Genomic DNA, 461373 nt, shown 5'->3' with positions numbered 1-461373 from the left:
CCCTGTAGCCAAATTGTAGCCAAGACGGATATTTTTGAGAGTCCGTACAGAGTACACTTACTTTGTGTTATCCGAGTTCAAAAGTACCATTTTTCTGAACAATCACCAAATTCTTGGTTTCATCACCCTTCGGAGAGTAGTATGGCTACACTGCAAGTGCACGGTGCAAGTCCCCTATATATAGAGGGATCTTGCACCGTGCACTTGCAGTCCCTTACCTCCTCTCACGAACAGATGCCTATAATGGTAATACTTTACCCAACAATAGTAATATGATATTCGTCTAAACGTCTAAACATTGGGAACTTTGCAGCGCAGCAAGTTGCTGTGGTAAACCATAAAAAGTAGCCTAATGAAAGAAACAGCTAAGCTATACATAGTCAATCCGTCTCTTGAGGATATCATTCGTAGTTCGAATAACCTCAAGTCTCAAGCTTTCATAGCTGAGATGGATGTCTCCAACTTTAGAAAATCAATGACTCTTAGTGGCGGTCAGCAATTAAGGACCTTCCTCAAAATCGCTCAAGCAGCTAAGAAAGATGTCATTTTTCTGATGATTGATGCAGATGTTGTAGAGCCCATAACAGGACCTTTGAGCTTGCAAAACAATGTACACTATACGCTGACTCAAGAACAGTTCTTCAAAGTGTTGGACAGCATCTATGGACGCGAAAGACAATCCATTCTTAATGCTCTAGTGAGAGAAGTCGTGAACTACATGATGGGACCCAACCTTGATCTCTCCAAGTTTATCTCTCAAGTTGAAGACTACCTTAAGTGTCTTAAAGCAGGATTACAAGACGAATCATATGGATTACAATCAGACGCAATTGGAAATACTTCAAGAGATTCAGTCTCTTAGATCTGCAATAGATAAGGTGTCGGGCTTTATTGCGGAACTCAAAAGTGACTATGAAGTCCTTGAAGAGAAAATAGAGCTTAACTCTTCTGATGTAATGAGAATCCTTGGTGTTTCAAGAGCTTCATTAGCTCGCTGGCGAGAGGCGAATGCAGTTCCTTTTCGTTACGTATCAGCTAATCATGTGGTCTATCCTTTCAAAGGCCTTTACATCGCAGTGAAGACTGGTCGAGCAACATTCAAAGGCTTCAGAAGGATTGAGGCAATACAAAGACTAAATGCGTACAAAGATGGCATCATAAAGGGGTATCTAGGTGAAAATAAGCCTGAGATGTTGTTTGAGGAGCTATGAATATCAAAGAAGAAATACTTGGTCGCACGAATAGAGGCTTGGATGTATTCACCTACTATATGCCTATGGACTTTGTGCCTAAGCGGAATTTTCGCAATCCTTTTTATGAGGATAAAAGAGCTTCGTGTAACATTTACTTTGATAGCAAGAATGACTGTTACCGTATGAAGGACTTTGGGAACGAGCTTTATTCTGGAGACTGCTTTTGGTTTGTAGCAATGGTTGCTGGGCTTGATGCCAAGCGAGATTTTCGCAATATCCTACAGATGATAAATAGAGACTTGGGGCTAAACCTTAGAGTTGGTCAAGATTCTTCGATATCAAATATGCCCTCCAAAAGCTACAACGACAAAACGATGTCTAAAGCCACGGTTGCACCTCCTAAACGATTTGAGTTCACACCAAAAACTTTCGGACAACGAGAACTCCTCTTTTGGTTCCGTTATGGGATTACAGAAGAGGTGCTTCATCGTTTTCATGTGAAAGCATTGACTTGCTTTAAGTCAATCAATCGTGAGGGGAAACCCTACTCAATATATTCTAATGATGAGGAACCAATGTTTGGCTATGTAATGCAAGGCTTCATCAAGGTTTATCGGCCTCACAGTAGTATCCGCTTTCTCTATGGTGGGGAGAAAGTCGAAGATTACGTTTTTGGATTGGAACAACTATCTAGTAAAGGTGATGTAGTCTATATAACAGGTGGTGAAAAGGATGTGATGAGTCTTTCTGCTCATGGCTTCAATGCTATTTGCTTGAATAGTGAAACAGCCGATATTCCAAAGTCTCTGATGGAACTCTTGAGTCGACGATTTAGGCATATCGTCATCCTTTATGATGTAGATGAAACGGGTATTCGGGCTTCATTTAAGGTGTTACAAACCTTTTCAGAACTGCCTATCCTTAGGCTAGAACTTCCACTAGACGGAGGAAAAGCGCAGAAAGATATATCAGACTTTTTCTCAATGGGGCGAATAGCAAAAGATCTCAAGGAGCTATTAGCCAAGGAACTGAACAAACTATATGCAAACACGCTAATGATGATGAAATCCTGTGAGATTGATTATGATAACCCACCTGAAGCTTCCCACCCCATTGTGTCCGTTAACGGTGTTCCATTAGGAACTCAAGATAACCTTTTCTGTATTACTGGCGGTGAGGGCACAGGAAAGAGCAATTACATCTCTGCTATTCTTTCTGGAGTTATAAACGAAGAAGCATTAGACCCAGAGACAACCTTAGGGCTACGGATTGCAGCCAATCCTAGGCAGTTAGCTGTTCTACACTATGACACGGAGCAATCTGAGGCTCAATTGCATAAGAATCTAGGTAGGACGCTCAAACGTGCAGGGTTAAATCGAGTTCCTTTATTCTTTCACTCATTTTACTTGGCTTCTCTTTCTCGCCAAGAACGCCTAAAGCTTATTCGGGATAGTATGGATATGCTTTATCACAAATACGGAGGTATTCAACTTGTAGTTATAGATGGGATTGCAGATTTAATCCGCTCTGCCAATGATGAGAGTGAGAGTATAGCTGTAGTAGACGAATTGTATCGTCTCGCGGGTATTTATAATACTTGTATCATCTGCGTGCTTCACTTCGTGCCAAACGGAGTGAAGCTACGTGGACACATTGGCTCTGAACTTCAACGAAAAGCAGCTGGTATCCTTTCGATTGAGAATGATGACAATCCTGAGCTTTCTGTGGTTAAAGCTCTCAAGGTGAGAGACGGAAGTCCTCTAGATGTGCCAATCATGCTCTTTGGGTGGGATAAAAAGCTTGATATGTTTACTTATAGAGGTGAAAAGTCCAAAGCAGAAAAAGAAAAGCGAAAGACAGTGGACTTGATTTCAGTGGCTAAAGAAATCTTGAAAGAGCAAAAACCGATAGCTTATAGTGACTTGGTGGTCTCAGTAATGGAGGAGATGGATGTCAAGGATAGGACGGCAAAAAAATATATTGCCTATATGAGAGAACAAAATATCTTATCTCAAGATAGTATGGGTAACTATGTAAAAGGCAAACTATGTCATACTTAGACTATCTTACAGAAGATCCTTGGCAAAAGCGTCTGTTCGATAAGCTAGCGAGCGTGGAAGAAAAACTAGACCACTTGTTGGTATTACGAGAGCAAGCCGTAGAAGCTGTTGTTAAGCCACCTCTCAAGCCTGAGTATCTTGACATCATCGATGTGTCTAGATTGCTAAAGGTTGAGCAAAAGACCATCTACAATTGGGTATGGGCGGGTAAGATCCCCTACCTTAAAGCTAATGGTCGCCTACTGTTCCTTCGTGAGGAAATCGATGAGATGCTACAAAAACGAGATGACTGGTAATCTTTTTTCTTTCAATCGGACTATTTTGTTGTGTAAGTACTTGCACTTACACAACAAAATGACTACCTTTGCGAAAAGGACAAGTAGCATGACAAGCAAGAGTATTAAAAAAAAGATTTTGGACTTTGAGATGGGGAAAGTTTTCCGACTGGAAGACTTAGAGCTTTCTCGTTCGGAGTACGATGCAGCTGTGGTAGCTTTAGGACGATTGGCTCAGGAGGGAGAGATCGAACGACTTAGCCCAGGAGTTTATTATAAGCCCAAGCAAACACGATTTGGGGTTGTCGGACCATCGATGGAAGAAAGATTCCGAGACTTACTCTATGACGGGAACACTCCTATTGGCTATTTGACAGGTCTCTATGCTTTCAACCTATTTGGACTAACGACCCAACACTCATCCATTCTTGAAATAGGAACTAATTTCCCGAAACGAAATACAAAGCGGGGGATTTATGCCATCCGTTTTGTATTACAGAAGAACCAGATCTGTCAAGACAACATTGATATGCTACGTCTTTTGGACTGTTTGAAATGGATCAAGAAAATTCCAGATACTACTGTTGACAAGTCGTATACTCTCCTAAAGAAGAAAGTCAGTGAATATGAAAAGGAAGATCATAAGCAACTAGTGGGACTTTCCCTAAATTACACTCCACTCACAAGAGCTTTGTTGGGTTCTATGCTAACAGATGAATCACTTGTGGCGACTTTACATCAGACATTAAACCCTCTTACACGATTTAGAATCGGACTTTCCTCCACTTTAGTGTCAAGCCAATGGAACATACAATAAGAGAGCCTTTACATTTAGACAGCGAGTCATTCAGAGACTTGCTACAAGCGTCTTCTGAGGATTTGAAAATTCCAGTCCAGTTGATCGAGAAAGATTATTATATCTCAGCAATACTCCGATCCTTATCTAAAAGCACCTACAGTCGGCAGATTGTATTTAAGGGAGGGACTTCATTGTCCAAAGCTTATCAATTGATTGACCGGTTTTCTGAAGATGTGGACTTTGCCGTCATCAGCGGTGATATGAGTGGTAATCAAGTCAAGATGCTATTATCTAAGCTGATGAAAGAGGTTACGGTGGATTTTACAGAAGATAAATCCTTTGCAGATATATCCAAAGGGTCAAAGTATAGGAAGCAAGCATTCTCCTATGATGCTCTAGTGGGGTTGGATGTTTCAGTCAATCCTATTCCTTCGAGAATTATCGTAGAGATTAGTGCGTTTGCCAATCCTTTTCCTTATGAAAAAAGGACGATAGAACCATTTGTGACTACTTATCTGAAGAAGCAACACTTGGAGGATGTCGCATCTCAATATCACCTTGAACCTTTTGAGTTGAATGTGTTGTCGCTGAAGCAAACCTTATGCGAGAAAACCGTTTCTCTCATTCGCTTCTCTATGAGCCAGGATCCATTGGCATCTCTTTCGTCTAAAATCCGCCATTTCTATGATTTGAATGCTCTTATGACTATCAAGGATTTGGAGGAGTATGTTTGTGGTGTAGAGTTTGTGCGTGATGTAGAAACTTTGGTCAAGCATGACCAAGCAGCATTTGACGAGCCTTTTGGATGGAAAGGTCTAAAAGACCTAACCCAATCGCCATTGGTATTGGATTTTGAAAAGTTATGGGAAGCTCTAACTCCTAGGTACGAAGAGAATTTATCTGCAATAGCTTATAGGGAAATTCCATCTTCAGAAAGGGTGAAGGTATCATTCTTGAAAATCTTAGACTCACTGAGAACGATTAACCTCACAAAAAGTAGCGGGTAAGGTTATCTATTACCGAAAATCATCTAAACTGATTCTATCGCAATTTCGGCTTGGATATAACCACTCGGCTCATTACTTCTCAATTGTCTTGATGAGTTTGAGTGAGAGGTTCTAATGGAAGCCTTTTAGATGTTGGCATAAAGGTCAAAATAGTTGGTGAAATACCCCTAAGTTCATTTAGCCCATTAATACGTGAAGTATGAAACTATTGTTTTTCGTCCTGCTCTAAACTATCCAGCTGGATTAGAACTTTATGAATCTGGGTATATGAATGGTAGTCCTCTGGGGTCTTTTGTGCGATTTCGTATAGCTGATCCGCATATTGAATGGCTTTTTGAAGATTGCCATTGGAAGTAAGGTACTGATACAGATTCGTTTTCTTGAAATACGCTTTACTCTTCTCGTATCCAGGCAAATACTTTCGCAGATCCTTCACCACTTCGTCACAGTTCCTATAGTTCTTAGTAGATAATGTCGGAAGAAAATGTATGAGGAACCAAAATTCGGTACAAGGGTTGGTCTCAAGGACAATGGCTCCTTCTTTTAGAAGCTTCTCTTTTTCTGCTTTATATGAAACCATCTCGTTGGGTTTAGTGTACATCACATCCATATCGATCAGACAAAAAACCTTGTCATACCCTTCTTTAATACATTGTCTTGCTTGCTTGAATATGTACCTCCAATCTGAGTGTTTGGGAAATGTGGGTTTTAGTTGGTACGAATATCGTTTGAGTATGCGCATTGATTCAAAATAGAACCACTCAGTTTCGCCTTCACCTATAATCGCAACACTTTTCTTTGTCATAACTCAATCTTCATTTATGTCTAGATATTGAGATCCCAAGAATGGCAACGGAGCCAATTTGTTCTGCTTGTAGGCATTGTAGGGAGAAATATTCTTGTGCAATCCGTAATCAGAGAGACGAGTAAGCTTTGTTGCAGCGTTCTCATCTTTTTGAGTGAACCACACTGTATCTCTGCGCACAAAATCCTCATTTAGAAGATTTAAGTCATGTGTTGTAAGTAACATTTGGGATGCGACTTCACTGCTGGCCAAAAAAGCTCGAAGGAAATAAGATAAGAGCTCATAGTGCAGGCTAGATTCAATCTCATCTATGACAATGATACTTTCCTGATGTAACACTTTGTATAGTAAGACAGACAATGCAAGCATTTGAAGCGTACCCGCAGACTCCAACTGTTCTGGGAGCTTATAAGCTCCCTTCGGGGTCGTATGGCTGAACACAAATTGTTCTTTCCGAATCACACCATCCTTGAGCCATTCCATTTTTACATTCTCAGAAATCGGAAGAGCCGTAATGAAGGAACTAAGAGTTTCATCCAAATGTATCTCTTCGTCTTCTATCTCTATGTCCGAAATGTTGAAATCAGAAGCTTTCAAAAATTTTCGGACAAATGTGGTAATTGCTCCTCCATTATCGTTGCTCAAGACATCTTTTGTATAGGATGCCACTGAAGAGGCTCCAGACAAAGGAGGGAAAAATTGCTCAGAAAAATATTGATAAACAGCATCCAATCGAGAGGGTTCTACATTACTTTTGCTCCATGCTGCCAAGACGGACATATTTCCAATTGTATTGCCTTCTATTGCTTGGCAACTCTTTTTACCCAAACCTAAGTAGCTTCCCCAATTAATGGTTTCAATATCAAGTTGCTCGTTGTGTCTGCGTTCATAGAGTAGAGCTGCCTTGCTTGATGGATAGTATTGTAGTTTTTCCCAATATATCCTCTTGCTGTCTGCCTCTAGTTGCAACAAGTATTTCTCAGCTTTGATATAGAACGATAACTCAAAGCGAGTTGGCCGTGTACGCGATTCTTCGTCCAATAAAAAAGGAATGATATCCAATGTTCGTGTCTTATCCTCCGTTGGCAAGCACAATATATTGCGTAAGGTATTTAATGCCTGCAACAAGTTTGTTTTGCCAGAAGCGTTTGCGCCATAGATAATTCCAACCTTCAGCAAACTCACTCCTTCCTTTACCTTATGAGTATACTCGTCTATAAAAGACTTGTCTCCAGTCGGTTCAAAACTGAAGGTAACAGGAGTAAGTATCGAGAGATAATTTTCAACTGTAAACGATGCGATCATAACTTCATTCTCTTTTTTATCTGGTGCAAAGTTACCTTTTTATTTCCACAAACAGATGCTCAAGTCAGAGAAAACGAATTATTTCTACGATTTCACGACTTTCAAGCACCATAAAAGCACATTAAAGTGCTGAGAATTGGATTGAGACTTCTATTTAGATAAACAGCTGAAGTCTTTCATTAGACCTAGAAATGTTTCATTGATTTGGGGGAATTACTCCGTGAGGGCTTCAAATTATCAAGAGAGTCTTTTGTGCTTTGGATAGCCTCTTGGTGGTCTCTGCTTTCTTCTACCTCTTTTTCAAGATTCTCGTTTTCTTCCTCTGGAGGAGAAAGCGTAAGGGCAATCTTTCTGTCCAGCTCGGCTGCCTCCCCTTTGAGCGCACGTAGTTCTTCCTCCTTCTTCCACGAGCTATTGGCAATGGCGGTGTAGACCTCCTTATTTGCTGAAACCTTTGCTATCTCCTTCTCGTGAGATTCGATCACCTTGGGAATGCGCTCTAAAGCATTGAAGAAGTTCAGACAAGCCAGCTTAGGATCATTTGCTAGCTTGCCGTTATTGTAGGTGTAGTAAATACTACCCTCGCCCTTTACGAAGAAGCGGTTTACCGATAGGTCAAATAAGTTCTGCGAGGAACTTTCCGTCTTGACCATAACAGAGAAGCCATAAAGCTCTCCAATCTTGTTGTACTCACCATTGGTACGAGCCTTTTCCTCTATCTCTTGAAGACGATGAGCAATCACTTTGATGTCAGAACAACCCTCTACGCCTTTAATTGAAAGTCGATTGACTGGGTTGCCTTCCGCATCTCGTTCCACTCGTTGCTCAAAGCAAGCGAGGTCTTTCTTCGCCTCTTGTATCTTTCCCGTGTGGTAAGAAAGTGAATGGTCAATCTCAGCCAACTTACCTACAGCCCCATTTCGCTCACGTAGGAAGTTCTTGCGTTCTGACTCTAATGCGGTAATCTTCTTATCTAGCTTTGCCTTTTCCAAAAGGTCTGTATTGCCCGATAGCACAGCTACATACTCAGAGAAGTTCATACCACTATCCTCGTCCATTGAGCCTTCATCGATGGTACGCATACCGAGCTGATTGCTCTTCAATTGATTGATGAAAAGCTGCTTGTTGTGTAGTAGGTTGAACTTATAGCTGTCCAATGAACGCTCCACTGCATATATAATCACATCGACCTTGTTGTCGGCAAACTCTTTGGCAACCAAATTGCCCTTTCGGATAGCTCGTCCGTTGCGCTGCTCCAAGTCTGACGGTCTCCACGGAGTATCAAGATGATGTATAGCCACAGCTCGTTGCTGGGCATTGACACCTGTGCCCAACATAGATGTAGAGCCGAAGATGATACGTATATCGCCCCTATTCATCGCTTCTACCATCGCTTTCTTCGCTTTCTCATTCTTGCACTCCTGGATGAACCGTATCTCGTGAGATGGGATGTGATACTCCTCTACCAACTTACGCTTAATCTCCGAGTAAACGTTCCACTCGCCTGACTTGTAAGTACCTAAGTCGCTGAAGACAAACTGTGTTCCCTTCTGCTCGTTATACTTCTGATAGTAGTTGTTGAGGAGCTTGGCACAGTGGCTGGCTTTGTTGTCTATATGGTCCGAATACTTTTCTAGATCTATCATTCTCATATCCAAGCTCATCTTGCGGGCATAGTCCGTTGCGATTAGCATCTTGGCTTTCTCCTCCTTTTCCGATAGCTCCTCTCGTCCTAAAAGGGTTGCATCCCCTGTCTTGGCAAACTCCATCAACTTGCCGATAAACTCTTCCTGCTCGGGTGTGGGCGGTATGTTATGCAATATCTCGTTCTTCTCCGGGCGGTCGATGCCGATATCCTTAGCGGTACGATAGTCACAAATCTCCGCATAGAACGCTGCCAGCTCTGGCACTTTGATAAAGGTCCTGAAGCGTTCCTTCTGTATGATGTCATTGGTGATGGAGAACTCGTAGTCGGTAGACTTCTTCGCAAAGACCGCAGCCCAAGCATCAAAGCTATTGATGCCTTGCTTTTCGAGTGCTTGAGGACGTAGGTACTTGAAGAGCAGATAGAGCTCTGTGAGTGAGTTGCTGATGGTTGTGCCACTGAGAAAAGTAGCTCCTAAGTCTTTACCCGACCGCTCCTGAATGGTACGTATGGCAAAGAGCATATTGAGTGCACGTTGTGACCCTTCTGGATTACCTAAGCCAGAGACTCGGTCGTGACGAGTGTTGAACATCAAGTTCTTAAACTGATGACTCTCGTCCACAAAGAGGTGATCGATGCCCATCATTTTGAAGTCCACAGCATCATCCTTACGCTCAGCAATACTATCTTGAATGCCTTGTAGTTTGGCTTCGAGGGTCTGCTTTCGCTTCTCCAAGCCCTTGAGCATCGCTCGGGAAATGTCCGCACCTTGCTGACGAAGGACTTCTAGGTTTTCCTCTATAGAGTCTTTCTCCTTTTGCAAGATTGCCTCCTGTATCTCTAGAGCTTGAGGTATCATTCCAAACTGCTCATGGGTCAATATGATGCAATCCCAATCGTTGTTCTTGATGTCGTTAAAGATGCGTTGGCGGTTTTGCTTATTGAAATCGTTCTTACCAGGATAAAGCACTCTAGCATTGGGATAAGCCTTTCTAAAAGTGTCGGCAATGTCGAAAACATTTGCTTTTAGTCCGATAATCATCGGCTTGTTTGCTAAGCCCAAGCGCTTCATCTCATAGGCTGCTGCACACATGATGAGGGTCTTACCAGCCCCTACTTCATGGTCACAAATCCCCCCGCCATTGGTTTTGAGCATCCATACGGCATCCTTCTGACTCTTATAGAGGTCAGAGATACCTAGTCCTTTCAGATTTAGGTCGGGAAAGGATTGATGCGCACCGTCAAAGTTGGGGCGCACGAAGCAGTTAAATAGCTTATTATATCTGTCGGATAGTTGTTGCTTAAAGCTCTCTGGCGTTCTGCCTAGCCAATCTACAAAGCCCTGACGTATCTCCTCTATCTTAGCATTAGCCATCTGTATCGCATGTCCATCACGTACTTTGATCGTTTTCGTCTCGCCTGTCTCTAGATCTCGTACCTCTTTATTCTTATTGATATCGGGGATGGTATTGTGTAGCGCATGCTTTAAGAGATTAAGTCCATCATAGCGTCTGAACTCTCCCTGCACAGCATACTTATGCCAAATGTTCCCATTGCGTCTATCACATTGCAAAACATATTCATCCATCGTACTCTGATAGGTGACGGTGATCTCTGTCTCAAAGAACTCTGAGGCAAAGGCGCTATAGACTTTAGCCGGTATCCACCGCTCCCCAAGGTTGAAGTCAAGCTCAGCAAAGGGTATCGCAGTAGGTGTGGCAGCCCGTAGGGCAGCTAAGCTTTGCTGTGCTTCTTCATGATCGGGATGCTCTAGTAGCCACGACTCAATCTGCTCGCTCTTCTCTATCACATTGCCTGAGATAAACTTGTCTGCCACCTCGTAACCATCTACTTCTGGATTGTAGTAGATACGCCCCTCTAAAGCTGAGACGATGTCACTCTCCTCCATCTCTGAGAGGAGCGAACTCATATAGTCTAGCTCCACAGAGCCATACTTATTCAGAGAAGAGACGAGAGCTTCCGTGGGGTCGGCAGCTACTGTCACCTCTGTAGTGGCAAAGGCGGTAGGATGGTCAAAGATGTCTGCCTTGATGTATTTCCCCTGATCGGATCGCTCTAAGAAGAGTATTTCGACCCCAGTTGCGTCCATCTTGATGAGGTCTGTATTGCTCTTCTGATTGAGATACCCCCAGCGACTGACGAAGTCGTCATAGAGCCGATTGAGCTTTATACGCTCCTCGCTATCCTCACATCTATTGTTCGCTTCGTAGTCGTATAGCCGATGATAATTCTCGCGTATCTCGATGTACGCTTTGAGCTTGGTCAGGCGCTCATAGGGTAAGTCCATCGGATGAAAGGTGGGCTGTCGCTTCAGATTGGAGAGATACCCCACTTGTCCATTTTGCAACACAATCGACCCATCTCGTAGATGCGAGTCAGGCAAAGAGAGGAATGGACGAGGTGAAGCATCAAATGACTTCTTAACCTCTGTAACTGGCTGTACTTCTCTCTCCCCTTCTGCAAAGTCAAATAGAGATGGCTGCTCGATTGAGGAGAGCTTGGTACTTCTTCTTGCTCTTGGACGCTTTACTGAGCTTTGCTTGGGTTTAGAAACTGTCTGTTGCTTATTGACCTCTTTGATCTCCTTGTTAACACGAGCTACCTCCTGCGTCCAGAGTTCGTACTCTTCGGGAGCAAACAAATAGCCCTCCTGTTCCAGCCCGACATCAGTTATATCCATCACGGGATGATGGTCGTCATCAAAGTAGACCATCTGTCCGCCCATCTCTCGTGGGGCTTCTAGGTCCGTACGTATATCCGCTTCATACTGATGCTGTAGCGTTAGAGCTGGCACACCTTCGGGTGCTGGTTCTAACATTGAAGAGGCTTGATCCTGCTGGATGGGTTCTACCACTTCATTCTTTTCAATGGAGTTGATGGAAGTTCCCTCTGAAAAGGACTCCTCAACGACCTCTTCCGCTTGGGTTTCTGTTTGTACCACCTCGTTAACTACAACAGTGGGAGCTTCTGCAACCACCTCTTTGCTATACCGTCCTTGGACAAGCTCTTCCAGCTCGGCTATCTCATGCAGTGCAGTAGGAGAAAAGTGAAGGTCACGCTCAATCCCCAAGCCATGTATCTTGACCTCTTTCATTTCGTCCAAGGAGATGTAGCCGAGCTCCCAACCGTAACCCATTGTAACTGCTCCAAACCCAAGACGTTCCTCTGGGTTGTACTCTAAGAGGTAGGCTGTATAGGCTCCCAGCGGGAAGAAGTATCGTACATAAGCTGTGCGGTCACCAATGAGTTGCTTCTCGGAGTCATATAGCTTGGGTAGTTGACTCTTGATGCTATCAGGCATTAGATCATAAGCGTTGTCTGTTTCTTGCTCCTCGTCTACTTTAGGCTCCACCCCAGGCAATCCGACCGTTACGCCCAGTTTACGCAATTGCTTCTCGGCTTCATTCTGTCGCTCTTCTTCGCTCATCGCTATTCTCGTCTCATAGAGCTTGCGGTCAAAACGTGCTCTCACATCTTGCGTGAGCTGTATTCGGAGGCTTTCAGCCATATCCTCTGTAGTTCCCTCAAAGCGATACTTCCAAGTTGGCTTGCCGTAAGGGTCTCTACCCAGCTCACGACTGGTGGCTATGGTGCGAGGTGCCACATCATCCCACGAGCCCTCGAAAAGTGAGTTGTGGTTGAATGCCATAGTAAAACCATCCCCCTTGGGTACGGCGACTGTCTGAACAAACTGCTTCTCCAGCTCCTCGCCAATCTCCTTGCCCGACTGCTTCTGCAGGACAATCAAGTCGCTTCCTACTTCAGTTCCTGCTTGCTCGCTAAACATACCTGATGGCAGACGGATAGCAGAGATGAGTCGGCTGTTTTGCATCAGATAGCGTCTGATTGGCTCATGTAGTGCAGCATCGAGTACGCCTTGTGAAGTGATAAATGCAATGAGACCACCCTCTCTAGTGCAGTCCAAGCCCTTTACGAAGAAGTAATTATGAATGGCTCGTGTTGACTCCTTTTTGAAGAGATCATTCCCCCTACTATACTCACGGTCATAGACCATAAAGTCTCCAAAGGGGATGTTGCTGGTTACGAGGTCATACTTCTCCGCCTCTTCTAGGGGTGCTATCGCTTCAAAGGGTTCATTTCGCACGAAGATGTTGCCCTCGCCATAAGGGTGCAGCGCTTGACTGATGCGAGCCGTGAGCAGATCTTTCTCCAAGGCATCAACAATGCCCACCTGCTTGGCAAATGTTTCGGCAAAAGCACCCATCCCCGAGGAGGGGTCGAGGCACCGTTTGAGCGTCACACCACTTGTTGCTAGAGCATCTGAAATAGCAGAGACGATACGTCTATCTGTATAGAATGAGGTGAGGACACTCGCCTTGATGCTCTCCCAGTACCGCTTGGCGGTGTGAGCATCGACCGCTTCCCGATAGATCATCTGCTTGAGTTGTTGTGTCGGAGCGAAGAGTTCTTGCTCCGATTTGCTCCAATAGCGGATGTCCGCTGGTGTGTCTGTGCGGTTCAATACGCACTTCAGACCTCCGAAGCCTTGGTAGCCACGCAAGATGCGTTTCTCTGCTTCGGTAGCTGGACGATGCTCTTTTTCTAATCGTAGCACCACGCGGATTGCTTCTGCATTTGCCGCCAAAACTGCTTTCTTGTTGTATGCCATAGAGGTACTCTGTTTGTTGATGATAGTTGTTAGCCATGGAGGGAGGAAGTCAATCCCACGAAATGGATTGAGTATACCTTCCACAAGAATGGAAATACGATTACTTGATGTCTTTGCTCTTCACGTGAATTGGTGGAGTCTCGTCTGAGTGGAAATGTTGTCCCCCCCTGTCACTCCACAGTTTCATCCGTATGGGAAAAGTTTCCCATAGGCTTGGCACTGGAGTTTCTTCCCTATGAAACTGTAGTTTCTCCTAGATGAAACTAGAGTTTCCTCCGTATGAAACTGTAGTGCCACCCCTTATTGGCACTCGAGTTTCTCCCCTATGGAACTACAGTGCCAAAGCGTATTGGCACTGCATCTCCCCGCTAAGAAACCACAAAGGCTCCCCAATCGGCTTCCTATTAACTACGATAAACAAGTAAGGAGTGTCGTGAGAGATAGTTGTGTCACTGAGCTAAGTCGCTTGTGCGGGCTATTACTTCTTTCTCTTTTGCTCGAATTCAAATTTGGTAGAACTATCCTCTTGTAGGACCAATCGGGCATTGAACTTCTTACCAGCCTTGCTCGTCAAACCTTTCAAGATAGGGGTACGTCCCTTGATTAGGAGGTCTCGGATATTCTCTTCGGAGAGATACGTACCGCATACTTCACGGAATATGTGGAAATCACAATCATCATTCTTGCATCTCGCCACCTTGGCATAGATCCCCACACTCTCACGACCACACTTAGGGCAGTGATATGTAAGGTACCTTTGCTGTCCAGGTGCAGGTGCGAGTGAGAGCAACTCCTCGCATATGGTGGAGACGTAGGAGTTGATGCCTTGTGCAAACTTACCAGCATCCATACTTCCTGCCTCGATTGCTGCTAGCGCCACCTCCCATGCTCCGGTCATCTCCGCATTGGCAATGCGTTTGTCCTTAACGATTTCATAGACGGCTAACCCTTTCTCCGTTGGAACTATGCTCTTCTTCTCCCTACGGATATAGTCACGTAGGATGAGTGTCTCAATGATGTTGGCTCGTGTGGCAGGTGTGCCTATGCCACACTCTGCCAAAGCCTTTTTACTTGCAACATCCTCTACCTCCTTGCCAGCATGCTCCATAGCAGAGAGCAGAGTCGCTTCTGTATAGAGTGGCTTAGGCTTGCTCTTTTGCTCGATTATGTCTGCTTGTTGCAGGGCTAGCGTTTGCCCCTCAGTCAAGTTGGGCAATGAGGACAAAATCGGCTCGTCCTCCTCGCTCTCTTTATGCTCTTGAGGAGTGGCACTCTGCACAGACTTCCAACCCAAAGAGACTTGACGGCACGCTTTCCAGACATAGCTGTTGGTCTCGTCCTTGAGTACTACCTGAATACGCTCCTCTTCTGAGTTTGCCGAGAAGGCTTCTGCGAAGCGGGTAACAATCATTTGATAGAGCGTGGTTTCATCTACTGACAATACCGATGCGGTTTCTCCTGTGGGGATAATGGCATGGTGGTCGGTAACTTTGCTGTCATCTACGGAGTGGCGATTCAGCTCTTGGGGTAATGGTGTGCCAATCTTGCGAAGGAGGTCGGGAACTTCCTCAAAAACATCTTCACTGATATATCGGCTACCCGTACGGGGATAGGTGGTGAACTTCTTCTCATAAAGCGACTGTGCGAGGGTGAGGGTCTTATCCGCAGAAAAGCCGTGACGTACATTAGCCTCCTTTTGCAGAGCGGTCAGGTCATACAAGAGGGGTGGAGCTGTATGCGTCACCTTTCTTGTGACCTCTGTGACCGTAAGCGAGCCGATACTGCGCAACGAAGTGAGCGCAGTCTGGGCAGTAGCTTCATTATCAAAGTTCTGTAGGCTCACGGCTTTGATGGATAAGTCCTCGTCCTCTATCAACGCAATGAGCTTCCAATAAGGGACAGAGGTAAAGTCTCTATGCTCCATATAGCGATGACACACCATGGCCAAAGTCGGGGTCTGCACTCGTCCTAGAGAGTAGCCTCCACGGTAAGCAATGGAGAGAGCTCGGCTGGCATTGATTCCCATCAACCAGTCAGCTTCTGCTCGTGCTTGAGCTGCGTAATAGAGATGGTCATAATGACTCCCTGGCTTGATATTCGCTAGTCCCTCTCGGATAGCTTTGTCAGTAAGAGAGGAGATCCATAGGCGATCAAATGGCTTGTGACTATTTAAGTGTCGGTAAATCCAGCGAAAGATGAGTTCGCCCTCTCTTCCAGCATCTGTTGCCACAATAATACGATCTGCCTGATTAAAGCAGGAGCTTATTGCCTTGAGTTGCTTGAGTGCTGCAGGGTCTTCGTGGTACTCTTTGTCCTTACGAACTTGTCGGACAATGAGCTGGAAGGGATTGGGGCAAATGGGCAACTCTTCTGCTTTGTAGTTAGAATAGCCGTAGGCTTCGGGCATGGCAAGTGTAATGAGGTGTCCCATAGCCCACGTGACGAGGTAACCGTTTCCCGCTAAATAACCATCTTGCTTTGTTGTTGCTCCAACGATTCGGGCTATATCTCGTGCTACCGAGGGTTTCTCAGCAATAATACATGTTGTCATAGTCTTTGAAAGGATTATGGGTTACATCTTACGTCCTCGAGACTTCTTCTGCTTGTTCTCGTCCTGCTTCTGCTTTTGTTCAGCAGTGGGTGCTGTTTGCCCCTTTTTCAGAGGCTCTTTCACCTGCTTTGTAGCTTCGTTGGTTTTGCCGTGATTATTCACGGCTACCTGCGTCTTGTGTTCTTCCGCTACGGCTTCGACCTTTTCCGTTCCTTGCTTCTTGTCAGGGTTCCACTTGTAGAAGCGTGGGCGGTTTTGCTCTTTGTCCATACGGACATAGGCATTGAAGGGTTGCCCCTCTTTATCGATCATGTTTTTGAGATAAAGTGTGCGACCGTTGTCTAAGGCTTCTCGTTGCTTCTCTGACAGCTCTAGACCACAAAGCTTGCGAGGTGCCTTGCCTTGTTGACGATCTTGTCGCTGTTCCTGACGCTCTTTGAGACTCTTGTTCTCTCCGAAGATGAACTCAATGCCTTTCTTCTCTGCATTGACCTGAAGTGTAGCATCGAAGGACTTGCCACTCTTAGCGGTCATACCTTCTACTTTCACCGCTTTGCCCTCCACTAGATCTTTGTATTGCTGATCAGAGAGCGTGACGCCTTTGATCTCTTGAGGAATGCTTACACGGTCGGCACGCAAGGCGATAATCTCATTGGTCTGTGGGTCGATGGAGACATAGGCTGCAAAAGGCTCTCCGCTCTTGGGTGTTACCTCGATGGTTTTGCCGAGATTGCCGGTTGCGAGTAGTTGCTCCTTCTCTTCGGGGGAAAACTTGTAGCCCATATAGGGATAGTCGAGCTGTGGCTCTTTGCGCATAGCGTGGATGGCCAACCCGATATTGCCCTCATTATCTGTGCGGAAGGCAAGGCGAGCCTCTGTGTAGATAGTTGTATCTCCTATGGGGATGGCTATGGTCACGAGGTTGCTCTTCTGCCAATTGAGCATCTTCTCTAGCTCACCACTCTGCTCTAACCGCTCACGGGAGAGTCCGAGACTGTCGAGCATCTTCCAGTCTACCTTTTCTGCATCAATGGCTGTGCTCTTTTTCTGCTGTGGCAGATAGTCTTCAAAGGGTACACCAACCTCTGCCAACTGCTGTCTGCTTTCAGGAGTCTCTCGGTTTTGGAGTAGAGTACGTAGGTTATCTACGCCTTGCTCCACATTGTTTGCCAACACTTTGTATAGCCCGAAATGGGAGGGGTTATTGAACTGCTTGAGAAAGTTGGTCATAAAGTTCTTCAGTAGTCCATCCTTGCTGTTGAACTTCAGAAATGCCGCTTGGTTGGCTTCAAGTGGCTCAGTTGTTTTGAGCTTGCCCTTATCATCGATCCCCGAAACCACGGAGAGCTTCCCCGCTTCTTGCGGGCTCTTTACCTCGGTGCGATCCTCTAAGACCAGCACGTAGTTGTCATTGCTATTTGCTTCCATAAATCACTCTGTTTGATTTGAATAATACCTTTCAGACAGCAAATATATAAGCTAAAATGACCTCTCCTAAGTCTCAGGGAATTATAAGGAAAGGTGGTGATGAAAAAGAAAATTCGCCCAAGATTTGGTAGTTTGATTTTTTATGTCAAACTTGGCACTCAGAAGGAACATTATTACAGTAGTACTAAGCGATGATAAGGGCAAGCTCGAAAAGACAAAGAGTCAAAGGAGCTAGTAACCAGCTAAATAGAACTTATTTCAGCCAAGAGAGAAGAGACTGGATTTTTCATTTTCAATCGGAACACAAAGAGCGGCAATACCCCTGACACACCAAACGCCCTCCGCTCCGCTACAGGCGTTTGGCTTAGTCTGTTACATTGCCGACGGGGAGTTTATCCGATTTGAAAAAGAAAAAAACAAGCCCGGGGTATACCACGACAAACTACCTCAAACTACCAGAGTCAACTAAAATCAGTATCTTTGAAAAGTCAAGACAACTCATTCTAGTATGACGACGAAAGCGATGTCAACCGAAATCAGTTTCAGCAAAAAAAAATAAGTCAACCATTTCCAGGGAACGACAATGTACCAGCAACAAATGAAAACCCCTCCACAAATCCCGTCAGATTATGGAACAATTGAATGATTTTTTCGGCAAGTTGTTTGCCTACCTCCGGGAACATCCGCAATACGGGCTTCTCGTGGCAATCCTCCTTGTAATCCTGTATCTCATAGGGTTGATTTTTGACTGGAAATGGACGCTGCTGCCGAGCGGGAACAGCGACTTTACTCAAATGTGGATTGACCTGTTTGGCAGGAATGCCATCCGGTTCGTGAAGGGTGTCCTCGCCGTCCTCCTGCTTCTTACCTTAGTTTACCTGTACTACCATTATAAATAATCCGCCTATGTCTTCGCCTTCCACCTCCCACGGTTACTTTGAAAGCGTCAGCACCCAGTTGTCCCTGAGTGTGGGCTCCTCGTTTGAGGGTGTTGCCGGCAATTCCTCCGCCAACGCCTCACAGGGCATCTCTGCGGGCGTGAGCGCCGTGGATATGGGCATGAAGGCGGGCATGGCACTGGCGGAAGCCAGGAATGAACACGCTATTGTCAGTTTCCGCTACGACAACATGGGGTTGCCCGTGGAGGAGCGGAGTAATGAACACGTTATCAAACGTACCTATGACAAGTCTGGACAGGAGTACCGTCTTTCGGACAAGGCGGGCAACCTCTTTGACGACCCTGACAGAAAGCTGCGCAAGTACCTCCGAGGAGGAAAGCTGGAGCAGTCGGGGGTATACATGATAGTGATCCTAAAGTTTCAAAAAAAACAAAGAAATGGCTGAAGAAGTACGGATGGAATTTATAACATTAAAAGTATACAAAAAAATCCTTACACCTGAGTTGTTTAGGGAAATAGAACGTGTAAATATCAAAGATGGAGTATTTGAGGAAATTCCATTGTTTTCACGATATAAGGATATCGATTTCTTAAAAAAATATATACCACCCGAGAAAGTGCTTGAATATTTACTTCACGTATCCTTATTCTTGCTTTATGATGTTAGTTTATATTTTGAGTATATAGCCAAAGTCAGTTCTAGTATATTCATTGGTATTACATTAGTCAATCCAGAAGAGGAAATGGATGATGTTGGTTTTTGTATCCCTAACATTCTAATTAGTACAAAAAAAACTTATAAGTTTTTGCAACATGGCACGCGGTTTAATGTGGATAAAAATGATGTTCTGAATAAACAATGGGGTATGGTAGGTATGAGCAATATGTATAAATTCTATAAAACCACTACTATTACTGGTGGAGAAAAAATAGAAAGAATATATATAATACCCCGCAAAAGGCTACATAAACGATAAAATAACTGAAATGTCTGTAAAGGGGCGAGGAAGTATGGTACCGCAGGCTTGACACGAACGGGAAGGTCATCGAGGAGCGGTCCATGCTCTATACTTCCTACAAGGATTACATCAAGATACCGTTCCTTTTCCAAGGACAGTACTATGACGGGGAAGTCAAACTGGCGTACAACAGGTTCAGATACTATGACCCTGAACTTGGAAGGTATATCTCGGAAGATCCTATACGCTTCGCCAGCGGAGCAACGGCTCTACATAGCTATGTTGAGGATTCTAATACTTGGACTGATACATTTGGCTTACGAGCTGGAAATACTTCTTTCTTACCGTCGGAACTTCATCCAGGAACAATCTCTGCAAAAAATCCAGGAGGAATATATAGAATTCCTGCAAGTGGAAATTATCATGATGATAAAGTTGCGTTGTACGCAAAAGCAGGGTTATCAGAACCTTTTAGTCCAGATTACATTGCACATCATATTAGTTACGATCCTGACACAAATTCAATGGAAATGCAACTTGTTCGAAGCGAAAGCCATCAGAAATTATCACATAGAGGAGGTGTTAAAGATCATGAAGAGTAAACTGAAAAAAATACAAACGAAATAGTTATGCTAAATAATTCATTTATAGATAAAATTGCAAATAAGAAGGTAATCGGGAGAAAAATGTCGTATGAGAACATTGTTCTGTTTTTTTGCAAATGGGAATTCCCGGGAAAAGATGAATACATGGAGTTTTTATTACAATTTAATGGATTATTTTTCCCAGATGGGTTAATCCTTAAAAGTGATTTAGATGTCGAGTTGGAAGTTGAAACCTTATACGACGTCAATGGTAGGCTTGAACGTTATTGGGATATTGCAAAGAAAAATCCTGAGCTACCAGATGACTTTACAACAAGACATATACCGATAGGAAATGATGCAGCAGGAAATCAATATTGGGTTGATTTATTTTCGGGCAAAATTTTATTCTTTGAAACAGAGTATGATTTCTCAGAAGGTTTACATGTTGTCTCTGACTGCTTTTGCACATTTTACTCGAATTTACGCCCTATGTAATGAAGGTTGTGTTTTTGGGGGAATCGTTTTGATCAAAGAGGCCGTTGATTCCTACTATGTAAGGATGGTACTGACCTACGAAGGCATCGACAATCTCCTCACCTACAAGAACGACCATCAGGAGGTGAAATACGGCTATGAGGGGATGTGGAAGCTCACACGCCGGAAGGATACCCGTGGCGTCATCTGTTTCCTGCATGACCGTGAGGAGAGGCTACTCGAAATTATCAACGAGAAGGGCGAGCACTATGCCTTTGCCATGGACGCCGCGGGAAACGTGCTGCAGGAGGAGGGGTTCGACGGTGGCGTGAGGAAATATGTCCGTGATCGTGCGGGTCGTGTCATCAAGGAAACGCTTCCCAGCGGCAAGTTCAAGGAGTACGAGTACGACAAGTGCGGACGGGTTACGCGCGTTACCCACGATTACAACAAGGCGGAAGAGCAGACTTACGACTACTATGCCTCCGGACGGCTGGCGGAAGCCAGGAATGAACACGCTATAGTCAGTTTCCGCTACGACAACATGGGGTTGCCCGTGGAGGAGCGGAGCAATGAACACGTTATCAAACGTACCTATGACAAGTCTGGACAGATAGCCACGCTTACGAGCTCCCTTGGCGCCGACCTTACCTACGAGCGCAATGAGTTCGGGGAACTGACCTGCTTCTCGGTAGGACTGGCGGAAGCCCCGGGTCGCTTTGAGAGCAGGCACGAGTATGACAGCCTTGGCTTTGAGCTGGAGCGCATGCTCCCCGGTGGCGTAACGCAGAGCTTTGCCTATGACGACATCGGCAGGCTCATCGACAGCAAGACCCGCCAGTCATCCAAGGTGCGAAGAGAACGCAAATACCATTGGGGTAAAGCCGATCGACTACTCAAGACGGAGGACAACCGCTTTGGCACCACCACCTATGAGTACAGCCTCACCGGGCATCTGCAAAAGGCGGTCTATGCCGATGGCAGGGAGGAGTACCGTCTTTCGGACAAGGCAGGCAACCTCTTTGACGACCCTGACAGAAAGCTGCGCAAGTACCTCCGAGGAGGAAAGCTGGAGCAGTCGGGGGAATGGCGCTTTGTCTATGACAGGGACGGACAGCTCGTAGAGAAATACAAGGGTTCCGGCAAATGGTGGGACAGCAAGTCCGAACGCTGGCGGTATATCTGGAATCAGAACGGAACGCTGAAGGAGGTCAGACCTCCCGGAGGGGGAGATTTTGCCTTTGATGCCCTGTTCACCTATGATGCCCTCGGAAGGCGCCTGAGCAAGGATGCCATTGGCATCACCTGCTGGCTGTGGAACGGCAACGTGCCCCTGCACGAGTGGACATCAAGTCAGAGTCGCAATGAGAATGGGGAGATAGAAGTGATGAAATTCTTAAAGGCAGGAAAGTTAGTGAGTTGCCGACTTTAGATGAGCTAAAATTTAAGAACAGTCGTATATGATGGAAGATTTAAAAACAAAAAGGTATTTAACGCATGATGAACTTATCGAGCGAATATTTCTTGAATATAAAAAGAGTGACAAAAAGAAATATACTTCATTATTTTTGTCCAGCTTAAGTAGCAATTCGCTAAGCAATAGAAGTGGCTTAGCTGTATTTGCTATAATGCAAAACTTTCCTAAGCACGCATTTACTGTAAATGAAGATACTTTACCTGATAAATTGTTGTTTAGCAAAATGGACAAAAAAGACAAGCAATTTGTAATAAGTCAGGTACCTTGTAAATACTGTTCATCGCTACTTAATATTAAAGTAGAAACAGAATTAATTGAAGAATGTTTCTCAGAAGTAGGAGGTTTAATAGGTTATGATTTATTGACCTATTATTACTATCTATTACAGACCAATAAAATGGATTTTGTTAAACCGAAAGATTCAGACTTTAGAGTTTTTTCAGAGATGCTGAATATTCTTATGGAAGCAGGTGAAACCGATTCTGTTAAAGGAATAGTCCAGTCTAAAATTGGCTGGATTAGAGGATTTAAGTCCAACAAAGAACAAAGACAAGCATTATTAGAGACTCTAGGATATTGTGGCATTCTAGAAACTAATGAGTGCAAAGGGTTATTGAATAAATATACAAACCTTGCGATAGCACCTAAAAAAAATCATAATTCAGATTGGAATTACCCTGTAGATTTCTGGTTGGGTAAGGACGGAGTTAATCATGAAGCCCTAAAATTTTGGTTTGGTGATTATCCTGAACTACGGGGATTTATTAGGCTGTAAATAAGACTGTCCTCTCCTGAAATAGTACACAGTTGGGAAGCCAATCCCAACAACTATGAAAGAAGAAAAAAGTAACCGAGGACGAAAGGGATATCCCCTAGATTTCAAGTGGAGAGTCATTGATGACCCTCCTAACCACTGGCGAGAGCATCGCCACGACCAGCCAGCGCTACGGCATTACCACACGCACCATTCGAAATTGGTTGCGTACCTTTGGAGTAGAGTTACCCAACCAAAGCAGCAGTAGCACTATGAGCAAAACTAACAAATGAGTACACTCACAGGACTAACAAAAATGTACTATTTCAGGAGAGGACACTTTTTAATTACATTCATTTTTTTGCTTTTTGGATGTACAAGAAATAATATGCCGTCAGATCATCAAATGTTAGAGCATTTCAATCTCTACGAGTCTGAATTTGAGAGATTGAGAAAAATTTCTGTTAAGTACGATGGATTTCATTATCCCCCTTATGACGAAACAGATAGTACAGCCTATGTTATTTCATCTAAAGATAAAAAGGAATTGGACTCTTTAATCAAGAGACTGGATATTATTAGTATACAGTATGATGGGATATCAGAAGTATGCTTACTCTTTCATACATGGGGTATTTCTATCAGCGGAGGGTACAAGGAGTATGTCTATACTCCAAATCTTGAGGATAATATAAAGAACTATGATAAAGAGGTTGCCTTAGATCCCAGCACTGAAATGTATATCGTAGAAAGAATTACGGAAGAAGATTTGGATCAAGTTGCTCAAAGATATTCTGCAAATATAGAGTTATATCGTCCTATAAAAAATGGTTGGTATATACATCTCAGTCGAGAGAATTGATTCTTGAGATGTATGCTATTCTTTTATGAGGTAACGTAAAGATGGATTTGTTTTGATGCGCTCTATTTCTAATTCTATCAATGACATAACCTCCCGTTTTACGCGCTTGTAGTTGGCTTCGATAGTCTCTTTGAGACTATCGGAGCCATCTTTATTTTTGAAGTCCACTATCATAGGTATAGGCTGGTATGTTTTCATTTCAGCGGAAATTTTGGTAGAGTCCACGACTATCTCCGCATGAAAAATCTTCTGGTCGATGCGTTCATCGAAGTTATCGGACACTGCTCCTACAAACATTCCTTGCGTGAGGTTTGAAATTTTACTTGCAGGAATCAAGCTATCCATCTGCGTAGATATAGATGTGGACTTGTCATTACGGTTGATGGTCATTGACTGCCGTTGCTGAAGCACTTTGCCAAAACGCTCGGAAAGCGTCTTAGCTGTTTCTCCTACAACTTGCCCGCTAAAAACATTCCCCACGGTGTTCTGTATCACTTTACTCTCCTTATCCCCATAGTCTCGGGTCAGCTGCGAGAAGTCCTGAAAGCCTAGACACACAGCAACCTTGTTGCTTCGGGCAGTGGCTATGAGGTTATCCAAGCCACGGAAATAGATAGTTGGCAACTCGTCGATTATCACAGACGATTTGAGCTGCTTCTTCTTATTGATAAGCTTCACAATGCGGCTATTGTAGAGTCCAAGCGCAGCCGAATAGATATTCTGTCGATCGGGGTTGTTCCCTACCACAAGCACTTTCGGCTCATTAGGATTGTTAATGTCTAGAGAGAAGTCATCGCCCGTCATCACCCAATACAATGCTGGTGAAATCATACGTGATAGCGGTATCTTGGCACTGGCAATCTGTCCCTGCAACTGATCCTGTGCTCCTCCCTCCCAAGCGTCCATAAAGGGAGAAAGATAGTTGGCAAGTTCATCGTAGGAAGTGAGTATCGGAAATATCTGTGCATAAGGACGATTAAGGAACTCTATGGCGTGTGGGAAGGTACAATACTTACCGTCCTCATAGATTTTGAGAAACCAGATAATTGCAGCCAGCAAGATAATCGGAGACTCCACGAAGAAATCACCTTGCTTCTGAATCCACGAGCGGTTGAGATTAAGCATAATTGTATGTGCCGATTCGTACGCATCGGAGATGTCGGTCATAAAAGCAGGGTTAATCGGATTGCAACGATGACTCTTACGTGGGTCATCAAAGTTAATCACATAGAATTGGGGCTTCACCTCATAAGCATCAAGGTGATTTCGTAAGTGATTGTAAGCAATCTCCGATAGGTCGGGGAACTTGTAGTCGTAGATGTACATCGCAAAGCCTTTCTCTATCTGTTGTTTGATGTAGTTGTTTACGATAGCATACGACTTTCCCGAACCCGGCGTACCGAGTACCATTGAGGCACGAAATGGATTGACCACGTTAATCCAACCCTTGTTCCATTTCTTTTTGTAGTAAAAGCGTGTCGGCAGATTGACCGAGTACTCGTTCTCCATCAGTCTCGTCTCCTGCATGAAGCTCTCATTCTCCGTATTGAACACATCGTCCATCAGGTTGTTTTTGAGCAGTCGGCTCATCCATACGCCAGCCATCAGCAGGCAGATATACCCCACAGAGACTGTGAAGATGTAGAGCGAAGCTGCACCAACGACTCCAATCGGAAGTGCCAGCAGCCACCAATCGAGGAAGAAAAGTACAAACCCAATGGCTAAAACAGTCCAAATCTTAGCCCAAGTAATCTTCTCTTCCTTTACACCACGAGTCCCTAAGCAAGAAAGAGCAAGGAACAGCACACAAAAGAGCTTCGTCCAAAGGATCGAAGAGAAGAGCCCTGCTGTTCGTTGAAAGTTCATCAGAATCTTATCTAGTACCGAGAGCGTCAATCCCCAGGTGTGGAATGCTTCATAGCAAAACCAGTAGCAGTTGATGAGCAGGAACAGTACAGAGATCCCTCTCATAAAGTCCATAATCTTGCCCAATGCTCTCAAATCATCTTCTTGTGCCATAATTATCTGTTGTTTAATCGTTGTCTAATCACTATTTCGTCAAAATCAAATGCGTAGGCTTCGCTGCTTTCCCTTTTCACCGAACTGTATCTTCATAGAGAAAACAGTAGATACTTACGTGACCATTTTCTATTTTCCACGGAGGGGCGATCTATTTCCTCGGAAGTTTCATTCCATTCTTCCGAAGTTTGATTTCATTCTTCCGAACTATTACTCTGTCCTTCCGTGGAGATTTCTTCTTTTCTCCGTCTCTATTTCCGATTTTCTCCGTGAAGAGTGCGATGCCGTCTTATTTATCATACCCTGCCTTGACTTACCTCTTCCTTCGTCTGAGATGAACCTTGCTCTGCCTGCGAAGTTTCCGTTGCCAAGCCGCCTCTTTCCAATCATCATTGCTACTACCGAGTGGAAGGTCACCGACAATATCATCTACCAGCTCATCGACAAGGTTGTCTCCATCGTCCGCATCTGACTGTAACGGTTGAATAGTTGGGACTTCTTCTTTCAATTGAGAGGAAGAAATGCCATACAATGTTTCATCCATAAATGGATTGTAGGTCGGATTGGAGAGGTAGGTATTAAATGTATTGGCCGAGTACCCCTTGCCTAGTCGGGAGCCATTGAGTGCAATGCCATTCGCATCGTCTATGAACGTAATACCATAGATACGCCCGCTCTCATTCTTTCGGATAACCGTTCGCAAACCTTGCTCCTCCAATCGATGTCGCAGTGCTTCCTCCGTCTGGGGAGAAGTACGCATTACTTGTAAGACTTTCTCCCTTATGGCTGGTATCAGTGGCTTGATAGCTTGCTTGGATTGTTGCATCCTATTCTGCACGGCTGTATAGCCCACACCACGACCGATCTCCGAGGCATGGATGGGTGTACTTACCTTGTCGCCCTTATCATCAGTCGGTACATAGACCAGTCCATCGTACTTCTTCCCTCGAAACTCTGTTTTGACTTCTTCAACGGCAAGATTGTAGTGGGAAAGAATGGCATTGAGTTCTCCCAGCGAACAGAAGCGGTAATGCTTCAGAATAGAACGAGCTATAGATGCTACCTGCTCTTTGATATTTCCTTTTGCCATATCCACCTTTGAGAGCTCTTGTAGTGATTTATCTGTAATCTCTGTGCTGGGAATTAGATGGTACTTCTTCTCCAGCGCATCCGTAATTTTCTTGCTTCGTCTGCCTTCAAACTTGTCATTGATCTTTCGACCATCACCATCTACCCTTAGCGATACGATGTGTATATGCTCACGGGCGATATCATTGTGCTTGAACACAATGTAGGGTTGCTTGCCATAGCCCAGAGCCTCCATATACTCCTTAGCTATCTGCGAAAGCGTTTCATCGGACAGCTTCTCGTCTGGATGGGGATTGAGCGAGCAATGGAAGACCGTTTTCTTTGTTCTACACTTTTCAGGTATCAATGCCTGCATATCTGCAAGTACCTCCGACATCGTATATTCGCCCGCTCTGTTTTGGTACAAGCCATGTGCCAGTAGGAGTGTCGCTTCCTTCTTATTCACCTTCTTGAAGTTGTAGCCGAGTGCACCTCCGAGGTTCTCCGTTGCTGAAATCTTGGCAATCATTGCTTGCGATAATCAATGGTCAGAGAGATAGCCTGCTCCTGCAAAGCAATGATCTGAGCTGATAGTTGCTCCAGCTTCTCAAGCAGTATCTGAGCTGTCTTCACGCTATGATAACTGTTGATGGCTCGTACAGCTTGGTTATACAGCACACCTATCTTATGTATCTGGGCAGTCAATTCGGAGAGCTTACGATAGTACTCCACGGCAGACTTATCCACCGTTATCACCTTGAAATGCTCTCCCAATATCCTTGCCCGCACGAAGTCAGACTTCGTTTCCGCCCCTGATTTATGGAACAAGTCAATCGCCCGTTGCTGGTCTTTCGGGTCAGGAAGACGGGTATCCCATCTGTCCCATCGTTCTATCTTTCCATTCATTGTTTTTATCCTTATCTAATTACGACTTTGGAGTAATTCTCTCCCCTTCGGGGCAAGGGTCTTTGTCGGCAGAAACGGAGTTTGTCGGACAAAGACACACCTTGCCAATATCAAGAAGTGATACGATGAAGTATCCACCCCACGGGGGGGTCTACTTCGGGGAAAAAAGCTCCACGATTTCTATCTGCCTGCAAAGTTACAGCGACCTTGTAACTAATTCACTATAAACGACATTCCTATGATTTCACTCCTTTTCCTCATTCTTCACTAGAGGTTGAGACTTAGGTTAAGAGCTAGTTATTTTGCAACCAAACTCAGTCTTGAGTTGAGTCAAAACCTAACTCTTGAGCTGAGTCAATTTTGAGTTGAGTTAAAACCTAACTCTTGAGCTAAGTCAATTTTGAGTTAAGTCAAAACCTAACTCTTGAGCTAAGTCAATTTTGAGCTGAGTCAAGACCTAACTCTTGAGTTGAGTCAATTTTGAGCTAAGTCAAAACCTAACTCTTGAACTAAGTCAATTTAGAGTTGAGTCAAAACCGAGCTCTTGAGTTAAGTCAAAAGTAAAGTTGAGACCTAACTCTTGAGTCAGATTTAGAGAGAAATAATCGCCCCATAGGCTTATAACACAAGTAGTAACCAAAGAACGATATGGACAGATCAAACAGCCGCCCGCTTTACTTAGGCTTCGCTTCACAAAAGGGAGGAGTCGGTAAGAGTACGCTAGCCGAAGTGCTAGCATCTATTTTATACTACGAGAAGGATATCCCTCTTGTCGTAGTGGATTGCGATGGTACGCAGGAGTCATTTTTCAAGCTCAGAGAGCGTGACAGAGATCTTATTGGGACCTCTCCAGATATAGGCAAGGCACTCCACGAGCGACTTGCCCAATATGGGAAGAAGTCTTACCAGATTATCCGAAGCAATCTAGAGCAGGCGATAAGCAATACAGAGCAATACTTGAGTAAAGCACCGACAGCTCCCCAGCTCGTCATATTCGACTTTCCAGGTCATGTAGCTACCAGTGCTATGATGGAACTATCCATTATGATGGACTATATCATCTCCCCCATAGAGGCTGACCCGCAATCGCTGGCATCAAGCTTTGCTTATGCCAAGACAATCCAAGAGCTAGGTGTAGGCTTTGCAGAGTCTCAAATCCAAGATCTCTTTTTGCTTTGGAACAAAGTAAATCGCAGTGCCAGCACTATGGTGATCGACCTGTTCAGTCAGCATGCTCAAGAGCAGGGCTTGAAGATACTAGACGCTCGTATCTACCATTCTGTTCGCTTCAGTCGTGAGCTAGCTCAAGGGGGTGTCAAGGGAGTCTTTCGTTGCTCTTACCTACCTCCAGCTACCACGCTACGCCCTCAAACAGGTGTGGATGAATGGGTGGAAGAGGTGATGCAGAAGCTAGGACTACAAAAAGGTAGAAGCGTATGAGCTCACTTAAAGAACAGCGAGAGCGACTGCTCCAAGCGAAGATGAGAGAGATGGCAAATATAGGGGTCACCAAGCGTACCGCAGAGAATATCCCAGACTTTGATGAGCCGATAGATTTGGATGAAGAACCAACGCTTGAAGAAGAGTGTAATGCCGTCTCAGAAACTGAGGAGACAACAGTCTCTATTCCGACCTCCTCTCCTCAAGCATCCCAGCGTCACAGCTCCAAAAAGAAGTCTACTCCAAGGAGTTGCTCATCGACACTAGAGTTTGCAGCGTACGAAGAGCGTTTCCTGACATCTGTACGAGACGGACGCAACAAGTCTGGCTTCAGCATTCATACCGAAGTGCTACAGTTACTTCGGAATGTGGTGAGTGATCTCCGTGTAGAGACCTCCATCACAAGCTATATTGAGAACATCATACTGGATCACTTGAAAACGCACCAGGAGCTATTGAACCAAATCGCCTCTCAGCGGAGACGAGATAAGACTATTGACCTATGATTGAAGAGACATTGAGATGCTTACTGCTCTTATTAGGGATTGTGTGGGTGATCTTTGGCATCACCTATTGGCGGAGACTCTTGAACAGCTCCAAGCAAGACCCTACAAGAAAGGCTAGAGCCAAGAAAGAGATGACGGAAAAAGCAGACTCCAATCAAGAGTGTAAGGAGCTTGTGAGAGACGAACTAGTCGGCAAGAGTAAGCCTTTTGTTTCCTCATCTTTCCCTACGGTTCCTAAGAGTTCCTCGTCTGAAAAAGCGGATGATAATCCCGCTACATTTGCAGAGTTAGATAGTGATAAGTCAACTCCAAGAGATGACGCTACAGATCCTTTAGAAGCGGAAAGCGAAACTATCCCTGAAGCAGAAAACGAGATACAAGTTGCCTACACGATGGAGGATCTAGATGAGGAGAGCATCCTGCGGGAGGAGTTACAGATTGCCAGCGAGGCACTGCCCGAACTCTCCCCGACCGCCATCCTAGCAAGAGATTTATCTCGGATTAGCCAATGGAGTAAGCAAGAGGATTCACTGACTAATGAAAATGAAGAGAAGGTGTGCCAGACGCTCCGCACCTTGCGAGGGACGGAGCTTATGGATCGGCTCAAAGAGTACACGCTAGAAGTGGAGGAAGCTCACCGCAATCTCTTTGCAGCCCTGCGGAAAGCTGAAGAGCTAGAAGAGGAGCCCGCACCTTCCCAAGTAGAGGCAGAAGCGGGTGAAGAAGAGAAACCGCTCTCTTACTACTTGTAACCCAACAATAGAACAGCAAGATTATTCTTTAACAACTTGATATAACGACAGACAATGAACAGACGAATGATTAGCAAGGAACGCCTAGCGATGCTTGCCCTGACTTTGATGATGACAGGTGCGACAGCCTTTGCCCAAGGCAATGGTATGGCGGGCATCAACGAAGCGACCAAGATGGTCACTTCCTATTTTGACCCAGCCACCAAGCTCATCTATGCCATTGGGGCAGTGGTGGGCTTGATAGGCGGTGTCAAGGTGTACAATAAGTTTAGCTCAGGAGACCCCGATACGAGCAAGACAGCTGCAAGCTGGTTCGGAGCTTGTATCTTCCTCATCGTAGCTGCTACCATCCTGCGTAGCTTCTTCCTCTAATGGCTAGTTGGGAAGTAAATAAAGGAGTCGGTCGGACGGTGGAGTTCAAGGGATTGAAGGCTCACTACCTCTTCTTATTTGCAGGAGGGTTACTGGGCATCTTCATCCTTGTAGTGGTTCTCTATCTCTGTGGCATCAGTCAGATTATCTGCTTGGGCATAGGCGTAGTGGGTGCCACCGTTGTGGTGTGGCAAACGTTCGCCATGAATCGCAAGTATGGTCAATATGGATTGATGAAGCGAGGAGCTATAAGAAGACACCCGAGGTATCTCTTGAACCGCCGTTCGGTCTATCAGCTTTTTCACCAACTCAATAGCTCTAGATGATGAGAAACAGAAGTAAGATAACCACCTTAGAGTCAAAGTTTCCCTTGCTGAGTGTAGAGCATGGGTGCATTGTCAGTAAGGATGCTGATGTGACGGTTGCTTTTCGAGTGGAGCTACCCGAGCTTTTTACAGTCACATCCGCAGAGTATGAGACGATGCACTCTACTTGGCATAAAGCCATCAAGGTACTACCCAACTTCACGATCGTTCACAAGCAAGATTGGTTCATCAAGGAGTGCTACCATACGACTTGCAAGTGTGGTCAAGAAAAGCCTTTGAGCTTTCTCGCTCGTGCCTCTGAGAGACACTTCAATGAGCGACCCTATCTAAACCATACCGTCTACCTCTTTATCACGAAAAGCAATCGACAGCGTATGGCACAGCAGAGTAGCTTCTCAACGCTTTGTAGAGGTCATCTACTCCCTAAAGAGATTACCAACGAAGAGGAGATGGTGAAGTTTATGGAGTCGGTGGATCAGTTCGAACGCATTATCAATGACTCCGAATTGATAAAGCTGGCTCGAATGAGCGAGGCTGAGCTGGTCGGCTCTAGGGAGCAAGCTGCTCTATTAGATCGCTACTTCTCTCTATCAGATAGCAGACACGGCACATTGGAGGATATACGTCTAGGGGCAGACCTCGTACGTGTGGGAGACAATATGCTTTGCCTGCATACGCTCTCTGATACGGATGATCTACCCGCTACTGTCAGTACCGATGGTCGCTATGAGCGATTATCAACAGACCGCTCGGACTGCCGCCTCTCCTTTGCCTCTCCAGTGGGGCTGATGCTCCCCTGCAACCATATCTACAATCAATACCTCTTCATAGAAGATAGCGAGGCTAACTTGCAGCGTTTTGAGAAGCAGGCTAGGAATATGCACTCTCTAGCGCGCTACAGCCGTAGTAATCAAATCAACGAAGAGTGGATACAGGAGTATCTCAACACAGCACACTCTCAGGGACTCACCTCCATCAGAGCTCACTTTAATGTTTTGGCATGGAGTGACGACGAAGAGGAACTTCGACAAGTCAAGAATGATGTGGGCTCTGCCCTTGCCTTGATGGAGTGCCGTCCTAGACATAACACCATCGATACAGCGACCCTCTATTGGGCGGCTATCCCGGGTAATGCAGGTGACTTTCCCGCAGAAGAGTCTTTCTACACCTTCATTGAGCCAGCTCTCTGTTTCTTCACGGCAGAGACCAACTACAAGGACTCACTCTCACCCTTTGGGATTAAGATGGCAGACAGATTATCAGGTAAGCCGATACATCTCGACATATCTGATCTGCCGATGAAGCAAGGAATCATTACCAACCGCAACAAGTTTATCTTGGGACCTTCCGGCAGTGGTAAGAGTTTCTTTACGAACCATATGGTACGACAATATTACGAGCAGGGGGCGCATGTCCTCTTGGTCGATACGGGTAACTCGTATCAAGGGTTGTGCGAACTAATCCATCGTAAGACAAAGGGGGAGGATGGAGTCTACTTCACCTACACCCATGACCATCCTATCTCCTTCAACCCTTTTTATACGGATGACAAGTTCTTTGATGTTGAGAAGCGAGAGAGTATCTGCACCCTACTGATGACGCTTTGGAAGAGTGCCGATGAGCGGGTCACCAAGACTGAGGCTGGAGAGCTGGGCTCTGCTGTCAATACCTATATCGAACTCATCTGCTCAGATGCTAGTATTGTCCCGAACTTCAATAGCTTCTACGAATACCTTAGAGATGTCTATCGTAAGGATATGGAGCAGCGAGATATCAAGGTGACGCTCTCAGACTTCAATATCAATAACCTTCTGACTACGCTCAAGCAGTACTACAAAGGTGGGCGTTACGACTTCCTACTGAACTCGGATAAGAACATAGACCTGCTCTCAAAGCGGTTTATCGTCTTCGAGATTGACCAAGTGAAGGACAATAAAGACCTCTTCCCCGTGGTGACCATTATCATCATGGAAGCCTTTATCAATAAGATGCGCCGACTGAAGGGTATCCGCAAGATGATCCTCATCGAGGAGGCCTGGAAGGCGATTGCTTCGGAGAATATGGCGGACTACATTAAGTATCTCTACAAGACGGTCAGAAAGTATTTCGGAGAGGCTATTGTGGTGACGCAGGAGGTAGACGATATCATCTCTTCACCCGTAGTGAAGGAGAGTATCATCAACAACTCTGACTGCAAGATCCTACTAGACCAGCGTAAGTACATGACCAAGTTTGATGGCATCCAGTCGATGCTGGGTCTCTCCGAAAAGGAGAAAAGCCAAATCCTCTCGATCAATCAGAACAACGATCCTCACCGACTCTACAAAGAGGTGTGGGTCGGGCTGGGAGGTATGCAGAGTGCCGTCTATGCTACAGAGGTGAGTATGGAGGAGTATCTCACCTATACGACAGAGGAGCGAGAGAAGCTGGAGGTGATGCAGCGTGCGGAGCAGCTGGGAGGTGACATTGAGTCAGCCATCCGACAACTCGCCATAGAGAAAAGAGATAAGCAATAATAGTAACAATCAAATACCTAGTGACAATGAAAAAGTATCTGCTGATGGCTCTCTTTGCAATGAGCCTATTTATCCCTCAAGCCCACGCTCAGTGGGTGGTTACCGACCCTGGGAACTTTGCTGGCAACATAGCCAACTCCATTAAGGAGATTGCCACCGCCTCAAAGACGGTCAAAAACACGCTAAGTGGGTTTAAGGAGGTGGAGAAACTGTACAACGACACCAAGAAGTACTACGATGCACTCAAGCAGGTGAACAACCTTATAGGCGATGCCTACAAGGTGAAGGAGTGCATCCTAATGGTGGGAGACATATCAGAGATCTATGTAACCTCCTACAAGAAGATGCTAGCGGACCCAAACTTCCGCCCCACAGAGCTAGCTGCTATGGCTGCTGGCTATGCCAAGCTCTTGGAACTGAGTGGCGAGAGTCTTAAGGAGCTGAAGTCTGTAGCTAAGAGCAAGGTGTTCTCGATGAATGATAGCGAGCGTATGCAGATGATAGACCGCATCTATACGACACTACGTGAGTATCGATCGATTGTTTCTTACTACACCCGAAAGAATATCTCCGTGAGTTATGTACGTGCTCACGAGAAGAATGACCTGGCATCGGTCAAAGCGCTTTATGGAAATCCAGAGAGCCGATATTGGTAAGACTGACTACGTAAAGATAGCCGTTAGGATCTATGGACTTTGCATCACTACATGAATTACTCCGCTCCACCTATCAGGAGATGATGCCTCTCTGTGGAGAGATGACGGGCATTGCCAAGGGGATTGCGGGTTTAGGAGCTCTCTTCTATGTAGCCGTAAGGGTGTGGTCTTCGTTGTCTCGTGCCGAGCCTATTGACCTTTTCCCCTTACTGCGACCTTTTGTGCTGGGCTTCTGTATTATGTTCTTCCCAACGATTGTACTGGGTACGATGAATACGATTCTCTCTCCTGTGGTACAAGGTACAGAGCGAATGGTCAATAAGCAGACGGTACAACTAGACAAGTTGGTTGCTAAACGAGACAAACTACAAGAGGCTGCCTATCTTCGTAACCCCGAGACGGCTTACTTGGTTTCCAATGAAGCTTTTGACCAAAAGATAGAGGAGATGGGGATCATCGGCCCGAGCGATGCGGTGACCATCGCTGGGATGTATGCCGAGCGTGCTGCTTACAAAACAAAGCAGTGGCTTATGAAGCAACTCCATGACCTCATAGAGTTGCTATACCATGCAGCTGCTCTGATTATTGATACGCTCCGTACCTTCTTTCTTATCGTGTTGAGCATACTGGGACCAATCGTCTTTGGTATTGCGGTTTGGAATGGCTTGTCGGGGTCGCTTACGGCTTGGTTCTCCCGCTACATATCGGTCTATCTGTGGCTACCCGTGAGCTCTGTCCTCTCGGCTCTCCTCACAAAGATACAGGTGTTGATGGTGCAGAAGGATATTGCAGCATTGAGTGACCCCAACTATCTGCCTGATTCGGGTAGCTGGTACTACATTGTCTTCTTCTTGATCGGTATCGTGGGGTACTTCTGTGTTCCTACGGTAGCGGGCTGGATTATAGAGGCTGGTGGTGGTATCGGGGCATACGGACGCAATGTCAATCAGACGGCGCAACGAGGTGCTCAGGGTGCCTATACGGGAGGTAAGGCGGTAGCTGGTGCCATTGGATCTATAGCTGGCAACGTCGGCGGACGTATCAAAGGGGCACTTATCAAGGGCAAATAGCGCCCCTTCAGCCGAAGGGTGGCTATGCCATGCTTGATGAGGATGCGATGACCACGTGACGGTCGTATGACGGTCAGGTGGGTAGGATTAGCTCCTCCTATGTGGGTTAATGTGGCAGCAGGGGAGGTAATCGTAGTGCCTGCCGTGTGGCACTACAGTTTCCTACCCATGGCACTAGAATTTCCTGCCCATGAAACTAGAGTTTCTTACCTATGAAACTACAGTTTCTTCCGTATGAAACTGCAGTGCCAAGTGGGGTTGGCACTAGAGTTTTACCCGTATGGCACTACAGTGCCAATGAGCATTGGCACTAGACTACCCCTCAGAAGTTTTTAGATATAAGACAATTAGAATAATGGAATATGGAATTCAAATCACTCACAAACATAGAGACCTCTTTCAAGCAGATTAGGCTCTACGCCATCATCTTTGCGATAGTCTGTATAGCGGTCAGTAGCTATGCGGTCTACGCTTCGTACAGCTTTGCTAAGAAGCAGCGTGAGAAGGTGTACGTACTAGATCAAGGGAAGTCTCTGATGCTGGCTCTGAGCCAAGACGCTTCGATGAACCGTCCGGTGGAGGCTCGAGAGCATGTAAGACGCTTTCACGAGCTTTTCTTCACGATTGCGCCCGACAAGGATGCTATCGAGAAGAATATGGAGCGTGCTTTCCAACTGTGCGACAAGTCCGCCTTTAACTACTACAAGGACCTAGCGGAGAAGGGGTACTACAATCGAGCTATCTCGGGCAATGTCAACCAACGTATAGAGATTGACTCCATACGGTGTGACTTTGACTCATACCCCTATGAAGTAACCACCTTCGCTCGGCAGTTTATTATCCGACAGAGCAATGTCACGGAGCGGAGCTTGGTGACTAGTTGCTCGCTGCAAAACTCGGTTCGCTCGGACAACAATCCGCAAGGGTTTCTGATGGAGCACTTCCTCGTACGAGAGAATCGTGACATCCAAACTTACAAGCGATAAGTCTATGAAGCGAAGAAGTAGACCTACCCTCAGAAGAAGCTATTTAAGAGGGCAGGTACGGCTAAGAGAGCGATGCAATATGCTAACGAACAGACAGCGACAGATTATTGTCTACGGACTGAGTTTCGTCTACCTAGTCTGCTCAATCTGGATGGTGGCACAGTTCTTCCTCCCGCACCGTGAGGAGATGCCACCTATCCCTATGGGAGAGCTGGTGGACAGCCCGATACAGAGGGATACAACCTACATCAAGAGAATGGAACATTTAGTGATTAGTAACTATGGAGCATAAACAGAAAGAACAATTGAAGAAGGTGTTAGTCTTCGCAGGGCTAGGGATTATCTTTGCCCTTGCTATGTGGTTTATATTTGCACCCGCCACAAAGGAACAACCGGACGCTGGTGAGGGGTTGAATGACAACATACCACAAGCTACGACCGAAAAGCTAACGGAGAATAAACTCAAAGCCTATGAACTAGTTGACCATACCACTCAAGAGGAGCAAGCTCGTGAGGAGGTGGGGAGACTGGCGGAGTACTTTCAGCAGGAGGGAACCTCGTCTGAGAGTGACCCGCAGGAGGCGGTCGTTGGCGATAAGATTGAGTCTTCGATGCAACGCTACGAGGAGAACAACCGTCTGCTAGCGGACTTCTACGGCTCTGACCCTTATGAGGAGGAGCGAGAAGCTATGCAACAGGAGATTGATGACCTCAGACGTGAACTGCACGAGCTTAGCCAACAAGACGATGATGAGGAAGCTAAGCAACTAGCTCTTATGGAGAAGAGCTACCAAATGGCGGCTAAGTACTTGCCCGCAGCTGGTGCCTCTCCTGCCCATGGTGCTATGCCTATGGGAGAGCAGTCTCAGATGGTATCTCCGCCTAGCGATGGAGCTACCAAGGACGAGGCTCCCATGGAGATAATAGCTGACCACAAGCCGTTGGTCTCAGCACTGGACCAGCCAATGAGTGACAAGAAGTTTATGGAGATGTACGGAGCCAAGGAGCGGAACATGAGCTTTCATTCGCTCTCTAATAGCTCCGCACTCTCTGGCGAGCGCAATACCCTTTGCGTAGTGGTGGACAAAACAACGACCCTCAAAGAGGGCGACTACGTTGCTCTTCGTCTGCTGGAGACGGCTCGCGTGCAGCAAACTTCAATCCCGAAGCATAGTATCTTGATGGCACAAGCTAAGATAGATGGCAACCGAATGCAACTACTGATTAAGAGCATAGAGGTCAATGGTCGCATTCTGCCGGTCAAACTATCTGCCTATGATACAGACGGACAGATGGGAGTCTATATTCCTGGCTCTGAAGAGGTGTCGGCGCTCAAGGAGATGGGGGCAAATGTCGGGGGATCGATGGGAACCTCTTTCACCTTTTCCTCATCGGCTAAAGACCAAATCATCTCCGAGGTGACTAGAGGGGTGATGCAGGGAGCTGGACAACTACTACAGAAGAAGCTCCGCACGATTAAGGTGACGCTCAAAGGGGGATATAGACTATTCCTTGTACAGACGAAGTAATCTTTTAGAACTCTAACAATAACAACTGATATACTTATGAAGAAATGGATTTTATCGATCGTAGTTTGTGCTACGATAACGCTCCCCGCTATGGCACAACAAGTAGAGGGAAACAACCAACTACTGAGTAGCGGAGACCTTTACCAAGGGATGAGCCGATCGATACCGAATGGACGGATCGTATTGCCCTACGGGCTGGAGGTTACGTTTGAAAAGACGGTGCATCTCATCTTTCCTGCAGCTATACGCTATGTAGACCTCGGGTCGCAAAACATTATTGCTGGGAAAGCTGACGATGCGGAGAATGTGCTGCGTGTAAAGGCTGCCGTCCGAGAGTTTGAGACTGAGACCAATATGAGTGTCATCTGTGAGGATGGCTCATTCTACGCATACAGTGCGCCCATAATAGGGGCTTGATAATTATCACTTTGGCAAGTGATTAGGTTAGTATTCCAATTTATAAACCTATCCCATACCGACTTATCCGAATGGGAAACCAAACGGGGAGTGAAGCATGTCGGTAACGCGATAAGTCAGTTAATTGCTAAACTGCGACTGAATTGCTATGGGAAAAGACAGACACAAGGATGAAGCCTGATTGGTTGAACAATAGTCCTATGACTAATGTAGAGGTGGCAACGGAAAGCAGTTACATACGTTGCCTCGCAGTACCCACGCTTATTGAATGGAGTGATGGGCAAGGAATTTACTGCGACATATCCGTCAGAGAACGGAAAAGGATGTACGTTGCATCCGACAGTCGGTCAAGCCAAGTTATCAAGGCCACTAAATGGGGATTGCCTACACGGAGATGCCGAAAGGCTATGAGCATAGGCTCTGAAAACTCCGCATGGCAACGGAGTTCCCGTAGTAGTCTGAGCGTGGGAAAGCCACGTACATGGCAAAGGGGAACAGCTCGGTAATTTTAATATTGTCAAACGATAACGTGTGAGACGTATGAGAAATCCAGAGACCATATTAAACAGTTTATCTGCACATAGCAAAGATGTGCATTACAAGTACGAAAGGTTGTACCGCATCCTATTCAATGAACAGATGTTTTATGTAGCCTACCAGCGCATTTATGCGAAACCGGGCAACATGACACCTGGTTCAGACGGCAAAACCATTGACGGAATGAGTGTTGATAGAATAGGACATCTGATAGCTGCGCTAAAGGATGAAAGTTACATGCCAACGCCTGCCCGAAGAGTCTATATACCTAAAAAGAATGGGAAGAAAAGACCATTGGGCATCCCATCAATTGAAGACAAGATGGTGCAAGAGGTCGTTAGACTTATTCTTGAAGCTGTCTATGAGGGGCATTTTGAGAACACCTCGCATGGATTCAGACCAAGAAGAAGCTGTCATACGGCTTTGCGTTCCATCCAAACTCTTTTCACTGGTGCGAATTGGTTTATCGAAGGTGACATCAAAGGATTCTTCGACAATATTGACCACCATATCCTGATTGAAACTCTTCGTGAGCGCATATCAGATGAAAGATTTCTTCGACTGATATGGAAATTCCTAAAGGCAGGCTATATCGAAGATTTTACATTTCACAAGACGTATTCGGGAACTCCTCAAGGAGGGATAATAAGTCCTATCTTGGCTAATATATACCTTGATAAGTTCGACAAATACATGCGTGAATATGCGGAATCTTTTGACAAGGGTAAGAAAAGGCGGGAAAACCCACTCCACGCAAGTTATAGTCGAAAGGCTGTAAGATTACGCAAGGCTATCCGAAACGCCACTGATGAAGACACGAAACGTGAATTGCTGACACAACTGAAAGAGATGGAAGCAAAGACACGGAGAGTGCCGGCATCTATGGCAATGGATAGTAACTACAAGAGACTTAAATATATCAGATATGCCGATGACTTTCTAATCGGTGTAATTGGTAGTAAAGCAGATTGCGCAAGAATGAAAGAGGACTTTACAAACTTCATGAGAGACAAGCTAAAACTTGAATTATCCGAAGAAAAGACCTTAATCACTAATGCACAGGATTCTGCAAAGTTTCTTGGGTATGAAATCTCTATCAGAAAATCCGAGGCCATGAAGCGAAATAAGCTGGGATGGTTGAAGAGACCGTTCAGCGGACGCATAATGCTGACTCTGCCTATTGCCACAGTCCAAAAGAAATTATTGGAACTGAAAGCAATGGAACTTAGGGTAATCAATGGAAAGGAAATTTGGTATGCCATGCCACGCAATTACCTGACCAAAGAAGACCCTGCCACAATCTGCGCACGCTATACAACTGAAATCAGAGGTTTGTACCAATATTATAGGATTGCGGACAACATCTCTTATGCAGGAAGTAAATTCGGTTACATAATGCGATATAGTTTCTGCAAAACTTTGGCAAAGAAACTAAATTCATCAACTGCCAAGGTTATACGAAAGTACAGAAGAGACCATGACTTGGCGATACCCTATCAAGCAAAGAAAGGAGAAACCAAGTTCCGAATATTCTATAATGATGGCTTTGCGAGGCAAGAGCCGGACAAAGACGCAACCTGCGATAATCTACCTAACACATTTGTACTTCCTTTCCCTACTCTTGCGGAGAGACTTATGGAGCGCAAATGTGAATTGTGTGGAGCAACTAATGTCAAGACCATAATGTATCAAGTCCGTAAGCTCAGAGGTATAAATACCGATACTGAATGGCACCGACTGATGATTAAGAAGTGGCGTAAGACATTGGCTGTATGCAAACATTGTAATGCAAAAATTCATGCCCATGACAAATAAACTGATATTACCAGTGGAGAGCCGTATGCAGGGAGACTTGCACGTACGGTTCGGGGGCAGGCCATGGGAAACCTACCACCGAAAGGTGGCAAGGCGCCCATTGCCGAGCCTACATGTGAAGTATGCGGATGAACCAGAGAAGCTCAGCATAGAGATGAAGGACTTTCTATCTCCTACGGAGGGAAGACTGCCGAGCAATCGTGCGGACATATACTTCAAAGAGCTGGGAAGTGAATCGCCCATATTGGTTAAGCTGATTATGAAGAGCATCTACCAAAATGATAAGCGAACCATCAAGCATGTTGGGGCAAAGCAATTCGGGATGCGCTTCTTACTTCGTGGATTATATGCCCACAATGGGTTGCTTTACTTCCACGTCCGTATGGATAATGAGTCTAATATGCCGTATGCGGTGGACTTCATCACGTTCAAGGTGGTGGACAAGAAGGTGGCAAAGCATACAGCTATACAAGAGCGAATACTACAACCACTACGTGCCTTTCATCAAGTGATGTGGATTGGGGCGGGACGCTCTGAGAGAATAGTCTTTGCTTTGGAGCAGTTCACACTATCGGAGGATAAGCAGCTGGAAGTGACCCTCTACGAGCGAAATGGTAGTCGCACGCTCACTTTCTATGTGGAGCCTGAAGACCTTTTGCTCACTAAGAAGATTGATAACCTTAAACTGAAGTGGTGATGAAGAGATGGTTATCTATGATGGTGTGCGTGATGGTGGCTATGGTTGCTGTTACACCATCGTACGCACAGCGACTAATCCCTAGGCAAAATAGCGTTGAGCTGGTCGGCTCTATGCCGATTATCAAGGGGGAGAGACTATTCGCAAAGGAGAGCTTTGGGGTAGGTCTTGCATTCGCACACTACTTCAAGCGGGCAAACTACGCTTTTCTCTTGGCGGAATATGAGCAGCAAGGGTTGACTTATCGCTCTTACAATGTTCCACTGCGTGATGTGCTACTGCATTTCGGCTATATGCACCCGATACTCTCGGATCGGGGGAAGAATGTCTTTGGCTACCTGGGGCTATCCGCTCTCTGCGGTTATGAAGAGCTGAACGAGGATAAGAAGTTGCTGCCCGATGGGGCTACACTTCTCGACCGCTCACGCTTCGTCTATGGCGGTTCCTTGCATACCTCGGTGGAACTATTCCTTACGGACAATATCCTCTTCGTCCTCAAAGCTCAAGGGCGACTGCTCTTCGGCTCTGACATGCATCGTTTTCGTCCTGCTATCTCAGCAGGACTCAAGTTCAATATCTAACTACCAACAACAATGAAAAAGTTCCTAGTGAATACGATATGGGCTGTGGGAGGGATTGCCCTCGTCCTCTTTTGTCTATCTGCTTGTACTCGTGAGCTGGATGTGCAGCAGGCTTACGACTTCTCGCTTGAAGTGATGCCAGTGCAGACCTCCATAGCTAAGGGGGAAACGGCTGAAATACGCTGTAGCCTCAAAAGAAGTGGTCGCTTTGCCAATACGCAATACACGATCCGTTACTTCCAGCCGGATGGCAAGGGCTGCTTGAAGATGGATGATGGCACTGTATTCAAACCGAATGATCGCTACCCGCTCACGAGAGATGCCTTCCGGCTCTATTACACTTCACGCTCTACTGACCGCCAAACGATTGATATCTACGTGGAGGACAACTTCGGACAAGTCCAGCAACGGACTTTCAACTTCAACAATGAGCGGGAAGATGACATTGATAAGCCGGGATCTTCTCGCCCTTAAGAACGGAATAAATTCGAACGATAAATTCTTTCATTTTACTTTGTGTATTCTGCCTGTTCTGTCAGCCGACCCTTGCTCAGCGCAGGGTGCGGTTGGCAGACTTGCCACCTTTTGAGCGTACGGTAGTTGTTGTGAAATACTTTGAGGGCATGCACGGCTGGCAGAATTATCCGTATGTTGGATATGGGCATCAGCTGCAACGGGGCGGGGAGAGCATTTTACGGCAGATATGACAGAACGACAGGCGGACTCCCTGCTCCGTACCGACCTTTGGAAATGCTTTGAACACTTCAAGGGATTTGGCAAGGATGCGCTGCTGCTGACCTTGCTTGCCTACAATGTGGGTGTGGGGCGATTGCTTGCCGTTTTATTCGCCTTTTCCGCTATAAATGAGTAACTTTGCAGAGTTATATAATAACAATTCTATGAATTGTGAGGAAACCCACAAAAATGGTTTCGTGAGATAATAAATCATTTCATATGGAAAAGAATTGGGAGAGGAACTTATCCGTATATATCAACAGAACAATTAGTCCTGACGGTAGAGATACTTTTGAGTCCACACAAGCATTGAGCGAACGGATGTTTGAATTTGCGAGTGTCAAGAATGGAGATAAAGTGTTGGATTTGGGGTGTGGTTGGGGAAAATCCCTGGATCTGTTCGTTCCTCATTTTCTATCCGCTCTCGGAATAGATACGAGCCAAGAGAATATTGCACAGGCAAAGGATGCTTATAAACGCTATGATAATGTTTCGTTTCAGTGTGGTAGCATTCAAAATTTAGAACTGTCGGCAGAAAGTGTGGATTTAATCATTTCCTCGCTTGTTCTGCATCAAGTGGAATGGAATGAGCAGGAAAGACTGTTTGAAGCTGTGAAGCAGGTGCTGAAAACAGATGGCGAAATGATAATGGCAGATGAAATCATCTTGTTCAATCCAGACGCATCTCCCGAAAAGTTTAATGAAGTCTATCGCTATCTGTTGGAACATACTACCCCGAAAGAAGTGTATGAAAATCATATCAAACCATATCTGCAAGAGGGACATATCTATACTTGGCAGGACATGAAAGAGAACACTCCTCCCGAATATTGGTTCCACTCTATCGAAGATTTGAAAACGACATTGCAGAAAGTTTGTTTGAAACTTGTGGAGGTTCAAGAAATAACCCCGTTTTTCGGTCTGCTCAAAATCAAATATCAATAATATCAAAAGAATGAAACCGAGGAAGATATACGCCTGTTGGATTTATGTAAGTGATTTGCAAAAGTCAAAGCAATTTTATAAGGACATGGGCTTTGAGGTTAAACTAACAGATGGAGATTGGATAGAGTTTGATTTAGGTGAAACTTCATTCGCCATTCTTCAAAGACCAGCACATAAAGGTGATGTGATTGCCAGCAAAACAAGGATTATGTTTGAAACCGACAACATAGAACTTGTATATGAGGAATTGAAGAACAAAGGAGTAAAGACGATTGGAGAAATAAGAACAGAATCCTACGGAAAGTTGCTGACTTTTGAAGACCCTGACGGACACTGGCTGGAATTTTACCAAAGACTTCCTTTTAGTGATTAAAAGGAATATGAGTATTTGGTAATGGCTTTTTGTTACTTTTGAGCCGTCTCAACTCACTGTCAAAAGTAACGAGGTGCTTTTTATCGGGGTTTCTTTGCTCCTTTTTTTTTCTGCCCAGAGCTCACGAAAGAAAGGAGCAGTCGGCAAATCTGCCAGCTGCATTACTCTATCTGTTTGTCTTGAGCGGTTATCCGTCCCGTCCTTACTAACTCCTCTTTGTTGTCAGATAGGGTTATTGCGTTGATAACCCTAATGAGAATATGCGGTATCTCATCTGCCAAGTTGTAGATAATATTTTCAATCTCAGTTTTCATATTTCTAATAATTTAATGGTTCATACTTTATGCTGTCGCTTTCATTCTTCGACTTATAAGACCTCGATTGGCATTCACAAGGTTTACTATCTGCTCGTGATATTCCGTATTCTTGTTGCATTTTCCACGACTTTGCACCACTTCCAAAGTTCGTAATGATACTTCAATAGTCTCTATTCGCTTGCCTTCAATGGTAGCCGATAGGATAAGCGAGTCTTCTTTGAGATAGTACTCGTTAGAGAATACGCAATGGTGCATTGATACACCTTCTTCCAAATGTTCCTGCACGCTCTCCAATACGTGGACTTGGATTGTGCCGTCCGTGAAATGGATACCGAAAAACTTGGATTTAAGTTCTTTGAAACGCTTTTCATCTTCCATTGCCTTTTCCCGTTTTCGCTCCATCGCCTCCCGCTCACGCTGTCTGCGCAGCTCCGCTTCTCGTTTGTTATGCTCTCCTCTGAGGTCGGAGGGGCAGATGTATTTCGGATTGTGGATGTCCTTACCCAATCGTTTGAGCATATCTACATAGTCACACCATAAGGCAATGTCGCTTATTATGTAGTGGTGACGAAGTGTCAGCTTGTATGAGTTCCAATAGTTGTCAAGTCCTTTGCCCCTTGATAGGAGGTGTCTTAAATCCTTGTGTCGTCCTGCTTTCATCATTGTTTCTGCACGACTATCAGTAAGTAGAGCTGGGATGAGTTGAGTAGGTGCTATGCCGTGAAACTCTCCGTTGAAGCCATTCCTATAAAGCGTATTCGTAACCTTTAGCTGCGGATATATCTGCGAATAGGCTACATATCGGTAAGCTTCGCTATCGTTACGGATAGCCATCGGAGAGTAAAAAGAGAAGCTATCAATGTAATGTCCAAAAGTCCGCTGTATGGCTACTAGTGCTTGTCTCCCTGCATCGTTCCACCAATAATGCCCAATCTCAATGACCGAGGTATTTGCTCTGCAACCTATCTCCATACCTACAACAAGGAGAAACATTCGCAACACTTGATACTCGCCACAAGTGGTTAGTAGCGTGAAGTACTGCTTCTGTTGTAGCTTCCGCATTCTTGTTGTCTTGACTTGCAGCCTTGCCCTACATTGAGGGCAAGTGCAAGTATCTATAGGCTGCTCTAAAGTCCAACTATGACCACAATCCATACAAGTCGTACGACCTTTAGGTAAGCGGAAGGCAAAGTGGTCTATGCACTCACGGAATGCCCATTGACGCTGTGCTTTTGTTATTGGGCATAGTCTCGTACTCAGTGCCATTACGGCTTTCTCAAACTTGTTTCTAGGTTTCATAGGGCAAGGGTGTCAAATAGTGTGGGTTGGGTTTGTGTAGAAGATGTTGTCTCGGTTCTTTCAGTTCTCTTGGGTCTCTCATTTCGCTTCTGCAATTTGACAAGTTCCTCTTGTTGGTATTGCTTGATAGCTTCCTGCCGTGCTTGCTTTTTCTCTTCTTCGGAGAGCTCTACAACGTGATTGACCACAACATTGCAACCAGATACTTTGTCCACCTCTATATCATCTTCATCATAGTAGTGAACTGCCATTGAGTATATCTCCTCATCAGCAAAGCCATTACAACCACTTCTTTGCACCTCACCCAAGATGTAGAGAATGCACTCCTCTATGTTCTTATGGGGCTTCTGTAGATTGGGTGCAAACAAAGGGTCTGTCATCGCACGTCCATTAAGGTATTCGGCTATCGTTCGGGTAAATTGTTCTGTTCCTTTCATTGTCTTATCGGTATTAGTGCTGTTACTGCTTGGGTATCTCTACGATTTGGTTGATAGGTCCACAGAGGTAGTTGCGTAGGCTGGTGCGGTCGGGAGCATAATACTCTGTCCACTGTCCATATTGATTGACGAGGTACTTCTTCAATACATCGATGAAGTCAAATCGCCATCCTTGTAGCGGTACGGCAGAGCGGAAGTAGGTATTGTTATTCACCGCTTCACAGAGCCAATCCTTATCCTCACGGCTCATTCGCTCGCCACGATTAAGCTTTGCTCTCAAGAGATATACAGAGCTGTCACAAAGGCTTTCCAATGGGGGTACGTCCCAATGGACGAACTTGGTAGCCAACGCCTGCTCACTTTGTTCAAACTCAGAACTTATGCGGTAATGAGAGGAGGAGCTATATCCTTTTTCTTTCATTGATGATGTCATGTTTACTTTCTGCTTATTCATAAGAGACCTTTTTTTTATGCGTTCAAAGATCGGAGTATGCTGATTCCTTTTTTCAAGCAAAAACAAGGTAGCGGGGCGAGACTTACACAAGGTTTTGGCGGAAAATACTACCCGAAGCAAACAGCATAGGTGTGGAGATTTTCCAGACAAACCGAATGGCCTGACCTTGGGAAAGTCTTTAAGCCCCGTACTACCTTTGCGATGAAAAAGAATCAGCGCCCGATTTGACCCCTGCATAACTGGGGAGCTATGACTGAAAAGCAGAAGTGCAATGCCTAAACACAAGAAGCAAAAAGGGTGACCAGCCTCGCAAGAGAGCCAGTCACCCAAAGAGTTGTTTCTCAGAAGTGATAGAGGTGCTATGTCATAGCACGCAAAGCAGTATTACGGCTAGTACAACAATCCAAAAGAGGTAGCGTAGAAGCGTAAATGTGATTTGCAGAACGGTACGAACGATGAATCGTAGTACCACAAAACCAATCAGTATCAATAGAGCTGTTACGACCTGTGCTGTGACTAACTTAGAGAGTAAGTACACTCCACCCAATAGGATACCCATAAGTAAGGTAAGTCGGATGATGCGAGACCATTTGATACCGTTGCTCGAAGTTGTTTTGGACGCAACTTGTAAAGGTTCCTCTTTATTCGCAGAAACACTTGCCCGTATGAAGGCTGGACTGTGCAGGTCTTTGTTCATGACAGATCTATTCATATTCGGAGTCTTTTAGAGTTTTCAAGAGCAGAGCCAAGAGACTATGCGACATAAAGACAAGAGATAGAATATACTCTTGACGTATGGAGCAGAGAGACTATCTTGGCTCTTGAAGCTCAAAAGGCTCGCGAGATAGGGATAATCTACATTGTCTACTCTAATGCACTCACATCGCCTACCGTGGGAAGTTGATTAGCTTCGATAAGAAGTACAACTGTTCCTGTCAATTCTGTGTAGAGCGTATCATACTCAGGTGTTGCAACAAATTCATCCGTAAGGTGATACTTGTCAAATAGGTTTTGTATCGCCTTGTTCCCGAGAAGTATCTGAGAGAGTCGTTCGGGGAGTGGGGAGGGGAGTTCTTTTTCAAACTCATTCTCCAAGACGGACACAAGCGTGTCGTATTTGGAGAAATGCAGGTCACGATATAGCACTTCACTTGCCATACTCTCTGCTTCGGGATATGAGAATCCTTCTTCCACAGCATCACAGTAGGTAGTAAGAGCTTCATCAGCTCGTGCCTTGATAAAGGAGTTGTCTTCCACCTTTTCAGGGAAATGCTCACTAAGGTAGCTCTCCAGCTTTAAGCGGAAGTAGGATAGTTCTTTCTTATTCGTTGTATTCATCTTCTTATTTGGTTTTAATGGTTGCACTTATTGGCAGCTATTCTCCCCGATACCCATAGCCGTATTGAACTTGCCTAGCTTGTCAGCAAACTGCTCCATGTCATGTTCAATCTTCTTATTAGTGATACGGGCATAGATTTGCGTTGTTCGGATATTGGTATGCCCTAGCATTTTAGAGACACTCTCCATAGGAACACCCTTACTGAGACAGAGAGTAGCAAAGGTATGTCGAGCTAAGTGAAAGGTCAAATTCTTCTTGATACCAGAAATATCAGCAATCTCCTTCAAATACGAATTCATCTTCTGATTGCTAAGGATAGGGAAGAGCATGTCCTCTCTTGCTGTTTGTCCCTCATATTTGGCAATGATACTTTTGGGAACTTCCAATAACAAGACATTTGACTCCACTTTCGTTTTCTGCCTTCGTGTCATAATCCACTCCTTACCGTCTAAGGTGACGATGTGCTCAGGCTTGAGGTTGGCAACATCAATATAGGCAAGTCCAGTGAAGCAAGAAAACACAAATATATCTCTCACCAATTCCAAGCGTGGTATATCACTTAAGTCTTTAGTCGCTATATCCATCACCTCTTCCTCCGAAAGGAATCCTCTATCTACTGGAGTAGAGGTAAATTGGTGGTTCCTGAATGGATCATGATTGATTACACCAATGCTCTTGCCAAATAGGACTATTGTTTTCAGTGTCTTGAGTGTCTTATTAGCAGTATTCTGCTTTTGCTTTCCTGCTGTCCTAAGATAAAGTTCAAAATCGTGGATGACAAGGACAGTCAATTCAGCGATTTTGAGGTCTGACCTTCTATACTTGGTTTTTAGAAAGGCTTGAAAGTGCTTGCGACAGACTTCATACTTTTGAAGAGTCGCAGGAGTTTTAGTGTAGCCCACCTGCTGACGTACATCATTATTGTACTTTTCAAAGAGAGTCATAAAGGTCTCAACGTCCTCTTTCTTACCGAGATACTCCGACTTGATTCTCTCTAACGAAAGTTCGTCAGAGAACTCTAAGCGTCTAAAGATATTCAGTAGACCATTCTGGATGTTGTCTAGCTGTAGATTGGTGCTAAGAGCTTCTGTGCTTCGCCCTTTCAGGCGTTCTTTCTCCTTATCCCACAACTTTGCATTAACGGAGATGCCAGTAGAGCCAATGGATAAACGCTCACTATTGAGGTAAATCCTAGCCATAACAGAGGTGTTACCCTCTTTGTTTACGTAGTTGCTTCTGAGGTAAAAAGCAGTTCTGAAAATTGTCTTCATACATTTTGTTGTTTAAGGTAGCTAGGCTAGAAGAAAATTGTAGCCAAAAACCATTCTTGCAGTCCAAATTGTAGCCAGACTCAAATGGATATTTTTGACAACTACTTCCTCTGTAGCCACGCTACAAAGTTCTACATAATATTCTGAACAACAGCAAAATGCGAGTACTCTATACGTACTCTGTAAGTACTCTTGGCTACAATTTTCATATTGCTCGTTTTTCTGTAGCCAGATTGTAGCCCAAATAGAGTATTTTGGGAGTTTCGACCGTCTCTGGAGGTGCTCTGAGGGAGGGCTTAGCACCAAAAGAAAAGTGTCTTAACTCGCTGAGAATTAAGACACTTACTGTTTTGTTGTACTGGTTGGCTAGTCTCTGCCAGAGTACTTAAAGCGGAAGCGGGGGCTCCAAAACCTTGAAAATCGCAGAATATCACGCAATATCAATTCGCTGTATTTCAGCAGAATATAAAATCGCTACTTAAACAGAATATCATACGACCTCTTTCCATATGTCGAAAATTGGGTGTAAATTTGGGTGTAGATTTAATCCGCGTATGAACTATGAATATTAAGAGGAACATTATTTTCGCACTGGAGAGACGCAAGAAAGATGGAGTACTCATTACAGAGAATGTGCCCATCAGAATGCGTGTGATTTATAACAGTAAGCGCATTGAGATTGCGACTGGATACCGAATTGATGCTTCAAAGTGGGATAGTGATCTTCAGCAGGTGAAAAGAGGATGCACCAATAAGCTCAAGCAATCAGCTACTGAGATCAATGCAGACCTGCAGAGATATGGATCTGAAATGCAGAAGATATTCAAGGAGTTTGAAATTAAGGAGCTAATTCCAACCCCTGAACAAATCAAAGATATATTCAATTCAAGGTTGAGAAATGAAGAGCAACCTGAGGGAATATGCTTTATGCAGGCATTTGATGAGTTTGTCAGTGAAAGAGGTGTACAAAATAGCTGGACGCACTCTACCTATGAGAAGTTTGCAGCTGTGAAGAACCATCTTCTAGAGTTTAATCCCTCTGTATCCTTTGAGCTATTTGACGAAGTCGGGTTGAATAAGTACGTCCTTTTTCTTCGAGATAAGAGAAAGATGAGGAATAGCACTATAGAGAATCAACTTTCATTCCTCAAGTGGTTTTTAAGATGGAGTTTTGGCAAAGGCTATACGACTCTTACTGCTTATGAAACATTTAAGCCAAAACTAAAAAGCACCCAGAAGAAAGTAATCTTCCTCACATGGGATGAACTGACACGTCTAAGGGAGTGTGAGATACCTGAAAGCAAACAGTACTTAGAGCGAGTACGAGATGTTTTCCTTTTTTGTTGCTTTACAGGTCTCCGCTATTCTGATGTTTTTAATCTCAGAAGGAGCGACATCAAAGAGGATCATATTGAGATTACTACAGTCAAAACAGCTGATAGCCTAATCATAGAACTGAACAAACACAGCAGATCAATTCTTGAAAAGTATGAGAATGTGGTTTTTGAGAAAGACAAGGCTTTACCAGTAATCAGCAATCAACGAATGAATGATTACTTGAAAGAGCTGGCGGAACTGGCAGGGATTGATGAACCAATAAGAGAAACCTACTATATAGGCAACAAAAGAATTGATGAAGTGACTCCAAAGTATGCACTACTGAGTACTCATGCAGGAAGGCGAACTTTCATTTGTAATGCACTCTCTTTGGGAATACCCGCTAATGTAGTAATGAAGTGGACTGGTCATAGCGACTATAAAGCGATGAAACCATACATCGATATTGCTGATGATATAAAGGCTAACGCAATGAATAAGTTCGATCAGTTATAACAGAACTTGAAATTTCAAGCAGACTTGAAACTATGATATCCACAGCAAAAATTTCAACTGTGCTTGAAAATCCCTATATTTGCAGAGAAATTTCAAATACACCTGATAATGCTCACGCCAATAAGGAAATACAACTTTTGGGATGAGAACCCTATAGACTTAGGGTATCCACGCACATTCTACACAGATAAGATAGGGCAATACATTGACAACAAACTGATCAAAGTATTGGTAGGTCAGAGACGTGCTGGAAAGAGCTACATCCTAAGGCAAATAGCCTCACAGCTAATTGCCAACGGCACTTGTCCCAATAACATTCTTTACATCAACAAGGAATACCTGGAGTTTTCAGACATTCTTGACTATCAAGACCTCGAGAACCTATTTCAGCAATACAAGAAAGACCTCAACCCGCAAGGGAAAGTATTCCTTTTCATCGATGAGATACAGGGCATTGAAGAGTGGGAACGATTTGTCAACTCACACTCCCAAGACTTTGCTGAGCCTTGTGAGATATTTATCAGTGGCTCCAACTCTAGTCTGCTATCTGGTGAACTTGCAACGCTACTATCGGGAAGATATGTAGCGTTTGAAATACTCCCCTTTAGTTTTTCAGAGTTCTGTGGTATCACTCAGAAAGAGCCTAATAGAGAGAGTTATATAGACTTCCTTCAAACTGGAGCCCTACCAGAGCTTTTCAACCTCCCCAATGATGAGATGAAGCAAAACTACGTCTCTTCAATCAAGGACACTGTTATGCTTCGTGACATTGTCGCTAGGTATAAAGTAAAGGATGTGAAGCTCCTAGATGATCTCTTTGTGTATCTAGTCAATAACGCCTCCAACATTATCTCCATCGCCAACATCGTCAACTTCTTTAAGTCTCGAAATAGGAAAACCAACTACGAGACGCTCTCCAACTATATCTCCCATCTCGAGAGTACTTTCCTCGTGCATAAGGTAGAGAGATATAATATCAAGGGCAAGGAGACAATTTCGGCTAATAACAAGTACTATCTGAATGATTTGTGCTACCACAATTACCTCTATTCTGGATTTGGCTATGGAATGGGGTACTTATTGGAGAATGCTGTCTATTTAAGCCTTAGACGGACTGGATATCAAATCTATGTAGGCACGAATAAAGAGGCTGAGGTAGACTTTGTCGCTATCAAAGGTAGCAAGAGGTTATATTTCCAAGTCACGCTACAACTAACGGAGCAAGAGACAATAGAGCGAGAGTACCGCTCTCTTTTGTCGATAGAAGATAACTTCAAGAAGTATGTGGTCAGTTTGGATGACTTCAAGCTTCCGACAAATGAAGGTATTGACCATATTTCGGCATGGGAACTTGACACTATTCTGTAACGCATAAAGCCCAACCTAATTACTGCCCCTTGTTCAAATCGACAAGGGGCTTTTTTTGTATTCAAGTTCCGCTTCCAAACGCTCAAATTATTGAGGAAATCTTCTCTCCTTACCCCCTTAAACTTCTCGACACTTCCCGATATATCCCTGACCCTTTAAACTCTCAATATAGTATCATAGATTTGCACTGCAGACTGCAAAAGATCAATGCTTTACATGGCCAGTGAAGCACAATGTTTAACAAGCTTATCTGAGAGTTTATGACAGATGAAAATAAGCCACTATGGCAAATGACGAGTGGCGAATTTATGGAGTTCCTCAAAGAGGGACTTAATCGAACTGTGGCAACTGAACTAGTTTCTCCTTTAGCTAATACCCACAAGAAATATGTCTATGGTATTGCAGGTATAGCAAAGCTATTTGGGTGCAGTATTCCAACAGCCAATCGTATCAAGAAAAGCGGGAAAATTGACCAAGCCATTACACAAATTGGTCGAAAGATTATCGTGGATGCTGAGCTAGCATTGGAGCTGGCAGGCAAGAAAACCGGAGGAAGGAGATGAGTATGATTCCACAGAGCCAAAATGTAGACTATGACTCCCTTTGGAAGAAGTCTTTAGTCCGTGTAACGGATGAGTTCTCTTTACCACCCGTTATCCTCCAAGTGGATGATGCCATCATTGGCACATTGGGAAACTTTAGTGCCTCGACAGGCAAAGCCAAGGCAAAGAAGACCTTTAATGTTTCTGCCATCGTTGCAGCCGCACTTATCAACGGACAGGTATTAGAGTATAGAGCATCTCTTCCTTCAGAAAAAAGAAAAATCCTCTACTTCGATACTGAGCAGAGTCCATTTCACTGCAAACTGGTATTACAGCGAATACTGAAGTTAGCTGGACTACCACTTAACCAACAACCTGAGAATCTCATCTTCAGTCACCTTAGAGAAATATCTGACCCTGCAATCCGATGCGAGGTGATTCGAAAGGCGATCTATGAGATTGAAGGGGTGGGACTTGTCGTTATTGATGGAATTAGAGACTTGATACTCGACATCAACAATCCTACTCAATCTACGATTCTTATCGGTAACCTTATGCAGTGGACTAGTGAGCGAGGCATCCATATCCAGACTGTGCTTCATCTAAATAAAGGTGATGACAATAGTAGAGGTCATATTGGGACTGAACTCAACAATAAGGCAGAAACTGTCCTTCAAGTAACCAAAGATCCGACAGACCCCGATAGATCCATCGTATCACCCACATTTATCCGCTCAAAGCCTTTCGAGAATTTTGCTTTTCGTATCACTGATGAGCCAGACCATATCAATGTCCCCGAGTTGGATACAAACTTTCAAGATGAAGCGATTACTTCAAAAACGGCCTTCGACTATACAGAGCTTACAGAGGATCAACACCGACAAGCTTTAGAAGTGGTTTTCTCTGAAAGTGAAGGGGGGTTAGGTTATGGTGAGCTAGTGGATGCCTTACGAAAAGGATACGCTGAGATTGTCGGTACTACATATGGTATAGGGAAAACAAAAAAGCTACTCACTTTCCTGAAGAATAAGAGAATGATCACACTCAAGAATAAGAAGTACTCGTATGAGCCTAATTTCTACTATTGATTATCGGTTCAGTCCGATATGGGCATATAAGGTTTTGACCCATACCATACCAATTGTAAATCAGTTCGGTTCGGTATCAGGATATATATTCCTGTACCATACCGAACTGAATAGAGACTTCCATTGCTAACGAAAAGAAAAAGAGATCAGAAGATGAATGCAAAACAAGCAAAGCTAATTCCGCTACAGGATTACCTATTCACGCTCGGCATAAAGCCTGTCAAAGTACTAAACAATAGTCTTTGGTACTACTCTCCTTTGCGGTCAGAGAGTACGCCCTCATTCAAAGTCAATACAAGCATCAACTGCTGGCACGACTTTGGAAGTGGGGAAAGAGGGAATATTATTGATTTGGCAATGAAAATCAATCATATTGTGACTGTTTCTGAGGCACTCATTGCCATAGAACAAGCATGCCCTCTCCACAATAGCAACTCTTTTTCTTTTCGTCAGCAAACACCCTATCATAAAGGGCTATCAGACATTAGAGTTCAAGAGCTACAGCACCCAGCGTTAATTCAGTTGTTGAAAAACAGACGAATTTCTTTTCTCATCGCTCAGCTGTACTGCAAGGAGGTTCATTATAGAGTAAATGGTAAGAACTATTTCTCTATTGGCTTTCCGAATAATGCTGGTGGATATGAAACCCTTAACTCATTCTTCAAAGGTTGTATTCCACCAAAGGAGATTTCTCTATTTGACAATGACACCAAGTCAATCCATCTCTTTGAAGGGTTTATGGATTACCTAAGTTTATTGACGATGAATCCCAAAGAGCAAGAGAGTTCAGCTTTAATCCTTAACTCTGTTAGCAACCTCGAGAAAGCAATTCCTCTCCTTGCTAAGTACGAGAAGATAAACTCCTTTCTCGATAACGATACTGCGGGAAAGGATGCCCGAAATAGACTCTTGAGATTGAATCTCCCTGTCGAAAACATCTCAGAAAGGTTTTCGGACTTTAAGGATCTGAATGACTTTCTATGTCAAAAGCGAATTCCTAAAGAGATAAGTATGAAGTCTAAGCGAAAGATAAAACTCAGGTGATCTTTCGTCACGTGATCGTTAATCACTCTTCACGTGATCTATTTTGCTTCGTCACTTGAAAAGCCTCAGTACAATTACGGTTCTTCCAAAAGCAATCAAGCAGAGATTGGCAGAGCCATATCTATCATACAGATTTTTCAGAGAAGCAAGTTTGTGTTTTGGGGTACCCAAAACCTACTTTTCACCCCACCAAAGGGAGGCGAAAAATCATCCCGATGGTCTTATTATTGACAGAATATTTATGGACGATAATACAACGAACAAGGGCGGTCGCCCTAAGAAAAAGTTATCGGAAAAGCGAAGCTATTCCGTATTGCTCAAACTAAATACCAAGGAGTATTTCACCCTTAAGAGCAAGGCGAACGAGGCAGGCTTAAATAAGAGTGAGTATCTACGCACACTTATTTATGAGAGCCAAGTGAAGGCTCGCATTACCCCTGAACAGATGAATGAGATTCGTCAGCTCTCAGGTATTGCGAATAACATCAATCAGATTGCTCGTCGCCTTAATACCTATGGCATTTCTGCAGCCCCAACAGAGCTTAAGCTACTAAGGATATACGTGGACAAACATCTCAAGGATCTGAAGTTATGATTGCAAAGATCATCAAAGGGACATCATTCTCTGGAGTGATTACCTACATGCTGGGTAAGCGTGAAGGGATGGCTCGTATTCTTGATGGTGAAGGTGTAAGAGTTGATGCTACATCAAATGAGATTGCTGTAGACTTCAACCTGCAAGCCTCTATGCGACCCAATATCAAGAAGCCAGTCTGTCACACCATCCTCAGTTTTTCTTCCGAAGACAGTGAGCGACTGGATGACGATAAGATGGTTGATATTGCACGGGAATACCTGAGGCAGATGGGTTACTCAGATACTCAGTTCCTAATTGTTAAACACATGGACAGGGAGCATCCGCATCTCCACATCTGCATCAATCGGGTAGACAATTACGGCAATACCATCTCGGATAGTAATGAGAAGTTTCGCTCCACCAAGATATGCAGAGAGCTTACAGACAAGTATCATCTGAAGCTCGGAGAAGGCAAGACGGAAGTTAAAAGAAATAGACTGCGTGGCAATGACAAAGTTCGCTACACCATCTACGATGCTATTACAGAGGTATTGCCCAAGTGCAAGAATTGGGAACAGCTTGTTTCTGCTTTGCAAAAGCAGAGTATTGACGTGCAGTTCAAGACCAAGGGCAAAACAGATATCATTGAGGGCGTAGTCTTTAGCATGGATGGAGTTAGCTTCAGTGGCTCACACATTGACCGCTCTTGTAGCTACTCAAAGTTATCTATACTCCTCCAGCAGAATGCAAAGGTTCTCAGTTCTCAAAAAGCACCAGAGATTTCCGAACAAAGAGAGTCTGTGAGTTCATCTGAAAACTTCATTGAAGAACTCTTTGACAGCAATGTCCCAGCAGTTGACGTTGCTGAACTCGTATTCCAACGTAAACTAAGAAATCAAGCTAAAAAGAAACTAAAACGCAGAAGATTATGAACGAACAAATGAATATTCTCCTTGAAGTACTAGAGGAGATCAAGCAACAGAACAGAGAGCTCAAAGCAAGTATCACCAACCTTGTATCTCAACCTAACCCCGCAACCAATTCCTCAGAAGATGACGCTATTTCTCTTATGGATGTAGCACGCCTTATTGGGCAAAAGATTGAGACAGATGGCAAATTCAAGAGTGAACTGACAGATGTCGCTATCGTCCTAGGCAAACGAATCCGAGAAATCAAAGATAGCATAGCAAAGAACCAAGAGCGACAAGCTAAAAGCATAGCCTCTCTCTCCGAGAAAATTCAAGAGACACAATCTCCTCCAGAGGTCAAGAATTACTACCTCTTTGATGTCAAACGTTGGATAGAGTGGCTCATCTGGGGAATATCTATCGTACTCATCGCCTGCACTATCGGTTGGGCGGTCTATCTTCACAGTGTCAATCAAGCCCTCGAAAGCTACGCCCTACGATATCGCATCCTACGTATGGAGCATTCAGTCAGCACCCCCGCCTTCGCCCAACTCGATAGCATCTTTGAAACTCACCGCTCTAACGAAGCCATTGCCACTCTAGAACAACGTGTCATTAACGACGAAAAAGCAGTTCAGCGACAGGCAGAACTCGCCATCCAGCAGCAACGACTTACGGAGGAGCAAACCTCACTCTCCCATCAACTTCAGCACTAATCCTTCCTCTTGAAAAAATCGAGTAGGTTGGGAAACGAAAGTTTTCTGACCTACTTTCGTTTTCTTCCCCCTCACACCACCGTACGTGCCGTTAGGCATACGGCGGTTTAATTCGTTTTCAAAGAGTGTCTAATCATGTTCGATTAGTTTCATCTTCCGTCTTTCTTAATTTCCGCTTCCGATGCTCGCGTGCTTAGCTCTATGTGGTCGATCGCATTGACGTTTTGACCATTGCCACTCGTCAGCAAAAACATCGGAACATACATTCTTGATTGACATTACGAATTATTCGGTCCTTCGCCTTGTTCTGCGCGAGAACGGCTACTTCGACCTCTGCTGACTCCTCAACATTCGTTGTTACTATCCTTGAGGACTGCCGAGGTCTCACGGGATAAACCATACATCTTTCATCGTTTACCTGCCTAATTTACGCATCAAGGTTACGGTTGCCTTTTGGATCTTCACTGCCTCGTGCCAGCTTGTCCGCTTGATGCGCCTTGGTATTAGGTTTCTGTTCGTCAGTCCACGAATTCGCTATTGCTTCTTCTCTCCCAAGGGTCACCCCTTGAAACTTGCAAGTCGCTATGGGGTTCGTTGGCAACTACGCCCCGCGTGGACTTTCACCACAGGTGTATGACATACCCGTCATACAAAGAATTCATCGCCTTGCAACAGCTGGAGGTAAGCTTAATAGTTAATTTAAAAAGACAAGTAAGGTGTCATATTATTTTTACGCATTCACGACAAAACGCATCTTCGTTGATTAATAATTGAAGAACCCGTTTGAAATTGTTCATCTCATTGTCCTCTGCTAATCGCTGTTGATTAGTTTTCCCAATATGCCCTACTTTAAAATACATATCGATAGCTTTGTCGATACCACTAAGTATTGTTGGCATATCATAGATTTCTAACGTATTGTTAGTATTATCCTTTGCCTCAAAATGTATCGGATAATTCCGATGACCTGTTGTAATTTCAGTTTCATGAAGTCCCTGCTTTTTATAGAATAGTGTTGCACTTTTCTTTATATCAGTATCAAGAGTTTCTGGTACTTTGATATAAAGGATGCATTTTTCGTAGCTCTTACCTTCTAACTCTATGGAAGGGATACTATTCATAATCCATTCTGCTGCTAGCTTAACAAATCCCTCAAAATAGGAGATTGCAACTACTGTCGAAGGCAGAAGTCCAAGATGCCCTAAATGCAGATTCTCATCAATTTGTTTCTTCAGCTTTTCTAATCCGATTTCCAAGGAGTCTGTTGCTTCTTTCTCTCCAGACTTATTTTCTTCAACTTTGTAGCGTGTTTGTGTTATACCCAACATATCTGTTGGAATCTTAACTGTGTTTTCAGCAATAACAAAAGCTCGATCTAATCCCACTCTTCCAAGGAAAAGACCATATTCAAAAAGAATATTGTCTCGTGGAGTTTCAAAATTTTCATTTCGCACAAAAGCCTCGTCATCTGCAGAGAAAACCATAAAGCCAAAATCAAACAAGCTCGCAGATTTGACAAGAGTTTCTAGAAAGGATTCATTGTTTTTGAATACATCATCCGTCCAAAGAAAACACTCATAATCTGGTGAAAAATACCTCTTAATTCGCTCAGCAATTTTAAGCCCCTCGCTAGAGGAACCAATAAAAATTCTTGGTTTCATACTCTCTCCAAATCAGTTTTAATTTTGTACACCTCATTCTCTAGCATCTTTAATGCTTTTACTTTTTCAGGCTTTCCTTGGAAAATATATTCATCCCCGACAACAGATTTGAGCTGTCCTTCCTGTTGGTCGCACCATAAATGAAACATCGCAGACCACAAAACATGAACCAAACCTTTATAATCGAGATGGACATAGTCATGTACTGGAATTGAATAGCATATTGCGTTGATATCGAAACTAGTCAAAGGGATGTTGAGATTAGAGTCAGTTCGAACATTCTTTAGAAAACGGATCATCCTTTTCAATCTCCCCTGAGTTTCCGCACTTCTTGCATTAATCCTAGAGATACTCATAAATGGATAATCTGGACCTTCCGAATATCCTTTATCTTTGTTGTATATATTGATTCCTAGTCCTTCTTTAGGCATTCCTTGCAAAACATAGCTGAAGGATTGAAACCAAGTGGCTGTTACGATATCTACATCACGATGCAGATTCTTATTTCTTATTTTTACAGCTTTAGCATGTGATATATCACACTCATCATAGGTTTGTCTCATTATCCTTTCAATATCCGCTCTAAGATTGGTCAAATCCATTGCCCGATTGCCTTGATATAAAGAAAAGGAACGGTCGTAATTTTTCAGCCTGGAAAGTTCCTGAAAAGAATATAAATATTGTCTCTGTAATTCTTCTCGAACTCTATAAATCTCAGTTTCATAAAACTTTTCACAGAGCACTAAAAGGTCTATATCACTAGCCCCCTTGATATGCGTATCAGTCATAACAGACCCCTGATACTTAAATGAAACGTCGGTTAGTTCATTACTTAGATGAAGTTTAGCATTCTCTCCTGCTTGTTTTGTTTTTCTGGTGTACTCTTCATCTACCGCACACATCGCTTTTTTTACATATTGAACAACCTCCCCGTCTGTAAAGGTTAAACCACTATTGCTATAGTGCCTGTTCTCAACGAGTTGTAATCCTTCTGGATTATATCTATGAGAAAGAGATGAAAGTTTACTTCTATAATCCATAATAAATGTATCCAGTGTTTTTTATTGAGTCCTACCATATTGAAAGCGGGCATTTACTCCCTTGCATAGGTTTTGAAGTGCTCCACCTGCTCCATCACTTGGTCAAAGACTTCTTGATTATACTGAGGCGGATAGCCTGCTCCTCGAAGGCAGAAGTATATCTTCTGATTGAGATCAGCACGTATTTTTTGATTGTTGAGCCAGTCAGTGAACGATGACTGTACATCGATTAGCTCCTTAATCTTCTTAGCCAGTGCCTTGCACTTATCGTTGATGATGAGTGAGCCTACACGCTTGTCCTCGCCATATACGAAGTTATACTTATCTCTGAGGTATATCAAGATGTCGTAGAAAGCTTTCTCCTCAAAAGTCAAGCCCAGTCCTCTGAAGCTCTCCTTATCCTCACCCAACTGATGGAGCAACTCCATCGCCTGCCTCGTGGCTTCATCTATGATGGCAGAGACAGCTTCGCTCTGAGTAGCAGACGCCTCTTCCGCAGCGAGAGCCTCCTTTCGCTCGTGATAAGCTTCTAGCGTCTTACGAAGCAGATCTTCATACTTCTCAGCTGCTACCTTATTGCTGTTTTTGTATTCTCGGATGGTCTTGCGCAGCATCTTGACCAAGAGCTCGAGCCTTGTAGCCGGGAGCTTAATATTCTTGAGTTGCTCGGTAAACTCTGGACTGAATATTTGCTCCTCGACATCGGTATCTAAGATACTGACCACGGAGTTACAGCGCAGAGCCTCCTGCACCATACGTTCGACCGCTCTATTCATACTCTCCACGTCGTGCTTCTCGCCTGAAGTCTTACGCACATACGAAGCTACGGCCATATAGCACTGCGAGAGGGAGAGCTCATCGTGCGAGAGTTCGCCAGAGGGCTGGCACACATCGTAAGCCGCTCTCAGTCGCTTCACATGAGCTAAGAAGAAGGTCTTGGCTCCCACCTTTTTAGGGGCACCCTTACCATTCTCTATATTCAGTGTCTCACTCATCGTGAGGATGTACTCAGCTGCTTGAGAGAGGCACTCCAAGCGCGCTAAGGGCGTTGCCCCTTTGTCGGTAAAGGGCGAAAGGTCAAAGCCTGAGAATAGCTGCTTGATAATCTCTAGTTCAATGCGCAGAGCCTCGTGGGCTTGAGCCACATCATCCTCGCTGGGACCGAAATCATCACCTTCGAAAGAACGCATCGCCTCCATCATGTTTTTGTGAATGCCGATGTAGTCAATCACATAACCAAAGTCCTTGCCAGGGTAGTTGCGATTGACACGGCTGATGGTCTGTATCAAGGAGTGCTTTTGCAGAGGCTTGTCGTTGTAGAGATAGGTCAGACAAGGTACATCAAAGCCCGTAATCCACATATCTACCACGATAACGATGCGGAAGTTGCTCTCGGGCATTTTGAAGGCATCGTCCATCGCTTTGATACGCTTCTTGTCGCCTAAGTAGTGATACATATCTGCCGCATCATTGCTACCACGTGTTGCCACCATAGCTATGGTCGGCATAGGGGTGAGTTTCTGTAGATCCTCTTGGGGCAGGTGACTATCATCGGGCGACTTCCGCTCTATGAACCAATCTGGGCGGAGCTTTTTGAACTTCTGTAATAGTCTATAAGCGATCTCTCGTTTACTACAGACGATCATAGCCTTCTGCACCACATCGATGCGGTTGTCACAAGCCTGCGTGTAGTGCTCAATGATATCGGTTGCCAAGCGTTCCAGTCGGTCGTCGTCGCCAAGTATTACTTCCATCGCACTCATAGCCTTCTTGCTCTGAGCGACATCTTCCTCTGTCGCACCATCTTCGGCACACTGCTGATAGTAAGCATCTATCTCCCTGACCTTCTCTGCCTCCAGTGTTACTTTGGCAATACGTGGTATATACTTGATGTCTCGGGTGATGCCGTCTGCCACAGCCTGCTGCATCGTGTAGCTATCCACGATCTGTCCGAAAACTTGGATCGTATCATCAATAGGCGTACCCGTAAAGCCCACAAAGGTAGCGTTGGGAAAGGCGATACGTAGCAGCTCGGCATAAGGCTTGGTGACAAATGCACCTAGTCTATCTTTGTCTTTGTCTTTGACCTTGAGTTGTGTGTTGAGGCGCACTTGTGTACGATGGGCTTCGTCCGAAAAGCAAACGATGTTGCGTCGCTCGTTGAGTAATCCCGTCTCCTCACAAAACTTCTGAACAGTACAGATAAAAAAGCCTCCTGTCTCACGCAGGCTCATCTCCTCTTTGAGATCGGATCGGTTCTTTATTACCTCGGCTGCTCCGAGTGACAAAAACTCTTTAGAGCGCAGGAAGAGCTTGCCCGCTTGTGTCTGAAGGTCGTCACGATCCACAATCATAACGATGGTGGGCGAACCCAACTCGGGACAGCGTAGTGCGAGCTGCCGAGCGAGAAACATCATCGTATAGGTCTTGCCACAGCCTGTAGCTCCGAAGTAAGTTCCCCCGCGAGGATCCCTCTCAGCGTAAGCCTTGAGAACGTGGTCTCGTAGCTGTCTCGTAGCAAAGAACTGCGGATAGCGACACACGACCTCCTCCACCTTGTCGCTCTTGACATCGGGGAAGTAAATATAGTCTCGTAATATCTCCAGGAAGCGCACCGGCTCATACACACCGCACACGATGGTGCGTACTTGATCTATTCCGCTCTGGGCTGAGGGCTCTTCGTTGCGCACTTTCTTCCAAGCATAGTAATGCTCATAGGGCGTGTAGGTAGTGCCAAGTTTGGTGTTGTTTCGTGTGGCATCACTGATACAGGAGAGTGGGCAATACCTCAGGAGATGGGGGATGTCCCGCATATAGCGTGTATGTATTTGCTCGTAGGCACTAGCTATGGAGGCTGTGGCATCGGTGGGGTTCTTCAGCTCGAAGATACAGAGCGGTATGCCGTTGACAAAGAGCAGCACATCGAGGATGCGGATGTCTCCCCCCTGCCCATAGCCTACCTCAAACTGGTTGACTGCACGGAAGTGGTTACGCTCCACCTCTTCGAAGTCTATGTAAGAAATGTCAAAAGCCACGCCATCACGCTGTCTTGTATAGCGGTAGCCGTCTACAAGGAGGTGATAGGTAGCGCGAAGTCGGTCAAAGTGAGTCTGCCCACCCGTGTGGCGCAGGTGGTCGATGATATTCGTCACATCGTCGGACTCTAACTCGGGGTGCTGGCTCTGGAGGAAACTGGACAAGTCCGCCGTCAGGAGGAGCTCTTGATTGTGGCGATGTAGCTCACCCCCATACGTGTAGTCCCATCCCACCTCTTGCAGGAGAGCGATGAGAGCCGCTTCGTAGTCGCTTTCGTAGAACTTCATAGTCGTCAATCTTTATCTTTTGGGGGCATACGCTTCGTGTGAGTTTGTCAGGCATTTATGGCATACTGTACCAAGGCGGGGCAAAGCGTTGTGAGTCTTTCGCGCGCCTCTCGGGCAATGCTCTTCGCCTCCTCAATACAATGGTAGAGGTTCACAATAGACTGCTGTACCTCAAGTGGAGGCAAGGGTATTTGTACACGGCACAGCTCCTCCCAGCTAAATGTTTCTCTGGCACTGCCCCAAGAATTGAAACGTGCGTAGCGGTCAAAGTCACCTCGACTAAGTAACATATAGAGGTATTCAGGGAGCAGTTCGCCTATACATTTGAATACTTCGTATGAAGATGAAACTAGATAGGTTTGCTCACTGCTATTGATGGCAAGAGAGATTTTACCTCCATTGCGAGATGTCACTGAAACATAGCAAAACGTTGTTGGTTTCACAAGCTTGTACGGAGTAAGTGCAACCCCTTCCATATTCGCTTTCGTGTCAATGAATACTTTGTCTATGCTGATGCCCATTACGTCCTCTACAGAGTATTTTCCCTCTGTGTTGCGCTCATCCACCTCCTCGATATAGTCGCCGAGGGGGACAGAGGGGTATTGGCGTTTGCAGTCAACGATAAACGCCTGACAAGCCTCGGTCAGTGGAGCAATCAAAGCTTCGTTGTCTTCGGCTAAACGCTTCAAGCCCTCGTAAGTAGCCACCAACTCCCGCTGCACCTCCATACTCGGCAGAGGAATGCGAATGTCAGACATCTCAAAGAAATTAAACTCAGGTCTTTGACTGCCAAAGTTTAAGAATGTAATTTGACGAAAGAACTCATCGCGCCGAAAATAGAGATAAAGGAACTCTGGAATAATACATTGCCGACCTCGTTCATTGAGCCTAAAGACTACATATAGATGAGATACGATACAAAGCCCCTCTTGACGATATGCAATAGAGCCGATGTTCAAACGAGATGGGTTGTAGACAAAATCTCCATTCAAGACAATCTTATATGGTTTAAGGTTGATGTCTATCGTATTCGCTTTGGAAGAGCTAAATGTCCCATCGCTATTTACGCCTTGAATAAGGTCTACTCCGTATGTCAAATCCTTGTTATTTGCCATACTTCGCTCGATATAGTCTCCGAGGCGTACCCACTTCGTTTTATTTGCAGTCATAGCCGAGCTGTTGGAGTGCTTTGCGTAGGTTTTTGTCGTTTTGCTCTTGGCGTTGGAGCAGTGTCCCCACGCTCTGTGCCGTTTGGCTCAGCACTTGTTGGTAATCGATGTGGCTATCACGGTCTACAAACTCAATGTAGCGACTGGGAACGAGTGTAAAGTCATTGGCTCGTAGCTCGTCTATACCTACTGAGCGATAGAGTTCGGGCTCGGCATAGGTTGCGCCGTCTGTACCCTCCGCTTGCCAGCCGTGATAGATGGCTACGGCTCGCTGGACTTGCTCCTCGGTAAATATCACTTTCTTCTTCTGCTCCCCCTTGACACTGTTTCCCGTCCAGCTACGCAAATCCATAAACAGTACTTCGCCCTGTCTCGAGCGAAGCTGGCGGTCGTGCCAGCGTCCGCCACGCTTGTTTTGGTTGAGTATCCACATCGTGACGGATATATCTGTCGTATAGAAGAGTTCGCGCGGGAGTACGACGATGGCTTCGACTTTGTCCGCCTCGATGAGCTTCTGACGAATGCTTGCTGCATCGCCATCGCCGAGAGCTCCATTTGCCAAGAGGAAACCCGCTACACCACGCTCAGGACGCAGCTTCGAGAGCATGTGGAGTATCCAAGCATAGTTGGCATTGCCCTCGGGTGGCAAGCCATAGTCTGCCCAGCGGGCATCATGGCTGAGGGAGACGTCGTACCACTTCTTGAGATTGAAGGGTGGGTTGGCCATGATGTAGTCAAAGGTCAAGCCTCGGTGCATATCATTCGTAAAGGTGGAGGCATTGCGCTCACCGAGGTGGTGCGAGATACCACGCATAGCAAGATTCATTTTCGCCAAGCGATAAGTGGCGGGGTCAGACTCCTGCCCATAGACATTGACCTGCATGATGTCACCTTGCTTCGCCTCAACATACTTGGCGCACTGCACAAACATACCGCCCGAGCCACAACAAGGGTCGTAGAGTGTACCATCGAACGGCTCGACAAAGGCGGCAATCAGCTCCACAATATCGTGGGGCGTATAGAACTCGCCCTCCTCCTTGGTGGCATTGATGGCAAAGCTCTTGAGAAAGTACTCATACACCCGTCCGATGAGGTCTCGCTCAGTGCCAAAGGTCTTGTGCGAGATCTTGTGTACTTCGTCCATTACCTTTTTGATGACATTCGCCTCTAGATTGATACTCGTGAAGAGTCCCTGACGCACACACCCCTTGAAGGTCTCGCCACTATTTTCTAGCGCATTCAGAGCGTCGTCGAGGGAGGCGTTGAGCCTTGTCGGGGGGAGGAGTATGAGCTCTCCCCAGCGCGCCGCTGCTGGCACGAAGGCGATACCGCTATACATGCCTGGTTGGTCGAGGAAGTTTTTTATCTCCTCCTCGTCTGTCATGCCATTATCGAGACACTGCTGGCGTAGTCTCTGCTGCTCGTCCTCAAACTTCTCTCCAATAAAGCGGAGGAAGACGAGCGTCAGGAGCAAGTCTCGCTTATCGTTGAGAGAAGCATTACTGCGGAGATAATCTCGGCAGTTAAAGAGGATGGCTTCGAGGCTGGGTGCACTCGCCTCTGCGGTTTTCATTTTCTTCGCCATACGATACTTCAATGGTGTCTATATCTTTTGTAGCTACAAACTTACTGAAATTCTCAGATTCCGCCAATCTAGCTTAATCCAAATAGTAGATGGTACATTCCACCCGCTAGATAGACTCTAGATAGACATTGAAAAGCATAAAACCATCGAAGTTGCTGAGTCAAATATTCCAACCAGTAATTTTTGGGTGCGAAAAAGGGTGTAAACCACGTAACACGTTGATTTACACCCTTTACTGCGGAAGCGGGGGGATTCGAACCCCCGGTACGGTTACCCGTACGACAGTTTAGCAAACTGTTGGTTTCAGCCACTCACCCACACTTCCTTGAAAGCTGAAAAACCCTTGAGATTGTTTGTGGCAAACTCATTGGTGAGGACAAAGGTACAAAAAGAATTTGTTTGGCAAGCTATTCGCCCAATCCTCTTTCGTGCTAATCGGCAAAAACAGTACTCTAAACGCCTCAAATCGCAAAAGCGTGCTCTGCGTGCTGCGATTGAGTGCACTCTTTGCTCTTCGGTAGCAAAGCCTTTTTTACGATCCTGTTTTGAGAAGAGCCACACCCTTTAGCTGCCCTATGTGCTGCCGGACTCTAAACTAAAGGAACATGAGGGGAGTGTATCGCTCTATCCGCTCCTTTAAATCTGTGCTGCGCAACTACAGCGTCATGCTGAAGCCAATGCTGAGGAGCTGATTAATTTGCAATCGACTGCGCATTTCTTCTGTGCGGGGTGCTGCATCGTCATAACGAAGCTGCACATTTATACGCGCCGAAAAGAAGCGGGAAAAGGCATAGTTGAGACCATTCTCCCATTCCGTCTCCACTCGGTGATAGCTGGTATTATAGTACAAGTAGCTTCTCCACGATAGTTGACTGGTCACATCAAATATCATCTCTGCCTTAAGCATAGAACCGAAAGCACTGTAGGTGCGCTTGCCCTCCTTAAATCCATGCCGCTGCATGTCTATATCTGTACGCATACTCCAGCGGAAGTCATAAGCCAAGGGGGCTACATTGACATTAAGCCGCAAGCGGCGTCCGTAGTGATTCTGGAAGGACTTGTCCAACGTGTATTTCATACCTAATCCGACATTGACAATAATCGGAGAGAAGAGGTCAGACAGACGGGCCGTTTTATTCTCTTCCCGCATGGTAAACAGCTGCGTGCGCGCTTCCACGTCTAATGTATAGAAGAGATTTTCCACTGCTCTTACCCCGAAGTTACTGCGCAATTTGAGCAAATCCTCGGCCACGCGGAAGCGACTTACCGTATCGGCGGCACTGGTGAACACGCTCAGCCGCCAATCCAGCTCATTAAGCCACGAGATACGCTCCTTGTTATAATCCATCCGGAACAGCTGTTTGTTGTACAAATTGAGTGCGCTATTGCCCCCTTTATGCCAGTTTGGCGACACATAGTTCTCGGAAAACTGCACAATGCTCTCCCATCCGGGCTTCCAATAGCGTCGCTCCAAGCTGACCCCCATAGGGGGCGTGGGTATAGCCCCGTTCTCTATGGTAGAGGCTACTTTGAGTGAAGGATCCTCTGCCGATACAGTTTCCATCACAAAGCGTGAAGCGGCTAAATCGGCAGCCGAAGCAACCAAGAGGGAGGGGTTGCGAAGTTGGAAGCGCTCCATATTTAAGCGGTCTATTTCTGCTCCCTTCTTGAATTCCTCCACCGCTGTAATGCGGTAAGAAGTATCTTTTTGGGACGAACTGAGGGAGGGCCACTTAGCGCTTTCCACTTCAAGGTAATGCGACTTAGGGGGAATAGAGGTATTCACCAAAGGCATTTGAAGCCAAAGTGGCAAAGGAGAGCGATAATATGGGGAGGGGAGAACTATTATATGCTCATCGCGCAGCACTGCTAAGCGAGGATTCTCCTCCAAAGGGGATAACGACTGATTATTTTGCGCTTGAACAAGCGATGTGGCGCCATGGCATAGCAGCGCACCTAGCACCAGAGAAAATATAGTACCTATTCGTGTCATTTGTGTCTTCTACTACGTGAGTCCCTTACCTATTGCCTTGTCTGCCGTATTCCCCTCGGCTACACGTAAATATGCTTCGAAATCTCTTTGCCTTAAGGTATACCGGAAATATACTTAGGGGACGCTTAATTTATTTCAAGAGCTTTCCCTTTCAAGGGGCTCAACTTTCGCATTATTCTACTATTCAACTACAAAGATAGTGTATTCGGAAGGCATAAAAGCAGCTAATGCACCAAACGCGGTACAAATAAGCGTATAAATAAAATAAGCAGGGATAAAAACTCTGAATGGTGCCCAGAACCGGAATCGAACCGGTACGGGTTTTACCCCATTGGTGTTTGAGACCAACGCGTCTACCTATTCCGCCATCTGGGCATACAAAGGCACCTTTTTCACTCACCTTGGATACCTTCTCGGTAGATATGCTTAACCATCCACCGAGGTAGAAAAAAACGCCTTATCGCCAGGCAACAAGACGCTTTGTAACCAAGAGAGCGGAAGACGGGATTCGAACCCGCGACCCCGACCTTGGCAAGGTCGTGCTCTACCAACTGAGCTACTTCCGCATTTGGGCCGTCTTTTTTGAACGGTGATGCAAAGGTACTACTTTATTTGAAAAAAACAACAATTTCTAAGAAACAAAGTTGCTTATCGGCTCGCTTCTTTTTGTTTGTCCAACAAAATAGTTGCTCCGGGGAGTCCTTGCCGACAGTAGGCAGCCAGTGCTTCATCCGTAATTTCTGCAGGCAGATAGTGGCGATTACATTGAGCGATAAAAATAAATGGCTCAGCGTCCAAAATATGCTTTAGCAAGTAGGATGGTGTCGGGTCTTCGGAGAGAGCAGCATACTGCTCGTAGGTAATATCGAGGAACGCACTTTGCTGCGTTATCCCTCGTCTATCCCACAAGAACCCGTTTCCCAAATCAATAGGTTTAGCAAAGTGTGGGGCAGTGCCCAGATCAAAGCGCGATGGATAGGAGACGATCTCAGTTTTGTCATTAGAGAGTGTGACCGGTACATACTGCGAATAATCTGCACGAGTCCGATACACTACTATAGGTGCCACCATTTGCTGAGGCGAAAGGCCAATGGGTTGTTTCATGGGTTCATCGTTTGGCGTTGTTATATCTATAGGCATCCCACAGATTAATTTCTTTTTCGATCCGCAGCCGGCGCAAAGTACTAGCACTGAGGCGGTAAATAGGGAGATAACTAAGAAATGTTTCATTTGTTCTTATCGGAATAATTATCGTTGTCGACTGTTTTTACCTATAAAATAGCACATAAAGATTAGATTCAGTACCAGTAGTCCCGAGATCATCAGGTAGTACTTCCTCATCTCAATGGGCACGAAAAAGAGTCCTACAATAAGTGCCACAATAACTGCAGCAGCGAAGATCAGCATGATCTTCATTATCTTATTTGATTTTTTGCTTCTTTGCATACTTCTATAAGGCCTTACACACAAAGGTACTATTTCTTCTCTTTACCTTTCAAAGCAAAGCCCATAACTTGTCAAAAAGAGGCACCAAAAGCGCAGTAACCGCCCCCATTAACCCAATTGCCATACCGCTTATTGCTCCTTCCACAGTACCCATTTGGATGGCCGTCACAGTGCCCATGCCATGCGAAGAGGTGCCTAAGGCGAGCCCCTTAGCTATTCGGCTCTCTATCTTGAGCACCCTGAAAACGGTAGGCGCCATCATACTCCCCACCACTCCGGCAATAATGACTACCACGGCAGTAAGTGACGGGATACCGCCCGACTGCTCACTTAGTGCCATGGCGATAGGAGTTGTTACTGACTTAGGCTGCATCGTAACGGCTAATTGGAGATCGCCTCCCATTAGGAAGATAATGCCGGCTGCAGAGGCTATACCCACGGCACTACCCACCACGGTAGATGCAAGAATAGAAAAAATACGATTTTTGATATAGTGCACCTCTTCGTGCAGCATATAGCCCAAAGCCACTACCGAGGGGCCTAGCATGAAGTCAATCATCTTAGTACTCTCTCGGTAGAGGGTGTAATCCGTGCCGCTCAGCTCTACTATGGCAATAAGCACCACCAGCGTTATGATGAGCGGATTCAGCAGGGTGAGGCGCGTGCGGTTATAAAGCCACTGCGCCAAAAAGTAAACCCCTAAGGTGAGAGGTAAAGAGAAAATTGGATTTCCTAAGAGCTCTTGCATCATCGCTTACCGTTACTTACTCTGCTTGCGCCTAAGCCTTTTTTCAGCCGTTTCTTGCAATAGTGCCACAACGGCCATAACGAGCAGCGAAGAGACTACCATCGATACAATGATCGGCAACCAATGCTTCTGTAGTAGCGCCTTTTGAGTGATCAGTCCTACCCCTGCCGGAATGAAAAAAATCCCCATATTACGCGTAAGCAGCTTGGACGCATCCTTTACATGTGCCGACTTAACCGCATGCACCTGCAAGGCGATAAAAAGCAAAAACATACCCAACACACTCCCGGGTATAAAGTGCCCGATCGCTGCGGAGAGCAGTTCGCCCAATGCATAAAATAGCAGTATGACAAAGAATTGACCTATTCCACTCACAACGCTTGTATTCGTTAGCTAATGAATATCCTTTTCTGCCGCTTCCTTAAGAAGAGCTTCAGCCGCTTCGAGACGACTAAAAAACTCCTCCCCAAAGGCTCTAATCAAAGGCTCTTTAAGTGCTCTATACACAGGGATTCCCTTGCTCCGCCCCAAGCGTACAGCAGGACGACAAATATCCCACTCATCGTAATTGAGTGCAATAGCATGCGGATAGCGATGGATGCGAATAGGGTAGAGGTGGCAACTGATGGGCTTGGGAAAGTCTATCTCTCCGGCTCTGTATTTCTTCTCAAACGAGCACAGGCAGGCTCCCTCTTCGGTAAAAGTAGCAAATACGCATTGCCTACCCCCTACTAAAGCGGTCACACGCTCCCCACTGATATCCGTATAGGCAATGCCTTCACGACGTATTACAGCCCTTGCCTCTTTATTGAGCAAAGGCTTAACGGCAGGGAGTAATCGCCACATGGTTTTCTCCTCTTCGGCTGTAATAGGCGCACCGCTCTCGCCTTCTATGCAGCAAGCACCACGGCAAACTGCATAGTCGCATAAGAAGTGCTCTTGGAATAGCTCCCGGCTTACTATATAGTCGTCTATCAGTATCACCTCGCTGAGTATAGAAAGTCCCAATAGAGTATCACACTCCTTGGGACTATTCTACTTACTTTATGCCTTAATCGAAGCCTTTTATTTAAGCGGCTTGATGTGATGCAAATTAACCGGCTTAATCATATTCTCCGGACTAAGAATTTGATCGAGGTCTTCCTTGCTGAGAATGCCATTCTCAAGCACCAAGTCATACACCCCGCGACCGGTTTCCATAGCCTGCTTAGCGATCTTGGTTGAATTCTTGTACCCAATGATCGGATTAAGAGCCGTTACGATACCTACGCTATCATGGATATAGCTCTTGCAACGCTCTTCATTGGCTTTAATTCCTTCGATACAGCGTGTGCGGAAGGTATTCATTCCATTGATGAGCAGCTCGATACTCTCGAAGCAGCATTGAGCCATCACCGGCTCCATAGCATTAAGCTCCATTTGCGCTGCATCACCGGCTAAGGTAACCGTTAGGTCATTACCCATCACTTTGTAGCATACCTGGCTCATTACTTCGGGGATCACGGGATTCACCTTACCCGGCATAATAGAGCTACCCGGCTGCATAGCAGGGATGAATATTTCCGATAGGCCACAGCGTGGACCGGAAGAGAGCAAACGTATATCGTTGGCAATCTTATTCAACTTCACGGCCAAACGTCTCAAAGCCGATGAGTAGCCGATCATTACGGAAGTATCGCTTGTGGCACCCACTAAATCCTTAGTCAGCACTACATCCCAACGTGTGATCTCGGCAATAGCCTTTACGCAGGCCTCTGCATAGCCCGGTTCACTACAGATACCGGTACCTACCGCCGTAGCACCCATGTTGATCGTAAGGAACTGCTTAGCGGCATGCTCCAAATTATCTATCTCATCCTCCAGTATAGAGGCGAAGCCGCCAAAGGTTTGTCCCAAGCTCATAGGCACAGCATCTTGCAGCTGTGTACGTCCCATCTTCAGTACGTGGTTGAACTCCTTTTCCTTGGCGCGAAGTGCACTGATTAGCTCTTTCAGAGGCTTTAGGATAGTTAAGTGCATCCAGTACAGCCCCAAATGAATAGCAGTCGGATAGGCATCATTAGTCGACTGACTACAATTTACATGATCATTGGGTGACAGATACTTATACTCACCGGCTTCATGACCCATCAGCTGAAGTGCTCTGTTGCAGATCACCTCGTTGGCATTCATGTTAGTGGTAGTACCGGCCCCTCCCTGTATCATATCTATGGGGAACTGGTCGTAATGCTTTCCACCAATGATCTCTTTACAAGCGGTTACAATAGCTTCATATTGCTCCTTAGTAAGCAATCCTTCACCGAAGTTGGCAATGGCTGCTCCCCACTTTGTATAGGCTAACCCCTGTATGAAAGCCGGGTATTCGGACAGATGAAACTTGCTTATCGGGAAATTCTCTATTCCGCGAAGGGTTTGTACTCCGTAGAGCTTGTCACACGGTATCTCGCGCTCTCCTATCAGGTCGGCTTCAATACGGCATTTTTTATTGGTATTCATGTATGCTTATAGTATGATATTATGTTTGTTATTGTCTCAGGTTCACATTGTCAAAGTGTGCATTCCTTTACCACACAGCACAGGCTCAACTTGGCGACGCATCGTCCTGTCAAGCATGTTCGGCAAAGATACGCTTAAAATTCCAAATAGGCACCTTGTAAGGTGCTTTGTATTAGGAGTTAAATGGGGTGTCCTTGCCCTGCTTCTCGGCAACTATTTTTTCGGCCATACATGCCTAATTGTGCATAATTTGCTCCTTCTCATGCTCTGTTAGGTACATAGCCCCCTTGTAAAGGCACTAAACGGGTCAAAAAAAGATACGGATCTTTCCATAGAAAGATTCTGATATTTCATTTGAAAGATACTGATGTTTTGAACGAAAGGTACAGATCTTTTTTTCGTTCAGGATAATCCTTTTTCAAGGGTCTTAATAGCAACGGACACGGAAACCCGGCGAGGGGATCCGTGTCCGTAAAGATTGTGTGTAGCGTGGTTGATTTTACGCTACACAAACGGCACCATTTCGCTTAAGGCACCATGATAATGCGGCTCGTTGCTGCATCGGTGTAGAGCAGATAGGAGCCTTGTGGCAGTGCAACTTCGGTAGTATCCTCTCGTTGTACGGAGGGGATAGATACTATTAGCGTCCCTTCCAAGCTGTATAGGGCGATAGAAGTGGCACCGGTTACCGATAGCTTGCCGGGAGCGGTCGCAATGGAGAGCGTAGCTTCGCTTGAGATTCTTTCGCTATCCGTTGAATTGATTAGTTTGAAGTTACTCCACGGCTGCGTCTTCGCATAGAGCTTAACGACAGCATCCGGCACTCGCAATACGGCGTGAGCATAGGTTTTTGCTTCAAATGGTGCATTGCTGCAGGTAGGCGGTGTGGTAGCATGGCAAATCACAGAGTCTAATGCAAGACAGCCCTTGAATGCTTCGTCACCGATCCATTTCGTTTTGGCAGGAATAACGATTCTTTTAAGTCCGGCGCAGTCGCTGAAAGCTCTATTCCCTATGGCACTTACCGCCTCAGGCAATACGAAGTCAGTCATTGCCTCACATCCGGAGAAGGCTAAGTTGCCAATCTCTTTAACGGAAGCAGGAAGGGTTAGGTTAGGAAGCTTGCTACACTTGCGGAAAACAGCTTCCCCTATCATTTCGATGGAGGGCGGCAGTACCACCTCTTTCAGTGCTTTACATCCGTTGAAGGTCCACGTGCCTAAGTCTTTAACCTTATCGCCAAAGGTTACACGCTCCAAGCCGGTACATTGAGCAAATGCATACATATCCAAGTCGGTTACACTATTGGGGATAGTGATCTCTTTGATTGCAGGGCACTCTGAGTAAGCTTTATAGGCGATAAACTCCAGGTTCTCAGGCAGGACTACATCGGTTAGGACTGCACAGGTGAAAAACGCCCATTTACCTATTCGCTTGAGCGACGCCGGTAGCGTGATCCTCTCTAATGCATTGCACTTATAGAAGGCAAACTGACCGATCTCTTCCAAGGTATTGGAAAGGGTTACTTGAGCGAGATGAGCACATTCACTGAAAGCTTCTGCCTCGATAGAGTGCACCGTATTGGGTATTACGATAGAGGTAATCTCCTTTTTCTCAAAGGCTTTATTTCCGATGGTGGTAAGGGCCGCAAAAGCAGGATCGGCCGTCAGGTCAATCTCTTTCTCATCCCCCAGCCATTTTATCAAGATGGTTTTATCGTCCGATAGGGTGTAGCTACTCTCCGGATAGTGAATAGATACGTCGGCTTCAATCTTTAGGAATGCGGACCAGGGAGCCGTTTTCTTGTAAGTTTCTACAGCCTCTTCGGGTACGTATAGTGTGGCGGTAGTGTATATATTGTCGTCCACCATATCTTTGGTAGTAGTAGGTGGTACATTGCCCTTCACTGTGATCTTTTCGAGGGGCGTTTTGGCAAAGGCATGATCGCCTATTTTGTTCAAAGCAGCCGGCAGCTCAATTGTCGTAAGGCTTGTGCACTGCGAGAAGGTCCACGGACTTATAGTCGTGAATGTTTCGGGCAGATTTACTTTTTTCAGTGCGGAGCATTCGGCAAAAGCGGATGGCTCAATTTGAGTTAATGATTCGGGTATCGTAATGGCTTCTAATGCGCGACACCGACTAAAGGCAAAGTCTGCAATAGTAGTTACTCCATTGGGTAGAGCAATCTCTTTTAGTCCTTCACACTCAAAAAAGGCTTTTGTGCCGATTTTCTTCAAGCCACTTGGAAGAATCACCTCTTTCAGTGCTTTGCTATGTGCAAATAGGCATTTTGATAGCTCGGTTAATGAGCTGGGTAGGGAGATCTTTGTTAAGGCAGCACAGCCCGAGAAAGCCCATTCGCCTATTTGAGATACTCCGTTGGGCATCTTGATATCAGTCAGTGCCAAGCAGTTTACAAAGGCTTGTCGCTCAATAGTTGTGACGCCATTAGGGAGTGTAACAGAAACCAAAGTCTCTAATTCATAGAAAGCACTCTCTCCAATAGTGGTTACATAGGCAAAGGCAGGATCTGTGGACATATTGATATCGCTCTCCTCTCCCAACCAGCGTATGAGTGTCTTCTTGTCTTCTGAGAGTCGGTAGCTACTGGTCGGGTAAGGTGCTTGTATGCCTTGAATACTCTTGAAGTTGCTCCACTGTGCTGTGGTTCGGTAGCTCTCAAGTGCCGGAGCAGGTACCAAAAGGATACAGTTGTCATAAGTCTCTTGTGAGCAAATAGCTTGATGAGCTGTGGGAGGTGTGACTGCATAGCAGATGAGTGTGCTTAATTGATCACATTTGACAAAAGCATTCTGATCGATATAGGTCACAGAGCCGGGGAGAGTGAGTACCTTGAGACTCTTGCAAGAAGCCAAGGCATGGCTTCCTATTACGGTGAGTCTGCTTGAGAAGCTGATAGTAGCTAATGAAGTACACTCTTCGAAAGTAAATGCAGGCAGTGAACTAATGCTCTCAGGAAGTGCTATGCTCGGCAGTGCAGCACAGCGGCGGAAGACAGATGTACCCAACTGAGTAAGACTAGTGGGAAGCTGTACAAGTGCGAGGCTTGCACAGCCTTCAAAGGCACTTATTTCAATCTTCTTGACCCCCTCGGGGATGATGATGGAGGTAAGGGTGGTTAGCTCTTTAAAGGCCTCATTTCCTATCGTTTTGAGAGCGCTAAAGGCTTTGTCTTGCGAGAGGTCTATTTCTGTCTCAGGACCTGTCCAGCGTATTAGCGTTTCTTTGTCATCAGAAAGTTCGTAGCTGCTAGTGGGATAGCCGGCTCCTTGTAGTGCCTCAATATGTACAAAGCTGCTCCACGGAGCTTGCTGCTTATACAGAGCGAGGGATGCCTCCGGCACAAAGAGCGTGCTTGTCGCACAGCAGTTACTATCGAAGGTATTGTCCTTTGCTGAGGGAGGAGTCTGTGCCAAGCAAGTGATAGATTGTAGCGCAGTACAATTGTAAAAAGTTTGTGTGCCAATCGTTGTCAGAGAGGCGGGTAAGGAGATTTTCGTTAATCCACTGCACTGGCCGAAGGCTAGCTCGTCTATGGAGGTAACTCCCATAGGAATGGTTAGCTCAGTCAGTTTGGCACAGCGGAAGAAAGCTTTGTAGTTAATTGTTTTGAGCGAAGCATTGAATCCGATCTCAGAGAGCGAAGCGCAATCGGAGAAAGCCGCCTTGTCCAGTATCTCGAGCTTATTGGGCAGCGTAACGCGTTCAAGGCTCTTTTTGTATGAAAAGGCCCATCCTGCGATCTTTGTTACCTTGTCAAAGGCCGGATCTGCGGATAGGTCAACCTCTTTCTCGGACCCATTCCAACGCGTTAGTGTAGTGCCATCGTCCGATAGCGTGTAGCTACTCGTCGGATAGGGTGCTTGGGCAGAAAGGGAAAGGGGAATAATGAGTAAAAAAATACTCGCCATAGTCATTATCAGTGGATGTAAACTACGGCCTCTCGCTGTAAACAGCGGATAAGACGCCTCATGGGGCATTGGGATGTGTAAATCCTGTCTCATTTTGGTATTAAATTGTGATTGTTATGTATGTCTTGATAGTAGGTACAATGCGCTACGCTCCCTAATACCTCCATGAGTATAGTAGGGAACTCTTAAAGAAGAGAGGAGGGAAGAGTATTATGGTCTTCAACATCCCGAGCTTGTACAATTTGTTCTAAACAAAAACCGTGTAAAGTGATATTGAGTGCTAAGTTAAACGTTTGTTTTATATTTTTCAACAGCCGGCAGGCATCAAAATATTATAAGTAGCACTGAGCAGACACAAATTTGCCTATATAGAGCTACAATGCACTTAGGCATAAATTTTGCCTGTACGTATATGTTGAAGTATAAAAAAAGGACATCGGTTATGCGATACTACTGAGCAAGAGGTCTATATTGACCCCAAAAGGTGAACGAAGAGTAGGGTGATTCTTTGTGCCTATTAGAAGGATTTGTGTCAAATATTCCCGTTTCAGTAGCAATTTTGGTCAACTCGGTAAAAATATGTTGCGATACAAGAAGTGTTGTTCTATTTTTGTACTTGTGAAAATAACCGGCGTCGTGTAGCACACAAGAAAAGTTTGTGCAAGGTACCGGACGCCAAGTAACTATATATAAGAGATAAACAGCATGAAAAGTAGCAGAATCAGCGTAGTCACAATGCTCTTATGGGCGGTAGTGTCTTTTGTGGGAAAAGCTCAAAACCAAACTCCTGAAAAAATTGAATACGGAGTAACTGCCGGAGCCAACTTTTCCAACCTGATACTAAACGATGAGTTTAAGCAATTAGAGACCAAAGGAATGCAACTGGGTGGAGAGCTAGGTGCCTTTATGCGTATTAACCTATGCCCTCACTTTGCCCTACAGCCGGAGCTTAACTTTTATTATTATGCAACGGGGCTAAAGGCTTCTGTTATGCCTCCGCTCGGTGGCGAAGAGGCAGTTCCCCATGTAATAGAGAATAAAATAAATCAGTGGGGAATGCAGATCCCTATCTACGCCATGGCGATGATACCTACCGATTTTGGTCGGTTCTATATTGGTGCCGGTCCGTTTGTGGGAATAGGATTTGCGGCACAAACGAATGAAGTGGAATTTGCGACCAAATGGCTGAAGATTCCCTTCAAATTGGAGCCGATACAGCTCTATGAGCGTCATAATGAGAAGAGTGCGCTCTATCGCTGGAACGTGGGTATAGCTTGCCGGATGGGATACGAGTTTAATAATGGTATCCTCTTGAACTTGGGATATAACTATGGCTTCCTTGATCAAGCAGGAGACCTTAGGACTTCCCTATCGGATCATTTCATCCGTACCGGCATAGAGCTGCGCGATGTTAACTATGTAGCGCATCAGCATGCCGTTTCTTTAGGTATAGGGTATCGGTTTTAATCTTACGATCAAAAGATAGAGTCAGTATGCTTCGCATGAAGAGTATCAATTCGATGAATATACGTGAGCTAAGGCGCAGGAGGAAGCAGAGGTTCCTTTTCTTGAATAATACAAGAAAGAGTGTGCTGATCACTACCCTAATCATGAGTCTCCTGCTTGCAGCGGTCATACTGACTTCATCTGTCTTCTATTATGGATTGCTGACACCGGAGCGTACGCTCAAGACCGGCGAGCTGCTTTCTTATCGTACCATTGTATCGCTTATTGTGAGTGTATTCTATTTCTATATCCTGCTCAGCGTGCAGTTGTGGGCGATCAATCGGTATTCCATACAGCAGTACCAGTTGTGGTTAATCCTTTTGGGTTTGCTCGGAGGTATGCTGTTGCTCTCTGTAAAGATTACCGAGATGCAGCAACGGTGGTTTAGTAATGGGCTCCCATTACAGATGAACATGACTGTGCTTTACGTAAAAGATGTAGTGATCGTTTTTCTTACTTTCCTCTTCTCCATGACTATATTCTTAATGAAGCAGAACCATAATAAAGTGGTAGAGGTACAAGACTTGGAGATAGAAAATTTGCAGAACCGCTATACTGCTCTGAAAAGCCAGACAGATCCTCATTTTCTCTTCAACTCCCTCAATACACTCAATGGACTTATCGGAGAGGATGATCAGCGAGCAAGAGAGTACGTACAGCAGTTGGCTCAGGTCTTTCGACACTCCATGCGCAATAAGATGGTGGTACATCTTTCAGAAGAGCTTGACTTTGCACACTCCTACCTTTACTTGATGTGCATCCGTTACTTTGATTGCATCAATGTGAACTTTGACATTGATCCGCAGTATTTAGATTACTATATAATTCCCTCTGCGCTGCAGATTTTGCTGGAGAATGCTATCAAGCATAATGTGGCTACTTTGAAGAATCCGCTAAGCATTGATATACGTACAACTAAGGACGCTATAGAAGTTGCGAATAAGCTACAGAGGCGTGAACTTCATACGATAGATACGAGTAGTGGAGTTGGCTTAGAGAATCTAATGGAGCAGTACCGATTGATCTTTAATAAGGACATTTCCATTGTAGCAACTGAGTGTGATTTTATGGTATCATTACCACTTGTCTCCTCCTTGTCACAGTTAGAGCCACGAGCAAAAGCCTTGATATGAGAGCAATCATTGTAGAAGACGAGTATTACACAGCACGCACATTGCAGGGGCTTCTCCAAAAGCTGGAGCCTAATATAGAGGTGCTACAAGTGTTGCAGAGTGTAGAAGAGTGCGTGGAGTGGTTTGGCGCCAATTCGCAGCCCGACCTTGCCTTTATGGATATTCACTTGGCGGACACGGATGTATTTACTCTTTTTGATCGTGTATCGGTTACTTGCCCCATTATCTTTACCACTGCTTATGAAGAATATGCACTGAAAGCGTTTGAGGTGTATAGCATCGATTACATTCTAAAGCCGATCGTAGAGAGTGATCTAAAACGGGCTTTGGATAAAGCAAAGCGTGCCATGGGCAGTACCCAAGAGGATCGAAGCAGTATGCTGGAGGATATGATAAAAGCTTTAAAAGAGACTCAAGAAGAGTACAAGAGCCATCTCCTGATCCCCTACCGAGATAAGCTATTACCCCTTTCTGTGGATAAGATTATCTACATACGTGCTGAGAATAAGGGAGCGGTGATCGTTACCGCTGATGGTAAGGAAAACTTTATTGACTATACACTTGATCGCTTTGCGAAGCAGCTTAGTCCACATCGTTTCTTTCGAGCAAATCGCCAGTACTTAGTGGCTCATGATGCCGTAGAGAGCGTATCGATATGGTTCGGAGGCAAGCTGACGCTCAACCTCATCATGCCGACGCCGGATAAAGTAGTAGTTAGTAAGGCAAAGAACAAAGAGTTCAAGGAGTGGTTCCAGCGAGCTCAAAAGAAATAGTAGAGAACCTATTAATTTGATTTGTTACGTACATTTATATAAATGAGTATGAGAGTAAAGAAAATAGTCCTTTTATCGGCACTGATACTCTGCTGTGGCGGAGTCTCGGCACAGGAGGCAGCACAGCTTGATTTAGAGCAATGTCGTACTCTTGCTCTTGAGCATAATAGAAAGGTGCAAATGGCGCAGTTGGATGCTGTTGCTTCGGACTACCTGGTAAAATCGGCAAAAACAAAGTATTTGCCGCGAATCGATTTCGTAGGCGGTTGGGTAAATCCCGGAGATAGAGCATTGCAACCCTTCGCCTTTAATTTTGATGTGCCGGGGCTTCTTCCTCAGGGCTTAGCAATGCCTATGGATTTCTTATCCGTAGCCCCCGAGCAGATATTTACCGGAGGCTTTGTACTGCGTCAACCCATCTTTTTAGGCACTAAGATTGTACAGGCCAACAAAATAGCAAGTAGTCTCTCTAATATAGCACACGAGGAGGTTATACTAAAGCAGGCTGATGTGATCGGTAGGGTGGATACGGCTTATTGGCGTGTAATATCTGTACAGGAAAAGGTGCAGCTTGCTAAAGCATATAAGGCCTTACTGGACAGACTAGCAAATGACCTTGAGAATATATATCAGGAGGGTATCATTACACGCAATGAATTGCTGAGAGTGCAAGTAAAGCAGAATGAAGTAGCCCTTTCGCTTGTTAAGGCAGAGAATGGCTTACAACTATCCCGTATGGCTCTTGCTCAGCTACTTGGAATGGACGAAGCCAATCTTGTATTGAGCAGTGCTGTGATTAGCGAGCAAGAGTTGATTCCACGCTTAGAGTTACTCGCTGAACAGAAAGGGGATCAAAGGGTGGAAATAGCTATGTTGAACGATAAACTGAAGTCTACCCAAGCTCTAAAAGCGATGGTTAAGTCTCAGTTCCTACCTAATGTATTCCTTACTGCCGGATATGTGTGGGCTACTCCTAATATCTATAAAGGCTCGCAGCATAACTTCGGTGGGGATTGGGCCATCGGCATCGGGGTAAGGGTCCCGCTATTTACCTGGGGGGATAGAATATACCAGACGCGTATGGCCGAACAAAAGGTGCAACAAGCGAAACTTGAGCTGGCAGAGGCACAAGAGCTCATTGCCTTACAGATTAAGAGGGATCAATTCCAATACAGCGAGGCACTGAAAAAGATCGAGCTTACCAAGCTCTCTGTGCAGCAGGCAGCCGAGAATCTTCGTGTGGTGCAGAATACTTTGGATGAGGGTATGAAGAGTACCAAAGATATTTTGGAGGCACAAGCTATGTGGGAAAGAGCCTCTTCCGACAATATAGATGCCCGCATAGAGGCAGCGACAGCACTAAGTGAGTTGGAAAAATCAACCGGTGCCCTATACCAGTACATAGAACAACACAATAACAGTCAACAGAAACAAAAGTAACGCAGAAAATATAATGACTACACGTAGAGCTAAAAACGCCTTGCTACTGACCTGTTTTTTACTGATTAGTAGCCTTATTACCGCTTGTGGCAAAAAGAGTACAGCGGATGGGCAGGAAGAAAAAGAGGAGGTAATACCGGTTACTGTCATAAAGTCACAAAAAATGAAATATACTCCCCTCCTACGCTTCTCCGGTAATGCTGAGGAGTCGCGGAAGGCAGCGCTGGGAACTACGCTACCCGGACGAGTGGAAAAAGTCTACTGCTCTAAAGGTAGCTTTGTGCAGAAGGGAAAGCTCCTTGTAGAGATGTCCGACGAAATGCTCTTACAAGCCCAAATAGAGAATGATGCTATTAAACGTGACTTTGAGCGCATATCGCGTTTGCGTGATAAGGAGAGTATCAGCCAAATGGAGTATGACCATGTAAAAGCAAAATATGATGCCTCTGTAGCTAAGGTCGCTTTACTTAAGAAAAACACTTCTATTGTGGCTCCTTTCAGTGGTATTGTAACAGATATCTTAGTCAACGAAGGAGAGAACTACATCTTTGTGCCTACAGTTACGGATAACTTGAAGGTGAAGGAAGGTGTTTTGGAGATATGTCAGGTAAATCCGCTTAAGGTAGTGCTGAAAGTAAATGAAAAGGAGATTAATAGCCTTACCATCGGGCAGAATGTAATAATTTGCTTCGATGCAATGCCGACCGACTCCATTATAGGAAAGATAAACTTCATCTCTCCTGTACTTTCTGAGCTTACACGCACCGCATCAGTGGAGGTATCTATACCTAATCCTAAGTTGCGTCTCAAGCCCGGCATGTATTGTAATGTGTCCGTTGAGCTTCCGGAGAGAGAAGGCGTATTTGTGCCACTCAATACGATCTATCGTCTTCCCGGCACGGCTGATGAATATGTATTTAAGTTAAATGAGGATGGCCAAACTGTAACCCGCATCCAGGTTCAGCGTGCTGAAATGAATGAAGGAATGGTTCGTGTAGATGGAATTAATGAGGGAGATACAATCATCGTAGATGGTAAAAATAAGCTTCACGATGGTTCAACGGTCAATGTGGTAAAGGAATAACCCTATGAAACTACCCGAATTCGGAGTCAAGCGGCCTATTGCCACCGCAATGATATTTGTGGCGATCTTGGTAATGGGTATTTTTTCAATGACTAAGTTGCCTCTTGACCTCATCCCAAATGTCGAGTTCCCTTCCATTACGGTAATTACCGTTTACCCAGGGGCCTCTGCCGTTGAGGTTGAGGAGCAGGTTTCTAAGCCGTTAGAGACATTCCTCTCGGCTGCAGAGAACTTAGTAGAGATAAAGTCCACTTCTAAGGAGAATGTATCTTTCATACAGATGCGTTATGATTGGGGGGAAGATGTTACTACGGCAGCAAATAATGCGCGTGACCTTATTGAGTTGGTCAAGTCAAGGCTCCCGTCTCAAGCTTGTACCCCTATTATTTATAAGATCAACGCATCCATGATGCCTATAATCGGCTATGCAATCAATGCCGATGAGAACTATAACGGATTAGACAATATCGTAGAGGATAAGATAGCCGCTCGCCTTCGTAAAATAAAGGGGGTTGGTGCGGTAATCTGTTTAGGGCAACCGGAGCGGGAAGTACGTATCGAGTTGGATCCTGTCCGTATGCAAGCTTATGGTATGTCCGGCGCTCAGATAGCTCTTTTGCTGAAAGCAAATAACATCAGTGTTCCTGCGGGCAATATAACGATGAGCGCCTATGACTTCGCTGTCCGGGTCCCTGCTAAATACGAGAGTACGGATGAGCTGAGCAATACGGTATTGAAGTCTGTTTCCGGACAGGTCGTGCGCCTTAAGGATGTGGCTACCGTAATGGATACCTATAAGAATTTGGACGTAGCAACCACCGACTATTTAGGCAAGGGAATGGCCCTTGTTGTGCAGAAGCAATCTGGTGCTAATACCGTAGAAGTGAGCAATGCCATACGGACAGAAATGGAGCAGATACGTAAGGATCTGCCGCCTGATGTGAAAATGTTCGAAATGCTTAGTTCGGATGAGCTCATCTTAGCTGCTAGGAACAACCTTACTATGTCTATCCTCTTTGCATTGCTTTTCGTAACGATTGTGGTGCTGCTTTTCTTGAGAGACTGGAAGTCGAGCTTCATTGTCTTTATGACGATGCCGGTATCGCTTATCTCAGCATTTATCGTGATGTACCTATTAGATTTCACGATTAATATCTTCTCTTTGGTATCACTCATCATAGCCATCGGTATGGTGGTGGACAATGCCATTGTGGTGCTGGAGAATATTACGCAGCATATAGAGCGTGGAGCTAAGCCTAAGCTGGCCGCAATCTTTGGTGCGTCGGAGATGGGGCTTGCCATTGCTGCTTCTACGCTCACAACCATCGTGATCTTCCTGCCACTTCTTTTCATGGGAGGTATTGTAGGGGTTATGTTCAAGCAGCTTGCCGTTCTTACGGTGGTTTGTATGATCACTTCGCTCTTTACAGCCCTTACGCTCACGCCTATGCTGTCGGGCTACTTGCTTAAGGCGGCTCCGAGAGACAAGAGTGCGAAGCAGCATGGACGCTTATACCAGTGGAGTGAGCGTATGTTTGTGCGCTTAGAAAACGGCTATCGTAATTTCCTCGGCTGGGCTGTCTTTCATAAAGGTATTACGCTGCTCGTATCTATAGGCCTCTTTGTGGGGGTTCTCTTCTTAGGTAAGTTTGTGGGTACCGACTATATCCCTGATATTGATGCCGGCACCGTTGTAGTCTCTTTCGAGACTGAGCAAGGCTCTTCCCATAAGAATACCGAGGAGGTCGGTAAGAAGATCATCCGGATCATGCAAGATGAGATACCGGAGATGGTGGAAGGGACTGCGGCCAGTATTACAGGTCAAACAACGGATGCTACTCTGACAGCTGTTGGCTTCAAGGAGGGAAAAAATGTGGGTTCCGTATTCTGTCACCTTAAGCCTGTAGACGAACGCAAGCGAAGCAGTCAGGAGATAGCGGATGCTATACGCCCACTCATAGAGGCAATACCTCAGATAGAGAAGGTAACTGTATCGGGTGGTAGTGCCATGGCAACGGCACTTACTGGAAATATGAAGCCGATTGAATTTGTAATCTCCGGAAAAGATCTTACACAACTTAATAATGTCGCTTTTGACCTCCAGAACCGTGCTAAGGAGTGTAAAGAATTTACGGATGTAGAGACTACCGCTTCAGTGGGTAGCCGTGAGTTGCATGTGGAAATAGATAAGGATAAGGCATCTCAAATGGCTCTTAACTCAGCGGTGATCGGTATGCAGGTGCGTCAAAATCTTTATGGCGCCGAAGCCGGGGTATTTACTGAGAATGGTCGCGACTATGATATTACTATCCAGTATGCTCCGGAATATCGTAACTCAAAAGAGCTGCTCAAGGAGATGCAGATTACGAATCTACTCGGACAGCAGGTACCACTTTCTGCAGTGTCTGAAATAGTAGAAACCGATGGACCCTTGCAGGTAGAGCGTATGGCGCAAGAGCGCTATGTAAAGGTTACTACCGGGCTTAATGATATCTCCTTGGGAGAGGCTACTAAGATTGCCCAAACGCTCATTGATGAAACTGTGCTTCCCGAAGGGGTATCGCTTCGCATGGGTGGGCAGGTTGAGGATCAGAGTGACTCATTCGGTTCGCTTAGAGGGATTATCTTTATAGGTATTCTACTCGTATTCATGGTGATGGCTGCGCAATTTGAGTCTCTATTGGATCCCTTCATCATCCTATTCGCCTTGCCTTTTATGATTGTAGGTGTTATACTGGCCTTTTTGATTACTAATACCACGCTGAGTATAGTTTCCTTTGTCGGACTGATCATGCTTGTGGGTATTGTGGTGAACAATGGTATTGTGCTTATTGACTATACCAATATGCTTGTGAAGCGAGGCTATACGATACGCGATGCGGTACTGGAGGCCGGACACTCCCGACTGAGACCGGTGCTAATGACCTCTTTGACTACCATACTCGGTATGCTGCCTATGGCACTGAGTACCGGTATGGGGCGTGAGCTATACGTGCCGTTAGGTATCACGATTATCGGAGGTCTGCTGGTATCCATGCTGGTAACCCTGATTGTAGTACCCACTATCTATGCATTCCTACATCAGGGTAGACTCAATCGTGAGCGTAAGCAACTGAGATTAATAAGAAGTGGAAAGGCTAAAGCTTGATGCTGTTATGATGAAATTTATATATATAACTTGTAATATCAGCGGATTAGAGCAGATCGAAGAGCTGCTACGACGGATGAAGATAAAGAACTATCAGATCATCCCGAAAGTATTAGCAGAGAGTGAGTTCGATATACCGCGTAAGGATACCGCCATATGGCCCAGCTACAATGCCAGCGTATTGGTGCAAGAGTCGGACGAGGAGAAGGCATCCGCACTTATTGATGCAATCTCTAAGCTCAATGAGCAGGCCTTTAACAATAGTGAGCTCGTGAGTGCCCACATGTGGAGCATAGAGCGCTCTGCCGTTGTGAACGTAATACAAAAGATAGAGTCGCGTAATCCATTGAAAGAAGAATAAAAGAGACTTTTAGAAAAGGTGACGGAACGTGTATTCCGGTTGTGCGAAAAGGGTGTCGAAGGCATTGCCTCCGGCACCCTTTATTAAGTGCATCTTCGAAAGTCTTTACTTGTCGATAAAGAGCCTTACCGTACGTCCATTGGTACGCTTACCGTTGTAATAGGTGCTGGCATCGTTCTTGTCAAAGTAACATCCGTAAGCAAGCGTGGCGTCTGATTCGTGTGGCGTTGATGACCAAAAGTAACCGCGACTACCCTGATTGCTTACTGAGCCGTCGCGCAGTCTACCGGATGCAGGGAAAATACGGACTACCTTAGAGTCGTCAGCTTGGCTCCAGAACGAGTCTCCCTTGATATCCTCTATCGTAGTTTGATCAGTTACCTTACGTGCCGTAATTTCCAGACTCTTACTACCAAACTCATCACTATAAATGCGGTACTTCCATGCTGATACATACTTAGTACCTTTGTAGCGTAGTGCTACGCACCAGCCGGCACCTTCCGAGTAGAAGTCACTGGTAAATTGTAGCTCCTCACCGGCTACCACTACCTTTTCCAATATAGCTTTCAGATCCTTTGCAAAGCCCAAATTGACCTTTGTATCATAGGGAATAATCGATTCCCACTCTTGGCGAGAGGGGAGGTGATACTTCTTGCCGTTGATGGTAACCTTGCTGAATTTATTTACAGTATCTTCATAAGTAAAATAGCTGCTTACATTACTGGCCTGTGTGGCAGCAAATTCATTCTCCTTGATGCCGATATTATACTCAGCTACCAGCTCAAGGGGTAATAAGAGCTTGGGTTGAGGTGTCGCTTCGCGGTGTATGGTTAGCTCAGTGGCATCGGCATTCGCAGCGAGTGGTTTTGCTTCAAGCGTAAAGTCGGCCGCTTCGGTGCCCTCCGCTACAGTAAAGCTCTTCTGGGCATCGTCAATGGTTAGCTCAGAAGCTTTTCCTGCCTTCAGCGTAAGCGTAAAGTCGCTTGCAGCGAGAGCCTTTTCGTCAATTACTTTTCCCTCGGTGTCGGTGTAGGTACACTTCCCTGTTACAACCCCCTTTCCACCGGTAGCGGTGAATTGAGATGGTGCAGCTTCAAAAGAGTAGCTGACGCTTCCACCGCGCACAATCTTAACGCTCTGCTTCTGTCCTTTGGCGGCTCCACTTGTCACAGTAGCTTCTATTTCAAAAGTGGTGGTGCTACCGGCAACTACCGAAAAGGTCTTGCCTATCTCATCAAGGGTGATTTGCGTTGCATCTCCGGTAAGTAGCTTGAGCGTATATTCGCTGGGCTTAAGCGGTTTGCTGCTTATTTTTTCGCCTTCTGCGGAAAGTTCCTGCAATATGCCGAGGATCGTGCCGTCACCACCGGCAGCGGTCAAAGTAGCCGGCTCCGCATGAAACAGAGCTTTATAGCTACCCTGCGGCTTTTGGGGATTGGGAGTCTGCGGCTCTTTGGGGTCCTTCTGACAACCGGCTACTACAAGCAGTGCCAGTAAGGGAATGATTGAAATGATTTTTCTCATAATGAATAAAAAAATTTTTCTACAAATGAAACTTATTCAGTGTCTTATTTCTTAATTGTGTGCTAATACAAATATAGCAATTTGTGCCTATCTTACAATTGGAATTTTCGCTAAGAGCCTATCCCGAGACTGCTACAAAAGGTTCTGATGTTTCAAACGAAAGGTTCTGATTTTTCATTCAAAAGATCTGTATCTTTCAATTGAAAGGTACAGATCTTTTTTTTAATGGAACTACCTTGTATAATCATTCCAAAGAATTACTATATTTGTGGCTTGGTATGAGACGACAAGTATATAGAAAGGCATTTTTATCCGCTATCACAGCAACGCTACTGGTAGCGCTGATGCCTTATTTCTATCAATCTGCCGTACACGTACACACCGCAGGTGCAGCCAAAGAGCAGAAGGCAGGAGATCGCGATTCGGATCAATGTCTACTCTGTCACTTCCATAATGCATCGGCTGTAGAGGCCACACCCACCATAATACACGTAGTACTGACTCCTTGGGTACGCCTTACCTGTCCATCGGAAGCATTTCATTCTGCCTTATCAGCGGAGATAGTCTCTCTGCGCGCCCCTCCTATCCTATTGGCTTGACATAAATGATTTGTACACCCCTACCTCAGCAAATTTGAGGAGAGCGTGTAACATTTTCTTCTTCCCTATAGTACTACGTACAAGGAAGATACTATCCACATTTATTCAACTATTAGGATATAACTATGCAGAAAAGCATTGTATTAAAACACATATTTACGATAGTTGTCCTTTCTCTTGTCGGTACACTTTTCACACACGCACAAGAGGAAAAGAAGGACTCCATACAGGCACTTCCTGAAGTAACCGTGCAGACTCGGCGCACTGTACCGGTAACTACGGCAGCCAACACCTCAGTCAACACAGCCGCTCTTAGAGCTGCTTTAGGCTCATCCATCAGTGAACTATTGAGCGGCATAACCGGCATCAGTACACTCAGCAGTGGCGCTACCACGTCCATACCCGTGTTACACGGCATGTACGGAAGCCGATTGCCCATTATGCAAAATGGAACACGAATAGCCGGACAACTATGGGGCGTAGAACACGAGCCGGAAGTAGATATAGAGAGTAGCCACTCCATAACCGTAGTCAAAGGTGCTGATGCGCTTCGGTATGCATCCGATGCCTTAGGCGGAGCCATTCTTGTAGAGCAACGTCCGTTGCCCTATTCCGCCATAAGCCACTACATGGGACGTGTTGCTTTGGGCTACTCAACTAATGGTCATGCCTATACCATGGTAACCGAGCACGAAGGACACTTCAAAGGCTTACCCCAATTGGCATGGCGAATTGAAGCTAATTATGAGAATGCCGGAGATCGTACCACGGCCAAGTACTTGCTCAATAATACCGGAAGCCGCGCATTTCATAGTGCCGCCTCTATAGGATGGCACAAGGGACCGCTACGCATCGAGGGACGCATAAGTCGCTTTGACCATTCCTCCGGCATTATGTTGGGCACGGCTCTCGGAAGCGAAGATATATTCCGCGAACGACTGGCATTGGGAAGACCCATTAATGTCACTCCCTTCACTCGTCACATTGGCTATCCCAAAGAGCGTGTGATACATTACATAGGCCAACTCACTGCTGCCTATGCGACAAAGCAATATGGCACCTTCTCATGGCAAAGTGTACTCCAACACAACAATCGACGCGAGTGGGCTTATCGCCGCTCCAATCGCTCCTCAATACCGGAAATGTATCTAAAGCTGACCCATCAGACTCATCGCTTCGATTGGGAGTGGAGTCGCAACGCATGCCACTTAGAAGCCGGAAGTGGGATTACGATTGCCGAGAATCATAGCGTAGCCGGTACAGGCGTAGTGCCTCTAATCCCTAACTACACAGACTTATCGTTCAACGCTTATACCGCTTATCGCTACACAACAGAGCGACTTACTCTCACGGCAGGCTTGCGTATGGAGCAAAGCCAAATCAGAGCCGATGGATTTGATATAACCGGCCAACGCTACGGCGGAAGACACAACTACTTAACTTTTAGCTATGGAGTAGGAGCCGCTTGGCAACTTAATACCCATTGGCAGCTGACCACCCATCTGGGGAGTGGCACACGCATCCCCAACGTATACGAACGTTACATCCGAGGCAGTAACCCCTCTGCCGGTATTTATTTGATTGGAGATGAGACTATGAAGCCCGAGAAAAGCCTTAAGTGGATCTCCTCAGTCGGCTACCGCTCCGATTGCTTTAGTGCCTCTATAGAAGGCTACTTGCAGCATATTCACGGTTTTATTTACGATGCGCCTACAGGAGAAACTATTACAGTTATATCAGGTTGCTATCCACTCTTCCGATACAAACAGACAAATGCCTTTTTTGCCGGTATGGATGGGGACATTAGGTGGAACTTTACAGAGCACTTTAGCTATCACTTTTCCGCCTCACTCCTCTATGCACGAAACACAGGAGAGAAGCGATACTTGCCCTTCATGCCGGCCCCTCGATTGAGTAATGAATTGAGCTATGCAACACATCTGAAGCACAGCTCGCTGCGCATTGCTCTTCGGCACAGCTTTGTCGCCAAGCAACGCCATTTTGAAGTGGATGCTGATTTCTTGTCCTATACGCCACCTGCCTACCATCTATTAGGATGCTCCGCTGAACTGGCTATACCTATCGGCGATGTGTACTTGCGATTTCTCCTCGATGGGACCAACCTACTCAACAAAGAATACAAAGAATATACAAACCGAGCCCGCTACTTTATCCATGAACCGGGAAGAGCGCTGCGAGGCTCATTGATCATCACATTTTAACCTATGAAAAAAATCCATTTATTTAAAGTATTAGCTCTATTTGCAGCTACGCTGAGTCTCTCTGTAGCCTGCAATCCTAAAGAGCCACAAAACCAAACCCAAGAGAAACTACACGACGACCCTGCAAAGATGGTTGTAAGATTAGTGGAGTGCCATCTCCATAAGCCTTGGAAGAGGGTACAGGAGCTGGGCGGCATACATCAGAATCCGCCCTCCAAGGGTCTTTACTTGAAGAAAATACAGGAGGTATCCTACGAACTGAAAGCAGGAGAGGGATGGGTGCTCTCTCCCAAAAGCGACAAGCAATTCTATGTGCGACAAAATGTAATGTATCAGTCAAATGGAGCTGAGGAACCGGCACCTGTGTATCTATTATTCATTGATTATTACGACATCAAAGGCAACCTAATGAACGGCCAGTTCATAGAAGATGGACAAGATCACATCCACCGTCATTTCTTTAGACCCGAGAAGGTGCAACCCGCTTTCGATGGAGTAGCAGAAGCGACCGATAACGACCCGACAAGCATTATCGACTATCTCTACTTAGATACTACCCCATGGAACAAGACCTTCCACAGCGGTGAGGCAACCATTACAGGGGCGACCAATCCGATCGGGTTCAAAGGCGTAATACGCTTCCTTAAAGACCGCAAAAACTTTGACCTGCGTATTCGCCTCTATCATGGCTATCAATCCAAAATCAACCCGCAAACGGGCAAACCCGACCCATTTTATAAGCCGGGAGGTGCGCTTATTCAGCAAGGTACTTGGGATGTAAATGTTACTATACCCGTAAGCGTGCTTTTTAGCAACGAAGAGTTTGTGGAAGTAGATGAGGAGACTGATCCTGCCTCTATACCGGAAGATTCGTTAGACGATATGTCCAACCGAGTACTCCACAGTATAATGCACACCTTTAATATCAGCTGGGAGGAAGCTATCCGCGAGTACATCCGCTTCATCTATCAGGTAGATGAGATCGGCGAAGCTGCTCCTATCTGGATTTAGTACGGCACTTATTCAGAATTATAGCTACAGCTAAACGTCCTTTCAATGTTTAGGACTTTATAGATCATGGTAATGTACATGATCTAAATAGGGAAAGAAAGAGAGCGATTCAGCATAAAGTGCGCATAAAGCGTACACTAAGCCGAGTCGCTTTCTCCTTACAAAGCCCCCTTTTTACGCCGACGGATGAGGAAACCATCCATCATAAGCACATCCGATTGCTCTATATAAGCGGCGAGTACTTTCAGCCAATACTCCCTATTTTCCCCATTCTGCCGAATGAGATAGGCAATGAGAGTGGAAAGCTCAACAGAAGTATCCGACTCAGGGAGATAGCAGAGTAAGGCACTCCGACAGGCGGTCTGTACACTTTTATCCGAAACAGGCTTACTATTCTTACGATTCCGCTTCTGCACACATACATCACAAATGCCACACTCCGGACAATCCTTCTGCCCAAAGTACTCCACTAACCATTGGGCTCGACACTTAATATCATTTCGGTATAAGTAATCAATCACCGATTCTATGCGCCGCTCAAAGCGCTCTTTACGCTCCTGATAAGCCTCCGGACGTATAATCAGCTCTGATCCCTTCTGCCGTCTCGTTGTAATGGTTACCTTAGGTAAAGCGGAACGAGGCACGTAGCGGATCACATTCATGCCTGAAAGAGTCTTAAGTTGCTGATAGACCTCCTCGATCGGAAGACTCGTCTCAAAAGAGATGCGCTGTTCCTCGAAGGGAACATAGTGCGAAAAGATACCGGGGTAATACCGCAGCAGGGTATCGATTATCATCTCCTTCGGCTTATCTAAGTGTAAGCCGTACAAAGCATCACGCTCAAGCTGAAAGGCTATTCTGGAGCTTTGATCCTCACGTTCCTCATAGCGGATCGCCCCTGCCATATCTAAGATGCGAATAGCACTGATAGTAGCTAAAGGCGGCAGCTTGAATAGTTTAATAAATTGCTCTACATCAAAGACAAGCCTTCGCCCCAATCCCTCACCATAACCTATTTGCAGGTAGCTCATCATTAGATCATATAGGTCGCTGATAAACTTCTTCGGGGGAAACTCTGTGGTAATCCGCTTCCGCAAAATACCGGTCTCTTTTGGACCTACCAGTACCACTGAATAGGATCGCTCTCCATCACGCCCGGCTCTTCCTGCCTCTTGGAAATAATCCTCCACCGAGGAGGGCATCGCATAGTGTATCACACACCGCACATCCGGCTTATTTATTCCCATTCCGAAGGCATTAGTAGCCACCATCACTCGTATATCGCCCTCCATCCAACGCTCTTGTCGATCGGCACGCATGGCATGGGAAAGCCCCGCATGGTAATGTACTGCGCTAATTCCTACCTCCTTAAGCTCGGTAGCTATTAAGGCGCAACGCTCTCTATCCCGACAGTACACAATAGCACTCCCGGGCAGGCTCTGAAGGATATGTATGATCTCTGTGATCTTTGAGTTGGTACGGCGTATTACATACCCCAGATTGGAGCGAAAAAAGCTCTTCTGTATAACAAGCGGCTCCCTAAAAGCCAACTTATCCATTACATCGCTTACGACATCGGGAGTAGCCGTTGCGGTAAGAGCCAGGATAGGTACTTGAGGGAAATACTTTCTTAGCGATACTATACTGAGGTAAGCAGGGCGAAAGTCATACCCCCATTGCGAAATACAATGGCACTCATCCACTACAATCAGAGAGACATTCATGTGCTGTAAGGCAGCCTGAAAGTAGGGCGAAGCAAGCCGCTCGGGAGCTATATAGAGGAAACAGCTCTTACCATATACGGCATTATTGAGAATGGTCTGGATTTGCTGCCGGCTTAGTCCGGAGTGAATCGCTGCAGCGCGTATATGCATTGCCTTAAGCTGGGCAACTTGATCCATCATCAAGGCTATAAGAGGGGTAAAAACAATAGTCACCCCCCGCATCATAAGTCCCGGAACTTGGAAAGTAATACTCTTCCCGCCACCTGTAGGAAGCAATCCTAAGGTATCTTTTCCCTCAAGGATGGAGTCAATTATATCACGTTGTTTCTCGCGAAAACTATCATATCCCCAGTACTTCTTGAGTACTTTTTCCGGAGTAAGTAGCTTTTCTTCGGCTGGTTCCTCTTCAATGAGAGGAAGGCTTCCGCCCTCTTCTTCGCTCCACGACTCTTCCTCTTCGGGGAAATCTCCCTCAAAGAATGAATCTTGTGCGCCATATAAATCCTCTAAGGAGAGGAAATCTTCCTGCTCATCCATCAAAAGGGCAGCTCTTCATCCGGCTTGATATCAGTCACCCGCAGTTGCAAATTGGCTACTCCGTTATGGACATTCTCTTCCAGATGATAGCACATGGCAAACGTCTTACCACTCTTTACAACTCCCAGACTCTTAGCCTGTCCGAAAGCAATAGAGCTAAAGGGATAGCGACGATTCATTGCATCGGTCACTTCTGGGCGAAGGTGCTCCTCTTTTCTCCCCACGGCACGACTTTCGCCTGTATCCATTAGGCCTCTTGTAAAGAAAGCGGGAGTAGGATTATCCGGACCAAAGGGATAGAGTCGATTGATATTTCTCAGAAGGGTATGATTGATCTGTGTGAGCTTTAGCTCTTCGTCCAACTCAATGACGGTCTCCGGCTTACCGGGCGGAATAGCGCCATCAGCATAGGCTACAATACGCTGCACAAAATCGCTCAGATTCTCTTTTGCCAAGGTAAGCCCTGCTGCATAGGGATGTCCTCCGAAGTTGATTAACAGATCCTTATGCAGATCTATGGCGTGGTACATGTCGAAGTTATTGGCACTGCGCGCCGAGCCGGATACATTCTCTCCCATTCCGGAAAGCACGATTACGGGTCTCGCATACTGCTCTGCCAATCGAGATGCCACTATACCGATCACGCCCTTATGCCACTCTGCTCCGTAAACAACGATCAGCTTATGCTTCTTGTGCAGTTCCTGACTGATAATCTGCTCATGGGCTTCTTTCGTTATTTCCTTGTCTAAAGCACGGCGTTGATTATTACTCCGCTCCACCTCTTGGCAAATCTCTTTTGCCTCTTCTATGGTGCTACTAAGCAGCAGATCAACCGTTCTTCGCCCATTCATCATACGACCGGAGGCATTAATCAGCGGACCTATTTTGTACACAATATCGCCTGCGGTTATACTGCCCGGCTTGAGTCCACAACTCTCTATAATACCTGCCAGAGAAGGCGAGGGATCTCTATTAAGCTGTTTTAATCCGTGATAGAAGAGAATTCTATTCTCCCCCAATACCGATACCAGATCGCTCGCAATACTTACGGCGCATAAATCCAATAGTGCGTAGAGCTTCGAAATACGGATATTATTAGTCATTGCGAAAGCTTGCATCAGCTTAAAGCCAACGCCACAACCGGATAGCTCCGTAAAGGGATACGTATTTTCTTCTCTTTTGGCATCCAATACAGCCACAGCAGGAGGAAGGCCCTCATCCGGCTGATGGTGATCGCATACTATGAAGTCTATTCCCTGCTCCTTTGCATACTCAATCTCTCGCAAGGCCTTGATACCGCAATCCAGTACGATCACTAATTTCACCCCCCTTCGGGCTGCGTAATCAATTCCCGTATGCGAAACGCCATACCCATCGTCTCCCCTGTCCGGTATGTAGTAGTGTAACTGTGCTTCGCTACACCCTGCAATACGCAAGAACTTATAGACGAGCGCAACGGCAGTGGTTCCATCCACGTCATAGTCGCCATAAACCAGTATCGGCTCCTTTGTACCCACTGCTTTATTCAGACGTGCAACAGCAAGATCCATATCCTTCATTAAGAAAGGATCGTGTAGCGCCTGTAGCTTTGGGCGAAAAAAATTTGTTGCATCCTTTACAGAAGTAACACCCCGATGCACTAATATCCGTGCGACGGGGAGAGGTATATGCAGCTCTTGGCTTAGTTGAGCCGCCACCTCCTGTTTCTCTTCATCTAAAGGTTGCCATGTCCAACGAGTTGTCATGATATAGATTTGTTTTGTTGTCGATAGAATGGGTCGCCCATATCCTATGCGTTCCACTTGCGCTGCCCTTCCAAAGGACAATGCAGGTAAGCATAGCTGCCAATTCATCAGCTCTTTCTTCAGAGTTGATCCTATCCATGCGACCGATAAAGGAGAGAAGCGCTGAATACCCTTAACTCTGTGGCGCACTTCGCTCCGGAGGGATAACATCCCCCAAAGGCAGATAAAAGTAATATGCAGGTAGGGTGACACCGGCATTTTGGGGAGTTCTTTTCCCCTTAATTCCAAGCTATGTGCCAACCTTTTCGCTCCCTGCATCTCTTTCAGATAATATTCCTTGTAAAGATACTCATTTTCTTTTTCATGGAATACAATCTACATTTTTGTCACTTACGCGAAAATGTTTTTAATACATTCGTCAACTTCACAAAAAATAGGACTGAGTAAGCCCGCAATACTGCTTAGCCGTACCGTCTATTCACCCTCCTCGCCAATTTTATTACATAGGCGAATGGGAAGAGAGGAAAAGGGGCATAAAAAAGATCTGTACCTTTCAAATGAAAGATATGGATCTTTTGTATGAAACATCAGAACCTTTCGTTTGAAACATCAGTATCTTTTGTAGCCCTGTGATAGATGCTTCAAAAGGTGCGTCCCCACGAGTCTCTATCCAAACTTCGGTAACCGATGGCCTCCGCTATATGTTGCTCAAGTACAGTCTCCGACCCTTCTAAATCCGCAATGGTACGTGCTACCTTGAGAATACGGTCGTAGGCGCGAGCCGAAAGTCCGAAAGCACTCATGGCACGCTCTAATTTTTTGAGTCCTTGGGCATCGGGCGTGGCATAGAGGCGAGTCTCCTTAGTACCCATCTGTGCATTACAGTGGACCTCTTGTAACCCTTTGAAGCGTTCTGTCTGTATGCTACGGGCCGCTAATACGCGCGAACGTATGGTAGCACTGCTCTCGGCAGGTGTATTGTCTGAGATTTTTTCAAAGGGTACGGGAGCTATTTCTACTTGTATGTCAATGCGATCCATGAGCGGTCCGGAAACTCGTGAAAGGTACTTTTGTACAGCTCCGGGAGGGCACGTGCAAAGCCTGGTCGGATGATTATAATAGCCACATGGGCAAGGGTTCATAGCTGCCACCAACATAAATGAAGCCGGATAGTCGACCGTGGCTTTTGCTCTGGAAACAGTGATTCTTCGCTCCTCCATGGGTTGGCGAAGCAGCTCCAATACAGAGCGATTGAACTCAGCCAACTCATCTAAGAAAAGCACTCCATTGTGTGCCAAGCTGATTTCTCCGGGACGAGGTTGCGTACCGCCTCCCACCAAAGCCGGCATAGATATAGAGTGATGCGGTGCCCGGAAGGGTCGCTCGGTAAGCAGCATCGTATTGAGGGGTAACTTACCCGCCACGGAATATACTTTTGTTGTTTCCAATGATTCACTCAGAGTGAATGGAGGTAAGATGCCGGGAATACGTTTGGCCATCATAGATTTACCGGATCCGGGTGCTCCTATCATGAGTACATTGTGCCCTCCGGCTGCCGCTACCTCAAGGGCACGCTTTACATTGTCTTGCCCCTTTACATCACAGAAATCATAGTGCAGCTCATTTTGTGCCTGCGCAAACTCTCGGCGAGTATCTACATGCACTTCCGATAATGCACCTTTACCCTCTAAAAAGTTGACAACTTCCTTAAGCGATGCCGCCTCAAATACGTGCAGACGAGAGACAACGCCTGCTTCGCGCCCATTGCCACGCGGTACAATAAGTCCGGAGAATCCGGCTTCTCTCGCTTTAATAGCAATGGGGAGCACCCCCTTAACAGGGCGAAGCGTACCATCTAACGAGAGCTCTCCAAGGAGCATGTACGCTTTCAGATGGTCGACTGCCATCTGTCCGGTAGCCGCTACCAAGCTGATTGCCATAGGAAGATCGTAGCCGGTGCCCTCTTTTTTTAGATCAGCCGGACTTAAATTAATTACCGTATGTTGCCCTTGTACATTGAAGCCGCTTACAGAAAGAGCTGTCGTAATTCGGTCGTAGCTCTCCCGCACCGCCGTATCCGGTAGACCAACGATAGAAAAATTACTCCCCTCCTCACAATTGACCTCAACGGTTACAATACGTGCTTCAATGGAAACGACAGCTGCTGTATAGGTTTTAACTAACATGGCGCAAATGAATCTTACTAAGGTTTACCGGGTGACCCGGGCGTTATAGGGGCATAGGGTAAGGCGGCTCGAAGGGTATCCAATATCGGCTTGCTTTCTACAGATGAAAAACGTATCTGATTAGACCTACCCAATAGGATATATTGGGGTACTTGTGTAATGCTATTTCGCTCCATAAAATAGTACCATTCGGTAGCTAAGGGGCGGAGTATAATGCTTTTGGGAATGCTGTCTGAGGAGGAAGTGCCATTTGGGGTGGAGGGGATAAAGTCTTCCGCTTGTGGATATAGGGCAATGGTGTAGAGGTCTCGCTTAGAAATGGTGTCAGCGCAGCGGATAGCCTGCAATGAATCCATTAAGGCTTGAGAGGGGGCTACTCGGGAAAGAATAACTACCAATAGGCAGGAGTCGGGCGTTTCATATTGTTTTCTGATCGAATTGATCGTATCGTCCAGAGGACGATACGGAATCCATAGGCGTTTATTGGGTTGCTTGTGGCGAAGTGCGTCCAGCAGTATGTTTTGTCGTACAAGGGAATCGGGGAGAATAGAGTCTCCTACTATTTGTGCCAATCGCGCTACACTGCCGGGGGTCATAAAATAGCGATCGGCAAAGTCTTTAATGCCCGGCTCTGCATTGTACTTGACAATAAATCGAGCAGCAGCAGCCTCAATAAGTCGGTAGAGAGAGTCGCTTTGGGCAAACTCATTCGCTGACACGGCTTCGTCGTAGGCCTTGAGGAGTGCCTTCTCTTGCTTCACAAAGAGGGTAGCTACTTTTGCCTTTTCATATCCTTTAATTTGAGCTAATGAGGGATGTGCAAGTGGCAATCGAAGCGATAGGTCGCGATTAGAGGCAGCTTCCAGTATAAGTACAAAGTGCCCATCTTCCGGTCTGATTTGAATAGGAGTAGAGAACTCCTGAAATATGGGAAAGCGTAGCTTTACCTTCCCTTTCGGCTTCTCTATCACCAACGTATCGCAGCTAATCGCTTGAAGCGTGTCGGTATAAGAGATGAGCAGGGTGGTAGTCGTGTCGGTAGGTGCTTCAGACCAATGAATGGTTAGGCTAAGATCATCGTGCTTGCTTTTTTTGCAAGAAGTAAGAAGTGCCGTAGAAGTGACTGCGGCAAGTAAAAAGAAAACGAGCCTGATATTCTTCGTGTACATTACAGTGCAAAGATAAATGTTCTGCCTGATTCAGAATGGGAAACGAATAGAAATATAAAAAAAGGGTACCCTCCACAAGGAAAAGTACCCTTCAGTAAGTTTTTAGGGGTATAATGCCCCGGTTGTTAGTAACCTATAAAAAGTGTGTATTTCTTAGAGGTTCGGGTTGAGTTTACTCCACTCAGCTACAGGAGGAATAACACCCATCTCAATCACATTATCACGCATTTTGATCAGATGCTCATAGCTCTTTTGTAAAGCAGCCAATTCATCTTCGTTGCCCTCTACCTTAGCGATGTGGATACCCTCCTTGTCGAGGCGTGTTTCCATAGCCATCATTACATGTTGGAAGCGATCATTATTTACATAGCATCCAACAGGCTTAGTAAAGACTTCGCCACCCATGGCCCCGGCAATCATTTCAATTGCTACATAGGAAGGGCTTTGGAAGCTGCTGCGACCACGTAATTTGATGATATTGGCACCACCCTTGATCACTCGCTGCTTGATCTCCTGCCAGCTCTCTTCCGACAACTTATCCGTACCAATTAGCTTGGTGAGCGGAGTACCATCTACTTTTGCAGTGGAAGCAAAGACAGCCATTTGCTCTCCGTGACCTCCGTAGGTACGACAGTTCGTAACCTTGCTCTGCAATAAACCGAAGTGCTTTGCCAATTCGCTTTGCAGACGGATGCTATCCAAAGCAGCCAATGTAGAAACCTGAGTGGGCTTTAGCCCTGAGTGAATGAGAGTAACAAGACCCGTTATATCAGCGGGGTTGAAAATGATCACTACGTGCCGGCAGTCGGGACAGTACCGCTTAATATTATCTCCCAATTCGGCAGCAATAGAGGCATTGCCCTTCAAAAGGTCTTCACGTGTCATGCCCTCTTTACGAGGTGCACCACCGCTTGAAACAATATACTTAGCTCCGGAGAAAGCTTCTTCTACACTGTCGGTAAAGGTTATATTCAACCCTTCAAACCCACAGTGACGTAACTCTTCAGCTACTCCTTCAAGCCCGGGAAGATATACATCATACAAGCATATATTCTGGGTTAAATGCATCATAGCAGCCGTCTGCGCCATATTAGAGCCGATCATTCCGGCTGCTCCTACAATAGTTAGTTTGTCTTTGGTTAGAAATTCCATATCACTCATTTAATTTGTTGAAATTGTACTCCTATATTTTGCTATACAAACGTATTAAGCAAATTACTCATGCAATACGATTACTGCATAGTGTGATTGCACACGTAGCAAAGATAAGCAAACTAAGGTACAAAATGATTGCGGAAGGGCTCTTTTCTTTTTGACAGATGTCGTGAGCCGGGCAAAAGGACCTATTCGTCCGATTCACGGAGCATGTCGGCACATTGCTGCAATATGCCGTCGAGTTCTTCAAGAGTCTCTGCACGAAGCATGGCGATGCGGGTGGGGCGAAAATTGGGAATCCCTTTGAACAGCGGTGTAGCAGCCAAGTGACGTCTTGAATGAAGTATGCCGCGTCGCTCGTCAAGTTTGTGAATATTATTGCATACCATGGTGCGCAGTATCTCCAATTGCTCTAATTTTGAGAGGTGATGGGATATGGATCCATCTTGAAGGTATTGCTTTACCTCGGAGAAAAACCATGGTCGACCAATAGAAGCCCGCCCAATCATTACGGCATCTACACCATATTTATCGAATGCCTCCCGTACACGCTCCGGTGAAGTTAGATCGCCATTCCCAATAATAGGAATAGTAATCCTGGGATTATTCTTTACGGCAGCAATAGGACGCCAATCAGCCTCTCCGGTGTACATTTGACTCCTTGTGCGTCCATGAATGGTAAGTGCACTGATTCCGCAGTCTTGTAGTGGCTCGGCGATCTCCTCAATGATATAGTTTCCGCTCCAGCCTAAGCGTGTTTTCACCGTTACAGGCAAGGAAACAGCCTTTACTACAGCACGAGTGATCTCTAAGAGCAGAGGGATATTCTGAAGTAAGCCGCTTCCTGCGCCTTTGCCGGCCACGCGTTTGACCGGACAACCGAAGTTGAGGTCAATGGCTTCCGGTTGGGCTTCTGCAGCAATGCGGGCGGCTTCGGCTAATGTATCAGGATCCCTTCCATATAGTTGTATAACGGCAGGACGCTCTAATGGGTTGATTGTAAGCTTACGTTCTGCCCCTTTTACAGATCGGATAAGTGCATCGGCACTAATGAATTCCGAGTAAACCATATCCGCTCCGAACGAGCGGCAGAGTGTACGAAAGGGACTGTCGCTTACATCCTCCATGGGAGCCAATAAGAGCGGCTCTTTCCCTAAGTCAATGCTGCCTATTTTCATGTGCGGAGGGTATCAAAAAGCAGCTTAAAGCAGGTGGTGCTGCAATAGATATATTATCCTCTCTGTAAGTGCATCGTCTGCATTGTAGCGAGGGTCATACTTTACATGCAAATCTCCCCCATAGAACTCCGCAAAGACTCCATACCAAAAAGCCTTAAAGGGCCCGTAGAAGGCTTTGATTATCTCATAGCCCGTGCTATTAGTTTCTCTATCTACCAGTTTAATGAGCAGTTTCCCCTGCCGTAAGGTTAGCTTCTTCATTACCGGTTTATAGGTTTCCATGAGTTCCTTTTCAAATACTTTAAGGTGCTTTCTTCGGGCCCTTTTATTGGGCAGACGCTCTAAGTATTCGTAGGTCTCTATGATGTAGGTCGAGATCATTTCCGCATAAGGGAGTACGATCTTCACATCTCTGATCCGACGCCAGTAGTCCGATTTCTCGGTAGTTGTGAGGGGAGCGTACTTAGGTGACCAATGGTGTACTACTGTTACATTAGGTAACGCATATACGTAGGTGGTATCGAATCCGGCACCATGAGGATTTACAATCAATGAATCCGGCTCATCCGGTAGGGGATTGGCCGCAGACATGCGAAAGGATAGTGCAAACAGCATACAAGTAGCCGTTAGCATTGCCCTAAAAGTCCCTGTAAATCTGTTATTCATTCTCATGCTTGTTCCCATATCTTCCATGCTTCATTCGCCTGAATCAGTAACATGTCGAGCCCATTCTTTATGGTAGCTCCTCTCTCCTTGGCTAAATGCAGGAAACGCGTCTCCTCAGGCGAATAGATAAGATCGTAGCAAAGGTGATCCGGAGTGAGTGCTTCGTAGGGTATTGGAGGGGCAGCGAGCACATGAGGCGACATGCCTACCGGTGTGGCATTGACTATTATTTTGTACTCATCGATCACCTCGGGAGTGATACGGTCGTACCCGATAGTGTCCTTATAGCCTATACGCCGGCTTGCCATACGGCAGTCGATAGCCATCTTCTTACAGGCCCGCTCTACAGCCATAGCACCGCCTCCGGTCCCTATGATCAGTGCTTTTTTATGATGAGGTTTAAGGAGTGGTTCAATGGATTGCATAAAGCCTTCCACATCTGTATTGTATCCTTTCAGTATACGTCGTCCGAACCAGCCTCGGCGGACGGTCACGGTATTTACCGCACCTACGTAACGAGCCTCTTCGTCGAGTTCGTTGAGCGTCTCTAAGATGGATACTTTGTAGGGGCTTGTGACATTAAATCCGGCTAAGAAAGGATGCAGTATAAACTGTTTGCGAAGCCCCTTCAGTTCGGGTAAATCAATCAATGTGTAGTGTGCATCAATCTTCTCAATACGAAACTTTTCGTTGAAGAAGTGTGCACTCATTGAATGGGCTACCGGATGACCTATCAAAGCATATTCTTTCGTTGCCATATACTTTTTATGCTTGTATCAATGGTGTTGAGCTCGATCTCATCGCTTCAAACAGGGTAGCAGTCCCTCCCGAGAGTGCTCTGAAGCGAACTCTCGTAAAGCCTACGCTTTGTATAATAGCTACCATGCGCTCATATTGGGGCATAGCCTTAATGGAGCGGGTGAGGTATTGATAAGCTTTTTCATTCTTTGCTACATGCTTTCCCAGGAAGGGAATAACGCTATTTGTATAAGCGTTGTAGCCGATTCTGAGCAAGCGGTTGCGTGGAATGCTTAGTTCAAGGATGCATAGCCTGCCTCCGGGGCGTAACACGCGCAACATTTCGCTGAGTGCTCTCTCGCGGTGCGCGAAGTTACGTATCCCAAATGCACAGGTAACCGCATCAAACGTCTCGTCCTCAAATGGCAGAAGCTCTGCGTTGCAAGGAAGCAGACGGACGGTTTTATTCAGACGTTCGGATTTAACTTTATCTTCTCCGATTCGAAGCATTTCGGCAGAGTAATCCACTCCTACGATCTCTTTTACCGAAGGAATTGAATTGGCGAGCAGAATAGGCATATCTGCGGTACCGGTCGCTACATCTAAGATGCGCTGTGGACGTGCATCGCCCAATGCATATACGACCGCTTGACGCCATTGCTTATACAAGCCAAAAGTCATCAGAGCATTCAGTTTATCGTAGTTACCTGATATCTCGTCAAACATGGCATTGATATTCGGTTTCTCAAAGGGGATTCTTGCCATAATACTTCTTTTCTGCAGTGTTCTTTATGCCTTGTGGTGCTTAAAGAAGGTATTCATATTGCGCTCAATACGTGCAGCGAGAGGCTCGTTGTCGCTCTTTTCGAAGTGCTTGCCTGTCATTTTTTCATACAGTTCGATATAGCGTTCTGATACAGAGAGTACGAAGTCATCGGTCATTTCGGGTACCTCTTCTCCTTCGTTGCCACTGAATCCCTTCGCCATAAGCCATTCGCGTACAAACTCCTTGGATAATTGCTTCTGAGGCTCTCCATTGCGGAAGCGCTCTTCATAGCCCTCTAAGTAGAAGTAGCGCGACGAGTCGGGCGTGTGGATCTCATCGATTAGGGTTATCTCCCCGTTGTAATTACCAAATTCATACTTGGTATCTACTAGGATAAGTCCCTTGTCATGCGCAAGCTGTTGTCCGCGATCGAAGAGTTTATAGGTGTACTCTTCCATCTTCTTGTATTCAGCTTCGCTCACGATGCCTTGTGCAATAATTTCTTCACGAGAAATGTTTTCATCGTGTCCACTGTCGGCTTTCGTGGTAGGGGTAATAATAGGCTGGGGAAGACGTTGATTCTCTTTTAAGCCTTCGGGCAACTTTACACCGCATATCTCACGCGCTCCCTTTTCATAGGCACGCCATGCGCTCCCTGCTATATAGCCGCGTATGATCATCTCCAGCTTGTAAGGCTTACAGCATTTTCCTACTGTAACCATGGGATCCGGTACATCGATCAACCAATTCGGCACGATATCCTTGGTCGCTTCTAATTGATAAGCGGCTATCTTATTGAGTACTTCGCCCTTAAAGGGAATCCCTTTGGGCAAAATCCGGTCAAAGGCACTGATGCGGTCTGTAACGACCATCGCTACTAAATCTTTGAAGAAATACACATCTCTTACTTTGCCGTGAAAACATTTCAACGCACCATCAAATTTGAAATTTGTTTCGGTAAGCGTTTCTCTCATTGTTGCCATATTACTTATACTACTGCTTTTTAGTTTTCTTTGTTATTCTCTTCTTCCTTTGAGGCTTTTTCATGCTCATAGGCATCCACTATTTTGCCCACCAAGGGGTGTCGCACGATGTCCTCTCTCGTGAAGTATATCTTGGCTATATCGGGTACGGGTTCCAGTACACTCAGTGCGTGCTTAAGTCCGCTGGGCACTCCTTTGGGTAGGTCAATCTGAGTTACATCACCTGTGACGATCATCTTGCTGTTGAAGCCTAAGCGGGTAAGGAACATCTTCATCTGATGAATAGAGGTATTCTGAGCTTCGTCCAATATGATCACCGCATCATTTAGCGTTCTTCCGCGCATATAAGCAAGTGGGGCTATCTGTATGCGGTCTTGCTCCATGTAGTCTTTGAGCTTCACTACGGGGATCATCTCCTCTAAGGCATCATATAAGGGCTGTAGATAGGGATCTAATTTGTCCTTCATCTCACCGGGAAGGAAGCCGAGCTTTTCGCCGGCCTCCACAGCCGGACGGGAGAGAATGATGCGCCGTACCTTGCGTTCCTTGAGAGCCTTTACTGCCAATGAAATGGCGATGTAGGTCTTTCCTGTGCCGGCAGGTCCGACTGCAAAGATCAGATCTTTTTCATCGAAAGCGCGTACCACAGCTTGCTGATTGGCGCCTCGGGCTGAAATGCTCTTCCCTCGGACTCCATAAATGATATGATGCTCCGGTGGGGTAGGGGCAATCATCACCTCTCCGGCTACCACGCGGCGGATCGTCTCCTCATCTAAGGTATTGTACCGCTCAATATGCTCTGAAAGCAGATCCAATACATTTACTACTTGCTCGATCTCATCTTCGCGTCCAAGCAGTTTTAGCACGCCCTCCGTAGCAAAAATACGCACCTTCGGAAACAGATGTTTCAGAAGGGTTAGGTTTGCTCGGTTAACTCCATACAATTGAGTCGTATCTCCTCCCTCCGGGATGTATATTCGCTCTATTACCGACAATCTATTTTCCTCTTTACTTGTGCTGTCTTGACGCATTTTTACTACGCTGTACCGGACGCTTCTGCTGCGGTATCCTTCGGTGCAGAGTGCGCTACGGCAGCCTATGGCAAAGATAAACAAAAAGTACCTTATGATATTTCGTAATTCCCTAATAACCCCTTTGAAAAGGCTGATAAAAAGTATGACACGGCAATAAGGGACGATTATATTATGCGATATAGTGCATCGCTGAAAAAAAGTATAGATGTTTCGTTTGAAAGGTTCTGATGTTTCGATTGAAAGATACTGATGTTTTAATCGAAAGATACTGATGTTTTGTCTTGACCTTGTAGTGTGCTCTGCCGGCCGCATCTATTGTCCGAATGGAGTGGGTATGGAGGTTTATTTTGCGTCTCCATTCAGATGAGGTAAAAGTACCTTTAGTCGGGATCTTGTAGTAGCAGAGATACTGCAATAGCACCTCAGGGGGAGTCTAACGCAATGCAAATGAATGGCAAAAGCGGCTAATAATGATTACTTTTGCATAGAAAGGAGCATAAGAATACTTTATATGGCAAATTTGCAGCCCACAGACTTTACTGAAGCCACTCGCTTTGCGATGACGGCTACCACCTTGGCAGGTGTAGAACCTCAGCTAGCAGATGAATTAAAAGCTTTGGGGGCGACCCAGATAGAGATAGGTCGCCGCGTGGTTACTTTTGAGGGAGATCAGCAACTTCTGTACAAAGCCAACTACTCGCTCCGGACGGCGCTGCGCATCCTAAAGCCTATCCTACAGTTTCGTGCGACCGATTATGATGCCCTATATGAGCGTTTTGTAAAATTCAATTGGCATTTGTTGCTACCCTTGGAGGGGCGTTTCTTTATTGATACGGCTATTTTTTCGGAGCATTTTACCAATAGCCGTTACGCACTCTACCGACTGAAAGATGCCATTCGCGACTTTGATGCAGCAAGCAGCCATCCGCGCAATGTAGAGGCCTGTAAGGAGCGTCGTTGTGACTTGTGCCTGCATCTACATATATCCGGAGATCGGGTGGTACTTTCCTTAGATAGTAGTGGAGAGTCGCTACACCATCGTGGTTATCGAGCTGCCTACAACGAAGCCCCACTGAATGAGGTATTGGCTGCTGCCATTCTGTTAAAAGCAGGATACGATGGTTCGCAGCCGCTTATGGATCCTATGTGTGGGAGTGGCACATTCCTTATTGAGGGCGCCATGATTGCTTCGCATACACCGGCAGGACGCTTCCGTCCTGATTTCAATTTTAAGCATTGGCAAGATTTCGATGCCTCCTTGTGGAGTGAAGTGCGTGCCGAAGCAGAGAGCCATATTATTCCCATTGAAAAAACCATTTGGGGCAGCGATCGTAACTTCAAAGCTGTGGGGATAGCAGGCGCAAATGCAGCTCGTGCCGGCTTTAAAAGTCAGATACAGTTGGATCAGATAGATATAGTGAATGTAGCAGCACCCGACGAGCCTACACTCCTTGTCCTCAATCCTCCTTATGGAAAACGAATTGGACACGAGAATTTGGAGCAGCTGTACCGCAATATCGGTTCGGTGCTAAAGCATCAGTTCGGGGGATGTGAGGCATGGGTTTTGGCCTCCCCTCCGGAGCTGCTGACCCTTTTAGGATTGAAGCAAAAACATCGTGAAACGCTTTTTAATGGCGAACTGCAATGCGAGTTGCGTAGCTATGAGCTTTTCGAGGGAAAGCATAAGGCGTGGAAAGCCGATAAAGCTGAAAATAGGGCAAAACGTAGCATACCTACCGATAGCCGCACGCTATCCCCTTTTACTCCGGCACCGAACAGTGAAGCACAACCTCGTCGCAAAAGGGAACGAAGTCGCTTTATTGACGGGCACCCCTTACCTGATGCAAAGTCGTATGAGCGCCCGAGAGGCTATCGACAGGAAATACAGGTATTTGGCAGCGATGTAAATACAAAATCACAGAGAAGAAGAGAACCCGAACAAAAACGCAAAAGAAAAGAATGATACACCTTAAGAAAACGCTCAGACAAACTTTATTTGCCATTGCGCTCCTTTCCTTGGGCGCAGTATCCCTTCCTGCACAGCAGCCACTTACCATTGAGGTAGCTACGCCCGGAAGCAATGAATTTTACGAATCCTTCTATCCCGAGTATTTGTCCGGTCTGACCTGGCTCCAATCTACAGCAATTTGGCGACAGGAGGCTACCCTTCAAGGATGCACGCCCGGGGGTAAGAAGAGCGCGCTCCTTACCATAGAAGACCTATTCCGTTTGGTCCCCTCTGATGAGTATTTTGCACGTCTCAAGTCTTATGGCAAAGCTTTTCCCTATTATCAAGCTTTGGAGTGCGGATTGCTTGCCATCTACGGAGATAATGTATATCTGATTGATGTGGCACAGCAGAAGCTTGTGCGCACTTTTCCGCGAAAAGATGCCGACCAACAGCCTTATGAACTCTTAGAGTTTGACCCAAATGGAGCGTATGTAGTAGCCCGTAGCGCAAAAGGGGTCTTAGGGATTCTTACCCCTACCCAATTTACCGAAATAGCTACTAATGAAGGAAATGAAATAGTCTACGGTGAAGCAGTGCACCAGAGAGAATTTGGCATTGAGAAGGGAATTTTCATCAGTCCTAAAGGGGACCAAGTAGCCTTCTATCGAATGGATCAGAGCATGGTGCCGGAGTATCCCATTGTGGACTATATCAGCAACGAAAAGGCTGAGGTAAAGCCGCTTCGCTATCCGATGGCAGGCGATCGCAGCCATCATGTAACCATCGGTATCTATAAGGTGGCTACAGGAAAGACAATATATCTGGAAGCGCCGAGCGACAAGGAGACTTTTCTTACCAATATAGCGTGGACGCCCAACGCTAAGCAGATACTTGTCGCTGAGGTGGCGCGACACCAAGATCGCTGCACACTGAACGAATATGACGCAACGAGTGGGCATTGCATCAGAACGCTCTTTGAAGAGTCTGATCCTAAGTATGTAGAGCCGCAAACCCCGGCTATTTTCCTGAATGACGGCACCGGTCGCTTCCTATGGCTCTCCCGTAGAGATGGGTTCAATCATATTTATCTTTATGATCGTGGCGGTAAGCTTTTGAAGCAGATCACAAAAGGCGACTGGGAGGTGTTGGAGGTAAAGGGCTTTGCCGATAAGAAGCGACAGATCCTTTTCACCTCTACAAAGGCTTCTCCTTTAGAAGAGCGTTTCTACTCCGTAGCGATAAAGAGTGGCAAACTCACCGATCTGACTCCTCAAAGAGGGGTGCATTCCGTGGTAAGTAATGAGGAGGGTACGGCATTCATTGACCAATTTACATCGCCTGAAGTAGCACGTCGCATCTCACTCATCAATACCAAGGGAAAGAAACCAACGACCCTATTGGATGCAAAGGATAAAACGAAAGCTTTCGTGATGCCTACCGTTACGCTGGATTCACTTACGGCAGACGATGGAGCTACCAAACTTTACTACCGCATAATCAAACCCTCTAATTTTGATCCCGCAAAGAAGTATCCGCTTATTTTGTATGTGTACGGAGGTCCTCATGCACAGATGATCAACTGTACGCCTAATTACGGGGCCGGAGGTTGGGAACTCTACATGGCTGAGCAGGGATATATCATGCTTTGCTTGGATAATAGAGGCTCAGCAAACCGAGGAAAGGCCTTTGAAGATGTGATCCACCGTCAAGTGGGTACCGTGGAAATGCGTGACCAAATAAAGGGTGTGCGCCATTTAATGGCTGAGCCTTGGGTGGACAACAATAGAATCGGTGTCTATGGGTGGAGCTTTGGCGGCTTTATGACCACTAATTTGATGCTTTCCTATCCGGAGATCTTCAAAGTAGGTGTAGCCGGTGGACCCGTAATGGACTGGAGATACTACGAAATTATGTACGGAGAGCGCTACAACGATATGCCGCAAGAGAATCCCGAAGGCTATAAGGCAAACAATCTTACGCTGCGTGCCGGTGATCTGAAGGGACGACTCTTATTGATTCACGGGGTGATCGATAATGTAGTGCTATGGCAACATGCACAACGCTTTGTACAAGCTGCCATTAAAGCCGGTACAATGCCCGATACATTCTACTATCCTACGCATGAGCATAATGTAAGAGGTAACGATCGTGTCCACCTCAATAGAGTAATAACTCGGTATTTCCAAGATCACCTATGAGCATCTTATATTTCAAAAAGAGTGACGAACGCGCCGACGATAAAACAGTAAATTTTGATTCGGTTATGGAAGAAAAGCGAGAAAAAGGGCTACTTCGTGTGCTACTGATCGGTAGCGGTGGTAGAGAAGCGGCTATGGCATGGAAAATATCTGCCAGTCGAATTGTTGAAAAGCTCTATATAGCGCCCGGCAATGGCGGTACAGAGAACTATGGCATTAACCTACCTCGAGTAAAAGGTTCCGACTTTGAGTCGGTGGCAGAGGCTGTGCGGCAGTACAATATCAATATGATTGTTGTGGGGCCGGAAGCTCCTTTGGTAGAGGGTATAGTCGATTGGTTTGAAGAGCGTCGGGAGCAGTTCCCCGACTTAGAGATAGTGGGCCCTAATGCTGCGGGAGCTCGCTTGGAGGGTAGTAAGGCTTTTAGTAAGGCCTTTATGAAGCGCTACGACATACCTACTGCACGTTACCGCTCTTTTAAGCCTGAAGAGTTGGAGTTGGCTGAGCATTTCTTGGACACACTCCAAGCGCCTTATGTGCTTAAAGCGGATGCCTTGGCTGCCGGAAAGGGAGTAATCATTGCGGAAGATCGTACTCTGGCCGACAAAGCGTTGCAGGAGCTGTTTGCCGGGGTATGGGGAGAGAAGGGACAGCAGGTAGTTATTGAGGAATTTCTCTCCGGTCGGGAGTGCTCTATGTTTGTGGCTACGGACGGAGTGCACTACACGATTCTGCCTGAAGCAATGGATTATAAGCGAATCGGGGACAATAATACCGGTCCTAACACAGGCGGAATGGGTGCGATCAGTCCGGTTCCTTTTGTAGATGAAGCCTTTGTAGAGAAGGTGAAAACGAGGATTATTGAGCCCACACTAAGGGGACTTCAAGAGGATGGCATTTGCTATAAAGGCTTCCTTTTCCTTGGCTTAATGGAAGTGAAGGGGAATCCGTACGTAATAGAGTACAACTGTCGAATGGGAGACCCCGAGACACAAGCGGTAATGCTGCGTATAAAAAGTGATTTTGGCAGGTTGCTAAAGGCATTAGCTACGGAGCAGTTGGATAAGTATGATATGGAAACGGATGAGCGCGCTGCTTGTTGCCTGGTTTTAGCTTCAAAAGGATATCCCGGCAGCTATGTAAAAGGCTTTGAGATCCTTCTCCCTGAACCCTCCTTAGATTCTATTATATTCCAGGCAGGTACACGACGTACCGATGGCAAACTGGTAACCGATGGAGGACGCGTACTCTCAGTAGCTTCTTATGGATCTACGGTAGCAGCGGCATCCGGCAGATGCTATACGGTAGCGGAGCAGATACTCTTTGATGGGAAGAACTACCGTCACGACATAGGTAAGGTATAGAGTAGAATGGCTTACGAAAAGTACTCGAAAGGGCTTCTCGTAAGCCTAATAGTAGCTTCTGTTGCCGTTGTGCTGGGGAGCTGCTTTGTGGGTAAACAGAGCACTGAGGTGGTCGGTATGCGGGGTTTCGTTTGCCCTGCCTACCTGCTGAGTTCAATCGCTCTATTATGCTTCTTTGCTGCTTTGTCCTTGGCGCACTATCGTGTGGTGCATTACCTTCCTTTTAGAGAAGAAGAGCGGCTGAGAACCTCTATTGTAGCCCTTCTACTGGTAATGTGCTTGCCGGACGCTTTCTTAGGGAAAGAAGCGCTCTTTGCTCTGCTTCCCATGCAGATTATCAACTTATACTTATTTGCGGATTCTAAGCCGAATCAAGAGGCCTCTCCCTACCGAGCCACCTCCATAGGCTTCTGGTGTGTAATTGCTGCACTCATTTGGCCCCCGGCTCTATTGTTGTTGCCTATTTCACTTATCAATATGCTGGCGGGAGAAAGGAGCGGACAGCTAAAGAGTATGCTTGCGCTTTTCTGTGGTGTAGTGGCTACTGCGCTTTGTGTTACTCCTTTTCTTGTACTATACCCCGAGGCTCTGTTGCCGCAGCTCTCCTATTTTGCAGAGGCATTTGTACCGCAGCCGATATGGCTTGGGGTGCATTTCGGGTTGCCTACCCACTGTTTTCTAATCGCTCTGTTGCTCTGTGCTGTACTTACGCTACTTGTCCGATTGGGATACAGTGAACCGACGAAGGTGATTACAAGGCATCAAATAGCTTCCCAGCTGAGATACCTCTATTTACTGCCTTTTGCCCTCTTTTATACCCAGCATATGGTAGGGCTCTTTCTCTTAGTGCTGATACCTCTCAGCGAAGTAGCTGTGTTTAGCTTCAGGCAATTCGGCAAAAAGCTGCATCTATTCTTTTTCTTTGCCCTACTGCTTTTGGCTATTACTATTCAGGTCATCAGCCGGTAGTGCTATGCCTATCCCTCTAAGGGGTAGAACATTTCAATCACTTTCAGCAAGTTGTCGATGAAGAACTTAATAGAGAGAGCTAACAATATAACGCCAAAGAACTTACGCAATACGTAGATACCGCTTTTCCCTAACCAACGCTCCAGTATAACTACAAAGCGTAGCATGAGCCATATTAGTATGGCATTTATAAAAATAGCGAAAACAATATTGGAATAGGCGTAACCTGCTGTGCGGAGGGTTAAAAGGGCTGTGAAAGAAGCAGCGCCTGCAAATAATGGAAAAACAAGTGGTACCATCGTGGCGCTCCCTCCTGAGGCAGTATCGTCTTTGAATACCTGCACACCAAATAGCATCTCCACCGCCAATACGAAGAGTACAATTGCCCCGGCTACGGCAAAACTATTGATATCCACACTGAAAAAGTTTAGCATAGGCTCGCCCACAAATAGGAAAGCAAGTAGCATAATCAATGTGTAGATAGCTACGCGGTTCGGTGAATAGGGCTGCTTCTTATCCTTAAGGCTGAGTACAATTGGGATGGCGCCGATTATATCAATTGAAACAAAAAGTACCATAAAGGCAGAGAATGCCGATTTGAAATCAAACAAACTAAGGTCGTGTAATATTCTTTCCATAGATATTCTTATAATATGTTTTTCATGTGGATTTAAGGATTAGCCGTCTGGCGTTAGAAGCTCCCTTCCACGTTGCAAAATTAAATATTTTGTATCATTTAAAAGATACAGCTATTGGGATAGAAGGGTTAAGCGAACGAACCCAAATGGATAATTCGTATGCAGTGCATGGGTAAGGGATTCGGCGTGCGGGAGCAACAAAAAACAAGCAAAAGGGTAGCTCGATGGAATAAAAAAGCTGCTGAGTCGTCTACCCCCTCCTGTATGTGTGCAGTGGCGTGCTTAACCCAATCCACAGAGCGCAACCATGCGATTTGCTTCAGGTAGTTGAAGGTTGTGATCAGGATAAAATATAGGGACGCAAAATATTACGTCCCTATACTCTTGAGCGTACCGCTCCCTTTGAGATCCTGTCTATTAGCTCCGTTGGAGCAGGACTAAAGCAGGTAGCACATCGCTTCCCGCGTAAATGCATCGAAACGTATTAGGCGGCTTAAGCGAGATGCACTCCATTACAGGTTATCGCGATGACATTGTCCTAATTTCAGCAGGGAGTGCTATTTCTGTGCTGTCCGCTCCTCGTTTGCCTGTATAGGTACCATTGGGCAGATCTGAAAGCACATAGTTATTGGCTTTCCGAGCCCCCACTACATGTTCAGTTAACGCAGTAGACACCACATTAGCCAGCATGCCTAAAACGCCACCACCATTAACTACGGAGCAATCTACTGTAACTTTAACATCCTTGCGAAATAGCTCTTCGTCCGTTTTACCGGAGCGAAGGATGTATTCCATCTCTACATTAATATTATTGAGCAAAGGTGCCTTTTGCCACTTCTTGATTACGGTGAAGAGAACGGCATCTGCATGGTATACCTGATAGAAGGGTTTTAGCGTTCCATCTATAAAGCGTTCAGCATCATCAGCACTCTCAGACTGAAGTAGTTCTTGAGAGAGGAGAGGCGAAAAAACATAGTATCCCCTATCCACAAGCGGACGATAGAGAGTGGCATATACAGCCTCCTTGGCATCAACCTTATTCGTTTCGTTAATCGGAGGCATTACCAAAATGGAGATGGGTGCCTCTGAATAGATCTTAGCATAGGCTTCACCACGCGTGGGACCCTTCTTCAACAATCCGCATGAGGACAAGAACAAGGCACTTAGGGCTACAGCTGTTGTAAGGATAAGAAAACGTGTTTTCATTTTTCAAACTGCTTAATAATCCTACCTATAAAGGGTGCACTTTCGGGATAGAGAGCCACTTCTTTCTTTAAAAGAGCAAGCCCTTCCTCTTGCTTTCCTTCTTTCAGCAACAAGTATCCGTATTCTGCATAAATCCCCGGGGGTACAGCTCCGCGGGATCCTCGCTGTTCATTGATTAGCTTTTCGTAAGTCTTAATCAATTTTTCTCGATCCTCAGAAGTGTGGCTTTTACTATACTTGTAAACTACATTATCGTAGTTATACCACGAGTAAAGTGGCTTCTGTGTACCACATCCCGATAAACCGAGAAGAAGCGAGAGGGCTAACGCTGCTATTGATAAGCATTTCCGTCGCATAGTATAATCCTTTCTTTTCTATATTTTTTGATTATTTCAGTACGATAACGCGATTCTTTCGGGTAGAAAGGAAAATCGTATACTCATAGAGCTTTTGTCCCGGTCTTCCGTCCTCCAACTGTTCATAGACCTGAACAATGTGCTTGCCTGGGGTCGTGGGGATTGGGGTGCCCTTTCTAATAGCATCAGTTTCAGCCACAACTTTTACAGAATGACCTATTCCCTTATCAATAAAGAGTAACACGGTATCGCCTTTCTGCACTCCGTTGGAGGCAACGGTAACGTATGCTGTGTCCTCATATCCCCCTGTTCCTGTTTTTACACTGCCACAAGAGGTTATGCCCCCAAGCCAGAACAAGGCAACTATGGAAACAAGCCAAAATGGCGCAATAATTCTTTGCTTCATTTTATTTCCTCTATATAACAACTATTGATATCTTCTGGAAGAGCTCCCTCTACAAGAGATACAACGGCACCTTCGTTATACACATTGTCTCCAAAAAGAGCATCTATAACAATTGAGGCGCACTTTTTGCCTGGCAGATCCATCATGGTACCTGTCTGTGGGTTCTTTACTCTTTTGCCACGGATAAATACATCAAACTTATCCCCCACTTTCAAACCTTGGCTTGCGCCTCCTGCAATAAAGATGCCGTCCGCATCTGAGCTAATGATATAGGTTCGCCACGGACGATCGCTACACTTGTTGATTACGTTTTCTACCAATTGATCCATTGCGGATGAAATGGCCTTATCACTCAGCGTTGCATCATAGCCTGACTTTCCTCCAAATCCAAGGGTCGTTTTGCTGGTAAGCTCGGCATATCCTTTGCCCTCTTCGCTGTAAATAACCATACTGCTTTTGGCATCCACCAACCGTAGGCTCACAGCAGCCTCTACCGTTTGCGTTTTGGAAGCAGAAAAGAGGTCACTTTTGCCGGTCGTTTTGCGCCCGAACTCTGTAATGGACCCTAATATTACGTAATCGGCAGCTATACGCTCCGACTGTTGCCCTTCCTCAACTTCGGAAGCCAGCTTATCGGCATCCGAACGTTCAAGGAGGATAAACTTGCCGGATGCTGCCAATTTGGCGGAAAGTATGTCCAACGCCTGCTTTGCCATCGGGTCATTTTCCCTATCGTAAAAGATTCCTTTTCCGTATTGCGTTTCGTTAGAGAAACGACCAATGGCTACTTTCCACTTAAGCGCACGTCCCGATGGTGCATTCTGCGCCTCGGCCGTGAAAGATGTACAGAAGCAGCATACCGCTACTAAAAGAGGCAATGCCTCCCAAATACCTTTTCTCATATTCGTTTTACTACCAAGTGTAGGCAAAACCTACCGATACGTTCATTCCGTTATACTCGTTGAAGTGCTGATAATCCAATCCGAGCAGCAGGTTCCAACGGTGCGTAGTAAAAAAGCGCGCGTGCATACCTGCACCCAAAAAGAAACCTTTTACGCCTTCTTCTATCGATTTGTTGCCACTTTTCATAACTGTGGCCGCTCTTCCGTATCCGAGCAATGCCCTGGGAGTTAGGGCGATTGTGGGGAAGCACCATGTAAATGAGGGACCAACTGCCAAATGGGAGATATTGGTTGTAGCGGTAACTTTATACTCGTTGTAGTAAGCACTGTGCGCATAGGTAGTACCGCCAAACGAAAGGGCAATACCAAAGCCGCTTTTGCCTATTCCAAAGTTAAAGTCAGCGGGATTGAAGCCCATTCCGACACTGCTTTCAAAATCGGTTGCCATACCGAGGTTTAAACTGTAATAGCTAACGCGGGACGCATTGCGTAAGGGAGTGCGGAGCTGCACGCTACCGCGAACGATTTTCTTCACGTCACCTATCGGATAAACTAGTCTATTCCCGTCACCGGTCTCAAAGGTGAGCGTCTTGCCCGGTTCCTCTTCTACAATTCTACCCTTCAGGACGGAGCCGTTTTGAAGATAAATTTCGTCCACCGTCCTATTCTGTGCCCATGCTACAGAGCCGGCAAACAAAACAAACATCACGCTCGTAAAGAGCAAAATGTGTAAATTCTTCATCACTTTCATAATTTCTGTGTTTGTGTTATTAAGTTATACTCTGAATCAAAGTTGAATAGAGAAAATGGCAATAGGAGTAAGCAGCGGTAATTATGGTGCGTGCACCAAGTATCTCCACCCTCTTCTGGCCTGTTATTTCCCAACGGAGCAATGCCAAGCGCTCTCATTTGCCTAAAGTCCATTCCTTAAATGGTGTTTTCCCTCTGCAAAGGTATATACTTTTTCTTCAAATTGCATCTATACTTTATTGTGGTAAAGTACTCCATAAGGCATTAAAAAAGATCTGTATCTATGGGATAAAAGGTATAGATGTTTTGTTTGAAAGGTTCTGATGTTTTGTTTGATAGATCTATATCTTTTTTTGCGCTGCTCTGATGAAGCTTTTCTTCCTTATGCCCGTATGGGTAAGAAAGAAACTAACTCGCTCACAAAGAGGGGCTACCTCCGTAAGAAAGTAGCCCCGACTCTATCCTCAAGTCCTTGACTCTATTTTTCTACCACGAGCTGCGCTTTGCCGGCCGAGTGTGCACTATAATCAGGTGCGTAGAGGGATTGCAGCTCAGCGACTCCGGCGAAAAAGTGTCCGTGGCGATCCACCACAGCTTCATAGCTTAATCGATGCAGCCCTTTTGGGAGATGCTCTATGTAAAAGCGCTCTTCACTATCTCTTATCTCGCGATAGAAAGAGAGACTGCGCCAATTATACTGATAGCCACTTACGCCAATACCCGGTTCTAATGCAGCACTTCGCATATCCCGAATGACTACAAAGTCTAATGTCTCTTTGGCATCAATGATTAGTTCCACCGTAATGACGTCACCTATGCGCAACTGATTCTCATGTAGCGTATCTAAGGGCTCTAAGCGTTTGGTCCCATTCTCTGCGGTAATATGACGGAATAGTTTCCGAGATACCGACAAAGCTTCGTTGGACGATGCTTCAATGCCTTGTGCCGGATGGGTAAAGGAAGCCACTACTGCCCCCCAAGCAATACCCTTCTCTTCCTTCAGAGCGGTAAGGCTTTGCGGAGCCTGCTCCTTATCAGCGAGGGTAATTTGCTCCTTAATGATAGGCGCAGCCACACCGGAGGCCGTCGGATCTACGTGGGTGGTAAATTGCTTTCCTGAGGAGAGGGTTACGCGTACCGGGCCGTTGTACGTCATAATAGGAGCTGTATTGTGGAAAAGGGTTGCCAGTACCATAGACGTAGATATATCGTCTTGTTGGCGTGTTGTGCGCATCTTGTTGAGCAACCATACTTTCATCTCCTCTATTTTAGCAGCTTCTTCCGGATAGAGCGAGAGAGCCTCTATGGCTGCACATTGGGTGCGAATCTGTGTCCACTCTCCATAGCGCGATCCTTCTCTAATCATTAAACCTCGCTCTCCGTCCGCATGTAGATACTCCACAAGTCGTCTCTTCGCTTTGTCGGCTGTAAGGCTATCGCCTTTTTTATGCAGCGCCACGATGAGATGCGAAAGACTCTTCATCCGAAGCCGAGGTAACTCCTCTTTCGCCTCCTTGAAGAATGCCTGAATCATCTTATCACCGGAGCGAAGATCATTGGGACGAATGAGCGCTGCGAGATAGAGCCAGTCAATCTTTTCGGTGACAGAGAGGTATCGCAGCTTACGTAGCTCCTTGTCATACTCTTCTCGCGTCTTACTTAGTGAGAAGTCATAGGCTCTACTAACCACATCTTGTAGATCGCTGTTTGTATCTATCGCCTCCATGTGGGCAATGAGGTAGAGGATATACTGCGTAATGTAGCTGCTGCTCTCCATTCCGGGCATCCAGCTAAAGCCTCCATCACTATTGCGTAGCCGGAGAAGGGCTTCCAGCGCGCTCTGTTCGGCACGCTGCATCAAAGCGGAATCGAGTAGCACAGTAAGACGATCTAAAGAAGCTTGCTCTTTTAGTGCATCTCGGAGGAAGGGGGTTTGGTGGGTGTCTGCTATTCGTTTCTCCGGATCAGTCAATAGTTTGCTTTCCGGACGTTTGCCGGTAGCGGCACGTATTTCTAACAAACGCTTAAAGGCAGGCTCTTTGCGGAGCAGGCTCTTTGCCACACTGTTTGTATAGAGGGAGAGTGCATTGCTTACTGCATCCTCCTCATTCGTGGTAAGCAGAAGGGGCAATTCGTCTAAAGCACCCCATAAGGGATTACCCATTACGTCAATGTACAAAGTGCGTTGTTGCGCTTCGTTGCTCCCCTTTGAGAAGAGAGCCGACAGATCTATTGTACGCGCCTTACCGGCTCTCAAAAGGAAAGGAATGCTCTCAATAAATGGTTTGCGAATAGCAAGCTGAGGAATGAGACGTTCTTCGCCATCACTCCGTGTGCCGGCATCCGCTACGATACGGCATTTCACGAAAGAGCGATTCGCTATATACGATAGATCAAAAGAGTATGTGGCATTGGAGGCAGGAGCTAAAGAGAAAGCCTGCTCGCTGCGGTGAAGTACCTCATCGGTAAAAGCATCCAACTGCTCTAAATAAACTATGCCCGACAGCTCGGTATTGCCCTTATTGCTGAGAGTGGCAGCCATTGAACTCTTGTCTCCTTCTCGTAGGTAGCGCGGGAAGTTGGTGGTCAGAGATAGCTCTTTGTCCACGGTAAAGTGCTCCACTAGCTCGTAGCTCTGTAGCTCCTTATTAAAAGCAAATAGGGCAAGCTTGTAGCGAGTGAGCGAATGGGGTAGCTTGAAGTGTAGAGTAGTTTCTCCCTTTTCATTTAGCCTCTCAGCAGGAAGCCAAAAAGCGGTCTCTGCAAAGTCACTCCGTAACTCTGGAGCTGCATGCTTGGTTGCACTATTATCGTTTCCACGTGCTGCTTGTACGACTACTTCGTCTAAAGCAACTTCCTCTTTAAGGGCTTGCTTCGCATTCGCTTCTTTAGCTTCGTAGCTCGTTGGGGCCGCATTCATCATCCTCATAGTGACCGGAGCTCTACTCCCATACAAGGCGCCACCCAAAGCCTCCGTTATGAAATATGGAGAAGATATAAATATAATATCATATGCCCATGGTGTGTCATAACGGGGAGAATTGCAGTTAAAGTAATAGCTCATATGCCCCCCTGTGAGTAAATAGGGAGAATAGAAACCCCTGAAGGGTGTGGGCGGAGTATGGCTTTGCAAAGAAGGCATCCGGTAGGGTTCAAAAGCTTCTAAGGAGGCGTCAAATGCCCAAATGGCAAGTTCTGCCGGATAATGGCGACCCAGTGAATCGGTCAATGAGATCCCTAAGGTAACCTCTTCTCCGGGTTTGTACTGCTTACTCAGTCTGTTGATGCGCAATGAAGGAGTGGGTTGCTGCTTTTGTCGGCAAATTTCCTCTTGATCAGTATACACTCTGCCGTGAGAGACGGAGAAAAACTGCACCGTAGCCTTATCAATTCCCTTTGGAATAGGTATTTCAATGATACGTTGCTCCTTGTGAAGTACGATGGTCTCTTTGCGCAGGTCTTGCTCCGGAGTAAAGAGATACATATAGATGGTACGTTCCTTTTCAGACGAAGAAAGAAGGAAGGAGGCCGGTTGTGTAGCTGAATACTCCTTTTTGATGGGGTAAACAAAGAGCTTCTCTTTATGCACGGCAGGGGCATTCTTTAGATTAAATAGAAGAAAGTCCTCTTTTGCCTCACTCTTTACTCCCTTGTACTCGGTATTCATATAGAGCCGATAGTATCCCGCCGGTAGTGCTTTGAGTGCAGCGGTGGGAAGAGGCTTACCACTCTCAAAGGTGCCGGAGAGCAACGCTCGCGTGGTATCGCTTGGAGATGCCACATAGTATCGGCCACTTAAGGCGAGTTCCTTTGCGGCATAGTCTTTTGTTGTAATGCGCCAGGCTTGTAGTAATTGCTCAATGGGCTGCTCTTTTAGGAGGGAGCTTGCCAAAGAGACGCACTCTTTGCCGGTATTGAAGAAAAATGATGCTGTGTGCGTCTCTCCCGCTTTACCGGTAATGGATACCTCCAGTTTATAGCTTATAAAAGCGTCGTGAAGAGGTGTTGAAGCCGTATTGGCATAGCGACTTGAATCGCTTTCGGATAGGCGAAGCTCCGTTAACGGAAGAGTGAATACTCCCTTGCTATCTGTGGTGCCGCTACCCTCTGCGATTAGATAGTTTTCGTTGCTTTCGTAGCGATAGTATGGATAGCGATAGGGCGATGCCTCCAGACGATAATGCACAGCGGCTTCCTCAACCGGAGCAGAGGCATAGTATAGTGCCGTAGCTGATAGCGTAATGGACTGTCCATAGTAGGGGGTTTGCTGCAAGGTATCTATCTTTACCTCAAACGTAGGACGCTTGTATTCTTCCACACGGAAGGTTACGTCATCGTAATCCTCCGTATCCGTAGAGAGTGTGAGCCGGTAGGTAGTAGCGGTAGATTCACTCGGAAGCGTAAAACAACCGGTAAAGGATCCATAATCATTGGTTTCAAAGTGGCCGATAATATGCTCCTCACCACTTTTTTGATCATAAGCTGTGACAGAGACTTTCTCTCCCGGAATAGGGGATTTTTGACCTTCTTGTGCATGATATAGCATCCCCTTGAAGTAAACCTTTTGGCCCGGTCGATAGAGTGCCCTGTCAGTAAAGAGTGTGGCAGCTATGTCGTCCGATGAGCCTCTACTTCCGCTTGAGCTCCACTGCCTCGCTACCGGCGCAAAAGTATCCTCATCCGTATAGGCAAGACTCTGTATGGTCCATTGTTCGGCAAGCAGAGTGTAGTGCACCATGCCGTTGCTATCGGCTTTATCTATGCGTGTGTGTACCTTGCCATTCTTTTTGATCCACTGAACGAAAGAGGCTCCCGGCAGAGGCTTCCCCTCTGTGGCGTCAACAAGAAGAGCCTCCCGCTTGCTGCCTGCCTTTCGATACAACCGCATTACATTGCTTACATGGAGCAACGTATAGTCTTTTTTCTGAATCCACTCCTTTTGACGCTGATCGATAGGGGTAGGAATGGCTTCGATGATGTACACCCCTAATGGTAATGCTGCGTAGGTAAAGGTCGTATCGGTGTACTCGTAGTTTTCGTTACGTACGGGTTTTATTTCAATCGTTTGGTAAGGGGTGGCTATAGCGAGCAGGGCTTTGCGTTTTTGTTCTTCGGTGCTGTAACGTTGTAAGGTCTTTGTGAGCACTGCTCGGGGGTCAGCAATATGGTATAACTTAAGGGTAACACGCTCTATCTCTCTATACGTTAAGTTGATTTTAAGTGGAGCCTCCGGATCGTTTTCCCCCTCATTTATACTCAAATTAAGCAGGGGTTTCCGAATCCAACAGAGCATTTCTTCTGCTCTCTTGGCGGCGTGCGAGCGAGGCTTCTCTCTGCTGATACGCTCTGCTATGGTAACGGCTTCTTGATTGCGATTGAGCTTTCTTAAAACATCAGCTTTGTCCGCATAGAGCTCATACAGATGCTCCGAGTGAGGTATTAGCGGTTCAAATTCTCTGATGAGTGAATCGTACAATGCGAGGCTCTTGACGCCATCTTCTCCGGGGAGCATACGGTAGCGCAGCCTCTTGTAAACCAGCTTGGATATATGATCCGGAGCTTGTGTTTCGGCAGCAAGCAGCTCTTGTAAGTACCGCTTGGGCAGATTGTCTCGTTGGGGCTGCACGGCACCGGGAGTAAACCCTTCGACTATCTCGGAGTAGGTCAGCGACATATACTCAGGATGAACCAAATGAGAGATACTCGACAGCGTACTCCACTCAGAGTCAACCAGCAAAATAAGCATATCCATTACTGCATAGCGTAGATTGTGCTTAAACTCATTCGCTGCATTTCCGCTAAAAAAGATGTGCGGATAGCGAAGCGTAGACAGGCTGCCCAGAGAGGAACTTAATGCGGTGAACTGCTCCCACTCGCTACTGATCTCTTGTAGGTATTGCGCTGCGGACCAAAGCTTTATTTGCTCTATGGGTAGCTCTTCGGTACGTTGCCTATCTTGTTTCTCTGAATAGTCCTCATATATAGATGCATAGTAGTAGATGAGAAAGGCTTTTAGTAACGCACGATCAGCCTCTGCTAACCAACGCTCTTCACTGTAGCCTTTGAGCTTGGCTATGGCGTACCCCGGCTCATTGCCTAAAGTCTCACTAAATAAGAGAAGTGACGCTTGCGTATATTCTGCCGAAGCCTTGTCCTGCTTCGCTAAATGAGCGATTTTCTCTAGCTGCTCTAGCCCGGACTTGGGTAGGCCATTGGCTTTTGCTTTATCCCATTCCTTCCATAAAGCCGAATAACGTGACTGCGCACCAAGCGACATAACTGAAATCAATAGAACTAACCCGATGGATAGGAGGCGTTCAACTCCCGATTTTATCTTACATGAAAAGCATTTCATAGCTATCTAATATTAAAAAGTTAATAGCCAATACAGAGCAAATGTACAAAAATATCTTATATAGCTTGGTGAAAGATGACTCTTGAAAAAGAGATTACGCTGTAGCTTAGATCTAAAGCTGTGCGCCTACTTCCGTAGAACAAAATGGGGCGAAAGTGTAAATACTCTCGCCCCATTGGATCGGTATACAGAATAAACTATAAAGGCTTGATGTAAGCGCGGCGTGTTTTATGATGCTTGCGCTCAAAGTAATTCCATTGCAGCTGTACGCTCATATTAGTTTCAAGCTCCGGGTTGCTCTCTGCATACTTAGCTCCCGAATTGCGGAAGTAGGGGATTAGGTCGTTGAATATAAGTGCGTTGACCCCTCTGTTTTGATATTCCGGAAGAACTCCCATTAGGTATAGGTCAATCACTTGTGGGCGTCCTTTGAGTGCTCTCAGAAGCGGTATGAACCCTAAGGGATATAACTTGCCGTTAGCCTTGCGTAGTGCCTTACTCAAGTTGGGCAATGCCACGCCGAAGCCTATTATCTTTTGGTCTTCCTCTCGCTTAATAAGTGTGACAAAGTCAGGGCGAAGAAGCGGCATATACATCTTTGAGTAGTACTCTATTTGTCGGTCCGACAGCTGAGAGAAGCCATAAAGGTTGGCATAGCACTTATTGATCAAATCAAATACAACAGGCCCATAAGGGACCAAATCCTTCGATTTTTTTATTTTCAGTACGGATATACCGTATTTTTGCTCCACCAATCGGGCTATGCGTACATGCTTTTCGGGTATGGAGTCGGGTATGGTAATGAGGTATTCTTTCCAATCCTGATCTTTCATAAAGCCGATGCGCTCCAGCTGCTTGGGATAGTAGGCATAGTTGTAGATTGTGATCATAGTGCTCATATGATCAAAGCCCTCCACGAGCATGCCTTCTTTGTCCATATCGGTAAAGCCCATGGGGCCATGGAGCATATCCATGCCTTTATCTTTCGCCCAACGTGAAACGGCATCAAAGAGCGCATCCACTACTTCGTTGTCATTGATAAAGTCTACAAACCCGAAGCGTGCATGCTGTTGATTCCAAGCTTCATTGGCACGATGATTGATAATGCCGGCGATACGCCCTACTATTTGTCCATCCCGATAGGCAAGAAAATAAATAGACTCACAAAACTCAAATGCAGGGTTTATATCCCTATCTAACGTCTCCATTTCGTCCTTTATGAGGACAGGTACGTGATAAGGATTACTCTTGTACAGCTCATTTCCGAAGAGAACAAAACGCTTCAGCTCTTCTTTACTCTGTACCTCCTTGATTTCAATTGCCATATAAGAATAGTCTCGTTATCTTATTTATTACCAGGTCTCAAAAATAGTGTATTACACTTTATTCTCTGCAACTGCTTGTACTACATTAAGGGCATAATCGCCAAAATGCTCGCATTCATCTACTATATCCAAGTAGATCACACTCTCTTTATAAGCGTACTTTTTGGCTTTGAGGTCTACCATATCACGCTGTATGAGTGAATCGCGCATGTTGTCTATTTCGTTTTCTATATCGTAAGAAGACAGTGCGTCTTTGGCGGTTACGTTGTGCTTATTGAGTACTTCCACCATACGCACGGCACTAGTGCGGGTAAGATCCAACAAAGCATTGAGAGACTGTATAAGGGCGCTGTTGAGTTTGACATTTTGATTATGGGCACGCATAAGGGCACGTCCCATGCTAAAGCAGGAGTCGCCCATACTCTCTATCTCACTTGCGGCACGCATGGTCTGACGTACACTGGCTTTCCCCTCGCTACTAAGATCGCCCTCACTGACACGTGTAACGAAATTAACAATCTCCACCTCCAAGCGGTCGCAGATATTTTCATTCTTTTCAATTTCGTTGTAGCGTGCCAATACGATTGATTCATCCTCTGCATTGAGCTGTTCCTGTACGAGTCGGAGCATCTCTAAGGTGCGATCTCCGAATGCCCCCATCTCCTTATGTACTTGGAAGAGTGAAAGCTCGCTTACACTCAGCATACGGGGAGAAAGGTATTTGAGGTGGCTGACTTCAGATTCTTCATCTTTCTTCTTATCTCTGATAACCAACTTACAAATACGTTCAATTTGTGGTACAAACCATATCAGCACCAGTACATTACAGAAGTTAAACAGGGTGTGGAAGAGTGAAATACCGATAGAGACACAGGTGCTCATGGTCAATATTTCTTGCTGTAGGGCGTGGAGTGTAGGGTCAGCTATCGGCTCATTTCCTGTAATAAGCGACATCTCGGCCGCTCCGTAGCTTTCGCTTAGTTGAATGGCATACCCATGCAACGCATGTGGATCTCCGCAGATAGCCGTACAAATATTAGCCACTAAGTGTGTGAAGGGATAGTAGACGATGAGTACCCAACAGACACCGGTTATATTAAAAAGGAAGTGTGAGAAGGCCGTTCTCTTAGCTGCTTCGGATGCTTTCAGGGCTGCTAAGTTGGCTGTAATAGTTGTACCGATATTTTCGCCCAATACCATTGCGGTAGCCATCTCAAAGGGTATCCAGCCCTTGCTACACATAATCAGTGTAATTGCTACGGTAGCACTGGAAGACTGTACGATGATAGTGAGAATGGTACCGATAAGGAGGAATATGAACACGGAGAGGTAGCCCATATCCGTATAGCGCTGTAGGAAGGCAAGTGCATCCGGATTGCTCTGTAGGTCGGGCATACTGGTCTTGAGAAACTGTAAACCGAGGAAAAGCAAGCTAAAGCCTACAATGAATTCTCCCCATGCTACCCGATTAGACTTCTTAGAAAAGAACAGAGGCACTGCTATCGCAAGTAGGGGTACGGCAAAAGAGGCGATGTCCACTTTGAATCCCAATAGCGATATAATCCAAGCCGTGACGGTCGTACCGATGTTGGCGCCCATAATCACGCTGATGGATTCTGCTAAGTTGAGCAATCCTGCGTTTACAAAGCTAACCACCATCAAGGTGGTAGCTGAGGAACTTTGTATTAAAGCGGTTACTACGATACCGGTTAGTACGCCAAGGACGCGATTGGAGGTCATGGCGGATAGGATAGAGCGCATACGTTCGCCCGCTATTTTCTGCAGGCCCTCGCTCATTACCTTCATCCCATAGAGGAATAGCCCCAACGAACCAAGGAGGGTAATAAAGTCCAATATTCCGTAACTCATAGCCGTTGCTATTTGTATTCTTCCTATATTTGAGAGCAAATTTACTAATTAAGTATAGACAAAATGGACCATATCGAAATTAATTTGCTTGACTTGAATGAAAAAAAGAGCGTAGAAAAAGGTATTACGCTGGGCAAAGTGATTGATGAACTGAAAGATACACTCCCTTATATGCCCTTAGGCGCTTTGGTCAATAATGTGGTTCTTCCCTTCGATACACCGCTTATTAATCCCTGTGATATACGATTTATCACCATCCAATCGGAAGACGGCTTGCGGATTTATCTTCGTACACTCAGCCTTATCTTGAGCACAGCAGTGCACAATGTGCTTCCCTCCTTCCGGCTCTATGTAGAGCATTCTATTGCCAATGGGTATTACTGCAGTATTGAGAATGGTAGTTTAGTGGGCTCTGACGATCTTGCAGCCATCAAAAAGGAGATGAATCGTCTTATTGCAGCCAATTTGAATATAGAGTGCAAAGTGCTGCCGGCATCGGAAGCTGCTGCCCTACTTGAAGCGCGAGGCGACAAGGATTCTGCCCTCCTGATAGATAATTGCGGTACACTCTATGTAACGCTCCACGGCATAGAGGGCTTTTTTAATCCCTATTATGGGGCTTTGGCACCTAAGACCGGTGCCGTGTATTTGTATGACCTCATTCCCCATTTAGACGGCTTCCTCCTACGGGTGCCAGATATGGCGCAGCCCTCTCGACTTGCCCCCATTGAAGTGCAACCTATGATGCGCAGCGTAATCAAAGAGCAGGATCGGCTTCTCAAAATGCTTCATTTAGAGTATATGGGTAGTGTAAATCAAGCGATAGATGAGGGAAAACTTAAGGAGATGATCCTCATCAGTGAGGCTATGCAGGAGAAAAAGATCACCCACATTGCTGACCGTATTGCGGAGGGGTATCAACGGGGTGTTCGGGTGGTGCTCGTGTCCGGTCCCTCTTCGTCGGGTAAGACCACCTTTACCAATCGTCTGACTACGCAGCTTCGCACCTGCTTCTTGCAGCCCCGTATGATCTCTATCGACAATTACTTCGTCGATAGGGAGCTCACTCCACGCACGCCAAGCGGTGAGTATGACTTTGAGGCACTTACCGCCATTGATCTAAAGCTTTTTAACGCAGATATATCAGCTCTTTTGGCAGGAAAAACCATCGAGCTTCCCACCTTTGATTTTACAATGGGGAAGCGTGTCTATAAAGGCGACACCATGACAATGGAAAAGGGTGATGTGCTGCTCTTGGAGGGTATTCATGCATTGAATCCCAATTTGCTTAAGAGTGTGCCTAAGAAGGTACTACACCGTGTTTACGTAAGCTGTCTTACAGCTTTAGGATTAGATCCGAATAATCGGATCTCTACTACAGATAATCGTCTTTTGCGACGTATGATCAGGGACCACAGTTACCGAGGCTATAGTGCTGTCGATACCCTTCACAACTGGGATTCAGTACGAGCAGGGGAGGAAAAGTGGGTGTTTCCTTACCAAGAGCTGGCGGACGATATGTTCAATAGTGCTATGGTGTATGAGCTTTCTGCGTTGCGTCCCTTTGCAGAGCCTCTCCTCTACCAAGTGCCACAGGCATTGCCCGAATATGCAACAGCTCAGCGACTCCTGCGCTTTCTTAGACTGATACGGCCTATACGCAGTGAGCAACTACCCCGTGCCTCCCTGCTACGAGAGTTTGTGGGCGGAAGTGTGTTTTATAACCACGATTGACCTATCGGGGCACATTACATAGGCGATACAGCTCTATCTTAAGGGTGATCTGTACTGCTTAATCCGTTACAAAAAAAGGTTCTGATGTTTCGTTGAAAAGATATGGATCTATGAAACGAAATATCAGAACCTTTTATTCGAAACATTAGAACCTTTTTGCTTGCTCAAACAGATCCTATAGCAGCGTTGAGGTATGCGGGTGAGTCTTTTATTTTATACGGATCAAAAAAATATTTCCTCGTGATCAAAACTTTTTTTCTCCGTGATGAAAACTTTTTTTCTTCGTGATGAAATTTTCTTTTGCTCGTGATGAAAAATCCGTTTCATTCGGATATCTTCTACTTTATAGTGAATGCAGGTGAATGAACCGCTCGTTACTACGAGCATGTAGTTGGGGGAGGCGTAGGAAGCTGTTTGAGGCGTATGCGGAAGGTGCTGCCTCGCCCTACTTCGCTGGAGAGAAGCTTAATCTGTCCGGAGGGGTGGCTACGCATGATACGCTTAGCTAAAGAGAGGCCCAAGCCCCAGCCACGTTTCTTAGTGGTAAAGCCGGCGCGAAAGACTTTGCGGCGGTTGGCAGGTGCGATGCCCTTGCCTGTGTCGGTTACATCAATGAGTACAAAGTGTCCCTTTAGTGCTATTTCTATGGTAATCGAGCCTTTGCCCTCCATAGCGTCTACTCCGTTCTTTACAAGGTTTTCCAAGACCCATCCAAAAAGGTCTTTGTTGATATTCACCCAAATGGGCACTTCAGGCATAGAGAGGAAGAACGTGACCCCTTTGCTCATACGCCCCTCCAAATAGCGTATAGTTTCCGGTATGAAAGAGTTAAGCAAAACAGCCTCATGAGTGGGCGTGCTACCGATCTTTTGGAAGCGCCGGCTGATCATCTCCAAGCGTGCCGTGTCGTGCTCCATCTCTTGCAGAATACTCTCATCTGCCTCCTCCTCGCGGAGAAGCGTGATCCAGGCGAATAGAGAGGAAATGGGGGTACCCAATTGGTGGGCGGTTTCGCGCGAAAGACCTATCCAAAGGCGATTTTGTGCATTGCGGTAGCCAAAGAATAGAGCGACAAAGAGGGATAGCAAAAAGAGTACGAATACAATAGCTTGCACAAGCGGGAAAAGGGTTAGCTCTTGTAGCGTAGAGCTGTCGCCATAGTAAAGGTATTGCTTGCCCTCCTCGCCCAAGTCGATCGTAAGCGGACTGTAGGCGTCTTGTAATCGCTCCAACTGCTTTTGCAAGTAGCTGTCACTATCGGCTTTTGTCGGGATGGGAATGTTGTTGAAAGTAAGAATGTGATCTGAGCTATCGGTGAGAATGATGGGAATGGTTTTATTGCTGCTAATGATACGCAGCATCAGATCAAAGGGAGCTTCTTCGTCGTCTGTGGCAAGTGCTTGAGTAGCGGCTGCCCAAAGCTCTACCTTTTCGCGTTCCTCTGTGAGCATACGTCCGTGGATGCGCTTTGAGATGCTCATCGGCACCAATGCAACGATCAATGCCGTTACAAAGGTTAGCAGATTGAACCACAGACGATACCTTTTCATTCGCTTTGCTCACTCTCCTCAAGAGCGGCTTCAGCGGCTTCCCAGCGATCCATCGCCTCCGAGAGGGATTTCTTTAGTTGTTCGTATTTGGTGTATAAGTCAGGCTCATTGCCTTCCGGAGTAGAGAGACGCTGCTCCAATTGAGCGATCTCTTCTTCGATTCGATCTATTTCAGATAGCGCACGCTCGCTCTCCTGACGGAGCTTGCGTAGCTCTTTGCTTCTGGCCCGAGAGAGCTGTCCTTTGCTTAAGGTGCTACCGGTATCGCTTTCGCTCTGAGTCTTCTGAGGCGCTTTGCTTTCATTTACTGCCGCTTCAATGCTCTCGGCAGCACGTTTGTCAAGATAATAGTCAATTCCACCGAGGTACTCCTGTACCTTTCCATGTCGGAACTCATAAATACGGTCTGCCAGTCCATCCAAGAAGTCGCGGTCGTGGGACACCAATATCACCGTTCCATTAAAATTAGCGATAGCTTCCTTGAGTACATCCTTAGACATCATATCCAAGTGGTGCGTGGGTTCGTCCAAGATAAGCATATTGGCAGGCTCTAAGAGGAGAAGAAGAATGGCTAAGCGAGAGCGTTCGCCTCCGCTGAGTACACCTATCTTTTTATCAGCGATCTCCCCTCCAAAGAGAAAAGTGCCGAGCATATTATCGATTTGACTGCGTATATCCCCCTTTGCGGCATCATCTACGGCTTCACGGATGGTCTTATCCTCGGGAAGCTCAGAGGCACGATGCTGTGCAAAGTAGGCAATCTCTATATTATGCCCTATTTTGAGGCTACCCGTATAGTCCTTGATCTCCTGTATGATGCACTTCACCAAAGTAGACTTTCCCTCTCCGTTTCTTCCTACAAAAGCCACTTTATCACCGCGGCGTAGGGTCATATTTACGTGACTGAAGACGGTATGCACCCCATATGCTTTCGCCAGATCCTCTATAATGAGCGGAAAGTCTCCACTACGGGCAGCCGGGGGAAAGCGGAAGTGTATCTTCGAGCGGTCTATTTCGTCAAACTCAATGCGTTCGATCTTCTCTAATTGTTTGATACGGCTCTGTACCTGTACGGCTTTGGTGGCCTTGTAGCGAAAGCGTTCAATGAAGGCCTCTGTATCCTCAATCATCTTCTTCTGATTCTCATAGGCACGCTTCTGATAATTGAGACGCTCTTCGCGTAATGCCTTATACTCAGAGTAAGGGCACTTATAATCGTACAGGTTGGCAAGCTCCAGCTCGATAGTGCGAGAGGTCGTTGCGTCTAAGAAACGACGGTCATGTGAAACCAACAACAGAGCGGCAGAGCTATTCTTTATAAAGCTTTCCAACCACTGTATAGACTCGATGTCAAGGTGATTGGTAGGTTCATCTAAGAGAAGTATATCCGGTTTGCGAAGCAGTATCTTAGCTAATTCAATACGCATACGCCATCCACCGCTGAACTCGTTGGTGTGGCGATCTAAGTCACTCTGCTCAAATCCCAATCCGATCAGCGTGCGCTCCATCTCGGCTTCGTGATTCTCCTGCTGCATCAATACCAATCGGTCGTTGGCTGTGGTGAATCGATTGATGAGCTCCAGGTAACTCTCCGAGTCATGATCGCTGCGCTGCTCCAGCTCCTTCTGTAAGTCTGCCACACGCCTGCGGAGTACCTCTATATGCGAGAATACCTCCAGCACTTCATTGCGTAAGGTTGTTTTATCATGAAGGGGCATTACCTGAGGCAGGTAGCCTATGGAGGCTCCATTGGGAATGGCTATGCTGCCACTTGTGGGGGTGCTTTCGCCTGCGATTATTTTGATGAGCGTGCTTTTGCCGGCTCCGTTCTTTCCGACTAAAGCAACCTTTTCATTATCGCCAATTACAAAAGAGATGCCGTCGAAGAGCATCCTTTTGCCAAAATCAACAGTTAGTTCGTGGACCGATATCATTGAATACGCTTCAATATGGCATAAGCCTCATAAATTCCTTGCTCTCCGGCTTTGCTGAGAGAGGCAATGGCTTCCTTACGTTTGCCGATAGAAAGGTACAGAAGACCTATATTATAATAGGCTTCCGGAGGGGCTTGTGGCGCTTGGATAGCCTCTTTATAGTAGCGAATGGCCTCTTCTTTTTGCCCCATTACTTCTGAGATTACCCCCATATTATACAGCAAAACAGCATCATTAGGCACTTGTTGTAGCGCATAGGTCAGATCCTTTACAATGGCTTCATAACTATTGGGGAGTCTACTACTATTGGGGAGAGCGGTCAGACTGTTAGACTCTTTGCTGTGCCTATCCCCCTCTGTAGCACCAAAACGATTGTTGTTGAGCGAGATCTTCCGATAGGAGACCGATGCACGAAGCATACGGGAGAGAATATGCCTCGGATTGAGTTTGAGTGCATTGTCTAAGTAGGTGAGAGACCCCTCGATGTCAGCTAAAAGATGCTTGTAGAGTGCCACCGAGAAGTACCAGTCAGCAGTTTTGTGTGGCTGAGACTCTAAGGTCATTAATTGGTATTCGGCATCTCGTAGCTCTAAACTATCTAACGGCATCACTAAAGCAAGCGTTGTCAACCTATGGGGCGGCTTAATGCGTTCATTATAGGCGGCAACAGCTGCGCTGTATCGTTGGTGGGTGTATTGCTTGATGCGCGGGTAGAAAGTAAAGGAGAGCATGGGCATTGCTTGTACAACGCTCTCGGTATCTTGTATGCGTCCTCTCAAACTCTCCGGAAGCGTTACTTGACTATCTAATCGGGGTGAGGTGGAAGATGCCATTAGTTTGCCGTATGCTTCGATAGTCTCTTCCTCTTCTGAGCGAGTTGTGTCGGCTGCCGAACTGGGGGCCGCACTTCGTTTTTTATTCTCTTTTTGCAACTTATAGGCACGCCATTCATCATAATCTGCACCTGCGGCATCGCCTATCCGGCGCTTCGTTTCTGCGCGAGAGAGTAGCCCCACCATAAAGTTGGGGTAGCGGTTGAGCACTTTGTTGAAACTTGCCAGTGCTTCCTTATAGCGTCCTAATTCAAGCGAGATACGACCCGCATTAAAGAGTGCTAAATAATTGTTGGGATCTGCTTTCAGCACTTCGTTAAAGTCTTTGAGCGCATTGTTGTTATCTCCTACATATCCCAATAGTTGTGCCCGATTAAAGCGGGCTAATGTATTGTCGGGTGCAAGTTCAATAGCTCGGTTGTAGTCGGTTAGTGCCCCTGATAGATCGCCTTGCCTATAGCGTGCCAAGCCGCGATTTATATAAAGTTCCTCTTTAGCTCCCTCTGTGCGCTCCGCTAAATTGTAGCTGCTGATAGCCTCTTCATACTTATTTTGGGTAAGCAGTAGGGAGCCCTTCATAAGAAAGGCCTGAAAGAGGGTTGAGTCGGAGGCTTCAATGGCGTGGTTAATGTGCTCAAAGGCCTGCAACGTATCTTGTCGGCAAAGCGCTATGTCGGCACGAAGCACTAAAGCGGTAGGATAGCTCTTAAAAGACTTTGGAAGTGAAGCGGCAATACTATCGGCCGTGTTATACTCCTCCAGAGCACGGAATGAAAGAGCCATATTGAAGCGTATAGCAGCATCATCGGGCATACTGGCAAGAGCTACTTTGTAATCCTCCACAGCATCCCGGTACTGCTTTTGGCCTTGCCGTGCAATACCTCGTATTAAATAAGCACGGGTAAGAAAAGCATTATATGAAATGGCTTGCGAAGCATCTTTCTCAGCCCCTGATAAGTCATCTAACATAAGCTTTGCGTAGCTACGCCAAAAGTAAGGATCTGCTTGTGTAGGGCGCACCTCAATTACACGATTAAAATAGCCTATCGCTACGATATAATCATTAAAGAAGAGTGCATTACGCCCTATGTCCATCACTCGCTGTACATCTAATTGAGCAAAGGAGCTAAGCAGCCAGCCGAAGCTTAGCAGTAGAGTAAGAAAAAGGCGACGCACCGGGTAGAGTAAGTAAGAGGGACTACTAATGAAGTTTCTTGCGCTTAGGAGGAGCCACTATGTAAGCATAGTCCGGCTTGATACGTCCCTCCTCTATCATGTGTAGCTTTTTCTTAAGTAATTGCTTGCGCAGGGGACTCACCCGATCGGTAAACAGTACCCCTTCCAAATGGTCATACTCGTGCTGTACGATGCGGGCGGCATAGCCGGTAAGAGTCTCGGTATGTGGTTCAAAATGCTCATCTACATATTGCACAGTAATGGTGTCGGGCCGAGTGACACTTTCGTATATAAAGGGTATGCTGAGGCAGCCCTCGTCGTAGCTTACTTGTTTTCCGGTTTCCTCTATGAAGTGCGCATTGATCATGCATCGCTTAAAATCTTTACACTCGGGAAAGTCCTTTTTAAGCGGATCACCGTCTATTACAAGTAGTCGTATCGGAAGGCCCACTTGAGGGGCTGCTAAGCCTACTCCGTCCGAAGCATACATAGTGTCCCACATATCGGCTATGAGCTTCTCCAAATCAGGATAGTCGGCAGAGATATCCTGTGCTATTTCTCTCAATTGAGGATGTCCGTATAAATAGATTGGTAGCATGGTTGTACCGGTCACTTTATTGCGATTCGTTATTTGCTTTATATTGGTGGGAAGAGAGGTAGCTCTGTAGCAAAATAGTAGCACTTACGCGATCCACAAGGGCTTTGTTTTGTCGACGTTGAGCCTTCCCGATGCCACTCTCTAAAATGGCTTTATGTGCCAATACACTGGTGTAGCGCTCGCTATAGAGCTCCACTGACACATTAAGAAATACTTTCTTCAAACGATTGACGAAAGGGGTTATGTAGCGCATACTATCACTGGGCGTGCCGTCATCTTGTAATGCTTCACCCACAATTATCCTATCCACTTGCTCGCGACCGAGATAATCCTTGAGAAAGTCAATCACCTCTGCCGGTGCTAAGGTAACCAAGGCGCCGGGCACAATACGAAGTACATCGGTAGCTGCTATTCCGCAGCGTTTCTTACCATAATCTATGGCTACTATTCTTCCCATCGTTGTTCACAAAGATAGTAAATCACACTCAATCGCATACCTTGGAATGATTGATTCTTTCTTTGCTTTGCGATGTAGTGTCGCTGCCCTGTAGTTGTAGTATAAATATATTTATTAGCATCAATCCTCGTACTTCTCCTATGAAGTGCGAGGATTGATTCGTATTCGCAGTCTTGTTTTCTAAAAAGGATTATTCAAACCGTTTGTAGCGTGCCATCATGCAGGCACCTACTACACCGCTATTCTTTCCTATGTCGGCAAGTACTATTTTGGTGTCGCTACTTACTACATTGAGCGTAAGGCGTCGGATTGCCATTTCAACCGGTAGGCGTAGTGCATCTCCTACAGCAGCCATACTGCCCCCTAAGACGATCATTTCGGGGTTAAATATATTGATCAACCCTGCCAAGTGAAAGCCCAACTCACGACCAACCTCCTCTAGTACACTGTAGCAGAGCATATCTTCCTCTTTGATCGCTTGAATGATTTCCTCCAGGGATATGTCTTCCCCACGATTTACTTTTTCACTTAGAAGAGAGGTCTCGCCTTTCTTTATGCGCTCCAATACTTTGCGGTGAAGGGCTAGCCCTCCGACCTCTGTCTGCATACAACCTTTCTTTCCGCAATGGCATAGGATCTGATTGTTGTAGAAAGTGATATGCCCCAGTTCTCCACAGAAGCCTGATTTGCCTGTATAGACCTTTCCGTCAATGATCATACCAAGCCCTAAGCCCCAGCTGAGGTTTATGTAAAGCATATTCTTTATTTCGCTCTCCTGAGCGGCCCCTTGGGTATACTCACCAAAAGCCATTCCACGCGTGTCGTTGTCAATGGTAACGTGCATTTGAAGGGCATCGCGCAATATCTCTGCTAAAGGCTTTTCTTCTTGCAGTGAAACGAACATGGTGTAGCTTCTGCCGCTTTTGGGATTGATTCGACCGGGAAGATTGATGTTTACATTAAGAATTTTATCCCGAGGTATTTTGTTTGCCTTTATAAAGTCGTTGATAGCTCCGACCAAATGCTCTATTGTCTCGGGCTTGTCTTCCAATGAGAAGGGTACATCGCAATCCATAGCACAAATTTCTCCGGAAAGGGTTATCGCCCCCAGGTTTAGTTTATTGTGCTGCACATCCACCCCAATAAAATAGCCGGCTTTTGGATGAAGTCCATACAGAAAGGGGTATCGTCCTCCCTGCGTCTCTAATTTACCTTTGCGCAGTATGCATCCGGCATTCTCCAGTTCGCCTACAAATTTGATAACTGTCGGTGAGCTGAGGGATAAATACTTAGCCAACTGTAGTATAGTAGCACCACCATGCTCTATACAGTATGCGATTATCGTTTTTTTTGTCTGTCCTGCCTTAGTCCGAGGATCAGTCTGTTTGATCAATTCAGAGGTCATGGGCTTGTGTTTCTTCTATTAGGTTATTCTTTTTGTTTGCGTCGTCCGCGAGGTCTCCGTTGTGATTTGGAGGCGTGTGAGCGGTATTTTTCTTTTTTTGATCTGTTTTGTCGTGTAGTATAGAGCTCCGGCTCATAGGTAGGCGCTTCTCCTAATGAGGGATCCAAAGGCATTACGTAAAGCCTCTTCCCCAAAAAGAGCTCTAAGGCGGCAAAGGACTTAAAATCATCACTCGTAACTAAAGTAATAGCTATGCCGCGCCCATCATTGCCGCGTGCCGTACGTCCAATACGATGCACATAATCCTCAGCATCATGGGGCATATCGAAATTAACAACTACTTCTATGTCGTCGATATCAATTCCCCTCGCCACTATATCGGTCGCTACTAACATGTCTACATAGCCGCCTTTGAAGTCTCGCATCACTTGGTCTCTTACTGTCTGATCCAAGTCGGAGTGCATCTCGGCTACATTGAATCCCATGCGGGAGAGGTTAGTGGCAAGTAAATGTACTTTCTTCTTTGTGGAGGCGAAAAATACACTCTTACGGGTCTTCTCTCCGCTTTCCTCTGCTTCGTAGAGTGAGTCTATAATAGCCAGTTTCTGCGCTTCATAGCAAAAATAGACGCATTGCATGATGGAGTCCGGTGGTTTGGCTACAGCCAATTCTATCTTGACTGGTTCATGCAGAAGAGTCTCGGCAAGGGTCGCTATCTTTGGTGGCATCGTGGCACTGAACATGGCTATCTGGCACTCTTGAGCGATGCTTTTACGTATGGCGATAATGTCTTCGTAGAATCCCATATCCAGCATGCGGTCGGCTTCGTCTAATACAAAGTAGCGAATATCACCGAGCTGTGCCGAACCGGTGTTAATGAGGTCCAGCAGTCGTCCGGGAGTAGCTACAATAATGTCAACTCCCAGTCGTGTACTGCGACTTTGCTGCTCCCAAGCGAAGCCATCTGTACCTCCATAGATTGCAATTGATGTGCAACCCGTGAAGTAGCCAAAGCCTTGTATTTGACGATCAATCTGCTGTACTAATTCGCGCGTGGGGGCTACAATAAGTGCTTTCACCTTATCCGGTGGAAATTCGCCCCTATAGATGCGATTGATAATGGGAAGAAGGTATGACGCCGTTTTGCCTGTCCCCGTCTGAGCTACGCCCAATAAATCTCTTCCATCCAGCAGAGGCGGTATCGTTGCTTCTTGGATGGGGGTTGTGGAAGTAAACCCCATCGAGACTATGCCGTCTAAAACAGCATCTTCAAAATCAAATTCTTCAAAAAACATCGTACTCTACCTGTCTGCAAATATAAACAATACCTTTTGGATTTAATCTATTTTTTATATCTCCGCAATAAATAGGGTGCAGAAAGAGAAGTATTTGCCCTCTCTCTGCACCCTGATACTATAGTAATTAGCGGGTACTTAGTAAATAATTTTCCTTTTATAGATATTTTTTGATTGCCGCAGCCACCTCTTCAAACTCCTTGCCGTTCAGCTGTACGCCCTCTTTTACGTAGAAGGTAGCTTCGCTCTCAAGCGGAATAAGATGAATATGGGCATGAGGCACCTCTAATCCCAACACGGCGATTCCTACTTTGGGGCAGGGGAATGCTTTGCGAATGGCTGCTGCGATCTTTTTGGCGAATGCCATCATACGCGCAAGCTCATCGTCTTCCATATCAAAGAGATAATCAACCTCTCGCTTGGGTATTACTAAGGTATGCCCCTTTGCTTTGGGATTTATATCCAAGAAAGCGAAGAATTCTTCGTTTTCTGCCACTTTGTAGCAAGGTATTTCCCCATTGATAATTTTTGTGAATAGCGTTGCCATAGAGCGTTATGCCTCTAATATGGGGTTTATCTCCAGTACCTTAAGGCGTAGCTTACCGATGGGTACTTCAATCTCAGCTACTTCGCCTATTTTCTTTCCTATCAGCCCCTTGGCAATAGGTGCATTGATACTGATCTTGTGTTCCTTGAAATTAGCTTCTAAGTCCGGTACTATGGAGTAAGTAATCTCTTTCTTTTTGTCCAAATCTTCTAAGCGCACTTTCGTGAGCAGCTGTACTTTGTCGGTCTCTACCTGCTTGGCATCTACGATGCGTGCTTTGGTAGCCGTTGTCTTGAGCTGAGATATTTGTGCTTCCAGCATGGACATAGCTTCGCGAGCTGCATCGTACTCAGCATTTTCGGATAGGTCTCCCTTGTCTCGAGCCTCTGCAATCATTTGGGCTATCTTGGGGCGTTCCTCCGTCTCGAGTCGGGTTATCTCCTCCATGAGTTTCTCGAGACCTTCCTTGGTCATATAATTGTAATCCATTGCTTTTGCTTTCTTTTCTGCGTGGAGCAGTGTCTTTTTTTTCTTTGTTTAATACTTATTTATCGGCATTTGCCGAAAGAGAGCGCAGGGGGTAATAAAAAAAGAGGATGAAACAGAGCCACTCCTCAATCATCTTCTCGGGAAAAGAGAGTTGCTCTCCGGCAATGCTGCTCCCTCCGATACTTGCCCCCAAAAAGGCTATCTTTCTGACTGCAAAGGTAGTAAAAGAATACTAAACTATCACCATGGTATTTGTTTACAAATAGTTGACTCCTCCCCTGTAACGTGCTCCGGTAGTACCCTCTATTTGATCAGTACCTTTTGATTAAAACATCTATAACTTTCATTTGAAACATCAGAACCTTTCAAATGAAACATCCGTATATTTTTTGGGAAAAAACAGGAAGCTTTCGAGAGGCTTATGGTGGGCACCTCGTACAAAAGTAAATAGTGTGCCCACCCCGAAGGATGCGACACACTATTTGATAAGCTTTTTATCGAGGATTACTTGTTTTCCGGTATGAGGAACTTGTCACCTGTTTCTTCTACGATACGATCGTAAAACGCTTGGTCATAGCCGGGGAAGTCAGGCATAGCACTAAGTCCGTAACCGTTGGTCTTGAACTGACCGTTTTCTTCTTTCTTGCGGTTTCCATCCATGTACTTAACAAGAAGATATTCACCTAATTGCTTCCAGCGGTAGGTAGTACCATTGGCGGCATCGGCTGCGTAGCGAGTCAGGTAAGCACGCGCTTTGTCGGGAGACTCCTTCAGAAGCTCAAGAGCGCGAGCATCCACCTCTTTTACTTGGCGATCAAATCCCTCCTCAATGCTCTGTTGTAGCGGCCGTATATCACCTATCATGGGTTCGTAGCGTGCATAGGCCATATTGGCAACCCAGTTGTGAATCCAGAAGGCACTAGTCCAAGAGAAGTGCATCATATCTCCATTCCCTACGCGGTAGCATTCAGGTGTGGCTAAAATATTGGCATACATAGGGGTGAAAACGGCTGTATTGGCATCGTCTACTCCAAACCAAAGAATGGGCCCGATCTCATCAGGAAGCCAACCGCGACATTGGGCTACTAATACGAATCCGGTCTGCTGGGTAGCAATGGCGCGTTCGTTGAAATAGGTCTTGCCATCCTTTGCCCAAGCCATAGGACGCCAGCGATAGGGCACTTTATAAGGTCCTGCACCTACATCCTGAGTCATATCCATAGGGGTACCTTCAAAGTGGTTGCGCATCATATTGCGTACATCGGCCACACTGAGCTTTCGGGTGGGGATTACCCAGAGGGGCATTGGCTCAGCCTTTGTATCGCCCATAGCGAGAGCCTGATACTTATCCATTCCTGAAGCAAACTTATTGAAGAAAGCCCATACACGTGCTTCGCAACCTCTTAGGTTGTCGGAGGTATAGGGATTGTATGCCTTTGCAAAACTGAAGTCGGCATCTTTCCCTTTGAAATAACCCTTTTCACGTGCCAAATCAATTACATCGGGAGAGTAAAGGCAGTTTGCCGGATCATTAAATAGAATCTTTTGGATACGTGCTTGGTTGGCATGAGCCGAAATGGCATTGTCCGGAATACGCATAGCTACCCATACGGCGCCTTTTTTGCCCGGTCCCTTGCCGATCATTTCCAATACCCACGCTTCGTTCTTATCCGCTATACTGAAGCTCTCGCCACTACTTCTGTAGCCGTAAGTGGCTACTAAATCGGTCATTATTTTGATCGCTTCACGTGCACTCTTAGAGCGTTGTAGCGTAATGTAGATAAGGCTCCCGTAGTCGATTAACCCCTCTTCATTGACAAGCTCTTCGCGGCCGCCCCAAGTACTCTCAGTAATAGCTACTTGGTGCTCATTCATGTTGCCAATTACATTATACGTTTCACGCGCTTCAGGTATATAACCGATGGGACGGTTGCTGTCCCATTCAATGATCTGACGCATAGTTCCTTCAGGCCAAATACGTGCCGGGTAGTGGTAAAGCTCACCATAAAGCGTGTGACTGTCGGCTGCATAGGAGATCATGACAGAGCCATCAACGGATGCCTTTTTACCTACTATCAGACCGGTGCATGCATGTGCCGGAAAGGTACTAAGACCAAGGGTGCATAAAGAAGCAGTGATTAGGACTGCTCGTTTGATTAAATTCATGATATGATTACTATATGTTTTTATTACGTTGCATTCGTCTATGCACAAAGATACTTGATTGGCCTGAAAGTATAAAGGTAAGTAGCGCAAATTATTTCTAAAATGAAATAGCAGAAAATGAATAACTAATTATATTTGTAATACCTTGTAGGGTATGAAAATATATCAAGAATAAAAATATAGTAGAAAGTATTAGTATGAAACGACTTATTACTCCGTTATTGCTACTGGGCTTCTGGGTGAGTTGCTTTGCTTCGCTACAGGCCGGCCCGTTACGTGCTAAAGAAGGCTCTCTGTCCTTCACCTCAGCGAAAGAGAATGGAAAAGACAAAACAGTTAAGCTTACGGTGCGTTTTTCCGGGGCGCTTGAGATCACCGGAGCCACCGGCACGCTACAAGATGGGATTGAAGGTACACTAACCTTGACCGGCGGTCCCGTAACGCTCAAAGGAGATATCTACTTCTTTACGGCAAGCCAGCAAAGTTTAACCAGTGTGGATTTGACTAATGCCTCTGGGCTTACCTTTTTAGATCTGTCCTTAAATCAACTTAAACAGGTGGATCTATCCGCTCTCCCCCTATTGAAAGAGCTGAGAATAGAATACAATAAGTTAGAGGCTTTGGACCTCTCCAAAAATCCCGAGCTTGCGAAGGTATATTGCTACGTCAATAATATCCCAAAGCTTGACTTGAGTAATCAGAAAGAGCTGTGGCTGCTTACCTGCTTCGGCAATAAGTTGACTTCGTTGGATATCAGTAGTTGCCCCAAACTGACGAAACTTTCCTTTGATAATAATCCGATTAGTGGTGGCGTGGACTTCACTAAAAATTTGCTATTAGAGAATATTTGGTGCGCCTCCACTAAAATGACTTCGATAGATGTCACAAAGAATACCAAACTCAAGCAGTTTATCATCAATAATAATACACTTAAGGAAGTGGATCTTTCGCATAATCCTGAGCTCAATCTTTTGTACATAGCGAAGAATCAATTCTCCGCACTTGATATAAGCAATAAGCCTAACTTGCGTGCTCTTTGGGTATTTCAAAACCAAATCAAACAAGCGGCTATGCAAAACATAGTAGAGGCATTGCCTATGTGTGGGGCAAATGAGCAGGCTCAGTTTATCGTAATCAACTCAAAATCCTCCAAGGAGGGAAATGAGTGCCGTATAAGCCAAGTGACTACAGCAAAGGAAAAGAACTGGCTCGTATATGATGTCCACAGTGCTGAAGAGGACTTCTCAGACATGATCCCGTATGGAGGTAGCGCTACAGAGCTTGTTATGGGGCAACGCATACACTTCACTCAGGGCAAAGACTTCGTTAGAGTAGAAGGTGCTCAACCTAATGATGTAGTCCGGATCATAACACTTCGCGCTGAGAACGTGATGATGCAGGAAGCTGATGGTAGTGGTGTAGCGGAAATGAGTACAACTCCCTTGGCGCAGGGAGTGTATTTGCTAATGGTAAATGATAAGCTTATCAGTAAACTTATCCTGAAGTAGCAGCAAGTAGGGGCTGTACTATTCAGCCCTTACTCTATAGTAGTCACCAAATCGGCTACCTTCGAGAAGAGCGTGCGTGTAGTAGCACGCTCTTTTACGTTATTAGCCATCAGGACAAGTAGGTACTGACGTCCTTGATAATCTATATAGCCGGCATAGCACTGAACCCCACTCATAGACCCACTCTTGAGGTACGAATTATAGGGCTTATTGCTCAGAAATCTCCTTACGGTACCTTCACTTCCGGCTTCCGGTAGGGAGTATAGGTAATTATCAAAGAGCGGTTTGTCCTGATGCATCATAAAGTGCAATAGGATAGCCATATCATTAGCCGTAAACCTATTGGCACGTGCCAAGCCGCTGCCGTCCACTAAGCGAAACGATTCGGAGAACTTTAGACCTTCTTCCTTAAAAAACTGTAGCTCACACCTGATCCCTGCCTCGGTAGATGCTGGTTTTTCCCCTCGAGCCATTGCCTTTAGTAAAGTCTCTGCATAGTGATTTAAACTAAAATAGTTGGTGGCGTGTAGTATATCTCCCTTTTTGGGTCCCCAATACCGCCCGATCAGCTTCCCTTTACTTTCCGGTGGAGTAAAGCTCACTTCGGGGGCTTTTGCTACCTCTATTCCGTTATCTTGCAGCAAGTAGGTTATGAAGCGTGCCGCATAATAGGGTGGGTGAGGCATATCCACACTAAGCTTTATGCTACTTCTATTGGTGGGTAAGGTGCCTTTAAGCGTTCGTTTTTCCACAAGTGGCAGGCCATCTCCCTCAGCCGATCCTCCTCGTTTGGAGGTGACGATCTGATTATCCCACTCCACCCCGCTGCGAGGTGGGTAGGTGCGTAGTATCGAAACATCGTATTTATCGCTACCGGTAGAGAGGGTTAGCTTGATCCAATTATCAAATATATTGAATCCATAGACTCCGTTGGCATACCATTCGCCTCTATCCTCCGCCATCCACTCCGGATGAAAGCCGATGCGGTCATAGGCCGCTGCATTGACTACAACCGCTCCCTCAAGGCGTTTTATCTGATGGACTTGTAAGGCGGCCAAAAGGGATTCTCTAAAGCGGATACTATCGGCAGGGAAATATTTTGAATAGATAGTAGGATCTCCGCTCCCCACTATAATAAGATCTCCCACGAGGGTTCCATTCTGCACCCGTCCGGATATACGAAAGTCGGTCACAAAAGGGAAACTGTCCAATAGAAGGGTAGCAGCCGCTGTAGTAAAGAGCTTTGTGGTGGAGGCAGGGATCATGCTTCGATTCGGCTGATAGCTGAATATTTCTTCGCCTGTATCTGCGGCTTTAAGTAGACAGCTAAAGGAGGCTACTCCCTTACGCTCTGCATGGGCAAGCTGTTGATACAGTTCGGTGGCCTGCTTCGTCTGCTTTAATTCGGGTTCTCCCTCTGCGGCAAGTAGGGTATAGGTAGTGTTTGCTAGGGTTGATAAGCAAAGCACAGCGAGAAAAAGAAGATGTTTGTAGTGCTTCATATACTGCAAAGTTAGCAAAAGCCCTCCTCAGTGTACTTGTTGTGGTGCCTTGTAGTAGAGAAAACTCATCAAGTGCTATCTCAGTAGACGGGTAGGCATCTCCCGGACTATATAAATAGAAAATAGATTACATTTGCCTTGCCCTTAATGTAGCTCCTCCTTACTCTTTTCTTTATATTTGCCGAACAATAAGAATATAGATATGATGCATCAGAAAACGCATAGCACAACGAATTACCTGAAGCCCTTCATCTTTATGGTGACCCTTATGGCGCTTATTGGCTTCATTACTTCGCTCAACCAGCAGTTTCAAGCCCCTTTGAAGAGTACTTTTCTGATAGGAGCCACCGGTTACGAAAATTCTCTTTCGACGATGCTTAACTTTGCTTTCTTCGTCGCCTATTTAGTAATTGGACCTTTTGCCTCCTCCTATTTGAATAGGCAGGGTTACCGCGCTGCACTACTCAAAGGAATACGCTTTGTGATGTATGCCATGATCCTATTCCTACTATCTGCCTTGCTCTTTGAGTTTGCGAAAAGCGGAAGGTATATCAGTGAGACTGTGAATCAAATCCCAATCGGCTCCATCACACTACCCCTGAGTTTCTTTGTTTCCTTGCAGGGAGCTTTGTATCGGGTGCCGGACTTACTTTCTTGCAGTCCAGTGTAAATCCCTATTTAGTCATTTGTGAAGTGCGCGGTACTACAGGGGTAACGCGACAGAATATTGGGGGAACGGGTAATTCCTTGATGACGACTCTTGCACCGCTCTTTGTAGCCTATGTGGTCTTCGGTGGTAAGCATACCGATGCAATGCAGATAGCTGATATGATCATCCCCTTTGCGGTGCTGGTTGTCCTAATGGCTCTTCTTTGGTGGGGCGTAGGTACAGTACATCTCCCTGAACTGGAAGAAACACGACATGACGAGCAGAACATAAAAGCCGGCACTCTACTGGGCAACTTCCCACACCTTACCTTTGGTATCCTGGGGTTGTTCGTATATGTGGGGTGTGAGGTATGTATCGGCAGTAATATTATACATTACGCCACAGGAGACTTGGGTGTCTTGTACCAAACTGCTGTTTTGTGGAGTACGCTCTACTGGCTTGGCATGCTCATCGCGCGATTCTTATCCAGTTTCCTCTCTATGGTGAAAGCCGAAACTCAGCTATTCATTGCTGCACTAACGGCTTTGGTGCTGGTAATCCTCTCCATGGTGCTCAAAGATGCCCGCTTCCTCATTGCCGTAGGACTATTCCACTCAGTAATGTGGGGAGCTGTGTATGCATTGGCATTAGAAGGATTGGGAAAATATGCCGCGCAGGGCTCCGGATACCTTTTAATGGGCGTCGTAGGAGGTGCCGTATTGCCTTTCTTACAAGGTATTTGGGCGGATGCAGCCGGTTCGTGGGGTATGACGTGGATTATTTTAATTGTGGGAGAAGCCTATCTGCTCTTTTATGCCGTTGCTGCCCCGAAGTGGATCCGTCGTACCATAGAACGCTCGTTTAATTAGCCCTATAGGGGGAAAGCCGATTCATATACTGAGAAGCTTTTCTCGTAAAGATAAGAGCCTACCCTCTGTGAGGAGAGCAGGCTCTTGCTGTTTCGTTGAGCTACACTATTGGCTTTTTGTGGAAGCTCCTTGGCACCCGACAAAAAAAGATTCTGATCTATTGGGTAAAAGGTTCTGATGTTTCAAATGAAAGTTTCTGATGTTTCGTTTCATAGATCAGTACCTTTTTTATGTCCCCGGGGTACACATTGTTTCCCGCTCCTCATTCTTTCACATAGCTTCATAGATCAGGTGCCCGTTATGCGCCTATTCGCTTGGGATAGTCAATAGGTAAGCCGCCCTACGCTATAAGAGTACTCCGCAAAAGAGGGTATAAAAAAAGAGCAGTTTCTCTTGGGAAAACTACTCTTACTTACTAAAGTAATCACATCAATTATGACAAGAGGTACGTGGCGGAATCGAACCGCCGTACACGGTTTTGCAGACCGTTGCCTAACCACTCGGCCAACGTACCATTCACATCGGGTAGTTACTTTGCAGCAACTTCAACCCCTAATGGTTCTGCAAAGGTAACTACTTCTTGCGATATGACAAACTTTTCGCCGCTAAAAGAAGAGCAAGATCATAATCTGAGCAGTTATGATTCGGGCAAACATACTCAACGGGTACACCGTAGCATAAGCTATATTATGGCTATCGTCCTTCACTTTTCCCTCAAGGAAGTCAAGCACCATGGGATTAGCCATAGCCCCACATAGCATTCCACAGGTTTCCCCGTAGCTCTTTTTCATCCATTTCTGAGTGACAAAGCCTACGATCACGACCGGTAGTAGTGTAATAATGAAGCCCAATAGCACCCATAAGGGACCATTACCATGCAGAAGTGTCTCAAGGAAGTTGCCTCCACTGGCAAGACCTAAGCAACAGAGATACAGAATGATACCAAACTGCCGAATAAAAAGACTGGCACTATTGGTGATATAAGTCATCAGTCTGAAGCGGGGTCCATAGGCACCCATCAAAATACCCACTATAATTGGGCCACCGGCTAAGCCGAGTTTGATCGGGAAGCTAATCCCCGGTATCATAATAGGGATAAGCCCCACGACACAACCCAAGAGTAATCCTACAAAGAGGCTCAACAGATTGGGGGCATCCAATAGATTTACCTCATTACCGATCAGCTGCTCCGCCTGCTCCACAGCAGACTTGCTGCCCACAACTACCATGCGGTCTCCCAACTGCACATGTAGGTCCGGCGTGGCTAATAGCTCTATACCGGCACGATCGACACGTGTCACGTTGACACCATACAGGGAGCGAAGCTTCATATGCCCTAAGCGTTCCCCGTTAAGCTCCTTATTAGTGATTACAATTCGCTTGGAGATAAGATCCTTATCAATGGCATTCCAGTCGATACCCTCTCTGTTCCAATCCGCTTGATTACGATGTCCAAAGAGAAGCTCCAAGGAACGCACACGCTCTTCATCAGATATAACTAGCACACGATCTCCCTCGTGCAGCACAGTCTCAGAGGTGGGGATCGCCACAGTTCCCCCATGCCACAGACGGGTAACCACAAAGGTGAACTCACTGTCCTTAGCCACCTGGGCAATATTCATTCCAAAAATACTTGGATTCGCTATTGTGTACTCGGAAAGAAACGTAACATGATGTTGTGCTTCGCGTTGCTTTTTCTTTGGTTTGGGGAGGAGATCCAGTACAATCATCCCAATAATCATCCCAATAACCCCCAGTGGATAGGTTACAGCACAAGCAAGTGCCATATCAGACTGCACGAGCGCTGTGTTGGGATCTATACCGGCAACGGTAGATTGAGCTGCAGCTAACATTGGCGTATTAGTGACGGCTCCACTCATTATACCGACCATCTCTGTAATCGGAAGCCCTACAAGGAAGTGAAAGAACCAGCAAAAGACTAAGGAAACAGCGACCAAGAGCAGGCCCATTAGGTTGTCCTGTATGCCTCCACTCCGTAGAGAGGGGAAGAAAGAGGGACCTACCTGTACACCCAAGGCATAGATAAAGAGCACCAATCCAAAGTTTTGCGCAAAGAGAAGGGACTGCTTATCTACCTCCACGCCTAAGTTTGCCACTGCTATACCGGCAAAAAAGACAAAAGTAACCCCTAAAGAGAATTTGCCCATCGGGATCTTTGTGAGCAGCAACCCAATGGCGCAAACAAAGAAAATAATGATGATCGTCTGGGTAACAGAGGTAACCAGAAACACCTCGCGAAACCAATCTACGAATGAGGTCATATATACTTATATCTTCTACTTAACGTCAGCTTTCGACTAACATAACTAACACTGAATGGTAGCCTTGTCTATTTTTCACAGGACTCTATACCCATTGCGCAATCTATAGGCCGTAATGCCAAAAAGAGGGTAACTGCAGCCCATTCAAGCAACAGTTACCCCTCATAGAGTTACCTTACAATCTGATTTATTCTTCCGTAGTGGGAACTTCTTCAGTGGTTGCTTCGGGTTGTTCTACTACTTCAGCTGCGGGAGCAGCGGGCTCTTCAGCCTTTTTCTCTTCAGGTTTTACCTCAAGCTCTGCGTAATTTTCACTGAATACAGAGAAAGGTATGTCCACATGTACTTCCTTGTGCAAACGTACCTGGCAAGAGTATTCGCCCACTTCCTTTATCGGACTCTTTAAGTAGATAATACGGCGATCTACATCAAAGCCCTGCTTCTGCAGCTCTTCGGCTATCTGAATACCCGTAACGGAGCCGAAAATAACTCCAAACTTACTGGTCTTAGCTGCAATCTTGAGTGTTACACCATTCAATTTAGCAGCCTTTTCTTCCGCTTCCTTCTTGATGGCAGCGAGCTTATGCTGACGCTGCTTGAGCTCTTCTGCCAAGACTTTCTTTGCAGAAGGGGTAGCGATAACAGCTAATCCCTGGGGGATCAGATAGTTACGTCCATAACCGTCTTTTACGGTTACTATATCATTTTTGTACCCCAAGTTGAGTACATCTTCTTTCAATATAACTTCCATAATAGCGCTTTTCTCCTTTTCTGCTTATTTCATTAAGTCGGTTACGAAGGGTAAGAGTGCTATGTGACGTGCTCTCTTCACAGCGCGTGCCACACGACGCTGAAACTTCAAAGAAGTACCCGTTATACGACGAGGCAGAATACGCCCCTGCTCATTGAGGAACTTCTTTAAGAACTCCGGATCCTTATAGTCTACGTATTTGATTCCTGACTTCTTAAAACGGCAATACTTTTTCTTCTGTCTTTCAAGAGCCTGTGGGGTGAGGTAACGGGGGTTACCTTTTCTTCTACTGTTTTTCTTTAATGCCGGCATAATCTTTAGTTGTTTGCTACTTCTTTCTGTTTCTTTAGATTTCTACGCTTTGCTGCATATGCTGCGGCAAACTTGTCTTGTTTGACAACAATAAACCGCATCACGCGTTCATCACGACGATAGTTGATTTCTAACGTCTTGATCACGCTTGGTTCAGCGTCAAACTCTACAAAATAGTAAAAGCCGGTAGTTTTTTTCTCAATTGGATAGGCCAACATCTTGAGCCCCCAATTCTCCTCGTTCACTATAGTAGCGCCCTCTTGCTTGAGAAGACCAGTGAACTTTTCTACCGTTTCCTTCATCTGATCATCAGATAAAACGGGAGTAAGGATGAAAACGGTTTCGTAATGGTTCATACGTTACTTTTATTTGGTTTTTATATATACTCGGCAAAGGTAATACATTTTCTTCAAATCGCATCTATGCCCTATTGTGATAAGGTGCTCCGCAGGTCAATTCAAAAGATCTGTATCTATGGGATAAAAGGTATAGATGTTTCGTTTGAAAGGTTCTGATATTTTGTTTCAAAGATTAGTATCTTTTTTTACGCTACTCTCGTGGGGTGTGCGCATGCACCGGAAAGCACTCCTATGCGTTCCTTAAGCTTCTGTCATGTCTTCGGGCAAAGCCCTTGAGAAAGAGCATATAAATCAACTGTTCACCGACCTGATAGAGGAAGAAAATGGCGATAAAAGCTTCGAAAGAAGCTGCTCTAAACCCGATGTAGATCACCACTAAGCGTAGCGCCAGCATCACAAACTCGGCGTACATATTAGCCCGCTGTTTGCCGAAAATGTCGGGCAGTACATTAATAATAGCAACCACGAAGTTGGGGATTTTGGCGGGCATCATCCAGCGTATGATCATTGCGGAAGTTAACCATTTGGGGCCTACCACCAGCCCAACGAGCCAATCCATGCCAAACCAAAGTGCGACGGCTAAGGGAGCTCCAATCAAAAATACATTCCACTGTAAGCGACGAATAAGACCGCCAATAGGTTTATGCTCATTCACCGCTTTACTCATCCGCTGAAAATAGACGTTGCCAATAGCTCTATTCAGCACATTCAAGGGACGTGCACAGAGCATTACCGCCATGGTGAAGAACCCCACTTCCGCAATGGTAAAATGAATCGGTAAAAGCAGGACAACTATATCCGCGACCAATACATCTGTAAGCACTTGAATTACCCCAAAGCGAGGAAAATTACGCCATTTGCGCATCAAAAAACGCTCTGTACGACTAAAACCAAACAAGCCGCCTACAACGCTTTTCCACAAGCTAAAGAGCATCTTCCGACTCAATAGGAGAAGGGAGCTAAAAAGAGACAGCAGTGCGGAGAGCAACAAATAGAAAGCATGGGGAGCGCATAGACCGAGCAATACTTTCAGTAAATTGTTGCTAATTCCCTGCACGGCCTGTGCCCAAGCTAAGCGTCGAAATCTACGTTCTCGCAACACAAATAGCGTAAATGCTTCGTTACTTGCCTGCAATACTATGTACAGCGGCATCAGGAGCACCATCCAAGAAAAAGGATTATACTGAGGAAGCAGGTACATACCCACAGCGAAAGGGAGTACCCCAATAGCGATTAAAAGAATGAGCTTTAGGGAAAGTACCAATAGGCGATGCGCTTCTCGTGGAGAGGCTGCTACCATTATTGCCTGTTCATACCGTCCGGATGCAGCAATAGCAATTAGCCCGCCCCACGTAAGGAACAGACCGAACTGCCCCATCATCTCTTCATCATAGAGACGACCTATAAAAATTAAAAGAAGGAGTGCCACCAACTGAACGGTAGCACCCGAGGAGATCAGTTGGAGACTATCTCGGGCTATACTCTCATTTTCAGAAGATACGGCTTTTTTCCGTAGCACCTCAAATTCTATCGAAGCGTTAGTTCTCTTCCCGTAAAGCGACCTGTTTCAAAACCACTCAAGAAGGCCTCCATGCGCTGTCGGGATGTGCCATGCGTAAATGTCTCAGGCACGGCATAACCCCTTGCCTGCTTTTGCAGGGTATCATCGCCTATTGCCTCAGCTGCCCGCAAAGCTTCCTCTACGTCACCGGGCTCAATGGCTATAATACCCAAGTGCTGTGCTTGATGCGCCCATACGCCGGCTAAATAATCGGCATTAAGCTCCATTTGCACGCTATAACGATTGAACTCCGTTTCAGAGAGCTTGCGGCGCATTTCATTGAGTGTTTCACTTAGCCCCAGTAAGTTTTGCACGTGATGCCCTACTTCGTGTGCAGTCACATAGGCCATTGCTAAGTCCCCCGGAGCCTTGAAACGCTGTGCCAGTTCGTGAAAGAAATTCATATCAATGTACACCTTCTCGTCTGCCGGACAATAGAAAGGTCCCACTTGAGCCGTAGCACCTCCACAAGCACTCTGCACTTCATCGGTAAATGCCACTAAGGTAGGCATCCGATAATCTTGGGATAGATTTTCGCGGAAGAGCGTGCGCCATACATCATTACAGCTATTAAAAACCAATAGAGTAAAGTCTTTTAGCTCTTCATTCTCATGCTGACGTGCAGGATCTACTACTTCCTCGCCTGTTCCCTCTATGCCGCCAATCACATTATTGAGCTGGGAGGGATTAATGCCGAGAAAAAGTCCCAGCACGATTACCACGATTCCCCCGATACCGCCCCCTAAAAGGGCGCCTCGCCGCCGACCTCTTCCCCGCCGGTCTTCAAAGTTTGAGGTACTACGATTAGGATTGAGCCATTTCATGATCTATTTGCTGCTTGTAGTTATTAGGGCTTGTGAAAAATGCCTTCTAAAAGCCTCCTCCAACTGTAGTTCAACGAGCGCCATAGAGGTGGGTACGTGCATTTCCCGCTCTATTGATGTAACGCCCTTATCGGTAAATCCACACGGATTAATCCAGTGGAAGTACTCCATATCCGTAAAAACATTAAGTGCTATGCCATGCATGGTTATATAACGGGAAGAGTATACCCCTATGGCACATATCTTACGTGCCGATGGCTTACCCACATCAATCCATACCCCGGTAGCACCTTTCATTCGTTCACCGCGTATGCTGTTGACAAATAAAGTATCAATCACACACTGCTCTAAAGTATAAATGTACTCCTTGATACCCATGTTGAACTGGGTAAGATCAAAGATAGGATAGGCTGTAATCTGCCCCGGTCCATGGTAGGTTATATCCCCTCCTCGCTCTATGTGAATTAGCTCTATACCTGCCTTATCCAAACGTTCTTGCGGGATTAAGAGATTTGATTCGTGACCATGTTTGCCTAAAGTAAAGACAGGGTCATGCTCGCAGAAGAGTAAGTGATTCATCGGGTTGCGCCCTTCACTCTTCGCTTTGAGCGCACTATCAAAAAGTTGCTTCTGATAGGTATAGGCCTCATGATAAGGAATGCGTCCCATATTGTGGAACTCATAGGGAGTAACGGCACCGAGCGCTCTATGAGATGTCGGACACTCCCGGAAAGAGCCATCGGGCAACCGCTTTAGGGTAAGTCCATCATAAGAGGGTGCAATGCCTTCGGGTAGTCGCTTTTGTAGCTCTGTATAGATAGGCGCATGATGAGAAAGGTGAATAATGTAGGTTTGCTTTGCACTAAGCTGCTTTGCCATCGCTACAGCCTGTTCAATCGTTTGATGTGATCCGTGCGGTTTGGTGTATCGCAGTGCGTTTACAAATAGGAGCTTAGGGTTATTGGCTTTGGCCAACTCATTGGGATCAGTCGTCTTTACGTCCGTAAAGAATACAAAGTCCTCTATTCTAAAACCCTGAATGGGTAGCTTACCATGCTTTACTTGAATGGGCAATACCTTTAACCCCTCCACTTGGAAAGGGTCTTCACCGATGGGGATAAGCTCCAAACGAGGAGTACCCGGATAGGGATGCGCCCCAAAATAGTAATGTAATCGATACTTCACAGCCTCAATCACACGTGCCGAAGCATAGATTTTAATGGAGTTACGCCAAGCTATCGTACGGAGATCGTCTAACCCTCCAATGTGATCATAATGCTCATGCGTCAGTATGATGGCGTCTATGCGGTCTATTCCTGCTTTAATTGCCTGCTCTCTGAAGTCCGGTCCACAATCGATGAGGATGCGTTTATCCTCATCTGTGGTAAGGAGCAAGGCGGTACGTGTACGCTTATCGCGTGGGTCACTACTTAAGCAAGTAGCACAATAGCAACCCACCTCAGGAACCCCTGTACTGGTTCCCGATCCCATTAGCATGATTTCACGTATTGCCGCCATAAAGCTTAGAGTTTATTATTGGATATAGCGCACTTCCGGATGTAGGGTAATGGCGAATTTCTTCTTTACGGTATCCACTACGAACTGCGCAAAGTCGGCAATTTCCCGACCATTTGCCTGCTCATAGTTGACTATTACAAGAGGCTGTTTGGGCCATGTACCGACCGCCCCATGCCTAATCCCCTTCAATCCGCTTTGATCAATCAGCCAAGCCGCAGAGAGCTTCACGCCATCCTTAGCCGGGTAATGAGGCATTTCGGGATACGCTTTCAGCATTGTCTCCGCTAAAGCTGCCTCTACTACCGGATTCATAAAAAAGCTCCCGGCGTTGGGGTATTCATGATGATCGGGCAACTTGGCGCTTCGTATGGATCTTACTGCCTGACGCACCTCAAGAGGTGTGGGATTCTTCCCTTCAAATGTTTGCTTCAACGCTGCATAGCTTAGGTTGGGCTGCGGCTCACGGCTTAAGCGATAGGTCACATGGGTCACTACATGAGAAGCCATCTCCGGCTGTTTGAAAAGACTCTTGCGGTAGGCAAAGGCACACTCCTCATGCGTAAAAGTATGCTTTTCGCCATTGTGCAAATCCACAGTCTCCACAGCACTTATGATTTGCGATACTTCAGCCCCATAGGCACCTATATTTTGCACGGCAGAAGCGCCTACCGTGCCGGGAATAGCGGAGAGATTCTCTATACCATAGAACCCCCTTTGTAGCATATCTGCCACGAAGTCATCCCACACGATACCACTACCGGCACGCACATATTGAAAAGCGCCCTCTCTCTCGCCCTCTTCGATAGAAGAGATCTGCGAAGAAAGGACCGCCCCATGGTAGTCGTCTATAAAAAGCAAGTTAGTTCCCTCTCCAATGACTATAAAGGAGAGGGAAGCAAAAAATTCGTCTTTTGAGAGGCTTAGGAGATCCTCTTCACTATCAAACGCTATCCACCAATCTGTATTTGCATCTACACCGAAGCTGTTATGCTCTTTTAGTGAATAGTGCGACTGTATATTCATTAACGATCAAGCTCTAAGAGCCATGCGTCGGGATAACGCTCTCTCAAAGCATCACGACTGGTAACAGCCTGATCGCGAGTGGGGAAGCTGGAAGCAATTACGCGCAGCATACCCATTTCGTTTTCTACTAATAAGGCTTTGTATCCAAGTGCCTCTACTTCAGCCTTACGTCCGCGAGCGTTAGTTGGGTTGCTAAAGCTACCCACTACCACGCTGAAGCGTTGCAATCTTGATTGATCTTCCCCATCCATCACGGTAAAGCGTTCCTTACGAACGGTTACATCGCTCTGTGCGGGCTTAGATACGATCACATCCTCTTCCTCTACTTGTGGGGCAGTTGTACTTTGATTGTTCTGAGCAATCTCACGCTGCTTAGCCTGCTCATAAACCTGCCTATAAGCACTTTGCTTGGGTTTACAACCTACAAAACTCAATGCAATGAACAGAGTTGATAATAGAATTACTGATTTTCTCATTGTCTCTATAAATTAATTGCCTGCAATTATTCTTTTTCCAATTTTACTTTATTACGCTCACTTGGCGTCGCTGTAGATATATGGCTTACGCCCCATAAGCAACTTAAACCACACACCTCTAATACAAAGATAATCTACTTTTCTCAAATCGTGCTATACAGACGTTACTTATTGCCCCAAATCGTGCCATTTTTTGATCCTAAGAGAGCTGTTCACTACATATTATGAGCTGAATTGCACGCAAATACCTACTAAATGCCATTGTAACGCTTATGAAGTCGAGGTACCTTTGCAGTGCAATCAATAAGAGAAAGCGGTGACTGCTTTCCGATGGTTGCGATAAGTATAAAGCAGCGGCTTTTGCTTTTCAAAGCTTGGCAAGATTGCCCAAAGACTTTAATATTGATATTTCTCTCTTACATAATAACAGTTTCCTTATTCAAGAAGAGGAGGTTGCCCGATCGGGTGTCCTCCTCTTCGCCTTTCCGTTACCCGACTGCCTTATTCTTACGCAACTTTCCGCAGGAGACCAACAAACGTCCCGCTCTCTCTACCGGTTTTTATGGATGAATTATCTGAACCCCTAAGACCATTTTCAAAGGTAAGAAAAAAGCACAGAAAAGCGAGCAGGTGCATACACACAGCGCACTACGCTCTATTTTGCAAGTCGAAAAGGATCGGGGGAATTTCAGCGAGAGAAGTAACTGAGATAGGCTGTGGGGTCACGGTAGCCGGGAAGGGATCTTGATGAGGGTTATACCAAATCGTGGGCAACCCATAGGCAGCCGCTCCGGCTATATCTGCATGCCAGCTATCGCCTATCACCATGGATTCATCCTTTTTACTATTTGTAGTGGTGAGCACGGTGTGGAAAAAGCGTTCATCGGGCTTATGGCATCCTATCTGTTCGCTAATGAAAGTAGCATCAATATAGGGGGCTAATCCACTTTTTGTAAGCTTGGCGGATTGCACCTCGGTCCAGCCGTTGGTAATGATATAGAGTTTGAAGTGAGGCTTAAGGCTCTGAAGCATTTCGATAGCCCCTTCTACAACTCCGGTTTGCTCTCGTACCAGATCCATAAACTCCTCATTCAGAGCGAGCATCTCTTCAGCGGTCACCTGCATGCCGGCTAAATGCAGTGGATAGGCTAAGCGGGCAATCGTAAGCGACTGCTTGGTAATCTGCCCTAATCTGTATTGATACCACAACTGGTCGCAGTGCGGCATATACAGAGCAAAATAGGATTCAAAGGAGTGATAATGGGCACCCCAATTGTGACGCTTATAAAGCAGGCTTAATGCCCGCTTATTATTGTGAAACGTATCCCAAAGCGTATCGTCAAGATCAATAAATAACTGCCGTAACTTCATAATGTGCAAACCACTATAATAAGACATTGGAAAAATAAGTATCCGAAAAAGACGCCCTCCCTCTTCAAAATACTGTAACGGAATGCCATAATTACCGTTTACAAAGGTAACAAGCTAAAGGCTAAAAACAGATACGGAGCGCCCCCAAATTGGGAGGTCGCTCCGTATATTAACGTGTAACTAATGTACTACTGCATTTAATAAACGCGTACTACGAGTGTCTTTGATAGACTCCAGAAAGAAGTAGGATCAGAGATCTCAAGCGTAAGATTCTTATCTGCACCTTCTACAAGGCGGTAGGAATCAGCAGGATGTGGTGTAAGTAGCTCAGCCTTCTTTGACAGCAAGGGTAGTGAGGTGAAAGAGCGACGATCTACTTGACGGTAATAGTCGCTCACATAATTGTCGGCAGCGAGCTTACCATTCTTTACGATCTTCATCTCTTTCAAGTCGTTCATTGTGCCTACGCAATAGCTAACTGTATTGGCAGCGGCTTCCTGACGAGAGAGCTCTTCGCCCTGCTTACGGGTTATTTGCTTTTGCGCTTCGATAGACCCGCTCAGCTCAGTTACCATAGAATCGAGAATACCGATCTGGAGGTTCTTAGTCTTCAACTCTTCAGTCAGCTTAAGAATTTCCTGAGTCTTATCGCCCAATTGCTTTTCAAGCGAAGCAATTGTCTTGGTCAAGACAGCATTCTGAGCACCGCTTTTTTTGAGTTTTTCATTCAAAGAATTCAGTTCCTCACGGTTGCTACGCAGTCTTTCGTTGATCATGCGAATGTTATCTTCAATACGCTCGCTACGGCTCATATTCACTTCACCGGTGAGCGGGTTGGGACTTATCATGCCCTCCATAGCATTGATTTCCTGGAAGTTATCAATCACCCGACCAATGATCTCATCAAACTCATTCATCTGAGTTTGATAGACTGAATTGACAGCCACTATGGAGTCATAATCTTGCTTAAGCGTTTTGTACGCTCCTGAGTTCTTGCCGCAAGAGGCAAGCCCTAATGCTGCAAAGATCAGTGCAGCGGCAAAAGTAAGAAATCTCGTTTTCATTGTTCTTATCTCCTTGATTGTACTTTTGTGTGATTTACTATTCTGTTTGTTGCTTTTTAAGTTCCTTTTTATGTATCTCAGCCATATGCTGTGTTCCCTCTACCAATAGGACAAATTCGCCCTTAGGCGGTGTAGATTCATAGTAAGCGGCTAGTTCCTCAAGAGTGCCTCTTTGCACTGTTTCGTATATTTTCGACAATTCTCGTACAGTAGCTGCTTGGCGTGTCTTACCGAAGTATTCTCCCAGGTCGTGAAGCGTGCGCACCACCCTAAAGGGAGATTCGTAAAAGATCAGTGTACGCGGCTCTGAAGCGAGTACCTCAAGCATGCTTTTTCGTCCCTTCTTAACGGGGAGAAAGCCCTCAAAGGCGAAGCGTTCTGTAGAAAGACCGCTCATTACCAAAGCCGGGACCAATGCGGTTGGACCGGGCAAGCATGAGATTTTTATATTCTGCCCTATGCAAGCCTTTACGAGATAGCTACCGGGATCACTCACAAGCGGCGTTCCGGCATCCGAAATTAGTGCTACACGGAGTCCACCTGCAATGCGCTGTGCCATACCCTCTGCCTGCTTATATTCATTAAACTTATGGTGGCTCTCCATAGGTGTGTGAATATCGTAGTGCTTAAGTAGCACACCGGATGTACGCGTATCCTCGGCCAATATCAGATCGGCTTCTTTAAGCTCCTCTAAAGCTCTTAAAGTGATATCCTTTAAGTTTCCTATCGGAGTAGGTATGATCGTTAGCGTTCCCTCTGCCACAACTTCCTATATTATTCTCCGTCCGGCAATACTTACGGAAAGTATCCCAAACTACTTACAAACTTACAAAAACTATTTCTTATGTAGCTATAAGCGTATTATTGGCGTTATAGAGACAGAATAGATTTCCTGCCATATATTAGATAGAGAGCTACAAAAAGAGAGCCTCGGACCGCACTATACGTAGTAGTGCGACCCAAGGCGATATAAATTGAAAGTACTGTTTAATTATTCAGTTACACGATGATACCCGTAGCGAGCTTCTTCGTCTAATTCTTCCTCAATGCGAAGAAGCTGATTGTACTTAGCGATACGGTCTGTACGGCTCAATGAACCTGTTTTGATCTGACCGGCATTGGTTGCCACAGCAATATCCGCAATAGTAGTATCTTCAGTTTCACCGCTACGATGCGATACCACAGCGGTATAGCCGTGACGGTGTGCTAAATCTATTGCGTCGAGTGTTTCGCTGAGGGTTCCGATCTGATTTACTTTAATAAGGATTGAGTTGGCACAATGTGTAGCAATACCCTTACGCAGATATTCTACATTAGTTACGAAGAGGTCGTCACCCACCAGCTGAATCTTATTGCCTAATTCCTTAGTTAGGAGTGCCCAACCTTCCCAGTCGTTTTCACCCATACCATCTTCAATGGAGTCAATGGGGAACTGCTCTACCAACTGTTTGAGGTATGCAACCTGCTCAGCGATAGAACGCTTAGCGCCACCTTCTCCCTCAAATTTCGTGTAGTCATAGGTTGTGCCATCAAAGAATTCACTGGCTGCGCAGTCTAATGCGATACGCACATCCTTACCCGGCTCGTATCCGGCTGCCTTAATAGCCTCAATAATACTGCGAAGAGCATCTTCTGTACCTTCTAAGTTAGGCGCAAATCCACCTTCATCGCCCACAGCAGTACTCAGCCCGCGTGCTTTGAGTACCGACTTCAAAGCGTGGAATACTTCTGCTCCCATACGAAGTCCTTCGCGGAATGAAGTAGCCCCTACAGGACGGATCATAAACTCTTGGAAGGCTATAGGCGCATCACTGTGCGAACCTCCGTTGATGATATTCATCATAGGGATGGGCAGTACATGACCATTCACTCCGCCCAAGTAGCGATAAAGCGGCAACCCAAGTTCGCGTGCTGCGGCTTGTGCTACGGCAAGGGAAACCCCTAATATTGCATTGGCACCCAAGTTTGACTTATTGGGCGTACCATCCAAATCGATCATTTTATGGTCTATGGCACGCTGTTCAAACACACACATGCCGAAGAGAGCCGGTGCAATGATATTATTTACGTTCTCTACTGCTTTCTCAACTCCCTTTCCTCCGTAGCGCTGCTTATTTCCATCACGAAGCTCTACAGCTTCATGCTCTCCGGTGGATGCTCCACTGGGTACTGAGGCACGACCTATAACTCCGTCGCTCAGCTCTACCTCAACCTCTACTGTTGGATTTCCGCGCGAATCAAGTATTTCACGCCCTTTGATCATTACTATTTCCATAGCTACGTGCTAAATGTTTTCTGTTGACATTCTCTTTGCAAAGATAGTGATCTTTCTGTTTACGATCATTCTAAAGTACGAACTATCCTCAGCGGGTCAGAAAATATTATTATATTTGTGCTAAAGGGGGTGCCAAAAAGTTGAGAATTATAGGACCCCTAACGAAGTATCACAAATAAGTAGTAGAAGGAATATGGGATTTTGGGAAGTTATATCATGGATTGCTTTAGGCCTCGTTGCCGGTGGAATTGCTAAGTGGATTCGCCCCGGTAAACAAGGAGGCGGTTGGCTCACTACCTTGCTTTTAGGTATTGTGGGCGCAGTAGTAGGAGGTTGGATCTTTAGCCTATTCGGCGGCTCCTCGGCTACGGGCTTCAATTTCCGCAGCCTGATAGTAGCCGTAGTGGGTGCATTGGTAGTACTCTGGATTTGGGGGCTTGTCACCAAAAAGAAATCATAAGCGCTAATCAAAAAAGAGATTCATAATAATAAAGTGTTTTTTAATGGAATCGGGGAGTTGCACACTATAGTGTGGCTCCCCGATTCTTTTGAAAGAAAAACATTTAATCATCCTCCCGAAGCATGAGCAAGGCGAGGACTCTATAGACACCTATCGCTTTATTTCCTTTACCAGATAGAGGTATACAGGGAAGTGATCCGAATACCCTCCGCGATACTGACCGGCCACCATGGTACGAAGGGGGTAGCCTTTGTAGCGACCGCTCTGTTGCAGCATAAAGTTCTTTTTGTAAATAAAGGCCATATTTTGGGTCTCGGGATCCTTCATCAACTTGAATGTAGAAATATCATCCCCTAATAATGCGCCATTAACTACCATGATATCAAACAGGTTCCACACATCACGATAGGCAAGAGTTCCCTGCCCCTGATTGTAGAGCCTCAGCATAGGCGTATAGTACCCCATGTAGCCTACATTATCGGGATAATCCTTTACTTCTAATCCATCTCGTACAGAGGGAGAGACAGGATCATCATTAAAGTCCCCCATCATAATTGCGTTACTATTCGGATAAGCCGCAAGAAGCGAGTCTGCCACGCTCTTCATGGTTAGCGCTGCTTGCATTCGCTTAGGAATACTGGGTACCTCACCGCCGGCACGAGAAGGCCAGTGCCCTACAATGATATGGAATACCTCTCCTGCTATGGTGCCCGTAGCAAAAACGATATCACGAGTGCGAAAGTTGGGATTGTCGGGCATTTTTACGGGCTTTATACCGGTAGAGACTACATTAAATACTTTCGGATTGTACAGAATAGCACAGTCAATACCTCTGTAGTCGGGCGAGTCGTAGTGCACAATACTATAATTAAGGGGAGCCAACTGCTCATCCCGCACCAGATCCTCTAATACTCCTCTGTTCTCTACTTCCGAAACTCCTATGATCACTGGTCCACTTCCGCCTATTCCGGAAATAACTCGTGCCATATTGGATATTTTTTGCATGTACCGTTCGCTCGTCCAAGCATTTTTCCCGGTCGGGATAAATTCATTATCACGTGGCGAACTCTGAATGGTATCAAACAGATTTTCAAGGTTATAAAAGGCAACCGGTAGCTTAATGTATTGCGCCTTTTTCTGCTGCCCCCATACAGAAACGGCACTTAGCAGTATCCACAGCCCGGTAAGCAGGGAGATTATAGTTCTTCTCATCGTTTTGGTAATCTTCAATTGTTATTCTCTGACAAATATACTCTTTTGCTCCTACAAAGAGATGAGCATCTGACATTAAAGGAATTAAATTAACAAACAGTAGTCTTCCGAGAGATCGCTTGCTCTATTTAGCTACTCGTCACTTTTCTAACAGAGGACAAGCGAAGCTAATACAACGTAAAGCCCGCGAATATCCTCTTTTTTTATATCAAAAGCGGCATAAATAGGATCGTGATTGATCGACAGAGCACGCACATGTTCCTTATCCTCCCCGGGTCCTAATAGACGAAAGTGCACCCCACTTACAGTATCGATCAAATAAGGAGTGCCCCAAGTCAGGAACTTATTATGGTCTACAAGCCGGGCATATACGATAGATGCAGCCGGGAAGTCAGGCTCCATACTATTATCTTTCACACTCATAGCAACCTCTGCACGAGGTATCGGGGTAATCACCTGCTCACACCGGTTACGCTCCGCATTGGCAATAAAATCGCTCAGCGGACATCCGATAGAAGCTATGGAGAAGAGCGGTACTGTGGGGGCACTGGGGAATAAAGACAAAAAGTCATTCTTTAGCATTTCACCCTCTCCGGTAAGTAGCCACCCCACATTAAGCTCGGGGAAAGCTTTGCTTATTCTATGCACAGAGAGGGTAGAAAGCGTGTGCCCGGCACCTTGTAGCACACTCAAAGAGATCTGTGCCTTACCGACAAACTGACGCTGTGTAAGCTCGCAATAGCTTATAAACTGTTTTAATCGCTCCTTAGGAGTAAGTCCCATGCTCATTTTCCCCATGGGAAGCTGGTCATACTTAGCTCTACCGGCTTGCATTGTTTTGTTTCTAATTTTTATGCTTACAAATATAAGTATTATCCCCACAAGACAAGGAACCAAGATGCACTATGTAATGGAAATATCGCTCGGTGTTACTGCCACGAGAGTGTACTGCTAGAGAATAGAGAGAAAGAAAAGAGTAAACAAACAAAGCAAGTACATTAGGCATATTGTAAAAAAGAAGAAAAAATATTTGTCTGATTGAAAATTAAACTTTATCTTTGAGGTAGAAGATATAGATAGGCGTAAGCCACAAAAATAGGAATAGTAAAAGCGAATAAATCATGACAAAAAACATCACTTTCAACGAATTACGCCGCATCAAAGATGCCCTACCCGATGGAGCCACTCAACGTATAGCTGATGAGCTGGGAATTGATGCAGAAACTGTACGCAATTATTTTGGAGGCACTCACTATACCAACGGACGAAGTGCCGGCATACACCTACAGCCGGGACCCGATGGGGGAATCGTCGAAATATGTGACACCACCATACTTGACAAAGCATTAGAGATGGCCGTAGATTTGCCGGAGGATTTACTTGCTTCGTTAGGTCTCAACAAAGAGGACAAAAAGTAGGACTAATCACATAGCCCCAAAGCGGCGGGAGTACAAACGTATCCCTGCAAGAGCAGCAGGGAGCACATAGATCTATTATTCACAGATAACCAATAGACGAAGAGGGAGATCGTATGAAGGAAGGAAAGAGTAAAGGCTCAGGCGACACGCTCGTAACCTTGGCTATACATAGTTACGAAAAAGCACAAATTCTGCAAACACTGCTTCAAGATGCCGGCATTGAGGCATCTTTGCATAACGTAAATCAACTTCTTCCGGTGGTTTCCGCCGGTGTGCGAGTGCGAATCAAAGAAAAAGATTTACCTCGTGCGCTCAGCCTGATCGAAGAAACTGATTGGATGCGCGATGAGGTATATTCCGAACTCAATTGGGTAGATCGAAAGGTACAGGGAGCCATACATGCGGATTCTCCTTATGTACTTATTCCGGTAGACTTTTCGGACTATACTCCTACGGTATGTAGTGTGGGCTTCTACTTTGCTCAAAGGCGGAACCTGAGCGTACTTATCGTAAATGCATACTTCTCTCAGTTCTTTACGGCAGCTCCTATGTTCACGGGCGACATAACCGGCTATCAAGCTGCTTCTGAGCTCAATATAAAGCGAGAAGCCGGCAAAGCTGATGCCAAAATGACGCAGCTCAAAGAAGAGCTTCGCCGTCAGATTAAGGAGGGAACCTTACCCGATGTACCTTTTGATACGCTCCTGAAGGATGGAGCACCTGATGAGGTTATCCTCACTCTTGCTAAGGAGAAACCTCCTGTAGCTATTGTTATGGGAACTCGTGGTAAATCGCGACGCAATGGGGAGTTGATCGGTTCTGTGGCCGCAGAAGTAATAGATAGTGCAAAGGTCCCTGTATTGGTGGTGCCCGAAGAAGTAGCTATCACAGACCTATCCAATATAGAGAATGTGGGTGTGGCTACAGGTTTTGATCAGCGTGACTTAGTCTTGTTTGATCGAATGATGAGTCTCATGAAGCCAATCCATCCGAAGTACTACATTTTCAATATATCTAAGAAAATGGAGGAATGGAGCGAAACAGAGCTAAAGGCAATCTTGGCTTATCACAAACAGCACTATCCGGATCAAGAGATATCATTTAGCATGCTGCAAGATGGTGACTTCAGCGAAGCACTACAGGCCTTTATTGAAGAAAAGAAAATAGGTATGCTTGTCGTTAACACCTATCGGCGCAACCTATTTGCACGTCTCTTCAATCCCGGCATGGCGCGCAGGATGCTCTTCCATGCGAATACGCCTCTATTGGTAATGCATAGTAGCAGTTGGCGATAGGTAGCATATCATCACAAGAGTGAACTTTTAGTGGGTGTCCATTGTTTCGTGCAATGTGCACCCATTTTATAATATAAGCGCAAGTAGATCATGAGTAATCCCATAGCAGAACTTAAGACCGCATTATCTGCGACTATCAACCAATCATTCGGCGCTACGACCACGCCTGCCGATATAACCCTGCAACGCACCCGAGATGAATTTACGGGTGACTGGACCTATGTGGTTTTTCCTCTCCTTAGAATGAGTCGCAAGAAACCGGAGGAGACAGCACAAATCTTAGGGGAAGCACTGCAGGCTGCTTATCCGGCTGTAGACGGCTTTGAAGTGGTAAAGGGATTTCTTAACCTTACTATGAAGCATCAATGGCATGCCGATATGCTTCATACTATTATAGAAGACAAGCAGTATGGTGCTAAAGAAGTCAGTAGCAGCTCTCCTCTTGTAATGGTTGAGTACTCCTCGCCCAATACCAACAAACCGCTCCACCTTGGGCACGTGCGCAACAATCTATTAGGCTTTAGCATTGCCCGAATTCTTACCGAGACGGGAAACAAAGTAGTTAAAACAAATATAGTAAACGACCGCGGTATCCACATCTGTAAGTCGATGCTGGCGTGGCAAAAGTGGGGGAATGGCGAAACGCCCGAGTCAAGTGGTAAGAAAGGAGACCACTTAGTAGGAGACTATTATGTGCTTTTCGATAAGCATTTTAAGGCAGAAGTAAAGGAATTGGAGGCACAGGGGTATTCCAAAGAGCAAGCGGAACAACGCTCACCCCTTATGCAGGAAGCCCGCGAAATGCTTCGCAAATGGGAAAGCGGAGACAAAGAGGTACGCACGCTTTGGCACATGATGAATCAATGGGTTTACGATGGCTTTGATGCTACCTACAAGCGTTTGGGAGTAAATTTTGATAAAATATACTACGAAAGCGATACCTATCTTATAGGCAAAGAAGAGGTGCTTCGTGGGCTTAAGAAAGGTATCTTGCAGCAGCATGACGATGGTTCGATTTGGTACGATCTAACCTCCAAAGGGATGGATGAGAAGTTGCTCATTCGTGCCGATGGTACCACTGTGTACATGACCCAAGACGTAGGCACCGCCAAAATGCGCTACCAAGACTTCCCCATTGACAAGATGGTCTACGTGGTGGGTAACGAACAGGAGTATCACTTCAAGGTACTCTCCCAACTGCTGGATGAGCTTGGCTTCTCATTCGGAAAGAGCCTCTACCACTTCAGCTACGGAATGGTGGAGTTGCCTGATGGCAAGATGAAAAGTCGTGAGGGGACGGTAGTAGATGCGGATGATCTGATGGAAGAGATGGTATCTCGTGCAAAAGAGATAGCATTGGAAGCCGGAAGGGCAAAGGATTTTCCTGAAGATGAGGTGAATGAAATAGCCGAAAAAGTAGGCTTAGGGGCCCTGAAATACTTCATACTGAAAGTTGATCCGCGAAAGAATATGGTGTTTAACCCCAAAGAGTCAATTGACTTCAATGGGAATACAGCCTCGTTTATTCAATATGCCTATGCTCGTATTTGCTCACTACTGGAGCGTGCAGAAGCCTCTGACCAACAGATAAACTGGCTGCAAACAGACTTCAACGAGAGCGAAAGAAAGTTGATACTTACCTTAGCAGCCTATCCGGACGCAGTTAGCGATGCAGCTAATGCCTATAACCCTGCTGCCATTGCAAACTGGGTGTATGATTTAGTGAAGCAATACAACAGCTTCTACCACGACTACAGTGTGCTTCGTGAAGAAAATGACACTTTACGTGCTGCCCGACTTGCCTTAAGTGCCGCAGTCGCTGATACTATTAAACGTGCTATGTATCTGCTGGGTATCGATATGCCCAAGCGGATGTAAAGGCGCGCGAAATCGGTAATACGAGAGATGTTGTCCTATCCGCTATCGCCGTACATTGATGCCTTGGATCGGAGCGTATCCATAGCACTGCTCGCTTCGGGCGGTGTGGATAGCGCAGTGGCATGTGCTTTGCTGGTTCGCGCCGGCTTTCGTCCTAAACTTTTCTATATAAATATCGGGATGAAGGATGAGGGGTTCACCGATTGCACTCGGGAGGAAGATCTTGAGATGGTGGCTCTGATTGCCCGTAAGTATGGGCTTGAATACGAGGAAGTTGACCTTAACGAAGCGTATTGGGATCGTGTGGTTTCCTATACGATTGATAGCGTTAAGCGCGGACTCACGCCCAATCCCGATGTAATGTGTAATCGTTTTATCAAATTCGGAGTTTTTGAGGAGCGATACGGACATGCCTTTGATTACATTGCATCGGGGCATTACGCCTCCACGGTAGTGCGAAACGGCAAAGTTTACTTAGGAACAGCGCCCGATCCGGTTAAGGATCAGACCGATTTCCTCGCTCAAATCAATCTGAAACAAATATCCAAAATTCTCTTTCCGATAGGCACATTGGACAAAAGTCAGGTACGTGCCATTGCAGAAGAGGAGCATCTGCCCAATGCGCATCGTAAAGATAGTCAGGGAATATGCTTCCTCGGGAAAATTAACTATAACTATTTCTTGGAGAAGTACTTAGGGAAGAAAAAGGGCGATATTATTGAATTTGAAACGGGTAATAAGATAGGCGAGCACGACGGTTTTTGGTTTCATACCATTGGACAGCGTAAAGGCCTGGGGCTGAGCGGAGGTCCTTGGTTTGTGGTTCGCAAGGATTGCCCTGCCAATATCCTTTATGTGAGCCGCGGTTACGATCCGGAAACGCAATACGGATATGAGATTTGGTGCCGTGATTTCCATTTTATCACTGAAAATCCCTTTACTGCCGGTTGCCCCAATCCACTACCCGTAGCGCTTAAAGTGCGTCATACTCCGGAGTTCTTACGTGCCACGCTGGAAAAGGAGGGGGATGTGTACCACATTGTGAGCGAACAGCGCATACAGGGCATTGCTCCCGGTCAGTTTGCCGTTGTGTACGATCCCGACTGCACGATATGCCTCGGAAGCGGTAGAATTGAAGAGGGCAGATAGCCTATGGATGCCGTTCGGGAAAAACTCTTCTCCTTACAGGACGAATCGGTACAACGCTTTGCCGCAAAACTACTGCCAACCATTGATCCCGAACGGATCATCGGTGTTCGAATTCCCCTACTGAGGGAAACGGCACGCACTATCTATAAATCGGATAAGGCATTGTGTCATAGTTATCTTGAGGAACTTCCGCACGCCTATGTGGAAGAGGATTTACTGCATATGATGCTGATCGGCCTAGAGCCCAACGCAGTGCGTCAGATAGAGCTACTGGACCGCTTTCTCCCCTTTGCGGACAATTGGTGCGTTACGGATGCTTTGTCGGCAAAAACAATGTGGCGCGAGCCGGCTCTTTGTCGCGATGCGATAAGGCGATGGCTTGCTGCGGATACCGTTTACACACGCCGCACTGCGCTCGTTGCTCTGATGGAAAGTTTCCGTTACAACTGTTTTGACCCCTGCTTTCTCGATTGGGCTGCAAAAGCGGCTCCGGAAGATTCGTCCGAAGTAACCGATGTGTATTATTTACGGATGGCGGTCGCCTGGTTCTTTGCCGAGGCTCTCACGCAACAATATGAGCTTACATTGCCCTATATAGAAGAGGGAAAACTGCCGAATAAGACCCGTCTGCTTGCCATTCGCAAGGCTTGTGAAAGCCGTAAAGTACCCGCTGACCGCAAAGAGGCATTACGTCTTTTGCGCAATCGCTAAATACGTTCCTTTCGGAACTATTCGTTTCTCTTTCAAATAGCTTTTACCCCCTTTTGCAAAAGATATATACCTTTCATCGGAAAGATATATACCTATTGCGGTAAAGATCTGTACCTATTCATTCAAATATATATACTTTTTGCGGAGCCTCTTTGTTACAATAAAATGAAGGGGTTGAACGTTTGTTAAACTAAATAGGCAGGCGCAAGCCGTTGCGTAATGCCTCTGACAATGTAAAATAGTTATCTTTGCGAAAGGAAGCGAGTAAAGAGCACAAACACACCACGAAATAAATGAAAAGAGTGTTCGATATTGTCACAAGCAGTATGGGGTTGATTATTCTATCCCCCCTGTTGTTGGTGTGTATCATACTTATTTGCCTGGATTCGAAAGGCGGAGCCATTTTCAAACAAAAACGAGTCGGGCGCTACAACAAGGATTTTGTACTCTATAAGTTTAGGTCTATGTGGTCCCAGACGTGGACTAAGGGACAGCTTATTACTGTAGGCGAGGAGGATCCACGCATCACTCGTATAGGACGCTTCATTCGGCACTACAAAATAGATGAATTGCCACAATTGTACAATGTACTTCGAGGCGATATGAGTTTTGTGGGGCCACGCCCCTTAGTGCGCCAGCAAGTGGAGCTATATCCCGATCTCTACGAGCCTATTCTTACCGTTCGCCCCGGCATAACCGGCATTGCCTCTATTTATTTCCGTAATGAGAATGCCATACTCGGCATGGTGGATGATCCGGAGAGATACTTCAAAGAGGTCATTATGCCTAAAAAAATCGCCTTAAATATGGAATATGTGCAGCATCACACTTTTTGGGGCGATATGCGGCTGATTTATCAAACCATTTTTTCTCGTAAATCGTCACAAGCACCTCTACCGAATGAGGAAAATATGCCCGACGGTATTCATCTTAAGTGAGACAACGAAATATAACCGCATTTTGATATCATTTCGGTATATTTGCACAGTGACATTTGTACGTTTGAAGTTACTAACTTTTCTTGTAGTAATTGAAAGTAAACGAGTTAGATAGTCTCTTTGTGAGTTACAAACCTTAAAAAGTTACGATTGAGTTAGATACAGAATGCTTCGGTATTCCAAGTTTTGCAAGACTTCAATCAACTCTACTGATTACAAAATAATACTTTTCTGCGGATATTCGAGTGATTTCTTTGCGTCTTTTTGGAATTGTTTTGGCAGAATACTGTCCTTGCTTATGATGTATGGACTTCCTTATCAATCGGTTCATCCGTTTCTCTCTGTTTATCCTCTACGGAATACGTTTTCTGCCCATCGCATCAGACAGTCATTTCCGTTTGGGGTGCAAAGGTAATTCCGGGATTTTACGAGGAAGCAAGGTCAAGCCTTCTGTTTTCGAAAGAAATCTCCACGCCTCAATCCTTTGGGGTAGTATTTCTTCCGAAAAACCTTGCATCTTCTAATCCCGACCTTTTTAGAGCACCCGAAACGAAAACGACCGATGCGAAAAGAAAACGCATAAAAAATGTCGGATAAACAAGAAACGGAAGTTTGGAAACTCGCCTCCCTCCGCTCTTAGAGCCGCATTAAGAATCCTACTACGACCATCGGGGCATTTTAAGCTGACTGCACTTTGGGTTGATATTGTCTATCATAATGATGCTGTCCTACTATGTAATCAGTATATGGATATGTTGGCTATATTTTCAATTTCTTGATAGGAACAACAATCGTGCGGTTGGTCACTTGGTAACATTTTCAATAGAATGGTAATTTTTGCAATTTACAATACGATATACTTATTAATCAGTAAATTAATAAACTATGCAATGTTATATATCTATCACATTTTCCGTCAATTACAAAAGCAATATGTCAATTATAGTTGTTGCAGATTACACTGTCTGAAATGACGGCTACTCTCAATCCGTTTCAGACGGATTTTTATGTTCGTCAAAGAACACAGCAAGGTATGTTTTGAGTTACCAGAATCGTTTCGGGTAACTCAAAACGCCTTGCCCTTGCAGGGAACTGAATTATCCTCCAAAGTTGGATAATTCCAAAGCCAACGATATCTTGTGTTGAATGGATTTGAAGAGTTCACCAATCGCTTCCCTTACTAAACTTATTTCCTAAAGAGTAAGGGAAAACCGATAAGAATCGCTACCTTTGGGCTCATTATCGGACTGCTAATGACCTAAGAAAACAATTGAAACAACATACGAATCTCCTTCGCTCATCTCATAGGCTTTGGTCAGCCTCGCAGGGATAGCGAAGGAGTTTTTGCTTTATTCCATAAATATGGCAACAAAAAATATAGAACCCAAGCTACGGCTCATCAGCGAATACACCCTATTGGAGCGTGATGACATTTTCGAGATTCCTCAATACCAACGTGCCTACTCATGGACTACGTTGCATTGTGCAAAACTTTGGCAAGACATCGAAACATTCATTGATTCAGACGCTGAAGACCCTTATTTCTTCGGTACTGTAATCATTGATTGTTCTACACCCAATCATTTAAGCCTTATTGACGGACAACAGAGAACCACTACTTTTCTCCTGCTTCTTAAGGCTTTGCAACTTTGTCTGAAAGACCTTTTAGACAATTTCAATTTCAGTCCTGACACAACGGCTTTGGTTATGGGTTTGAATAGAAGCTATGACACCATTTGCCGAATACTTTATAAGGCTGATGATGACAAGCAGGTGGATATGAAAGCCAATTGGGATAACGCACGCGGCATTACCATTCTTGAAAACAATTCTATCAACGAATTGTACAAAGATGATTTTCGCCTAATCATTGAAGCGGAAAATTTCAAAGAAGCAGAGCAAGCTGTTCACAAGTTTCCTCGCAAACAGAAAGATAATAAATATACCAACTTCTTCCGCAACTTCAAGTACTTCTTCGATTGCCTCTCGAAGTATAAAGAATCCAATCTAAACAATTTTGCCAAGATATTCTTGTCAAAGTGCCAGATTATCGAAATCAAGAGTTGGCAGATAGAACAAGCGATAACGATGTTCAACTCGTTGAACTCTACAGGTATGCCGCTTTCAGATGCCGACATTATCTCGGCACAACTTTACTCTCGTGCCGGTGATGACGGCAAAGATGCTTTCATTGCCGAGTGGCAGAAAATCAATACCGCAGCAAACCAACTTGCGCAGAAGAAGATTGTGGATATTGACGGCGTGCTCCAACAATTCATGTACATAAACCGTGCGGCAAAAAACCACTACAAGCAAAACGAGGTTACAACACCCGGTTTGCGCAAATATTATCTGACCGAACACCCCGAGTTGTTGACTGAACCACTTACTCTTTGCGCCTCATTCAAGAAAATCCTTGATATTTGGGAAGCAATAAAAGATTTCCCTGTAATCAAGTTGCTATTGAAATTCAATGAAAACTTCAAACTGTTCCTTGTTTCCTATCTATTTAGATATGACGTGTCAATGCTGACAAAAGAAACAGTTACTCCATTTGCAGAGTGCTTGCTCCGTCTATTCGCTATTATTGAAGTAGGCGATGCAGGTTATTCCGCATCCAAATTCAAGACTTTCCTCTTTAACGAGAACTTTAATTTGGTGAAGCCTTCATATTCATTAGCTGAAATTATTGAAAATTTCAACCGACATATCAATAACACATGGAAGCCCAAAGACGTAGAAGATGATTTGCGTGAGTACCAAAAGAACATACTTGTCTATCTGAATGAATATCTCTATGCTAAGGAACAACACAGATATTACGACATAGATGAGAGAACTAATGTAGAACACATTATGCCCGCAAGCGGTCATAACATCGAGATTATCCGCATTGATGCAGGTATAGAAGACCCCGAAGAATTTGCAGTCCTCGTCAATCAACTTGGCAACAAAATTCTTTTGGAGGAAATAATCAACAAGACTATCGGCAATGATTGGTTCAAGACAAAGAAAGGAAGCACATTGTCGAGCAAGTCGGGTTATGTAGGTAGCAGCTTCGGCTTTGCCCTTGACCTTGCCAAATACTCAAAAGACCGATGGGAGAAAGATGATATAGAAAAAGCAACCGAAGAAGCGGTAAAACGTATCAGTAAGTTTATCTTTGACGCTTAATCTTATGGAATATATAATGCGGAACGGGAAATATTCTGCCGTCTTCGCTTAATCCCCTGTACTTTTCCAAAATGCGGAGGGGAACATCAAGCAGACGGATATTTGATTCCACTCCCGTCTTTTGGCGGTTGGTTTTTATCCATTGGTGCTCATCGAAATAAGTCACGATGTTCTCCTCTCTCAGATTGCGTATATCCGAAAAGCTTAATTCCGTGAAGATGCAGAACAGGAACATATCGCGGTAGAGTTCCTGCTTGGCGTTTTTCAGCTTTCCGTCCATCAAGAGTTGGATTTCCTCTTTAGTGAGAAATGTGCGAACCGTATCCTCCTTCTTGATTTCGTAATCGTGGAAAGGATCACGCACTAACCACTCGTTGCTGATGGCTACCGAAACCATCGTGCGGAGCGGGTAGACGCAAATCCACACGGTATTGTTGCAATAATGCTTTTCTGTGCGCAGGAACATGTCGAAGTCCATGATGAACGACTGGGGCAGTTCCTTCAAGGCGATGTCCTGCACATGGTAGCGTTGCATCAGAAACTTTTTCAAGTGTTTGTACACCACAAGGTATTTCTCGTATGACTTCTTGGACTTCATCCCGGCTTCCACCATCTTGGCATAGTCGGCGGTGAATTGCTCATAGACTTTCATCAACGTGTGACATCGGTGATCCAACCCCAAGAAAGCGTTCTTTACCTTTTCAGCCGTGACAAAGTTGTCCCTGTCCATTCCCTTATAGTGGGTGTTTATCTTCACTCGGATTTTGTCCAGAATACGGTTGGTTTCTATCGCAACGGTGCTCCTGCCCGTTGCCCGTCCCGTCTTGGTTTCCCAAATCTTGGGGTCGATAGTCAGCTTGCAACTGAATTGCGTCTTTGTCCCGTCCACCGTGATACGCCCCATGATGGGCACCGTACCGTCCTTTTTCACTACCTGTCGTTTGAGGTAGAAGATTGTCGAAAATGTACTTCTCATTACTCTACTCGTTTTTTTGTGATTACAAAATTAATTCGGGTAGAGCTGATGGAATGTATGCAAAACGCGGCAGACCGGAGAGGATAAATCCAAAGGCGAAAATTCTTCGACAATTATTAGGTATTCAGCCACTTATTACCTGATATTGTGCCATAAAGCGCCTGAATTCCGTTGGTCACGAATAGGTAACGCAGTTCAGGCTTCAATTGGCGTTTTCAAGGTTTCTCGTGGCGTTTACACATCATTTGAAAATCCTTTAATCATCTGTATCTCAAATCATCCTCCCCGTTCTTCCGTATATCAAGAAAAAATAGTACTTTTGTGTAAGTAAAACATGAACGGTGCGTATTTTTGGTTGGTAGCCGGGCTACTCCTTTTGCTGGCGGAGCTATTTACTCCGGGCTTCGTAGTCTGCTGCTTTGGAATAGGTGCTTTGATGGCTTGTTTGGCAAGCTTTCTCGGGGCCGGACTCTTCTGGCAAGTCTTTTGCTTTGCAGTAGGTTCCTTTGCTACCCTGTTTCTTCTCCGTCCCTTGTTAAATAGGGGACTGCGCAAACGTAAATTAGCCGGCAAACTGCACCCTGCCACTGACAAAGATGGATCTCTTCCTACCGGAATGGATGCCCTAAAGGGTCGCAGTGCCTTGGTCGTGAAAGAAATAGACGGCATTGAAGGCATCGGGCGTGTGGCCATTGATGGAGACGAATGGCCGGCAAAAGCTGCTACCTCGGAAGAGAAGTTCAACGTAGGGGAGAGAATCATCGTCACAGACAATGAGAGTATTGTACTTGTCGTTGCCCCCTATCCTGAGGCTCAATCAAATACAACTGAAAATTAACAATACCTATAAACTCATATCCCTATGACAGCAACATTCATCACTGTGACCGTCATCGTCCTATTGGTTATCTTCATAGTAGCCAAGGGGCTGATTATTGTGCAACAGTCCGAAACTATGGTCATTGAGCGCTTAGGCCGCTATGAAAAGACGCTCTCAAGTGGGGTGAATATTATCTTCCCCTTTATTGATAAACCGCGCTCCATGATGTGGCGCTATACCACACGCAACATAAAAGGCGATTTATTGGTTAGGGTGGTGCCCGTAACACGAATTGATTTACGCGAAACAGTGTACGACTTTGATCGCCAAAGTGTGATTACACGCGACAATGTAGTCACAGAGATCAATGCGGTACTATACTTTCAGATAGTAGATCCCACTCGTGCTATGTACGAGATATCCAACCTCCCCATAGCTATTGAGATGCTGACACAAACGAGTCTGCGTAACGTGATCGGTGAAATGGATTTGGATGAGACACTCACCAGTCGGGATACGATCAATAATAAGCTCCGCGACATACTTGATGAAGCCACCAATAAGTGGGGTGTAAAAGTGAACCGTATTGAGCTGCAAGATATCAATCCGCCACGCGATATTCGCGATGCTATGGAAAAGCAAATGCGCGCTGAGCGTGACAAGCGAGCTCAAATATTAACCGCAGAGGGCCAGAAAGAGGCCGCTATTCGTGAGTCAGAAGGGAAAATGCAGTCTTCAATCAATCATGCGGAAGGACTTAAGCAGGCGGAAATATTAGCTGCTGAGGCAGAGCGACAGAGTAAGATACTTCGTGCAGAGGGGGAAGCGTCTGCCATTAACCGTATCACAGAGGCGCTCTCAGCCTCAGGTGCCGATCCTACACAATACCTCATCGCTATTCGCTATTTGGAAACCCTTTCATCCTTAAGCGAGGGAAATAAGTCAAAACTTGTTTATCTGCCCTATGAAGCAACCGGTATTTTAAGTGCACTGGGAGGTATCAAAGAAATTAGCAAGGGCAGCATCATACCCGGCGTTCCAACTGAAAAGAACTAATGTTGCAAGAGAAACAGTTTCCATACGATTTATCTATAGTGATTCCGCTACTAAATGAAGCGGAGTCACTGCCTTTTTTACAGGAACGCATTGAGGCTACTATGAAGGCGGCTGAAATGTGCTACGAGGTGATCTATATAGACGATGGCAGTACGGACAATAGCTGGTCGGTCATTAAGTCGCTGCATGCAGCCTACCCGGAGCGTATAAAAGCCCTTCGCTTTGTGCGCAACAATGGCAAGAGTGCTGCCCTGCAATGTGGCTTTACCAAAGCTGCGGGGCGACTCGTTGCTACGATGGATGCCGATCTGCAGGATGCTCCCGAAGAACTACCCGCTATGTGTCGTATGATCTATGAGGAAAACTTAGATTTGGTAAGCGGATGGAAAAAAACGAGATATGACCCTAAGCTAACTAAGAACCTCCCCTCCAAGCTATTCAATGCTACAGCACGACGTGTATCCGGCATACACAATCTACATGACTTCAACTGCGGTATAAAGGTGTATAGGCAGGAAGTAATTAAGTCTATTGAGCTGTACAACGATATGCACCGCTACATACCGATTATGGCAAAGGATGCCGGTTACGCACGAATCGGAGAAAAAGAGGTAAAGCATGCACCACGCACTTATGGGCACTCTAAGTTTGGCATTAATCGGTTCTTTCATGGATACTTGGATCTGCTCACTCTATGGTTTATGTCTCGATTCGGGCGTAGACCCATGCACTTTTTCGGCTTTTGGGGAAGCATTATTTTTCTAATCGGGATCATTGCTCTATTAGTAGTTTTTGTCATCAAGTTAGTCGCTCTCACTCGAGGCGTAGCTGCGCCTTTGGTGACCGACAGAGTGTACTTTTTCATCGCTATTACAGCCATGATTATTGGCACACAGCTTTTCACCGCTGGCTTTATTGGAGAGATCCTATCTCGCAATGCACTCAATAGAAATCAGTACAATATCAAAGAGGAATTGTAGCCATGAACGATAAGAAGCGCTTCCGTTTTACCTCTGTGGGTATAGCCCTCTCGCTACTGCTCATTGCTCTCAGCTGCACAAAGGGCAAAAGTAAAGTAGACTTTTACTTCAACCAAGGCGAGGCTTTTCATACCTTTTACGATATAAAGTATAGCTCCGACCGACCTTTGGACGAGCCGATTGATAAGGCTTTGCACGAGCTTAACAATGTGGCCAATCCGTTTGAAGAGGGTACGCTATTGTATAAGATCAACCATAATCAGCCTCATCAGATAGACAGTATTTTTAGAGCACTTTTTGAGAGTGCCCTAAAGGTTTCTGAGGCTACCGGAGGTAGGTATGACATTACTGTAGGTCCTTTTGTGAATGCTTGGGGTTTTGGCTTTGAACCATCTGCCTGGCCTGAGGGAAATGTGCCGGAGGAGGCATTAGACAGTATTCGTCAGTTTGTGGGATATACCAAGGTGCGCATTCAAGGGGATACGCTCTACAAGGCAGATCCTCGGATACGCTTGGATATGGCTTCTATTGCCAAAGGCTACGCATCAGATTTAGTGGCTAAAGCACTCTCCGACAATGCCTCTGAAAACTACCTGGTTGAGATAGGTGGAGAAATAGCCTTTGCCGGGCTTAATCCCGAGAGGGCACCATGGCGAGTGGGGGTAAGTAAGCCTATATTCGACACCTTAGGATTAGCCTCCGATGAGTTAGCCTGCGTTTTACATCTTACGGGAAAAGGAGGAATGGCTACAAGCGGCAATTATCACAACTACAAAGTGCGTCCCGATGGCTCCCGCTATGCACATACTATAGACCCCCTATCCGGTCGTCCGATTGAAAGTGATGTCCTAAGTGCCACCATTATTGCCCCCAACTGTGCCATAGCAGATGCATTAGCTACTGCTTCAATGACCTTAGGCAGTGAGCGCGCCCTGCAACTATGCGAGGCATGGAATGAGGTAGAATGCTTACTTTTGGTTACTGATAGCACTTCACAAGAGGGATATCGAATGATCCAATCATCAGGAATGAAAAGATTTTTGGAAGAGAATACAACCAATGGTAAAGAGTAAAGAAAAACTATTAGAAATAGATAAGAGATACCTGCGGATGGCCCGCATATGGGCAGAGAACTCGTATTGTCAACGTCGGCAGGTAGGGGCTTTGATAGTTAAGGACAATATGATCATCTCAGATGGATATAATGGCACCCCCTCGGGATTTGAAAATATCTGCGAAGATGAGACCGGTATTACCAAACCCTATGTGCTCCATGCTGAGGCCAATGCCATTACCAAGGTTGCAGCCAGCACCAATGATAGCAGTGGCGCTACTATTTACATCACGGCATCTCCCTGCTTGGAGTGTGCTAAACTGATCATTCAGAGCAAAATAAAACGTGTCGTTTACGATGATGAATATAGGCTAAAAGACGGTATTGAGCTACTGCAAAGAGCCGGAATAGAGGTGGTCTGTCTTCCCATCGAACAGAGTGAAAAGGAGTAACTAAAAGAATATGAACAAAAGAAACGGAGCCTCAGCAAAATGGCGATTTGGCATAGTGGCTCTTATTGCCTTTCTATTGGGTATTGGCTTAACACTACTCTTGATGAGCGTTAAGCGCAATAGAGCAAAGAATGACTTGCAACGAACCATCAATATCATTAAGGAAAACTATGTAGATAAGGTTGATATTGATGATTTGGAAGAGAGTCTTATTCCACATCTACTAAACAATCTGGATCCTCACTCCACCTATCTCACACGAGAAGAGAGCGAAATAGATATGCAACGCTTAGATGGAGCTTTCTATGGTGTCGGCATATCGTTCAATACGCTCATCGATACTCCTGTGGTTGTAAATGTTATAATGGGGGGACCGGCTGAGCGCGCCGGGCTGCAGAATGGCGACCGTATTATGGCTGCAGATGGCGAAAGTCTCTTAGATGAACTCTCCTCAGAAGACATTCAGAAGCGACTAAAAGGCAAACGTGGTTCGGTGGTTGACCTATCCATACTTCGAAGTGGCAAAAGCCTCAATATACCGGTAACTCGCGATGAGGTGCCTATTCAAAGCATCGATGTGAGTTATATGGTTGCTCCCGAGGTTGGATTAATCCGCATCAACGGGTGGTCACGAAGCACTTACAGCGAGTTCATTACCTGTGTCGCCAAGTTGCTCAAAGAGAATATGAAAGCGCTTGTAATAGATCTGCGTGATAATGCAGGAGGCTATTTAGAGCCGGCAATAGAGGTGGCCAATGAATTTCTCGCTAAAGGGCAAATGATCGTGTACAACGAGGGGAAAGCCTATCCCAAAGAGGAGTATATAGCTAATGGCCGCGGAATGTTTCCCAATCTCCCGCTCACCATATTAGTAAACGAGCTTTCGGCCAGCAGTAGTGAGGTTTTCGCTGCGGCTATGCAGGATCACGATAGGGCAACCATCATCGGCAGACGTACCTTTGGTAAAGGATTGGTACAGCGTCCCTTCTTCCTCCCCGACAGTAGCCAAATACGCCTTACGATAGCCCGCTACTACACACCGAGTGGACGCTCTATACAGAAAGAGTACACCATGGGGGATAAAGACGAATATAGCCGTGACTTATTGGATAGAATGAATGCAGGAGAGGCTTATGCGGTCGATAGTACGCTATTCAGTGAAGCACCCCAATATACCACTGATGGTGGTCGTGTAGTCTATGGGGGATATGGCGTAATGCCTGATGTATTTGTAGCAGCGGATAGCACGCATTCTAATTCCTACTACTTGCGCTTCATTGAGTCCGGACTGATCTCAGAGTTTGCTTTTCGTTATGCAGATACTAATCGCAAGGCGCTATCCTCTTTGCATTCACCTCAAGAGATAGCTGATTATCTCCGACAGAAGGGCACACTCATTCATTCGCTGGCAAGCTATGCAGCCAAACATGGCATACAGCAGCGCACTGTCCTGCTGCAGGAGGCTGCTCCACAGCTGGAGCGCGTCCTTTTTGCGCAGATAGCCCAGTTTATTTTGGGCACGGAAGGGTTCTATTGCATATATTACAAAGACGACACTACTATTGCTGCCGCTATAGAGGTGCTGAAGAAGCAAATAGAGGTATAAGAATGGATAAGATAACCTTACGTCGCCAGGTAAAAGAGCTGAACAAGCAGTACCTAAGTCGGGAAGCCCGCTCCACCGCTTCGCAGCGAATCTGCCAGGCCATAGAAGCGGATGAACACTTTCAGCAGGCGGATCATATCGCTTTGTACCATGCTCTCCCTGATGAGCCTGACCTCCAAGAGCTGCTCAACAAATATGCTACTCTAAAGAGTCTCTACCTACCGCGTGTAGAAGGCGATGATATCGCTTTTTACCACTACAAAGGGGAAGAAGAGCTTAGCGAGGGTAAGTACGGCATCAACGAGCCGACAGAAGAGAAAGCACACTGTATTGATCCGATGCGCTTAGAGCTTATAATTGTACCGGGCATGGCTTTTACCAAAGAGGGTATTCGCTTGGGGCGTGGCAAGGCCTATTACGATCGCTTCCTCCCCCTTACCAAGGCATACCTTATAGGTACTACCTTCCGCTTTCGTATTTTTGATTATATTGCACATGATCATTGGGATATACCGATGAATACAATTATTACTGATTAAACTACTGACCGATATGAACAACAAGTTTACAACCTTTACACTGCCGGAGGAGCTACCCGAGTATCCTGCATTTCAAGAGGGAATTCGTCGCGCTCCCGATAGAGGGTACCGTCTAACCAAGTCCCAGACTCGTATTGCGCTGCGTAATGCTTTGCGCTATATACCCACTTCACTGCACGAAAAAATGGCTCCCGAGCTATTGGAAGAGCTGAAAACACGCGGTAAGATCTATGGGTATCGTTATCGTCCCGCCGGTGACCTTAAGGCTACAAGCATTGACGACTACAAAGGCAAGTGCCTTGCCGGTAAGGCGTTTCAGGTAATGATTCACAATAATCTTGCCTTTGATGTAGCCCTTTATCCGTACGAATTGGTTACTTATGGGGAAACAGGGCAAGTTTGTCAGAATTGGCTCCAGTATCGCCTTATTATCCGTTATCTGGAAGAATTGACCGACGACACTACTTTGGTGATGGAAAGCGGGCATCCGTTGGGCTTATTCAAGTCTAATCCCAATGCGCCTCGTGTAATCATTACCAACTCAATGATGGTAGGTCTGTACGACAATATCGAAGATTGGGAAATTGCCGCACAGATGGGCGTTGCCAACTATGGGCAGATGACCGCCGGTGGATGGATGTATATAGGTCCGCAGGGTATTGTACACGGTACGTTTAACACATTGCTCAATGCCGGACGTAAGGTACTCCATATCCCCACCGGAGGTAATCTCAGCGGCAAGCTCTTTGTGTCCAGTGGATTGGGCGGTATGAGCGGTGCTCAGCCCAAAGCTGCGGATATTGCCGGAGCGGTAAGCATTGTAGCAGAAGTAGACCAATCCCGTATTGATACACGTCACGGACAAGGTTGGGTAAAGCATGTAGCTCAGACGCTTGAAGAAGCTACCGAATTGGCTTTACAAGCACAAAAGAAAGGCGAAACATGCTCCATAGCTTATCACGGTAATGTGGTTGATCTGCTTGAATACTGCCTCGAAAAGAATATACATATCGATCTGTTGAGCGACCAAACCAGCTGCCACGCTGTGTATGAAGGTGGTTATTGCCCCGTTTCACTCAATTTTGAGGAACGTACCAGAATGCTTAATGAAGATCGCGACCGCTTCCATAAGGAAGTGGATAAGAGCCTTAAGCGTCATTTTGAAGCAATTCGTAAATTGGTGGCTAAAGGTACCTACTTCTTTGACTATGGTAATGCCTTTATGAAAGCCGTTTACGACTCTGGCGTAAAGGAAATCCTCCGCAATGGTGTGGATGATAAGGAAGGCTTCATTTGGCCAAGCTACGTGGAAGATATTATGGGTCCTGAGCTGTTTGACTACGGTTATGGGCCGTTCCGCTGGGTTTGCTTGAGCAATAAGCCCGAAGATTTGCACAAAACCGATGTGGCCGCAATGGAATGCATCAATCCCGATCGTCGCGAACAGGATAGGGACAACTACATTTGGATCCGCGATGCTGAAAAGAATCAGCTTGTGGTGGGAACACAAGCACGTATTCTCTATCAGGATGCCCAGGGCCGTTTGGATATAGCACTTCGCTTCAACGAAATGGTACGCAACGGTGAGGTTGGACCTATCATGCTGGGACGTGACCACCACGACGTAAGCGGTACCGATTCGCCTTTCCGCGAAACTGCCAACATACGTGACGGTAGTAACGTTATGGCGGATATGGCGGTACAGTGCTATGCCGGTAATGCAGCGCGCGGTATGAGCTTAGTCGCTTTGCACAATGGCGGTGGCGTAGGTATCGGCAAAGCCATTAACGGAGGCTTCGGAATGGTGCTTGATGGAAGTGAGCGCGTGGATGAAATCCTTAAGAGTGCCATGACTTGGGACGTAATGGGCGGTGTGGCTCGTCGTTCCTGGGCGCGCAACGAAAACGCTATGGAAACCTGTCGCACATTCAATCAAACGCATGCCGACGGGTATCATATCACTATGCCTTATTTGGCATCTGATGAGCTAATTGAACGCCTCATCCCCTAATTAAATTTCTACTAAGGGAGGACCCTTTCTGTGCAATTTGTAGTTACACAGAGTGTGGGTACTCCCTTGTTTTATAACCTCAAATAAGCCAAGGCCATGAAAAAAATTGTTGTACTTACAGGTGCCGGTATGAGTGCCGAAAGTGGTATCTCAACCTTCCGTGATAGTGATGGATTATGGGAAAACTACCCGGTGGAAGATGTCGCTTCCATAGAGGGCTTTGAGCGCAATCCCGAGTTGGTACTCAATTTCTACAATGAGCGCCGCCATGCCTATACCGATTGCCAACCCAATCCGGGACACATAGGCTTAGCTGAGTTGGAAAAGCAGTACGATGTAACCATCATCACACAAAATGTAGACGATCTGCACGAACGTGCCGGGAGCAGCAAGGTGATACATCTACATGGCGAACTGATGAAGAATCGAAGTGTAGCTAACGAATATAAGACCTACCCTGTAGATCCGAAGAATCCTGATCTGCACATAGGGGACTTAGCGCCCGATGGACACCAGTTACGTCCCTTTATTGTATGGTTTGGTGAAGCGGTACCCATGATTAGTGTAGCTGCCCAAGAGGTGCAAAAAGCCGATATACTGGTAGTTATTGGTACCTCTCTCGTGGTCTATCCGGCAGCCGGACTGCTCTATTATGCTCCGCGGGAATGTCCGATCTATGTAATTGATCCCAAGCCGGTAACTGTATCGTTGGAGAACAAGATTACGTACATATCCAAAGGAGCCTCCGAAGGGGTAAAGGAGTTAACTGCACTTCTGACCCGATAATTCGCAATTAGGACCCTTCAAGATGCGCAAAGTTCACAAGCAAAATCTAATCCTTGCTGCAATTTGTATTCTATTGATTGCAGAAGCCTCACTTTGGTCTATTCATTACCGCAAGCAGTGCTGGGAAATAAAAGGTACAGCTCCCGATGCACTTACATTTGAGGGCGTAAGAGTGTACTTAGAGAACGAGCACTTAGGCCCTATCGACAGTGCTATAATTCGGGATAGTAAATTCAGATTTAGCGGTAAGTATTCACCACAATACGAATGTGAGCCGCTACGCATTGTAGTGCGCGCACCGCATGCGCATTATGTTTCCTTGGCAATCGTGGAGCCGAATACAAAGCTCACCGTCGATTTGAAAGATTTTAGTGCCAAGGGCACTCTGCTCAACGAGGATTTAGGCCAATACTTATATGATTGTGATTCGATAGAGGGCTACTATTACTCGGAGTTGCGCAAGCTCTCGTTGGAGGCTCTCGAGAGTCCGGTTCCCTTGAGTAGGCTAGATAGCCTCTACTTCTGTATGCAAAATGCCATTGTTGAGCGCTCTGAGAAGACGCTCCAGGTCCACCCCGATGATTTGGTGGGCGTGGAGGCTTTGGCTGCTATTTTAGTGCGTTCCAACTCAATCCCCTCGCTCAATATCAATGAGGTTATGAAGGATCTCGGTCCTAAAATCACTCAAAACAGACATATCATAGAGCTACGAAAAGCCGCTATACGTGAGATGTTGACGAGAGAGGGAGCTCTCTTTACTGACGTTGAACTGGTGGACTCGCATGGGCATCCGGTCAAACTATCTAAGTATGCAGGGAAGGGAAAATATACCATTTTAGATTTTTGGGCCTCTTGGTGCAAGCCCTGCATAACCCAAATGGCTCTGCTCAATAAACTCGCCGGTAAATATTCCACTGAGAAGTTGGACATAATTGGCATACATATAGGCGGCTCGTTGGAAGAGCTGCGTATAATGCGGCAAAAGCTCGTACTCAATTGGCCTCAGCTATTAGATGAGGAGCGAAAGGCTGCCCAACAGTACAATGTGATGTTTATCCCTGAAGCTATCTTATTGGATCCTAATGGGTGTATCATAGCGCGAAATTTGGGTGGAAAGCAATTAATTGACACACTATCGCACTATTTAGATGACCCCGAGCTTCAGTAGTCTGGATGAGCGTTTTATGCGCCGTGCCTTGGAGGAGGCACAACTTGCTTTTGATGAGGGAGAGATCCCTATTGGCGCAGTAATTACAGATGGTAAAAGCGTCATTGCTTCGGCGCACAACATGGTGGAGCGACTCTGCGATATATCCGCCCATGCCGAGATGATTGCACTTTCTGCTGCTTCCCTACACTTTCGTAGTAAGTATTTGCCTCAATGCACGCTTTACGTAACCATTGAACCATGTGCTATGTGTATGGGAGCACTTCGATGGAGTCAGATCGGTCGTATCGTCTTTGGTGCAGAGGATACAAAAGCCGGGTACAAACGTTTTCAAACAGGCATTGAGCACCCCAAAGCTATTGTAGAGAGCGGATTGCTGGCGGACGAGGCGGCAGCCCTTATGCGTGGCTTTTTCGCGGTGCGCCGTCGGTAAGCACCTACTTAAAAGGTTCTGATCTATGAATTAAAACATCTATACTTTTGAAATAAAAGATTCCTATGTTTCAAACAAAACATAGGAATCTTTTTTTGAGCCTTTCTAAGTGGGTAAGCGAGATTACAAGCTGAGCAATCCGAAGCGATGAATGGAGGGGGTGGGTTGCTTTTTTAGTTCATTGTAAATCTCAAGGCACGACGAGGCATCCAGAGCTGCATAGTCGATTGCTTTCTGAGGCAACTCCTTCATTTCCCAGTTTGTCAGGCGCGAGCTCTTATTCATTCGTTTGCCAAAAATAATGGCATAAATATTTTTCAGTCCAAGCTCTTTTATTCCGTAGGCAGGACATAACTGCTGAAGCTCCACAAAGCCTTGTGGGGTGATACTATGCTTGCGTCGTATGGCGCGACAATCATCTCTCAGACTTAGTCCCACTTTCAGTATATCGGGGGTCTCTAAAAAACGAATCATCGCAGGGGTAAAGCCGATCAAATTGACTCTAAAAAGATAGGCTCGCTCTAAAGTAGCAATTTGTACTAAGGCTACATCATTCTGCACGCCCTTCTTAAAACTCGGCTTCGTCTCTGTATCAATCCCGACTATACGCTGCCGATTGAGATAACGCATGGCAGCCGCAGCCTTCGGGCGGGTATCGACTATTTTGATTTGTCCGTTGAAATGTGCCTCTTCCTCCAAGGCATTTAGCTCCTCTTTCGATATAGTTGCTTTATAACTCATTATCCTACAATTCCCCGGAGGAATGGTCTCTCAATAAATTATCTATGATTGCTTGCTCATCCGTATGGTGGTGATGGAGTAGGTCTACCGATGAACGTTTTGGGGCAAAGTCGTCCATAAGATCGTCTTCCCGGTAATACAACGCACGATGTATTGCTCGTGTGACGGCCAGCAGACGATCTCCCCAATACTCAGTAAACAAAGCACAGCAAGTAGCTACTGCCGCAGGTAGGGCAACGATATTTTCCTCATTTACTACAGCCAGTAGATTGGCTACAGGCTGATACACATCTGCCAGACACTCACTAATAGTGGCATGCAACGGCTCCACTGAGTAGCGCATGTAGTCACCTTGTGCTTCGAGGAATTCATCTTGCTCTGCCAGTAGCAGCTTGAGGTTTTCTCTCAGTTCCTCATAAGCCGCTTCGGTAACCGCTTCGGGCACCGCTTCAAACAGGTCGTTATTCTCTTCTGCCTCATCGCAGAGCATAAGCGTCTTCAGATAGAGTAAGGGAGAAAGGTGCAGTAAACGGTTTAGCAGCTCCTCCCTCGCTAAAGCACCGGCTTGTTGTAGCGCAGTACAAAAGGGTACCGCCACAGTAACGAACTCAATCAGCGAAGGCGAATAATCACTCTTTTGCATAATCAAAGACCCTTATGGGTAATAAGCCACTCAGCTATTTGTAGGGCATTAAGCGCAGCACCTTTGCGTATCTGGTCTGCTACACACCAAAAATTAATAGCCGTAGGATCTGCTAAATCTTGACGTATACGTCCCACGAAAACTTCGTTGCGCCCGGCTATAGGTAGTGGAGTCGGATAGCCGTTAGGCTTAGCCTCATCTATCACTACAATACCCTCCTTCTCGGCAAATGCCTTTCGCGCTGCCTCTACACTTATAGGCTTTTCGCCCTTTGCCCAAATAGCTTCACTATGGGCGCGCATAACCGGTACACGTACACAAGTAGCACTCACGGCAACCTCACTATGCAGGATCTTTTTAGTCTCGTGATACATTTTCAGCTCCTCTTTGGTATAATCTCCATCGGCAAATACATCAATATGAGGGATTACATTGAAAAGTAGTTGCTGAGAGAACTTCGCTACTTTCAGAGGGCTTTGGGCTGCATAGTCCTTTACTTGCTGCTCCAACTCGGCCATGCCCATTGCGCCGGCTCCGCTTGCCGCTTGATAAGTAGCGACATGCACTTGCGTTAAGGGAGATATGGCATTTAGAGCATCCAAAGCAACTACCATTTGAATGGTAGAGCAGTTAGGATTGGCAATGATGTGTTTAGGGCGCGTTAAAGCATCTTTGGGATTGACCTCCGGCACTACAAGGGGAACTTCGGCATCCATTCTAAAGGCAGACGAATTATCAATCATCAGCGTACCAAAGCGAGTGATGGTAGAGGCAAAGGCACGTGACGTATCGCCACCGGCAGAAACGAATGCAATATCTATATCCTTAAAGGCATCATTATCTTGTAGTTCCTCTACTACACAGCTTTGCCCCATTACTTGGTACTGCTGTCCGGCGCTACGGAACGACCCAAAGAGCCGTACTTCGTCACACGGAAAGCTTCGCTCATTCAGCAAATCAATAAAGGTCTGCCCTACAGCACCTGATGCTCCTACTATTGCTATTTTCATTGTTCTTCTCGGTTTTTAGTTTTATCTTCGCAGTGAGCTTACAGTAAGCCCCTACAATTGCTACAAATTTACTTACTTTGAGTGAAATGACTATTGCACACACTTGCAGAACCTCTATGCTGGGTGCCTATATAGGGTGCATGATAATGCTTTTGCTTTCTGCCGGAGCACTCAAGGCTGATGAGTGGAAAGTGCGTTTTGCAGACTCAACCAAGCTACATACACCCCCTTGGCGTGGCTCTCTCTCCTCTTTTTCACTCACAGAAGAGGGATTAACACTGCAAATTGCTAATCCTAAGCGCTCCTACAATAGAGCTTTCTTATCTACTATACTTAAAGAAACGCCCAATTGCTCCTGGGGAGGCTCTATATCCTTCGACTTCTTACCCTCAGTGCAAAATAGGATCGTACTGCTGCTATATCCCTATAGGGCCATTCGCAATAGTGCAGGTAACGAAGAAAAGGACTGGGTGGCCCTCGAAGTGGGTGCTAGTAATCCGCCTCTTCTTGTTACACTTACCGCCGAAGAGATGCCCGAAGGATACTATCGGATAGGGACTACCACGTCTCTTTTGGGGGATGGACTCAGCTATCCCTACACGAGTAATATGAATCGCATCGACTGGCGCATCAATAAAGATGCCACCGGCCATTGGCAGCTCTATCTGAATACATACAACGATCTCAAAAATGAATTTCGTCTGATTGGAGAAGCTTCATTGCCGCAGAGTGCTTACTCAAGTAAACGCAAGGCATTTACCACGGCACTCGCCTTCGTATGCAGCAAAACGAATGCAGCCGACCGCTTGAGCATTCATGAGCTTAGCTTTGCCGACGAGCCACTTACGCCCAATATCAGCAGCACGCAAGAGTCTATTATTGCGGACATGAAGCTCTCGGAGCATGCCATTTCACTACTATGCCGTGAAACACCCGACATTAGTAAAGCCTCATTTGAGATCACTCCGCCTAAGGAGGTACTACCGGGCACAGTCCAAAAGAAAAGCATAGAACTTGCCCTCAAAGCACCGCTTGGGAAAGGTATTTATACTCTCTCTATTACCGGAGTACGCTATCCGGATGGAGCGCTCAGTCCGGATGAGGAGATTATCTTTCAAGTAGAAGACAATGGCTCTTCCCACACTACAGAGCGAGCCAGTACCTCCCTGCGCTTAAGCGAAGTAATGCCCCGGCCAATACCTTCCTCAGCCGAGTATATAGAGCTTTACAATAGCGGAACAGAGCGTGTAGATCTCAATGAATACGGCTTTGCTTTGCGAAGTGAAGGTCGCTTGGGAAAGATTGTACCTATAAAGACGAGCCATCGCCTTTTAGAAGCAAATGCTTATCGGGCTGTCACGCCTTGGGCAGAAGCACTTATTCTCACACATCATATAACTGCAGAGGAGATTGCAGAAAGCCGTACTTTCCCCTCACTACCCAATACAAATGGACAGATAGCCTTAGTTCGCCTCTCTGATACACTTATCATTGAGGAGATGACCTATACGGCAACCCAGATCACCATAGAGGATCGCAAGGAGGGTATTGCATTAGAAAGAAGTTGCTTTGATTGTGAATCCCTGCTACCGGCTAACTGGCATGCAGCAGCTGCCTCGGTAGGTTATGCGACGCCCGGCAAAGCAAATTCGAACGGCAATCCACCCGGCATGGCAAATGACGAGGAGCAAAATCTACTCTCTCCACTCTATATAGCACTGCAAATGCTGAATTCTCTTAAAGAAGAGCATTGTAAACTACAAATGACCTTCTACTCCCTACGCGGACAACGCATAGGCATATGGACTCATGAGCAGTGTAGTGCTTGGGCGGAAGCAACTGCTCGTGGAGAAAGCACCGCTGTACCCATTCCAACTATCTTCAATTGTTCTGTGGTAGTTGCCGAGATACAAAAAGGTGATAGCAATAAACCGGAGCACTTCAATTTTGTATATTTACACTGATAAATCATACCTATTGTCAACCCACAACCAATGAAAGGAATTATACTTGCAGGAGGAAGCGGCACACGCTTACACCCAATCACAAGAGGCGTATCGAAGCAGCTACTTCCCATATACGATAAACCTATGATTTATTACCCCCTCTCCACACTAATGTTGGCGGGGATTAGGGAAATACTCATCATATCGACACCACTTGATCTACCCTCTTTTAAACGTCTCTTAGGGGATGGCTCCACCTATGGGGTAACCCTTCATTATGCAGAGCAGCAGGAGCCACGCGGCTTAGCCGAGGCCTTTGTCATTGGGAAAGACTTTATTGGCAACGACAACGTATGCTTAGTGCTCGGAGATAATATTTTCTATGGGCATGGCTTCCCGGCGATGATGCGGGATGCAGTACTAAACGCAGAGCAAAATGGGAGAGCTACCATATTCGGACACTATGTACAGGATCCCGAACGCTATGGAGTGGCTACACTGGACAAGGAGGGGCATATCGTCTCTATTGAGGAAAAACCGCTCCATCCCCAAAGCCATTATGCCGTAGTAGGTCTCTACTTCTATCCCAATAGGGTAGTACAAATAGCGCAAAAGGTCACCCCCTCAGCACGCGGTGAGCTGGAGATCACTTCTATTAACCAAACTTTACTTCAGCAGAAGGAGTTAGATATCAAACTCTTTGGCCGTGGTTTCGCTTGGCTCGATACAGGTACTTTCGAAAGCTTGGCAGAAGCCTCTATCTTTGTGGAGGTATTGGAGAAACGTCAGGGGCTAAAGGTTTCGTGCCCAGAAGAGATTGCTTTCCGAAATGGGTGGATATCCACCAACGAACTGCACCAAACGGCTCTCTCCATGCAACACAACAGCTATGGGCAATACTTAATGTCTTTACTGCCATGAATATAATTACCACTCCCATTGAAGGGGTTATAGTCATTGAGCCGGAAGTATTTCAAGATAGTCGCGGTTGCTTCTTTGAGAGCTTTCGCGAAGCACACTTCCACGAGTGGATAGACCCGGCTGTTCGCTTTGTACAAGACAACGAAAGCCATTCGCAGTATGGTGTAGTTCGGGGATTACATTTCCAAACCCCACCGCACGCACAAGCAAAATTAGTGCGTGTGGTACTCGGTGAGGTCATGGATGTAGCCGTAGACCTTAGGCGCAGCTCCCCAACTTACGGCCGGCATGTGGCTGTACGGCTCAGTGGAGAGAATAAACGTCAGCTCTTTCTCCCCAAAGGGATGGCACATGGATTTGCAACACTTAGTAGGGAGGTGATCTTTCAGTACCGTTGTGATAGCTACTATGCCCCTGAAAACGAGGGAGGTATAGATGCTTTTGATCCTGACTTAGCGATTGATTGGGGCATTCCCTTAGAGCAAGCTATTCGCTCGGAGAAGGATCTTCACAGAGCTCGTTTCATTGATTTTGTCTCCCCCTTTGAATGAATAAACGCATTCTGGTAACCGGCTCCGGTGGTCAGCTGGGAATGGCCTTTCAACGCCTCTTGGGAGAGAGTGAGGAGATCCTGTATGCCGATCATTCCTCTCTGGATATTACCGATGCAAAGGCGATTGAGTCTATTGTATCACAGCATCATCCCGAGATAATCCTCAATTGCGCAGCCTACACCGATGTAGAGCGCGCAGAGGAAGAGCAGGACAAGGCTTTTCAAGTCAATTGCGAAGCCGTGCGACGCTTAGCGCAAGCAGCTTATGAGAGTCGGGCGCTTCTCGTACATATCTCTACCGATTACCTCTTTGATGGCACCCAAACTGAGCCTATCACAGAGACAACCACTCCACATCCTCTCAATGTCTACGGAACAAGCAAACTGGCAGGGGAGAAGGCGATCCTTGACTCCGGGTGCCGCTATTATATATTCCGCACTTCTTGGCTCTATGCGCCTTGGGGAGATAACTTTGTTCGCTTCATGCTTCGCTTGGCTACTGAGCGGGATACGCTCTACGTGGTGGACGATCAAATAGGAACCCCTACTTATGCGCCCAAACTTGCAGAAGCCATACTTCGTGTAATCCGAAGCAACTCTGTACCGGAGCAACAGATCTTTAACTACTCATCTGAAGGAGAATGCTCTCGCTATGATATGATTGCTTCAGCGGTTCGTGCTGCGGGGCTTGAGCACTGCAAAGTATTGCCCTGCGCCTCATCTCTTTTCCCGACTAAAGCAGTGCGTCCGGCTTACTCAGTACTGCACAAAGGCAAAATACGTCATGCATTACACTGCTATATAGATGATTGGGAAGATACCCTTTTTGAGTTCATTCAATACGACTTATCGCTATGAAATTTGAGAAAAGTATTCTTATCACCGGTGGTGCCGGTTTCATAGGTTCGCATGTAGTACGTCGTTTAGTACGTTGCTATCCGCACTATCACGTCATCAACCTTGATAAACTTACCTATGCAGGCAATCTCGCCAATGTCATTGATGTAGCCAACGAGCCTAACTACTGCTTCGTTAAAGGGGATGTAACTGATGCTGCGCTGGTGAATGATCTCTTTGCAACTCATCACATTGATGCGGTTATCCACCTTGCAGCCGAGAGTCATGTGGATAGAAGTATTCGCGAGCCCCTTGCCTTTGTGCAAACGAATGTATTAGGCACTATAACCCTTTTAGAGGCTGCAAAGGAAGCTTGGCGAGAGCACTTTGAAGGGAAGCGATTCTACCAAATCAGTACCGATGAAGTGTATGGCGCCCTCGCTTCCGGTGATCCGGCTTTCACTGAGTGCAACCGCTATGAGCCGCATAGTCCCTACTCGGCCTCTAAAGCTTCTGCGGATCACTTTGTGCGAGCGTATCACGATACCTATGGATTACCTACACTTATTTCAAACTGCTCTAATAACTATGGCCCCTACCAATTTCCCGAAAAGTTAATTCCCCTTTTCATCAACAATATACGTTTAGGCAAGCCTCTTCCTATCTATGGAAAGGGAGATAACGTGCGCGACTGGCTCTATGTAGAAGACCATGCTGCCGCCATTGATCTCGTTCTACATAAGGGACGCATCGGAGAGACCTACTGCATAGGAGGAGATAACGAATGGCGCAATATTGATCTTGTTAAGCTACTGATAGCTACCACAGACCGCTTACTCGCCCGTCCAAAGGGATACTCCGAGTCGCTTATTACTTATGTGGCCGATAGAGCCGGTCATGATCTGCGCTACGCTATTGATGCCACTAAGCTCAAGCAGGAACTCGGATGGGCTCCCTCTCTCTGCTTTGAAGAGGGATTAGAGCGCACTGTGCAATGGTATCTCACTCACGATAAGTGGCTCAACGATGTAACCCAAGGGGCATATCAAGCTTACTACCAACAATATTATGGCGGCACCCAAAGCTAAGTAGTGATATGGTATCGGCATGGTATTGTGAGAAAAAATAAAAAGCATTACCTTTGTCGTCACTAAAGTCATGTATGGGCTTTTTCTCTATGCAAAAGCTCAGTGGCGGGAGGTCCCATAGCTCAGTTGGTTAGAGCACCTGACTCATAATCAGGGAGTCCTTGGTTCAAGCCCAAGTGGGACCACTCATAATGATAAAATTTTGCGGCAGTCGGTATCGTGCGATACCGGCTGCTTTTTCTTTCTGTGGCATCTTGAATATCAAGGGGATATACCCCTTCGATGAAATGGTAGTACTGGTAAGGTTACTTCCTGTATCCGACTTTACTGATGGTGCGATAGGTTGTGCACCTTGACAATATCTTCCTCACTCCTCAATATCTTCTCCACCGGCACCGGCTTATTGTGATCGCTGAGGTACATCCATTCGGAGGGCCTGTACTTGCAGCTGGCTACTAAAAGAGTATCCTCACGATAGGGCGTATCTATGCCTGCCATTTCAAGCATTGTGTGGAACGTAGATTTACTATTTGATACATTCTTATGCCTGTTATTCTGTAGTGTGGCTACTACTGAAGGATAGGTACTGCGGTAGGGATCTGACATCCACACAATGAATGGTACGTGAAGCTCATAGTAGGACGGCACAGGAGAGGCATGCAAAAAGAGTCGCCGACTATCGTCAAATAGATTTTCACCATGATCCGATGTGTAGAGCATAGCCGCTTGAGCACCGCTCTGCCGGAGCTGCATGATCACACCATGCAGGAAGCTATCCGTACTGTGGATTGAATTGTCATAGGCATTGATAAGTGAAGCTCGATTGGACCACTTCATTGTACTTGCATCAGCAGGCTTAAATACAGCATGTGCAGCTTCATAGCGCTGGCAGTAATTGAAGTGCGAGCCATGAGAATGCAGTATAATAAGCTCCTTTTTTCTCCCTTTGTCCAGTACATCCTTTACGAAGGGGAGCATACTAATATCGGTTACATTAGCCTTTTTACTGAATTTTCCCTTGATAAATACCCATTCATCGGCTGCTTTTCCAAAGAAATCAATGAACGAACGATTAGGACATTGATTAGAGATAAAGACCGTATGGAATCCTGCCTCCTTGAATGCGGTTACGATACCCTTTTCATGATAGATACGATCGTAGTTTTCTGCTGTTGCGGCAGACATCATGAGGGATACACTCTTGTGGGTGGTATTCGATTGGGTGAGCACATTGGTAAATGCCACTAAGCCCGAAGTACTATCTAATAGGGGAGTCGTTTTTCGCTTGTATCCGTACAAACTAAAATTATGTACTCTTGCCGTTTCGCCGATCACCAGTACATATATCTCGCGGTCATCAGCAATATGCGTACTCTTAGCGTTGAATGTAAATTCCTCTGAGGTTTTGGCATAGTTTACCGTAGCATGCGCCCGCTCTACAGCGAGTACCAAGTTGTAACCCACATTGACCGGATAGAGGTGTAGCTTGGCTCTGTACTCACGATCCGTGGCATAACTCACTCCGATACTTACCACTCCCAAGGCAACCGCTATAAGAGCTATCCGACGTTGCCGTAAGATAAAAGTGGAAGGGAGTAGGTCTTTCTTGCATAGGGAAATTGTACCCAAAACAAGCGGTGCTAAATAGACTATTACCACTGCGATGAGGGTGGGGAAAATATTTCCTAACAGCTCCGTAGCCTCTCCGGAATTGGCAGAAAAGAGGTTGAGGTACATATCTACCGCTATTATAGAGCATCCGTAAAGATAGATGAGCACCATTTGAAAGCCTGCAACTATGAGTGGCAGAAAGAGCAGCCACGTCACTTTGCCGGGACGTCGGCTAAGCGTCATCAGTAGCCACACCACGGACACCGGTAGCAATATATTGGTTATGGTGGCTGCCGGGGGCATACGCTCCGTTATACTGAGTGCAATATTGGGAATGGCAAGTACTGCTATAGTTAACCAAAATAGAAGGATAGGTCGCTTGACGGACAAGTCTTTTTTTCGTTTGTCCAAAGCTATTGTGTGACGAAATAATTGCATCGGAAAAAGTCTACAGGAAAACTAACTTCAAACAGAACACTCGATAAGTAATAAGTGTAAAGGTACATAAAACAATGATACCGTGAACCGAACATCCATAATTGCTCTTTCTAAAAGAAGCGGTGTGTCGGTGCTCGCTTATGCATCAAGTATATATAGCAGTACGGTCGGCAGCTCGTAAAAAAAGATCTGTATGTTTCAAATAAAAGATCAGAACCTTCTTCCCAAAAGATACAGATGTTTTAATTCATAGATCAGTACCTTTTTTTGAAAATGTTGTGGGGAACTGAGTCCCTTGTATGGCTTCCCGGAAAGAAGAGAGGCACTGCGAGGATTTTATATCCCATGCAATGCCTCTCTTAGGTTAATAGAGAGCTACTCTCTTGCGGATGAATTTATTGCTTTACACTCTTAGAAATAAAGCGACGCTCCTTAATACGAGCTGACTTACCGGTACGCTCACGCAGGTAGTAAAGCTTAGCTCGGCGTACTTTACCATGACGCTCTACTGTAATATTCTCAATAAATGGGCTGTCGTACGGGAAAATACGCTCTACTGCAATACCGTCTGATATTTTACGTACGGTAAAGCGACGCTTTTCTTGGTGTCCGTTAATGGCAAGTACTACACCGCGATACTTCTGGATACGCTCTTTGTTGCCCTCCTTGATACGGTATTCAACCGTAATAGTATCTCCTACAGTGAAAAGGGGATGTTGCTTACCCGTCTTGAATTCGTCGTTGACTAATTTGATAAAATCCATTCTTTTGCTCGTTTTAATTAGTTTCTTTCGTCTAAACGCAATATGCCGACTACTCCTCTTTGCTGTGATACAAGGATCACAATGGTGCCCCGTAAGCAGAGATTGCGCAAAGCATTTGCAAAGGTACACAATCTCAATGAATTATCAACACATAAGCCAAACCCTTTTCTTTCGGGCTAACTCTCCTTTATTCTTATCTTTTTCGCTTAAGACCTTAAATAATGGGTGCGTGGGATAAAAGAATAAGCCGCTCCTCTTTACCTTTGAAGAATATCCGGAGTTATGTATTCCGAATACAAATAATGCTGTTGAGGGGTTCTTCACTGCATTAAAGAGCAGATTGCAGTAATTCGTCGCTGAATCTACTCGGTTTTGCTACTTAACCGATTAATTCTACGGCAACACAAGACTTACCAAACAGTAGCCCCATAAAAGGCTAAACCACAACATGTCTAAAGAAGCCTCCATAAAGTAATTCTCTCCAAATTACATTTGATTCCAGGTATTAAATAGAGACATATTTCAAGATTAATAATAATTACTATATATTTGCCTACGGTTATAAGGGAAACTATAGTGGCTATAAAAATGAATGTTTATAATACAAACAAAGCATTGAAAATACACTATTTGTTGCAAACTGTTTACTTCCAGATCTTGATTCATTGGTTTTCAAGTTCTTTATTAGCGAAAGAGATGCATTATTAGAAGAAAACTCAACATTTAAGAAATATCAAAACAAGAGACGGCCTTTCTCTTCTGATGGAATGCCGCTGCGAAGTTTTTAGAGAAATATAGAAGTTGATTTTCCGGAATTGTTATGAGAAGAGATACCATCCGAGGAGTTTATTCTGCCCCAATACTCGCTCGTTCGAAGATACGCTATTATTGAGAAGATAGTTTTATATCCTTTCTAATAATTTGGAATATTGGGGCTTATTGGCAAAATGAAAGCTTACTTGGATTGCTTTTCTGAGTAAGACATGAAGTTTGAAGGTTACTAAAGTCGTTGACATACTCTTTGCGAGTATTTATGATTTATAAAAACAAGGATTAAGAATGAAATAATATGAAGACTGATATTACAAAAAAGATATTCTTTCTATTGGCTCTTGTTGCCTTTATAATTCCTGCCGGAGCACAGGGTATTTCTTTTACTACAGAAAAGAAAATAGGTGAGACAATCAAATTAAAAATCAATGGAACAGGAGCAGTTACTGCTACGGGGGTAAAGGAAGCTATAACCCTGGGAAGTAGTGATAAAATATACACTCTTACAGATAAAACGGTGACGTTAAACGGTGACGTTACAGAACTGGACTGTGGCAACAACGAACTGACAGCACTTAATGTGACAAAGTCCCCAAAGCTAACTACCTTAGAATGCTACCGTAATAAGTTGACATCGCTTGATTTAACCGAATGCGAAAATTTGGAACGGCTTAGTTGTAATGATAATCAGCTAACGAGTATAAACCTATCCAAATGCGTTATGTTGGTTAATTTAAACTGCACAAAAAACAGTTTATCCTCAGTCGATTTGTCGAATTGCCAAAATTTGTCGGTGCTTCTTTGTGGTGAAAATGAATTGACCTCATTGGACATGTCAAATCACCAAAAGTTACAGCGATTATCTTGTAGGAAAAACAAGTTAACGTCCTTGTCTGTAAAACAATGTCCGGAGCTTACAACATTGTATTGTAACAATAATCAGTTGAAAGTGTTAGATGTTTCAGAGGCTAAAAAGATGACCTACATTGAATGTAGTAACAATCAATTGGAATCGTTGAACTTGTCTCAGTGCGTCGCTCTTGAAGAGATACTCTGCTATTCAAATAAATTAAAAACATTAGACCTACCCAAATGCCCACGTCTTCTAACGCTCAGATGCGAGGAAAATAACTTTGAGTGTGAAGCTATGGATAAAATCGCAAATACATTGCCGACTGCAGATGATGAAGATTATGCAGTCTTTGTTGTTGTAACAGACGCTGAGATAAATGCTGCTAAAAAACAAGGGGTTAATGTTATTACCAAACACGCAGTAGATGTTGCTAAAGGGAAGAATTGGAATGTATTTTCTGTTGCTCAAGCAGGAGCTGGAACACAAAAACGTACTAGATACGATGGGCTTGAAGGAACTTGTTCGGATTACACGCTTGCAGAGAATAGTATTACGTTTGTAACAAATAAGCAGGTGGGTGAGACAATCATATTAAAAATAGAAGGTACAGGAGTTGTTACTGCTACAGGGTTAAAGGAAGCTATTGCCCTGGGAAGCGAGAATACCTATACTCTTACAGACAAAACAGTGACTTTGAAAGGGAACGTTACAGAACTAAATTGTGACAATAATGGATTAACATCATTGATAGTAACGAGTACAGAACTAAAAACCCTAAGTTGTCAAGAAAACCAGCTGACATCCTTGGATCAGTTAGAATGTGAAAACCTGACAAAGTTTTTCTTTCGGAAAAATAAAATAGCTAAGTTGGATCTCTCGCATTGGCCCAACCTAGAAGAAATGGATTGTGGCAAAAACAATTTGACGGAACTTGACGTATCAGTATGTCCCAAGCTAACAACATTAGAATGCTACTTCAATAAATTGACATCTCTTGACTTGACTAAATGCGAAAATTTGGAAGTGCTTATGTGTTATGACAATATTCTAACGAGTATAGATGTATCCAAATGTACAAAGTTGCGTAGGCTGAATTGTAGCAGAAATAAACTATCAACTATTGACGTGTCTAAATGCCAGGATTTATCATCGCTTCTTTGCGCTGCAAATCAATTAACTTCATTGGATATGTCAAATTATAAAAAGCTAACTATGCTGGCTTGTAGAAAAAACAAGTTAACATTCTTGGCTGCTAAACAATGCCCTGAACTTACAGATTTGTCATGCGACTTCAATCAGTTGACATCATTAGATGTTTCCGGGTGTGGGAAAATGACTGATATTCAATGTAGTAACAATCAATTGGAATCGCTGAATTTGTCTCAGTGCGCTGATCTTCAAGGGATATACTGCTATTCTAACAAATTAACGACATTGGATATTTCCATGTGCCCCTCTCTTGTATATCTCTCCTGCGAAGAAAATAACTTTGGCTGCGAAGCTATGGAAAAAATCGCAAATGCATTGCCGAATAGAGTTGATGCTGATTTTGCGTTATTTATTGTCGCAACAGCAGCAGAGATAAATGCAGCTGAGAAACAAGGGGTAAATGTTATTACTAAACATGCAGTAGATATCGCTCAAGACAAAACTTGGTTTGTATTTTCAGATGCAAAAGCAGGGACAGCAACGAAAACACGTACAGAATATGCTGGCTACGATGGAACCTGTAATGGCAATGTATTGTCTTTTGAAGTTACCGTTTCGAAATCAGCAAATGGACAGATTGTTATCAAGGGAGCGGATGATCTCAAAGCTGTACCTTATGGTAAAGAGCTTACGGTAGAAGTTATTCCGGAATCTGGATACAAGCTTGATAAGTTAATGGCAAACAATGAAGACATCACTTCAAGTAAGCGTTTTGTAGTGAGGAGTAAAGTAAAGATACGTGCAACTTTCACGACTGGTGCCGAATCTATAGTTTCTCCCAAGCCTTCTCTCTTCCCTAATCCTGCAAACTCGAAGGCAACATTACTTGGCACAGCACCAATATCTCAAGTTAAGATTTATGGGACTGATGGCATTCTACTCCAAACGCTAACCTCAGATGCAAAAGGCAAAGTGGAAATATGTGTTGAAGGATTCGCTGAAGGGTCATATTTGGTCGTATTCCGGAACGAGAGCGGAATAATGCATACGCAGCAACTGACGATCAAGCGATAGATAGTTAATTGTCTGCGATAGAAAAACTTTCTGTTATAGAAATCTTTTCTAATCATAAAAAGTCACGGATGTTTATAAATGTCCGTGACTTTTTTAGAAGAATGCTAATATACATGAAACAGCATGATCATTTTGATAGCGACCTTTTTATTTTGATAGTTTCTCCAATAGTTTCCTGCAAAAGTGTATTAGATCCCCAAACGCTATCCTGTAAGGGTACACAATCTCAATGAATTATCAACACATAAGCCAACCTCTTCTCTTTCGGGCTAACTCTTCTATATTCTTATCTTTTTCGCTTAAGACCTTAAATAATGCAGTGCGTGGAACAAAAGAATAAGCCGCTCCTCTTAACAAGAAGCGGCTTATCTGTAGATTTTCCTTATCGTTTTCTCTTTAGAAAGTACGTATTTTTTATAAGTGATTGAGAATGAGATAAGTTTTTATCTCATAAAAAGAAGAGGTTACGAATTAGAAATAAACAGAATGTGGCATCCTGCTGTGATTTGCATAACCATCCAAAGAACTCTTTCGGTTGCAAAGGTACGATATTTAATCGGGGATAAAGAATGTTTTAAGATTTTTTATCCTCGATTTTTTGCTTGGGTAAATCTGTTTTTATTAAACCATATTCTTCTCTATTCTTTGCTATTTCCATTTCAATCTATTCAAACATATGTGGCAAGGGTTCCTGTTTTTTGAATGGTCTATTTCGTTTGCATATTCTCATTCTTTCGTGTGTTTTGTATAAAAGTCAGCCGTCGTCGAAGAAAGACAGTCCTCGTACCTCAGACTAACTTCCTCCGACTATGGCACGGCAAGAAAAATCCTTGGCGGTATGCCTTGAAATACTTCAAGACTATACTGCCAAGGCTGACTTTTATAGCCACAACTCGCAGTTCCATTTTTATCGCACAATCCAAACGACATGAAACAGTGGCACGCCACCCTTTCATGTCTCAGTAGTACGGTATGAGGAAAAGTGCTTCTTTTTGTCGGTTGCAGGCTAACCGATCAAAAGAAACACCATTCCTTGATTTGTCGTACCATTTTGTTTGCATACTCCACCACAAGAAAGAAGTCATTGATGTAAACCTCAATGACCACTTTCATGCTTGGCTGCACAGCCTTGGAGAAAACCCGATGCAAGAAGAATGGACAAGCCATACTCTTCTTTCATCGGAATTTCTCTGATGGCTGTGCCATTTTTGTATGCGATTTCCATTTTTCAAGACGTTTGTAAGACGACGTTGTATCCATTTCTCAGAAATGAGTATGCGATAATCGTACAGTCCAAAAACTTCCGTGAAGTTTCTATTTTCATTTGCCGCTCTGATTTTCTTTCCTCCACAAGGTCTTTCCTTTTGGCATCAACCGTTATCGTGCAGGTGCAAAGGTATGGCAGCGGGCTTTGGAAATATTCTGCTACTTTTGTTAGTTCTGTTAAAAAACATATCCAATGCTTTTAAAAACTATTTGGACTTCTTTATCAAAAACCAAAGGTTGCTTTTCCATGATTGGTATTCTCCTTGTTTTTCATTCTTGCCGCCAAAAGAAACTTTAGCCTCTCCATTGTGAAAAGGTGTAGCATACGAAAAAACGGGTGGAATAACAATAGCTCCACATGTATCAGCAAAACCTATTTTGCTATTTTTTCCTACAATTCTGAACAAGCCATCACTGACATAATCTGGACCATTGTCAATCTTATATACTTTAAATAGTTCTTTACCTGCATTATTAATACAAACTATTTCACCTTTTCTCGTGCCGACAAAGCCGATAGATGAAATCGTATCAGTAAATGCTATTGTATATTTTTTATTCTTTACAATAGTTTTTCCTTGTAAGTTTTTATATATAATGTTATTACCATTGTCAAATTTTACAATGGTCTGAGCTGTCAGCTGTTGGAAAAGTAAACATGATAGAAAAATAAAAAGGAACTTTTTCATAGGGTATAATATTAAAGGAGGGTGTCTATTCATAGAAAGAGACACCCTCAAAAAAATTACTTGAGAGTATATAGTAACTCCGAATTGCAATTATTGAAATAATCGTTAGCTTCTTCATACTCACATTGTATACCATTGAACAAATCAACATGTCCGGTGGCATCGCTCCAATTACAATCATTAAAGACGATAACGCCTTTTTTTGCCTTTGAAGCTATTTGCAGTAGAACCTTTCAAAGGAGTACCTCCTATATGTTTTATGATAAATTTCTTCATATCAGACACACGATAGAGATACCATTTTTTATCAGCACCAGAAGAAACGGCCCCATCGGATGGTGATATTGGTACTCCTGAATAGTTGAAAGCATATGACAATCTGATAGCGCATCCGTTTTTAAACACTTCAGATTTTATATTCTCTCCAACTTTTCCACCAATGAAACTTGCTTAAACCTCCGGCATTGGGGAGGCAGGCTGTATGAAGTCCACAAAGCAGAGGGAAGCTAATGCGGTACCATACCGCTTAGTAATGGTGATTCCCTCAGTAATGAAGTTCAATTCACCTAAATAGTATTGATTGTATGTCTTCTGGTGCAGATCGTTGATCACACGGATAAGACGCGATTCAAGCTCTTCGATTCGGTAACGCCCGTTTACTTCGCATACCAAGCCACCTGCCTTTTCGTCAAAGTTCTCATCCTTATACATCCAAGCATATACAATACCGGCGGAAACGAACTCGTCCTGAAAGCCGTGCGATACACTCATAATGGTTTTCATTTCGCTACCGAAGGGCGGCATATCTATTTCGTCCATCGAAGCGAGGTGTGCCGTGGCGGGGAGGACACTGGAGTAGGTCATGATATTATAGTCGGCTATACCGGCATCATACAATGCCATGTGGTACGAGCCTGCATGAAGCTCCAAATCGCTCTCTCCACTTCCCTTGGTGGTGAAGAAGGTATTGGGAATCAGGTTGCCGTAAAGGTTGCTCATAATCGGATTCGTCTGCTTAATCTGTTGTTTCTATTGTTCGTGCTTCAACGCGTTGCAAAGATACAACATTCTTACATCCCAAAATACTATATGGCATCCAATACGGACCAAGTAAAGGCACGCAGCCCGAGACGCGGAACGGATTGGTCAATTTTGCGGAGGGCGGCGAGCAGATTTTTGCTTTGCTCCGCACTGCAGATCACCAACATAGCTCCATTGACGGTAGGCCAGGCGTGGCTGCCCAAGTGCGGTTCACCGGTTTTACTGCCTTTGCCCAGCACATCGTTCCACTCCGTGTAGCCGCGGAGGTTCATCTTCTGAAGCGTATCAACAATAATTCCATGATGCGCACGGTTGTAGGCGATGAATACGGCTCGTTGTTCGTTCATAATCAGATAGCGTTCTTTTGGTATTTCTTTATTTGATTATGCCGCTTCCGCCGTATATTTCCGCCGGAAAAGGCTGTGTACAAGGTGGGAATGAGGATGAGGGTAACCAAAGTGGAGACAGTTAGTCCAAAAGCTACGGTAACTCCCATTGGTTGCCACATTTCGCTTCCCTGACCGATGCCGAGTGCCATCGGAACCATACCGAGCACCGTGGTGAGCGTAGTCATCAGTACCGGACGCAATCGGCTTTTCCCGGCAATCAGCACGGCACTACGTACCGATGCGCCACGTTCACGTGCCAAACGAGTATAGTCGATCAGCACAATCCCGTTCTTCACTACGATGCCGACCAGCATAATAGCCCCGATTAAGGCGATAAGGCTTAGCGTGGTGCGCGTGAGCAACAAACCCAATATTACCCCGGTAAAGGCGAAGGGAACGGAAAACATCACTACAAAAGGATCGTAGAGGCTCTCAAACTGCGCTGCCATTACAACGTAAACCAAGAATACAATGAGTAGTAACAAGATGGTCATATCGGCAAAGGAATCTTGTTGTTGCTCAAAGGAGCCTGCCAACTTGTAAGAGTATCCACCGGGGAACTCTACATCGTTCAATACCTTTCGGGCATCTTTGACTAGAGTGGAAAGCGGAACACCCGCCTTGGGCGTACAAGCGATGGTAACGCAGCGCTGGCGGTCCTTACGATATATCGTAGGAGGTGTGTAAAGCTCTTCTATCGTACCCAGTTCACTAAGCCGAATAGCCTTACCCTTAGGTGAATAAACCAATATATTGCCAATATCCTCAAGGGAGCGGCGCGCCTCCGGAGCTAAGCGGACGCGGATCTCGTATTCCTTACCATCTTCGCGGTAATAGGAAGCAAGTGCCCCGTTAACGGCATTACGCAGAAAGAAAGCAGCGGAGGAGAGGTTCAATCCGTTCTCAGCGAGCTTTTGGCGATCGAAGTGCATATTGTACTCCGGCATATAGTTTTGGCGGTTATTGATGGCAGCTGCGCAAGAGGAGGTTTGCATCATTCCATCCATCACCTTGCGCGCTATTTCATCGGTAGCGGCAAAATCGTAGCCGTACAGCTCAATATTCACGCCACCGCCCATATTTCCCATATTACTGGTAGATACGTTGTAGCGCTCCAATCCGGGGATTTTGCTCAGTTCATCGCGCAGATTGTCGGCAAATTGGAAGACGCTCTGCTTGCGCTTACCGGGATCTGTTAGCACAATGGTGAAGTCTATTAGATGAGAGCCACTCTGACCCATTGCAGCAAAGGAGTTGCTTGCATCGGCCTGTCCCACGGAAAAGCCGATTGATTTGATTTCGGGATGCTCAGCTAACCACTTTTCCTTCAGCTCCATTCCCAGCTTACGGCTCACATCAATGGAAGTACCCAGCGGATACTCAACAGTGGCTTTCAGATAGGAGTTATCGCTCTGCGGCATAAACTCGGTATGGATAAAGCGCCCCAGGAAGAGGGAACCGGCAAAGATCACCACAGCACTAACGATAATAACGGCACGATGCGCAACGGCATACCGAAGTGTGCGCAGGTAGAAGCGTTCCACCGGTCGAAGTATACGGTCGGCAAGGCGCTGCATAAACTTACGATTGGCACCCTTATTACGACGCAGCATAAGCGAACAGAGCGTTGGCGTAAGCAAAATGGCACAGAGGAGCGAAATAATCATCACGATGCTGACAATCCACCCCAGCTGACGGAACATGATTCCCGCCATACCGCCCACCATAGTTAACGGTAGGAATACTGCCAAAAGAGTAAGCGTGGAGGCAAATACCGATATAGCCACTTCGTTGGTTGCGTGTACTGCCGCCTGACTCGGATAGCTGCCCCGCTCAATATGCGTAGTGATATTCTCCAATACCACTATGGCATCGTCCACCACCATACCGATCGCTATCGATATAGAGCTCATGGAGATGATGTTAAGCGTTCCGCCCGTTATCATCAAATAGATAAAGCTGCTGACCAATGAGAGGGGGATAGTTAGCACAATGATGAATGTGGCTCGCCAGCGCCCTAAGAAGAGCAATACCACCAGCATAACCACAAAGAAAGTAATGAAGATAGTATCCTTTAGGTTGTTTACGCTGTTAATGATGAAATCACTACTGTCGCTCACGATATCCAGTTGCACATCTGACGGAAGTGTGGGACGTATGCGCTCCATCTCGGCTTTTACCTTACGGGCTATTTCCACCGAATTGGCGCCGCTTTGCTTATTTACAAATAGCATGGCGCCACGGCCGTCGCGAAGGTACGTTTCGCGTATTCGTTCTTGAGAAGTATCCTCTACGCGAGCTACGTCACGCAGATATACATTCTGCCCGGCACGGGATGTCAGCACTATATCGTTCAGCTGATCCGGAGAGGTAAATTCGCCCTGAACACGTAATGAATTGGTTTGGCTGCCCACATCGATTTGCCCCGCAGGTATATTGCTATTCTCCGCCCTAATGATAGAGGCAATTTGTTGCAAGGTAATTCCGTACGCTTCCAACTTTGCGGGGTCGCAGTACACCTGTATTTGTCGCTGCACGGCACCGGCGTAATTGATCGCTCCTACGCCATTGATCTTTGCCAGCGCGTTAACTACCCGATCGTCCAATATCTTTCCTAGCGCCATCGCACTCTCCTTTGCCGTAGCAGAAATAAAGAGAATGGGGATATCGTCCACCCCGAACTTAAAAATCATAGGTTGATGTGCTTCATCAGGAAGAATATCGTTCAGCGTACCCAACTTATCGCGCACATCGTTGGTAGCGGCATCTATATCGGTACCTTCGTTAAATTCCAGGTTAACTACCGATATATTTTCGCGGCTCTGACTGGTGATATGCTTTACGTTGGCAACCCCGTTCAGCGTATTCTCTATAGGATTAGTGAGGTTGGTTTCAACATCTTGCGGTCCGGCACCCGGTAGCGTGGTCATTACGATGATATTCCCCGTATCAATCTTCGGGTACAGATCAATGGGCAACTTGGATAGGGAGAATATCCCCAGCACAGCAAGTGCCACAAAGATCAGTACAGTGGTTATAGGACGCTTAACAGCGCGTTGATAAATGCTGCTCATTGATTTGATTGCTCCTTAGTAGTTGTTTGCGCTTCGTTAGCATTTTCACCGGTTACCTTTACGGTAGCTCCGTTGTTCAGTCGGTTGCTTCCCTCTACGATAACCACTTCGCCCGGCGTTAGCCCATCGGTTACTTCAAGGCGGTCTTCTATTTGCCGACCAATCGTAATGGTACGGCGTTCCGCTTTGTTCCCATTGAGGATATACACATAACGTTCACCGCTGCCCACTTGCTTAATCACGGCGCGATCCGGGATAAGGATTGCTTCGCTTTGCCCAAAGTTGAGCTTCACTTTAGCGTACATACCGGGGCGCAGTTGCTTATCCTTATTGTTTACTGATAGTTCTACGCCAAAGGTGTGGCTCATAGGATCCAGCGTAGGAGATATGAGCGATACGGCTGCTTCAAAGGATGCGTCGCCGAGCGTGCTTGCGGTTATTATTGCTTTCTGCCCTTTGGAAATGGACGGAAAGTCCTTTTCCGATGCATTGATGCGTACCTTAACCGGATCTAACTGTTCTACGACAAAAATGGGTAGCTGCGGTGATGCCAAATCGCCCGCATCGTAGTTTCGAACCGTTACTACACCGCTGATGGGACTACGCAGCACTGTATTCTCGTACATATTGTTATAGGCAGTTTCTGCTATTGTCTTGGCGCTTTGAGCAGCATCCCATTGCGCTTTGCTGATACCTCCTATTTTGTACAATTCATCCGTACGGGCAAAGGCAAGACGGGCATCTTCTAGCTTAACCTTCATTTGGGTGAGTTGACTGTTATCCATCTCTGCGAGCATCTGACCCTTTGCCACTGTATTCCCCACTTCGGCAGCAATACGTTTAATTCGTCCGCCCATTTGAGACGATATATTATTGCTTTTGAAAGGCTCTATCGTTGCGGTGAATACCTCATCCAAATTGATAAGCTCCTGCGCTACAGTTACCGTGCTTACCGGTACTGCTTCAGCTTGCGCATTGTCTCCTTCTTTTTTCCCTTGTTTGGAGCAGCTCTGAGCCCCAACCAATGTTACGAGCAAAAGAGTGGCAAAGATGCCTTTAAGCGTTCGTGTAGAATATTTCATACTTCAATCTGTTTTTGCGTTATGCGTGCGTATAATGGTTTGTTTTTACCCCGTGATTTATTGTTGCTGATTCGTATTGCTATCAGCTTCGTCCGGCAATCCTTTACCGGCGATTCTATCCATTTCAGCCCTTGCTTGCATGAAGCTGAAGATAGCCTGGTTATAGTTTAATCTTGCCTGGAGTAAGGCTACATTGGCATCGTTAACCTCTAAGAGGGTTCCCTCGCCTGTCTCGTAACGCTTTTCTGCAATAGTGTAGCCCTGCTCTGCGGCTTTAACTGCATTTTCTGCAGCTCCAAGGCTTTGAATGGCTGTTACAAGCTGGTCGCTGTATTGTTGCATGCCGAGAGTAAGTTGTCGTTCTGCATCTCGTCGCGACAGATCCAGTTGAGAGAGTGCGAGCTGCTCTTGCTTGATCTTAAAGTAGCGGCTTCCTCCTTCGAGTAAGGGAAATGAAAAGGTAATATTAAGTGCCGAAAAGGGAGTCCAAAGCCGGTCGTTATCCAGATTAAACTTATTGCTTGAGAAGCTATAGTTGTACTTCAGTCCGAAACTTATGGTAGGAATAAATGAATATTTAGCGAGCTTTAGGTTCTTTTGCTGCATTTGGCGCTGCATCTCTAATTCTCTCAGCATTGAATTTCCCTCAATGGAGAGCGTTTGTCCCGAAAAATAGGCTTTGGATGCTTCACTTTCAAAATCGGTTAGCTCTCCCTTCAGGGATAGCTCGGTATCGGGGTCTAATCCTATTAATATGAGTAGAGCCTTGCGGGTCAATGTCTTTCTATTGGCAGCTTCCAAGAGAGTCGGTTCTAAATTCTTAATCCGCACCTCACCGCTAATCATATCATACTTGGCGACTAAGCCTTGTGCATATAGTTTACAGATTTGCTCGTAGTTGCTTTTGCCATTATCGTAGCTTTTTTTGATTACATCGTAGGTATCCTTTGCCAATAGAGCGGTATAGAAAGCTTTCTTTACTTCGCACACTTTGTCGATTCGTGAGCTTTGTGCTTTACGCAGGGTAAGCTCTACAGCATCTTTTCCAAGGGAGATGCTTTCCCATAGAGCCACGTTGACGAGAGGAAGGCCGGCAGAGAGTCCTGCTTGTAGATTGTGCGTGCGTCCTATCTCAATACCTTTTTCCATCATTTCGGGTGGCATCTGTGAGGCCCCTGGAAAGCCGTCCAAATACATTACCTGTTTCTTGATCGTATAGCTGTAGTTAGCTGAGAAGCTGAGGGCGGGGAATAATTTCCCGTAAATAGTGTTGAGCGAGTATTGTTGCTTTTGCACCTCCATATCTCCGATTCGTACTTTAGCGCTCTCTGTGAGTGCAATGCGAATCGCTGCATCAAGAGTTAATTCTTGAGGAAATGAAGTGGAGTCGGTAGATTGAGCAAAAGTAGGAGAGGCGGATAAGCCAAGTAGCAACCCAATAGTGGCTAATAGCTTACCACTTCGGAGGAGATTTCTTTCTTTCTTCATAATATAAATTCTTTTCATGTCTGCCGAGGTCCAATCCCCCAATGAGATAGGCATCGCAGCACAATAATAACAGCCCGGCGCTATAGTTCAACAACATAAATATGTGTGCACACATATACTGTGCTGTGGGGGCTTCCCACGCCTTTGACGGCTTATATTGTCAGAAGTTTAATCTCCAGTAAGAGGAAATTATTATTTTACTTTTTCTGCCTCAGGTTTCTTGTATTGGAAAAGAATTAAGAAGAGGATGGCTACTACAAGGGAGTAGATTGCGAAGGTCCACCAAACTTTAGGCCAGTTAGCGGCTACCGTAGTAGCCTCAAAGTGCTTAACAACCCATCCGCCGGCTATCATACCGATAATGGTTCCCAAACCGTTAGTCATCAAGATGAAGAGTCCTTGTGCGCTGCTTCGCATGGAGGGATTCGTATTTTCCTCCATAAAGATACTGCCGGAGATATTGAAGAAGTCGAATGCCATTCCATACACGATCATGGAGAGCAGTAGCGCAATAACGCCGGGAAAGCCCGGATCTCCTATGGCAAAGAGGGAGAATCGTCCAAACCATGCAAGCATGCTCATCAGCATTACTATTTTGATACCGAATCGCTTCAAAAAGAAAGGTATCGTAAGTATGAAGAGCGTTTCGCTAATCTGCGATATGGATATCAATATATTAGGATACTTTACGGCAAAGCTATTTTCAAACGCCCCGATCTCCTTAAAACTGTCTAAGAATTGGTTTCCATATGCATTAGTGAGTTGCAGCGCAGCACCCAGTAGCATTGAGAAGACAAGGAAAACAGCTATTTTTTTATCCTTAAAGAGCACAAAAGAGTCCAACCCCATAATGGAGAGAAAGCTCCTTTTTTCCTTCCTTCCTTTTCCTTCGGGACGTGTAGCCGGTAGATTGAACGAGTATCCGGCCATTACCGCCGAAGCAATGAAAGGAATCAAGAACTGGCTTGGGCTATCCATCAGCCCCAGCAGATTCACCAACCACATAGCCACGATAAAGCCAATGGTCCCGAATACACGTATCGGGGGAAAGTCTTTCACTACGTTGTAGCCCCCTTTGGTAAGCGCATTATAGGCGATGCTATTGGTGAGCGCAAGCGTAGGCATAAAGCAGCAGTTTATGCCTAAAAAGAGCCAAAATACGGGCCAAAATCCTGCCGTTGCAGGCATCTTATACATAACGGCATAGAGTGCTGCCCCCACCAAGTGGCAGATAGCGAGCACCCGCTCTGCATTGATCCATCGGTCCGCTACATAGCCCAGTAGAGGAGGCATAAAGATAGAGGCAATACCGGCCGTAGCAAATACATAACCGATCTGTATGCCATCAAACTGCATCACGTTACCCAAGTAACGCCCTAACGTAATAAGCCATGAGCCCCAAATAAAGAATTGGATGAAGTTCATGATGATCAGGCGAAGCCTGAGACCGGGGATGTGTAGGGGTTCTGTAGATGTTGTCATAACCTGCCTCCTTTATACTGAAGTGGTGAAATGTACTCGGGAAGAGTCATTTCACCACGATGGTTTAATCTTTTATATAAGCCGTACTTACAATACCTAATGCTATCTTTCCGTTCTTTAGCCGCACTCGAGCTCCTGAAGGATAGATGAAGTTGGAGATAGTGGCAGTTACTCCGGCGTTACCTCCCATGGTTTCCCGAGAGACGGGCAGAGCAACCAGCTCTAATGGTGTATCTATGGATTGAGTGCCGTCCTCAGCCGTTTGGATATGCTTCCTTATGTGTTCGTGAATAAGGCGGCTTATGTTCTTAAACTCATAGACGCGCGAGGTGATATTGTAGGCTGAAGAGAGGTAGGCAATATCACTTTTAGAGCGCTCTGTCTCTCCCATTTCAAAGAAGTTGTTAAGCGAATCGACAGGCACCAAAAGCAGATAAGTAGCAGGCTGGATCACAGAGCCGGCTATATCAGGCGGATCGATATGCAAGGAGAGTGGAGCCTCGTTGATAAGCCGTGTCAGCTTCTTATTGTTATCCAAAAAAGTTCGGCTCAGTTCCTCCGCCGAGAGAGTAAGCGATAGAGCCAATCCCTGCGGTGAAGTTATATAGGCATAATCGGGGTTGGGTGTTAGAAGCCGGCCACTGTTGTCGGTTTCAAACTGACGATGCAGATAGAGTTGCTTGGTATTCACAAAGCTCTCTTCAGCAGTTACGATAAGGGTCGTATCGGCCCCTGTTTTGGTGGTGTCTCTCTTTTCGTATCGGTAGGAGAGTACTACGGCCGTACTGTAAATCGACAGCATACACCCGTTTCCCGTGGTGGCATGTACATAGATACCGCGCAGTAGATTTTCCTCAAAAGCTTGCTGTGAGGTAAAGTACTCGGGGTGCTCTTTGGAGGCTTTGTATATGCGCTTTCCCAGCTCATTATTTACGGGGATACGCAGTTTGTGTTTGCCTTCTTTATTCCCGGCTTGGTAGGTGTGGGAGCCGATATATTCGGCATCCTTTAGATAGTTCTGCAGATCACCTGAGTAACGACTATCAGGCAATGTCTGTTTGATCTCGTAGGCCGTAACCTTGCTCCAAACGGTGGAATCTCCAACCCAGTTGGAATAGGAAATCTCCACGAAGGTAGAATCGATATTCCCTCCGATTGGCTCAAACTCCGTTTTGTAATGGTAAGCATTTTGAAAGCGACTTATATAAGAGGCGCGCAGATTTCCATAGAGGGGATCACTAAGCTCTCCTAATAGGGCATAAGTGGAACGGTCATACACCGAGTCAATGCGTATGGAGTGCGCATCAAGGTGCAGCGTATCGGCACGAGGAAAAAGCGCATCCTCACCCGGCATAATGGAGCCACCTACCTTTGAGGGTTCCTCATTACAGCCAAGAAATGAGACGAGTGCGCACACCAGTGCAACACCTGTCAGCAGCTGACGAAAAAAAGAGCTTGTACGACTATTTACTATAGGGTTCATTCATTTGTCTTATTATACCGGATACAAAGATAGAAGATAAAGCTGAAAAGAACACATCTATCTGTTTACCCAATGAACCAAAAGCCCCCTAAATGAGAGTCGGGAACAAGGGTTTTCTTATGTGGTAGCCTTAATTAGGCAAAGAGATGCTCGTAAAGAGCCGCATAGGCAGAGGATACTCCTTCAGCCGTTTCTGCCTCCTCGATTAGTGGGTGGCTAAGTGCATTTGTATAGGGAGCAATTAGCTCTCTTGTAGCATCATCTCCTCCAATCAAGCTTCCTCCGTCGGCATACGCATAGCCCAATTGCTGTAATCCCTCTACGTTGGGACGCTCTTCTAATATTTGGAGTCCTTTTTTATCCGCCTTATCGAATTCGAGTACTTCACGCCAGTTGTCGCCAATAGGTGCATGCTCCTCTCCGGACCAAGTACTGTAGATGGTCTTCGCCTTGCCAAAATAAGGATCATCTGCATACATGTTCTTCAGATAGAGTAGGGCAGGAGCAGAGAACCAACCAAAGCAGTGAATGATATCCGGTAGCCAGCGAAGAGTCTTGACCGCTTCAAACACGCTGCGGATGAAAAACACGCTGCGCTCCATATTGCTGTTCGGGTATTTAGGGTCAGCCTTGAAGCGACTCTTGCGCTTGAAAAATTCGTCGTTATCCACAAAGTACACCTGTAATCGCGAGCCATCTTGCATGGAAGCTACTTTTACGATTAGAGGATGATCTGAATCATTGACGATTATATTGATACCGGAAAGTCGAATTACATCATGAAGCTGATTTCGTCGTTCGTTGATCGTCCCATAACAGGGAGTGAAGATACGTATATCATGCCCTGCCTCAGTGACTGCTGCAGGTACGCGTATCGACAGTTCACTGAGTGGTGTCGAAGCTACATAAGGCGCAATCTCCTGGGTGATGAATAGTACTTTCTTAGGTTCCATAAATCGTATTTTATTTGTTGTGAGTTCTCTACTTAGTCGCAAAGTTACGCAAAAATCGTCGCATTTGCAAGGAAGCGTTTGCTTAATATGCAGTAAATCAGCTATTTTGAGTCCTGTTTTGCTGTGGGTAGAGAGGGGAAAAATATAGGATGAGAAAAGCGTTGAAAGGGGGTATGAAAAAGTGGGGCAATGTGTCTTTCGCAAAAGGTATAGATGTTTGCTTTGAAAGGTACAGATATTTCGTTTGAAAGGTTCTGATGTTTGGACTGAAAGATTCTGATCTTTTTCCCCTTCCGTAGAGGTCGCTTTAGAGTCCCTTCTGTGAGGTGCTACAAATGAATACGCTGCCCCATCCTGTGTCGGATAGAGGCAGCGTTCGATTTTTCCTATTTCCGGTTCGCTTTAGGAGCGTATTTTATGCGGCATTTCGAAAGGAATAATCATGGACAGCTCCATAAAACCTGCATACTCCCCATCTTTGTACCAGGGGATTTGGTAGATGAGCTTCTTTTTCCCTTTCTTCTCTATGGTGTAGACATGCTTCTCCTCGGCAGCGAGTAGATGCTCCAAAAGGTGGCGTGATTCTCCCGAATGGCAGGGAAGTATATTCTTGCCTTCCATCTCCTCTCCGGGCTTCAAATTAATGCTGCGCGATTGGCGGTTCATTTCCAATACATTGCCGTCTCGATCACAAATAGTGACGGCTATGTCGGCTTCCTCAAAATATGGTAACATAGTTAGGTGCTGTGTGGGATTCTTTTTCCCTAAAATATTCGTATTCTCTACTTTTGCTTCCAAAAGCTCCATGCGAAAGTAGCTATTTATTTTAATATCTGAGTGAGGGGGCGGCTTCGTACAGCAATAGAATGGGTTGTTTTGAAAAGCTCTTCCTTAAAAGCTCTGAATGAAGGGATAAAAGCAGTATCTTTGTGAAAGAAAGAATTACCATAGCGTATTGACGTTTTAAGTAGCAGTGTATGCTTCTCTTTTTTGCCGATTGAGTGAAACAGATGGGGAGAGAATAGGGGTAGCAAAATAGCAAGTACCCGAATAGGCATGCACGCAGAGGGGGGTACAGCCCAGCTACTTTCGTAAGTAAATAGGAAGTACGCAATAGAAAAGATATATTAAGACCAAATAAAATATAATGGCCACAGATAAGGAAAATAAAAAAAATGATGCGGCCCAAGAGCCGGCAGCACAAGAAGTGACCAAGCAGCCTATCAACAAGGATAAGCTGGAGGCACTTAAAGTTGCTATGGAGCGTATTGAGAAGAACTTTGGAAAAGGGGCTTTGATCAATATGCAGTCCGATGAAGTTGAGGATATTAGTGTGGTGCCCTCTGGGAGCTTGAATTTGGATATTGCTCTCGGCATAGGGGGGTATCCGCGCGGTCGTATAGTGGAAATCTTTGGACAGGAGTCTTCCGGTAAGACCACTTTGGCGATACATGCGATTGCAGAGGCGCAAAAGTTAGGTGGGTTGGCTGCTATCATAGATGCAGAACATGCTTTTGATCCCTCCTATGCGCAAGCCTTGGGGGTAGATATGGAGCGTCTGTGGATTTCTCAGCCCGACAATGGCGAGCAAGCCTTAGAAATAGCGGAGCAACTGATACGCTCTTCTGCCGTAGATATTGTGGTGATCGACTCTGTGGCAGCTCTAACCCCTAAATTAGAGATAGAGGGAGGCATGGGTGAACGTAATGTGGGTATGCAGGCACGACTGATGTCTCAGGCGTTACGTAAGATGACCGCCGCCGTAAGCCGCTCTAATACGGTGTGCATCTTCATCAACCAGTTGCGTGAGAAGATAGCCACCTCTTACGGTCCCTCTTATGGTCCCAACGAGGTTACGACCGGAGGTAATGCCCTGAAGTTCTATTCCTCTGTACGACTTGAGATTCGACGTCGTCAGCAATTGAAGCGAAATAGCGATGAGGCCTATGGTAACGAGACCTTAGTGAAGGTTGTAAAAAATAAGCTGGCACCTCCCTTCCGTACAGCTTTCTTCGAGATACTCTATGGAGAAGGAATCTCAAAGGAAGGCGAGATTATCGACAAGGCTGTAGAGATGGATATCATCAAGAAAAGCGGTTCTTGGTACAGCTATGGAGATACTCGTTTAGGACAGGGAAAGGATGCAGTACGCGCATTGCTGAAAGACAATGTAGAGCTCACGGAAGAGTTGTACCATAAGATCATGGAGCAACTGCAGAGCGACAAGAAAAATAAAAAATAAGAGCCTATGGGCTCCATTGCTTTACGTCCCATAGAGCGTGATGCGTATCGCCTTCTCTCAGAAGAGAATAGCCTTCCACTCTATGGTCAGCTCTACTGGTTAGAGGCCGCTGTAGGAGCAAGTGGACGGGCATGGCGTTTCTTTGTCCTACAGAAGGGCGAAGAGCTATTGGCCCTTGCCGCTTGCTTTACGCCTATTGAAGGGGTGTGGATATTGCCGCCTTGCTGTCAATCCGGTACAATCTATTTTGTAGCCGAGGAGAGCAGTTTTCAGGATCGGCGTCGGGCGATGGAGTTGTTGGCTCAAGAGATGAGGTGCGCACATTTCGTGCGTATCACGTTGCCGGAAGTGAGTAAGGATGCGTTACCGTTCTATTGGCAAGGTTACGACCTGAAATTGAGGTATAACTATCGACTCGCTCTACCCTCAGAAGAGACTACATACGATAGTATGGTAAGTCGTATAGTGAAGCGTAAGGCAAATCAAAGCATGCAGAGCGGCTGTCGTGTCGCCTTTGATGTTCCCTTTGCTGAGTTAGAGCCTTTTTTTAGGGCGTTCTATCGCAAGAAGGGTATTGCACCGATCTTCTTTCAAGCCATGTGTCGATGTGCCTTGGAGAGTGAGCGAAGAGGGAGCGGTATGACTGCCGTTATGCGAGATGCTTCGGATAAGTTGCTAGCTGCTTATTTCATCCCTATCTGTGGACAGGTTGGCTACTCCATGGCCACTGCTACAGTGGAGGATAATCCTTTTGCCAATACAGCCCTACTATACTACAGCATCAAAGAGTTGATCCAACGTGGGGGAAAGGAATTTGATTTTGAGGGCTCTATGTTAGAGGGAGTGGAGCCTATATTTCGCTCTTTAGGCGGCGAACAGCACCTATTGGTGAGCTTGGAGAAAGGACATTTGAGCTGGCGAGAGCGCTTTCTACTCAAACGAGCACTGATGAAGCACGACCCATCATGAACTATAGAAAGATTGCCAAATACATTATCTCCTTCCTATTGCGAGAGGAGGAATTGCCCGGAGAGCTTACCGATATGGTAGGCTATACATCGAATCCGGTTGATATGCAGCGCTATCGAGTGGTGATTGTGCCCTGCGGTTTCTTTGACATAGCTAATTATGGCAAGGAACATAGCCTGCCTCCGCTTCCCCCGAAAATGTGGGATACCACTCCGTTGCTTTTTGGCGAGCCACGTATTGAGCATGACCCCTCAGGAGGTCCTATTCTTCTCTATGCCGATATAGTTGCCTCTACTTATTTTCTCATTTCCCGTTATGAGGAAATGTACTATCGGCATACGCGAGATTCCTTTGGGCGTTTTCCCGGAAAAGAGTCCTATCCCTACAAGGCCAATTTTATTCATCGACCGATTGTAGAGGAGTATGGGGCTAAGCTGCGTGCGCTTTTGGTAGAGAGTGGTGCTTCGGTGCCGGATGTGCCGCAAGGCTTCTCCCGAGTCAATATGACGCATGATCTGGATTGCCCCTATGAATATCACGGCATTAGGAGCTTTTTTCGAGCATGGTTCAAGGAAGGACGCCCCCTTTTTACATCCTATCGCTTGGCTTTTCGTAATGTGATGCGGGATCGCTTTTGGACTTTCCCCCGCTTCTTGGAATGGAATAAGGAGGTACAGCGCGCTTTGCCGGGATTGTGCCATACGATCTTTTTCTATAAGACACCGGGTAAAAGTGCCTTAGATCGGCCTAACTATCGGGTGAATCGGTATTCGGTTCGTAAAATACGTGCTTTGGCTGAGAAGCATCAGGTTGAAGAGGGACTGCATATCCCCACCTCAGCCTGTGACAGCTCAGAAGAGATCCGCAAAGCAAAGGCTCTCTTGGAGCATGATATGGGAAAGACAATCGATAAGGCACGCTACCACTTCCTATTAGCAACGGAGCCGGAGAACTTACTCTTCGCACAGGAAAATAACATCTTTGATGATTATACAATGGGATATGCCGATATTAGTGGCTTCCGTTTGGGTACCTGTCGCCCTGTGCGTTTTATACTGCCGACAACCGGAGAAATGACGCGTATTACGTTGCATCCCCTTACGCTGATGGATGTATCATTGGATCGCGATCAATATATGAATCTCAGTGAAAAGGAGGCATTCGATTATGCAATGGCTTTAGTAGAGCAAGTGGCTATTCACGGAGGGGAGCTTAATCTGCTTTTTCATAACGATAGTTTGGCAAAGGAAGTACACCCATTCCACTCAAGGCTGTATAGAGATGTCTTGCGTGCCATCATGAGGTGGCAGCATCGATTGGTTCCTCAAGAGGAAGAGAAGCCACAGGCTCCATTAGAGAATTAAGCCATGCCCCACATACTGATTTTAGCGGATCACTATCCCCCTCTCTTTGCCCCGCGCGCACTTTCTATCGTGAGGTATTTAGTGGAAGAGGGGTGGCATTGTGTGGTGTGTACCGAAGAGGTTACCGAAGAGAGTATGCTTTTGTCCGGTAAGGGAAATGTATTTGCAGGAGACGAGGATCCCTGTCGGGTAGAGCGTATTAGATTGAGGAAAAAGTTCAATAGGAGGGAGTCGTTGGCTCAAGCCCTTTGGAATGCTAAGGATAGGCTTTTTGAGCAGCGTATAGAGCAACTTGTGGAGATGGATGAAATAGACCTCATTTTAGCTTTTTCCTACAGGGATTTCCCGCTCTATGCGGCAAGTCGCTTAGCTCGTCGCCATAACATTCCTTGGGTGGCAGATTGCAGAGATATAGTGGAGCAGTACGACGAATGGCGTTTTATACCCAATCTTCCTACACACCTCAGTCGTGTGAAAAAAGGTATGCTCAAATCGTTGGGGCAATATTTGGTGAGGAAGAGGAATAACTGTTTGCAGCGTGCTTCTGCGGTAGTTACGGTCTCACCATGGCATGTAAAGCAGTTGGAAAAAAGTTTGCCGGCGGTTAGCGTTTTTTGCCTTTACAATGGATATGACAGCAATTTATTCGTGCCGAATCCTATCGCTACCGACCGCTTCCGTATAGTGTATACAGGGCGCATTATGAGCCTTGGTATGAGAGAGCCTTCCCTTCTCTTTGAGGCTCTTGCCTCGGAGACACTGAGGCCTTTGGTAGAGCGAGGTGAAATAGTAGTGGATTGGTACACGGATCGCCATTCTATGCAGTTGCTGGAGCAAGTGTTGGCGGCCTACCCGGAGCGTGTGCGTGCGGTGCAGTGTATGCATCATTCTGTGCGTTTTCAGAAAGTGCCTGAGCTATTGAATGGGGCAGCTGTGATTCTTCTCTTGGGGAATAAGGAGCATGCACAGGGTGCGCACGGGATCGTCTCAACTAAGCTCTTTGAAGCATTGGCTATGCAGAAGCCCATCCTTTATGTGCGTAGTGATGAGGCAATTGTAGCTGATATGCTGCAGCAGGCAGGCGTGGGCTTGGCCGCTACAAGCAGTGACGAGGTGATAGTCTTTTTACAAGAGAAATTTGCCTATCGGCAGAAAAATGGCTATAATTGCATCGCCAAAGTAGAAGAGAGTTTCTTGCATCGCTTCCGTAGAGATGTGATAGCAGCGAAGTATAGTGCTCTTCTAAAAGGTATAATGAAAAAGAAACCAATCAATCAAAGCAATGAGTGAGCAGTCCGATCCTCTTCCGGCGGAGCCTGAAATACGGTATCCAAAGGTGATAGCAGGGCCGTGTAGTGCGGAGAGTATGGAACAGCTCCTCGCTACTGCAGCTGCACTTAAGGATCTTCCCATAAGCTATTTTAGAGCAGGTCTATGGAAACCGCGCTCGCGCCCCGGTGCATTCTGTGGTGTGGGCGGAGAGGGCTTGCGTTGGCTCCAAGAGGTGCGTGCTCAATACGACTTCCCTATTATGACGGAGGTTGCTGTGCCGGCACATGTGGAAGCTGCTCTCAAAGCAGGGGTTGATGCCCTTTGGTTAGGCGCACGCTGCGTCTCTAACCCCTTTTCGGTAGATGAGTTGGCGCAGGCTTTAAAGGGAACAAAGGTTCCTTTGTATGTCAAAAATCCGATCAGCCCTGATAGAGCTCTTTGGGTAGGTGCCATTGAACGATTGATGAATGTGGGGCTTACTGATATCAGTGCTGTATTCAGAGGCTACAACACTTATTACACCGGATTGGGTGATTTTCGTAATACACCGCTTTGGAACGAGGCTTTCGCCTTAAAAAAGTATTTCCCTTCTATCCCTCTTATTTGCGATCCCAGTCATATTGCGGGAAGGCGTAAATATGTAGAGCCGATGGCTCGTTTGGCTGTCGCATTAGGGTTTGAGGGTTTGATGATCGAAACGCATATACAGCCGGAAGTGGCCCTCAGTGATAAAGAGCAGCAATTGACTCCACAAGCCTTGTCGGAGCTATTGCATTCTCTCGCTGATAGTAAGGCGCTCTCTACGATGCCGATACTTGAGATGATGCGTTTCGCTTTAGATGAGAATGATCTTGCTATGCTGGCCATTATTTCCGAACGCTATAAGCTGGTGAGGAAAATCTCTGCTGTAAAGCAAGCAGGCAATATGCCTATATTACAAAAAGATCAATACGATAAAAAAATCGATATCCTCTTAAAATCTGCTGCACGAGAAGGTCTGAATAGTGACTTCGTCGCCAGCCTATTTAATTTAATTCACACCGAATCGGTCCGTCTGCAAGAAGAGCTCCGTTCGGAATCATCACATAACAAAAGTAAACTTACAACGAATGGCCAATAAAGCAATTATCTGCATTGGTAGTAATAAAGACCGGAGTGAGAACATAGATCAAGTCATTCGCACTCTTCAGGCCCATTATCCCGGAGCACGTTTCTCTACGCCTGAGATGGCAGATGCTGTGGACCTGCCCGAGGGAAGCAAGCCTTTTCTCAATTTAGTGGCTATGCTTCCTACATTAGAAGAGAAAGAGGAGCTTATCGCATTTCTCAAGGAACTGGAGGAAGATATGGGGCGTGATCCGGATGATGATGAAGAAGGTATCATTCCTATGGATCTGGATTTGATTGAATGGAACGAAGAGGTTGTGAAACCTTTGGACTTAGTACGCCCGTATGTAGTTTCCGGATTGGAAGAAATTGATGAATTGTGAATGATATCTTCTTCCCCTAAAGCGTATGGAGCAAGAAGAGTACCGGCAAACACTCATTGAGATTGCGCACCTGCTCTTTCGTAAATTGCAGGTAGGTTCTACTTATCCGCTACTGCGACAGGAGTTGGAGAAGCTTTACCCGACGCTGAATGAAGAAATCATTCAACAGCTGGAGATTAGTAGAGTCGCCGTTGAGGAGCTGAATCTGCAAGAAGAGTCTGTAGCGGCTATACTCTTACTTCCCGCTTACAATAGGGGTGCGCTTGATAAGAAGCATATTGCACAAATATCCCCGGAAGGAGCGGCTTCTCTTATTGAGCGTCTGCAACACTTAATGCAGATAGAGGCAGAGGCCCGTCAAGCTGATGCAGCTACCGTGAGGGAGCTTATCGTCTCTTCGGCTCGAGATATCCGCGTATTACTTATTCTCCTGTCGGATCGACTGTACAGACTTCGTGTGTGCAAGGAGCAGCTTCCTGAGGAACAGCGTCAGGAGTTGGCGGTATTAGTTCGTGATGTATATGTGCCTATTGCGCATAAATTGGGCCTTTATGCTATAAAAGGGGAGATGGAGGATCTGGTCCTTAAATATTTAGAGCCGGATCGTTTTTATGCTATTAAGGAGGCACTTGGGCAAAAGAAGCGGGAGCGGGATGCTTACATGGATCGTGTGGTCGTAACCCTTCGGGAGCTTTTCGATAAAGTGCCTGTGCGCTGGTCCTATACGATTAAAGCACGTACCAAGAGCATCTCGTCAATCTACAATAAAATGCAGAAAAAGGGTACACCTTTTGAGCAAATCTATGATCTATCGGCACTGCGTATTATTATTGATGCACCAAAGCATGAAGAGCATGAAGCGTGCTGGTACTTTTATTCATTGGTGACCGGCTTGTATGAACCTGACGTTAAGCGCCTTCGAGATTGGATCTCTAATCCAAAGCCAAATGGGTATCGCTCACTGCAGATCACGGTGCTTGCTTTGGACAATAAATACGTAGAGGTGCAAATTCGTACGGCACTTATGGATGAGATTGCCGAACATGGTGTGGCAGCTCATTGGCGATACAAAGGACTATCCGGTCAATCTACGTTGGATTCTTTATTGGATGAAATGCGTGGGGCAATGGAGGAGAGTCAGTCTACTGAGGATTCCTCGGATAAGTTTGCCTTTACTGCTGCTCGATCTACCTATGTATTTACTCCTAAGGGAGAGCTTAAGCGATTGCCACGGGGAGCTACTTTGCTGGATTTTGCCTTTGCTATCCACACAAAGGTGGGCGCAAAAGCTATTGGAGGACGGATCAACGGTAAAAATGCCTCTTTGAAAGCAACGCTGCGTAGTGGAGATCGGGTTGAAGTGATTACTTCTCGCAATCAATATCCCAAAGAGGACTGGCTGCAAATAGTGGTTTCGGATAGTGCAAAGCAAAAGATTCGTCGACTACTTCGTGAAGAGCAAGAGGGTTCTTTTTCTACCATCAGGGAGGCTATCCAAAGGCGAATGAAGAATCGACGTCTGCCTTACGATGACCGCTCCTTTGTAAAGGCTTACCAGACGCTTGGGTACAACTCATATGACGAATTTTACACTGCACTGCATACGGAGAAGTGTGAGTTGAACCATTTCATTGACTGCTATGCGGAGATTATTGAGGAAGCGCAAACTCAAGAGCAGAGAGTGCGTAGTGAGTTTGCGGCTGAATCGACGCAAAGCACTCGCCATCTCCCGGAGTCGGGAAGTGAAGAGGGTGGAGTGGTGGTTGGAAAAAATCTTAAGGGGGTAAATTATGAGTTGGCTAAGTGCTGTGCACCTCAGTATGGAGATGCCATATTCGCCTACCCCGGACGCTCTGGTCTTCGTATTCATCGCTATGATTGTCCTAATGCACGTGATATATTTGCACGGTACCGCGACCGAGTGCTTCCGGCGCATTGGGAAGGGTTGGAAGGGCAGCAGCGGAGCAATTTGTATGTGGTCGCACTGGAAAGTGCAGAGACATCGGCACGCATCCTTTCATTAGCAAAGAATTCCCAAGGTATTGAGTTGCTTTCTTACAATTTTCACGCTTCAAACGGCATCCTTGAGTGTGAGCTTACACTGGGCGCATCCTCCGAACCGATCAATTTACTCCGTAATAAAATACTGGCTCTGGAAGGGGTTCAAAGCGTTAGTAAAGCGTAATCCACTTCCCTTTTATCCTCTTTTCTGCCCTCTCTATCCTCAAAAGGTATTAGTGGGCATGCACTGACACCACTTTTGTTTCATCTCGTGGAGCCGGTGATACTTATTATTGCTTTGAGCGTGATCTCTGAAAGGAAGCTCAAGGGGAGGAATATCTACGGGGATAATGGGGATAACAGCAGTATATTGGCAGCCCTACTACTCAATGTGCTTTCACTATAAGTTAGAGAGCATTAGCTGCTAAAGATCACTTTTATTAATTAGTAATTGTCTGTAGATGAATTATATTTACTACCTTTGCAAACGATACTCCTAAGTAGGGTTTTGAAAAGAGCATGCACTATATGTTAGCGGGCCACCTTACGGGACTAATATAGATTAGTAAAAGCAGGCAGAAAATATGTTTGCAGTAGTTGAAATTCAAGGACAGCAGTTTAAGGTCGAAGAGGGCCGCCGGCTGTTTGTACACCACATTAAAGATGTGGAAAGCGGAGCAAAGATTGATTTTGACCGTGTAATGCTCGTCAATAAGGACGGCAATGTATCGGTGGGAATGCCTACCGTCGAGGGCGCAAAAGTGGTTTGTGAGGTGCTTTCTCCTTTAGTAAAGGGTGAAAAAGTACTTGTCTTCCACAAGAAGCGTAGAAATGATTACCGGAAACTGAATGGTCACCGCCAACAGTTTACGGAGATAGAAGTTAAGCAAATAGTAGGATAAGGGAATCAAAGAGATATGGCACACAAGAAAGGCGTCGGAAGCTCGAAGAACGGTCGCGAGTCCGAAAGTAAACGATTAGGTGTAAAGAAATTCGGTGGCGAAGTAGTAAAAGCCGGTAATATATTGGTTCGTCAAAGAGGTACCCAGCATCACCCCGGTGAAAATGTGGGAATTGGTAAGGATCACACTCTTTATGCACTGATAGATGGTAAGGTTGTGTTCACTAAAAAGCGTGAAAACCGCTCTTTTGTATCTGTTGAACCGGTAGCAGCCGAATAAAGAAACATTCAGTAACAATAAGATGAGAAGAATGGTTGTTGCAGTGCGCTGCGAAGCCATTCTTCTTTGCGTTAAGAGGGATTAATAAGTTGCATTTATAAGCAAAAAAGAAACGAGTCATGCTTGTAGTAAAAGATATTTTGGAGCATCCTGAGGAGACAATCCAACGTCTTGCGGTGAAGCATTTTGATGCTAAAGAGGCCATTGGGCAGGTGATTGCTTTGGATGAACAGCGTCGTACCGCCCAGCAGTCTTTGGATGCTTCTCTTAATCAGCAAAAGAAGCTTGCTGCTGAGATAGGTGCTAAAATGAAGCAGGGGCTAAAAGAGGAGGCCACTGCCCTGCGTGAAGAGGTGGCTCGACTCAAGGAGGATAGTATTCGATCGGAAGAGGCAAAAAAACAAGCGGAGGAGGCTATCGAGCAGCTTCTTTTGTCTATTCCCAATACACCTCATGTTTCTGTGCCTGAGGGAAATGGGGCTGACGACAATGAAGTAGTTGAGATGGGTGGCCAGATGCCTAAGCTGGCAGATGATGCCATTCCTCATTGGGAGTTGGCAAAGAAATATGATTTAGTTGATTTTGAACTGGGGGTTAAGATTACGGGTGCAGGATTTCCGGTATATAAAAAGCAGGGCGCGCGTCTGCAACGTGCGTTGATTAGCTTTTTCCTGGATCGTGCAATTGCCGCCGGTTATGAAGAAATTGAGCCGCCACTTTTGGTCAATGAGGCGAGCGGATATGGTACCGGACAGCTTCCCGACAAGGAAGGACAGATGTATGAAGTGCCTATTGACGGGCTTTATCTCATACCCACTGCTGAGGTGCCGGTTACCAATCTCTACCGAGACGTTATATTGGACGAAAAGGAATTACCTATCCGTCACGTGGCTTATTCGTCATGTTTCCGTCGTGAAGCAGGCTCTTATGGAAAAGATGTGCGCGGCTTAAACCGCCTCCATCAGTTCGATAAGGTAGAAATAGTACAAATAGACACTCCCGAACGCTCCTATCAGACTCTGGATAAAATGATAGATCATGTGCGTGGGCTGGTAGAGTCTCTCGGATTGCCTTGGCGTATCCTCAGACTCTGTGGAGGCGATATAAGCTTTACCTCTGCCCTGACGTATGATTTTGAGGTCTATTCAGCTGCTCAAGGACGTTGGCTTGAGGTGAGCTCGGTCTCTAACTTTGAGAGCTATCAGGCTAATCGCCTTAAGTGTCGCTACCGTAATAAGGATCGTAAGACGGTGCTCTGTCACACCCTTAATGGTAGTGCTCTTGCTCTGCCACGTATTGTAGCTGCTTTATTGGAAAACAATCAGTCGCCTGAGGGTATTCATATTCCTGAAGTACTGGTACCCTATACAGGCTTTGATATGATCAAAGCAACCGATGGCCAATAAGAAAAAGGGGGAAACCGGCAAGCGACATATCTCCATTAAGAATAGGCGCGCCACTTTTGATTATGAAGTATTGGAGCGCTATACGGCAGGTATTGTACTGGTCGGTCCTGAAATTAAATCAATTCGTGCCGGAAAGGCCGGACTCGCAGATAGCTATTGCTATTTTGTCGGCAATGAATTGTGGGTGAAGAATCTGTATATAGCGGAGTATGCGTTTGCCTCTTTTAATCGTGCACCGGAGAGACGAGAGCGCAAATTGTTACTCAACAAGCGTGAGCTGCGTAAGCTTCATAATGCAGTAAAAAGCCCCGGCACTACAATAGTGCCACTCGAATTGTATATCAATGAGAGAGGACTGGCAAAGTTGGTCATTGCAGAAGCAAGAGGAAAAAAGAATTACGATAAGCGTCAGTCTATTAAAGAGCGTGAGGATAAGCGAAGTATGGCTCGTGCAATGAGGTATTAAGCTTTATCTTCCTCTTTATTTCGCACCTATTAAAGGTGACATACCCAAGGAATATACTCCGAGCGGTATGCCACCTTTAATTTTTTTCTATTTCTATGTAGATTCCTTTAGTACAGGTCTCGTGCTATACGTCTATTTTTGGTGCATTGTTGCGGATTGCGTAGGGGGTATCGCCCAGCATTTTTTTGCAGAAGGCACACAGATAGCTCACAGAAGATAGCTTATATCGTTCTGCTAATTCGGTTAGAGGGGCATCTGTTTCAACAAGGTCATAATATAGAAAATAGGCCTTTTGACGGTGGATCCACTGCAATGGCGACTGATGAAACTCCTCTTTGAAGTTCCTTTTGAAACTGCTCAGCGACAGACCGGATAGCTCTGCCAGCTCTTCTACATTACGGGCATCCATAAAGTGATGGAATACGAACGAGCGGAAGCCGGTGTGGTGGCAATGGAACTCAGAGAAGAAGGGGTCTATTTCCGATTTTGGATAGAGATTCCAAAAAATAGAAAAGAGCTCACGAAGCTTATGCTCATACAAGCCCTGTAGTTTCATGCCATTTTTGAGATAGCAGACAACAGAATCGCGCCACAAGCGCACGGCATCGTTTGCTTTAAGTGTGGTTGTATGGATGTATGTTTTGTTTTGGTTATCGTCTTTCCCTGTAGAAGCCTCGGATGAAACGTCGGGGCAGCGCTTCCCTTCGCAGAGTTGAATAGAGGCAAAAAAGCGAAATACTAATGCCTGTCCTTCGCTGCTTTTGTGGCGCATCCTAATACGATGAAAGCTAGGAACAAACAGCACTTCGTCGCCGTTTGTCTTTGGCAAGTCATGAGGAAACTCGTGTATCTCAATCCCCTCTGTAAGAGGAAATACCAATAAGTAACGGTCATCGCTGTCGAGCATGCATCCCTTGGCAGATACATGTAACAGTTCGGGAAGAATAGAAGACGCTGAGGAGGGATTGGGAACTGCGCTTCTTGTAGAAGAGGAAATGGTTATCTCTCTATCAATATCAGGAGTCCAGGTCTCTTTTCCCGGAGTGTAAGAATTTTTTTCAACCATGCTTCTTCATTTCTTTTGTAGAAAAGTGTCTCCTTTTCTACCCATTTGTCTTTTCAAGTAATAGAATGCTAACTATCAATTAATTTACAAATGTAGTGAATCTCAAACTAATTTCCATCTTCTGAAAGGGAATTTGGCATGTTCCCACCCTAATTGAGGGGATAAAAGAATAGTAGACCGGGCAGTGCAAAAAACAACAAAAAGCAAATTGCTAAACGGAGTTCCCTACTATCTATTGCTATAGGATGTATATCGGTGAACCTGCTCTTTTGGAGAAGTTTGGTTCCTCTTATACTAATTCTATGAAGTGTAAAGCATTGAATCTCAAAAATGAGAAATATGGCATTTTGTAGATAAAACTTTTTGTTTACCTTTGCAGAACGATGGAAGAAGAGTTCAATATCAGACATAGTGTAGTGGAAAGGCCTACCGATTTAGCTATCGAAGAGGCGTTGCGTCCCTCCTGCTTTTCCTCCTTTAGTGGGCAAGAAAAGGTGATTGGCAACCTTACAATCTTTGTAGCGGCAGCCAAGAAGCGCGAAGAGGCCTTAGACCATGTGTTACTACATGGTCCTCCCGGCTTAGGAAAAACGACTCTTGCACACATTATTGCTGAAGAAATGGGCGTGGGGATTAAGGTGACTAGTGGTCCCGTATTGGACAAGCCCGGTGATTTAGCGGGTTTGCTTACTTCATTGGAGCCCCGAGATGTGTTGTTTATTGATGAAATTCACCGTTTGAGCCCTGTAGTAGAGGAATATCTCTATTCTGCTATGGAGGATTATCGGATTGATATCATGATAGATAAAGGGCCCGGTGCACGTACGATACAGATTGACTTGAACCCCTTTACTTTAGTAGGGGCGACTACACGTTCAGGTTTGCTTACTGCTCCGCTACGAGCCCGCTTCGGTATTAACTTGCATTTGGAGTACTACGACATTGATACGATCTGCGCCATTGTATTGCGCTCGGCTTCTATTTTACAGACCTCTTGTACAGCGGAGGCCGCTCAAGAGATTGCGTCTCGTAGTCGTGGCACGCCGAGGGTGGCTAATGCTTTGCTCCGTCGGGTAAGAGACTTTGCTCAGATTAAAGGGGATGGCGAGATAGATAAGCAGATCGCACTCTATGCATTGGAGGCGCTCAATATAGATCGCTTCGGATTGGATCAGATAGACCATAAGCTATTGGTTAACATTATCGATAAGTTTGGAGGCGGACCGGTGGGCTTATCCACTATTGCCACGGCCATGGGAGAGGATCCCGGCACGATAGAGGATGTGTACGAGCCTTTCCTTATTAAAGAGGGATTCCTTAAGCGCACCCCTCGCGGCAGAGAGGCCACGGAGCTTGCTTATAAGCATTTACACCGAGTGTATCGTAATGAAGCCTTAGATGCTACACTCTTCGATTGACATAATATAAGAATAGAAAATATACCATACATAATATCAATTCATACAAATCAGATTAGGAATATTCACAGTAAGAATATAGAGTCATGGAAATGAAGTTTGACAACTTGGATCTTAAGATCCTCTCAATTGTATCACAGAATGCACGTGTTCCGGTAAAGGAGATAGCAGAGCGTTGTGATGTGTCTCGCGCTGCAGTACATCAGCACTTGGCACGCATGAGAGCCAATAAGATGATTGCCGATAGGGGTTTTCGTGTAAATCCTCGTGACTTGGGCTACGGAATATGCACATTTGTGGGTATTCGGCTTGAAAAAGCCAGCATGTACAAGGCGGTAGTACCTTGTATCGAAGCCATTCCGGAGGTGGTAGAGTGCCACTACACGACAGGGGCATACTCACTGCTTATCAAGCTTTATGCAACGGACAATGTGCATTTGATGGAGATACTGAGTGATCGGATTCAGTCTATTAAAGGGGTCTCTTCAACAGAAGCGATGGTGTCGCTGGAAGAGGGCTTCTTGCGTAACTTGCCGATCCCGGAGGTATCGAACATGCCTTCGCGCCGCAGAAAGAGTCGCTAATACACGCTCAGTAGATGGTAAAGCACTATTCGTTAAGTCGCTTTGCCGCATCACTTGAGAAGTGTATAGAGGTTAATTTCTCAGGCAATTATTGGGTTCACGCCGAGACTATCGACGTGAAAGTCCACGTAGCTACCGGGCATTGCTACTTAGAGCTTATCGAGAAAGAGCCGGATGGAAATCGTATAAAAGCTCGAATGAGAGCCGTTATTTGGGCTTCTCGATATAGCTACATAAAGCAACGGATAGCCACGGAAGCAGAGCGCAGTTTTGATTCAGGGCTGGCTATATTGGCTCTGATCAAGGTGCGCTTTTCGCCTCAATATGGACTGAGCCTGGAGATAATTGACATAGATCCGGCATATACTATCGGAGAGGTAGCACGCCGGCGCAAAGAGTTAGCCGATAGGCTACGGACGGAGGGGTTGATAGAGCGCAATAAGCAGCTGCCCCTGCCTCATCCGATCAAAACGATAGCGCTTATAACGAGTGATACGGCGGCAGGCTTTGGAGATTTTAAGGAACATTTGCTTCGGAATGGACGAAGCTACCCATTTGCGGTTGTCATGTTTTCTGCCCTTATGCAGGGTGAAAATGCTGAGAAAAGTGTGATTGCAGCACTTGAGCGTATCAAGAAAAGCAACATACCCTTTGATGTGGTCGCATTGGTTCGTGGTGGGGGTGCCGAGTTGGATCTGTCTGCTTTCGATAGTTACGAGATAGCCAAGGCAATTGCTCTATTTCCGCTTCCCGTACTGACAGGGATCGGTCATCAACGTGATACAACGCTTTGCGATATGGTTGCGGGAAAAAGTCTGAAGACACCCACTGCGGTAGCCGACTTTCTCGTAAGTTATAGAGAAAGTGAGTACTTGGATCTTTTAGCTCAAACCGACAGATTTCGGAAGGAAGTCAAAAGAGCAATGGAGCATCACGAACTTTTACTGCAGAAGAGTGTACAGAGCCTCCCTATGCAGCTCGTGGCGAGAATCCATGCAGAAAAGATGCGTCTCTCCTCCGCTTGCCAGCACTTCAGCTATGTGTGTCGGAGTTGTACGGCTGCCGAGCACCGCTATTTGGAGGGCAGTGGGCAGCGGTTTGCCCAAGTACTCCGGCAAGCTATACAAAGTGAACAGCATCATTTGGAGGCACAATGCCTGCGCCTTACCTTGCGCTTACCGCTCTATAAGCGTGAACGTGAAGAAGAATTAAAGCGTATGAATAAGGCACTGTGCGATACTCTCAAGCGTGAAAGGCTCAAACGTAACCAAGCACTGAGCGAAGTAGAGCGTATTATCGGTTTAATGGATCCGCTTAATACGCTGAAGCGGGGCTACAGTATTGTAACCAAAGCGAGTGGAGAAGTATTGAAGAGTGCCTCCGACGTACAGGAAGGCGAGGTACTGACGATTAGACTTTCTGCCGGTAGTGCGGAAGCCGCTGTGTTGCGTACGACGGAAGAGAAAAATAAAAAGGCCAAAAAATCCTCGTCTGCCGTTGAATAGAGAGGCTTCTAGACGTCTTTCGTTTTGTGTACGTTTGTGAATGGTGGCTTTTTGTAGCATGTACTAAAGAAAAGATTCTGATCTTTTAAATCAAATATATAGATCTTTTAGCGTAAACATCTATACCTTTTGATCAAGAGGTATAGATGTTTTTTGTGCCAATAATAAAGGGGAGGTTATCGTCAGGCGGACCTATAGCCACTTCCGCACGGGTTGATGTAGAAAAAGGTTATTTAGTGTTGTTTGCCTTTTGCTGCGCCTTTTGTGCTTTCTTAGCTGCCCGCTCCTCTTTGCGTGAGGGTAGGCCGAGCAATTTCCGATCTCTATTTCCGGGGTTCCACCTCTCGCCATAGCGTTCCCTCATGCGCTGAATATACTCCTCATTGAGATTCTTCCGCTCTCGCGTTTCTTCTTGCTTTTTTGCTTCTGGATGCACCATATCGGCCGGGCGCTGCTTGTATAGCGGTAGAGCAAGAGGATTCCATTTTATTTCTGAAGTAAATTTGGCTTGTACGGAGATAGCTTGCGGCAAATAGTAGGTTGGCTCCGGTTGCTCAGAGGGGTATTTACCCATATCCCATACACCATTCTTATTCAAATCCAGCCAAATACGACCAAAGTAGGTCTCAGGTGCCAGTTCTCCTACTTCAAGGCTGTCGGTCACTATTTGGCGTAGGAGTACGCTATCGTTTTTATCCAACAGCTCAAAGTAGCAAGGTGCTTCGTCAGGATTAAAATGGGGTGGATATTCCATGAACAACTTGAAGCCCCCGAACGCATCCTCTTTGAGCGTGGCAAAAGGAATTTGCTCCTTAAGTACAATGGAGTGATAGGTGCTTTCTATTGAGCCGGAGTCAATCTCTAAGAGATACTGAGCGCCAAAGTCAGCGTCGAATATGAGTTCGTAGTCGAGACTGCGAAGAGAGTCTTGCCGTAGAGTGAGCGGTATCAGCGTGCGTTCGCCTTCGGGGATCTTGTCCCCTTGAGAAAAACTTTGACCCGATGTAGACGAATAATCCTCTTCTTGTGCCGTTGGGGTATCGTTCTGCTCTGCTTGGTGCCCATATTTGTCTAAGGCATTTTCGTATGGGTTTGATGCCCCTCCCACGTAGGATTTTTCCTTCTGATTATAGTTTGATGGTGCTTGTGTAGGCTCCGGAGCAGCATCGGCAGATGATGCATCCAACTGAGGAATGGAGTCTGTGGCAGCAAGTGAAGTACTATCTACCGCAATAGAATAGAGTCGTATCGGTATAGAATCCGGCAAGACAACCGGCTCGGAGAAGGAAAGCCATACGGCCGCTCTCGGATGCCCTTTGTGAATGCCCTCTTCTCGGATTAAGTTAACCTTGAGTTGAGGTATATGGAGCTGTATGGAGTCGATAAGCGTTGAGTCGTTGCGAGGAATGGAATCCACACTTAGATGAGTTGAGTCCGTTGTCGAAATTACGACCTTCTTCTTGGATGCTCTCTTTTTCTTGCTTTTCCGGCTAGTAGTTTTCCCTTTTTCAATAGTTTTTGGGTGCTTGTACACAAATTGCAGTGAATCCTCCTTTACGATAGGGCGTTCTAGCGAATCCAATGCAGCATAGGAAATGGTGAAGCGCAGTGTGTCTTGTCGGTAGAGCATTGAGTCCGTCAGGTAATAGGAAAGGGTATGTTTGTCTTGCTCTAATTGAGGTTGCCAACCGGCAGGTGACGAGGCGGAATAGGTAAATAGGGGCTTTAGTTGCGGTAGTTGGGTAATAGGTTCATGAAAGGCAATAGTAAGGCGAGTAGAGTCGGGGCGTGAAACTTTACCCAAGACTTGTGATTTGCGAATGCTTACAGCATAGAGGAGCAGATTGTCCGGTACGGACTCATCCTCATTGGGCAATGGGCTTGGCTCAACGGCAGTAGCAACTTCTGTAGAATCTGCCGCGCCTTCGGTAGAAACTTTTTGGTCGGTGCCTTTATCCGCAACTAATTGTGGGGAGGGCTCAGCAGTGGCGGTGCTATCCTGTAGGGTGCTGTCCGAAGGGGTAGCTGCCTGTTCCTTAAGGGGTAGGGTGAGTGGTAGCTGCGCTTCTATAGCATCAGCAAGGAATGCGATACCCTCATTAGGCTGTGAGTAGCTGTAGTTGCGGTCAATGTCGTTAGTAGCTACCAAAAAATATTTCCCCGGTGCCAAATGGGTAATATTGAACACTCCGTTGTCGGTAGTCTTACTGATACGGAGCATGGGTTGATCGCCCGGTAAGTCAGGGAGCGAATCGCGATAGACACCTACGGTGTAGGCACTGAGGGGCATAAGCGTGTGGGCATCCAAGAGCTGCCCACGAAGTTGCATCGTATCGATATGAGGACCTGTGGAAAAAGCATAAGAGAAGCCCTCCAAAGGGTTCCCTTCATTAAGGTCTACAATGGCATCGCTAAAATCAAAAGTATAGGTTGTATTGGGAACGAGAGGCTCCTCTATTTTAATTGTAATGGTTTTCCCCACCCCTGCTGTAAAGCGAGGCGGTTCAAGTTGTGGAGGTGCTGCGACTACCTTCTCGCTCTGCTTCTCTAAACGTACATTCTCATTGAAGCGAAGCTTTATAGTACGCTTTTTCACGTTGACTGCTCCATTGGGAGGAGTTGCTTTAACTAATTTTGGCGGCATCATGTCGTAGGGTCCCCCCTCGGGAGAAACTTGATGCGCACAGCCATATATCAGTGTGGCAAGTATTGCGGTGAAAAGTAAGGCAGCAAGAGTAAGTAAGGAAAAGTGTCGCATATAAACTCGCTAAAGGACAATAGGGCCATGAGGCCGTAACTCGGTGATTGAATCGCCTTCAATCCTTATGACAGCTGTTTGTAGTCCCGGGGCAATATCCCCGTCCAGTATGGTATAAACCTCCTTCCCATATAACTCATCTATCAGCTCGGGATTCGTAAGGTATTCGATCTCCTCCTGTAGTACCGGTAGCGAAGCAGTCAGCAGCGGATAGCTGAGATGTTCTAAGAGTAACGAGGTGATGGGTGAAAGAGAAAAACGAATGCCCACCTCTTTGCGTTCCTTGAGCTGCTTGGGTAGCTTATTGGTAACCGGCAAGATAAAGGTCATAGGCTCCGAGATATGCTCTTTGATAAAGCGAAATGCAGAATTGTCAATTTTGGCATAGGAAGAGGCTTCTGCTAAATCACGACACATTAGCGCAAAGAGCTGCTTTCGCATATCACTTCGCTTGAGTGCATAGATACGCTCAACTGCAGTAACTTTAAGCGGGTTACAGCCATATGCGTAGCCTATTCCTGTGGGGAAGATGATAATTTCGCCCTCGTCAATAAGGTGGGTTAGCTCTTCGATGAGCTTAAAATCGGGATTCTGATAATATAGCTTTGTAATCACCTTGCAAAGCTACTCAAAAAGGAAGTAATGGGATAGCCTAACGCTGTCGTCTTTTGTAAAAGCGTCCAAATGAGCCAGTTGGCTCCATCCGTGGAGCTTGCTGTCACGAAAGAGTAGGCGTTCGATAGTATTACGCTGCGCTCTATTCAAGTAGGGGTGGAACGGAATGCTATCATAGGCAGTCTGTGACAGATTGATGCGCACCGGAGGCTGATTGACGGTAAAGAAGGGTTTTATTTGTTGGTAACGCTCCGAGGTCATGCCCCATACCTCTTGCAGTTGGAGTACGGTGTAGTAGCCACCTAATCGCTCGCGATAGCTTACTATGCGGCGAGCAAATGCCGGTCCAATGCCGGGCACACGAGTGAGTAATGCCGAGTCAGCTTGATTTAGATCAATGGTAGTGCCTTGCGGTATGCGTCTTTTGGGGGTGTATTCGCTTCCTGCGGGAGGTCCTACATACTCTGCGTTTCGCTCTAATGAAGGCTTCTCTTTAGGTTTGAGGGGGTGGGTGTCGGTATAAATAGAGTCCTTTTGCAGTGTATCCGCAGAAGTGAGGAGAGGTGCTTCGGGTGGAAAGGAAGAGGCTGAGGTGGGTTTGGATACAAGGTAGATTGTAATCCCACTTATCAGTAGAATGGTGAGCGTGATTAGCCCGGGCCGGTCTCCTGTATGGAGCCTAAAGAGCTCCCTCAGTTTGTGTTTCAGTGCCATGGGTACTATTCACTATCTGACCATCAGAGATAATCAGCGTACGCATACAAGTAGCAGCCAATTCGGCATCATGTGTAGCAATTAACATGGTTTGGTGCCGCTCCTGACGAATCTTTGTTAATAGGTTATGCAGCTCAATCTTATTCTTACTATCCAAGCTGCCGCTTGGTTCGTCTGCCAGTAGTATATCGGGGTCATTGATCAGCGCACGAGCAATAGCCACCCGTTGCTTTTCTCCTCCGGATAAGGCAGCGGGCTTGTGGTGTAAGCGTTCAGATAGATTGAGGGACGCTAATAGATGTTGTGCCTTATTCAGTGCCTCCTCTTTCTTCATGCCGGCAATCATAGCCGGTAATGCCGCATTCTCTTCTGCGGTAAACTCCGGCAGTAATTCATGCGACTGAAAAACAAATCCTATACGCTTATTGCGAAAAAGATCTTTCTTGCGCGTAGAAAGCTCAAAAAGAGAAGTCCCCTTGATTACAACCGAGCCTCCGTCTGCACTATCTAAGAGCCCGAGAATATGGAGCAGTGTTGTTTTCCCTGCACCTGAGGCTCCCATGATAGCTACACTCTCGCCTTCATCAATTGAGAAGGAAAGTCCCTTGAGAACAGGTAATGCACCATAGTGCTTAGTGAGATTATTGACTTCAAGAAACATGCTTTACAGATTAGATAATACATAGGATGCAATGAAGCAACCAAATACGTTGGGTAAATAGGAAATGGTCCCTACCGTAGTACGTTTGTTGCGCTCAAGAGAGTTACTGAGGATAGCCTGTTTGATGGGAGTTTCTATTGAGTAAACAACCGGTATTCCTTCGTTAATACCTGCTTCGCGCAGATTGCGGCGTATGATTTTAGCTAATGAGCAATGATTACTTTGCGATATATCGGCTATGCGTACGCTTTGCGGATCACGCTTGGCACCGGCTCCCATAGAGGATACGATAGGAAAATGGGCTTGGTAGGATCGGATTAATAGCTCCGTTTTGGGCGCAATGGTATCTATGGCATCTACAATAAAGTCATAGCGATCCAAAGCGAGCAGGGGAGCAATGTCGTCACATGCTAAGTACTTTTCAATACAACTCACCGATGCAGATGGATTGATGCGCAATACCAACTCTTTGGCGAGCGAGGCTTTACTTACTCCTATGTTGTCCGGAAAGGCAAGCACCTGCCGATTAATATTGGAGGCCGATACAGAGTCGCCATCCACTAATGTAAAATGTCCTACTCCGGCTCTGGCAAGCATCTCAACTATTATGCCACCCACTCCGCCTAAGCCTACAATAAGCACATGGGCCTGTTCATAACGAGCCAGTTGCTCGGTGCCGGTTAGTAATGCTGTACGCTCTGAGTAGGAGGCTTCCATCAGTGGATATTACGTTCGTTTAGTGCCTGTTGGTAGCGTTGCGCATTCAATAGGTGCTGCGTATAGAACTGGGCAAAGTCGTGGTATCCGGAGAAATCACTCTTCGCACACATATAGTAGAAGTTATGATGCGTGAAGTTCAAAACGGCATCAAGTGTACTCTTCTGTGGAAAGCGGATCGGACCGGGGGGAAGGCCTTCGTGCAGGTATGTATTGTATGGGGAGTTAGTTTGTAGTAAAGCTCCTGCTACACGCTTTGCGGAGAAGTCACCGGCGGCATACTTCAGAGTGGGATCAGCTTGTAGCTTCATACCGCGGCGTAGGCGATTGATATAGAGTCCGGCAATGTCTGAGTACTCATCTTTCTTGGCACTCTCCTCTTCTACAATACTGGCTATGATACAGATCTGTACCGGAGTAAGCTGCTCTTTCTGGGCTTTCTTCAAACGTTCTTCATTCCAAAAGCGATGATAGTTCGTTACTATTTTATGGATCAGTTCATTGGGAGAGATTGTCCAGTACACCTCATACGTATCAGGAATGAATAGGCAACGTATGGTCTCGGTAGTGAATCCCAAAGAGTCGCAAAAAGCTTCGTTTTCAATGAGTTTATTCAATGAGTCGGCCTCAAAAGCTAATGGTGCACTCAGTTTCTCCACAAGCTGTTGCTGGGTACGTATATTATTGAATGTAAGATTTAGGGGCGTTTCGTTGGCAACAGTGAGCACTCTATATAGCTTTGTTAAGCTCATATTGCCCTTAACGGCATATCTACCGGGGCGTAATTTCTTCTCCACGTTTAGCATCTTTGAGAAGGGTGCCGCTAATGGAAGTTTTCGTAAGCCTATCTCATTGGTTAATTGCTCCTCTACTTGTTGAAGGGTTGTGGTCGGACGTACATAGAGAAATCCCTCTTTCCCCGACTTACCGGCAGGGCGTAACAACTCAAAGGCAACCCACCCTAAGAATAGTAGCAGTATAACGATTAGGATGATAATAAACCTTGTTAAGGCTTTACGACGTCGTACTTTTGCCACATTCTGACCGGGGCGCCACTTAGGTACATAGGGATGATATTTTTTCTTCATAAAAGGGATTTAATTATACGTTACCAACCGCCGGTTGCTCCTCCGCCACCGGTAGAACCACCGCCAAAGCCTCCTCCGAAACCTCCTCCGAAGCCGCCTCTGCGACCTAAACTACTGCCAATGATACTTCCGGCTATAATTCCGGTGCTCACATCATCGTCATCGCGTATATCCTTATGCTCCGTATGGTCGCAGAAGTCGCATTTCCAAGTGGTGCGCAGCACTCTTCCGTTACGCGTTCTTACATGCTTTTTACTCAATATATAGTACGAGCGGGTATGACAATTGGGACAATCTTTATACTTCGTTTTGGGTTGTTCCACAAGAACAGCATGTTCGTAGCCACATTGTGTACAACGATAGGGAGCATACTGCCGACTTCCGATGGCTGTTTCAAAGCGTTGTGAGGGGGAAAGGAGCCTATTTAAGTCAATACCGGCGGGATGATAAGTATTGTAGCTACCGCATCTGGGGCAGGTAAGGGCGGCTTTTTTGATTCGCTTACGGTATTTAGGGTACCAAACGAGGAACAAAACCATCACAGGGATACAGATAATAAGCCATACCGACATCATTCGTGCATGTTTATCCATCTGTCGGAGTGCAAATTGAGGTTCGTATTGGGCAGCGATCTGCCGTACGCCTACAAATGCACCTATTGTTAATCCGATAACCGTAATAAAATAAAACGCCAGCAACAAAAACATTCCGATAACGGATGATGTCTCACCATCGTCACTTGCACTTCTTCTGTCAGAAGGCGTATATTCTCCTGCGTCAACACTCTCCCTAATCACGTTTATGGCGTTTAGTATTCCTTCGCCATACGCTTCCTGTTGGAAGTATGGTGCTATCTCGTTGGCTATGATATTACTGCATACTGCATCGGGCAACACCCCTTCCAATCCATAGCCCGTTTGAATGCGGAACTTATGATCCTCCATTGATCCGATGAGTAGTAGTCCGGTGTTTTGCTTTGCAGAACCTAAGCCCCAACTGCGAAATAATTCTAAAGCAAAGTCCTCTATTTCCCTATCGGTTGATGGAATAAGTACCACGACTGCCTCAATCCCGAAGTCGTGTCGAAGCGCCATTAACGCTCGGTCTATCTCCACTTGTAGGTTGCTCCCTACGTATCCCTGTGGGTCACTTAGGAAACGGCTGCTGTCGGCTACCTGTACATTAGGCACATCGGAGACGGAATAAACACCTCCTTTGGGTGTAGCACACACATATAGTGTAGCTACTACCCATAGTAAGAGGGTGCTTAGGAGCGTGCGTATCCTCATTTTAGCCAAGCTATTCTTAGCTCTGTTAGAACTTAACTTCAGGTGCCTTCTCTGCTCCCTCTGTAGCTTTGAAGTAAGGCCGCGTCTTGAATCCAAAAATGCCGGCCGCTATGTTATTAGGAAAGCGACGAATGTTTGTATTATACTCCTTAGCCACATTATTGAAATCCATGCGAGCTACGGCTATACGATTCTCAGTGCCTTCTAACTGAGCTTGAAGTTGACGGAAGTTTTCGTCTGCCTTAAGCTCCGGATAGCGTTCAACTACTACCATAAGACGACCTAAAGCATTAGTAAGTTGATCTTGTGTAGCTTGGAAGTTGGCTAATTGTTCCTCAGTCATCTTGCTGGGATCAATGGTATTGGCAGTAGCCTTGCTGCGTGCTTCTATCACGCCCTCTAAAGTCTCCTTTTCATGAGAGGCATACCCTTTAACTGTTTCTACTAAGTTGGGAATAAGATCAGTACGCCGTTGGTATTGGTTTTCTACTTGGCTCCAAGAGGTATTCACAGCTTCCTGTAGATTAACCATCTTATTGTAGCGTTTGATAAAGAAAATGGCAATAAGAGCCACAATCATCAAAATCACAATAAGTGTGGAGGAGCGTCCTTTACGGTTACGCGTATGCGCTTGATTATTTGACCCAATGTTATTGGGCTGCTGATTGTTGCTAAATGATGGATTGCTCATACTTGAAAATAGTTAGATATTGTCTTTTGTATAATTTGTTAGTCTCTTCTAACGATAGGGTCAGAGCCTTTCTTCAGACTCCAGCCGAAGTAGCCTATAAAGTCGCCTAAGGAGAAGTATTCACCATGGGCATATACGAGTAGATCGCTCTTCATCAGGTCCAGCTTACCTGTTTCCGGATTGATATAGGCGTCATCTACTGCTACGCTTACTATATCTGCGATGAATAGGTCGTGGCTGCCAAGAGGTACTATTTCGCGAACCCGGCACTCTAAACTAACCGGGCTCTCCTCTACCAAGGGGCAGCTGATGATCTTCGCCTTGCAGGGTGTCAGTCCTGAGGCTGCCCATTTGTCTCCTTTGCGGCCACTCGTTACGCCTACCAAGTCAGTAGCTTTGGCCATGGCCGGGGTAGTTAGGTTTAAAGCAAACTGCATAGTTTCCTTAACCATTGGGTAGCTGAAGCGCTCAGGGCGAATACTTACGTAGCACATGGGCGGCTCACTATTGAGTATCCCGGTCCAAGATGCGGTAAACAGATTGCTTCGCCCTTCGCTATCGCAAGCCGTTACTATTATAGCGGGCAATGGGCTGATCATGGTGCCGGCCGGCCAATGCTGTTTCATGAGTTTTCTCTATTAAATGGTATTACTCCTCAAGCACCCTTATGAGATACAACAAATAGCTCTTTCTAAAAGTTTAGAGCAGTTCAACCTGCTCATTCTTTACTTTTCGTCCGCAATAGCTACATATCAGTACGCTTCCGGAGGAATCTGTCGCACTCTCAAATCGTGTAGGCATAGGCTCATGGTTGACTATGCACTTAGGATTTGGGCAGCGTACGATACCGATGAACTCTTTGGGCTGCTCTACTTGTTTCTTCTCGACCACCTTATAGTCGCGTATTACATTGAGCGTCACATGTGGCGCAACCAAAGCAATTCTATTGAGTACATCATCCTCAAAGAAGCGGTCTGCTATTTTAATAATTCCCTTCTTGCCCTGCTTATGCCCGGCGAAGTTATTCCCGATGGTAATAGGTGCTGTTGCATCCTCCAAATGAAGTAGCGCAACTACGGCAAATAGCTTTTCGGGTGGTATATGGTCAATCACCGTGCCATTGCAGATAGCCGCTACTGAAAGCTCTTTCTTATCCTCTTTCATACTAATCCTCCCTATCAATTCCTAAAACTTCACAAAGGATAGCCTGACGTACATAAAGTCCGTTTTGCGCTTGGCTAAAGTAGTAAGCAGCCGGGTGCGTGTCCACCTCCTGTGCAATCTCGTTTACGCGAGGCAGAGGGTGCAGAATCTTCATGGTAGGCTTGGCATCACGAAGTAGATCTAAGTTGAGTACATACACATCCTTTACAGCCTCATACTCTTCAGGATCGGTAAAGCGCTCCTGCTGCACACGCGTCATATAGAGAATATCGGCACGTGCCACTACGTTGGGTGTAAAGTCGGTTGTTTCTTCAAAAGATATTCCTTTGTCGATGCAGTAACGACGATATTCCTCGGGAAGCGCAAGCGACTCCGGTGCCACAAATATAAAGTGTGGACGGAAGTGCGACATGCCCTCAATGAGCGAGTGGACCGTTCGTCCGAAGCGCAGATCCCCCACCACCACAAAAGTAAGGTCCTCAAGCTTACCTTGTGTTTTCTTCACACTGTAGAGATCCAGTAGGGTCTGCGAAGGGTGCTGGTGTGCGCCATCACCGGCATTCACAATGGGCCGCTCGGTTACCTCAGCCGCATACTTAGCTGCACCCTCTAAGTAGTGTCGCATGATGATCACATCCGCATAGTTGGATACTATTTTAATTGTATCCTTTAGCGTCTCTCCTTTTGTGGAGCTAGAGGTGCGTGCATCGCTAAAGCCGATTACCCGACCGCCTAAGCGTACTACTGCTGTCTCAAAGCTGAGGCGTGTGCGCGTGGAAGGCTCAAAAAAGAGTGTGGCAGCAACCAAGCCATCCAGATAGTTGCGGTTGGGTTGCGCTTCAAAATGAGCAGCGCGGTGGAGAATCTTTAGGATATCTCCTGCTGTGCACTGCTCTATAGAAATCAGGTTTTTCATCTATTTAGGTGGGGGAACTCCATTTCCCATATTCCCTCGCCTACAAAGATAGAAAAAGAAGTAAAAAGTGAGGGGCTGTCTACCGCCTGCCCGTTCTTGCAAATCCTGTGGCTTATACGATCTGACTGAACCGCTCCGGAATACGTACAATGCAGACTATAGTGAACATAGCAGGCTTATTCCAAGCATATGGAGGTCGAACAAAGGTTTGTATTCGGCGCGCCCTTCGGGTTGCCTTGTCCCAATCGTGTGCTTTCTTTTGTGTAACCTGGCGTATCGTTTTACTACGACGCTTGAGATGGTTGGTCCAACCGGCTTCGCGACGACTCGGATCCTGAAAGCGTGCCTCTAAGCGACCCATATCGAAGTATCCGAAATGAAACAAATAGAGGTGACGATCAATATGAAAGTTGTGCCCCAAGATGCGATGAAACCCTCTTCCCCACCGTACAGGGCGTGTAATGATGCAGGGCTTTGTATAGCGTGTAGAGAGACGAGCGTAGTGGCGCTGTGTGAGCCACGGAGCATTACAATGAATAGCAGTCTCCTGCTCTAAGTGCTGACCTACATCTACTCCTAATGCAGAGTAGGATGTGCGGTCGGGAAGCTCACTGAGGTAAGCAGCCAATCCTTTACCCAAAGAGGGATCTACAACTACAAACTCATCCGCATCGCAACCAATTACCATATCATACTGAGCCAAAAGGATTTGCGCCTGCTCGGAAAGGAAATCTAAGCGACCCTTTTCGGCTTCTACGACCTGCCCTTGGATCTTCTCTACAGCAGTAACATGCGCTTGCGGACACCAATCGGGAAGGGGTTGATCGGTACCATCCAGGAATATGTACAGATTCTCTTCGCCTAACTCTGCTCCATAGTAAGCAGTCCATTTGCGTAGAAAAAAGTCATCGTTGCGCACCATGGTAAGGGCGCAGATACGTTTTATAGCCATTTTGTATTGTAGTGCTGATTATTGACGTTTGTATTGCTTTCAACCAAGAAGCAAAGCATGAGCATCATCCCGATTAGGTACTCGGGGAAGATGAAGACCAGTTCGATTAGAAGGATAAGTGTAAAAAATAACATTGCAAGCAGTAAGTCGCCTAACCGACGTCGTATGGCCACGGCATAAAAGGATGCCGGCACAAAGGTAATGAAAAGCATACTAAGCAACCCGCCTTCCAAGTAGCTTTGCATCCATTGATTGTGAAAGTGTCCAGCATTATATCCCTGTTTGAAGGGATAAATAAGGCTTGCCGAGGAACCTAATCCAAAGCCTTTCCAGGGGTGCTCCCCGATGTAATTTGCCCCTATGCGTAGTAGCTCGAGACGATGAGAATCGGTGAAGTACTCAAGCAGGTTGGGAGAGATAATCAGAAGCGCAGTTACCCCTACAGCGGCAGTTATCAAACCGATAGCTACTACTCGTTGAATAGAGATGTGGGTAAGGCTCTTTACTAATAAAATAACCCCTAAAACCCCTATGAAAAGGAGATAAATACGGCTCTGGAGAATAATTGAGAAAGAGAGCATGAGTAAGTAGTACAGGCACAGCACAATTCCTTGATAGGAGATAAGCCGTGCGCGTACTGCGTGGTACAGGAAGGGGACCGTGAAGATAAAGCTCAAATACGTGTAGTGCTGCCAGCCGAAAAGAGAGAGTAATGTTACCGGGAAACTATATCGCCAGGGCAATAGTAGATAGCTTTTGGTCAGTGCAAAGCAGGAGGTTATAGGGATACCGCTTGCGGTGCAGAGCCACAGGTAGAGCAGTACTACAGCGGAAAGATAAAGAATCGTAATGCGCATGGCATACTCCATAAAGCCGCGTACAACCTCACGATGTGGCGGATAGCAGAAGACTGCAATGGGTACAATGGCAAGCCAAAGTTCCCGTCGGAAGTAGTTCCCACTCATACCGGGTATATTGTTCCACAGAAGCGTAAGGGCTTCATACAAGACATAGAGCAGCGTGGCAATAATCACCAAACGCGGAGAAAAAGCCGGTCTCTTGCGTTGCGCTATTTCTCGTCCCCAGTGAATGAAAATTCCCAAAAGGAAAAATATTGTAGTTCCCCAAAAAGTATGGAAGAAGCCCACTAGTAGGTTGGCATATCCCATCGCCCAAAGCAGCATGATACCGCGATCCCACACCTCCTCACGGCTCTGCGGCTGATTATTGGCAATACGGAGCGGAGCTATGAAGGAAACGGTAAATCCAACGAGAAGAAATAGGTAAAGCGGTGTTTGAAAGCGGCCAAAGTCCAACCAAGAGGTCATCGTCCACATGTTGCTTCGGTCGGCAATTAATGCATAGACAAAGCCAACCACCGCACAGCTTGCCACGATAAGTATATAGGGCAGGAGAAGCCGCCATTCCTCTTTCTTTTTTCTCTCCATCACCTTAGTCACTTTTCTATCTTATATTATAGGGTGAGTCTGTGGGCTCTAAGTCATTGAAAAACAGCTATACTTTTTCGGAAAAAGATCAGAAAGTATTCATTGAAAAGTATAGATATTTCAAATGAAAGATCAGAACCTTTTGTCTCACACATTCATATGTTTGACCCTGCTGAAAGGGTCTTTATGGGCCACTACTTATGCAAAGGTCACAAAAAATCGCCACCTAACCGCTTTCTCTATGGATTGTGTTTGGTGGAGGTATTGCTTTTATTCCCCCTAAGTAGGAGGTATCCCACTTACGTCCTTATTATCCGTAGGCATATCAAGAAAAGGGCAACCGCCACTCAGCAGCTGCCCTTCTCTCAATTATTCCCTTCTGTACTTAGCGTTCACCCCATAGGCGTGCCAAGTTGAGTAACGTGTGGAAGCACTTCTCCAAAGTGGTCAGCGAGCAATACTCATACTTACCATGGAAGTTCATCCCACCGGTAAAAAGATTGGGGCAGGGTAGACCCATAAACGAGAGTCGAGCTCCATCCGTACCGCCACGAATGGGTTTGATGAGGGGTACTACGTTTGCCTCCTTCATAGCGGATTCGGCCAATTCAATTACCTCGGGATGCGGCTCCACTTTTTCCCTCATATTATAGTACTGATCGCGAAGTTCCAAAGAGATAACTGCTTTGCCGAGCTTCTTATTTAAGTAAGCGACGGCAGCTTCAATCAAGGCTTTTTTCTCTTCAAAGAGCTCCCTGCTGTGGTCACGAATAATATATGCCATTTCAGCTTTCTCTACACTGCCGGAGAGGTGGATGAGATGATAAAATCCCTCGTAGTGCTCCGTTAGTTCGGGGCGCATACCTACTGGGAGCATGGCATGCAGATCGCAAGCTACTTGCAGCGCATTGATCATCTTTCCCTTAGCACTGCCCGGGTGGATATTACGCCCTTGGATAAATAGTTTAGCTGACGCTGCATTAAAGTTTTCATACTCTAATTCACCTTCCATACCTCCGTCTACGGTATAGGCGAAATCGGCACCGAAAGCCTTTACATCAAAGAAGTCCACTCCACGTCCGATTTCTTCGTCGGGAGTGAAGCCGATGCGTATTTTACCATGCTTGATAGACTCATTCTGCAAGAGCTCTTCAGCCATAGTCATAATGGCGGTTACGCCTGCTTTATCATCTGCTCCAAGTAGTGTGGTACCATCGGTAGTTACCAACTTATGGCCTTTGAAAAAGCTTAGCTCAGGAAACTCCTCTGTGGTCATCATAAGCGAGTCGTTCAGCTTAATGTCCCCACCATCGTATTGCTCAATGATCTGCGGATGTACATTAGCTCCCGACATGTCCGGAGACGTATCTACATGAGAAATAAAGCCAATGACCGGTTTCCCTTCGTATCCCTTACTGGCAGGTATGGTGCCGGTTACATAGCCATACTTATCCATGTTTACCTCGGTGAGCCCGAGTTGTTCCATCTCTTTTTTCAGATCTCCCAGCAGTTTGAGCTGTTTCTCCGTGGAAGGGAAGGTCGTGCTATTCTCATCACTCTGCGTGTCGTAAGATATGTAACGCAGGAGACGTTCTTCAAGTCTTTTCATTATAAGTAGTTCGGGTATAGGTTTATTGTTCTGTTGTTTTCTTTACTCGTAGAGAGGCAAATAGGAAGTACGCAATGATTGCCAAATAGACAAGTAATGTAACCAAGTTAGCTGATGAAGTAGCTAACCATTCTTGCTGCATCATATCTACTCCGGCAAACTTGAGAATGGCACTCACTACGCCCATAAGTGCACCACCGGCAATAAATCCGGAAGCAATCAATGTGCCCTTATCTTTACGAAGTTTGTTGAGAGCCTCATCTTTGCTGCGTGTGCTTACCAAGTAGCTTACCAAACCTCCGATGAGGAGCGGAGCATTAAGTTGTAACGGGATGAACATACCGAGCGCAAAAGGAAGCGCAGGTACCTTGATGGCAGTGAGGATCAGTGCGAGAATAGCACCGGCCCCATAGAGTATCCAAGGCGTTTCTCCACCTTCCATGAGCGGTTTGATTACAGCTGCCATGGCGTTGGCTTGAGGAGCTACTAAAGCATGTTCACCGGTGAATCCATAAGCCTTATTAAGCACGAGCATGACCCCGGCAACCGTAAGGGCAGAGACTGTGGTACCTAGGAACTTCCATCGCTCCTGATGCTTGGGAGTTGTGCCAAGCCAATAACCTATTTTGAGGTCTGTGATGAAGCCTCCGGCCATGGATAGAGCCGTACATACAATACCTCCTATTACCATAGCTGCTAGCATGCCTCGTTCTCCGTTTAAGCCTATGCCGACCAATGCTATACTCGTTAGAATAAGTGTCATAAGCGTCATCCCGGATACCGGATTGCTCCCGACAATAGCAATTGCATTTGCTGCTACAGTAGTGAATAGGAACGTGATAACAAATATGATCAACAGTGAAATAAGCGTTTGGTATATGTTGGCAGTAACTCCGAATTGAATGAAGAGAAGTACAGCAACTAATACGGCAACAATAGCCAGCACAATAAAGCGCATGGAAAGGTCTTGCTCGGTACGCTTCAAGTCAACCGCAGAGCCTCGGTTGCCTCCAAACTCGGTTGCTGCCAATTTAATGGCCCTACCAATAATCTTCGAACTGCGCAGGATGCCAATGATACCCGCCATAGCGATACCACCAATTCCTAAAGGACGTGCATAAGCTGCAAATATCTGTTCTGCATTCATTTGCCCTATAGTAGCAGTTATGCCGTCACCTACCGGCATTGTCATACCCGGGGCAAAGTAGCCAATCAGAGGAATGATCACAAACCACACCAAAAAAGAACCGGCACATATAATCGTTGCATAGGGAAGACCGATGATATATCCTAAGCCTAAGACAGCAGCCCCGGTATTGACCTTGAAAACCATTTTGGTGCGTTCGGCAAAGGATGCTCCCCACGAAAGCATTCGGGTGGATAACTCTTCTGCCCACAGCCCTATACTGCCTATGATAAAGTCGTATAGCCCCCCTATTAATCCGCTAATAGCAAGTACAATAGTTTGCTTGCCGGCACTCTCGCCTGTAACCAATACCTCAGTTGTGGCAGTGGCTTCGGGGAAGGGATACTTGCCGTGCATCTCCTGAACGAAATATTTTCTAAAAGGGATTAGTAGTAAAATGCCTAAGAACCCACCTAATAGGGAAGAAAGGAAGATTTGCCAAAAGCCGGCTTCCAACTCTAATATGTACAAGGCCGGCAGCGTAAAGATTGCTCCCGCCACAATTACACCGCTGGAGGCTCCGATGGACTGAATGATTACATTCTGACCCAACATATTCTTTTTGCCGCTCAGGGAGCCTATCCCAACTGCAAGAATAGCAATGGGAATAGCAGCTTCAAATACTTGTCCTACCTTAAGTCCTAAGTAAGCGCAGGCCGCAGAAAACAGTATAGCCATTAAAACTCCCATCAATACAGAATAGGGAGTTACCTCCTTAGGACGTGAGTTGGCAGGCATGATCGGTTCGTACGTTTCGCCCGGCTTAAGTGCTCGATAGGCATTCTCGGGAAGTTTGTTCTTTACTTCTTGTGGCATGGCGTTTATGTATTTATAGTTTCTTATTTATCCTTACCTAAGGACTCATGTACTGAGTTGAGGCTTTTATACTCAGGAATGAGTTCCTTTAGCAAAAGTACTGCTTTTTCTATATTTGCCTTGAATGGATTATCTCCACGGCCATATAACGATCGCTCTTTTGCTTCTCTTTAAAGCATAAAAAGGGAAGTTAAGTCACCACGGGCTGCTCTCTCATAATAAAGGAATTAGTGTTAAACGGCTTACAATAAGTAAGTAAAACACTTTGCCTATGGTAGTAAGTTCCATCTTTTTTGCAGTCACAAAGATAGGGAACTTATGCCTTAATTAATCTTTTTTGCGGCGTTATGTGTGTGATATTTGCACAGATTACTAATAGGGCAAGTCGAGCATTTAGGATTACGTGCAGTGCAAGTACGCCTTCCATGTAAAATGAGTAGATGATGCGTTGTGGAGAGCTTCTCTTTGGGTACGTGGCGTAGTAGTGCTTTCTCAATCGCCTCCGTTGTTTTGCAGCTCTCGGATACTAACCCTATTCTTCGCGATACACGCATTACATGTGTATCCACGGGCATTGCCGGTTCGTTGAAGTAGACGATGAGCATTACATTGGCAGTCTTGCGTCCCACACCGGGTAGCTGCATCAGTTCTTCGCGAGTGGAGGGTATCTGTCCATTAAAATGAGTCATTACCCCGTTTGCCATATCAACAAGATATTTTGCTTTGCTATTGGGGTAGCTGATACTACTTATATAGGGGAGTACCTCTTCAGGGGAGGCAGCAGCCAGGGCGCCTACTGTAGGAAAGGCTTCAAAAAGGGCAGGCGTAGTCATATTGACTCGCTTGTCGGTGCATTGTGCCGACAAAATAACTGCCACCAAAAGTTCATACGCAGAGTGATACTGCAACTCAGTGGTCGGATTAGGTATTGCGTCACTGAGTGCCTCAATCACTGCTGCTGTACGCTCTTTAATGTTCACCTTCAAATTGCGATAGGAAGCGGATATCGTTTTCTGAGAATCGACGTAGGTCGTTGCATCTGTATTTGAGGTTTGCCATGCGTTCAATACCCATTCCGAGTGCATAGCCACTGTATATCTCCGGATCGATCCCACAATTCTTCAATACATTGGGATCAACCATGCCGCACCCTAATATCTCTACCCAGCCGGTTTGTTTACATAAAGCACAGCCTTTACCATGGCATATATTGCAGGATACGTCCATTTCGGCAGATGGCTCCGTGAAAGGGAAGTAGCTCGGTCTTAATCGGATCTTGCTGTCAGGGCCAAAGAACTCGCGTGCAAAGAAGAGTAAAAGCTCTCTTAAATCTTGGAATGATACCTGTTTATCCACATAGAGTGCTTCTACTTGGTGGAAAAAGCAGTGTGCACGAGCCGAAATGGCTTCATTGCGATATACGCGTCCCGGGCAGATGACCCGAATGGGAGGAGCTGTTTGCTCCATAATACGTATCTGCACGCTGGAAGTATGCGTTCGGAGCAGTACAGCAGGATTTTGCTCAATAAAGAAAGTATCCTGCATATCCCTGGCGGGATGATCGGGAGGGAAGTTGAGTGCGGAGAAAAGATGATAGTCATCTTCTATTTCAGGTCCGCGCGCTATGCTAAAGCCCAGCTTAGTAAATATAGCGACCACCTCTTCTTCCACAATAGAGAGTGGGTGACGACTTCCCATGGGAAGTGCGTCGGAGGTGCGTGTTAGGTCCTCATGAGAAACCTCTTTTTCCTCTTTTAACTCGTTGCGGAGCTGCTCTATGCGTTCGGTGGCTATCTGCTTAACTCGGTTGACAACAGCCCCCAAGGAGCGTTTTTCTTCCGGAGCTAATTTTTTGAATTCTTCGAAAAGATCAGCTATCTCCCCCTTTCGGCTTAGAAAGTGAATACGTAGCTCTTCTACTTCTTTGAGCGTCTTGGGCTGTAGCTCATCTAACTCTTTCGTGAGCCGTTCTATTTTCTCTTGTAGCGTCACTTTGGTATTGTATTATGCTAAAAGCGGACAGATACCTTCATCTCCCAAATCGCTTGAAGCGTATACAGGAGATGAGGTATCTGTATTTGTTTATGATCAGGCTTGTTTAGGCATTTACCTTTGCCATGTGTGCAACGAGGCAGAGGATCTTGTTGGAGTATCCCCACTCATTGTCGTACCAAGCCACAAGTTTTACGAACTTATCGTTCAGAGCAATCCCTGCCTGTGCATCAAAAATACAGGTGTGGGGATCGTGGGTAAAGTCAGTAGAAACGAGAGCTTCGTCTACATACTCTACAATACCCTTCATCTCTCCTTCGGCGGCACGCTTAACAGCCTCTTTGATGGCGTCGTAAGAGGTAGGCTTCTGTAATAAAACAGTTAAGTCAACTACAGAAACGTCCATCGTGGGAACACGGAACGACATACCGGTCAACTTGCCATTGAGTGAGGGAATTACTTTACCTACAGCTTTGGCAGCACCCGTTGAGGAAGGAATGATATTGCCGATGGCACTACGTCCTCCGCGCCAGTCCTTAAGGCTCGGTCCGTCAACCGTCTTTTGCGTTGCGGTAGCTGCATGAACGGTAGTCATAAGACCCATTTCGATACCGAAGTTGTCGTGAATAATCTTAGCCAAAGGTGCTAAGCAGTTGGTAGTACAAGATGCATTAGAAGCGAACTGCGTACCCTTCTTATAATCATCTAAGTTAACACCCGTTACAAACATAGGGGTATCGTCTTTGGAAGGAGCAGACATTACTACGTACTTGGCACCTGCTTCGATGTGGCCTTGAGAGAGCTCCTTAGTTAGGAAGCGTCCGGTACTTTCAACCACGTATTCTACCCCTGCAGCCCCCCAATTGATCAGACGAGGCTCCTTCTCGGCAGTAACACGGATCTTACGACCATTTACAACCAACATGCCGTTCTCTACTTTCACTTCGCCGTTAAAGCGACCGTGTACAGAGTCATACTTGAGCATGTAAGCCATATAATCAACGTCTATTAAGTCGTTGATAGCAACTACTTCAAGATCATCACGCTCCATTGATGCTCTGAATACCAAGCGACCAATGCGCCCAAATCCATTAATACCTACCTTTGTCATTTCTTTGAAACTTGTCTTATTGTGTGATACTTTATATGCTTTACTTAGGTCAAGAAGATCTTTTCCGCTCCTCTCTACATACGTACACTGCAAAGATACTCATTTCGCACTTCATTACAATTAGATTTCAAAAGTATATCACCCTTCTGTATCGGTTTGATGCTATCCAATATTTCTTCACGCTCAGCGTATGAGTAGGTAAAGCCTGCGAGTAGATTGTGGTAGAATAGGGTATTACGTTTTTCACCCTCTCTCAAATGTGTCAAAAAAAAGATCTGTAACTTTCGTTCAAAAGATTAGAATCTTTTGTTCAAAACATCAGAACCTATCAAACAAAATATCTATACTTTTTGTAGAAAGCTTCTTAAAGCTGTGATGTGCGTAGGAAAGAAAAAAAGGACATCCGTAGCATTAGCTTGGGATGCCCCTTTTATGTGAATAGGTAATAGAAAGGAGTGGAGGCCTATTCAAAGCCTAACCACTTCCTGATTTGCGCTATCTTAAGGTCTGCATTCTTACGTGCCTCCGGTAAATCGGCCCGTGTACTAATCGGCTCTTTAACGCATATGTAGAACTTAATCTTAGGTTCTGTGCCGCTAGGGCGTATGGACAGCTTGATGCCGCCATCCGTGTAATACTGCAATACATTGCTGGTGGTGGGCATGTCCAAAGGTTTAGTCGCACCGGTACGTAGGTCAAGGCATTGTAATTTGTCATAGTCGCGAATTTCTACAATGCGTTGGCCGACAAGTTCTTTGGGTGGATTCTCGCGGAATGAGCGCATCATTTCTTTGATCTCGCTGGCTCCTTCGCGACCCTTACGCACCATATTCATACCTTTATCTGCATAATAGCCGTACTTGAGGTATATCTCATCAAGCAACTCTAAGATTGTAAGCCCCTTATCCTTAGCCCAAACCGTTAGCTCGGAAAACATACAGCAGGCCGATACACTACTCTTGTCACGGATAAAGTCCTCCCAAAGGAAGCCATAGCTCTCTTCTCCTCCACCTATATAACGGTGCTTGCCTTCATTTTTGCGAATTACATCAGCAATCCACTTAAAGCCTGTATAAGTATCGTGCAGGGTTACCTTGTAGTCATCGGCAATTGCACGGATCAACTCAGTAGTAACTATGGTCTTTACAACATAATCATCCGCTCTAAGCTCTCCTATTTCCTTGCGGCGAGCAATAGAGTAGTAGGTTAGTAACATGCAGATCTGATTGCCATTGATAAGGGTCATATTGCCCTCTTTGTCCCTTACAGCCACACCTAATCTATCTCCATCCGGATCACTGCCTAAGACAAGGTCAGCACCTGTTTCATTAGCGCGCTCGATAGCTAAGGCAAGTGCCGCAGGCTCCTCAGGATTGGGACTGACCACAGTGGGGAAATCTCCGCTGATATGATCTTGCTCCGGAACGCCTATGATATTACTGAACCCGAATTCCCTAAGGGCACGCGGTACAATGCGTTGCCCTGTGCCGTGAATCGGTGTATAGACGATAGGCATGTCGTGGTGACGCTTTATAGCATCTTGAGCGAGGGAAAGCCCCTTTACTGCCTCTATAAAAGCCCTATCTATATCTGCGCCTATTTCTTTAATCAAAGAGGGATTGGCTTCCTGCTTAACCTCTTCAATTGATGCGATGCGGCTTACCTCCGCAATAGTATTCTCGTCGTGTGGCGCAATCATTTGTGCCCCATCACACCAATAGGCTTTGTAGCCGTTATACTCCTTTGGATTGTGCGAGGCAGTTACCATTACCCCGCTCTTACAGCCCAAATAACGAATGGCAAAAGAGATCTCCGGAGTAGGACGTAGGGCATCAAAGAGGAATACTTTAATACCATTTGCAGAAAATACGTTGGCTGCTGTTTCAGCAAAATAGCGACTATTGTGGCGACAATCGTGTCCAATGACTACCTTTATCTCTTCGCCCGGGAATGCTTTTAGTAGATAGTTGGACAGTCCCTGCGTGGCCATGGATACCGTGTAGCGGTTCATTCGATTGGTGCCTGCGCCCATGATCCCGCGAAGTCCTCCAGTGCCAAACTCTAAGTTTTTGTAAAAAGCTTCGATGAGCTCCGTTTTGTCTGTCGCTGCAAGCATACGACGCACTTCTGCTTGCGTATCGGCATCGTATCCGTCCCGAAGCCAACTATTGGCTCGTTCGGTTACTTTAAGTAATACATCTTCCTGTCCCATAATTTGTCTGCTAATTTGTGTCTTCCAGATGGTGATCGGGATGGGATTCGAACCCATGACCGTCTGCTTAGAAGGCAGATGCTCTATCCAGCTGAGCTACCCGACCATACAATCTCACCGAGTCTTGGCGGGTGCAAAGTTACGTATTTCTTTCTAATACGGATAAAAAAGTACTATGCGGATAGCTCTTCAACCTGCCCATACGCTACCTTGAAAAGCGTATAGGAATTACCATATTGGGCTATTATTTCATCTAAGTACTTTCGATTGGTATCCGTGATGAAGATTTGCCCATAGGTCGGTTGCATAACCAATGCTATAATGCGCGCTACACGCTCCTCATCTAATTTGTCGAATAGGTCGTCCATGAGAAGAAGTGGGTACACTCCTTTTTTCTCGGCGTATAGATTGTATGCAGCTAGCTTCAAAGCCGTGAGGTAAGATTTGTTTTGCCCCTCTGAGCCAATCTTACGGATCAGCTCATCCTCCAATAGCATGCTTATATCATCTCGATGTACTCCATACAGGGAAATGCCACTCTTAAGCTCTTCATTTCGTAGTGCACGCATAGCAGATAGATAGTCGTCGTACGACTCTTGTGTCTCGGTGGTGTATTGTAATGCTGTATGTTCGTTGGTGTTGCCAATGCTTTGGTAAAGCTGCTGAAAGAAAGGGATAAACTCTTCGGTAAAGGACTTTCTCTTGGCACGAATAGTTATTCCCATCTCAGTCATCTGCTCCTCTAATACATCCAGTAGCATAGCATCGGGGCGATCACTCCTGAGTAGGTTAGACTTTTGCACTAAAAGCTGTTCATAGCGGCTGAGTACGTGCAGGTACTGATTGTCAAGCTGAGAGAGCAGACGGTCTAAAAAGCGTCTACGCTCGGCACTTCCTCCCTGAATAAGCTTATAGTCATTCGGAGAGATAACTACGGAAGGGAAGCGTCCTACATGTTCACTTAGTCGTTTGTATAGCTTTCCATTGCGATTGAGTTGTTTAGAGCCTCGGGTGCGCAGCTTAAGCACGATGCGCTCCTTCTCCTCTTTGTCATTAATAAAGGTACCGGCTATAAACGACTCTTCTTCGCCTTTTTTGACTGCCATTCGGTCAATGGTAGAAAGGTGGCTGCGCACGATGGATAGGTAGTGTACGGCGTCCAATAAGTTGGTCTTCCCCATTCCGTTTCCTCCGAATATAGCGTTTAGCTTAGGAGAAAAGCGGCAGGAGGCATTCTCTATATTTTTGAAGTTGGTTAGGTCTATTTCAGCTAAATGCATGTCCTTATGGGATGAGTGCAGAGAGCCGAGTGGCCTCTTCCTGCAAACGATGATACAAGGACTCAGAAGCTTCTACCAAAGGCAGGCGAAGCGTATTGTGAGTGAGTATGCCCAAAGCATGAAGCAAAGCCTTGATTCCGGTCGGATTACCCTCACAAAAGAGCAGCTTGTAGAGAGCTTCCAGCGCATTATCCACCTTTTGTGCGCGCTCCGGTGCGTTGATATGAAGCGTAGCTTGAGTTAGTTCGGGGAAAGCATTAGCCACCACTGAAATAGCTCCGTCAGCTCCTGCCCGCATAGCTTGTAGATTAAGCTGATCATCGCCACTTAGTATGGTGAAGTCTTTGTCTATCTGTTGCTTTATAGCAGTTACACGCTCCGGAATAGTAGCTCCTGAAGCTTCTTTGATCCCCACGATTTGTTTCGGGTAAGTATCGCGTAAGCGGAGCAGCGTGTCAATAGATAAGTTCACCCCTGTACGGGAGGGGATGTTGTAGATGATGATAGGTAGTGGAGAAGCTTGTGCTACAGTTGCGAAGTGTCGGTAAATACCTGTCGCATTGGGCTTATTGTAGTAAGGCACCACAGAGAGAATACCATCCACTATATCCGGATCCATTTGCTCCAAGCGTTGCACTAATTGGGTTGTATCATTGGATCCTAAGCCGAGGATCAGCTTGGCTTGTCCCTTTACCTTTTCTTTTGCAAAGCGAAGCAGCTCATGTCTTTCCTCCATGTGTATAGTGGGCGACTCTCCACTTGTGCCGAAGAGTACGATATTTTCCACATGACCGCAAATGCGTTTCAGTAGCAACTCTAAAGAGCAAAAGTCTATTTTGTTATGATCATCAAAGGGAGTGACAAGAGCCACGCTGAGACCCGAGAAGGGCTTCTGTGGGGTAGAATGAGTTGCTTGCTTCATGGCATCGAAATATTCATGATTCTTCCCTGCAAAAATAGCAAGAAAAATGGCTTTCCCTGCATATCCACCCTTTAATGACAGTAAAAGCCCAATGCAGCCCAACCCTCTTTTTGCATTTCGTATAGAGGGGTAAATTCTTGTTCAAGGGCTGCTTGTCGGATGGTTACGGCATCCTCTTCTTCAAAGAAGCCGCTGAGTAGAAGAATTCCCTTGTGGCGAAGGGTAGTGCGATATAGCGGTAGATCAGAGAGGATAATGTTGCGGTGTATATTAACGAGTAGAAAGTCCATGTCGCTCAGTCCGCTCTCACTGAGTGTGCCGAGGTACAGGTTGTTTGCAGGGAGGTCGTTGTGTTGTAGATTCTCTTGTGTATTGCGAATGGCCCGCTCGTCTGTGTCAATAAAGTGCATCTCCTTTGCGCCTTTTAGCAAGGCGGTAATGCCGAGCAGGCCTGTGCCACAGCCTACGTCTATTCCTCGCTTTCCCCGAAGATCGGACTTGAGTATCATCTCCAGCATCATATGGGTAGTCGGGTGGGAGGCGGTGCCGAATGTATCTTTAGGCGCAATTAGAATCTCTAATAGGTTGCGATTGGGGCTGTGTGCATGATGTGGGGCGCGTATATAGAGCTGATTGCCTACAGTAATGGGCTTTGCTTCGCTTCCCTCCCACACGGCGTTGTAATGTCCCTCCGGAAGTAGTTCGCTTGTATACGCACAGCGAAGAGGCGGAAACGCTATTTCCAACACGCCTTTTTCGGGGAGTGTGCATATCTCTGCTGAAATATACGCCATGAGCAGTCCACTCTCTTGTATAAAGGTATCAAAGCCCATTGTAGCTAATTGCTCGGCCACTAAGTCGTATACGGATTCTTCAGACATCCCCTCAGGTGCCTCTTCTATGCAGTAGCGGTAAACTTTATATTGCTTCATTGGGTATCTTTCGATTAATCTTTCGTTTTAGATAAGGAAGCAAAGCGAGTGCCACGGATCCCTTGAGAGCCGAGGATATTGTAATGGACCACCAAACGGCACTTAGGCCCGGAATGAATGTTTCGAAAAGGAAGAATAACGGAATGCGAAGTACATTGCCTACGACGCTAATCGTTGCCGGAATGCTGCTATTACCGGTTCCGTAGAAGAGTCCCTGTGCCGTTATCTCGGCCATCATAAAGAGTTGCGAGTACCCACTAATCCGTAAGTAAGTACCCCCTTCCTGAAAGACGGCATACTCCGGTACGATCAAGTAAAAAATAAATCCTCCAAAGAAGACGAACAGCAGAGTGGCACATAGCCCTATAATGCCGGTAATGCGTCCTATATAGCGGTATCCTGCCCATATGCGGTGCTTTTTGCCGGCACTGTAGTTCTGTCCCACATAGGCAGAGAGGGCTGTGGAGAAGCCCTGTGAGGTGTTCCACGAAATAGCCTCAATTTGTCCTCCTGTAGTAATGATGGTGGCACCTAATGATCCCCCTACACGAGTGGCAAAGGTGCCGATGATAAAATTGATAATGGAGAAGCAGCAGTTGAGAAGCGATACGGGTAGTCCCACAGATATAATGTCTAATGTCTCTCTCTTTCTGAGGCGTACCATTAGTTGCCACCCGCTTAGAATTCGTTTGCCGTATCCCCGCTCCCAAAGAAGTATGGCGCACACAACCGTCTCGGAAATAGCCGTTGCCAATGCCGCACCTCGAATTCCGCCATGCAGCACAAAGATCATCAAGGGATCCAGTATCATATTGAGAATCAGACCAACCGAGTTTGCTTTGAAGGGTATCTTGCTGTGTCCGGCAGCGTTGTAGCAGCCACTTAGTGCGAGCGAAAGGAAAAAGGGAATCATGGCTGAGATATAGATAAATAGGTACCCCTCCGCCATCCGTGTTACATGTTTTTCTAAGCCATACAGAGCGATGATAGAGGGCCCTAATAGAACGCCTAGAAGCAGCATGAGTAGTCCGAGCCAAATGGCTAACGAAGTGGTATGCGAAGCCATTAGGGCTGCCTTAGCGCTATCTTTGGTTCCTATGGCTTGTGCCACTCTTACCTCTGCGCCTATCTTGGTCATTACGCCGATAGAAGCAATAAACCACGTGAGCACGCCTACTACGCCAATAGCGGCTACCGCTTCATTGCCCAGTCGACCCACCCAAGCTATGTCCGTGAGTACGTAGGCCATCTGAATAAAGGAGGTACCAATGATAGGAGCGGCAAGCGAACGCAACTGTCGCTTGTAATTACCCGTTGTGAGGTCTTTTGCTGCTGTGGTTCCTACATTCATGAGATGTGGCTTGGTCTCTCTTTTATTAGTCAAAATGGGCGGTGCAAAGGTACTAAATCAGAGCTAATCCGATCAGTTCGTTTGCCGATACGTTGCAGTGCGTGTGTGAGGCTAAGAAAAGTTTATACTTGCTGCCCCAAAAAAGTATAGATGTTTGAATCAAAACTTATAGATGTTTGGTGCAAAAGTTATAGATCTTTTGAATGAAAGATCAGAACCTTTTTGTGGCTGATAGTAAAGGCTTACAACGGAGAGAATGGACGAATTTCTATTTGGGTAGAAAGCAAATGTAACGGACAAGAGTATTTTTTCTTTCGCCTCTTTTGCATTGCTTCCCATGAATGTTTATCTTTGTGTGATCCTTCTTATGAAGAACTGCAAGGAGTGTGCGTAACGCCCTCTTTACGGGAGAGAAGTGAAGCGCTATGTGGATTGAACCCGGTGTCGGATGTCGTGGCCGAGCAAAGGCATCAATCCCATGAGTGTATCAGGGGGTAGGCATACAGGCAAGGTGTTTTATTGCGATCTTTTGAATGAAATATAAGCGGATGTAATTTAGTTAGATGAAAAGATGATGGAAGAAAAAAATTTAGTGCCTGAGAATCGTGCGGTTATCACACATTCAGACGAGGAGCACAATGACGCAGCAACAGGAGACAAGAGAAAATTGATATTAGCAACCATTCAAGGAGAGGACCGCCCCGGTGTAACCGCTTCACTGATGGAGATCTTGGCAAAGCGTAATGCGTTCATTTTGGATATTGGTCAAGCCGATATTCACAATAACCTCAATTTGGGAATCCTTTTTGAAACAACGGAGGCAGATAGTGGGGATATTTTCAAGGATCTGCTCTACCGTGCTTATGAATTGGATGTGGCTATCCGCTTCAATCCTATTTCACCCGAAAATTACACCGAATGGGTTAATGCCCAGGGTAAGAACCGCTACATCATTACCGTAGTGGCGCGTAAGATCACAGCCGAAATGCTGGCCGCTTTAGCTGATGAGGCTGCTGCACAGGGACTCAACATAGATAATATTCGCCGTTTGACCGGACGTATTCCTTTGGATGAAGGTCAGCGGTCACCCAATGCCAGTATTGAATTCTCCATGCGAGGTACGCCCCTTAATGTAGAGAAACTGCAAGAAAAACTTGTAGATATGTCGTCGCAGCTCAATATGGATATCTCTTTCCAGCGTGAGTCGATGTTCCGAAGAATGAGGCGAGTGATTTGCTTTGATATGGACTCTACCCTTATTCAAACGGAGGTTATCGATGAGTTGGCTGCCCGTAATGGAGTGGGCGATAAGGTGAAAGCGATCACAGAGCGAGCTATGCGCGGTGAGATAGACTTCAAAGAGAGTTTTACCGAGCGTGTGGCCCTTTTGAAGGGGTTGGATATAAATGTAATGGAGGATATAGCAGAAAATCTTCCTATGACGGAAGGTATCGAGCGGCTCATGAAGGTCTTAAAGTTGATGGGCTACAAGATCGCTATTCTTTCCGGAGGCTTTATGTACTTTGGTACCTATATACAGCGCAAATTTGGTATTGATTATGTGTATGCCAATCAGTTGGAGGTGGACGAAAATGGTAAGCTAACAGGGCATTACATAGGCGAGATAGTCGATTCGCGTCGTAAGGCCGAGTTGCTGAAGCTGATAGCACAAGTAGAGAAGGTGGACCTGATGCAAACTGTAGCGGTAGGAGATGGTGCCAATGACCTGTTGATGCTGCAAACAGCCGGCTTAGGCATTGCCTTTCATGCCAAGCCTAAAGTAAAGGCCGAGGCAGAGCAAAGCCTCTCATTTGTGGGATTGGATGGAATCCTTTACTTCTTGGGATACAAGGATTCCCATTTTGATGAAATGTTAGCACAATCTTATATCGTATGATAAGGCATATAGTATTATTTACTTTAGGCGGCTTTTCAAGCGAAGCCGAGCAGCAAGCGCAAGTTGTCGCCATTAAAGAGGCCTTGGAAGCACTGCCGGCGGTGATTCCCTCTTTGGATTCGCTTCATGTGGGGGTTAACTGCAATCCGCAAGAGCAACCGACCTTTTGCCTTGTGGCAGAGGTAGCTGATATGGAGGCTCTGAAAGCCTATGCGGAGCATGCTAAGCATCAGCAAATAGTCAAAGAGATGATTCTCCCCTATAAGCAGGGGCGGCAGGCTATTGATTACGAGTTTTAGCCGTTAATATTTGCTCTATGGCCACGCTTTCAACCCGAAACTTAGTAAAGAAGTATCATCGCCGCACGGTGGCAGATCATGTGTCCATTTCCCTTGAACAAGGCGAAATAGTGGGTCTATTAGGTCCTAATGGGGCAGGTAAGACCACCACTTTCTATATGACAGCCGGCTTAGTAGTGCCTAATGAGGGGAGAATATTCTTGGATGATACCGACATTACAGAGTATCCGGTTTATAAGCGGGCACGCTTAGGAATAGGATACTTGGCACAGGAGGATAGTGTCTTCCGACGTATGAATGTGGAGGACAATATCATGACAGTCTTGGAGATGACTAAGCTCAACAGTCAGCAGCGTAAGGATCGCTTAGAGGAGCTAATTGACGAGTTCGGACTTCAAAAGGTTCGTAAGAATCAAGGAAACCGATTGAGTGGAGGCGAGCGACGACGCGTAGAGATCGCACGCTGCTTGGCTATCGGACCGCGTTTCATTATGCTGGATGAGCCTTTTGCCGGAGTGGATCCTATTGCTGTGCAGGATATTCAGCATATAGTAGCACGTCTCAAACGACAAAATATAGGTATTTTGATTACCGATCATAATGTGAATGAAACGCTTTCCATTACGGATAGAGCCTATTTGCTGTTTGAGGGAAAGGTGTTATTTCAGGGTACAGCCGAGGAGCTGGCCGAGAACGATATCGTAAGAGAGAAATATCTGGGACGAGACTTTCTGTTGCGGCGTAAGAGCTTTCTTTAGTATCTATTGGGAGCGAGGTTGTCGCTTTCCGGAGTTCGCATTAAAGGGGTATAAGGTTTCTTATATCCCTTTTTTTATGGATTCATATAGTGGCAAGTCGGCAGGCTGTATTTCAAATGAGTAGATGCCGATCTGTTGCTGCGCTCCCTTGTATAATCCGACAAAATAAATAGTACTACCTATTTGTGGGTATTAAATCTTCCATAGCGTTTTGATAATGTGGTATGTTGCATTACTATGTGTAAATTATTACAACTTTGTTGTGGCATTAAGAATAAATTACTATCTTGCAGTGCTTTTGCCGAAGGGGAGTACAGAAAGCACCTAAAAAAAGCTCCCCAACTACTTATGGCAATGCTTTATATAGTTAATATAGAGTAGGTTAAGTGTAAAATAGAAGTAATAAAAATAATAACAGGTAGTAAGGTACCATGAAAGTGTACAAGACAGCGGACATCCGCAACATTTCTCTTTTAGGTAGTGCCGGTTCGGGCAAAACGACTCTCGCTGAGACGATGCTCTACGAAGCCGGCGTGATAAAACGTCGTGGCGAAGTGAGTCAAGGCAACACGGTTTGCGACTACTTTCCCGTAGAAAAGGAATACGGCTATACGGTTTTTTCAACCCTCTTTAGCGTTGCTTGGGAGGACGAGAAGCTGAATTTTATCGATTGCGCCGGTAGTGACGACTTTATCGGCGGTACCGTTTCGGCATTAAATGTAACGGATAGCAGCTTGGCAGTGGTCAATGCGCGGTACGGGATTGAAGTGGGGCTGATCAACCAACTGAGGTATGTGGAAGAAAAGAAACGCCCGATCTTTTTCCTGATCAATCAGACCGATGACGAAAAAGCAGATTTTCAAGCCACGTTATCTCAACTAAAGGAGCGTTTTGGCGGTAAGTTGGTTCAAATACAGTTCCCGGTTGCCGGCAGCAAGAACCAGATGGTGGACGTGCTTAGCATGAAGATGTACCAATGGGGTCCTGAAGGCGGTACTCCGGAAGTATTGGATATTCCGGCGTCTGAGTTGGCTCAAGCAGAAGAGTTGCGTCAGACGCTTATCGAGTCGGCAGCCGAACACGAAGAGACCCTTATGGAGCGCTTCTTTGAAGCCGGTTCGCTTACGGAAGAGGAGATTGTTCAGGGTATGCGTAAAGGGGTGCTCACCGGAGAAATGTACCCGGTGTTTACCGCTTGCGGTATGAAGAATATGGGCGTGCGACGCCTGATGAGCCTATTAGCGCTACTGGCTCCACATACCACAGAAGCTACCCCACCGGTAACTACTGAGGGTGTGCCCGTCGCTCCGGATGCCTCTAAGCCGGTAAGCCTCTACTTCTTCAAAACTACCATAGAGCCACATATTGGCGAAGTATCCTTCTTTAAGGTGATGCAGGGTACGCTGAAAGAGGGGATGGACCTGACGAACAGCAATCGGGACAGCAAGGAACGCATCGGACAGCTCTACGTAACTGCCGGACAAATCCGTGAACGCGTGGATTCCTTCGAAGCCGGTGACTTAGGTGCTACCGTAAAGCTGAAAGGTGTTAGGCGTGGTGATGCATTAAACGATAAAGATGTGTCTTATCGTTATCCGGAAGTTGAGTTTCCTAATCCTAAGTACCGTCGTTCGATAAAGGCTGTTAATGCATCCGATTCGGAAAAGATGACCGAAGTGTTGCACCGTATGTGCGAAGAGGATCCCACTTGGATAGTAGAACAGTCAAAGGAATTGCGGCAAACGATCGTGAGCGGTCAGGGCGAATTTCATCTTCGCACGCTGAAGTGGCGTATTGAAAACAATGATAAGATACCCGTTGAATATGGTGAGCCGCGTATTCCCTATAGAGAAACCATTACAAAAGCTGCCAGAGCCGATTATCGTCATAAGAAGCAATCGGGTGGTGCCGGACAATTTGGAGAGGTGCATTTGATCGTAGAGCCTTACGAAGAGGGTAAGCCATTACCCGAATCGTTCCGCTTCGGCTCGCAAGAGTTTAAGATTACTCCCAAAGATACGCAGGAGATCCCCTTAGATTGGGGCGGAAAGCTTGTCTATGTAAATAGCGTAGTAGGTGGGGCTATAGATGCTCGGTTCATGCCTGCCATTCTGAAGGGTATAATGGAAAAGATGGAGCGTGGCCCGCTTACAGGAAGCTATGCCCGTGATGTGCGCGTAATCGTATATGACGGTAAAATGCACCCGGTAGACAGTAACGAAGTGTCCTTCATGCTTGCGGGACGTAATGCCTTTAGTACGGCATTCCGTGAGGCAGCGCCTAAAGTATTGGAGCCTGTGTATGACGTGGAAGTAGATGTGCCGGCTGATTTCATTGGTGACGTGATGAGCGACCTACAAGGTAGACGTGCCATCATAATGGGAATGAATAGCAAAAAGGGCTATGAACAGTTGCTGGCTAAAGTGCCGTTGAAGGAATTGAGTAACTATGCTACCGCACTCAGCTCCCTAACCGGAGGAAGAGCAAGCTTTACAATGAAATTCGCTTCCTACGAGCTTGTACCGACCGATGTTCAGGACAAGCTGCTGAAGGAACACGAAGCAGAAGAAGAGCAAGACGCATAGAGCCGAGAAAGGGTCTCCCCCTTTAGGAAGTATTGCGCCTGTAAGAAGGAGTTGGAGCATATCGGGAGTTCTCGGTATGCTCCGATGCTTTAGAGCGAAGACCAAATAAGGGTTCTTGTTTCCCCTACTCAATTGCTTTACAAAAAAAGTATGCAGCTTTCAAATAAAACACATGTACCCTTCGTTTGAAAGGTATGTGTCTTTTTATTGATCGTTGTATGCCGTTTCACAAGTGCTTTCCCTCCACTTATTTAGTTGCATTGTAATTATGTTCCATCTATTTCGAAAACCTCGTGTCGCAGTACCTACCGATGAGGGGTCAGTGACCTTTTTGGATCGCCGACACCATCAAACCTTTCACTCTACTTACGGTCCCATTGAGGAGAGCCAAATAGTTTTTGTAAAGAACGGCTTCCTTTTCTATTGTGAGCAGAACCCACTTACTCGGGAGGTGCATATATTGGAGATGGGCTTCGGTACAGGACTTAATGCACTCTTAACGGCAGAGGCAGCAACAGAGAGGGGCATCAAAGTATTTTATACAACGTATGAGCGGTATCCGCTTCATAAGCATGAGTACAATCTGTTGCACTTCCCGGGAACTGATGCGCACCTGCTTGAGACTTTGCATACTCTCCCATGGAATACCCCTTGCGAAGTAACTCCTTTCTTCTGTATAGAGAAGCGAAAAGGTGACTTTCGTAAGGCTCATTTTGACCTGGAGCAGTATGAAGTGGTCTATTACGATGCCTTTTCGCCAGATGAAATACCGGAGCTTTGGGATGCAAAAACTTTGTCAAAGGTAGCGTGTGTACAACCTGAGGGCGGGCTCTTCGTAACCTATACAGTGAAAGGCACTCTGCGTCGTACATTGCACGCTATAGGCTATGAAGTAGAGCGTCTTGCTGGTACACGAGGAAAGCGTCAAGTACTGCGTGCCGTTAGATATATTTGATACATTTATATGGCTTAAATTGGCTACCTTTGTTTGTAAGAACAATTAGAATAGTGTTTTAGACGAATTGAATATGTTAGAACCCGTAACAAAGCTGATCGATCTTGGCGATGGAAGAACAATAAAGATCGAAACGGGGAAATTGGCCAAGCAGGCCGATGGTGCCGTAACAGTAACAATGGGCAATACAGTCCTATTGGCTACTGTATGTGCAGCAAAAGATGCTGCTCCGGATGTGGATTTTATGCCTTTACAGGTAGATTATAAAGAAAAGTTCTCGGCCGTTGGGCGTTTCCCCGGTGGTTTCACTCGAAGAGAAGGTAAGTCATCGGATTATGAGATCTTAGTGTCTCGTCTGATTGACCGCGCTTTGCGTCCTCTTTTCCCGAGCGATTTTCACGCTGAGGTATTTGTAAATGTAGTGCTTTTCTCTGCCGGAGAAGATGATATGCCGGATGCTTTGGCAGGCTTAGCTGCTTCTGCCGCATTGGCTGTATCGGACATTCCTTTTGAGGGTCCGATCAGTGAAGTGCGTATTGCTCGAATTGACGGTCAGTGGTGTGTCAGTCCTTCTGCTTCTGAGCTTAAGAAGGCTGATATAGATATGATGGTTGCTGCCACCTTAGACAATATCATGATGGTCGAAGGTGAGATGGATGAAGTAAGCGAAGCTGAAATGCTGGAAGCTATTAGGCAAGCTCATGAAGCCATCAAGAAGCAGTGTCAGGCCCAATTGGAGCTTTCCGAGGCCGTTGGTAAGACGGTAAAGCGTACCTATTGCCACGAAACAAATGACGATGAGCTACGCCAGGATGTACACGACAAGTGCTACCAAAAGGCATACGATATTGCTACTTCCGGTACCGGAAAGCAAGAGCGTACAGAGGCTTTTGATGCTTTAGTTGAAGAATATAAAGCTACATTTAGCGAGGAAGATTTGGCCGAAAAGGAGGTCATGATCAACCGCTATTACCATGATGTGGAAAAGGAAGCAATGCGCCGTGCTATATTAGATGAGGGTAAGCGGCTCGATGGACGTAAGACCAACGAAATACGTCCTATCTGGATTGAAACCAGTTGCTTGCCTATGCCTCACGGAAGTGCTATTTTTACTCGAGGTGAGACTCAGTCCCTCTCCACGGTTACCTTAGGTACTAAGGATGATGAGAAGTTAGTGGACGATCCCTTGAATCATGATAAGGAGCGCTTTTTACTGCATTACAACTTCCCTCCTTTCTCTACCGGTGAAGCAAAAGCTTGGCGTGCCGTCGGACGCCGTGAGATAGGTCATGGTAACTTAGCACTTCGCGCCCTAAAGAGAATGATACCGGATAACTATCCCTACGTAGTGCGTGTGATGAGTGATATCTTGGAGAGCAACGGAAGCTCCTCTATGGCTACCGTATGTGCCGGTACACTTGCACTGATGGATGCCGGTGTGCCTATCAAGCGACCTGTTTCAGGTATCGCAATGGGCTTGATCAGTGAGAATAAAGGTCAGAACTATGCCATACTAAGCGATATACTTGGTGATGAAGACCATTTGGGCGATATGGACTTTAAGGTGACCGGTACCGAAAAGGGTATTACGGCAACTCAAATGGATATCAAGGTGGATGGCTTGAGCTATGAGATATTGGAGAATGCCCTGGCACAAGCTCGCGAAGGACGTATGTATATCTTAGGCAAGATAAAAGAGGCACTGCCGGCTCCTCGTGCCGATATGAAGTCCAATGCACCTCGCTTGGAGATCTTCAACGTACCGAAAGAATTCATCGGTGCTATTATAGGCCCGGGTGGAAAGATCATACAGGGCATACAAGAGAAGAGTGGTGCCAATGTATCGATTGAGGAGATTGATGGAGAAGGACGTGTGGAAGTATCCTCTTCCGATAAGGCTGCTTTAGATAAGGCACTCTCTATGATCAGAGCAATTGTCGCTGTGCCTGAAGTGGGTGAAGTATATGATGCCAAGGTAACCAGTGTAATGCCTTACGGACTTTTTGTAGAGTTCATGCCGGGCAAGGATGGATTGCTGCACATCAGCGAAATAGATTGGCGACGCTTCGAGAAGATTGAGGATACCGGTTTGCAAGAAGGGGATAGTATCCGTGTACAACTCTTGGAGATAGATCCTAAGACCGGCAAGTATCGTCTGTCTCATCGCTCTCTTCTTCCCAAGCCGGAAGGCTGGACTGAGCCTGAGCGTCCTGCAAGACGTCCGCGCAGTGGTCGCGATGGAGAGCATCATGGCGATCGTAGACAAGGCGGTCGTCGCTCTGAAGATTAGTCGATAAGAAATAAATTCGCAGTTCATTAAATAGAGGCGAGAGTATGGGGTTCCATATTCTCGCCTTTGCATTTATATAAGCTCCTAAGCCCACTTTATAGAAGCTCCGGTCGTGTACTGCCTTGAAGCGTAGGGATTGGATCTCGTTATCAGGGTATGCCCTTGTGCGCTTTCTTAGCGTTTGAATTTTATTTTCCCTCCTATAAGACAGAGCCTATACAAAGAAGTGCAGTGTAAAATGGTTAGCAGCCATTCCTCCGCTTGGCAGCTGTACGGGAGTGGATAAAAGAAAGGGAAGAGGATACCCGCAGGTATGCCTCTTCCCTTTACTGTAGTACTCAGTACCCGGCTATTTTATTTGTCGGATAGGTAGAGTTTTTCGCTCAATAGAGTTCCTGATTCAGCGTCTATGAAGCTTGCCAAGTAGCTACCTGTAGCGGGTAGAGTTACTTGCAGCATCGCTTCGCCCTTCTCGCCTTGGAAGAGACAGCGACCACTGAGGTCATAAATCATAAGACGACCCGTAGCGGTTCCACTTACCATAATAGTACGGTTAGCTGTTCTGATTGTGAGGTCTGTAGCCTTCGTTAATTCGTCAGCTGAGAGGTCACTACCGGATCCATCGCCTATTACTTTGGGGGTCCAGTTCTTATCGGTTGCTATGCTTGTGTCGCTTGATTTTGCGCCTTTGTCCTTGTCATTTTCTCCATTTAGCAGATTCACTTTGCCGGACTTTTTGGGTAGTGTGCGCAAAGTCTTGTACACTGCGTTAAGTTGCTCTGAAGTCATTCCATTCTGGTGGAAGCCAACCATCATGAGTTTGGTATTGTGACTAAGATCAAGAGCTGAGAGATGGCAGTTACGAATACTGAAAACCTCAAGAGCCGGGCAACCGGACAGGTCTACTTTCTTAAATTGATTTGTACCTAAGTCCAATGTCTTAAGCGCAGTCAGATTCTTGAGTTGTATTTCGGCTAATTGATTTCTGGGGAGAAGCATCTTTTTGAGTTTCGCAGGATCTGAGGGAAGTATAAGTTCCTTCAATGCGCACTCTTTGGCTTGCAGTTGTTCGATGACAGGGCAGGCAGATACATCAAGCTTTGTCAGTTTCTTATTCTTATTGATCCACAGATTGATGATCTTGCTTTGCTTGCTTAGATCGATAGTGGATAAGTCGCATTCCGAGACACCTAAGTCAGTAATCTGCGGGCACGCTGTTACATCGAGAGCAGTAAGCGATGCATTGCCTCCCAGCATAAGGTAGGAGAGTTTCGTGCTTTTGCTCAAGTCAATTCCTCTAAGTGCACCATTCATTGCATTGAGCGACGTAAGCTCAGGGGAGGTAATCTTTAATGAGGTAAGTCTCTTGTTGTCGCTACAGCTTACGGTGGTTAGCTGATTAAAAGAGCTCAGATCCAGTACTACGAAGTTATTCTTATCTGCAAGGAACTCCTGTAGGGGTGCATCGGTAGCTATTTTGAAGTGCTCGATGTTACACTCGTTAATGATCACATTGGTCAGCTTGTGGCATTGCGATAGATCAATGGTGTTGAGCCTTGCCATACGTGCACAGTCGAAGTAGGTCAGTTCGGTGCATTCTGTTACGTTAAGGGCATCCAAGAAGTTACCGGATACCACTAAACGCTGCAGCTTAGGGCATTTGGTTACGTCCAATGATTTGAGCGAATTACCGAAAAGCTCTATGTTGCGGAGCTCTGTATTTCGCGTTAGATTTATCTCGCCTATGTAGTTGTAGGCAGCCATAAGAACCTCCAGAGAGGGGCAGCCGGAAACGTCAAGCGTAGTGAGTTTGCTGCTTATTACATTGAGTCGGGTTACATCGCCCTCAATGACAAAGTTCTTTCCTTTGGAAGCACTTTTCGGTTCTGAGAAGTCTTTGCCTATGGTATAGCTTACGAATTGACCATCCCCCCAGTCTATTCTAACGGGGGTATTCTCTTGCGCAGCGGCCAATCCGAAGGAAGTAGCAGTACCTACTTTTGCAACGGTGGTCATTTTGATTACTTGCTGAGCCTTAATCGGTGAAACGATCGCCAAGCAGGCTACTATGGTAGCAAAAAAGTGATAGTATTGTTTCATATACACTTACTTAAGAATGTATTTAATCTGTTTTGTTTCGTGGTTATTCCCTGTAATAGTTACGATGTAGCAGCCCTTTGCCAGTGCCTGATTGAGGGGCATTGATACACCATTCATAGCGTGGATTGCTACGATCTTCTCTGCTTCATTTACTGAGTGGATTATTCCGTTGCAGTCGCCTAATACAGGCAAAGAGGGAGCGGGTAGGACAATCTCTTCGGCAGCGGTGATATTCTCCTCGTTGATAGGGAGTGTAATGCTTTGTACGATTGAGTTCTCGTAGGGCTGCTTTCCTTCTCGAAGCAGTGCCAGTACTAAGCGGTATTTCCCCTCTAAGTAAGTTTGGGCATCGGGTAGCTCAATATTTTTTTGAATGCTGTAGTCATTGCCAATACTGATGGCTTCTTGTGCATCGGAGAGAAGCTTTACCACCTTTCCGTATAGCTTAGTCGGGTCGATGGTTACTTCATCGCTTTCTTTGTCGTAAGGAGGCAATCCACTGTCTTCGGTAATATAGGCTACCAAATAGTATTTGTCCTCTTTATTTTCGTCAACGCTTAGTTTTCCCTTTACAGAGAGGTAGATCTTCTGATCCTTACTGCCCCGCTTAAGGGTCGGCTGGAGATCTGCAAATGCTGTCTTGTGGAAAGAGCGTTGCAGAAGGTATTCGTACACGTCTGTTAATTCTCCGATACGGAGTGCCGGTGTATAAGTGCTAAGATCCAGTAACTGTGCACTATTGTTGAGGGAGCCGTAGGGCTGCATCAAATCTCTGTTGTAGAGGAAAAGCGGCACTGAATCAATCCTGTACTTGCTTATGGTTTGCTCCATTCCCTTAATTGGTGAGGTGACACCGTCATTGCTTTGGCAAGGAATGGTTACGATGGCTATTTTGTCGGCCTGCTTCGTTTTGCCCAGCAAACGAGTTACGGCAGTAACTGCTGTTTGATAGCGGGTCATGCTCTTAGGGTCTTCCGGATTGACAAAAATCTCCATGAGGTGCTTGCGTTTGAAGCCGTTGTCAATTAAGTAGCGTCTCATAGGCCGAGCACGTCTACCCAAGTTAACCTCTATGCCGTTTACTTTGGTCGGAACTATATTAAAGAGATGGGTTTTCGTGTCGTTGGGTGCCTCAAAAATGCAGAAGCCTAAGCCCTCATCTATACTGCTACCGGGCAGAAGTTGTACATCGTTGAGCGAGGCTGTCTTCTTTTCGGCCTCATTGTCATCGTACCAATAGGTCAGCTCAATCGTGTTGATGGTCTCTTTGCTACCGTTGTCAAAGTAGGCAACATAGAAGATTTGGGGCTTCTCGCCTTCAATGATGGGAAAGTAGTTGTCGCCATATACATCATCGAAAACCAGACCTGCAAAAGGCTCGGAGCTTATAGCTTCGATATGCTCAAATTTCCAAGCGGCTACCGTAGTATTGCGATACGTCTCTACTAATTCTTCGGGTACTTTCAGGGTTATGGTCTTCAATAGCTCCTTATTGACAAAGGTGCCTGAGGCTGTTTTAGGCATTGCGCTACAAGGCACTACCAATACTTGTAATGCTTTGCAACCGAAAAGTGCTCTGGAGGCAATGCTCCTGAGCGAGGTGGGCAGGATTAGCTCTTTGAGCGTCTTGGTGTCTGCCAGTGCGCTGGATAGCTCTGAAGCTTCGTAATCATCGTAGCTAATTGGGTCTGAATAAGCTTCAATGGTAGCTTCTGTAAGGTCTATACGCTCCACACTCCGACAGTACTGACGTAGCAGGAGTAAATCTACGTGGTTGATATGTCCCTTGATTACGAGGTCGGTTTCGTTTGCAGCTTGCTTAAATAGTGATTCGCTACTACCGGCCTCTTCAATGGTGATTTCATAGGGTGCAGCAAAGCCTGTACCCACACCGTATATACCTACAGCGAGCAGAAGTAGGCTGCGGCATAAAAAGGAATGAAGAATTTTGGGTAAGCGTAATGTGCTTACTGTGCGAGGTTCGTTTTTCATGAAACTGTTGTGTTTATAATGATGTTCTCTGTTTGCTGACTTATTTTGAGATTCCCTTGTCTGATATCTTATCTGAAGGGTTGTCGGTGGTATTCCGCTTGGAATTACATTAAATGAATCCCTTTATCTTACGCTCCATGCGTTGCAGTTTAGCTGTTCTGAAAGGGTTCATTAGGGGAAACTTAGCCATTCCCCGAGAGGATCCTTTGCCCAAAGTGTCCATTTACATTATGCAAAGGTATAGGATTTTCCGAAGTTAGCAGCAATAGATCCAATCTGTTACAATAGAATATGGGTAGAAGTGAAATGATTTATCTATCCCTTTTGCCGAAACCCTATAGGGTTTTTCGAAAAAGGCTATAGGGTATTCTGGAAAAGGCTATAGGGTTTTCTTGGAAAAGATAGGTAGTATGCGCAATAAGTATGGGGAAACGGAGCGCACTTCGTAGGACTATACACGAGAGAATACACTACAGGTTAGTGAAGGCGAAGCATTGAGGCGGGCTAACTATAAGAAAAAGTGGAGGATGCCGGCCGCAATGAGGAGGATAGCGATGACGTGATTAAGACGGCGGATTCTACTTGGCCGTAAGTGTACGCGGAGTCGGCTTACAATAAGCGTAATCAACCACCACCATAGTAGTGCCCCAATCTCAATTGAGACTAATAAGATGATGCTGGTGAGCAGTGGAGATACACGCTCCGAGAAGATGGGAAAGAAGCTGAAAAGCGCTAAATAGAAAAATATGATCAGGGGGTTGGAGAGGGTAAGTAAAAAGGAGGATACCACCAGATAGGAATCTCCTTTTTGCTCTTGGTCTTTGTTGGGTGCTACATAGCGAGGAACGGAGAAGAACGTGTAAATACCGAAAATAATGAGCACAATGCTTGCAAATATCTCTATTCCTGCGCGATATTTATCGAGCACGTCTATCACAACGCCTACTCCGAGAGAGCACAGGGCTGCATAGAGGATATCACTTAATGAAGCACCAAGCCCGGTCAATAAGCCACTCCTACGTCCTTCGAGTAGGGTTCGCTGCACACAGAGTATACCGGTTGGTCCCATAGGACATGACACCAATATGCCGATTAGAATGCCGAATGCGATTGTCGTTAGTGTGCTAACCATTGGATGGGTTCTAATGTTTCTATTCAATGCTTTCCGCCCCAAAGTTAGTGATTTGCAATTGGAAAAGCGTATTGTCACTACATTAGGCTATCCACTACGTGCGATTTCTTGAAGCTAAGAAAAGGGTATTTGGAGCCTTTAGCGGGCAATTGCGCTCGAGGGTATTGGCTCTCTTTCCCCTTTTATACGACCCTTTACATGCTCTGTCCTGGCTTCTTACTTGAAATGTACAGTAAAGCTGTCTTGATAAAAACTTTGCTTTCCCCGAGTAACCTCTATTTCAAAAGAGTTCGATTTGCTCCAATAAGTCTGCTAAAGGTCTCAATTTTGTATCTTTGCGAAGAATATGGAAGCAAAAGGAAAGGTGGAATGAGCCAAACTCTTATGGATGCAGGCCAAGGCTTCTCGCTTTTGATGTCTGTGTATAGTGGTGAGGAGGCGACTCAATTTGACCGAGCCCTCGCCTCTGTAATGCAAGCAACGCTTCTGCCCAAAGAAGTCGTGTTGGTATGTGATGGTCCACTTACCGAACCTTTGGAAGCGGTTATTAGTAAATATATGCAGCGCTTCACTAATCTTTTCCGACTGATTCGCTTGGAGAAGAATAGCGGTTTGGGCGTGGCTTTGAATGTCGGATTAACCCATTGCAGTTATGAACTTGTCGCACGTATGGATGCCGATGATGTAAGCTATCCCGAGCGATTTGAGCGTCAGGTGGAATTCATGAATACACACCCTGAAGTAGGCGTGCTGAGTGCTACTATCAACGATTTTATGGGAGAGGAGAGTAATATCCTTGGGCGCCGTGAGTTACCGATGGAGCATGAGGCTATCTATCGCTTTGCCAAACAGCGCAATCCGATTAATCATCCGGTGGTCATCTTTCGTAAATCTGAGGTGGAGCGAGTGGGTGGCTATGAGCATTGTCCTTACTTTGAGGATTATTATTTATGGGTGCGGATGTTACTGGCAGGAAGTCGATTCCATAATCTAAAAGAGTCCCTGCTCGCTTTTCGCATGGACAAAAATGCGCTGGAGCGAAGACGGGGGCGACGCTATGCCCAATATGAGCTTGCATTCTTAAAGAAGATACGTCAGATAGGCTTTCTCTCCCACGGAGAGTGGTTGAAATGTGTGGTGACGAGAGTCCCCCTTCGCTTTCTTCCGCCGTCCCTCTTGTCTTTCTTGTATGAGCATGCATTGAGAAGAACAAAATGAAAGTTTCAATTGTAGGAGGATCAGGATTTATAGGTACACGCCTTGTGGAGCTATTGCTGCAGCGAGGCTATGAGGTGGTAATCGTGGATAAAGCAATGTCGGCACATTACCCCGCATTGACCCGCATAGCGGATGTACGCGATGAGGCTGCGTTGGATCAGGTGATAGATGCCGATAGTGACGTAGTAATTCATTTAGCTGCCGAGCATAAGGATAATGTGCATCCTATAGAGCTATACTATGAGGTAAATGTGCAAGGCATGCGCAATTTGCTCGCCGTTTTGGGACGAAAGGGCATTAAGCAGATCGTCTTCACAAGTTCGGTGGCTATCTATGGATTGAACGAAGGTGATTCTACTGAAGAGAGTCCGATAGCTCCTTTTAATGACTACGGGAAGAGTAAGTATCAAGCCGAGCAGGTGCTTGAGGAATGGTCGGCGCAGGATGTTACCCGCCGTGCTGTAGTGCTGAGACCCTGTGTGGTTTTTGGAGAACGAAACAGAGGCAATGTGTACAACTTACTGCACTCCATCGTGAATAAGAGTTTTATGATGGTGGGCAAAGGTAATAACCACAAGTCAATGGGCTATGTGGGTAATCTGTGTGAATTTATAGCGTTTCTGCTTACGCGCGGTATCGCAACCGGAGTGGAGGTGTACAACTATGCAGATAAGCCGGATCTAACAATGAAGCAATTGGTAGCTGTTGTAGAGAGCACTCTTGGACGCAAGCTCATCCGTCTGAGAATACCCTATTGGTTAGGTATAATGGGGGGAACTTTCTTCGACTTTGTGGCGTGGATCAGACGCAAGCCGATGACCATAAGCTCTATTCGGATCAAAAAATTTTGCGCTTCTACGGTAGTGAATGCCAATAAAGCACATGCCATCAGTTTTACCCCTCCTTATACGCTTCCGGATGCGTTGAAACGAACGATTGAGTACGAGTTTCCGGAGCATTGCAGCAAAGCAGTCCGTTGATCCTCTTTTCCCGAGTAATTTAATACCTCCGTTCGATAGTCGTAAGTTTTCCGCTTCTCTCGATCCTTAAAGATAATTTTGTAGCGCACAAAGCTCTCATCCGGTAGAGAAATTGTTTTAGCAGTGAGCGTGAGCTGAAGAAACAGTAAGCCCATGACCAGTGCTCTGTCGTACTTATTGCCTATAGTGTAGAGATTAGACATGAGTATGGGCAGAAACATGAACATATAGTAGTACAGTCGAGCACCTGCTTGGAAGAAGGGAAGCGAGTTGCAGATAATTGTGCTGAAGAGGAAGCTGTTTAGATAGGGGAGTATATTTGGATCCTTTCTGTACAGCTCTTTACTTCGGTAAATCAGATAGAGGGAAAGAATAGTATTGAGGAAATAAAATATCCCTGAGCCTCCACCCTCTTGTGTGGCCCACATATTCTCTAAGTAGTAGGTGTCAAATGGAAGGTAAGGCGTAATGAGAATTAAGAAGGGCTTTAGCAGTAAGGGGATGATGGTCAGCGATAATACAATCATGGTACCGATGAAAATCGGATTAAAACGCACAAAGAGAAAGGGTATCAGCACGATCATGATTATAGCTGAGCGGTGTACCACTATCGCTGCCAATAGAATGAGAAGCGTTGACCAATACTTGCGATTGGCATAGAGCGGAATGGCGAAAAGTACGATAGCTTGCGCCATGCACTGCCGTACGGAATTAAAAGACTCAAAGTAGAGTTTGAAAGTAAATACAAAGAATGCAAGCGCTATCCATAGGGTATAACTCTGCTTCCTTAGTGACCACAAGACAAGCGTGATAAATATAATGGCTACAATCAGCGTCCAGTGGTAGAAACTTAAGTGAAAGAAGTTCAGTAAGTCATAGAAACGCTGCCAAATCCACTCCAAATGCTTGTAGGAGGGGTAATCTGTTGTCCGAAAAGCCTCCTCGTAAATAATATAATCTCGTCCTACGTTGTCGCGTAGCGCAGAGAAGAGTATGAGTACAATCCCCAAGAAGGATAACGGCACCGCTTCGCCATATTTATTTTGGGCAACAGCTCCTATGGCCAATCCACACAGCACAAAGAAGGTGATATAGAGAATGAGGCTTTCTAAAGGCATATCAGCGAAGGCGTAATAAATAGTGCTTGAAACGTAGTACCCTATAACCCAATCGCCGCAAGCCGGCATTATAGAGGCGAATACTCATTAGGGAGAAGCGTGCTGCTAAGCTGCCATCGGCACGTAGGTACGCTTGGAGGGGTGGATGAGAGGCTAACAGCTCCTTATACCTTGAGTAGTTGCTGTAGCTAAGCTCGGTGTGTAAGATGGATAGTCCCATAAAGTGCAAAGCTTCTTGTAGGGCGTCTTGCTCCTGTGGTAGCGCTTCTTTATCGAAATACTCTTTTAGATAGCCTTGCTGATGCTGCATGGAGTGCAGCTTCTTTGGGGTTAGGCGATAGGTCAATGCATTTTCGTTGGTACGTCGATACATGAGTAGTGGCGTATCCAAGTAGGCAATTCGCTGCGCTTGATAAGCACAAATGGAGGTTACTACTATATCCTCCCACATATCGCAACCCTCAAAGAATCGGGCGTACTGCATAAAGAAATCCTTACGAAAGCACTTATTGCAGAGATAGCCCGGTACCCTCCCCGAAATGATGGCTATTGCAAGTGCTAAAGAGGTAGAAAAGTGCTTTGGCAGAGAGGTACGTGTAGAATGACGAAATAGCTCTTTCCAGCCATAGAGTAGTAGGTCTGCCTGCTCCTGAAGCATCTTCTCCACAATAAGACTAACCGCATTGGGAGTAATGAGGTAATCATCGCTGTCCAAGAAGAGTAGTAGCTCACCGCCTGCTGCTTGCACACCGCTCTCTCGTGCCATAGCCGACCCTCTATTATGCGGATGCTTAACCATATTCAACTTGTGCCGTAAAGGATTTTCATTGATGAAAAGCTCCGATACGATCTCTGCACTTCGGTCGGGAGAGTCATCATCTACGACCACTACTTCCAAAGCGGGGTAGTCCTGATTAAGTACGGAGCGAATACACTCTGCTACATATTGCTCTACGCAATAGAGCGGAATGATGATAGATACGGTAGGCTTGTGCGAATACATCTCTTACAATAACGTTTTGGCGCCTTGAATGGTACGCATAAGAGCGAATGCACTCTTGAAGAGTTTGTGTCGATTGAGCCAAGCCATGAGCTGATAGGGTACAGCAGATGCGCCTCTGAGTAGGGACGCCTCCCTACGGCTAATGGGAAAGTGCTGTGTAGCTGCGCAAAAAGTGCGGTAGTCATCTGTTTTATATTGAATCAGCTTGACCACAACTGATTGATATTCCAGGGCTTCGTCAATTACTTTGCTGTGGGGATGCTTATCAAAGAACTGCTTCATGCGCTCCTGTACAACGCAAACGGAGTGCAAAGCTGTCGCACTCGGTGTATTGCTCATTGACCCCGGCATATAACATCTGTAATAATAGTAGCTCCCCTCTACATAGCATATACCGGGATAGAGAAACCCGTAAGGGATAACTACATTTTTGTCATCCCAAAGCGTGATCTCCTTTTCCATAAGTGACGCAAGGGGGAGGAATAGTTCTCTTCGGAAGCATTTGTTCCACAGATAGCCGGGTAGTGTTCCATCAATCAAGGCAGCAACAGCCTCTTCGCCTTGCCGATGGTTGGGGTGGCTGAAGCGTTTATTGCGGTGCTTATATCCACACGTAAAGTCAAAAATGGCCATTGGTTCATGGCTCGCTTCCATGGCTTCTATTACGCTGCGGTAAACCCTTTTGTCAGTCAGATAATCGTCGCTATCCATAAAGAAAAGGTATTTACCTCGTGCAGCTCGGATAGCCTCTTGTCGTGCTTTGTAAAGGCCTTTGTTCGAGGGGAGTGAGATCAGTTGTACGGCATGTCCGTGCGTATTCTCCTCAGCGACCAATTGCGCTACTATATCCATGGAACGATCGGGCGTGCCATCGTTGACCACTACAATTTCCAGCCCGCTGCACTCCTGTTGAAGCACAGAGCGAATGCATTGCGCTACATAAGGCTCAACCTTGTATACCGGAATACAGACTGAAGCAATAGGGGTATTATCCATAAATAAGTCGTCTTGTTAGGCTAATTCCCCACTGAATAGCTTTTCCTAAAGGTGCTGTGAGGGGCCGATTCATCAGACGATATTTTGTTTTGGCAAGGCGGCTCCAGGGCATTACAGCAATATAACGATCTACCGATGCCGGAATAGCTTTGCGAATCTTCCCGAAGTCTCTTATCGGCAGAGATCGGTAAGCCTGCATCTTTAGGTTGAGGAGCGATCTATCGATAGCGTCGCGGAACGCCTGATCGCTCATTTCATCAAGAAAGTAGTGCGCTAAAGATTGGATAATAGCGTGCATCTCCCGGATATTTTGCTTTGAGAGGCGATGGGTGTAGGAGCTTGCATTCCCCTGCTCATAGTGCACCGTACATCCTTTGTAGTAGCCGACTGAGGTGGCATGATAGAGTATTCTGGGTACGCTATAGTAGTCCTCCCACATATTTCTCCCCTTTTCAAAGCAGGGTATAAAAGGCTTGAAGAGCTGCATAGCGTATAGCTTGTTCCACACATAGCTCTCTTGTAAGGAACAGAGTATGGAGTGCGCTGCTTCCTTGCCTGAAGCGAGCTGCGGAACCTCCATAAAGATGTCCTTATTGGGGTAGTGTAGGCTGTAATTCGCTATAACTACATCGTGTGAACCCTCTAATGCTACTTGCATCCAGTCGCTTACTACGTGTGTATTGTCCCACCAATCATCACTATCCAATATGAGTAGCCAATCGCCCTTTACTGCCTCCATAGCGGTACGCCGTGCGGCTCCCAGACCACAATTGTGCTCGTGTGTGAGTAGGCGAACCGAGTGTCCCTCCTTTGCTTCGGTATCTATTATGCGTCGGGCTATCTCAACGGAGCGGTCGGGGGAGGCATCGTCCACTAAAATCACCTCCATAGGCGTGTAATCTTGGCTCAGTACAGAGTGTAGACAGCGCGCTATGTAGCGCTCAACCTTGTAAATGGGGATAATGACACTAACTAAAGGCTTCATGCCGGGTAAGGAAATTGAGGCTTATTGATCAGTAGGCTTTGGAGATAATTGCGATAGCCGATCCTGCAGAAGAGCAACGGCTTGTGGGTTCTGCAGAATACCGGTAAGTGCACTCATGAAGTTACTTACTAATAGCTCGGCATCCTCTTCGTGTACATGGTCGGAAGATTCTTCACGCCACGTAAGCGACCGCGTTTGATTGCGTGTGAATACAAACGAATGTGCCATTTCGGGTAGATTGTCCCCCATATCCGAAAGGGGAAAAGAGCTGCGGAAATCGTTGATAAAACGATAAAAAGGAGCCAATAGGTAGGGAGAAATATGCTGCGTAATGCTGGAAAATTGCACCGGAGAGAGCTTGCTAAGTGTGGGTAAGTGCATGTATAAATGCTTGATACTAAGCCGCTTGATTAGAATGGATAGTGGGTTGGCCCACTCCTTAAGTACATCACTATTCTCCACAAAGAGGAAGCTGAGCCGGCCTGCGGGGAGTCGCCGTGTAGCATCAAAATCCTCTTGTGAAAAAATGTAGATGCGGTCTTCTGCAGCCAACGGAGAGTGCGCAATTAGACTCTGCCAAGCGCCTAAGGTTTGTACTGAGGAGCTCACAATGACGGCAGGTCCCTCCTCGTGAGAGACGATGAAGCTCGCCATAGCAATGATCTCTTTGCGGAGGGTGTGTGTGCTTTCGCCTACCATAATGCCGTTACCTTGCAGGAGTAAATCGTATAGCTCGCTTTGGATAGCCTCATGACCACAAGTAGCTGCATAGATAGTATCCATTTTCTTTTCAGGAAATGTATCTAACACAACTTGCCGCCAGCGGTTGGTACTCACGACCTCGTCTACAATCTCATAGACATCTTCGTAACACCGAAATGAATCGCTCAAGCGGAGTCCCTCTGCCGCTATTTTATCCAGATCGGGATAGTCGCTTTCGTCCAATAAATTCTCTTCGCCAAAATATCGCTTTCTGAATGACCGAAAAAGGTTCTCTTCGTTCACTCCACAGCTAAAGCGCACCTTACGGCCTCCTTTGTAGCTTACGTAAATAGAGCTGTAGGCGGGGCGATATACCAAGCCTCCCCAGGGATAGCCTCCAACTTCATTTTCGAGCATATGCACCACGGATTCAATGTGCTTGCAGGTACCGAGGCCCGTTGTCCGAAAATCCAGGCAGGAACAGTAATTCCAATCACTTTCCACACCGCGAAAAGCTACTTTGTAGCTGTTGTTGCCGTGTCGTACTAAGTAGTCACCCCAAATGCGCCCATTGTCTAAGTGCTCTACCGTAAAGGATTCACGGCGAGCCGCTTCACGACGTAATGCTACTTGCCACTCTTCGGTGGTCATTCCCTCCGGGCAAACTTTATTTGATAGCTTATAATTACTCATCGCCTTACTCTCCTCAATTTACCTTATAGATCATACATATATTCATTTAACTTAGCTTCGGTGGTCCGCATAGCGTAAGTAATACCCCTGTGCCGGTCCTATTCTCTTTGGGAGCCAATGGACTACCGGATGTGCGTTCTGCAAAGATACTGCTTTCTTCGGCTTGTCTGAAGTTTTCCTTTTCTCTCTGTGCCTTATAGCTCCCTTTGTACTTACACTAAGCGCCTATTTATCCCCTTTGCAGAGGGACAATAGGCTTGCGGATAAAACATCTATATTTTTCCATCAAAACATCAGTATCTTTCAAATGAAATATTAGAACCTTTTAAACGAAACAACAGTATCTTTTTTGTAACCCTACGAGAGGGGACTGACCCGGGTAAAAATAGAAAGGGAGGCTTAGCTAAAAGCCTCCCCTTCACAGGTACAAAATAAAAAGGAAAAACTACTGTATTGCTATTACTTAGGCAGATGATCTTTCCAGTCGGGGTTCTGTTCGGTCATCTGGCCTGCGTTGATCTCAGAGGCCGGAATCGGGAATACGAATTCGCTCGGACGATAGTTCTCTACGCCGTTCAAGGTAACAGTCAAATCCATGCGACGTAAGTCGTACCAGCGGTGTCCCTCTTGGAAGAATTCGCGGATACGCTCATTTGCAATGAAGTCAATGAATTGCTCTTTTGTGGTTAGTTGCGTTTCAGCGAAGGATGCATCGCGAGAAGCTGTGTAATTCAGTGCCTCGTATGCGCCATTTATGTCGTTGAGCTGTGCCTTAGCTTCTGCAGCAATAAGGAATACTTCGCTCTTACGAATAACCGGGATATTGGTAACTACCTGAGAAGTACGAGTTCCGTCAAACTTCATTGGGTGACCGGAGTCGAAGTCAATCAAACTTGCACGGATGTCATTTTTACCAAAAAGCTCTTCAGGATCGAAGTTTATGCCTGCATTATAAGTGCTGTACATGGTGTTCAGCGAGTTAGCGGAAAGATTGTCTATATCGCTCTTAGGTAATGTAAACAAGTCTTCCATATCCAACGCGGTACTACGCCAGTGACCGATGTAGGCATTGGCGGAGAGAGCTCCGTCGCCTAATGCGGCAATTACTTCATCTGCAGCTGTCTTAGCTCCTTCATAATCTCTCATATAGAGGAGTACGCGAGCTTTTAGTGCCTTGATATTTACCGGATTAAAGGTAGTGGGGGAGAGGTTGCTGTCGAAGTAATCGGCATCAAACGCTTCTGCCATACCAATCAATTCAAGTATATAGTCATACGTTTCTTTCACCGTGGAGCGATGGAGTGTGGTATTAGGTTCGATGGTCTCGTCCTTTACCAGTACCAAGCCAAGGTCGTTCAGGTGATCAGGCGCATAGCACTTAGCAAAGAGGTTACTTAGACAGAAATAGGTGAATGCTTTCAAGGAATAGAATTGAGGTAGATACGTATTGAGCTCGTATATGTCACCCATTAATTTGTCCTTCTTTGTTCCTTGGGCTGTTTCAAGCTCTTTTGTTTTTGCTTCAATGAGCTCTTTAGCACCCTTAATACCTCTTGTACAAGCGTCAATTACTACAAAGCCACTCGAATAGAGGTCATTTAGTTCGCTTTCGGTATCTGCAAAGGTCCATGTTTCATAAGACATGAACCACCCGTAGTTGGGGCTAGCTGTGGAGATGCCCCCACAGATATCACCAATGAGTATGTAGTTACGCCCATAGAAGCGGTAACTGGCAAACTGATTGAATGCGCCATTCATGATGTTTTTGATGTCCTGCGGGCTGCTGGTCGCATCCTTCACCTCTTTGTTGTGATGCAGGTCTACATCCATCTTGCAACTCGTGAAAAGGGGAAATGCGAGCGCAAGTAATATTAATGTTTTGAATATCGTTTTCATAAGATACTTTTCTTTACTAATTAATATTGATGCTTAGAAGCTCAGCACGATACCACCTGTTACCTTCATGGGCTGTGGGTAGTTCCACCATTGGAAGCCGTTTGCGTCTACACTGGCAGGGTCAAAGCCTCGGTAGTTCTTGTTCATAAAGGTGTAGAGGTTGTCAGCGGATAGATAGATTCGTGCGCTGCTCAGCCCAACCTTCTTGAGTGCCTTATCGGTAATAGTGTAACCTACGACTATGTTCTGAATCTTCAGATAACTTCCGTTCATTAAGAAACGTGTGGAGGCATTAGCCCAACCATAGTTCTTCTCTACTAAGAGAGGCACTTTGGCATTGTCACCCGGTTGTTTCCAGCGATTATCGGCTACCCAATAGCTATAGTTTGAGCCCCAACCTGCTTTGTCACCTACGTGTTCGTCGTATGAGTTGTTATCCCCATAGATCTTGCCACCGATAGAATAAGTAAACAGAATAGAGAAGTCAAAACCCTTGTGCTGTAAGTCGGTGCGGAAAGAGCCTTGGAAGTCAGGACTCGCCTTGCCTACAATCACTTTAGCGGCCTCATTGTAGTTAAAGGTTGTCTCATCACTTTCTGCGCGATTTTTGTACCACATACCAAAGCCTGTTGCGGGGTCTACACCTGCCCATTCCTTCATCTTGAAGGTGTAGATGTCGTAGCCCGGTGCAATGTACTGCAGTGTTGACTCAATCGGCTTGTCGGTACTCAGCTTGAGGATCTTATTCTTGTTGTGAGAGCCTGTGAATGCGAAGCTCAGATGAGTGTCCGCAGTCTTGATGGCATCGAACTTAAGTTCAAATTCGATCCCTTGGTTTTCCAATTCGCCGATATTCTTATAATAAGCCGATCCTAAATAAGTGGGTAAGCCTACCTCCTTTGCTTGAGGTACAGCAAAGACCATATCCTTTGTCTTATGATAGTAATAATCAAAGCCAAAGGTAATGAAGTTGAAGAGCTGCATATCCAAACCTAAGTTGAACTTAGCTGTCTGCTCCCACTTCAGGTCAGGAGCTTCAAATTGAGAGAAGAGGGCACCCGGCTGTCCATCGTACGGGAATCCGTAGTCATAGAGAGCACGAGCTGCATACCAACCCGATCCGACAGCTTGGTTACCACTAGTACCATAGCTGGTGCGAATAGTGAAGTCTTGTATATAATCGCGGCTATTAGCCATAAACTGCTCTTCTGCCATACGCCACTTACCACCAACACTCCAGAAAGGAGCCCAACGATTCTTTTTGCTAAAGCGACTGGAGGCATCTACACGGAAGCTTGCTGAGAAGAAGTAGCGACCCATATAGTTATACTCTCCGTTACTGAAGAATGAGAGTAAGCGAAGTTCATCTCGGTTAGAAAAAGCCGCACTGGGTACTGCGGCCATTGAAATATCATTTAGATCGTTTACTGCGAAGTTATTGGCTTCCAAGTAAGTTTTCTTTGTATAGGTGCGTTGTCCTTCCTGACCAACCAAAATATTCATATGATGCGCATCGTTCCACGATTTGTTCACATTGAATGTATTGGTAATGGTGCTGTAGAAGTTAGCTAAGAATCCATTGTTCCCCATACCGTTTACGCTCTGACCATCACTTCCATATAGTGACCAGAATGTGTAGTCATCTAAAGATATAAGCGTCCAACCCATAACGGCTGGTAAATGAAAGCCAATCAGTAATGGTGAACGTAACAAAAGGAGATATCAGGGCACGGTATTGGGTCTGCGTATTCTTATCCCCCTTTTCACTACGAAAGGCTACAGGATTGGCCCCTGACCAAAGAATAGTTGTATTGAAGCTACCATCTTCATTGTACACAGGGTCAATAGGAATTTCGTTATGAGCAGTAGTAATCGGGTCTGAGAAGTAACCACCTCCGCTACCCATGTTGGTTGTTGTCAGGGATAGAGAGGTATTCAGTCCGTACTTGAAGTAAGAAGTAGGCGCTTGATCTAAGTTGGCACGCAGTGAGTAGCGCGTTAAGTCCTTACCGATCACGATACCTTTATCGGATAGATAGTCAAATGCAATGAAATAGTGTGGTGAGTACGGGCTTTCGCCTCCTCCGCTTATATCAAGGTTGTAGTTCTGTAAGAAGCCTACGCGAGTTACCTCCTTAAGCCAATCTGTGCCCGGAGTATTGGGATCTACAGGAGCACCTGTATACCAGGAAATATATTTGTACAAATCTTCTTTATTGTTAGGATCCAATCCTAATCCTTGACCGGCATTTAGGGCACTGAATCTGGAGAATAGTTTATCGTACTTGATACCATTCTCAATACTTTCAATCAACATCTCCAAATAAGTGGCTTTATCCACACGGTGATAAGATCTTGGAAAGTGAGGCATTGCACTGGCACCCCAGCGAGAGCTGAAGTTGAGTTTGAATCCTCCGTGACCGCGCTTTGTAGTAATCACAATAACCCCATTGGCGGCACGTGCTCCATAAATAGAGGTAGCTGCAGCATCCTTTAGTACGGAAATAGACTCTATGTCATCGCTACTTAGTGTAGAAAGAGGACTTATCGCCACACCTTCTGATGCCGTAAAGCCTTGTGTACCGGATTCAATGGGCACACCATCTATTACGTATAGAGGTTGCGTGCCGGAGTTCAATGAATTTCGTCCGCGTACAAAGATAGTAGCAGGAGCACCGGGCTGACCACTGCTGAGAGACAATTGAAGCCCCGGTATATTTCCGTTCAATGCGTTGATCGGGTTTGCATCAAATTTAGCCTTTACTGTCTCGCTGCCTACTGCACTAGCGGCACCGGTGAAGGCCTTCTTTGATACGGTTTGATAACCGGTTACAATTACTTCGTCTAGCACTTGTGTGTCATCAACGAGGGTTATTTTCATTTCCCCCTGCATGATGGCAACTTCCAATTTATGCTTGCCTACATAGCTGACGAGCAAATGAGTTGCGTTTGCAGGTACTTCCAGTGAGAAGCGTCCATTAACGTCCGTTGTAATCCCAATGGTAGGATTCCCTTTGACTACTACGGAAGCTCCAATAATGGGTTCTCCATCTTCTAATGAGGTTACTGTACCTCGGACGACTCTTACCTGAGCCGAGGCTAACCCTATTGATGCTACGATAGCGGTTAGCAGTAACAAAAACCTTTTCATACGCTTGTTGTAGTTGTTTAACTTTTATATATTACTTCTATTTAATGAATTGTTTCTTAAGAATACCTTGGTAATCCTATGGTTGTATTAAGTACTGTTTATTGAGTTGTAGTTATCACAATGTAATGCGTTAAACTGTTTCGCTTTCTTCTTGTATGCAAATATAGTATATTTATTTTCATATAGAACAATAGGACGATACATAAAAAAGTAATAAATAAACTTTCTGTGCCATTATTTCTCTAAAATAAGTCATTAGTGTAGCGTATAGATAGGAAAATATAGGCGTACTTATGTTGAAGGAACTACGCTTTTTGCGCTATATGCTCCTCCTTATTTCCCAATAACTAGCGCTCTGTGCTACATAGTTAGCCGGTGTAAAGTGGAGATAGTAAAGAAAATTTATACTATGTGCGTAGCTCGCTCAGCGTTTACTACAAAATAAAGTCTTAAAAAGGTGCTGATTGCTTCTGTAAAAGGTGCTGATCTTAGCTTGAAAAGCTATAGGTGAGCTCTGCAAAGAAGTAGTGTACAAAAGATGTTTAGTACACTAAATTCCTTGCATATACAAGAGCGTTAGAAGGTAAATACTTGGTGACTATTTACTTCTTGCGCGCATGTTTTCTTAAAGCTTTGGATATGATGCTCCCAAGTTGGGTGAAGGGGATGCACGAATTCTATCGTGAAGCGTGCAAAAAGCAATGAGTAGTATTTATAATACATAGACGCCCTCCCCTAGAAATACGTAGACGCCCCCTGAAATACGTAGACGCCCCCTGAAATACGTAGACGCCCCCCTAGAAATATGTAGACGCCCCCCTGAAATACGCAAACGCCCCCGAAGCTGCGCTACTCAAGTCGTGCTTCGGAGGCGGAATAATTCGTATCGTTAACTACAAAGTATCTCTCAAGCAGAGGGATCATGCCGCTCTTTCGGAAGAAACGGCTCTAAAGGCGAGGGTTACTTCTCAAATTCTATATCGGCATCAATTGTTTCATGCCATGGAAGCCCCTGTTTGGCAAGTTCTTCAAGGAACGGATCGGGATCGAATTCTTCTACATTGAACACTCCGGCACCCTTCCAAAGCCCCTTAGCAAACATTAAGGCTCCGGTTGTAGCGGGTACTCCCGTGGTATAGCTCACTCCCTGGGTACCTGTTTCGCGATATGCAGCTTGGTGGCTACAGTTATTCCAAATATAGTAGGTGCGCTCTTTCCCATCTTTTATACCCCGAATGCGGCAACCGATAGAAGTTTCTCCTGTATAGTCGTGTCCGAGGTCTTGTGGGTTGGGTAATACGGCTTTGAGGAACTGTATAGGCACAATCTCCATCCCATTATAGTTGATAGGCTCAATGCCTGCCATACCTATATTCTGGATAACGCGCAAATGGGTTAGGTACTCTTCGCTGAAGGTCATCCAAAAGCGTGCTCTACGCAGGGTTGGATAGTTCTTTACAAGAGATTCGAGCTCTTCGTGGTACAACAGGTAGCTTTCACGGGGTCCTACTCCAGGATAGTGTAGCGTTTTGTGTATCTCCTGTGGCTCTGTTTCGTGCCATTCTCCGTCTTGATAGTATTTTCCTTTCTGGGTAATCTCGCGGATATTGATTTCCGGATTGAAGTTAGTGGCAAAAGCCTTGTGGTGATCTCCTCCGTTGCAGTCCACGATATCGAGATAATGCATCTCATCGAAGTGATGCTTTGCCGCATAGGCGGTGAAAACACTGGTTACGCCCGGGTCAAATCCGCACCCAAGTATAGCCATGAGTCCGGCTTCTTTAAAGCGGTCATGATAAGCCCATTGCCAGCTGTATTGATATTTAGCTTCATCACGTGGCTCATAGTTTGCGGTATCTAAGTAGTTGCATTTCGCCTCCAGACAAGCTTCCATTATGGTTAGGTCCTGATAGGGCAGTGCAACGTTGATAACCAAGTCCGGCTTCCACTGTGTAAAGAGTGCCACAAGTTCACTTACATTATCAGCATCTACCTGAGCAGTTTCGATCTTTACCTCCTTTATTTCGGAAGCTATCTTGTCGCATTTGGATTTAGTACGGCTCGCGAGCATGATGTTGGTAAAGACATCGTGGTTCTGAGCCACTTTCTTGGCTACAACGGTACCAACACCCCCTGCGCCTATGATCAGTATTCTTGCCATGGTTACTCCTTAAATTGAAGTTCACTTCTTGCTTCACAAAGATAAAGAAAATAGTGTAATTCTGCAGGGTTTTCTTAGGATATAAGCCTTAAGTAGGGTAAAAAGGCGTGCTTTGCAAAGGTTGATGGTGTCGTCCTAATGCAAGCGTCGGCAGTATTTATTCAGATGTGCCACACCCCTCCGGGGCCAAGTATATAGCCATCGTCTTTGTGGAGTGTGTAAAAGGTGCAACCCAACCCTTCGCTTTCACTGAGTAGAGCGAGAAATTTGTCGTATGTATCGGCTGAGAGTGTTACCAACAAGTTGCGGTTATGGGGCAAGCTGTCCTTGGTTGCCTGTGATAGGTCGATTGAAAGCAAGTTGAGGTCGTCCAAAGTGCGTTTGTGTGCATGGGCAGGCTCTTTGGTTTGTTTGGCATGGCGATGTGCGAGTATAGCAGCTGCCCGGCCAATAATCCACTGACCTAACTTATTGTGGGGATGATACTTTTCGTAGAAGAGTTGCATGGCACCAAAGAAGGCATGTCGGTATCGGGTCGGATCACCGGAAGCCGCTTCACTCTCTCCCTTGTAATGCAGTAGGGGCACAGGAAGGTAATCGCATCTGTACCCCTTTTGGCGCAGACTATAGCTGAGGTCAATATCCTCGCCATACATGAAATATCGTTCATCGAGCAATCCCACCTCTTCGAAGGCGTCCCGCCTCAGCATCATAAAGGCACCGGCGAGCAACCCTACTGAGTGGGGTTCTGTCGGATTAAGCCATCCCATGTAGTAAGCATTGAAAAGGCGCGAATGGGGAAATAGTCGGGATAATCCACTAAAACGGCAGGCACAACTCCATAGCGATACGCTTCCCCTTTTACTCTCCGGCAGAAAGTTGCCTTGGGCATCGTGCATTTTGACGCCTACAGCTCCCACTTCGGGATGTGACTCCATATGGCGAAGCACTTGCTGAAGGGTGTCTCTCCCTATTAGGGTATCCGGATTCAGTAGCAGTACGTACTTACTTTGTGAAGTGCGTACTGCTTGGTTATTTGCTTTTGCAAAGCCTACATTGGCTTTGTTTGCGATAATATTTATTTCAGGGAAGCGCTTACGCAGATACTCCACGGAGCCATCTTCTGAGGCATTGTCCACTACATAGGTAGCGCAGTCTAAGCCCTCGGACGCTATGCGAAGCGCCTCAATGGCTTGACTTACAAAGTACTTTACTTTATAGTTGACAATGACAACGGTTATAAGCACTTACTCGGCAATGAGCAAATAGTAATTCTTCTTACCGCGTTGGACAAGTAGGTACTTGCCGCTTACCAGCATCTCGGGGGTAACCGTTGCTTGTGGATCGGTCACCTTCTCTTTATTGATGCTTAAGCCACCGGCCGTGATGAGCTTGCGTACTTCTCCCTTAGAGGCAAATACACCGCTCTCGGCAAGTAGATCAACTACCGGTGTCTGAGCCTCAATAGTGCTACGTGCCACGTTGTAAGTAGGTACGCCCTCCATTACTTCCAACAGGGTAGCCTCATCAAGAGCCATTAGTGCTGCATGCGTATCTTGCCCAAAGAGTATGCGGGCTGCACTTTCGGCTGTCTCCACTGCATCGGCCCCATGCACCATAGTCGTTATCTCCTGTGCCAAACGTTGCTGTAGCAGACGCTTGTGGGGAGCTTCTAAGTGCTCTTTGTGCAGTGCCTCTATTTCGTCAATTCCTAATTCAGTGAAGATCTTAATGTAGCGGTAAGCCTCATCGTCACCCGTATTAATCCAGAATTGATAGAAGCTGTAAGGAGATGTGTAGCGACTGTCGAGCCATACGTTGCCACTCTCCGTCTTCCCAAACTTGCCGCCGTCCGCCTTGGTAATGAGCGGACAAGTAATGCCAAAGGCATCGCCTTGGTCAATACGACGGATCAGTTCGGTGCCTGTTGTAATGTTTCCCCATTGATCCGAGCCTCCCATCTGTAATTTACAGCCTTCCGTCCGGTAGAGGTGTAAAAAGTCGTAGCCCTGTAGAAGCTGATACGAGAACTCAGTAAAGGAAAGACCTGCTGCGCTACCATCCAATCGGCGCTGTACAGAGTCCTTTGCCATCATGTAATTGACGGTGATATGCTTTCCAATATCGCGAATAAAGTCGAGGAAAGACCACTCGTGCATCCAATCGTAATTGTTGAGTAGTTTAGCACCTGTAGCGGACTTTGTATCAAAGTCTAAGAAACGCTCCAATTGAGCGGCAATAGCTTGCTGATTGTGGCGGAGCGTGTCTAAGTCAAGCAGATTGCGTTCTTTGCTTTTCATGGAGGGGTCCCCAATCATACCGGTAGCGCCTCCCAATACAGCTATAGGACGGTGTCCGGCACGTTGTAAGTGGCGCAGCATCATTACGCTGACCAAGTGACCGATATGCAATGAGTCTGCTGTCGGGTCAATCCCTACATAGGCGGTGGTTACCTCTTTGTTGAGCAGCTCCTCCGCACCGGGCATGACCTGATGCAGCATACCGCGCTGCTTCAATTCCTCTATAAAGTTGATTTTCATCCTCTTGTTTCTTCTACATATTTCCGGACAAAGGTACGCATTTATCATGTGTGCCCACACAATGGTGCCTTATTTTTCGGCTCATGATAGGGTTATTCACTCTTCTAATAGCGAGGAAAAAAGCCTAAGGGTAGGGGAGTAAGTAGCGTTATCTACAAATCTATCCAACGAGGTATACGAATAAAGTAAAAAGTAGTACGGAGCTGCGGAAAAATTCCTCGTGAACAAACGGAAATTTCTTCGCCAACAAAATATTTTTTCTTCGCCAAGAAAAAATATTTTCATTCGGACCTAATTTAGCCTGCTTCGGTAGTGTCAATACACTAGGTGCGGACTAAAGAAGTCAAGCATGCCGTACTCCTCAACCCCCAATCCGACCGTCGCACAATCCTTATTTAATCGGTGGGTAAAAGATAGAGATGTTTTGTGTAAAAGGTACAGATGTTTCATTTGAAAGGTTCTGATGTTTTGCGAAAAAGATCAGAACATATGAGCGGCTCCCCACAAGTGTATAAAAAGAAAGTGTGCAAGTAGTAAACTACTTACACACTTTTGCACACGGAGGCGCCAATGCTTTGTACTACTTTCGATTGAATGCTGTAGCTCCTGACTATGATGTGTAGCCTTTTTACGGATTGGTATTAGTGGCACCGAATTCCATCAAATAGGCCTTTAGGAAGTCGTCAATCTCTCCATCCATTACAGCGTTTACATTGCTTGTCTGGTAGCCGGTGCGGTGGTCTTTGACTCGCCTATCGTCAAATACATAGCTTCTTATTTGGCTTCCCCACTCAATCTTCTTTTTACCGGCTTCAATCTCAGATTGTGCTGCACGCTTCTTTTCCAAAGCACGGTCATAGAGTTGTGAACGAAGCAGGCGCAACGCATTCTCTCGGTTATCCAACTGCGAGCGGCTCTCGGTATTCTCAATCACGATTTCCTCCTCTTCGCCCGTGTCGGGATCTTTGTACATATAGTGCAAACGTACTCCCGTCTCCACCTTATTCACATTCTGTCCTCCCGCTCCACTTGAACGGAATGTATCCCATGAAAGTTGTGCCGGATTGACTTCAATATGGATGGTATCATCAACCAGTGGCACAACGAAAACACTTGCAAAGGAGGTCATTCGCTTGCCCTGTGCATTGTAAGGCGATACCCGTACCAAGCGATGTACGCCATTCTCGCCTTTTAGGAAGCCATATACGGAGTCTCCCTCAATCTGCATCGTTACTGTTTTAACGCCTGCCTCATCGCCATCCTGCCAGTTGGTAATGGTTACCTTAAATCCCTTGCGTTCAGCCCACCTTTGGTAGAGGCGCACCAGCATGGAAGCCCAGTCCTGACTCTCGGTACCACCGGCCCCGCTATTTACTTTCAGTACAGCTCCTAAGCGATCCTCCTCGGCTTGAAGCATATTGGCTATCTCCAAGTCCTCTATCTCACGAAGCGCAACCGAATAAGCTTCATCCACTTCGCTCTCCTCTATAATGCCCTCTTTGAAGTATTCATAGGATAAGCGTAGCTCTTCGGCTTTTGAAGAAACGGAGCTAAAGCCGTCAATCCACCTTTTAAGCTCCTTTACTTTGCGCATTTGCTGCTCGGCAGCTTTGGAGTCACTCCAGAAATCGGGGTCTTGTGTTTTGAGTTCTTCTTCTGTTAGTTGGATTTTCTTTTGGTCGATGTCAAAGATACCTCCCCAGCGCTTCGGTGCGCTCCAGCAGGTCATTGAGCTGGTCTGTTGTAATCATACTTTTTTCTGATTGTCCGATCTAAATGATTGATATTATTGTTCGTCGCCTTCACGGTACATATCCGCAATTTGTAAGGCATAATTTGTGTTGATTTGCTTTCTCCGGAGCTTGCCTGTGTGGGTCAATTCGCCTCTTTCTACAGAGAAAGGTGCTTTGAGTAGTGAGATACGCTTGATCTTCTCAAAAGAGGCCAGGCTAGTCTGTAGCAATTCAATATGCGACATGAGAAAGCGGTTTATATCCGCCCGATTCGCCATCTCGTCGATACTAATCTGATTGTCTACTATGCCGTGCGCTACGGCCTTCTCCTTGAGGAGCTGCCAGTCAGGGTATATGAGGGCACTTACGAAGCGATGCCTATCGGCAATGACAGCAACCTCTAATAAGTAGGGATCTGCCGTGAGAAGATTTTCTATCTGTTGCGGTGCAATATACTTCCCATTAGCTGTTTTGTACAGGTCTTTGAGTCGCTCTATAAAGAAAAGTGTATCGCCCTCCTTGCGTCCTGCATCCCCCGTGCGAAACCAACCATCCTCCGTAAAAGCCTCCTTATTGGCCTCCGGATTATCAAAGTAGCCGGGCGTTATGGTTTCACCGCGGAGCTGGATCTCCTGAGTCTCCGGATCAATGCGTACCTCTAACCCGGGAATGATCTGACCTATTGAGCCGGGTATGAACCCTCTGCGCGGATAAGCCGATACGGTGGCACAGCTCTCTGAAAGTCCATAGCCGATAATAATGGGTATCCCCACCGATTGTAAAAAGTGATTGATCTCATCATTCAGCTCTGCCCCGGCAGTGGGAAAGAATCTGCCGTGATCAATGCCTATAAAGCGCTTTAGCGCCATAAAGATAGTGTGTGCGTAGAGCCAATACGGAAGGGAAATCCATATGGGGGCATGTACGCCCTTGTTGTAATAGTCAAAGTGAAAGCGCTCCCCTGTTCTTATGGCGCATTTATAGAGCCAACGCATGAAAGGCGTACTCTGCTCAATATGGGCACGAACAGCCCGATAAATCTTCTCCCAATAGCGTGGTACATTACACATCAGCGTAGGACGAATCTGCGGCATTAACTCAATAATGCTCCTTGGATCGCTTACAATCGCTGTGCGTACCCCTTGTGATAGACAGAAATAAAACCAGATCTTTTCAAAGATATGACTGAGAGGGAGTACATCTACACTAGTATCCGAAGCGGTAATAAAGGGATATAAACGGTGGTGATTCTCAATCTGCTTTAAGATCTGACTGTGCAATACCTGTACCCCTTTGGGTTCGCCCGACGTGCCACTTGTGTAAATAAGTAGAGCGAGGTCTGAAGGAAGAGCCTCTCCATGCCGTTCTTTCACCAACGTCTCATTACGCATTGAGTCTCCCATCCGAATGAATTCATCGTAATAGAGCGAAGTGTGATCGTTGAACTGCTTAACTACTTTGCGGTCATATATGATAATACGGTCAAAGAGATTTTGCTCACGCTGTACCTCATAAGCATTGTTGTACTGATATTGTTGCCCGACAAATAGGGTTCTAAAGGAACTTTTCTTTGCAATAAAAGCCACTTGATCCGGAGAACAAGTGGCATATAAAGGAACTGAAACAGCCCTTGCAGCAAATATCCCTAACTCAGTAAACATAGCCTCTCGCATATTAGGGCTATAGATGCCTACCCGCTCTCCCGGAGCGATGCCGCAGCCTACCAGTGCTTTTGCTGCATCTATAGCTGCTTGGCTGAAGGCTTGTCCGCACATTTGCTCCCATTTACCCGTATTAGGATTGAGCCATTTGAGTAAATGCTTAGAGGAAAACTTATCAGCTATTAGCTCTATAAGGTCCGAAGTGTGCGTCATCGGTTAAAAAAAAGGCGTGCAGTCAGAGGGCTGCACGCCTTAATATATGATGGATTAGCTATTCATCGAAGCAAGGAACTCCAAGTTGGACTCGGTCGCATCAAAGCGTTCCTTCACAAATTCCATGGCTTCTATCACGTTCATCTCACTAAGATACTTGCGCAGAATCCACATCCTATTCAGGGTGATCTCATCCAATAACAGATCGTCTCGTCGAGTACTACTGCTCATGATATCAATAGCCGGGAAGATGCGTTTATTAGCAAGGCGGCGATCCAACTGTAGCTCCATATTGCCGGTCCCTTTGAACTCTTCAAAGATCACTTCGTCCATCTTAGATCCGGTATCGGTAAGTGCAGTAGCAAGGATAGTCAAGCTACCTCCGTTCTCAATATTACGAGCAGCTCCGAAGAAGCGTTTGGGCTTTTGCAATGCATTAGCATCTACACCACCGGAAAGTACCTTGCCGCTGGCCGGTTGAATCGTATTGTAGGCACGTGACAAACGGGTAATAGAGTCCAAAAGAATCACTACATCGTGACCACACTCTACCATACGCTTCGCCTTACTGAGTACAATCTCAGCTATTTTAACGTGACGCTCTGCCGGTTCATCGAAGGTGGAAGCAATAACCTCTGCATCTACATTGCGCGACATATCTGTTACCTCTTCAGGACGCTCGTCGATAAGAAGTACAATCTCATACACTTCCGGATGGTTCGCAGCGATAGCGTTGGCAATATCCTTCAGGAGGATCGTTTTACCTGTCTTTGGCTGTGATACGATAAGCCCGCGTTGTCCCTTGCCAATAGGGCAAAAGAGATCGACAATACGCATGGCTATCGGATCATAGATAGTGGGTATATTGAGCGTCTCCAACTTGAATTTCTCTTGCGGAAAGAGCGGAGTCAAGTGATCGAACTGCACTCTGTCTTGTACTTCGTGTAGGGTGCGTCCATTGATACTCTTCAGTTGTGAAAACGGAAAGTATTTTTCGCCTTCACGGGGAGGTACAATGGTTCCTTCTACCACGTCGCCGGTTTTAAGAGAAAAGTTTTTAATCTGCTGTGCCGATAGATAAACGTCATCAGGCGAAGGTAGATAGTTAAAGTCTGAGCTGCGGAGGAAGCCGTAGCCCTCTTGTATTACCTCTAATACACCGGTAACGGGAAGTACACCTTTGAAGTCGTAAGGTTTAGTCTTCTCCTCTTTTTTGCTCTTTGACGGCGTACGTTTCTTGTCTTTCTCTTCAGAGGAACGCTTCGGGAGCATGCTATCAAGTAGAGTATCGCTCTCCTCATCGTGCAAAAATGTCATCTTCGTTTTGCCGGTCGTTGTATTGGTCTTTCGCATTTCCGGCAATACTTCATTTAAGTCAGATACAACTGAGTTGAGTGATTTTGCACTATCTGCCTCATAAGCCTCCTTCTGAATGTCAATGCTTTGGCTTGACAAGTCGGTGATTACTTCCGATAAAGTGCTGCCCGGCTTATTGTTAGCGACAGGTTCTTCCACAATGGCAGGATGACGGAAGGAATCTTCTCCTTTCTTCGCAGCATGGAGCGTGCCTATTACTTCGTCCAAATCACTCACAACAGCATCTAAAGCACTTGTACTGCTCGAGGAGTTGCGGCGATCCTTAGCTTGCTGTGAATGCATATCGCCTATTGCATCATCTAAATCGGAGATAATATCGGAGGTGTGTTCCCTATTCCCTTTCCCTTGAGGCTGCGTAGCTTCTTGGCTATCGTCTAAGAGTGCGGGATGCTTAGGCTTAGCAGTTGCTTCTTTGGAGGCAATTGGTTTATCTTTATCCGTCTTCTCTTTTGTATCAGCATCATCCAGCTTTCGAGCGGGGCGTTTATTCACAGTAGTTGCTACTTTTTCTCTATTGGTTATTTCCGTTGTTTTGCGTGTGCGGGGTGTTCCCTTACGCTTCGCCGGTTCGTTGCCGGCCCGTTTTTTATTGATGTCCTTAATAGTCTTGCTGGTAGCTTCATAAGCCGCTTGGCGATCTAAAATAAGATATACAATATCGCGCGGCTCTTCGGGAATCTCTTCAATGCCCATTTCTTGGGCGATTGCTACAAGCTCTTCCTTCGACTTGCTATCTAAATCAAATAATTTGTACTTTGGCATTTGTTCTTTCTGCTTTTCCCATGAAATGGGGGCATTTGTTAGCTATATTGGGTATAAACAAAGGGCTCTGAGCACCACGTATTCCTCTCTCTCCTAATGCGATAAATACTATCTACATAGAAACTGCCTTTCCCTTTTAACACCTCATATACAAAAGAATGAATTGAGGGAAGTCTGTTTATTTGAATAGCGGTTCTGCCCTTGCTGTTACAAAGATAGAAAAAACTTTCAAATAAATAGCGGTAATGCAGAGACCATAAAAAAAAAGCTGTGCCTTATCTGCAAAAGATAAAGCACAGCATAGCTTACGAAACGCTCTCAAGCAGGTTACCTAAATTGAGCGCCTCGAAATAGGATCAATCAATAGGTAGTGCGGTCCTCGTTCTCAATCTCTTTCCGCGTAATGCGTCGTATATCAATGGCCCGCCAGCAGTACCAAATATAAGCAACTACAAAAGGTACGAGAATAGATACAATTGTCATTACCTTTAGTGTGTAGGGGCTGCTGGAGCTATTTGCTAAGCAGAGGGAGCTTTGTGCATCGGCAAGCGAAGGATAGTAAGCTGTGTTGTTCCATCCGGCTATTAGCATAAGCCCCAATACAGCAAGTACAACCCCGACTCCTTCAAACCAAATACCCTTGCGATAGCCTTTCTTAAAGATCGTAACCCCTATGCCATACAGTACAAGCAGCACACCGACCAAGAAGATGATGAGCACGATGGGCATCTGCATGAAGTTATTCCAGTAGAGGTACTTCTCTTCAGTAAAGAGGTTCGTTGCGGGATCGTATCTCAAGCCCGTAGAGAGCATGAGGAATACTACATAAGCCACAAAGAGTACCACGAAGACGAGGGCATTGATAGGAAGTGATTTGCGTGCTTTCTTCTGTGCCACTTCATCATCTATATTGTTGATGAAATAGAGTAGTGCCGTAATGCGGGCTAAGAAAAGCACAGCTAATCCCAAGACTACATTCCATGGATTCAATACAGCTTCCAAGCCGTGTAGCTGTACGCCTGCATAGGGTTGCCAAGAGGATATAAAGCGTCCTGCGCCTTCAAAGTTGTATATATTGGATTTGTCTACAATAAAGTTGCCTCCCGTGAAGAGTGTAGATACGGCTGCTCCCAAAAGGATGGGGGCCAAGATACCGTTGATCATTAAAAAGCAGTGGAAAGTTTTCTTACCCCATACATTACCATGCTTTGATTGGTATTCATAGGATACTGCCTGTAGTACGAAGAGTAGGCAAATCAGTATCCATACCCAATAGGCTCCACCAAACGAAGTGGAGTAGAAGAGTGGAAATGAAGCAAAGAAAGCACCTCCGAAGGTAACCAGCGTGGTGAGTGTAAATTCCCACTTACGACCGGTTGAGTTGATCAGCATCTTCTGAAGTGTAGCATCTTTTCGTGAGCGAAAGATGAATGTCTGTCCACCTTGAACAAATAGCAGGAAGACCAGCAAGGCTGCCAGTAGGGATACTACCAGCCACCAATATTGTTGTAACATCGTGTAATCCATTTTTTTTCTTCTATATGTCTTAGCGTGGTTTTCTATTTATCGGCGTGAGCTGAATTCATGCCTTCTGTATCGTGTCCCTTTGGTCCTGCCTTGATGGCTTTGATCATAATATTGATCTCTGCAATCAGTAGAACAGTAAAGAGAATAGCAAACATTACGAAGGTGGTCATTACACTTGATGCACTGACATCGGATACCGCTGCATTAAGTGGCAGAATATCTTGTATAGCCCAAGGTTGACGCCCCATCTCAGCTACAATCCATCCGGATTGGCTTGCCAGGTAAACCAGTGGTAAGCAAATAATGGTTATTACGTGTAGCCAGCGAGCATTTGTGTAAAGCGTCTTGTTCTTTTTGTTGAAGACCATGATGGTCACTACAATAAAGAGCAGGATAAAGAGCATCCCACAGCCTACCATTATACGGAAGGCATAGTAATTAACTTTTACATTGGGTACGAGATCCTCTACATTCTGTACATATCCATATCCAAAATAGGGGAAGTACTCCTCTATAAGGGCACGCTGCTCGTTTTGTACTGTCTCGTTGCCCTCGGCTTTAGCTTCGTGATAAGCCTTGAGTGCGCCTATAGCGATGCGCCCACGCTCCATCTTTTCTTCTGCAGAAAGTGCCTTCGTGCCGTCCTGTAGATAGTAGTCACCGCGAAGAATATTGTTGATGCCCGGTACATAGCCGTCCATTGAGCGCGTAGCCAAGAAGGAGAGCATATGCGGCATTTTAAAGTTGAAGTAGAAAGGATCTGCACTTTCGGTACTCAGGGGCGTTGTTTTACTTCCATCAATCACTCCAAAAATACTTAGGGCAGCACCTTTCCCGTCGGCTGTTTTGCCGTCAGGTGTGCATTCGCCCCCTTCGTATAGAGCCTCCATAGCAGCCAGTTTCATAGGCTGACGTTGGGCTGTATTATTGCCACTCGTATCACCTGTAACGGCAGTTAATAGGGCAGCCACAATACCGAATGGTGCAATCATTTTTGCATTTGCAAAAGCAAAGGCATAATGTTTGTTGTCTTTGCGTAGCAGGTAAATAGCACAAATAGCTAATGCAAAAATACTACCTAAAAGCCATGCAGAAGATACCGTATGCCAGAATTTATTGACCGCTGTAGAGGAAAAGGCCACTGCCCAGAAATCACTCATCTCGCTTCGTACTGTATCCGGGTTGAATACAGTGCCTTGCGGATCCTGCATCCAGCTATTAGCCACCAAAATCCATACAGCCGATATGGTAGCCCCTATAATAGTCAGCCAAGTGGAAGCTAAGTGGAACTTTTTCGATACGCGATCCCAGCCGAAGAACATTACGGCAATAAAAGTTGCCTCCATGAAGAAGGCTAAAATGCCCTCTATGGCAAGGGGTGCTCCAAAGATATCCCCTACCAGGAAGCTGTAGTTTGACCAGTTAGTACCAAATTCAAATTCCAAAATAATACCTGTAGCGACGCCAATGGCAAAGTTGATTCCGAAGAGCTTTTGCCAAAACTTAGCCCAGCGCATCCACTCCTGCTTATTGGTGCGGAAGTAGATGGTCTCCGCAATAGCCATGATGACACCTAAGCCTAATGTCAGTGGAACAAAGAGCCAGTGATAGCATGCAGTGAGTGCAAACTGGGCTCGCGACCAATTGAGTAAAGCAGTCATTTCCATAATTATTGTAGTATTATATTTATATTTCTTTACCTCTTACGGCAGCTTCTCTTTCAGGGGCTTTTAGTCCTTGGTAAGCTGCTCTACTACATATTCTGTTTGTGCAGAGCGATCCCCCTGCTCCGCAATTACGCTCGGGAAGAAAAAGGGCTTGAGTATGGCGAACATAATAAATAGCTTAATCAGCGCAATAATCCATAGCGTTTTACTGGTACGACTCATTGTGCGAAAGCCATGTTTATAGAGATTAAACATAAAAGAAAAGTAACCTCTATGCTTGGTCGGTGACTCAACGTTTATATTTTCCATACTCCTAACTGTCTAATACTCTGCATGTTAGTACTAATATTCGGTAGTAGTACTTCGCAAAATATTGTATTCTCCCTTACCTGTCTTCCGCAAATGTACACTTTTCTAACAAATTAGCATCGTGTGGCCTATTAAAAACGGGTCAGAATTCTGCCGACTTTGTGGAATAGTTAAGATTGTGCGGTCGGCTGTTGCATTTTCCTCATAGCCCAATAGAGTATTTTGCACTATTGGATTGGGTGCTTAAAACTTGCACTTGACTGCTACCATCTTAGCGCGAGCAGTCGTGCGTTCACCTACGCTGAGGGTCATCTCAAGTATGGCCTTACGATCGGTCACTTCTATAGGTGTCGCTTTGAGCGTCAGTTCTTGTCCCATTGGAGTGGGGGAGAGAAAGTCTACTTCTAAGTGTGCTGTGATAAAGCGCTCTAAGGTATCGGGGGCAAGAGGTTTGCCTTTTGATACCAAATAGAATCCTGCGGCTGAAGCAGTCCCGTGACAATCAAAAAGCGAAGCAATAAATCCTCCATAGAGGTTGTCCGGCACACCGCCCGTATACTCATCGGGGGGAGTGGTGTGGCAGATAGCTGCTTGCCCATTATCTACCAAATAACTTCGTAGGTGCAGCCCCGTGGGATGTGATTGACCACAGCCAAAGCAATGACTGAATCGTGCTGCATAGCACTCTTGAATGGATAGTTCGTTCATATTTCTGTGATGCTATTATTGATATTCAATTTGTGGTATATTGCAGAGCTATTCTTAACCCCCAAAATACATCTATAAGTTTTCAATGAAAGGTTCTGATGTTTTAATTCATTTATCTATACCTTTTATTTCAAACATCTGAACCTTTCTGTGAGCGCCGCCTTAAAGGTCCTTTGATAACTGCTCTGCCTTGGCCGCCATGCGGTAGTTGATAAGCGGGCGGGCATACATGGATAGCATGATGCGGCGTAGAAATGGCTCATTCTCTTCCGATAGGTTGGCTAAAGCAACACGTTGTGCGAGATAGTCTTCAAAGTCATTCCGCTCCTGACCGCTATACTGTCCCTCGCCATAATTGTAGCAGGAGGCCTGAAGGAGGTCTTCGGCGATGAAATTATTAGGATAAAGGCGATAGTGCGTATGTATCTGACGGTCAATATAGCCTGCTATGGTGCGGTAAAGTTCGTTGGCGGATAGATTATCGCATGTGCCGGTATTAAGGAATGTGTTTACCGGAGTTCCAATGGTAAAGTGTACACGTCCCTTTTGCCCGAGTAGCCCCTGTCGCATACTGATCATATCTTCATTCTTGCTCTTGGTGTAGCTTCCTGTGGTGGCACGTGCTAAAAGCTCCTTTGCCTTGAGGTAATCACACGGATCAAACTCATAGCTTATCGACACCGGTACTAAGTTGAGGGTTCTTAATCGCTCTACGGGTGCGCCTTCTCCTCCCAGGGTCATCATCTTTAGGATAGCCGGCTGTGTGGTATCTTCGTTATCTTTAGCGCGTCCTTCACGCTGCGCAATCCAAAAGGAGGCCTTATCTACAGAAATGGATTGGGCTAAGAAATAGGAAAATGCCGTGGCAGAGGTCAAGAATGCTTTGGGCGATAGGCTCCGCTCTACAATGGCAGAGTCAGCTAAACGCACAACATGCCGTATCCAGGGGCGAAGCAATAGATTGTCGCCTATGGCCACACGTGGCATCCGATAGTTTGCCTCTTTCAAAAGAAGATTGAGAAAGGCTGAATCCAAGATGATGTCTCGGTGGTTGGTGATAAAGGTCGCCGGTACATCGCCTCCCATTCTTTTCTTCCCGCTCAGATCCACTGAGAAGGCAGTTTGCTTAGCGATAGCCTGTAGCACAGGAGCAACAATTTCAAACTTAAAGGAGTAGATGGATTGAATAGAGGGCAGCTTCTTAAGCAGAGCCTCTCCCAGAGGAGGAAAAAGCCCTTTCATAAGCTGATTAAACTCGTCATCTGACAAAAGTGTACGAACGATCTCCGGCACTTCTTCATCCCTATAGGGACGGATACGCTCTAAGGTTGTGTGGTCGTAATCGATACAGCTCATAATGGTATGCTATCTTTGATGATGGTGTATAATATATTACCTAAGTCCCTTCCGGCAGCAGCTACCTGCTGAGGAATAAAGCTTGCTTCGGTCATCCCCGGAGTCGTATTGACTTCAATAAGCGTTGGTTCACCCGATGCGGATATAATGTAATCTATGCGAATGATACCGTGCGCATCTATTTTACGAGCGACGGAGCGGGTTATACGCTGCACCTCCTCAGCTATCTCAGGATTGATCTGTGCGGGTGTTATTTCACGGCTGGCACCATGATACTTTGCATTGTAGTCAAAGAATGTATTTGCCGGTACTTCCACTTCGCTAAGCGGAAGCGTATACAGCGAGTCGCGCAATACAACGCAACCGCACGTTACTTCCCGACCGGCTACAAACTGCTCTACCAGTACGGTATGGTCTGCGGTAAAGGCTAATTCAATGGCTTTTACAAGGTCTTCCTCTTTTGTTACTTTGGTGGTTGCTATGCTGGATCCTCCCGAATTTGGTTTTACAAAAAGCGGTAAGCCATATTGCGCCACTATATCCTTGGCCATTACTTGCTCCCCTTTTTCAATCCGAAGGCCTTGTGTGGTGCGAATACCTACACTGCTGAGGTAGCGGTTGCAATGAAATTTATTAAAGGTGAGGGACTCTGTGAATACCCCTCCGGTGTTATAGGGAATACCCAGTAGGTCAAAGTACCCTTGAAGCAGACCATTTTCTCCGGGAGTGCCATGTATGGTTATAAAAGCATAGTCGAAATGCAGCTTTTCTCCCGTCGAACGCAGTGCGGAAAAGTCATTTTTGTCTATGGGATACTGCTTATCCTCTTCAGAGAGTACCCATTCCTTGCGGTCAATTACCACTAAGTGTGGGGTAATATGCGGTTGTTTGCTGAGCCGCTGCATGATGGTGCCGGCACTTAGTAGAGAGATGGAGCGCTCTCCTGAGTATCCACCGGCCACGACAGCTATATGAAATGTGTCGTTTGTCATATTTTAAGAGTTAATTGGGTATAATTGCGCCATGCATCTATCATGGAAGCCATGTCGGTAGGTATAGGGCAGTCGAACTGCATCCACTCATGTGTTGTCGGATGGGTAAAGCCCAATGTGGCAGCATGTAAGGCTTGCCGCGGACATAGCTGCATGGCATTATGTGCAAATTGCAAATAAGAGGAGGTAGGTCTTCCCCTAAGTATCTTATCCCCTCCGTAGCGTTCGTCGCAAAGTAGAGGATGATTGATGTGCTTGAAGTGAGCTCTAATCTGATGAGTACGCCCCGTTTCAAGACGGCAGGCTACTAAAGTGACGAAAGAAAGTGATTCTATCGTCCGATAGTGTGTGATAGCCGCTTTGCCTTCTGCACTTCCCGGAGGAAAAACAGCCATACGTGTCCGCTCTTTTGGGTCACGGCCAATATTGCCTTCAATAGTACCTTCTGTCGGTTCGGGGCGACCCCATACTAAAGCGTAGTAGGTGCGTTCTGTCGTTTTATCGAAGAATTGCCGTGCTAAGTAGGTCTTTGCTTCCAGCTTCTTTGCCACCAGTAGTAAGCCGCTTGTGTCTTTGTCGATACGATGTACTAAGCCTACATTGGGGTCATTAGGATCATAGCCCTTTAAGTCTCTCCAGTAGTAGGCAAGTGCATTGACCAAAGTGCCTGTGAAGTTGCCATTTCCGGGATGTACAACCATACCTGCCGGCTTATTTACCACCATGAGATCATCGTCCTCGTAGACGACCTCAATGGGTATGTTCTCTGCCACAATACCATGCTCATGGGGAGGACGTGCTAAACGTAGGGTAATTATGTCGCCCGGCTTGACCTTGTAGTTACTTTTGACCGGTGCTTCTCCGACAAAGATAGCCCCAGCATCGGCTGCTAAGCTAATGCGATTGCGAGAAGCATGCTCCATCTTATCCGCTAAGAACTTATCAATGCGGAGCGGAGCTTGCCCTTTATCTACAATTAATCGGTAGTGTTCGTAGAGTTCCCCGGAGGTTATGCCCTCTTCCTCCTCTTGATCGAGCGAAAAATCCTCATCGGGTAGATCGTCAAAGGGAGCAAAATCTTCGTCACCACCAGGTTTCATCGCCACTAAGCTTCTCTTTGTTTTTGTCCGTTGTAAGCGTGTCTTCTTCCAATGTAGGGAAGGAAGGGGCTGCCGGTAGTGTATTCAAATCTACACTTAAGGAGGTGGAGTCTACAGCCTTTGAAATATTATTGGTCGTTACGATGAGCGTAAGCGGTGTAGAGATATCTACACGTTGTCCGGGGCTCAGCACTTGTCCGGCGGAATTGGCTACTCCTTGCGTAAGGTTATCATACTCACCCGCAATATACTTTACATAGAGTTGTGTAAAACCTAAGCCTTGAAGCGTCGCTTCAGCCTGACGTAATGACATATCCGATAAGCTCGGAATAACTACTTGTGGACGCTGATTGGAGTTAATCACTATGAACATGGTGCGATTAGGCTTTACTCGGCTGCCCACTTTGGGCTGTATGTCCTGCACGCTACCCGGAAGCGCATCTTTAGTGTAAATAGAGTCAATTATTTCATAAGCCAAATGTTGCTTCTTCAACATGCTCTGAGCCTCTTCAATAGGTCTACCCAGCACATCGGGTACTACGGTTGATTTGCCGTGTAGGGTGTACACGTCCAGTAGTATCAATGCAACTACAATAATCACTATCGATAGAAGTACCATGAGAGCGATATGGGTCAAAAGTAATCGGACAGAGGTCCGATGCCTCCCTTCCCCACTTTCTTTCTTTTCCGCCATACGTAATTGACCTTTTCCTAATCTGTAGTCAAAGATACAAAGAATAATGTATTGCATACAAAATAGTGAGTGGTGATGCCCATCAATCTTTTACGCTCTGCTTTTGTATTACTATCTTTGTAGTATATCATTCTAATGCCTTGGAAAAGATGAATGAAGACAATGGGTGCGTAGCTGCCCCTCAGTATAAAAAGGTGAGAGTATATAACCAGAGTGTCCTATATGAATAATACATATTGTGTGATCATGAGCGGTGGGGTTGGTAGCCGCTTTTGGCCCGTCAGCAGGGAAAGTAAACCCAAGCAGTTTCTTGACTTTTTTGGGTGTGGTAAGACGCTTCTTCAGCGTACTTTTGATCGTTTCGCCCGCTTTATCCCCACTGAGAATATTATTGTGGTGACCAATGATCAATATGCAGAGGAAACGCTCAGAGAGTTGCCCCTACTAAGCCCCGATAACCTACTATTGGAGCCGGTCAGACGTAATACAGCACCTGCTATTACTTTTGCTGCACTGCATATTGCCTCACGTTGCCCCAATGCAACGATCTTTGTTACGCCCAGCGATCATATGATATTGGATGAAGATCGTTTCGAAGAGTTGGCTCAAAAGGCTCTGGTTTTTGCACAACGCAACGACTTCTTAATCACGATAGGGGTAGTCGCTTCCCATCCTGAAACCGGATATGGCTACATACAGTGGAGTGAGGAGACGATAGAGGGCTTCCATAAAGTGAAAGTTTTCACCGAGAAACCCAGTAGGGAGATGGCTGAACTATTCATTAAAAGCGGAGACTTTCTTTGGAATAGCGGCATGTTTGTATGGAATGTGCCTACTATACTCTATGCTGTGCAGTGCCATCTACCGGATGTCTATAATGCCCTTGCTGTAAAGGATGCCCCCTATGGAAAACCGGAAGAGCGTGCTTTCATTGAGGAGCGCTTTGCGTACTCTCCGGGTATCTCAATTGACTACGGGGTAATGGAGAAGGCCAACAACGTACTGGTGCTGCCGGGTGACTTCGGATGGGCAGATCTGGGTACGTGGGGCAGTGTGTATGATTTTGCAGAAAAGGATAGCAAGGGCAATGCAGCACCTATTACCCACGCAGTTTTCTATGAAGCCGAGGGCAACTTAGTCACGCTGTCCGATGAAAAGCGCATTGCAATTGTACAGGGCATCTCTGATTGTATTATAGCTGAGCACGACAATGTGCTGATGATATGCAAGAAAGACCAAGAGCAGCGTATCAAAACCTTTATGGCTGATAGCGAGTTGCGCTTTGGTAACGAGTATATTTAGCGCGCCTACTAAGCTGTGAAGCATCTGCCCGAGGAGATTCTACAGCAAATTTGGGAGCAACGAGCTTACCGAAAGTTGCTGTTTGAGCCTATCAAAGATCGGAGTGGGGCAATGGTTTACCCTGAAGTTTTGCATCCCGGTGTGCGAAATAGGGATGCCGGTCCCGACTTTTTTGCTGCCAAAATGCGTATCGGTAAGTTGATCCATACCGGGAATGTGGAGTTGCATTATGCAGCCTCTGAATGGAAGTTGCATGCACACGATACAGATCCGGCTTACGACAATGTAATCCTCCATGTGGTAGTGGAGGATGATATGCCGATAATGCATCGTACTACAGGTAAACCGATTCTCACGTGTCGTATGGTTCTACCTGAGGATTGCTCTCTTTTTGAGCAAAACAGAGAAGGGGTTACCCGCTTGGGGAATCTCTTAGAGGATTGGGAAAAGCAAAGTGAAACGCTTTATCGGCAACGTCTCTCGGCACAAGTAGACTCGCTTCGGGAAAGACTCCACTCAAAGTCGATCAATGAAGATGAGGGGGCACTCATTAGGTTGATGTTGCTTCGCTATCTGGGAGCGAGGGTTAATAACGAAGCTTTTGAACAGATTGCACGTGTATTACCCCTTCGTGTAGTCCGCAAACATACCGACCATCTGGATCAATTAGAGGCTTTATACTTCGGTACGGCCGGGTTGCTTAATCCTGCCCCTGAGGATGAGTATATGAGGCACCTGCAAGAGGAGTGGAATTTCCTTAGAGCTAAGTATGGCTTGATGTGTATTTGTGGAGCGGTGAGGAAGTTTCGCTTACGACCTGTGGCGTTTCCCCATCGTCGTTTGGCACACATGGCAAAGCTTCACTATGAGCATCCCTCTATTGAGCAGCAAATAGCTGCGGTGCAAACACTTGATGAGGTGCAAAGTATCTTGGCAGTGGCGCCAAGTGAGTATTGGCAGTACCACTATGATTTTGGTAAAGTTACCGATAAACCTCTGGGATCTATAAGTCGGGATACAGCGAATGTAATAATACTCAATGTGGTGCTTCCCTATCTCACTTACCTTTCTATAGTAAATGATTTGGGTCCGGCACGCAAAGAGGCCATTATTGCCATAGCCCGCTCGCTTCCTCCGGAGAAAAATAGTGTAGTAGAGGCCGCCCGTAATGAGGGGCTGCCCATTCGTAATGCTTTGGAGAGTCAGGCTCTACTACAGAAAGCAACGTTGAAATCGGAGTAATTGAAATTTATTCTTTGGCCGTGCTGCGTTACTAAACTAATGCGGTGCGGCTCTTCTTTGGGTATGGGAAAAGACACGCTCATACCTACTCAATAGAGCATTGGAAAGCCTTCGGGAGAAGATTCTGATGTTTCATCTAAAAGTTATAGATGTTTCGTTTGAAAGGATTCTGATATTTTAAGTGAAAGATACGGATGTTTTCCGTTGTGTCTTTTGTAAATAGAAAAGAGACAGCCGCCTGCGATTGCAAACGGCTGTCCGAAAAGTTTATTTATGCTGCTCTTTTGCAGCCGAGCTTTGATGTTTTACTTGATGAATCGATAGCTTGCACCTGCTATGCGTACTACGTACACACCCTCAGTGAGGGAGCTTACGTCAATGCGTTGTGATGTAGTGGCGATCAATTCACGGCCATTGAGATCATAGATAGCGATCGGGGTATTGAGCTCTACACCGCTAATGAGGAGCAGAGTACCATTATCGGTAAGGCGAACAGCTATATGGCCAGCCGCTATGGCATCAATACCATTATAGATTACCATACCTACTTTGGTGTCTTTGGTTACCTTAAGTATATAAGTATCCTGATCCTTTGTATTGGCTACGGGTGCATCATCTACTGTCCAGCTTTCTACTGCGTATTTAGAGTTGCCCTTGGTATAAGTGAATACAACTTCTTTGTCTTTAGCTACAGGCGTTCCACTGGCATAAGCAGCACCATCCACCTTTACGGTAACCTTGTCGGCTACCTCATCGGGGAAGCTATAGGTGACCTTATACATAGTGGCACTCTGCTCTATCACGGCAGAGATTGCTACATTGCCGGCAACAGTGTATTCAACTTCAGCATTTCCTTCGTCATCTACTTCAAGTGTGCCATCAGCTGCTGTATAGGTTTTGTCGCCAATGGTAACAGATTTTACCTTATAACCTTCATCGGCAAAAACCTTTACATATACTACATCCTCTTCTTTTACATCATAAGCGCCATCTGTTGCTTCCAAATCGTTACCATCTGCATCCTTGAGTTGGATAAGACCATTCTTGGGCTGTGTGACAGTGATCTTGTAAGAGGCGAGTGTCTTAGCTTCATATTCGAGGCTAATAGTCATAGTGCCTGCAACTGCTACAAAATCTTTTACGTAGACTCCGCTCTCGTCTTTGTCTGATTCGTTAAGAGGAATACGTTCGGTAGTAGGAGTTCCGTCCTCCTTGTAGGCTACCTTGAACGCAAGCAGATTATAGGATCCGTTCTTTATGCGCGCTCCTAATAATAGTTGAGTGCCAACCGGTACGGTATCTTCATTGTAAAGCTTCTGAAGACCATTGTCTTCTTTCTGATAGACCATTAGTTCAATGTCGCCCTCTTCATACTCTTCTTGGAATAAAATCTGTCCGTCCGTATCGCTCTTTTTCTTTTCGAAGCTTGCAACAACACTTTTTTGTGGTTTCTGTATATCCACAGTTATCTCACCACTTCCGTCTTCTCCCAGAGTTAAATCTTTGGCTAAGTATGTTGTAAAGTCATCTTCAATACAGTAGAGTACACTCTGACTATCGGGAATCGCCTTTACCGTTACTTTGCCGTAGGGTATGTCTATGGTTGTGTCTTTTGTAATGGGTTCACCGATTTGTTTCCCGTTTGCACTAAGGATAACGGTTCCATTGCCTCCAAACCAGTCGGGAATCGTAACAGCCAACTTAGCCATCTGAACCGGCTCTTCCTTTTTCTTGATAACCAGTGTATTACTATAAAGGATGTCTCTATTAGTTGAGTTATAGGAGATGGCGGGGAATAGTGCATTTTCTATAGAAACAAAGACTTTAATTTCCTCTTCGTTTTCGGCAAAAGCTTCATCTTTGAAAGTAGTAACTCCATTCTCAATCGTATAAGCTTCCGTGGGGACAGGCTTTAGCTCTTTATCAGTTACGCTTCCGAAATACCACACAAACTTAGTTGCTACAGGATCACCGGTGCCAAACTGAGGTGCAATGCTGCTCATGTAGCTGAGGTCTACTTTTCTTCCTTTTACCACTTCGGGAGCCAAATGGGCACCAAGCTGCTGGATATTAAAGGGCGAACCATAGGGCCTTGTGTATGTTACCTCGGGATTCTTCTGAGGAAGTTGTTCAATGGTCATATAGTTCCCATTCAAATCAACGGCAACCAATTTTTTACTATTGGTAAGTGTATTGAGATTCTTCCCATGAAGGATGTCATTTAAGCCAAGCTCTATGGAAGTGAGGTTAGGCATTCCGCCTTCAGGTGCAATGACCTTGTCAATTTTCTGGTTGCTAATACTCAATTTCTCCAATTTGGGGAAAAGACCCAAGTCAAAAACTTCCCAGTGGGCAGATGTGGTCGGTAGCCAGGTCGAGAAGTCTAAAGCGGACTCTATGGTTAACTCAGTCAACTCAGGCATAGAGGCTAACTGCGCTTTACTACCTAAATTGTACAGTCTTAGAACTTTTAGCTTGGGACATTTTGAAAAGTCCGTTTTACTATCCTTGAAGTTGGCATTGTAACCGGCATCAAAGGTCTCAAGCTTAGAAGCCATAATCGTACCGATCCCGGAAAAGTTTTTTTCTGAATAGCTTGTTCCGAAGTAAAGTAAGTGAGTGGCGTCTATCTTAACAATACGAGGCTCATCAGAAACTGACTTAAAAGTATGTTTAATACGAGTTCTTGCTCCTGTGTAAATGGGAGTTTTTGTCTCAATAGGAGAGCCGTCCCCCCAGTCAATGATAAGCGGATTCATCTCCTCCGTCTCAACCTCAACACTGAAACTGCTTGCCTTAGGGGCAACGATTAATTCAGCGTACTCAGTGGTGCTAATAGATGGATCCTGAGCTACTAATGCACAGGTAGCTATCAGCATCACGCCGAAAGTAAGTAATAGTCGTCTCATAAATTATTCTGTTATATTATCTTATCCTAATTTTTGTCTAATCCTCTTTTGCTAAAAATACGATGTTCTACGTGATGCGACGTATCTTTTGCTCTTTACAAGGATATATTTCTCTGCTATCTATTAGCAAATATAGCTTTTTTAATTGAACGCAAGCTGTTAATTTGTGAGAAATACAAAAGTTTTCCGGGGAGTGTGTTGTAGATACCATAAAAGAGGCAGCCGCACGCATTTAGATAAGATGCGGCGGCTGCCTGTAGGTATTAGTTAAGAAGCGTGTAGCTCTACTTCATAAAGCGCAGTCTAACCTGCTCGGTACTTACTATGTAGTTGCCATTAGGCAGGTTACTTACATCAATTTGATGCAGTTGGGTAGCGATTAGCTCTCGGCCTTGTAAGTCGTAGATACGTACAAAAGCTGCTTCCGGTAGTCCTTTGACCTCAAGTGTATTCCCATTGTCTAAGAGGCATACACTGATCAAATCTGTGGTTACGGTAGCTGCTTCATTGAAGATCTTCACACTCACCTCGCTATCCTTCGTTACATTTAGCACGTAGATGCTTTGGCCCTTAGTGTTTGCTACTTCTTTGCCATCCAAAACCCAGCTTTCAATGTCCCATTTGTTGTTTCCCTTTGTGTAGGTGAATACAACATCTGTACCCTCGTCTACAAGAGTACCGCTTGCGAGATCCTTATTATTTGCCTTTACGGTAATATAGGATGCTATCTGATCGGGGAAGCTATAGGTTACTTTATGCTGCGGTAATGGAATAGCCTGGAATAGGGCACTAATGGTAGTTGGTTCGTTGATAATGATCCCTTCTAATACAGCGACGCCAAATCCATTGCGGGGTAGCTCATCCCCTTGGTATACCTTGCTGCCTATCGTAATAGAAACTACCTCAAAGCCACCCTCTTTGGGCATAGCTCTTACGGTAATGGCACTACCTACGGCTACTTCAGCTCCATCATTAAGGAAAGTCCCCTCTTGCTCTACCTCAATAGTTCCGTTTTCACTTGGTAAAATGGTCAATTTAGCCTTTTTGGGTGCGGGTAAATCGTAGAATAGTTCAATCTTGACGGGGTATTCATCCATAGTCCACTGCTTGACATAGGAGCCGTCCACCAAGTCGTAGTCAGAGAAGTAGAGTACATCTGATATTGGACCGACATCATCACTCCAAGAGATCTTAAAGCTCTTTAGTTTGTAATCTCCCTTGAGTACAGTTGCTTTCAGCTTAAGCTTTGTTTTCTTTTCTACCAAGCTCCCGCTTTCAATTACGGTGCCATCCTCTTGGCTTACACTAACTGCTATATCGCCATTCTCGTAGCTCTTGGTATAGGTTACACTTTGGCCGGTTGGCGTAGGTGCAATCTTCTTAACGGTAACGGGGAGTGTTGCGAGGGATCCGGTCATCCCAATTCCGGGGAACAGTGAATTAGTTAGCTTAGCAAATACCTCCATTTCCTCTTTTCCTTCGGGGAAAGCCTTTGCATCGAATGTGGTTATACCATTAGTGATGGTATAGTTTTCTTCAGGAATAGCGGCTTTAGTATCGGCTCTGAACCATGAAATCTTACTATCGGTAGTCGTATTGGCATAAGGGTCGGGGATCCCCATCATGCAGCTGAGGTCTACTTGGTTGTCTTTTACCCATTCCTTTTGAATGATGTAGTTTTTTTGATTGATCTTATAGGTCGTGTTGTAGTCGTAATCATAATAGCTTACAGCCGGATTCTTTACAGGTAGATCATTGAATCCTAAATAATTGCCGCTTACATCAATATCAGTGAGGTCTTTATTAGCGGTAATCGTACTCAGATTCTCTGCTCGCATCAGTTCGTTTTGCTCCAATGAGAGAGAGGTCAAGTTAGGCATAGGCTGGCTTGGCAGGATTATCTTGTCTATCTTTTGACTGGTGATACGCAGGTCCGTGAGGCTGGTTAAAGTACTTGCAGATAAATCCAATACAGGGACATTAAGTTGCGCATAGAGCTTGCTCTTCTTGTCGAAGTAAGAGCGTATAGCTATTCTCTTTAGATTTGTTAGTCCGTCCAGCTTGGGCACTATAGAGGTATTCTGAATAGAAAGGTACTCTAACTTTGGGCAATGGGTGAAGTCTAATTCTTTGGAGTCGTTTAGCGTAAAGGATGAAAGTCCCATGTCAAACTCCTTTAGCTCAGGCGCAAAGAACTTGCCGATGCCGGATAGGTTTTTACTATTCCAATTAAGTTTAAGAGCCGAAAGATCCGTAGCATCTATTTTTACAATCAATCCGTGTGCAGTAGCAGTGCTGTACGTATGATTGATGTTTGTGCCGTAATAAGAGGATAGACTGGGGATAGACTCCGTCTTCCCGTCGCCCCAATCCACGATAATGGGCTTCTTATCGTTGTTCTGTACGGAGCAAGAAAACTCTGTAGAGCCCTCTGCTACAATTAATTCTACATAATTCGTTGTGCTTACGGATACTTCTTGTGCAAAAAGTGTCCCTACACAAAGCGGAATCATGCAAAGCATGAGTAATAGTCGCTTCATAGATTTGCTATTTGGTTATTTTGTTAAACTGTCTTTTTCCTGTATGCGCACTTTAGCGCAATCATTTTTATAAAAAAGTGAGTAGCTATCTACAAACCGAGACAAATATACTTATTTATTTCTTTCTTATTGCTCATCTATGGAATAAAGCGGTTGATTCATTCCTATGGGCAACCCGAAAGATGAGTGGCAAAAAAAGATCAGAACTTTTCATTCAAAACATCTGAACCTTTTGAATGAAACATCTATACCTTTTAGATGAAACATCAGAACCTTTTTTCAAAGGGCTTTTAGGGGAATGAGCGCTATATACTTTCAGCCTTTGAAAAGGGATCCTTTGCGCCATGAATAAGTCGTAGCTACCGGCTGTCGGAGCGCGAAGCGATAAAGTTGGAATGAAAAGGCTAATTTTGCCATACAGATGGGAGAAACAAGACGAAAAAGTATTTCATTGACCACACCGGTCGAGTGGAATGGAGTGACATCAAGCAGCTATTTGCGCTATGGAGCACAACTCATGTCGCTGGGCAGCTGCTTTAGTGATGCAATGGCACACAAACTGTACAGCTTGGGGTTCTCTATATTAGTCAATCCCTACGGCACACTGTACAATCCTCTCTCCATAGCCCGTGCCTTGGACGATATAGCTTCTCCCGAACGCTTCTATACAGCGGATGATTTGCTATACACAGATGGACGTTGGGTTAGTCTTATGCATCACTCCTCTTTGAGTGATGTGCGGCAAGAGCTTCTTCTGGATAGACTAAACGATGCCCTGCAAGAGGCGCGTAGCTGCCTTGCTGATGCCCATTGGCTGGTGCTTACATTCGGCTCATCCTACTACTATCAATGGAAAGAGAGTGGTGCTGTGGTGGCTAACTGTCATCGTATCCCTGCCGATCAATTTATACGTCGCTTGGCTTCTGTGGAGGAGATGTACAATGCGCTTACCCCGGTGCTGGATAAGCTATTGGCTATGAATCCTACACTGCAGGTGCTGCTCTCCATAAGTCCTATACGCTACATGGCTTATGGGGCGGCGGGCAATGCAAGCAGTAAGGCACGCTTGGTACTCTTGAGAGAGCTGTTGGAGGAGCGGTACGGAGAGCGGTTGCTATACTTTCCTGCGTATGAGATTGTATTAGATGAACTACGCGATTACCGCTTTTATGCAGAAGATATGGTACACCCTTCGGAAGTGGCCATCCAAATACTATTTGAGCGGCTTATGTCGGGTTGGCTTGATCCAAAGGATTATACTGCATTGCAAAAAGCAGAGGCCTTTCAGCGATTGGTACTCCATAGACCCAAAGATAAGGCACTGCATCTTGCCCGTATCAATGAGGCGGCAGACAGGCTGAGTAGAGACTATCCGCAGATAGCGGTAGAGCAAATAATGGAAATTTAGAAAGCGGCAGACAGGCGAATATTGAGTTGTCGTCGCGTAAGATAGTTGGGTACGGCAAAGACGTGATTATTGGCGTCCGTAACCCAGTAGTACCCACTTACATTCGCATTGTCAAATAGGTTGAATAGATCTACCGATGCCTCTATGTACTTGAATATATCCCACGAAGAGGCTCGTCTGGCACGCTCGCGATCAAAGAATCGATAGGTGAGCCCCACATCCACACGCATATAGGGTTTCCCTGTGAAAGTGGGTAATTCGAAGCCCTCTGCGGGCTTAAACTGTGGCAAGCCACCGGAAAGAAGTCCTCGTAGGCTGAGGCTAATAGGCTTAAAATTAGGGAAATAGTCGCGAAAGAATAGAGAAAGATTATACGAAGGTGCATTAGGCAGCTTCATATGTCCCACTCCGGGTAAGCTCTGTCGACTGTGAAGCAAAGAGGCTGTAATCCAGGAGTCTACACCCGGCACAAACTCTCCGAATAGCTTCATGTCTACACCGGCTACATACCCATTGGCCGGATTCATTCCCATATAGCGGATTTTTACGTTATCCACTCGGTAGGGGTTCAGATGAAAAAGGTATTTGAAGTAAACCTCCCCGGTGAGCTTAAAGGGACGACCGGCAGCTCGGAAAGAGTAATCCGCACCACTAACAAAGTGTATGGAGCCTTGCGACTTTATTTTGTGGTTGAGTGCTACGTAGTTGTTGCCGTTTTCATCCGGTTCAATGGTGCGTAGCTCCTTGTAATAGGGGGCTTGATAATAGAGTCCGGCAGCTAATCGAACTAATAGATTGGGGGCACGCTTAGGGTGGTAAGAGGCAACGAAGCGGGGACTTACGATCAACTCCTTATTGAAAGACCACCAAGAGGCTCTGAGACCCGGAACCAAATGCCATTGCCCTATTTTAAGCTCGTCTTGTACAAAAAGCGAAGCACGTAAGGATTGAATGCGTTGGGCTGAGTATAGATTGTAGAGCATCTCAATACGGTCTTCATAATGAGGTTGGTTAAAGCCTGCAGAATCAAGTAGAGTCCACTCGGAAATACGGTCGCTGACCCATTCTCCCCGTATATCTGCACCGGCACGCAGCGTGTGCCGCTCATTGAGAATATAGGTCAGTCGATAGGAAGTAGTCAGCAGGTGCGACTGAAGGGTATTGCGCGCATGCTCCAAATTGCTCCCCGTAGCTAAGGCAGATAGGGACACATCCCCCGGAAGATCCCGATCACTCTCGGATACGTCGCTTTGCAGAAAGTAGCTTCCTTCAATATCATAACGCTCTCGCTCCCTACTACCGAAGTAAGCTACACTAAGTGTGTGGCGAATGGATTCGTTTTGCGTGTAAGCAGCGGTGAGCGCCCCAAAGGTAGAAAGAAAGTTATCCCGCTCTTGACCATCGAAGTAGATGCGCACCTTCTTCAGATTGCTCATCGTGCCAAAGACGGTTTCGCGCGTTTGAGGAATAAACGTGTAGTCCGTGAGCGAGACATTCGCCAAAAGAGAGAGTTGCCAGCGAGAAGAGATGCGCTGCACCATATAGGTTTGAGCATCGAAATAGATAGGCCTATACTCTCCTTTTGTCTCTAAAGAAGAGAGCATATTGCGCCCATCTTTGAACCTAATGCCCGTTACTTGAGAAAATCCCCCCCGACGAGAGCCTATATATACATTATCCCCTTGTAACCCTACATCTACAGCAGCTTCAAATTGATTAGGACGCTTATATCGTATATCCAAAACGCTCGACATTTTGTCCCCAAACTCAGCGGTAAACCCTCCGGCAGAGAAGTTAACTCGCTCCGTCATATGCGGATGAACAAAGCTCAACCCCTCTTGTTGTGCCGAGCGCACCAGTAAGGGTCGCGCCACCTCCATGCCATTTACGTACACCATGTTCTCATCGTAGCTGCCACCGCGCACGCTATACTGGCTGCTTAGCTCATTGTTTTGCGTGACCCCTGCATAAGTGGCGACCAATGCCTCTACACCGGCTACCGGAGCGGCTGTAATGAGTATGTGCTCCGGCTTGATCTGTTCCATTACATTCTTCTGTTGCGCTGCTGCGGTAACCGTAACGCCTTGCAGCGCAATAGCATCATCAGGAAGTGATACATCTATACGAAGTGAGTCGTGAATACCGTTAGGGAAAGTTTTCGTTACAGTTCGATAGCCGATAGCACTAAAAAGAATGGCTACAGAATCCTTAACCGGTGCTGACGTAAAGCTATAGCGCCCTTGAAGATCAGTAGCTGCGCCTACGGCACGCCCCGATAACTTTACATTGGCAAAGGGTATCGGTGCTCCATCTCTATCCTTAACTATGCCACGAATACGTACTTGCTGCGCTATACCTCCCAATGGAAAACATAGGAGAAACAGCACAGCCAGGAGGAAAATAAGTACCGAACGGCTCTGACTTGTATCCATATCGCAAAAGTAGGTATTTCAGCTCATTCCGGATGCCTAAAAGAGCCTTTATCCTTACCTTTGCAGTGCAATTAATGAGGAAAAAGAGATATGAAAAAAAGAATTACTCAATTACTATTTGCCTCCATTCTCCTTCTGCTGCCCACGTTAGCCGTGTATGCAGGCAATGATGAGGGGCATCTGCTCACCCTCACCTATGATAAGGCCATGTGCGAGGTATCTGTAGAGGGTTTCCAGCGAGTTTATCAGAGTGGAGACCGTATCAGTGACGGGGCTTATGTATTGCTGCTTGTGAAACCATTAGATGGATACGTAATGGATGAGGCAACTTACAACGGTACCCCTATTCACTTTGAGCGCTATTCATTTGATAAGGAGGGCAAAACGCTGTCAGCCTATTTTACCGTGCGTGAGGATGTAAATATTACCATTACGGCACATGCTATCCGATATGCCACGCTATCGTTGAAGTATGATGCAAGTAAAGGTTTGGCAGATGTCTATTTGCAAGACAAGCACTTTAAGGACGGCGATAAGATTCCTAAGGATGTAGAGATTGTACTTGACCTGATCCCTAATGAATCAAGCGAAGTAGAGAGCGTGCTTATCAATGAAAGAACGTATCATCCTGAAGATTTTAAGCAGAGTGTAATGTCTCCCGGCTCTATGTATCGTTTGGTATTAGTCGATGGCGATATGAATATAGTGGTGAATTTCAAGGCCAAAGGTGCGTCTGCCACTCTCTTGGAATGGAATGCAAAGGACCCAAAGGCTCCGATACAGCTCTATAATGCTGTAGGAGTGAAGCTATATGAGGGTTGTGCCGATGGCGTTTCTCTTGAAGCATTGCCTCAAGGTGTTTACTTTATCATGCAGCACGGAGCTGTGCACAAGCTAATACGATAAGTAGCTACTACTTAGCTTACCATGTGAAGAAGGGGTGCCTATGCGCCCCTTTTTCACTATGAGATGCGTGGAGGGTTTGAGCATTCTTTCGGCTCTGTCCTAACTGAGCGAGTGGGTTATAAAAGTCCTCTTGCTTAAACCTTCTGTGCCCCTAAAGCAAACGTCCGCTCGCCTCAGTGGAGGGGAACGGACGTTTTATTATATTCTCGTCTCTTCTTGAGACAACGGTACTTAGCGTATGCGCAGTGTCTTCCCTTGACGAATGGTGGTCTTAGGGGTAATCTTATTGATTTGACACAGCTTCTTCACCGATACTCCGGTCTTTTTAGAGATAGAACTCAGGGTATCTCCCTTGCGTATGCGGTACACTTCCGGCTTATGAGCAGCTTTTTTTGAGGAAGAGGCCTTCGTACGACGAGCCGAAGAGGCATAGCTACCACCGGCCTGAGCAGTTGATCCTCGTTTGAAGGTAAATATATCCCTCAGGGGTGCTCCATTAGCAAAGTCAATGATTTGAGTGGGATTGATATCAATTCCCATAAAGCGAAGCTCAAAGTGTAGGTGCGGTCCCGTGCTTAACCCGGTAGAGCCACCCAACCCAATAGCCTCTCCTGCACGCACAATATCGTTTTCGCGTACTAATTGACGGCTCATGTGTCCATAGACGGTCTCTAAGCCGTTGGGATGTCGTATAACTACATATTTGCCATATCCCTTATGTTCATAGTCTACGATACGTATTTTCCCATCGAAAGCTGCACGTACGGTATCGCCGGTAGTAAGGCCCATATCCACACCTCTGTGCATACGACGGAAGCGTCTTCTGTAGCCATAATGCGAAGTGAGTCGTATATTGCCGTCCAAAGGCATAACGAACCCATTACAATCGATTTCGTACGTGGCGGGTATCTCTGCAGTAGAGGTCCCGACAAAAGGGTTTACGTAGCGTCCCCAGCTGTTTTCTCCATACAGATCAATAGCCGGATATTCGAGACTTTCACGTAGAATGGCATCTTCAAGCTCTTGGTTTCGCTTGTTTCTTTTCTCATTAATCTGCTCAAGGATGCTTTTCCCATCTGCCATTAAAGGGGAAAAATTGGATGTCGTGTCAGCCTTATGAGAATGAATTTGTGCCACCGAATGGGGTGGAGATGAGGGGCGACTAGAAGCGAAAACCTCTTGTGGTGCTGACATTGCGCATATGGGCAAGCACAACAGTAGGGTTCCTCCTATTCTTTGGAGTCTTTTCTTCAACATTAGAATCATTCTTTACTCTTTGTTATTCAAGTCGCGGCTTTGAGAAGATTGCCAATATCCTCTCGAAACCTAACCGACCGCTAATGTACATAAATGATTTGAAACCGAATCATGGTGTCTTTAGTAAATTAATATTATTTAAGTGCATGACAATACAAATAGCTCAATACATATTGAATTTATATACATCTGTACGAATGTAGCCGGAGTTTGGGATGGTTGTATCGAATGGGCGCCTCCCTCCCGGTATATTTCTCTCTCTTCTGGATAGCCTTGTCGTATGGCTCGAAGAGGCGTGCAGTGGGTGCAAACTCCGGTAAGCGTAGATATAGGTGTAGAGGCCCCATCCAAAAGATACGGATGTTTTCATCAAAAGGTTCTGATGTTTCAAATGAAAGGTTCTGATGTTTCAAATGAAAGGTTCTGATGTTTCTGTAGAGCGATCTATACCTTTTTGATCATACAGAAAACTCACCCGAGAAAAGGGGGGATAACCCTTGACACCAACCAAAGGCGGATGGACTTATCCATAACCGTACCCTCTGACGATACCCGATTGGATATAGCCATCGGGCATATCCTATGCGAAGTCTACAGCAACGTGGACGAGAGCAAAGGATTTAGGGAGCTGAGGGTGCTTTTAGACCAAAAGATACTCGGCAGGTGGAGAGGAAGTGTATCCTATTCAATGACGCCTAACCCGTTTGGTGGCGGATATACCCACGAGACAAGCTACAATCCGACCGAGGTAAATAATTTGCGCTACACCCGATACGTATCAAGTGGCACGCACACGCTCAGTATCGTTATCTACTCGGAAGGAGCAGTGGCGGACATGAACATCAAAGCACCGAACGCACTGATAGAGAATGTCTCTATGAGGGGGTTTTACGATGCAGGCATACAGCAGAGTTTAATCTCCAAGAGTGGGGTTCGTTTCTTTGGCAGTGCAGATAGGTATATAGATGTGGACTACCGCATTTTTCCTCGCGGAGGTGGCGTTAACCCCTATTTGCTTCGTGTAAAGGGGAGCGCACGGATCGACCGCCTTCCGCCGGGAGGCAGACCGGGCAGCGCGATTTGTGTACGGAGATCAGTGGAGCGACTACGTGCCGAATGCATGCGGAGCGCATGAGAACTTTCGACTATCAATTCTGATGATTTGATAGAAAGATAGGGATGTTTTTTAGGGAGTAGGCAGTCTAAGAAAAGAATATATACCTAATTCGGGTCAAAGAGGAAAAATAATGCCGGCTATTTCCTACCTTTGTAGGCATAGAAGGAAAGCAAGAAAGATCAGAAGAAAGATGGCATCTTTATTGATTTTAGGAGGAGGAGAGAGTGGAGTTGGTGCTGCTCTTTTGGCACATGCAAAAGGAATTGATTGTGCAGTAAGTGATAGCGGCTCTTTGCCTGCTCCCTATCGGGCTGAGTTGGTTGCTGCCGGCATACCCTTTGAAGAGGGAGGGCATAGTGAGGCCTTTTTGTCTACAGCCGGAGAGGTAATCAAGAGCCCCGGCGTATCCCCTACAGCAAAGCCTATACAATACTTGGAAGCACGGCAGGTGCCTATTATCAGTGAAGTGGAATTCGCTTCTCGCTATCTACCTCAAGAGAATAAGATGATCGCCGTAACGGGAAGTAATGGGAAAACAACCACAGTAAGCTGGATTACCCATTTATTGAAACGCTCCGGCAGACGTGCTGTGGCTTGCGGAAATATAGGATTTTCGTTAGCGCGTGCCGTGTTGGACGGATCAGCCGAATACTATGTGGTCGAATTAAGTAGCTTCCAGTTAGAGGGGATTAAAGATTTTCATCCTTCTGTATCGCTTTTACTTAATGTAACACCGGATCACTTGGATCGCTATCAAGGAAAGATAGAGCTCTATGCAGCCGCTAAGATGCGAATTGCCATGAACCTAACTGCGAAGGATGACTTTATCTATTGGCGCGAGGATGAGTTAACCCCCAAGATGATCCCGGTAGGAGCTGCCTATCAGCGGCATAGCTTTTCGATAGAGGCCGCACACGAAGGAGCAGCAGCTTATCTTTCGTCTGATGGAAGCACGATTTGCTTTGCGGCAAATGAAGCACAGTCCGAATTGACTCTCCCTGTAAAGGACTTGGCCTTGCCCGGACGTCACAATATACTGAATGCAATGGCGGTTGGCTTGGCAGCACGTAGCTTATGCATAGAGCCTGAGGCTATCTTAGATGCTTTACGTCATTTCGAAAATGTACCTCACCGAATGGAGTGGGTGGCTGAGTACAAAGGCGTAGCCTATGTGAATGATAGTAAGGCTACCAATGTGGCAGCCGCCATTTATGCATTAGAGGCTCAAACTCGTCCTGTAGTGCTTATATTAGGGGGGACCGACAAGGGAAACGACTACAACGAGATATTGGATTTGGTGAAGGAGAAGTGTCGCTCGCTCCTCTTTTTGGGGGTGGATAATGCTAAGCTTCGGAAAGCATTTGACGGTGTACTGCCTTATCAGGAGGCAACCTCTATGCCGGAAGCTATAGCCAAATGTGCCGCAATGGCTCAGAAGGGCGATGTAGTGCTCCTCTCTCCCTGCTGTGCCAGCTTTGACCTATTCCACAACTATGAGGATCGCGGGGATCAATTCCGCAGTGATGTATTAGCAATGACAAAGCGTTGAGTGGAGGTATGGAAAAAGAGCAAAGTTATGGTTTTAGGAACCTATTTAGAGGCGATTTAGGGCTCTGGGGTATCTACTTCTTCTTTGTCCTTCTCTCTATTGTGGAGGGCTTCAGTGCTTCCGGGCAGGAAATATATAAGTCCGGTGACATGATGCCGATCGTGAAGCATATTCTCATTATAATAGGCTCTACTGTAATTGCTATCATCGCTTCGAGGATAAAGTGGAAGTATATAAAGAATATGCACTTTTGGCTTTATGGAATTGCCGTGCTGTTGGCTTTCCTCACCTTATTAATGGGGAAAACAACCAATGGCGCACAGCGTTGGATCAGAATAATGGGAATCAGTATACAGCCCTCTGAGATACTAAAGCTGGCCATTCTTTTCCTTGGAGCCTATTTTCTGGGCGCACCTATCCGGATGCCCAAGAAACAAGCGTTTTGGTTTTTTATAGTTTTTACGTTAATATCGGTCGCCTTGATTGTTTCGCAAAGCGGTTCTACCTCTGTGCTGATCGTACTCTTTGCTTGGACGCTCTGCTTTATATCCCTTCCCCCTCTAAAGCCTTTTTTGCAACTGACCGGTGTGGGTTTGGTCAGTGTGTTACTCCTCGTCCTTATCCTGCCTATGTTGCCCAATAGTATGATAGAGCATATGGGCCGCGCTAAGACGTGGATGGCTCGAGTGGAAAAAGATTACGGAGGCTTAACGAAAGAGGAATACTATGCGCTTTCTCCGAAAGAAAGAGATGACTTGAAGTATTGTATCACTGATGACAATTTACAAAAGAACTATGCCAAGATAGCTATCGCACGAGGCGGCACCTCGCCTATAGGTGTACTGCCCGGTAATAGTAGAGGACGAGATTATCTGCCCGAGTCAAAGAATGACTTTATTTATGCGATTATCATAGAGGAGTGGGGTCCTATTTTAGGTGTATTGGGCGTGCCTATTCTCTACCTCTTCTTCTTTTTCCGAATAGCTGCGTGGGGCAAACGAGCGCTCCTGAAGCAACAGCGGCTACTCCTATATGGCTTTGGCGTACTATTCACCGCTCAAGCTCTGCTGAATTTGGCAGTTGCATCGGGTTTACTGCCGGTCACCGGACAGACTCTTCCTCTAATTAGTAAGGGGGGCTCCTCTTATATCTGCATGGCTTTTGGATTTGGTTTGATGGTGGGGCTTACCCGTATTATAAAAGAAGAAAATGCCTTGCTTGCCAAGAAGAGAGAAATTGACGAGATGCAAGCGCAACAGCTCAAAACCACTAATCCGGAAGAAAACAATTTAACCCAATTATCCTAACTTATCATCATGAGTCAGACTACTTTGGAACGAATAATTATATCGGGAGGCGGTACAGGTGGACATATTTTCCCGGCTATATCTATTGCACAGGCTATTCGTGCACAATATCCCGAGTGTGAGATCCTCTTTGTAGGGGCTGAGGGTAAAATGGAGATGACACGCGTACCTCAAGCCGGATTCAATATTAAAGCCCTTCCGGTACGCGGACTTGATAGAAAGCACTTATGGCGCAATATCAGCGTATTGAGGAAGCTGCTCAAGTCACTTAAAATGGCAAAACGGATCATCCTTGACTTTAAGCCTCAAGCGGTAGTAGGTGTGGGCGGATATGCCTCTCTTCCTACGCTGCTTACCGCTCAAAATATGGGTATCCCCACAGTAATACAGGAGCAAAACAGCTTTGCAGGGAAAGCCAATAAGCGATTAGCGGATAGGGCAGCCTATATTGCTGTGGCCTATGAGGGCATGGAGCGATTCTTTCCGGCTGATAAAGTGCGCCTTACGGGCAATCCCGTTAGACCTGTCATCGAGGAGGGTAAGTTGCCGGAGCGCGAGGAAGCCGCCCGCTTAATGGGAATAGAGGATACATCGCTACCTATCCTCCTGTCAGTGGGAGGAAGCTTGGGTGCCAAAACACTGAACGATAGTATCGCAGCGGGATTAGAGCAGATAGCTGCTGCCGGGGTAGCTTTGATATGGCAAACCGGTAAAGGTTATTATGAAGAAGCAAAGAGCCACTATGAGGCATTGTCCGAGCCTCTTCGTAAAAATATAGTAGTCTTGCCTTTTGTGGAGCATATGGATTGGGCATACGGTGCAGCCGATTTGATGATTTCTCGCTCCGGAGCCTCTACGGTGTCTGAAATAGAGATCTTGGGTATGCCGGCTATCTTGGTGCCCTCTCCCAATGTAGCAGAAGATCATCAAACGCATAATGCTAAAGCTCTCTCTACACGTGGTGCAGCGGTGCTTGTAACAGATGCCGATGCACGGGCAACGCTGGTGAGTGAGGCGCTGAAGCTTATTGGCGATAAAGAGGCACTCGCCGCCATTTCGGCTGCGGCCAAGGAAATGGCGCTGCGCAATGCGCCTCAGAAAATAGTTAATTTGATAGAAGATGCCATAGCAAAGACTCATGACAATGAATAGCAGTAAGCAGTATACCAGGGTATATTTCATAGGTATCGGAGGTATCGGCATGAGTGCCCTGGCAAGAATATTTCATAAGCAGGGGCTTGATGTATCGGGTTATGACCTAACCCCTTCCCGTATTACGGAAGCACTCCAAGTAGAGGGTATATCAGTTCATTTTGAGGATAGGGGAGAAGAGCTTGTAGGCGAGAACTTTACTCCGGAAGATACAGTGGTTGTCTATACGCCGGCGGTACCCGACTCATTGGGAGAGCTGATCTATTTTAGAGAGCATGGCTTCAATGTAATCAAACGCTCTGAGGCATTGGCTTTAGCACTTAGTGGTTACAAGCAGGCAGCAGTGGCAGGTACGCATGGCAAAACTACTACTTCCACAATGCTTGCGCACATTATGCACAACTCTCACAAGGGCTGTTTCGCTGTACTGGGAGGTATCTCTGTCAATACCGGTACCAATGTAATCATAGAGGAAGATGCCGAGTGGGCAGTTACAGAGGCGGATGAATATGACCATAGCTTCCTCAAGCTGAGTCCTCAGATAGCTATTGTGACCTCAATTAGTCCGGATCACTTGGATATATATCACACGGCTGAGGGCTATCACAAAGGTTTTTTAGAGTTTATACAACGAATCGACCATTCGGGAGCGTTAATATATAAGAAGGGTGTTTTAGCACCTTCCGAGTTACCCGAGTGTACCTCCTATAGTTATTGTATAAATAGTGAGGCCGATATATATTCGGATGGAATACGCGTAGAGGATGAGGAGCTGCTCTTTGATTGGCATTTCCCGGCTATGGGGATACATATGGAGCGTGTGATACTGGCTACCCCTATAGAGGTGAATGTGGAGAATGCTACCGCTGCCATGGGGGCGGCTGTACTGGCAGGAGTTACACCCGATGAGTTGCGCGCTGCATTGCTCTCCTTTAAGGGTGTAAAACGCCGCTTTGAGGTGATACTTCACGATGATCGCTATGTACTGATAGATGACTATGCGCATCACCCGGAGGAAATAGCTGCTGCGGCTGCTTCGCTGAAGCGTCTATTCCCCAACGATAGAGTAATGGCTATCTTCCAACCGCATTTATATACCCGAACGAGGGACTTCTATAAAGGTTTTGCCCACTCCTTAGATGCTTTCGATGAAGTGGTCCTCTTGCCTATTTATCCCGCCAGAGAAGAGCCGATTGAAGGCGTTACCTCACAGCTTATTTACGATGAGTTGACTATTCCGAATAAGTATATGGTGGATAAGGATCGCTTAGTAGGATTTATAGGACAGCATGCTTCCCTTCCACGGGTTATAGTTACCGTAGGGGCAGGAAATATAGATCGCTTGGTGATGCCTTTGGCAAAGAAACTTCGTTCAATGTAATTGTTTATGCTCAGACACATCGTTGTTGCCATTGGTGTATCGCTTCTTGCTGCCTACTTTTGCTTTGTGGCTTTTGCCTTGCCCCATATAGTGGAGCCTATCAAGTGTCGCAGGGTGCGCTTTTCGGTGGAGGCGCCTGTGGATAGTAAGGTAATTGAGGAAAAGGACTTGGCTCGAGAGATTTATTCGCTTGAAACCAATCCGGTGGGTCACTCAGTAGCTGCCTTTGATTGCTATCGGGTAGAGCGTGAATTGATCAATCGTAATGCCCTCATGGGAGTGAGTAATCTTTACTTTAGTCCGGATGGTACGTTGCATGTAAATGTAAAGCAGCGTAAGCCGTTGGCTCTATTGATGAGTGGAGATGAACAGTTCTATATCACTTCAAAGCGAGAGGCGATACCGGTGGGGGAAAAGAGGTCGCAAACGCTCCCTATGATTGTTTTGTATGGCAAGGTTTCTGTGAAGGATGCTCTGGGACCCCTGTTTGATATAGTAAAATATATAGAGGCCGACTCTGTACTTTCGGGTATGATAACGGCATTACATGTAGATTCAAAAGGCAACTTAGAGGCGACCGGATCGCAACATGGCATGCGTTTATTCTTCGGCAAGGAGCGGTCGCTTTTCCCACAACAGTGCGATGCGCTCAAAATCTTTATCGCTCACACATTGCCCACTATTGGTGAGGCTCGTATTTTTCGACTATATTTGCATATCCCCAATCAAGTGATTGTGGCACCTTTTGAGCCTATCTTAATGGAAGAAAAAGAAAACGGCTGAGGGCAAGCCGCAAAAGAAGCAGTTTAAGTATTTCTCATGAGTGTAAACCCTGTGTACGTCGTCATAGACCTTGGTTCATCCACTATTCGCGGATTGGCAGCATCCAAGCTGCCGGATGGGTCGGTCTCTCCTATTGCTATTGCCGAGGAACCGGCGGAAGACGATATACGTCATGGAGCTGTCTATAATATAGATCGTGTCTCCGAAAAGATAGCACGTATTGTAAAAGAGCTGGATGAGCGTTTGGAAGAGGAGAATCTGCGTACTACCTCTCTCTATGTAGGTATCTCCACCCCCTCACTGCGAAGCGAAGAGGAGGTAATCAATGCAGAGATTAGCTCTGAGGGAGAGGAGATCACAGATAAGCATCTGGACTATATCCAAAAAAAGATCGATGAGCTACACTATGATCGTCGCACGATCATCACGCTCACCAAACCTTATTATGAGGTGAACGGATCTATTGAAGAGTCTCCCAAGAGCCTAATTGCCTCGGAGTTAGTGGCGCATGTATCTGCCATTACCGTTAAGGAGCGTGTATATGAGAGTATCCGTGCGGTGGTGGAAGATCGTCTCAAACTAAAGCTTGCCGGCATCTTTGCTTCCCCACTTGCCGAGGCCTCTTTGTCTCTTTCCGATACCCAGAAGGAGCTGGGATGTGTATTTGTGGATGTAGGGGGCGGCACCACTTCGATCGTTATTTATTTGGGTGGTGTATTCCGACGGTTGCGCGTATTGCCTTTTGGAGGTAAGAATATAACTTCCGATTTGATGGACATGCAGCTCTCCGAGGAGGATGCAGAAGAAATTAAATTGAACTATGCAGGGGCAACGACCAATGCAGATCGGGAGAAAACATTCGTTATCAATGATATAGATGGTGTATCGGAGCGTACCATACGCGTACTGGATGTCAATCGATACGCCTCAGCCCGAATGAAAGAAATCATTGCCAATGTGGTGGCTACGGTGAACCACTCCGGTGTGCTAAACCGTATGGAGGGCGGCTATGTGATGGTAGGTGGAGGACTGTCACTGGCTCGTACAGAAGATTTGCTTCGTAGCGAGGTGCGTAATTTTAGCAATTATACCCAACTGCTGCAGTATGCCGATAAGGATAATGCACTGAGTTACGAGAAGGAATACAGAAGTGCCCTGGCGCTTGCTTGGACTGCAGAGGAGAATTGCACCGAAGCGCTTCGCTACACTATAGAGGGGCTTACCGCCAAAGACCCGGCTACTCCCGAGGTGGAAGAGAGAGTCTCACCGCAAACTGTAGCGCCTGAAGAGCCTCAGAGAGGGGTTAATAGTAGAAAGAAAAAGTCAGCACGCAAAGAGAATAGTGGGCTCTTCTCTATCGGCAACTTCAGAGATTTTTTCAATCAGTTCTCCTCTACCGAGGATGAATTGGAAGCTTACGATTTAGATGATCAAGATCGAGAAGACGATTTAGACGACTTATGAGTCAGGACAATAAGAATATGCAGGTAGACGAAGGGAGCTCCATCAATCGAGCAGAGGACATAAAGAGTGGGAAAACCCTTGATTTTGATATACCGCTAGCCACGCGTCGTGTGATTAAGGTTGTGGGGGTCGGCGGAGGAGGTGGCAATGCACTGAACCATCTCTATTCGGAGAGCTTTGATCAGATCTCCTATTTGTTGCTTAATACCGATGGTCAGGACTTGGAGAAGTCGCCCATACCCAATAAGCTTCTATTGGGACCTCATGTTACTAAAGGCTTAGGCGCTGGAGATGATGCCAATAAAGCTATGCGGGCCGCAGAAGAGAGTCGCGAAGAGATTCGGGAAGCACTCTCGGACGGACAAACCGAAATCGTCTTTATTACAGCGGGAATAGGAGGCGGTACCGGTACCGGTGCTACCCCTGTAGTGGCACGTATCGCAAAGCAGGAGTTGGGGCTACTCACCGTAGCTATTGTTACTATTCCTTTCCTTCGTGAGGGACGCAATAAAATAGTAAAAGCAATCAATGCCGTCGAAGAGCTTCGCAAAGAGGTAGATGCAACCTTAGTGATCAATAACCAAAAAATATTAGAGCTGTATCCCGAAGAGAGCTACACGCGCTCCCTCTTTTTAGCCGATCAGACGCTTGCCAATGCCGTGAGGAGCGTCTCCGACTTGATCTATCGCAATGGAGTGATCAATGTGGATGCCAATGATGTGATTAAGATCCTTAAAGATGGGGGGGTGGCTATTATATCGACCGGTATCGGAGAGGGTGAAAACAGAGTAAAAGATGCTATTGATCAAGCGATCAATTCACCTCTGCTCAATGGAAATGATGTTTATCGTGCCAGTCGCCTTTTGGTATTCCATTACGAGAGTAGTACCAGCCCCCTAATGAACAACGAAATGGAGCCGTTAGATGCACTTGCCCTCTCTATGGAGCGTAACTTCGACTCAATTACCGGTCATGGGGTAGACGATTCGTTAGGAGAAAAGATCAAGATCACCATCCTCGCTTCCGGCTTCAACTTCGCTACCACTAAAAGTGATATAACTACTTTTGATGTGGATGCCGTAACCAAGAAGGAAATAGCGGAGCGAGAAGAGAAGGATAATGAGCTGCTTCGCCTTTACTACGAAGATAATGATACTTATCTCTCCGGCTCTATGGCGCAAGCACGCCCCTTCATTCTGGAGGATGACGAATTAGACAACGAAGAGATTATTCGTATCCTTGATGCTGAACCGGCAGCCAAAAGAGACCATTCGCGCTTAGAGCGACTTTGCTCTCAATTAAGGCCCAATAGTAGGCGTATAGTAGAGGATGAAGATATATTCAGTCGTACTAAGGAACCTACCGACAAAGCGCATCGCGAAAACGAAACAGGAGGAAATACAATCAATTTCTTCTAAAAGATCCATTCGCACAAGTGTGGGAGGGGTGGTGAGCCATAAGCTCATTACCCCTTTTCTCTTTTGCTCGCTTGCTGATCGTCTCTCATTTGTTAAAATGGCGCACCGGCATGGTCCCGGCTGCAAAACCCCGCAGCCCCTCTTTGGCAATAGAAAGAAAGGAGCTCTTTATGTACGCAATAGGTATAGGGTAGTGTCGGTTATCCGCTTGCGAGCTTAATGTATCATAAAGGGTATAGTGTATCCCGTTGAACCTTGATCGGTATCTTGCACTCAATATATCCCTACCTTTCAAATGAAACATCAGAACCTATTGATTGAAACATCAGAACCTTTCAACCAAAACATCTGTACCTTTTTTCTAATTCAAAATATCCATTGTGTGCGATGATGTGCGCTATCTCAGCAGTGCACACTTACGTTATATTGTTTTCCCCGATTAGTTTGTACATTTGGGGTGTAAGATGTTGCGTTTTATGAAGAGTAAAGACTATACAGATTTACGTAATAAGACCATATTTGACTTCTGCACGGATGAGGAACTGATAAGAGGTGGTTTCGGACACGTAGTGGAAGATAAGGAAGAGCTTATTCGATATGCAAAAAAGCACCCTGAGACAAACGTTTGGCTCTACATTCAAATAGCCGTTGAGGTCCTGCACGATGAAGAACTCATAGACGCTATCGAGAGAGACTTCTCCGATGTAACTATCCCCGGTTACGAATAGTTTTCGCTATGCACTGATCTTCTGTGTTATCGGGTTGCTCGGCATGCTGCCGGCCATTGGATGGGTCGGCTTTGTTATTGTGTGGTTCATTGGGGCAAATCTCTTTTTTGTGCTTCACACTCATAGAAGAATAGGGCAAATAGGCAGATTTTTATTACATTTACGTTAAAATGAGCAAGTTATGTTGGGCGCAATAATTGGAGATATAGTGGGTTCTCGGTTTGAGTTTGCAAATACCCACCGAACAGACTTTGAATTGTTTGCAGATGGTTGCAACTATACAGATGATACTATTTGTACGATAGCTGTAGCTGATGCGTTGCTGGGCAGGGGTGATTTTGCCGCATCTTTGCAGGCGTGGTGCAGGCGTTATCCCCATCCTAAGGGAGCCTATGGCGGTCGTTTTCATCAGTGGATATATACGAATCCACCGGTTCCCTATCGGAGCTTTGGCAATGGCAGCGCAATGCGTGTTTCCCCTTGCGGTTGGCTCCCTACCCGTGAGGAGGTTTTGTCGCAAGCAAGAGCCAGTGCTGCGTGTACGCACAACCATCCCGAGGGTATAAAGGGGGCTGAGGCTACTGCTGAGGCTATCTATATGCTCCGCAATGGAATGACCAAGAAAGAGCTGGCCGGTCATATAGAAGCAAACTATCACTATGACTTGTCCTTAGATGTAGACGATATACGTGCGAACAACCTCTTTGACGAGACTTGCCAAGTGACTGTTCCGCAGGCTTTCGCTTGCTTCTTAGCGGGAAGAACCTTTGAAGAGGTTATTCGCCTTGCTATCTCTATCGGTGGAGATAGTGACACCATTGGGGCTATCGCCGGGAGTTTGGCGGAGGCTTACTATGGTGTACCACAAGCGATTGAAGAAAAGGCGTGGCGCTTCCTCCCATCGGAGATGCAAGCGGTTATTACTGCCTTTAGAAGCAGATATGCTATAACGAAAGACGAATTGATTAAGCAGTGCCGATACTACAAAGGCGAGGAGGAGTGCCCGTTTGAAGATGAAGGCCAAGACGAGTCTCTCTTTTGGTCGTATGAAGATCTCTGGGTGAATGAACTCAAGGGCAACTACATTCATGATCAAATGACTCTCTCCAGTTACCTTGCGTTCCCGTCTGTGGCAAACGCTAACAAGGGTAAACTCTCTGCTGTGCCCGTATCTCTTCAGCTACTGCTCTTCAATCGCTATATGCATTGGCTCGACGGCTATAGATCCTTAGAAGATGATGTGGCAAGTTTTGTGGATTGGTTGGAGAGCGACTATCTTGGTGAATAACTATATCTACTCCACAAGCTCTAAGTCTATAAAGTATTGATTTCCTTTCCTTTCTACTTTAGTGATGGATCAGCTTTAAGAAGATCAATGGATTGGTAATTCGTAATCAGAATGGCAGCGCAAAATAAAGTTTCAAGGGTCCCTAACCCACTTGTTATAGGGAGTGAGTTATCCTCGGTCCCTATTTTTTATGGGTTCTCCTCTCGGTGTGATAGGTGCTATTTAGGGAAGAAATAGTATTTTGCACAGAAATAGAAGAAGTGAGCAATAAAATGAACGAACCTAATTACGAAAAGAACCTGTTGGAGCGCTTCGAAGAGAGCTTCCGCGCGGCCTTTGCACAGCCGGTTTTTCGGGATTATACGAGCGGTGAAGAGGCTACTTACGGACTTACGGGTTACCGGATTATGCAGTTACACGAGCAGTTCCGTACCAATGGTATAAAGGAGGGTGACAAAATCGCGCTTGCCGGTGCCGATTCGCTCCGCTGGTGTACCGCATTTATGGCCATTATTACCTACGGCGCAGTAGCGGTTCCTCTGATGCCCAACTTTCCGGCGGAAGATATGGCGCATCTTGTAGAGCACAGTGAGGCAAAGGCACTCTTTGCCGATAAAGTACGTCGCGGTATGCTGAGCAATTATCCGCTCGAAGACGTTCGTTTGCGCTTCAATTTGGAGGATCTCTCCCTGCGGGAGGGCGATAGTGAGGTGTGGCGTGCGGCAAACGAGCTGCCGATGGACTTTGCGCCAGAAGATATCCGCTTTTCGCGGCGCAGCAACGATGAATTGATGCTACTTAATTACACGTCCGGAACCAGCGGAATGAGCAAAGGCGTTATGCTGACCGGTGCGAACCTATCGGGCAATGTGGTCTATGCGGTGGAAGATCGGAAAATGTTCCGTAGTGGTGATCGACTGCTCTGCTTCCTTCCGTTGGCTCATACCTATAGTTGCACCTTCAATCTGCTAGCTCCCGTGGCCAGTGGAGAATTGGTGGTTATTCTGGGGCAGATACCTACACCACGTGTGTTGGCTGAGGCATTCCAAGAGGTTAAGCCTAATCTCATCCTCACGGTACCGCTAATTATCGAAAAGATATATAAGTTAGCGTTGCAACCTAAGCTGGCAAAGCGCTATATGCGCGTGCTGATGGCCATTCCGATAGTGAAAAACGTGGTCTACGCCAATATACGCAAGCGGTTAAGTTCCTTCTTTGGCGGCGAATTTCGCGAAGTAATTGCCGGTGGAGCCGCTCTGGCGCCCGAAATCGATACCTTTTTCCATCGAATCGGCTTCCCGCTCACTGTGGGATACGGTATGACAGAGTGCGGACCACTTATTTGTTATTCGCCCTGTCGTATTCGTAAGCCGCATTCGTGTGGCAGGCCACTCCCCAAAATGCAGGTACGTATTGTAGCGGAGCGGAAAAACGAAATAGAAGTGCGTGGCTTGAATGTGTGCCAAGGTTACTTCAAACAGCCTGAAGCGACCAAAGAGCTCTTTACGGAGGACGGATGGATGCGCACCGGTGATTTGGGGTATCTTGATAAGCAGAATAATCTCTTCATCGTGGGGCGCAGTAAGAATATGATTCTTTCTGCGAGCGGAGAGAATATCTATCCCGAAGAGATTGAAAGCAAGGTTGCTTCGTTGCCTTATGTAGAGGATTGCCTCGTGGTGCAACGTAAGAGCGGATTGGTGGCATTAATCGTGCTGAACGAAGCTGCCTATCAGGCAGATGGGCTCAATCAGGAGCAGGCGCGGCAGCGGCTTAGCGATGAACGCACCGCACTGAACCATCGTTTGCCCGCATACGCACCCATCAGCGCCTTTGTCTTCAGGGATGAACCCTTCGAAAAGACGCCCAAACAGAGCATCAAGCGCTATCTGTACGAATAACTGCTTAGCGTGCTTTAAGATGCTTTTCCAGAAGCGTTTGCGCCAGCGATACGGTGCGTTCGCACGGAACCTTTAATTCGCCTTTGAGCTGCTTGCAGCACTTTCCACCCAAAGTAGCCTCGAATTCGGCTTCCAGAGCTGCCGCTTCGGGGCTATCGGGTCCCAAGATCTGCTTGGCGGAATAGAGCGCGCCGCACAAACCTCCCGGTGCTTTGCCACCGCCTTTATCACCGTACTGAAGGGCGATTGCTTCGTCGCTAATACCGGTAACGCCTTGCGCTGCTTTCATAATGCTCTGCGCGCAATTTAACTTGTAGGGTGCTTGGTGAAAGTATGCCAATGCATCGGACAATTGTGCCTTATTTTCCTTATTCATCATATGGTTGTGTCCTATTCTGTGCACAAAAGTAGTCAATTTGTTAGCGATAGAGCGCAGTAACACATTATATATAGTGTGGGTGAAAGCGCGTAGGACAAAAAGATAGATAGCAAAGGGCTGGGTGCTTCGGTAATAATACCGTAACTTTGTAAGCGGATATGCTTTGGACAAAAAGGTATTCCAAACGAAACAAGGTAACATAACGATGGCTAAAGAGGGTGCATTAGGCAGATTGGCAAAGGACACTGCATGGTATGGCTTATCCACCATACTGGGGCGGCTGATCAATTGGCTCTTGGTGCCGTTCTATGTGCGCGTGCTCGCCACTACCGGAGAATACGGCGTAGTGACTAATCTGTATGCCTGGACGGCGCTACTGTTGGTCATTCTTACCTACGGAATGGAAACCGGCTTCCTGAGATTCGCTAACAAAGCAGAGGAAGATTCGCACAAAGTGTACTATTCCTCTATGCAACTGCTCTCCATTACCAGTACGCTTTTTGTCGTTCTGGCGGCTGTTTTTAGGCGTGATTTGGCGCATTGGATGGGAATTGGGACGCAATACGCATCACTTGTTATTATGCTTGCTTTTATTGTGGCATCGGATGCCTTTATGTCTATTCCGTATGCCTACTTACGGTTCAAGAAGCGCGCCGTGCGTTTTGCCGTGATAAAGCTATCGTTTGTGGTGGTTAATGTGCTGCTCAACCTCTTTTTCCTGCTACTTTGCCCCTATATATACCGCACGTCTCCCGAAGCGATCAGTTGGTGCTACCGGCCCGATTGGAGCGTGGAGTACATATTTGTATCCAACCTGATAGCCAATGCAGTGGTTTTTGCGCTACTCATCCCTACGATGTGCGAGGCTGGACGTGGCAATAGCGGCGGATGGCAGCTTATGAAACGCATGCTCGGTTATTCGCTTCCGCTCCTTTTGCTCGGTATTGCCGGTATATTTAACCAAATGGCGGACAAAATTCTCTTTCCGTTGCTCTATCACGATCCGGATGAAGCGATGAATCAGCTCGGGATTTACGGCGCTTGTTTTAAGATAGCAGTAGTGATGATGCTCTTTACGCAAGCATTCCGCTATGCCTTTGAGCCGTTTTTCTTTGAAAAGGGTAGTGGCACCGATGAGGAACAAACGCGCAAGGATAATCTCGCTTCCGTGATGCATTACTTCTGGATCTTTATGCTCTGGATCTTCCTCGCCGTAGTGGCGGCAATGCCGATACTGAAGCATATCGTGGTAAGCGATTATTACCCCGGACTTAAGGTGGTGCCCTTAGTGATGTGGGGCGAAATGATGATTGGAATTGCGCTGAACCTCTCTACTTGGTATAAACTTACGGACCGAACGCTGTGGGGCGCAATCATATCCCTGCTCGGATGTTTAATAGGGGTAGTGATCATTGTGCTGGGCGTGCCGCGCTACGGCTTTATGGCTTGCGCCTGGGCAGTAGCCTTGAGTAACACGCTTATGGTGCTGATTAGCTACCTCTTAGGGCAAAAGTACTATCCTGTTACGTACAACATAAAGGGCGGATTGCTCTATTTGCTCTTTGCTGCAGTACTATACGGTGCATTAATCCTCTCGGATCGTTATGCGGCGGTCTTGGGGGTAGCGCATTGGGTGATGAATATATTGGTGGTACTGCTCTTCGGTTTTGTTGCTTTCTATAAGGAAGCTCCGTTGAGGCATGCGCTGCAAAGAATAAAACAAAAAGTAAATAAGTATGGCAGAAGAAACAAGTAAACGTAAGGAAGCTCCTGTACATGCCTCTACTACCGAAGAGGAGGATGTGGCGGATCAGCTGATTCTTGCCGATGAACCATTGACGGGTAGTGAGCAACCCACTGCAGCGAACGGAGCAGTGCGCTGGAAGCAGTGGAAGGAGTATTTCTCTCGCCTGTTGGACTTTAGGCGGGATAAGGAGGACGAGCTGGCCGTATTGGATTCCATTCGTGAAGATGTGGTATTCCGCGGCACTAAGCTGTGGATACTGATCTGCGCTATGTTTGTAGCCTCACTCGGGCTGAATGTGAATAGCACGGCGGTAATTATCGGTGCGATGCTTATTTCACCGCTGATGGGTCCTATTATCGGCTTTGGTACTGCTTTAGGTATAGCCGACTTTGAGCTTTTGAAGCGTTCGTTGCGCAATTTGGGTCTGACTACACTATTCAGTATCCTAACGGCCACCATATATTTCCTTCTTTCGCCTATTTCGGAAGCGGGAAGTGAGCTGCTTGGGCGCACGCATCCGACTATCTTTGATGTACTGATAGCCTTTTTTGGCGGTGCCGCCGGTATGATTGCCGTAAGTACCAAAAATAAGGGACAGGTGCTTCCGGGCGTGGCTATTGCTACGGCTTTGATGCCGCCACTCTGTACTGCCGGCTATAGTTTGGCTAATGGGGAGTGGGCGTACTTAGCCGGTGCGCTTTATCTATACCTAATCAATTCCATCTTTATCGCCTTTGCCACCTACTTAGTGGCACGCTTCTTACGCTTTCCCAAGAAGTCGTTTCTCGATGCCAAGCGGGGTATGCGCGTACGTCGTTGGATTGCAATGGTTGCCGTAGTTACCATTATCCCAAGTATTTACCTAACGACTCTGATTATTCGCGAAAGCTTTACGCAAAGCCGGGCAAACAGCTTTGTAGCAAATGTGTTTGATCTGCCGGAGAATCAGGTGCTGAAGCACGAACTGACTAGTGTCGATGGGGTACAAACGCTCAAAGTATGGGTAATAGGACAGCCGCTTACGCAGCACACACTTGACTCAATTCGTGAATTGATGCCTAACTACCAGCTCCGCAACATGCATTTGGTAGTAAATCAGGGTGTGAGTGGCGGTGAAACGGATATACAGGCGCTGAGTAGCGTACTACTCAAAGATGTATATGCCAATAGCGAAGTGATCATCGAACGCCAAAGCCGTACCATCGATTCGCTCAAACAGCAGCTCGCTTCCTACAACAATTTCGGTAAATTAGAGCTTGACTTGGTGAACGAAATGAAGGTGGCCTTCCCATTTGTCCGGGATGCCTATATAGGTTCTCTCGTGCGCTTGGCCAATGGAGCCGACTCTGTAGTGCGCATTACGCTGCTGCCTAATGAACGTCATAAGCTGACTAATGAAGAAGTGAACCGTATAAAAAAGTGGATCACCGTACGCACGAAGCAGGACAGCGTAGCTATTATTGCTGGGAAATAACAATACAATACGAACAATAACCTTTAGTAATAGAGTATGAGAATAAAGTATCTTCTATGTAGCTTGCTACTTATCGTAGCCGCTCAAACAGCACATGCCGACAAAGGGATGTGGATCTTGAATGAGCTGAATCAGCAGAACATCGATCGGATGCGTGAACTGGGGTTCAATATGTCCGTGGATGATCTCTACAATTTGGATAAGCCGTCCCTTGCGCGTGCCGTTGTAATCTTTGGCGGTGGGTGTACCGGTATTACGGTGTCTGACCAAGGGCTTATCTTCACTAACCACCATTGTGGTTACGGATCTATCCAAAGCCAAAGTACTGTAAATCACGACTATTTGAAGGATGGCTTCTATAGTGCCACCTTGCAGGACGAGTTACCCATACCCGGACTCTCTGTACGCTACTTGAAGCGTATCGACGATGTAACGGATGAAGTAATGAAGGCAGTAGCCGGTGTAACGAACGAATCGGAGCGCATCAATATAATCAGGGTGCAGAGCGAAAAGATCGCAGCCCGTTATGGCAACGATAGTCACGTCCAGGCTGAGGTAATTCCCTTCTATGCCGGCAATAAGTACTATGCTGTTGTGTACAACGTATTCAACGACGTACGTATGGTAATGGCGCCTCCCTCCTCTGTAGGTAAGTTTGGCGGCGATACGGATAACTGGATGTGGACACGTCATACCGGCGACTTCAGTGTATTCCGCGTATATGCCGATGCCAACAACAATCCTGCCGATTACAGTGTCAATAATCGTCCCTACAAGCCGGTATCCTTCGCTAAGGTATCGCTTGCCGGATATCGTGAGGGCGACTATGCGATGACTATCGGCTTCCCCGGTTCTACGGAGCGTTATCTTCCGTCGTGGGGGATTGAGGATATGGTCAATAACGAGCATAATCCCCGTATTGAGGTACGTGGCATCAAGCAGCGCATATGGCGTGAAGCTATGAATGCCGACCAGGCAACCCGTATTATGTACGACTCCAAGTACGCTCAGAGCAGTAACTACTGGAAGAATGCCATCGGTATGAACCGCGGTATCAAGAATCTGGACGTAATTGCCCGTAAGCAGGCTGAAGAAGCAGCCTTTACCGCTTGGGTAAACAAAACTGGACAGCAAAGCCTTTACGGCAATATATTGCCCGAACTGCAAAAGAACTATGCCGCTTCCGCTGAGAATACACGTGCGCTCTACTATCTGTTTGAAGCGCTTTGGGGCGGAACCGAACTGCCTCGTATTGCATCAATGGTAAGTCATCTTAGTAGAAATCTTTCTCCGGAGGAAGCAAAAGAGGCCGAAAAGGCTCTCCGTGAAACCTATAAGGACTATATGCCTTCATTAGACCAAAAGGTGCTTCCCGAGATGCTTAAAGTGGTGCGTGCCAACGTACCGGCTCAGTATTTGCCCGACATCTTTACCACCATCGACAAAAAGTTCAAAGGCAATTATGAACGCTATGCGGAATACGTATTCAAAAAGAGCGTAGTTCCTTACGAAGATAAGCTATTTGCTACCCTTGCCTTGCCTGAAGCAAAGCGCAATAAGGTGATGAAGAAGGATCCCGCCGGCGAGCTTATGGCGAGCGTGATAACAGCTATTCAGGGCGTTCAGGAAAGTGTCGCTGAAAATTACCTCAATATCGATAAGGGTAACCGCGAGTACTTCGCTGCACGTCGTGTAATGGATCCCGAGCGCCTTATGCCGAGCGATGCCAACTTTACGATGCGCATGAGCTACGGCTCTATAAAGGGCTACCAGCCTAAGGATGGTGCTTGGTACAACTACTACACCACCGAAAAGGGTGTATTCGAAAAACAGGATCCCACGAGCCACGAATTTGCCGTACAACCCGAGATATTGGATCTGCTCCGCAGCAAAAACTTTGGTCAGTATGGCGAAAACGGACAGTTGCACCTCTGCTTCCTTTCGGATAACGATATTACCGGTGGCAACTCGGGCAGTCCCGTATTCAATGGCAATGGGGAACTGATTGGATTGGCTTTCGATGGTAACTGGGAAGCAATGAGCGGTGACATTGAATTCGAACCGGATTTGCAGCGCACGATCAGTGTAGATATCCGCTACGTGCTCTTCATGATCGATAAGTGGGCCAAGGGCGATCGTCTGATCAAAGAGCTCACCTTGGTAGATACGCCTGTACAGAAGCCGTGCTGCAAGAAGGAAGCCGCTAAGGCTTGCTCCAAAGAGGCCGCTGCTGAGAAGCCGTGCTGCAAGAAGGAGGCTGCTAAGGCTTGCCCCAAGAAGGCTTGCGATAAAAAGCCGATGACCCGTAAGGCGGCTTAATACCGAAGCGCATAATAAGCTTTCTCTACAGAGAGCTGCAGGGTGCCGGGCGGCATGCTGCAGCTCTTTTTTTTATAAGTGTAACCACCCCTTACCCCTTACCCCATGTTCCAAAAAGCACCCTTATGGAGCATCTATTTTGGGTCCCTTTCTCTCTTTTCTGTTAAAAAGAAACATTTGAAACCACATTTTTGGGGCAAGTATATCGATTTTGCTATAAATTATAGCTACATTTGTGGGCAAAAGGAGAAGTGCTCAAAAAAATGCTCTCCTCAAGTGATGCAATATATATACGAAACAGCTTAATAGTTTATGAAGAAAAGACTCATCATGCTACTGCTTATGGCCATACTCCCCTTGGGCGTATCGGCACAAAAAGTAGCGCTCAAGACAAATTTGACGCATTGGGCCTCCGTTACGCCTAACTTGGCTCTTGAGGTCGCTTTAGGAAAGCGGGTTACCTTAGACCTTTATGGTGCGTACAACAGCTTTGACATAGTGAAGAACCGCAAGTGGCACCATTGGATTGCTCAGCCGGAAGTGCGTATTTGGACCTGCGAATCGTTCAACGGCCTCTTCTTTGGGGTGCACGCACAGGGCGGTGCTTTCAACTTCGCACGTGTCAATCTGCCGCAATTGGCTTGGACCGGTGAAGAAAAGTTCATCCCCGAGCTAAAGGATAAAAAGGGAGATGACGGTCTGCTCTTGGAGTCCGGTAGACGTTACGAGGGCTACTATGCAGGAGCCGGTATCAGTGTGGGCTATCAGTGGATGATAGGTACGCACTGGAATATAGAGTTGAGCGTAGGTGGAGGATACAACCACATTTGGTTTAAGAAGTTTGGCGGTAACCCCTGTGATGCGCAGATCCCTACAGATCCCAAAACGGCTCATTACGTAGGCCCGACCAAGTTTACGCTCTCCATCGCTTATTTCTTTAAGTAGTAGAGCCTTTGTTCCCCAAAAACATTAACAGAGAGAATCATTCAAAAGCAATGAAAATAAAGAATATACTCATGGCCGTTGCCCTGCTTCTGTCCGCTGCTTCCTTTGCTATGGCACAGAAGGCAACGCCCACAGCACAATCCAAAAAGCAAAATGTGGCTGTTAACGCTCCCTTAAGGGCTACCTACAACGGTGTAGAGCTGATTAGGCAAAAAGATGCCACCGGTAAGGACAAAGAGCTCTTGGTTAGGGTACAGGTAGATGTCTCTAAGCTGAATATACAATCGACCGAAGCTCTCGCAGTTGCCCCCTACTTGGCTTCGAAGGACGATCCCTCCAAGCGGGTGGATCTGAAGGAGTTGATTGTGGCAGGTAATAATCGAGCTTTGGCTATTAAGCGGGGTATTGCGCTCGGTAATGCACCCAAAAGCTTTTCAGACGGCAGCGAGCTGGTGAAGTACAGCAAGTTGGCGCACAAGGTGATTACGCTACAACGCACTATTCCCTTTGAAGAGTGGATGAAAATGAGCGACCTCTATGTACGTGAGCAGACCCTCGGTTGCGCTACTTGCTATAATTCTCGTTATGGCGATGGCGTTTTACTGGGCTCACTTCGTGCCGAACCCTATATACCCAACTTTAAGCCCGAATACATCAAGCCTGAAGTAGAAGAGGTCAAGTGTCGTGCCGATAAAATCGAAACGCACTTCAATTACAAGGTGGCCAGACATGAGCTACTGCGCAACTTCGGCAACAACGCCAAGGAATTTGAGCGCGTCGACAAGTTTATGCACTCCTTTAGCGAGGATAAAAATATCCAGATGAGCGACTATGTAATCGACGGATATGCTTCACCGGAAGGTAACTTCAATAGCAATATGGCTTTGTCGCAACGTCGTGCCAACTCGTTTGCCGAATATATGCAATCTAAGTACGGCATCTCTCGCAGCAAAATGCGTATCAATTGGTACGGAGAAGACTGGAACGGACTCCGCGCAGCAGTAGAAAAGAGCAACTTGGCTAATAAGGATCAGATTATCAGCATTATCGATACATACAGCAGCGATGTACAGCGTAAGGCGCAGCTCAAAGCTCTGGAGGGCGGAAAGACCTACAGCTACCTGCTCAAAGAGATTTATCCGCCTCTTCGTCGCAACGAAATGACGGTGGGCTATACGGTCCGGGCATTTGAGTTGGAAGAAGCTCTGGTTATTTATCGCACGAAGCCTGCACAGCTCAGTATCGAAGAGTTCTTCCGTGTAGCTAACACCTTTAATAAGGGTAGCGAAGAATTCTTGCAAGTATTCCTCACAGCGCATAAGTACTTCCCCAACGATGCCGTAGCCAATCTCAATGCCGCTGCCGCATACCTCAATAGTGATGCGCCGAGCGCAAGTCAGGATGCCCTGAAGCAGGTAGAAGCTATGCTGCAGAAAGCACCGAAGGATGCTGTCGAGACGCTCAATAATAAGGCGATAGCACTCTTCTATAAGGGGGATGTAGCCGGTGCAAAAGCCTACTTTACAGCCGCTATGAAGAGGGGCAGTAAGTCTGCAGCCTTCAACTTGGAAGAGTTAGAGAAGCGCGAAGCTTCGCTCTAATCGTCCGAAAGGGCCTTTCCGCTCCCTCCCTCTGAGGGGCAAAGGCATAAGGCGAATTAATACTTAAATAGGAGCCTCCCGATACCTATGGGCTATCAGGAGGCTCTTTTTTGCATTTCTCGCAGGAAGTGAACCCATACCCGGGTGAGACTGTTGCAAAAGTCAACAGTATCACAATCTTGCTCGCAAGATTGTCCAGGCTTTGCAGAAAGGATGAAGCGCAAGGCACTGAGGGTGAGGTCTGAAGGGAGCATACCTCCGTATGTGACCAAAGCCGAATCCCGAAAGCAACACAGCGATTCGCCTTTATGCAACAGTCTACGGGGAGCCTTCCCACAAAAAAAAGTTCTGATGCTTTCGCAAAAAGGTTCTGATGTTTGCGCTAAAAGGTTCTGATCTTTCACGTGAAAGAGCAGAAACTTTTAGGGGAATACTTATCGCACTTTTTCTCAGCTCTGCGCTTGCCGTTGGGCGTAGACGCTGCGAAAAGCCTGCCACTACGTAAAGGTACTTTTGACGAGGTCTCAACTCTTATTGCTATCTTTGTAGGCACTTGGTGCTGTTGCCTCTGTAGTTCAACGGATAGAACGTCGGTTTCCTAAACCGTAGATAAGGGTTCGATTCCCTTCGGAGGTACACTTTCAGAGGGTAGCACGATCCTCCCGTATGGTGGATTTGAAAAGAAATGTTGCGTAAATGGGGCAAGATGTTTTTTTTTGTTAACGCCCTTTCGGGGGCATTTTCTCTCCCACAAAGGGATGCAAAAGAATAATAATGTCAATTTTGGCTCAGTGATTGATTTATTCTGACCCGAAATTATTATTTCGCATTTTGTTTGGGATATTTTGTTTGGGATTTTGTTGCTGTTTCTAAATATATTACTATCTTTGCGATTGTAATAAGTATGAATAAAGGGACTATTATATAATGTTAAGGCATACTTGCAATCATAATATATTGAAACTGAGTGCTTTGCTAATAGCATGTGGAGCTGTTGTAGGACTCTTAGGCGGATGCAAGGAAAAGGATCCCGCAGAGAATCTCTCTCTCCGGGTGAAGCTTTCTCTTGCTCCTTCACAGCGTGCTTTGGCTGCTCCGGCCGAGGGTACTGCACTTACCATCGATCAGTACTCCTCCGTGCTACTGAGATTTTGGAACGAAGAGGGTACCGAAGCGGTTTGGCCCTTTAGTAAGATATTTGTGCAGGGGACTGCCGATATGGATAAGCTTACCAGTGCCACCGGTTTGGCCATTGATGTATCGCCAAAGGCAAAGAAGATCACGGCGGATTGTAATTTTAGGGGTGCTCCCTCCGACGATATATACAGCTATCAGGGTAAGACACTAAAGGAGCTGCCCTATCGTACCGGCAAGACTACGATTGATCGTAGCGAGAGTTACTTTCAGGCCAATGGCTGCAATGCGCTACTTGCGCCCAAGCCCGCTGTGGCTCGTATCGAGGTATTTGGCTCTTTGGTGCCTGTAAAGAATGCAAAGGATAAAACGGATTACTCCGATATAAAGATTACCGGCATCTATGTGAATAATTTCATTAAGGATGCCAATGCGCCCACGCGTCTGAAGCGCACGCCCAACGACTACGACAAATCGAGTGGAGTGTGGACCGATCATCCGGAGGCTATGCACAACTTAGAGGCAGGCCTTGGGGCTGCTATCGAGGCAGAGGCCGGCAAGCCGAAGACGAAGTGCGATACCTATTACCTATTCCCCGATAAAGCTGCGGCACCTACCGAAATCGATCATGTGATTGTACGGCTTAGCTATAAGCTAAAGGGGGTGCAGAAGAATAATCGCTTCCTTACCATTGCTAAGTATAAGGACTCCCACGGCACCAACCTCAAGACCTTTGCGGCCGGCTATGTGTATAAGTTGGATCTGAGTAGCCTTGGGGAGCTGTTTGTAACCCCCGAGGAGGGCGATCCAGTGGATCCGACCGACGATCGGCCGGAAGAGACCTATAAAGAGATTACAGGGAATGTGGACGTAGCACCCTGGGATGATGAAGGTATTGATATAGAGCTATAGCCCCCTCTTGTGCGGTGCTGATATGCCCCCTTATCCGGCCGGCGAATCGCTCGCAGCACTATGCTCCGGTAACCCGGGGAGTATTAGAGAGGAACCTATAGAAAATGGAATAATAAGGTAAAATGATTTTAGTACAACATAGAGCTTTAAAAGTATGAAAATTGTAAAGATGGCAGCCATCGCCACGATGGCACTCACGCTCTTCGCCTCCTGCAACAAGAAAGATGAGCCCAAAAAGGATATATCTTCCATTTGCATTCGGCTGAACGAGACTGCGCTGCGCGCATTCGAAGATCCGATTGCGGATGGTACGTTAAGTAAGGTCACTGATAATGTAAAGGTGATCATCAACGACGGTGCACAAAAATTCACCCTTAGTCAGGCTGATATCGATGCCGCTAAATCGACCACCGGTTGGAGAAAAGCTATCAAGGTGGTTCCCACCAAGGTGGCTGTTATCGCTAACGGTGAAACAGACGGGAAGAACATCAACACGTTCCAAGGGTTGGGAAGCTTCACAGACGATATGGTCCCCACCAACAACAGACCCATGACGTTTGACACCAAAATACCTCTCTATGGAGAAACAACCACTATTACCAAGGGTAAGGATGGTGACGTCATTACGTTTACCGCTAATGTTGAGGTTAAACCTGCTTTGGCACGTCTTGAAATCGCCGGTGAGATTAAAGGTCAACCTAACTCCCTGGGTGAAAATGCTTACTCAAGTATATCGGTGAGAGAAGTGTACATCAATAACTATCGGACTATAGGCGGCAGGTCGGGTCGTACCTACATTAAGGCAAATCAAGATCTGAACGGATTCAAAACAGACCCAGATCCCCTAATGATGGATCAAATTCAAGGAGATTATCTTCGAGACTTTGCTGCTAAGAAGCTTGTTGCCGGCTATCAGCTCTTCCCTGAAACACCGGAAGAACTCGTGGCAGATCCGTTACCCAAGGATTTCTATACTCACGTAATCCTGAAGGTAGATATTACATATGGAGAGCAAAAGGGACGTATAACTCGGCCTTTATACACAGAAACAGGTTATGTGACCATCAGATCCTTTATGACTGCAGCGACTGGTGACCTGAAAGGCTTCCAGGCAGGTACCATCTATAAGCTCGACCTCGCTGACCTGAGCAAGTATTTCAAAACGGACGAAAACTTAGATCCCGAAAACCCTGTTACTCCGGATCCCGAGCCTGACAAAAAGGCGCTTATCGTAACGGTTAAAGCCGTTCCATGGAAGGCACAGAACATTAAGCCCGACATTATCCAGAAGTAAGCCAGGCTTATGCACTAAAACGGAATTTCCCCTACGAGAGGAGGCGATCCGCCACACGGTGCTTCGCCTCCCTCCGGGGCTTCCCCTAATATACCCTCCTACCGGCTACCTATTCATAAGGACAAAACGTAAGAAGCTACCCATTTGCCCAAAAACGGAAAATAAAACAGCCTCTTACAGCAACTTGGACGAATTTAGGCACCACCGTTTGGAATTTAGCAGCAAGACGAATAAGACGGCAAGTGATCACGTTAGCAGTATGAACAAATTTTTCAAGATGGCAGCTATCGCCTCCGTGGCAATTGCGCTCTTCGCTTCCTGTAGTACGGATAAAAAAGAGCCTGTGGATGTGCAGGTGCGTGTTATGACCATCCGCATAAGTAGAACGGAGCTAACACGAGCGTTTGCAGATCCTATTCCCGATGGAACAGTGCCTCAAATCAGCGAAGTAAGCATTTCCGTCAATAAAGGTGCCATAAGATACACTTTGGACGGTACTGCCCTTCAAAGGGCTATGACACCGGCCGGTTACAGAGTGCCCGTAACGGATCCTGTAACTGAAGTAACCCTCACCGCAAACGGGAGTACTAGCCGTAATGTAACGCAATTTCAGGCCTCGGATGCCAAAGTGCCTATGACCGCAACCGCTACCGGCACAGATATTGTGGCCACAGTCAATCCTAAGGACAGCGAAAAAGTAACCTATAGCGTAAATCTTTCCCCCATGCCCATAATGGCTCGTTTGGAAGTATTCGGAAAGATAGAGGCATTAAATCCTGCTTGGGATCACTTCGAAATAGAGGAGGTATATGTGAATAATTACCTAATCAAATATGAGGGTAAGCGTCGTAACTATACCCCGGGGAATGGGGTGGACAATTTTGCTCGATCCCCCCGCATTAATGGTAAAATGCGTGATATAGTTCCTCGCGACGTGGATTCGCAGACAGCTTTCCAAAATGGAACAAAGGTAATTGCCTATCATCTTTTCCCGCTTACCGAAAAAGAACGCGCCGCTGCCACTCCTTCGCTTTATTTCGATCACCTCATCCTGAAAATAAAGGCTGTGCCGGCCGATCCCTCCCAAACGGCAAGAGTGGGTTTCCTCACTATTCGTAGCTTCTACGAAAACAGCAAGGGCGACCTCAAGGGCTTTGAGCCGGGTAAAATATATAAGTTCGACCTTGGCACGTTGAGCGATATGTTTAATGTGGGCAACGATCTTCCTATTACGCCGGCTCCTGAATCCGGAAGTCCGCACAGTACAGCGCTGAGAACGAAGTCAATCACTTGGACGGATAATAACGCCACACCGAGCCTCAATGAGTATAAGTAAGAGCGCAGCACACTATTGGAGAACGTAGAGAAGATAGCATTACCCGGAAAAAGCGATACAGGGCGTTTAAACAGATCCCTTACCGCAAATAGCAAACAACAAGTAACAGCGAAAACAACAAATATACGTTTATGAAATCAGCGGCAAAATACCTTATCCTCACGGTAGTGGCACTTCTCACCGCTTCGTGTAGCAGATTCTTTGACGATTTGAGTAAGTGCGTAACCCCTAAGTTGCACTTCGTGTACTATGCCGACGGAACGAATAACGTACTCAAGAACCATATCCAAAGCGGACGTCTATATGTGTACGACGAATCCGGCAAGCTTCATTATATCAAACCCTTAGGCGCTGCCGAACTTCGCGATGGTATGGAGCTGAAAGACATACACTCAGGTAAATGGACGCTGGTTGCCTGGGGAAATATCAATAGCGCAACCGATGTGCAGGCACCCGAATCTATTTCCGAGGGTTCCGTAACGGCTTTGCCCGATAAGGCGGGTATCTACCGCACATCCGATTCACTTTATTATGCCGAGTACGAGCTTGATTTTTCCAAACTGGAGGGTAAAGATGTGGAAGTGCCCTTCTCCTCGGCACACGTAAGCTTAGATGTAGTGGTAAAGGGCTTTGATGCCGTTTACCCCGACCAAAAGCTCCAACTCAAGGCCGCACCTGCCGGTACTCATTATTCCATTGCCGGCTATAAGGGCGATATCCCGTTCCCCACGGAGCTGAAGCCCTATCTACCTAATTTCAGTCACTCCGCTTCCGATGATATGTATCGGGCGCGATTTGATCTGCTGCGTATTGATAACGAAGCCGGCTTTACGCTGTCGCTCCTCAATGCGGACGATGCCGCGGCTGCTCCGTACCTATCTATATCCCTGCCCGATTATGTGGCAGAGCACCATATACCCCTTAAGGGGCGCCACGAAGTGGAAATACCCGTGCTGATCACCTTCGAAAAGGAGTTGGTGGTAATTGTTACCCCCTTCGTGTGGGGATCTATCCACATCAAGCCGGATGTAATTGCTCAATTACCTACAGAAGCGCTATAAGTACAGCAATTAATTATTCTATGTGGATCAAAGCCATACGAAAATGTTTGAAATAGACCTTTCCCCTCTCGCCGCTCCCAATAACTCGGGAGAATATTAGTGGGAGGATATTAGAGAGGAACCGATAATAGAGAATGGAATAATAACGTAAATAATAACGTAAAATAATTTTTAGTTTAACCAAAAGTATTAAGTATTAAACGTATGAAGTTTGTAAAGATGGCAGCCATCGCCACGATGGCACTCACGCTCTTCGCTTCTTGCAACAAGAAGGATGAGCCCAAAAAGGAGGTTTCCAAAATGAACATTCGTGTGGATCTCTCTGCACTTCGTAGCATGGAAGCTCCTGTTCCCGGTGGTACAACGACAGCCTTTGAAAGCCTCAAGGTTATCGTTAATGACGGTGAAGTAGTAGAAAATCTGGATGCTGCAAAAATCGCAAAAGCAGTAAGCACAGATGGTTACACTTTCGCTGTTAAGAGCAAACCGACCAAAGTGGTTGTGGAAGCTAATAGCTATGTAGCTGATCCCGAAATTACTACCCTTCAGGGTGTAGCTCCTGTAGATGCTACCTATGATCCTGCCAACGCAGCAGATAAGATCGCTCTCTTCTCTAAGAAGATCCCTCTTATTGGCTCTACCACAACAATTGGAGGTCCGACAACTCCTGCCGGTAGTAAAGATAAGGTTTATACCGCTACCGTTAAGCCTACACCTGATGTAGCTCGTATAGAAGTATGCGGTAAGATCGTTGGTCAGGAAAATGCTGACACCCATAAGAATGCTTTCAAGAACATTGATGTAGAAGCTGTTTATATGAACAACTACCTCAATAAGAAAGCCGATGAAAATCGCTATTACACTCCCTCAGACGGTAATACCGCCTTTGCAGGCACTCCTGCGCTCAAGGCTGAAATGAACGATGCAATCGCAGCCGATATGAAGCAAAAGTTCGAGGAAAAGAATGTAGCTGCTGCTTATCAGATCTTCCCCACGAAGGCTGGTGAAACAGACTTTGATCACATCATTCTTAAGGTTAAGCTTCAGTATGACTTGGATGTTGTAAAGAATCGTACGCAAGAGTTTGAAGAGGGTTATGTAACCATTGTTAGGTACAAGGATAAAGCAGCCAGCTCCGCTATCGCTAAATTTGAAGCCGGTAAGATCTACAAGCTCGACCTTGCTGAATTGAGCGCACACTTCAAGACCGATAAGGATGGTAACCCCGATACGCCGGTTACTCCCGACCCCGAGCACGATGGTGCCAACAAGTTGACCGTAAAGGTTGAAACCTTCACATGGGAAGCTGTAAACATCACTCCTGACGGATTCAAGAAGTAATTCATTTTCCCTAAACTTATACCGTGTGATCGGCGGAGCTTCGCGCTCTGCCGGTCAATCGGTTACCTTAACGAACCTCAAGGATGACGGCATGGTGTTGTAGGCACGAAAAGCAGACTCCTCCCGCACATCCCCGGAGAAAATATAATGATTAGATAGTACTAACGAATAAACTTATGCAACGGCTCACTCGAATTCTGTTTTTTACTTTATCGGTGCTGCTTCTGGCTACTTCTTGTCAGCCCTTTTTCGACGACCTAAGTAAGTGTAAGACCCCTCGTTTGCAGTTCTCTTATACAGCTAATGGTACCGACAACGTGTTGGGGCAATACATCGAGTCGGGCGAGTTGTTTATTTACGACGAGAGTGGTCATCTCTACCACGCACAGAAGCTCTATGCCCTGGATTTGAGGGATGGACTTACTTTAAGCAATATACACAGTGGTAAGTGGCGTATCGTGGCTTGGGGCAATGTGGCATCGCATACCCGCCTTACGGAGGCCCAAACGCCTCTCAAAGAGGCCGAGCTCTATACGCTCCCCGATGAGAAGGGAGTGTACCGCACCACTGATTCACTCTATTATGCCGATGTAATGCTGGATGTGCCTGCACTTCCCGAAGGAGGTGTATTTGTAGTGCCTTTTGCCGCTGCACACATTAGCTTAGATGTCGTAGTTGAAGGCTTCGACAAAGTATTCGGCACGGAAAACAAGGATGCTGCGCCCTGCCTTACCATTTGTCCGGCAGGTACGCACTATCGCTTTACCGATCATTTGGAGACGGGCGCTCCACTATATATTCCCCAGCCCGATGTGCTCAAGCCCTTTGAGCCGACTACCGTACACGATGCAAGCAGTGATCGATATAGAGCACGCTTCGACTTGCTCCGCTTTGAGGAGATTGCCGATGCGTCACTCCTGCTCACCAATACCGCTGAGCCTAATGCCGAGCCGCTTGTCGCGCTTCCCCTTATGCAGTATGCCGCAGAGAAGGCAATACCTGTAAAAGGAGTAAATGAGGTCAATATACCCATTTTGATTAAGCTGGATAATGAGGGCGGCACGCTGGCTCTTACCATTGAGCCCTTCAAGTGGGGTAGTATCAATATCCGGCCGGATGGATTCAAAAAATAGATGCCGACGGGTCGGTTACAGCATCAGTAGAAAAAGATAGATTATTCACTTTCGATAAATACGCTACAGTATAGAATTATCATGAAGAACCTTACCAGAAAAACTTCATTTCTTATAGCGGCTTGGGTAGCCCTCTGTATGCCGCTCTTACTCAGCGGCTGTATGGGTGAGCGCAACCACCTGCGCCGTGGAGGTAAAGATGGAGAGATTACGCTTATACTCCGTGCGCCTGCCATGGATGTAGACAACAACATGCGTCAGATGTCTGCACATCAGGAGAGTGCGGTGAAGAGCCTGAAGATACTTGTTTTCAAAACTAAGGATGCCGGAGCTACGCTTTCCGATCAGGAAGAGAAGTATGCGTATGAGGCTAAGATATCCAGTGTAACGCCACAGGATGGCGGTAAGTACTACAAGGTAGTGGCTCGGCTGAAGGGCGACGACAATACTACGCCCTACCGTTTGGTGCTGATTGCCAATCACAGCTTCGATGCCGATGCGCTTGCCGAGGGTATGAGCAAAGCGGAGGTTTTTGCTGCTTCGGGGTTGAAGGAAGAGTTTACCAAAAAGTGGGATACCAACGATGCTGCGGCTACTATACCCATGTGGGGTGAGAGTGATGCCAAGGTAATCACCGAAGGAGTGACTTTCTCCGACTGCTTCGATCAGACCGGTGAGGGAAAGACCAAGATACATTTGATTCGTTCTCTGGCGCGTGTGGATGTGGGCATTAGCTTCAATGGCGATGTCGCTTCAGAGGAGACTACCCCCACCACCGATGTACCCCTTACTTTAGAGTCGGTACGCGTCTATCGCTATGCGACCTCCTTCCTGGTACCCGGTACACAGACCAATACCTACTACAGCGACAATGGAGTGCGTAAGCCTAAGCCTGTACTCCCCGACGGAATGGCTATAGCAGAGGACACCAAGTGCCTCTCTTTCACAGCGATCAATGATCGCACCAGCGTGCGCGATATCTATATCCCCGAGCGGCTTAAGGGCAGCGACAAGAGTGATCGCCCCTGCCTTGTGATAGGCGGTAAGTACAACGGAGCTGCGAAGGCTACCTACTACCGCTTAGACTTTATCAAAACGCCCACACCCGCCTCGCCACGCGATCAGGCCGAAGCACTTGACATTTTGCGTAACCACCGCTACCGCTTCAATATCACTAAGGTAAGCGGCCCCGGCTACGATACGCCCGAGGAGGCACTCAGCGGAGAGCCCGTAAATATCTACTTCGATGTAGTAGTTTGGGACGAAGCCCAAGTAGGCGAAGTGCGCTACGATGGGCAGTATTATCTTGCCGTGAATAAGGATAAGTTCGAATTCGGCAAAGATGAGAGCGATGATGCCTTTACCGTGCGTACCAACTGGGAAGGGGGCTATAAGTTTGTGGATGCCGAGGGTAACGAACTGCCTAAGTCTAAGGAGGAAGCTGTGGCAAAGGGCATGTGGTACTACCTGTCCGATCCCAAGGATCCTGCTTTTGCAAAGGATCAGGATTTCAGAGAAAAGGTCTTTGTGCTTGAAAATACGACCGGTGACGCACGCTCCGCAGCAAAGGGAAGCATCTTTGTACAGGCAGGGCGCATCAAGTGGCCGCTCAATATCAAGCAGAGCGACAAAGTAGAGCTCGACATAAAGATTTATCTCAGCGAAACAGGCAATTGGCGCACCGATTGCGAAAAGGACCCCATTAGTGGTCATACATGTATGGTGGATAGCGTTTACCGATTCTGGGTTAAATACACGCCTAACTCTAAGCTGGGCCGTATTCCGCTCGACCGTGACGAACAGTTCACTTGGAACCGTGTCAGCGATGATCCTGTGAACGGTATTGCACAGTATGAAGCAGTGATGAACCTAAAGGATTTCCCCGATGAGGAGTTCTGGACCAGTGAAATAACTAAGTTCCGTGTAGTGAAAGGTTCCGCTAAGATGGAAAGCGACTTCACCCTCAAGGTGATGCGTTGGGATGCCATCCCCTACAAGGATAGTGCCTTTACGCACAATATGTTGGGTAACGATGCAGTTTACGTCCTTGGTCCCAATAATCACCACTTCTTTATTCGTGCCAATGCCGGATATGATCTCGTAATTGATAATATAGACGTTGAAATGCTCTCAGGCGACCCGCAGCCTAGCAAGGTGGTCAAGGGCTGGTACAAAGGGAAGCTGGTGGACGAGAAGGTGCAACCCGCTTATGCAGATGGGGAAGAGGTACTCTTCCAAACCTACGACTACATAAAAGGAACCGATAAGGCACTTCTGACCGGGGGGCACATTGTGAGCGCACATGTTACGATGTGGCTTAAGCCTAAAGCCGCAAAGGGTCAGGAGGGTTACTTTACCCCGAAGAAGTTTATCGTACACTTTGTTTCCGCTATTATTCAGCCCGAGGCAAATACCTATGTGGTGGAAGCGGGGCAGATCCCCATCCTTATCCCCTGCTCGCAGCTCAATAGGGCGCACGACTGGATGGCGCAATATAAGGATGAGATTGAAACGATGATTGAATCTCGTAGGGATATTGCTAGTGCCCAGAGATTGAATGGGGATAAATACACAAGATACGTAAATGAAAATGGTCCTTGGGGCGAATTGGCTTATCTCCAGCCTTCGGATAAGGAATGGGATGCAAAGGTCGTTTGGAGTACGTTAGACCCTGCCGGATTCAGTCACGGCTTGGAAGATGTGCACCATGTACATATCGAAATGGGGGGACAAAACTACATCTACGTAAAGCCCAGAGCTGAGTATGAGGGCTGCGCATTGGTATCCGCTATTAAAAATGGAACTATTATTTGGAGCTGGACCATATGGGTGGTAAAGAAGATGGCGGATAACGGACACGGCTACCCCTGGGACGATAGCGACAACAACACCCACGGTAAACCCTATATGAACCGTAATTTGGGTGCGTATCGTATGCCTTATGATGTCCAAGAGAGAACCGCAAAGTACTATGATAAGTATTTCAACGATATGGCAGGCTTGTACTACCGCCACGGTACGCCTATCCCCCACCACGCCTATGATATCAATAGTGCACCACAGAAGGAATCTGCAAAATATAAGAATGGACCGCATTGCACGAAGGCGTGGTATAACCCGACGCTCTTCCCATACGCAAGTGATCGGAAGCAGGGGACACTGGATAACGCGAAGTACGGTGATGTATTTGCAGCCTTAGTGTCCCTCAACGATTTGATTAAAAATCCGACTGATTTTCATTATAGAGATGCTATTTCATGTGGTATCATAGAGTTTGGTTCTAATGAAATCTCCGCTACGCTTGGGAAGGTGAGCTGGCAAGGCGGGGAAGGACCTACCATATTGAATAACCGTCGTAACTTCAACGCTTTCCCCTTTAAGACGAAAAAGACGCCCTTTGATCCCTCTCCCTACGGGTGGAAGGTGCCCTCTGCCGGTGCCGAGGCACTCAACATGGTGAACAATCCCCACCTCGTATGGTCCAAGACTTGTGCCTATCTAAACGGGAATTCTGGCTTTGCTACGGGAGCAGTGGCAAACGGAGTTATCCTACATTTGGCAACCTGCTTTGGAAACTCTGACAAACGTGTAATCTGTTATTTCGATAACAGTAGAAGAGAATGGTTCTTCACCGATACGGATGGTTCGTTTGGTGCAGGTGACCAAAAAACCTATGCCAGTGGTAACTACAACGTGCGTTGCATCGAGAACGAAGTCGAAAGCGACTATCTCGACTATACGCAGGATGCGGTGCTCAAGAACGTAAAGAACGCTACCCGCGCCCTCTTCCGCCCCCGTCGCTAAGGTGGGGAGCGAGGTAGCCGTGCAGCGTATGCCGGCACTCGGGTAGGCACCCTATATTAAAAAGATTTGCGCCCCTGTGTGGCAGTTAGTTGCCACGCAAGGGCGCAATACTTTATATACACGGTTTATCGGGCAAAGCCTTGGCGCGGGTTGCTCTTACTCCGCTTGCCCATAGCGGTAGTGGTAGTCGATGCCCATGAGTGCACCCACAAAGGCCATTACCTCGCCAAAGGCCCCGAGTACAGAGCCGTCAATCTCTCCCTGAGGCGGCACGATAAAGGCGGCTATGAGTAGCCCTATACCGCAGAGCGTGAGCAGGTAAGCCAGCAGAAGCTGACACCATGCCATGCGCTTCATAGCGAGGCGTACTCCTTAGCGGCATCGAAGCAGGGGCATGCTTTGAGCCACTCGTCGGGACTTATCTTGCCGTCGCCGTTTCGGTCGGGGCTGAGATCGCGGTGCCCCACAATGGAGGCATACGCAAAGCGTAGATGCAGCGTGCGCAGCAAACGGATGAGCGCCCTCTTCTGCGAAGCGGTGCGCGTGTCGGTGGGTATGCCTGCCGGAGAGAGTCCGCCTTCGTAGCACACACCTATGGAGCAGCCGTTGTACCCCTTTACATGCGCGCCTTTCATGCTGAGCGGCCGCAGCGCCACTATTTCTCCGTTGCGCCTTACGTAGTAGTGATAGCCGGCCTGTCGGTAGCCGCGCTTGATATGGTCGCTCTCTAAGAGCCAGGCGGGATAGCTCATATTACTTCGTGTGGCTGAGCAGTGGACCACAATGTATCGTACATTTTCGGGATTCATATTCGCATTCACATTATACAAAGGTTGGCTTCATGTACGGATACCCCCTCTTTGCGAGGGAGTATCACAGAGTGGGCGTGCTGATTAATTGCCACCACCGGGGTTAGAGGTCGGATCGCCCTCTTGGCTGCTTCCGCCTGTAGAGGGATCGCCTGTAGCCGGATTCTTAGCTAAGCTATTCCGCTGCGCATCGTATAGCATGTAGGAGGTGCGCTTCGCTGCCTGCTTGATCTGCTTGCCCGGTACATAGATGGTGCGGGGTGAGTGGAGCATGGTGCGGTTGAAGTCGTCCGCTTTCTCACACGCTTTACTCCTTGCGCTCAAGCGAAAGCGACCCAAGTCTCCTAAGTCTACGATACGTCCGGCGGCGAGCTGCCGTGCCATTACATCGCTTAAAGTATCCAATACGCTCTTTACATCACCGCTCGATATAGCGGAGATCTTCTCTACCAATGCGATAGTCTCTTCGAGTGCACATACATTCTGCTTGGTAGCTAAGGCGTAGGAGAGCATCTTTTCCTCGCCTTTGAGTTTTGCTTTGCGGGTTACAATTTTGTAGGTTAATGCCATAATACAAATATTAATTCTATTCATTCAACTTGTTTTTTTGTTCCTTGGAGCTTGGCGCCTTCTTATTTCTCACAAGCAACGATGCAAAGGTAGTATGCAGCGCACCGCCCGTTTGTGCTAAAGTGAAGTAAGCTGTACTAAAGTGTATCGCAAAGCACTCTATTGTATCGTCCATAGGGCAGGGCAAAGTGCGCTGTGCGCTACTCGTCGCTATCCCTTTAATGCGGTGTAACCTACTCGGTATGAGCAGATAGTGCGCCGATCAACTGCCTTCCTGAGGCTTAGAAAAAGGGGGCATGCCGCGCTTCGCTACCAATGAAAAAAGCATTACCTTTGCCTACGGAGTCCCATAAGAAAATAGATATTGTGGAAAGGCGCACGCGCTCTTTCGGTAGGGTCTCCGTACAGCGTCGCTCCGGTGAGATAAGTAGGAGGCAGACGCAAGTTGTATTGTTAATTTATTGTATTACAGACGTTATGAATGAATCCTCACGGTCCTCCGGGCGGACCTCATCGGCTTCGCAGAGAATGCTGCCCGAGTTTGACTTCCGTATGTATCGCGTAAAGGAGTTGGCGATGCTCTATTTCCCCTCCGTAGTGAATGCAACACGCTCCCTATCGGCCCTTATACGGCGCGATCCGTTGCTTCTCGGTGAGCTGGAGCGCATAGGGTACCGACAGGGTATTCGCTATCTGAGTCCCGAGATGGTGCGTATTATCGTTATGTACTTAGGTACTCCGCACGAGTTTCTGGCCATTATGCAGCCGGAGGATTAAGCCCGCTGCATACGTAGTACCCATCACTTATTACTATGCGTAGGCGTGTGTAAAGTGGTGGGTGCTCCGCAAGAGCCTTTACTCGGCGTTAGGCCACGAAGAGGCGCACTAAGAGGTAGCCGCCCAGCGTAAGCCATATAAAGAGTGCCAAGGCAAGGAGGAAAGGCTTCGCCCCGGCCGCCTTGAACTTAGCAAAAGTGGCATCCATACCGAGTGCAACCATAGCCATAGTAAGCGCAAAGTCGTCGATCTGCTTGATAGCGTCTGTGACGGAAGTATAGGCATCGCCTATTCCCCACGATTGAGCCACTTGGGTAAAGAGGGTATTGACGAAGATAAGCGCCAGAAACCAGATGGCAAACCAAGGAATGGGGATTCGCTGCTTGGTACCGCCCGCTTCACTTTTGCTTCTGCCCGTAAAGAGCCCTACGACCACAAGGAAGGGCGCAAGGAGCACCACGCGCAGCATCTTCGTAATGGTAGCCGTAGCCGCTATCTCGGCACCCATGGCCCCTCCGGCACCGGCTACATGGGCTACCTCGTGCACCGTACTACCGGTATAGATAGCCATTTGATGAGGCGTAAGCCCCAGAATGCCCGTACTATAGACCAGCGGATAGAGAAACATGCTCAGCGTACCAAAGAGTACTACCGTAGCTACAGCCACCACGGTTCTCTCCGGCTTGGCTTTAATTACGGACTCAGTGCCCAATACGGCAGCCGCTCCGCAGATAGCACTCCCCGAAGCCACCAAGAGGGAGGTTTGTCGATCCAATTTGAGCAGACGCCCCAAGCCTATACCCAGTAGTGCCGTTACGGTCACAATGGTGACGTCAATAAGGAAAGCCGCCCAACCGGCTTCTACAAAGTTGGTGATGGATAGGCGGAACGCGTAGAAGACAATGGCTAAGCGCAGAATACGCTTGGCGCAGAACTTAAGCCCGGATTCCCATTCAGCAGGGAAGCTACTCCGCAAGGTATTCGCATAGATCATCCCCATCAGTACGCCTATGATAAGCGGTGAGAGCCGCAGCGTTTCACTAAAGAGAGGCATTTTCCCAATCAGTAGAGCAGCACAAGAAAAGAAGGCTACATAAAGCACTCCCTGTAGGAGTGTCTGTCGTTCGAAGTGTGGCATATAAGGTTTAAATAAAGTTTTGTTGCGGTTTATCCGTGATCGGGTGGCTGTCTCCTACTTTTGCGCTCATATAGCTCCGGACTTCTGCCCAAGGGGTGTAGGGACTCTATGCCTACTGCTTGCCCACTCTACACACCCCACTCGCTACATATCCATAGGGGCATTTGCTCCGGTGGAAACGGCACGGCAAAAACAGATCCGCCGCCCGTGTCGCTTATTTCGTTATTGTTTCGTCATTGTATTGATCTTTTCTGCCGTCTCTTTTATCGCTTTATTGATTCGTTTGCCCTGTGCCGAGGCTTCGTAGTCGGTAGTTACTCTCGGTGTAGCCGTAGAGCCGGGTACATAGTCGTACCGAAACATATTGAGGAAGAGGATCAGCAGCGACAGAAGCAGCGGCCCAAAGATAACGCCCCAGAAGCCAAAGAGCGGTATCCCAAAGATTACCCCAAAGATGGTAATAAGCGGATGTATGTCGGCAAGCTTTTTTTGCAGCAATAAGCGAGCAATATTGTCTACGCCCCCAATGACCAATAGGCCGTATATCCACAGTCCAATGGCGCCGGTCCAATTACCGGAGAGGGCAAAGAAGAGCCCCAGCGGAATCCATACGATCATAGTACCCACGACCGGGATAATAGTCGAAAAGGCAGTGAGCACGGCATAGAAGAGTGCCGTAGGAACACCGAATATAAGGTACCCAAAGTAGGCAAACAGCCCTTGAATGATCGCTAAGAGCGGAATACCGATGGCATTCGCTACAATAATGCTTTGCGACTCGTCGATGAGTATGCGTCGGTTGCTCCGCGAGAAGGGAAGTAGCTCCTCAATGGCGCGTTCGAAGGCTTCACGCTCATACAGCATGTAGAAGAGTACAAAAAGCATCATGATGCCATTGAGTACCAGCGAATAGGTGCCACTGACTAAGGAACTCACTACCCGCTGCCCAAAGGAACTTACATAGCCGAGATTGTCTAAAGAGAGAATTGTAAAGCCGAACCGCTCCTCTACATAGCTATTCCACTCATTGATCTGATCCATGATCGCCTTATAGTCAATCGTCGTATTGCTAAATACGTCGATGAGCATGGAGACAATCGCACCTAAAGGAATGAGAAAGAATACAATCGCTTCACCCACTAAGAGTAACGCAGCGCCTCCCCGCTTCCAATGATACTTATAAGTTAGCTTTTGCATCTGTTTGCGGAGTAGGGCGAAGATGGTAGTTGCGCCCAAAAAACAGCTCATGTACCCCCATGCCGGCTTGCCGAAGAGAAAGACCAAGATGAAAATGAGGAGTAAAAGAGAGATTAGAAAGAAGTTATGATTGGCCTTGGAAGAGAGCCCTTTAAGTCCATCCGGGGTCTTTTCTGCATCGTGTGGGCAAGTGTCCGGTTCTGTCATATCAGATCAAAAACTTACTATATCTACTTAATTTATTTCGGTAAGCTGCACGCAGTGGATCAATAAGCACAACTTACGGTACTTCAAAGGTACTTTATTTATTGTGAATAATGGTGCTGTTGCGCCACTGTCGTTGTGCACTTTATAGTGCAGAGGAGGAGAGTGACTACCTTTACACCAACTTCTGAAAATGGGCGAACGAATGTGCCGAAAGGGTGATTATCTTGCGGACGGATCTTCCAGTACATCCCGATACTCGGGCGTCTTGCTTATGACCGCTTGGGCAAAAGAGCAGTGGGCAATCACCTTCAGCTCTTTTTGGCGTGCATACTCCACAGCTGCTTTGACCAACTGTTTGCCGTACCCCAGTCCTCCGTATGATGAGGGTACACCTGTATGATCAATGATTATTACCCCTTTGCCGGCATGGTGATAGGTAAGCTCGCCTGCCGGTTGACCGCTTGCCAGTAGAGAGAAAACTCCCTTATTATCCTTCTCGGTATGTCTGATTTCTATCATCGTTGCGCTTTGCTTTATTAACTGACGCTAAGTTATCAACTTATTTACAGATGCAGTGCCTATTGATAGCTGCCTCTCTCTGCCGGACGTGCTAAGCGAAAATATGGTGTGGGCTTGCGACCTCGTTAAAGTAGAGCAAGCACTTCAATCTATACGCCTAAGGGCTTGACGATCTCCACCCTTAGTCCGAGGGCTGAGATGATGCGGTAAAAAAGCCCTACACTCGGCTCTACCGATCCGGTCTCTATCTTGGATATATACGACTTAGAGGTGCCGACACGCTTTGCAAGCTCAGCCTGCGTGAGTCCTACCTCTTTTCTCGCCTTAAGGAGTATCTGAGAGGCATAGAAGGCTCGTGCCTCCTCCTCGAAAGCGTTGCGGCTGTCCGTGCCTTCAGCTCCATAGCGGCTGTCCAATATGGCATCATAGTCCTCGATCTTGTGATTGTTTGTCTGCATAGTACATCGCTTTAATCTTTAGTGCCTTGTCAATCTCCTTGCGAGGGGTCTTCTGCGTCTTCTTCTGAAAGCCATTGAGCAGTATCACGATATCTCCCTCGTCAAAGATAAAGAACAGTCGATAGATATTTCCCTTGACGCTAATCCTAAGCTCAAAAAGCCCATCACTTACCATCTTGACAAATCGAGCGGACAGTCGCTCCTCGCTCTTGAGGAGCTGAAGCAGGTAGTCTATTTTACGCAATACGTCATCGTCTAACGTTTGGACAAAAGCTTGGAAGTAGCCCCCATAGGTTCTAATCCGTCTGTTCATAGAACAAAGATATACAAAGTTTCTATATATGGAAACTTTTCCTTTGTGACTTTTTGAGGTTCGCTTCAAGCTGCGAGAGGGGTTGCCCGGTGTACTGTGCGGTGTGGTTCATGGTGGATGGTTGTGGCGATGAGTGGGTACATTTGGTTTTGCTAAAAAATATTACCTTTGCAGCACGTGATACGATGCGTGTCATGCGATGCGGCAATAGCTCAGTTGGTAGAGCATCAGCTTCCCAAGCTGAGGGTCGCGAGTTCGAGCCTCGTTTGCCGCTCAAGGTTTTACATTCATAGATTGGACGGAGTGACTTCGGTCACTCTGTCTGTGTTTAAGTGGCCCCCGGCCACAAAGGATCTACAAAAGGGGGTTTCTCACAAAAAAGGATTGAGCATTGAGGGTTTTGCTTAGAGGAAAAGGAAGTGAAGCCCTGCACTAAAGCGAGGTTCTACAGGGGAAAATAGAGCAGATTGGAGCCATCCGTTGTCGAAAATGCAAGAAAAGTTGAGGAAGCAGTCGGATAAAAGTAGGTGGTTAGCAAAAAAGTTATTATCTTTGCAGCCACTATGGGTGAGTCCTCGACGACTAGCTCCCTATGAATCCCCCAGGGCTTGACCGCAGCAAGGGTAGTGGGTTGTAGCAGTGCGATCGAGATCGCTCACCCTCCTCGCCTCTTTAGCTCAGTTGGCCAGAGCACGTGATTTGTAATCTCGGGGTCGTTGGTTCGAATCCGACAAGAGGCTCGAAAGAGGGGATTGGGGTATGCTCCGGTCTCCTCTTTTATTTTTAGGGATATGATCCCAAGAGCGTCTCCTCAACCCATGAGGTAGGGATCCCGCAGCAAAAAACAAAACCTTTCCCCCTAAGCAGGCTGCAAAACAATGTATGCACAGCGCAGAAAGCAGTATCTTTGCAGACGAGAATATGAATGATAAGCAGAAAACAGGTGGGCGCATTGTGGTGACGCGCTACCACGATATCAGCATGGGACACCGCGTAGTAGGACACGAGGGTAAGTGTAGGCATTTGCATGGGCATAACTATCGTATCCACTTCGTGTGTAGTGCTCCGGAGGTGGATGGCTTAGGACGTATCATTGACTTTAGTGAGATTAAGACGCGTCTTTGTGCTTGGCTAGAGCTTCATTGGGATCATCGCACGCTGATTTGGGAAGCGGATCCTTGGTTGCCTGCCCTTCAGGCCGTGGAGGAGGAGAGCATAGTAGTAGTGCCCTTTAATCCGACGGCAGAGGCTATTGCCCGCTATTTGGTTGAGCAGATCGCCCCCTGTGCACTCACAGGCAGTGGCGTTACGCTGGTAGCTTGCAAAGTAGAGGAGACGGCCAAGTGTAGTGCCACCTATTCGCTAGAGTCGGTGCAGTGGGTATAGAAGCTATGAAGCGGTTGCCGGTAAACGAGATCTTCTACTCGCTGCAGGGAGAGGGCGGACAGAGCGGTATGGCTATGTGCTTCGTGCGTCTGTCGCATTGCAATCTTTCTTGTCCCTATTGCGATACTGACTTTGCTGCTTTTCAGGAGCTTTCCGAGGAAACAATTCTTCAAGCACTACGGGCCTACCCGACGCACAATCTTCTTTGGACGGGGGGTGAGCCTACGCTTAGTATCGATGAGGAGGTAATTGACTTCTTCCGACGGCATGGCTACCGACAAAGTATCGAAACGAACGGCACACGCCCTGTGCCGCCCGGCTTGGATTGGGTTACGGTGAGTCCGAAGCCGGAGGCGTTTCCCCTTCTAAAGAGCAACTTTCCCTCCGGGGTGAATGAGTGGCGTTTCCCATTTGGAGCGGGCGCCCCCTTACCCCCATCTATCACTGCGCTGCCTCCTGCGCAATGCTATTGCCTCAGCCCGATTATCGAGCCCAATGAGGTAATAAATAGCACGCATGAGACGTTACAAGCATGTATGGACTATATTATGCAGCATCCGGAATGGCGACTCAGCATACAATTACACAAGCTCTTAGGGTTTCGCTGACCCTGCTGCTTCTCTGTGCGTTTGCCTTCTGCTCCGCAGGTTGTCGGGCACGGCGGATCAAGGAGGCTGAGCGGGCCGATGGAGCCGCACGCTATGCAGAGGCTGCAGAACTATATCAGAAGCTATATCGCTCCACGCCTCGTAAGGAATCGGAGCAAAAAGGATACTTTGCCTATAAAGCGGCCGAAAACTATCGTATGATGCGCAATCCGATGCGTGCCTTGAGCTATTACCGTATCGCTCATCATCTATTGCCGTCGGATAGTGCATCTTGGCTTGTGGAGGCCCGCCTTTACGAGATGTTGGGGCGGTATGAGGAGGCACGGAAGCTTGCAGAAGCCCATTTGGTGCGGCAGCCCGATGATGCCGAAGCAACGGCAATGATGCAGCTCTTGAGTATGAAGGATAGCTTGGCAGAGAATAGGCTTCGCTATCACGTAAGGGAGATGAAGGCATTTAATTCGGCAAGGAGTGACTTTGCCGGTGTCTTTGCAGCCGATGGAGGCGAGTTTATCTTCTCTTCAGCACGCAGTAGGGATGAGGCGCTTGCCGATCAGCCGGCTACAGGCGAGAAGAATAACCAACTCTTTTCCACCAAAAAGAATCTGCGCAACGAGTGGTCGCGCCCCGATAGTATCAGCGGAGGGATCAATAACGGCAACGACAATGCAACCCCTGCGCTTACGCCCGATGGCAGTACACTCTATTATACTTGCGTGGCACAGAGCGACCTATATGACCGCACAGCTAAAATCTATCGTGCTGCACGAAGTGGCGAAGGCGGCTATGCAGCCGGTACGGAGGTACCCCTTTGGGATGATTCAACTCGTATGGCAGCCCATCCGGCACTCTCGCCTGACGGCTCTAAGCTGGTATTTGTAAGCACAGGCGGCTATGGGGGAAAGGATCTCTATTCCGTTGCAGTGAGTCAGATTGGTGTCATGCCGCCTACTAACTTGGGTAGTAGTATCAATACATCAGGCGACGAAATGTATCCCTCTTTCTACAATGATAGTACCCTCTACTTCGCTTCGGACGGACATCAGGGTTTGGGAGGCTTAGATATATACTGCGCACGGCTTAACGAAGAGGGCGAATGGGAGGTAAGCCACCCCGGCAGTCCTATTAACTCCTCATTCGATGACTATGGAATGGCCTTTAACCCGACTCCCGACGAAGCGCATTCGGAAGAGGGTTATTTTGCCTCCTCCCGTAATGATCGACGCGGTTATCCCCATCTGTTTTCTTTCTATCGGAATGCCGTTACGGTTACCTTAGAGGGATATGTATCGGATCGTGAGGGATATCCCATTGAGGGGGCTATTGTGCGCTTGGTGAGCGATAGTGATCCCTTGGAATATCGTACGGCTACTTCGCGTGTGGATGGCTTCTTTACGCTGCAATTGGATACGCAAACCGCTTACCTGCTACTTGCTTCTCATGCCGATTACCTCAATCAGTACCTCGCTTTCGCTACCGATAGTGTTACGGAGAGTGAGACTTATGAGATAGAGTTCTTTCTTGCTTCACGCAAGCGACCCGAGGTATTTAGTGATATTTATTACGATTTTGACAAAGCAACCCTTCGGCCGGAGAGTGAAACCGCACTGCAAGAGATGGCAAAAATACTTAAAGAGAATCCCGACATACGGGTTTTGCTCTCTTCGCATGCCGACCGTCATGGACCCGATGCCTACAATCAGACCCTTTCGGAGCAGCGAGCCCACAGCGTGGTTGCCTACTTAATTACTCTGGGGATAGAGGAAGGGCGACTGGAGTGGCAGGGTTTTGGAAAGACCCGCCCCCGTACGATCACGGAGGCTATTCGTAAGCAGCTGCCCCTACCCGAGGAGGCTACCCAACTCACAGACGAGCTTATCGCTACGCTAAGTGAGGAGCAGCAGGCCATTGCGGATCAGTTGAACCGACGCACCGAGTTTGTGGTTATAGGAGAGCTGCAGCCCAATGAGCTTCCCGCTGAGGATGCTCAGGCCGGCACGGCAGACGCTCAGCAGTAAATGTAAAGCACAATGAAGGTATATACCGCATTATTCACAGAAGAAAGCGAAGAGGCGCCGCTGCTCTATTATAAAGGTGAGAGCGTGCTGCGGAGCGGCTTTCCTTTTTTTCTGCCAGATCGAGAGCCTTGTTACGAAGCTGTGCCTGTATTAGCCCTCATGATAGCAAAGACCGGTAAAGAGGTGGCCACTAAGTTTGCCCTTCGTTACGTGAAAGCATTGGGCGTAGGCTTTGAACTTCTGGCCCCCCGACGGCTGGCACAACTGTCAGATTGTGGCTATCCATGGGATGCGGCTGTAGCTTTTCAGGATAGTGCAGTAGCACATTTCTCGGAGCCTTATGTGCAGCCCGGAGTGGTTGAAGAGGGCAACCTACTGCACTATGCGGCAGAGCAACTGACCCTCTCTGTGACTATGCCTGATGGCTCACACCGCTCGGAGTCTTTTGCTTCCTATATGCCGGAGTGTGCCGTAGCCGCCTTTTCGCAACTTAATGTAATCCATCAAGGGGATATCCTTCTGCTGCGTAAATCTTCTACCGAACCCATACCCCTCTCCATAGAGAGCCACATCGATATAGCGCTTGGCGGAGGTGAAGAGGCACCTTTTCGCTTAAGGATTAAGTGAAGGCAAGGCATATAAAAGAGAGGCTTTTTTTATATCTTTGGATTGTTAAAAGAAGATAAAGTAGATACTGTCGTATGATTGAGCTAAGTCCGGAGTCGAAGAAAAAGCAGCAGGAGTATCAGGAGCTGGGACGTTATTTCAGCGAACTCTTTATGTTGCTTAAAGAGATGGAGGAGCACACAGGGCCCAAGCTTACGGCAACCTACCAGAGCCTCTTCGGTAAGCTTGAGTATGAGGATCTGTCGCTCTTCTTGAGTGTGCGAATCCTTTCTGAGCGCAAGCGCCTTCTGCAGCAGTATGTAAACCGCGATGAGACACCTGATCTGACTGACATAGAGGAGAAGATCGCAAAGTTCACTTCGCTTCACCAAAAGCTATTGGACGATAAAGCCGAGGAAATAAAGAGAGCCAAGGAGCTGCTCAGCTTACCCAAGCTCACTTTAGAGGAGACTAAGCAGATGCGAAAGCTCTATCAGACGATTGTAAAGGCTACCCATCCGGACTTGAATCCGGAGGCCGGTGAATCTGCAATTAAAGTATTTCATATCGCCACAGAAGCGTATCAAACCGGTGATTTAGAGAAACTCACCACACTGTATCAGGTGTTGGCTTCAAAGGGGCTGCTTGATAATGTGATACTCGATGGTATGTATGCTAATTGGGACGAAAAAATAGAAGGCTTAAGAAAGCGGATCGATAAATTAGCCGAACAAATAGCGAAGCTTAGGCTCATGTTCCCCTTTAGTCACGAAGAGAAGCTTGCAGATCCTGAATGGGTGAAAGAGAGAGAGCTACAGCTACAAGAAAGCATTCAAGAGCGAATGAAGGAAAAAGAACAACTACAGGAGGTTATCTCCTTGCTCGAAGAGTATCGATCGCAATACTTAGGTCGGCGGATTATAGATTGAGGGAATCATGGCAAACGAACTGAGTAGGTTAGATGATAATCTGGTGGCGCTACTGGCTACCGGTGGGGTCAATAGCTTAGGGCTGCCCAAGCAGAAGATATATCTACTGAGCGTAGTCGTGGCAGGCACATCGTTTGTACCAAATATAGAGGAGATCGCTTCTCATATAGATAAAGGCTCTCTCTTGAGAATGGTGCGTCAGCCTAAAAATGAATACGACGAATATGCCATCGCTTTCTTCTACGAGCAGGATCGCATTGGGTATATCCCTGAGATGATGAACCTCGTGGTCTCCCGATTAATGGATGCCGGTAAGGAGTTCTATGCGGAGGTAACGGGTAAGGCCAAATACAATAATTGGATCAAGATAACGGCGGATGTCTTCATGGTGGAGTAAATAATCCGCCCTGCTGCTTCTATTAAGCGAGGCTGCCGTGGCGTATCGGTGCAGCCCCATTCCCCATATTGATTACTTCCTTTTTCTTTCTATTCGTAACAAGATGTGCCGGAGGCGCTTTTGCTTTCCTTCTCTTCTACGTGTCGCAAGCTCAATCTGATTAAAAGCTCCCTCTTCTCACGCATCTTACCCGGCAGATCCCTCCCCTTGCTCGGAGAGGACGAGCGCAAGGAGCTCTATTTCCACAGCCCCTCCGCTATTTATGAGCTATTCACGGCGGAGCAGATAGGCTGCAAGGTAACCCGCCTCCGGACCATCGGTGTATTGCACGGCAACCCCTACGAGGGGAGGCGGTGCAGAATAACGAAAGAGCCGATTTTAAGGAAAAGGCGTTTTAATTCCGCGTAAGCCATTAAACTTATACCAAAAACAAACTCAAAGCCGGCAGAACGCAAGCAAACAGCAATTTTGGGTATTTATTCGTTGAGGTGCGAAAAAGAAAAAACTATTTTGCCGTTTTTAGGGTGATAACAACTAAATTTGGAAACAGGAATATGAAAGATTATAACGACATCGCAAAACAGTATGCGGCACAGCACGGGTTTGATATCGTGCAGCTATCCACAGCCGAGCGTAACGGGTACAGGTATTTCCACCTTGACTTCACAGGTCGTCCACGTTACACGGGAAACCCGTTTATCATTAAAATAAGCCCTGCTGGAAAAGTCCAACAGGTGTTTAATTTTGACGAAATCTATTGGGCGTACAATCAACGCATTATAAAGAACGGGCAATCTGTCTAAAAATATCCCGACGCAAAAGGAGTTTATCGACTTTCAGCACCTCGAAATATTCTACATTGCCTACGGCGTATTCTTCGATTTTGAGGAATGTGCTGTCTTGAGCATCGTAGAATAATATACGCCCATCGGGGAGGCACTCGTCTTATCAGAGCGTAAATGCGCTATTACCCCCAATAATGCCGGATCATAGACGATAGTGCGCATTATTTGCCGATACAGAAGTTGGCGAAGATGTGCTCCAAGAGGTTGTTGTCGCTGATGGTTTCGCCGGTTATCTCTCCGATCGCCTTAATGGCACTGCGTAGCTCAATAGCGAGCAGCGCGCCTTCCATATCCTTTTTTAGTCCCTCGATAGTGGCATTTAGGCTGTGGGCAGCCACCTTGAGTAACTTCACGTGGCGTAAGTTCGTTACTACATGAGACGGCTCTGTTACATCTCCCTTGGCGGTGTGTAGTAGCTGTTGCCGAAGTGGCTCCAAACCCTTTTTCTCTTTCGCCGAGATGGGCAGTATGGGGAAAGGTACTTTTCCTTTTAGTTGCGCAGTCAGAGCCTCTACTGCGGCCGCCTCCAATAGGTCAATCTTATTGAGAACGCAAAGTGCCGGTACTTTGATGCTGCCGATAGGGGCGAGTTGCTTCGCTATATGCTCCGGTTTATCGCATCGTACTGCATCAATCAGCAGTAGGACAATGTCGGCTTCTTCAATGGCTTCCATTGTGCGCGCTACGCCCATTTGCTCAATGGGGTCTTCGGAATGCCGCAAGCCGGCTGTATCGATGATTCTAAAGGGATGCCCTTCGATAAGTAATGTCTCACTGATTGTATCGCGTGTAGTCCCCTCTATATCGCTTACAATAGCCCTATTTTCCTGCAAGAGCGCATTGAGGAGCGCACTTTTACCTGCATTGGGAATACCGGCTATTGCGGTAGCTATTCCGTTGCGAATCTTTCGTCCGGTTTGGTAGCTGTCGATAAGCTCCTGTATCATGGAGCGCACCCCTTCAGCAAGGCTTAGCAGTCTATCTCGATCTGCAAAGGTGACATCCTCCTCAGAGAAATCAAGTTCCAATTCGATCAGCGAAGCAAACTCAATTAATCTACTGCGTACCTCTCGAAGGTGTTCACTATAGGCGCCTTTGAGCTGCGCCATAGCCAGGCGATGCTGTGCCTCTCCCTCGGCATGGATCAAATCGGCCACTGCCTCTGCTTCTGCTAAATCTCGTTTCCCATTGAGAAAGCTCCGAAGCGTAAACTCCCCCGGTTCTGCCAGACGTGCTCCACTCGCCACAAAGAGTGCCACTATGCGCTCCACTATGTAGCGAGAGGCATGGCAGCTAATCTCGGCGGTGTCCTCCCCTGTATAGCTCTTGGGGGCTTGGAAGTAAGTAACGAGTACTTCGTCGATCACCTCTTCGCCCTCTACGATGTGCCCATAGGTTGCATGTGCGTGGCTGATAGGTAGAGAAGAGCGGAAGCTCTTTGCCAGAAGGGTAGTAACCGCTTTCCCGGAGAGCCGGATCAATGTAACCGCCCCTCCTTGCCCTGTGGCGGGAGCTATGATGGTGTCTTGCAGTGTATTAGTGTCGTTCATTCTCTAAAAGCACCTGAATACTTTTCTTTAGAATGGGATGCTCCATAGTGGGGGCTATGCAACAGAGCGGTGCAAGTACAAAGGATCTGAGGTGCATGAGGGGATGCGGCAGGGTAAGCCTATCGGTATGCATAATGCAATCCTCCAGGAGCAGCAAGTCAATGTCGATCGTTCTATCGGAATAGCCTGTGGAGGGAGTACTCTTTTTGGTGCGTCCGAGGCGTTGCTCTATGCGTTGCGTCCTTTCCAAAAGCTCTTCGGGAGAGTGTGTGGTCTGTATAAGTGCAGCCGCATTGAGGAAGGTATGCTCACTTTCGAAGCCTTCCGCTTTACTCTCTACGAAGGGGGATATAGCCCCTAAAGTGCCCACTTCCTCCTCCAATGCCGCTAAGGCACGGCAGAGGAAGTCGCTTCTGTTGCCTAAGTTACTGCCTAAGGCAATAGCCAGTAGAGCCATTAGTCGATAATCAGCATTGCATCTCCGTAGATGCCGAATCTGTATCCCTCCTTAACGGCTACTTTGTATGCCTTCATTACCTCTTGATAGCCACCCATTCCGCAGGTCATAAAGAGAGCTTGCGAGTAACTCATGTGGAAGCCTGTTACCAATGCAGTAGCCAAGCGCGCCTCAAAGGGCTTTTCCTCGTTTACGGGCGTTATGTATAGGTTGGTCCATCCATCAAAAGGTTTCAGGAGTCCATCGGTGCTGACTGCTGTCTCCAATGCGCGTAGGGTAGAGCATCCCACAGCTACTACCTGCTTGCCGGCCTCTACTGAGAGCTTTGTTTTTTCGCAGCACTCGTTGGGAACGATCATACGCTCATTATTCTTCTTGTGCTTGGAGAGGTCTTCCACCTTTTTATCCTCCATGTTTTCCAACCCACAGTGTACAGTAAGGAATGCCTTGCGAATATCTGCCAGCTCAAGACGGATCATAAGCTCACGGCTGAAGTGCAGTCCGGCTCCCGGGGCTATTACGGAGCCTTCTCGCTTGGCATAAACGGTTTGGAATCGCTCAAAGTCATCCTCTACGGCAGGGCGCTTGATATAATCCGGCAGTGGGGGCACCCCTAAGGCATATATATAGCTTTTGAATTCCTCGTGCTGTCCATCGTACTGAAACTTGAGCGCGCGGCCTCCGTTTACGGTATTGCCCACCACTTCTGCAATGAGTGATCGGTCGGGGCCAAAGCATATCTTATTGCCAATACGGATCTTACGCGCCGGATCGACGAGCACATCCCACAGCTTATTATTTTCGTCCAACTCACGTAGGAGGAATACCTCAATGCGTGCATCGGTCTTCTCCTTTACTCCGTAGAGGCGAGCCGGGATTACTTTCGTATCATTGAAAACAAAGGTGTCGCCTGCAGTAAAATATTCTATGATGTCTTTGAACTGTCGGTGCTCAATTTCATTGCTCTTGCGGTGCAATACCATCAATCTCGACTCGTCGCGGTGAGGCGCAGGCTCAGTGGCAATTAAATGCTTGGGTACATCTACCTTAAATGATGATAACTTCATGCTCTATCTAATCCTCTTTCTTTTTCACTCTCCCTATATAGTATATCATTTTGGTAACAATCGAAAAAACAAATTGTTCACCGCTAAATTGGGTAAATGTATTGCAGGTTACAAAAAATGTATTACCTTTGCACTCGGCTTCGCCAAAGAAGTACTCTGTGTGGGATACTTCCAAAGAAGCTCAAAAGAGGAGGTGCCATAGCTCAGTTGGTAGAGCAAAGGACTGAAAATCCTTGTGTCCCCGGTTCGATTCCTGGTGGCACCACTCCACAAGACTCCGAGAGGCTTATCGAATAAGCACCTTGGAGTTTTTTTATTGGCTTCACTGCTCATCGAGCTGCATTCTATTGCGATGCTTTCCCTCATTCGGAGTATTATCCAAATAGGTATAAACAAAAGAGTGCCTCCCTATGGAAGCACTCCTCAAATAGTTTTATTCTCTTGCGATGCTCGGATGAAAAGTAGCAACGAACAACTCCCTATTCGGGTAAAGAGGGAGCCGGCACCCCATGCCGCAAGCGTACTGCTGTTACTTCACGATCAATTGTATCGTACAGACCGCTGTCGAGAAAGCTTTGCAGCGTGCAAGCACCTCCCTCTACCAAAACAGAGTGAATTCCCCTCTCGTAGAACTCATGTAGTAGGGAACTCAAGTCGTTGGGCCGGGAGTTGCTTCTCCTTAGTAGGGATACGTGAGAGGGTAGTTCGCACAATAAGGGGGCTTTTTCGCTACATACGATCAGCACAGGAGCGGAAGCGTCGTGCATGAGTCGCACATGGGGTGCGACAGAGCGCAAGCCGCTATCAAGCACTATCCGAATGGGACTCCGACCCCACCACAGACGATTGGTAAGAAGCGGATTGTCGGATGCAACGGTATGGCTACCCACGAGTATAGCGTCGTGCAAATGCCGTAGGCGATGCACATGTTTATCGCGCAAGGCATCACTAAAATGGAATGGCTTGTCGCACTCCTTCGTTCGTATCGAATCGATAAAGCCATCTGCACTCTCCGACCATTTAAGCGTAATATAGGGCCGTTGCTCTCGGACTGCGGTTAGGAAAAAGCAGTTGAGTGCACGTGCCTCCTCTGCCAATACGCCCACCTTGACTATTATACCGGCATCTTCCAGCCGTTTAATGCCTCGCCCTGCTACTTGAGGAAAAGGATCTTCCATGGCGATCACCGCACGCTTAAAGTGCTTTTCAACAAGCAAATCTGCACACGGTGGTGTTTTTCCCACATGAGCGCAAGGCTCTAAGGAAACATATATAGTAGACTCACTGAGCAAAGCCCTATCTTCAGGCTTCACGGAGGCAACCGCATTGACCTCTGCGTGGGGTTGGCCTGCACAATGATGATATCCCTCGCCTATTATTCGGTCGTTATACACGATCACCGCCCCAACCATAGGGTTAGGACTTGTGAATCCTTCTGCTACACGTGCCAAATCGAGCGCACGCTGCATGTACTGCTCATCCCGGTTTTGCATCATAGTTTAGGGATTGTAAGCACTATTTCTTCTCCTGTGGAGATATTATATCCCTGACGGTAGTAGACAACCCGTCCGAAGGAGTCGGCTACCACTATGATGGGCCATTCTGTTCCTTTGGCTGTAACTGCCGCACGTAGCATATCGGCAACCGAGCTATCGGCATCTAATCCGTAACAGATATTGGCTGGAAGACGAGGATAATCGGCACTACGGAAAGCATCGGCATCTTGCTCTGATGGGAAGAGGAAGAGGAAGGGTCTGCCCCAAGCATCCAACTGTGCCTTAACCTTCTCCAAATCGTGCAAAAGATGCCGTGTGGGCTCCGTACCGGTCTTCAGAATCGCCAGAACAAAATAGCCTCTTCCCGTGGTACTAAGAATAGAGCGCTTCTCTCCGTTAGGCCTGTAGTAAAGCTGCTCACAATCGATATTACCGATCACGCTCACGTCGTTTTCATCGTAGGGTAGGAGGAGCGTCATTTTATTATCTACACCGGCCACCATATTAAACGGAGTAATGCGTACAAGCACAGAGCCATTCGCCATGCGCGTACCGGCTGTAAGCAGCCACAGCCCGGCATCTAAAGGCTGCTTGCGACCATTTCCAAAGAGAGTCGGCAAACTCGATTTTTCCTCATCATAGTATTGTGTGGCAGGAAATGGATGGGCAGGGGTAAGCTGCGCAATAGAAAAGCGCGTGTAGTAGTTGATGCTCTGAGCAGGCTCTTTGCCCTCATAGGCAAGGGAGAGGAACCCTTTGAGAGAAGCGTTCTCTGCTTCAAGCAATTCAAACGGAGCCGCCCGAAAATCAGTTTCTTTCGGAAGCACTATTTCAGCTCGACGATTTTGCGGATTGATACGTGCCAAAAGGCCGGCACTACGTGCTATCGCTACGAAAGCAAGCTTCATACTATACTGATCCGTCTTGCCATATTGAATAACACTTAGCGGAGAAATAAGCGTTCCATTCGTATTCGTATCATCTATTCTTTCCCAAGAGGTGACCAATTGAGAGATCGCCTCGGGCTGTTCGTGGAAGTGCGCCAGGGTATTTTCGTCTATTAGCTCCCTCACGGCAGCATACCAATCACTCAAATGCTCATTTTCGATGCGTGGGTTGTACTGATAACGGAGCTGCCTGTCATCAATCTGCTGGGGCATACGCTCTACCCAAGTAGAGAGAAACGCTGTATCAATGTCCGTAGCGTCCTTATCGCTCATCACACACAATAAGCGAAGCGCTCTGTCCCTCAGCGAAGGATTCGCCTTACACCAGGCGAGCAAATCGCGACTGTTGCCTCTCGCTTTGAGTAAAATGTGGGACAAAAGGTCCCCATCGCATCCCATCTGTAAAGCCGCCTCTACAGCCTCTTTAGGCGAAACAAAAGTAGCCTCATAGGCAGTACGCACACTATCATCGTAGGCCATACGCAACGCATGCTCCCTTGCCATAGCGGGCGTGACCTCCTTCAAAGCTACAAAATTACTCTCCATAGGGGGAGTCAGTTTCAGAGATTCGGGGAAGTGCAGCTTGTCCAATGGTTCAAGGTCTATTTGCAGCGGCTCCAAAGCATCTGCTCTTGCAACCGCATAGCCGCAACTATCTCCAAGCCAAGCCCAAACGAGCATATCTCCCTTACCGGTCGTAAGGGCACATTTGCCAGCTGCATCCGTACTCAGCTTAGCAGCAGGGTAAAACTCTGCATAGTTGTATATGGTAAACGCCACAGAGGCATCCGCAGCCGGCAAACCGGCTGCCTTAACCTTCACTTCCACACGTTGTGTAGGCGCATAGGTAGTAATACAATTCACCTCCGTGTAGTTAGCCGTCTCTTTGATTACCTCCTCATTGGGATTGGCATAATGACCAAAAGCCTTTGTATGCACCAGCATGGCCCGACTCGAAGCACTATTGAACCAAGCCCTATCCAAAGTAGGCTCCGGCTCACTACCTCCCATAAAGTGCCATTTACCATTTATCCATACTTCTACCCAAGCATGGTTATCATCGGTATGTGCCCAACGGGGGGTATAAACTTGTCGTGCAGGTATGCCAACAGCCCTAAGCGCAGCTACGGTAAAAGTAGATTGCTCTCCACACCGGCCTAAGGCATTCTTAAACGTTTCCAAAGGGGAGTGAGTGCGTGCATCGCTCGGTGCATAAGTAACATTCTGACGGCACCAATGATTCACTTCAAGGGCGGCCTGCTCCATAGTCATACCGGCCACGCGCTCTTTTAATACCTCGTAAAAGAGGATTCTGCTACTATCTAAATGCTCATTATTGACTCTTACCGGCAGGACGAAATGCAGAAAAGCCTCCTCGGGTACTTTCTTACCCCACGGCATCGCTTCACGTGCCGCCAGAGCACTGCGCACATTACTCAAATGAAAAGCCAAAGAATAGTCTAATACATCACAAGCCGGCATATAGGCGTATAGGAAGCGAAGTGCCTCTTTTTCAGCTTCGGTAAGCGACCCCACTTCCTCAAGCTGTGCATTCATCCGCTCCATGCCAAGGTGCCCGGCTATGCGCGACACACTATCTAACGCAGCGAGCGTTGACCGGTTCTGTATCAATCCCTGACGATTACAGGCCAAAAGTGCGGGCAGCAGAATAGTAGCCCACAATAGAGCTTTTAGTTTTCTCATTAGCGTAAGTTTTTTCCCCATAATAGTTTGTTGCGAATAGTTTCCGAAAAGGAGCGACTGCTTAATCTTATCAGCTTTAGAGTATCGTTATGCTTCCTTATTACAAGCGAAGTTTCCGTAGGAAAAACAGAAGCCTCCCCATCGGCTGCCACCATATAAGTAGAACTCCGCGACTTCACTTTAAGCTCAATAGAGATATTGTCGGGTACTGCAAGTGGACGCATATTAAGGCTATGCGGAGCAATCGGAGTCAGCAAGATAACCGGGCAGGAGGGATAGGTAATAGGTCCCCCCAAACTAAGTGAATAGGCAGTAGAGCCACTCGGAGTAGCTATCACTAAGCCATCGGCTGCATAGTCGGCTAAATAGTGTCCGTCGATATAGGTTTCAATACTGATCATAGAGGCGGTCTCCCGCTTCAGGATAGCTATTTCGTTAAGCGCAGTAGTAAAGAATGATGCCCCATCGGTCACTTCCAAAAGACTTCGCTCCTCGACACAGGGGTTTTCTTCAAACAATCGCTCAATATAGTGGAGTGCTTCCTCACAATCTATATCCGTAAGAAAACCCAAATGCCCACTATTGATCGCCAAGATAGGTATAGAGAGTGACGGCATCCTGTGTACACTCCTCAGCAGAGTGCCATCTCCACCAAAGCAGACCACACAATCAGTTTCCTCGGGCACTCTATCCTCAAAAACAGTAATTGCCTCTATTCCTTTTCCCTCAGTACACAGCGCAGCACGCAACCCACTAGCCAAGCTAATTTGCGTCTCTCTTTTGGCCAGCTCATGAATGAAATGAACTACCTTTTGTACATGTCCTGGCGAAGGAACTGTGCCCAGCAATGCAATTCTAACCATATATCCGTTGTTCAATACGTCTTTTTAACGTACATTTGTTACAAGCAAAGATACGAATAAAGCAATGACAAAACTAAGCGTAAACATTAATAAGATAGCGACGCTGCGTAATGCGCGCGGAGGCAATCTGCCGAATGTAGTAAAAGCAGCACTTGACTGCGAGCGGTATGGAGCACAGGGAATAACCGTACATCCGCGCCCTGATGAGCGGCACATTACCTATAAGGACGTAAGAGACCTCAAGCAGGTAGTGACTACAGAATTCAATATTGAGGGCAATCCCATACCACGCTTCGTAGATTTAGTCACTGAAGTAAAACCCACGCAGGTAACCCTCGTGCCGGATGCAGAGGATGCCCTTACGAGCGATGCAGGATGGGATGTAAAAGCCAATATGGCTTTTCTAAAGGAGGTTGTAGCCTGCTTCCGAGAAGCGAATATACGCGTCTCTATCTTCGTGGGAACGGATCTCGACAACATAGCTTATGCCGCAGAGACAGGCTGCCAGCGTGTGGAGCTCTACACAGAGCCTTATGCACGAGCCTATGAAGCCGGACGGCAAGAAGTGGTAGTGAAAGACTTCCTCAAAGCCGCTGAAAAAGCCCGAGAAGTGGGGCTGGAAGTAAATGCCGGTCACGACCTTAATTTGCTTAACCTATCCTATTTCTCCGCTACGATACCATTCCTCAGTGAGGTCTCTATCGGTCATGCTTTGATATGCGATGCACTCTACTTGGGATTGGAGGATACCATACGTCGCTATCGGCACTGCCTACTACACGAATAAGTATGTATAATCAATGGATTGATAATTAAATAACTATAGAAGGAGATTTATTATGAGTAAAAAAGTTTGGGTTCTCTTAGCCGAAGGATTTGAAGAAGTTGAAGCACTTGCACCTGTAGATATATTACGTCGTGGAGGGATTGAGGTACTAACCATCTCCATTACCGATAAAAAAGAGGTCAAGGGAGCGCATGGCGTTACCGTAACGGCAGATTATAGCAGGGACAAGTTGTGCGACACAGCCGCTCTACCTGATGCCGTTGTACTACCAGGTGGTCTGCCCGGAGCGACCAACCTACACGAGTCAAAGGAGGTGAATACGTTATTACAGCATATGCGTACCGACAACCGCTATATAGCGGCTATTTGCGCCTCCCCGGCCTTTGTACTTGCTCCCGAAGGATTGCTCAAGGGGCATAAAGCTACCGGCTATCCGATGCCCGAAGAGCGTTTAATCACAGAGCACGGTGCTGAGCTCCTCTCAGATGGAGTTGTAGTGGACCGAAAGGTAATTACCGGTAGAGGTCCTGCTTATGCCATGGCGTTTGGTTTTGCTATCCTCAAGGAATTAGTAGGTGCTGCACAAGCCAAAGAGGTAGCTGACGGATTCCTCTTTACGCTCAAGTAGCAGAGCGGGTAATCCCGAGGCCTTTTGCGGAAGTTATAGGGAAATGCGCTGCGTCAAATAGTGGCGCATGAGGTACAAGCAAGCGGTGTATGGGGTACAAAGTCCCCTATGCCGCTTCTTATTTTTTACCGATTACCCGGTCTTATTACCTGAGTGCTTCCCTCACAAAAAAGATCCTATTATTCTCATACTAAAAACATCAGAATCTATCGATCAAAAGATCCGTATCTTTCAATTAAAACATCAGAACCTTTCAAACGAAACATCTATACCTTTTCGCAAATAGCACGGTTGGAATGATCTATCTCCTCCCCAAAAGATTTGTTTGCATTGAATCAAGGCTTCGCTACGTACTGCTCTGCATACTGATACTGCGGTAGGGGTGGTGCGCTGCCCGGTAAGATAGTGTGTAGCTCTAATCTATCCGAAGTCAAAGCCGGGCAGAGGAATCAGTCACTCTGTTACGGCAGAAGAGAAAGATGGTCATAATGATTCTCTTGTTATAGGAGCATGATTTTGATAAAATGGCTACCGAAAAGAACTAATTGTGCGGTGCTGTTTTTCAAAATCTGTCTATTTCGCATAGTTCAAGGTTTTCCCTTTTGTAATAATGAAATGCTTTTGCCCGCTTAGAGGTATAATTTTTTCTCTCTCGTTAGTGTGATTTGTTTTCTTTATCTTTGTGCTTGGGATAAAAGAAATTCACAATGAGACAATTATCGATGCATAGAAAATATGCCCTACTTGCCTGCTTGTTGATGGCAATGACAGCGGTAGGATGCCGTCCTTTCTTTGATGATCTGAGCAAGTGTAGCGAAACGACTTTGGAGTATCGCTATATACGTGCTCAAGAGGATGAGTATAGTACAGAAGTGCAACAGATGCGTCACTTTTTATTCAATACTGCGGGGGAATATATTCGTGAACTGAAGCAAAACGAAGTTACCCCTCAGGAGCTTCGAATTTCCGGTTTGACACCGGGTAGCTATACGGTAGTGACCGTTGGAAATAGTACTCAGGAGGGCACGATGCTTACCGATTTGGAAGCAGGAAAGAGCCATATGAGTGATTTTACATTGCGACTGAAAGCACGTTACAACGAACAGGCATACTCCGGAGCGGAGCAGCTTTTTTGGAATAGCAAGACCTTTGAAGTGAAGGAAGCAGAAAAGCAACGCTACGTATGCGACCTTGCCAACATCCACTGCCACCTGATATACGAAGTGAGTTGGCAGTCAGCACCGCCCGAGTCAGGCAGCTACCGCATTGAACTGACGGGGCTGACAGAACGATACCTGCTCGATCCGGCGCAGAGCAATCTGTCGATCGAGATTAATCCGGTGAAAGAAGTGCGACACGACTTCCCGCTTCATGGAAGCGAAACGACTGCTTTGTACCAGGAAGTGCCACTCTTTAATCATTGTCTGAGAGGCGAGGCGGTATCTCTGCGCTATCGGGACGACCACATACCGACATTTCGGGTAATGTATGGAAATCGCGCACTTACGCAGCAACTAGACTTGCAGCGTGCGTTTCGCGCTTTTGGGTGGATCCCGGATCGGCGGGCAGAACAGATTTACCGCATACAAATACGCATTAATGACGATGGCAGTGTGACAATACGTCCGTGGTACGATGGCAGCGTTGAGGATTGGCAGCCGGGCGGTGTATTATTTCAATAAAGAGCATTGCGGTCATCGATGCGATATATAGGGAAAAGAATGAGCAAACAATAGAGAATAGCCGGACATGGCCTGACCTACAAGGGGGCAACATTGCCAGAGGGGAGGAAAGTGTCTTTGAGAAAAGAGAAATTAACTGATAACATAATAAGAGGAGTTTATGCGACAGAATGTGTGGAAAGGGTTGTTTTTTCTTGTATCCGCAGCGTTGATGCTCTCAGTGGGCGGTTGCAAAGGGAATGATGAACCCGGTAAAATCAATAAGGACGGCAGGAATGCTTCGGTGACGTTCCGCCTGACACTGCCTCAGGGCGAGGCATATACGTATCGTGCAGTGCACGACGCCCCGGAATGGACGGTAAAGAAACTCACCCTTTACATGTTCAATAATGACGGAAGTAAACTGCTTGAAATAGAGCCGCTCAAGATGACTGATTTGATTCCCGACGGCGAGGCAGCCTACTCTTATACAAAAGAGTTTACCAAGGAAAAGGTAGGCGTGTACCGCTTCCTCTTTGTGGCAAATGACGAAGTGGCTGGTGCAACGGTAGGAATGTCACAAGCAGACTTTGAAAAGTTGCCTATGACGCAGGTGCTTACCGCTGACGGTACTTCCAAAGAATTGCTGACCAACCAGGACGGCGAGGACGTAATTCCTATGACCGGAGTAGCGCATCAGGGTAACAGTACGCAGATATCGGTTACGGGAACGACGGCACCGGTACAGGTGACACTGACGCGTGTGGTAGCCCGTATCGATGTAGCGAACCATATCCCGAACCTCACCATCACGAAGCTATCGCTCCGCAATACGTACGACCGTACAACTACCTTCCCGGCGAAGAACGCCAACGGCGAAACTACTTATGCAGCACCGGCGGATGCACAGAAAGTCAATATGAGCGCAGGCTTTGCTGATCTGCCCACTGACTTCAAGGGTATTGCAGGCGATGAGGGCAATGTGCTGAATAAGGCATTCTACCTGTACGAAGGACAGCAACCGGAGAAGGCAACCGGAGAAGCTGATAAGACTAATCTTAATAATGCGACTACTATTGTGGTAAACGGAATTTTGGCCAGCGGTCTGCCAATCGAATTCGAAGTGCCCTTTACTCGTTCTTCTGTTGACTATGATCCGATTACCGTACGTCGGAACTATCTGTACACACTCACCATAGGCGACAATACGCCGTTGGAAAAGGACAGCAAGGTGGTGTTTACCATCGAAGATGCGCCTTGGAATTCAATTATTCTGAATCATGAAATGCAGATGATTGAAGTTAAGTCTTGGGAAATTGAAAATAATTCGTGTCATTTCGACAAAAAGACTTGCACCCTTTATACAAAGTTCAGCCTCGATGAAGCTTCCTTTCAACTTTTTACACGCTTCGAGAATCATAGTCAATTTACTTTTAAATGGATTCATTCCGATTGCGGAGTTGAATACAAGATTATTCCGCGCCAAAATGATGCCTATTACATACAGATGCCCGACTTTGACGCCCATAATCCCGATGTCGAGAAAGATAAGGCTGTATTTGAAATATATAGCGACGCTTTTCCGGAATTTAAGCGATATCTTACTATTGTCTACGATCAAACTTACAGGTACACGGGTAATTGAATAATATAAGTATGAACAGAATAATTAAATATATCTCCGTACTGTTGATGTCGCTCCTGTTGGCATCCTGTGCAGGAGAAAAGCTACGTACACAACAGGAGGACGGCAGAGAAGGTGTAGTGCGCTTCTCGCTGAGTAGTGCCTTGCGTGCTGTTGGGGATGAAAGCAAAACGCACCCCACTCCTGCCTTGGATCGGGAAAAGAGTGTAGACAAGCTTTATGCGGTAGTATACCGCACTTCGTCCGGCTTGCACTACAAAACGGTGGAATGTATTGCCGGAAGTACTGCGGGCACCTATGAGTTCGACAACGAAAAGAGCGGTGACTTCTACTTCTTCCTCGTTGCCAACCCGGATGCGGCACTGACGAAAGCCCTGAATGCCGGTCCCAGTACGCCGGAAGATTTGGGCAAATTAGTTGCAACACAGACGCCAGGCGACGACAATACCGCCACGAATTTCTTGATGACCTCCGAACAGGTGAATGTGAAGGTACAATCGAAGCAATCCACCACGCTGAGCAATCCGATTAAGCTTGTGCGCGTAGCGGCCCGCTTCGACTTCTACAACAAGATTGAAGATTTGGTCATTAACAAGATTACGTTCGGCAAGCGGTACACCACGACGCACCTCTTTGCACAAGTAAAGCAGATGGACGAGCTGACCTTTACGGAAGATAAAACCTATGAGGGTACGCTCTTCCAAAACGGAGCACTGACCGCTACTGTTTACGGCTACGAAACGGATACACGCAACGAAACGTTCTTCACCGTGGAAGCTACCTACAAAGGCAAACCGCTGAAGCCCGAGACGGTTCGTTTGGAAAACTTCGTCATCAAACGTAACCACCTCTACAACATCATTCTGCATGAGTTGGGCGGTGCGGTAGATCCGAACGAGCCTGGAAGCGAATTCGGCAAACTGAAATATGAGATTAAGGTTGCCGACTGGGAAAAAGGCGACGGACTCAGCTATGAAGAAAATAGTATTCTTAATGCCCGTCGCATAGATTACGATGCAGAGCTTGCCAATGCTCCGTATATGACACCCTATCTGAAGAATTCGCAGAAAGATATCTATACTACTACGAAAGAGGCTACCGAAGTAACGATTAAGTTACATACTTATGTACGCGAAGGGACACTTGCTTTTCCCGACAGTTATACACCGGAAACGGGAGTGACCTTAACCCAAATAGGAGCTGCCTCAAAGGATGCGGTCACGGGGTGTATTACGAGTATCTACAAGCTGACTGTTCCGGCACGAGATGCATATGTGGCTATCGATAACTTCGATGTTTCCGGTAAGCTGGAGATACCCAAATTCTTTGAAATACCTTTGGTTGCAAGCACCTATTCCGGCAAAATCACAAAGGTTTTTACGGTAAAGCATGGGCGCCCGAAGATGTCTTCGGAGTTCTTCTTCGATACACCGCTCAACAAAACCGGCGATGACTTTGCGGCATCTCCCAATAAGGTTTCCGATATCGGCTACTTTGAGCATAGAGATTATGCAGCGGAGCACTTTGCGAATTGTACGATAAAGGGTAAAAAATATCATATGCCCAAAAACTTCTATGAACTGGGTTCCTTATTTCCTTACGCAATGGGGTCCGTTGCCTTTGTGGGAGAAGGAAGAGAAGTAGTGAACAAGAAAGACAATCAGGAAGAATGGATCGGATTGCCGAATTGGTTTCATGACGGAAAGCCTGTCGTGTCCGTTTTTGTGTCGGACTATCTTACCGACAAAGCCAATCACGTGACCTACGCATTGCGCCTTAAGAAAGAAAGCAAAAAAGGATTGGATAATATGTTGGCCACTGCGTACCGCTACGAGTGGGTCGGAGACTTCAACAGCATCACGATAGCCCAAGATATTGTACCCTCGTACTTCAAAGTAACCACTCGCTATCTCGGACCTAATTGGGACGGAAGTGTAGATGATCTTGCCGGTGAGGATTTCTGGGAAAACAACACCCAAAGCGATGTAACGAGAATTATTTATGCATTGGGCAGTTTGGACGACTTATACAAAGAGAGAACCGATACAAACGCTTATGAACGTCGCTTGGGAACCCGTGCAGACATTCTCACTCCGAAATTCTATGATGATAGTATGCATGCCGATGGTGCTATATTAAACAAGAGTTCTTGGAGTGCCAACAGGAGAATACCGGCAAACAGAAACAAAGATATATACAAAGGGAAAAACGTTATTTTCCCGATCTGGCTCTTCAGTAATGAATAAGAAGTGCACCTCTCAGAGTGTCTGTGTTTGGCGGATGCTTGGAGCATAAAGAGAAGTGCCTTTCAGAAGATGCTTAAAAAGTTTTTTTTGTTATAAATTAAATAGAAGAATTAATAAGAGAAGTTTATGCGACAGAATGTGTGGAAAGGGTTGTTTTTTCTTGTATCCGCAGCGTTGATGCTCTCAGTGGGCGGTTGCAAAGGGAATGATGAACCCGGTAAAATCAATAAGGACGGCAGGAATGCTTCGGTGACGTTCCGCCTGACACTGCCTCAGGGCGAGGCATATACGTATCGTGCAGTGCACGACGCCCCGGAATGGACGGTAAAGAAACTCACCCTTTACATGTTCAATAATGACGGAAGTAAACTGCTTGAAATAGAGCCGCTCAAGATGACTGATTTGATTCCCGACGGCGAGGCAGCCTACTCTTATACAAAAGAGTTTACCAAGGAAAAGGTAGGCGTGTACCGCTTCCTCTTTGTGGCAAATGACGAAGTGGCTGGTGCAACGGTAGGAATGTCACAAGCAGACTTTGAAAAGTTGCCTATGACGCAGGTGCTTACCGCTGACGGTACTTCCAAAGAATTGCTGACCAACCAGGACGGCGAGGACGTAATTCCTATGACCGGAGTAGCGCATCAGGGTAACAGTACGCAGATATCGGTTACGGGAACGACGGCACCGGTACAGGTGACACTGACGCGTGTGGTAGCCCGTATCGATGTAGCGAACCATATCCCGAACCTCACCATCACGAAGCTATCGCTCCGCAATACGTACGACCGTACAACTACCTTCCCGGCGAAGAACGCCAACGGCGAAACTACTTATGCAGCACCGGCGGATGCACAGAAAGTCAATATGAGCGCAGGCTTTGCCGATGTACCTACCAACTTTACCGGTATTGCCGGTGCGGAAGGCAATCAGTTGAAGAAAGCGTTCTATCTGTACGAAGGAGAACAGCCTGCCAACGCAGCCGATAAGGATAAAGTTACTACCGTTGTAGTGGAAGGCAAGCTAGCCAATGGGAAGACGGTCGTTCTAGATATTCCTTTTGTAAGCTCTTCCACCAGCTATATACCGGTAACCGTACGCCGTAACTACCTCTACAAGATTATACTCGGTGACAATTCGGATCTGGAAGAAGGCAGCAAAGTGGCTTTCACTATAGAAGATACGCCGTGGAATTCGGTTATCCTGAACCACGAAATGCAGATACTCGATATTCAGTGTTCTGCTATTGAAACTGTCGCCACTCATTATGATCTGTTGACAAGAACCTATTATACTTCGGGATCAATACAGAAACTAAAGATCAAATTAGTTACTCGTTTCAAGGATCATACCACCTTTACCTTTAAGCTTATCAGTGCGGAATCAGGAAAAGATTACCCTATTGAAAAAATAACAGATCCGGATATACATGACACATATTACTTGGATTCTCCGCTTTACGGAAAACCTGGAGAAGAACTTCAACACGATAAAGCGGTGTTCGAAGTGTACAGCGATGCCGATCCTACGCTGAAGCGGTATATTACCATTATCTATGACACAAACTATAAGAATCCGGCATTTAAATAAAGAGAAACAGTATGAATAGAATAATTAAATATATCTCCGTGCTGCTGATGCCGCTCATTGTGGCATCCTGTGCAGGAGAAAAGCTACGTACACAACAGGAGGACGGCAGAGAAGGTGTAGTGCGCTTCTCGCTGAGTAGTGCCTTGCGTGCTGTTGGGGATGAAAGCAAAACGCACCCCACTCCTGCCTTGGATCGGGAAAAGAGTGTAGACAAGCTTTATGCGGTAGTATACCGCACTTCGTCCGGCTTGCACTACAAAACGGTGGAATGTATTGCCGGAAGTACTGCGGGCACCTATGAGTTCGACAACGAAAAGAGCGGTGACTTCTACTTCTTCCTCGTTGCCAACCCGGATGCGGCACTGACGAAAGCCCTGAATGCCGGTCCCAGTACGCCGGAAGATTTGGGCAAATTAGTTGCAACACAGACGCCAGGCGACGACAATACCGCCACGAATTTCTTGATGACCTCCGAACAGGTGAATGTGAAGGTACAATCGAAGCAATCCACCACGCTGAGCAATCCGATTAAGCTTGTGCGCGTAGCGGCCCGCTTCGACTTCTACAACAAGATTGAAGATTTGGTCATTAACAAGATTACGTTCGGCAAGCGGTACACCACGACGCACCTCTTTGCACAAGTAAAGCAGATGGACGAGCTGACCTTTACGGAAGATAAAACCTATGAGGGTACTCTCTTCCAAAACGGAGCACTGACCGCTACTGTTTACGGCTACGAAACGGATACACGCAACGAAACGTTCTTCACCGTGGAAGCTACCTACAAAGGCAAACCGCTGAAGCCCGAGACGGTTCGTTTGGAAAACTTCGTCATCAAACGTAACCACCTCTACAACATCATTCTGCATGAGTTGGGCGGTGCGGTAGATCCGAACGAGCCTGGAAGCGAATTTGGCAAACTGAAATATGAGATTAAGGTTGCCGACTGGGAAGAGGGAGATCATATTTCTCTGAGTGAAGACGAGGTACAGAAACCTCTTATTGTGGAGTACGATGCAGAGCTTGCCAATGCTCCGTATATGACACCCTATCTGAAGAATTCGCAGAAGGATATCTATACTACTACGAAAGAGGCTACCGAAGTAACGATTAAGTTACATACCTATGTACGTGAAGGCGCACTTGCCTTTGCAGAAGGGTATATACCGGAAGCGGGCATCAGCTTGGAAGAAACTGGCACAGCCGTAAAGGATGCAACCACGGGACGTATTACGCGTACCTACAAGCTGACGCTTCCGAAGAGGGACGGCTATGTGGCATTCAACAACTTTGATGCCTCCGATAAGCTCACGGCTCCTAAATTCTTCGAAATTCCTTTGGAGGCGAAGAACTTCTCCGGCGAAACAACCAAGGCATTTACCGTCAAGCACGGACGTATCAAAATGCCTACGGAATACTTCAGCGAAACCCCTCTCAATAAAGCGGGAGATGGCTTTGCTACATCTCCTAACAAGATTTCCGAAATCGGCTATTTTGCGCATCTGGCTCACGCAGTCAAGAACTTCAAGAACTGCACCATCAACGGCAAGCAGTACCATATGCCTGCAGACGTTTACGAGCTTACCTCTTTATTTCCCCCTGCAAGAGCGGAGGAACGCTATGCCGGTGAAGGTCCCGAAGTAAAGGTGCGAAAGGAAAACAGCTTGGAATGGGTAGTATTCCCCGGATGGCTTAATGCCGGTGTTAACAAGAAAAACTATATCTCCAAGTTGGCATCAGACTATCGCACGGACAAAGCAAACCACGTAAGTTACGGGCTACGCTTCAAAAATGAAGAGCGTAATGGCTTAGGCAATATGCTCTGTATGGCCTATCGGTTCGAGTGGGTAGGCGACTTCCAAAGGGTGGATTGGGAAGATGATGTCATTCCTTCGTACTTCAAAGTAACTACACGCTACTTGGGTGCCAATTGGGACGGTAATGTTGATGTTGTTGCTGACGAAACTTTCTGGAACGCTAATAAGGAAAGCGATGTTTCGCGCATGGTCTATGCATTGGACAATTTAGACCCACTGTACGAACCTACGGAGCCTACTTATGACCTCCAAATGGGGACAAAAGCTCAGGTTCTTACCGCAAAAGCTTGGACCAATGATAAAAATAGCGATGTATTGAAATACGCTTACGCAGCTCTGTTTGAGAAGACTTTTTGGGCTTCTAATATGGGTTATTTCGCTAACAGAGATACCAAACAATGGTATCTTAAAGACGTACTTTTCCCGATCTGGCTCTTCAGCAACGAATAAGATACGCATTTATAGGGGGGAGACTTCTGCATAGTAAGACGGATAGTCTCTCCTAAGAGTATTCAGACTCCGGAGCATCCGTAAAGGAGCAGTTCCGGAGTTTTTGTATCTTACGCTGCTGCGGAGAGGGAACCAACATGTGAAAACGTATCTTCACCGAGCTTATACTTCGGACTACTCGTCCATAATTCCGTGTGGGCTTCTCCGCTACCCCAGTGTGTATGCCACGGGAATACCGTGTTTTTCCCGCATTCTCTGCCACACTCCCATATACCCTCTGTCGTGCACTTATGCAGTTCTTTTTATTCTCCTGTGCATTTCAGTTGTTCCCTTGTATATATTCCTTCACTCGTAATCGACAAATCCTTTAATGAATTTATAGGGAAAGGATATAGGAGTGATTCAAAATGATGGATGAAAGGGGTCAATTACATTATCGGCTCGATTGAACTGAACGCCCTCTCTTCTGAAGTCCATAGGGTACCTATCGCTTACTATTCCGGATAATGTCCCGAACCTATCTGTTCTCTACGGACAAATAAAGCTCACCCAAAATAGAAAAAGCGGATGCAGCCGAAGCCGTATCCGCTTTTCTTATGGGTGCCACACCTTGATTTGTAGAAACCCCGAATGTAAGGATTATGAGTCCTACAACGATTTCTGTAATCCGGCTACGGGGCCGGCACGCCATTGATCGCTGTCAGTAACTCGAGGCATCGTAGATATTTGATGAGTTTCCCAAAAACCGGTGTGGCATATATTACGCACTTTAAGTGACGTTTTGTGGGGTGAAACCCCATCCGATGCTTTCAATCTGTTTTAAAGATCACTTTTCCTTGTGCAACAAAGATACATATTAAATATGATATAGCAACTATTGTATAGTGCACTATCCGAATATTTGCATTGTAAGAGGGTATAAAAAGCATCTTTGCGGCCTGTAAGGTTACCTATCTCCCTTATTAAGAGCGTTGTACGAAAAAATAGACCTATAATATTTCGTCATTGAGGTGTTTACAGAGTTAAGAAGGTCCGGAGCACGCGATGAGTTTATAGTGCAAATTGACATGCTTGGCAAAATGTCAATCTGAAGCCTCTGAACTACAATGTACAACAACTTCTCGTGAGTACAAATTTGTATATTTGCACCGTTAAAAACATTACTACACAAATATGGAATACAACACAAGACTACGTCCACTTAATGTCCTATTTAGTGGATTGGCTAGCAAGAGGAGATTTGTTTGTATTATATCCCTCTTCACTTTTTTAGGTACTTTCTGTAGTGGGCTACTCTCTGCTCAAACGATTGAGCAGGGGGTACTTACTGCTTGGCCCGATGCGACTGGGCATATAGAGATTCCTCAGTCGGTTACAAAAGTCGGCAAGAAGGTTTTCCAAGGGAATCAGAAGATAACGGCTGTCACCTTTCACGAAGGGCTCGAAGAGATTGACGATGAAGCTTTTAAGAGTTGCTCAAAGCTCACTGAGATAGCTTTCCCTAACAGCTTGAAGCGAGTCGGGTTTATGGCTTTTTACAAATGTGGCGGACTCGCTAAGATACAGTTTGGCTCTGGGATACAGGAGCTGGGTAGTACGGCCTTTAGCTACTGTGGCAAGCTAACATCCCTAGAGTTCCCCGGTAGCTTAATTAGCATAGGAGACAATGCTTTTAACTACTGTCGAAATCTTTCCAAAGTAACAATCAGCGAAGGAACCAAGCGCATCGGTCGTCAAGCTTTCCGTCTCTGCAAGAAGCTCTCTACCGTACATATACCTTCATCGGTGGATAGTATCAAATCAGATGCCTTCAGGGACTGCAGTGGTCTGACCGTCGTTGAGATGCCTACTGAGGGGTTACTAAGTATCGGGGATGGGGCTTTCTGCAATTGCGCTAGTCTAGCCGGTGTGACTCTGCCCCAAACTGTGACTGAGATTGGTGAATATGCCTTTAGCCAGAATCCTCAACTTGCAAAAGTTACTCTATCTAAGGAGCTCAAGCGGATTGGGAGCTTTGCTTTCAATGGATGCAAGGTACTCCGTGATGCTAGTCTGCCTGATGGACTAGAAAAGATTGGCAAGGGGGCATTCAAAGAATGTGTAGCTCTTACTGAGATGGCTATACCCGCCTCCGTAAAACAACTTGGAGATGAGGCTTGGTCTAAATGCAGTGCCCTTGAGCGAGTCAATATACAACCAGCCCTATCTAGTCTACCTGCTGAGACCTTTGCCTACTGTACAGCCCTTAAAGATGTGCAGCTTCCTATGAGCTTAGACACTATTGGAGCGGGGGCGTTTCGTGCATGTCAAGCCTTAATAGCACTGCCCAATACGGCTCAACTTAAGGTTATAGAGCAAGAAGCTTTCAGAGCCTGCACGGCCTTTGAAACGATTGAGCTGCCGAAGAGCCTAAAGTATGCAGGAGAGGGGGCTTTCAGTCACTGTACAGCACTGCGGACTATCTCTTTCTCTGAGCAGATAGATAGTCTAGGGAGCAAGTTGCTGGCTTACTGCGATGCTCTTGAGGAGATAAGTTGCCCCAACAGTTTGACTCAGATTCCTTCCGCTATTTGCTACGGGTGTCCAGCTCTGAAAACGGTCCAAATAGGTTCACAGGTAGAAGGCATAGGCAACGAGGCGTTTGCGCTATGCTCTAGTCTGAGCTCTTTTGTATCAGCTACTACTACGCCACCGACCTTCGGGAATAATCCTTTTACCGGGGTAACTTTGAGCCAAGCTACACTCACCGTACCAACAGGAGCTAAAGCCTCCTATGAAAGTAGTGAGGTATGGAGAGATTTCGGCACCATTAACGAGCGAGAGTTTACCTCCATAAGCCACTTATCCTCAACAGAGGGGTGTATATATAGGAGTGGTGGCCAGCTAATCCTTGACGGTACGGTAGCCGGTGAGGAATACCGTCTGTACAGTATGGGAGGCGTATCGCTCACACAAGGTACTACGTTAGATGGGCGTACCACAGTAGATGTGAAGACGATACCCACTGGTCACTATGTCCTAGTCATAAGTCAAAACTCATTTATCATAACGCTCTAACTCCGAGGAGGGATCAGTCCTCCAGGACAATAGGTCAGATGCATTATAGCACTTTCTAGATTCTAATTGCCCTAGACTTTATAAAACTCATGAGTAGTCCGCTGTGGGGAAGCTTATCGAATCCCTCCAGCGGATTACTCATATCCTCGGCTTGTTACGGCTAATTTCTATTTTGAAACTGTTGCACTAAAACCGACCTCAAATATTGTGTATGTAATTGATTATTAATGTTTTTATTGTGCGATTGAGGGGAGCAGTAAGAGTATTAATTGACAGGGGCAATAGTTATGCTATTCAAGCAAACGAGTAACATCTCACTCTCGTTTACTGAGGTGTTTACAGAGTTAAGGAGGTCTGGAGCATGCAATGAGTTTATGGCGCAAATGGACAAACTTATCAATAGGTAGCGGTAGAGGGTAGGGAGTCGGATCTTTCTTTCTATACTATTCGGCAGAAGGCTATAGGGTTTTTCTGAAAACCCTATAGCCTTTTCTTGGAAACCCTATAGCCTTTTTGTGAAAACTCTACAGCCTTTTCTCACAAAGTTTCTATCCAATAAGCGGCAAGTATTGAACGCTCTCTTTCTCTCTATATGAGAGTCGCTGAAAAGGAATGCAGTAAAGAATTCTCAAAGATAAAAGAGACAATAAAATCGCTTACCTTTGCACTGCAATGGAAGCAGATAAGGAGAAGGAAGTGAACGGGAAGGAAGCCCCGTCGCCCAAGAAAAAGCGAAGTACGCATCGTGTAGTACGTGTACTCCGTTGGGTGGTCTTAAGTCTCCTTCTTCTGATTATACTTCTTTTTGTGCTACTCTATACGCCTCCCGTTCAGCGCATTATACTTCGCAAAGTACTTCAAGAGGTGAACGCTTCGGGAGATATGAAGATAGAGGTGGGGAAGTTTCGGTTAGGCTTTCCGCTCAGTCTGAAATTAGAAGAGGTATCCGTGGTCAAGCCTACAGGCGATACGCTCGTGGGGGTGGGCAGTCTCCAAACGACCTTATCCCCCTTTTCGCTGCTGAATAGTCGTATTGAGTCACATCAGTTACAGTTGGAGCGTGTGCGGGTATTTATCCCCTCAGAGGATAGCACTTCCGTCATATCGGCTTCATCTGAAGCACTGGCCCTTGGCCCACTATCGGTAGATTTACAGAAGCAACGGGTTGATGTAGGGTCATTGAGTTATCGGGAGGGATTCTTCAAATATTTTGCACGAGAGAGCAGCGATTCAACCCAATCGGCACCGGTAAAATGGAAGATTGACGTTAATCGAATACTTCTCGATTCGGTTCGTTTCGATCTTGAAATGCCGGATGGTGATCTCTATGTGCGTGCTGACATGCAGGAGGCGCAAGTAGAAGTGTTCTCTATTGATCTGGCTAATACACTCGTTACAAGTAAGCGCATTAAGGTCAATAGTGGCGAAACTTACTACAGCAACGATCTAACCGCAGCGCCTACTGATCGAGTGAACTTTAGTGACCTACATGCTAAAAGCTTGCAGGTAGAGATTGCCGACTTTGAGCAGCAGGGCAGTAGGCTTTCGGGTGACTTTATCTCTTTAAGCATGGACGAACGGAGCGGAGCTTCGCTTGATCGCTTCAGAGGTCGCCTGAAAATGGAGGACGGAGTACTCGAAGTTAAGGATATTGCCTTGCGTACCCCCGGAAGTAACCTGGTGGGCAGAATAAAGCTCCCCTTTGCTCTTTTCTCCGGTGATACAACGCATGTGGCAGAGCTTTTGCTGGAGGGTACGCTCAGTGATGAAGATCTCTATTATTTTGCCGGGCAGCGAACGAGCGATTTACTTGGTCCTATTCCTAAGGGGCTCTTTAGTATAGATGTAGATGCCTTCGGAAACTTTGATTTGATGGAGATTAACCGCCTCAAATTGCAGCGAAAGGGACTTGTAAATCTCGATCTGAAGGGAAAGGCAAGTCAACTTACTTCCCCCCGCAAGCGAAATGCTCAGGTGAGCTTAGAGGCGCTCTTGCAGCCTCATGTAGCTCAAATAATCAGCACCTATGTGCCGAGTTTGCAACAGCGTGTAGCCATCCCCGGCAATACGAAGTTAAAGGTAAAAGCTAACTTAGCAGGACAGGCTTACACGGCAGACGCCTCTTTGGCGGCACCGCATAGTGGGCAGCTCAATATCCGAGGGCACTATGCAGCGCACAGGCAACACTACAGAGCCTCCGTTCAAGCGCATCGCTTTAATGTGCTTGACTTTTTGCCACAAGATTCTATTGGAGTAGCCGATTTGTCTTTATCGGCAGAAGGGGCGGGCTTTGATTTTCTATCAGGGCGTAGTAAAGCCTCTCTCAAAGGGGAGGTTACGGAGCTTTGGTACAAAGGCAACCGAATAGAAAAGATCAAACTCGATGGGCTAATGGATCATGAAGATCTCTCCTTGGCACTTCAAAGTGGCATGAACTGGGCCCAAGCAGATTTGCTATTGAGCGGTACGCTGCAGAATGGCTTACTAAAAGCTTCGCTAAGCGGGCAGATAGACTCGCTCTCCCTCTCTCAGTTGGGCGTTACTCAGGATACATTATCCCTGCGCACGGATCTGCATATAGATGTAGAGTCAGACTTTAAACAACATCATGCATTAAGCTGGCAGAGCGATAGCTTGCAGTATTACATGCAGGGGCTTCCTCCCCGCAGTTTCCCCTTATCCCTTACCGCCGGATTGGACAGCACGTCAGGTAGGGTCGCTCTTTTCTCCGATGACTTAAAGCTCAATGCACACATCGCTGAGCCTTTGGATAGCCTTATACAAAAAGTAAGTTCAGTGGGGCAAATTGCCGGTGTCCTTTTGAGTGATACGACAGGTAGTAACCACATGACCGCTATCGCACATGCTATGCCGTTTGCGGAAGTGCATTTCGAAATGGGAGAGAATAATCCAGTGATTCCCTTCTTGCGTGATGAACGCATGTATGTAGAGCGTGTGCAATTAGACTTTGTGAATCGCCCTCAGGAGCGTATGCACTTGAAGGCCACAGCACTTAACTTTCGTCAGGATACGACACGAATAGACTCGGTGGGGCTTCTATTGGTATCCAAGGAGGTAACTTCGGAGGATCGTCTTACCGAAAGTGTGCAGCAAGCCGCTACTTATTTTAAGTGGCCGGGTACGAAGCCGCTCCGTCCTGCTTTTGAGCAAGCCGATAATGGCACGCCCATCTTGCTAAAGCTAAAGGCTTCCGTGCAAAAGTCCTCTTACCGAGGGCAGCACCCCTTCAATATAGATGTAGAGGCCTCTACCGACCTTAACTCCATTGACTTGGCTGCCCAATACAGGGAAAAAGGACAAGCGAGCTATTCGCTTGCGGCACTAGCCTTCCGTAATGAGCAAGGATTTGGACTCTCCTTTAAGCCGCAGCCGGTAATCGTGTCCGGCATTAAGTTACTTCCCAATGCCCAAAATGCACTTTTCTATAACCCCAAGGATCAAACGCTCAAGGCGGATCTGCAACTGACGGAGGAGAAGGGAGGACAATTGATCATGAAGAGCGAGGAGTCTACCGAAAGTGGTCATGATCAAATCAAGTTGATGATACAGAAGCTGCAGCTGAGCATACTGGAGAATGCCTTAGGGCTGGAAGGTCTTGGTGGGCTTGCCTTCGCGGATGTGCGCTTAGAGCGTGACTCAAATACGCAGCTCCCTCGTGCGGTAGGGGATGTGTCGGTCAATGACTTGACCTATAATCATGAGCCTTTGGGTAACGTCAGTGTAGCGCTTTTCTATGAACCGCACGATAAAACAAAGCATTATATCTCAGCCTATCTAAGCCACAATGGAGAGCCGGCTTTGGAGGTAGAGGGACGCTACGACACAGCCGATGAACACTCTCCTATAAAGGCGAGTGCACACGTCAATAAATTCCCGCTTGATCTGGCGAATCCGTTCTTAGGAGCTGATTTAGCTTCGCTGTATGGCTCTATGGAGGGCGATATACAAGCGACAGGTACCCCTAAGTATATACAACTCAATGGTGCACTCAACCTGAAGGATGCCGCAGTGCATTTGCCGCAAGTAGGCGAAACATTCTCTATCGATACAGAGCCGTTGCGCTTTGAAAACAGTAAGCTACACCTCAAAAATTTCTGTTTGCGGAATAGTGATAAGCATACGCCAATTTCGATCAATGGAGACTTTACGCTCTTCGGACCTGAAGCTATGCAGGCTAATCTTCGAGTAGATGGGGATGAGGTAGAGTTGATTGATAGTAAGCAGAGCCGTGGGCAGATGGTTTATGGCCGCTTGATTACCAGTCCTCATATTACGCTGCGAGGCAATGTATCAAAGCCGGTGATACGTGGCTCCTTGAATATATTGGGGGGAACAAACTTAACCTATGTATATGCCGGTAGTGCGCTTAAAGCAACAGATAATATGGCCGGGGTGGTCGTGTTTAAAGACTTCTCCGATACACTCTTTGTGGAAGAGCCTGCGGTCGCTTTGCCTTCGCCGGGTAGTGCCGACATAGCACTTAATATACACATAGATCCTGCTGTTCAGTTGGGGGTAGATCTATCTGTTGGACATCAGGATTATGTGCAGGTAATTGGCGGAGGGGATCTGCGCTTCCAGTCACCGCCTTTCGGAGTTATGAACCTGACAGGACGCTATAACTTGAGTGGCGGAGGACAAGTGCGCTATAAGTTCCCGGTTGTAGGACGTAAAGATTTTGTAATTGATAAGGAGAGTTATGTGGCATGGAATGGACCAATTGACAATCCTTACATCAACTTCAAGGCGGTCAATAGGGTGCGTGCAGACGTAAATGAAGCGGGCACTTCGCGGAAGGTTGACTTTGATGTGCTTATTGTGGCTCGTGAAGATCTCTCTAAGATAGATTTGGCTTTTGATTTGGAAGCGCCGGATGACTTGGGCGTACAGAATACACTTGCTACCATGAGTAAGGAAGAGCGCGGAAAGCAGGCTATGGCGCTTATGGTGAGCGGTGCATTCCTGGCGACAGATCCGTCGGAGATGAGCATGCAGCGTATTCTTAGCGGCTTTGCAGTAAGTGAATTGAACAACCTGACCGGTAAGTTCCTCGAAGGGACAGACCTCAATGTGGGCATGGAACTGCATAATACCGGCTCCGGCTCCGTTTATACTGACTATACGTATAGCTTCAGTAGGCGATTCTTCAACGATCGGGTGCGCTTCGTAATAGGCGGAAAGGTTGCAGCAGGTAACCTACCTACCAATTATGAGCAAACATTTATCGACAACGTTACACTCGAGTATCGCATAGATAAGTCCGGAAGCCAGTATATGAGTCTATTCCATAAGCGAAACAACGATAATATTTTGGAAGGTTTGGTTACGGAAACAGGTGTGAGCTACATATTACGTCGCAGCTTGTATAAGTTGAGCGACTTATTCCGCCCTCAAAGGCGAAAGATTAAGTCAGCACCGATTGACAGCTTGTCCACTACACCGATCGCAGTACCTCCTGTCGATACACTCAACCGTGAGGAAACTCCTATCGATTCCCTTACCACAAAGATACCGAAATGAAGAAGCAGGTTCCTTTCTATATACTAATGGTTTTGCTGCTGTGTGGAGCAGTAGGATGCTCCACAACCAAGAATCTTCCGGAAGGAGAGCAGCTCTATGTGGGAATAGGTAAGACGAAGATTATCAATGAAGATGGTTCGTCTGCCGGGCAGCGTGCTCTATCTGCCGCTGAAAGCGCCATTAATGTAAAACCAAATAATTCTCTTTTTGGAAGTGCCCGTATGAGAATACCCTTTCCTTTTGGTCTGTGGGTGTACAATCGCTATGTAAACGACTCTACGGCATTAGGTAAGCGCATCTATAAGATGTTTGCTTCCGAACCGGTTTTGCTTAGTAATGTGAATCCTGATCTTAGAAGCATCAATGCTAAAAACGCTTTGCGCGAGCATGGCTACTTTGCTGCCTCCGTTAGGGATAGCATAGCTACATTAAAAGACTCTCTGCAGGCCCGTGTTTTTTATACGATAAACATGGGAAAGCCTTACTTATACGACTCTATTGAGTTCCTTCCTCCTATCTCTTTGGTGGGAGGCGTGCAGTTTGATCATTCTCTTTTTTCTAAGTTGCAAGTAGGTGATCAGTTTAATCTGGGCCGTCTTTTGGAAGACCGACAGCTTATCAGTACGATGCTCCGCAATAGGGGCTTTTATTACTATACTCCGGATGTAATCTATTATGAAGCCGATACGCTGCACAGGGATAATGCAGTACACCTGAAAGCTCGTATCAAGCAGGGCACCCCCGAGTCTGTATTTACGCCTTGGACAATAGGGAACGTAGTTTTTACGATCAATGGCTTTCGCAGTGATACGATGAAGGATAGTACCCAATTTAATGATATTCTCATCCGCTATAACGGAAGACGCCCGCAGGTACGTAGTGGTGTAATAGGGCGTCGTATGCGACTGCGTCCCGGTGATATCTATTCGGAGCGTGCTGAGATGCGGAGCCGCGAGGCGTTGGCACGACTGGGCGTATTTGCTTATACGGAGTTTGTCTTTACTCCGATCGATACGGTGAATCATGTACTGGATCTATACGTAAACTCTACGTTGGATCGCCTTTGGGATACCTCATTGGAAACTGCTTTCAAGGTAAAGAGTAACAACTTCTTAGGTCCTGCGCTCACATTCTCCTTGGCACGACAAAATTTGCTCGGAGGTGGTGAAACGCTCTCCGGCAGTATTCATGGCTCCTATGAGTGGCAGTCGTGGAATAATGCGGAGGGTCGTGCCGCATTGATCAATAGTTACGAGTTTGGTATTGATATAGGCTTGCAGGCTCCTGCTATCTTTCTCCCCGGAGTGAAGGATAATGTGCTCCCATTTCCTACAGCTACCGACTTGACACTCTCTGCCAGTATTCTCAATCGTGCCGGGTATTTCCGCATGCTTTCCGCAGGTGCCTCTATATCCTATACCTTTGATGTAAATCAATCGAATAAGCATGTGGTTACTCCTTTCCGATTGCAGTTCAACCGCTTGTCCAATCGTTCGGACCTATTTAAGGAAATCGTGAAGGAGAATCCTGCCTTGGGTTTGAGTCTGAGGAGTCAGTTTATCCCCAGCTTAGGATATGTGTACACCTACAATAATGTATTTGAAGATCATGGATCTCATAAGATTTGGATGGAATATTCCATCTCTGAAGCGGGTAATCTATTGAATGGAATCTATGCGGCTGCCGGTAAACGCTACAACGATACGAAAACGCTACTTAGTGTTCCTTTTGCTCAGTTTGTGCGGTTTACCGCTGACTTCCGTTATACGTACACGATCAATCGTAATCAGACGGTAGCTGCGCGCTTGGCAACCGGAGTTATCTACAGCTTTGGTAATATGAAAGTGGCTCCATATAGTGAGCAGTTTTATGTGGGTGGCGCAAATAGTATTCGTGCTTTTACGGTACGTAGTGTAGGACCCGGGGCATATCGTCCTATGGAGGGTAAGTATGCATTTATTGATCAAACCGGTGAGTTCAAGTTGGAGATGAATGCCGAGTGGCGTATGCGTCTCGCCGGTAATCTGCATGGTGCTCTTTTCCTTGATGCCGGTAATATATGGCTGATCCATAAGGATCCCTATCGACCCTATGGATCGCTACGCGAGGTAGCCGACTTCAAGGATTTCCTTGATCAAATCGCTTTGGGTACAGGCTTAGGGCTGCGCTACGACTTGGGCTTCTTCGTGATTCGTTTGGATGCCGGTATCGGGCTTCACCTTCCTTACAAGACGAGCCGCAGGGGGTACTACAATATTCCCAAATTTAAGGATGCCCTTGGAATTCATTTGGCTATTGGCTATCCATTCTAAGAAAGTGCCCATCCGGATAGGTCGGATATAATGTGTGTTGTAATCGTAAACATAGGTTATTTTGTCTGCCGGAGTGCTATCGGATAGTGTATTGGTGTATCAATCGATAATTTATAGTATCTTCGCACTCAGAAGGGAGTCAGTAAAGCCCGCCCTTCTCAACAATATTAAGAAGTAGAACTTTAAAGTAACAATAAAGAATTATGAAAAAGTTATTTGCAGTAGCCGTTATTGCATTGGCTTGTGTAGCATGCAATGGCAATAAGAAAAGTGACACTTGTACCTGTGATGGTACGCAATGTGAAGAAATGGGTTGTAAGGAGGGATGCACCTGCCAGTCTTGTCAGGATAAAACCCCAGCCACAACCTGTGCGCAGTTACCTATGGGGGTTTGGAAAGGTACATTGCCCCAAGCTGATGCAGCTGCGGTAATTGAAGCTACCCTTACCGTTAAGGAGGGCAACAAGGTAGACTATACGACTACTGCAGGAGAGAATATTTTGGACGCTGACTATACATTCGCTGACGGCAAGCTCTCATTTGCCGATAAGAGCTTTGAGTTGGAAGAAAATAAGCTCTATATGCTTGACAGCGAAGGAAAGCGTGCTAATGTAGAAGGCGCTCAGGAGTATATCTTCACGCTTGCCGAGTGCCCTGCAGAGACACCTGCAGCTGAATGATGAGACGCTCGGAAAAGAGATAGTTATACAAAGCTCTTAGGTGGGTAACGAAGTTACCGGTCACCGGCTTTGCCCAAGAAAAGGGGCGGACTGATAAGTAGGTCCGCCCCTTTTTTCTTTCCCATTATTTTAAAGCCCTACTTTCTTGAGAAAAAAGATCTATATCTTTCATTTAAAACATCAGAAACTATTGAATGAAATACCTATATCTTTTAAGAAAAAGATCAGAACCTTTTTTCTATTCTTTCTAACTATCTGATCAGTAGATGCTTGTCCTCTTCCCGGGTAAACGGGTGAGGGGCGTTTTGCGCTCTGCTCTTGATCGGACAGTAATAATACTTTTTGTCCTATTTGTCGGGGAGTTCTCTTTTGGCATAGTATTTGTATTATACTTGGTGTATGCTCGATTTGGGATGCCGAAGGGGGCATATAAGAGAAAAGATTAAAGACATAACCATTAGAAATAAAAGATATACGACACAATATGGGAAAGATCATTGGAATAGACTTAGGAACAACGAACAGCTGTGTAGCTGTGTTAGAGGGCAACGAGCCCATCGTTATATCCAACAGTGAGGGAAAGCGTACAACTCCCTCCATTGTAGCCTTCGTAGACGGAGGTGAGCGTAAAGTGGGTGATCCTGCAAAGCGTCAGGCCATCACCAATCCGAAAAAGACGATTTATTCGATTAAGCGATTCATGGGTGAAACCTATGACCGCGTAAGTAAAGAGACGAGCCGTGTGCCGTTTGAAGTAGTTCGCGGTGACAATAATACAGCCCGCGTAAATGTGGACGGACGCCTCTACTCACCGCAGGAAATATCTGCTATGATCCTGCAAAAGATGAAAAAAACGGCTGAAGATTATCTGGGTGCTGAAGTTACAGATGCTGTAATTACTGTACCGGCATACTTTAGCGATGCACAGCGTCAGGCCACTAAGGAAGCCGGTGAAATAGCCGGACTTAAGGTACGCCGTATCGTAAATGAGCCTACGGCAGCTTCACTTGCCTATGGCTTGGATAAGGTAAATAAGGATATGAAGATCGCTGTCTTCGACCTTGGTGGGGGAACGTTTGATATTAGTATCCTCGAGTTGGGTGACGGAGTCTTTGAAGTGAAGTCCACCAATGGAGATACCCATTTGGGAGGTGACGACTTCGACCACGTTATTATAGACTGGATGGCAGAAGAGTTTAAAGCTCAGGAAGGGGTTGACCTACGGCAAGATCCTATGGCATTGCAGCGCTTGAAGGAGGCTGCTGAAAAAGCTAAGATAGAGCTCTCTTCAGCTAATAGTACAGATATTAACCTGCCCTATATTACCTCAATCAACAATGTGCCTAAGCACTTGGTAATGCCTCTTACTAAGGCTAAGTTTGAGCAGTTAAGCAGCAAGCTCATCCAGGCATTAGTGGCTCCTTGCGAGCAGGCAATGAAGGATTCAGGCTTCTCTAAGGATCAAATTGATGAGGTGATCCTTGTGGGTGGTTCTACACGAATCCCCGCCGTACAGGAAAAAGTACGCGAGATATTCGGTAAGGAACCCTCAAAGGGTGTGAACCCCGATGAAGTAGTAGCCATTGGTGCAGCTATTCAAGGTGGTGTGTTGACCGGAGAAGTAAAGGATGTATTGCTACTTGACGTGACGCCTCTTTCTCTGGGTATTGAGACCCTCGGTGGTGTGATGACCAAGTTGATCGATGCCAATACAACCATTCCTGCCAAGAAGAGCGAAGTATTCTCCACGGCAAGCGATAATCAGCCGCAAGTTGAGATCAATGTACTGCAAGGGGAGCGTACAAAGGCGAGCGATAATAAGAGTATAGGTCGCTTTATATTAGATGGTATTACACCGGCACCTCGTGGTATTCCTCAGATTGAAGTAACCTTCGATATTGATGCTAACGGTATTCTTAACGTAAGTGCAATTGATAAGGCTACCGGCAAGGAGCAAAAGATCCGCATTGAGGCATCCAGCGGCTTGACAGATGATGAAATCAAGCGTATGAAGGCAGAAGCAGAAGCTAATGCAGAGGCTGATAAGAAGCTTAAGGAGCAGGTTGATAAGTTTAACCAAGCCGATAATCTGATTTTCAATAGCGAGAAGCAGGTTAAGGAGATAGCTGATAAGATTTCTCCCGACCATAAGAAGGCAATTGAGGATGCTATCGCACACCTCAAGGAGGCTAGACAAAAGGAGGACGTAGCTGCTATCGACAGTGCAATGGAAGCCTTAAACCAAGCTTTCCATGCGGCAAGCGAAGAGCTTTATAAGCAGAATGCGGCAAGCGGTCAGGCTCAGCCTAATCCAAATGATGGACCTCAGCCGGGAAATACTCAGAATAAGGGCGGTGACGAAAAAATATCAGATGCCGACTTTGAAGAGCTTTAAAGAGGTGCTTCGCAAAGAAGAATAAACAGAATAGAGTAGGGTGCGCGTAATGCGTGCCCTATCTTTTTATCGGCATGCACAAAAGTACCCATTATCGAGTATACGAATAGGAGATTATTTATCAATTACTACCTTTGTGCCTTGAACGGCCATTTTGCTATTGAAGTATCTATTTATGAGTGAAGCGCGAAACCTTGTTATCGTAGAGTCGCCTGCAAAGGCAAAAACAATCGAGAAGATCTTAGGAGACCAGTATCATGTGCTCTCTTCCTACGGACATATTCGTGACCTTGCGAAAAGCGATTTGGGAGTAGATATAGCCCAAAACTTTACTCCTAAGTACATTATCTCAGAGGATAAGCGACAAGTAGTAAGCCGCCTTAAAGCAGCTGTTAAGGCAGCTGATACGGTATGGCTTGCAAGTGATGATGACCGTGAGGGGGAAGCTATAGCTTGGCACCTATACGAAGTGCTAGGGCTAAAGAATAAGCCCACCAAGCGCATCGTATTCCACGAAATTACTCCCTCTGCCATTAAAAAGGCGATACAAACGCCGCGCGAAATAAACATCAATCTGGTGGATGCGCAGCAGGCAAGACGTGTGCTGGACCGAATTGTCGGTTTTGAGCTGTCTCCTCTTCTGTGGCGTAGGATTATGCCTTCCCTATCGGCGGGGCGTGTGCAGAGTGTGGCGGTAAGGCTTATCTGTGAACGAGAAGAGGAAATACGCAACTTTACACCAACCGTTACCTATCGGGCGCAAGCAGCACTCTCTACCCAAATGGGCAAAATACGCTTTCGTGCCGATGCCAATAGCGAGTTTTCCTCCGCAAATAAGGCAATTGATTTCCTAAAAGCAAATGCGCCGGGGACTATGACGGTTATCAGTATTGAAAAGAAGAAAGCAAGGCGCAGCCCGGCGGCTCCGTTCACCACGAGCACACTTCAGCAGGAAGCGGCGCGCAAGCTCGGGTTCCCCGTATCCACCACTATGCGTGTGGCGCAAAAACTGTACGAGGAAGGGCTGATTACCTATATGCGTACCGACTCGGTTAACCTATCTCCCGTGGCATTAAAGATGGCGGAGGATATCAATACCCGTACTTGGGGCGCGGCAAACTACCAGAGGCGCATCTACAAAACCAAGAGTAAAGGCGCACAGGAAGCGCACGAAGCAATCCGCCCCACCAATCTTGCCGTGGGAAATATACCGGGCGACGAGCGCGAAGCACGCCTCTATCGCCTTATTCTCTCGCGTACGTTGGCCAGTCAGATGGCTGACGCTACATTTGAAAAAACAGAGGTTTTAATCGAAAATAGCACTACCGGCGAACGCTTTATCGCTTCCGGTGAGGTGCTTCTGTCCGAAGGATTCCTCGCTGCCTATAATTATAAGAGTACAGCGGAGGAAAAAGATGACGAAGAGGAAGGTAACGTCAAGCGATTGCCTAAGATGGCAGTGGGCGATACGCTTAAAACATATACATATACCGCTACCGAGCATTACAGCAATCCACCGGCACGCTACACGGAAGCTTCTCTGGTTCGTCGCTTGGAGGAATTAGGCATCGGCAGACCTTCTACCTATGCACCCACGGTTCAGACTATTCTTAATCGCGAATATGTAACGAAGGGACAGGATAATGGTACGCTGAGAATTTACAAAGATTACCTGCTAGATACCGATCCCTATATAGCCGGCAACGAGCCGCAGCTCAAGGAACGACGCGAACATACCGGTGCCACCAAGGGAAAGCTCCTACCTACCGATATAGGGATGGTGGTGAATGACTTCTTGGTAGCTAACTTCCCGAATATTCTAAGCTACGACTTTACAGCAAAAATAGAGGAACAATTCGATAAGATTGCCGATGGAAAGCTTGTTTGGACCGAGCATCTCAATCAGTTCTACCACTACTTTCATCCTTTAGTAGAGAAAGTATTGAGCTCTGATAGCACGGATACGCGCGGAGAACGTGAGTTGGGCATTGATCCGAAGAGCGGCAAATTAGTGAAAGCTCGTATAGGACGCTATGGTCCTTTGGTACAGATCGGGGACTCAAATGATGAAGAAAAGCCGCGTTTTGCTTCTCTTCGCGATGGACAATCCATACAGACTATTACATTGGAGGAGGCGCTTAAGCTATTTGATTTCCCTCGTCATATCGGTAAATATGAGGGTAGCGAAGTAGAGGTAGCGGTAGGTCGCTTCGGACCGTATATAAAGCATGGGGGCGCAAATACAAGTATTCCCCGCGGCTACAATCCCTCCGAAATAACTCTTGAGGAGGCAATTGCTCTCATTGAGGCTAAGCGCGAGGCTGAGCGCAAAGCAACTCTTCGTACCTATCCGGAGGATAGTGACTTGCGCATTAAACTGTGGCGCAAGAAACCTGTTATTGAGAAAGGGAAAGACCGCTTCTATCTCCCGGCACGTATCAAGAAGCCTGAGGAACTCTCTTACGAAGAAGCTGTAGCGCTATTGAACGAATTGAAAGGAAGTGGCAGCAGCAAGAAAACGGATACTGCAAAGAAAGCAACTAAGCGTAAAGCAACTTCAAAAACAACCTCCAAGAAGACCTCCAAAAAGAAGTAGCTCTCGTCGTGCGTTTCTTCCTGGATATAGCCTTTCGAGGGGATGAGTTTGTGGGTTGGCAAAGACAACCTAACGGATACTCTGTGCAGCAGGCAGTAGAGGAAGCCTTGAGCATACTCTTTCATACTCCCCTTACCGTCGTAGGAGCAGGGCGAACGGACGCAGGCGTGAATGCCTTTTCGCTACCTGCACACGTTGACTTACCGGATACTCCCGAGCAGGCGGAGCGATGGAGACGTAGCTTGAACGGCATTCTTCCCAAGAGTGTGTTTGTACGTTCTATTAAAGCGGTCAATGCCACGGCTCATGCGCGCTTTGATGCCGTGAGTCGTACTTATCACTACTATATCGCCTCCGAGCGGGACCCTTTTATGGGGCCTTATGTGCTGTCGGTTCGACCTCTGCCGGATATAGTGCGTATGAATGAAGCAGCCCAATTGCTTATAGGGGAGCATGACTTTACCTCTTTTTCCAAGTTGCATACCGACACGCATACGAATATTTGTACCGTAACGGAGGCTCTTTGGACTGAAAGCTTTTATCCGGGTTGCTATCAATTTACTATCACTGCCAATCGTTTTCTGCGTAGTATGGTGCGCACGATTGTAGGTACACTGCTACAAGTAGGCAGGGGAGAGCTCAATTCCTCTGATATACAGAGCATATTAGAGCAAAAGGATCGTAGTTGTGCCGGAGTATCCGTCAAGCCATGGCCCCTCTTTCTGTACCGAGTAGCCTATCCCGATGCTATTTATCTGTAGACAGATAGAGCCGTGATACGTCGTAGTTGCATACGTTTCTCTTTCGGGCAAGTGCATCCCCTCCGCACTTAATGCATATCGGTTGCAAAATAGGTATATATCTTTGCATCAAGAGGTATATAAGTAGGTATATAACTATGGAGAGAAAGGTATATAAGTTTCATCAGGCATTAAGAGGAGCTATGGGCAGGAGTATCCTATCGCGCACCGTTTGCCTACAAGTAATGGGACAAACTGAACGATGCTAACCGAACAAAGTTTCCCGGTAGTCGGGATGAGTTGTGCCGCTTGTGTGGCTCATGTACAGAAGGCGCTTGCAAAGAGTAAGGGCGTGGAGCAGGTAAGCGTAAACTTAGCTACAGCCACGGCACGTGTAAGCTACGACCAGTCCGTTGTTACGCTCGAGGAGCTTCAAAAGGCTGTTGCTGCTGCAGGGTATAAGTTGATTGTTTCTACTGATGCCTCCGATAGCAGAAAAGAAGCTGCCGCAGTCAAACAGAAAGCGTATCGCATACTGCGTCGCCGTACTTTTGTAGCACTTATTCTTACCATACCGGTGGTACTGTATGGGATGATATGGATGCATCGACCCGAGGCGCCTTGGGTGATGTGGCTCTTTGCTACGCCTGTAGTATTTGTGATGGGGAGAGACTTCTTTCGCAACGCATGGCAGCAGCTAATGCATCGCTCTTGCAATATGGATACATTGGTGGCACTAAGCACCGGAATAGCTTACCTGTATAGTCTTTTCAATCTGTTTGCTCCCTACTTCAGGTGGACACACTCTGTAGGACAGCCCATTTACTTTGAGTCCGCTGCCGTAATTATTACCTTCATTCTCTTGGGACGTTTATTAGAAGAGCGCGCTAAGCATAGGACATCAATGGCAATTGATCAGCTTATGGGCCTACAACCTTCTCGCGTGGTAAGAGTGAATGAGGATGGTAGCTTAGAGGAGGTAGCGATCAATGTGTTGCGCAAAGGGGATATTCTTTTGGCAAAACCGGGCGAGCGAATTGCAGTAGATGGCACGGTCACTGAGGGCAGCAGTTATGTAGAAGAGAGTATGCTCACGGGAGAGCCGGAAGCCAAGCTGAAGCAAGTAGAAGCCAAGCTTTTTGCCGGCACGATCAATCGAACCAATACGCTTACTTATCGTGCCGATGAAGTGGGGGAGGAGACACTGCTCGCCGGTATTATTCGATTGGTGGAGCAGGCGCAAGGGAGCAAAGCACCCATTCAGCGTACAGTGGATAAAATAGCTTCCGTGTTTGTACCGGTGATTCTCTCCATTGCGGTGGTTACCCTCTTGCTTTGGTTGCTGTTAGATGCCGATCAGAGGGTTGTGCATGGCCTACAGGCTTGCGTGTCGGTACTTGTTATTGCTTGTCCTTGTGCTTTGGGATTGGCTACCCCCACCGCTATTATGGTAGGAGTTGGGGTAGGGGCTAAGCATGGTATTCTTATTAAGGATGCGGAAAGCCTTGAAGTGGCGAGAGGTATCGATACGCTTCTCGTGGATAAAACCGGTACACTAACTCACGGACAGCCACAAGTAACCGACTTTCACTCTCTTCCGCAAACCGATATGTCGGTATTTGCTGCTATGGAGGCACGAAGTGAGCATCCTTTGGCGGCTGCCGTAGCTGCCTACTTATCCACGGATCACCTACCTGAGCTCACCAACTTGCAAACCCATCCCGGTAAAGGAGTTTCGGCATACTCAGGGGCGCACCGTTACCTAATAGGGAATGAGGCTTTATTTAAGGAGTTTGAGATCCCCATTCCTGACCCGTTTCGTCCGGAGGTAGAGCGTCTTCTTGCGGAGGGCAGGACAATCGTTCTTTTTGCCCAAGAGCGCACGATGGTTGCCGTGGCAGGTATAGCGGATAGCATCAAAGAAAGCTCTCGTGAAGCGGTTGATGCTTTGCAGCGGAAAGGCATCGAAGTGTGCATGCTTACTGGGGATAATCGTGCTGCGGCAGAGAGGGTGGCTGCGGCTGTCGGTATAGAGGGTTACTATTCGGAAGTACTCCCTCATGAAAAAGCGGCTATTGTGAAGGCGCTGCAAGCAAAGGGTAAAAAGGTGGCTATGGTGGGCGACGGAATAAACGACACGGCTGCCTTAGCTCAAGCAGATCTAAGTATTGCCATGGGGTGCGGGAGCGATATAGCTATGGAAGTAGCCGGAATTACTATCATAGGAGATGATTTGCGACGTATTGCGGAGGCCATTCGCTTATCGCACCTTACGGTCACGACCATTCGTCAAAACCTCTTTTGGGCTTTCTTTTACAATCTTCTCGCAGTGCCTATTGCCGCCGGTGTATTGTATCCGATAAACGGCTTCTTACTCAACCCTATGATTGCCGGTGCGGCTATGGCTTTGAGCAGTGTAAGCGTGGTGACCAATAGTCTTCGGCTCGGCCGGCATAAGCTGAGTACGCCAACGACCGGTAGCCGACGAGTAAAACTTTCTAAACAGATTCAGATTAAAAATATGAACGAAAAGATCTATCGCATTGAAGGAATGATGTGCATGCATTGTCGTAAGCATGTGGAGGACGCACTTAATAGTTTGGAGGGGGTGCATGCTATTGTTTCCCTGTATCCTCCCTTAGCTACGATACGCTTCTTGGGCAAGGAGCTTCCTTTGGAAACCTTGCAGAAAGTGATTAACGAGCGTGCCGGAGCGGATTATCGCATCTATCCCAATTAATCCTATTCGCTGCTTCCCTTTGCTTGTAGAAGCAGCTCTTGCAGCCTCTTTACTTATCGGTAGGAAAAGGCGATGAAGTGCTTTCCGTTGTCGCCCTCTTTCGTTGAGCGAGAGAGGCTTCTATGCCCTGAAAAATAGATCAGAACCTTTCATTCAAAACATCTGTATCTTTCCATCAAAACATCAGAACCTATCGAATGAAAGATCAGAACCTTTTTTCTTGTTCAAACACATCTATTGCGGTCGTTGGGTGCATGCGGATGTGCTTCTTTTTCATTCGGACCAAACTTTCGTTTGCTTCGGTAGAAAAATATTTTTCTTTCGGACCAAACGATTTTTTCATTCGGATGAATTTTCACTCCCTCACTAAGTTCAATCCGCTTTAGTTTATTACAGCTGAATCTTTTGGCAATGTAGCTTTGTTTGATTGGGTATTGCGCGCCTGCGAGAGCCCCTCTTTCTGATCAAATGAGTACCTTTGGAGCAGTCAAGGGAAGGAAATGGAGAAAAAGGATAAGTATTGTGAATCGGATTTTGAGCTGATGGCACCTGTCGGCTCGTATGAGTCTCTTCAAGCGGCTATACATGCCGGTGCGGATAGTGTTTACTTTGGTATATCTAAGTTGAATATGCGTTCCGGTTCGGCAGCCAACTTTGGCTGGGACGATCTGTCGCAGATTACCTCTATTTGTAGGGAAGCCGGAGTAAAGAGCTATCTAACCCTTAATACAATCCTCTACGACGATGATCTTGCTCTGATGCGCGAAATCATTGATCGGGCGAAGGAGTCGGAGGTATCCGCTATCATAGCCTCGGATGTGGCAGCCATGACCTATGCGGCAGAGAGGGGAGTGGCGGTTCATCTTTCTACTCAACTCAATATTACCAATGCGGAGGCTCTTAGCTTTTATGCCCGTTTTGCTGATGTGGTCGTGTTAGCGCGCGAGCTTAACCTTGATCAGGTGAGCGCCATTCATCGAGCTATAGAAGAGCAACCTATTCAGGGGCCGAACGGTCGACCGGTGCGTATCGAAATGTTTGCCCATGGTGCACTCTGCATGGCTGTATCGGGCAAGTGTTACCTAAGCCTGCATGAACTTGGGCGCTCCGCCAATAGAGGGGCTTGTGGGCAGGTGTGCCGTCGCAGCTATCGTGTGTTTGACGAAACCAGTGATATAGAGCTGAAGGTAGAGAATAGCAACATCATGTCTCCCAAGGACTTGAAAACGGTTCATTTTATCAATAAGATGATGGATGCCGGAGTGCGGGTCTTTAAGATAGAGGGGCGTGCACGCGGTCCTGAGTATGTGCATACAGTAGTCTCTGTGTATAAGGAGGCTATACGAGCGGTTTGTAATGGTACCTATAGTCCGGAGAAGATTGCCGAGTGGGATGAACGTTTAGCCACTGTATTCAATAGAGGCTTTTGGAATGGTTACTACCTCGGACAGCGCCTTGGCGAGTGGACGCCTATTTATGGCTCTGCAGCCACAAGAGAAAAAGTATTTGTAGGAAAGATCACCAATTACTTCTCTAAGCTTGGAGTCGCCGAAGTGCTTTTAGAAGCGGGTTCTTTAGCGCAGGGAGATAGAATCATCATAACGGGTCCTACTACCGGACTGGTAGAAGAGGATCTCGCTGAGATAAGGCTTGACCTAAAGCCCGTGGCGGAGGCTCCGAAGGGCAGCGTGATTTCTATTCCCGTACCCGAGAAAGTGCGCCCGAATGATCGGGTCTATCGATTTAATGAGCGACAAAACACGCAGCAATCGTTTAATCAATAGATAATACATAGGTGTCCAAATAGTCTAAAGCAAATACTGAATAGTCATCATAACAATATTACTTCATCATGCAGCGTAAACAAACCATCGTATCGCCTTCATTACTGAGTGCGGATTTTCTACACCTACAGGATAGTGTGGAAATGATCAATCAAAGTGATGCAGACTGGCTTCACATAGATGTGATGGATGGGGTCTTTGTCCCTAATCTATCGTTTGGATTTCCTATTCTAGAGGCTATTCGCCCTGTAGTAAAGAAACCATTGGATGTGCATTTGATGGTAGTTAATCCTATGGATTACTTGGATCGCTTGGCAGCACTTCAGACTGAGGTAATGACCATCCACTATGAAGTATCGCAGCACTTGCATCGCTCGATGACCGCAATACGTGCAAAAGGCGTGAAAGCCGGTGTGTCGCTTAACCCACATACCCCGGTGAGTATGCTCGAAGATGTACTGGAGGTGTGTGATGTGGTACTACTGATGAGTGTAAATCCTGGCTTTGGTGGGCAGTCCTTTATTAAGCGAACCCTACATAAGGTGGAGACGCTTCGTGCCATGATAGACCGGCAGGGTTTGAATACACTTATCGAGGTGGACGGCGGTGTCAATGAAGCAACCGGCCAAGCTTTAGTTAATGCGGGGGCTGGTGCCTTAGTAGCGGGTAGTTACGTATTTAAGCATCGCTCCCCACAGGAGGCTATTCGCATACTGAAGCATCGTGAATAGCAGCCTAAGGAGTAGGCCTGCTTTAGGAGCCCTTCTGGTATTCCTCGTCGGGCTTGCGCTTGGCTTCACGACCCTTAGCGCATATGCGCTCCAAATCGCTATTGGCGCACTGCTTGTAGTAGCTGTGTCGCTTTGTGGAGGAAGATACTTTGCGCCCCTCAGGATGGTTGTTTTTCTGCTTGCTGCTTCGGCTTTTGGCTTCTTTGTGGCAGCTAATTTCAAAGAGCATTTATCTACCGGAGCAACAGCGTATGAGGGTACCTGTAGGGCGGTTACACTCTCCGAAGCAAATCGCACTAAGCACTATCAGCGAGTACTTACCCGCTTTTCGGATGGTAAGAAGGTAATGCTCTATTTGCCCTTGAGTGGAGAATGCCCTCAGATAGGGGATACCTTACAGCTCCCTCGGGCTACCATAGTGCCTACTGACCGGCAGTCGCAAGCTTCGTACCGTCATTTCCTTATGTCCAAAGGGGCTTGTGGAGTTTGCTATCCCTATACCTACCGGCTTTACAAGGCACAACACAGTACTTCGGTTCGGCGTTTCGCTCTCTCTGTAAGAGACAGACTGCTCCGGCGAGTGGACAGCCTGATAGAGAGCGAGCAGAGTAGAGCGATCATTTACTCTGTATGCTTTGGCTATCGGAATGAATCGAGAGAAGTGGCAGATAAATTTCGCACAGTGGGAGCAGCACATATTATGGCGGTAAGTGGACTCCACTTGGGCATTGTGGTTTACTTTGTATGGTTTCTCTTGGCTCCCCTGATAAGCTCGGCTCGTCAGCGTCGATGGCTCTCAATAGTCGTTATTGCGGTAGCTTGGATTTTTGCTCTGCTCACGGGCCTTTCCACGCCTACTATACGCGCTGCCTTCATGCTTACACTTTATGAAATAGCGGATGTATGGGGAGTGAGTAGAGATAGAATTAACGTCCTTGCCTTTTCTGCGTTTGTATTATTAGCGATCTATCCCGGTTTTCTATTTGATATAGGATTTCAGCTCTCTTATATGGCCATTTTGTCCATTGCGCTTTTTTATCCTCTCTTTTATAAGACCAGTAGAGACCGGCTTCGCAAAAACCCATTGATTAGCTATCTGTATGGGCTAGTAGCCTTGTCCATTTCAGCTCAAGTACTTACTATACCGCTTATACTATACCACTTTGGCTCTACATCGCTTTGGGCCCTGTGGAGTAACATACCCTTGGTGATACTAAGCGGTGCGCTAATTCCGTTGGTGTTGATTACTGTTTTATTTATACCCTCGGGAATGCTTTTCTCTACTCTTGGCGCAGTAATTGCATGGTTGTGTAATGTGATCCTTGAAGTGATAGAAAGTTTTTTGCAAATGAGCGGAGGTATGCTCCGGGTGCATATTACCCTAGGTGGAATGATGGCGCTGTACCTAATGATAGCAGCACTTTATCAAGCTATCTTAATCCTGCACCACCGTGTAGATGGGTACGAAGCCCTTTATGGGAGCGAAAAGAGATTGAAAGAATCAATCCGTGTGCCCCGTAAATTTACGAAACCTGCCTATTTAGATGGTTTGACAAGCGGCTCACAACCCCCTCTTTCCATAAAATAGGGTTACATTTGTAGAAACTTGGTACAGAGCGAGTGCACTCTATCCTGATGCGAGGAGAGGTTACCAAAGGAAAGGGAGAAATAGAATGAGAAAAAGAGAGATAGAAGAGCTAATATATAACGGACGGCTATATGATGCTATTAAGGGGATACGTGCATACAGCGAAGAATTGCCCTATCCCTTTCATCTTGAAAAAATAGCAGATATAGAGACTACCTATCGCCAAATGCTCTCCTATGCGGTACAGGGAGTGAGAGATGACAAAAGGGACGAAATAGTTACGTTTCTAAAGCGCTCTTTACTCGAGGAAATGGATGAGCTAAGGCGAGAGCAGGGAATACGTATATCCGGTGAGCAGTATTATGTGACGATGAAGATATTGGCAGCCAATGTGGACTCGGCTCTGCGTCTTCGTGAACCATTGCTTCAGGATCCGGCTTCCCTTGTGGGCGCACAGCGCAAAGTGTTTGACAATTGTTTGGAAGAACTCTTTGATACTATATGGGTCTCTCATGGTATTGATGACGATATACTCGGTGAATACAGCCAAGCAAGTGACTATGTGAGACAGTCTATTGCCTCAGCTATGACAATGGCACTGATGTATCTATGGGACGAAACAAAAGTAAAATGGATTTTAAGCGAGCTGACACGTGAAGACCTCTCCGAGGGCTACTTGGTGAGACTCGCTTTTGCCTTTGTGGTGGCAGCCACGCTCTATGATAAGCGTCTTTCTCTCTACGATAAGGAGTTCGGCCCCCTATTGAAGAAAGTAAGTGATATGGTCTATGCCTCAGATGATGAAGGGGTGATTTCTTTCTCTGAATTGCTGGAGATGCTCTACAGCGACTACCTAATTGCGACTGAAACGAGCGATTTAACGCATATGCTGGAGAAGAAGATGCCCGGTATTCAGGCGCAGAGTATAGATGTCATGCGCCAATCCATGGAAGAGGGGTTGGAAAGTGGCTTAGAAGGAATTATGGCTGACGAGGATCTCCGTAGTGAAATGGAGCGGATAGCACGCTTGGAGCAGGAAGGGTACGATACACGTTTTGCACTCTTTCGTAACTTTAAGCGGTTTCCCTTCTTTCGCTCCGTAGGTAATTGGCTGATCCCCTTTGATATCAAGCATAGTGCTATTGTAGCCCGATTTGAAGAAACCGGAGGTGATGCCGTGAGAACCCTTACAGAGCTCTTTCATAATGTGGTGTGTGACTCGGATTTGTATAGTGCGCTATTGGGCTATCACTCATTTAATATCACTTATAACGGCAGTGCGGAGGATCTCAATCGTGCTTTGGACGAAAAGCGAGAGATGGAGGGAGAAGCAAAGCACAACGATAGAAAAAGGATTCATCAAGCTATCCACAGCTATTTCCAATGCTTCTACCGATTAGTGAAGCTATATCCATTCTCCGGCAGGCGTCTATTCAACTTTTTCGATAATTTACTGGTGCCGGATATGATAGTGCTCCGTCCCTATCTACCCAATTATAACCATTTGGCGGTACAGGCGATTGATCTGCTTATGAATAAGAAGAAGTATAAGCAGGTTATTCAGATTGTAGAGCAGTTACATAAGAGCGGTACAACGGATAGAAATTTACTTATTCGCTCAGGGCATGCTCATTACCAACTCAATGAGTATATCGATGCGATTAAAAGCTATGAGCACGCAGATTTAATTGGTGATCTGGACGCTGATAGTATCATCGAATTAGCGCTATCCTATCGCTCTGTAGGCTTGTATAAGAAGGCAACCGAGCTACTTAGCGAGTTGCGTGAGAAGGATAAGGAAAATCCGGAGTTACTCCTTCGTTTGGCAGCTACTTTTTTAGAGATGCAGTGCTACGATATGGCTAAGCCTCTGCTTTACGAGTACGAATTTAAGTCCTCCCGTCCCGAACGTGTACTGCGTCCTATGGCATGGACCCTTTTCATGCTGAAGGAGTATGTTCAAAGTGAAGCTTATTATAATAAGATGGAGCACAAGAATAGTGTAGATTGCCTCAACCAAGGATATCTAATGATGGCAATGGGTCGCTATACAGATGCCGTAACGAGCTTCCGTGAGGCGTTTGCACTACAAAAGGGGGATAGTGAAACTATTTACCAAATGGTAGCGGATGACGAAGCCGTTCTGCTTGTACATAAGATTACTTGCCACGATGTATGGCTTCTATTGGATGCCGTTAGTATGAAAGCATAAAAAAAGGAATCAACTAATTAATACAGCATATGGATATCAAAGAGTTCAACTTCAAAGGAAAGACCGTATTTGTTCGTGTAGACTTTAATGTACCATTAGATGACAAGGGGCATATAACAGACGACACGCGTATGCGTGCTGCACTACCTACCCTACAGAAGATTCTTTCAGATGGTGGAAGGCTGATTATTGCTTCTCATTTAGGAAGACCAAAGGGGCCATCCGAAGTGCTCTCGCTAAAGCACATTGTGCCACACTTAGAGGAGCTATTGGGTCAAAAGGTGCGCTTTGTACCGGATTCAGTTGGTGAAGAAGTAAAGGCAGCTGCCGAAGCACTGCGTGATGGAGAGGCACTTCTTTTGGAAAATCTCCGCTTTTACGCAGAGGAAGAGGGTAAGCCCAGAGGCCTTGCAGAGGATGCCTCTGAGGAGGAAAAGAAAGCTGCTAAGGCAGCCGTTAAGCAGGGGCAGAAGGAGTATGCCAAGCAACTTGCCTCTCTCGCTGAGGTATATGTGAACGATGCCTTTGGTACCGCTCACCGGGCTCATGCCTCTACAGCAATCATGGCTGAGCACTTTGACCGCGAGCACAAGCTTTTCGGATTCCTTATGGAGAAAGAGGTAAAGGCTGTTGAGCGGGTTATAGGGGATATACAGCATCCTTTTGTGGCCATTATGGGAGGCGCAAAGGTTTCCAGCAAAATAGATATTATTGACTCTCTGTTGGACAAGGTCGATAAGCTAATCCTTACGGGTGGAATGGTTTATACTTTTGTAGCGGCACACGGAGGAAAAATAGGTAAGTCCCTTTGCGAAGAGGATAAATTTGATTTAGTGGGAGAGATTGAACGCAAGGCAAAGGAGCGTGGTGTAGAGTTGGTTATGGCTGCTGATTGTGTGGCTGCCGATGCATTCGCCAATGATGCGCAAAAAGCCGTGTATCCAATTGATGCCATTCCTGAGGGTAGAATGGGATTGGATGTAGGTCCCGAGACCTCTCGTCGGTATGCCGAAGCACTGAAAGGTGCTCAGACAATCCTGTGGAATGGCCCCTGCGGTGTGTTTGAAATGGAGTCTTTCCGTGCAGGCTCTGAAGAAATGGCAAAAGCAATCGTAGCAGAAACGAAGCAGGGCGCTTATTCGTTAGCCGGGGGAGGTGACACAGTAGCACTTGTACATCTTCTTGGGTTGGCCGATCAGGTATCTTACGTATCAACAGGCGGTGGTGCTCTGTTAGAGGCTATTGAAGGAAAAGAGCTTCCCGGTGTAGCTGCTATTAAGAAGTAAATAAGATGACGTCGCCTATACTTGTAGAAGTTTATGACGAGGCACAGCATGCCCAACTCCTTGATTCGGTAAAGCAACTATATGAAGAGAGCTTTCCGATCGAGGAGCGGCGTCCCTGGCACCGCTTTTTGGAGTTGTTAGGTGAAGAGCCACGATTTATCCTCAACTTGATCTTTTCAGTAGAAGATCATGCCTTTGCGGGATTCCTTACCACTTGGAATCTTGGGGAGATCAACTATGGAGAGCACTTTGCTATGGAGCCCTCCTTGAGAGGTAGAGGATGGGGACGTATGCTGCTCCGAGAGTTGCTGCAATTACGAGAGACAAAGCCCTTTGTATTTGAAGTTGAGCCGCCTGTAACCCCTATTGCGGAGAGGCGTCTTCACTTCTATCAATCTCTTGATGCAGCCATTATATCCACAGAGTATATTCAGCCGTCCTATGCCCCTTCACAGCCTTCACTGCCGCTTTATCTAATGGCTTGGAATGGACAGGGGAAAGATGCAGATAAATACCTCCGTATCTTGTACAAAGAGATATATCGAGTGTCTGATGAGTGGCTTAACGCATAGAGATAGGTAAGTGTGGCTATACTCACTGGTGAGTAGAAGCTTATAGATAAGTCCCTAAAATATGGTACTTTTGTACACCTGTCCACTTTGTGGAGTCAAATGTTTTCTATTGATTAACGGGGGTGTACAGGGTGACTTATCAGAGATAACAAAGTAGATAAGAAAGAAAATATGAAAGAGCAGAAATTGATGAGTAAAAAAGACTTTGAACAGCGTCTTCTTGACTTGCAGGATGATATGCTACGCTCTGCTCTACGCTTGACAAACGACAAATCAGAGGCGGATGACTTAGTGCAGGAGACTATATTGCGTGCTCTTGACCGAAGTAAGCAGTTCGTGGAAGATATCAACTTTAGGGGCTGGATTATGACTATGATGCGCAATATATTCCTCAATAATGTGGAGCGCAAAGGTCGTAAACGTGAAATGATAGACAGTAACGTAGATGTCTACAATGTCGCTCTTTTGGCTGAAGGAAGCCATTACGCTCCTGATGCGGCTTTTAATCTCCAAGAGATCAATAACTATATAGACGAGCTTAATGAGCTTAATAGGATCCCTTTCAGAATGTATCTGGATGGAAATAAATATACAGAGATAGCTGAGCGGCTTGGGCTGCCGGTAGGTACGGTCAAAAGTCGTATTTTCTTGGCACGACGTCAATTGCAAAAGAATCAAGGCCTCAGATTACTCCGCTCTAATGAGTAGCGAGAGGTCGAACAAATGGATAAGGAACAACAAAATGGCACAAAAAGAGTTTAAGTATCAACCGACCTTCCCGGTTGGAGAGGATACAACGGAGTACTACCTATTAACCAAGGATTATGTCTCCACCCTCTCTTTAGACGGAGAAGAAATACTGAAAGTTGATCCGGAGGGACTGCGCTTATTAGCTAAAACGGCTTTTCATGATTGTGCCTTTTACTTGCGCACTTCTCATCAGCAGCAGGTTGCCACTATTCTTAACGATCCGGAAGCAAGTGATAACGATAAGTTTGTGGCACTTACATTCCTGCGCAATGCAGAGGTAAGTGCTAAGGGACAGTTACCCTTCTGTCAAGATACCGGTACTGCCATTATTTTAGGAAAAAAGGGAAATCGTGTTTTTACTAAAGGGGGAGATGACGAGGCGCTTTCGCATGGCGTGTACGATACCTATACAGGCGAGAACCTACGCTATTCGCAGAATGCTCCTTTGGATATGTACCGAGAAGTAAATACCGGTACTAATCTGCCTGCACAAACTGATTTGATGGCTGTCGATGGCAGTGAGTATAACTTCCTTTGTATTGCTAAAGGGGGAGGCTCTGCCAATAAAACCTATCTCTATCAGGAGACAAAGGCACTAATCACTCCGGAGAAGCTATTGCCCTTCTTGGTAGACAAAATGCGCTCTTTGGGTACAGCTGCTTGCCCTCCCTATCATATTGCATTCGTAATAGGTGGCTCCTCTGCCGAAACCAATCTTAAGACGGTTAAACTCGCCTCTGCCAGATACTACGACGCACTTCCTACCGAGGGAAACGAACTGGGACATGCGTTCCGCGATATAGAGCTGGAGAAGCAATTATTGGAGGAAGCACACAAGATCGGCTTAGGCGCACAATTCGGAGGTAAATACTTTGCTCATGATGTGCGCGTAATCCGTTTGCCACGCCATGGGGCTTCTTGTCCTATTGGTATCGGGGTTAGCTGTTCGGCAGACCGTAATATTCGGGCAAAAATAAATAAAGAGGGAATTTGGATTGAGAAATTGGAAACAAATCCTGCACGCTTTATTCCTGAGTCTATGCGTCAAGCACACGAAGGCGAAGTAGTAAAGGTGGATCTCAATCGTCCTATGGACGAGATCCGTAAGGAACTTTCCCGCTATCCTGTGTCTACTCGTCTTTCTCTTTCCGGTACTATTATCGTAGGGCGCGATATAGCCCATGCCAAACTAAAGGAGAAGTTGGACAAAGGAGAAGATTTACCTGATTTCATTAAGCAGCATCCTATCTACTATGCCGGACCGGCCAAAACCCCAAAGGGAATGGCAAGTGGAAGCTTTGGTCCTACTACGGCAGGGCGTATGGATAGCTATGTGGAGCTATTCCAGGCAAATGGAGGTAGTTTGATAATGATCGCTAAAGGAAATCGAAGTAAGCAAGTGACTGATGCTTGTAAGAAGTATGGAGGCTTCTACTTGGGTAGTATAGGCGGGCCGGCTGCTATACTTGCACAGGAGAGCATTAAGAAAGTAACTTGCTTGGCATATCCCGAGCTGGGAATGGAAGCTATATGGCAGATTGAAGTAGAAGACTTCCCTGCTTTTATCTTAGTAGATGATAAGGGTAATGACTTCTTTGAGCAGATAAAGGCACGCTGTGCAAACTGTGCCATTCGCTAATGAGTAAGCTAACCTCTGTGCAGCATGTAGCCATCAGTGACTACAACTACTCCCTTCCGGAGGAGCGAATAGCTAAGCACCCTTTGGAGGATCGTAGTGCTTGTAAGCTGCTTTTTCTTAAAGAGCATACAATAGAGGATTACCATTTTTCTGATCTTCCTCAGCTTCTCTCCGGTGAGGCTCTGCTCGTACGCAATACATCTAAGGTAATCAAGGCCCGTATATTTGCAGAGAAGCCGTCCGGGGCTACCATAGAGCTCTTCTGTCTTTCTCCGATTGCGCCATCCTCTTTTGATCGAGCCTTAGCCTCGACGGAAGAAACTACTTGGAAGTGTCTCATCGGAAATGCCAAGCGTTGGAAAGATCCTGAGCAACTCCTTACCAAATCTATTACACTTGCCGATGGCTCTTCGGTAACCCTTACCATGCAGCGGCTTGCTGTGGATCAGGTTCGCTTCTCTTGGCGGGGGGCGGATGTTACGTTTGGTACACTCTTGGAGCTGGTAGGAGAGCTTCCTATACCTCCTTATCTGAAGCGAGAGACAGAGGAGAGTGACCTTAAAGATTATCAAACTGTGTATGCAGCCCTTGAGGGCAGCGTAGCTGCACCTACTGCAGGGTTGCACTTTACAGATCAATTATTGGAGCGTATTACAGCCAAAGGGGTAGAGATAGCCGATATATGCCTTCATGTAGGGGCCGGTACATTTCTTCCGGTCAAGAGTGAGGAAATAGGTGCTCATGAAATGCATAGAGAGCTGTGCAGTGTATCACAAAATGCTATTGAAGCCATGCTCCGTAAAGCGGGAAACATAGTAGCTGTCGGTACCACTTCTGTCCGCACTATTGAGAGCTTATATCATTTGGCGGCAGCTCTTTACAAAGGTACTCTTACGAGTGAAGAATTGCTTGGTGTGCCTTCGGTACAGCAATGGCAACCTTATGAGAGTGAAGCTGCGTGGCCGGATACTCAAGTCGTGCTGGAGCATTTGCTGCACACTATGCAGCAAATGAATATCGACGATCTACACTTCTTTAGTGGCTTACTCATTGCTCCCGGGTATGAATGGCATATTACTGATGCACTCATTACCAATTTTCACCAACCGAAGAGTACCCTGCTGCTGATGATTGCAGCTTTAGTGGGGGATGATTGGCATAGGGTGTATCGTCATGCATTAGATAATGGATACCGTTTCCTAAGCTATGGGGATGCATCTTTGCTTCATAGGCAACGTTAGAATCGGATAAAAAACAAAAATCAACGTTATTATAAAGTCATGTTTATTGCAAGAGAGCGTGCTGCGCTCGAGAAATACATTGAGTCAATGCAGAAGGAACAGCATCCTGTGGGTTTAGTTCCTACTATGGGCGCACTGCATGAAGGGCATTTGGCATTGGTAAGAGAAGCTTTGCATAGTTGTAAAACTGTGGTTGTTTCCGTATTTGTAAATCCTCGCCAGTTCAATAATCCTGATGACCTGAAGAATTATCCTCACACAGAAGAGGCTGACATTGCTTTGTTGGAAGCAGAGGGGGTACAGTGTGTTTTTCTTCCTACTCCGGAGGAGGTCTATACGCCCGATTCAAAGGAGCGACACTTTGATTTTGGACTTTTGGATAAGGTGATGGAAGGGAAGTATCGTCCCGGCCATTTTGAAGGCGTTGCGCAGGTGGTAAGTAGACTCTTTGACTTGGTGAAGCCGGATGTGGCATTCTTTGGGGAGAAAGATTTTCAGCAGTTAGCCATCATCCGTTATATGGTAGCACATTACGGTTTTCCCCTAAAGATTGTGGGTGTACCCATTGTAAGAGAGGAAAGCGGGCTTGCACGTAGTAGCCGCAATAGCCTTTTGAGTCCTTCTGAGCGTGCAGCTGCTCCAACGATTTATGCTACGCTAAAAGAGAGCCGACTCCTCAAAGAGGAAGGAAAATCTGTGGCAGAGGTAATTGCTTGGGTGACAGAGCGGCTGAATAGTACGGAGCATTTGGAGGTGGAGTATTTTACTATTGTCAACGAAGAGACCCTTGAGGAAATTACTCATTGGAGCGATGCTAAGCGTGCAGTGGGATGTGTTACCTGTTACTGTGGCCACGTGCGCCTTATTGATAACATTCGTTACCATTAAATAAGACTATTCATGAGACAGAATGTAGCTCGTTTACTTTTAGGGGTAGTCCTTTTGCTGCTGATCACCTCTTGCGGCTCTCGTAAGAAGGGGCAGCACTCAGGCACGCAACCCAGCACATCTACTTCTACATCTACTTCTACTGAGGTTACGACTGGTGAGTATATCCCCCTGGCTTATTCGGAGCGCAGTGCGATGCGTGCTGTTTGGTTAACTACTATTTATGGACTAGATTGGCCCCAAACGGTAGCCGCTACCAGCAGCCGTATGAAGGATCAGCGAGAGGAACTTAAGCGTATCCTCGATCGTTTGGCCAAGGATAAGTTCAATACGGTATTTTTCCAAGTTCGCTTACGAGGTGATGTGCTTTATCGTTCGGATATAGAACCTATGAGTAGTGTACTCACCGGTACGCAGCAAATCCGTCCGAATTATGATCCTTTGGCTTTTGCCATTAGGGAGTGTCGCAAGCGCGGCCTCAGTATTCATGCGTGGATTGTAACGCTTCCTCTGGGCACGGATAAGCAGGTACGGACACTTGGGCGAGGGGGAGTTTGTCTGCAAAGGCAAAATCTTTGTGTAAAGCATAATGGAGAGTGGTATCTCAATCCTGCCAATCCGGAGGCTCGTACTTATCTGGCCTCTGTAGCTGCTGAGCTGGTGCGCAAGTATGATGTCGATGGGGTGCATTTAGATTACATTCGCTATCCGGATCACGGTAGTAAGTTCCCCGATCAAAAGGAGTATCGCCTTTATGGAAAAGGGAAAAGCCGCGCTCAGTGGCGAACGGATAATATATCCCAATTAGTAAAAGAAATTGCGGATAGTGTGCATGTTAATAACCCTTATGCATTGATGAGTGCCGCCACCTTGGGGCGTTATAGAGAGATCCCCGGTAGAAAATCCTCCGGATGGACCTGTCGGGAATCTGTATTCCAAGACCCCCTGATTTGGTTTAAGCAGGGGAGTGTGGATTTCATCGTGCCTATGATGTATCACAAAGATGAGCTTTTTTCGCCCTACTTGAAGGATTGGAAAGAGGTCTTCGGCAATAGAGCCGTGATACCCGGTTTGGCTGCCTATCGGGTGACTGACAAAAGCAAATGGTCGCCCTCTGTGATTGATCGCCAAATCAGTGAAATAGAAGAGTTGGGCATGTGGGGCGTAGCTTTTTATCGGGAGGCAAATATACGTCCGAATGTTCGTGGTATGGCTCCTATTTTGGATAGCCACTTTGTACTGCCCGTGCGTCCATTGAGTTTTCATAAGAAAAACGCTCCTGTGCCACCGCAGCCTGTACTTGTACAGCCTATACTTCGGCATAACGAAATCGTTTTGCGTTGGTCGGTAGTCGGTGACGAAGCACTTAGTTACAATATATTCTTCAATATATACGATAGCAAGGGAAATCCCATGGAGGATGCATTACTCTATCCGGCAGTAAATGGTAAGGAGTGTGTGATACCGCTTTATCTCTTTCCTAAGAAGTCAAAGCTGCACTTTCGCGTAGAGGCGATGAATCGTTTGGGGATTACAGGACGTGCTTCCACACCTGTCGTTGTCAATCTGAAGAAGCACAGAGTAGAGTAGGCTACTGCATTGTGGCAGGGATTTATATTCATATCCCCTTTTGTAAGAGTCGCTGTCTCTATTGCGACTTTTATGCTACTACTCAACAGCGTCTTATTGAGCCTTTTGTAGCGGCGTTGGAGCGGGAAATAGAGCTTCGTGCGAAGCCCCCCTTCACTGCCGATACAATCCAAACGGTTTATTGGGGTGGGGGGACTCCCTCTCGTCTGACCCCTTCTCAGCTTGAGCGAATAGTCTCTGCCCTAAGAGCATGCTTCGCCATTGCTCCGGATGCAGAGTGGACGATAGAAGCGAATCCGGATGATCTTACACCGAGCTATTGTCAAGCGTTAAGGCAGCTTGGATTCAATCGTTTGAGTATCGGTATACAAAGCTTTCAGGATCGGGAGTTGCGTATCATTAACCGCCGGCACAACGCTTTAGAAGCGGAGCGTGCTGTGAAGGTAGCGCGTGAGAGTGGCTTTGATAATATCAGTATAGATCTCATATTTGCTCTTCCCGAGCAGACTGTTTCCACTTGGCAAGAGACAATTGAGCGGGCGGTTGCACTTCATCCTGAGCATATTTCTGCCTACTCGTTAACATACGAAGAGGAAACTCCTTTGACACGCCTTTGGCAAAAAGGAAAAATTGCCAAGCAGCCGGAGTCTTTCGAAATAGAGGCCTATCGCTATTTGTCAAGTGTGCTCCGAGATATGGGCTATGAGCATTACGAGGTATCGAACTACGCATTCCCTGGCTTTCGGAGTTGTCATAATTCATCTTATTGGCATCGTGTGCCCTACCTCGGCTTAGGCCCCTCGGCACACTCCTATGTGCCGGAGTGTAGAAGTGCCAATGTAGCAGATGTGGCTGCCTATATTTGCTCTTTAGAAGCGGGGAATCTGCCGATTGACTTTACGGAAATGCTCTCGCCTCAGGAAGTGTATGAGGAGTCGGTTATGCTGGGACTGCGTACCCTGCAGGGGGTAAACTTGGCAGCCTTGAGTGAGCCTGATCGTACTACTTTGCTCCAAAGAGCTGCTCCTTATCTCGCCAATGGTGCGCTCTTGCACACCGCTAATCATCTGAAGGCCTCTGCGGATGGGCTTCTACTGATCGATGGCATTATAGCCACCTTATTCTAATATAGCCTACTTTATCCCGACTCTTTTGCTTATACCGAAGGGGCGTCCTTACTGCTTTCGGCTTGTGTATTGCTTGTCCGGTAAAGCTATTCTCCTAATAATAAAGAAGAAGCAGACCCTATGAGATAGCGCACAGGGTCTGCCAAAATATAGTTGGAAAGGGATTACTCTACAATAATCTTCTTTCCGTTTACGATATACGTGCCTTTGGGTAAGTCACTCAAGGAAGTGGCATTGCCATAAATAAGACGCCCCGTTACATCATATATATCACAAGGGAATACGATGGGTTCGCCCTCTATTACCTGCATACTCAATTCGCTATTAACGCTAACTGAGGCCGGCATGGATTCGTTGCCATTCGCATAGGTCACGGTTACTTGATAGGTGTGGGTGCCTTTAAGTGGTGCTTTGTCCACAAACTCTGTCCCCTCGCTTACGGTAGATAATTTTTTACTGTCTCGATAGATATTGTATGATTTTACATCGCCGGTCCCCTTTTCGAAGCTTATGTCATCGATACCGAGCCAGTTACTCTTGCCGGCCTCATTCTTGCTTTGTATAGCAAAGTAAAGTGCTCCTTGGGGTAGATCAACAGATATTTTTTGCCACTTATTGCCACTGATCACGTGTGTCTGGCCAATCTGTATAAAGCTATCCGGTTCTTTATCGGTTTTAGAGTATAGTACATTGACATTTTCAGGGAATGCATCCTGTGGTCCATCGTGATTGATGGCATAGAACGATATGGTTTGAGCGTTGCCGGATAGATCAGGACTTATCAGCCAGTTGTCATTTGGCAAATGTGAGGTCCCATCCTCGTTGATACAGTAAAAAGAGCCCAAGTATGAGTAGCCTGAATTACCCGGGAAGTAGCTTCCACCGTGGTAATCCGGTTCAAAGTTTATTACCATAAAGGCATAGCGCTCGTGTTCATGCGGTAGGGCAAGGTCTGAGAAGATACCTCCCACAATATTTTGGTCACGGTCTACGACCTTCCAATCTCCTATGTTGTCGATTAGCCAAGGCTCATACTGCTCAAAGTCCTCTTTAATATTTTCTATTTTGGGAATAGGTGCTTTCCAAGTGAGTTTTACTCCTTCTGAAATCGTTTCTGCTTTAAGATCTTCCACAGTATTTCCTACATATTCGTAGAGCTTAATGTCGCCCTCGGCAGTGTTGTTAGTGGTATCCTCATCACCATCAACAGATGCCTCGGCAGTTACTTTCAGATACTCACCGGTAGCTATGGCATGTGTAACGAAAACGACCGGTACTTCTTTATATCCAAAAGCCGGAAGGGTCTCGGAAATAGTTTCTTCGAATACGGTTTCGTCATCGGCTTTTACGGTTACTTTATACGCTGTAACATCGCTACTGCCATAGTTCTTTACCTTCACCTTGATTGAGGCTCTTCTGCCTTTTTGAACCTTTTCCGGAAGTATAAGCCCGGCGGCTATATCGATATTCTTTGCTGCGGCAATATTGACATTGTCGATATAGACCACTTGCGGTATGCTGGGAGCCCCTGTAGCCTCTAATTGGAAGCGGAACATAACCCCTTTAATATTGCTTAAGTAGTCGGGTACATTAATTGAGGTCGTCTTCCAGTCACTCTTCTTCCTAATATCGAAGGTTTGCAATTTCATCGCATTTCCTCCGGGCATGATAACCATTAGATTGAGTTGGGCATTCGGAGCTCCATCGGTTTTATAGCTGAAAGCAAACTTGAGATTATCGGATTTAACTAAGTTGATCTTTCCGGTATTGAGGTTCAGTTTATCATTGTACCCCAATGTGGTAAGTTTGATGCAAGAGCCGTCGCCATCGGCCGAGAGCTTGTCGAATGTAGCCACAGACATGCCGTTTTCATATCCCTTGCCTTCTCCATCCATCCACCAGAAGTGCTCAAATTTTTGCGAGAGACCATCGGAGAAGCTCTCTCTAAAAGGTATTTCATCCGCCTTTCCCACAATGAGCGCATTGGAGTAGCAGCTTCGCCCCTTCCCGGCTGTATTTACAGCAGCTACGGTATATTGTTGTAAATGCTGTTGCCCTTCCGTGGTATTGAACTCTATCTGAGTCGTTGTGGTAGCTGCCACATCTTTCACTTCGATAGTGGGGCTATTATTCTTATCGAATGCGTATATCTTGTAGGTCAGTTTATCGGGATTAAAGCACCCATCATTTACTCCCTTTGTCACCTTTTCCCAAGTCGCCCCTATGTATGATTGATTGTCCGTGATGGTAAAAGAAGCCGGAGCTACAGGCAGATCAACCCCTATAAATACGTCTTTCTCCGCATCGGTACTCTTGTCGGCACCCTTATAGGCAGCTACGGCATAGTGATTGATTCCGTTGAGGCTTACCTGCTCGTCGTTGTACGCAACAGGGCTACCCGGTGTGACGTTCTTTAGTACTTTGATTATCTCCGTGTTTCTCCTTATTACGATGCTGTCGATAGAAGAAAGCGGCGCCTCGCTCACCGTTTTACTGGGAGCTGTGAATGAAATTTTTGCTTTGAGATCACCGCCGGCATCGGGTGTTATGGTAAGGTTTTCCGGCTTCTTGGGGGCTGCGGCTACAGCTCCCTCTTCCACGCTTACATCATAGAGGAGCAAGCGATTCTGATTCGCTGCACTTAAAGCATGAAATCCGATGCAGTACGCTCCGCTCTCGGTGGGTGTGAATTGCTGAACGAAAGAGACTTTTTTGCGATCCTGCAATTCCGTTACGGGCAATATGAGCACCCCTTCCTTCATGCCGGTTAGTGTGGCTTCTTTGCCGACCTTTACCTCAAACTTCTCAATATAAGACTTGCTGTCCGATAGGGCATGAAACTTGATGTCGTAGTTTACGCCGGCTTGAAGCGTGACTTTGGGGGAAATGAACCAATCATCCGCATCATTGCGGGAGCTGTAACTGTAGGCCGCAGCCGGATCTCTGCCCGGCATTTTGTAGAATCCCCAGGTGCCGTCATCATTATTGGCGTTAATCACGGTAAAGGTCTCGAAGGTCGCCTTATCCGTAAACGCTACACTCCAAGGTACTGAGTTGCTGCTTCGCAGTATAGGCGAGGCTTGGACCTCATTACCGATTAGGGGAGTATTGTAGGACTTTGGAATCTGTACTCCCTCTTCTCTCTTAAATGGTGATGAGCCCCTTTGTTGTGCCGTTAGCCCCATGGGGATGCATAATACTGCCATGGAGCAAAGCAAAATGAGTAGTTCTTTCTTCTTCATTGCTTGCGGTTATTACTGTTATACTCTTTTATAATTGCTATTCCTGCTTACGTGTGCGCATAAGTCTTTGCTTGGCTTTTTGTGTTTGCAAACATATTTGAAAAAACTTGAATATGCAAATAAATGTCTATTGTTGTAAGGCTGTTGTCGTAGAAGTGAAATGAATATAAGGAGAACTATATCTATTTGTAAAGTGTTACACCTTCTCTTTTAATTCCTCTTTGAATAGATAGCGGATTGCAGCACGCTCAGCCTCAGAAAAGCCATTTGATGCCCCCCAAGGAAATACTGCAAGGACTTTCGCTTAACAACTTTATTGAACTATCTAACTCATCGGGGCAAGTAACCGCCTACATAGGCGGAGGGGGGAGCAAAGATGCCGTACTAATGGCGGGTATCACCGACACCCACGACTTAACCGACCCCAAGCCGAAAGAGCAAGTCGCCATTTATCAAAATGGTACGGGTCACTTTGGTAACCTCTACTTCGGGGGTGATAGAATAGATTTCAAAGAGCGAGAGAATGATGACCCCAAGCTCTCTATTCTGATGAAAGAAGCTGCGTTCATTGAAAGGCTACTCCGAAAAAGTCGCTATGATCATACGGAAAACTCACCCGAGAACCCGATAACCCTTAACAAAGACCGCAAACAGTTTAGCTTTTCCATAACCGTACCCAATGACGATACCCGATTAGATATAGCTATCGGGCATATCTTATGCGAGGTGTACAGCGAAACGGACGAAAGCCAAGGATTTAGAGAGCTGAGGGTGCTTTTAGACCAAGAGGTACTCGGTAGGTGGAAGGGAAGCATATCCTATTCCATGATACCTAATCCGTTTGGTGGCGGATTTACCCACGAGACAAGCTACACACCGACTGAGGTTAATAATTTGCGCTACACCCGATACGTAACCAGTGGCACGCACACGCTCAGTATCGTTATCTACTCGGTGGTGATAGGCGTAGGCAAGGACAGCAAAGCAGAGATAAAGGATGTCTCTATGAGGGGGTATTTCGATGCAGGCATACAGCAGAGTTTAATCTCCAAGAGTGGGGTGCGCTTCTTTGGCAGTGCAGATAGGTATATAGATGTGGACTACCGCATTTTTCCTTCCGGAGGTGGATTCAACCCCCATTTGCTTCGTGTCAAGGGTGGCGCACGGATTGAGGGGGGCGCACGGATCGACCGCCTTACGCTCGAAGAGCCTCTCGATGCGCCCGGCTGCGTCCTCGCAGGGGGGAGAGTAGAGGATGGATATGTAAGCGCAAGCTTTGGGAAGTACAAGAATAAAAGAGAAATTGGCGCACCAAAAGCGGAGTTTAGCAACAGCACAAAAGTGTACACCGTCTATCACTCTATCGGCAATACAAACTACACGCCTATAGTAACGAGTTGCGCAGGGCAATGGGGAGATGTACCGCAGGTAACAGACGTAAGCGCATACAGCTTTGGCGTCAAGTTTATTAACTACAACAACGAAACAAGCGTTGGCTGGAACTTTAATTACGTTTGTTATAAGGGTGATTAAAGTGTATCTAAACTTATCAGCTACAGAAAAAGAAAAGGGGGTATCCGCTTTGGATGCCCCCTTTATGTTATAAGATTTTAGCTACACTTACAGCTCGCCTTTAGCTTTCAACTCATCGTATGCCTTTTGCCGAATGGGAATAAATGTATAGGCATCATTGAAGAGCTTAAATACCTTTTCGCTATCCTTTTCTGCAAATGCTTTGCGGATAGCCTTCTCGGCTTCCTCCATTTGCTTATTCGGTATGTAACCGATAATCTCACTAATACCAAAACCGAGTGCTGGATTTTCAGCAGCTAATAAAGTGACATCTCGGTTGGTGATCCACGTTTCATTCAATTCATACTTATAAGTATAAGAGCCATCGGGGAGACGTTTCTCGGGCAGTTTTTTTATGACCATCCAAGGAGCCATTACAAAACGGCAGTTGGTATAGTCTTTCATTTCCTCACTTACACCAGTTGCAGCCCTTCTTCCCTCATTGCTTTTCAGAATAGCTTCTATTGCATCAGCGTATTTCATTATTTGCTGAGGTGTGAGGTTTTGGTCTTTGGGTATGGGTTTATCGGCTTCGGCTTTCATAGTGCTGCTTTTCTCAACGTTAAGATACAAATATGAATTATCGTCAAACTCAAACTTCTTTTCTTTCTGAGTAGGCTCTTGTTTTTCCTCCGGCTTCGGGTCGGAGCATGCAGCGCACAAGAGGGCGCAAGCTATCAGTAGGGGGGTTATGCGTTTCGCTTTCATAGTCGTTATTGTTTAGTTGGTTTTACTTCCTCCGTAAAGGTAATACATTTGCACGAGGAAGAGAAAAGGTATAATTTTGCACCCACCCGACAGCAGCACGCTGATACACAACGTAATATATCACCCATATAACTTTCAATTAAAAGGTTCTGATCTTTCATTTGAAAAGTACAGATGTTTCAAGTGAAAGGTTCTGATGTTTCAAATGAAAGATCCTAATAAAAAAGTAGAAAGTCCCCGCATTACAAAAAAAATCAGTGATCCGACAGGATTCCCAACCCTTTGGGAAAGGATTCCCATCCGCTTGGGAAAATAATCTCAACCCGTTGGGAATCCTTTTTCTACCGCTTGATACTTAAAGCACACGCCTATCCCCAAACGATAGTAAGGGATAAACTTTTAGCGTTGTGCGCTTACGTTACATCTATTATGCCTATCGGGCAATTATGTTGAAAGGAGCGGCCTAACCCGATTACCGGACAGGCGGTCTCCAAAGTCCATCCTCTTTGAGAATGTGGATTAGCTCATTTACTGCATCCTCTTCCTTTATTCCCTGCCGCAGTCGGGTGTGACCTTTGTACAGATCTATTTTGCCCGGTGCGCCGCCCACGTATCCGTAGTCGGCATCAGCCATCTCGCCCGGTCCGTTTACGATACAACCCATCACGCCGATCTTTAGATTGGGCAGATGCCCCAATGCGGCTTTCACCTTGGCAACGGTAGATTGCAGATTAAAGAGCGTACGTCCGCAGCCGGGGCAGCTGATGAACTCGGTGTGACTAAAGCGCAAGCGAACCGCCTGCAGGATGCTGAGCCCGAGCGTACGCACCCACACCGCGTCAAGATACGGTGCGGTAAGCATAATGCCACTACCGGTGCCTTCCGCCAGCAGCGTACCAAAGTCTACGGAGGCGGCTATCAGCACCTCTTCCTTAGGCTCTGTTTCAAAGCGTCGATGCAGTATTACCGGTGCTTTGATCCCCTTCGCCTGCAACGTGGCAAGCGCGTATCGCCAATAGCCGATGGCATTGTCTGCCGGTGCCTCTAATAGAATGATGTTGTTCGGATTAATGAGCAACTCAGTATCAAGCTGTTCCATCGCGTCAGCTCGTAGGGAGATAACGCACGCATCACCCCAAGAAGGGAGCGTTTCGCCCGGTTTAATCAGCCGATCGTTGGGCGCAAGCGGCTCGGAAATTGCCTCGGCATGCACCGCCTCTACAATGAGCGGAAATGGCAACTCGGGCGTGTTGAAGCCGGAAATACGTATTGCTTCGCTGCGAGCAACCTGCGTCGGACTGTAGGTTATATCGGGCAACTTCGGTGCCGATATGCGTTTTGCCACATGTCGTAGCAGCAAACGGGCCACAGGCAACTCAGCTTCAGGCGGTTCGCTCAGGGAAACGCGTATCGTGTCGCCAATGCCGTCGGCAAGGAGCGAGCCGATACCGATAGCACTCTTGATACGTCCGTCCTCGCTTTCGCCTGCTTCCGTTACACCCAAATGGAGCGGCACGGCAAAGCCCTCCGCCTCAAGTCGCACAGCCAGCAGACGCACTGCCTGCGTCATTACAATGAGATTGGAGCTTTTCATCGATACCACCACATCGGTAAAGCGTGCTTCCTTGCAGATACGCAAGTACTCAAGTGCGCTCTCCACCATTCCGAGCGGCGTATTGCCGTATCGCTCCACCATTCTTCTGGATAGAGAACCGTGATTTACTCCTATACGTATGGCGCGGTGCAAGCGTGATGCTTCGGCAAGAAAGGTACCGAAAACGTCGGCTACATGCCGTTCGCCTGCCTTAAACTCTGCCTCCGTATAACGCTCACCGGCAGGTTTGCGTTCGGCAAAGTTCCCCGGATTGATGCGAACCTTTTCCACATGTTTGAGCGCTTCAAAGGCAGCCTGCGGATTGAAATGTATATCGGCAATTAGCGGAAGTGCAATACCCTCGCAGTGCAAAGCCTCGTGGATCGGCGCCAACGCTTCCGCCTGACGCACGCCCTGAGCCGTGAAACGGAAGTAATCCGCACCGGCCTGCTTCACGCGCTTGGCTTGCGCCACGGCACTTGCCGTATCGGTGGTATCAACGTCCGCCATCGTTTGGATGCGTACCGGGTAATCGCTTCCCAGAGGAAGCGCACCGATTTGTACAGACTCAGCCTTGCGCCGACGATAATTGACAGAATGGAGCTCGGTTTCCTTCATAATGAAAAAAGCCCCACTCCGAAGCGTTTTGCGCGCTAAGGGCAGGGCTGCGAAAATAGTTATCCGAATGCCTTAATTAACTCTGTATTCGTACTGACAGAGGCCTTTAAGGTCATCGTTTGCTTTAACGATCTTACTCTTTAGGTTTTGCTTATCCTGAGCCACTTTGGCAGCCACCTTTTCATCGCTTTGTGCAATGATTTGGGCAGCCAGCAGGGCAGCGTTCTGTGCTGCATTGATTCCTACCGTGGCAACAGGTATACCGCCCGGCATCTGTACAATGGCGAGCAGCGCATCCAAGCCCTGAAGCGTGGAGGCAATGGGTACACCAATTACCGGCAAAGTGGTCATTGACGCAATAACCCCGGGGAGATGTGCCGCCATACCGGCAGCCGCAATAATCACTTTCACCCCGCGCCCTGCCGCATTTTGTGCAAAGTGCGCCACCTCATCAGGTGTACGATGTGCCGAAAGTGCCATTACCTCAAAAGGTATCTCCAAGCGGTTGAGCGCATCGGTAGCTTTTTGCATTATGGGGAGATCGGATGTACTCCCCATAATAACGCTTACAAGTGGTGTCATTGCGCTTATTTACCTATCATTTCGGTATAAGCGTCGGCGGACATAAGCGCTTTGAACTGATCTTCGTCCGCACCTTCAACCGCAATGATCCATCCTTTTCCGTAAGGATCGCTGTTCACAAGCTCGGGTGCATCTTCCAGTTCTTCGTTGATGGCAACTACCTTTCCGGCAACAGGCATAATCATATCGGCAACCGTCTTTACTGCTTCAATGGAGCCGAATACCTCGCCTTGACCGAACTCTTCGTCCATACAATCCACATCCACATACACGATTTCGCCCAATTCATTCTGAGCATGGTCGGTAATACCGATGTAGCAACGTTCTCCATCGCAACGAACCCATTCGTGGTCGGCTGTGTACTTTAAGTCTTTAGGGAAATTCATACTAATCTTAAGCTTTGTTTGGTAATCTTATTTTGTTGTTATTTTTCTATCGAACCATTGTAATGAGCTTGGCTACCGTTTCTTTTGCGTCGCCCAAGCAGAGCGTTACGCCTGTTTGACGACTATAGAGCGGATTTTCTACTCCGGCATAGCCCGGCTTCAAATCGTAGTTGCAGATGATTACATGCTTTGCCTGATCCACGTTCAACACGGGCATTCCGTAGATAGGTGTACCTTCTGCATCGCGTGCAGCCGGATTTAATACGTCGTTAGCACCTACTACTACAACCAAATCGGTCTGAGCAAAATCGTCGTTCACTGCATCCATCTCGAATAAGTCTTCGTAGGGCACGTTCACTTCAGCCAGCAATACGTTCATATGTCCCGGCATACGTCCGGCCACAGGGTGAATAGCGAAGCGCACTTCTGCACCGTTAGCGGTAAGCGTATCGAATAGTTGCTTCACCTGTTGCTGTGCTTGCGCCAAAGCCATACCATAGCCCGGCACGATGATCACGCGCTTTGCATCGTGAAGTACTGCACTCAAATCGCTTTGAGCCGGTGAGGCTGCTTGGGAAGTAGCAGGCTTTTGTGCAGCAGAAAGCTCTGTAATGAGCTTGGCTACCGTTTCTTTTGCATCGCCCAAGCAGAGTGTTACGCCGGTTTGACGACTATAGAGCGGATTTTCTACTCCGGCATAGCCCGGCTTCAAATCGTAGTTACAGATGATTACATGCTTTGCTTGATCCACGTTCAACACGGGCATTCCGTAGATAGGTGTACCTTCTGCATCGCGTGCAGCCGGATTTAATACGTCGTTAGCACCTACTACTACAACCAAATCAGTCTGAGCAAAATCATCGTTCACTGCATCCATCTCGAATAAGTCTTCGTAGGGCACGTTCACTTCCGCCAGCAATACATTCATATGTCCCGGCATACGTCCGGCCACGGGGTGAATAGCGAAGCGCACATCTGCACCATTGGCGGTAAGCGTATCGAATAGTTGCTTCACCTGTTGCTGTGCTTGCGCCAAAGCCATACCATAGCCCGGCACGATAATCACCCGCTTTGCGTCGTGAAGTACTGCACTCAAATCGCTTTGAGCCGGTGAGGCTGCTTGAGAAGTAGCAGGCTTTTGTGCAGCAGAAATCTCTGTAATGAGCTTAGCTACCGTTTCTTTTGCGTTGCCCAAGCAGAGTGTTACGCCGGTTTGACGACTATAGAGCGGATTTTCTACTCCGGCATAGCCCGGCTTCAAATCGTAGTTGCAGATGATTACATGCTTTGCTTGATCCACGTTCAACACGGGCATTCCGTAGATAGGTGTACCTTCTGCATCGCGTGCAGCCGGATTTAATACGTCGTTAGCGCCTACTACTACAACCAAATCAGTCTGAGCAAAATCATCGTTCACTGCATCCATTTCGAATAAGTCTTCGTAGGGCACGTTCACTTCCGCCAGCAATACGTTCATATGTCCCGGCATACGTCCGGCCACGGGGTGAATAGCGAAGCGCACTTCTGCACCGTTGGCGGTAAGCGTATCGAATAGTTGCTTCACCTGTTGCTGTGCTTGCGCCAAAGCCATACCATAACCCGGCACGATAATCACGCGCTTTGCGTCGGCTAGTATCTTTCCTACAGAGGGTTCCTTTGCGGAAGTCTCTTCCTTGGGTGATGTGCTTTTCGACGTAGCTATACTCTTTTTCGACTGAGAAGCTACCGGAGCTTTCGCCTTTCCCTTAATTGAACCGCCCGAAAGAATAGCGAGCAGGCTTCTGTTCATCGCTTTGCACATAATCTGTGTCAGGAGCAGTCCGGACGCTCCGACAATGCCACCCACGGCAACCAGCAGTACATTTCCGATAGCCATACCGGCAATAGCACCTGCCACCCCACTCAATGAGTTCAGCAGCGATATGGTGATGGGCATATCCGCTCCGCCTACACGAACTGAAAAGTATAGACCGAAGAGTGAAGAAAAGAGGATTACGCCCCAAACTAACCATACAAAGCGGCTGTCCACTGTAGGTGTAACTGCCCCAACGACAATAAATACTACGGCAACAAAGAGGCTCAGCATTGTAACCAACGAGTGCTGGAACCACACCATAGGCTTCTGTGGTAATACACGATGTAGCTTACCCGCTGCCACCAAACTACCTACTAACGTAATCATCCCTACCGCTATGGCCAAATAGCCCGTTACGCGATAGAACACTTCATAGTCATTGCTGGCCGTGGCATCCACCCCTATTTTGGCAACCGAGAGGATACCCACGATGGCAGAAGCAGCGCCCCCGAGTCCATTTAGCAAAGCTACCATTTGAGGCATTTGGATCATTTTGACCCTGGCTGCCATCCATAATCCGATCAAAGCACCTACAATTAACGCAGGCCATATCGTCCATACGCCGACTATAGGAGTCCCATTGGCCTGTTCTGTAATTAAGGTAAATATAATACCGCCTAAAATAGCGGCTGCGCTGATGAGGTTACCCAGTTTAGCACGGCGCACCTTACTCATTAGCGAGATACCCACCATCACTAAGATGGATAGTACCACCGAAACAACGATCTCTACTGTATTCATACCGTACTCAATCTATCAAAGCACTACGCAAAGAGTGTGTTATTTTTTACTATTCTTTCCTTTGAACATGCGGAGCATACGATGCGTTACACCGAACCCTCCGACTACGTTAACCATAGCCAAGATAATAGCCAAAGCACCAAAAAATTGCCCGAAGCCGTTCTGCCTAAAAAGAAATGCCAGACCGGTAGCTGAAAGGGCCCCTATCACAGTTACTCCGGAAAGTGCGTTCATACCGCTCATCAGCGGTGTATGTAAGAGTGTGGGTACTTGCTTGATCAGAAGGTAGCCAACCACAGCAGCTACTACAAATACTACTACTAAAATAAGCGGATGCATACTGTATATATCGTTGTAAAAAGGGTGAATAGTGATCAAGAGATTATGCTAATATTTCTCTCAACCACCATTCATCCTAAAGTTAATACATTAAATTAGTCCATACCCATTGCTTCGCGAGCACCCTTGTGAACGATTTCGCCGTCTTGAGTTACCAAGATTGAACGGCAGATTTCGTCGTTCATATCAAGAACAACTTGTTCGTCCTTCACCAGATACTTCACGAGGTTGTACATATTTTGTGAGAACATCCAAGTAGAGCTTTGTGGCAGCATACCGGGGATATTCTTAATTCCTTCAAGCGTTACGCCATGTTTCACTTCACGGCTTCCGGCAGGTGTAATAGCGCAGTTACCGCCCTGGTCGATAGCGATGTCCACGATCACGCTACCGCGCTTCATGCTCTTCACCATCTCTTCGGTAATCACTACCGGAGCAATCTTACCGGGTACTAATGCACTACAGAAGATCACGTCCATATCCTTTACCACTTCGGCAAGGCGTTCGCGTTCTTTCAATAGTTCTGCTTCAGGAAGATGCTGTGCATAACCGCCTTCTCCTACAGCCAAAGCCTCGGGTACCCCCGTATCTACCACCTTAGCGCCTAAGCTCTTAGCTTGCTCAGCTGCTGCGGGGCGAATATCGGCTGCATAGGTAACTGCGCCTAAGCGACGTGCCGTAGCAAGTGCCTGCAACCCGGCTACCCCTACACCGATAACCAATACATTAGCGGGGCGAATAGGACCTACCGCTGTGAACATTTGTGGGAAGAAGGAGGCCAGATCATTGGCTGCCATCAAAATACCCTTATAACCGGCACAAGTACTCATAGAAGTAAGGGCATCGAGATTTTGTGCGCGCGAGATACGGGGCACACCATCCAACGTAAGGCCGATTACACCTTGAGCAGCCATTTTACGAACCATGTCGTGGTTAACCGGTGAAGCAGGATGAATGAAAGTGATCAGGTACTGACCCTTGTGCATCATATCAATCTCATGCATACCAAACTCTTCGTTGAAGAGCGGCTCCTTCACTTTGATGATGATATCACTTCTGTCGTAGATTTCTTTAGCCGATTTGATTATTTCGGCACCGGCTTCGCGATAGTCTTCATCGTGATAGAAGGCTCCTTCTCCGGCATTAGCCTCAAACAGCACGGTGTGACCATCTGCCACATACTTGGCAACTGCTTCGGGGCTCGCGGCTACACGTGCCTCGTCGTGCATAATCTCTTTAGGAACACCAATAATCATAATGTAAGTTTTATTTCCTTTTATTAGTTCTTTTTTCGTTTACAAAGATAGTCATTCCAACCTACAATAAAAGAGTTTGCACACGAAACGACACTACATCTTTTTCCCTCCCTCTAATAATGAGCTATTTTATTGCACATACATTGAGAAAATGTGTTTTCATTCCGGGTGGTGCTTCCTTGAAATTTTTTTGCTGTCGAAAGTCTTTTCAAAAAAGATACGGATGTTTCATTCAAAAGGTATAGATGTTTCATTCAAAAGGTACAGATGTTTTAATTGAAAGGTATAGATCTTTTTCCGAGCTGATCTTGAAGCCGTTTATCCGCTCTTCTCCCGGGGCGGCCGGTTGCTCCCAAAGGGAAAGAAATAAGAAAGGAAGGAATAATTCGTTTATCTTTGTTGTACCAGACGCAAAAGGAATGAAAGCGACACCGATAGAAGAGGTATATGCAGTCTTTAAGGCAAGTAGCGGCATCACAACGGATAGCCGCTGTGTAACGCCAAACGTGCTCTTTTGGGCACTTCGCGGCGAGCGTTTTGACGGAAATAGCTTTGCCCGGCAGGCTCTTGATAAGGGAGCCTATGCAGCAGTAGTGGATAATCCCGAAGTGGCGGCATCAGACAAACGCTGTATTTATGTGGAAAATACGGAGATTGCATTAGGGCAGCTGGCTGCCTTTCACCGCAAGCAGTTCGCTATTGATGTACTGCTTATTACAGGTACCAATGGAAAGACGACCACCAAAGAGCTGTGTCATGCAGTGCTTCGTACTCGTTATAAAGTGCTGGCTACCGAGGGCAACCTAAACAATCAGATTGGTTTGCCTCTTACGCTCTTGAAGCTCAATGAAACCCATCAAGTGGCCGTTATAGAGGCGGGTGCCTCCCATCCGGGGGATATTCGTTATTTGACTGAAATTGCTGCACCCACCCTGGGCATTATTACCAATATTGGGCGTGCTCACCTGGAGGGCTTCGGCTCTTATGAGGGTGTAATTCGCACCAAAACAGAGCTGTATGACTATCTTCGCCTTCATGACGGTAGGGTGCTCCTCAACTCCTCCGACCCCCTTTTAGTGGCACAGGCTAAGGGGTTGACTGCATGTAGATACGCGCTCTCTCCGGAGGCGGATACCCTTTGGGGAGAGGCTATTCCCACAGGGCTTTTCCTTGAATTGGTGTGGCATTGGGAAAACAGTGCTTACCCACTAAAAACGAAGTTGGTGGGGGCCTATAATTTGCCTAATGTAATGGCTGCCATTGCGTTAGGGTTGCGTAAGGGAATTGATCCGGACCAAATCAATCAAGCGATAGAGTGCTACGAGCCACACAACAATCGAAGCGAACTGCGGGCGGAGACTGAGCGGCGCAATCGCTTAGTGATCGATGCATACAATGCCAATCCATCGAGTATGAAGGCGGCTCTTGATAGCTTTTTTGCCCTCTCTACTGCCCAACCGAGGGTGTTGATCTTGGGCGATATGCTGGAGTTGGGAAGCAAAAGCGAGGAGGAGCATGCCGCTGTGTTGGAGCAGCTTGCAGGGAGAAAAGAAGCTTTTACGCTGTACGCGGTGGGGAGCTGTTTTGGCGCCCTGAAGAAAAAGTATGGGAAGCCGTTCTATTTCTTTGATACTACGGAGATGCTTCGTGAAGCATTGCAGAAGCACCCCATTACGGGTAGCTTAGTGCTGATTAAAGGTTCGCATGGTATTGGCCTGCAGACCTTGTTAGATGTATTGTAAAAGTCGTGGCTAAGCAGCAACTCACTCAAGAGCAAAAGCAGGGGCTTAATATTCGCCGTTTGCAGCAGATAGGCTTATTAGCCCTTCCGATAGAGGCGATGGAGCAGCGTATAAAGGATGAAATATCCCGCAACCCCGCCTTAGAGTCCGATGAGCCTTTGCATGAGCCGCAACCGGAGGAGGAACCCCTTAATGAAGCGCCTGCCGAAGAGCATGACGATGATTTGCTTCCTGAGGAGAGGGATGAGGATTATTATGGGGATCCTACCTATCAATACTACAATGAGAGCGATACGGATAATTATCGCGAAAACAATTTCACAGGCGACCGAAACCTTCTGAGTGACTACTTGCGCGAGCAGATTCCCTCTCTCAACCTAACAGAGCGCGAGGCCTTGATAGCCGACTTAGTAATAGGCAATATAGCGGAGGACGGATATCTGCGTGCTACCAATAGAGAGATCTCTGATTGGCTTGTTTTCAACGGAGCCCCTGAGATGTCGGACAGTGAAATTAGCGCAGTAATACGCAAGGTACAGACCTTAGATCCTGCCGGTGTAGCCGGGCATAACCTACAGGAGGTGCTTTTGCTACAGCTGGAGCGTATGGCACCTTCTGAAGAGGTAACGGTAGCAAAGGAAATTGTTACCCACCACTTAGATGACTTTGCCTCAAGACGTTTTGCCAAGATAGAGGAGGAAAAGGGCTGGAGCGAAGAGCTGGTTGCTGAGGCGGTTGCGTTGATTAAAACCTTGAATCCGAAGCCCGGAAACGGATTCGGAAGCGACTTTGATGCGATTGCCAATAGAATTATACCCGACTTCTTGGTGCATGTGGTTGGAGACGATTTAGTGGTCTCTATCAATGACGATGATTTCCTCCCCAATCTACGAGTATCCCCTGCCTATTTGGCACTTTCTAAGGAAAAGCTATCGCAAAATCGGAAGAAGCGAAGCGAGCAACAGTTTATTCGCAAGCAGGTATCTCATGCCTCTTGGTTTATAGATATGATCGAAAGACGGAGAAATACGCTGCTGCACACGATGGAGTGTATAGTCTCTATGCAGGAAGATTATTTCCGTAGTGGAGAGCCACAGGATATGAAGCCGTTAATACTTAAGGATATTGCCGATCGGGTGGGCTACGATGTAAGTACTATCAGTAGGATTAGTAACGAAAAATATGTGGAAACGGATTTCGGTATCTATTCGGTCAAGCATTTCTTCAGCGAAGGGGTTCCGGATAAATGGGGAAATCCCGTGGCAACGCACTATTTGAAACACTTGTTGGTAGAGCTTATTGCTGCTGAGGATAAGCGGCACCCACTCACGGATGAGCGTTTGGCGCAAAAGTTCGACGAGCTGGGTTATCCGATTGCACGCCGTACAGTAGCCAAATATCGAGATAGTTTACTTATTCCCCCTGCAAGCAAGCGCAAGATCGTTGAATGAAGCACAATATCCTGCTCCAGATATTTCTCTTTTGTATTATAAATTATCACGCATGGGCCACTGTGGTTGACTCAAGTGAATATGCTTTTGATGAAACTATGCCTACTGTGGTGGTTTCGGCTAAGCGCAAGTTGCCACCGCGACGTAATAATCCGGCGATACCCATCATAAAGCGAGCCATAGCGCAAAAGCCAAATAACCGTTTGACCCATTATGCCAATTGGAGCTATCGTATGTATCGTCGCACGCTCCTTTCCTTCGCAGAGCGAGAGCATGAGCATGTATTGCCCTTTACTGATACAACGGCGCAGATAAGGGTACACAATAGCCTTTTCGCCGGGTATAGGCAGCTGCCGGTGTCTCTTCGTGAAGAGGAGCGCATTAGAGCCTCGCGAAGCTACTCAATCTTGCCTGAAACGACGATAGGTAGGCGGATAGAGGGCATTGATGAGGAGTTTGACGAGGGATTGCTTACCGCTACACTCAATAAAATGTTTGCCTCTATTGATCCATATGAGGCTAATATAGATCTTTTTGATCGGGAGATGCCCGGACCGCTCAGTACAGTCGCTGTATTGGGGTACTATCGCTTTTTGTTGGCTGATACGGTGGAGCATGCCGGCAGTGTATGCTATTCGATTCAATTCTCTCCCAATAATTGCTACGACCCGGGCATAGAAGGGAAAATGCTTTTGGATACGACTACGCTGGCCATTACATACTTTGAGGGGTCTGTGCCGGAGAATAGTACGGTAAATATGACGGAGTCAAATCAGTTTCAGATACGATACAGCCACACCTCAGAAAGTCAACCCTCCTTGTGGCTGCCTCAGCAAATGACCCTCTCCTTCATGCTTACCCCATTAGAGGGAATACCGGTGCATTTACAAGCTGAAGTGGTGGAGCATTATAGAAATTTTGAGTTTGGTGAGGCGGCACTTCAAAGCGAACGTCTTGATCCCTCTCTCTCCCTACCCATAGCGGAGCGGAGGCGGCTTAGTGCGTTGCGTACAGGCAACCGATTCGGCTTATTGGAGCGGCCCATTGCGCTGACGCCTTTAGCCGTGCAGAACACTATTATGATGGACCTGCTGCGGAAGAAAAAGAACTATCGAAGTGCTGTGTGGTGGGGGCAATTCGCTTCGAGAGGGTTTATTGGTGTTCCCATAGGGGGAAGGCGTTTCGAAGATAGTTATGTGCTGTTGGGGCCTATTGATGCTTTGCTGTCGGGCAATCCAATAGAGGGCTTTAGAATGAAGGTAGGCGGGATGACTTTGGCCAAGCTTAATCCGCATTGGTTTGCAAGCGGTTACATAGCGTATGGGTTTAAGGATCGACGCCCGAAGTATATGCTAAACCTGGCTTATAGTTTTACCCCTAAACATACGTATAAATGGGATTATCCGATGTCTCTTCTTAGCATTGAGGCCTATAGCGACCTATTTATCCCCGGCAATACCTCTGCGCCTCTCTACAAGGATAGGTTGGACTATACGCTCAATAATCTCGGGGTGCGAAATAGGTATTACGAGCAACTGCTCCGTCTGAGCTACGAGAAGGATTTTTCTCGAAATCTCTGTGCCGGCTTCTCCGTGGCATGGAAACGAAGAAGGGCAGTCGGTACAACTATCTATTGGCAAGATGGCGGTCCGATGACCGGTTGGATTCGGCAAGGCGCACTCTCTTTATTCGCTGAGTATCACCGTAATCGAACCTTGGAGAGGGGCGTTTGGGGAAATAAATTGCTGTTTGATCCTATGGCTACTAATCCGTGCTACCGCATAAATATAGATCTCTTCCCCAAAGGGTTTGGCGGAAATCTATTCACTAATTGTAGCATCGATTTGCTGCATACGAGACGCATTCCGCTTTCGTTTGCGGGCTTTGTCAATATGTCGCTCGCCTTGGGTTGGAAGTGGGGTACAACGCACGAATTTGACCTCTTTACTCCCGAAGCAAATGGCTCTTTTATGATGGGAAAAGAGAGTAAGTATCAGCTACTTAAGCCTAATGAGATGGTCGCAGATAGGAGGTTAGCTTTCTCTTTTGCATGGCATGCGCCCGGGCTGCTACTCAATAGAATCCCTTATGTCAACAGACTCCGCCTCAAGGAGGTGCTTGCTCTCTCCGGGTATTGGGGCAATGCATCCTCTTCACAGAATGTGTCGGGGAGAGTGTCAGGCACTGCCCGACCCATGCATAACTTCTGCTATTTGGAGATGGGTGCGGGAATAGAAAATATATTCCAACTATTTTCCTGTCAATACTTTGTACAGTTGACGCCTACCGATAGCAATGGTAAACCCCGCATGGGTATTCGGATAGGATTTACTTATTGAGCTGACCCTTGTACCGGCTGCCTATTTATCTGAGTCATTTGATGAAAAAGGATTTGCACCTATCGATGGGGGAAGTGTGACTCTCTTACAAATGCTCCATTGATCAGGCAAAACGAGGCACATACACTTTCAGGGGATAAAAAAACTCCTCAGTACAGAATATGTTGTACTGAGGAGCAAGGAAATGTGCTCGCAATATGTAGTGTTATGATTGCGAACGCAACAAGTTAAAGCGGTCACACTGACGTGTAAGGTCGTAACCCAAGAGAGCTCCTAAGATGAAGTCTTCCTCCGGAGTGAGGTCCGCTAAAGAGCGTCCTTTAAGTACTCTTTTGATGAGTTTAATGCAGGACGAAGCTCCAAAGAAGAGATTTTTACGCTCTGAATCCGGTACTGACTGTACGTACCACTCAATATGCCGAGTGGAGAGTTTGTTCGTAGCCGCAATAGCACACGGAGTAGAGAGTGTAAATAGGGCTAATGGTCGGATGCCCTTCTCAATCTCATAGAGCATGTGCGAAAAAACACGGAGTTCACCACTTGTATGGGTGTCCTCTAATGAGTCAAGGGGAACACAGATCATAGGAGTAGGAATTTTGTTAGAGACCCAATGCAGCGAGCCACTCTTCCATGCGCTCTTCGGTCATATCGGATTCGTTTACTTCATCAGCAAGTAGACCAATGAGCTTCCCGTCCTCTTCGCAGTGTGTGGAGTCGTAGCTGTAGTTAAGCGGTTTTACAGAGCCAATAAATGTGCAGCCTGTACTGGCTAATTCCGCCTTAATAGTAGCCAAGGCATCGCAGAAGGTATCGCTGTACGACTGACTGTCGCCACATCCAAAGAGTCCTACTTTTTTACCGTTGAGGTTTTGTGCGGTTGCCTTTGGTAGGAATGACTCCCAATCGTCTTGCAAATCGCCAAGTCCCCAAGTAGAGCTTCCCAAAAGTAATATCTCGTAGTTACTGAGGGCATCGGCACCTGTACTTGCTACATCGTGAATATCTTCCGAAGCTACATTCAATTTGGAGGCAATCTTTTCGGCAAGGTCCTTGCAAGTGCCGGAAGAAGAGCCATAGAAAATTCCAATCTTTTTCATAGGTATTTTTATCTTTTTACTAATCTTACTCCTGTGGAGTGGTATTATTTCAAATGCAAAGGTATAATGCGCAAAAAGGGTTAACAATCACCTTAAGTAATGAAAGTCGCCCATTTACTACCTAATAGTAATGAGGGTAAGTGGAAGAAAGTAAGGGATAAAAGGTAGATGTAGGGTGGAATTAGTATATTTGCACCTGTTATTCAGAAAATAATAGTCGGATATGGATAAGGCACCTGGAAACGGAAAGAGTATGAAAGAGGAAAAGAATGCACGCCCTGCTGAAAAGACAACGCAAGAATCTAAGGAGGAAGTAAAGAGTTTGAATTTTCTTGAGCAGATAGTAGAGCAAGACCTTCGAGATGGGGTAAATGATGGGCGCATACAAACTCGTTTCCCGCCGGAGCCGAATGGGTATTTACACATAGGTCATGCCAAGGCTGTGTGCATTGACTTCGGTATTGCCGAGCGTTACGGAGGAGTGTGCAACTTGCGCTTTGATGATACTAATCCGGTTAAGGAGGATCAGGAGTATGTAGATGCCATTATGGAGGATATACATTGGTTGGGATTTAATTTTGCCAATGTGTACTACGCATCGGATTACTTTGAGCAGCTGTATCAATTTGCAGAGCGACTTATTATGGAAGGGCATGCTTATGTAGATGAGCTGACAGCTGAGGAAATTGCCCAACAGAAGGGGACTCCGACTACTCCCGGGCAGAATAGCCCATATAGAGATCGCCCCAGAGAGGAGAGCTTGGATCTCTTTAGGAGGATGAATAAAGGAGAGTTTGAGGATGGAGCTATGACGTTGCGTGCCAAAATAGACATGGCATCAGACAATATGCACTTCCGCGACCCTATTATTTATAGAATTATCAGTAAGTATCCGCATCATCGTACCGGTACAAAGTGGCATGTGTACCCCATGTACGATTTTGCCCACGGACAGAGCGATTACTTTGAGGGAGTCACCCATTCGATTTGTACGCTTGAGTTTGTGCCTCATCGTCCTTTGTACGACTACTTTATTGACTTACTAAAACCGAAGGATGACAGCTATCGCCCTCGTCAATACGAATTTAATCGCTTAAACCTTACCTATACGGTAATGAGTAAGCGTAAGTTGCTGTATCTCGTGAAGAGCGGTTTGGTAAATGGTTGGGACGATCCCCGTATGCCTACCTTGTGTGGGTTGCGTCGCAGAGGCTATACTCCGGAGTCTATCCGTAATTTTATTGAAAGAGTCGGATATACAAAGTATGAAGGCACCATTGATGTAAGTCTTTTGGAGTATGCCATAAGGGAAGATCTCAATGAGCATGCTACGCGAGTATCCGCAGTATTAGATCCAGTTAAGCTGACTATTACTAACTATCCGGAGGATAAAACGGAGGTTTTCCAAGCTGTGAATAATCCGCAAGATGAGACAAGCGGAACGCATGACATGACCTTCAGCAAGCATCTATGGATTGAGCGTGACGACTTTAAGGAAGAGGCTCCGAGTAAGTATTTTCGACTTACCCCCGGAGGTCGCGAGGTGCGCCTAAAGAATGCCTATATAATTCGTTGTACAGGTTGTGTAAAAGATGCTGATGGCAAGGTAACAGAGGTGCTCTGTGAGTATGATCCCGATACATTGACCGGTATGGCAGGAGCAAGTAGGAAGGTCAAGAGCACCATTCATTGGATCGCACGTGAGGAAGCAATACAATGCGAGGTACGACTTTATGATCGTCTGTTTAAGGATGAGCAGCCACAGACCGATGGAGATACACCGATTGAGGAATTGTTGAATCCGGATTCTCTTAAGGTAATAGACCATGCCCTAATTGAGCCGTTTGCTAAGGATGTACAGCCGGGCACGAGGCTTCAGTTCCAGCGTATCGGTTACTTTGTAGCAGATAAAGATTCCACGGCAGAAAAGCTGGTATTCAATCGTACGGTTACGCTCAAGAGCTGATTAGAAGGGGTTTGTTTTGGGTGCGGTAGAATCTCTTGGCATCATAGGTTGGTGTCTGGATAACTTGGGGTATGGCACCATCTTTCTATTGATGACCATAGAAAGTTCGTTTATCCCCTTCCCCAGTGAAGTGGTTGTGCCTCCGGCTGCCATGATGGTTGCTTTAGGTGAGTTGGATGGCTTTGGAGTGATCTTTTCAGCGCTCTTGGGAAGTCTTCTTGGTGCGGCTATCAACTATGCACTTTCGTACTACTTAGGGCGTCCTATTGTGTATTCGTTTGCTCGCTCCAAGGTGGGTAAGATGCTGCTCTTAAGTGAAGAAAAACTACTCCGTGCAGAAGCCTACTTTGACAAGGAGGGAGCCCTATCGACCTTTGTAGGACGTCTTATTCCCGGTATCCGACAATTGATATCCATTCCGGCAGGATTAGCCCGGATGAAGCTAAAGCCCTTTTTCCTTTACACCTCACTGGGGGCAGGAGCTTGGATTTTAGTCCTCTTCGCATTAGGGTACTATGGTACCAAGATAGCCGGTATAGGCTCACGTGAGGAGTTGATTGCTTTCGTATCTCGCTATAGCCATTGGATTGGCTTTGGAATATTGATTGTCGTGGCTATCCTGCTATCAATCTGGTTGATAAGGAGGCACAAGAGAAAGCGACAAAATGCTCAGTCAGTACAAGAGTAATATTCAGATCGACTTATGACTTTACAACAATTGGAGTACGTGGTTGCTTTAGCGGAGGAACAGCATTTCTCAAAAGCTGCTGCTCGGTGTAAAGTAACGCAGCCAACCCTCAGTACGATGGTACAACGCTTAGAGGAAGAGTTGCAAGTAGAGCTTTTTGATCGCACGAAGCATCCGATCAAAACGACTGCTCTGGGGGAGCAGTTAGTGAAGCAGGCTCGTCGCATACTGAGTGAGGCTTCTAAGATCTCCGGAATAGTGGATGATTCGGTTAATTCATTGAGTGGAGTAGTGAATGTAGGTATCCTTCCTACGATTGCTCCCTACTTGATGCCGTTGGTGCTGCCCCGTTGGTTAGAGCAGTTCAAATCGATGAAGATCAATGTCAAGGAGCTTAAGACAAAGGAGTGTTACGCTGCGCTTAGCCGTTGGGATATTGATCTGGCGATAATTGCTTCAGAGCCTGAGAGTGACGATTTTGACGGCTCTTTGCTCTATTACGAGGAGTTCCTTGGATATGTATCTGCCAATTATAAGACGGACATGCCCGATAAGCTGTTTAGTAGCGATATCATTGCAGATAAGCTTTGGTTATTGGCAGAAGGGCATTGCTTTAGGGACCAACTGTTACGCTTCTGCCAGCTTTCGCAGCGCAGCAAGTTTCCCATCTCGTATAAAGAGGGTAGTATAGCGGGCTTTATGCACTTAGTTGAGTCGGGGCATGGCTTGACTTTTATCCCTGCACTGGCAGAGCTTTACCTGAGTAGTGAGCAAAAAGCTTTAGTAAAGCGCTTTGCTATACCGCGGCCAGCAAGAGCTATATGGCTTGTTTACCGAAAGGACTATATGAGAGAGCGTATTTTGCAAGCTATGACACAAACACTTCGGGCAGCCGTGCCTGAGGAGATGCTTACCCTTGCCCGTGAGCAAAGCTTAGCTAAATAGTAAATATATAGCTAATTTTGCAGAGTGGATACCCAGATGTGGTAAGCCACGCATTGGAGAATTAGACGATTTAATAACCGGCAAAAATATGAATATCTTAGTGATTGGCTCTACCGGACAGATCGGTAGCGAGCTAACAATGAAATTACGCGCACACTATGGTGCACAAAACGTAGTAGCAGGGTATATTCCCTCAATGCCTCCTAAGGGCGAGCTTTTGGAGTCAGGACCATCGGAAATAGTGGATATTACCGATGCTCAGGCTATTGCAGCGGCAGTTGATAAGTATCATATCAATCGAATCTATAACTTAGCAGCGCTGCTGAGTGCTGTGGCTGAGGCTAAACCACAGCTGGCATGGCATATCGGTTTGGGTGGCTTATTCAATGTGTTGGAGGTAGCGCGCGAAAAGCAGTGCGCCGTGTTCACTCCCAGTTCTATTGGAGCATTTGGAGAGAATACACCGCATGACAATACGCCACAAGATACGATCCAGCGTCCTAAGACTATGTATGGGGTGACCAAGGTGTCCGGTGAGTTGCTTAGCGATTATTATTTCAAGCGCTTTGGTGTAGATACGCGTTCAGTACGCTTCCCCGGTCTAATTTCCAATGTGACATTGCCCGGTGGAGGTACTACAGACTATGCTGTGGAAATATACTATGCTGCAGTTAAGGAGGGTAAGTTTACCTGTCCTATCAAGAAGGGTACCTATATGGATATGATGTACATGCCGGATGCTCTTCGTGCTGCTATAGACCTTATGGAAGCAGATCCCGATAAACTGGTGCATCGTAACTCCTTCAATATTACCTCTATGAGCTTTGCGCCTGAGCATATTTGTGCAGCTATTAAGAAGTTGATCCCCAACTTTGAAATGACTTACGATGTAGACCCCTTACGTCAGGGCATTGCAGATAGCTGGCCTAATAAGATGGATGATAGCTGTGCGCGCAACGAGTGGGGCTGGGCTCCTGAATATGACTTGGATACGATGAGTGAGGATATGATCCGTATCCTGTCTGCGCGTTTGAAAAAATAGTATTGAGGCTGCAGGCCCTCCATATTTGAAAGGATGGCTGATATCATGCAGATAAGAGACTACGCACTGTCGCTGAAGGAAACTACAGAAGGGTTTCCTTTCGGTGATGGTGTGTTGGTTTTTAAGGTGATGGGTAAGATCTTTTGCTTTTCTTTCCTTTTGGATGAAGAGGAGTCGATTTGCCTTAAGTGTGATCCGGAAATTGCACCCTCTTTGGCAGAACGCTTTAGTGCAATAGAGCCTACGTTCAATAAGAAGCACTGGATTAAACTTTTTTTGGATAGAGATCTTCGAGTAGATGAGATCTATAAATTAGTAGAGCATTCCTATTCGCTTGTTGTGCTGAAGCAACCCAAAAGTAAGCAGGCACTATATCCCTCTTTAAGTGATGTAGCGTATGTACCCATTGACTTTTAAGGATATTCGTCCGGTTGAGGCTATTGAGAGTACCTATACTTTCCTTATAAAGCTCAAGGAGCAACAGCCAACGCTTCCCTCGGGAGCCTATGTGGCAGCCGAATATCAAACGGCAGGGCGAGGACAGCAAGGCAACAGTTGGTACTCTACTCCGGGCGCCTCGCTAATACCCTCCTTCTTGATTCAAGGAGCGGGGTTACATATATCGGAGGGGTGGAGCGTATCAGAGTGGGTCGCTTTGTCGCTTCGGCAAGCGGTAGCCGCCTATCTCCCCAGACCTGAGTTGCTTTCGATTAAGTGGCCCAATGATCTTTATTATGGGGACAATAAGCTTGCAGGTATTCTGATTTCACATACTTTGGAGCAAGATCAAATCTTTTATTCAGTGATTGGTGTCGGCTTAAATGTAAATGAGCCAAAGTTTCCCTCCGATATTCCCAACCCAATAAGCATGATGCAGATTGTAGGCTCTGTGCTCTCCTTAGCTGATGTGGAAAGAGCATTTAAGAGGCAGCTCACAGCGTTGTATCCCGATCTCTGCAAGAGCCGGGGGAGAAAGCTGCTGCATCAAAGCTATTTGCAGCACTTGTACAGGATGCAGCGAAAGAGTACTTTCCGTAATACAGCTAACGGAGCGTGTTTTGAAGGCTCCATTGTAGGGATAGCAGAGGACGGCCGGTTACGCATTGTTACAGAGAAGGGGGAGGAAATCCGCTTTGCTTTCAAGGAGGTTGCCTATCTATGAGAGCTTTTGCAATGGCTTTGCAGCTTTCAAGCAATGCTCTTTTAAGGGTTTTGTTTATTGTATCCTCTTGTTAGGAGAGAATAGTGTAATTTCGTATCATTGAGTTAAAGGATTGATGAAGCAAGAGAATTCGTTAAGTAGGCAAGACAGTAAGCTAATACGCCATTTAGCTCTCGCTAAGAATCGTCGTAAAGAGGGGCTTTTTGTGGCAGAGGGCCCCAAGCTAATAACGGATTTGCTTACTCGCTTCTCTTGTGCTTTGCTCGTTGCTTCTGAGGCTTCTATACAAGATATTGCCTTATCGGAGTCGCAAAAGGGACGAATAGAGCGTTTGATTGTACTCCCTACTCACTATGATTTCAGCGCAATTAGTATGCAGAAGTCTCCGCGCCCTTTGCTTGCACTCTTTCATTATCGGGAGCCGGAGGTTGCCACCCAACTACCTATGCGCTGTACCTTGCTGTTGGACTGTGTACAAGACCCCGGTAATGTGGGCACTATCCTTAGAACTGCCGACTGGTTCGGTATACGAGATATTTGGATGACTGAGGGAACGGCAGACTGCTTTGCACCCAAAGTCGTACAGGCTACAATGGGGGCTTTAGCGAGAATTCAACTCCGGCGAATAGACGCTGACTCTCCTCTTTGGAAAGCCATTATGGAACAAAACGTCCCGATCATCGGCACTTTTTTGGAGGGTACTCCCTTATCCCAATGCACGCTTCCCTCTCCCGATGATCCTGCGCTTATCATTATGGGGAATGAGGGAAAAGGAATTTCCCCCATCCTGCAGCCATATATAACCCAAGCAGTGACTATACCCCCTTATAGTGCATCGGAGCAACATGGCGAATCGCTTAATGTGGCGGTTGCTGCGGCTATTATGCTATCCAAGATTGCTGAGTAGACACTGTAAGCTACACTTACCTAAATGCAGGGGTAGCTCTCCCTTCTCCTTGCCTTTGACGGCAATATTTGAGTATATTTGTTCCTACTTAGTGGTACAATAGACCTAAAAACACAAAGATGAAGAATATGAAAGATAAAGAGCCCGCCACTACTCGGGAGGTGCCACCTCTTCGTAGTGAGCTCAAGCAGTTGGGAAGAAAGAGCGAAATAAAGCCCGACTATGCACCGGACGTACTTGAATGCTTTACCAATCGCCATCCCGATCGCGACTATTGGGTGCGCTTTGTGTGTCCTGAATTTACTGCTCTGTGTCCTATTACCGGACAACCGGACTTTGCTACGATATACATCGATTACATACCGGGGGAGCGTATGGTAGAGAGTAAGAGCCTCAAATTATATCTTTTCAGCTTTCGCTCTCATGGTGCATTCCATGAAGATTGTGTCAACATTATTATGGATGACCTTATTCGTCTCATGGAACCCAAGTATATAGAGGTTATGGGAGATTTTGTACCGCGGGGAGGCATTAGCATTAAACCCTATTGTAATTACGGGAAACCGGGTACCGAATACGAAGAAATAGCACGCCGGCGACTACTTGCTCGCCATTCCTAAGCTTACTATGGACAAACACCGCTATCTTGTGGTTATCAATCCTATTAGTGGAGTAGGGAGCAAAGAATATCTTCCCCATCTCATCGCTCAATCTCTACTTCCCTATGCAGATGCTCTTTACATTACCTACACACAAGGCGCAGGGCATGCACAGCGCCTTATGCAAGAGGCTATGGAGCAAAAAATGGACACTATTATTGCAGTTGGGGGAGATGGAACGATAAATGAGATTGCGGCGTCGCTCTATAATACTCCTATTCGCTTAGGACTTATACCGAAAGGAAGTGGAAACGGCTTGGCGCGTGCTTTGGGTATTCCCATTGACAATGAGGAAGCCGCTCTTGAAATTATTCGCAAAGGAAATAGCTTGGCAATTGATACGGGGATAGCCAATGGCAAGCCATTCTTTTGCACTTTTGGCGTAGGCTTTGATGCTGCCGTTACAGAGCGTTACGAAGATGCTGTCACTCGGGGTATCTTCACTTACATAAAAGCCACAATTGACGAGTATATACGCTTTGAGCCTAAGAGCTATCTCATTACTGTAGATGATATTACAATCAAAAGGCAAGCACTCCTGATCACTTGTGCCAACATAGACCAATATGGTAGTAATGCCTATATAGCACCCGGGGCATCGCCCTCTGATGGCTTGCTCGATTTAGTTATTTTGCGTCCTGTAGAAGGATTACAAGCAGCCCAAGTGGCTATACAGCTCTTTACCAAGAGGATTCGTAAGAATGCGCGCTTGGAGTCAATTAGAGGGTCTAAGATCACTATCGAACGTGCTATGGAGGGGTCAATACAGCTGGATGGAGAGAGTTTCACTATGGGGAAGACAATTGAGATTAGCGTAGTGCCACAATCTCTCAATGTGTTGGTGCCTGCCAAGTGATGATGAGAATTTCCCAAAATAATTCATCCGAAAAGTTACTTTGGGTATTGGGAGTTGGCTGCAGGGCACTTCGGCAAAGGAACTCAAGAATGTCTTGTTGCGTCAAGTCTTTTCCCAAAAGATCCCTTTTAGCATCCTTTTATGATACGCCTGCTTCACACCTCTGACTGGCATTTGGGCAAAAGGCTATACGACTGGCCCCGATTGGAAGAGCAGCAGTGCTTCCTCACATGGCTTGTGGATGAAGTTAGGCACAAGGCTGTAGATGCCTTATTAATATGTGGCGATATATTCGATAGTAGTAATCCTCCTGCAGAGGCAGAGCGTCTATATTATGAATTCCTTGCACGGCTACGCAGTGCTTCTCCCTCTACACAGATCATAATCTCTTCCGGTAATCATGACTCTGCGCTCAGACTCTCGGCACCTCGGGATATTCTCTCAGCACTGAATACCCATATTGCCTGTTTTGCTCGTACTAAAAGCGGTGAACGGAATTACAAGGAGCTTATAGTTCCCCTCTATAAGCAGGGAAAGCAAGTAGCTACCTGCATAGCACTTCCCTATCTCCGGCAAGGAGACTATGATATGACCAAGAGCTACGAACAAGGGGTGAGTGACCTTATCACTGAGTTGTACAGCGAAGCAGCAAAAGATCATCTGCCTATCATTGCTATGGCTCATCTGTTTGTAATGGGTGGAAAGTTCTCCTCAGACAAAGCGGATCTCTTCCCCTCCATAGGACTTGCGGAGCGTATATCGGCCGATGTATTTCCCAAAGATATACAGTATGTCGCTTTAGGACATTTGCACCGACCTCATAGCATCTCACCCGATGAGCGAATAAGATATTCGGGTAGTCCTATGCCATTTGACTTTAGTGAGCATACTTATACACACGGAGTCACTCTTGTAGAAATGGATGAATTGTCTCTTTCGGTAGAGGCACTTCATTTCCGATCTCCGGCTCCACTTCTTACCGTAAGGGGGAGCATGCAGGATATTGAAGCTTTTATGATGCAACAGCCGGAGAAACCTATTGACACCTTCACTCCTTTTTTGCATATCGAACTTGAGAGTGAAACCGTATCGCCCTTAGAAAAGGTTAAGATCAAACAGCTTTGCCGTAATCGTTATGTACGCTTGGCAAAGGCCACTCTAAGAGGAAATGCAGCAACAGCCCCTGAGAATTCACCGAACGAATCGGGCAAAGAGCAGCGAATGGATCCGCTTGAAATAGCAAGCCTTGAGTATCGAAAGAGAATAGGCGCCGAAATGTCGGAAGCTACTCAGGCACTGTTTACCGAAGCTGTACAAAAAGTTTTATCAGAAGTATGAGGATTACCCGCATATTAGGTGAAAATATAGCCTCACTTGCCCACCCCTTTGACGTGGATTTTACACAGGAGCCGCTGCACTCCTGTGGTATATTTGCTATTACAGGGCCTACAGGAGCCGGCAAATCTACTCTATTGGACGTGATTTGTCTTGCACTATATAATAATACCCCTCGTTTGGCTTCTGCCGAGAGTGAGCGGGTCTATGAGGAAATGCCGGGTGCCAATCTGCTTTCTTATGGCGATCCTCGCAATCTTCTACACAGAGGAGCTGCGGAGGGCCGTGCTGAAGTGTGCTTTGAAGTGAATGGCACTCACTACAAAGCCGGATGGTATGTGCGGCGTGCCGGAAAGAAAGTATCGGGTCAATTGCAACAAGTGGAAATGAGCCTTGTGAACTTATCCCAAGGCACAGAGTACCAAGGGCGCAAAACTGAAATATTAGCACAAATCAAGGAGCTGATCGGACTTTCATTTGAGCAGTTTACCAAGGCGGTTATGTTGGCTCAAGGCGACTTTGCCTCTTTTCTCTTTGCTAAAGAGAATGAAAAGGGCGAAACGCTGATGCGAATTACCGGCACAGAGCTATTTAGCCGGATTGGCACGGAGATCTTCAACCGAAATAGCGAGGCAGGTGCCGCCCTTAAGGAACTGCAGCAGAGAGCCGAGCATATCGAATTGCCTTCCCAAGAGGCCTGCGAGCATCTTGCTTGCGAGATAAAGGAGGATAAAGAGCAATTGGCAAAGGCGAATAAAATTTATCAAGACGCTTCCGCGCAACTCTATATCATTGATGATTATATACATCGTCTTGGGCAGTGGGAGGACTCTCGGCGTGAGCTTACTACTTTACTTACTCAATACCGTCCACTGGCGGGTAGTGTCAGCAAACGGATCTATCTAAGGCGGCTACTTGCCTATAAGGACAAGCTGCGATTATTGCAGAATATAGAGAATCGCATCGCTTTGCTCACAAAAGAGCAGCAGGAAAAGGAAAGCCGCTTTCATATGCTTTCAGCGAACAAAGCGGATGTTCAAGAGAAACTTGACGAGGCCAATCACCATTTCACTCAGTGGGCGCAACAAAATACTGAAAAGGAGCCTTTACTGAAGCAGGCAGCTGACCTTGAGCGGCAGGTTGCGTTGCTGAGTGGACAAATAACCGAGCTTACCCATCAGTTGCAAGAAAACGAAAAGGAGCAAGAAAAATTAGAGCTAAAAATACGAGATACTCAGAGTCAACTCTCTGACAATAAGGCTCAAGTTCTTACGCTTCAGGAATGGATCACTGCCCATCAAGCAGAGCGTCCCTATATAGATCAGGCACCTCAACACCTTTTGGCACTTTCCGAAGTCGTTGAGTGTATTAAAGAGGAGGCGCGTTCGTCTATACAAATTGCTGAAAGTAACAAAAGGCTTGTTGAAGAAGAAGAGGAGCAGCAGCAACTTACCGAAAAGCTTAAGGATTACTCGGTTTTCATTACCGAAGCGGTAGCGCAGCTACGCCGGTGTCTAATACCCGGTGAGGCCTGTCCGGTGTGCGGTAGTACAACACATCCACATGCGGATGCCGCACTACATGCCATTGTGGTAAAAAATGAAGAGGAGGCTATCCGTAAGCGCAAAGACTTAGAGGAGCGTATCAATAAATTACAACAGCGCAATAAGGAGCGTTATGCGGAACTAACCGCTCTCAAGCGTCTTAAAGATCAGGCAAATAGTCGTGCCTTACAACTTATCAATCAGGAGCGAGAAGCCATCCAAGCTCTTTTGCAGATTGCACAAATTGACCATTCCAGTCCCTTCGAAGAATATGCTGATCAAATAGCTGTGCGCACTTCCGAGTGGCTGGAAAAGCTAAAAAAAATTGACACCCTAAAGCAACAAAAAGAACTCCTCGACAAAGAATATCACCTTCTTTTAGAACAGAAGCACAAGGAGGCCAAAGCTCAGTCAACTCTTACTGATGAAAAAAATCGGAAGAGTACAACGCTTATCGCTTGCAAAGAGGGAGTTTCACCCCTTCTGGGCTTCTCGTCGGTTGCGCAATATCAAGAAGCAATACAAAAGGAGGAAAAGACGCAGAAAGAGCTAATTACCCAATTGACGAACGCACTGACTGCCCTTACCACTGAGGAGCGAAGCCTACTCGAACGCTTATCTGCCATACGGAATGAGCTCTCTTCTGAGCAGAAAAATCAAAAGATGGAGGCAGATACCACGCAGCAGGAGCGGCTCTCTTTAGAAGTCTACTTTGGCGTTGCTGAAGAGCACTTTCCCGAAGTAGATGTAGTCCTTCTCCAGAAAGAGGAAAAGCTCTATTCAACCCTATCCAATGATTGGAATATGCTCAAGGCTCGTTATAGAGAGCGTGCCTCCGAGATACATGCTGCTGAAGAGAAGTTGCCCCGACTCCAACAAGCCCGCTTCCAAAACAGCTTAGATGCTCTTCGCAGCGAAGCAGCCCACTTGGTAGATGTGAGGCATACCCATATCCAAGAGCTTATGGGGCTTATCACCCGCAAAGAGAGTACCTTGGAGCAATACCATGCTACGATTGCTTCGTACAAAGAGTTAGCAATCCAAATAGAGAGTGCCAGGCAGTATGCTGCCCGTTGGGACGAATTGAACAGATTCTTCGGCTCTAAGGATGGGTATAAATTCAATAATATTGCGCAGGGCTATACCTTAGATTATTTACTGCTACATGCCAATCAATACCTTAACCTACTGGCGCCTCGGTATCAGCTGATACGAACCCCCGACAAGCTGCTTTTGGAGGTGATTGATAGAGATATGTTGGGCGAGCGGCGCACGATTAATTCTCTTTCCGGAGGAGAAACATTCCTTGTCTCCTTAGCGCTTTCCCTCGCTTTAAGCAGTATCTCCTCAATGAGCATATCGATAGATTCTCTCTTTATAGATGAGGGCTTTGGGGCTTTGGACGAGGATACGCTCAACACGGCAATGGGGGCTTTTGAAGTGCTTCAAGCATCCGGCCGAAAAATCGGCATCATATCGCATGTTAAGGAGGTTATGCAGCGTGTAGCCGTGCGGATTGAAGTAGACAAGCAGGGGAATGGCGAGAGCCTGCTTCGCATTATCTCAGATAGCAATAACATTTGACAACCTGAAAGGACAAGCACTACTCTCTGAGTACCCTCTATCTATTTTCGCAGGGAGGGTAGAAGATAGTACAAGAAAACTCCATCGGTGGAATGGCCACCGATGAGAGATGGAATATATCTTAAGTAAAAGTAAACTTTCCCTCCTCCTTATCCCCTTAGAGACAATAAGGGAAAGAACTCTTTATTGCTGCGGTTCAGCAGGGGTAGCAGGTGCCTCAGGAGTTGCCGGGGTCTCTGCCGGGGTTGTGCCTAAGTCGGGCAATGCTTCAGGCGCAGGAGCCTCAATAGTCTTTACCTGCTGATTGACCTGTTTTTCAACTGTTTCAATCGAGCCGTGCAAGAAGTGAGCAGAGAGAATACTTAGTACCATGATGGCACCGGCTAAATACCAAGTCGCTTTTTCCAAGAAGTCGGTTGTCTTTCGTACTCCGGCAAGTTGGTTTCCTGCGGAAAAGCCGGCAGCCAAGCCTCCCCCTTTAGAATTTTGCACTACTACAATGAGTATTAACAGAATCGCTGCTAAAAGAATAAGTATGGTCAGAAAAATGAACATATTGTTGTTATTTGTTGTTTTCAGTTTCTTCTTTATTTTCTATCAAACGTTCAATAAAACGTATCTGATCTGCAAAGTAAACACTTTTCTCCGGATGTTTTGCATTTAATGCCTTATAAGCTGTCAAAGCTTTGTCGTACCGCCCCTGTGAAACATATATTTTCGCCAGTATTTCAGTGAAGAGAGGTGGCTCTTCATCAGGGACTTCCTCATCATTCGTCTCTTTTTGGGGGAAAGTGGTCTGCTTTAGGATAATTTCCTCTTCTGCAACGGGAATCAGCTCATCCGATTGCTCCGTTAGCCCTGCCATTGCTAAATAATCCGTGTGCACTGCCTCCTTAGATAGCAGTAGGTCTGTATTGTCCGGGGCTACTGTATCGCCCTGTTGCTCCAAAAAGCGGTCTATATACGCAAAGTGTCCCTCGTCCTGTGTAGGCTCACCAAGTTCCTTTTTGGGCATCGGCATCTTAGTTTCCACTAAGCCATAGAGCAGTGCCCGATCCGGTAGAAAAAGAGCCCAACGCTCCAACTCTGCGGTATAGCGTACATCTTTTACAATGGCCAAATTGTATAAGTATAGAAAAACCAATGGCGCTGAATAGGGGAAAAGGTTTACCAGCTGCTCGATCTCCGGCAGCGTGTCGGCAGAGAGACGCTCAGGGTGCGTCAGGTAGTCCGTTAAGCTCTTTAGCGTCATTTACCAGTCCTCCGCAGTAGCATTGAAGATCTGTTTGGTGATATCTTCAATGAGTTGTTTAAGCAATCCATCCTGTACGGATGAGAATAAGCTGCTACTATCGAAATCCGAATAGGCAGAGAAGTTGCGTGTAAAACTTTTCTTCGGATTGGCCTTGTTGTCAAAGTGCACCGAGATGGTCAGCGTAAAGCGTGTCATGGATGCAAAGGCGTCTTCCTGTACGGCAATGGGTGCCAGATCATAGCCCACGATAGCCCCTTCCAAAGCAAAGTCTCCATCAGACGATACCTCTTCCAAGCGAGTTTGCTGCTTATATAGTCGGCGAAGCTGTTCGGTTACTTGTGGCGCAGCAGGAGGATACACTAAGGCGGCACGATTGGCAAAGTCTTCGATTGAAAAAGTACGAATCTCATTGTAATCAATGGAAGAGCCGCTAAAGCTATAAGAAATGCGGCAGCCGGATGTGCCGACCGTTAGAAGGATTCCCATAAGTGAAATCTTTGAAAAAGCGAGCAAATGGCAAGAGCCAATCCTTTTCCAAAGCGATGTGGCGCAACGCTTTAGGCGCAGCACCAAAAGATTGCCCCCGGATACTGCAAACGAAGTATTACGCAAAAGGCTTGTAGGCAGTGCGTTATAGATCCACTTCATACTCTTTGAGTCTTCTGGAAAGTGTTCTGTCGGCAATGCCAAGTTCCTCAGCTGTTTTGGATTTTACACCATTGTTGCGCTCTAAAGTGCGCATTATGATCTTCTTCTCGATCTCCTGCAGCGTCATGTCTTTAAACCAGTCGAGGATGGCGTCTTCGCGCATCTCTTCACTCGCTTCAGTCTCTTCCGCATCTTCGGTATGTAGGTGATGTAGGTTAAGCGGAAGCGACATGCCGGTTATGCTTTCGGACTCCGGTAGGAGCTGCGTGTGAATCGGTGTAGTGTCTATGGGATGCGATAGAGATGATTTTTCATCGCCATGCTCACTCATCTCGTTTACCTGCTTGGTAAGTTCGCTGAGCTTGCGCTGCATGTCGAAGAGCACTGTATAGAGTATCTCGCGTTCGTTGGAGAAGCCCTGCGCATCACCTACCTCCGGCTGACGGTAGGGTATGGGGTGTAAGTCCCCTTTGGGATCTAAAGAGAGATACTTTTTGAGGACTGAGGCATCAATCGTCCTATCCGCTTCCAATAAGCTGATGCGATCCACCAGATTGCGAAGCTCCCGTATATTGCCGGGCCACGAATAGTGCTTGAGCATGAGCAAAGCATCTTCAGTGGGGGTGATAGGGGGTATGCCGTATTTGGTAGCGTTGTCGCTTGCAAACCAGCGGAATAGGAGAGGCACATCCTCGTCTCGCTCTCTCAGTGGAGGAACATGGATGGGTACCGTATTGAGTCGGTAGTACAGATCCTCGCGAAACTTGCCCTTTGCGACTGCGTCCTTAAGCTTCACATTAGTTGCGGCCACAATGCGCACGTCCGTTTTAGAGGGGAAACTGGCTCCTACGGGGATGAATTCCCCACTCTCCAGTACACGAAGCAGCCGTGCCTGTGTAGCTAAAGGAAGCTCGCCTATTTCATCCAAGAAAATAGTGCCTTTATCAGCCTCTTCAAAGTACCCTTTGCGATCAGCTATAGCTCCCGTGAAGGCTCCCTTCTTATGCCCAAAAAGCTCCGAGTCAATAGTGCCTTCGGGAATGGCACCGCAATTGACCGCTATATAACGTCCATGCTTGCGTTGCGAATAGGCGTGGATGATCTTAGGAAAGAACTCCTTACCCACTCCGCTTTCTCCCATGATCAGCACACTCATATCGGTAGGCGCTACTTGATAAGCAACGCGTATAGCCTCGTTGAATCTGAGGTCATTGCCGATAATGCCGAAGCGCTGTTTTATCTGCTGTATGTCCGCAATCATATTGCTGCAAAGGTACTACATTCCTGCAAATATTCTGATCGGAAACCATCTTTGGTGCACTCTTTTTTTGTCTCTTATTCGCTGAGAAATAGAGAGATAAGCACAAATGTATGAAGAGAATCGGCGAATGCGCTTTTTAGTATTTCGGTGTGTAGACAAGTGGAGTGCTGTGTCGGTATAGAACATGCGTGACGATCCCTACCGTAAAAGTAGAAAAAAGGCTATAGGGTTTTCGCAAAAAGGCTATAGGGTTTCTGCAAAAAGGCTATAGGGTTTTGAGAAAAAGGTTGGGATAAAAAAGCTGAGCAGAGAAATAACCTAACCAGAGAAAGGGGTGAAGGCACTCGAATAATATATCAGAATATCAGATTATTTACTACCTTTGCGAGGAATTCATAGGCGGTGTCGCTTGCTTGCTTTCCGCAAGACAGCTTCAGAAGGAGGAAGTATCTGCTGCTCTCACTACTCACGAGGGTCAGGCGATGAAAAGGGAATCGGGTGCAACTCCCGGACAGTCCCGCTGCTGTGTTTCACTGTGGACGGCTTGGCGTCATCCAAACACCCACTCTGTGTAGGGAATACTATTCAGGGGAAGGGAGTCAAGCAAGAGGTGAAGAGTCAGAAGACCTGCCGTCAGAGATGAATTGCCACCGAATGCCTTCGAGGAAGGGCAGCGGCATGCAGTATTTACCCTTGATTAGCTCCGGGTAAATCGGCATCGTTACAAGAATATTGGAGCTTTAGGTAGGATGTAAATGGGCTTATTGGTCCGTTGCTTTTGCGCACCTGTATTGTGCGGTTGTCTCCCGGTAGAGTGTAGAAGTACATCTCTTGTCGGGTGCGTGGCGTACTAGTTTCCTGCCTTTATACATATATATAGTGCGTAACATAGATACAACAAAATCATTATCCATAATCAAATGAGAAAAAAAATACTTCAATTCCGTACGCTTTGGGCGTTGCTCCTCGTAGGATTAGCTGCGAGTACATTTGCCCAAGCGCAGATGAACGGGAATGTCTACACGATGGAGAAGGACTATGCGAATCCTCAGCGTTTTGACATCAAGGTAGATTCCCCCGTTACCTTCTATGATGAGGGTGGTCCCGATAAAGGAATGACCGCCCTTGGCCCGTTCTTAGTCCATTTTGTGCCGGCTAATAAGGGTGATAAACTTACGATTTCGTTTGATGAGCTTGCGCTGAGCCCAAACGGGGGAAAGCTGCTCATCTATAACGGTAAAGTAAAGTTACAGCAGGAATATGACGAATGGAATGACCAATACGATTATGTTATACCTTCTGAGACCCCTTCGCTGACGCTTACTTCGAGCAGTAAGGCTGCCTCCTCCACCTTTACCTCTACGGATGAGTCGGGGGCTATTACGGTAGTATATGTATCCCAAAGCGGTGGCAACAACTGGAAAGCTATATTAAGTACCGGTGTGGCCAGCAATATGACCTATGTAGCCACGGAAACAACTTTTTCCTCGCTACCTACTACACTTGGTGCACGCCAAACACCTTTGGCAACTTTAAAGATCATCACAAAAGACCGTTTGAATCCGCTCACATTGGACGCAGTCAAACTGGACATACAAGATAACGATAACATCCTTTCCAACCTTAAATTAATGGATGAAAAGGGAGACGTCTTCACCTTCGATCCGGCTTCAGGAGTCATCGGAGGTGGAGCGCTCTCCTCGGGAAGCAATAATTTTAAATTGCTTGCAGATATCGACCCCGATAAATACCTTAAGAATGCTACTATAAAGGTGCAGTCTGTAACCATCAGTGGCACCCAATACACGTTGAACGAGCTTCACACGTTTGCCGCCACGGATGAGGTGCGTCTGAGTACAACACCTTATACCTATTTGGTGAGTAGACGCCTCCGACTATATGACGATGGAGGGGCTACCGATAAAATATCAGAAAAGTTTGATGGTTATGCTACATTCCTTTCTGCAGATACCGGCAAAAAAGTAAGCGTGACATTTAATAAGCTGAACCTCTTTACCTACTCCGGAAGAGCGGATAAGCTCGAAGTATATGATGGTAGAACAAGGCAAGCGGATAAGCTCTTAGCTACCTATTTGAATAAGCCGGGTACAACTTATGCGACCGGAGAAGAGGGCTCTCTGACCGTATCTTTGAAGAGTGTAACCGGAGCCAGTTTCGGTGATGGATTTGAGGCGGTAGTGGATCTATTCACTCCGCAGAAGATGGAGATTGAGTCAGCCTCAGTAAAGGGAAATGCTCAAGTTGCCGTATTAACGCCCGGTAAGGCACCTGTGGCAGCAGGTGTATTGAGCGTAAGTGCCCGCCACACGCTTTCTCCGTTGAGCCTCACGAAGGTGTCTTTCAATATATCAGAGGAAGGGGCAGCTCTATTAGATAGAGTGTACGTATATAATGCATCCGGTAGTCTGAAGCTCGGTAGTGCAGAAGTAAAGGGAGGTATCTTTACCGTTACGCTGGATAAACCGTTTGAGCTTGCAGACGGAGAAAAGTCCTTCACCATCAAAGCAGATGCCAATTTGCGTGCAGGCGGAGGAAATCGTACAGCCTTTAAGTTAGAGAGTATAACGACCTCTGATGCCAAGGAGACAAAGGCAAGTGACCAAAGTGCTGTCATAGAGTGTATGACCGAAACAAAGGCCGTGGCTACTCTTGGCAAGCAAACCATTTATTTATATAACGACTGGGAGTTTATAGATGAAAAGAACGACTTTGGAAAGCATGTCACTACAGGGGGACAGCGTATCGTTACATTCATCAACCCCGATGATGCAAAGAAGGTAGAGTTAGACTTCTCCAACTTTAATGTGCCTTTCTCCTATATGGGAGGCATCAACGCTACGTTCACCATATATGATGGAGAGAGCAACTCCGGTAAAATTCTTTGGGAACTCACGACGAGTAATCAAAAGACCGGTCCTTCAGAACCTGTACGCTCTTCCGGTAAGGCATTAACGGTATATATTAATTACAATGGCTTTGGTAATACCGGAAGCTTTAGTGCCATAGCACGCTCATACGAGCCTAAGCCTATGAAGGTATTGTCCTCCGGACAAGGAGCTACTGAGGTAGTTACTGCCGGTATAGGCGATGCCGATCAGCCGGTGGCCACTTTCCATGTCACTACGGAGGGTGCACTAATCCCACTGACTATAAGTAAGGTAGAATTCGGGTTGCAGCATTTTGAGGCAATCAAGTCTTTGGCACTCTTTTTAGAGGACAACTTGGCTGCCAAGGGTACCGTTGTACCGAACGGAGAGACTGTGCTTATGACCTTATCAGAGCCTGTAAGCCTGACGGAAGGAACCAATAACTTTAAGCTCTGTGCTACAATTGCAGAGACTGCACAGCAAGGAACTAAAGTAGGCTTTTCGGTAAATAAGATCATTTTCTCCGATGGCTCTGAGTACAAAATTACAGCGCCGTCTAATCCTATATTGGTAGAGCTGCAGAATATCTTCAAGCATCCTGCCGGCGGTAAAAATGTAGAGAAGAGAGTAATCGGTGAACTTACCTATTTGGATTACGCCGGTAAGGAAAAGCTTACTAAGGAAGCAATGCACAGCTCCGTTACGTTCCTACCCAATAATGCCGGTGAAATCATTACGGTGGATGTTAAGAGCCTTGATATAGCTCGTGGCGATAAACTAACTGTGTACAAAGGCAAAGAGATAAAAGAAGAGAATAAGCTCTTTGATTTGTCATTTAACCGATATATGGGCGGAATTAATCATCCCGTGTTCTGTAGCGATTTGGATGTAGATGGTGGTGCACTCACCTTCGATTACAACAAAACGAGCTACGCCTATGGTAATTACGAAGGATGGGAAATGACGGTTAAGTCCATCAAGCCTCGCGAGCGCTTCGTTACTTTCGTAAAAGCTGAGTCTATCGCTCCTACTGCTGCTATGCAGGGGGCAAGCAAATTGGGCATGCTCAAGTTAACCGTAAAGGTGGAAGGAGAAACAGGTGCTACGGTTATTCCTCAAATTAAGGTAGTCAACAACGGTTTCCAACGGATTGCTGTGTTGAATGGTGGAAGCAAGGCTAACTTCGATATGAATATGCCTGAGGTAGCTTTTGCAGCCAAGACCGGTGAAGTACTGCTTACAGCTACGGAGCATTGGTCGGAAAATGGTACTTACTACCTCTATTTGGTTGGCGATGTGGCTGCTGATGCTGTAGCCGGCTCAGCCGTAGGTATCACTCTGAAAGAGGTGAACGGAGTATCCGCTTCAGAAGAAGCGGCTGCATCTGTCGCTCAGGGTATGAAGGGTACCTATACAGTAGGTAGCGCAGATGCGGATTTTGCGGATTTGAATAGTCTCTCTAATGCTTTGAGCAAGGGGATCTCAGGTGCAGTTACTATTCTATTCAAAGCCGGTACTTACTCGGACACTATACGGGTGCAAAATATACCCGGAGTATCTGAAACGAATACCCTCACTTTTGGAAGTGAATCCGGAAAGGCCAAAGATGTGATCTTTGATGGTGAAAATAAGCCGAAGGTAGGTACTTCACCCAGGGCCTATTTTACTGTGTCGGGTACTCCCTATGTAACGATAGAAAACATTACGTTCCGTAGCGAGAAGCTTATCAGGGTATATGAATATCAGTTGTGTGCTGAAGAAGGCTCTCACTACTTTACGGTAAAGGGCTGCCGCTTTGAGTTGCCCAAGCAGCCCTCGAATGCAGGTTACAATACCACTCCCCGCTCTCTTGTGATCTATTCATCGATAGAGTCTCCCATTGAGCGTAACAATAGTCACACCTTGATTGAAAATAACACTTTCGTTGGTGGTGAATTCGCTTTAAATCACTGCGGGTCGGGCGGTGTATCAAACCTGCCTACAGAGAATGTGGTAATACGTAACAACACCTTTATAGATCAAAGCAAGATTGCGGTCTACGTAAACACCTTTATCCGCAACTTACTTATTGAGGGTAATAAGATTATTACCGATAATGAGTTCGGTGGTAAGAAGGGCTTTAAGGGGATCCACCTTGTAACGGGTAATCTGAATGAGCGTATTACTGCCAATAGCATTATCCTGAGTGGTGCTGAAGATCCTCAAGCCATTGTCCTGAAGTCTTTGAGCAAGCGTTACAATGATCCTATCCTTGTGGATAACAACTTGATCGTTGTACGGGGTACCTCCAACTCAAGGAATATGAAGGGTATCTCTATTGATCGCACCAGCGATGTAAAGATCGTACACAACACGATCCGTATGGAAGGCTCTTACACGAATGCAAAACATTTATTCTGGCCGCTTGAGTTGAAGATGGGTAATGGCTATCTGGTGCAGAATAATCTAATCCAAAATATGGCCGGTGACTTTGTGGTAGCTGTATTGAGTACAGATGTTCCCAAGTTTAGCCACAATGCCTATTACACCAATGGCACTCTCTTTGGCCGATACAACAAGCAGGGTGAAACCAAGGCCGTAGAAGCAAAAGATTTTGCAGAGTGGACCGCCTACACAGGTGAAGAGGGCTCTATCAATCAGAAAGCAACCTTCCTATCGGATGAAACCGGAGCTCTGCTGGGCGGTGGCGCCTTTAACTGCGGTTTGCCTTATGAAGGTATCACGACCGATATAACCGGAGCAAAGCGCAACAGCGAACATCCTACCGTGGGCGCATTTGAGTTTGAGGACGATACCATGCTGCCCTTGGAATTTAAGAGCGTTTTTGCCGTCACGCAGTCCACATCGGCACAGGTTAAGCTTGTCGTATTACGCAATGCAAAACTGCACTATAGCTTGAAACCGAGCGATTTGGAAGCTCCTACAGTGGAAGAGCTACTCGCAATTGAACCTAAGATGGTGGCAAAGCAGGAAGAAATCACCTTACCGTTTGACAACCTTCTTGAAGCAAAGAGCTATACGCTGTATGCCGTATTGGAAGCAGTAAGCGAAATAAAGAAGACGGATCTGCTTAAGGTACTGACCTTTACTACCGAAATCAAGCCTACTGCACCGGCAACGTTTGACCATGTAGCCGACTATGAGGAGGGTAAGCCTTTTGCGGATGGTACCATGCGCTTTACCGGTTTCAAAATCACTAAGGAGGAGAATAACGGAATAGCCGAGATGAATGGTACTTCCGCTACTATCCAACTGACTAATAGCTTAGATGATTTGGAATTGGATGCCTTCAAGCTCCGTGCGCAAGGTAAGGTAACCTTGGAAACCAATAAAGGCAAAAAGCTTGTAGTGCCCGGAAACTTTAATGCCGATTGGCGTACGATTGACCTCAAGGGAATCAGTCCGCTGAATACCTTGACCATTACTGTTGCCGAAGGGGTAGCAGTAGCTATCGATGACTTCGGAGCGGCTCCCGGTGAACTCAAGCTGGAGATATCCGAGCCGACTACGACTAAGGAGGGCGAAGTTGCTACCATTACCTTTATGGCTCCCGAAGCTGTTTATCCGCTCACCTATGTGATGGAGCCGGCTAATAAGGTGGGCAAGATATCCGAAGCGAAGGAAATTTGGTTTACTCGCTTGGGTGAGTTACTTAGTCCTGCAACAACGACTGAATATCGCCTTACGCTAACGGACCAACGCGGTAGAACAGAAACGGCTTATTCCTTTGTAATGGTTAATCCACAGGATGGAAAAAGCTATGCGATTGCCGACTTTGAAAATCCGATATTCCTTGATGAAGGAATAGGCAAGGCACGCAATACGCGTCCAATGATGAGCGGCTCATTTAGCTTCCCGCTTGAGTATAATAGCAAATATCAATCCTTTACAGGTATTGCCTTCAGTCAGGCAACTGATACCGAATTTAACGGTGATTGGAAGACCGGGCAGTACTTTGTACCGGCAGGAAAGGGAGCAGCTAACTCCAAGAGCTTTGCCATTGGCTTTATGCCTTCAGATCGAACAAAGGGTACGCTTGCCACGCTCTCTAACGACCTGATTGCGCAGCCGATACAGGGTGCCTACTTCTCAATGACCTCATGGCAAAAGGCCTTTACGGAGACGGCGAAAAATGCCCCCGATCAGCCTAAGGGCTTCAAGGACGGTGACTTCATCGAAGTAACCCTCACGGCGGACAATGGTGCCTCTGTTGTACTGGTGCTTGCCGATTGGCGAAACGGCAAGAAGGAACTGATGGATAAGTGGACCTATACGGATCTCACTTCGCTCGGTAACGTTCGGTCGCTTTATGCCACCTTTAAGTCGAGCCGTGCGTCAACCTTCGAAGGCGTTACATACGATGATGCGCCCGCTTACCTTGCCTTCGATAATTTGGGTGGTAAGCCCGAAGGCAACGAAGAGGTGATTACGCCTGCTGTAGACCGCCAGATACTCGTTGCAGGCAGAGAGCTTGTGGTCAAAGGCGCTGAAGGGGTGAACGTGCTTGTGTACGACCTTTCCGGTCGATTGGTATACTCCGTGGTAGCTACGTCGGATGATTTCCGCCGCACGCTGCCGCTGGAAAACGGAAACTACGTTGTTGTCTGTGCAGATAAGCAGGTGAAAGTAACGCTTCGCTAACGCTTAGCAGGTACCGACCTACGTACTTACTTTTCTCTTTTGAGCCTCCCCGGTGCCGTTCGGGGAGGCTCTCTTTTTTGCTTCGATGAAGTAATTCCGGTTCTTCGATGAATCAGTTTTGTTTCTTCGATGCAGTGATTTTACTTCTTCGAAGCACTTTCCCGGAGTTTTCAATGCACAGTTTTGGGCGCATGCTGAAGTGTCTCATTTTCATTCGAACCAAAAATTTGTTTGCTTCGGATCAAAAAACTTTTTCATTCGGATGAAAAAAACATTTGATTCGGATGAATTATGCCGTTATGCCCTATACGCTGCTCATGGAGGCCTTATAGGGTGTCCGCTGTAGGGTGCTCTGAAGCGTTTTGCTGCTGGAAAGCCTGTGGAGAGTGCGATGAATACGCTATCTTTGCGAGGCAAACTTAAAACCAACTGTATATCGATGACAGCTTTCCTTATTGTATTGAGTAAACTGCTCCAACTGATGGTTGCACTCTCTCTAATCGTTTTTCTACACGAATTGGGACACTATCTGGCAGCACGTATTTTTGGCGTTCGGGTGGAGCGTTTCTTTCTTTTCTTTGATTGGGGGAATAAGTCTCTTTTTCGCATTAAGAGAAAGAAAACCGGTACGGTCTATGGAATGGGTTGGCTGCCTTTGGGGGGCTATTGTAAGATGTCCGGACAGGTTGACGAGCAACTCACAGAGACCGGTAAGCCCTCTACGCCTCACTCTTTTGAGCTTCGTGCAAAGCCGGCATGGCAGAGAATAATAGTGATGATTGCCGGCATACTCTTTAATATGCTTAGTGCCTATATCATTTATACGGCTATTTCACTACATTGGGGCGATTCACTTTTGTATTCATCGGATGTTACAGAGGGAATGTTTTTCTCTGAGGCTGCACAGGGAGCAGGGTTCCGCGACAATGATATTATCCTTACGGTAGACGGCCGCAAGTGCAATGTATATGCGGATGGCTTTATTAGAGACGTGATAGAGGCAGAAGAAGTGGTCGTACTCAGAGAGGGTAGGCAAGAAGTGATCAGCATGCCCGAAGATATGATGCGCAGGGTAATAGCCGGCAAAGAGGGATTTCTGGGTATTCAAGTGCCTTTTGTAGCAGATAGTGTACCATCAGGGAGTGCTGCAGCTGTAGCCGGTATGCGCTCCGGAGACCGACTGATCGCTATTGATACAATGGCGATACATGATATTAGCGATGCAAGGCTCTACTTTAAGGAGTCGCACGATCACGTAGTGCCTATTACGCTGCTTCGGGGAGCCGATACCCTACGCCTTACCATTACACCCGATAGCTTGGGTAGAGTAGGGGTTTACTTGAAGCCTATGAATGAAGTATATGCCGTAACGCAGATCAAATACGGTTTGGGAGAAGCTATTCAGCGGGGCGTACAGCGTGCTCATAGTATGCTAAGCGGTTACGCAGGCGATATAAAGTACATCTTTACCAAGGAGGGGGCCGGCGAGATGGGCGGGTTCATCTCTATGGGTAAGCTGTTTAACGGAGTATTTGATGCCTATTCTTTTTGGAATATAGTGGCATTCCTATCGCTTGTATTTGCATTTATGAACTTCCTTCCTATTCCTATGCTGGACGGTGCGGAGATACTCTTTACTCTATGGGAGATAATCACGCGGCGTAAAGTAGACGATCGGATCGTGTTGAAGACGAAAACAATAGGCTTGATATTTCTAATTGCCCTATTTATATTCGCAAATCTCAATGATATATTCCGACTCTTATAAGGAGATGCAGGAGCCGTTGAACCTATTTCCCAAGCAGTACGAAGCAAAGGTAGATGCCGACCGAGTGCGCGATTTGCTCGTAGCTGAGTGTAGTAGCGAACCGGGTAAGGAGATTATCCTACAGATAAGGCCCACGGCAGACCCGGCAGAGCTGAAGCGCAGAATGGCTCCGGTAGAGGAGTTGATGCAGATTCTGCGCTCAGGTGTTTCTTTCCCCTCCTTAGTGATAGCCGACTTAAGAGAAGCCGTGGCAAGCTTAGAGCCGGCGGGAAGTTACTTGACAGAAGAGGAACTGGCGGCTTTGGTTGCCTTATTGAAAAGTGTAGAGGCCTTATACCGTTTTCTCAGTGCTACCGAAGATAAAGGGGAGCAAATTCGTTATCCTGCATTGAACGCTTTGATAGGCGGGGAGCTGCTCTTACCGCAGATTGTGCGTCTGATAGAGGGGCTCTTAGACCGCTTTGGACGCATTAAGGATAGTGCTTCGCCAAAACTTAAGGAGCTTCGCACGGAAAGGGCCTCTGTAGAGCGGCAGATGAGCAAGCTCACCCACCGGCAGCTTGAATTAGCTATACGAGAGGGCTGGGCGGAGCCTGATGCACAGCCTACTCTTAGAGATGGACACTTATTGCTGCCTATTACCCCATCTTACAGAAGGCAGGTGCCCGGAATCGTATATGATGAGTCGGCAACCGGTAAGACGCTCTTTGTAGAGCCGCTGGAGGTAGTGGAGAGCAATAATCGCTTGCGTGAGATTGACATAGCGGAACGAAAGGAAATTATCCGTATCCTAATTGAAACAGCTGACCAAATAAGACCCTTCATAACTACAATCGCACAGATTTATGTGGCCATAGGACAAGTTGATGCGTTCGTTGCCATTGCACGCTATGCCTATAAGATAGATGGTGTGATACCTATTATTCATCCACGGCCCTATATGCATTGGTTCAGAGCGCGCCATCCTATACTTGAGCAGGCACTGCGTGCGCAAGGTCGCGAACTGATCCCCTTGGATATATCTTTGGAAGCCCCAAAGGGGAGGCTACTGCTTATCTCCGGTCCTAATGCAGGCGGTAAGTCTGTTTGCCTGAAGACATGCGGCTTACTACAATACATGCTGCAGTGTGGCTGGCCCATACCGGTGTCTCCGGATTCAGAAGCCGGTATTTTTACCCGCTTAGCCATCAATATAGGCGATGATCAATCCATTGACAATGACCTGAGTACCTACAGCTCTCACTTAGCTGCGATGCGGCAGTTTTGTCATTTCGCAGGCCCTACTACACTGCTCTTGGTGGATGAGTTTGGAGCGGGTACAGAGCCGGAGCTGGGGGGAGCTATTGCAGAGTCGCTTCTGAAGCTCTTTAACGATAGAGAGAGCTTTGGAATCATCACTACCCATTACGCTAACTTAAAGCAGTTTGCCGCTGAGCATGAGGGCGTAATTAATGGCGCTATGTGCTATGACAGAGGAGCAATGAAGCCGCTTTTTAAGTTGGAGATAGGACGGCCGGGTAGCTCTTTTGCTTTAGAGATAGCACAGCGAAGCGGATTGCCTGAGGAGGTACTTGCTTATGCCAAAGAGTTGGCCGGGGAAGAGCGGTTGCATAGTGAAAGATATTTGCAGGATATCTCCCGAGACCGTAATTATTGGCATCGTAAGCGTGAGGAGATACGCAAGCAGGGCAAGAAGCAAGAGGCGGTAGCGGATAAGTATGAAGCCGCTTTGGAAAAACTTCGTGCTGAGCGCACCGCTATTATAGAAGCAGCGCATAAAGAGGCTACCCAACTCTTGAATGAAGCTAATGCCCGGATAGAAGGGACGATCCGACAGATTAAAGAGAGTCAGGCAGAAAAAGAGACTATTCGTCAAGCCCGCGAGTCGCTTGATGTCTATAAAGCACAGCATGCTGCTAAGCCGGTTGAAGAAAAGCTACATACTGCGCCTTTACCGAAGCGTAAGCATAAGAAAAGCGAGCGTAAAAGTGTGGATAAGCCCTTCGTGCCTACCCTTGAGAGCCATGTGCGTATCAAAGGAACGGACATAGAGGGTGTGGTTATAGAGATTAAGGGCGATAAGGCTACGATCTCATTGGGTGGCAATATCCGAAGTACAAAGCCGCTTAAAGATCTGGAGGCAGCTAAACGAACGTCCGCATCACCCTCTGCCAAGCAAGCTACGTCTAATATAACGGACCATTTGCACGAGAAGCGAATGCACTTCAAAACTGAGTTGGACTTGCGTGGTATGCGTGCGGCAGAGGCTTTGGTCGCCGTAGATTACTTTTTGGATGATGCCGTACAAATGGGTGTTCCTCAGGTGCGTTTGCTGCACGGAACCGGTACAGGGGCTTTGCGCAGTTCCATTCGTGAGTGGCTCGCTTCTAAACCCTTTGTGAAGAGTTTTAGAGATGAGGATGTGCGTTTTGGCGGAACCGGTATCACCATTGTGGATCTTTAGGGCGGTATATAGGAGTTATTTCCCCTCGCAATAGAGCGTAACGCAGTATGCCCAGCCGCTC

General features: G+C 46.4%; 364 protein-coding genes, 10 tRNA genes, 7 pseudogenes and 1 riboswitch. Of the genes and pseudogenes, 197 read left to right on the top strand and 184 right to left on the bottom strand.

Translation table 11 applies throughout. The features are described 5' to 3' along the window. Positions 1 to 352 precede the first annotated feature (352 nt). From ACLWMH_RS08210 to ACLWMH_RS08185, 6 genes are all read left to right on the top strand, one after another. Positions 353 to 862 (top strand): hypothetical protein, encoded by a 510-nt coding sequence (locus tag ACLWMH_RS08210; protein WP_411916190.1) that lies wholly within the window; start codon positions 353 to 355, stop codon positions 860 to 862. After that, a complete protein-coding gene (locus ACLWMH_RS08205; RefSeq protein ID WP_039865881.1) occupies positions 810 to 1211 on the top strand; it encodes a hypothetical protein in 402 nt (133 codons plus the stop codon). Before ACLWMH_RS08210 ends, ACLWMH_RS08205 begins: the two co-directional genes overlap by 53 nt. Further along, the gene (locus ACLWMH_RS08200) at positions 1208 to 3253 is read left to right on the top strand and encodes an AAA family ATPase (RefSeq protein WP_411916189.1); all 2046 of its coding nucleotides are present in this window, start codon (positions 1208 to 1210) and stop codon (positions 3251 to 3253) included. The genes ACLWMH_RS08205 and ACLWMH_RS08200 overlap by 4 nt, the downstream gene beginning before the upstream one ends. Beyond that, entirely contained in the window at positions 3241 to 3549 is a 309-nt protein-coding gene (locus tag ACLWMH_RS08195; RefSeq protein WP_411916188.1) for a helix-turn-helix domain-containing protein, read from the top strand. Before ACLWMH_RS08200 ends, ACLWMH_RS08195 begins: the two co-directional genes overlap by 13 nt. 88 nt (positions 3550 to 3637) lie before the next feature. After that, positions 3638 to 4345: a DUF6088 family protein gene (locus ACLWMH_RS08190; protein ID WP_411916187.1), complete on the top strand. Its 708-nt coding sequence runs from the start codon at positions 3638 to 3640 to the stop codon at positions 4343 to 4345. After that, complete coding sequence (locus ACLWMH_RS08185; protein ID WP_411916186.1) at positions 4330 to 5334, top strand: nucleotidyl transferase AbiEii/AbiGii toxin family protein; 1005 nt, start codon at positions 4330 to 4332, stop codon at positions 5332 to 5334. The genes ACLWMH_RS08190 and ACLWMH_RS08185 overlap by 16 nt, the downstream gene beginning before the upstream one ends. Before the next feature lie 205 nt (positions 5335 to 5539). On the opposite strand, the gene ACLWMH_RS08180 is transcribed toward ACLWMH_RS08185, so the two are convergent. The 5 genes from ACLWMH_RS08180 to ACLWMH_RS08160 all read right to left on the bottom strand — a co-directional run bounded on the left by ACLWMH_RS08180 (position 5540) and on the right by ACLWMH_RS08160 (position 17719). Beyond that, entirely contained in the window at positions 5540 to 6139 is a 600-nt protein-coding gene (locus ACLWMH_RS08180) for an RloB family protein (RefSeq protein ID WP_300969744.1), read from the bottom strand. A 3-nt stretch (positions 6140 to 6142) separates the two neighbouring features. Beyond that, entirely contained in the window at positions 6143 to 7444 is a 1302-nt protein-coding gene (locus ACLWMH_RS08175) for an AAA family ATPase (protein WP_411916185.1), read from the bottom strand. Positions 7445 to 7629: 185 nt separating this feature from the next. Beyond that, complete coding sequence (locus ACLWMH_RS08170) at positions 7630 to 13740, bottom strand: helicase-related protein (RefSeq protein ID WP_411916184.1); 6111 nt, start codon at positions 13738 to 13740, stop codon at positions 7630 to 7632. A gap of 478 nt (positions 13741 to 14218) precedes the next feature. Next, positions 14219 to 16291 carry a type IA DNA topoisomerase gene (locus ACLWMH_RS08165; protein WP_411916183.1) on the bottom strand — a complete coding sequence of 691 codons (2073 nt, stop codon included), beginning with the start codon at positions 16289 to 16291 and terminating at the stop codon, positions 14219 to 14221. Positions 16292 to 16312: 21 nt separating this feature from the next. Further along, positions 16313 to 17719: a DUF4099 domain-containing protein gene (locus tag ACLWMH_RS08160; RefSeq protein WP_411916182.1), complete on the bottom strand. Its 1407-nt coding sequence runs from the start codon at positions 17717 to 17719 to the stop codon at positions 16313 to 16315. A 629-nt stretch (positions 17720 to 18348) separates the two neighbouring features. Here ACLWMH_RS08160 and ACLWMH_RS08155 point away from each other — a divergent pair. The 5 genes from ACLWMH_RS08155 to ACLWMH_RS08135 all read left to right on the top strand — a co-directional run bounded on the left by ACLWMH_RS08155 (position 18349) and on the right by ACLWMH_RS08135 (position 20659). After that, positions 18349 to 18618, top strand: a complete 270-nt coding sequence (locus ACLWMH_RS08155) for an immunity 17 family protein (protein WP_411916181.1) — start codon at positions 18349 to 18351, stop codon at positions 18616 to 18618. A gap of 58 nt (positions 18619 to 18676) precedes the next feature. After that, the gene (locus ACLWMH_RS08150) at positions 18677 to 19063 is read left to right on the top strand and encodes a hypothetical protein (RefSeq protein WP_411916180.1); all 387 of its coding nucleotides are present in this window, start codon (positions 18677 to 18679) and stop codon (positions 19061 to 19063) included. Beyond that, a complete protein-coding gene (locus ACLWMH_RS08145) occupies positions 19056 to 19595 on the top strand; it encodes an Imm15 family immunity protein (RefSeq protein WP_411916179.1) in 540 nt (179 codons plus the stop codon). Before ACLWMH_RS08150 ends, ACLWMH_RS08145 begins: the two co-directional genes overlap by 8 nt. Positions 19596 to 19678: 83 nt before the next feature. Next, a complete protein-coding gene (locus tag ACLWMH_RS08140) occupies positions 19679 to 20179 on the top strand; it encodes an RHS repeat-associated core domain-containing protein (protein ID WP_411916178.1) in 501 nt (166 codons plus the stop codon). Positions 20180 to 20206: 27 nt separating this feature from the next. Continuing rightward, the gene (locus ACLWMH_RS08135; protein WP_411916177.1) at positions 20207 to 20659 is read left to right on the top strand and encodes an SMI1/KNR4 family protein; all 453 of its coding nucleotides are present in this window, start codon (positions 20207 to 20209) and stop codon (positions 20657 to 20659) included. On the opposite strand, the gene ACLWMH_RS08130 is transcribed toward ACLWMH_RS08135, so the two are convergent. Next, on the bottom strand, positions 20652 to 20858 hold the full coding sequence (locus ACLWMH_RS08130) for a hypothetical protein (RefSeq protein WP_411916176.1): 207 nt from the start codon (positions 20856 to 20858) through the stop codon (positions 20652 to 20654). The genes ACLWMH_RS08135 and ACLWMH_RS08130 overlap by 8 nt on opposite strands. A 108-nt stretch (positions 20859 to 20966) precedes the next feature. Between ACLWMH_RS08130 and ACLWMH_RS08125 the strand changes: the two genes are divergently transcribed. The 4 genes from ACLWMH_RS08125 (at position 20967) to ACLWMH_RS08110 (ending at position 23731) form a co-directional block, all read left to right on the top strand. Then, on the top strand, positions 20967 to 22070 hold the full coding sequence (locus tag ACLWMH_RS08125) for an RHS repeat domain-containing protein (RefSeq protein WP_411916175.1): 1104 nt from the start codon (positions 20967 to 20969) through the stop codon (positions 22068 to 22070). Between the two features lie 28 nt (positions 22071 to 22098). After that, the gene (locus tag ACLWMH_RS08120; RefSeq protein ID WP_411916174.1) at positions 22099 to 22890 is read left to right on the top strand and encodes a hypothetical protein; all 792 of its coding nucleotides are present in this window, start codon (positions 22099 to 22101) and stop codon (positions 22888 to 22890) included. 122 nt (positions 22891 to 23012) lie between these two features. Further along, positions 23013 to 23162: a helix-turn-helix domain-containing protein gene (locus ACLWMH_RS08115; RefSeq protein ID WP_411916173.1), complete on the top strand. Its 150-nt coding sequence runs from the start codon at positions 23013 to 23015 to the stop codon at positions 23160 to 23162. Between the two features lie 95 nt (positions 23163 to 23257). Continuing rightward, positions 23258 to 23731, top strand: a complete 474-nt coding sequence (locus tag ACLWMH_RS08110; protein WP_411916172.1) for a DUF4948 family protein — start codon at positions 23258 to 23260, stop codon at positions 23729 to 23731. A 15-nt stretch (positions 23732 to 23746) separates the two neighbouring features. Here ACLWMH_RS08110 and mobC read toward each other — a convergent pair whose 3' ends face one another. From mobC to ACLWMH_RS08095, 3 genes are all read right to left on the bottom strand, one after another. Further along, positions 23747 to 25750, bottom strand: a complete 2004-nt coding sequence (gene mobC / locus ACLWMH_RS08105; RefSeq protein ID WP_411916171.1) for a conjugal transfer protein MobC — start codon at positions 25748 to 25750, stop codon at positions 23747 to 23749. Between the two features lie 313 nt (positions 25751 to 26063). Further along, a complete protein-coding gene (gene mobB / locus ACLWMH_RS08100; RefSeq protein ID WP_411916170.1) occupies positions 26064 to 27347 on the bottom strand; it encodes a conjugal transfer protein MobB in 1284 nt (427 codons plus the stop codon). After that, complete coding sequence (locus ACLWMH_RS08095) at positions 27344 to 27724, bottom strand: plasmid mobilization protein (protein ID WP_411916169.1); 381 nt, start codon at positions 27722 to 27724, stop codon at positions 27344 to 27346. The genes mobB and ACLWMH_RS08095 overlap by 4 nt, the downstream gene beginning before the upstream one ends. Positions 27725 to 28372: 648 nt before the next feature. Between ACLWMH_RS08095 and ACLWMH_RS08090 the strand changes: the two genes are divergently transcribed. From ACLWMH_RS08090 to ACLWMH_RS07990, 21 genes and pseudogenes are all read left to right on the top strand, one after another. Then, on the top strand, positions 28373 to 29164 hold the full coding sequence (locus ACLWMH_RS08090; RefSeq protein WP_411916168.1) for a ParA family protein: 792 nt from the start codon (positions 28373 to 28375) through the stop codon (positions 29162 to 29164). Then, entirely contained in the window at positions 29161 to 29670 is a 510-nt protein-coding gene (locus ACLWMH_RS08085; RefSeq protein WP_411916167.1) for a DUF3408 domain-containing protein, read from the top strand. Before ACLWMH_RS08090 ends, ACLWMH_RS08085 begins: the two co-directional genes overlap by 4 nt. Further along, positions 29667 to 30422, top strand: a complete 756-nt coding sequence (locus ACLWMH_RS08080; RefSeq protein ID WP_411916166.1) for a hypothetical protein — start codon at positions 29667 to 29669, stop codon at positions 30420 to 30422. The genes ACLWMH_RS08085 and ACLWMH_RS08080 overlap by 4 nt, the downstream gene beginning before the upstream one ends. A 66-nt stretch (positions 30423 to 30488) precedes the next feature. Beyond that, positions 30489 to 30794: a DUF4134 domain-containing protein gene (locus ACLWMH_RS08075; protein WP_004330933.1), complete on the top strand. Its 306-nt coding sequence runs from the start codon at positions 30489 to 30491 to the stop codon at positions 30792 to 30794. Continuing rightward, positions 30794 to 31120, top strand: a complete 327-nt coding sequence (locus tag ACLWMH_RS08070) for a DUF4133 domain-containing protein (RefSeq protein ID WP_276775437.1) — start codon at positions 30794 to 30796, stop codon at positions 31118 to 31120. Before ACLWMH_RS08075 ends, ACLWMH_RS08070 begins: the two co-directional genes overlap by 1 nt. Continuing rightward, positions 31120 to 33636: a TraG family conjugative transposon ATPase gene (locus tag ACLWMH_RS08065; RefSeq protein ID WP_411915734.1), complete on the top strand. Its 2517-nt coding sequence runs from the start codon at positions 31120 to 31122 to the stop codon at positions 33634 to 33636. The genes ACLWMH_RS08070 and ACLWMH_RS08065 overlap by 1 nt, the downstream gene beginning before the upstream one ends. 26 nt (positions 33637 to 33662) lie before the next feature. Beyond that, the gene (locus tag ACLWMH_RS08060) at positions 33663 to 34292 is read left to right on the top strand and encodes a DUF4141 domain-containing protein (RefSeq protein WP_004330928.1); all 630 of its coding nucleotides are present in this window, start codon (positions 33663 to 33665) and stop codon (positions 34290 to 34292) included. A gap of 32 nt (positions 34293 to 34324) precedes the next feature. Then, positions 34325 to 35362 (top strand): conjugative transposon protein TraJ, encoded by a 1038-nt coding sequence (traJ, locus tag ACLWMH_RS08055; RefSeq protein ID WP_411916165.1) that lies wholly within the window; start codon positions 34325 to 34327, stop codon positions 35360 to 35362. Positions 35363 to 35428: 66 nt separating this feature from the next. After that, positions 35429 to 35578, top strand: a complete 150-nt coding sequence (locus ACLWMH_RS08050; RefSeq protein WP_411916164.1) for a hypothetical protein — start codon at positions 35429 to 35431, stop codon at positions 35576 to 35578. A gap of 146 nt (positions 35579 to 35724) precedes the next feature. Further along, positions 35725 to 36348 carry a conjugative transposon protein TraK gene (traK, locus tag ACLWMH_RS08045; protein ID WP_004330615.1) on the top strand — a complete coding sequence of 208 codons (624 nt, stop codon included), beginning with the start codon at positions 35725 to 35727 and terminating at the stop codon, positions 36346 to 36348. A gap of 4 nt (positions 36349 to 36352) precedes the next feature. Further along, entirely contained in the window at positions 36353 to 36640 is a 288-nt protein-coding gene (locus ACLWMH_RS08040) for a hypothetical protein (protein WP_026215573.1), read from the top strand. After that, positions 36630 to 37877 carry a conjugative transposon protein TraM gene (traM, locus tag ACLWMH_RS08035; protein ID WP_411916163.1) on the top strand — a complete coding sequence of 416 codons (1248 nt, stop codon included), beginning with the start codon at positions 36630 to 36632 and terminating at the stop codon, positions 37875 to 37877. The genes ACLWMH_RS08040 and traM overlap by 11 nt, the downstream gene beginning before the upstream one ends. Positions 37878 to 37967: 90 nt before the next feature. Beyond that, positions 37968 to 38273 (top strand): annotated as a pseudogene (locus ACLWMH_RS08030) (DUF4138 domain-containing protein); the annotation flags it as partial. Positions 38274 to 38464: 191 nt separating this feature from the next. Next, positions 38465 to 38800, top strand: coding sequence for a hypothetical protein (locus ACLWMH_RS08025; RefSeq protein WP_411916162.1), 336 nt, complete (start codon positions 38465 to 38467; stop codon positions 38798 to 38800). 34 nt (positions 38801 to 38834) lie between these two features. After that, complete coding sequence (locus ACLWMH_RS08020; protein ID WP_070463969.1) at positions 38835 to 40646, top strand: reverse transcriptase/maturase family protein; 1812 nt, start codon at positions 38835 to 38837, stop codon at positions 40644 to 40646. A gap of 106 nt (positions 40647 to 40752) precedes the next feature. Then, positions 40753 to 41343: pseudogene (gene traN, locus ACLWMH_RS08015) on the top strand (conjugative transposon protein TraN); the annotation flags it as partial. Then, the gene (locus ACLWMH_RS08010; protein ID WP_411916161.1) at positions 41343 to 41924 is read left to right on the top strand and encodes a conjugal transfer protein TraO; all 582 of its coding nucleotides are present in this window, start codon (positions 41343 to 41345) and stop codon (positions 41922 to 41924) included. The pseudogene traN and the gene ACLWMH_RS08010, both read left to right, overlap by 1 nt. A 12-nt stretch (positions 41925 to 41936) precedes the next feature. Further along, complete coding sequence (locus ACLWMH_RS08005; RefSeq protein WP_411916160.1) at positions 41937 to 42398, top strand: DUF3872 domain-containing protein; 462 nt, start codon at positions 41937 to 41939, stop codon at positions 42396 to 42398. A gap of 11 nt (positions 42399 to 42409) precedes the next feature. Beyond that, positions 42410 to 42759: pseudogene (locus ACLWMH_RS08000) on the top strand (lysozyme family protein); the annotation flags it as partial. Between the two features lie 119 nt (positions 42760 to 42878). Then, the gene (locus ACLWMH_RS07995) at positions 42879 to 43604 is read left to right on the top strand and encodes a class I SAM-dependent methyltransferase (RefSeq protein WP_411916159.1); all 726 of its coding nucleotides are present in this window, start codon (positions 42879 to 42881) and stop codon (positions 43602 to 43604) included. Positions 43605 to 43614: 10 nt separating this feature from the next. Beyond that, on the top strand, positions 43615 to 43977 hold the full coding sequence (locus tag ACLWMH_RS07990; protein ID WP_411916158.1) for a VOC family protein: 363 nt from the start codon (positions 43615 to 43617) through the stop codon (positions 43975 to 43977). Between the two features lie 161 nt (positions 43978 to 44138). Here ACLWMH_RS07990 and ACLWMH_RS07985 read toward each other — a convergent pair whose 3' ends face one another. The 7 genes from ACLWMH_RS07985 to ACLWMH_RS07955 all read right to left on the bottom strand — a co-directional run bounded on the left by ACLWMH_RS07985 (position 44139) and on the right by ACLWMH_RS07955 (position 49094). After that, positions 44139 to 44291 carry a hypothetical protein gene (locus ACLWMH_RS07985; protein WP_411916258.1) on the bottom strand — a complete coding sequence of 51 codons (153 nt, stop codon included), beginning with the start codon at positions 44289 to 44291 and terminating at the stop codon, positions 44139 to 44141. A 27-nt stretch (positions 44292 to 44318) separates the two neighbouring features. Further along, positions 44319 to 45593 carry a PcfJ domain-containing protein gene (locus ACLWMH_RS07980; RefSeq protein WP_411916157.1) on the bottom strand — a complete coding sequence of 425 codons (1275 nt, stop codon included), beginning with the start codon at positions 45591 to 45593 and terminating at the stop codon, positions 44319 to 44321. After that, the gene (locus tag ACLWMH_RS07975; protein WP_411916156.1) at positions 45590 to 46030 is read right to left on the bottom strand and encodes a PcfK-like family protein; all 441 of its coding nucleotides are present in this window, start codon (positions 46028 to 46030) and stop codon (positions 45590 to 45592) included. The genes ACLWMH_RS07980 and ACLWMH_RS07975 overlap by 4 nt, the downstream gene beginning before the upstream one ends. Before the next feature lie 22 nt (positions 46031 to 46052). Continuing rightward, positions 46053 to 46721: a hypothetical protein gene (locus ACLWMH_RS07970; protein ID WP_411916155.1), complete on the bottom strand. Its 669-nt coding sequence runs from the start codon at positions 46719 to 46721 to the stop codon at positions 46053 to 46055. A gap of 127 nt (positions 46722 to 46848) precedes the next feature. Beyond that, positions 46849 to 47196, bottom strand: coding sequence for a hypothetical protein (locus ACLWMH_RS07965; RefSeq protein WP_411916154.1), 348 nt, complete (start codon positions 47194 to 47196; stop codon positions 46849 to 46851). A gap of 152 nt (positions 47197 to 47348) precedes the next feature. Continuing rightward, a complete protein-coding gene (locus ACLWMH_RS07960) occupies positions 47349 to 47822 on the bottom strand; it encodes a DUF1896 domain-containing protein (protein ID WP_411916153.1) in 474 nt (157 codons plus the stop codon). A gap of 27 nt (positions 47823 to 47849) precedes the next feature. Then, a complete protein-coding gene (locus tag ACLWMH_RS07955) occupies positions 47850 to 49094 on the bottom strand; it encodes a site-specific integrase (RefSeq protein ID WP_411916152.1) in 1245 nt (414 codons plus the stop codon). Positions 49095 to 49655: 561 nt separating this feature from the next. Here ACLWMH_RS07955 and ACLWMH_RS07950 point away from each other — a divergent pair. From ACLWMH_RS07950 to ACLWMH_RS07915, 8 genes are all read left to right on the top strand, one after another. After that, entirely contained in the window at positions 49656 to 50927 is a 1272-nt protein-coding gene (locus tag ACLWMH_RS07950; protein WP_027451225.1) for a site-specific integrase, read from the top strand. Between the two features lie 108 nt (positions 50928 to 51035). Then, positions 51036 to 52295 (top strand): ATP-binding protein, encoded by a 1260-nt coding sequence (locus ACLWMH_RS07945; RefSeq protein ID WP_411916151.1) that lies wholly within the window; start codon positions 51036 to 51038, stop codon positions 52293 to 52295. A 260-nt stretch (positions 52296 to 52555) separates the two neighbouring features. After that, a complete protein-coding gene (locus ACLWMH_RS07940) occupies positions 52556 to 52858 on the top strand; it encodes a DUF3853 family protein (protein WP_311480130.1) in 303 nt (100 codons plus the stop codon). Between the two features lie 2 nt (positions 52859 to 52860). Continuing rightward, positions 52861 to 53925 (top strand): AAA family ATPase, encoded by a 1065-nt coding sequence (locus ACLWMH_RS07935; RefSeq protein ID WP_411916150.1) that lies wholly within the window; start codon positions 52861 to 52863, stop codon positions 53923 to 53925. Positions 53926 to 54078: 153 nt separating this feature from the next. Continuing rightward, positions 54079 to 54969, top strand: coding sequence for a toprim domain-containing protein (locus ACLWMH_RS07930; RefSeq protein ID WP_411916149.1), 891 nt, complete (start codon positions 54079 to 54081; stop codon positions 54967 to 54969). A gap of 241 nt (positions 54970 to 55210) precedes the next feature. Further along, positions 55211 to 55564, top strand: a complete 354-nt coding sequence (locus ACLWMH_RS07925; protein ID WP_411916148.1) for a MobC family plasmid mobilization relaxosome protein — start codon at positions 55211 to 55213, stop codon at positions 55562 to 55564. After that, entirely contained in the window at positions 55561 to 56478 is a 918-nt protein-coding gene (locus ACLWMH_RS07920; protein WP_411916147.1) for a relaxase/mobilization nuclease domain-containing protein, read from the top strand. The genes ACLWMH_RS07925 and ACLWMH_RS07920 overlap by 4 nt, the downstream gene beginning before the upstream one ends. Then, on the top strand, positions 56475 to 57170 hold the full coding sequence (locus tag ACLWMH_RS07915; protein ID WP_411916146.1) for a hypothetical protein: 696 nt from the start codon (positions 56475 to 56477) through the stop codon (positions 57168 to 57170). Before ACLWMH_RS07920 ends, ACLWMH_RS07915 begins: the two co-directional genes overlap by 4 nt. 719 nt (positions 57171 to 57889) lie before the next feature. Here the strand turns inward: ACLWMH_RS07915 and cap12 are convergent. The 16 genes from cap12 to ACLWMH_RS07835 all read right to left on the bottom strand — a co-directional run bounded on the left by cap12 (position 57890) and on the right by ACLWMH_RS07835 (position 76563). Further along, complete coding sequence (gene cap12 / locus ACLWMH_RS07910) at positions 57890 to 58831, bottom strand: CBASS system CD-NTase-associated NAD(+) hydrolase Cap12 (protein WP_299281495.1); 942 nt, start codon at positions 58829 to 58831, stop codon at positions 57890 to 57892. Further along, positions 58828 to 59871 carry a hypothetical protein gene (locus ACLWMH_RS07905; protein WP_299281497.1) on the bottom strand — a complete coding sequence of 348 codons (1044 nt, stop codon included), beginning with the start codon at positions 59869 to 59871 and terminating at the stop codon, positions 58828 to 58830. The genes cap12 and ACLWMH_RS07905 overlap by 4 nt, the downstream gene beginning before the upstream one ends. A gap of 53 nt (positions 59872 to 59924) precedes the next feature. Next, on the bottom strand, positions 59925 to 63194 hold the full coding sequence (locus tag ACLWMH_RS07900; protein WP_411916145.1) for a type I restriction endonuclease subunit R: 3270 nt from the start codon (positions 63192 to 63194) through the stop codon (positions 59925 to 59927). Between the two features lie 47 nt (positions 63195 to 63241). Beyond that, positions 63242 to 64363 (bottom strand): restriction endonuclease subunit S, encoded by a 1122-nt coding sequence (locus ACLWMH_RS07895; protein WP_411916144.1) that lies wholly within the window; start codon positions 64361 to 64363, stop codon positions 63242 to 63244. Further along, a complete protein-coding gene (locus ACLWMH_RS07890) occupies positions 64350 to 65948 on the bottom strand; it encodes an N-6 DNA methylase (RefSeq protein ID WP_411916143.1) in 1599 nt (532 codons plus the stop codon). Before ACLWMH_RS07890 ends, ACLWMH_RS07895 begins: the two co-directional genes overlap by 14 nt. A 238-nt stretch (positions 65949 to 66186) precedes the next feature. After that, a tRNA-Ser gene (locus ACLWMH_RS07885) sits at positions 66187 to 66273 on the bottom strand. Between the two features lie 330 nt (positions 66274 to 66603). After that, positions 66604 to 67941: a DUF3078 domain-containing protein gene (locus ACLWMH_RS07880; RefSeq protein WP_411916142.1), complete on the bottom strand. Its 1338-nt coding sequence runs from the start codon at positions 67939 to 67941 to the stop codon at positions 66604 to 66606. A 288-nt stretch (positions 67942 to 68229) separates the two neighbouring features. Continuing rightward, positions 68230 to 68316, bottom strand: a tRNA-Leu gene (locus ACLWMH_RS07875). Between the two features lie 118 nt (positions 68317 to 68434). After that, positions 68435 to 68507, bottom strand: a tRNA-Gly gene (locus ACLWMH_RS07870). Positions 68508 to 68589: 82 nt separating this feature from the next. Next, positions 68590 to 69171 carry a hypothetical protein gene (locus ACLWMH_RS07865; RefSeq protein WP_411916141.1) on the bottom strand — a complete coding sequence of 194 codons (582 nt, stop codon included), beginning with the start codon at positions 69169 to 69171 and terminating at the stop codon, positions 68590 to 68592. An 18-nt stretch (positions 69172 to 69189) separates the two neighbouring features. Beyond that, positions 69190 to 69387 (bottom strand): hypothetical protein, encoded by a 198-nt coding sequence (locus ACLWMH_RS07860; protein ID WP_411916140.1) that lies wholly within the window; start codon positions 69385 to 69387, stop codon positions 69190 to 69192. A gap of 49 nt (positions 69388 to 69436) precedes the next feature. Beyond that, on the bottom strand, positions 69437 to 70135 hold the full coding sequence (locus tag ACLWMH_RS07855; protein ID WP_411916256.1) for an LrgB family protein: 699 nt from the start codon (positions 70133 to 70135) through the stop codon (positions 69437 to 69439). A gap of 12 nt (positions 70136 to 70147) precedes the next feature. Further along, positions 70148 to 70510 (bottom strand): CidA/LrgA family protein, encoded by a 363-nt coding sequence (locus tag ACLWMH_RS07850; RefSeq protein ID WP_411916139.1) that lies wholly within the window; start codon positions 70508 to 70510, stop codon positions 70148 to 70150. An 18-nt stretch (positions 70511 to 70528) separates the two neighbouring features. Next, positions 70529 to 71119 carry a DUF3109 family protein gene (locus tag ACLWMH_RS07845; RefSeq protein ID WP_411916255.1) on the bottom strand — a complete coding sequence of 197 codons (591 nt, stop codon included), beginning with the start codon at positions 71117 to 71119 and terminating at the stop codon, positions 70529 to 70531. Positions 71120 to 71200: 81 nt separating this feature from the next. Continuing rightward, complete coding sequence (locus tag ACLWMH_RS07840; RefSeq protein ID WP_411916138.1) at positions 71201 to 72631, bottom strand: aspartate ammonia-lyase; 1431 nt, start codon at positions 72629 to 72631, stop codon at positions 71201 to 71203. Positions 72632 to 73158: 527 nt separating this feature from the next. After that, complete coding sequence (locus tag ACLWMH_RS07835; RefSeq protein WP_411916137.1) at positions 73159 to 76563, bottom strand: leucine-rich repeat domain-containing protein; 3405 nt, start codon at positions 76561 to 76563, stop codon at positions 73159 to 73161. A 705-nt stretch (positions 76564 to 77268) separates the two neighbouring features. Here ACLWMH_RS07835 and ACLWMH_RS07830 point away from each other — a divergent pair. Genes ACLWMH_RS07830 through ACLWMH_RS07800 form a run of 7 tightly spaced genes read left to right on the top strand, consistent with a single transcriptional unit; the run spans position 77269 to position 86008 of the window. Then, positions 77269 to 78030, top strand: coding sequence for a porin family protein (locus ACLWMH_RS07830; protein WP_411916136.1), 762 nt, complete (start codon positions 77269 to 77271; stop codon positions 78028 to 78030). Positions 78031 to 78056: 26 nt separating this feature from the next. Then, entirely contained in the window at positions 78057 to 79202 is a 1146-nt protein-coding gene (locus tag ACLWMH_RS07825; protein ID WP_411916135.1) for a sensor histidine kinase, read from the top strand. Next, positions 79199 to 79975 carry a LytR/AlgR family response regulator transcription factor gene (locus ACLWMH_RS07820; RefSeq protein ID WP_411916134.1) on the top strand — a complete coding sequence of 259 codons (777 nt, stop codon included), beginning with the start codon at positions 79199 to 79201 and terminating at the stop codon, positions 79973 to 79975. Before ACLWMH_RS07825 ends, ACLWMH_RS07820 begins: the two co-directional genes overlap by 4 nt. A 48-nt stretch (positions 79976 to 80023) precedes the next feature. Continuing rightward, a complete protein-coding gene (locus ACLWMH_RS07815; protein ID WP_411916133.1) occupies positions 80024 to 81415 on the top strand; it encodes a TolC family protein in 1392 nt (463 codons plus the stop codon). Between the two features lie 13 nt (positions 81416 to 81428). Beyond that, a complete protein-coding gene (locus tag ACLWMH_RS07810; RefSeq protein WP_411916132.1) occupies positions 81429 to 82499 on the top strand; it encodes an efflux RND transporter periplasmic adaptor subunit in 1071 nt (356 codons plus the stop codon). A gap of 4 nt (positions 82500 to 82503) precedes the next feature. Beyond that, positions 82504 to 85647, top strand: a complete 3144-nt coding sequence (locus tag ACLWMH_RS07805) for an efflux RND transporter permease subunit (RefSeq protein WP_411916131.1) — start codon at positions 82504 to 82506, stop codon at positions 85645 to 85647. Positions 85648 to 85654: 7 nt separating this feature from the next. Further along, positions 85655 to 86008 (top strand): PG0541 family transporter-associated protein, encoded by a 354-nt coding sequence (locus tag ACLWMH_RS07800; RefSeq protein ID WP_411916130.1) that lies wholly within the window; start codon positions 85655 to 85657, stop codon positions 86006 to 86008. Between the two features lie 105 nt (positions 86009 to 86113). On the opposite strand, the gene ACLWMH_RS07795 is transcribed toward ACLWMH_RS07800, so the two are convergent. After that, a complete protein-coding gene (locus tag ACLWMH_RS07795; protein ID WP_411916129.1) occupies positions 86114 to 87532 on the bottom strand; it encodes a fibrobacter succinogenes major paralogous domain-containing protein in 1419 nt (472 codons plus the stop codon). A 278-nt stretch (positions 87533 to 87810) separates the two neighbouring features. Here ACLWMH_RS07795 and ACLWMH_RS07790 point away from each other — a divergent pair, with 278 nt between their 5' ends. The 3 genes from ACLWMH_RS07790 to ACLWMH_RS07780 all read left to right on the top strand — a co-directional run bounded on the left by ACLWMH_RS07790 (position 87811) and on the right by ACLWMH_RS07780 (position 91364). Continuing rightward, the gene (locus tag ACLWMH_RS07790) at positions 87811 to 88131 is read left to right on the top strand and encodes a hypothetical protein (RefSeq protein WP_411916128.1); all 321 of its coding nucleotides are present in this window, start codon (positions 87811 to 87813) and stop codon (positions 88129 to 88131) included. Positions 88132 to 88256: 125 nt separating this feature from the next. Continuing rightward, on the top strand, positions 88257 to 90353 hold the full coding sequence (locus ACLWMH_RS07785) for a TonB-dependent receptor (RefSeq protein ID WP_411916127.1): 2097 nt from the start codon (positions 88257 to 88259) through the stop codon (positions 90351 to 90353). Between the two features lie 3 nt (positions 90354 to 90356). Then, positions 90357 to 91364: a hypothetical protein gene (locus tag ACLWMH_RS07780; RefSeq protein ID WP_411916126.1), complete on the top strand. Its 1008-nt coding sequence runs from the start codon at positions 90357 to 90359 to the stop codon at positions 91362 to 91364. 158 nt (positions 91365 to 91522) lie between these two features. On the opposite strand, the gene ACLWMH_RS07775 is transcribed toward ACLWMH_RS07780, so the two are convergent. The 11 genes from ACLWMH_RS07775 to ACLWMH_RS07725 all read right to left on the bottom strand — a co-directional run bounded on the left by ACLWMH_RS07775 (position 91523) and on the right by ACLWMH_RS07725 (position 105242). After that, on the bottom strand, positions 91523 to 93625 hold the full coding sequence (locus ACLWMH_RS07775) for a RecQ family ATP-dependent DNA helicase (RefSeq protein WP_411916125.1): 2103 nt from the start codon (positions 93623 to 93625) through the stop codon (positions 91523 to 91525). Next, positions 93625 to 95370, bottom strand: a complete 1746-nt coding sequence (gene recJ, locus ACLWMH_RS07770) for a single-stranded-DNA-specific exonuclease RecJ (protein ID WP_411916254.1) — start codon at positions 95368 to 95370, stop codon at positions 93625 to 93627. Before recJ ends, ACLWMH_RS07775 begins: the two co-directional genes overlap by 1 nt. Positions 95371 to 96011: 641 nt before the next feature. After that, complete coding sequence (locus ACLWMH_RS07765; protein ID WP_411916124.1) at positions 96012 to 97556, bottom strand: YifB family Mg chelatase-like AAA ATPase; 1545 nt, start codon at positions 97554 to 97556, stop codon at positions 96012 to 96014. Positions 97557 to 97573: 17 nt separating this feature from the next. After that, positions 97574 to 98725, bottom strand: a complete 1152-nt coding sequence (locus tag ACLWMH_RS07760; RefSeq protein WP_411916123.1) for a hypothetical protein — start codon at positions 98723 to 98725, stop codon at positions 97574 to 97576. 153 nt (positions 98726 to 98878) lie between these two features. Next, positions 98879 to 99877, bottom strand: coding sequence for a malate dehydrogenase (locus ACLWMH_RS07755; protein ID WP_411916253.1), 999 nt, complete (start codon positions 99875 to 99877; stop codon positions 98879 to 98881). 191 nt (positions 99878 to 100068) lie between these two features. Continuing rightward, positions 100069 to 101058 carry a tRNA dihydrouridine synthase DusB gene (gene dusB, locus ACLWMH_RS07750; RefSeq protein ID WP_411916122.1) on the bottom strand — a complete coding sequence of 330 codons (990 nt, stop codon included), beginning with the start codon at positions 101056 to 101058 and terminating at the stop codon, positions 100069 to 100071. 24 nt (positions 101059 to 101082) lie between these two features. After that, positions 101083 to 101724, bottom strand: coding sequence for a DUF4294 domain-containing protein (locus ACLWMH_RS07745; RefSeq protein WP_411916121.1), 642 nt, complete (start codon positions 101722 to 101724; stop codon positions 101083 to 101085). A 2-nt stretch (positions 101725 to 101726) separates the two neighbouring features. Beyond that, positions 101727 to 102482, bottom strand: a complete 756-nt coding sequence (locus ACLWMH_RS07740) for a shikimate dehydrogenase family protein (RefSeq protein ID WP_411916120.1) — start codon at positions 102480 to 102482, stop codon at positions 101727 to 101729. Between the two features lie 7 nt (positions 102483 to 102489). Continuing rightward, positions 102490 to 103227, bottom strand: a complete 738-nt coding sequence (ubiE, locus tag ACLWMH_RS07735; RefSeq protein ID WP_411916119.1) for a bifunctional demethylmenaquinone methyltransferase/2-methoxy-6-polyprenyl-1,4-benzoquinol methylase UbiE — start codon at positions 103225 to 103227, stop codon at positions 102490 to 102492. Between the two features lie 24 nt (positions 103228 to 103251). After that, entirely contained in the window at positions 103252 to 104202 is a 951-nt protein-coding gene (locus ACLWMH_RS07730) for a phosphoribosylaminoimidazolesuccinocarboxamide synthase (RefSeq protein ID WP_411916252.1), read from the bottom strand. A 29-nt stretch (positions 104203 to 104231) separates the two neighbouring features. Further along, positions 104232 to 105242 (bottom strand): PhoH family protein, encoded by a 1011-nt coding sequence (locus ACLWMH_RS07725; protein ID WP_411916118.1) that lies wholly within the window; start codon positions 105240 to 105242, stop codon positions 104232 to 104234. Between the two features lie 514 nt (positions 105243 to 105756). Between ACLWMH_RS07725 and ACLWMH_RS07720 the strand changes: the two genes are divergently transcribed. The 4 genes from ACLWMH_RS07720 (at position 105757) to ACLWMH_RS07705 (ending at position 111727) form a co-directional block, all read left to right on the top strand. Further along, entirely contained in the window at positions 105757 to 107208 is a 1452-nt protein-coding gene (locus ACLWMH_RS07720; protein WP_411916117.1) for a THUMP domain-containing class I SAM-dependent RNA methyltransferase, read from the top strand. Next, positions 107205 to 109394, top strand: a complete 2190-nt coding sequence (locus tag ACLWMH_RS07715) for a S9 family peptidase (protein ID WP_411916116.1) — start codon at positions 107205 to 107207, stop codon at positions 109392 to 109394. The genes ACLWMH_RS07720 and ACLWMH_RS07715 overlap by 4 nt, the downstream gene beginning before the upstream one ends. Positions 109395 to 109459: 65 nt before the next feature. Further along, a complete protein-coding gene (gene purD, locus ACLWMH_RS07710) occupies positions 109460 to 110758 on the top strand; it encodes a phosphoribosylamine--glycine ligase (protein WP_411916251.1) in 1299 nt (432 codons plus the stop codon). Between the two features lie 6 nt (positions 110759 to 110764). Beyond that, positions 110765 to 111727, top strand: coding sequence for a hypothetical protein (locus ACLWMH_RS07705; protein ID WP_411916115.1), 963 nt, complete (start codon positions 110765 to 110767; stop codon positions 111725 to 111727). Positions 111728 to 111735: 8 nt separating this feature from the next. Here the strand turns inward: ACLWMH_RS07705 and ACLWMH_RS07700 are convergent, their stop codons facing one another. The 9 genes from ACLWMH_RS07700 to ACLWMH_RS07660 all read right to left on the bottom strand — a co-directional run bounded on the left by ACLWMH_RS07700 (position 111736) and on the right by ACLWMH_RS07660 (position 125534). After that, positions 111736 to 112365 (bottom strand): MarC family protein, encoded by a 630-nt coding sequence (locus ACLWMH_RS07700; protein ID WP_411916114.1) that lies wholly within the window; start codon positions 112363 to 112365, stop codon positions 111736 to 111738. A 519-nt stretch (positions 112366 to 112884) separates the two neighbouring features. Then, positions 112885 to 113571, bottom strand: coding sequence for a GNA1162 family protein (locus ACLWMH_RS07695; RefSeq protein WP_411916113.1), 687 nt, complete (start codon positions 113569 to 113571; stop codon positions 112885 to 112887). Further along, complete coding sequence (locus ACLWMH_RS07690) at positions 113568 to 113927, bottom strand: DUF4810 domain-containing protein (protein WP_411916112.1); 360 nt, start codon at positions 113925 to 113927, stop codon at positions 113568 to 113570. The genes ACLWMH_RS07695 and ACLWMH_RS07690 overlap by 4 nt, the downstream gene beginning before the upstream one ends. Positions 113928 to 113958: 31 nt before the next feature. Next, entirely contained in the window at positions 113959 to 114333 is a 375-nt protein-coding gene (locus ACLWMH_RS07685) for a hypothetical protein (RefSeq protein WP_411916111.1), read from the bottom strand. After that, the gene (locus tag ACLWMH_RS07680; protein WP_411916110.1) at positions 114330 to 115235 is read right to left on the bottom strand and encodes a CsgG/HfaB family protein; all 906 of its coding nucleotides are present in this window, start codon (positions 115233 to 115235) and stop codon (positions 114330 to 114332) included. Before ACLWMH_RS07680 ends, ACLWMH_RS07685 begins: the two co-directional genes overlap by 4 nt. Positions 115236 to 115245: 10 nt before the next feature. Beyond that, on the bottom strand, positions 115246 to 115977 hold the full coding sequence (locus ACLWMH_RS07675; RefSeq protein ID WP_411916109.1) for an outer membrane beta-barrel protein: 732 nt from the start codon (positions 115975 to 115977) through the stop codon (positions 115246 to 115248). A gap of 486 nt (positions 115978 to 116463) precedes the next feature. Next, positions 116464 to 122340, bottom strand: a complete 5877-nt coding sequence (locus tag ACLWMH_RS07670) for an alpha-2-macroglobulin family protein (RefSeq protein WP_411916108.1) — start codon at positions 122338 to 122340, stop codon at positions 116464 to 116466. A gap of 197 nt (positions 122341 to 122537) precedes the next feature. Beyond that, entirely contained in the window at positions 122538 to 123665 is a 1128-nt protein-coding gene (locus ACLWMH_RS07665; protein ID WP_411916107.1) for a GNAT family N-acetyltransferase, read from the bottom strand. Positions 123666 to 123716: 51 nt separating this feature from the next. Beyond that, complete coding sequence (locus tag ACLWMH_RS07660) at positions 123717 to 125534, bottom strand: Na/Pi cotransporter family protein (protein WP_411916106.1); 1818 nt, start codon at positions 125532 to 125534, stop codon at positions 123717 to 123719. Positions 125535 to 125597: 63 nt separating this feature from the next. Between ACLWMH_RS07660 and ACLWMH_RS07655 the strand changes: the two genes are divergently transcribed. Beyond that, positions 125598 to 127268, top strand: a complete 1671-nt coding sequence (locus ACLWMH_RS07655) for a nucleoside kinase (RefSeq protein WP_411916105.1) — start codon at positions 125598 to 125600, stop codon at positions 127266 to 127268. Positions 127269 to 127645: 377 nt separating this feature from the next. Here the strand turns inward: ACLWMH_RS07655 and ACLWMH_RS07650 are convergent, their stop codons facing one another. From ACLWMH_RS07650 to greA, 9 genes are all read right to left on the bottom strand, one after another. Next, complete coding sequence (locus ACLWMH_RS07650; RefSeq protein ID WP_411916104.1) at positions 127646 to 128818, bottom strand: sensor histidine kinase; 1173 nt, start codon at positions 128816 to 128818, stop codon at positions 127646 to 127648. Continuing rightward, a complete protein-coding gene (locus ACLWMH_RS07645) occupies positions 128815 to 130752 on the bottom strand; it encodes an ABC-F family ATP-binding cassette domain-containing protein (protein WP_411916103.1) in 1938 nt (645 codons plus the stop codon). The genes ACLWMH_RS07650 and ACLWMH_RS07645 overlap by 4 nt, the downstream gene beginning before the upstream one ends. After that, on the bottom strand, positions 130749 to 132761 hold the full coding sequence (locus ACLWMH_RS07640) for a tetratricopeptide repeat protein (protein WP_411916102.1): 2013 nt from the start codon (positions 132759 to 132761) through the stop codon (positions 130749 to 130751). Before ACLWMH_RS07640 ends, ACLWMH_RS07645 begins: the two co-directional genes overlap by 4 nt. 25 nt (positions 132762 to 132786) lie before the next feature. Further along, positions 132787 to 133359 carry a peptide deformylase gene (def, locus tag ACLWMH_RS07635; RefSeq protein ID WP_411916101.1) on the bottom strand — a complete coding sequence of 191 codons (573 nt, stop codon included), beginning with the start codon at positions 133357 to 133359 and terminating at the stop codon, positions 132787 to 132789. Positions 133360 to 133375: 16 nt separating this feature from the next. Next, the gene (ruvX, locus tag ACLWMH_RS07630) at positions 133376 to 133816 is read right to left on the bottom strand and encodes a Holliday junction resolvase RuvX (protein WP_411916100.1); all 441 of its coding nucleotides are present in this window, start codon (positions 133814 to 133816) and stop codon (positions 133376 to 133378) included. 190 nt (positions 133817 to 134006) lie between these two features. Beyond that, positions 134007 to 135221 carry an ROK family transcriptional regulator gene (locus ACLWMH_RS07625; protein ID WP_411916099.1) on the bottom strand — a complete coding sequence of 405 codons (1215 nt, stop codon included), beginning with the start codon at positions 135219 to 135221 and terminating at the stop codon, positions 134007 to 134009. A gap of 23 nt (positions 135222 to 135244) precedes the next feature. After that, positions 135245 to 136516, bottom strand: a complete 1272-nt coding sequence (locus ACLWMH_RS07620) for a DEAD/DEAH box helicase (RefSeq protein WP_411916098.1) — start codon at positions 136514 to 136516, stop codon at positions 135245 to 135247. 157 nt (positions 136517 to 136673) lie between these two features. Beyond that, positions 136674 to 137063: an HIT family protein gene (locus tag ACLWMH_RS07615; protein WP_411916097.1), complete on the bottom strand. Its 390-nt coding sequence runs from the start codon at positions 137061 to 137063 to the stop codon at positions 136674 to 136676. A gap of 6 nt (positions 137064 to 137069) precedes the next feature. Further along, positions 137070 to 137552 carry a transcription elongation factor GreA gene (greA, locus tag ACLWMH_RS07610; RefSeq protein WP_411916096.1) on the bottom strand — a complete coding sequence of 161 codons (483 nt, stop codon included), beginning with the start codon at positions 137550 to 137552 and terminating at the stop codon, positions 137070 to 137072. A 107-nt stretch (positions 137553 to 137659) separates the two neighbouring features. Here greA and ACLWMH_RS07605 point away from each other — a divergent pair, with 107 nt between their 5' ends. Next, positions 137660 to 137788, top strand: coding sequence for a hypothetical protein (locus ACLWMH_RS07605; RefSeq protein WP_411916095.1), 129 nt, complete (start codon positions 137660 to 137662; stop codon positions 137786 to 137788). Positions 137789 to 138056: 268 nt separating this feature from the next. Here the strand turns inward: ACLWMH_RS07605 and ACLWMH_RS07600 are convergent, their stop codons facing one another. Further along, positions 138057 to 139718, bottom strand: a complete 1662-nt coding sequence (locus tag ACLWMH_RS07600; RefSeq protein ID WP_411916094.1) for a dipeptidase — start codon at positions 139716 to 139718, stop codon at positions 138057 to 138059. A gap of 197 nt (positions 139719 to 139915) precedes the next feature. On the opposite strand from ACLWMH_RS07600, the gene ACLWMH_RS07595 reads away from it, so the two are divergent. Further along, positions 139916 to 141226, top strand: a complete 1311-nt coding sequence (locus tag ACLWMH_RS07595; RefSeq protein WP_411916093.1) for a leucine-rich repeat domain-containing protein — start codon at positions 139916 to 139918, stop codon at positions 141224 to 141226. A 29-nt stretch (positions 141227 to 141255) separates the two neighbouring features. Here ACLWMH_RS07595 and dacB read toward each other — a convergent pair whose 3' ends face one another. Further along, positions 141256 to 142728, bottom strand: coding sequence for a D-alanyl-D-alanine carboxypeptidase/D-alanyl-D-alanine endopeptidase (dacB, locus tag ACLWMH_RS07590; RefSeq protein WP_411916092.1), 1473 nt, complete (start codon positions 142726 to 142728; stop codon positions 141256 to 141258). Positions 142729 to 142930: 202 nt separating this feature from the next. On the opposite strand from dacB, the gene ACLWMH_RS07585 reads away from it, so the two are divergent. Both ACLWMH_RS07585 and ACLWMH_RS07580 read left to right on the top strand, forming a co-directional pair. After that, complete coding sequence (locus ACLWMH_RS07585; RefSeq protein WP_411916091.1) at positions 142931 to 143398, top strand: hypothetical protein; 468 nt, start codon at positions 142931 to 142933, stop codon at positions 143396 to 143398. Continuing rightward, on the top strand, positions 143383 to 144246 hold the full coding sequence (locus ACLWMH_RS07580; protein WP_411916090.1) for an MFS transporter: 864 nt from the start codon (positions 143383 to 143385) through the stop codon (positions 144244 to 144246). Before ACLWMH_RS07585 ends, ACLWMH_RS07580 begins: the two co-directional genes overlap by 16 nt. Positions 144247 to 144689: 443 nt before the next feature. On the opposite strand, the gene ACLWMH_RS07575 is transcribed toward ACLWMH_RS07580, so the two are convergent. The 14 genes from ACLWMH_RS07575 to eno form a co-directional block, all read right to left on the bottom strand. After that, positions 144690 to 144760: transfer RNA gene (locus tag ACLWMH_RS07575), tRNA-Cys, on the bottom strand. A 91-nt stretch (positions 144761 to 144851) separates the two neighbouring features. Beyond that, entirely contained in the window at positions 144852 to 146528 is a 1677-nt protein-coding gene (locus ACLWMH_RS07570; protein ID WP_411916089.1) for a putative transporter, read from the bottom strand. A gap of 187 nt (positions 146529 to 146715) precedes the next feature. Continuing rightward, entirely contained in the window at positions 146716 to 147279 is a 564-nt protein-coding gene (gene rplI, locus ACLWMH_RS07565; protein WP_411916088.1) for a 50S ribosomal protein L9, read from the bottom strand. A gap of 24 nt (positions 147280 to 147303) precedes the next feature. Then, positions 147304 to 147591: a 30S ribosomal protein S18 gene (gene rpsR / locus ACLWMH_RS07560; RefSeq protein WP_411916087.1), complete on the bottom strand. Its 288-nt coding sequence runs from the start codon at positions 147589 to 147591 to the stop codon at positions 147304 to 147306. Positions 147592 to 147596: 5 nt separating this feature from the next. Beyond that, positions 147597 to 147947 carry a 30S ribosomal protein S6 gene (gene rpsF / locus ACLWMH_RS07555; protein WP_411916086.1) on the bottom strand — a complete coding sequence of 117 codons (351 nt, stop codon included), beginning with the start codon at positions 147945 to 147947 and terminating at the stop codon, positions 147597 to 147599. A 232-nt stretch (positions 147948 to 148179) separates the two neighbouring features. Then, entirely contained in the window at positions 148180 to 149469 is a 1290-nt protein-coding gene (locus tag ACLWMH_RS07550; protein WP_411916085.1) for a lipopolysaccharide biosynthesis protein, read from the bottom strand. Positions 149470 to 149477: 8 nt separating this feature from the next. Continuing rightward, positions 149478 to 150335, bottom strand: a complete 858-nt coding sequence (gene ypfJ, locus ACLWMH_RS07545; protein ID WP_411916084.1) for a KPN_02809 family neutral zinc metallopeptidase — start codon at positions 150333 to 150335, stop codon at positions 149478 to 149480. 3 nt (positions 150336 to 150338) lie between these two features. Beyond that, on the bottom strand, positions 150339 to 151853 hold the full coding sequence (lipB, locus tag ACLWMH_RS07540; protein ID WP_411916083.1) for a lipoyl(octanoyl) transferase LipB: 1515 nt from the start codon (positions 151851 to 151853) through the stop codon (positions 150339 to 150341). Between the two features lie 15 nt (positions 151854 to 151868). Continuing rightward, entirely contained in the window at positions 151869 to 152876 is a 1008-nt protein-coding gene (gene murB / locus ACLWMH_RS07535; protein WP_411916082.1) for a UDP-N-acetylmuramate dehydrogenase, read from the bottom strand. Continuing rightward, the gene (locus ACLWMH_RS07530; RefSeq protein WP_411916081.1) at positions 152876 to 153352 is read right to left on the bottom strand and encodes an SPOR domain-containing protein; all 477 of its coding nucleotides are present in this window, start codon (positions 153350 to 153352) and stop codon (positions 152876 to 152878) included. The genes murB and ACLWMH_RS07530 overlap by 1 nt, the downstream gene beginning before the upstream one ends. A 648-nt stretch (positions 153353 to 154000) precedes the next feature. Further along, complete coding sequence (locus ACLWMH_RS07525) at positions 154001 to 154723, bottom strand: YjjG family noncanonical pyrimidine nucleotidase (protein WP_411916080.1); 723 nt, start codon at positions 154721 to 154723, stop codon at positions 154001 to 154003. A gap of 197 nt (positions 154724 to 154920) precedes the next feature. Then, a complete protein-coding gene (locus ACLWMH_RS07520; protein ID WP_411916079.1) occupies positions 154921 to 155787 on the bottom strand; it encodes a Cbp1 family collagen-binding glycoprotein adhesin in 867 nt (288 codons plus the stop codon). A 37-nt stretch (positions 155788 to 155824) separates the two neighbouring features. Then, positions 155825 to 156550 (bottom strand): 16S rRNA (cytidine(1402)-2'-O)-methyltransferase, encoded by a 726-nt coding sequence (gene rsmI / locus ACLWMH_RS07515; RefSeq protein ID WP_411916078.1) that lies wholly within the window; start codon positions 156548 to 156550, stop codon positions 155825 to 155827. A gap of 228 nt (positions 156551 to 156778) precedes the next feature. Beyond that, a complete protein-coding gene (eno, locus tag ACLWMH_RS07510) occupies positions 156779 to 158062 on the bottom strand; it encodes a phosphopyruvate hydratase (RefSeq protein WP_411916077.1) in 1284 nt (427 codons plus the stop codon). A gap of 193 nt (positions 158063 to 158255) precedes the next feature. Between eno and ACLWMH_RS07505 the strand changes: the two genes are divergently transcribed. Further along, positions 158256 to 158522: a GlsB/YeaQ/YmgE family stress response membrane protein gene (locus ACLWMH_RS07505; protein ID WP_411916076.1), complete on the top strand. Its 267-nt coding sequence runs from the start codon at positions 158256 to 158258 to the stop codon at positions 158520 to 158522. Between the two features lie 150 nt (positions 158523 to 158672). Here ACLWMH_RS07505 and ACLWMH_RS07500 read toward each other — a convergent pair whose 3' ends face one another. Both ACLWMH_RS07500 and ACLWMH_RS07495 read right to left on the bottom strand, forming a co-directional pair. Next, entirely contained in the window at positions 158673 to 159734 is a 1062-nt protein-coding gene (locus ACLWMH_RS07500) for an endonuclease/exonuclease/phosphatase family protein (RefSeq protein ID WP_411916075.1), read from the bottom strand. Between the two features lie 147 nt (positions 159735 to 159881). Next, positions 159882 to 160568 (bottom strand): hypothetical protein, encoded by a 687-nt coding sequence (locus ACLWMH_RS07495; RefSeq protein ID WP_411916074.1) that lies wholly within the window; start codon positions 160566 to 160568, stop codon positions 159882 to 159884. Between the two features lie 287 nt (positions 160569 to 160855). Between ACLWMH_RS07495 and ACLWMH_RS07490 the strand changes: the two genes are divergently transcribed. The 7 genes from ACLWMH_RS07490 (at position 160856) to ACLWMH_RS07460 (ending at position 170297) form a co-directional block, all read left to right on the top strand. Beyond that, positions 160856 to 161152, top strand: coding sequence for a DNA-binding protein (locus ACLWMH_RS07490; protein WP_411916073.1), 297 nt, complete (start codon positions 160856 to 160858; stop codon positions 161150 to 161152). A 113-nt stretch (positions 161153 to 161265) separates the two neighbouring features. Next, positions 161266 to 162447 (top strand): universal stress protein, encoded by a 1182-nt coding sequence (locus tag ACLWMH_RS07485; RefSeq protein WP_411916072.1) that lies wholly within the window; start codon positions 161266 to 161268, stop codon positions 162445 to 162447. A gap of 90 nt (positions 162448 to 162537) precedes the next feature. Further along, entirely contained in the window at positions 162538 to 164325 is a 1788-nt protein-coding gene (gene argS / locus ACLWMH_RS07480) for an arginine--tRNA ligase (protein WP_411916071.1), read from the top strand. Positions 164326 to 164352: 27 nt separating this feature from the next. Next, on the top strand, positions 164353 to 165474 hold the full coding sequence (mnmA, locus tag ACLWMH_RS07475) for a tRNA 2-thiouridine(34) synthase MnmA (protein WP_411916070.1): 1122 nt from the start codon (positions 164353 to 164355) through the stop codon (positions 165472 to 165474). A 3-nt stretch (positions 165475 to 165477) separates the two neighbouring features. Beyond that, entirely contained in the window at positions 165478 to 166185 is a 708-nt protein-coding gene (locus ACLWMH_RS07470; RefSeq protein WP_411916069.1) for a DNA alkylation repair protein, read from the top strand. A gap of 293 nt (positions 166186 to 166478) precedes the next feature. Then, complete coding sequence (locus tag ACLWMH_RS07465; protein WP_411916068.1) at positions 166479 to 167123, top strand: sugar transferase; 645 nt, start codon at positions 166479 to 166481, stop codon at positions 167121 to 167123. Positions 167124 to 168485: 1362 nt separating this feature from the next. Then, positions 168486 to 170297 carry a DUF262 domain-containing protein gene (locus ACLWMH_RS07460; RefSeq protein ID WP_411916067.1) on the top strand — a complete coding sequence of 604 codons (1812 nt, stop codon included), beginning with the start codon at positions 168486 to 168488 and terminating at the stop codon, positions 170295 to 170297. Positions 170298 to 170310: 13 nt separating this feature from the next. Here ACLWMH_RS07460 and ACLWMH_RS07455 read toward each other — a convergent pair. Continuing rightward, positions 170311 to 171273: pseudogene (locus ACLWMH_RS07455) on the bottom strand (phage integrase SAM-like domain-containing protein); the annotation flags it as partial. Positions 171274 to 171607: 334 nt separating this feature from the next. On the opposite strand from ACLWMH_RS07455, the gene ACLWMH_RS07450 reads away from it, so the two are divergent. The 11 genes from ACLWMH_RS07450 to ACLWMH_RS07400 all read left to right on the top strand — a co-directional run bounded on the left by ACLWMH_RS07450 (position 171608) and on the right by ACLWMH_RS07400 (position 182178). Next, complete coding sequence (locus ACLWMH_RS07450) at positions 171608 to 172111, top strand: NfeD family protein (RefSeq protein WP_411916066.1); 504 nt, start codon at positions 171608 to 171610, stop codon at positions 172109 to 172111. A 24-nt stretch (positions 172112 to 172135) separates the two neighbouring features. Continuing rightward, the gene (locus ACLWMH_RS07445) at positions 172136 to 173149 is read left to right on the top strand and encodes an SPFH domain-containing protein (RefSeq protein WP_411916065.1); all 1014 of its coding nucleotides are present in this window, start codon (positions 172136 to 172138) and stop codon (positions 173147 to 173149) included. Then, positions 173149 to 174129, top strand: coding sequence for a glycosyltransferase family 2 protein (locus ACLWMH_RS07440; RefSeq protein WP_411916064.1), 981 nt, complete (start codon positions 173149 to 173151; stop codon positions 174127 to 174129). The genes ACLWMH_RS07445 and ACLWMH_RS07440 overlap by 1 nt, the downstream gene beginning before the upstream one ends. A gap of 2 nt (positions 174130 to 174131) precedes the next feature. Further along, complete coding sequence (locus tag ACLWMH_RS07435) at positions 174132 to 175202, top strand: FAD:protein FMN transferase (RefSeq protein WP_411916063.1); 1071 nt, start codon at positions 174132 to 174134, stop codon at positions 175200 to 175202. Beyond that, positions 175189 to 175635: a dCMP deaminase family protein gene (locus ACLWMH_RS07430; RefSeq protein WP_411916062.1), complete on the top strand. Its 447-nt coding sequence runs from the start codon at positions 175189 to 175191 to the stop codon at positions 175633 to 175635. The genes ACLWMH_RS07435 and ACLWMH_RS07430 overlap by 14 nt, the downstream gene beginning before the upstream one ends. A gap of 10 nt (positions 175636 to 175645) precedes the next feature. Continuing rightward, the gene (locus ACLWMH_RS07425; protein WP_411916061.1) at positions 175646 to 177241 is read left to right on the top strand and encodes a S41 family peptidase; all 1596 of its coding nucleotides are present in this window, start codon (positions 175646 to 175648) and stop codon (positions 177239 to 177241) included. A 2-nt stretch (positions 177242 to 177243) separates the two neighbouring features. Further along, complete coding sequence (locus ACLWMH_RS07420) at positions 177244 to 177780, top strand: 5-formyltetrahydrofolate cyclo-ligase (protein WP_411916060.1); 537 nt, start codon at positions 177244 to 177246, stop codon at positions 177778 to 177780. Positions 177781 to 177793: 13 nt separating this feature from the next. Then, positions 177794 to 179791 carry a urocanate hydratase gene (locus tag ACLWMH_RS07415; protein WP_411916059.1) on the top strand — a complete coding sequence of 666 codons (1998 nt, stop codon included), beginning with the start codon at positions 177794 to 177796 and terminating at the stop codon, positions 179789 to 179791. A gap of 96 nt (positions 179792 to 179887) precedes the next feature. Then, entirely contained in the window at positions 179888 to 180577 is a 690-nt protein-coding gene (locus ACLWMH_RS07410) for an SIR2 family NAD-dependent protein deacylase (RefSeq protein WP_411916058.1), read from the top strand. Positions 180578 to 180599: 22 nt separating this feature from the next. Further along, complete coding sequence (locus tag ACLWMH_RS07405; RefSeq protein WP_411916057.1) at positions 180600 to 181745, top strand: redoxin domain-containing protein; 1146 nt, start codon at positions 180600 to 180602, stop codon at positions 181743 to 181745. Further along, on the top strand, positions 181726 to 182178 hold the full coding sequence (locus ACLWMH_RS07400; protein ID WP_411916056.1) for a nucleoside deaminase: 453 nt from the start codon (positions 181726 to 181728) through the stop codon (positions 182176 to 182178). The genes ACLWMH_RS07405 and ACLWMH_RS07400 overlap by 20 nt, the downstream gene beginning before the upstream one ends. A gap of 123 nt (positions 182179 to 182301) precedes the next feature. Here ACLWMH_RS07400 and ACLWMH_RS07395 read toward each other — a convergent pair whose 3' ends face one another. The 3 genes from ACLWMH_RS07395 to ACLWMH_RS07385 are packed head-to-tail and all read right to left on the bottom strand — an operon-like array spanning position 182302 to position 184572. Beyond that, a complete protein-coding gene (locus tag ACLWMH_RS07395) occupies positions 182302 to 182919 on the bottom strand; it encodes a 3'-5' exonuclease (protein WP_411916055.1) in 618 nt (205 codons plus the stop codon). A 4-nt stretch (positions 182920 to 182923) separates the two neighbouring features. Then, complete coding sequence (locus ACLWMH_RS07390) at positions 182924 to 183562, bottom strand: DUF5063 domain-containing protein (protein WP_411916054.1); 639 nt, start codon at positions 183560 to 183562, stop codon at positions 182924 to 182926. A gap of 2 nt (positions 183563 to 183564) precedes the next feature. Then, the gene (locus tag ACLWMH_RS07385; RefSeq protein WP_411916053.1) at positions 183565 to 184572 is read right to left on the bottom strand and encodes an aspartate-semialdehyde dehydrogenase; all 1008 of its coding nucleotides are present in this window, start codon (positions 184570 to 184572) and stop codon (positions 183565 to 183567) included. Between the two features lie 86 nt (positions 184573 to 184658). On the opposite strand from ACLWMH_RS07385, the gene ACLWMH_RS07380 reads away from it, so the two are divergent. From ACLWMH_RS07380 to ACLWMH_RS07355, 6 genes are all read left to right on the top strand, one after another. Then, complete coding sequence (locus ACLWMH_RS07380; protein ID WP_411916052.1) at positions 184659 to 186536, top strand: hypothetical protein; 1878 nt, start codon at positions 184659 to 184661, stop codon at positions 186534 to 186536. Between the two features lie 30 nt (positions 186537 to 186566). Beyond that, positions 186567 to 187439 carry a glucose-1-phosphate thymidylyltransferase RfbA gene (gene rfbA / locus ACLWMH_RS07375; protein ID WP_411916051.1) on the top strand — a complete coding sequence of 291 codons (873 nt, stop codon included), beginning with the start codon at positions 186567 to 186569 and terminating at the stop codon, positions 187437 to 187439. Further along, positions 187436 to 187990, top strand: coding sequence for a dTDP-4-dehydrorhamnose 3,5-epimerase (gene rfbC, locus ACLWMH_RS07370; protein WP_411916050.1), 555 nt, complete (start codon positions 187436 to 187438; stop codon positions 187988 to 187990). The genes rfbA and rfbC overlap by 4 nt, the downstream gene beginning before the upstream one ends. Beyond that, positions 187987 to 188850 carry a dTDP-4-dehydrorhamnose reductase gene (gene rfbD / locus ACLWMH_RS07365; protein ID WP_411916049.1) on the top strand — a complete coding sequence of 288 codons (864 nt, stop codon included), beginning with the start codon at positions 187987 to 187989 and terminating at the stop codon, positions 188848 to 188850. Before rfbC ends, rfbD begins: the two co-directional genes overlap by 4 nt. After that, the gene (gene rfbB / locus ACLWMH_RS07360) at positions 188847 to 189917 is read left to right on the top strand and encodes a dTDP-glucose 4,6-dehydratase (RefSeq protein ID WP_411916048.1); all 1071 of its coding nucleotides are present in this window, start codon (positions 188847 to 188849) and stop codon (positions 189915 to 189917) included. Before rfbD ends, rfbB begins: the two co-directional genes overlap by 4 nt. Before the next feature lie 111 nt (positions 189918 to 190028). Continuing rightward, a tRNA-Ile gene (locus ACLWMH_RS07355) sits at positions 190029 to 190102 on the top strand. A 139-nt stretch (positions 190103 to 190241) separates the two neighbouring features. On the opposite strand, the gene ACLWMH_RS07350 is transcribed toward ACLWMH_RS07355, so the two are convergent. Both ACLWMH_RS07350 and rplS read right to left on the bottom strand, forming a co-directional pair. Continuing rightward, entirely contained in the window at positions 190242 to 191939 is a 1698-nt protein-coding gene (locus ACLWMH_RS07350) for a phosphoethanolamine transferase (protein ID WP_411916047.1), read from the bottom strand. A gap of 422 nt (positions 191940 to 192361) precedes the next feature. Beyond that, complete coding sequence (gene rplS / locus ACLWMH_RS07345; RefSeq protein ID WP_411916046.1) at positions 192362 to 192730, bottom strand: 50S ribosomal protein L19; 369 nt, start codon at positions 192728 to 192730, stop codon at positions 192362 to 192364. 253 nt (positions 192731 to 192983) lie between these two features. On the opposite strand from rplS, the pseudogene ACLWMH_RS08610 reads away from it, so the two are divergent. Continuing rightward, a pseudogene (locus ACLWMH_RS08610) lies at positions 192984 to 193076 on the top strand (IS256 family transposase, variant Zn-binding type); the annotation flags it as partial. A 723-nt stretch (positions 193077 to 193799) separates the two neighbouring features. Continuing rightward, positions 193800 to 196577 carry a leucine-rich repeat domain-containing protein gene (locus ACLWMH_RS07340; RefSeq protein ID WP_411916045.1) on the top strand — a complete coding sequence of 926 codons (2778 nt, stop codon included), beginning with the start codon at positions 193800 to 193802 and terminating at the stop codon, positions 196575 to 196577. Positions 196578 to 197591: 1014 nt separating this feature from the next. Here ACLWMH_RS07340 and ACLWMH_RS07335 read toward each other — a convergent pair. The 13 genes from ACLWMH_RS07335 to ACLWMH_RS07275 form a co-directional block, all read right to left on the bottom strand. Further along, positions 197592 to 197744 (bottom strand): hypothetical protein, encoded by a 153-nt coding sequence (locus ACLWMH_RS07335; RefSeq protein ID WP_411916044.1) that lies wholly within the window; start codon positions 197742 to 197744, stop codon positions 197592 to 197594. 305 nt (positions 197745 to 198049) lie between these two features. Then, positions 198050 to 198532, bottom strand: a complete 483-nt coding sequence (locus ACLWMH_RS07330; RefSeq protein WP_411916043.1) for a WG repeat-containing protein — start codon at positions 198530 to 198532, stop codon at positions 198050 to 198052. A gap of 56 nt (positions 198533 to 198588) precedes the next feature. Next, positions 198589 to 198723, bottom strand: a complete 135-nt coding sequence (locus ACLWMH_RS07325; RefSeq protein WP_411916250.1) for a hypothetical protein — start codon at positions 198721 to 198723, stop codon at positions 198589 to 198591. Further along, complete coding sequence (locus ACLWMH_RS07320; protein ID WP_411916042.1) at positions 198713 to 198937, bottom strand: T6SS effector amidase Tae4 family protein; 225 nt, start codon at positions 198935 to 198937, stop codon at positions 198713 to 198715. The genes ACLWMH_RS07325 and ACLWMH_RS07320 overlap by 11 nt, the downstream gene beginning before the upstream one ends. Before the next feature lie 45 nt (positions 198938 to 198982). Continuing rightward, entirely contained in the window at positions 198983 to 199531 is a 549-nt protein-coding gene (locus ACLWMH_RS07315; protein ID WP_411916041.1) for a pyruvoyl-dependent arginine decarboxylase, read from the bottom strand. 86 nt (positions 199532 to 199617) lie between these two features. Beyond that, positions 199618 to 199920: a PG0541 family transporter-associated protein gene (locus ACLWMH_RS07310; protein WP_411916040.1), complete on the bottom strand. Its 303-nt coding sequence runs from the start codon at positions 199918 to 199920 to the stop codon at positions 199618 to 199620. 2 nt (positions 199921 to 199922) lie between these two features. Continuing rightward, positions 199923 to 203036 (bottom strand): efflux RND transporter permease subunit, encoded by a 3114-nt coding sequence (locus tag ACLWMH_RS07305; protein WP_411916039.1) that lies wholly within the window; start codon positions 203034 to 203036, stop codon positions 199923 to 199925. Further along, positions 203033 to 204118: an efflux RND transporter periplasmic adaptor subunit gene (locus ACLWMH_RS07300; RefSeq protein ID WP_411916038.1), complete on the bottom strand. Its 1086-nt coding sequence runs from the start codon at positions 204116 to 204118 to the stop codon at positions 203033 to 203035. Before ACLWMH_RS07300 ends, ACLWMH_RS07305 begins: the two co-directional genes overlap by 4 nt. Positions 204119 to 204175: 57 nt before the next feature. Then, complete coding sequence (locus tag ACLWMH_RS07295; protein WP_411916037.1) at positions 204176 to 205606, bottom strand: TolC family protein; 1431 nt, start codon at positions 205604 to 205606, stop codon at positions 204176 to 204178. Positions 205607 to 205798: 192 nt separating this feature from the next. After that, positions 205799 to 207088 carry a nucleoside permease gene (locus tag ACLWMH_RS07290; protein WP_411916036.1) on the bottom strand — a complete coding sequence of 430 codons (1290 nt, stop codon included), beginning with the start codon at positions 207086 to 207088 and terminating at the stop codon, positions 205799 to 205801. Positions 207089 to 207152: 64 nt separating this feature from the next. Next, positions 207153 to 208571, bottom strand: coding sequence for a DUF4270 domain-containing protein (locus tag ACLWMH_RS07285; protein WP_411916035.1), 1419 nt, complete (start codon positions 208569 to 208571; stop codon positions 207153 to 207155). Between the two features lie 134 nt (positions 208572 to 208705). After that, entirely contained in the window at positions 208706 to 209524 is an 819-nt protein-coding gene (locus ACLWMH_RS07280; RefSeq protein ID WP_411916034.1) for a glycogen/starch synthase, read from the bottom strand. A 402-nt stretch (positions 209525 to 209926) separates the two neighbouring features. Next, a complete protein-coding gene (locus ACLWMH_RS07275) occupies positions 209927 to 210259 on the bottom strand; it encodes a PAS domain-containing protein (RefSeq protein ID WP_411916033.1) in 333 nt (110 codons plus the stop codon). 412 nt (positions 210260 to 210671) lie between these two features. On the opposite strand from ACLWMH_RS07275, the gene recA reads away from it, so the two are divergent. The 11 genes from recA (at position 210672) to smpB (ending at position 221915) form a co-directional block, all read left to right on the top strand. Further along, positions 210672 to 211766, top strand: coding sequence for a recombinase RecA (gene recA / locus ACLWMH_RS07270; RefSeq protein WP_411916032.1), 1095 nt, complete (start codon positions 210672 to 210674; stop codon positions 211764 to 211766). Between the two features lie 6 nt (positions 211767 to 211772). Then, on the top strand, positions 211773 to 212735 hold the full coding sequence (locus ACLWMH_RS07265; protein ID WP_411916031.1) for a GNAT family N-acetyltransferase: 963 nt from the start codon (positions 211773 to 211775) through the stop codon (positions 212733 to 212735). Continuing rightward, a complete protein-coding gene (locus ACLWMH_RS07260) occupies positions 212732 to 214099 on the top strand; it encodes a polysaccharide deacetylase family protein (RefSeq protein WP_411916030.1) in 1368 nt (455 codons plus the stop codon). Before ACLWMH_RS07265 ends, ACLWMH_RS07260 begins: the two co-directional genes overlap by 4 nt. 3 nt (positions 214100 to 214102) lie before the next feature. Further along, the gene (locus tag ACLWMH_RS07255; protein ID WP_411916029.1) at positions 214103 to 215389 is read left to right on the top strand and encodes a glycosyltransferase; all 1287 of its coding nucleotides are present in this window, start codon (positions 214103 to 214105) and stop codon (positions 215387 to 215389) included. Beyond that, positions 215382 to 216491, top strand: a complete 1110-nt coding sequence (locus tag ACLWMH_RS07250) for a chorismate mutase (RefSeq protein WP_411916028.1) — start codon at positions 215382 to 215384, stop codon at positions 216489 to 216491. The genes ACLWMH_RS07255 and ACLWMH_RS07250 overlap by 8 nt, the downstream gene beginning before the upstream one ends. Continuing rightward, positions 216481 to 216861 (top strand): 2-amino-4-hydroxy-6-hydroxymethyldihydropteridine diphosphokinase, encoded by a 381-nt coding sequence (locus ACLWMH_RS07245; protein ID WP_411916027.1) that lies wholly within the window; start codon positions 216481 to 216483, stop codon positions 216859 to 216861. The genes ACLWMH_RS07250 and ACLWMH_RS07245 overlap by 11 nt, the downstream gene beginning before the upstream one ends. A gap of 25 nt (positions 216862 to 216886) precedes the next feature. Next, positions 216887 to 219046 (top strand): RelA/SpoT family protein, encoded by a 2160-nt coding sequence (locus tag ACLWMH_RS07240; protein ID WP_411916026.1) that lies wholly within the window; start codon positions 216887 to 216889, stop codon positions 219044 to 219046. 400 nt (positions 219047 to 219446) lie between these two features. Continuing rightward, a complete protein-coding gene (gene rplU, locus ACLWMH_RS07235; protein ID WP_411916025.1) occupies positions 219447 to 219764 on the top strand; it encodes a 50S ribosomal protein L21 in 318 nt (105 codons plus the stop codon). Between the two features lie 15 nt (positions 219765 to 219779). After that, positions 219780 to 220043, top strand: coding sequence for a 50S ribosomal protein L27 (rpmA, locus tag ACLWMH_RS07230; RefSeq protein ID WP_411916024.1), 264 nt, complete (start codon positions 219780 to 219782; stop codon positions 220041 to 220043). 119 nt (positions 220044 to 220162) lie between these two features. Further along, the gene (gene serS, locus ACLWMH_RS07225; RefSeq protein WP_411916023.1) at positions 220163 to 221449 is read left to right on the top strand and encodes a serine--tRNA ligase; all 1287 of its coding nucleotides are present in this window, start codon (positions 220163 to 220165) and stop codon (positions 221447 to 221449) included. Then, entirely contained in the window at positions 221439 to 221915 is a 477-nt protein-coding gene (gene smpB, locus ACLWMH_RS07220; protein ID WP_411916022.1) for an SsrA-binding protein SmpB, read from the top strand. Before serS ends, smpB begins: the two co-directional genes overlap by 11 nt. 124 nt (positions 221916 to 222039) lie before the next feature. Here the strand turns inward: smpB and ACLWMH_RS07215 are convergent, their stop codons facing one another. After that, on the bottom strand, positions 222040 to 222981 hold the full coding sequence (locus tag ACLWMH_RS07215) for a helix-turn-helix transcriptional regulator (RefSeq protein ID WP_411916021.1): 942 nt from the start codon (positions 222979 to 222981) through the stop codon (positions 222040 to 222042). A gap of 383 nt (positions 222982 to 223364) precedes the next feature. Here ACLWMH_RS07215 and ruvB point away from each other — a divergent pair, with 383 nt between their 5' ends. The 3 genes from ruvB (at position 223365) to xseA (ending at position 226488) form a co-directional block, all read left to right on the top strand. Further along, a complete protein-coding gene (gene ruvB / locus ACLWMH_RS07210) occupies positions 223365 to 224399 on the top strand; it encodes a Holliday junction branch migration DNA helicase RuvB (protein ID WP_411916020.1) in 1035 nt (344 codons plus the stop codon). 92 nt (positions 224400 to 224491) lie between these two features. Then, positions 224492 to 224983, top strand: coding sequence for an Lrp/AsnC family transcriptional regulator (locus tag ACLWMH_RS07205; RefSeq protein WP_411916249.1), 492 nt, complete (start codon positions 224492 to 224494; stop codon positions 224981 to 224983). A 14-nt stretch (positions 224984 to 224997) separates the two neighbouring features. After that, positions 224998 to 226488 carry an exodeoxyribonuclease VII large subunit gene (gene xseA / locus ACLWMH_RS07200; RefSeq protein WP_411916019.1) on the top strand — a complete coding sequence of 497 codons (1491 nt, stop codon included), beginning with the start codon at positions 224998 to 225000 and terminating at the stop codon, positions 226486 to 226488. Between the two features lie 229 nt (positions 226489 to 226717). On the opposite strand, the gene ACLWMH_RS07195 is transcribed toward xseA, so the two are convergent. The 25 genes from ACLWMH_RS07195 to ACLWMH_RS07075 form a co-directional block, all read right to left on the bottom strand. Beyond that, a complete protein-coding gene (locus tag ACLWMH_RS07195) occupies positions 226718 to 229246 on the bottom strand; it encodes an Ig-like domain-containing domain (protein ID WP_411916018.1) in 2529 nt (842 codons plus the stop codon). Between the two features lie 9 nt (positions 229247 to 229255). Next, positions 229256 to 229861 carry an L-threonylcarbamoyladenylate synthase gene (locus tag ACLWMH_RS07190; RefSeq protein WP_411916017.1) on the bottom strand — a complete coding sequence of 202 codons (606 nt, stop codon included), beginning with the start codon at positions 229859 to 229861 and terminating at the stop codon, positions 229256 to 229258. A gap of 9 nt (positions 229862 to 229870) precedes the next feature. After that, a complete protein-coding gene (locus ACLWMH_RS07185) occupies positions 229871 to 230575 on the bottom strand; it encodes a ComEA family DNA-binding protein (RefSeq protein ID WP_411916016.1) in 705 nt (234 codons plus the stop codon). Continuing rightward, positions 230541 to 231137: an ABC transporter ATP-binding protein gene (locus ACLWMH_RS07180; protein WP_411916015.1), complete on the bottom strand. Its 597-nt coding sequence runs from the start codon at positions 231135 to 231137 to the stop codon at positions 230541 to 230543. The genes ACLWMH_RS07185 and ACLWMH_RS07180 overlap by 35 nt, the downstream gene beginning before the upstream one ends. Before the next feature lie 102 nt (positions 231138 to 231239). Beyond that, on the bottom strand, positions 231240 to 231953 hold the full coding sequence (locus ACLWMH_RS07175) for a tRNA threonylcarbamoyladenosine dehydratase (protein ID WP_411916014.1): 714 nt from the start codon (positions 231951 to 231953) through the stop codon (positions 231240 to 231242). Then, complete coding sequence (gene mltG, locus ACLWMH_RS07170) at positions 231953 to 233041, bottom strand: endolytic transglycosylase MltG (protein ID WP_411916013.1); 1089 nt, start codon at positions 233039 to 233041, stop codon at positions 231953 to 231955. The genes ACLWMH_RS07175 and mltG overlap by 1 nt, the downstream gene beginning before the upstream one ends. Positions 233042 to 233061: 20 nt before the next feature. Next, complete coding sequence (locus ACLWMH_RS07165; RefSeq protein ID WP_411916012.1) at positions 233062 to 234330, bottom strand: TPM domain-containing protein; 1269 nt, start codon at positions 234328 to 234330, stop codon at positions 233062 to 233064. A gap of 25 nt (positions 234331 to 234355) precedes the next feature. After that, the gene (locus ACLWMH_RS07160) at positions 234356 to 234910 is read right to left on the bottom strand and encodes a LemA family protein (RefSeq protein WP_411916248.1); all 555 of its coding nucleotides are present in this window, start codon (positions 234908 to 234910) and stop codon (positions 234356 to 234358) included. A gap of 149 nt (positions 234911 to 235059) precedes the next feature. After that, on the bottom strand, positions 235060 to 235647 hold the full coding sequence (locus ACLWMH_RS07155; RefSeq protein WP_411916011.1) for a flavin reductase family protein: 588 nt from the start codon (positions 235645 to 235647) through the stop codon (positions 235060 to 235062). Positions 235648 to 235720: 73 nt separating this feature from the next. Next, positions 235721 to 236191: an aspartate carbamoyltransferase regulatory subunit gene (locus tag ACLWMH_RS07150; protein ID WP_411916247.1), complete on the bottom strand. Its 471-nt coding sequence runs from the start codon at positions 236189 to 236191 to the stop codon at positions 235721 to 235723. Further along, positions 236187 to 237101, bottom strand: coding sequence for an aspartate carbamoyltransferase (pyrB, locus tag ACLWMH_RS07145; RefSeq protein WP_411916010.1), 915 nt, complete (start codon positions 237099 to 237101; stop codon positions 236187 to 236189). The genes ACLWMH_RS07150 and pyrB overlap by 5 nt, the downstream gene beginning before the upstream one ends. A 112-nt stretch (positions 237102 to 237213) precedes the next feature. Beyond that, positions 237214 to 238053, bottom strand: coding sequence for a glycosyltransferase family 2 protein (locus ACLWMH_RS07140; protein ID WP_411916009.1), 840 nt, complete (start codon positions 238051 to 238053; stop codon positions 237214 to 237216). After that, positions 238044 to 239501 (bottom strand): O-antigen ligase family protein, encoded by a 1458-nt coding sequence (locus ACLWMH_RS07135; protein WP_411916008.1) that lies wholly within the window; start codon positions 239499 to 239501, stop codon positions 238044 to 238046. The genes ACLWMH_RS07140 and ACLWMH_RS07135 overlap by 10 nt, the downstream gene beginning before the upstream one ends. A gap of 385 nt (positions 239502 to 239886) precedes the next feature. After that, entirely contained in the window at positions 239887 to 241110 is a 1224-nt protein-coding gene (pepT, locus tag ACLWMH_RS07130; protein ID WP_411916007.1) for a peptidase T, read from the bottom strand. A gap of 22 nt (positions 241111 to 241132) precedes the next feature. Then, the gene (locus tag ACLWMH_RS07125; RefSeq protein ID WP_411916006.1) at positions 241133 to 243112 is read right to left on the bottom strand and encodes an OPT family oligopeptide transporter; all 1980 of its coding nucleotides are present in this window, start codon (positions 243110 to 243112) and stop codon (positions 241133 to 241135) included. 323 nt (positions 243113 to 243435) lie between these two features. After that, a complete protein-coding gene (gene nth, locus ACLWMH_RS07120; RefSeq protein WP_411916246.1) occupies positions 243436 to 244092 on the bottom strand; it encodes an endonuclease III in 657 nt (218 codons plus the stop codon). Further along, entirely contained in the window at positions 244082 to 245104 is a 1023-nt protein-coding gene (pheS, locus tag ACLWMH_RS07115; protein WP_411916005.1) for a phenylalanine--tRNA ligase subunit alpha, read from the bottom strand. The genes nth and pheS overlap by 11 nt, the downstream gene beginning before the upstream one ends. A 106-nt stretch (positions 245105 to 245210) precedes the next feature. Continuing rightward, the gene (gene gap / locus ACLWMH_RS07110) at positions 245211 to 246215 is read right to left on the bottom strand and encodes a type I glyceraldehyde-3-phosphate dehydrogenase (RefSeq protein WP_411916004.1); all 1005 of its coding nucleotides are present in this window, start codon (positions 246213 to 246215) and stop codon (positions 245211 to 245213) included. 74 nt (positions 246216 to 246289) lie between these two features. Continuing rightward, on the bottom strand, positions 246290 to 246481 hold the full coding sequence (locus ACLWMH_RS07105; RefSeq protein ID WP_411916003.1) for a hypothetical protein: 192 nt from the start codon (positions 246479 to 246481) through the stop codon (positions 246290 to 246292). A gap of 197 nt (positions 246482 to 246678) precedes the next feature. After that, a complete protein-coding gene (locus ACLWMH_RS07100) occupies positions 246679 to 248427 on the bottom strand; it encodes a phospho-sugar mutase (protein ID WP_411916002.1) in 1749 nt (582 codons plus the stop codon). A gap of 29 nt (positions 248428 to 248456) precedes the next feature. Continuing rightward, positions 248457 to 248533: transfer RNA gene (locus ACLWMH_RS07095), tRNA-Arg, on the bottom strand. A 67-nt stretch (positions 248534 to 248600) separates the two neighbouring features. After that, positions 248601 to 249707, bottom strand: a complete 1107-nt coding sequence (recF, locus tag ACLWMH_RS07090) for a DNA replication/repair protein RecF (RefSeq protein ID WP_411916001.1) — start codon at positions 249705 to 249707, stop codon at positions 248601 to 248603. A gap of 4 nt (positions 249708 to 249711) precedes the next feature. After that, positions 249712 to 250629, bottom strand: coding sequence for a 4-hydroxy-tetrahydrodipicolinate synthase (gene dapA, locus ACLWMH_RS07085; protein ID WP_411916000.1), 918 nt, complete (start codon positions 250627 to 250629; stop codon positions 249712 to 249714). A 71-nt stretch (positions 250630 to 250700) separates the two neighbouring features. Then, positions 250701 to 251561: a 50S ribosomal protein L11 methyltransferase gene (prmA, locus tag ACLWMH_RS07080; RefSeq protein WP_411915999.1), complete on the bottom strand. Its 861-nt coding sequence runs from the start codon at positions 251559 to 251561 to the stop codon at positions 250701 to 250703. Next, positions 251548 to 252912, bottom strand: a complete 1365-nt coding sequence (locus ACLWMH_RS07075; RefSeq protein ID WP_411915998.1) for an MATE family efflux transporter — start codon at positions 252910 to 252912, stop codon at positions 251548 to 251550. The genes prmA and ACLWMH_RS07075 overlap by 14 nt, the downstream gene beginning before the upstream one ends. 571 nt (positions 252913 to 253483) lie before the next feature. On the opposite strand from ACLWMH_RS07075, the gene serB reads away from it, so the two are divergent. The 6 genes from serB (at position 253484) to pnp (ending at position 261696) form a co-directional block, all read left to right on the top strand. Next, positions 253484 to 254809 (top strand): phosphoserine phosphatase SerB, encoded by a 1326-nt coding sequence (serB, locus tag ACLWMH_RS07070; RefSeq protein WP_411915997.1) that lies wholly within the window; start codon positions 253484 to 253486, stop codon positions 254807 to 254809. After that, the gene (locus ACLWMH_RS07065; RefSeq protein WP_411915996.1) at positions 254806 to 255108 is read left to right on the top strand and encodes a Dabb family protein; all 303 of its coding nucleotides are present in this window, start codon (positions 254806 to 254808) and stop codon (positions 255106 to 255108) included. Before serB ends, ACLWMH_RS07065 begins: the two co-directional genes overlap by 4 nt. A 17-nt stretch (positions 255109 to 255125) precedes the next feature. Then, positions 255126 to 255866: an LPS export ABC transporter ATP-binding protein gene (lptB, locus tag ACLWMH_RS07060; protein WP_411915995.1), complete on the top strand. Its 741-nt coding sequence runs from the start codon at positions 255126 to 255128 to the stop codon at positions 255864 to 255866. Positions 255867 to 256297: 431 nt separating this feature from the next. Further along, the gene (locus ACLWMH_RS07055; RefSeq protein ID WP_411915994.1) at positions 256298 to 258451 is read left to right on the top strand and encodes an elongation factor G; all 2154 of its coding nucleotides are present in this window, start codon (positions 256298 to 256300) and stop codon (positions 258449 to 258451) included. Between the two features lie 268 nt (positions 258452 to 258719). Then, positions 258720 to 259406: a tRNA (5-methylaminomethyl-2-thiouridine)(34)-methyltransferase MnmD gene (mnmD, locus tag ACLWMH_RS07050; protein ID WP_411915993.1), complete on the top strand. Its 687-nt coding sequence runs from the start codon at positions 258720 to 258722 to the stop codon at positions 259404 to 259406. Positions 259407 to 259479: 73 nt separating this feature from the next. Beyond that, positions 259480 to 261696 (top strand): polyribonucleotide nucleotidyltransferase, encoded by a 2217-nt coding sequence (pnp, locus tag ACLWMH_RS07045; protein ID WP_411915992.1) that lies wholly within the window; start codon positions 259480 to 259482, stop codon positions 261694 to 261696. A gap of 354 nt (positions 261697 to 262050) precedes the next feature. Here pnp and ACLWMH_RS07040 read toward each other — a convergent pair whose 3' ends face one another. From ACLWMH_RS07040 to ACLWMH_RS07030, 3 genes are all read right to left on the bottom strand, one after another. Continuing rightward, positions 262051 to 263796 (bottom strand): leucine-rich repeat domain-containing protein, encoded by a 1746-nt coding sequence (locus ACLWMH_RS07040; RefSeq protein ID WP_411915991.1) that lies wholly within the window; start codon positions 263794 to 263796, stop codon positions 262051 to 262053. Positions 263797 to 263802: 6 nt separating this feature from the next. Next, entirely contained in the window at positions 263803 to 265788 is a 1986-nt protein-coding gene (locus ACLWMH_RS07035) for a hypothetical protein (protein ID WP_411915990.1), read from the bottom strand. A 508-nt stretch (positions 265789 to 266296) separates the two neighbouring features. Next, positions 266297 to 266857 (bottom strand): LysE family translocator, encoded by a 561-nt coding sequence (locus ACLWMH_RS07030; protein WP_411915989.1) that lies wholly within the window; start codon positions 266855 to 266857, stop codon positions 266297 to 266299. Between the two features lie 16 nt (positions 266858 to 266873). On the opposite strand from ACLWMH_RS07030, the gene ACLWMH_RS07025 reads away from it, so the two are divergent. From ACLWMH_RS07025 to ACLWMH_RS07015, 3 genes are all read left to right on the top strand, one after another. Then, the gene (locus ACLWMH_RS07025; protein WP_411915988.1) at positions 266874 to 267032 is read left to right on the top strand and encodes a hypothetical protein; all 159 of its coding nucleotides are present in this window, start codon (positions 266874 to 266876) and stop codon (positions 267030 to 267032) included. 257 nt (positions 267033 to 267289) lie between these two features. Beyond that, positions 267290 to 268138, top strand: a complete 849-nt coding sequence (locus tag ACLWMH_RS07020; RefSeq protein ID WP_411915987.1) for a glycosyltransferase — start codon at positions 267290 to 267292, stop codon at positions 268136 to 268138. Next, the gene (locus ACLWMH_RS07015; RefSeq protein ID WP_411915986.1) at positions 268135 to 269118 is read left to right on the top strand and encodes an NAD-dependent epimerase/dehydratase family protein; all 984 of its coding nucleotides are present in this window, start codon (positions 268135 to 268137) and stop codon (positions 269116 to 269118) included. The genes ACLWMH_RS07020 and ACLWMH_RS07015 overlap by 4 nt, the downstream gene beginning before the upstream one ends. On the opposite strand, the gene ACLWMH_RS07010 is transcribed toward ACLWMH_RS07015, so the two are convergent. From ACLWMH_RS07010 to ACLWMH_RS06905, 22 genes are all read right to left on the bottom strand, one after another. Continuing rightward, the gene (locus ACLWMH_RS07010; protein ID WP_411915985.1) at positions 269043 to 270236 is read right to left on the bottom strand and encodes an EpsG family protein; all 1194 of its coding nucleotides are present in this window, start codon (positions 270234 to 270236) and stop codon (positions 269043 to 269045) included. The two genes, ACLWMH_RS07015 and ACLWMH_RS07010, sit on opposite strands and share 76 nt — an antisense overlap. 1 nt (position 270237) lies before the next feature. Then, positions 270238 to 271239, bottom strand: a complete 1002-nt coding sequence (locus ACLWMH_RS07005; protein ID WP_411915984.1) for a glycosyltransferase family 2 protein — start codon at positions 271237 to 271239, stop codon at positions 270238 to 270240. 3 nt (positions 271240 to 271242) lie between these two features. Then, positions 271243 to 272235, bottom strand: a complete 993-nt coding sequence (locus ACLWMH_RS07000) for a glycosyltransferase family 2 protein (RefSeq protein ID WP_411915983.1) — start codon at positions 272233 to 272235, stop codon at positions 271243 to 271245. After that, positions 272228 to 273220: a glycosyltransferase family 2 protein gene (locus ACLWMH_RS06995; RefSeq protein ID WP_411915982.1), complete on the bottom strand. Its 993-nt coding sequence runs from the start codon at positions 273218 to 273220 to the stop codon at positions 272228 to 272230. Before ACLWMH_RS06995 ends, ACLWMH_RS07000 begins: the two co-directional genes overlap by 8 nt. A 21-nt stretch (positions 273221 to 273241) precedes the next feature. Then, positions 273242 to 274615, bottom strand: a complete 1374-nt coding sequence (locus ACLWMH_RS06990; RefSeq protein WP_411915981.1) for an SWIM zinc finger family protein — start codon at positions 274613 to 274615, stop codon at positions 273242 to 273244. 459 nt (positions 274616 to 275074) lie between these two features. After that, positions 275075 to 276511, bottom strand: a complete 1437-nt coding sequence (locus ACLWMH_RS06985; RefSeq protein WP_411915980.1) for a RagB/SusD family nutrient uptake outer membrane protein — start codon at positions 276509 to 276511, stop codon at positions 275075 to 275077. 33 nt (positions 276512 to 276544) lie between these two features. Continuing rightward, positions 276545 to 278179: a SusC/RagA family TonB-linked outer membrane protein gene (locus ACLWMH_RS06980; protein WP_411915979.1), complete on the bottom strand. Its 1635-nt coding sequence runs from the start codon at positions 278177 to 278179 to the stop codon at positions 276545 to 276547. Next, positions 278151 to 279662, bottom strand: a complete 1512-nt coding sequence (locus tag ACLWMH_RS06975; RefSeq protein WP_411915978.1) for a SusC/RagA family TonB-linked outer membrane protein — start codon at positions 279660 to 279662, stop codon at positions 278151 to 278153. Before ACLWMH_RS06975 ends, ACLWMH_RS06980 begins: the two co-directional genes overlap by 29 nt. A 961-nt stretch (positions 279663 to 280623) precedes the next feature. Next, the gene (locus ACLWMH_RS06970; RefSeq protein WP_411915977.1) at positions 280624 to 281823 is read right to left on the bottom strand and encodes a saccharopine dehydrogenase C-terminal domain-containing protein; all 1200 of its coding nucleotides are present in this window, start codon (positions 281821 to 281823) and stop codon (positions 280624 to 280626) included. Positions 281824 to 281984: 161 nt separating this feature from the next. Next, positions 281985 to 283070: a glycosyltransferase family 2 protein gene (locus ACLWMH_RS06965; protein ID WP_411915976.1), complete on the bottom strand. Its 1086-nt coding sequence runs from the start codon at positions 283068 to 283070 to the stop codon at positions 281985 to 281987. Next, positions 283071 to 284357: a tyrosine--tRNA ligase gene (gene tyrS / locus ACLWMH_RS06960; protein ID WP_411916245.1), complete on the bottom strand. Its 1287-nt coding sequence runs from the start codon at positions 284355 to 284357 to the stop codon at positions 283071 to 283073. A 634-nt stretch (positions 284358 to 284991) separates the two neighbouring features. After that, positions 284992 to 286114, bottom strand: a protein-coding gene (gene prfB, locus ACLWMH_RS06955; RefSeq protein ID WP_411915975.1) for a peptide chain release factor 2 whose coding sequence is annotated in 2 segments (ribosomal slippage) — positions 284992 to 286050 and positions 286052 to 286114 — 1122 coding nt in all. Because the reading frame shifts where the segments join, the coding sequence is not laid out codon by codon here. Between the two features lie 35 nt (positions 286115 to 286149). Beyond that, positions 286150 to 287970 carry an AMP-dependent synthetase/ligase gene (locus tag ACLWMH_RS06950; protein WP_411915974.1) on the bottom strand — a complete coding sequence of 607 codons (1821 nt, stop codon included), beginning with the start codon at positions 287968 to 287970 and terminating at the stop codon, positions 286150 to 286152. A gap of 54 nt (positions 287971 to 288024) precedes the next feature. After that, entirely contained in the window at positions 288025 to 290109 is a 2085-nt protein-coding gene (gene rho, locus ACLWMH_RS06945) for a transcription termination factor Rho (RefSeq protein WP_411915973.1), read from the bottom strand. Positions 290110 to 290469: 360 nt separating this feature from the next. Beyond that, on the bottom strand, positions 290470 to 291636 hold the full coding sequence (locus ACLWMH_RS06940; RefSeq protein WP_411915972.1) for a cytochrome d ubiquinol oxidase subunit II: 1167 nt from the start codon (positions 291634 to 291636) through the stop codon (positions 290470 to 290472). A gap of 32 nt (positions 291637 to 291668) precedes the next feature. After that, complete coding sequence (locus tag ACLWMH_RS06935; protein WP_411915971.1) at positions 291669 to 293303, bottom strand: cytochrome ubiquinol oxidase subunit I; 1635 nt, start codon at positions 293301 to 293303, stop codon at positions 291669 to 291671. Positions 293304 to 293366: 63 nt separating this feature from the next. After that, positions 293367 to 293612 carry a DUF4492 domain-containing protein gene (locus ACLWMH_RS06930; protein WP_411915970.1) on the bottom strand — a complete coding sequence of 82 codons (246 nt, stop codon included), beginning with the start codon at positions 293610 to 293612 and terminating at the stop codon, positions 293367 to 293369. Between the two features lie 243 nt (positions 293613 to 293855). Then, positions 293856 to 294320 carry a PaaI family thioesterase gene (locus tag ACLWMH_RS06925; protein ID WP_411915969.1) on the bottom strand — a complete coding sequence of 155 codons (465 nt, stop codon included), beginning with the start codon at positions 294318 to 294320 and terminating at the stop codon, positions 293856 to 293858. Positions 294321 to 294482: 162 nt separating this feature from the next. Continuing rightward, a complete protein-coding gene (locus tag ACLWMH_RS06920) occupies positions 294483 to 295676 on the bottom strand; it encodes an acyltransferase (protein ID WP_411915968.1) in 1194 nt (397 codons plus the stop codon). Then, entirely contained in the window at positions 295673 to 296668 is a 996-nt protein-coding gene (locus tag ACLWMH_RS06915; RefSeq protein WP_411915967.1) for a D-alanine--D-alanine ligase, read from the bottom strand. Before ACLWMH_RS06915 ends, ACLWMH_RS06920 begins: the two co-directional genes overlap by 4 nt. Further along, on the bottom strand, positions 296665 to 297768 hold the full coding sequence (locus tag ACLWMH_RS06910; RefSeq protein ID WP_411915966.1) for an RluA family pseudouridine synthase: 1104 nt from the start codon (positions 297766 to 297768) through the stop codon (positions 296665 to 296667). The genes ACLWMH_RS06915 and ACLWMH_RS06910 overlap by 4 nt, the downstream gene beginning before the upstream one ends. Next, on the bottom strand, positions 297752 to 298462 hold the full coding sequence (locus ACLWMH_RS06905; protein ID WP_411915965.1) for a PASTA domain-containing protein: 711 nt from the start codon (positions 298460 to 298462) through the stop codon (positions 297752 to 297754). The genes ACLWMH_RS06910 and ACLWMH_RS06905 overlap by 17 nt, the downstream gene beginning before the upstream one ends. A gap of 222 nt (positions 298463 to 298684) precedes the next feature. Between ACLWMH_RS06905 and ACLWMH_RS06900 the strand changes: the two genes are divergently transcribed. After that, complete coding sequence (locus ACLWMH_RS06900) at positions 298685 to 299764, top strand: mannose-1-phosphate guanylyltransferase (RefSeq protein WP_411915964.1); 1080 nt, start codon at positions 298685 to 298687, stop codon at positions 299762 to 299764. A 15-nt stretch (positions 299765 to 299779) separates the two neighbouring features. Beyond that, positions 299780 to 301006, top strand: coding sequence for a DUF2851 family protein (locus tag ACLWMH_RS06895; protein ID WP_411915963.1), 1227 nt, complete (start codon positions 299780 to 299782; stop codon positions 301004 to 301006). A gap of 305 nt (positions 301007 to 301311) precedes the next feature. Here ACLWMH_RS06895 and ACLWMH_RS06890 read toward each other — a convergent pair whose 3' ends face one another. Next, complete coding sequence (locus tag ACLWMH_RS06890) at positions 301312 to 303915, bottom strand: T9SS type A sorting domain-containing protein (protein WP_411915962.1); 2604 nt, start codon at positions 303913 to 303915, stop codon at positions 301312 to 301314. A 284-nt stretch (positions 303916 to 304199) separates the two neighbouring features. Then, positions 304200 to 306455 carry a hypothetical protein gene (locus ACLWMH_RS06885; protein ID WP_411915961.1) on the bottom strand — a complete coding sequence of 752 codons (2256 nt, stop codon included), beginning with the start codon at positions 306453 to 306455 and terminating at the stop codon, positions 304200 to 304202. 421 nt (positions 306456 to 306876) lie between these two features. Between ACLWMH_RS06885 and ACLWMH_RS06880 the strand changes: the two genes are divergently transcribed. Then, positions 306877 to 307863, top strand: coding sequence for a GSCFA domain-containing protein (locus tag ACLWMH_RS06880; protein ID WP_411915960.1), 987 nt, complete (start codon positions 306877 to 306879; stop codon positions 307861 to 307863). On the opposite strand, the gene ACLWMH_RS06875 is transcribed toward ACLWMH_RS06880, so the two are convergent. Beyond that, complete coding sequence (locus tag ACLWMH_RS06875) at positions 307860 to 310295, bottom strand: TonB-dependent receptor (RefSeq protein ID WP_411915959.1); 2436 nt, start codon at positions 310293 to 310295, stop codon at positions 307860 to 307862. The genes ACLWMH_RS06880 and ACLWMH_RS06875 overlap by 4 nt on opposite strands. 90 nt (positions 310296 to 310385) lie before the next feature. Here ACLWMH_RS06875 and ACLWMH_RS06870 point away from each other — a divergent pair, with 90 nt between their 5' ends. Continuing rightward, complete coding sequence (locus tag ACLWMH_RS06870) at positions 310386 to 311201, top strand: hypothetical protein (RefSeq protein WP_411915958.1); 816 nt, start codon at positions 310386 to 310388, stop codon at positions 311199 to 311201. A gap of 231 nt (positions 311202 to 311432) precedes the next feature. Here ACLWMH_RS06870 and ACLWMH_RS06865 read toward each other — a convergent pair whose 3' ends face one another. After that, positions 311433 to 312395: a peptidoglycan DD-metalloendopeptidase family protein gene (locus ACLWMH_RS06865; protein WP_411915957.1), complete on the bottom strand. Its 963-nt coding sequence runs from the start codon at positions 312393 to 312395 to the stop codon at positions 311433 to 311435. Between the two features lie 580 nt (positions 312396 to 312975). Between ACLWMH_RS06865 and ACLWMH_RS06860 the strand changes: the two genes are divergently transcribed. The 9 genes from ACLWMH_RS06860 to ACLWMH_RS06820 all read left to right on the top strand — a co-directional run bounded on the left by ACLWMH_RS06860 (position 312976) and on the right by ACLWMH_RS06820 (position 323357). After that, on the top strand, positions 312976 to 313593 hold the full coding sequence (locus ACLWMH_RS06860) for a hypothetical protein (RefSeq protein WP_411915956.1): 618 nt from the start codon (positions 312976 to 312978) through the stop codon (positions 313591 to 313593). Between the two features lie 172 nt (positions 313594 to 313765). Further along, the gene (gene murD, locus ACLWMH_RS06855; RefSeq protein ID WP_411915955.1) at positions 313766 to 315124 is read left to right on the top strand and encodes a UDP-N-acetylmuramoyl-L-alanine--D-glutamate ligase; all 1359 of its coding nucleotides are present in this window, start codon (positions 313766 to 313768) and stop codon (positions 315122 to 315124) included. Positions 315125 to 315132: 8 nt separating this feature from the next. Then, a complete protein-coding gene (locus ACLWMH_RS06850; RefSeq protein ID WP_411915954.1) occupies positions 315133 to 316431 on the top strand; it encodes an FtsW/RodA/SpoVE family cell cycle protein in 1299 nt (432 codons plus the stop codon). Positions 316432 to 316440: 9 nt separating this feature from the next. Beyond that, positions 316441 to 317583: an undecaprenyldiphospho-muramoylpentapeptide beta-N-acetylglucosaminyltransferase gene (gene murG / locus ACLWMH_RS06845; protein WP_411915953.1), complete on the top strand. Its 1143-nt coding sequence runs from the start codon at positions 316441 to 316443 to the stop codon at positions 317581 to 317583. After that, positions 317576 to 318964 (top strand): UDP-N-acetylmuramate--L-alanine ligase, encoded by a 1389-nt coding sequence (gene murC, locus ACLWMH_RS06840; RefSeq protein WP_411916244.1) that lies wholly within the window; start codon positions 317576 to 317578, stop codon positions 318962 to 318964. The genes murG and murC overlap by 8 nt, the downstream gene beginning before the upstream one ends. A gap of 6 nt (positions 318965 to 318970) precedes the next feature. Beyond that, positions 318971 to 319747: a cell division protein FtsQ/DivIB gene (locus tag ACLWMH_RS06835; RefSeq protein ID WP_411915952.1), complete on the top strand. Its 777-nt coding sequence runs from the start codon at positions 318971 to 318973 to the stop codon at positions 319745 to 319747. 36 nt (positions 319748 to 319783) lie between these two features. Beyond that, on the top strand, positions 319784 to 321211 hold the full coding sequence (locus ACLWMH_RS06830) for a cell division protein FtsA (RefSeq protein WP_411915951.1): 1428 nt from the start codon (positions 319784 to 319786) through the stop codon (positions 321209 to 321211). Next, a complete protein-coding gene (locus ACLWMH_RS06825; protein ID WP_411915950.1) occupies positions 321208 to 322629 on the top strand; it encodes a cell division protein FtsZ in 1422 nt (473 codons plus the stop codon). Before ACLWMH_RS06830 ends, ACLWMH_RS06825 begins: the two co-directional genes overlap by 4 nt. Positions 322630 to 323105: 476 nt before the next feature. Beyond that, complete coding sequence (locus ACLWMH_RS06820) at positions 323106 to 323357, top strand: hypothetical protein (protein WP_411915949.1); 252 nt, start codon at positions 323106 to 323108, stop codon at positions 323355 to 323357. On the opposite strand, the gene ACLWMH_RS06815 is transcribed toward ACLWMH_RS06820, so the two are convergent. Beyond that, positions 323338 to 323475: a hypothetical protein gene (locus ACLWMH_RS06815; RefSeq protein ID WP_411915948.1), complete on the bottom strand. Its 138-nt coding sequence runs from the start codon at positions 323473 to 323475 to the stop codon at positions 323338 to 323340. The two genes, ACLWMH_RS06820 and ACLWMH_RS06815, sit on opposite strands and share 20 nt — an antisense overlap. A gap of 63 nt (positions 323476 to 323538) precedes the next feature. Here ACLWMH_RS06815 and ACLWMH_RS06810 point away from each other — a divergent pair. Both ACLWMH_RS06810 and ACLWMH_RS06805 read left to right on the top strand, forming a co-directional pair. Continuing rightward, positions 323539 to 324291, top strand: a pseudogene (locus tag ACLWMH_RS06810) (ADP-ribosylglycohydrolase family protein); the annotation flags it as partial. Positions 324292 to 324917: 626 nt separating this feature from the next. Next, positions 324918 to 326546, top strand: coding sequence for an AMP-binding protein (locus ACLWMH_RS06805; RefSeq protein WP_411915947.1), 1629 nt, complete (start codon positions 324918 to 324920; stop codon positions 326544 to 326546). 4 nt (positions 326547 to 326550) lie between these two features. Here the strand turns inward: ACLWMH_RS06805 and ACLWMH_RS06800 are convergent, their stop codons facing one another. Further along, positions 326551 to 326925 carry a C-GCAxxG-C-C family (seleno)protein gene (locus tag ACLWMH_RS06800; RefSeq protein WP_411915946.1) on the bottom strand — a complete coding sequence of 125 codons (375 nt, stop codon included), beginning with the start codon at positions 326923 to 326925 and terminating at the stop codon, positions 326551 to 326553. Positions 326926 to 327130: 205 nt separating this feature from the next. Here ACLWMH_RS06800 and ACLWMH_RS06795 point away from each other — a divergent pair, with 205 nt between their 5' ends. From ACLWMH_RS06795 to ACLWMH_RS06735, 13 genes and pseudogenes are all read left to right on the top strand, one after another. After that, the gene (locus ACLWMH_RS06795; RefSeq protein ID WP_411916243.1) at positions 327131 to 328681 is read left to right on the top strand and encodes an oligosaccharide flippase family protein; all 1551 of its coding nucleotides are present in this window, start codon (positions 327131 to 327133) and stop codon (positions 328679 to 328681) included. Further along, positions 328662 to 330146 (top strand): DUF389 domain-containing protein, encoded by a 1485-nt coding sequence (locus ACLWMH_RS06790; protein WP_411915945.1) that lies wholly within the window; start codon positions 328662 to 328664, stop codon positions 330144 to 330146. Before ACLWMH_RS06795 ends, ACLWMH_RS06790 begins: the two co-directional genes overlap by 20 nt. A 36-nt stretch (positions 330147 to 330182) precedes the next feature. Next, positions 330183 to 332309, top strand: a pseudogene (locus ACLWMH_RS06785) (S46 family peptidase); the annotation flags it as partial. 468 nt (positions 332310 to 332777) lie between these two features. Next, positions 332778 to 333410 carry a DUF3575 domain-containing protein gene (locus ACLWMH_RS06780; RefSeq protein ID WP_411915944.1) on the top strand — a complete coding sequence of 211 codons (633 nt, stop codon included), beginning with the start codon at positions 332778 to 332780 and terminating at the stop codon, positions 333408 to 333410. Between the two features lie 50 nt (positions 333411 to 333460). After that, complete coding sequence (locus ACLWMH_RS06775) at positions 333461 to 335011, top strand: OmpA family protein (protein ID WP_411915943.1); 1551 nt, start codon at positions 333461 to 333463, stop codon at positions 335009 to 335011. Positions 335012 to 335575: 564 nt separating this feature from the next. Further along, positions 335576 to 335647 (top strand) — tRNA-Arg (locus ACLWMH_RS06770). A gap of 291 nt (positions 335648 to 335938) precedes the next feature. After that, positions 335939 to 337057 carry a hypothetical protein gene (locus ACLWMH_RS06765; protein WP_411915942.1) on the top strand — a complete coding sequence of 373 codons (1119 nt, stop codon included), beginning with the start codon at positions 335939 to 335941 and terminating at the stop codon, positions 337055 to 337057. 154 nt (positions 337058 to 337211) lie between these two features. Then, positions 337212 to 338351 carry a hypothetical protein gene (locus tag ACLWMH_RS06760; protein ID WP_411915941.1) on the top strand — a complete coding sequence of 380 codons (1140 nt, stop codon included), beginning with the start codon at positions 337212 to 337214 and terminating at the stop codon, positions 338349 to 338351. 259 nt (positions 338352 to 338610) lie between these two features. Next, positions 338611 to 339687 (top strand): hypothetical protein, encoded by a 1077-nt coding sequence (locus ACLWMH_RS06755; RefSeq protein ID WP_411915940.1) that lies wholly within the window; start codon positions 338611 to 338613, stop codon positions 339685 to 339687. A 131-nt stretch (positions 339688 to 339818) separates the two neighbouring features. Continuing rightward, positions 339819 to 340748, top strand: a complete 930-nt coding sequence (locus tag ACLWMH_RS06750; protein WP_411915939.1) for a FimB/Mfa2 family fimbrial subunit — start codon at positions 339819 to 339821, stop codon at positions 340746 to 340748. A 204-nt stretch (positions 340749 to 340952) separates the two neighbouring features. Then, entirely contained in the window at positions 340953 to 342089 is a 1137-nt protein-coding gene (locus tag ACLWMH_RS06745) for a hypothetical protein (protein WP_411915938.1), read from the top strand. 176 nt (positions 342090 to 342265) lie between these two features. Next, positions 342266 to 343222, top strand: a complete 957-nt coding sequence (locus tag ACLWMH_RS06740; RefSeq protein ID WP_411915937.1) for a FimB/Mfa2 family fimbrial subunit — start codon at positions 342266 to 342268, stop codon at positions 343220 to 343222. An 81-nt stretch (positions 343223 to 343303) separates the two neighbouring features. Then, the gene (locus ACLWMH_RS06735; RefSeq protein WP_411915936.1) at positions 343304 to 347026 is read left to right on the top strand and encodes a hypothetical protein; all 3723 of its coding nucleotides are present in this window, start codon (positions 343304 to 343306) and stop codon (positions 347024 to 347026) included. A 156-nt stretch (positions 347027 to 347182) separates the two neighbouring features. Here the strand turns inward: ACLWMH_RS06735 and ACLWMH_RS06730 are convergent, their stop codons facing one another. The 3 genes from ACLWMH_RS06730 to ACLWMH_RS06720 form a co-directional block, all read right to left on the bottom strand. Continuing rightward, complete coding sequence (locus tag ACLWMH_RS06730) at positions 347183 to 347383, bottom strand: hypothetical protein (protein ID WP_411915935.1); 201 nt, start codon at positions 347381 to 347383, stop codon at positions 347183 to 347185. After that, entirely contained in the window at positions 347380 to 347835 is a 456-nt protein-coding gene (locus ACLWMH_RS06725) for an N-acetylmuramoyl-L-alanine amidase (RefSeq protein WP_411916242.1), read from the bottom strand. Before ACLWMH_RS06725 ends, ACLWMH_RS06730 begins: the two co-directional genes overlap by 4 nt. A gap of 84 nt (positions 347836 to 347919) precedes the next feature. Then, positions 347920 to 348429, bottom strand: coding sequence for an HU family DNA-binding protein (locus tag ACLWMH_RS06720; protein WP_411915934.1), 510 nt, complete (start codon positions 348427 to 348429; stop codon positions 347920 to 347922). A gap of 291 nt (positions 348430 to 348720) precedes the next feature. On the opposite strand from ACLWMH_RS06720, the gene ACLWMH_RS06715 reads away from it, so the two are divergent. Beyond that, on the top strand, positions 348721 to 349182 hold the full coding sequence (locus ACLWMH_RS06715) for a DUF4248 domain-containing protein (RefSeq protein ID WP_411915933.1): 462 nt from the start codon (positions 348721 to 348723) through the stop codon (positions 349180 to 349182). Between the two features lie 88 nt (positions 349183 to 349270). Here the strand turns inward: ACLWMH_RS06715 and ACLWMH_RS06710 are convergent, their stop codons facing one another. From ACLWMH_RS06710 to ACLWMH_RS06690, 5 genes are all read right to left on the bottom strand, one after another. Beyond that, positions 349271 to 350320 carry a YeiH family protein gene (locus tag ACLWMH_RS06710; protein ID WP_411915932.1) on the bottom strand — a complete coding sequence of 350 codons (1050 nt, stop codon included), beginning with the start codon at positions 350318 to 350320 and terminating at the stop codon, positions 349271 to 349273. A 222-nt stretch (positions 350321 to 350542) separates the two neighbouring features. Continuing rightward, the gene (locus ACLWMH_RS06705; RefSeq protein WP_411915931.1) at positions 350543 to 351724 is read right to left on the bottom strand and encodes an AI-2E family transporter; all 1182 of its coding nucleotides are present in this window, start codon (positions 351722 to 351724) and stop codon (positions 350543 to 350545) included. 219 nt (positions 351725 to 351943) lie between these two features. Next, entirely contained in the window at positions 351944 to 352243 is a 300-nt protein-coding gene (locus tag ACLWMH_RS06700; RefSeq protein WP_411915930.1) for a GNAT family N-acetyltransferase, read from the bottom strand. Between the two features lie 149 nt (positions 352244 to 352392). Then, positions 352393 to 352701 carry a helix-turn-helix transcriptional regulator gene (locus tag ACLWMH_RS06695; protein WP_411915929.1) on the bottom strand — a complete coding sequence of 103 codons (309 nt, stop codon included), beginning with the start codon at positions 352699 to 352701 and terminating at the stop codon, positions 352393 to 352395. Beyond that, positions 352667 to 353014: a type II toxin-antitoxin system RelE/ParE family toxin gene (locus tag ACLWMH_RS06690; RefSeq protein WP_411915928.1), complete on the bottom strand. Its 348-nt coding sequence runs from the start codon at positions 353012 to 353014 to the stop codon at positions 352667 to 352669. Before ACLWMH_RS06690 ends, ACLWMH_RS06695 begins: the two co-directional genes overlap by 35 nt. 201 nt (positions 353015 to 353215) lie before the next feature. Between ACLWMH_RS06690 and ACLWMH_RS06685 the strand changes: the two genes are divergently transcribed. From ACLWMH_RS06685 to ACLWMH_RS06645, 9 genes are all read left to right on the top strand, one after another. Next, a tRNA-Gly gene (locus ACLWMH_RS06685) sits at positions 353216 to 353288 on the top strand. A 392-nt stretch (positions 353289 to 353680) separates the two neighbouring features. After that, positions 353681 to 353754, top strand: a tRNA-Thr gene (locus ACLWMH_RS06680). A 181-nt stretch (positions 353755 to 353935) separates the two neighbouring features. Then, complete coding sequence (locus ACLWMH_RS06675) at positions 353936 to 354400, top strand: 6-pyruvoyl trahydropterin synthase family protein (RefSeq protein ID WP_411916241.1); 465 nt, start codon at positions 353936 to 353938, stop codon at positions 354398 to 354400. A 5-nt stretch (positions 354401 to 354405) separates the two neighbouring features. Next, on the top strand, positions 354406 to 355008 hold the full coding sequence (locus tag ACLWMH_RS06670) for a 7-carboxy-7-deazaguanine synthase QueE (RefSeq protein WP_411915927.1): 603 nt from the start codon (positions 354406 to 354408) through the stop codon (positions 355006 to 355008). Continuing rightward, positions 354933 to 357026 (top strand): PorE family type IX secretion system protein, encoded by a 2094-nt coding sequence (gene porE / locus ACLWMH_RS06665; protein WP_411915926.1) that lies wholly within the window; start codon positions 354933 to 354935, stop codon positions 357024 to 357026. The genes ACLWMH_RS06670 and porE overlap by 76 nt, the downstream gene beginning before the upstream one ends. Before the next feature lie 12 nt (positions 357027 to 357038). After that, the gene (locus ACLWMH_RS06660) at positions 357039 to 357653 is read left to right on the top strand and encodes a hypothetical protein (protein ID WP_411915925.1); all 615 of its coding nucleotides are present in this window, start codon (positions 357039 to 357041) and stop codon (positions 357651 to 357653) included. A 74-nt stretch (positions 357654 to 357727) separates the two neighbouring features. Beyond that, entirely contained in the window at positions 357728 to 358561 is an 834-nt protein-coding gene (locus tag ACLWMH_RS06655; protein ID WP_411915924.1) for a hypothetical protein, read from the top strand. A gap of 7 nt (positions 358562 to 358568) precedes the next feature. Then, the gene (locus tag ACLWMH_RS06650) at positions 358569 to 358958 is read left to right on the top strand and encodes an HIRAN domain-containing protein (RefSeq protein WP_411915923.1); all 390 of its coding nucleotides are present in this window, start codon (positions 358569 to 358571) and stop codon (positions 358956 to 358958) included. Positions 358959 to 359512: 554 nt separating this feature from the next. Beyond that, entirely contained in the window at positions 359513 to 359761 is a 249-nt protein-coding gene (locus ACLWMH_RS06645) for a hypothetical protein (protein WP_411915922.1), read from the top strand. 203 nt (positions 359762 to 359964) lie between these two features. Here the strand turns inward: ACLWMH_RS06645 and mnmE are convergent, their stop codons facing one another. The 3 genes from mnmE to queA are packed head-to-tail and all read right to left on the bottom strand — an operon-like array spanning position 359965 to position 362877. Next, complete coding sequence (gene mnmE / locus ACLWMH_RS06640; RefSeq protein ID WP_411915921.1) at positions 359965 to 361353, bottom strand: tRNA uridine-5-carboxymethylaminomethyl(34) synthesis GTPase MnmE; 1389 nt, start codon at positions 361351 to 361353, stop codon at positions 359965 to 359967. Beyond that, positions 361340 to 361810: a 2-amino-4-hydroxy-6-hydroxymethyldihydropteridine diphosphokinase gene (gene folK, locus ACLWMH_RS06635; protein WP_411915920.1), complete on the bottom strand. Its 471-nt coding sequence runs from the start codon at positions 361808 to 361810 to the stop codon at positions 361340 to 361342. The genes mnmE and folK overlap by 14 nt, the downstream gene beginning before the upstream one ends. Beyond that, positions 361810 to 362877, bottom strand: a complete 1068-nt coding sequence (queA, locus tag ACLWMH_RS06630; RefSeq protein WP_411915919.1) for a tRNA preQ1(34) S-adenosylmethionine ribosyltransferase-isomerase QueA — start codon at positions 362875 to 362877, stop codon at positions 361810 to 361812. Before queA ends, folK begins: the two co-directional genes overlap by 1 nt. Before the next feature lie 192 nt (positions 362878 to 363069). Here queA and ACLWMH_RS06625 point away from each other — a divergent pair. Then, positions 363070 to 363142: transfer RNA gene (locus tag ACLWMH_RS06625), tRNA-Phe, on the top strand. Between the two features lie 214 nt (positions 363143 to 363356). Here ACLWMH_RS06625 and ribD read toward each other — a convergent pair. The 3 genes from ribD to ACLWMH_RS06610 are packed head-to-tail and all read right to left on the bottom strand — an operon-like array spanning position 363357 to position 367887. Next, a complete protein-coding gene (gene ribD, locus ACLWMH_RS06620) occupies positions 363357 to 364370 on the bottom strand; it encodes a bifunctional diaminohydroxyphosphoribosylaminopyrimidine deaminase/5-amino-6-(5-phosphoribosylamino)uracil reductase RibD (protein ID WP_411916240.1) in 1014 nt (337 codons plus the stop codon). Further along, the gene (locus tag ACLWMH_RS06615; protein ID WP_411915918.1) at positions 364370 to 367024 is read right to left on the bottom strand and encodes a transglutaminase-like domain-containing protein; all 2655 of its coding nucleotides are present in this window, start codon (positions 367022 to 367024) and stop codon (positions 364370 to 364372) included. Before ACLWMH_RS06615 ends, ribD begins: the two co-directional genes overlap by 1 nt. After that, entirely contained in the window at positions 367024 to 367887 is an 864-nt protein-coding gene (locus tag ACLWMH_RS06610) for an NAD(+)/NADH kinase (RefSeq protein WP_411915917.1), read from the bottom strand. The genes ACLWMH_RS06615 and ACLWMH_RS06610 overlap by 1 nt, the downstream gene beginning before the upstream one ends. Before the next feature lie 64 nt (positions 367888 to 367951). On the opposite strand from ACLWMH_RS06610, the gene ACLWMH_RS06605 reads away from it, so the two are divergent. The 27 genes from ACLWMH_RS06605 (at position 367952) to hemW (ending at position 414177) form a co-directional block, all read left to right on the top strand. Next, positions 367952 to 368674, top strand: coding sequence for a pyridoxine 5'-phosphate synthase (locus ACLWMH_RS06605; RefSeq protein ID WP_411915916.1), 723 nt, complete (start codon positions 367952 to 367954; stop codon positions 368672 to 368674). Between the two features lie 52 nt (positions 368675 to 368726). After that, the gene (locus tag ACLWMH_RS06600) at positions 368727 to 369302 is read left to right on the top strand and encodes a DJ-1 family glyoxalase III (RefSeq protein ID WP_411915915.1); all 576 of its coding nucleotides are present in this window, start codon (positions 368727 to 368729) and stop codon (positions 369300 to 369302) included. 707 nt (positions 369303 to 370009) lie between these two features. Then, positions 370010 to 370984: a FimB/Mfa2 family fimbrial subunit gene (locus ACLWMH_RS06595; protein WP_411915914.1), complete on the top strand. Its 975-nt coding sequence runs from the start codon at positions 370010 to 370012 to the stop codon at positions 370982 to 370984. 160 nt (positions 370985 to 371144) lie between these two features. Then, entirely contained in the window at positions 371145 to 372608 is a 1464-nt protein-coding gene (locus ACLWMH_RS06590; RefSeq protein ID WP_411915913.1) for a hypothetical protein, read from the top strand. An 11-nt stretch (positions 372609 to 372619) separates the two neighbouring features. Further along, on the top strand, positions 372620 to 374854 hold the full coding sequence (locus ACLWMH_RS06585; RefSeq protein ID WP_411915912.1) for a fimbrial protein: 2235 nt from the start codon (positions 372620 to 372622) through the stop codon (positions 374852 to 374854). Positions 374855 to 374980: 126 nt separating this feature from the next. Next, a complete protein-coding gene (locus ACLWMH_RS06580; RefSeq protein WP_411915911.1) occupies positions 374981 to 376441 on the top strand; it encodes a hypothetical protein in 1461 nt (486 codons plus the stop codon). An 11-nt stretch (positions 376442 to 376452) separates the two neighbouring features. Further along, positions 376453 to 378708 (top strand): hypothetical protein, encoded by a 2256-nt coding sequence (locus ACLWMH_RS06575; RefSeq protein WP_411915910.1) that lies wholly within the window; start codon positions 376453 to 376455, stop codon positions 378706 to 378708. A gap of 1173 nt (positions 378709 to 379881) precedes the next feature. Further along, entirely contained in the window at positions 379882 to 381765 is a 1884-nt protein-coding gene (locus tag ACLWMH_RS06570) for a leucine-rich repeat domain-containing protein (RefSeq protein WP_411915909.1), read from the top strand. Positions 381766 to 382437: 672 nt separating this feature from the next. Beyond that, complete coding sequence (locus ACLWMH_RS06565) at positions 382438 to 387306, top strand: translocation/assembly module TamB domain-containing protein (RefSeq protein WP_411915908.1); 4869 nt, start codon at positions 382438 to 382440, stop codon at positions 387304 to 387306. Then, positions 387303 to 389618: a translocation and assembly module lipoprotein TamL gene (tamL, locus tag ACLWMH_RS06560; protein ID WP_411915907.1), complete on the top strand. Its 2316-nt coding sequence runs from the start codon at positions 387303 to 387305 to the stop codon at positions 389616 to 389618. The genes ACLWMH_RS06565 and tamL overlap by 4 nt, the downstream gene beginning before the upstream one ends. A gap of 203 nt (positions 389619 to 389821) precedes the next feature. Next, positions 389822 to 390298: a hypothetical protein gene (locus tag ACLWMH_RS06555; protein ID WP_411915906.1), complete on the top strand. Its 477-nt coding sequence runs from the start codon at positions 389822 to 389824 to the stop codon at positions 390296 to 390298. 484 nt (positions 390299 to 390782) lie between these two features. Continuing rightward, a complete protein-coding gene (dnaK, locus tag ACLWMH_RS06550) occupies positions 390783 to 392693 on the top strand; it encodes a molecular chaperone DnaK (protein ID WP_411915905.1) in 1911 nt (636 codons plus the stop codon). A 175-nt stretch (positions 392694 to 392868) separates the two neighbouring features. Further along, entirely contained in the window at positions 392869 to 395289 is a 2421-nt protein-coding gene (topA, locus tag ACLWMH_RS06545) for a type I DNA topoisomerase (RefSeq protein ID WP_411915904.1), read from the top strand. A gap of 8 nt (positions 395290 to 395297) precedes the next feature. Further along, entirely contained in the window at positions 395298 to 396050 is a 753-nt protein-coding gene (truA, locus tag ACLWMH_RS06540; RefSeq protein WP_411915903.1) for a tRNA pseudouridine(38-40) synthase TruA, read from the top strand. A gap of 241 nt (positions 396051 to 396291) precedes the next feature. Then, positions 396292 to 398769, top strand: a complete 2478-nt coding sequence (locus tag ACLWMH_RS06535) for a heavy metal translocating P-type ATPase (RefSeq protein ID WP_411915902.1) — start codon at positions 396292 to 396294, stop codon at positions 398767 to 398769. Positions 398770 to 399269: 500 nt separating this feature from the next. Further along, the gene (locus tag ACLWMH_RS06530; protein WP_411915901.1) at positions 399270 to 400553 is read left to right on the top strand and encodes a peptidase U32 family protein; all 1284 of its coding nucleotides are present in this window, start codon (positions 399270 to 399272) and stop codon (positions 400551 to 400553) included. A 68-nt stretch (positions 400554 to 400621) separates the two neighbouring features. After that, positions 400622 to 401284 (top strand): ribulose-phosphate 3-epimerase, encoded by a 663-nt coding sequence (gene rpe / locus ACLWMH_RS06525; protein WP_411915900.1) that lies wholly within the window; start codon positions 400622 to 400624, stop codon positions 401282 to 401284. Continuing rightward, positions 401277 to 402872 (top strand): ComEC/Rec2 family competence protein, encoded by a 1596-nt coding sequence (locus ACLWMH_RS06520; RefSeq protein ID WP_411915899.1) that lies wholly within the window; start codon positions 401277 to 401279, stop codon positions 402870 to 402872. The genes rpe and ACLWMH_RS06520 overlap by 8 nt, the downstream gene beginning before the upstream one ends. Positions 402873 to 402957: 85 nt before the next feature. Next, positions 402958 to 405084 carry a tetratricopeptide repeat protein gene (locus ACLWMH_RS06515; RefSeq protein WP_411915898.1) on the top strand — a complete coding sequence of 709 codons (2127 nt, stop codon included), beginning with the start codon at positions 402958 to 402960 and terminating at the stop codon, positions 405082 to 405084. A gap of 29 nt (positions 405085 to 405113) precedes the next feature. Continuing rightward, on the top strand, positions 405114 to 406370 hold the full coding sequence (locus ACLWMH_RS06510; protein WP_411915897.1) for a phosphoglycerate kinase: 1257 nt from the start codon (positions 405114 to 405116) through the stop codon (positions 406368 to 406370). 5 nt (positions 406371 to 406375) lie between these two features. Then, positions 406376 to 406942 carry a GNAT family N-acetyltransferase gene (locus tag ACLWMH_RS06505; RefSeq protein WP_411915896.1) on the top strand — a complete coding sequence of 189 codons (567 nt, stop codon included), beginning with the start codon at positions 406376 to 406378 and terminating at the stop codon, positions 406940 to 406942. A 171-nt stretch (positions 406943 to 407113) separates the two neighbouring features. Continuing rightward, entirely contained in the window at positions 407114 to 407650 is a 537-nt protein-coding gene (locus ACLWMH_RS06500; protein ID WP_411915895.1) for an RNA polymerase sigma factor, read from the top strand. Positions 407651 to 407684: 34 nt separating this feature from the next. Continuing rightward, positions 407685 to 409331, top strand: coding sequence for a fumarate hydratase (locus tag ACLWMH_RS06495; protein ID WP_411915894.1), 1647 nt, complete (start codon positions 407685 to 407687; stop codon positions 409329 to 409331). After that, complete coding sequence (locus ACLWMH_RS06490; protein WP_411915893.1) at positions 409331 to 410572, top strand: S-adenosylmethionine:tRNA ribosyltransferase-isomerase; 1242 nt, start codon at positions 409331 to 409333, stop codon at positions 410570 to 410572. Before ACLWMH_RS06495 ends, ACLWMH_RS06490 begins: the two co-directional genes overlap by 1 nt. A 39-nt stretch (positions 410573 to 410611) precedes the next feature. Beyond that, complete coding sequence (gene panC, locus ACLWMH_RS06485; RefSeq protein WP_411915892.1) at positions 410612 to 411460, top strand: pantoate--beta-alanine ligase; 849 nt, start codon at positions 410612 to 410614, stop codon at positions 411458 to 411460. Between the two features lie 12 nt (positions 411461 to 411472). Then, a complete protein-coding gene (locus ACLWMH_RS06480; protein ID WP_411915891.1) occupies positions 411473 to 413050 on the top strand; it encodes a glycoside hydrolase family 10 protein in 1578 nt (525 codons plus the stop codon). 11 nt (positions 413051 to 413061) lie between these two features. Next, positions 413062 to 414177 (top strand): radical SAM family heme chaperone HemW, encoded by a 1116-nt coding sequence (gene hemW, locus ACLWMH_RS06475; RefSeq protein ID WP_411915890.1) that lies wholly within the window; start codon positions 413062 to 413064, stop codon positions 414175 to 414177. 164 nt (positions 414178 to 414341) lie between these two features. Here the strand turns inward: hemW and ACLWMH_RS06470 are convergent, their stop codons facing one another. Beyond that, positions 414342 to 417419, bottom strand: coding sequence for a choice-of-anchor J domain-containing protein (locus ACLWMH_RS06470; protein WP_411915889.1), 3078 nt, complete (start codon positions 417417 to 417419; stop codon positions 414342 to 414344). Positions 417420 to 417689: 270 nt separating this feature from the next. Here ACLWMH_RS06470 and ACLWMH_RS06465 point away from each other — a divergent pair, with 270 nt between their 5' ends. Then, positions 417690 to 418952, top strand: coding sequence for a hypothetical protein (locus ACLWMH_RS06465; RefSeq protein WP_411915888.1), 1263 nt, complete (start codon positions 417690 to 417692; stop codon positions 418950 to 418952). Positions 418953 to 419039: 87 nt separating this feature from the next. Here ACLWMH_RS06465 and ACLWMH_RS06460 read toward each other — a convergent pair whose 3' ends face one another. The 7 genes from ACLWMH_RS06460 to ACLWMH_RS06430 form a co-directional block, all read right to left on the bottom strand. Continuing rightward, positions 419040 to 419699 (bottom strand): hypothetical protein, encoded by a 660-nt coding sequence (locus ACLWMH_RS06460; RefSeq protein WP_411915887.1) that lies wholly within the window; start codon positions 419697 to 419699, stop codon positions 419040 to 419042. Positions 419700 to 420171: 472 nt separating this feature from the next. Then, positions 420172 to 421911 (bottom strand): (E)-4-hydroxy-3-methylbut-2-enyl-diphosphate synthase, encoded by a 1740-nt coding sequence (ispG, locus tag ACLWMH_RS06455; RefSeq protein ID WP_411915886.1) that lies wholly within the window; start codon positions 421909 to 421911, stop codon positions 420172 to 420174. Between the two features lie 72 nt (positions 421912 to 421983). After that, the gene (purE, locus tag ACLWMH_RS06450; RefSeq protein WP_411915885.1) at positions 421984 to 422493 is read right to left on the bottom strand and encodes a 5-(carboxyamino)imidazole ribonucleotide mutase; all 510 of its coding nucleotides are present in this window, start codon (positions 422491 to 422493) and stop codon (positions 421984 to 421986) included. A gap of 5 nt (positions 422494 to 422498) precedes the next feature. Beyond that, on the bottom strand, positions 422499 to 422879 hold the full coding sequence (gcvH, locus tag ACLWMH_RS06445; protein WP_411915884.1) for a glycine cleavage system protein GcvH: 381 nt from the start codon (positions 422877 to 422879) through the stop codon (positions 422499 to 422501). A gap of 46 nt (positions 422880 to 422925) precedes the next feature. Further along, positions 422926 to 425475, bottom strand: a complete 2550-nt coding sequence (locus ACLWMH_RS06440; protein ID WP_411915883.1) for an NAD(P)(+) transhydrogenase (Re/Si-specific) subunit beta — start codon at positions 425473 to 425475, stop codon at positions 422926 to 422928. A gap of 39 nt (positions 425476 to 425514) precedes the next feature. Further along, complete coding sequence (locus tag ACLWMH_RS06435; RefSeq protein WP_411915882.1) at positions 425515 to 425814, bottom strand: NAD(P) transhydrogenase subunit alpha part 2; 300 nt, start codon at positions 425812 to 425814, stop codon at positions 425515 to 425517. A gap of 95 nt (positions 425815 to 425909) precedes the next feature. Continuing rightward, positions 425910 to 427070 carry an NAD(P) transhydrogenase subunit alpha gene (locus ACLWMH_RS06430; RefSeq protein WP_411915881.1) on the bottom strand — a complete coding sequence of 387 codons (1161 nt, stop codon included), beginning with the start codon at positions 427068 to 427070 and terminating at the stop codon, positions 425910 to 425912. A gap of 419 nt (positions 427071 to 427489) precedes the next feature. Between ACLWMH_RS06430 and ACLWMH_RS06425 the strand changes: the two genes are divergently transcribed. Genes ACLWMH_RS06425 through ACLWMH_RS06415 form a run of 3 tightly spaced genes read left to right on the top strand, consistent with a single transcriptional unit; the run spans position 427490 to position 432602 of the window. Then, positions 427490 to 428812, top strand: coding sequence for a UDP-N-acetylmuramoyl-tripeptide--D-alanyl-D-alanine ligase (locus ACLWMH_RS06425; protein WP_411915880.1), 1323 nt, complete (start codon positions 427490 to 427492; stop codon positions 428810 to 428812). A 5-nt stretch (positions 428813 to 428817) separates the two neighbouring features. After that, on the top strand, positions 428818 to 430263 hold the full coding sequence (rpoN, locus tag ACLWMH_RS06420; RefSeq protein WP_411915879.1) for an RNA polymerase factor sigma-54: 1446 nt from the start codon (positions 428818 to 428820) through the stop codon (positions 430261 to 430263). Further along, entirely contained in the window at positions 430260 to 432602 is a 2343-nt protein-coding gene (locus ACLWMH_RS06415) for a DUF5686 family protein (protein WP_411915878.1), read from the top strand. The genes rpoN and ACLWMH_RS06415 overlap by 4 nt, the downstream gene beginning before the upstream one ends. A gap of 205 nt (positions 432603 to 432807) precedes the next feature. Here the strand turns inward: ACLWMH_RS06415 and ACLWMH_RS06410 are convergent, their stop codons facing one another. Both ACLWMH_RS06410 and ACLWMH_RS06405 read right to left on the bottom strand, forming a co-directional pair. Next, positions 432808 to 433185: a DUF2023 family protein gene (locus ACLWMH_RS06410; protein ID WP_411915877.1), complete on the bottom strand. Its 378-nt coding sequence runs from the start codon at positions 433183 to 433185 to the stop codon at positions 432808 to 432810. Positions 433186 to 433201: 16 nt separating this feature from the next. Then, positions 433202 to 433699 carry a flavodoxin gene (locus ACLWMH_RS06405; protein WP_411915876.1) on the bottom strand — a complete coding sequence of 166 codons (498 nt, stop codon included), beginning with the start codon at positions 433697 to 433699 and terminating at the stop codon, positions 433202 to 433204. Between the two features lie 253 nt (positions 433700 to 433952). Between ACLWMH_RS06405 and ACLWMH_RS06400 the strand changes: the two genes are divergently transcribed. From ACLWMH_RS06400 to ACLWMH_RS06350, 11 genes are all read left to right on the top strand, one after another. Then, positions 433953 to 435665, top strand: a complete 1713-nt coding sequence (locus ACLWMH_RS06400) for a glutamine--tRNA ligase/YqeY domain fusion protein (protein ID WP_411916239.1) — start codon at positions 433953 to 433955, stop codon at positions 435663 to 435665. Between the two features lie 91 nt (positions 435666 to 435756). After that, positions 435757 to 436353 (top strand): DedA family protein, encoded by a 597-nt coding sequence (locus ACLWMH_RS06395; RefSeq protein ID WP_411916238.1) that lies wholly within the window; start codon positions 435757 to 435759, stop codon positions 436351 to 436353. 15 nt (positions 436354 to 436368) lie between these two features. After that, complete coding sequence (locus tag ACLWMH_RS06390) at positions 436369 to 437298, top strand: LysR family transcriptional regulator (protein WP_411915875.1); 930 nt, start codon at positions 436369 to 436371, stop codon at positions 437296 to 437298. 88 nt (positions 437299 to 437386) lie between these two features. Continuing rightward, on the top strand, positions 437387 to 438340 hold the full coding sequence (locus ACLWMH_RS06385; protein ID WP_411915874.1) for an NAD-dependent epimerase/dehydratase family protein: 954 nt from the start codon (positions 437387 to 437389) through the stop codon (positions 438338 to 438340). Between the two features lie 33 nt (positions 438341 to 438373). Continuing rightward, positions 438374 to 438757, top strand: a complete 384-nt coding sequence (locus ACLWMH_RS06380; RefSeq protein WP_411915873.1) for an MmcQ/YjbR family DNA-binding protein — start codon at positions 438374 to 438376, stop codon at positions 438755 to 438757. Beyond that, the gene (locus ACLWMH_RS06375; RefSeq protein WP_411915872.1) at positions 438738 to 439502 is read left to right on the top strand and encodes a biotin--[acetyl-CoA-carboxylase] ligase; all 765 of its coding nucleotides are present in this window, start codon (positions 438738 to 438740) and stop codon (positions 439500 to 439502) included. The genes ACLWMH_RS06380 and ACLWMH_RS06375 overlap by 20 nt, the downstream gene beginning before the upstream one ends. A 115-nt stretch (positions 439503 to 439617) precedes the next feature. Then, a complete protein-coding gene (locus ACLWMH_RS06370; protein ID WP_411915871.1) occupies positions 439618 to 440409 on the top strand; it encodes an RNA methyltransferase in 792 nt (263 codons plus the stop codon). A 128-nt stretch (positions 440410 to 440537) separates the two neighbouring features. Next, the gene (queF, locus tag ACLWMH_RS06365) at positions 440538 to 441029 is read left to right on the top strand and encodes a preQ(1) synthase (RefSeq protein WP_411915870.1); all 492 of its coding nucleotides are present in this window, start codon (positions 440538 to 440540) and stop codon (positions 441027 to 441029) included. Between the two features lie 7 nt (positions 441030 to 441036). Then, positions 441037 to 441924 carry a diacylglycerol/lipid kinase family protein gene (locus ACLWMH_RS06360; protein WP_411915869.1) on the top strand — a complete coding sequence of 296 codons (888 nt, stop codon included), beginning with the start codon at positions 441037 to 441039 and terminating at the stop codon, positions 441922 to 441924. Between the two features lie 141 nt (positions 441925 to 442065). Further along, positions 442066 to 443262: an exonuclease SbcCD subunit D gene (locus ACLWMH_RS06355; protein ID WP_411915868.1), complete on the top strand. Its 1197-nt coding sequence runs from the start codon at positions 442066 to 442068 to the stop codon at positions 443260 to 443262. After that, the gene (locus tag ACLWMH_RS06350) at positions 443259 to 446387 is read left to right on the top strand and encodes an SbcC/MukB-like Walker B domain-containing protein (protein WP_411915867.1); all 3129 of its coding nucleotides are present in this window, start codon (positions 443259 to 443261) and stop codon (positions 446385 to 446387) included. Before ACLWMH_RS06355 ends, ACLWMH_RS06350 begins: the two co-directional genes overlap by 4 nt. A gap of 183 nt (positions 446388 to 446570) precedes the next feature. Here ACLWMH_RS06350 and secG read toward each other — a convergent pair whose 3' ends face one another. The 4 genes from secG to ACLWMH_RS06330 are packed head-to-tail and all read right to left on the bottom strand — an operon-like array spanning position 446571 to position 449551. After that, the gene (secG, locus tag ACLWMH_RS06345; RefSeq protein ID WP_411915866.1) at positions 446571 to 446942 is read right to left on the bottom strand and encodes a preprotein translocase subunit SecG; all 372 of its coding nucleotides are present in this window, start codon (positions 446940 to 446942) and stop codon (positions 446571 to 446573) included. 7 nt (positions 446943 to 446949) lie between these two features. Beyond that, a complete protein-coding gene (locus ACLWMH_RS06340) occupies positions 446950 to 447639 on the bottom strand; it encodes a hypothetical protein (RefSeq protein WP_411915865.1) in 690 nt (229 codons plus the stop codon). Further along, positions 447640 to 448290 (bottom strand): LPS assembly lipoprotein LptE, encoded by a 651-nt coding sequence (lptE, locus tag ACLWMH_RS06335; RefSeq protein ID WP_411915864.1) that lies wholly within the window; start codon positions 448288 to 448290, stop codon positions 447640 to 447642. Further along, positions 448274 to 449551, bottom strand: coding sequence for a sigma-54 interaction domain-containing protein (locus ACLWMH_RS06330; RefSeq protein WP_411915863.1), 1278 nt, complete (start codon positions 449549 to 449551; stop codon positions 448274 to 448276). Before ACLWMH_RS06330 ends, lptE begins: the two co-directional genes overlap by 17 nt. A gap of 455 nt (positions 449552 to 450006) precedes the next feature. Next, a riboswitch (cobalamin riboswitch) is annotated at positions 450007 to 450200 on the top strand. A 271-nt stretch (positions 450201 to 450471) separates the two neighbouring features. Between ACLWMH_RS06330 and ACLWMH_RS06325 the strand changes: the two genes are divergently transcribed. The 3 genes from ACLWMH_RS06325 (at position 450472) to ACLWMH_RS06315 (ending at position 461312) form a co-directional block, all read left to right on the top strand. Then, positions 450472 to 457080: a DUF4465 domain-containing protein gene (locus tag ACLWMH_RS06325; RefSeq protein ID WP_411915862.1), complete on the top strand. Its 6609-nt coding sequence runs from the start codon at positions 450472 to 450474 to the stop codon at positions 457078 to 457080. Positions 457081 to 457471: 391 nt separating this feature from the next. Further along, entirely contained in the window at positions 457472 to 458848 is a 1377-nt protein-coding gene (gene rseP, locus ACLWMH_RS06320) for an RIP metalloprotease RseP (protein ID WP_411915861.1), read from the top strand. Continuing rightward, positions 458826 to 461312: an endonuclease MutS2 gene (locus ACLWMH_RS06315; RefSeq protein WP_411915860.1), complete on the top strand. Its 2487-nt coding sequence runs from the start codon at positions 458826 to 458828 to the stop codon at positions 461310 to 461312. The genes rseP and ACLWMH_RS06315 overlap by 23 nt, the downstream gene beginning before the upstream one ends. The last annotated feature ends 61 nt before the right edge of the window (positions 461313 to 461373 follow it).

The sequence above is a fragment of the Porphyromonas miyakawae genome (genome assembly GCF_045865415.1).
Lineage (GTDB): Bacteria > Bacteroidota > Bacteroidia > Bacteroidales > Porphyromonadaceae > Porphyromonas > Porphyromonas miyakawae.
Note: the sequence above shows the minus strand (reverse complement) of the source record. Positions and strands in the feature narration are given on the sequence as shown.

Excerpts from the sequence above, each read along its gene's own strand:
- ACLWMH_RS07035 (WP_411915990.1), bottom strand. The coding sequence starts at position 265,788 with ATGAAAAACGAACCTCGCACAGTAAGCACATTACGCTTACCCAAAATT.
- ACLWMH_RS07180 (WP_411916015.1), bottom strand. The coding sequence starts at position 231,137 with ATGGGAGCCTCAGGTGCAGGGAAAACAACACTGCTCCATATTCTCGGG.
- ACLWMH_RS06400 (WP_411916239.1), top strand. The coding sequence starts at position 433,953 with ATGAAAGAGGAAAAGAATGCACGCCCTGCTGAAAAGACAACGCAAGAA.
- ypfJ (WP_411916084.1), bottom strand. The coding sequence starts at position 150,335 with ATGAAATGGCTCAATCCTAATCGTAGTACCTCAAACTTTGAAGACCGG.
- ACLWMH_RS07600 (WP_411916094.1), bottom strand. The coding sequence starts at position 139,718 with ATGAATTTAATCAAACGAGCAGTCCTAATCACTGCTTCTTTATGCACC.
- ACLWMH_RS06510 (WP_411915897.1), top strand. The coding sequence starts at position 405,114 with ATGGATATCAAAGAGTTCAACTTCAAAGGAAAGACCGTATTTGTTCGT.
- queA (WP_411915919.1), bottom strand. The coding sequence starts at position 362,877 with ATGAAGTTATCATCATTTAAGGTAGATGTACCCAAGCATTTAATTGCC.
- ACLWMH_RS06505 (WP_411915896.1), top strand. The coding sequence starts at position 406,376 with ATGACGTCGCCTATACTTGTAGAAGTTTATGACGAGGCACAGCATGCC.
- ACLWMH_RS06410 (WP_411915877.1), bottom strand. The coding sequence starts at position 433,185 with ATGATCTGTGTTCCCCTTGACTCATTAGAGGACACCCATACAAGTGGT.
- ACLWMH_RS06705 (WP_411915931.1), bottom strand. The coding sequence starts at position 351,724 with ATGACAGAACCGGACACTTGCCCACACGATGCAGAAAAGACCCCGGAT.
- folK (WP_411915920.1), bottom strand. The coding sequence starts at position 361,810 with ATGGCTCTACTGGCTATTGCCTTAGGCAGTAACTTAGGCAACAGAAGC.
- ACLWMH_RS07165 (WP_411916012.1), bottom strand. The coding sequence starts at position 234,330 with ATGAGGATACGCACGCTCCTAAGCACCCTCTTACTATGGGTAGTAGCT.
- rfbB (WP_411916048.1), top strand. The coding sequence starts at position 188,847 with ATGAAATTTGAGAAAAGTATTCTTATCACCGGTGGTGCCGGTTTCATA.
- ACLWMH_RS08080 (WP_411916166.1), top strand. The coding sequence starts at position 29,667 with ATGATTGAAGAGACATTGAGATGCTTACTGCTCTTATTAGGGATTGTG.
- ACLWMH_RS07435 (WP_411916063.1), top strand. The coding sequence starts at position 174,132 with ATGAACGATAAGAAGCGCTTCCGTTTTACCTCTGTGGGTATAGCCCTC.
- mltG (WP_411916013.1), bottom strand. The coding sequence starts at position 233,041 with ATGAAGAAAAAATATCATCCCTATGTACCTAAGTGGCGCCCCGGTCAG.
- ACLWMH_RS07940 (WP_311480130.1), top strand. The coding sequence starts at position 52,556 with ATGACAGATGAAAATAAGCCACTATGGCAAATGACGAGTGGCGAATTT.
- ACLWMH_RS06565 (WP_411915908.1), top strand. The coding sequence starts at position 382,438 with ATGGAAGCAGATAAGGAGAAGGAAGTGAACGGGAAGGAAGCCCCGTCG.
- ACLWMH_RS07625 (WP_411916099.1), bottom strand. The coding sequence starts at position 135,221 with ATGACCTCTGAATTGATCAAACAGACTGATCCTCGGACTAAGGCAGGA.
- ACLWMH_RS07380 (WP_411916052.1), top strand. The coding sequence starts at position 184,659 with ATGACTATTGCACACACTTGCAGAACCTCTATGCTGGGTGCCTATATA.
- ispG (WP_411915886.1), bottom strand. The coding sequence starts at position 421,911 with ATGAAGGAAACCGAGCTCCATTCTGTCAATTATCGTCGGCGCAAGGCT.
- ACLWMH_RS07490 (WP_411916073.1), top strand. The coding sequence starts at position 160,856 with ATGACAAAAAACATCACTTTCAACGAATTACGCCGCATCAAAGATGCC.
- ACLWMH_RS07450 (WP_411916066.1), top strand. The coding sequence starts at position 171,608 with ATGAACGGTGCGTATTTTTGGTTGGTAGCCGGGCTACTCCTTTTGCTG.
- ACLWMH_RS07835 (WP_411916137.1), bottom strand. The coding sequence starts at position 76,563 with ATGGCGAGTATTTTTTTACTCATTATTCCCCTTTCCCTTTCTGCCCAA.
- ACLWMH_RS07440 (WP_411916064.1), top strand. The coding sequence starts at position 173,149 with ATGTTGCAAGAGAAACAGTTTCCATACGATTTATCTATAGTGATTCCG.
- ACLWMH_RS07695 (WP_411916113.1), bottom strand. The coding sequence starts at position 113,571 with ATGAAAACACGTTTTCTTATCCTTACAACAGCTGTAGCCCTAAGTGCC.
- ACLWMH_RS07605 (WP_411916095.1), top strand. The coding sequence starts at position 137,660 with ATGAAACAGAGCCACTCCTCAATCATCTTCTCGGGAAAAGAGAGTTGC.
- prmA (WP_411915999.1), bottom strand. The coding sequence starts at position 251,561 with ATGAAGCAATATAAAGTTTACCGCTACTGCATAGAAGAGGCACCTGAG.
- ACLWMH_RS07215 (WP_411916021.1), bottom strand. The coding sequence starts at position 222,981 with ATGGTTGAAAAAAATTCTTACACTCCGGGAAAAGAGACCTGGACTCCT.
- ACLWMH_RS08200 (WP_411916189.1), top strand. The coding sequence starts at position 1,208 with ATGAATATCAAAGAAGAAATACTTGGTCGCACGAATAGAGGCTTGGAT.
- ACLWMH_RS07240 (WP_411916026.1), top strand. The coding sequence starts at position 216,887 with ATGGAGCAAGAAGAGTACCGGCAAACACTCATTGAGATTGCGCACCTG.
- ACLWMH_RS06830 (WP_411915951.1), top strand. The coding sequence starts at position 319,784 with ATGAGTGTAAACCCTGTGTACGTCGTCATAGACCTTGGTTCATCCACT.
- ACLWMH_RS08170 (WP_411916184.1), bottom strand. The coding sequence starts at position 13,740 with ATGGCATACAACAAGAAAGCAGTTTTGGCGGCAAATGCAGAAGCAATC.
- ACLWMH_RS07265 (WP_411916031.1), top strand. The coding sequence starts at position 211,773 with ATGGGCTCCATTGCTTTACGTCCCATAGAGCGTGATGCGTATCGCCTT.
- ACLWMH_RS07065 (WP_411915996.1), top strand. The coding sequence starts at position 254,806 with ATGATAAGGCATATAGTATTATTTACTTTAGGCGGCTTTTCAAGCGAA.
- ACLWMH_RS06795 (WP_411916243.1), top strand. The coding sequence starts at position 327,131 with ATGGCTAAAGAGGGTGCATTAGGCAGATTGGCAAAGGACACTGCATGG.
- ACLWMH_RS07500 (WP_411916075.1), bottom strand. The coding sequence starts at position 159,734 with ATGAGAAGAACTATAATCTCCCTGCTTACCGGGCTGTGGATACTGCTA.
- ACLWMH_RS08120 (WP_411916174.1), top strand. The coding sequence starts at position 22,099 with ATGATGGAAGATTTAAAAACAAAAAGGTATTTAACGCATGATGAACTT.
- ACLWMH_RS07300 (WP_411916038.1), bottom strand. The coding sequence starts at position 204,118 with ATGAAATATTCTACACGAACGCTTAAAGGCATCTTTGCCACTCTTTTG.
- ACLWMH_RS07820 (WP_411916134.1), top strand. The coding sequence starts at position 79,199 with ATGAGAGCAATCATTGTAGAAGACGAGTATTACACAGCACGCACATTG.
- ACLWMH_RS06530 (WP_411915901.1), top strand. The coding sequence starts at position 399,270 with ATGGAGAAAAAGGATAAGTATTGTGAATCGGATTTTGAGCTGATGGCA.
- topA (WP_411915904.1), top strand. The coding sequence starts at position 392,869 with ATGAGTGAAGCGCGAAACCTTGTTATCGTAGAGTCGCCTGCAAAGGCA.
- ACLWMH_RS06915 (WP_411915967.1), bottom strand. The coding sequence starts at position 296,668 with ATGACAAACGACACATTTCATATAGCTGTCGTGGCCGGTGGATACTCA.
- ACLWMH_RS06940 (WP_411915972.1), bottom strand. The coding sequence starts at position 291,636 with ATGGATTACACGATGTTACAACAATATTGGTGGCTGGTAGTATCCCTA.
- ACLWMH_RS06360 (WP_411915869.1), top strand. The coding sequence starts at position 441,037 with ATGGACAAACACCGCTATCTTGTGGTTATCAATCCTATTAGTGGAGTA.
- ACLWMH_RS06835 (WP_411915952.1), top strand. The coding sequence starts at position 318,971 with ATGCTCAGACACATCGTTGTTGCCATTGGTGTATCGCTTCTTGCTGCC.
- ACLWMH_RS07040 (WP_411915991.1), bottom strand. The coding sequence starts at position 263,796 with ATGAAACAATACTATCACTTTTTTGCTACCATAGTAGCCTGCTTGGCG.
- ACLWMH_RS07055 (WP_411915994.1), top strand. The coding sequence starts at position 256,298 with ATGAAAGTGTACAAGACAGCGGACATCCGCAACATTTCTCTTTTAGGT.
- ACLWMH_RS06405 (WP_411915876.1), bottom strand. The coding sequence starts at position 433,699 with ATGAAAAAGATTGGAATTTTCTATGGCTCTTCTTCCGGCACTTGCAAG.
- ACLWMH_RS06985 (WP_411915980.1), bottom strand. The coding sequence starts at position 276,511 with ATGAAAACGATATTCAAAACATTAATATTACTTGCGCTCGCATTTCCC.
- ACLWMH_RS06730 (WP_411915935.1), bottom strand. The coding sequence starts at position 347,383 with ATGAAGCGCATGGCATGGTGTCAGCTTCTGCTGGCTTACCTGCTCACG.
- ACLWMH_RS06590 (WP_411915913.1), top strand. The coding sequence starts at position 371,145 with ATGCGACAGAATGTGTGGAAAGGGTTGTTTTTTCTTGTATCCGCAGCG.
- ACLWMH_RS06825 (WP_411915950.1), top strand. The coding sequence starts at position 321,208 with ATGAGTCAGGACAATAAGAATATGCAGGTAGACGAAGGGAGCTCCATC.
- ACLWMH_RS08195 (WP_411916188.1), top strand. The coding sequence starts at position 3,241 with ATGTCATACTTAGACTATCTTACAGAAGATCCTTGGCAAAAGCGTCTG.
- ACLWMH_RS07280 (WP_411916034.1), bottom strand. The coding sequence starts at position 209,524 with ATGGAACCTAAGAAAGTACTATTCATCACCCAGGAGATTGCGCCTTAT.
- ACLWMH_RS06890 (WP_411915962.1), bottom strand. The coding sequence starts at position 303,915 with ATGAGACGACTATTACTTACTTTCGGCGTGATGCTGATAGCTACCTGT.
- ACLWMH_RS07135 (WP_411916008.1), bottom strand. The coding sequence starts at position 239,501 with ATGGAGAGAAAAAAGAAAGAGGAATGGCGGCTTCTCCTGCCCTATATA.
- ribD (WP_411916240.1), bottom strand. The coding sequence starts at position 364,370 with ATGCAAAACCGGGATGAGCAGTACATGCAGCGTGCGCTCGATTTGGCA.
- lptB (WP_411915995.1), top strand. The coding sequence starts at position 255,126 with ATGGCCACGCTTTCAACCCGAAACTTAGTAAAGAAGTATCATCGCCGC.
- ACLWMH_RS07830 (WP_411916136.1), top strand. The coding sequence starts at position 77,269 with ATGAAAAGTAGCAGAATCAGCGTAGTCACAATGCTCTTATGGGCGGTA.
- ACLWMH_RS07495 (WP_411916074.1), bottom strand. The coding sequence starts at position 160,568 with ATGCAAGCCGGTAGAGCTAAGTATGACCAGCTTCCCATGGGGAAAATG.
- ACLWMH_RS06750 (WP_411915939.1), top strand. The coding sequence starts at position 339,819 with ATGAAATCAGCGGCAAAATACCTTATCCTCACGGTAGTGGCACTTCTC.
- ACLWMH_RS06470 (WP_411915889.1), bottom strand. The coding sequence starts at position 417,419 with ATGAAGAAGAAAGAACTACTCATTTTGCTTTGCTCCATGGCAGTATTA.
- ACLWMH_RS06875 (WP_411915959.1), bottom strand. The coding sequence starts at position 310,295 with ATGGATACAAGTCAGAGCCGTTCGGTACTTATTTTCCTCCTGGCTGTG.
- ACLWMH_RS07125 (WP_411916006.1), bottom strand. The coding sequence starts at position 243,112 with ATGCCACAAGAAGTAAAGAACAAACTTCCCGAGAATGCCTATCGAGCA.
- ACLWMH_RS07285 (WP_411916035.1), bottom strand. The coding sequence starts at position 208,571 with ATGAACCCTATAGTAAATAGTCGTACAAGCTCTTTTTTTCGTCAGCTG.
- ACLWMH_RS07390 (WP_411916054.1), bottom strand. The coding sequence starts at position 183,562 with ATGCAAAAGAGTGATTATTCGCCTTCGCTGATTGAGTTCGTTACTGTG.
- ACLWMH_RS07970 (WP_411916155.1), bottom strand. The coding sequence starts at position 46,721 with ATGCAGGGGTCAAATCGGGCGCTGATTCTTTTTCATCGCAAAGGTAGT.
- ACLWMH_RS07175 (WP_411916014.1), bottom strand. The coding sequence starts at position 231,953 with ATGGAAGCCTCCTACTCAGAGCGTACAGCATTACTAACCGGCACCGAG.
- ACLWMH_RS06675 (WP_411916241.1), top strand. The coding sequence starts at position 353,936 with ATGAATGATAAGCAGAAAACAGGTGGGCGCATTGTGGTGACGCGCTAC.
- mnmA (WP_411916070.1), top strand. The coding sequence starts at position 164,353 with ATGTTGTCCTATCCGCTATCGCCGTACATTGATGCCTTGGATCGGAGC.
- ACLWMH_RS07405 (WP_411916057.1), top strand. The coding sequence starts at position 180,600 with ATGCGCAAAGTTCACAAGCAAAATCTAATCCTTGCTGCAATTTGTATT.
- traK (WP_004330615.1), top strand. The coding sequence starts at position 35,725 with ATGGAATTCAAATCACTCACAAACATAGAGACCTCTTTCAAGCAGATT.
- ACLWMH_RS08175 (WP_411916185.1), bottom strand. The coding sequence starts at position 7,444 with ATGATCGCATCGTTTACAGTTGAAAATTATCTCTCGATACTTACTCCT.
- ACLWMH_RS07895 (WP_411916144.1), bottom strand. The coding sequence starts at position 64,363 with ATGACTGCAAATAAAACGAAGTGGGTACGCCTCGGAGACTATATCGAG.
- ACLWMH_RS08145 (WP_411916179.1), top strand. The coding sequence starts at position 19,056 with ATGGCTGAAGAAGTACGGATGGAATTTATAACATTAAAAGTATACAAA.
- ACLWMH_RS07445 (WP_411916065.1), top strand. The coding sequence starts at position 172,136 with ATGACAGCAACATTCATCACTGTGACCGTCATCGTCCTATTGGTTATC.
- ACLWMH_RS07570 (WP_411916089.1), bottom strand. The coding sequence starts at position 146,528 with ATGACCTCATTCGTAGATTGGTTTCGCGAGGTGTTTCTGGTTACCTCT.
- ACLWMH_RS07975 (WP_411916156.1), bottom strand. The coding sequence starts at position 46,030 with ATGAAAGGAACAGAACAATTTACCCGAACGATAGCCGAATACCTTAAT.
- ACLWMH_RS07485 (WP_411916072.1), top strand. The coding sequence starts at position 161,266 with ATGAAGGAAGGAAAGAGTAAAGGCTCAGGCGACACGCTCGTAACCTTG.
- ACLWMH_RS08040 (WP_026215573.1), top strand. The coding sequence starts at position 36,353 with ATGAAGCGAAGAAGTAGACCTACCCTCAGAAGAAGCTATTTAAGAGGG.
- ACLWMH_RS07705 (WP_411916115.1), top strand. The coding sequence starts at position 110,765 with ATGGCTTACGAAAAGTACTCGAAAGGGCTTCTCGTAAGCCTAATAGTA.
- ACLWMH_RS07795 (WP_411916129.1), bottom strand. The coding sequence starts at position 87,532 with ATGAGAAAAATCATTTCAATCATTCCCTTACTGGCACTGCTTGTAGTA.
- ACLWMH_RS07505 (WP_411916076.1), top strand. The coding sequence starts at position 158,256 with ATGGGATTTTGGGAAGTTATATCATGGATTGCTTTAGGCCTCGTTGCC.
- ACLWMH_RS07925 (WP_411916148.1), top strand. The coding sequence starts at position 55,211 with ATGGACGATAATACAACGAACAAGGGCGGTCGCCCTAAGAAAAAGTTA.
- ACLWMH_RS07185 (WP_411916016.1), bottom strand. The coding sequence starts at position 230,575 with ATGGCACTGAAACACAAACTGAGGGAGCTCTTTAGGCTCCATACAGGA.
- ACLWMH_RS07255 (WP_411916029.1), top strand. The coding sequence starts at position 214,103 with ATGCCCCACATACTGATTTTAGCGGATCACTATCCCCCTCTCTTTGCC.
- tamL (WP_411915907.1), top strand. The coding sequence starts at position 387,303 with ATGAAGAAGCAGGTTCCTTTCTATATACTAATGGTTTTGCTGCTGTGT.
- ACLWMH_RS06610 (WP_411915917.1), bottom strand. The coding sequence starts at position 367,887 with ATGGTTAGAATTGCATTGCTGGGCACAGTTCCTTCGCCAGGACATGTA.
- ACLWMH_RS06390 (WP_411915875.1), top strand. The coding sequence starts at position 436,369 with ATGACTTTACAACAATTGGAGTACGTGGTTGCTTTAGCGGAGGAACAG.
- ACLWMH_RS07430 (WP_411916062.1), top strand. The coding sequence starts at position 175,189 with ATGGTAAAGAGTAAAGAAAAACTATTAGAAATAGATAAGAGATACCTG.
- rfbC (WP_411916050.1), top strand. The coding sequence starts at position 187,436 with ATGAATATAATTACCACTCCCATTGAAGGGGTTATAGTCATTGAGCCG.
- ACLWMH_RS06970 (WP_411915977.1), bottom strand. The coding sequence starts at position 281,823 with ATGGCAAGAATACTGATCATAGGCGCAGGGGGTGTTGGTACCGTTGTA.
- dapA (WP_411916000.1), bottom strand. The coding sequence starts at position 250,629 with ATGAAGCAAGCAACTCATTCTACCCCACAGAAGCCCTTCTCGGGTCTC.
- ACLWMH_RS06860 (WP_411915956.1), top strand. The coding sequence starts at position 312,976 with ATGGACTTATCCATAACCGTACCCTCTGACGATACCCGATTGGATATA.
- ACLWMH_RS07530 (WP_411916081.1), bottom strand. The coding sequence starts at position 153,352 with ATGAGAAAATCAGTAATTCTATTATCAACTCTGTTCATTGCATTGAGT.
- ACLWMH_RS07655 (WP_411916105.1), top strand. The coding sequence starts at position 125,598 with ATGGACCATATCGAAATTAATTTGCTTGACTTGAATGAAAAAAAGAGC.
- ACLWMH_RS07460 (WP_411916067.1), top strand. The coding sequence starts at position 168,486 with ATGGCAACAAAAAATATAGAACCCAAGCTACGGCTCATCAGCGAATAC.
- ACLWMH_RS07715 (WP_411916116.1), top strand. The coding sequence starts at position 107,205 with ATGATACACCTTAAGAAAACGCTCAGACAAACTTTATTTGCCATTGCG.
- ACLWMH_RS07615 (WP_411916097.1), bottom strand. The coding sequence starts at position 137,063 with ATGGCAACGCTATTCACAAAAATTATCAATGGGGAAATACCTTGCTAC.
- ACLWMH_RS06670 (WP_411915927.1), top strand. The coding sequence starts at position 354,406 with ATGAAGCGGTTGCCGGTAAACGAGATCTTCTACTCGCTGCAGGGAGAG.
- rfbA (WP_411916051.1), top strand. The coding sequence starts at position 186,567 with ATGAAAGGAATTATACTTGCAGGAGGAAGCGGCACACGCTTACACCCA.
- cap12 (WP_299281495.1), bottom strand. The coding sequence starts at position 58,831 with ATGAAACCAAGAATTTTTATTGGTTCCTCTAGCGAGGGGCTTAAAATT.
- ACLWMH_RS06355 (WP_411915868.1), top strand. The coding sequence starts at position 442,066 with ATGATACGCCTGCTTCACACCTCTGACTGGCATTTGGGCAAAAGGCTA.
- ACLWMH_RS07650 (WP_411916104.1), bottom strand. The coding sequence starts at position 128,818 with ATGAAAAGGTATCGTCTGTGGTTCAATCTGCTAACCTTTGTAACGGCA.
- ruvB (WP_411916020.1), top strand. The coding sequence starts at position 223,365 with ATGGAAGAAGAGTTCAATATCAGACATAGTGTAGTGGAAAGGCCTACC.
- ACLWMH_RS07680 (WP_411916110.1), bottom strand. The coding sequence starts at position 115,235 with ATGAGAAAAGGTATTTGGGAGGCATTGCCTCTTTTAGTAGCGGTATGC.
- rho (WP_411915973.1), bottom strand. The coding sequence starts at position 290,109 with ATGCCAAAGTACAAATTATTTGATTTAGATAGCAAGTCGAAGGAAGAG.
- ACLWMH_RS07015 (WP_411915986.1), top strand. The coding sequence starts at position 268,135 with ATGAAAGTTTCAATTGTAGGAGGATCAGGATTTATAGGTACACGCCTT.
- ACLWMH_RS07980 (WP_411916157.1), bottom strand. The coding sequence starts at position 45,593 with ATGAAACCTAGAAACAAGTTTGAGAAAGCCGTAATGGCACTGAGTACG.
- rpsR (WP_411916087.1), bottom strand. The coding sequence starts at position 147,591 with ATGCCGGCATTAAAGAAAAACAGTAGAAGAAAAGGTAACCCCCGTTAC.
- ACLWMH_RS07920 (WP_411916147.1), top strand. The coding sequence starts at position 55,561 with ATGATTGCAAAGATCATCAAAGGGACATCATTCTCTGGAGTGATTACC.
- mnmE (WP_411915921.1), bottom strand. The coding sequence starts at position 361,353 with ATGAACGACACTAATACACTGCAAGACACCATCATAGCTCCCGCCACA.
- ACLWMH_RS07955 (WP_411916152.1), bottom strand. The coding sequence starts at position 49,094 with ATGAAGACAATTTTCAGAACTGCTTTTTACCTCAGAAGCAACTACGTA.
- ACLWMH_RS07825 (WP_411916135.1), top strand. The coding sequence starts at position 78,057 with ATGCTTCGCATGAAGAGTATCAATTCGATGAATATACGTGAGCTAAGG.
- ACLWMH_RS08160 (WP_411916182.1), bottom strand. The coding sequence starts at position 17,719 with ATGGAAGCAAATAGCAATGACAACTACGTGCTGGTCTTAGAGGATCGC.
- ACLWMH_RS06930 (WP_411915970.1), bottom strand. The coding sequence starts at position 293,612 with ATGGAAAATATAAACGTTGAGTCACCGACCAAGCATAGAGGTTACTTT.
- murD (WP_411915955.1), top strand. The coding sequence starts at position 313,766 with ATGGCATCTTTATTGATTTTAGGAGGAGGAGAGAGTGGAGTTGGTGCT.
- ACLWMH_RS08210 (WP_411916190.1), top strand. The coding sequence starts at position 353 with ATGAAAGAAACAGCTAAGCTATACATAGTCAATCCGTCTCTTGAGGAT.
- ACLWMH_RS06650 (WP_411915923.1), top strand. The coding sequence starts at position 358,569 with ATGGCAAACGAACTGAGTAGGTTAGATGATAATCTGGTGGCGCTACTG.
- ACLWMH_RS06720 (WP_411915934.1), bottom strand. The coding sequence starts at position 348,429 with ATGAATAGAATTAATATTTGTATTATGGCATTAACCTACAAAATTGTA.
- ACLWMH_RS07700 (WP_411916114.1), bottom strand. The coding sequence starts at position 112,365 with ATGGAAAGAATATTACACGACCTTAGTTTGTTTGATTTCAAATCGGCA.
- ACLWMH_RS06585 (WP_411915912.1), top strand. The coding sequence starts at position 372,620 with ATGAACAGAATAATTAAATATATCTCCGTACTGTTGATGTCGCTCCTG.
- mobC (WP_411916171.1), bottom strand. The coding sequence starts at position 25,750 with ATGGCACAAGAAGATGATTTGAGAGCATTGGGCAAGATTATGGACTTT.
- ACLWMH_RS08005 (WP_411916160.1), top strand. The coding sequence starts at position 41,937 with ATGAAAAAGTTCCTAGTGAATACGATATGGGCTGTGGGAGGGATTGCC.
- ACLWMH_RS06380 (WP_411915873.1), top strand. The coding sequence starts at position 438,374 with ATGGCTGATATCATGCAGATAAGAGACTACGCACTGTCGCTGAAGGAA.
- ACLWMH_RS07310 (WP_411916040.1), bottom strand. The coding sequence starts at position 199,920 with ATGAACGAACAACGAGCCGTATTCATCGCCTACAACCGTGCGCATCAT.
- ACLWMH_RS07100 (WP_411916002.1), bottom strand. The coding sequence starts at position 248,427 with ATGGGACAGGAAGATGTATTACTTAAAGTAACCGAACGAGCCAATAGT.
- ACLWMH_RS06885 (WP_411915961.1), bottom strand. The coding sequence starts at position 306,455 with ATGAAGCGACTATTACTCATGCTTTGCATGATTCCGCTTTGTGTAGGG.
- ACLWMH_RS06925 (WP_411915969.1), bottom strand. The coding sequence starts at position 294,320 with ATGAACGAACTATCCATTCAAGAGTGCTATGCAGCACGATTCAGTCAT.
- ACLWMH_RS07675 (WP_411916109.1), bottom strand. The coding sequence starts at position 115,977 with ATGAAGAATTTACACATTTTGCTCTTTACGAGCGTGATGTTTGTTTTG.
- secG (WP_411915866.1), bottom strand. The coding sequence starts at position 446,942 with ATGTTCATTTTTCTGACCATACTTATTCTTTTAGCAGCGATTCTGTTA.
- purD (WP_411916251.1), top strand. The coding sequence starts at position 109,460 with ATGGAAGAAAAGCGAGAAAAAGGGCTACTTCGTGTGCTACTGATCGGT.
- ACLWMH_RS07250 (WP_411916028.1), top strand. The coding sequence starts at position 215,382 with ATGAGTGAGCAGTCCGATCCTCTTCCGGCGGAGCCTGAAATACGGTAT.
- ubiE (WP_411916119.1), bottom strand. The coding sequence starts at position 103,227 with ATGGCAAGAATCCCCTTTGAGAAACCGAATATCAATGCCATGTTTGAC.
- eno (WP_411916077.1), bottom strand. The coding sequence starts at position 158,062 with ATGGAAATAGTAATGATCAAAGGGCGTGAAATACTTGATTCGCGCGGA.
- rplS (WP_411916046.1), bottom strand. The coding sequence starts at position 192,730 with ATGGATTTTATCAAATTAGTCAACGACGAATTCAAGACGGGTAAGCAA.
- ACLWMH_RS08060 (WP_004330928.1), top strand. The coding sequence starts at position 33,663 with ATGAAAAAGTATCTGCTGATGGCTCTCTTTGCAATGAGCCTATTTATC.
- ACLWMH_RS07525 (WP_411916080.1), bottom strand. The coding sequence starts at position 154,723 with ATGAAGTTACGGCAGTTATTTATTGATCTTGACGATACGCTTTGGGAT.
- ACLWMH_RS07890 (WP_411916143.1), bottom strand. The coding sequence starts at position 65,948 with ATGGCGAAGAAAATGAAAACCGCAGAGGCGAGTGCACCCAGCCTCGAA.
- ACLWMH_RS07685 (WP_411916111.1), bottom strand. The coding sequence starts at position 114,333 with ATGAAGCAAAGAATTATTGCGCCATTTTGGCTTGTTTCCATAGTTGCC.
- xseA (WP_411916019.1), top strand. The coding sequence starts at position 224,998 with ATGGTAAAGCACTATTCGTTAAGTCGCTTTGCCGCATCACTTGAGAAG.
- purE (WP_411915885.1), bottom strand. The coding sequence starts at position 422,493 with ATGACACCACTTGTAAGCGTTATTATGGGGAGTACATCCGATCTCCCC.
- ACLWMH_RS06515 (WP_411915898.1), top strand. The coding sequence starts at position 402,958 with ATGAGAAAAAGAGAGATAGAAGAGCTAATATATAACGGACGGCTATAT.
- ACLWMH_RS06920 (WP_411915968.1), bottom strand. The coding sequence starts at position 295,676 with ATGAGCTGTATCGATTACGACCACACAACCTTAGAGCGTATCCGTCCC.
- ACLWMH_RS06375 (WP_411915872.1), top strand. The coding sequence starts at position 438,738 with ATGTACCCATTGACTTTTAAGGATATTCGTCCGGTTGAGGCTATTGAG.
- ACLWMH_RS06780 (WP_411915944.1), top strand. The coding sequence starts at position 332,778 with ATGAAGAAAAGACTCATCATGCTACTGCTTATGGCCATACTCCCCTTG.
- ACLWMH_RS06695 (WP_411915929.1), bottom strand. The coding sequence starts at position 352,701 with ATGCAGACAAACAATCACAAGATCGAGGACTATGATGCCATATTGGAC.
- greA (WP_411916096.1), bottom strand. The coding sequence starts at position 137,552 with ATGGATTACAATTATATGACCAAGGAAGGTCTCGAGAAACTCATGGAG.
- panC (WP_411915892.1), top strand. The coding sequence starts at position 410,612 with ATGTTTATTGCAAGAGAGCGTGCTGCGCTCGAGAAATACATTGAGTCA.
- ACLWMH_RS07155 (WP_411916011.1), bottom strand. The coding sequence starts at position 235,647 with ATGAAACAGCATTGGCCGGCCGGCACCATGATCAGCCCATTGCCCGCT.
- ACLWMH_RS07660 (WP_411916106.1), bottom strand. The coding sequence starts at position 125,534 with ATGAGTTACGGAATATTGGACTTTATTACCCTCCTTGGTTCGTTGGGG.
- ACLWMH_RS06700 (WP_411915930.1), bottom strand. The coding sequence starts at position 352,243 with ATGATAGAAATCAGACATACCGAGAAGGATAATAAGGGAGTTTTCTCT.
- ACLWMH_RS08070 (WP_276775437.1), top strand. The coding sequence starts at position 30,794 with ATGGCTAGTTGGGAAGTAAATAAAGGAGTCGGTCGGACGGTGGAGTTC.
- ACLWMH_RS07520 (WP_411916079.1), bottom strand. The coding sequence starts at position 155,787 with ATGAAAACGAGATTTCTTACTTTTGCCGCTGCACTGATCTTTGCAGCA.
- ACLWMH_RS08020 (WP_070463969.1), top strand. The coding sequence starts at position 38,835 with ATGAGAAATCCAGAGACCATATTAAACAGTTTATCTGCACATAGCAAA.
- ACLWMH_RS06910 (WP_411915966.1), bottom strand. The coding sequence starts at position 297,768 with ATGAAACCTGGTGGTGACGAAGATTTTGCTCCCTTTGACGATCTACCC.
- ACLWMH_RS07785 (WP_411916127.1), top strand. The coding sequence starts at position 88,257 with ATGCAGAAAAGCATTGTATTAAAACACATATTTACGATAGTTGTCCTT.
- ACLWMH_RS07245 (WP_411916027.1), top strand. The coding sequence starts at position 216,481 with ATGGCCAATAAAGCAATTATCTGCATTGGTAGTAATAAAGACCGGAGT.
- ACLWMH_RS06900 (WP_411915964.1), top strand. The coding sequence starts at position 298,685 with ATGAATAATACATATTGTGTGATCATGAGCGGTGGGGTTGGTAGCCGC.
- ACLWMH_RS08165 (WP_411916183.1), bottom strand. The coding sequence starts at position 16,291 with ATGACAACATGTATTATTGCTGAGAAACCCTCGGTAGCACGAGATATA.
- ACLWMH_RS07965 (WP_411916154.1), bottom strand. The coding sequence starts at position 47,196 with ATGAATAGATCTGTCATGAACAAAGACCTGCACAGTCCAGCCTTCATA.
- ACLWMH_RS07930 (WP_411916149.1), top strand. The coding sequence starts at position 54,079 with ATGAATGCAAAACAAGCAAAGCTAATTCCGCTACAGGATTACCTATTC.
- smpB (WP_411916022.1), top strand. The coding sequence starts at position 221,439 with ATGGCCAATAAGAAAAAGGGGGAAACCGGCAAGCGACATATCTCCATT.
- argS (WP_411916071.1), top strand. The coding sequence starts at position 162,538 with ATGAGTAATCCCATAGCAGAACTTAAGACCGCATTATCTGCGACTATC.
- ACLWMH_RS06460 (WP_411915887.1), bottom strand. The coding sequence starts at position 419,699 with ATGAAAGCGAAACGCATAACCCCCCTACTGATAGCTTGCGCCCTCTTG.
- ACLWMH_RS07000 (WP_411915983.1), bottom strand. The coding sequence starts at position 272,235 with ATGGATAATACCCCTATTGCTTCAGTCTGTATTCCGGTATACAAGGTT.
- ACLWMH_RS06595 (WP_411915914.1), top strand. The coding sequence starts at position 370,010 with ATGAGACAATTATCGATGCATAGAAAATATGCCCTACTTGCCTGCTTG.
- rpmA (WP_411916024.1), top strand. The coding sequence starts at position 219,780 with ATGGCACACAAGAAAGGCGTCGGAAGCTCGAAGAACGGTCGCGAGTCC.
- ACLWMH_RS07410 (WP_411916058.1), top strand. The coding sequence starts at position 179,888 with ATGAAAAAAATTGTTGTACTTACAGGTGCCGGTATGAGTGCCGAAAGT.
- ACLWMH_RS08140 (WP_411916178.1), top strand. The coding sequence starts at position 19,679 with ATGCTCTATACTTCCTACAAGGATTACATCAAGATACCGTTCCTTTTC.
- ACLWMH_RS06370 (WP_411915871.1), top strand. The coding sequence starts at position 439,618 with ATGAAGCAAGAGAATTCGTTAAGTAGGCAAGACAGTAAGCTAATACGC.
- ACLWMH_RS07385 (WP_411916053.1), bottom strand. The coding sequence starts at position 184,572 with ATGAAAATAGCAATAGTAGGAGCATCAGGTGCTGTAGGGCAGACCTTT.
- ACLWMH_RS07595 (WP_411916093.1), top strand. The coding sequence starts at position 139,916 with ATGAAACGACTTATTACTCCGTTATTGCTACTGGGCTTCTGGGTGAGT.
- ACLWMH_RS06325 (WP_411915862.1), top strand. The coding sequence starts at position 450,472 with ATGAGAAAAAAAATACTTCAATTCCGTACGCTTTGGGCGTTGCTCCTC.
- ACLWMH_RS08135 (WP_411916177.1), top strand. The coding sequence starts at position 20,207 with ATGCTAAATAATTCATTTATAGATAAAATTGCAAATAAGAAGGTAATC.
- ACLWMH_RS08065 (WP_411915734.1), top strand. The coding sequence starts at position 31,120 with ATGAGAAACAGAAGTAAGATAACCACCTTAGAGTCAAAGTTTCCCTTG.
- ACLWMH_RS06430 (WP_411915881.1), bottom strand. The coding sequence starts at position 427,070 with ATGATTATTGGTGTTCCTAAAGAGATTATGCACGACGAGGCACGTGTA.
- ACLWMH_RS06690 (WP_411915928.1), bottom strand. The coding sequence starts at position 353,014 with ATGAACAGACGGATTAGAACCTATGGGGGCTACTTCCAAGCTTTTGTC.
- ACLWMH_RS07950 (WP_027451225.1), top strand. The coding sequence starts at position 49,656 with ATGAATATTAAGAGGAACATTATTTTCGCACTGGAGAGACGCAAGAAA.
- ACLWMH_RS07425 (WP_411916061.1), top strand. The coding sequence starts at position 175,646 with ATGAACAAAAGAAACGGAGCCTCAGCAAAATGGCGATTTGGCATAGTG.
- ACLWMH_RS07670 (WP_411916108.1), bottom strand. The coding sequence starts at position 122,340 with ATGAAATGCTTTTCATGTAAGATAAAATCGGGAGTTGAACGCCTCCTA.
- ACLWMH_RS06575 (WP_411915910.1), top strand. The coding sequence starts at position 376,453 with ATGAATAGAATAATTAAATATATCTCCGTGCTGCTGATGCCGCTCATT.
- ACLWMH_RS07840 (WP_411916138.1), bottom strand. The coding sequence starts at position 72,631 with ATGAATACCAATAAAAAATGCCGTATTGAAGCCGACCTGATAGGAGAG.
- ACLWMH_RS06655 (WP_411915924.1), top strand. The coding sequence starts at position 357,728 with ATGATTGAGCTAAGTCCGGAGTCGAAGAAAAAGCAGCAGGAGTATCAG.
- pyrB (WP_411916010.1), bottom strand. The coding sequence starts at position 237,101 with ATGAAAAACCTGATTTCTATAGAGCAGTGCACAGCAGGAGATATCCTA.
- ACLWMH_RS06570 (WP_411915909.1), top strand. The coding sequence starts at position 379,882 with ATGGAATACAACACAAGACTACGTCCACTTAATGTCCTATTTAGTGGA.
- serB (WP_411915997.1), top strand. The coding sequence starts at position 253,484 with ATGATGGAAGAAAAAAATTTAGTGCCTGAGAATCGTGCGGTTATCACA.
- ACLWMH_RS07775 (WP_411916125.1), bottom strand. The coding sequence starts at position 93,625 with ATGGATGAGCAGGAAGATTTCCTCTCCTTAGAGGATTTATATGGCGCA.
- ACLWMH_RS08025 (WP_411916162.1), top strand. The coding sequence starts at position 38,465 with ATGAAGCCTGATTGGTTGAACAATAGTCCTATGACTAATGTAGAGGTG.
- gap (WP_411916004.1), bottom strand. The coding sequence starts at position 246,215 with ATGACAAAGGTAGGTATTAATGGATTTGGGCGCATTGGTCGCTTGGTA.
- ACLWMH_RS06500 (WP_411915895.1), top strand. The coding sequence starts at position 407,114 with ATGAAAGAGCAGAAATTGATGAGTAAAAAAGACTTTGAACAGCGTCTT.
- ACLWMH_RS07760 (WP_411916123.1), bottom strand. The coding sequence starts at position 98,725 with ATGTACACGAAGAATATCAGGCTCGTTTTCTTTTTACTTGCCGCAGTC.
- ACLWMH_RS06580 (WP_411915911.1), top strand. The coding sequence starts at position 374,981 with ATGCGACAGAATGTGTGGAAAGGGTTGTTTTTTCTTGTATCCGCAGCG.
- def (WP_411916101.1), bottom strand. The coding sequence starts at position 133,359 with ATGCTACCAATCTATTTATACGGACATCCTCAATTGAGAGAAATAGCA.
- ACLWMH_RS07205 (WP_411916249.1), top strand. The coding sequence starts at position 224,492 with ATGAAGTTTGACAACTTGGATCTTAAGATCCTCTCAATTGTATCACAG.
- ACLWMH_RS06415 (WP_411915878.1), top strand. The coding sequence starts at position 430,260 with ATGAAGCACAATATCCTGCTCCAGATATTTCTCTTTTGTATTATAAAT.
- ACLWMH_RS07010 (WP_411915985.1), bottom strand. The coding sequence starts at position 270,236 with ATGCCTTTAGAAAGCCTCATTCTCTATATCACCTTCTTTGTGCTGTGT.
- ACLWMH_RS07730 (WP_411916252.1), bottom strand. The coding sequence starts at position 104,202 with ATGAGAGAAACGCTTACCGAAACAAATTTCAAATTTGATGGTGCGTTG.
- ACLWMH_RS08110 (WP_411916172.1), top strand. The coding sequence starts at position 23,258 with ATGCCGTCAGATCATCAAATGTTAGAGCATTTCAATCTCTACGAGTCT.
- lipB (WP_411916083.1), bottom strand. The coding sequence starts at position 151,853 with ATGGCGGCAATACGTGAAATCATGCTAATGGGATCGGGAACCAGTACA.
- ACLWMH_RS06555 (WP_411915906.1), top strand. The coding sequence starts at position 389,822 with ATGAAAAAGTTATTTGCAGTAGCCGTTATTGCATTGGCTTGTGTAGCA.
- rfbD (WP_411916049.1), top strand. The coding sequence starts at position 187,987 with ATGAATAAACGCATTCTGGTAACCGGCTCCGGTGGTCAGCTGGGAATG.
- ACLWMH_RS07335 (WP_411916044.1), bottom strand. The coding sequence starts at position 197,744 with ATGGCTTGTCCATTCTTCTTGCATCGGGTTTTCTCCAAGGCTGTGCAG.
- ACLWMH_RS07900 (WP_411916145.1), bottom strand. The coding sequence starts at position 63,194 with ATGAAGTTCTACGAAAGCGACTACGAAGCGGCTCTCATCGCTCTCCTG.
- ACLWMH_RS06755 (WP_411915940.1), top strand. The coding sequence starts at position 338,611 with ATGAACAAATTTTTCAAGATGGCAGCTATCGCCTCCGTGGCAATTGCG.
- ACLWMH_RS08130 (WP_411916176.1), bottom strand. The coding sequence starts at position 20,858 with ATGCAGGAAACAGATGACGCCACGGGTATCCTTCCGGCGTGTGAGCTT.
- ACLWMH_RS06765 (WP_411915942.1), top strand. The coding sequence starts at position 335,939 with ATGTTAAGGCATACTTGCAATCATAATATATTGAAACTGAGTGCTTTG.
- ACLWMH_RS06490 (WP_411915893.1), top strand. The coding sequence starts at position 409,331 with ATGAGTAAGCTAACCTCTGTGCAGCATGTAGCCATCAGTGACTACAAC.
- ACLWMH_RS07810 (WP_411916132.1), top strand. The coding sequence starts at position 81,429 with ATGACTACACGTAGAGCTAAAAACGCCTTGCTACTGACCTGTTTTTTA.
- recF (WP_411916001.1), bottom strand. The coding sequence starts at position 249,707 with ATGCATTTAGCTGAAATAGACCTAACCAACTTCAAAAATATAGAGAAT.
- queF (WP_411915870.1), top strand. The coding sequence starts at position 440,538 with ATGAAAGATAAAGAGCCCGCCACTACTCGGGAGGTGCCACCTCTTCGT.
- ACLWMH_RS06820 (WP_411915949.1), top strand. The coding sequence starts at position 323,106 with ATGAAGAGTAAAGACTATACAGATTTACGTAATAAGACCATATTTGAC.
- ACLWMH_RS07725 (WP_411916118.1), bottom strand. The coding sequence starts at position 105,242 with ATGCGTCAAGACAGCACAAGTAAAGAGGAAAATAGATTGTCGGTAATA.
- serS (WP_411916023.1), top strand. The coding sequence starts at position 220,163 with ATGCTTGTAGTAAAAGATATTTTGGAGCATCCTGAGGAGACAATCCAA.
- ACLWMH_RS07400 (WP_411916056.1), top strand. The coding sequence starts at position 181,726 with ATGACCCCGAGCTTCAGTAGTCTGGATGAGCGTTTTATGCGCCGTGCC.
- ACLWMH_RS07260 (WP_411916030.1), top strand. The coding sequence starts at position 212,732 with ATGAACTATAGAAAGATTGCCAAATACATTATCTCCTTCCTATTGCGA.
- ACLWMH_RS06425 (WP_411915880.1), top strand. The coding sequence starts at position 427,490 with ATGAAAGCGACACCGATAGAAGAGGTATATGCAGTCTTTAAGGCAAGT.
- ACLWMH_RS06340 (WP_411915865.1), bottom strand. The coding sequence starts at position 447,639 with ATGACGCTAAAGAGCTTAACGGACTACCTGACGCACCCTGAGCGTCTC.
- ACLWMH_RS08095 (WP_411916169.1), bottom strand. The coding sequence starts at position 27,724 with ATGAATGGAAAGATAGAACGATGGGACAGATGGGATACCCGTCTTCCT.
- lptE (WP_411915864.1), bottom strand. The coding sequence starts at position 448,290 with ATGAAGTGGATCTATAACGCACTGCCTACAAGCCTTTTGCGTAATACT.
- ACLWMH_RS06995 (WP_411915982.1), bottom strand. The coding sequence starts at position 273,220 with ATGAAGCCTTTAGTTAGTGTCATTATCCCCATTTACAAGGTTGAGCGC.
- ACLWMH_RS06495 (WP_411915894.1), top strand. The coding sequence starts at position 407,685 with ATGGCACAAAAAGAGTTTAAGTATCAACCGACCTTCCCGGTTGGAGAG.
- ACLWMH_RS07395 (WP_411916055.1), bottom strand. The coding sequence starts at position 182,919 with ATGAGTTATAAAGCAACTATATCGAAAGAGGAGCTAAATGCCTTGGAG.
- ACLWMH_RS06980 (WP_411915979.1), bottom strand. The coding sequence starts at position 278,179 with ATGGGTTGGACGCTTATATCTTTAGATGACTACACATTCTGGTCACTA.
- rplU (WP_411916025.1), top strand. The coding sequence starts at position 219,447 with ATGTTTGCAGTAGTTGAAATTCAAGGACAGCAGTTTAAGGTCGAAGAG.
- mobB (WP_411916170.1), bottom strand. The coding sequence starts at position 27,347 with ATGATTGCCAAGATTTCAGCAACGGAGAACCTCGGAGGTGCACTCGGC.
- recJ (WP_411916254.1), bottom strand. The coding sequence starts at position 95,370 with ATGACAACTCGTTGGACATGGCAACCTTTAGATGAAGAGAAACAGGAG.
- ACLWMH_RS06935 (WP_411915971.1), bottom strand. The coding sequence starts at position 293,303 with ATGGAAATGACTGCTTTACTCAATTGGTCGCGAGCCCAGTTTGCACTC.
- ACLWMH_RS08190 (WP_411916187.1), top strand. The coding sequence starts at position 3,638 with ATGACAAGCAAGAGTATTAAAAAAAAGATTTTGGACTTTGAGATGGGG.
- dusB (WP_411916122.1), bottom strand. The coding sequence starts at position 101,058 with ATGAAAATAGGCAGCATTGACTTAGGGAAAGAGCCGCTCTTATTGGCT.
- ACLWMH_RS07025 (WP_411915988.1), top strand. The coding sequence starts at position 266,874 with ATGCCGATTAGAATGCCGAATGCGATTGTCGTTAGTGTGCTAACCATT.
- ACLWMH_RS08155 (WP_411916181.1), top strand. The coding sequence starts at position 18,349 with ATGGAACAATTGAATGATTTTTTCGGCAAGTTGTTTGCCTACCTCCGG.
- ACLWMH_RS07420 (WP_411916060.1), top strand. The coding sequence starts at position 177,244 with ATGGATAAGATAACCTTACGTCGCCAGGTAAAAGAGCTGAACAAGCAG.
- ACLWMH_RS07665 (WP_411916107.1), bottom strand. The coding sequence starts at position 123,665 with ATGGCAATTGAAATCAAGGAGGTACAGAGTAAAGAAGAGCTGAAGCGT.
- ACLWMH_RS06865 (WP_411915957.1), bottom strand. The coding sequence starts at position 312,395 with ATGTCAGCACCACAAGAGGTTTTCGCTTCTAGTCGCCCCTCATCTCCA.
- ACLWMH_RS07945 (WP_411916151.1), top strand. The coding sequence starts at position 51,036 with ATGCTCACGCCAATAAGGAAATACAACTTTTGGGATGAGAACCCTATA.
- ACLWMH_RS06480 (WP_411915891.1), top strand. The coding sequence starts at position 411,473 with ATGAGACAGAATGTAGCTCGTTTACTTTTAGGGGTAGTCCTTTTGCTG.
- ACLWMH_RS06350 (WP_411915867.1), top strand. The coding sequence starts at position 443,259 with ATGAGGATTACCCGCATATTAGGTGAAAATATAGCCTCACTTGCCCAC.
- ACLWMH_RS06735 (WP_411915936.1), top strand. The coding sequence starts at position 343,304 with ATGAAGAACCTTACCAGAAAAACTTCATTTCTTATAGCGGCTTGGGTA.
- ACLWMH_RS07075 (WP_411915998.1), bottom strand. The coding sequence starts at position 252,912 with ATGAATGTAGGAACCACAGCAGCAAAAGACCTCACAACGGGTAATTAC.
- dnaK (WP_411915905.1), top strand. The coding sequence starts at position 390,783 with ATGGGAAAGATCATTGGAATAGACTTAGGAACAACGAACAGCTGTGTA.
- ACLWMH_RS07005 (WP_411915984.1), bottom strand. The coding sequence starts at position 271,239 with ATGTATTCGCACAAGCCTACCGTATCTATCATCATTCCGCTCTATTGC.
- ACLWMH_RS07780 (WP_411916126.1), top strand. The coding sequence starts at position 90,357 with ATGAAAAAAATCCATTTATTTAAAGTATTAGCTCTATTTGCAGCTACG.
- ACLWMH_RS07995 (WP_411916159.1), top strand. The coding sequence starts at position 42,879 with ATGGAAAAGAATTGGGAGAGGAACTTATCCGTATATATCAACAGAACA.
- ACLWMH_RS06725 (WP_411916242.1), bottom strand. The coding sequence starts at position 347,835 with ATGAATCCCGAAAATGTACGATACATTGTGGTCCACTGCTCAGCCACA.
- ACLWMH_RS06645 (WP_411915922.1), top strand. The coding sequence starts at position 359,513 with ATGAAAGATTATAACGACATCGCAAAACAGTATGCGGCACAGCACGGG.
- ACLWMH_RS07465 (WP_411916068.1), top strand. The coding sequence starts at position 166,479 with ATGAAAAGAGTGTTCGATATTGTCACAAGCAGTATGGGGTTGATTATT.
- ACLWMH_RS08090 (WP_411916168.1), top strand. The coding sequence starts at position 28,373 with ATGGACAGATCAAACAGCCGCCCGCTTTACTTAGGCTTCGCTTCACAA.
- ACLWMH_RS06535 (WP_411915902.1), top strand. The coding sequence starts at position 396,292 with ATGCTAACCGAACAAAGTTTCCCGGTAGTCGGGATGAGTTGTGCCGCT.
- ruvX (WP_411916100.1), bottom strand. The coding sequence starts at position 133,816 with ATGGGAAGAATAGTAGCCATAGATTATGGTAAGAAACGCTGCGGAATA.
- murG (WP_411915953.1), top strand. The coding sequence starts at position 316,441 with ATGAGTCAGACTACTTTGGAACGAATAATTATATCGGGAGGCGGTACA.
- rpe (WP_411915900.1), top strand. The coding sequence starts at position 400,622 with ATGCAGCGTAAACAAACCATCGTATCGCCTTCATTACTGAGTGCGGAT.
- ACLWMH_RS06975 (WP_411915978.1), bottom strand. The coding sequence starts at position 279,662 with ATGAAAAGGTTTTTGTTACTGCTAACCGCTATCGTAGCATCAATAGGG.
- rplI (WP_411916088.1), bottom strand. The coding sequence starts at position 147,279 with ATGGAAGTTATATTGAAAGAAGATGTACTCAACTTGGGGTACAAAAAT.
- ACLWMH_RS06800 (WP_411915946.1), bottom strand. The coding sequence starts at position 326,925 with ATGATGAATAAGGAAAATAAGGCACAATTGTCCGATGCATTGGCATAC.
- ACLWMH_RS06805 (WP_411915947.1), top strand. The coding sequence starts at position 324,918 with ATGAACGAACCTAATTACGAAAAGAACCTGTTGGAGCGCTTCGAAGAG.
- ACLWMH_RS07315 (WP_411916041.1), bottom strand. The coding sequence starts at position 199,531 with ATGAGCAACCTTTACGGCAACCTGATTCCCAATACCTTCTTCACCACC.
- ACLWMH_RS07275 (WP_411916033.1), bottom strand. The coding sequence starts at position 210,259 with ATGTTACCATATTTTGAGGAAGCCGACATAGCCGTCACTATTTGTGAT.
- ACLWMH_RS07195 (WP_411916018.1), bottom strand. The coding sequence starts at position 229,246 with ATGCGACACTTTTCCTTACTTACTCTTGCTGCCTTACTTTTCACCGCA.
- ACLWMH_RS06330 (WP_411915863.1), bottom strand. The coding sequence starts at position 449,551 with ATGATTGCGGACATACAGCAGATAAAACAGCGCTTCGGCATTATCGGC.
- rseP (WP_411915861.1), top strand. The coding sequence starts at position 457,472 with ATGAATACGCTATCTTTGCGAGGCAAACTTAAAACCAACTGTATATCG.
- ACLWMH_RS07330 (WP_411916043.1), bottom strand. The coding sequence starts at position 198,532 with ATGAAAAAGTTCCTTTTTATTTTTCTATCATGTTTACTTTTCCAACAG.
- ACLWMH_RS07815 (WP_411916133.1), top strand. The coding sequence starts at position 80,024 with ATGAGAGTAAAGAAAATAGTCCTTTTATCGGCACTGATACTCTGCTGT.
- ACLWMH_RS06605 (WP_411915916.1), top strand. The coding sequence starts at position 367,952 with ATGACAAAACTAAGCGTAAACATTAATAAGATAGCGACGCTGCGTAAT.
- ACLWMH_RS06715 (WP_411915933.1), top strand. The coding sequence starts at position 348,721 with ATGAAAAAAGCATTACCTTTGCCTACGGAGTCCCATAAGAAAATAGAT.
- ACLWMH_RS06790 (WP_411915945.1), top strand. The coding sequence starts at position 328,662 with ATGGCAGAAGAAACAAGTAAACGTAAGGAAGCTCCTGTACATGCCTCT.
- ACLWMH_RS07295 (WP_411916037.1), bottom strand. The coding sequence starts at position 205,606 with ATGAAGAAAGAAAGAAATCTCCTCCGAAGTGGTAAGCTATTAGCCACT.
- ACLWMH_RS06870 (WP_411915958.1), top strand. The coding sequence starts at position 310,386 with ATGAAAAAAAGAATTACTCAATTACTATTTGCCTCCATTCTCCTTCTG.
- ACLWMH_RS07020 (WP_411915987.1), top strand. The coding sequence starts at position 267,290 with ATGAGCCAAACTCTTATGGATGCAGGCCAAGGCTTCTCGCTTTTGATG.
- ACLWMH_RS07985 (WP_411916258.1), bottom strand. The coding sequence starts at position 44,291 with ATGAAAACTGAGATTGAAAATATTATCTACAACTTGGCAGATGAGATA.
- ACLWMH_RS08050 (WP_411916164.1), top strand. The coding sequence starts at position 35,429 with ATGACGGTCAGGTGGGTAGGATTAGCTCCTCCTATGTGGGTTAATGTG.
- ACLWMH_RS07620 (WP_411916098.1), bottom strand. The coding sequence starts at position 136,516 with ATGTTTTTTGAAGAATTTGATTTTGAAGATGCTGTTTTAGACGGCATA.
- ACLWMH_RS06775 (WP_411915943.1), top strand. The coding sequence starts at position 333,461 with ATGAAAATAAAGAATATACTCATGGCCGTTGCCCTGCTTCTGTCCGCT.
- ACLWMH_RS07645 (WP_411916103.1), bottom strand. The coding sequence starts at position 130,752 with ATGATATCGGTCCACGAACTAACTGTTGATTTTGGCAAAAGGATGCTC.
- ACLWMH_RS07305 (WP_411916039.1), bottom strand. The coding sequence starts at position 203,036 with ATGAGCAGCATTTATCAACGCGCTGTTAAGCGTCCTATAACCACTGTA.
- ACLWMH_RS07745 (WP_411916121.1), bottom strand. The coding sequence starts at position 101,724 with ATGAATAACAGATTTACAGGGACTTTTAGGGCAATGCTAACGGCTACT.
- ACLWMH_RS06395 (WP_411916238.1), top strand. The coding sequence starts at position 435,757 with ATGACCATAGAAAGTTCGTTTATCCCCTTCCCCAGTGAAGTGGTTGTG.
- ACLWMH_RS08180 (WP_300969744.1), bottom strand. The coding sequence starts at position 6,139 with ATGACAAAGAAAAGTGTTGCGATTATAGGTGAAGGCGAAACTGAGTGG.
- pepT (WP_411916007.1), bottom strand. The coding sequence starts at position 241,110 with ATGAAAAGACTTGAAGAACGTCTCCTGCGTTACATATCTTACGACACG.
- mnmD (WP_411915993.1), top strand. The coding sequence starts at position 258,720 with ATGTTCCATCTATTTCGAAAACCTCGTGTCGCAGTACCTACCGATGAG.
- ACLWMH_RS07915 (WP_411916146.1), top strand. The coding sequence starts at position 56,475 with ATGAACGAACAAATGAATATTCTCCTTGAAGTACTAGAGGAGATCAAG.
- ACLWMH_RS07990 (WP_411916158.1), top strand. The coding sequence starts at position 43,615 with ATGAAACCGAGGAAGATATACGCCTGTTGGATTTATGTAAGTGATTTG.
- ACLWMH_RS06385 (WP_411915874.1), top strand. The coding sequence starts at position 437,387 with ATGAATATCTTAGTGATTGGCTCTACCGGACAGATCGGTAGCGAGCTA.
- ACLWMH_RS07740 (WP_411916120.1), bottom strand. The coding sequence starts at position 102,482 with ATGGCAACGAAAGAATATGCTTTGATAGGTCATCCGGTAGCCCATTCA.
- ACLWMH_RS07755 (WP_411916253.1), bottom strand. The coding sequence starts at position 99,877 with ATGGAATTTCTAACCAAAGACAAACTAACTATTGTAGGAGCAGCCGGA.
- ACLWMH_RS07880 (WP_411916142.1), bottom strand. The coding sequence starts at position 67,941 with ATGACACGAATAGGTACTATATTTTCTCTGGTGCTAGGTGCGCTGCTA.
- ACLWMH_RS07905 (WP_299281497.1), bottom strand. The coding sequence starts at position 59,871 with ATGGATTATAGAAGTAAACTTTCATCTCTTTCTCATAGATATAATCCA.
- ACLWMH_RS06740 (WP_411915937.1), top strand. The coding sequence starts at position 342,266 with ATGCAACGGCTCACTCGAATTCTGTTTTTTACTTTATCGGTGCTGCTT.
- porE (WP_411915926.1), top strand. The coding sequence starts at position 354,933 with ATGTATGGACTATATTATGCAGCATCCGGAATGGCGACTCAGCATACA.
- ACLWMH_RS07800 (WP_411916130.1), top strand. The coding sequence starts at position 85,655 with ATGATGAAATTTATATATATAACTTGTAATATCAGCGGATTAGAGCAG.
- ACLWMH_RS07690 (WP_411916112.1), bottom strand. The coding sequence starts at position 113,927 with ATGCGACGGAAATGCTTATCAATAGCAGCGTTAGCCCTCTCGCTTCTT.
- ACLWMH_RS06660 (WP_411915925.1), top strand. The coding sequence starts at position 357,039 with ATGAAGGTATATACCGCATTATTCACAGAAGAAAGCGAAGAGGCGCCG.
- ACLWMH_RS07470 (WP_411916069.1), top strand. The coding sequence starts at position 165,478 with ATGGATGCCGTTCGGGAAAAACTCTTCTCCTTACAGGACGAATCGGTA.
- rpsF (WP_411916086.1), bottom strand. The coding sequence starts at position 147,947 with ATGAACCATTACGAAACCGTTTTCATCCTTACTCCCGTTTTATCTGAT.
- recA (WP_411916032.1), top strand. The coding sequence starts at position 210,672 with ATGGCCACAGATAAGGAAAATAAAAAAAATGATGCGGCCCAAGAGCCG.
- ACLWMH_RS06435 (WP_411915882.1), bottom strand. The coding sequence starts at position 425,814 with ATGCATCCGCTTATTTTAGTAGTAGTATTTGTAGTAGCTGCTGTGGTT.
- murB (WP_411916082.1), bottom strand. The coding sequence starts at position 152,876 with ATGAATATACAGTCGCACTATTCACTAAAAGAGCATAACAGCTTCGGT.
- ACLWMH_RS07865 (WP_411916141.1), bottom strand. The coding sequence starts at position 69,171 with ATGAAACATTTCTTAGTTATCTCCCTATTTACCGCCTCAGTGCTAGTA.
- ACLWMH_RS07585 (WP_411916091.1), top strand. The coding sequence starts at position 142,931 with ATGATGCATCAGAAAACGCATAGCACAACGAATTACCTGAAGCCCTTC.
- ACLWMH_RS07855 (WP_411916256.1), bottom strand. The coding sequence starts at position 70,135 with ATGCAAGAGCTCTTAGGAAATCCAATTTTCTCTTTACCTCTCACCTTA.
- ACLWMH_RS06600 (WP_411915915.1), top strand. The coding sequence starts at position 368,727 with ATGAGTAAAAAAGTTTGGGTTCTCTTAGCCGAAGGATTTGAAGAAGTT.
- ACLWMH_RS06710 (WP_411915932.1), bottom strand. The coding sequence starts at position 350,320 with ATGCCACACTTCGAACGACAGACACTCCTACAGGGAGTGCTTTATGTA.
- ACLWMH_RS07340 (WP_411916045.1), top strand. The coding sequence starts at position 193,800 with ATGAAGACTGATATTACAAAAAAGATATTCTTTCTATTGGCTCTTGTT.
- ACLWMH_RS07140 (WP_411916009.1), bottom strand. The coding sequence starts at position 238,053 with ATGGCTATAAAACGTATCTGCGCCCTTACCATGGTGCGCAACGATGAC.
- ACLWMH_RS07960 (WP_411916153.1), bottom strand. The coding sequence starts at position 47,822 with ATGAATACAACGAATAAGAAAGAACTATCCTACTTCCGCTTAAAGCTG.
- ACLWMH_RS07790 (WP_411916128.1), top strand. The coding sequence starts at position 87,811 with ATGAGACGACAAGTATATAGAAAGGCATTTTTATCCGCTATCACAGCA.
- ACLWMH_RS07860 (WP_411916140.1), bottom strand. The coding sequence starts at position 69,387 with ATGCAAAGAAGCAAAAAATCAAATAAGATAATGAAGATCATGCTGATC.
- ACLWMH_RS06745 (WP_411915938.1), top strand. The coding sequence starts at position 340,953 with ATGAAGTTTGTAAAGATGGCAGCCATCGCCACGATGGCACTCACGCTC.
- ACLWMH_RS07290 (WP_411916036.1), bottom strand. The coding sequence starts at position 207,088 with ATGACAACATCTACAGAACCCCTACACATCCCCGGTCTCAGGCTTCGC.
- ACLWMH_RS07765 (WP_411916124.1), bottom strand. The coding sequence starts at position 97,556 with ATGTTAGTTAAAACCTATACAGCAGCTGTCGTTTCCATTGAAGCACGT.
- ACLWMH_RS07160 (WP_411916248.1), bottom strand. The coding sequence starts at position 234,910 with ATGATTGTGGCTCTTATTGCCATTTTCTTTATCAAACGCTACAATAAG.
- ACLWMH_RS08085 (WP_411916167.1), top strand. The coding sequence starts at position 29,161 with ATGAGCTCACTTAAAGAACAGCGAGAGCGACTGCTCCAAGCGAAGATG.
- ACLWMH_RS08115 (WP_411916173.1), top strand. The coding sequence starts at position 23,013 with ATGACCCTCCTAACCACTGGCGAGAGCATCGCCACGACCAGCCAGCGC.
- ACLWMH_RS06905 (WP_411915965.1), bottom strand. The coding sequence starts at position 298,462 with ATGGCGGAAAAGAAAGAAAGTGGGGAAGGGAGGCATCGGACCTCTGTC.
- ACLWMH_RS06760 (WP_411915941.1), top strand. The coding sequence starts at position 337,212 with ATGAAAATTGTAAAGATGGCAGCCATCGCCACGATGGCACTCACGCTC.
- ACLWMH_RS07720 (WP_411916117.1), top strand. The coding sequence starts at position 105,757 with ATGGCAAATTTGCAGCCCACAGACTTTACTGAAGCCACTCGCTTTGCG.
- dacB (WP_411916092.1), bottom strand. The coding sequence starts at position 142,728 with ATGAAGCACTACAAACATCTTCTTTTTCTCGCTGTGCTTTGCTTATCA.
- ACLWMH_RS08010 (WP_411916161.1), top strand. The coding sequence starts at position 41,343 with ATGAAGAGATGGTTATCTATGATGGTGTGCGTGATGGTGGCTATGGTT.
- gcvH (WP_411915884.1), bottom strand. The coding sequence starts at position 422,879 with ATGAATTTCCCTAAAGACTTAAAGTACACAGCCGACCACGAATGGGTT.
- ACLWMH_RS07415 (WP_411916059.1), top strand. The coding sequence starts at position 177,794 with ATGAACAACAAGTTTACAACCTTTACACTGCCGGAGGAGCTACCCGAG.
- ACLWMH_RS08185 (WP_411916186.1), top strand. The coding sequence starts at position 4,330 with ATGGAACATACAATAAGAGAGCCTTTACATTTAGACAGCGAGTCATTC.
- traM (WP_411916163.1), top strand. The coding sequence starts at position 36,630 with ATGGAGCATAAACAGAAAGAACAATTGAAGAAGGTGTTAGTCTTCGCA.
- ACLWMH_RS07805 (WP_411916131.1), top strand. The coding sequence starts at position 82,504 with ATGAAACTACCCGAATTCGGAGTCAAGCGGCCTATTGCCACCGCAATG.
- ACLWMH_RS06880 (WP_411915960.1), top strand. The coding sequence starts at position 306,877 with ATGGGAGAAACAAGACGAAAAAGTATTTCATTGACCACACCGGTCGAG.
- ACLWMH_RS08075 (WP_004330933.1), top strand. The coding sequence starts at position 30,489 with ATGATTAGCAAGGAACGCCTAGCGATGCTTGCCCTGACTTTGATGATG.
- ACLWMH_RS06990 (WP_411915981.1), bottom strand. The coding sequence starts at position 274,615 with ATGAGTAATTATAAGCTATCAAATAAAGTTTGCCCGGAGGGAATGACC.
- ACLWMH_RS07935 (WP_411916150.1), top strand. The coding sequence starts at position 52,861 with ATGATTCCACAGAGCCAAAATGTAGACTATGACTCCCTTTGGAAGAAG.
- ACLWMH_RS06440 (WP_411915883.1), bottom strand. The coding sequence starts at position 425,475 with ATGAATACAGTAGAGATCGTTGTTTCGGTGGTACTATCCATCTTAGTG.
- ACLWMH_RS06315 (WP_411915860.1), top strand. The coding sequence starts at position 458,826 with ATGATATATTCCGACTCTTATAAGGAGATGCAGGAGCCGTTGAACCTA.
- pnp (WP_411915992.1), top strand. The coding sequence starts at position 259,480 with ATGTTAGAACCCGTAACAAAGCTGATCGATCTTGGCGATGGAAGAACA.
- ACLWMH_RS07030 (WP_411915989.1), bottom strand. The coding sequence starts at position 266,857 with ATGGGACCAACCGGTATACTCTGTGTGCAGCGAACCCTACTCGAAGGA.
- ACLWMH_RS06950 (WP_411915974.1), bottom strand. The coding sequence starts at position 287,970 with ATGACGCACACTTCGGACCTTATAGAGCTAATAGCTGATAAGTTTTCC.
- murC (WP_411916244.1), top strand. The coding sequence starts at position 317,576 with ATGAATAGCAGTAAGCAGTATACCAGGGTATATTTCATAGGTATCGGA.
- ACLWMH_RS08205 (WP_039865881.1), top strand. The coding sequence starts at position 810 with ATGGATTACAATCAGACGCAATTGGAAATACTTCAAGAGATTCAGTCT.
- ACLWMH_RS06850 (WP_411915954.1), top strand. The coding sequence starts at position 315,133 with ATGGAAAAAGAGCAAAGTTATGGTTTTAGGAACCTATTTAGAGGCGAT.
- ACLWMH_RS06615 (WP_411915918.1), bottom strand. The coding sequence starts at position 367,024 with ATGAGAAAACTAAAAGCTCTATTGTGGGCTACTATTCTGCTGCCCGCA.
- ACLWMH_RS06465 (WP_411915888.1), top strand. The coding sequence starts at position 417,690 with ATGCCCCCCAAGGAAATACTGCAAGGACTTTCGCTTAACAACTTTATT.
- traJ (WP_411916165.1), top strand. The coding sequence starts at position 34,325 with ATGGACTTTGCATCACTACATGAATTACTCCGCTCCACCTATCAGGAG.